A 461,373-nucleotide genomic window follows, 5' to 3' on the forward strand; every position below is an offset into this window, starting at 1 on the left:
TCAGCTATACTGATGCCATTGCCGACATGCACTTTATGCTGCAAAAAGAAGTCGTCAATCGTCTGGTTGCCGGGCCGAACAGTAAGGCGTATGGTCGATTGAGCGTGATGGCGCAATATTACTGCCAGATAATTCCGGTACTTGAAGTCCCGCCGAGCGCCTTTACGCCAGCACCTAAAGTGGATTCTGCCGTCGTGCGTCTGGTGCCTTACCGTACGCTGCCGCATCCGGTAAAAGAGATTCGCGTGCTGAGCCGCATCACCACCGAGGCTTTCAACCAGCGTCGGAAAACGATCCGTAACAGCCTCGGCAATCTGTTCAGCATCGAGGTTCTGACCGAACTGGGGATCGACCCGGCGAAGCGCGCAGAAAATATTTCCGTGGCGCAGTATTGTCAGTTAGCTAACTGGTTATCTGAGAACGCGCCCACCAAGGAGAGCTAACCATGATCAATTCGCCCCGAGTTTGTGTGCAGGTACAAAGCGTCTATATCGAATCGCAATCTTCTCCGGAAGAAGAGCGCTACGTTTTCGCTTATACCGTCACCCTGCGTAATTTGGGGCGGACTCAGGTTCAGCTTCTTGGTCGCTACTGGCTTATCACCAACGGCAATGGTCGTGAGACCGAAGTTCAGGGTGAAGGGGTTGTCGGCGAGCAGCCGCATATTCCGGCCGGCGGCGAATTTCAATATACCAGCGGCGCGGTCATTGAAACGCCGCTGGGCACCATGCAGGGACACTATGAGATGATCGATGTGAACGGCGCGCCGTTCTCCGTTGATGTCCCTGTTTTCCGTCTCGCAGTACCCACTCTCATCCATTAAAACAATGTCTACATACCTTATTGGCGATGTTCACGGTTGCTACGATGAACTGATCGCATTATTAGAGCAGGTGGAGTTTAATCCTGAGGCTGATACGCTGTGGCTCACGGGCGACCTGGTCGCGCGCGGCCCCGGTTCTCTGGAAGTACTGCGTTTCGTTAAGCTACTCGGCGATAGCGTACGCACCGTGCTGGGCAATCACGACTTACACTTGCTGGCGGTCTTCGCGGGTATCAGTCGTAACAAGCCGAAAGACCGGCTGAAATCATTGCTTGAAGCACCGGATGCTGACGAGCTCCTCAACTGGCTGCGCCGCCAGCCGCTGATGCAAATCGATGAAGAAAAAAAGCTGGTGATGGCCCATGCAGGAATCACTCCGCAGTGGGATCTGGAAACCGCCAAACAGTGCGCCCGCGATGTTGAAGCGGTGCTGTCCAGCGACTCCTACCCGTTCTTCCTCGATGCCATGTACGGCGATATGCCGAACAACTGGAGCAACGAACTCAGCGGTCTGGCACGCCTGCGCTTTATCTCCAACGCTTTTACCCGCATGCGCTACTGCTTCCCGAACGGGCAGTTGGATATGTATGCTAAAGAAGCGCCGGAAAGCGCCCCCGCACCGCTCAAACCGTGGTTCGCCATTCCTGGCCCGGTGGCTAGCGAATACAGCATCGCCTTCGGTCATTGGGCTTCGCTGGAAGGAAAAGGAACGCCGGAAGGGATTTACGCACTGGATACTGGCTGCTGCTGGGGCGGAGATCTCACCTGTCTGCGCTGGGAAGATAAAATGTACTTCACGCAGCCGTCGAATCGACAGAAAAATATGGATGAAGGCGAGGCGATCGCCTCCTGAGAAAAGTCCCCCGGTAGCCATAGCCACCGGGGAAAGCTTTAGCGGCGTTCCAGAATCTCGAAGCAGTAGCTGTGGGAATTCTGCGCATCAGCGTCGTGAAACTCGCTGAATACCGACTCCCACTCATCCGGATCGTAATCCGGGAAATGGGTATCGCCTTCCACTTCAGCATCAATATGCGTCAGATAGAGCTTGTGCGCTTTCGGCAGGAACTGCTCGTAAACGCGACCACCGCCAATCACCATCATCTCTTCAACATCGCCGCAGGCGGCAATGGCTTCATCAACGGACTTCACCCACTGCACGCGATCGTCGGTGCCGGGCTGGCTGCTAATAACGATATTTTTACGCCCCGGTAACGGGCGTCCGATGGATTCCCAGGTCAGACGACCCATTACTACCGGCTTGTTTAAGGTGTTGCGCTTAAACCAGGCGAGATCGGCAGGCAGATTCCACGGCATGGCGTTTTCCATACCGATGACGCGATCTACCGCTAACGCCGCAATCAGACTGATCATTGATTAATTCCCGAATGCAAAAAATTGCCGCCACTATACGGAAAGCGTAATACTTCGTCGACTGGGCGGAGAGTAAAGAATCAGAAAATTTTAAGATTTGCTGGCAAGCCCACGTAAGCCACGTGAGCCGCCAGAACAGGATCTAAATTGAAAACAAATTGTTACTTGTAAAGCTAGCGTAACACGCGTAATTCATCGTCAGGCCGAGGGCTTATTCTGTGGCTCATCGGCAATATCGCCAGTGTGCCGTCCCTCTTCCGTCCCCTGCCAACCATGGCGCTGAACCAGCGATAAATGGTTGCGATCCTCGTTGATAATGCCGGTCAGCATATCGCTGGTGCGTTTGAACACCGCCACCCGGGAAGCCGCATCGTTTTCCGCCATCGCCACCATCTCTTCAACCATTTGCAGATTGAAACGGCGGAACAGATCGGCACGCTCGCGAGCCTCATATGCCCCCAGCCCCAGCGCCTCGAGGGTCATACGCCCGGACTTCAGCGCCGCTTCAAAGGTTTCACGCTCTGGCGCTTCCACTCCGGCCTGACGCAGCTTGATGTAATGATCGACATCGCGGGCGCGCGAGATAATTTGCAGATGCGGGAAGTGCTCTTTCGCCAGTTCCGCCAGCTGCAGGTTAGTCTGCGGATCGTCGATGGCGTTAATCAGCACTTCTGCTTTTTCCGCCCCCGCCGATTCAAGCAGATCAACCCGCGTCGCATCGCCGTAGAACACTTTCATATCAAATTTGCGCAGGGTATCGACGTGGTCTGGGTCGTGATCGAGGATAACCATCTTCACGCCGCTGGAGAGCAGCACGCGACCGGCAATCTGCCCGTAGCGACCGAATCCGGCGATGATGACTCGCGGCTGCTCTTCATCAATCTCATCGGCTTCACGCTCCTGACCGCTGGCGGATTTTTCCAGACGGGTAAGCAAAACCAGCAGGATTGGCGTCGCCGCCATCGATAATGCAACGGCCAGGGTCAGCGCCTTCGCCCACTCGCTGTCCAACACATCAGCCATCTGCGCCGCGCCGAAGACCACGAAAGCAAACTCGCTTCCCTGCCCGAGTAACACCGCAAACCAGCGGCGCTGGGAGCGCGGCACGCCTAACGGTTTAGCAATCAGCCACAGCATCACGGACTTAATAACCAGGAAACCCACCAGCAGAATAAGAATGCGCAGCGGGTGAGTCACCAGGGTACCGAAGTCGATAGACATCCCGACGCCGATAAAAAACAGTCCCAGCAGCAGGCCTTTAAACGGCTCAATATCGCTTTCCAGCGCATGACGGTACTCGGAGCTTGCCAGCAATACTCCGGCAAGGAACGCCCCCATCGCCATCGACAGCCCGACCTCTTCCAGCAGCAGTCCGAAGCCAAACACCAGAAACAGGGCCACGGCGCTGAACACTTCACGCAGACCGGAGCGCGCAACAAAGCGCAGCATAGGCCTGGTCAGATAGCGGCCGAGCGCCACCACCAGCGCCAGCGCGCCCGCCACCTTCAGCGCTGACAGAGCAAACGCCCCCAGCGTCGTTGAACCGCCGCTCGCCGCCAGCAGCGGTATCATCGCCACCAGCGGAATTGCCGCGATATCCTGGAACAACAACACCGCAAAGGCACTCCGGCCCAGCTGCGTCACCGTCAGGTTGCGTTCGTTCATCGCCTGCATGGCAATCGCCGTTGATGAGAGCGCCAGAGTCATACCAATCAGCTCCGCCACCTGCCAGCGCAGGCCCAGCGACATACAGAACAGGCCGATCAGCGCTCCACAGACCACCATCTGCAACGCCCCGCCGCCGAACACCGAGGCGCGCAGCTTCCACAGGCGCTGCGGATCCAGCTCCAGGCCGATGACAAAAAGCATCAGCACCACGCCGATTTCCGCAAAATGCAGAATCGACTCGGCGTCGGTGACCAGCCGCAGCCCCCACGGGCCAATAATACAGCCAGCGATTAGGTAGCCGAGCACCGACCCCAGTCCAAGACGTACGGCAATCGGCACAATCAGCGCGGCGGACCCCAAATAGATGAGCGCCTGTATGAGCGTATGGCTATCCATTATTGTGCGCCTCCTGCCATTCGATTAAGCGTTGCCGATAATGACGCGCCTGCGCCTGAAGGGTTTCGTCATCGCAGACAAAGGTGCAATGCATGGCGAACGGCGGCAACCATTTCATGCCACAGTACAACCCCGTCGCCTGCAGCGGCTGCGCCAGAACGTCAAAACCGGGGAATGAACCGATAGCAAAGTGGCTTTCGCCGCCGCCGGTGGTCACCGCCCACATCAGCGATTTCCCGCGCAGCGCGATACCGTTGTGGCCGTAAGCCCAGCCGTGCGATAACACCTTATCCATCCACAGCTTCAGCAACGGCGGTACGCTGTACCACTGCATCGGATGCTGCCAGATAACCAGATCGGCACGGGCCAGCGCCGCCTGTTCGGCGGCGATATCGATATTGAAATCGGGATAAAGTTGATAGAGAGAGCGTATCTCTACGCCATCAAGCGTCCTTGCCTGCTCAAGCATCCGCTTATTCGCATGCGAGTGCTGCGGATAGGGATGTGCATAAATTATAAGAATCATTGATTCGCCTGCGTTAACTCTTGTTGTAATCAGCAAGAGTGTAGACAGTTAATTGAATCGCTTACAATGATAAGTGTGATTTATATCTCATAGTGTTACGCATTCCGCGGTTGTTTAGCGATCGCGACATCCGGCTGAGCGGTATCGAGGTCGCACTTCTTCGGCAGCAGAAAGGTAATAGTCCCGGCAATGATTAACGATCCGGCCAGCGCGCAAACCGCCACGTTCTGCCCGTAAAGATAAATCATCACCCCCACCAGATACGGACCGCAGAACCCACCAAGGTTACCCAAGCCATTAATCACGCCGCGCGCGCTACCGGCCACCTCCGGCGAGGCGATACGTCCCGGCATTGACCAGAATGGGCTGGTTGCCGATTTAAGGAAGAAGCCGCAGACCACCAGCGCGATATAGGCCGCCACCACATGTTCACGCAATATTACCGAGGCCACCAGCGCCGCTGCGAAGCAGTAAAGCGAGAAACGAACCCATAGACGACGTTTGCCGCTGCGATCGCTGAACAGCGAAATCACGTAGATCCCCGCCAGTGTCGCCATGAACGGCAGTATGGCGAGGAACCCGACGCTGGCCATGCTACCGCCGGTCAGCCCCTTCAGGATGGTCGGCAGCCACAACGTGTAGCCATAATCGCCGGTCTGGTAGAAGAAATTGAGGATCACCAGCTTCATCAGGCCAGGGTTGCGGAACACATCTTTAACCGGCGCGTTGCTTACCGGCGCTTCCGCCAGCTTCGCCGCCCGCTCTGCGGCCAGGGTAGTGACCAGATACTGACGCTCGCTTTCCGGCAACCAGCGCGCCTCTTCCGGACGGTCACTGATCATGAACCACCACACTACCAGCACCACTATCGACAGCAGGCCTTCGATGATAAACAGCCAGCGCCAGTCAAGCGCCGCGATAATCGCGCCCGATACCGGCGCGGTCAGCATGCCGCCCAGCGGAGCAAACATCATCACGAAAGCATTCGCCCGGCCGATCTCTTTCTCCGGGAACCAGTTGCTGATCATGGTCAGCACCACCGGCAGCATTCCGCCCTCAGAGACGCCGAGAATAAAACGCAGTACCAGCAGCTGATATTCGTGAGTGACAAAACCGGTGGCGATAGAGACCACCGCCCAGGCCACCAGCGACCAGGCAATAAATTTCTTCCCGCTGCCGTTTACCGCAATTCTGCCGCCGGGTATTTGCAGAAATAAATAACCAATAAAAAATATTCCGCTGGCGACACCAGCCATCTGGCTGGTAATACCTAAATCGGTTTCCATTCCGCCGGGCAGCGCAAAGCTAATATTAACCCGGTCCATAAACGAAATAATACAGGCGATCAACACCGGCGTAATAATACGCAACCAGCGGGTGCTGGGGATTTTATCGTTCATATATCGCACTCTCTATGCAGAGGTTATCATTGTAATAAAGTGAGCGTAGGGACAGAGAAAAAAGGTGATAATTAATTAATCGCGTTCGGTAATACCGTACCGGCGAAATAAGCAGCAACGTTGGCGTATACCACATCGCTCATTTTCTGCCGCGTCTCATGAGTAGCGCTGGCAACGTGCGGTTGCAGGACCACATTGTCGAGCGCAATGAGTTCAGCTGGTACGTTTGGCTCATCTTCGAAGACGTCGAGACCGGCCCCGGCGATAACACCGTTTTGTAACGCATGTATCAGCGCTTTCTCGTCCACCAGCGAACCACGGGCGATATTAATCAGCCAGGCATGTTTCGGCATGACGTTAAACACGGAAGCATCAATCAGCCCGCAGTTAGCTTCGCCGCCTGAAGCCGCGATCACCAGGAAGTCGCTTTCGTGGGCCAGCGTGTGCAGGTCCGCGCACCACTGATAGCGCAGTCCTTTAACCTTTTTGCGATCGGTGTAGAGCACTTCCATATCGAACCCGCTCGCGCGGCGGGCGATAGCCTGACCGATATTGCCCATCCCCAGCAGGCCAATGCGTTTGCCGCTCACCTGGGTTGCCAGCGGCAGTCCGCCGTTCAGCCAGCGCCCCTCACGCACAAAACGATCGCCCTGACACAGCTGACGCGAACCGGCCAGCAGCAGACCCATCGCCAGGTCGGCAACATCGTTGGTCAACACGCCGGAAGTGATAGAGACGGCAATCTGCCTGGAGCGAGCGAAATCTAAATCAACGGCATCAGTACCCACGCCGAAAATAGCAATCAACCCAACGTGCGGCAGCAGCTCCAGGACGCTGTTCTGTACGCCAACATCGCCTCGGGTCACTACAGCGGCAATGTTTTCCCCCTGCTCGCGCAGAAAAGCGATCGGGTCTTCCTGCTCATACAGGCGATACAGCGGAAACTCTGCAGCCAGTTGCGCCTGCAGAGCGTCAATAACGGGGGCCACTAAAAGGACGGCGCGGGTAATAGCATTATTCATCAGATCACCTGTTTGATAGTTCAGTACGACGGTAGTCACTATCAAACGGGTTTTTTGTGTGGTTTTTTGCGATCTGCGTCACGCTGAATCGTGTTAAAAATAGCTGTTACGCTCTCCGTGATCGCTAAGACAAAACCGGCTTGCGGCGGGAGTACGGCGGGCGACGCGTTAACCTTATGCTAACACCGAGCCATCGCCATTCAGGCAGAGTTAAATGGTTTCGCCCATCGACAGCCGATAATGCAGATCGACTTTTTCGATAGTGGGCAGCCCTTTGATTTTCTTGATTAAGATCTCTGTTGCCACTTTGCCCATCTCAAAGCGCGGGGTCAGCACGCTGGCGAGGCGAGGAGAGATTATCTGCCCTATCTCCAGACCATGAAAACCAGCTATCGCCAGCTCCTGCGGCACATTGATACCGCAAGCGAGGCATTCCTGTAACACGCCGACCGCCAGATCGTCATTGGTGCACAAAATCGCGTCCATATCGGCGTACATCTGCCGCGCCAGGGTCATCATTCCAGTCCCTATCGATACCGACGATACCTTATTCGGCGCGATACGCCCTTGCGGCAATCCGGCATTCGCCATCGCCTGACAGTAACCGGCATAGCGCTGCTCATCACGCACGTCGGACATCGAACCAAAGTAGATAACCCGCCGCTTACCGCTCGCCAGCAGCATATTGGTCATATCAAACCCGGCTTTAAAATTATCGAAGCCAACATTGATACGCCCGACGTTGTCCGTCAGCCCCATCACTTCAGCCACGGGAATTTTCGCCGCATTGAGATATTTGTCAGCCCGCAAAGTATGCGCCGACTCGGTCAATAGCAGGCCCTTGACGTTAAAGGCCAGCACGGCGGCAATCTGCTCCTCTTCGCGCTGGCGGTCGTAATCGTAGTTCACCACCAGCGTCTGATAACCGTGCGCGGTGGTGACCGACTCAATTCCAGCCAGCAGATCGGCAAAAATTTGATTATGAAAGGAGGGAATAAGCACACCAATGCGCGGGACGACAACGCTGATCATCGCCGGATTGTCGGGGTCCGGCTCATAGCCAATTTCGGCAATCACGCTGGCAATACGCTCCGCCGTTTCAGGCTTCACTTTATCCGGGGTACGTAAATAGCGGCTGACGGTCATCTTGGTTACGCCCGCCAGCGCTGCAATATCATTGAGCGTAATGCGTTGTGCTTTCATCTATCGGCCCGTCAAATACATCCACTGCATCAGGCCATTATGCCTGTCGTGGGTTAAAAAGAGAATCTTACCACTGACGAGTTAACCCGTTGAGCGATGGTAATTTCCGCCCCGCCTCACGTTTAGCGTAACCCCTTTTAGTAACATGGTTTTGAGTGATCTGCATCACAGTTTTACCCGTCAAAAATCCGTGAGATAGAGCACAGGTCATTCCGCTTTCGTTATTCAGGAAATCAGAATCACCGGGCACAACATTATTTATACCCTAAATAATTCGAGTTGCAGGAAGGCGGCAAGGGAGTGAATCCCGATGAACTTACTCAGGTAAGTGATTCGGGTGAACGAGCGCAGTCAACACACCTGCAACTTGAAGTATGACGGGATATATTCAGCCGTTAATCAGGATATCAAAATGAAAGACCTTTTCAGCTTACAAGGCAAACGCATTTTAATTACTGGCGCAGGACAGGGAATTGGATTTGTCATGGCGCAGGGCCTTGCGCAATATGGTGCAGAAATTATTGTTAATGATATTTCAGCCCCGCGCGCTGATGATGCGGTCATGAAATTACGCGATGAGGGCGTGACTGCCCATGCGGCAGTATTTAATGTTACCGATGCTGATGCCGTTGAAAATGCCGTTAATCAAATCGAAAACGAAATTGGCCCTATCGACGTATTATTTAATAATGCCGGAATTCAGCGCCGCCACCCGTTTACCGAATTTCCGGTACAGGAATGGAACGACGTTATTTCGGTCAACCAAACCGCCGTATTTCTCGTTTCCCAGGCCGTCGCCAAACGCATGATTGACCGCCAGCAGGGAAAAATCGTCAATATCTGCTCAATGCAGAGCGAACTCGGGCGCGACACGATAACCCCATACGCTGCGGCGAAAGGCGCAGTAAAAATGCTGACCCGTGGGATGTGCGTCGAGCTGGCGCGCTATAACGTCCAGGTCAACGGTATTGCGCCAGGCTACTTTAAAACCGCCATGACCCAGGCGCTGGTTGACGATAAAGCCTTTACCGACTGGCTGTGCAAACGCACACCCGCCGCTCGCTGGGGTGACCCGCAGGAGCTGGTCGGCGCAGCAGTATTTTTATCATCCAACGCCTCGAATTTCGTTAATGGCCATCTGCTGTTCGTCGACGGCGGAATGCTGGTCGCCGTCTGAACAAGGAGTTCACCATGGCAGGACAATGCATTATTTTGATGGGTGTATCCGGTACCGGCAAGACCACCGTCGGTCAGGCACTAGCCCAGGCGCTTGACGCGAAATTTATCGATGGCGACGATCTGCATCCTCGCAAAAATATCGTCAAAATGGCCGCCAGTCAGCCGCTTGATGATGACGATCGCCAGCCGTGGCTGGAGCGTATTGGCGATGTTATTTTCAGTCTCGGGCAGAAGAACGAATCCGGCGTGCTGGTGTGTTCGGCGCTGAAAAAGCGCTACCGCGACCAGTTGCGTGAGGGCAATCCCCATTTACGCTTCCTGTGGCTGACCGGCGACTACGACTGCATTTTGCAGCGTATGCAGGCGCGCAAAGGCCACTTTATGCCTGAAGCCCTGCTGCGCAGCCAGTTCGCCGCGCTGGAAACGCCAGACGCCAGCGAAAGCGACATTTTAGCCGTCGATATCGCCCCCGATGTCGCGAGCATTGTGGCGCACTCCATCACGCTACTCGACCATCATCAACGACAGGAGATACCGGCATGATTATTGATACCTTAACCGCCGCCGCCCAAAATAGCTTTTACCCACCGGTTATCCGCAAAGCGCTGCAGGCGGTTTTGCAACAGGAGCCGCACACCCTGCCTCCGGGAAAATATACCGTTGATGGCGATAATCTGTTTTTTACCGTTGTTGAAGGCAGCACTAAACCACTGGCGGAGCAGCGCCCGGAATATCATCGTCAGTACATAGATATTCATATTGTGCTGAGAGGTGAGGAGGTTATCGGTGCCGGTAACAAGGGTCTGGAGATCGTTGACGATGGGCCGTTTAATACCGCGCATGATATTGGCTTTTGCCAGGCAATCAGCAGCGAAACGCTGATTCACCTACATCCTGAAGAGCTGGCAATCCTGTTCCCAGGCGAACTACACCGGCCCATGGCCGCGATGGATGCAGGCGCACCGTTGCGCAAAATTATCGTCAAAATTGACTGCGCCTTACTTTAAATCAACCGGCCCCGCCACACTCCTCGCGGGGCCACGGATAACGTTTAGTTATCCAGTTCGTCCATCGATTTCACCTGATCGCGATTGATCTGCTCGGTGCGGCCGGTTTCAGCATTTTTATAGGACACCAGCCCGGTATCATCATCTACCTGCGGTTTGCCATCGGTCACAATCGTTCTGCCATCGGTGGTTTTTAGCGACTGATTAGTTGAACACCCGGCGATGGTAAACAGTGCAGCGGCGGTGAAAATTGCCGCAGTGAGTGGTTTGAATTGCATCGTGTTTCTCTCCCGTTATTCAGTCAAAAATAATACCCAAAATAATTCGAGTTGCAGGCAGGCGGCGACGCCGCGAACACCAGGAGCTTACTCCAGTAAGTGACTGGGCTGAGCAAGTATAGCCAACACACCTGCAACTTGAAGTATGACGGGTAAATCACCCTAACCACTTTAGGCTAGCTGACTGAATCGGGAGAGAAAACCAGAACTCTCCGAAGTGGCGTTTTAGCGCGAATTCCTTTGTTTTTGCTCGAAGCTCACCGCCGCGCCAATCAGGTTGGCCTCGTTGCGATACTGGCAGAGCAGAACCTGCGGCAGGAATTCTGCCAGTTCTTTCTCTTGCACCAGTTCAGCCAGGCGCTGCTTAATACCGGCAAAAATCTTATCGCTGGCGGAGATACCGCCGCCGATAATCAGGCAATCCGGGTCATAGCAGACCTGTAAATTGAGTAAGCCCACCGCCATCCAGTGGTAAAACTGCGCCACTTCCTGCTGTGCAATATCATCGCCTTCTTCCGCAAGGCGAAAAACGTCAGCGCCGGTGAGCGAGTCTGACGCCAGCGACATTCTCTGCGCGTAACGTCGCGCCATCGCCACCGCGGTCGCCAGCTCGCTAAAGGTTTGCCCATCGTGAAGCGTCATCAGGCCAAACTCTCCCGCATAGCGATGGCTGCCGCGCCGCAGAACCTTATTTTCAACAATCGCGCCGCCTACGCCGGAACCGACGATCACAAACAACACGTGCTGGTAGTCCCGCCCCGCCCCCAGCGCCGCTTCGGCGATACCCGCCGAATTGGCGTCGTTTTCAATGCACACCGGCAGCGAGAATAATGTCTCCAGCTCTTCGACAATCGCAAAGTGGTGAATATAGGGGATGGCGCTCAGCCCGCCAATTACCCCGCGCAGGGCATCGACGCTCCCCGGTGCGCTGATGGAAACGCCCTCAATATCATAGCGCTGCTGAAATTGCTGGCACAGCATCATCAGCTGCGCCTTCATCTCCGGCCAGCTGGCTGGAGTCTTAACCGACCCGGTATCAGCTAATGCGCCCTGCTGCCAGACGCCATACTTAATCGCGCTACCACCCCAGTCAAACAATAGAATTGCCATATATATCCCCTTGATTAAATTCGTAAAAATAAATTAATGCTCACAAGGATAGTCACTTTTGTTTAGCCCTGGCTTATCGCAACGCAAAAAAAAGCGCCTCCGGTGTCAACCACCGGAGGCGCTGTTACTGGCAGATTACATTACTTTTTAATCTGCGCGTGCATTTCCTGCACCGACGTCACTTTCTCAATCGCGTTGGCATTCAGTGCCATCGCCGTGGCGAAGCCGCCGTTCAGCGTGGTGTCGTAATGCACTTTGTACTGCAACGCGCTGCGGCGAATCAGCTTGGAGTCGGCAATCGCCTGACGACCCTCAGTGGTGTTGATGATGTAAGTATATTCGCCATTCTTGATACGGTCCTGAATGTGCGGACGACCTTCATGCACCTTGTTCACCAGGCGCGGATTGATGCCAGCTTCACCCAGCACAATCGCGGTACCGTGGGTCGCATCCAGCTCGAAGCCGAACTTCAGCAGTTTTGCCGCCAGGTCCACCACGCGCTCTTTGTCGCCTTCGCGTACGGAGAGCAGCGCGCGGCCCGATTTCTTCATCGTCGAGCTACTGCCCAGTTGCGCTTTAGCGAACGCTTCCGCGAAGGTGCGGCCCACGCCCATCACTTCACCGGTGGAGCGCATTTCTGGCCCTAACAGTGGGTCTACGCCCGGGAACTTGTTGAACGGCAGCACCACTTCTTTCACCGAGTAGTATGGCGGGATAACTTCTTTGGTCACGCCCTGCTGCGCCAGCGTCTGGCCTGCCATCACGCGCGCCGCGACTTTTGCCAGTGCAACGCCGGTGGCTTTCGAGACGAACGGTACGGTACGCGCTGCACGCGGGTTGACTTCAATCAGGTAGACTTCGTTGTTTTTAACCGCAAACTGCACGTTCATCAGGCCGCGTACCTGCAATTCGAAGGCCAGCTTCTGCACCTGCTCGCGCATGACGTCCTGAATTTCCTGGCTCAGCGTGTAGGCTGGCAGGGAACACGCGGAGTCACCAGAGTGGACGCCTGCCTGTTCGATGTGCTCCATGATGCCGCCAATCAGCACCATTTCGCCGTCGCAGATAGCATCCACATCGACTTCTACCGCATCATCAAGGAAACGGTCCAGCAGCACCGGGGCATCGTTAGAGACGCTGACGGCGGTCTGGAAGTAGCGACGCAGGTCAACTTCGTCATAGACGATTTCCATCGCCCGACCACCGAGCACGTAGGACGGACGCACCACCAGCGGGTAGCCAATCTCTTTCGCTTTTTCGACAGCCATTTCGATGGCGGTCACGGTGGCGTTTGCCGGTTGCTTCAGCTTCAAACGGTCAACCGCCTGCTGGAAACGCTCACGGTCTTCTGCACGGTCAATCGCATCCGGGCTGGTGCCGATAATCGGTACGCCTGCCGCTTCCAGCGCGCGCGCCAGCTTCAGCGGAGTCTGGCCGCCGTACTGCACGATAACGCCTTTCGGCTTCTCGATGCGCACGATTTCCAGCACGTCTTCCAGGGTGACCGGCTCAAAGTACAGGCGGTCGGAGGTGTCGTAATCGGTCGAAACGGTTTCCGGGTTACAGTTGACCATAATGGTCTCGTAGCCGTCTTCGCGCAGCGCCAGCGAGGCATGAACGCAGCAGTAGTCAAATTCGATACCCTGACCGATACGGTTCGGGCCGCCGCCGAGGACCATGATTTTGTCGCGGTCAACGGACGGGTTCGCCTCGCACTCATCTTCATAAGTGGAGTACATATAAGCGGTGTCGGTGGCAAATTCCGCCGCACAGGTATCTACACGCTTGTAGACCGGGTGCAGGTCGAACTGGTCGCGCAGCTTGCGGATTTCCGCTTCGCGCACGCCCGAAAGCGCGGCCAGACGCGCATCGGCAAAACCTTTACGCTTGAGCTGACGCAGGAAGTCAGCGTCAAGACCGGTAATACCGACTTCAGTCACTTTCTCTTCCAGACGAACCAGCTCTTCAATCTGCACCAGGAACCAGCGGTCGATATTGGTCAGGTTGAACACGCCGTCAACGGACAGACCAGCGCGGAAGGCGTCAGCGATATACCAGATACGCTCGGCACCGGCATCTTTCAGCTCGCGGCGAATCCTGGTCAGCGCTTCCGGGTCATCCAGGCTCACTTTCGGGTCGAAACCGGTCGCACCCACTTCCAGGCCGCGCAGCGCTTTCTGTAATGATTCCTGCTGAGTACGGCCAATCGCCATCACTTCACCGACCGATTTCATCTGAGTGGTCAGACGGTCGTTCGCGCCGACGAATTTCTCGAAGTTAAAGCGTGGGATTTTGGTCACAACGTAGTCGATGGACGGCTCAAACGACGCCGGAGTACGGCCGCCGGTGATGTCGTTCATCAGCTCATCAAGGGTGTAACCCACCGCCAGTTTCGCCGCCACTTTAGCAATCGGGAAGCCGGTGGCTTTCGAGGCCAGCGCAGAGGAGCGGGAGACGCGTGGGTTCATTTCGATAACGATCAGGCGACCGTCTTTCGGGTTGACCGAGAACTGAACGTTGGAACCGCCAGTTTCTACACCAATTTCACGCAGTACCGCCATCGAGGCGTTACGCATGATTTGGTACTCTTTATCGGTCAGGGTCTGCGCCGGAGCGACGGTGATGGAGTCACCGGTATGGATGCCCATGGCGTCGAAGTTTTCGATTGAGCAGACGATGATGCAGTTGTCGTTTTTATCACGCACCACTTCCATCTCGTACTCTTTCCAGCCAATCAGCGACTCATCAATCAGCAGCTCTTTCGTTGGGGAAAGATCCAGACCGCGCTCGCAGATCTCTTCGAACTCTTCGCGGTTGTAGGCGATACCGCCGCCGGTGCCGCCCATGGTGAAAGATGGGCGAATGATGCACGGATAGCCGACGTCAGCAGCAACCGCCAGCGCTTCTTCCATAGTGTGAGCGATGCCAGAACGCGCGGTGTCGAGGCCGATTTTCTTCATCGCCACGTCGAAACGGCGGCGGTCTTCGGCTTTATCAATCGCGTCAGCAGTGGCGCCAATCATGGTGACGCCAAACTCTTCGAGTACGCCCTGACGTTCCAGTTCCAGCGCACAGTTCAGCGCAGTCTGGCCGCCCATGGTCGGCAGAACCGCATCCGGGCGCTCTTTTTCGATAATTTTGCGTACCACTTCCCAGTGAATCGGCTCGATGTAGGTCGCATCGGCCATTTCCGGGTCGGTCATGATGGTCGCCGGGTTGGAGTTCACCAGAATGACGCGATAACCCTCTTCGCGCAGCGCTTTACACGCCTGCGCGCCGGAGTAGTCAAATTCACAAGCCTGGCCGATAACGATCGGGCCAGCGCCAAGAATCAGGATGCTTTTTATATCTGTACGTTTTGGCATTTTGTTTGCTCCTGATTATTTTGCTGAAGAACGGTAGTGCTTAATCAATTCGATAAAGTGGTCGAACAGCGGCGCGGCATCGTGCGGACCCGGGCTCGCCTCCGGGTGTCCCTGGAAGCTGAATGCTGGTTTATCGGTACGATGGATCCCCTGCAGGGTGCCGTCGAACAGCGACTTGTGGGTCACGCGCAGGTTAGCAGGCATCGAGGCTTCATCCACCGCAAAACCGTGGTTCTGCGCGGTAATCATCACCACATTGTTATCAATATCTTTAACCGGGTGGTTACCACCATGGTGACCAAACTTCATCTTGATGGTCTTCGCTCCGCTCGCCAGCGCCAGCAGCTGATGGCCGAGGCAGATGCCGAATACCGGAATCTCGGTTTCGAGGAACTTCTCAATCGCTTCGATGGCGTAGTCGCACGGAGCCGGGTCACCGGGGCCGTTAGACAGGAAGATGCCGTCCGGATTCATCTTCAGCACGTCTTCAGCGGAGGTCTTCGCCGGCACTACCGTCAGACGGCAGCCGCGGTCGACCAGCATGCGCAGAATGTTGCGTTTCGCGCCGAAATCATAGGCCACAACGTGGAACGGCAGGTCGCTTTCTGCTTTGGCTTCCGGCAGGTCGCCCGCCAGAGTCCAGCTACCTTGCGTCCAGCTGTAGGTTTCTGCGGTAGTCACTTCCTTCGCCAGATCCATCCCGTTCAGGCCCGGGAACGCTTTCGCTTTTTCCAGCGCCAGCTGTGCATCCGGGCTGTCGCCCGCAATAATGCAGCCGTTCTGCGCGCCTTTCTCACGCAGCAGACGGGTCAGCTTACGGGTATCGATATCGGCGATCGCCACGATGTTATGGCGCTTCAGGTAAGAAGAGAGGTCTTCGGTATTGCGGAAGTTGCTGGCAATCAGCGGCAGGTCGCGAATGACCAGGCCCTGCGCATGTACCTGAGAAGATTCTTCATCAGCGGCGTTAGTGCCGACATTGCCGATATGGGGATAAGTCAGAGTGACGATTTGGCGGGAATAGGAAGGATCAGTGAGGATTTCTTGATAACCGGTCATTGAAGTATTGAAAACGACTTCCCCAACCGCCGTGCCGGTAGCCCCAATGGCCCGACCGTGAAACTGGGTTCCGTCTTCCAGAACCAATAGCGCTGACTTAATCAAAACACCCTCCAGAGAATATCCACTCACTTTATTTGCATATTAATTCATAATGCAGATCTGAATCAATGCAAATCTGTTGCCCGCAGAATTTTGGCAAACGGCGGCATTCTGGAGAGATGGCGGGTAAAAGTCAACTTAAAGCGGATATTTTTAATCTTATTTCAGGCCACTGTTCAGCAATACCAGCCTTAGCTGGTAAAAAGATCAACTAACTAGCCAGGGAAAACGCTTGCGGGGCCGGATTATTGTAAAATCATTGAACGGAGAACAAAAAAGTAGACCAGATGGTCAAAATTTACAATAAAACAACAATAAATACGAAGATAACATAATATTTTGAAGCCTTGATGATAAAAATATAAAAAGATCGGAAAAATAAAAGGGCAATAAAATATTGCCCTTTGCAATCAATTACATATTGAATGCAATAACCACATCACGATGGGTAATAATCGTTATAAAGAGTTCAGTTCAAGCACGTCACGCATATCAAAAAGACCATTTTTCTTACCTTTCAACCATAATGCGGAGCGAACTGCACCATTTGCAAAAGTCATCCGGCTGGAGGCCTTATGGCTGATTTCGATACGTTCGCCGATATCGGCAAACATCGCCGTATGCTCACCGACGATATCTCCGGCGCGCACGGTGGCAAAACCGATCGTGCCCGGCTCGCGTTCACCGGTGTAACCTTCGCGACTGTAGACCGCACAGTCCTTCAGATTTTTATCCAGAGCACCAGCAATCGCCTCGCCCATCGCTAACGCCGTACCCGATGGGGCATCGACTTTGTGGCGATGGTGCGCTTCGATAATTTCGATATCGGTGTAGTCGCCCATCACCTTCGCCGCCTTCTCCAGCAGCTTTAACATCACGTTGACGCCGACGCTAAAGTTGGCGGCGAATACAATGGCGATTTCCTGCGAAGCATCGCGAATCGCCTGCTTCCCGGCATCATCAAAGCCGGTGGTGCCGATCACCATCCCTTTACCGTGTTGACGGCAAAAAGCGAGGTGGTTCAGCGTGCCTTCCGGGCGGGTAAAATCGATGAACACGTCAAAATCATCTTTTACCGCCTCAAGGCTGCTTTGCACCACAACGCCCGACTTACCCACGCCTGCCAGCTCGCCCGCATCGCTGCCGAGCAGTGAGGAGCCTTCACGTTCCAGAGCCGCGCCAAGCGCCGCGCCGTCCATTTGCTGTACCGCCTGGATTAACTGGCGTCCCATCCGGCCGCCCGCGCCCGCGATGGCCACGCGGATTTGTGCATCATGCATAGCTATTCTCTTTTGTTAACACTACGTAAATTGTTTTCAGAGTAACCAGCCCATCGATGAGCCGCTACTCAAAAACACCGATAATTAGAAATTTATGACAAACTGCCGCCGATATCAGTAAAAACTATACGATTGTGCCGGGAATTTGGCGTTGAGTAGTGAGAAGGGGTACGCATGTGGATTCAGGAACCCCGGTTCGGCCATTTGCAGGCCAATCCGGGGTCAGCTATTGATGAAAAGCCGAACAATTAATGCAGGAACAGCTCTCCTGGAGGGAAGCCATACAGGAACCAGGTGACCGCCAGCAGATCGGCGCTGCCGCCGGGGCTGAGATGGCGAACAATCAGTTCATCGTCCAGCTGACGTAACGCTTCCAGCCCTCCGTCGGCCAGCACTCCGCCTTCCCACAGCAGCTTTTGCGCCTGCTGCTGAACAAAGTTGAGTCCTTCCAGCCCGCCGCGTGAAACCAGGTTGGTATCGTCATTCCACGCCATCAGATGCAGCAAGGTCTGTAATAACGCCAGATTGGTATCGCCGGTATCTTCCATCACGCGATTAAATACCGGCATCGCCTGAGTGCGCACGGTACGAAAGCCGCTTTCCGCCTCTCCTCGGGCACCAGACAGCCCGTAGCGCAGGAAATGCGCCTCGCCTTTGCTCACCTTCTTCCCTTCCGAGGCGGAAAGCTCGCGCCCAACCACGCCGCGACAGAATCGGGCAACCTGATCGCAAACCCGGTGCTGTTCAACCGGCTCCCCTCGGGCAACCAACCTTCCTGCCGCCGCGCTGAGCAGGCCAAAAGCGAAGATCGCCCCGCGATGGGTATTCACCCCCCCGGTGACCTCCAGCATATCCGTCTCGCAGGCCATGCCCACCGGACGCAGCATCATCAGCACCTGTTCCGGTGTGATATTGGCCGTGTCGTGACCCATAATGAAAAACTTCTCCATCCACGGGGCGACAACCGCCGTACTGGCTTCAAATGACGCCAGATCCATATCCTGATGCGCGCCGGTGTTACGGATATCCACCAGACCCGGCTTCGGCGTCAGGCGAACTTCCGTCAGCAGCGCCCGCTCCACGCGAGAAACGATATCCTCCGCCGCGACCGTTTGACGACTCAACTGGCGATGCTGGCTCATGATCACTTCGCTCATGCCTTCTCTCCTCGATGCGTTTAGCTGGCGGTTTTAACCTGATGAATCACGTCAATCACTGAACCATCGCGATAGCGCACTACCGCCACCACCCTGTCGGTAAATTCGATCGACTCAGGTTTACCGGTCAGAAGCTCGGCGCGCTGTTGTAGCTCTTCAATGGTCATCAGCGGGATACCGGCGCTGCGCAGGTTATCGATCAGATCCTGACGCGCCGGATTCACGGCAATACCGTGGTCGGTCACCAGCACATCCACGCTGGCCCCCGGCGTGACGCGAGTCAGCACCTTCTCCACCACGCACGGAATGCGCCCGCGCACCAGCGGCGCGGTGATAATGGTTAAATCAGCCCCTGCCGCCGTATCGCTATGGCCGCCGGAAGCGCCACGCAGCACGCCGTTGGAGCCGGTCATCACGTTGACGTTGAACCCGGTATCAATTTCCAGCGCACTCAGCATCACCACGTTCAGGCGCTCGCAAGAGATGCCTTTAGAACTTGGGTTCGCGTACTGATTAGCAGAGATTTCGATATGGTTCGGGTTATTCGCCAGCGAGCGCGCAGCATCGCCGTCGAAAGACTGGGTATCCAGTAGCGCTTTAATCAGGCCCTTTTCATGCAGGTCGACCATCGTGCCGGTGATCCCGCCCAGACCAAAGCTGGCGGTGATCTCATTACGACGCATCTTATCTTCGAGGAAGCGGGTTACCGCCAGCGACGCGCCGCCAGTACCGGTTTGCAAAGAGAAGCCGTCTTTGAAGTAGCCAGAATGTTCGATCACTTTGGCCGCCTGGCGAGCGATCAGTAGCTCGCGCGGGTTGCTGGTCAGGCGGATCGCCCCGGCGGTGATTTTCGCCGGATCGCCAACTTCCTCAACCTGCACGATCAGATCAACCTGATCCTGAGCGATACTGGCCGGGTAGTTCGGATAATCAACCCACTCTTCGGTCAGCAGCACCACGCATTTGGCCGCGTCAGCATCCACTTTGGCGTAGCCCAGTGAGCCGCAGCGAGATTTGCCGCTAAAGCCGTTGGCGTTGCCATACTCATCGCAACACGGCACCCCAAGGAACGCCACGTCAATATTCAGTTCGCCGGTTTGCACTAAATGTGCACGACCGCCGTGGGAGTGAATTTGTACCGGGTTTTCCATCAGGCCCGCGGAGATCTCTTCCCCGAGCTTACCGCGCAGGCCAGAGGTGTAAATCTGGCGAACCACGCCGTTTTTAATATGCTCGATCAGCGGCCAGTGAGCGTCAATCAGCGAGCTTGAGGCTAGCGTCAGATCGCGAAAGCCCATTTCAGCCAGCTTCGCCACCACCATATTGACCACCTTGTCGCCGCCGCGAAACGCGTGGTGGAAGGAGATGGTCATACCGTTTTGCAGCCCGGAGCGGCGAATCGCCTCTTCCAGCGAGGCGCAAATTTTACGTTGGCGCTTTTCGCTTTCGCTGGCCAACCACGGGCTTTTCGCCGTCACGCCCGCATAGGGCTCTAACCCTTCCGGCACGACGTATTGTTGATTAAGCATTGCCACGGTCTCTTTCATTATTTCCCCCTTAATCACGAATGCCGGAAGCCGACAGCGCCACAACTTTGCGCGCATGATCGATAATCGGTCCATCTATCATCTTGCCGTTCAGCGATACCACGCCCAGACCGCGTTCTTCCGCCTCTTCCGCCGCCGCGATCACGTCCCGCGCATGCTCGACATCTTTAAGCGTTGGGGCATAAACCTGATGCAGCAGCTCAATCTGGCGCGGGTTGACCAGCGATTTGCCGTTAAAGCCGAGGTTTTTCGCCAGATTCGCTTCCGCGAGGAAACCTTCTTCGTTGTTGATATCCGACCACACCACGTCATAGGCCGCGATCCCGGCAACGCGGGCGGCGTGCAGCACCGCGCAGCGGGCATAAAACAGCTCGGTGCCGTCGCCGCGGCAGGTGCCCATATCCATCACGTAGTCAAAGGCCGCCAGCGCAATGGCCGACAAACGCGGGCTGGAGCGGGCGATCTCGACCGCATTCACCACGCCGAGCGCTGATTCAATCGCCGCCATTAATTTGGTGCTGCCCACTTCCCGGCCACACTCGCGCTCAATGCGCTCAACGTGGGCTTCCAGCTCATGGATATCTTCTTTGCTATCGGTTTTCGGCAAACGGACCATATCCACGCCCGCACGCACCACCGCTTCGAGGTCAGCAAGGCCAAACGGGGTATTGAGCGGGTTAATACGCACCACGGTTTCGACATCCCGATACAGCGGATGCTGTAGCGCGTGGTGCACCAGCAGGCGGGCGGTATCTTTTTCACGCAGCGAAACGGCATCTTCGAGGTCAAACATCACCGCGTCTGCGCCGTAAACAAAAGAGGTGCTTAACATCGCGGCGTTGGCTCCGGGAATAAACAGCATACTGCGGCGAGGTTTCATAGCTGGCTCCATTGCAGTTGAGATTGTTTAGCTGCACGCAGCGCCGCGGCCTGAACGCGAGCCTTCAGTACGCATTCAAGCGCACCTTTATCATCGACGACCACATTCGCCCGGGTGACGCCAAGCTGCGCCAACGTCTCTCTGACCACCCGCTCAATCGCGGCGCCAAACTGCTGCTTCACGACGCTGTCGATTTCAAGCTGGATACCCGGCTCATTAGCAGGCCCAATCCTGACCATCACATCGCTGGACTCCAGCGTGCCGGCCAGGGCGTCAATCATCATTTCCATAGAGGCAGATCCTTAGTTATGGAGGTAAAATCAGGCGGTTTGATGTTCGCTTTCCGCCAGATGCATCAGAAAAGAGAGCGTTCCCGGCGGAACCAGCGGCTCGATAGCCGACCACCGGCGCTCTTTATAGAGCTTGCGCACTCGGGAAGCGGAGATCGGCCCGCCATCTTTCTCAACCCGATCCAGCTCAACCACCTGAATGGTCGGTGTAGCGCCGGGCGCTTCAAGCAACTGCTGCATGCGCAGGTTGTAATGGCGGGTTAATGAACACAGCGGCTCGCTGCCGACAAAACGGTGGGTTATCTGTAGCGCCGGGGCGAGATGTTCGCGGAAAAGCTGGAGATCGATCTGGCAGTGGCAGTCGTCGACCACGCCTTTGTCTTTCAGGAAATAGCCGGGGAACGTCGCCCGGGAGATCAGGTAAGCCGATCCCGGATGCAGGGTGACGTTTTCAATTCCCGCAATCCCTTGCTCAATCAGCGCTACGCGATCCTGATAGCTGAAAAATGACGCATCTTCCTTCACCACGAACAGATGCAGCCAGTCGCACTGGCGGGCGGCCTGCTCGACCAGCCATCGATGCCCCAGCGTAAAAGGGTTGGCGTTCATCACGATGGCGCCAATTTTTTCCCCCGGCTGGCGATACATCGTGAGCTGGCGGCAATAACGGGCCAGACGTTCGCGGCTATTTTCCATCAAAACGGCCTGGTCTCCCGCGCGGGCGATAGGCCAGAATCCAGCGCAGGAAAAGAGCGCGGCGTTATACGGCTTGGTGAATAAAAACAGTTCGCTACGGCCCAGTTCATACGCCTGAGTCATCAGTTCGGTCAGCAGCTTCAGGCTTAGCCCTTCCCCCTGTAGCGACGGGTCGACGGCAATACACTTCAGAACGCATCCGGCAATTGCGCCACAGCCAACAATGCGCCGCTGGTGTTCGGCGACAATCACGATTTCGCAATCTGCTTCCAGCGAGAGCTGATGTTCATGAAGGAAAAGATCGATAGCCTCCCGCCGACGGGGATCTTTCTGTACCGTGACGCGTTTTAATATCAGGTTCATTTTTTTAGCGCTTCATTGACCAAAAACGAACTGTATTTCGCCACCGTTCCCGTAGCGGTTCTTTTATTTAAATCACACTTTTTCCCGTACCTTAATTGGCTTTATGGTTTTTATGTTGTTAATTAATTCAGAAGAATAAAAACAATTAAATTAATTAAAAACACGACCGATCAGTGAAGATAATCACATATCAGCCCGGAGCATATTTATTATGATGCCGCCGTCCTATTATTGCTTTTTCTAACGGCATTAATACACAAAATCATTCAAGTTGCATCGAGGCGGTAACTGAATGAATCCCCAGGAGCTTACGCATAGTAAGTGACTGGGGTGAGTGAAGGCTGCCAACAAAGAGGCAGCTTGAAGGATGATGTGTATATTCCTTTTTTTAACAGGGTGACGTCTTATGACTAACATGAGCCAGGCTCCGGCTGCGGAGAAAAAAGGCGTTAGCGATATACTGGGGTTTAAAATCTTCGGTATGCCGCTTCCGCTTTACGCGTTTGCATTAATTACACTACTACTTTCACACTTTTATGACGCGCTACCCACTGATATCGTGGGCGGCTTCGCGATAATGTTTATTATTGGCGCTATCTTTGGTGAAATTGGTAAACGTCTGCCGATATTTAATAAATATATTGGTGGCGCACCGGTAATGATCTTCCTGGTGGCCGCATATTTTGTTTATGCCGGTATTTTCACGCAGAGAGAAATCGACGCAATCACCAATGTGATGGATAAAAGTAACTTCCTGAACTTATTCATCGCAGTGTTGATTACCGGTGCTATTCTCGCGGTTAACCGTAAACTGTTGCTGAAATCCCTGCTGGGTTATATTCCAACTATCCTTATGGGGATCCTTGGCGCATCAATTTTCGGTATTGCTATCGGGCTGTGCTTCGGTATTTCTATCGATCGCATCATGATGCTGTATGTCCTGCCAATTATGGGCGGCGGCAACGGCGCAGGCGCGGTTCCGCTGTCTGAAATTTATCACTCCGTCACCGGTCGTTCTCGTGAAGAGTACTACTCCACCGCGATTGCTATTCTGACCATCGCCAACATCTTCGCCATCGTTTTCGCCGCACTCCTCGATATTATCGGCAAAAAATATACCTGGCTGAGCGGTGAAGGCGAGTTGGTACGTAAAGCTTCATTCAAAGTCGAAGACGATGAAAAAGCGGGCGCGATTACCCATCGTGAAACGGCTGTCGGCCTGGTGCTCGCCACCACCTGCTTCCTGCTGGCCTACGTCATTGCCAAGAAAATTCTGCCAAGCATTGGCGGTGTCTCTATCCACTACTTCGCCTGGATGGTACTGATCGTCGCGGCGCTGAACGCTTCTGGTCTCTGCTCACCGGAAATCAAAGCCGGTGCTAAACGTCTGTCTGACTTCTTCTCTAAGCAACTGCTGTGGGTACTGATGGTCGGCGTCGGCGTGTGCTACACCGACCTGCAAGAGATCATCGACGCGATCACCTTCGCTAACGTGGTGATTGCCGCTGTCATCGTAGTCGGTGCCGTCGTCGGTGCCGCTGTCGGCGGTTGGCTGATTGGCTTCTTCCCGATTGAATCCGCAATTACCGCTGGCCTGTGTATGGCTAACCGCGGCGGTTCCGGTGACCTGGAAGTGCTGTCTGCCTGTAACCGTATGAATCTTATCTCCTATGCGCAAATCTCCTCCCGTTTGGGCGGCGGTATTGTGCTGGTCATCGCGAGCATCGTGTTCGGCATGATGATGTAATAAACACGCACGATGGCGATGTTTGAGCGTAAACCACAGCGGTGCAAATTAGGGTCCAGGGCCGGGGGCGGCTTCGGGAAATCCACCCTAACTCCTTAGCCGGACGCACCAATGAATTTACTTTCAAACACGCCATCGTGCCCTTACTTTTGGACCTTTTCATGAGTGATGCAGTGCTGCTGGGTGAAGGCTTCACCCTGATGTTCCTCGGCATGGGATTCGTGCTGGCGTTTCTGTTCCTGCTGATTTTCGCCATCCAGGGCATGTCCGTCGCCGTTAACCGCTTCTTCCCTGAACCGGCTCCGGCGCCGAAGGCGGCGCCTGCCGCCGCCACGCCCGCTGACGACTTCGCCCGCTTAAAGCCGGTGATTGCCGCCGCTATCCACCACCATCGCCGCCTTAACCCTTAATTCACGGAGCTTCCATGACCGTTGCCATTACCGATGTCGTCCTGCGCGACGCCCACCAGTCCCTTTTCGCCACCCGCCTGCGTCTTGACGATATGCTGCCGATTGCCGCTCAGCTTGATGACGTCGGCTACGGCTCCCTCGAATGCTGGGGCGGCGCCACCTATGACGCCTGCATCCGCTTTCTCGGCGAAGACCCGTGGGTCCGCCTGCGCGAGCTTAAAAAAGCCATGCCGAAGACCCCGCTGCAGATGCTGCTGCGCGGCCAGAACCTGCTCGGCTACCGCCACTACGCCGATGACGTGGTGGAGCGCTTCACTGAGCGCGCCGTTAAAAACGGCATGGACGTGTTCCGCGTCTTCGACGCCATGAACGACCCGCGCAATATGAAAGCCGCACTCCAGGCGGTGCGCAGCCACGGCGCGCACGCCCAGGGCACGCTCTCGTACACCACCAGCCCGGCGCACACGCTACAGACCTGGCTGGACCTGACCGAACAGTTGCTGGAGACCGGCGTCGATTCCATCGCCATCAAGGATATGTCCGGCATCCTGACGCCTTCCGCTGCTTTCGAGCTGGTCAGCGAAATCAAAAAACGCCACGACGTGCGCCTGCACCTGCACTGCCACGCCACCACCGGGATGGCGGAGATGGCCCTGCTGAAGGCCATCGAAGCGGGCGTTGACGGCGTCGACACCGCCATCTCCTCGATGAGCGCCACCTACGGCCATCCGGCCACCGAGGCGCTGGTTGCCACCCTCGCGGGCACAAAATACGACACCGGGCTGGATATCCTGAAGCTGGAGAGCATCGCGGCGTACTTCCGCGAGGTGCGCAAGAAATACCACGCCTTTGAAGGCCAGTTGAAGGGCTGTGACAGCCGCATTCTGGTGGCCCAGGTGCCGGGCGGGATGCTCACCAACCTCGAAAGCCAGCTGAAGCAGCAGAACGCCGCCGACAGGCTGGATGAGGTGCTGGCGGAAATCCCCCGCGTGCGCGAGGACCTCGGCTTTATCCCGCTGGTCACCCCGACTTCACAGATTGTCGGCACCCAGGCGGTGCTCAACGTCCTCACCGGCGAGCGTTACAAAACCATCGCTAAAGAAACGGCGGGCATTCTGAAAGGCGAATACGGCCACACCCCGGTGCCGGTGAATGCCGCATTGCAGGCCCGCGTGCTGGAAGGGGCTGCCCCGGTGACCTGCCGCCCGGCGGACCTGCTGAAGCCGGAGCTGGCTGCGCTGGAAGCTGACGTGAAGCGCCAGGCGCAGGAGAAGGGCATTACGCTTGCGGAAAACGCCATCGACGACGTGCTGACCGTGGCCCTTTTCCCGCAAATCGGCCTCAAATTCCTCGAGAACCGTAACAACCCGGCGGCGTTTGAGCCGGTACCACAGGCAGAAACCGCGCAGCCTGCTGCTCCGGTAAAAGCCGCCGCCTCCGGCATCTATACCGTCGAAGTCGAAGGTAAAGCCTTTGTGGTGAAGGTCAGCGACGGCGGCGATATCAGCCAGCTGACCACTGCCGTTCCTGCCCCCGCGCCAGCAGCTTCGGCCCCGGTCGGCGCAGGCACCCCGGTTGCCGCCCCGCTGGCGGGCACCATCTGGAAGGTGATTGCCACCGAGGGCCAGACGGTCGCCGAAGGCGACGTACTGCTGATTCTGGAAGCCATGAAGATGGAAACCGAAATCCGCGCCGCGCAGGCCGGGACCGTGCGCGGTATCGCGGTGAAATCCGGCGACGCGGTCGCCGTCGGTGACACCCTGATGCAGCTTGCGTAAGGAAGAGGAACGGAAATGGAAAGTCTGAACGCCCTGATTCAGGGCATGGGCCTGATGCACCTCGGCATCGGCCAGGCCATCATGCTGCTGGTGAGCCTGCTGTTGCTGTGGCTGGCGATTGCGAAGAAGTTCGAGCCGTTACTGCTGCTGCCGATTGGCTTCGGCGGCCTGCTGTCGAATATCCCGGAAGCCGGGCTGGCGCTGACCGCCCTGGAGAGCCTGCTGGCGCACCACGACGCCGGGCAGCTGGCGGTGATTGCCGCGAAGCTCAACTGCCTGCCGGACGTGCATGCCATCAAGGAGGCATTAGCGCTGGCGCTGCCGTCGGTACAGGGGCAGATGGAAGACCTCGCCGTGGATATGGGCTACTCGTCCGGGGTGCTGGCGATTTTCTATAAGGTCGCCATCGGTTCGGGCATTGCCCCGCTGGTGATTTTTATGGGCGTCGGGGCGATGACCGACTTCGGCCCGCTGCTGGCTAACCCGCGCACCCTGCTGCTGGGGGCGGCGGCGCAGTTCGGTATCTTCGCCACGGTGCTCGGGGCGCTGACGCTGAACTACTTCGGCCTGATTTCCTTCACCCTGCCGCAGGCGGCGGCCATCGGCATTATCGGCGGCGCGGACGGCCCGACGGCGATTTACCTGTCGGGCAAGCTGGCGCCGGAGCTGCTGGGGGCCATCGCGGTAGCGGCGTACTCATATATGGCGCTGGTGCCGTTAATCCAGCCGCCGATAATGAAGGCGCTGACCACGGATAAGGAGCGGAAAATCCGCATGGTGCAGCTGCGCACGGTGAGTAAGCGGGAAAAAATCCTCTTCCCGGCGGTGCTGTTGCTGCTGGTGGCGCTGCTGCTGCCGGACGCGGCCCCGCTGCTGGGGATGTTCTGCTTCGGTAACCTGATGCGCGAGAGCGGCGTGGTGGAGCGCCTGAGCGACACGGTGCAGAACGGGCTGATTAATATCGTGACCATTTTCCTCGGATTATCCGTGGGCGCGAAGCTGGTGGCGGATAAGTTCCTGCAGCCGCAGACGCTGGGAATTCTGGTGCTGGGGGTGATTGCGTTCTGCGTGGGTACCGCCGCCGGGGTGCTGATGGCGAAGCTGCTCAATAAGTTCAGCAAGAATCCGATTAACCCGTTGATTGGTTCTGCCGGGGTGTCGGCGGTGCCAATGGCGGCAAGGGTGTCGAACAAGGTGGGCCTGGAGTCGGACCCGCAGAACTTCCTGCTGATGCACGCGATGGGCCCGAACGTGGCCGGAGTAATTGGCTCGGCGATTGCCGCCGGGGTGATGCTTAAGTACGTGCTGGCGATGTAAATCCGTGCTCTTCCCGGCTTGCGCTGCGCTTAGCCGGGCTACGGATTGCAGACGATTGTGAACCTGTAGCCCGGGTAAGGCGCTTGCGCCGCGACCCGGGAAGATCCCGAAGCAAATTTACCGCCACCGGGATACGTAAAACGTCGTATTCCGACTGAATGACTTCTGAAATCAGCAAAACTGTGGGCCGATTCAGCGTCATTAGCCCCGAAAAAAGAGAAAATGACCTTTTGATGTCAATTCGCCCAATGTTTACCCGAAAAATCACGCACTGGTTTGCCCGACGTTCGTTCCAGAACCGTATCTTTCTGTTGATCCTGTTCACCTCAACAATCGTGATGCTGGCGATGTCATGGTATGTCACCAGCATGACCGAGGAACGCCTGCATTACCAGGTTGGCCAGCGCGCGCTGATTCAGGCGATGCAAATCTCCGCCATGCCCGAACTGGTCGAAGCAGTGGAAAAACACGATCTGGCGCGGATTAAGGCGCTTATCGACCCAATGCGATCGTTTTCCGATGCCACCTACATCACCGTCGGCGACGCAAAAGGTCAGCGCCTGTATCACGTGAATCCTGATGAAATCGGTAAATATATGGAGGGCGGCGACAGCGACGACGCGCTGTACAATGCCAAAAGCTACGTTTCGGTGCGTAAAGGATCGCTCGGCTCTTCGTTACGCGGCAAATCGCCGATCCAGGACAGCACCGGCAAAGTGCTCGGCATCGTATCGGTGGGCTATACCATCGAACAGCTGGAAAACTGGCTCAGTTTACAGATCGGATCGCTGCTGATCCCGATGGCTATCATGCTGCTCCTGCTGCTCTACTGCGCCCGGCGTTTCTCGCTGCATATTAAAAAACAGATGCTGAATATGGAACCGCAGCAGCTATCACAACTGCTTATTCAGCAAAGCGTGCTGTTTGAATCGGTATTTGAGGGGCTGATTGCTATCGATTCACACTACAAAATTACCGCCATTAATCAGACTGCGCGGCGGCTATTGAACCTGAGCCAGCCGGAAACCATCCTGATCGGCAAAAGCATCAGCAGCGTTATCTCCCAGGAGACGTTCTTCTACGACGCGCCGCAGGAGAACAAGAAAGATGAAATCGTCACCTTTAATCAGATCAAAGTGATCGCCAGTCGGATGGCCGTCACGCTCAATAGCGAGCCTCAGGGCTGGGTCATTAGCTTTCGTAGCAAAGACGATATCAACACCCTTAGCCTGCAGCTCAGCCAGGTCCAGCAGTACGCAGATAACCTGCGTGCCGTGCAGCATGAGCATCGCAACCTAATCTCCACTATCGCCGGTTTGCTGTTTTTAAAACGCTACGATAACGCGCTGGATCTCATTCAGCAGCAGTCTGAAAGCCACCAGAAAGTGCTCGATTTTATTGCGCGTAATTTTAAAGTGAACCACCTCGCCGGGTTGCTGATCGGCAAATACTATCGCGCCAAAGAGCTCGGTTTAGAACTGGTATTCGACCCCTCCTGTTACGTCGATACTCTACCTTCATCACTTTCACACAATGAATGGATCTCGATCGTCGGCAATCTGCTGGACAACGCCTACAATGCCACCTTACGCCAACCGGCAGGTTCAAAGCAGATCGAGTGCCTGATCAACAGCGAGGGCGGTGAAGTGATCATCGAGATCGCCGATCAGGGATGTGGAATTGATGAGCTAATGCGCGATCGCATTTTTGAACGCGGCGTGACCAGCAGCGACAGCGGCGATCATGGTATCGGCCTGTGGCTGGTTCGCAGCTACGTTGAGCAGGCGGGCGGCAATATCGTTGTCGATGACAACATCCCCTTTGGCGCTATTTTTACTCTTTATATCCCCCTGACCCGAGATGAACATCATGGATAGCATCACAACCCTCATCGTTGAAGACGAACCTATGCTGGCGGAAATCCTGGTGGATACCATCAAACAATTTCCCCAGTTCGCAGTCATTGGCATTGCCGATAAACTGGAAAGCGCCAAAAAGCTGCTCCGTCTCTATCAGCCACAGCTGATTCTGCTGGATAACTTTTTGCCCGATGGCAAAGGCCTCGATCTAATCCGCCACGCCGTCAACACCAACTACAAAGGCCGCATCATTTTTATTACTGCTGATAATCACATGGATACCATCAGTGAAGCCCTGCGGATGGGGGTTTTTGATTATCTGATTAAGCCGGTGCACTATCAGCGCTTGCAGCATACGCTTGAGCGCTTTGCCCGCTATCGCAGCTCACTGCGCTCCAGCGAACAGGCCAGCCAGACCCACGTTGACGCCCTGTTTAATATTCAGGCCAAGGAGCATACCGAAGCCGCTGGGTCTGCGCTGCGCGGCATCGATGAAAGTACCTTTAATCGCGTATTACAGCTCTTCACTGACCCGGAAATCGTGCATACTGCCGACACGCTCGCCCGCATTCTCGGCAGCAGTAAAACCACCGCTCGCCGCTACCTGGAGCAAGGGGTGAAAAATGATTTTCTCGAAGCGGAAATCAGCTACGGTAAAGTCGGCAGACCGGAGCGGATTTATCACGGTAAAGTGACCAACACCGCTTAATCACCCCGGCGAAAACCGCAAGATTCGCGGATCACCAGCGCGGGCGGCAGAATAATACGTTTCGGCGGCTCATCATTGCCCTGAATACGGCTATACAGCAGCTCGCCCGCTTTACGACCAATCTCTTTCGCCGCCACCGAAACGGTGGTTAGCGCAGGCTGAACCAGTGCCGCTTCGGTAATATCATCGAAGCCCACCAGCGCAAAATCTCGCCCCGGTTCGCGGCCCATTTTACGCAGCGCCTGCATCACTCCCAGAGCGACAATATCCTGATAGCAAACGGCGGCGGTAATTTGCGGATATTGCGATAACAGCGATTCCGCCACTTTGGCGCCATCAATCTGGCTTGCCTGCGCGGTGACGATCCAGTGTGGATTCGGAGAAATACCGCTTTCCAGCAGCGTGCTGGTAAAACCGCCAATGCGCTGCGCCCGGGTGCCGGAACTCGGGCTGCCGCCGATAAAGGCGATATTCTGATGACCCATTTTTAGCAGATGCGTCGTCGCCATCTGGGTGCCAAGAAAGTTGTCGGTGCCGACAAAATCAAAGTCCGGGTCGCTCAGCGGGCGCACCACCATAATGGCCGGGATATTGCGTCTTTTCAGCGCATCGAAAAACGAGGACGGCGTTTCCCGCGCCGCGCACAGCACCATCCCACAGGCGCTATTGCGCATCAGCGAATCCACAAACTTCTGCTGACGTTCGCCAGATTCTTCACTGTTAGCCAGAAACAGCAGTAAATCATGGCGTTCCATTTCATGGCTCAGGCCCGCCGTCATCTCACCATAAAAGGGGTTGGTGATGTCGTGCAGCAGCAGTCCAACCTGATTGCTGCTGCGGTTGCGTAGGTTGGCGGCGGTCTGATTGTAGACGTAGCCGGTCTCATCCAGCGCTTTCAATACCCGGTCGCGCGTGGCCTGCGAAATACGCCCCCGATTGCGCAATACCATTGAGACGGTCGCCGTAGAGACCCCCGCCCGTTCGGCGACCTGCGCCAGCGTCACTGTCGTCATGATTCCTCCTGTTCGTTCACATCAGGTTAATCGAATAACCTAAAAATTGCATTTTTCCCTGTGACTGCACTCACATTAACGCCCATTTCACTCGCTCAGTTGCTGATTATGCCGGGTTAATCGCGTTAACCACACTATCAAAATAAGGTTAATCGATTAATCTTAATTTAGCGAATATGGAGAGAATACATGCAAACGACCTATGATAAATTCCCTGAAGTAGCTATTCAGGGTTACGACGACCAGGCCTGGCAAGGCTGGGAAGCGATCGCCGCGGCGCTTAATAGCCGAATTTCCAACGCGTCCAGAACCATCGTAGTTGTGGATTGTTATCCTGGCGTACGGCTTGCAGAGCTGGAGCAACGCCTGCTGCCGTTACTCAATGCCCGGCTTGCGCTCAACGTCGAATCTGCCCGCCGGGATGAGCAAGCGCTGCACGACCTATTGGCGCGCAATCTCACCGACGACCGCGTATTCGGCGTCCTCTCCTGTCATCATCTGGATGAGTTTTTTGATGAAGAAAAGCTATGCCGGATACGCCAGCAAATCGACGCCACCCACGAGGGCGTAATTGTCGTCTACGGGCCAGGCGCGGCATTAGCGCATCCAGGCGATGTCCTGATTTACGCCGACCTGCCGCGCTGGGAAATTCAGCAGCGTATGCGCCACGATGGGCTGGGCAACTGGGGGGCTAAGAACCAGGATGAAGATATTCTTCGCCGCTACAAGCGCGCCTTTTTTATTGAATGGCGGGTCTTCGATCGCCATAAAACTCCGCTGCTCAAGCGAGCTGATTTTCTGCTCGATACCACCGTAGAGAATGCCCCGGCGCTGGTCAGCGGAGACGCGCTGCGCGCCGGGCTGCAACAAACCACCTCTCGTCCATTCCGCGTCGCTCCCTTCTTCGACCCCGGCGTCTGGGGCGGGCAGTGGATGAAACAACAGTTCGATCTCGATCCCACGGCCCCCAACTACGCATGGTGTTTTGATTGCGTGCCCGAGGAAAACAGCCTGTTACTGCGTTTTGGCAACGTGCGGATCGAGATCCCCTCTCAGGACCTGGTGCTGCTACACCCTCGTGCACTGCTTGGCGAGAAGGTTCACGCCCGCTTCGGTGCGGAATTTCCGATCCGTTTTGATTTTCTCGACACCATCGGCGGGCAAAATCTGAGTTTCCAGGTCCACCCGCTGACCGAATATATCCAGCAGCAGTTTGGCATGCATTACACCCAGGATGAGAGCTACTACATTCTTGAAGCAGAGCCAGGCGCAGTGGTTTATCTCGGCACCAAAACCGGCATCGAGCCGCTGGCGATGCTGGACGACCTGCGCGCCGCCGGACGCGGAGAAAAAGCGTTCGACGATGTGCGTTTTGTTAACCAAATCCCGGCGCGGAAACACGATCACTTCCTGATCCCGGCCGGGACGGTCCACTGCTCCGGCAGCGGCACGATGGTGCTGGAGATCAGCGCCACACCGTATATCTTCACCTTCAAGCTGTGGGACTGGGGCCGCCTGGGCCTCGACGGTTTACCGCGTCCTGTGCATCTCGATCACGGCGAGCAGGTTATCGACTGGCAGCGTGATACGCAGTGGGTCGAGGAGAATCTGGTGAACTGTATCGATCCCATCGCCGAAGGTGAAGGCTGGCGGGAAGAGCGAACCGGAATGCACGAACGCGAGTTTATCGAAACCCGTCGTCACTGGTTTACCGCGCCAGTCACTCACCACACTCAGGGCGGCGTGAACGTACTGAACCTGGTAGAGGGCACTCAGGCGGTGGTCGATAGCCCAAGCGGAGCATTTGAGCCCTTCACCGTTCACTATGCCGAGACCTTTATTATTCCCGCAGCGGTCGGCGAATACCGGATTTCACCGGCGGGCGAAGGCATCGGGCAGCAGCTCGCCACCATCAAAGCCTGGGTAAGAGGATAAACGCATGATCAACGTGATTGTCGCCAGCCACGGTCCTCTCGCCGACGCCCTGCTCGCCAGCAGCCGGATGGTTTACGGTGAATTACCGCATGTTTTCACCGTGACCCTTAGCGATCAGGCGGGCATTGAAGGCTTTAAACAGGATTTCGCCAAGGCGCTGAAAAACGCCGGGCACAACGCCGATGGCGTGCTGGTGCTATGCGATATGCAAAGCGGGACCCCGTGGAACGTCGCCTGCCAGCATGCATTTTCCGCCGAAACAACGCCTCCACTCGCCGTCGTGGCGGGCGTGAATTTTCCTATGCTGCTGCAAAGTGAAGACGTTAGCCATTTCACCGACGTTCATGCCGCAGCCGAGCAACTGCTGGAAATGACCGTCCCGACGCTGATAAAAGCCGTTCCGGTTTTATCCGTTCAGTCAGATGATTTTTAAAGGAAACCGCTATGAGTATCTCATTTGTTCGTATTGATGACCGCGTTATCCATGGGCAGCTCGTGACACGTTGGGCCAAAGAGCTGCCCTGCGATGGGATTGTCGCTATTGACGACGCCGTCGCGGCCGACCCGCTGCTCTCATCGGTGATGAAAGGTGCCGTGCAGGACACCAAAGTCTGGCTGTTCGATACCGCAACGGCAATTGAAAAACTGCCCAAGGTGATCGCCAGCGAGAAGCGCTATTTTGTTATCGGTAAATCCCCGCTCACTCTGCAACGCATTGAGCAAGCGGGGATCAGCCTGAAAAACGCCAACGGCAAAATCAACGTTGGCCCGATGAGCGCCCGGGCTGACACCACGACCATCGGCCCGAATCAGTCGGTCAACGCGGACGAGATCGCCGCCTTTGACTGGTTGGTGCAGCACGGGCATCACGTGGAATTCCGCCTGGTCCCGGATGCCAGCTGCTACAGCTGGCAGGACGCCCGACAGAAGCTGAAATAAGGAGCGAACGATGATTATCGAAGCTACGCTAATTGGCATTCTCTGCTACCTGGGCGCGCTGAGCAGTCCCTGGCTTTTCGGGCTGACCGGCGGCTGGTACCTGATTACCCGACCGCTGGTTTCCGGAATGCTGGTCGGGCTGATTCTCGGCGATCTGAAAACCGGGATCATGATAGGCGTTGCGGTACAGGCGGTGTATATCGCGATGGTGACGCCGGGCGGTTCAATGCCTGCGGATCTCAACTTTGTCGCTTATCCGGCCATCGCGCTGGGTATTTTATCGGGCAAAGGCCCGGAAGTGGCGGTGGCGCTGGCGGCGACAATTGGTATCGCCGGAACCATTTTATTCAACGCGATGATGGTACTGAACTCCTTCTGGAACCACCGGGCCGACGTGGCGCTGGACAGAGGCGATGAGCGCGGGCTGTATCTGAACAGCGCGATCTGGCCGCAGGTGACGAATTTCATTTTGCGTTTCGTACCCACGTTTATCGCGGTCTATTTCGGCGCGCAGTACATCAGCGGTTTTATGGATAGTCTGCCGAAAATCGTGCTGTCGACGATGAACGTGCTGGGCGGCATCCTGCCCGCCGTCGGGATCGCGATCCTTCTTAAGCAGATCATTAAAAACTACACCATGCTGATCTACTTTCTGGTCGGTTTCGTCTGCATCGTTTTTTTAAAGCTCAACATGGTCGCGCTGGTGATCGTCGGTTCGCTGCTGGCGCTTATCCATTACAACTATAAACCGGAACCGCCGCAGGCTGCGGGCGCGAGACCGGTGGTCGATGATGAGGATGAATTCTGATGGAAGAGCGTACTCTTACCCGTAAAGATCTGCGCCGCTGCTGGCGGGCGTGGATGATGCATAACCTGTCGTCAATGAGCTTTGAGCGCCTTGAGTCCTTCGGATTTTGCCTGAGCATGCTGCCGGTGGCGAAAAAGCTCTACCCGGATGCCGCCCAGCGTACCGAGATGCTGCGCCGTCACGCCTCGTTCTATAATACAGAACCGCAGATCGGCGCGATCGTTAACGGGATGGCGCTGGGGCTGGAGGAGAAAAAGGCCAACGGCGAGCCGATCGACGGCGAAACGATCAACACCCTGAAAGTGGGTCTGATGGGACCGATTGCCGGGATCGGCGATTCGATGATCCCCGGAATGCTGATCCCTATTCTGCTCAGCATCGGGATGGCGCTGGCGGCGGGCGGCAATATTCTTGGGCCGCTGTTTTATACCGTCGCCTGGCTGGCGATTATCCTGCCCGGCTCGTGGTTCCTGTTTCTCAAAGGCTACAAAATGGGCTCCGGCTCGGTGGAGATGCTGGTCAGCAGCAAATCAGCCCGCCTGCGCGAAGCCCTATCGCTATTAGGCGTTTTTGTGATGGGCGGCGTGGCGGCCAGCTACGTTAAGCTGGGCACCGGGCTGGAGTTCATCACCCAGGATGGCGTCAATATCCACGTTCAGCAGATGCTCGACGGCATCTTCCCGCAGCTGCTGCCGCTGGTGGTGGTGTTAGGGACCTGGTATTTGATGGCGAAGCGCGGCGTTTCACCGGTGAAAGCGATGGTACTGCTGCTGGTGCTGGCAGCGCTTGGCGTCGCCAGCGGCCTGTTTGCCGGTTAATTTTTGCGGATGTGACACACCGGGGCGTTCAGCCCCGGTTTTTTACGGATGGAAGTTTCGCCACAGCTCCGCCGTTTTATCCGGGCGGGAGATAAACTGAAAGCGTGCCGGATCGTCAATAAACTGCTGATAAATCGGGGCGGAGGTTATACCAAACTCGGTGTACTCCCGAGGGGTGACCGCCTGTAAACGTCCCGGAACGTAGCGCGGATTGTGCTGCCAGACCACATGCTTATCCTGCAATAGCGGATACCACGCCAGCCCCTTATGCGCCCGTACAGCCTCATATTCAAAACCATATTCACGGTCGCACCAGGCACCAAAGGTGAGCGGCACCTCCGGGTTAGCCGATATTGTGGCGTGCCCCCATCCCGGCGGGACCAGCACTTTTTCGCCCGGCCCGGCAATCACCGCAAAGCAGCGGCCCGGGTCGTCCTCAACGTACTCCTGCATATAGATAATCGCGCTGCCCTGCCAGATTTCATACAGCTCCGGCGGCGACCAACCGCTGTGCTGGCTAATACGATGAACATGCCCCTGGCTGCGAATCGGCTCTTCACCCAAACGTCCGGCGGTATAGGTCACCACGCCAAACAGCAGCATGCGCTTTTGCAGCGTTTCGCGATCCTGCATCCTCGCCACATCCATGGCGATGGCATAGACCTCTTGCGGGCCGTCGCAATGCGGGTCGCGCAGCGAAGCGCGAATCTGATCGAGGCGGCGGATCTCCGGCATCGGCCCGGTCACATCTTCACCATAGCTAAAACCCAGCGGCTGATGATGAATCGCCATATCCAGGCCGTAACGGCGGGCTGAGTCAGCCATTCTGCACCTCCTTTGCCTGAACGGTCTGATTTTCCTCAATCACCCGCAGCGCAAAGCCGTCTGCCAGCGCCGCGTAATCATGCCCGGCGACGGCAGGCCAAACCGCCAGCGCGGAAAGCACATCGTCGCCGGTATTGATCAGCCGATGAGCGGTAAAACCAGCAATGATATGGACTGAACCGGCAAAGACCTTCTCCAGTCGCGCCTCGCCCAGTTCATTTTGCAATAACAGCAAGCCGCTCCCGCGCAGGCCGAAATAGACTTCGCCCTGCTCACGACGGTGATGGAAATGGCCGCGGGTCATAAAAAACTCATGGCCGACTTTGCCGGGATAAAGGTGGGTTACGCCGGTGTAGAGTTCGCCCTCGGCGGGTGAAGTGGTCAGCATTTCAACAACATAAACGGGGAGATCGCCAGGCATTGCCTGCCGGGCCTGTTCATCAACAAAAACCCCAGTAAGATCTTCGATTCGCGTTGATTTACGTAATAACGGGCCGTCGGATAATGCTCCGCTGGCCCATGCCACCTGCGGCGGCTGGATAAAAACAGGATTCATATGTGTCTCCGGCCCGAGGAGAACAGCACAGTCAGAATAGCAGATTAATCGATTAACCTTCGATTAAGGTGGCGGCTTTGTCGGCGAAATCACACAAACAGATTGCAGCCACGCGCCCTCCTGTTTCACTCCAGCGTGTAGCTCACGATCATCTGGCCCTTTTTCATCTTCACCTGGGTCACGATCACTTTTCCCAGTTCAGAAAGCGTGGCAACGTGGGTACCGCCGCAGGGATAGCTCAGCATATCACCGAAGCCGACCTTGCGCAGGCCATCGGTAAAAGAGACCTGACGCGGTAAATTCTCTGCCTGCCAGGTTTCGACTTTTTCCAGCATCATGCTGGCCTCGGGCAGCACGGCATTAGCACCCGCAGCAAAGGTAATGCGCCCTTCTCCCGGCCAGTGATGAGCTTTAATCGGCTGCCAGCCGAACGACTCACCGGCCTGACCCAGCAAGTGCCCGGCAGAGTGCAGACGCGCGTGTATCTGCCTCGCCTCAATATCGATGCGGATTGCCACCTCATCGAGCGCCAGCGGCTGCGAAACAATATGCGCAATGCTATCGCCGCGCACGATAACGCTTTCAACCGCAACATCAGCAATCCAGCCGCGATCTGCTGGTTGCCCGCCGCCCTGCGGATGAAACAGGGTGCGGTCCAGTTCAATGGCGTAGCGCCCATCGGCTTCGCTCAGGCAATTCACCACTCGCGCACGACATTCGGCGGCATCGCTGGTGTAATAAAGACGTTCAGTCATGGTTGTTCTCCTCTCTGTCAGCACAGTATATTGACATTACCGACAGCGATAATCCCATCAGACATCAATGCAATTTTGCTCTGGAAGCACAAATGAATCTGAACTTACTTCCCGACCTCGCCCTGTTTGTGCAGATTGTCGAACAGGGCAGCTTTTCCGCCGTCGCCCGTCAGGCAGGCGCCACGCCGTCCGCCATCAGCCGCAGCGTCTCGCGGCTGGAACAGGAGATGGGCTGTAAGCTGCTGCACCGTACCACGCGAAAGCTGCGCCTCAGTGATGCCGGTAAGACGGTTTACGACCATGCGCTGGAGATGCTGGAGGCGGCCCGTCAGGCCATGGACTCCGCCAGCAGTGCTCAGGCGGTAGCGCAAGGCAAGCTGACGTTAAGCGTGCCGAAAGCGGTGGGACGGTTTGTGATTCATCCACTGATGATGGAGTTTTTTGACCGCTATCCGCAGGTCGATGTTTGCCTGCGTCTCGAAGACCGGGTGCTCGATTTTATTGATGATGGTATCGACCTGGCGCTGCGTATTACCCATACGCCCTCCCCGGGTCTGCACGGCAAGCCGCTGATGCCAATCGGCCATGTTATCTGCGCGACGCCTGGCTACCTGGAACAACATGGACATCCGCAAACGCCGCAGGATCTGCGCGATCATAGTTGTATCAGTCTTGGCGAAACGCCCGCCGATGCTCGCTGGAAGTTCCGCCGTGATGGCAAAATGGAGACCATCCAGACTCACGGTCGCTATGCTGCCAACCATACCGCCGTGCGCCTCGATGCCGTGAAGCAAAATCTGGGGATCGGCAGCCTGCCGCTGTTTACCGCCCGCGAAGCACTGGAGCGCGGCGAGATTGTGCAGGTTCTGCCGGAGTGGGAGTTTATCAGTCGCTATTCCGGCCAGCTTTGGCTGCTGTGGTCGGGCAATAAGCATATGCCCGCCAGAATGCGGGCGATGATTGATTATCTCAGCGAGAAGATGAAACCGGCTTCAGGCAACATAGCCATAGCGCGACGAGCAAAAACCACGGAATAATCAGGCACAGGGCGAACCACCAGCCCGAGCGTCCGATATCGTGCATTCGCCGACAGCCGACGGCCAGCAGAGGGATAATCATAGGTAGCAATAAAATAGCACTGAGCGGCAGGGCGTAAAAAATAAATACCCCGTACTGATAGTTATGCTGCATTGCCAAAAACCAGGCTGCCAGCGGCAGCGCCAGAATCAGCAGGTTGGTGATAAAAAAAGACCAAAACTCCTGCCTGCTGGCGACGCCGCTAAAATTGAAGCCCTTTTTCCAGCCGTTAAGATACGCTTGTCCGTAAGTCATGATGTCCATTTCCCTGATGTGAGACTGATAGCAAACCTGTATTGAACAGTGTGCCCGCATTTCTGCCGGGTGGCGGCTAACGCCTTACCCAGCCTACAAAACCAGCAATATCAAAAAATTATGCAATTTCGCAGGCCTGTGCAAGCGAAACGCAGCCAGGCAATTCCTGAAGAGCGCACTTTGTTAGTAGTTTGACATCTCCCTGATGTTTATTTTTTTCTGTTAAGGTGCCAGCGCAATAACCTCTGCCGCCCAGCGCTGGAATCCTTCGACATCCAACCCCAGCGCCACCTGCGCGTTTGCTGGTTGGCCCAGCTTGCCTTCAATATCGACCACCGTGGTGCCGGAGGTCCATGTCCCCTGGGTTTCCACCGTCACAAAACACGGCTCGAGGGTAAAGAGCTGCGGGCGAACCAGCCACGCAATCGCGCACAGGTCGTGCATGCGCAGGCCGCTGCTCATGCTACCGCTGCGATAGTGGCTAAACAGCGCATGCAGCATTTTCCCGGTCTGATTAAGCGTCGGTAACGTTGCAAGGTAATCCGGGGACAGCATCGCCTGATTGGTGACGTCCAGTCCGCACATCACGATCTCCAGCCCGCTGTTGAATACTTTGGCTGCCGCTTCCGGGTCGATGGCGATGTTAAATTCCGCATTCGGCGTAAAGTTACCGCGCCCGGCGGAGCCGCCCATGATCACCAGACGGCGGATATTAAAGCGGCATTCGGGGAATTGGGTCAGCAGTAGCGCGATATTGGTTAACGGGCCAATCGCTACCAGGGTCATCGGCTCCGGCGCGTGCATTAACGCATCACGGATGGCCTGAAATGCCGGTTTTGCCAGCGGCTGGCGGTTATGTTCAACGAAATCGTAGCCTTCCATCCCGGATTCGCCGTGCACGGAGGCGGCGTCGCGCAGCGGGCGAACCAGCGGCATCGATGCGCCCTGTGCCAGCGGGACATCGGCGTTCCAGAAGTGCAGCAGTTGCAGAGCGTTGCGGGTGGTTTTCTCTACCGACACATTGCCCGCCACCGTGGTCATCAGCTGCAGATCCAGCTCGGGTGCGAACAGCGCCGCGGCAATCGCCGCCGCATCATCAATGCCGGGATCGGTATCCAGAATGATCGGTAAGCGCATAGTTTCTCCATAAAAAATGCCAGACGTTAAGTCTGGCATCTTCTCATACTGTGGCGGGAAAGAACTTACTCTACTTCACGGACATCTACGCGCAGCTCTTTCGGCACTTCGAAAACAATATTCTCTTCGCGGCCTTCCAGCGGCACCGCTTCGCCACCGCCCAGTTCCTGCAAGCGGGAAATGACGTTCTGCACCAGAATATCCGGCGCCGATGCGCCTGCAGTCACACCTACGCATTGCACTTCTTTTACCCATGCTTCCTGGATATCGGACGCGTCGTCAATCAGATACGCTGCTTTCCCCATCCGTTGGGCCAGTTCGGCCAGGCGGTTGGAGTTGGAGGAGTTTTTCGACCCTACTACCAGCACGACATCAGCCTGCCCGGCCAGCGCACGAACCGCTTCCTGACGGTTGGTGGTGGCGTAGCAAATGTCGTCTTTACGCGGCCCAACGATTTTTGGGAAACGTTCGCGCAGGGCATCAATCACGTCAGAGGTATCGTCGACGGAGAGGGTTGTCTGGGTCATAAACGACAGTTTAGCGTCATTTTTCACATCCAGCGTCAAGACATCATCCGGTGACTCCACCAGGTACATTCCCCCTTGCGGGTTGCTGTACTGGCCCATAGTGCCTTCGACTTCCGGGTGACCGGCGTGACCAATCAGAATCGACTCTTCACCACGACGGCTGGCGCGGGCGACTTCCATATGGACTTTAGTGACCAGCGGGCAGGTCGCGTCAAAGACAGTCAGATCGCGGCTTTTCGCCTCATTGCGCACCGCCTGAGAAACACCATGAGCGGAGAAAATCAGGATCGCGCCATCCGGCACTTCGCTAATCTGCTCGATAAAAATCGCGCCGCGTTGACGCAGGCTATCGACAACATAGCGGTTGTGCACGACTTCATGACGCACGTAGATCGGCGCGCCGTAGAGCGTCAGCGCGTTTTCAACAATGCTGATAGCGCGGTCAACGCCTGCGCAAAAGCCGCGCGGGTTAGCCAACAGAATCTGCATTTTACCCCTCCAGCGCCGGATCGATCTCCAGCACTTCAACATCAAAATGAACGGTACGCCCGGCCAGCGGATGGTTGAAATCAACGGTGATCGAATCGCCGTTCACTTCGCGGATCACACCAGGCATTTCGCTGCCATCCATTGCGGTAAAGAGCATAATCGCGCCGATTTCAGGCTCGCCCGCATCGATAAATTCCCGGCGCGAGAAGTACTGGATCAGATCCGGACTCGGCACGCCAAACGCGGCATCTGGCTCCAGTGAAAATGTGGTTTTATCCCCTTCTTTCAGCCCCAGCAGATGCTGCTCAAGACCTTCAGAAAGCGAGGTATCGCCCAAGCGGAAGAGCGCGGGTTTACCGTTATTGCGGGTTGACTCTGCGGTGGAGCCATCATCGAGCTTTAGGGTGAAATGCACCAGCACCGCACTGTTGCTCTGTATTGATTTAGACATGCAGGTTTGCTCTTTTACATTGCCGCCGCTTGTTTGCCCGGTGGCGCTGCGCTTACCGGGCCGACAAAGGCCGATGTATACTGTAGGCCGGATAAGACGCTTTAGCGTCGCCATCCGGCAATTTTTTATGATGTTTTTTTATTACTGGAAGGCAAGAAACCTTCCAGCACAATCAGCGCCGCACCGACACAAATCGCGGTATCAGCAAGATTGAAGGTGGCGAAATGCCAGTCCCCGACGTAGAAATCAATCATATCGACGACAAAACCATGCCACAGCCGGTCGAATAAATTACCCAATGCGCCGCCAATAATCAGCGCATAGGCAATGTTATTCAGCTTTTGCGTCGCCTTCGAGCGATACATCAGCACCGCGAGGATCACGCAGATACCAATAGCGATACCCGCGAAGAACCAGCGCTGCCAGCCGCCGCTGTCGGCGAGGAAGCTAAAAGCCGCGCCGTAGTTACGCGCATAATGCAGATTAAGCGACGGAAACAGCGACACCGTATCCCCCAGAGCAAAGTTCTGGAGGATCAGGTATTTGCTGCCTAAATCGATAATCAGCACGACTACCACCAGCCATAGCCAGCGTAGCCCTGTTGAACCAATCGGTTTACTCATCAGGCAAATTTACGTTTTTCGCCGTCACCGGCAATGTTGCTAACACAGCGTCCGCAGATTTCCGCATGTTCCGCCACCTTGCCGACATCCGTGGTGTAGTGCCAGCAGCGCGGGCACTTATCACCTTCAGCTTTGCTCAGCACAACTTTCAGTCCTTTCAGCAACTCGCTCTGCCATGCGTCGGCCGGAGCCTGCGCATAATCGGCAACTTTCGCCCCGGAGGTCAACAGGACAAATCGCAATTCATCGTCCAGCGCATTCAGCTTCGCCGCGAGGTCAGCATCGGCATACAGCGTGACCGCGGCTTCCAGAGAACCACCCACTTGCTTATCCGCACGCGCCTGCTCGATAACCTTGTTGACTTCGCCGCGCACTTTCAGCAGCTCGTCCCAGAAACCGTCATTCATCGCTTCGTCATCGGCCAGGCCGAACAGGCCTTCATACCACTCACCAGTAAAGACGTATTTCTCGCGGTCACCCGGCAGGTAACCCCAGATTTCGTCGGCAGTGAAGGACATGATCGGCGCCATCCAGCGCACCAGCGCCTCGGCAATATGGTACAGCGCGGTCTGGCAGCTACGACGTGCGACGCTGTCCGCCTTGGTGGTGTACTGGCGATCTTTGATGATATCGAGCCAGAACGAGCCCATTTCGATGGAACAGAAACGCATCAGGCGCTGCACCACTTCGTGGAAATCGTAAGACTCATAGGCTTTCAGGATATCTTCCTGCGCCGCTTGCGCGCAGCCTACAGCCCAACGATCCAGCACCACCATATCTTCCGGTTTCACCATGTCTTTTACCGGATCGAAACCGTTGAGGTTCGCCAGCAGGAAGCGCGCGGTGTTACGGATACGACGATAGCTGTCGGCGGCGCGTTTGAGGATCTCGTCGGAGACCGCCATCTCGCCGGTGTAGTCGGTGGAAGCCACCCACAGACGCAGAATATCCGCGCCCAGCTTGTTCATCACGTCCTGCGGAGAGACGGTGTTACCGATGGATTTGGACATCTTGCGACCCTGTCCATCAACGGTAAAGCCGTGGGTCAATACCTGACGATACGGCGCTTTGCCCTTCATCGCGGTAGAAATCATCAGCGAGGACATAAACCAGCCGCGGTGCTGGTCAGAACCTTCCAGATACATGTCGGCGGCGTGGCCAGAGAACTCCGGACGCACGTCAACGACAGAAGAGTGAGTTGAACCGGAGTCGAACCACACGTCGAGGGTATCCGGCACTTTCTCGTAGCTATCAGCATCAGCGCCCAGGATGTCGCGGGAATCAAGATCCCACCACGCCTGGATACCGTCAACCTCCACGCGCTTAGCGACTTCTTCCATCAGTTCCAGCGTGCGCGGATGCAGCTCTTGCGTCTCTTTATGCACGAACAGAGACATCGGTACGCCCCAGGTGCGCTGACGGGAGATACACCAGTCAGGGCGGTTGGCAACCATCGATTCGATACGCGCCTGGCCCCAATCCGGGATCCACTGCACGCCTTTGATCTCTTTAAGCGACTGCGCGCGCAGGCCTTTCTGATCCATGCTCACGAACCACTGCGGGGTGGCGCGGAAGATGATCGGCGACTTATGACGCCAGCAGCACGGGTAGCTGTGCTGCATTTTTTCAACGTGCAGCAGCGCACCTTTTTCCGCCAGCAAGGCAACAACGAGGTCGTTGGCTTTAAAGACGTTAACCCCGTCCAGCGTCGGGTAAGTACCCGGCAGGTAAGCGCCGTCCGGACCGACCGGGTTAGCTACTTCCAGACCATATTTTTGACCGATAACATAGTCATCAGGGCCATGGCCTGGTGCGGTATGTACCGCACCAGTACCCGCGTCCAGGGTGACGTGATCGCCAAGGATCGCCGGGACATCGAAATCAAGGAACGGGTGCTTAAAGCGCATCAGCTCCAGTTCGGCACCGTTCACCACCGCGAGGATAGTGTAATCAGCGATGCCAGCACGTTGCATTACGCTATCGACCAGGTCTTTGGCAAGGATCAGCGCCTGACCGTCAACCTGCACCAGCGCATAGTCAAATTCCGGCGACAGGGAGATCGCGCGGTTAGCTGGCAGGGTCCACGGAGTGGTAGTCCAAATAACCAGAGAGACCGGGCCGTTAACGTCGGCTACGCCAAATTTCGCCAGCACCGCCGCTTTATCCGTCGCGTGGAACGCCACGTCGATGGACGGGGAGGTTTTGTCGTAATACTCAACTTCCGCTTCCGCCAGCGCAGAACGGCAGTCTACGCACCAGTGCACTGGCTTCGCGCCTTTGTGCAGGTGACCGTTGCCGATGATTTTACCCAGCGCGCGGATGATATTGGCTTCAGTTTTGAAGTCCATGGTCAGGTACGGGTGCGACCAGTCGCCGAGCACGCCCAGACGGATAAAGTCTTCACGCTGGCCGTCAATCTGCAACGCTGCGTATTCGCGGCACTTAGCGCGGAATTCGGCGGCGGTGAATTTCTCGCCCGGCTTGCCGTATTCCTGCTCCACTTTCAGCTCAATCGGCAGACCGTGGCAGTCCCAACCCGGAACGTACGGAGAGTCATAGCCCGTCAGCCCTTTGGACTTAACGATAATGTCTTTCAGAATCTTGTTAACCGAGTGACCAATATGAATGCTGCCATTCGCATAAGGAGGGCCATCATGCAGAATGAAGGTTTTTTTGCCTTTTTTGGCTGCACGAATGATGCCGTACAGGTCATCATCGGTCCAACGCGCCAGCATTCCCGGTTCACGCTTGGCGAGGTCGCCGCGCATCGGGAACCCTGTTTCCGGCAAATTCAGGGTCGATTTATAGTCACTCATCAGATTCTCGGTTCCGTATTTCGGTTTGATAAACACCGTCAGGGTTATGCCTGCCCGGTTAGCCCAAAGAAGTCGCGGGCCGTTAACTCATCACGTGCGATTTGCGCTTTCAGTTCATCGAGCGACGCAAATCGCTGCTCGTTACGTATTTTTTTACGCAGTATTACATCTATATGGCGACCGTAGAGGTCCATTACAACATCCAACAGATGTACTTCCAGTTGCTGACGCACGCCGGATACCGTTGGACGAGTGCCAATGTTGGCAACGCCTACAAGAGGTTTGTCGCCAAGCCCTGTCACTTCAACCGCATAGACCCCTTTTACCGGGGAAACCTGACGACGCAGCGGTAAATTCGCCGTCGGGAAACCTATCGTGCGCCCCAGTTCATCGCCGTGGACAACGCGCCCGGAGATGGTAAACGGATGCCCCAGCAGGGTTTCCGCCAGCACCAGATCGTCATCCGCCAGCGCCTGGCGCACCGCCGTGCTGCTAATGCGCAAACCGCCTTCACAGAAGGTTTGGGTGCTGGTGATGTCAAAGCCGTATTCCACACCGGCCTTTTGTAATAACAAGAAATCCCCCTGGCGACCAGCGCCAAAGCGGAAATCATCGCCAACGGCAAGGAACTGCACACCTAAACGGCGGACCAGCAGTTCACTAATAAAATCCTGGGCGGTCAGTGCCGCAAAGCGCCGATCAAAACGCACGCATAGCACGTAGTCGACGCCGCTTTCAGCCAGATAGTTCAGTTTTTCACGCAGACGCGTTAAACGCGCCGGCGCTTTATCGGCAGCAAAAAGCTCAAGCGGCTGTGGCTCAAAAATCATCACCACCACCGGTAAACCGCGCTGGCGACCTTCTGCGCGCAAACGCTGCAATAATGCCTGGTGCCCGCGATGCACGCCGTCAAAATTTCCAATGGTCAGCACGCACCCGTGCGGGGCCTGACTGAGATTATGTATGCCGCGTATCAGCTTCATGTCTGGCTCAAAACAGTGAAAATCGTCCGAGTATACCTTGTACAACTGGCGACGTTAACCAGCGATTGCACCTCTTCACCGAAAGATCCCGGTAATTCATCAACTCAGCGTAGCAATGCAGGAAAAACTACCCGGCCCCGTCGATTTTTATGGTTGAAAGGCTGTATTCGCTAGCAACAAGCTGGTAGAATCTTGCGCCATCACTACGTAATGAAGCGTTGTTGTTTTAAGCGACGCTTATTTGCACAAATCCATTGACAAAAGAAGGCTAAACGGGCATTCTCCTCGGCCTTTGAATTGTCCATATAGAACACATTTGGGAGTTGGACCTTGGCTAATATCAAATCAGCTAAGAAGCGCGCCGTTCAGTCTGAAAAGGCCCGCAAGCACAACGCTAGCCGTCGCTCTATGATGCGTACTTTCATCAAGAAAGTATACGCAGCCATCGAAGCTGGCGACAAAGCTACTGCACTGAAAGCATTTAACGAAATGCAACCAATCGTGGACCGTCAGGCTGCTAAAGGTCTGATCCACAAAAACAAAGCTGCGCGTCATAAAGCAAACCTGACCGCTCAGATCAACAAACTGGCTTAATCGCCTGCTTGTTGTCGCTTTGTGAAAAAACCCGCGAAAGCGGGTTTTTTTATGCCTGTCGGTTGTCGACTTCGCTCATCTATCGCCATCGCCCCGCTTCTTTCGCCATACCAACCAGCACCCTCGCCAGGATCTCCAATAGCGCATATGAAAGATATTTTCTTTCATTGTAAAAATGATTTGATTTCATTTCTGATGAAAATGTGACCAGCATGGCAAATAGCAGAATAACTCATAGAAAAACGAATAAACGCAATCCTGATGTAAGATTTGATAATTGATCGCACCGCTGTGGTTAACTATTTTTTATGCACAATTTAATGACTCCATTTAACCCTAAGGTCACTATTCATAAAGATTAAAAAATAAAAAACACCCTACTGCTTAGAAAATAAAAGCTGTTTTTCTGGGCGTATCGTTCCAATACAGGAGTTATCACCATGAGTTCTGTTATTGAGGATACCCAGACTTCCGGGTCAACATCATTATCTTTGCTACAGCGCATCAGCTACGGTTCTTTAGATGTCGCTGGCAACCTGCTGTACTGTTTCGGTTCAACGTATATATTATATTTCTACACCGACGTTGCTGGTATTAGCCTTGCTGTAGCAGGCGTGATCCTTCTTCTGGCGCGTATTGTAGACGGTATCGACGCCCCTATCTGGGGGATTATCATCGATAAAACACGCTCTCGCTACGGAAAATGTCGCCCCTGGTTTCTGTGGCTACCGCTGCCATTTGGTGTATTTAGCGCGCTGTCTTTTTGGTCTCCCGATATCAGCATGACCGGAAAAGCCATATATGCAGCAATATCCTACATGATTGCCAGTATTTTATTTACCGGACTCAATACGCCGCTCAGCGCAATATTACCGCTAATGACTTTATCTCCTAAAGAGCGCTTGGTATTAAACTCATGGAGAATGACCGGCGGACAAATTGGGGTCCTGTTAATGAACGCCACCGCGCTGCCGTTAGTGGCTTTTTTAGGTAAAGGTAATGACCATGCCGGGTTTATTTACACCGCGATTCTGTTCGCCATTATATCCTGTTCGCTAACCCTTTTTGCGTTTAAAAATATTCGCGAAATGGATGCGGATAAAATACAGAAAGAACCCAAACTGCCGATGAAAAAGAGCTTCGCGGCAATGAAAGGCAACTGGCCGTGGATACTGATGGTGCTGGCAAATCTGATCTTCTGGATAGCCCTTCAGCAACGTTCAACGACCATCGTCTATTATCTGACCTACAACCTCGATCGCAAAGATCTGGTGCCGCTGATTAACAGTCTGGCCACTATTCAGATCCTGTTTATCATCGCCATCCCTTTCTTCAGCAAATATATCGCCAAGACCTGGATTTGGATTAGCGGCCTGCTGGTCGCCACGCTGGGTGGCGTGATGATGTGGCTGGCTGCAGATAACATAACCTTACTGATCGCCGCTTGGGTTATCGGCAATATCGGCAGCGGCATCGCCTGCTCGATGCCCTTTGCCATGCTGGGATTCGCCGTCGACTTCGGCGCCTGGAAAACGGGCATTAAGGCAACCGGTATTCTTATCGCCTTCGGCAGCACCTTCTGCATCAAAATGGGCAGCGGCATTGGTACCGCCTTCGCCGCCTGGATAATGAACAGCTTTGGCTACGTCCCCAACCACGCCCAAAGCACAGCCGGGCTGGAGGGGATAACCTGGGCCTTCATCTGGGCACCCGCCCTGCTCTTCGCACTCGCCGCGATCCCGCTACTGTTCTTCCGCAAATACGAAGCCATGGAAGACAGGGTTCGCCACGATCTGGAAACAACCAACCACTAACGCTCTTTACCTTCACCATCTGAATATGGGAGGAACCACCATGCCATTTTTGCAACAAGACCCGCGCCGTCTGGTCTGGCAGCAAAACGATCGCTATCTATGGATAGAACCCTGGGGTGAGAACAGCCTGCGCGTACGCAGCGGCCGTCATCTACCGGTTATGCGAAATGAAGATTGGGCGCTGACGGAGCCGGTCGCTGAAAGCGCCTGCCACATCGTTTATGACCAAAAGCAGGCCACGCTGACCAACGGAAAGATTATCGCTATCGTCAATCAAAAGGGGCAAATAGCCTTTTATCGCCATCCGCATAAGTGCCTGTTGCAGGAGTTCTGGCGTCAGCGGGGGGAAATTGGCGAAGATGAATCCTCTCACGGCCAGTACGTCAGCGCCCTTAATCTTGAGGGCCGCGAGTTCCGCCCGATTCAGGGTGGGAAATATGCGGTCAAAGCCCGCTTCGAAGCCGCCGAAGGGGAAAAAATTTACGGCATGGGCCAATATCAGCAGGCGAATCTTGATCTCAAAGGATGCGTACTTGAGCTGGCCCAGCGCAACTCTCAGGCTTCGGTACCTTTTATGCTCTCCAGCCTGGGCTACGGATTTTTGTGGAACAACCCGGCTATCGGTCGGGCGACGTTTGCGCAAAACGTGACGGAATGGGAAGCACACGTCAGCGAACAGCTGGACTACTGGATCACCGCCGGAGATACCCCGGCAGAAATTAGCCAGGCTTATGCGCTCGCTACCGGCACGCCGCCGATGATGCCGGATTACGCCATGGGTTTCTGGCAGTGCAAACTACGCTATCGCACGCAGGAAGAGCTGCTCGCGGTCGCCCGCGAATATAAACAGCGAAACTTGCCCATCTCGGTGATCGTTATCGATTTCTTTCACTGGCCAAATCAGGGTGACTGGATGTTCGATCCGCGCGACTGGCCCGACCCCGACGCGATGATTGCCGAGCTGAAATCATTGGGTATCGAGCTGATGGTCTCCGTCTGGCCAACGGTTGATAGCCGTACCGAGAGCTATCGGGAGATGCGCGAAAACGGCTGGCTGGTACAAACGGAACGCGGATTGCCGATTAACATGGACTTTCTCGGCAATACTACCTTCTTTGATGCCACCCATCCCGGCGCCCGCGACTACGTTTGGGGCAAGGCAAAGCGCAATTATTACGACAAGGGCGTGAAGCTCTTCTGGTTAGATGAAGCCGAGCCGGAGTTTAGCGTCTACGACTACGATAACTATCGCTATCACGCCGGGCCGGTGCTGGAAGTCGGCAATATCTACCCGCGAATGTACGCCAAAACCTTCTTTGACGGCATGAAAGCGGATGGCGAAGATCAGGTCATCAATCTGCTGCGCTGCGCGTGGGCAGGCAGCCAACGCTACGGCGCGCTGGTTTGGTCAGGCGACATTCACTCTTCGTTTCGATCGCTGCGCAACCAGTTTGCCGCCGGCCTGAATATGGGGATCGCGGGCATTCCGTGGTGGACGACGGATATTGGCGGCTTTCATGGCGGGAATATTCACGACCCGCGCTTTCATGAACTGCTGATTCGTTGGTTCCAGTGGGGAGTCTTTAGCCCGGTGATGCGCCTGCACGGCAATCGCGATCCGCAGATTTTGCCGGATCAGCCTTATCGGGACGGGATTGCCCAGTGCCCAACCGGCGCGCCAAATGAAGTCTGGAGCTATGGCGAGGACGTGTGTGACGTGCTGACGGGCTGTCTGACCTTGCGAGAGAAGCTCAAGCCGTATATTAAAGCGCTGATGGCAGAAACCCATAAACGCAATACACCGGTCATGCGGACTCTGTTTTTTGAATTCCCCGATCAGGTAAAAAGCTGGGAAATTACCGACCAGTACTGTTTCGGCCCCGATCTGCTGGTTGCACCCGTTATGCATGAAGGCATGCGCGAGCGCGACGTCTGGCTGCCGGAAGGTGAGAAATGGACCGATCTTGCCAGTGGCGAGAGCTATCAGGGAGGGCAGACGCTACGCTACGGTACGCCGCTAAGCCGCATCCCGGTATTTATCCGCGAAGGCGGGCAATATCGTAGCTTGCTGGCGCTGTAGTTTACCCCGGCTGCGGCACTCATCACCGCAGCCGGAAATAGTGCGTGCTTTATGCCTGCGGTGGCGTGAAAAGCGCCGAATAATCTCGGTTACAGATACGCTGTACTGCCGGATGTTGAATCATCCTTTCCGCGAAGATAGCGTGATACTCTTCCATCACGTTGTCCATCCGTCCGATCTCAACTATCGATTTATCACTATAAAAGTCATGAACATATAGCGTTGGCGCAACGAAAATAGCGTTATGAGCCGCGCCGAAGGCTTTCATCAGCGCCGCATCATCAAACTCTCCCAGAATTTCTACCTTTAATCCCTGCGAGTTAAACCAGTTGAGCAGCTTACGCCCCAGCATCGAGCGGCGTCCGGGGATCAGTAATCGACGTTCTTCCAGGCAGGCCGGGAACGGCTTTTTCGGCGGCGGATTCATACACCAGAAGCTAACGCTACATTCGCCGATTTTCACCGAAAACAGCCCTTCCTGCTGAGTGGAGTCGATAGGGCAATCGGAGATGATCATGTCGAGTTTATGCTGGCTTAGCTGCTCAAGCAGCATTTCGTGGGTCGATTCAAAACAGCGTAAATGGATCTGTTCGTTGCCGACGACCGCGGCATCAAGGACGCCGCTAACCAGCCTTTTCGACAGCGCATCCGCGACGCCGACATCAAACAGCAGATTGGACTCTTTGCGATAGTTAACGATATCCAGCATTTCCTGGCTCAGCGTAAACATGCGGTCAGCATAGCGGAAGACCAGCTCCCCGAGTTCACTGGGCTCCAGCCCTCTTCCTTTACGTTTGAACAACTTCCCCTGCAGGCGTCCTTCCAGCGCTTTAATCTGCCCGGTGATGGTTTGCGGCGTCAGAAACAACGCCTCTGCCGCGCCGACGACAGAGCCTTCCTTGTAAACATGCCAGAAGTAGTACAGATGGTTGTAGTTGATATGCGACATGCTTCTCTCCCTGATAATGTCCAGGAGAGCCGTAACGGCTCTCCGTGAGTTGTTAAGCAGCGTAGCCCGACTCCGTTACGCGCTTACGCAGTATGATGTATCCCGTGACTGCCGATAATATCGATCCAATCAGGATGCCAAGCTTGGCCCAGTTGATCAATCCCGGGTCAACGGTACTGAAAGCCAGTGTGGCGATAAAGATCGACATGGTGAAGCCAATCCCGCACAGAATGCCGACCGCCATAACCTGCTTACAGGTTGTGCCTTCCGGCAGCGAGGCCCATTTCATCTTCAGCGCCAACCAGCAAAATGCACTGATCCCAAGCGGCTTACCAATAAACAGCCCGGCGATGATACCCAGCGGCAGCAGAGAGGTTAGCCCTTCAATCGTCACGCCCTGCAGCGAGACCCCCGCATTGGCAAAGGCGAACAGCGGCAGGATTAAGAATGCCACCCATGGATGCAGAACGTGCTCAAGCTGCTTCGCCGGAGATTTACCGTTCTGCTCTTTTAGCGGGATCATAAAGCCAACAATAACCCCGGCCAGCGTCGCATGAACGCCTGATTTTAATACCGCAGTCCAAAGCACCGCACCGACCAGAATGTAGATTCCGGTGCGCCGCACGCCGCTCAGATTTAACGCCGCCAGAACAACGATTGCCCCCGCAGCAACGATCAATGACAGCACTGAAAGATCGTTGGTATAGAACAGGGCAATAATAATAATCGCCCCAAGGTCATCAATGATGGCCAGCGCCATCAGGAAGATCTTCAGCGCGGCGGGAACCCGATTGCCCAACAGCGCCAGGACGCCCAACGCAAAAGCGATATCGGTCGCTGCCGGAATCGCCCATCCTTCTCTGGCAATCGGATCCTGGGCATTAAACGCCAGGTAGACTAATGCCGGAACTACCATGCCACCTAATGCCGCTACGACCGGGAATACGGCCTGACGACGGCTGGCTAACGCCCCCTGGTTCATCTCACGCTTAACTTCCAGTCCAATCAGCAGGAAAAAAACCGCCATCAGCGCGTCGTTAATCCACAACAGCATGTTTTTGTTGATCTCTAACGCGCCCACGCGCAGCTGAACCGGCGTTTCCAGAAAAGTGTGATAAAAACCACTGGTCACGCCAGTATTTGCCAATAACATCGCCAACACGGCGGCGAAGATTAAGATAATGCCCCCGGAAGCATCGCTACTAAAAAAACGCTGCAGATGTTTCACTTTTACTCTCACCTTGCTGGTCAACAATTCGATAAAAGTATAATACAGGCGGCAAAACATCGAAAAAATAAGTTTTAAATTGCCTTTATGATCGGTTTTTACGAATAAATGAATGTCGAGAATTTGCCTTATCAATGATATGGGCAAGCTTAAACCAATCCTAACAATCCAATGGCAAGCGGTACTGACGGGCAATTCCCGTCAATCATAAACCACCCGAAGTAATGTCAGTTGCTTATCCTCATCCAGATAGTTTTTCTCAATCGTGGCATGGGGGGAAGTCGTGGGGACAACGAGATTTTCCACCGTGATATGGCGCTCAACGCGATCCTCTCGGTGGCATAAAATATCGGAGGTTCCCGTTTCATTCCAGCAACCCGCAGTGATCACGCTACCAGAGAATCTGAGCTGTCCGCCGGAAGCGGCAAGCGCGCAGCCAATAAAAAAAAGCGGCATGATCACGGTCGGAACCACATAACGGACGAGAGGCGTTTTATCCATAATTCGGCACTCCTGTATTTGATCTCACCGGGGCGCGACCGCCCCGGTGCATAGCGCCGACCTTAGCCTTTTGCTTTCTGAATCGCCATTTGCAGGGCGTCCTGCGATGAACTTCCTGGCATCACCGAAACGCGGTTGGCCTCCGCCGTTTTTGACTGCGGCATCACCACGAACGCAGGCGTACCGGAGAAATTCATATGCTGAGCCAGCGCCTGATTTGTCAGCAGCGCATCATGTATCGCACCGCTATCCTGCGCCTGTTTAACCTCCGCAATCTTTTCCTTCGTCAGATAATGCTGCGCAAGGCCGTAGACATCTTGTTCCGCTAGCGCACCCTCGACTTTACCTGTGGCATATAACGCATTGTGCCAGTCGAGATATTTCGCACCACCATCAGTTAACCACACCTGCTCACCAACTCGTGCCGCCAGCCCGGAAACCGGCCAGCGCGAAGAGAAGATAGGGAACTCTTTGAAAATAAAGCGTGTATCCGGGTTGGCTTTGATCAGGTTCTCAACGACCGGCGCCATCTTGCTGCACCAGGAACACTGGTAATCAAAAAACATGACCACCGCTGATTTCGCATCAGCCGGGCCGACTGATGGGCTGGCGCTACTCAGCAATCCTGACTGGTACTGTAGCGCCAGCTGCGTATAGGCTTGCTGTTGGGCAATTTGCTGACGTTGATGCAGGGTTTCGCTGGCAGCAATCAAGAATTCAGGGTGGTTCGCCAGATACGTCGCCACCGCTTCGCCGACTTTATCCGGGTGGCTGGCGATATACGCTTCGGCCGCAGGGCCAATCTGCGATGCCGGGTCGCTGTCAGTTGCCAGCGCAGGTAATGAAATCGCGCCGCTCGCCAGCGCCAGGACCGCCAGTCGGGTCAGTTTTAAAGATGAAAAATGCATAGAATAAACTCTCATTCCAGGGGGTAAACAGGTCAGCGTGCAAGCGACGTATTCGCCGTTATCGGCAGCAGCACCCGACCATAATCATTGATGCTTTGCCAGCGCACAGCGCAGGTATGCACCTGCTGGCACCATGGGGTTTTGCGCGTTGAAAAAGGGGCAACGACGCCCGCCGTATCGACAGGCTTGCCGTTAGTATTGAGCAGGAAAAGCGTGACGTAATAAGGACTGGGGTTCTGCACCTCCAATCCCTCCCGGGTCAGAGTCCAGCGCAATTGCCGGTACGCCTGCTGCGGCTCACCCGCCAGGCCGGAAGGGCGATAGATAAGCTTCAGCGCGGAACGAAACGCCATCTGTAAGCTGTTGACGCCAGGTTTTCCGGAGGGGATCGCGGCAATACTTAAGGTAAACAAACTTTCCCGATCGACGGGCAAACTGTCGCCAGTCCAGGTCACGCGCAGCGTATTCTCCTGCCCCGCCGCAAGGCGAAACAGCGGCGGCGTGATGACAAACGGAGGCTGACCTCCAGGGGTAACAACCCCGCCGGGCCAACGTTGTGCCGATTGAATATGGCTATCAATAAGCCAGCTTTCAGAGGTGGTATTGCTCACCGGGACGCTTAGCGTCGTCATCTTTGCGTTATAGATAAAACGCGTCCCGCCAATCACCACCCCCGCCTGCACCTGCGAAACCGGCAACAGCAGGACCATCAGGATAAAAAGAAGAAACTTACTCATAGGCGAGAATAAACGTTGCTGAAGCATTAGCCGTTCCGGCGATAACCGCGCTGCCGTCAGCAATATAGCGGGCATAAAATTGTAAGTGAGCGGAAGCCTGCCCCGAGGAGAGCGCCATCACTTCACTCTCTTGCCCTAACGGAATCAGGTTTTTATCTTTGTCATAGAGGCCAATCCCAACGCCAGTGGCATCGTCAGCCCCTTCGACCAGCGCCAGCAGGTCCGCATTTCGCCCGTTTGCCGTGCCGCTGAAGCTCACCGTAACGCCGCTGACGGTGCTACCGCAGTTCTGCAAATCAATGGCAAAAGGCTGCCAGGCAGAGCCATCGCCAGCCTGGTAAAACTGGCGGTTCGACACGGTTCCCATATCCACATCAATATTTTCTGAATCCGGCGACAACGTACAGGTGTTATCGGTAATCGTACCGGTAACATAGACCCGCCCGTCATGGGCCTCTGTTTTCCCCAGCGCCAGAACGAAATAAGCCATGCAGGCCAAATAAAAATGCTTGTTCATCGCCGCCACCTATTCGTATTGCAAGTCAAAATACATCACCGCCGTGGCGTTACCGGAGGTAACCGTCGGTTGCGTGGATTTGTAACGAATATAGAAAGAGAGCGTGTTGCGTCCGGCCTTCAGCGGATAAACCACCGAGTCGCTGTTATTCATGCTGACGTCATCCTGGTCTTCATCGAGAAGCTCTACGCCAACGCCGCTGGCCAGCATATTCTCGCTGCCCATACCGGTATCGGTCAGTGCCAGTAGAGACGGGTCATTGCTATCCGCCGTACCGGTAAACCAGATTTTGGTTCCCGTGATCCCACGCGAACAGTTCTTCAGGTTGATGTTAAACGGCTTAAACTTCGTCGTCGTTCCGGTCGAGGGGAAATCTTCAACCGAAAACTGCCCTAAATCGATGCTCTGACTGAGGCTGGAAAGCTCCACATCGCAGGTTTGCGCCACAATCGTGCCGGTGAACTCCAAATTGTTGCCGGTATCATCGGCCTGGCAAAATGAGCACCAGCACAGAGGAACTAAAAATAATCCACGTTTTAAATTCATTTAGTCGAAGTCCACCCGTAGATTAGCCAGGGCAGTAAATACGCCCTCGACAGGGGTTTCTCCGGTTGTGCTGACGGGGTATGCCTGTAGCGAAATATTGGCCTTGCCCGCATCGTCGGTCACAAAAGGTTCCACGCTGCTGGTATCGTTTGGCGTCAATACCGCGCCCTCGTTGGTTTCAACCACCACACCTACATCCGGATTATCGGACGCAATGGCCTGGCTAACGTTGCTGTCCGCCGTCGCGATGAGTCTCAGGCTTAAATTGACCTGCGAATCCACTCCGCTGCATTTCACCGGCACATTGAATTTTTTAATTTTGACGCCCGTTGGTTTCTTTCCTGCGTGGGTAAAGCCCCCGCTATAGAGCGAACCGAAATCCACCAAAATGGTCTGCCCGGCGTTGATCTCGCAGCTTTGCGGGACGGTCACCGTGCCGCTGTAACTAATGTTGTAAACCACGTCGCTGAGTGGGTCGTTTGCCGCCGTGGTCACATAAACGCTGAACATCGTTTTTGGCGCGATAGTGACGGTGCCGACAAAAGGTTTAACGATCTTGAGCTGAAAAGTCAGATTTGAGTCATGAATGGCAAAACTTTCGCCCGAGGTCGCATTAGCGCGACTTCCCATGTAAACGTAGTTAGCTGGAGGATAGATTTTTTCTCCTGATGCGCCATCTATGCGGATAGCACCTTCCAGATAAGTCGAATCCAGTGCCATATACTGCCAGCCGCTGCGGGTTTCCACGATCGGCGATGAAGCGACGTAGGAGCGGTAACTTCGCCCCGACGAAGATAAATCCGTAGGACAAACCGCCTGCACGCTCGTATCCTGGCGCTTCACCAACGATATCGTATTCCCGGCCTGGTTTTGCGCTGCCGTCAGCGTCTTACTCAGGTCATAATCGACGCTGGAGGGCGAACCATTGGTATTCTGGCACACCTCAGCCAGCCCAATACGGCTCAGCAGCAGTCCCACCAGCAGGATAAATAGCAGGCGTATCTTCATTTAGCGGCATTCCACATGTTGTCGCACCAGGGTCTGCCGGGTTGCGGGAAGTTGATAATGCACGAGGCATTGTTGTGAAGCCTCGCGGCCCCACTGCACTTTTAGCGTTCCCTGCGGGCTCAGTCCGGATAGGTAGACCTCGCCATCATCGCCAACAATAGCCTCTTGCGCAGGGGCATCGGTCGAGGCGGTCGCGCCAAACGGTATCGGCTGCCCGCCATGTAGAAGTGTCAGGAGCGCACGTTCGCCGACCCGCGCTTTAAAGTTGGCCAGCACCAGCGCGCCCTGGGTAGGCACGACGTTGACGACGGCGTCATCGATATCAACATCATCCGCCATGGAGTTCACATCCAGGGCCATGCGGTTTTGTCGATAGGTCGTGGCATAAGGCACCACGGCATAGCCCCGGCTATCGGTATGAATGCCCGGTTGGTCATCAATATTGACGTTTTCTGCTCCCGGCGCGGCGATCAACACGTTGGTATCCCCAAGCGGCTGGCTCAACGTCACACCATGCGCGTGCGCCACAATGCCGCCGCTCAGGCCGTAGTTAACCTGCTGGTAATCGCCGTTATCGCTAGTGTTGTAACCCGCATTAACATTGCCCTCGGCACCATCATATTCGAGACTAGCCGAACTGCTTTCACCAACACCCTGGTTCTGATAGCCCTGCTGCACGCTGTAGCTGAGGTTATTTTGATCCAGCAAAGTGCCGCTGAGTCCGGCGTTTTGCGTGACGCCGCCGTGCTGATCCGTGCTGGTACTGAAGGTGGCGTAGATATTGTGGTTTTTATGCGTAATGTCGTCGTTGTGGTGTAGCCACTGCCCCAGCGGCAGCGAGATGTTCAGGGCAAAAAGCTGGTCGCTTTTATCCTCGCCCGGCGCACGGCTTTGGTTGTAGGAAAGGCTCCATGATACGCCCGCCAGGGTATCGCTATACCCTACCTGCAGCAGCGTGTTTTTCTCATCGGTGTGCCAATAGCTCTGCTGGCTGCCGGTAACATACAGAGAGCCCAAATGGCCCAGTTGCTGAGAGATATTCAACTGAATTTTGCCGCGTTTGGTGTAATACAGATTGTAATAATCGTTCCAGTTACGCTGATCCTCATCCTCGTCGGTCGGCCCGTTGTAGCCCGACATCCGTTTCCAGGCCGTATCATCGAGAGTATAAAAACCCGATGTCGAATAACGATAACCGAGCAACTGGAAATTAGTCCCCAGGCTATTCAGCGATTTAGCGTACAGAAAACGCATCGATTGCCCCTGATGTTCGCTATCGTCCGCCAGGGTGCTGTATGCCTGAGTGACGTCGATGGATACCGCGCCCCAGTCGCCCAAATTGGCCCCCGTTCCTAACGCTAGCGCGCGATAGTGGTCAGAAAACTGCGTCCCACCATAGACGGTAAAACCGTGCGGCAGGCCCCACATCAACGTCGCCTGAGCAAACTTCACATCCTCTTTTTGGCTACTGTCGCCGCGATAGCTCGCCACCGTGGCCGCATATTTCAGCCGCCCTTCGCGTTGCAAAACCGGTACCGCGGAATACGGCACGCTATAGCGGGTGACGCTGCCATCGGCTTCTTTAACCTCAACGCTCAAATCCCCGCTGGAGGCTGTGGAATAAAGGTCATTAATGGTAAATGCGCCGGGTGAAACGTAGCGCTGGTCGATGATGTAGCCATTCTGGCGGATCGTTATCTGAGCATTGCTTTTGGCGATACCGTGAATGGTCGGCGCAAAACCTTTCATGCTGTCGGGCAGCATATTGTCATCAGAGGCGAGCTGCAGGCCGCGAAAGGGCAAGCTATCAAATACCGCCGAGGGCGTGTAGCTATCCCCCGCCGTCAGCTCACTTTTCAGCGCCGCCAGATCGCGCTCCACGTAGGTGCTGATATGCTGCCAGTCGCTTTTGTTGTTCTCGCTGCCGCTGTTGTAGTTCCAGGTGGAATAGTTACGCAAACGCCAGGCGCCCAGATTCAGGCCGCCGTTCAAACCAAGAAACAAGGTGTTATCGTTAACGCCACCTTCACTACGATCCCGGCTATTCGCACCGGTAAACGTATAATTGAGCAATAGCGCGTTGATGCCTTCATCCCAATATTGCGGCGAAATATAGCCTCTGGCGCTATTCTTCATCGCCGCCTGAGGAATGCTGATATTCAGACGTTGCTGGGTAAAATCAAACCGGGTATAGGCTGCCGGAATGGCTGCTGCGATATCCGCACATCCCTTCGCTCCCGATGTCAGTAATGTTGGAAAAGCCTCAACATTGACCTTCATGGCATTGAGCATATCGGGCGTCAGGCAGGCGCTGAGCCCAGAGTCATCGGCTGAGGCTTGCGTCACCGTAGCAGTATTCGCTTTCGCGGCCTGGAAAGTAATATCACGGGTCGCCAGAAAGACGCCGTTCAGATAGACATCAACCCGATAGACGCCAGGGGCCTGGCCGTTGCCTTCAAAGCGCGAAAGATCGGCGATCTTCGACGGATCGTCGGATAAGAACGCGGGATTGAAATAGTTATCCGCCCAGCTCTTCGGCAACGTCAACACGCACACCAGGGTCAGAGTCATCAGCAGCGGTTTACTGACGGACGGTGAATGACGCGTCATGGCATCAATTTCCAGCACAATGTTAGTGGCTCTGGCAAGTTTGCACTGGCGTGGTTGCGCCAAAGTCATTTACGGTTTGGAAAGTCGCCCGGCTTTCAGTGCTTTTTAACGTCAGTTCACTTTTCGGTGCAACCATCGTATTAGGCAGTTTTTGGTTTCCAGCGTGTATTTCTACCAAAGAAACGTAGTAAGGCGACGGATTGGCGACGGTTAATCGACCATTTTGACTATGGCAGCGCAGCATAGCGGGCGCATTCGAAGAAGGACCAGGTAAATCCTTAGGACGAATGAAAAGTTTAATTACGCTTTGGGTTGCGATTTGCAACGAATTTTTCGCCAGCGTTGTTTTATCGACTGAAGGAATGGCCTTGCTATTCAAATAGAAAACGCTTTCTCGATCGGTTGGCAAAGAGGGACCGACATACATAATCCGCAGCGTGTTCTCTTTTTTCGGCTGAATCACGAAGAGCGGCGGCGTGATAATAAAATCAGATGTCCGGCTGCCATCGGCATTTGCGACCCAGGACTGAATTAAAAAGACGTTGCTATCAGAGGAGTTAATCACCGGAAGAGAGACTTGTTTACTCCCCTGCGGATAAATAACCCGGGTTGATCCCAGAGCGATACCGCCTGCGTGCGCCAGATTTATCATTCCTGTCATGGTCAGCAGCAGCGATATAATTTGAAGAGTTTTTTTAATCATTTTTAAATATTCAGAAGGTTTTGTTCACAACATCGATAACGCCCCCTCCGCGCAACATGCACGGAGGAGAGCCTGATAACAAATCAGGAATACACCATACTAAAAGTAGCTGTCGCTGAGACGTTGCCTGCGACGACTGCGCCAGTGGCAACGTAATCCACACTCAGAGGAACAACGTTTTCGCCGTCGATTAAGGTTACAGTGCTGGACGTTTCGCCAATATTCAGCGCCTGACCATCCGGACCGTACAGTTGCAGCGCAACATTGCTTGCCGCGCCCGCACCGGCGGTATTAGCCAGAGATCCTTCAAGTGTACCGTCCTGCTGACCATTAAAAATAACCGCAGCTTCCTGGCTTACCGTGGTGTCGCAATCTTCCAGCTTGATGGAGAAATCTTCTTTCTGATTCGCAGTCATCCCAGCAGCCGTTAATTTACTGGCACGAACCTGGCTCAAGGTTACCGTTTGATCAACGGAATCAGCAGAAACTGAGCAGGCGGCATTAACAACCTGACCAACGAAATTCACGGTGCCACCGGAAACAGTTGCCGTATCCGCAAAGGCAGAGGACATCATGCTGCCCGCAGCAATAGCAGTCACCATCATGGCTAATACATGCTTTTTCATAAAAACCCTTTTAAATTTAATAAATGATAATCAGTTTTATAATTTCATAAATATCAGACGTTGCCAGACGGGAGTTACCCCTGGCTCTCTAAGCGTTTTTGGTTGCTTATACATAGAGAAAAACCACAACAATGAATGATGAAGCGTTCTACTAACCAAAAAGCAATAACGGAGTAATAGGGCTCTGACATTAATTAATTATTATGAAAGGGATAAACAGTTGCAATCATCATAGGCCGCTTTTAAAGGACTTGATGTAACCTCATGCTTTTAATGCATATTTCATTTAATCCGGCACCTATGCCATATGGACTATTGACCTATCACTCAACATATGAAAGCATCAAAAATAAATTAACATCGATAACAACAATTCGTCAAAATGTTTAATTAATGTAAATCATCAACCAATCATTTTCACATAAAAACTAATAGGCCGTAGGGAGTTTTTTCATATCTAACAAACGCCCACCATCGATATTGATATATCCCCCCTTTTTCAACTCAGAAAGGAGCTTCATGGTGCGGCTACGGGATATTCCTGTGCGTCGCTGAATAAAGTTGAGTACATTGATACTCTGTCGGTACTCACTCGCATAAGCCCAAAGTTCTATTAATAACGACCTGACTTTCAGGTAAGAATCCACTCCCACCAACTCGCGATCGCGCACACTCATCACCATCAAGCGATAGGCCAAAATCCGCGCGACATCGTGCCAAAGATCGCACTCATCGGCGACTTTGATAAAATCAGGCAGGGACACAGCACGCCCACGGCATTCTGTTTCTGCAATAAGATAATGCTCAGGCCGGGTTGGAACGCCATAGGTTTCACCATAGCTATCAACCAGGCCGACAATGGAGGGAGAAAATGCTGATAAGACATGAAGACCACTACCACAACGGCAAAATGAAAATATCCCGGACTCCAGTAATACGATTCTATTTTCGCCTTCAGAACTCAGGGAGAATTCATCCCCGACCTGTAGGTGGAAAGGCTGACCGAATGACCATAATGCAGAGAATAGTGCATCAAGTGCGGCATGTGGTTTAGCTTGTTGAGAGAAAAAATATGAATTTAAGGTATTCTCATTATCATTTTCGACGATGTCTAATTTCATTATTTTCTTTAAAAACCATAATCATAAGTCAATCCACGATATACGTACAAATGTTTAGCTTCAATTAATAATAAGTAAATACTCATTGTAGTATATCTATGTTATTCAAGCACAAAAACGCAATACTTAGCATAATAAGTAGATTCTCAATCAAAATAATAACAAAGAATTTAAAAACATAATGACAGGCATTAACACAACAACAAAGTTACGGATGTTACTATTACCATAGAAATAAAAACATATGAAAAAACAGTGATTCAGAATATTAAACCTTCTGAACCACCGTGAGTTAAGTGGTGCCATCCACGCTGCATGGAAGAACACGATACGATATTATTTAAAATATTTTGGCGCCGCGTAATACTCGACCATTTTTTCCGCCAGCCAGCCGCCATCTTCGCCATTGGAGTGAATAGTCGTAATACTGACCGTCGAACCTCCGCCCCAAAGCACAGAGAAAACGTTATAGTCAGGCAGATTCAGCGCCTGCATTTGCCCCCAGTCATAACCGTCATCCTGACGTAAAAAATCGCCTACCGTCGCAACACCATAAGTTGTGCTATTCACCACCGTATTTAACAACTCTGATGTGATGGTATTGAGGTCGCAACCAATCCGCGAGTCCCCCATAAAGAAAGAACCGCCAGAGGCAAAATGCGCTGTTGCAATTTTGCTGGTTCCCTCTTCCACTGTTGGCATATGCCCACCGGGAATTTGCCATAACATCGCCGGTTTATGCAGGTCTTTCGCCGCCTGTTTTACCATCCCCAAGTAGTTAAACCAGCAGGTTGCATTCCAACCATAGTGCGCCAATGCATCAGGACTGAAACAATCACGTTCAAATTTATCGAAAGCGATAAAATCTGGCGCATACTCGCCGCTATATACTCCCAGCTCATTGATAAATTTAGCGATTTCCGCCCCCTGAGCGACAGGGTCAGCGTTTGTACGGAGCACCCAATCGGCAGTTCCCGTTGCCCAAACGTTAGTCTGCCAGCCAAACGCCACATCCGGAGCAAATTGTCGAACAAGGTAGTTAATTGCCTGAACATAACCGTACAGATCGTTACTGAACTCCGGTAATATCGGCGCGCTAAAACCTGGGAGGGATGGCAAAGCATTTACCGCAGCCGCCAGTTGAACATTGACCGGCACGCTATTCGCTTTACGAACTGCGGTATAGCCGTACGGCTCTTGCTGCATAGCCCCCAGGAAATCAGGATTAAGCACGAAGGTTGCCGGAACCGCGTGGTCGCAGTCTTTGTAAGATTGCGCCGCCAGGCATTGGGTAATGAAGTTGCCAAAGTGATTACGTAACCGCTGACCATCCTGGAGATCCGACAGCGCACTACCGCCGCTGGCATTGGCGGTATAAACGACCATCACTGGCATCACTGAACGATCGGCCTCTTTTTCAATCTCACGCACCAGCGGAACCGTTTTATGAATAGGTAAGGAATCATAATCGAGGAAACCGTCACCATTGACATCAACTTCCGCCGCTGGAATCGGATCGCCGCCGCCATCAAAACCATCATATTTAAACAGGGCGCTAAAAGGCACGTCGCGATACAGCGTGACGGCTTCTTTGGCGTTAACTGTCACCCCACCATGGGCGAGATAATCTGGCCAACCTTTGACCTGCAACGGAACGCCCTGAATGAACTCCAGTGTGATGTTATTCACACTTTTCAGCAGTCGCAGCGGCGCATCCAGTTCACAACGCCATGGCGTACCTTCAACAAAAATATCCGCTACTTCAACGCTGTATTGGCCGGGTGCCAGGCGTATCGCCAGCGATTGTTGACGCGTATCGCTCTCCAACATGAGGGTATATTGATATTGTCCACTGCTGAACAAGTAGCGCTGAGGGACCACGCCCTTCGGCAAACCCAGTATCGTGGCCTGCACATCAACAAAGTCGTGACTATCAATCCCGGTTTTCTGGAAACCCACGCTGACTTCTTTCACTTGCCCTTGCATCGGCGTGAAAATAGTCGGCTGAGCAAGCGTGGTGATCATCTGGTTGTTGATAACGGTGTGTTGCAAGCAAATCGCATAGCTGTGACCCGCCATAAGTTGAGTCACGAGCTGAATTTGCCCAACAGGCAGCGTCAGCGTTCTTTCGCATACGCCCGCTTCTGACCACAGCTCAACCACCATGTTCGCACCGATGAATTCAGGAGCATCGATATTAAGGCGCACCGAGGCAAACTGTACCGGCGACTGATATGCCACCAGGCATGTCCGGGCATCATCACCGGAAATAAGTTTGAGCGTCACTGCTGATTCCGCAGGCGTAATCCTCATTTCATCATTGCACAGTTCCAGCACAGTGATGCCGTACTCTCCAGCGCTAAGATCGCCAATAATTAATGATTGCCCCCACTCTCCAGCAAAGCGCTGTGTAGTGGCGCCGGGATAAAGCAGGTCAATCATCGGCTTAAGCGTTGTGCTTTCCGCCAGCGATGGAAACTGAATCACTATTTTCCCCTGACGTCCCGGATCGTGTGCCAGCGTGGCCGTTAAGTCGCTCATGGCGACCGGGGTCTGGGTCGCGGAGAGATAAAACTGCAGCTCGGCGCTTGCGCTTGCCGCCAGCAGAAGTTCCCCATCATTGTTAATGGTAATAACGTTTTTCTCGATGGGCCAACCGCCATCACTGCCCAGCGTCACTGGCTTGTTACCTAATAAAGAGCCGCTAAAAGGGCTGTAGGGATCGGGGTGTGCGCTGGCAGTGAACTCCAGCTTGAGTTGATTAAGATCGAGAGATTGTGAATAGAGATTGGTCACCGTGAAAGTCACCCGCTGATACCAGCTGGTTGTATTCACCGAGCTTGCAGTAATAGCGAGTATTTCGCCCTCGATAACAACATCATCGCTAGATTCTTCAGGTTCTGGTTCAACCTCATCCGCCGCATCATCGGCAGGAGCTTCAGGTTCCGGATCAACCTCATCTGCCGTTTCGTCGGCAGGAGCTTCAGGTTCCGGATCAACCTCATCTGCCGTTTCGTCGGCAGGTACTTCAGGTTCTGGTTCAACTTCATCTGCCGTATCGTCAGCAGGAACTTCAGGCTCTGGTTCATCTGCTGCTTCATCTTGTGCCGATGAGGCCAGCGTTAATGTAAAGGTAGATATTTTTACCGGTACCTGAGTCGCGGCAAAACTGAAAAATAACGTACCGCTTTCGCCCGGCTGCAATAACAGTTCACCGCTGTTATTGATAATGATTTCATTAATATCAAGCGTCCCTTGCGCCATACCGCTCAACGTCAGTGGCATATCCCCTTTGAGAGTGCCGCCAAAATTTCCCCATGGGTCCTGGTGACCCGCACCAGTAAAACCGATTGCCGCATGATTCATATCCACGGCACGACTATTTTCATTGGTGATAGTTAAAGTGACTTTTTGATACCAGCTATTTACATCAATCTGACTGCTTTTAATCAAGACGGACATTGACAGAATTCCTCGTTCCCTGGTGGAAAAAAGCCCCGGAAAACCGGGGCCTTAGTTATGGAGCCCAATATTTTCGATTAACGAAAATGATTAGTAAGCACCAAGGTCAGTCCATGCCTGGCCCGCAGCACAGTTCAGATCCGGCTGGTTGCCCTGAGACCACCATTTCACCTGGTAGTTGTGGCCTTTCCAGCTAACGATTTCGAAAGTACCCCAGATTCCGCCATAAACGGTATTGGCATCCCACAGCGCGTAAGGCGTTGTTTCAGTATCTGCCGGAGTCTCTTCATCGGCCGGAGTGGTATCTTCTTCCGGCTCTACTGGAACGACGATTTCTTCCTCTTCTTCCTCTTCCGGCTCAGGTTGAACCTGAGATGCAGCCGGAACAGCAATCAGCACAAAACGCTGTTGAGTAGAAGGCTCGCCCCAGGTATCACGAACAAACAGGGTGAACTGGAAGGTAGTTTTAACGGAAACTTCCGGTACGACAAACTCGATCACTGCGACAGTTTTGTCAGCAACGGTGATTTCTGAAGGCACGCCCCAGCTAAAGGTCATATCGTCTTCATCTTCATCAGAAGAACCTTCGCCAGACAGCTGTACAGTAGAGCCACCGACAACGCGCAGTTCAATTGCCGCTTTCGGCGCATGGTTTACGTCAGTAGTCTTATCTTCTTCCTCTGCTTCGTCAGCGGCTTCTACGTTGATACCCTCAAAGTAGAACGGTTCCATATCGACAACTTCAGAAGAAATTTCGTAGCCCAGGCCTTCACGAGCGGCGTTAACCAGCACGCCGTTGTCCTGATCGATAGTCCAGGTGAACATCCCGCCCAGACCCAGTTTCGCTGCGTATTCGCCCTTCGCTTTCACTGAACGCGGAGTATCCAGAGACATAAACAGCTTGCTTTCCGGGTTGTACAGGTAGTCAGCATCGGCAACCTGGTCGGTGTAGACGTTGAAGCCGTTACGGCCTTTCTGGTTTTCCAGATCCAGGTAGTTATAAATCACGTCGTACCATTCGTTGGTACCGGATTCAAACGTACCGGTAGTGGTACCAGTACCTGCATTGTAGGAGCCTTTCAGCGGAGACAGGGATTCCAGCTCAGCGCCGTGACCGTTACGGGTGTAGCCTGCATAACCGATATTGATGCGATCCGACGGGAAACCTTCAGACAACAGGTGGTCAACGATGGTATTTACCGCCCAGCCGCCTTCAGTCACTGCCTTCAGGTTTGTATGGTGAGTCAGAGTCTCTGCCCACGGAGTACCAAAGAAGTCATAGGTCATCAGGTTGATGCCGTACAGACCGGCGTTCAGCAGCGCTTTGACGTTGGAGTAGTCGAAAGTCGCGACTACAGCAGAGCTGGCGATGGAGATTTTGACATTGCTCAGGCCTGCGGAATCCAACTGCTTACGCAGCTCGCCAATCAGCAGGGCATAGTTTTCGCCATCTTCCGGACCGCATGGGTTGCCTGCGCCTTCCGCGTTCGGGTACTCCCAGTCAATATCCACTTCGCTGAACATCGGGAACTGTTTGAACAGTTTCACCACGCCTTTGGCGAAAGTTTTACGGGCGGAATCAGAAGCAGAGGTTTCGTGGAAACCATTACTCATGGTCCAACCGCCGATGCTCATAGACAGCGCCAGTTCGTGGCCCTGAGCTTTCGCTTTGGCCTGCAGGTCACGCAGGCCGCCGAGCAGACCTTTGGTGTTCGCCTGAGTGACGGTCTTCGGCTCAACATCCCAACCGCTGACATCGTGGCCGACGTTAACGTAGGACTGGAAATCGCCCCACGGGTCGAGGAAAGTCGGTTCGTACTGCACTTTACCGCACAGCTCTGCGCCTTCAGCAACCACATCGCGATACAAGCCATCAACTTTGTGGAAGCCTGTCACGCCGACGAAACCGACAATGATTTTGTCGTAGGCGGTAGGGGATACATTGGTCAGATCGTAACCACGACCACGGTTATCTTTCGAATCATCTCCCTGCAGGCGTCCATCATACTGAGACCAGTCAGTGTAGTAGCCGAATACCTTAGGTTTAGTCGTGGAAGACTTATATTGGTTATAAACCGGCTTAGCGACACGTGCAGAAGTATAGCTATATGCGCTGACTTCTTTTGCTGGGTTAAAACCATCAGCTGCGTTGCTGGTTTCAGTAAGAGTATCGCCTTTAATCAGTTTGCTTGTAGCCATTTTTAATTTCCTTTTAAGTTTGAAAAATTGTCGCAGTTCGTTCTGCGGGACCAATAATCCAGTGCTCAAGGAAAAATGGCTAATCATTAAACATCACATTTTCAACATCTCCCCATATACATACCAATGATGCTTATCTGATGTACCTAAGCACAACGTCCTCTGCCTGGTTACGTATATCAAAACCATGATATGAGCAATAAACAATCACCATATTAAATATCATTTATCAAGCCATTAAATGTCATTTAACTTCCATGAGATAATGTGATTCAGGTCTCTCACACCAATGACAATACAATTAAAAAGATGAGTATTAATAGCTTAAGACAATTCTTGCACCATATATTCAGCACAGGCAATCATGATGTATATAACTAAAGGACGACGTTATGAAAACTTATCTCATTAATGACAACTACATTTACAACGAAGGAAAGTATGAACTAAGGACCATTTCAAACTCGCAGGTCATTAAGATGACAGCTATGAGAGCAAAATGTCTTAGCTTCATTATCGAAAACGCACATCTGGACATCATTGAAAGGCAAAAAATAACCACAGAGTTATGGGGTAGCCGCAGTCATTTCGTTAACGATGCTAACCTCACGCAGATACTCTACTTGATCAGGCGAGATCTGAAGTCTCTTGGCATTAATGATCTCTTTATTACCATTCCACGGCAGGGGATTCAGGTTAACAAAGAGATTGCGATTAAAATGATAGATAGTGAAAAGAAAGAAACCAAAAGACAAGTTATCAGGAAAACGCTGGCAGCATTAACCACCGTATTTTCAGTCACGCTGGGTACAGTGATGTACATGCATATTCATTAATTCAAGGAAAAGAAAATGAACCCAATTATCGATGGTATTTTAGTAATGGAAGGCGGCTATACCCTCAATGCAAAAGATAGAGGTAATGCCACCAACTGGGGTATCACTGAAGTAACTGCACGCGCTCATGGTTATACTGGAGACATGTGCGATCTCACACGCATTGAAGCATACGCTATTCTGGAAAATGATTACTGGATTAAGCCCGGATTTGAGTTAATTGCCCAGATATCGTATCCCATCTCCTTCGAGCTTTGCGATGCAGCAGTCAATATCGGAACACACTACCCTTGCGTATGGCTGCAGCGCTGGCTGAATGTTTTGAATCGGGAAGGAAAAAACTATCAAGATATCAATGCAGATGGTCATATTGGCCCTGTCACACTGGCCGCATTGAACCATTACTTGTCATGGAGAGGAAAGGAAGGTGAAGAGACTTTAGTTAAAGCATTAAATTGTAGCCAGGGCTCATACTATTTAGACATTGCAGAAAAAAACAAACAGAACGAAGAGTTTATTTACGGTTGGATAAAAAACAGAGTTACATGACTTTACATCAAAAATAAAAGACTCACGGATGAGCCTTTTATATTAATTAAAACCTGTTAGTTAAGCTTAACATCCTCAATGATTTTTTTAACTTTCTCACCGATAATTTTTAATATCGGCGCGGCGAAAACGCCGCCTAAACCAGCGGCCAATAGCACCATATTAAAACTAAGACCCTGTTCGATGGCAAACGCACTGAGTAAAAAACTGGTAAAGCATGATATAACAATCTGAGTTAAACAATGCATAATACCTTTATAAGATTCATCATCCGACTGTTTGTCTTTGCGGAGAAGATAGCTTACAAAACCGCCCCATGCACCAATCGATATAATGGTTAATAAAATCTCGACTTCCAGTAAGACCACTTCCGTTGTCGCTAAATGGTTAGATATAGACATATTAAACTCCTGTAGTAATATGGTTATACCCGTCATACTTCAAGTTGCTTGTGCGTTGGCTTTCCTCGCTCCCCCAGTCACTTACTGGAGTAAGCTCCTGGGGATTCACTGCGTCGCCGCCTTCCTGCAACTCGAAATATTTAGGGTATAGATAAGTTATCTAAGGAGTGTATGCAATATCAGGTACAGATAATAATCAATGAGTATCATCCGCCCCCATTTTACATCTCTCCCCCCAGGGGGAGAGTTCTCAGCGGCGAAAAGAGGAAAGCGTATGTAGCATGGCGATAATTTCATTAATCACTGATAAATTTTTGCTATTCTTTTTCCATGACGCATAAACCTGTATCGACCTAAACGTTAGCTCAGGTGGTGGCTGAATAAATTTGATATCATATTTACGCTGATTTTTATAGAAAAGAGCCAATTTTAACGGCATTAAGGCAATCAATGATGTGCGTTCGATGATACTCATCAAGCCATTGATTGAATCACTACGATAACCCACTGTGCGAGTTCCTTTATAATAAGGATCATCTTTAAATAACCCACTATCATTGATAATCATTGGGAAGTTCATTCCAGATTGATAGGTGGCATGGCGTGAAGAATAGAAATGATGCAACGAGAGTTGGGATAGTTGGCTTAGCATGTGGTTACCCGCGCAGATACAGACAAAGCTCTTAAAACTATCAATCATTTGATTATCAATACCGGGTACTGTCACTGGCTCGATACTCATCACTAAATCACACTCTGCGGTGAATAATTGTTCAATCATTCGCTCGCGGCTGATATTTCTGGATGAGAAGTGATTTATTAACACCCGATCAAAAACATCACTATCATACAGTTGTGAAAGGTAATAGTTCTCAATGATATCGCTTCCCAGAACAGTGATTTTAGCTTCATCATCCTTTTGATGACCAGTCTGAAACGTGTCGCTAACCAGTTCCATGACTTGACGAAAATTCTGATGGATTTCGATAGCTTTAGCGGTAGGTAGTAATCCCTCCTTTCCGCGAACGAACAGTTCTTCCGGATAATAGCCCTGCAAGCGTCTGAGTGCCAGCGAGACCGCTGCGGGAGTAATTCCGAGTTTCTTGGCTGCTTTAGCCGCATTTCCAGCCGAAATAACAGCGTCAAGGATTTTGATTAAATTATAATCAAAATCCTTGTTGGCACCTTTCGATCCCATCCGCTGTTAGCCTCTAAATACGAAAAAAAGCAATATAGATAATACTCAAAATAAATCAATTCTTAGCCCTTATAAATAATAGGATAATTCAAGAAAAGCAGTGGCTAAGATAGAAAAAAGCCTGAGCACAAAGGCCCAGGCTTAAGATAAGACAGGAAGTGAGCAGCAATCAGCGGGTCAAATCATCAAAGAACTTCTTCACGCCGTCGAAGAAACTTTTGGAGCGTGGACTATTTTTCTCGCCCGTTGGCCCGCCAAAACTTTCCTGAAGATCTTTCAGTAGCTGCTTTTGCTTGTCATTGAGGCCAACCGGCGTTTCGACCACTACCCGGCACAGCAGATCGCCCTGCGCACCACCGCGCACGGACTTCACGCCTTTACCACGCATGCGGAATAGCTTACCGGTCTGCGTCTCACCAGGCACTTTCAGGTTCACACGACCATCCAGCGTCGGAACTTCAATCTCGCCGCCAAGCGCAGCCATAGTGAAGTTAATCGGAACTTCACAGTACAGGTTGTTCCCTTCACGCTCGAAGATTGCATGCTGCTTAACCTGAACCTGAACATACAGATCGCCCGCTGGCGCGCCATGCTCGCCCGCTTCGCCTTCACCCGCCAGGCGAATACGGTCGCCGGTATCTACGCCTGCCGGGATCTTAACCGACAGGGTTTTGGTCTTCTCAACGCGACCGTGACCGTGGCATTTGTTGCACGGATCTTTAATCAACGTCCCGCGACCCTGACAGTGTGGACAGGTCTGCTGTACGGCGAAAAAGCCCTGGCGCATCTGAACCTGGCCTGCTCCATGACAGGTCGGGCAGGTTTGCGGTTGGCTACCCGCCTTAGCGCCGCTGCCATGGCAAACGTCGCACTCTTCCAGCGTTGGGATACGGATCTCTTTGGTCACGCCACGAACGGCTTCTTCCAGAGTCAGATCCATGTTGTAGCGCAGATCGGCACCGCGCGAAGCGCGCTGACGGCCACGACCACCACCGAAAATATCGCCAAATACGTCGCCAAAGATATCGCCGAAGTCAGCACCACCGCCACCAAAACCACCGCCGCCGCCCATGCCGCCTTGTTCAAAGGCCGCATGACCATACTGATCGTAGGCCGCGCGCTTCTGGGCATCGGTCAGGATTTCATACGCTTCTTTGATTTCTTTGAATTTTGCTTCGGCCTCTTTATCGCCCTGGTTACGGTCCGGGTGATATTTCATGGCCAGGCGCTTGTACGCCTTTTTGATTTCACGCTCTTCCGCTGTTCTGGAAACGCCTAAAATCTCGTAATAATCTTGCTTTGCCATTGGTGTTTTTCAGCCCCTTAACATGCGTGCACGGGCGGAGAGGAAACCTCTTCGCCCGTGCCAGTGTTTTACCCGTTCAAAGGGCGATTATTTTTTGTCTTTCACTTCTTCGAACTCAGCGTCAACAACATCGTCGTCCTTCGCGTTGCTCTCTTGAGCGTCAGCGCCGCCAGCCTGCTGCTGTGCGTGCTGCTGCTGAGCGATTTCCATCAGCTTCTGAGAAACCTGGGCCAGCGCCTGCATTTTCGCTTCGATGTCCGCTTTATCTTCACCTTTCAGCGAAGTTTCCAGCGCGGTCAATGCAGACTCGATGGCAGTTTTATCGTCAGCCGGCAGTTTGTCGCCTGCTTCTTCAACCTGCTTACGAGTGCTGTGCAGCAGATGGTCACCCTGGTTACGGGTCTGAACCAGCTCTTCAAACTTACGGTCAGATTCTGCGTTCGCTTCTGCTTCGCGAACCATTTTCTGAATTTCTTCTTCGTTCAGACCAGAAGAAGCCTTGATGGTGATCTTCTGCTCTTTACCGCTGTTTTTGTCTTTCGCGGAAACGTGCAGGATACCGTCAGCATCGATGTCGAAGGTCACTTCGATCTGTGGCATACCACGTGGTGCCGGGCTGATACCGTCCAGGTTGAACTGGCCGAGATCTTTGTTATCCGCAGCACGTTTACGCTCACCCTGCAGCACATGGATGGTTACCGCAGACTGGTTGTCTTCAGCGGTAGAGAACACCTGGCTGTGCTTAGTCGGGATGGTGGTATTTTTGTTGATGAGCGCAGTCATCACGCCGCCCATGGTTTCGATACCCAGAGACAGCGGGGTAACGTCCAGCAGCAGTACGTCTTTCACTTCACCCGTCAGTACACCACCCTGGACAGCTGCACCGATAGCAACGGCTTCGTCCGGGTTAACGTCTTTACGCGGCTCTTTACCAAAGAATTCAGCCACTTTCTTCTGAACCATTGGCATACGTGTCTGCCCACCGACCAGGATAACGTCCTGGATATCAGATACGGACAGGCCAGCATCCTGCAGAGCGACTTTCAGCGGCTCGATTGAACGGTTCACCAGGTCTTCAACCAGGCTTTCCAGTTTCGCACGGGTCACTTTAATGTTCATGTGTTTCGGACCAGACGCATCTGCGGTGATGTACGGCAGGTTCACGTCGGTCTGTTGCGCAGAAGACAGCTCAATTTTCGCTTTTTCTGCGGCTTCTTTCAGGCGCTGCATGGCCAGCGGATCATTACGCAGGTCAATGCCCTGATCTTTCTTAAACTCATCAACGAGGTAGTTGATCATTCGGCTATCGAAGTCTTCACCACCGAGGTGGGTGTCACCGTTGGTCGCCAGAACTTCAAAGGTTTTTTCGCCGTCAACTTCGTCGATTTCGATAACGGAGATATCGAAAGTACCACCACCCAGGTCATAAACCGCGATAGTACGGTTGCCGACTTCTTTATCCAGACCGTAAGCCAGCGCAGCTGCGGTTGGTTCGTTGATGATACGTTTGACTTCCAGACCCGCGATACGACCGGCATCTTTAGTAGCCTGACGCTGAGCATCGTTGAAGTATGCAGGTACGGTGATAACCGCTTCAGTTACCGGTTCGCCCAGGTAATCTTCAGCCGTTTTCTTCATTTTTTTCAGCACTTCAGCAGAGATCTGCGGCGGTGCCATTTTCTGGCCCTTAACATCAATCCATGCATCACCGTTGTCAGCACCGATGATTTTGTACGGCATGATGGCTTCATCACGCTGTACTTCTTCGTCCTGGAAGCGGCGACCGATCAGGCGTTTAATCGCAAACAGGGTATTTTGCGGGTTTGTCACTGCCTGACGTTTAGCCGGCTGACCAACCAGAGTTTCACCATCCTGGGTATAGGCAATGATAGAAGGTGTGGTGCGATCGCCTTCGGCGTTCTCCAGCACACGTGCAGTAGTGCCATCCATAATCGCTACACAAGAGTTGGTAGTACCCAGGTCGATACCAATAATTTTACCCATCTAAACGTCTCCACTAAAATTTCATTCAACATGTGGTTGTGAACCTGTAATAAGGGCGAAACGTGCGGTTTCAACTGCCCAGACATCATTTTTTTCAGGTTCATTCACTGCGGTTGACTACAAGATGGGGTCACCCACCGCTTCATCAAGGGGGGACGACAAAAAAAATTTGCCTTCGCAGCCCTACGGGATGGGATGAACCGGGGTCAAAAGTCGAACATGGGGGTAAAAACACGCCAACACATAAATAATTAAAATGATTACGGATAATATATTCATGAAATTATTGACATAATCCGCAATAATTACCGACTAAAAGCAATAAAGCTCCGGTGATAAAGTATTTTCCAGGTGTAATAAATTAAATAATTGGAAAATTCTCATGAAATCACTCATTCATATATCAACGGGATTGCTTTTAAGCACTGCATTAGTGGCTTCAGTATCTGCTAACGATCATAAAATTTTAGGCGTAGTCGCCATGCCAAGAAATGAGACTAACGACCTGACTCTGAAGCTGCCTGTTTGTCGGGTAATCAAACGCATCCAGCTCACGACTGACCGAGGCGATGTCCAACTCTCCGGCGCAACGGTGTACTTTAAAGCCAGCAATAGCGCCAGCCAGAGCCTCAATGTACCGTCAACGATAAAGCAAGGTACAACCACTAACTGGATTAACATTAATAGCGATAACGATAATAAACGTTGCGTGAAGAAAATTGCTTTTTCCGGCCACACGATCAACTCCTCTGACATGGCCTCGCTAAAAATTATCGGCGATGATTAATATCACTGACTACGTATACAAGCCCCTATGAAAATTAATTATCTGGATGATGAAGATCTCTCTTTTCTCCATCAATGTAGTGAAGAACACCTGGCAACATTTACGCGTATTCTGACCCACAACGAGAATGGCAAGCCACGTCTCTCAAGCACACTATTACGTAATGAAACTTTTCAGGCGATGGAAGGACATCCTGAACGCTATCGTCGTAACTGGCAGTTGATCGCCGGTGAGCTCCAGCACTTTGGCGGCGATAGCATCGCCAATACGCTTCGCCGTCACGGCAAATTCTATCGAGCAATCCTGCTGGATGTTTGCAAACGATTGAAAGTCAAAGCGGATAAACAAATGTCCACACCTGAAATTGAGCAACATCTGTTGGAACACTTCCTGGAACATAGCTGGAAGAAGATGGATGACCAACAGAAAGCCGATTTCTTCACTGCCGTGGAGTGTCGAGTCAAAAAGCAAAAAGAGCTACTTCCCCATCTGATCCAGACACATAAGCTGGCACAAGGGGTCTCGCATATTCTTGAAGCACGCTTGACGAAGATTCTCCGCACCCACGCTGCGGTCAGCGTTATCGGCCATGGTTTAGTCCGCGGTGCAGGGCTTGGCGGCCCCCTCGGCGCAGCGGTTAATGGTGTAAAAGCCGTTAGCGGTAGCGCTTATCGAGTCACCATCCCGGCAGTGCTCCACGTCGCTTGTTTAAGGCGAATGGCCAGGCTTCATCAGGCAGAATGATAAATTGGTGAAAAATACCCCGCCAGATCATAGACAGTGCAGCAACTCCTCATTATTATGCCGCGCCCTGTCGCTAAGTGGCGGGGTAATGCTTCCCTTTCTAATCAATATTTTGAGGAATTATGGGCAACACTAAGTTGGCTAATCCGGCACCGCTGGGCCTGATGGGCTTCGGCATGACCACCATTCTGCTTAACCTGCACAATGCGGGTTTCTTTGCTTTTGACGGTATTATTCTCGCCATGGGAATTTTCTACGGCGGTATTGCGCAGATTTTTGCAGGCCTGCTGGAATACAAAAAAGGCAATACATTCGGTCTGACGGCATTCACCTCTTACGGCTCCTTCTGGCTGACTCTGGTCGCCATTCTGCTGCTGCCGAAGATGGGTCTGTCCGACGCACCTAACGCCCAGTTCCTCGGCGTTTACCTGGGCCTGTGGGGCGTGTTCACGCTGTTCATGTTCATCGGCACGCTGAAAGCCGCCCGCATGCTGCAGTTCGTGTTCCTGAGCCTGACCGTGCTGTTTGCCCTGCTGTGTATCGGCAACATCAACGGCAACGAAGCGATTATCCACATTGCCGGCTGGGTGGGTCTGGTTTGCGGTGCTAGCGCCATCTATCTGGCGATGGGTGAAGTGTTGAACGAGCAGTTTGGCCGCACCATTCTGCCAATCGGCGAAAAACATTAATTCACTTCGCCGCCCGATAGCGAGCGGCAAAGTGGGTCACATTGATTTAAGGCAGGCGCTGCAGCTCACCTTGTGGTGCAGCGACCTGTTTATCCAGCCCCTGGCGTAGCCAAATCCCCAGCCCCAATCCCATAAACGACAGCGCCAGCACATACCAGGCAGGAGCCATCGGCGACACGCCCATCAGCATGGTCACCGCAATCGGCGTCAGGCCACCGAAGATGGCGTAGGACACGTTATAAGAGAATGAAATACCGGTAAATCGCACCTCTGCCGGGAAAGCGCGTACCATCACATACGGTACCGCCCCCACCACGCCGACACACAACCCGACCGTGCCATAAAGCAGGAACAAGTGCTGCGGGCTATCGCCGGAAAGATGATAGAAAGCCCAGCTAGAGGCGGCCAGGAATAAACTTCCGACAATAAACGTACGGCTGGCACCAAACTTATCGGCCGCCAGACCTGCCAGCAGACAGCCGATGCATAACATGATAGTGGCGATGCTGTTAGCTTGCAGGGTGATTGCAGGGGCAAAACCATAGTGCTTTTGCAGCCAGACTGGCGACATCAGAATCACCACCACCACCCCGGCGGATAAGAGCCAGGTCAGCAGCATAGAAACGACTACCGCTTTTTGATGCTTCAGCGCCACCGCCTTAACCGGCAGCTCCTGCGCTAACGCTTTGCGCTGCTGCATCTCGAGGAAAATAGGCGTCTCCTGCAACCAACGACGCAAGTACATGGCGACAAGACCAAACGCGCCGCCTAACAGGAAAGGAATACGCCAGCCGCCATCGTGGATACCCTGCGGGGTCATATTGGTATTAATCAGCGTTGCCACTACCGATCCCAGTAAGATACCCACCGTCAGACCCGCAGTCAGCGTACCGCATGCGATACCAATCCTCTTCTCTGGCACATGTTCTGCGACGAAGACCCAGGCCCCGGGAACCTCACCACCAATGGCAGCCCCCTGAAGAATACGCATAAACAACAGTAGCAGCGGCGCCAGCAGCCCCATTGATTCATAAGTTGGCAGCAGACCAATCGCCAGCGTCGGCAGCGCCATCAGCAAAATACTCAGGGTAAACATTTTCTTACGCCCGACCAGATCGCCGAAGTGGGCCATAATGATGCCGCCGAGAGGACGTGCTAAATAGCCCGCAGCAAAAATACCGAAGGTCTGTACCTGGCGCAGCCACTCAGGGATATCTGCCGGGAAGAACAGCTCGCCGACGACGGCAGCGAAGAAGACAAAGATAATGAAATCATAAAACTCCAGCGCTCCACCGAGAGCGGCCAGCGTCAGAGTTTTATAATCCTGTCGATTCAGAGGTCGGGTGTTTTGTGACATAACGGACAATCATCCAGAAGTATGAAGGTGCTTTACGCAACGTGTAAAGTAAAAAACACTATATCGTAAATAAAACAACACACCACAGACGATGCAGGTTATGTCAGGAATGCATCAAATTCAGGATAAAGTTTCACGCCTTGCGCTTTTAGGGCGAAAAGCTGCTACCACATCGGGATTGGTTTCAACATAGGGCCCCTCAAGTAACTGTACACAATACGGTACACTTGCAAACACACCGTGCACTAACACCTTGCCTTCAGCATCTTTAACACCTTCCAGCGTTTCTTCGATGGCTTTTGGCTGGCCAGGGAGATTGAGGATCAGCGCCTGCTTGCGGATAACGCCCACCTGACGAGAAAGAATAGCCGTCGGCACAAAGTGCAGGCTGACCTGGCGCATTTGCTCGCCAAAACCAGGCATAACCCGATCGGCAATCGCTAGCGTCGCATCCGGGGTCACATCGCGTCGCGCTGGACCAGTACCGCCGGTAGTCAGCACCAGATGACAACCCATTTCATCAACCAGTTCACACAGCGTTTGCTCGATAATAACCTGCTCATCCGGGATTAAACGGGTCTGTAATTCGAAAGGCGTGGTCAGCGCACGCGCTAGCCACTCTTCAAGCGCCGGAATGCCTTTATCCTGATAGACGCCACTGGAGGCGCGATCGGAAATGGAAACTAAGCCGATTCGTAAGGTGTTCATGATTATTCCGTTCAAACAGTATTAATAGACCGAATAATACACCGAGGGGGACAAGGCAAACAGTTTAATGTGGCCGACGGGCGTCGGCCACATGCGGGATTACAGCAGATCGCCGATCATTTTTTCCAGTTTTTCCTGGTCAATCGCAAACTTACGGATACCATCCGCCAGTTTGTCTACCGCCATCGGATCCTGGTTATGCTGCCACAGGAACTGGGATTCGGTAATGCGAGCCGGACGCGCTTTAACTTCGCCGCTGAACGCCAGTTTGCGTTCGATTGCACCTTCGCTTTCCGCCAGCTCTTTCAGCAGGGTCGGAGCGATGGTCAGGCGGTCACAGCCAGCCAGTTCCAGAATTTCGCCGAGATTACGGAAGCTCGCGCCCATAACCACCGTTTCATAACCGTGCTGTTTGTAGTATTCGTAGATTTCTCTTACGGAAACCACGCCTGGATCTTCTGCCGGTGCATATTCTTTCTTATCGGTGTTCGCTTTGTACCAGTCGAGAATACGGCCAACAAACGGAGAAATCAGGAACACACCAGCTTCCGCACAAGCACGCGCCTGAGCGAAGGAGAACAGCAGAGTCAGGTTACAGTTGATGCCTTCTTTTTCCAGCTGCTCAGCAGCACGGATGCCCTGCCAGGTAGAAGCCAGTTTGATCAGAATGCGATCGTTACCGATGCCAGCATCGTTATACAATTTGATGATGCGCTTAGCTTTGGCAATCGACGCCTCGGTGTCGTAGGACAGACGAGCGTCAACTTCGGTGGAAATACGGCCAGGGATCAGCTTGAGGATTTCGAGACCGATGTTCACCGCCAGCTTATCGGAAGCATCGATAATCTGCTGTGCGCGATCGCTGCTCTGGCCACGGGCCCAGGCAACAGCATCATCAATCAGCTTACGGTACTCAGGAATCTGAGCCGCGCCGAGAATCAAAGAAGGGTTGGTCGTGGCATCCTGAGGCTGATACAGCTTCATTGCCGCGATATCTCCGGTATCAGCTACGACAGTGGTGTACTGACGCAGAGAAGTCAATTTATCCGTCATGATAGTGTTTCTCTTAAACAGCAGTTAAGGGGATGTAACCGGTCTGCCAAGATGATAACACGCTGCCGGGTCAGCGCAACCGCCGACAATGTAAGAGCGCAGAGTGTGATAAACTCAACCAATTAATTATCTGAACACTAAAGGATTGTCACTGAATTGGTAGCGCTTACACTCGCGCGCCGGCATGGACAAGAGGATGTTTAATGCCTGATTTTCTGTCTTTTATCAATGAAGTACTCTGGGGCTCGGTAATGATTTACCTATTACTGGGCGCTGGCGTCTGGTTTACCTGGCGAACAAAGTATATTCAGTTTCGTTATGTTCGCCAGTTTGGCAAAAGTCTGAAAAAAAGTCTTCAGCCGCAGCCAGGAGGATTAACATCCTTTCAGGCATTGTGTACCAGTCTGGCTGCGCGCGTCGGTAGCGGTAATTTGGCCGGAGTCGCACTCGCCATTACCGCTGGTGGACCCGGAGCTGTTTTTTGGATGTGGGTCTCCGCCCTACTCGGTATGGCCAGCAGCTTCGCTGAGTGCTCCCTCGCACAGCTCTATAAAGAACGCGACTCTCGCGGGCAATTTCGCGGCGGACCCGCTTGGTACATGGCTAGAGGATTAGGCATGCGCTGGATGGGAGTCCTGTTTTCCATTTTACTGCTGATAGCCTACGGCGTCATTTTCAACACCGTGCAGGCCAACTCTGTTGCGCATGCGATGGAGTACGCATTTCATTTACCCGAGATGATTACCGGCAGCGTACTCGCGATTCTTACTCTGTTGGTTATCGTTCGCGGCATTCGCGGCGTAGCGCGATTAATGCAGTGGCTCGTGCCGGGAATGGCTCTACTCTGGGTGATAACCAGTCTGGTCATCGGTCTGTGGAATTTCACCGCACTGCCAACGATTTTTGAAACTATCTTTCGCTGCGCTTTTGGCTGGCAAGAGGCCGCAGCAGGAGCCGTCGGCTATACCATTAGCCAGGCACTCACCAGCGGTTTTCAGCGCGGTATGTTCTCCAACGAAGCTGGCATGGGTTCGACACCGAATGCCGCAGCGGCGGCGGCTTCCTGGCCCCCACATCCTGCCGCTCAGGGGATCGTGCAGATGATAGGCGTGTTCATTGATACGATAGTGGTCTGCACCGCCAGCGCGGTGATCATCATGCTAGCCCCGAGAGGCGGCGAAGGCGAAGCAGTGAACGGCATTCAGGCCATTCAGCATGCCATGAGCAACCTCGTTGGCGGTTGGGGCTCCAGTTTTGTCGCCTTTATCGTGCTGCTTTTCGCATTCAGCTCCATTGTTGCAAACTACATCTATGCCGAAAATAATCTGATCTTTCTGCGTCTGGATAGCACACGGAACATCTGGGTGCTACGACTTCTCACGCTGAGCATGGTTGTCACCGGAGCGATGGTCAGTTTACCGGTTGTCTGGCAGATGGCGGATATCATCATGGCACTCATGGCGATTACTAACCTGACGGCAATCCTGCTGCTGTCGCCAACGGTACGGATCATTGCCAGTGATTACCTACGCCAGCGCCGGCTGGGCCAGCGACCGGAGTTTGATGTCACCCGCTATCCCGAGATTCATCAGCAGTTGGAGCCGGGGACCTGGGATAATCTGCCGCGTGAATAGCGCGGCAATCGCAGCTATCGATCCTCCCAGGACTTTTTTTTGATAAAGTCATAACAAATTTCCCGCAAGGACTGGATATGCTGATTCTGATTTCACCTGCAAAAACGCTTGATTATCAAAGCCCGCTGGCGACCGCACGCTATACCCAGCCTGAACTATTAGAGTATTCTCAGGAGCTTATTGGTATCGCCCGTCAGCTATCAGCGCCGCAAATAGGTAAGCTGATGAGCATCAGCGATAAACTGGCAGACCTCAACGCGACCCGTTTTCATGATTGGCACCCGGATTTCACACCGGATAACGCCCGTCAGGCCATTCTGGCGTTTAAGGGCGATGTCTACACCGGCCTACGGGCAGAAACCTTTAGCGAAGCTGACTTTGATTTTGCCCAGCAGCATCTGCGTATGCTCTCCGGCCTTTATGGCGTACTACGTCCGCTGGATCTCATGCAGCCTTATCGCCTGGAAATGGGCATTAAGCTTGAAAACGCGAAGGGCAAAGACCTGTATCAGTACTGGGGAGAAGTGATTACCGATAAGCTGAATCAGGCGCTGAAAGCGCAGGGTGACGATGTCGTGATTAACCTGGCCTCTGATGAATACTTCAGATCGGTCAAAACCAAACAGCTTGAGGGTCAGTTGATTAAGCCGGTTTTCCTTGATGAGAAAAACGGTAAGTTCAAGGTGATCAGCTTCTACGCTAAAAAAGCGCGCGGCTTAATGAGCCGTTACATTATTGAAAATCGCTTAACCAAACCCGAACAGCTAACCGACTTCGATAGCGAAGGTTATTTCTTTGATGCTGATGCTTCTGATAAAAGCGAGATGGTCTTTAAGCGTCACGAACAGTAAAACAAACTCCCCTTTCGCAGAACGGCGCGTCAGGGGAGCCTGATTCAGGCTTAACCCATCATCAGCTTACGCAGTGCGGCATAATCTGCTGGCAAGTTATGTGACAGCAGCGGCAGGTCAGCACGATCGGCCAGCTCTTTCGGCAGCGGCAGCGTCTCTTGCAGAATATCTTCCACGCTCTCTTTAAATTTCGCCGGATGCGCCGTGCCGAGGAACAGGCCATACTCGCCAGGCTGCAGCTGGTCACGCAGCGCGCGATAAGCAATCGCCGCATGCGGTTCTGAGGTATAGCCAATGGCTTTCAGTTCACGCATGGTGTCTTTGGTGGTTTCATCATCCACCGCAGCGTAGCCCAGCTCGTTCAAACGCCAGGTCTTACGGCGGAACAGTTCTTCCACGCGCGGCCAGTTATTCGGCTGGCTGACGTCCATGGCGTTAGACAAGGTAGCCTGTGTCGCTTTCGGCGACCAGTTACCGTCCTGCAGGAAACGCGGCACGGTATCGTTGGCATTGGTTGCCGCGATAAAACGTTTGATCGGCAGGCCCAGAGACTTCGCCAGCAGTCCCGCGGTCAGGTCGCCAAAGTTGCCGCTTGGCACAGAGATAACCAGCTGATTACGGGCTTCCTGCGGCAGTTGTGCTACCGCTTCAAAGTAGTAGCAAATCTGCGCCAACAGACGGCTAATATTAATTGAGTTTGCCGAATTCAGACCTAGCGCAACCTTCAGCTCTTCATCGTCAAAAGCCTGCTTAACCAGCGCCTGACAAGCATCAAAATCACCATCGATGGCGACGGTCTCTATGTTTCCGCCGAGGGTACAGAACAGTTTTTCCTGCAGCGGACTGATTTTACCGCGTGGATAGAGGATGACGACCTTGACGTTTGGCAGGCCATAAAACGCGTGTGCCACTGCCGCACCAGTATCACCCGACGTTGCCGTCAGAATGGTCACCGGTTTGTCGCCCGCGATATGGGTCAGCATTTGCGCCATAAAGCGACCGCCGAAATCTTTAAATGCCAGCGTCGGGCCGTGGAATAGCTCCAGGCAGCCCACGTCGTCCTGCACTTTGCTGACCGGTGCCGGGAAGGCGAAGGCTGCGCCGATACGCTCTTGCAGGACCGCCTGCGGGATCTCATCGCCAATCATTGCCGATAAAATTTTCGCGCTACGCGAGACAAAATCCAGCGCCAGCATGTCATCGATTTCGCTCAGGTTGAATTCCGGCAGATCGTGCGGAAAGAACAGTCCCTGATGCTTGCCAAGCCCCTGCGTCACGGCCTGCGCAAAGCTGACCTGTTCGTTATGATCTTTTAAGTTATAGAGTTTCATTGGTTATCCCACTACTCGAGCGCCCGCCGTGTCCAGCCGGCAAATATGAACGAAGCCTTCCTGATTTTGCAGATAGTGCGTAGCCAGCCAGTCGGCGACGCGCTGCGCGGTTTCCGGTTTATCGCATAATGCGAACAACGTTGGACCGGAACCGGAAATGCCGCACGCCTGCGCGCCAATTTCCATTGCTGCCTGACGCGCTTCGCTGAAGCCCGGCAGTAGTTTGGTACGATAGGGTTCGGCAATCACATCTTTCATCAATTTCGCCGCCAACTGAGGCTGACGGGTATAGCAGGCGTGAATGAAGCCCGCCAGATGGCGACCGTGCGCGATACAGTCCTGGCGGCGATACTGCGCCGGGAGAATCGCCCGCGCTTCCGCCGTTGAGACTTTAATCCCCGGATAAGCCAGCACCCATAGCCACTCGTCAAACCCTGGAATCTGCTGACTGATGATGCCGTTTTCCTCAAGCATCAACTGGATACCGCCAAGGTAGCACGGCGCGACGTTATCGTAATGGATACTGCCGGAAATCCGCCCTTCCATTTCACCCATCAGCGCCAGCATCCGGGTCTCATTGAGCGGTTTACCGCAGAATTCATTCATTGCCACCAGCGCGGCGACGACGGAACAGGCGCTGGAACCCAGGCCGGAACCGATCGGCATATTTTTTTCCAGCGTCATCGCCACCGGGATCTTTTTGCCAATTTCCTGACAGAAACGCTCCCAGCATTGATAGACGATATTTTCCTGCGGAACTGTCGGCAGCTTGCTGGCGAAACGACCAACGTTTTGCAGGCTGAAGCTCTCAGCGGCTTCCACCGTCACATTGTCTCCCAGCAGCGTACCGTCGACCGGCGTCACCGCAGCCCCCAGCACATCAAACCCGACGCTCATATTGGCACTGGAAGCCGGGGCATATACTTTGACCATCTTAAACTCCTAACTTCCATGACAGGGTACGCAGCAGGTCAGCGAATACGCCCGCCGCCGTTACATCGTTACCCGCGCCATAGCCGCGCAGCACCAGCGGCAGCGGCTGATAATAGTGGCTGTAAAAGGCCAGCGCGTTCTCGCCGTTTTTCACTTTGAACAGCGGATCGTTGCCGTCAACCGCGGCAATTTTCACGCGGCAGGTGCCATCCTCTTCGATGTTACCAACATAACGCAAGACTTTACCTTCATCGCGCGCTTTAGCGACCCGAGAGGCAAACTCATCATCGAGAGAAGGCAGGCGTGCCATAAAGCTTTCAACATCGCCGCTGGCGTCAAAACCTGCCGACAGCGCCGGCTCAACGATAATGTCAGACAGCTCCAGCTCACGCCCGGTTTCACGCGCCAGGATCAGCAGCTTGCGCGCAACATCAACGCCGGAAAGATCGTCACGCGGATCCGGTTCGGTATAGCCCATCTCACGCGCCAGCTTCGTTGCATCAGAGAAACTCATGCCTTCATCCAGCTTACCGAAGATAAACGACAGCGAGCCGGACAGAATACCGGAGAAGTGCAGCAGCTCATCGCCAGCATTCAGCAGATTTTGCAGGTTTTCAATAACCGGTAGGCCCGCGCCGACGTTGGTATCGTATAAGAACTTACGCCGAGAGCTGCTCGCGGCATGACGCAGTTGGTGATAGTAATCCAGTGATGAGGTATTGGCCTTTTTGTTCGGCGTGACCACATGGAAACCTTCGCGCAGGAAATCCGCGTACTGATCGGCGACGGCCTGGCTTGAGGTACAGTCGACAATAACCGGGTTCAACAGGTGATACTCTTTTACCAAACGAATAAGTCGACCCAAATTAAATCCATCTTTGGCCTCCACCAGCTCATCGCGCCAGTGTTCAAGATTGAGACCGTGTACGTTGGTCAGCAAAGCGTGAGAATTGGCGACGCCGCAAACGCGCAGGTCGATATGTTTACTCTTCAGCCAGCTTTGCTGGCGCTTGATCTGTTCGATCAGCGCACCGCCGACACCGCCGACACCGATAACAAACACTTCAATGACCTGATCGGTATTGAACAGCATCTGGTGAGTCACGCGCACGCCAGTTGTTGCGTCATCATTGCTGACAACAACAGAGATAGAACGCTCGGAAGAGCCCTGAGCAATCGCGACAATATTGATGTTGGCGCGCGCCAGCGCGGCAAAGAACTTGGCGGAGATACCGCGCAAAGTCCGCATCCCATCGCCGACAACAGAGATGATCGCCAGACGGTCCATAATAGAAAGCGGTTCCAGTTGGCCCTCTTTCAGTTCCAGATAGAACTCTTCTTCCATCACCCGCTTCGCCCGCGCGCAGTCGCTCTGCGGTACGCAGAAGCTGATGCTGTATTCCGAAGAGGATTGGGTGATCAAAACGACAGAAATTCCGGCGCGAGACATGGTGGCAAACACGCGTGCCGCCATTCCTACCATGCCTTTCATTCCCGGGCCGGATACGTTGAACATCGCCATATTATTGAGGTTGGAGATCCCCTTCACCGGCAGACCATCTTCATCAAGACTCGCACCGATAAGCGTGCCTGGTGCCTGCGGGTTACCCGTATTTTTGATTAAACAGGGGATCTGGAACTGAGCGATTGGCGCAATGGTCCGCGGGTGCAAAACTTTGGCACCAAAATAAGAAAGCTCCATCGCTTCCTGATAGGACATCGACTTCAGCAGGCGCGCATCTGGCACCTGACGAGGGTCGCAGGTATAAACACCATCGACGTCAGTCCAGATTTCACAACAGTCGGCGCGCAGGCAGGCAGCCAGTACCGCGGCGGAGTAGTCAGAACCATTACGACCCAGAACCACCAGTTCACCCTTTTCATTGCCCGCAGTGAAACCGGCCATCAGCACCATATGGTCTGATGGGATCTGACTGGCGACAATGCGGCGAGTCGATTCAGCGATATCAACGGTGGACTCGAGGTAGTGACCCACTGCCAGCAGTTTTTCGACTGGGTTAATGACCGTGACGTGATGACCACGCGCTTCCAGCAGGCCGGCCATAATCGCGATAGAAAGCTTTTCACCCCGGCAGATTAGCGAAGCGTTGACGCTATCCGGGCACTGCCCAAGCAGGCTGATGCCGTGCAACACATGCTTGATTTGCGCAAATTCTTGCTCAACAAAAATTTTCAGCTGAGCAAGCGGGAAACCAGGTTGGGCCTCAGCGAGCCCCTGCAGAAGTTCGGCAAAAATGCGTTCGGCATCGGCGATATTGGTAAGTGCATCCTGACCACCGATCGTTTTCTCAATCATCGCAACCAGGTGGTTAGTAATCTTCGCAGGGGCAGAAAGTACGGTGGCTACCTGCCCCTGCCTGGCATTGCTCTCCAGAATATCGGCAACTCGCAGAAAACGTTCTGCATTTGCCACTGATGTACCGCCGAACTTCAACACACGCATGGTTGTAACCCCTTAATCTTTTATCGAAAAAAAAGCCCGCACTGTTCAGGTGCGGGCTTTTTTCTGTGTTTCCTGTACGCGTCAGCCCGCACCGTTACCTGTGGTAATAGTGGTGGTGATAATCGTGGTAATCATGCCGATGCGATTCATGGATGTTGTGTACTCTGTAATTTTTATCTGTCTGTGTCCTGTGCCTATATTGGTTAAAGTATCTGTCGACTTAAGTCAACGAATTTCTACTTTTAGCCATTTTTTGCGCACCCGGTCAATGCGCCATAATTACCTGACAATCCCCCCGAGTTTACGCATAAGGACATATCAAATCAGAATATAAAACCATATAAAAATAATATGGCAGCACTTTACTCTGATAGGTTTTTTTCAATATCATGCAATAAACGATGCAGCATCGCGGTATCGCGCTGTTGTAAAAGGCCGATTCGCTGCTGTAGCCAATCGGTAAGTTTTATATCATCCCCGACACCCAGTCGGGTGAGCAAGTCGAGCGTTCTTAGACGTAATGCCTGCAGTTGATTATCATCCACGCCGGTAAATGTCGCCGGGGTTTGCTGTAACAAAGAGGTCAGTTGATAGCAATACACCATCACCGACTGTCCTAAGTTCAGCGAAGGATAGTCCGCCACCATCGGTACACCAGTCAACACATCGGCAAGGGCCAATTCTTCGTTAGTTAGCCCGGAATCTTCACGACCAAACACCAGCGCGGCATGATTCATCCACTGCGCTTTCTCCTCCAGCAGCGGCAACAGCTGCTGCGGCGTCGCGTAGTAATGGAAACGCGCCCGACTACGGGCTGTGGTGGCAACAGTAAAATCGACATCATGTAGCGCCTGCTCCAGGGTGGGATAAGTGCTGATATTATCGAGAATATCCCCAGAGCCGTGCGCGACCCAGCGCGCCGCAGGCTGCAAATGAGCATCGCTATCAACGATACGCATGTCGCTGAACCCCATTGTTTTCATTGCTCGTGCTGCAGCACCTACGTTCTCAGCCCGAGCGGGGGACACTAATACAATTGATAAACGCATTCGGTTTCTCTTTTACCTTTTTACGCAGCAGAAATATCACTCCACGCGTTCATTTTACGCGTTGAGAATTTACAAATTTGCAACAAAAATCACTAAATTTGAGTTTGATCACCCATAAAAAAAACTAAACTATTCCCAAGGCACCACGACACGGAGTATGTTAACAGAACGTCTTTATCCATATGTTTGGCAATGAAATTTATGTCAGAGTACGTTTCAAGGCGTTGGATTCATCATATTTATTATTTTCTTAGCGCAACTAATTGAGCCGTGTATGAATTGTGACTATGAATCGCATATCGATGCAATGATTTCACAAGACTGTTAACGTGCTACAATTGAACTTGATATATGTCAACGAAGCGTAGTTTTATTGGGTGTCAGGACTCTCTTAGCCTGTTATGTTGCTGTTAAAATGGTTAGGATGACAGCCGTTTTTGACACCGTCGGGTCCAGAGGGAAAGTACCCACGACCGAGCTAATGTTGTTGTTGACGTTGATGGAAAGTGCATCAAGAACGCAATTACGTACTTTAGTCATGTTACGCCGGGCATGTTAATTTGCGACATGTACCAGGCAGGTCAGGGACTTTGGTACTTCCTGTTTCGATTTAGTTGGCAATTTAGGTAGCAAACATGCAGACCCCGCACATTCTTATCGTTGAAGACGAGTTGGTAACACGCAACACGTTAAAAAGTATTTTCGAAGCAGAAGGTTACGATGTATTCGAAGCGACCGATGGCGCGGAAATGCATCAGATCCTGTCTGAAAATGATATCAACCTGGTGATCATGGATATTAACCTACCAGGTAAAAATGGTCTCCTGTTAGCACGCGAATTGCGTGAACAGGCGGACGTCGCGCTAATGTTCCTTACCGGCCGCGATAACGAAGTGGATAAGATTCTTGGCCTCGAAATCGGTGCCGATGACTATATCACTAAACCATTTAACCCTCGTGAACTGACGATTCGCGCACGCAACCTGCTCTCCCGTACCATGAATCTGGGTACGCCGAGTGAAGAACGCCGCAGCGTAGAAAGTTATAAATTCAACGGTTGGGAACTGGATATCAACAGTCGTTCACTGGTAAGCCCGAATGGTGAGCAGTACAAGCTGCCGCGCAGTGAATTCCGCGCCATGCTGCACTTCTGCGAAAACCCAGGCAAAATCCAATCTCGCGCAGAACTGCTGAAGAAAATGACCGGTCGTGAGCTTAAGCCACACGATCGTACCGTAGACGTGACCATCCGTCGCATTCGTAAACATTTTGAGTCCACTCCGGATACCCCGGAAATCATCGCCACCATTCATGGCGAAGGGTACCGCTTCTGTGGCGACCTGCAGGAATAACTCTGGTTCTCTTGCGGTAATAACGTAAAAACGGCGCTATTCGCGCCGTTTTTTTTATTTCCAGATTCTGAGTTTGTCGTCGCTACCACTATCACCACCGTCATTACCATCGCCGCCTGGCTGTTCTTCCTTCGGCTTCGGGAGAGATAAAGCGTACCAGTCGACATGGCGCGTCAGGAACATCAGCGCACTCAACGCCAATAGCAGCACTCCAGTCCCCAACAACAAGGCACTATCTTCCGAACGCAAGAGCATCCACATCACACCATCCAGCAGTAATAACGCACAGACGAAAAGCAAACTATTACGCCACCCTTTCATGACGGCATGCAGATACACTCCGTTGATTAATGCCCCTATCAGGCTGGCGACAATCCAGGATGGCGTAAAGCCGATATGCTCAGAAAGTGCCAGCAATACCAGGTAGAACATCACTAACGACAGCCCCACCAGCAGATACTGCATCGGGTGCAAACGGCGCTGGGTTAAACTTTCGAATACGAAAAATGCCATGAAGGTTAGTGAAATCAACAGAATGGCATACTTCGTCGCCCGATCGGTCAGTTGGTACTGATCGGCAGGAGTCGTAACATTGACGTTGAAAGCAGGCAGCTGTCGCCATTCAACCTCCCGATCGTCAACAAAGAACTTCGCCATGTTGTTGGCAAACCAGCTACTTTGCCAGTGAGCGCTGTAGCCTGAAGCGCTGACCTCACGGTTAACGGGAAGAAAATCGCCGAGAAAACCAGGGTGTGCCCAGTTGCTGGCCAGTTGTAGTTCACTGTTGCGCCCGATCGGCACCACAGAGAAGCTCCCGGTTCCGTTCAGGTTAAGTGTGAATTCAACATCCAGCGCTTTTTGTTCAGATGATAACAACGGCATCGGCATATGAATTCCCTCTCCGCTACCGCTAAGACCGAGCCCGGGTTCTACGGGCAACGACTCACCATTAATCTGCGGCGCGACAATAGCGCCAATCCCGCGCGCATCGCTAACACCTACCACCATAAAAGGCTGGCCCAACGCAATATTGTCTTTTTTGAGCTCAGCCAGACGGGAGACATCGAAATGCGCTTTAATGCCAAGATCGTTGTGCCAGATTTGACCTTCATAAATACCGATTTTCCGCGATTCAACATTCTGCTTTCCGGTTATCGCCAGCGTTTCTGGCAACCAGTAATGCAGCCAACTACGCTGATATTCGACCTCTTTTTTATCCTCAATACGGGTCAGCGTCTCAGTAACGGGAATAACAATCAGCGGCCCGGTCAGCTTTTGCGGCCCGCTAGTACTGCTCTGTAGAGCATCGACAACATCGCTACGATAATCCGCACGTTCAACGATCAGTTGCCTGACGATCATCAGCGGGATCGACAACAGTAAAATGCATCCCAGCAGGGTGCTCATTTTCCAGAATAGTGGTGATTTCAACATAGCCCTCTCCTTAGTGATAGGCACACCTTAGATGGGCTATGTGGGGGGAGTTTGAAGCTATGTGAAGTGAGCGTGAAGTCTCAACAAAGCGCACGCCCCACCTTCAGGGCGATTAATCAGTTGGATATCCCCCAGATGCAGGCGCGCGACTTCACGGACAAATGCCAGACCCAGGCCACTGCTTTTATGGCCATTTTCACGCGGTAAAGAATAGAAGCGCTCAAAGATGCGTCCCAGGGCATAATCTGGAATACCGCTGCCCGTATCACTCACCGTTAACAGCACGCCGCCATCGCTTTCTTCCGCACCAAGAAGGATCTCTCCTTCAACAGGCGTAAAATCAATAGCGTTATCCAGCAAATTACCTAACGCCTGCGCCAGGAGTTCGCTATCGCCCTCAACTGACAGATTGGTTTCCTGCCAGCGAAGAGTGAGATTTTTCGCCGCCAGCGCTATTTCGCGCTCCTCAGCCAGTCGGCTAAAAAGAGCAGAGACAGAGACACGGCGCCGCGCAATCTCCAGCCTGTTTTCAAGACGCGCCTGCTGGAGCAAATTCTCCACCAGAGACTGCATCCGCGCATTTTGCGCGAGGATATTGCCAGTAAAGCGCGCGGCTATCTCAGGTGGAGGACCTTCATGGAGAATTTCCGCCGCGCCGCGAATTGCCGCCAGCGGACTCTTCAGCTCATGAGTCAGCGCATAAACATAGTTCTCAATCGCGTTTTTACCCTCCAGCTTGAGACGCATACTCTCCAGCGCCTGCGCCAGTTTACGCAGTTCGCTGCTGCCCACATCCGGCAGCGGAACCGGCCGGTCGGCAGTCACCGAATCAGCATAACGAACCAGCTTACCGATGGAGAAATTAATCCACCACACCATCCCGGCGCCAATCAGTAGTGCAATTCCCAGCAGTGCGCCGCTCGCCCACAGAATACGCCGCTCGCTACGTTTGATAACCGGCACCATGGCCAGGTTCGGTTTGCCGACGCTCAGCACGCCAATAATTCGGCCATTATCAGTGACCGGTGCGGCGATATACATAATCGAACTATTATCATCGTTCGGGTCACTGCGCGTGCTGCGCGCACCGTACTGGCCGCGCAATGTAAGCCAGACATCGTTCCAGCGAGAGTAGTCTTGTCCCAGCGCTTTACCCGTGGAATCAAACACCACCTTCCCTTGCGCATCAGTCATGTAGACGTGATATTCATTGCGAACTTTGTTAATACCGGCGATGTTGGCGTTGATCGGCTGACGATGAAGCGTCTGAAAGGCCTGGGCCAGGCGTCCATGCTGCGGATCGGCGGAAAGCAGGTCCTCACGAGCCAGTTCTGCGAGCAAGGTCGCGGTATCGATCAGCGTGCCTTCCGTTGCCCGCCGCACGCCCGGCTTAATCTCCTGGACGAAAATGGAGAGAACAAACCACGCCGCAATCGCCACAATAAGAAAGTAGCCGAGTAGCAATCGCATCCCAATGCGCATCAGAAGCCTCCGAGGCTATAGCCCATGCCGCGATGCGTATTGATGGGGGAGATGTTGGGATTCACTTCGCGCAGCTTAGCGCGCAGGGTTTTGATATGGGTATCAACGGTGCGATCGAAGCTCTCGTTCGCATCGCCCCATACCTGCTCCATAAGCTGCTGGCGGGAAAATATGCGACCAGGGGCGTGCAGTAGCGTTTTTAACAGCAGAAACTCATAGCGGGTCAGATTCAACGATTGACCGCACCACATCACCTGAGCCGCGGCATCATTTAGCGTAAACTCTCCCACGCATAATAGCGGTGAAGGAGCCGCGAATTTCTGCAGCCGCCGCAGAACAGTGCGCACTCTGGCACAGACTTCACGAGGGGAAAAAGGCTTGGCGATATAATCATCAGCACCGATTTCCAGGCCAAGTAACTTATCCACCTCTTCACTGCGGGCCGTCAGAAACAGCACCGGTAGCGCCGGGTGGCGGGCCAGCAGTCGACGGCATAGTTCAAAGCCGCTGATATCAGGCAGCCCAACATCCAGAATCGCCAGGTCGGGTACCTGAAGGTGGGCTGCATCAAGTGCAGGCAGTCCACGTTCAAACGCCGTAACGATAAAACCTTCCTGTTGCAGCATGTAGACCAGCGTATCCGCAATGCTCAACTCATCTTCCACCAACCAGATCCGCGGTTGTTGCATCGTCGTTCCCTGTTATTTATTCCATGGCATAATTGGCACGGCGCTAATGGCATTCTTCGGCGAGCCGTCAACGATTTTATCCGAATAGGTCAGATAGACCAGCGCGTTACGTTTGGCATCGTAAAAGCGCACGACCTGCAGCTTTTTAAATACCAGCGAGGTACGTTTCTGGAAGACCACATCGCCCTGGGTTTTGCCTTTTTTGATTTTATCCGTCAACTCAATGGGCCCTACCTGTTGGCAGGATATCGCGGCATCAGAGGTATCTTCCGCCAGACCCAACCCGCCTTTAATTCCCCCTGTTTTCGCCCGGCTGATATAGCACGTCACGTTCTGGACATCCGGGTCATCAAAAGCCTCAACGACTATCTTATGGTCCGGTCCGAGAAACTTAAACACGGTATCCACCGAGCCGATTTGCTCCGCCTGCGCCATCTGACAGCCGGCCAGTAAAAACATACTCGCAACTAACTTCTTGTATTTCATATTGTTACCATTCTTAAAAATTTAGCTGAGTGATTATCACACATTAAGAAGAAAAGTTTTATAGATCACAGCTTTACAAAATTACCACCATAACATCTGGAATAATCGCATTTAAAAGCAAAAAAAACACTGAATGCTAAAACATCAAAAAATGCTATTATCCGCTACCTTTAGTATCAGGCACCTGAGTTTAAGGATGGGGATATTTTATGGATCAAGCAGGGATTATTCGCGATCTCCTTAGCTGGCTGGAAGGTCACCTGGATCAACCACTCTCACTGGACAATGTGGCAGCGAAGGCAGGCTATTCCAAGTGGCATTTACAAAGAATGTTCAAGGACGTAACCGGCCACGCCATCGGTGCCTATATTCGCGCCCGTCGCTTATCCAAGTCGGCGGTAGCCCTACGCCTGACCGCGCGTCCGATTCTGGATATTGCGTTGCAATATCGCTTTGATTCGCAGCAGACCTTTACGCGCGCGTTCAAAAAGCAATTTTCACTAACGCCAGCTCTTTATCGTCGTTCTCCAGACTGGAGCTCTTACGGTATGCGTCCCCCACTGCGTCTGGGCGAGTTCGCGATGCCTAAACACGAGTTTGTCACCCTTAACACGACTCAACTGGTTGGCGTGACCCAGAGCTACACCTGCAAGCTGGAGGAAATCTCCGATTTCCGTAACCAGATGCGCGTCCAATTCTGGCGAGAATTCCTTGCCAATACGCCGACGATTCCCCCAACCTTGTACGGGCTGCATGAGCCGCGTCCAAGCCAGGATAAAGACGATGAGCAAGAGGTGTTCTACACCACCGCGCTGACGCCAGAACTGGCTAACGGTCACCTGCACAATTCCCATCCCGTTATTCTGGAAGGTGGCGAGTACGTGATGTTTACCTACGAAGGTTTAGGTACGGGTTTACAGGAATTTATCCTGACGGTTTACGGCACCTGTATGCCGATGCTCAACCTCACCCGCCGTAAAGGTCTGGATATTGAGCGTTTCTTCCCGGAAGATGAAAGTCGGAATCAGGAACCACCTATTCAGCTGCGCTGCGAGTACCTGATCCCGATTCGTCGTTAACGCTGTAGTTCATCCATCGCGGGGGCATCAAGATGCGAAACATCCCCCGCGGTTTCTACAACCCAGCCAGATGCCAGCCAGGGGCTTTGCTGATAATCAACGCGGGAAATGGAGCAGTTGCGCAAGCGCAAGCGACGCTCAGCATACGCCGGCAAGCCAAGAATCGTACTTACCAGACAGCCCAGCGCCATCCCATGACTCACCAGCAGCGGCCGACTTCCCGCAGGCAGTTCCAGGCAAGACGCCAGCGCCGCATGCATACGATCGCTCAGCTCTTGCATTGACTCCCCTTGCGGAATACGACCGTCTGGCGTGCCGTTAACCAGTTGCCGACGCCAACCCTCTTCTTCCTCGCTCAACGAGTCGATATGGCGTTTCTCAAGCACGCCCATATCCAGCTCACGCAAGCGGGGATCAGGAATGATGTTGCAACCGCAGGCTTCAGCAATGATTTCCGCTGTGCGCCGCGTACGGCCTAAATCGCTGGCGATAATATGCGTGATGCCCAACGTTCTGGCACGCTCGCCGACTTGCCAAGCCTGACGCTCACCGTGGGCGGTAAGTGGACTGTCCGACTGGCCCTGAATACGTCGCTCGGCGTTCCACTGCGTTTCGCCGTGGCGAACAAGGTATACCTCTAACATGCTTTATTATCCGTTCTGAGCTCTTAACCATTGAGTGACAAGCATAGCCGCCAGCAACAACAATGATTTGGAGTATACTGCGATGATGTTAAGTAATTCTGAGTTGTTTTGATTATGCACCATGTTGTCTCAGCTACCACTAATCCCGCCAAAATTCAGGCAATTCTGCAGGCTTTTAACGAGATCTTCGGTGAAGGATCCTGCCATATTGAGTCCGTCTCCGTCGAGAGCGGCGTGCCAGAACAGCCGTTCGGTAGCGACGAAACGCGCGCTGGCGCACGAAACCGCGTGACGAATGCGCGCCGCGCGCAGCCGAATGCCGACTTCTGGGTAGCCATTGAAGCCGGGATCGACGAAGGCAGCACTTTTAGCTGGGTAGTGATTGATGATGGGAATCTGCGCGGCGAAGCGCGCTCAGCGACCCTGCCGCTCCCACACGTTATTCTTGAAAAAGTTCGCGCTGGCGAAGCCCTGGGGCCGGTGATGTCGCAGTATACCGGCATCGATGAGATTGGTCGCAAAGAGGGAGCCATTGGCGTGTTTACCGCCGGGAAGCTTACGCGCAGCAGCGTTTATCATCAGGCGGTCGTGCTGGCGCTAAGCCCGTTTCATAACGCTATTTATCGTTAACTTTCAGCAGCGATTGTTCCAGCCACTGGCGAAGCTCCGCCGGGGCTGACTTCAGGCTATTTGAGCCACGGGTGATAGTCGCAATCCCGGCGCCAAGCTCGTTTTTCAGCTCGCGCTGGCTCATCTCGCCGCGCAGCAGCTCTTCAATAATACGCACTCGCGTCCCCAGCGCCTCTCGCTCGTCGGGAGTCAGCATGAGTTGTAAAAGCGGCAGATGCAAATCGTCGGCGTATGCCTGCTGCAAAAGCGCCACGAAGCGCAGCCACTCCTGATGACGCTGTTCGGCTACGGCTGCTGAATAAGGGGATTGTTGGGTCATGTTACGCCACCTGTCGTGTGTACTCACTAACGAGTACAAAGCATAACATACTTCTGTCCGTACTCTATGGATTTCGGGCAACATAGCAAAATGCTATGTTGCCCGAAAGTGATGGTATTAGTAGCGCAGCTTCCACTCCGCATCGCTCATCAGCGTATCTTTTTGTCCCATGAAGTAGCGATAGTAGGCATCATAAGACAGGACATTTTTCACGTAGCCACGGGTTTCCGAGAACGGAATACTCTCGATAAACGCCACTGCATCGATACGCCCCCCGCTGTTGCCGCGCCAGGTGCGAACTCGCCCTGGACCCGCATTATAGGCCGCAGAGGCGAAGATACGATTATTGCCAAACTGCTGATAAACATATTGCAGGTAGCTGGTACCGATGTTGATATTCATTTCCGGATCCAGCAGCTGCGACGTTCCGCTGTAACCCGGAATATTAAACATCTTCACCGTATGCGTAGCCGTACCCGGCATAATCTGCATCAGGCCGCGGGCACCCACCGGTGAACCGGCTTTCGGGTTCCAGGCGCTCTCCTGACGCGCAATCGCCATCGCGTAGCTTTGCGGAATATCTTTACCGCTGATATAGCGGGTAAAGATGTCGTTATAAGCCAGCGGAAAACGCTCTTCCAACTGATCCCATAATTTCCCGGCGATCGTGGCCTGGACGCTGAGATCCCACCAGTTCTGATTAAACGCATACCGCGCCAGCTGCGCCTGCTGATCTTTAGTCTTGCTGGTCACCAGGTTCGCCCACTCACTACGCGCGGTATTATCCATATTCCAGTACATCAGCTCGCGAACCCGCGCCATTTCCGGCACGGAGGTTAACGCCGGATCGAGATTAGCCGGCGCTTTATCGATGCGGAAAGTGTACTCTTCGCCAAGACGCTGGGCAGCGACCATCGGGTAGAAGCCGCGTTGTTGCATCAAAGAATGCAGAATGTCTTTGGCTTCATCATCGCGCCCGCGTTCCAGCAGTAGATCGGCCTGCCAGTAGCGCCACTCATCCTTCTCTTTCGCCTCCATCGGCAAACGCGCCAGCCAGGTGTTCAAACCGCGTCGATCTGCAGCGCCAAGCGCCATCCGCACCCGGCGTTCCACCAGCGAGGTGGATTGCGAACGCATAATGGCATCATCGCGCCAGATAGCCTGCTCTTCAGTCACATCGCTGCCCATCAGACGCCAGGCGACAATATCCCGCAGCTCCTGGGTTTGGTCTTCATTCAACTGCTGTGCCTGCACTAACGATGGGATCATCAGGCGCGCATTTTCCACATCCTGACGCGCAACGCTGGCAAAAGCGACCGCCGCCATCTGGCGCGTAAAGTCCGTCGCCCCGGTAGTGCGTGCGAAAGTCATGACGCTATTGGGATCGTTAGCCAGCGCGACAACCGCCGTCGAAATTGTTTGATAATCAGACGGCATCTGCTGGGCCAGAACCCGTACCAGACTGGTATTCCCCGCCTTCATCGCCAGACGGATCCGCTCAAGGTAAGCCAGCGGATCCTGCTGGCCGGAGGCGCGCCAGGCACCAAACAGCTGGTCGCAGGCATTTGGCTGGCTTTTGCCACTCAGCCACAGCTCTTTCGCCCCATCCCAGGCTTCCTGCGTTTGGCCCACACTCCATTTTGCATAGTAGTAATTACACTGTGCTTCGGTGCTGGCTGGTTTATCCGGGCTGAAGGACAACAGGCCACGCCAGTCGCTACGACGCGCCAGCTCGTTGACGAAACGTGATTTCAGCGATCGCGCCGGGGGCAGCGTCGGGTTGGAGGCGATAAAATTGGTCACCACCAGAGCGGGTTGGTTCATCAAATCATCGGTTATCTGCCGGTACTGGAGATAAGGATAGAGCGGGTAAGTCGTCAGCGTCGGCATCAACTGGTTAACGACATCCATTTGTCGATTGTCCCACGCCTGTTTAATTTGAGCATAGCGGCTGCGTTGTTCATCCAGTGAATCCGCATGCGCCAGTTGGCTTAGCGTCAGCAGACATACGCTGGCCGCCAGCAGGCGCCAGGTAACGTGTTTGGCTTTGTCCACAAGCTCTTCCTCTTATCGTGTTACGTCTGTGCAGCATCATGCCGCTTAATAGATTCATGCTAATCAGACATTGCAGAAAGTGCCACGTTCCGGACACTTTTTTACTTTTGTTGCGAGTGAGCTCTGCTGGCTGGGATTAGAACGTGAAAAAGGCTACACTTCGCCTTTGATAACTATTCACTACCCTACTCAAAATCATTCTGGCTGCATCAAGGCGGCAAGAGAGAAAATCCCTGCGAGCATAGATGGCTATGTGACCAGGGTTTTCGAATGCAGCCAACACAGAGGCAGCCTGAAGGATGAAGAGTATATAAAAGAGGCGAAGTCCAACGTGGCTCAATTCGTTTATACCATGCATCGTGTCGGCAAAGTGGTTCCGCCGAAACGTCATATTCTGAAAAATATCTCCCTGAGCTTCTTCCCTGGCGCAAAAATCGGCGTTCTCGGTCTGAACGGCGCCGGTAAGTCTACCCTGCTACGCATTATGGCCGGCATTGATACCGATATCGAAGGCGAAGCTCGCCCGCAGCCCGGTCTGAAAATCGGCTACCTGCCGCAGGAACCAAAGCTGAATCCAGAGCAAACCGTTCGTGAATCAGTCGAAGAAGCCGTGGCCGAAGTGGTCAACGCGCTGAAGGGTCTGGACGAGGTGTACGCTAAGTACGCTGAACCGGATGCCGATTTCGACAAACTCGCCGCTCAACAGGGCAAGTTTGAAGAGATCATTCAGGCGCATGATGGCCATAACCTGAACGTGCAGCTTGAGCGCGCCGCGGATGCCCTGCGTCTGCCGGATTGGGATGCCAAAATCGCCAACCTGTCCGGTGGTGAACGTCGCCGCGTGGCGCTGTGCCGTCTGCTGCTCGAAAAACCAGACATGCTGCTGCTCGACGAACCGACTAACCACCTGGATGCCGAATCCGTGGCGTGGCTGGAACGCTTCCTGCACGACTTCGAAGGTACGGTCGTGGCGATTACCCACGACCGTTACTTCCTCGATAACGTTGCCGGTTGGATCCTCGAGCTTGACCGTGGCGAAGGTATTCCGTGGGAAGGTAACTACTCCTCCTGGCTGGAGCAGAAAGATCAGCGTCTGGCGCAGGAAGCTTCTCAGGAAGCGGCCCGTCGTAAATCTATCGAGAAGGAGCTGGAATGGGTTCGTCAGGGCGCGAAAGGCCGTCAGTCTAAGGGTAAAGCCCGTCTGGCACGCTTTGAAGAGCTGAACAGCGCTGAATACCAGAAACGTAACGAAACTAACGAACTGTTTATCCCACCAGGAGCTCGTCTGGGCGATAAAGTGCTTGAAGTCAGTAACCTGCGTAAATCTTACGGCGATCGCGTCCTGATTGACGACCTGAGCTTCTCGGTACCGAAAGGGGCTATTGTCGGCATCATCGGTCCAAACGGTGCGGGTAAATCCACCCTGTTCCGCATGATGTCCGGTCAGGAAGCGCCTGATAGCGGCACCATTACCCTGGGCGACACCGTGAAGCTGGCCTCCGTTGATCAGTTCCGTGACGCGATGGATAACAGCAAAACCGTGTGGGAAGAAGTTTCCGGCGGGCAAGATATTATGCGTATTGGCAACACCGAAATGCCAAGCCGTGCCTACGTGGGCCGCTTTAACTTTAAGGGTGTCGATCAGGGTAAACGCGTCGGCGAACTGTCCGGCGGTGAGCGCGGTCGTCTGCATCTGGCGAAGCTGCTGCAGGTTGGCGGTAACGTACTGCTGCTCGATGAACCAACCAACGACCTGGACATCGAAACCCTGCGCGCGCTGGAAAACGCCCTGTTGGAATTCCCGGGCTGCGCAATGGTTATCTCGCACGACCGTTGGTTCCTTGACCGCGTAGCAACCCACATTCTGGATTATCAGGATGAAGGTAAAGTCGAGTTCTTTGAAGGTAACTTCACCGAATACGAAGAGTACAAGAAACGCACCCTCGGCGCAGACGCGCTGGAGCCGAAGCGTATCAAGTACAAGCGTATCTCGAAATAAAAGCAAAAGGGCAACGCAAGTTGCCCTTTTTAATGTCTGCTCCCTCTCCCCAAAGGGGCGAGGGATCGGCCCTCTGCACCGGGCTGGTCGGTTTTCTCCCTCTCCCCGTGGGAGAGGGTCGGGGTGAGGGCATCAGACCGCAGAGGAACTGAACTACCCCTGCTCACCCATCATCTCTTTGACCAGCTCGACGCAGCGCAGGAAGCGGGCATCGTAATCCGCCTCTTTTACATGCACGAAGTCGATCTCATTCTCTCTGAGCAGCGACACCAGTAGCGTCTGGAACTCCTTGCGATCCACTGAACTACCAAGGCTACGCAGACCATCGGCCACCCAAGGCGTATTGTTTTCCAGCAGGATAACCAGATCAAAGCGATACTCATCGATAAGCGCCTGAACGAAAGGATGTTCCCGACCTTCATACTTCAGACAAAACGCCTGGGTGCTGACGAAATCGGTATCGATAAACGCCACCTTATTGGCGTATTTCACCGCAAAATCAATATACTGCGCATGGCCGAGAGCAATCTTGTCATAGTCGGAATATTGCAAAGCCATCTCATCGCCACCGAGATGCGAAAAGACATAATCACGGCCATATTCCCAGGCGCTGGTGGTGTTAAAGATATTGGATAGCTTATTTACCAGGGTCGACTTACCGCTCGACTCACCGCCGAGAATCGCTACCGTGCGCACGAAAAACGGCTTCACCTCGGTAGGAATATATTCCCAATAGCGGAACGGGTTTTCACGAATCTGCCCACCGCTGATGCTCATAAAGGTGCGTTTCGGATCGACAAGTACGGTTTCGATACCAAGATGCTCCAGATACTGCGACGCATCGGCCTCTTCCGAGGTGTAGATCCAGTTTGGCTCGATACCCTTCTCGCTCATAAAGGCGCGGATCCCACGGCTCCAGACATCCCAGCCGTGCGGATAAGGCTCCATGCCCTCTTCATTAAAGGCATGGATGCGAATATTTTTCTGATACTTAAAGGTTTGCAGCAGCCAGCGCAGGCGATCGGGGACGGTCGGCTGCTGCGACATCGCGCTCTTTTCAAACAGTTCACGATCGCGAGGATCGTCGTAACCCATAATGATATGCAGCTCATCGACCTGGCTACAGGCGCGCTGAATCAAATAGATATGCCCGGTATGCAGCGGATAAAATTTACCAAAAACCACGCCCACGCTTTTTTGCCGACGTGGAAACTCCAGCCCCAGGAACCGGTGCAGCGCTTCCAGCTTCTGCGCGCTCGGGCTTTTAATTTTGGCATTCAGCAGCTGGCTCAAATAGCCTTTTGTCATCCCGCTGGCGTCCGCCACCTGCTGTAGCGTACAACCCTTCTGCTTAATGGCGCTTTTTAAATAGTCAAATGACGACATAGCGAGTCTCCTTTTAACTTATTATATGTCTATAAGTCGTCAAAAACGCTTAATGCGTCCGCAAGCTTCTTAACGCCAAAGATTTGCATCCCTTCAGGCGCTTTTTTCGGCACGTTGGCCGCCGGAACAATAGCCCGACGGAAACCATGTTTAGCCGCTTCTGAAATACGCTCCTGTCCGCTCGGCACCGGACGGATTTCGCCTGCCAACCCCACTTCGCCGAAGACCACCAGATCCTGCGGTAGCGGTCGGTCGCGCAAGCTGGAAACCATCGCCAGCAGCAGCGCCAGATCGGCGCTGGTCTCGGTGACCTTCACCCCGCCGACAACGTTAACGAACACATCCTGATCGGCCATCTGCAGGCCGCCGTGACGGTGCAGCACCGCCAGCAGGATCGCCAAACGGTTTTGCTCCAGCCCCACCGCCACGCGGCGCGGGTTAGACATCATCGAGTGATCGACCAGCGCCTGGATTTCCACCAACAGCGGGCGCGTACCTTCCCAGACCACCATCACCGAACTACCGGAGGTCACTTCATCCCCGCGACTCAGGAAGATGGCCGATGGGTTACTAATCTCACGCAGGCCCTGCTCGGTCATGGCGAATACGCCCAGCTCATTGACTGCGCCGAAGCGGTTTTTATGGCTGCGCAGAGTACGGAAACGGGAGTCAGCATCACCATCAAGCAGAACAGAGCAATCGATACAGTGCTCCAGCACTTTTGGCCCGGCCAGCGAACCATCTTTGGTGACGTGGCCGACCATAATAATCGCCACACCGCGAGTTTTAGCAAAGCGCGTTAAATAGGCTGCCGTTTCACGTACCTGGGCCACGCTGCCCGGCGACGACTGCACGTCGGCCATATGCATCACCTGGATGGAGTCGATAACCATCAGCTGCGGCTTTTCTTCGTCAGCAATCTGGCAGATTTGCTCAATGCTGGTTTCAGACAACATATTGAGATTAGCAGTCGGCAGCGCTAAACGATGAGCGCGCATCGCCACCTGCTGGAGCGACTCTTCCCCGGTGACGTACAACGTTTTCATGCCTTCTGACAGCTTGCACAGGGTTTGCAGCAGCAGCGTCGATTTACCCGCGCCAGGGCTGCCGCCAATCAGAATCGCGCTGCCTGGCACCACGCCGCCACCGAGCACGCGGTCGAACTCTTTAAAGCCGGTCGAAAAACGCGGCAGCGCTTCCAGGCTGATCTCAGAGAGTTTCTGCACTTTCGAGACGCCAGCATTACCGGCGTACCCTGACAGACGCTCATTTCTTGCCACCTGCGGCGAAGCGGCAATGCGCATCTCGGTGATGGTATTCCAGGCATGACAGGCGCTGCACTGCCCCTGCCAGCGCGGATAATCCGCACCACATTCATTACAGACAAATGCGCGTTTTGGAGCTTTCGCCACGTTAACCTCTTACTTTTGATTCATGCTGCCGGAGAGAATACAGAATACCCCCATCAGGTCAGCATGGCGGATTGTCACTTCCGCCAGTTCATTCACTTTTGGTTTCGCATGATAGGCGATACCGAGGCCTGCCGCTTTAATCATCGGCAAATCGTTGGCGCCATCGCCAATCGCCACGGTTTGCGCCGACGGGATCTCATACTTTTCCGCCAGTTTGCGCAGCGTATTGGCTTTATATTTGGCATCAACGATATCGCCAAGGACGTTGCCGGTCAGCTTCCCGTCCATGATCTCCAGCTCGTTGGCAAACACCGCGTCGAGATGCAGCTTGTCGCGCAGATACTCGGCGAAGAAGGTGAAGCCGCCGGAGGCGATGGCCACTTTCCAGCCGAGACTTTCCAGCTTCAATACCAGCTGCGTCAGCCCAGGCATCAGCGGCAAAGTCTCACGTACCTGGAACAAAATATTGGCGTCGGCATCTTTCAGCGTCGCCACACGCTGGCGCAGGCTGGCGGTAAAATCAAGTTCGCCGCGCATGGCGCGTTCCGTCACTTCCGAAACCAGCTCGCCGGTTCCGGCCAGTTTGGCGATTTCGTCAATGCACTCAATCTGAATCGCCGTCGAGTCCATATCCATTACCAGCAAACCCGGCGTGCGCAAATGGGGGATTTTGCCCAGCGGCGCGACGTCCAGCCCGGCGTCATGCGCCAGACGGGTCGCTCGTAACGTTAGCGAACCAGCCAGACGAATCACCTGGTAGTCATCAACCGTCCAGGAGGCAACGATAACCAGCGCTGCGCCCAGCTCACGCTGCCATTCCGTCAGACGACGCTTGTTAAGGCCGCGGCCATACAGCAGCCAGCCGCTGCGTCCAGCATGGTAATCCAACGGCATGACCTCATCACCGCTCAGGGAAAGCGGCAATCCAGGCCACTGGGAAACATCTTCAGGCAGGTCGCACCAGGTCAAACTGTTTGGCATCACGGCTCCACATCACTTCATTCAGGCGAGGAAAATAACGCATGAGGCTACCTTGTAACCAGCGCTTCTGGCAACATTAAGCTGCAAATTTTCAAAGGTGGAATATGGTACGCGCAAAACTTAAATTCCGGCTGCACCGCGCTGTTATTGTTCTAATCTGTCTCGCGCTCCTCGTCGCCCTGATGCAGGGTGCGTCGTGGTTCAGCCAGAATAGTCAAAAGCAGCGCAACCCGCAGTTAGAAGAACTGGCTCGCACGCTCGCTCAACAGGTAACGTTAAACCTGTCACCGCTGATGCGTAACGAAACGCCCGATGAAAAGCGGATTAGCCAGCTGCTGGAGCAGCTTACCCACAAAAGTCGGATACTGGATGCTGGCGTTTATGACGAACAGGGCGACCTGGTCGCGCGTTCCGGCGAAAGCATCGAGGTACGCGATCGGCTGGCGCTGGACGGTAAAAAAGCGGGCGGTTACTTCAATCAGCAAATCGTAGAACCCATTCAGGGTAAAAACGGCCCCCTCGGCTATCTGCGCTTGACGCTGGATACCCATACGTTAGCCACCGAAGCCCAGCAAGTGGATAATACCACCAATATCTTACGCCTGATGCTACTGCTGTCGCTGGCCATCGGCGTGGTGCTGACGCGAACTCTGCTGCAAGGTAAACGTACCCGCTGGCAGCAATCCCCTTTCCTGCTCACCGCCAATAAGCCGGTGCAGGATGAAGATAAAGATGAATCAGAATAAGGAAATCGCTATGTCCACGCTGCGCCTGCTGCTCTCCGACTCCTACGACCCGTGGTTCAACCTGGCGGTTGAGGAGTCGATTTTCCGCCAGATGCCCGCCACGCAACGGGTACTGTTTCTGTGGCGTAATGCCGATACGGTGGTTATCGGCCGCGCGCAAAACCCATGGAAAGAGTGCAATACCCGGCGTATGGAAGAAGACAACGTACGCCTGGCGCGCCGCAGCAGCGGCGGCGGCGCGGTGTTCCACGATCTGGGCAATACCTGCTTCACCTTTATGGCCGGTAAACCGGAGTACGATAAGACGGTCTCCACCAATATTGTCCTGACGGCGCTGAATTCGCTGGGGGTCACGGCGGAGGCCTCCGGGCGCAACGATCTGGTGGTGAAAACCGCCGAGGGCGACCGCAAGGTCTCCGGCTCCGCCTATCGCGAAACAATGGATCGCGGCTTTCACCACGGCACCCTACTGCTGAACGCGGACTTGAGTCGTCTGGCTAACTATCTGAATCCCGATAAGAAAAAGCTACAGGCAAAAGGGATCACCTCCGTGCGCGGGCGCGTGGCGAATCTGGTCGAGCTGCTGCCAGGCATTACGCATCAGCGGGTCTGCGAGGCGATTCAGGAGGCATTCTTTGCCCACTATGGCGAACGCGTTGAGGCTGAAATTATCTCTCCTGATAAAATGCCGGATCTGCCAAATTTTGCCGATACCTTTGCCCGTCAGAGCAGTTGGGAGTGGAACTTTGGCCAGGCGCCCGCCTTCTCTCACCTGCTGGACGAGCGATTTACCTGGGGTGGCGTAGAGTTGCATTTCGACGTCGAGAAAGGCCATATCACGCGAACTCAGGTCTTTACCGACAGCCTGAACCCAGCCCCGCTGGAAGCGCTGGCCGCCAGATTGCAGGGCTGCCTGTATCGCGCTGATAGGCTGCAGCAGGAGTGCGATGCATTATTACGGGATTTCCCGGAGCAGGAGAAAGAGCTGCGGGAGCTATCGGCGTGGATTGCCGGGGCGGTGAGGTAACGACTCTTCCAGAGCATGGCACCTTCATTCCTTGTCAGTTCATCATTTCTCCCACTTAAAGGAATGGCTGCATGATTGACGCGATAAAACAAGAGCAAGCTGTTGCGCTCGTCATGGCTCAGCAAAAAGTATCGTGGCTTGCTGCGGTGCGTATCTATAAACACTTATCTCGTACTGATGCAGCAAAAATGTTGAACATCACCCCGGAATCACTTGCTCGTATTGAAAAAAAAGGGTAAGCGGATTAAATGGTTGATCTTACCTTTGCATGAGAGTGAGACAGACCGGCATCTCATCGGATTATCTGGTTGATGCTTCACCTACTGCTGGTGCATGTTTCCTTCGCTAATTCCAGCAAGAACCCCACACGCCTCAACTTCCCGGTCATCGTTGCAACTCGCTCTCAGTGAAACGAGTTGTTTCTCAAGCGCTTGCAGAGCGGTTATCTGCGACCGCACATGAGAGATGTGATCATCGAGCAAGGCGTTGACGGCGGTACAAGGCTGATGAGGGTCGTCCTGATAGCTCTGTAGTTCGTGAATCTCAGCCAGTGACAGGCCCAGGATTCTGCAGCGACGGATGAAGGCCAGCCCCTCACCATGCTTCTCGGTATAGACACGGTAACCGTTGTCCTGCCGATCAGGCGGCGGCAACAAGCCCTGCTGTTCATAGAAGCGGATCGTCTGTGTTTCGACCCCTACCAACTGCGCCAACTGACCAATGCGCATCAGCCTCCTCCCCAACGGATTCTTTACTCTATTGACCTTATAGTAGCTTTATAGTTTAAAATGGTACCACAACATTGTTCAAGTGGAGTCGTATCATGAGCAAATCCTGTGGTGGCGCCTGTGGCGGTGATGCAACGTCCGCAGCGGATACCGATATACAGGCCTCCTCCGAGGCGCCAGGGAGATGGGTCAGTGTTTATGCCGTGCCGAAGATGGACTGTCCATCAGAAGAACGAATGATTCGCCTAGCCCTGAACGGCTTTGAGGAGATTCGGGCGCTGTCCTTCGACTTGTCGAACCGCCGGCTGAAGGTCGTGCATGACGGCGAGGTCGAGCCCGTCACCTCGAAACTGAAGACCTTGGGGCTAGGCGCCTCGCTTCAGGAAACCGTCGCTGCAAATCCGGAGACCATCAAGGCCGCCGAGTTTTCGGCAGCTTCTGCTAAGCAAGAATCCGGGACCCTGCGCTGGTTGCTCGGCATCAATGCACTTCTGTTCGTGGTGGAAATGACTGCCGGTCTGATCGCCCGGTCCACCGGCCTGATTGGAGAATCCCTGGACAATTTTGCCGATGCGGCGGTGTACGGGCTTGCCCTTTATGCGGTTGGACATAGCGTGAAAATGCAGGTACGTGCCGCGCATCTTGCTGGTGTACTGCAACTGATCTTGGCTGTGGGCGTGCTCGTAGAGGTGGTGAGACGCTTTGTATTCGGTAGTGAGCCTGAATCGCTGGTGATGATGGCTATCGCATTCGTCGCATTGATTGCCAATACCAGTTGTCTGCTGCTCATATCCAAACATCGGGAAGGCGGGGCGCACATGAAGGCAAGCTGGATATTCTCGGCCAACGACGTGGTGATCAACCTGGGGGTCATCACCGCCGGCGCCCTGGTCGCGTGGACCGGTTCCAATTATCCGGATCTGATTATCGGCACCATCGCGGGGGGCATTGTACTTAACGGTGCCAGACGCATTTTGGCGTTGAAGGGTTAAATAATGCTCATTATTGGCAAAAAGCTCTCGCCGTATGCCCTATTGTCCATATCGGGCCTGCTGGCAGCGTCTGATCAGGCTGTAAAGTGGCTGGTGCAGCAATCAATGGCCTATGGCGAGTATGTTTCGGTGACCCCGTTCTTTAACTGGGTGCACCTATGGAACACCGGTGCCGCATTCAGTCTTTTTGCGAATGGTGGAGGCTGGCAGCGCTACTTTTTTATCGGAATCGCGGTAGTGGTCTCGATTTTTCTGATCAAGCTGATCCTTGAAAATCGTCATAAAGGAGAAGCCATCGCTTACAGTCTTATCCTCGGTGGCGCCATGGGCAACCTGATTGACCGGGTCTTTCGCGGCTATGTTGTGGATTCCTTTGATTTCTATTGGCGAGACTGGCATTGGCCGGCCTTCAACCTGGCTGATATTGCAATTGTCCTCGGTGCCTTACTTTTCGTTTCCAGCAGCTTGTTGGGTAAAAAAGCAAACACCAATGCCGAGTCGGATGGATCTGACTGACACCTACGCCTATACAACACCATGACCGAACTTCCCGACAACATCCTTCACCTGCCGCAATACCAAGTACTGGGCTGCAAATCAACCGACGACGAAATGCACTTCCAGGTGGACGTGCCCGATCCCATCGCCTGCGAGGAATGCGGCGTGCAGGGTGAGTTCGTACGGTTCGGCAAGCGTGACGTTCCCTATCGTGATCTGCCCATCCACGGCAAGCGGGTCACTCTCTGGGTGGTCCGCCGCCGATACACCTGCCGGGCCTGCAAGACAACATTCAGGCCCCAGCTACCGGAGATGGTGGACGGATTCCGTATGACACTGCGGCTGCATGAGTACGTGGAGAAGGAATCCTTCAACCACCCCTACACCTTTGTGGCGGCACAGACCGGCCTGGACGAGAAGACGGTGCGCGACATCTTCAACGCCCGCGCCGAGTTCCTGGGGCGCTGGCACCGCTTCGAGACGCCCCGCATCCTGGGCATTGACGAGCTATACCTGAACAAGCGCTACCGCTGCATTCTGACCAACATTGAGGAGCGAACCCTGCTCGACCTGCTGGCCACCCGCCGCCAGGACGTGGTGACCAACTACCTGATGAAGCTGAAAGACCGGCAGAAGGTCGAGATCGTCAGCATGGACATGTGGAACCCCTACCGGGCAGCGGTCAAGGCTGTGCTGCCCCAGGCCCGTATCGTGGTCGATAAGTTCCATGTGGTGCGCATGGCCAACGATGCCCTAGAGAGAGTGCGCAAGGGCCTCAGAAAGGAGCTGAAACCGTCCCAGAGCCGGACTCTCAAGGGAGACCGGAAAATCCTGCTGAAACGCGCTCACGAAGTCTCAGACCGGGAGCGCCTCATCATGGAGACCTGGACAGGCGCGTTCCCGCAACTGCTGGCCGCCTACGAGCACAAGGAGCGCTTCTACGGCATCTGGGACGCCACCACACGGCTCCAGGCAGAAGCCGCCCTGGACGAGTGGATAGCCACCATCCCGAAGGGCCAAAAGGAAGTCTGGAGCGATCTGGTCAGGGCAGTGGGAAACTGGCGCGAAGAGACCATGACCTACTTCGAGACGGACATGCCCGTCACCAACGCTTACACGGAGTCCATCAACCGACTGGCCAAGGACAAGAACCGTGAAGGGCGCGGTTACTCCTTCGAGGTGATGCGGGCACGAATGCTCTACACCACGAAGCACAAGAAGAAGGCACCGACTGCGAAGGTCTCTCCTTTCTACAAGAAAACCATCGGTTACGGACTGCCGGACTTCGCAGAGGAACTCAACTACGGAGTCGATCTATCAACCATCTGAGGGTGGTATCAGATTGATGGGGTGAAGGTGCCCCATCAACCATTAAATCCGTATACCCAAAAAAAAGAACAAATAAGCACTGCTGTGAGAAGCCGCATGGCTGAAATTTATGGATGCCCGGAGGCCCTGCTTGTATGTCCATCATGGATGCAAGGTCGAACTGCATGAATAGATAGCTGAATAGATATCTGAATAAATTAAAATCACATCACAATGAAAAGTATGGATAAATACTTCGATAAAAAATAAGCCGGATGGCGGCTACGCCTTATCCGGCCTACAGGTTTTTGCGCAGGCCCGGTAAACGCAGCGCTACCGGGCGACACAATACTTACTCTTTATCGCCCAGCAGAACGGATTCCAGCGCGATTTTGATCATATCGTTGAAGGTCGTCTGACGCTCAGCAGCGCTGGTCTGCTCGTGGGTACGGATATGGTCAGATACGGTGCAGATAGTCAGCGCTTTCGCCCCGAACTCCGCAGCGACGCCGTAGATACCGGCCGCTTCCATTTCTACGCCCAGAATGCCGTATTTCTCCATCACGTCGAACATCTCGCCGCCGTCCGGTGCATAGAACAGGTCAGCAGAGAAGATGTTACCGACGCGCGCGTCAACGCCCAGCGCTTTTGCCGCATCAACCGCGTTACGCACCATACCAAAGTCTGCGATTGCCGCGAAGTCATGGTCTTTAAAACGCATACGGTTAACTTTAGAGTCGGTGCAAGCACCCATACCGATAACCACGTCACGTAACTTAACGTCCATACGCACGGCACCGCAGGAGCCCACGCGGATGATTTTTTTGACGCCGAAGTCGGTAATCAACTCTTTCGCGTAAATGGAGCAGGATGGGATACCCATGCCGTGGCCCATAACAGAAATTTTGCGGCCTTTATAGGTACCGGTGAAGCCCAGCATGCCGCGCACGCTGTTCACTTCACGAATGTCTTCAAGGAAAGTTTCTGCAATGTGCTTCGCACGCAGCGGGTCGCCCGGCATCAGCACAACATCAGCGAAATCACCCATTTCTGCATTAATATGTGGGGTAGCCATCGTAATTTCCTTTATATTTTAAATAGATGAAGGGCGGAAAATGTTCCCGCCCAAATAATCACAGCATGTTTTTGCCGTATTCCATTGGCGACGTACCGAAGTAGGTCGCCAGGGTCTGGCCGATATCCGCAAAGGTTTCACGGTGACCAAGCGAGCCCGGCTTCACTTTCGGGCCATAAACCAGCACCGGAATGTGTTCACGGGTATGGTCAGTACCGGTCCAGCTAGGGTCGCAGCCGTGGTCGGCGGTCAGGATCAGAATATCATCTTCACCCACCAGCTCCATCAGCTCAGGCAGACGGCGATCGAACAATTCCAGTCCGGCGGCGTAACCAGCGATATCACGACGATGGCCCCAGGAAGAGTCGAAGTCGACGAAGTTAGTGAAGACGATGGTCTCGTCACCCGCTTCTTTCATCTCTTTGATGGTGGCATCAAACAGCGCATCCAGGCCGGTCGCTTTCACTTTTTTAGTGATACCGCAGTTGGCGTAGATATCGGCGATTTTACCGACAGAAACGACCTGACCATTTTTCTCGTCGACCAGCTTCTGCAGCACGGTCGCCGCAGGTGGCTCAACGGCCAGGTCATGGCGGTTGCCAGTACGCTGGAAGTTACCCGCTTTATCACCGATAAACGGACGTGCGATAACGCGACCGATGTTGTAGCCGCCTTCGGTCAGCTCTTCACGGGCGATTTCACACAGCTCGTAGAGTTTATCGAGACCATAAGTCTCTTCATGGCAGGCAATCTGGAATACCGAGTCAGCAGAGGTATAGAAAATCGGCTTGCCGGTTTTCATATGCTCTTCGCCCAGTTGGTCGAGGATAACGGTACCGGAAGAGTGGCAATTGCCGAGATAGCCCGGCAAATTAGCGCGCTTAACCAGTTTATCCAACAACTCCTGCGGGAAGCTGTTTTCATGCTCCGGGAAGTAACCCCACTCGAACAGAACCGGCACACCGGCGATTTCCCAGTGGCCTGACGGCGTATCTTTACCGGAAGAGAGTTCATGCGCCCAAGCGTAAGCGCCAATCACTTCCGCATTACCGTCCATTCCGGCGGCAATTTTGCCGGTAGAACCTTCATGTGCTTTCACCAGACCCAGACGAGTCAGGTTAGGCAAATTCAGCGGGCCTTTGCGACCGTTATCAGCCTCGCCTTTGGCGCAAGCTTCTGCAATATGGCCCATGGTGTCTGAACCTACGTCGCCAAAGCGGTCAGCGTCTTCAGTCGCACCGATGCCGAAGGAGTCCAGCACCATAATAAATGCACGTTTCATATTATTCTCCGTACCTTTTGCGCTGCAAAAAAGCGATCAGATCAGTATATAACTATTCGGTGATACGACGATAGACCGTTGGCGTAATTTCGGGCGCTTTATCGTCGAGTTTAATAGCCGCTTTGACTGCTTTGGCGGCTTCCTGCCAGCTGTTTTCATCCTTAGCATGGATAACCGCCAGCGGCCGCTGCGTGTCTACGCTGTCGCCAAGGCGAACTACATCGGTGAAACCCACGCTGTAATCAATCAAATCCGATGCCTGACGGCGACCGCCGCCCATGGATACCACCGCCATACCCAGCGCCCGAGTGTCCATTTGTGCGACAAAGCCAGCACTTTCGGCGTAGACCGCTTTACTCAGCATCGCGGTTGGCAGGTAGTTGTCGTAGTTTTCGATAAAATCGTTCGGCCCTTTCTGCGCAGCGACCATTCGACCAAAGACTTCTGCAGCTTTACCGTTATCCAGTACCGTCTGCAGTTTTGCCCTCGCATCAGCGTCGTTATCCGCCAGCTTGCCGGAAATCAGCATTTCAACGCACAGCGCCATGGTGACATCGAACAGGCGCGGGTTGCGGTATTCACCCGTCAGGAATTGTACCGCTTCACGCACTTCCACCGCGTTACCGGCGCTGGAAGCCAGCACCTGGTTCATGTCGGTCAGCAGTGCGGTGGTGCGCACGCCCGCACCGTTAGAAACGCCAACGATCGCTTCGGCCAGCGCAGCGGAAAGCTCGTAGGTCGGCATAAACGCGCCGCTACCGACTTTCACATCCATGACCAGCGCGTCCAGACCTTCAGCCAGTTTTTTGGCCAGAATCGAAGCGGTAATCAGCGGGATGGAGTCCACCGTCGCGGTAATGTCACGGGTGGCATAAAAACGTTTATCCGCCGGTGCGAGCGAGCTGGTCTGCCCAATAATCGCCACTCCGACGTCTTGAATAATTTCACGAAAACGGCTGTCGTCCGGGAAGATATCAAAGCCCGGAATCGCTTCCAGTTTGTCGAGGGTGCCACCGGTATGACCGAGACCGCGCCCGGAAATCATCGGCACATAGCCGCCGCAAGCTGCGACCATTGGCCCCAACATCAGTGAGGTAACATCACCTACGCCGCCGGTGGAGTGCTTATCGACGATCGGACCGTTGAGATTAAGGCTCTTCCAGTCAAGAACGGTTCCTGAATCCCGCATCGCCATGGTCAGCGAAACCCGTTCTGGCATAGACATATCGTGGAAAAAGATGGTCATAGCTAGCGCGGCGATCTGGCCTTCTGAGATGGTGTTATCGCGGATGCCGTTGATGAAAAAGCGAATTTCTTCATCGCTCAGCGCATGACCATCACGTTTTTTACGAATTATTTCTTGTGCGAGAAACACGGTAACCCCCGATTAATCAGGTTAAATGCAGCGGAAAACCCACTGCAATGAATGATTACTCTAAATAATTCGAGTCGCAGGAAGGCGGCAAGGGAACTCATCCCCAGGAGCTTACTACAGTAAGTGACTGGGGTGAGGGAGTGCAGCTAACGCACCTGCGGCTTGAAGTATGACGAGTAATTAGTAGCTGCTTGCGCTCTTGCCGTCCCCATGGCCCAGCGCTTTCAGCAGGCTTGCCAGCAGGCTGGATGCGCCAAAGCGGTAGTGGCGAGAATCAGCCCAGTCGGCACCGAACAGTTCGTCGGCAATGGCGAGGAATTGCTGCGCGTCTTCTGCGCTACGCACCCCGCCAGCCGGTTTGAAACCAACGGTTTTTTCCACACCCATATCGCGAATAACTTCCAGCATGATGCGAGCACTTTCCGGTGTGGCGTTTACCGGCACTTTACCTGTTGACGTTTTGATGAAATCCGCACCGGCCTTGATAGAGATTTCAGAAGCTTTGCGAATCAGCGCTTCTTCTTTCAGCTCGCCGGTTTCGATAATCACTTTCAGCAGCACGTTTGCCGCCGCACAGGCTTCTTTACAGGCTTTCACCAGGTCAAAACCAACCTGCTCATTGCCAGCAATCAGGGCGCGATAAGGGAACACGACGTCTACTTCATCGGCACCGTAGGCAATTGCCGCACGGGTTTCCGCCAGCGCGATATCAATATCATCGTTACCGTGCGGGAAGTTGGTGACTGTCGCAATGCGGATGTCCGGGGTACCCTGCTCGTTCAGCGTTTTACGCGCAATGGGGATAAAGCGCGGGTAGATACAAACCGCAGCGGTGTTACCTACCGGAGTTTTTGCCTGATGACACAGGGCGATCACCTTTTCATTAGTGTCGTCATCATTCAGGGTGGTCAGGTCCATCAATTTCAACGCGCGCAGGCTGCTTGCAGATAAATCTGTCATTTCATACTCCGACGGCCTATTGCCGATTTAAAGTTTGTTCACCTTGCGAGTCTGTTACTATTGTAACATCACCTCGCAGTCACACTTCGATATACATCACAGTTAATGAAAACTTATTACTAATTTGCATTACTGTAACGTGATAAAAATCACATAATAAAGCTCAACAGATGCATCACAAGCCCGAAACTCTCTTTAAGCATAATCAGGATTCTTGAGCCTGCGATAATGTTATTATAATAACATAAAAACTCACTATAACTCGACATCGGTGCGCACATTTTGTGCGAAAAAAACCATTGAATCCATTATCAATTGATAATTAATGATTTTATTTCAATTAAAAAATGATGGAATTTTAACAATCAGAAGAGAGATGCCAGCGGCGACATTGCCGCTGGCATCCAGGGAGTTAACAGCGAAGTTATAACGCGAGGAATACGCCGGCAATTGTGGCGCTCATCAGGTTAGAGAGCGTACCCGCCGCAACGGCCCGCATGCCCAATTGAGCAATTTCCTGGCGGCGGCTGGGAGCCATACCGCCCAACCCGCCAATCAGAATCGCTATCGACGACAGGTTGGCAAAACCACACAAAGCAAAGGAGATGATGGCCTTGGTTTGCGTTGAAATCACCTGCAAGCCAGCAGCGGCCACCTCGGCATCAGCCTTGAGATATTCGCCAAAGTTCATATAAGCAACAAACTCGTTAATGATCAGCTTCTGGCCGATAAATGAACCAGCAACGGTTGCCTCGCTCCACGGTACGCCAATCACCCACGCCAGCGGCGAGAAGACCCAGCCAAGGATCATTTGCAGCGACAGGTCCGGATGGTTAAACCAGCCACCTACGCCGGAGAGAATACCGTTGACCAGCGCGATCAGCGCGATAAACGCCAGCAACATCGCGCCCACGTTAAGCGCCAGCTGCATCCCGGAAGCGGCACCGGACGCGGCAGCGTCCAGAACGTTTGCCGGAGCCTCTGGATCGGCGTCATTTTTCTCCACCGCCGTATTGTCCCGAGGCTGCTCGGTTTCCGGCACGATAATCTTCGCGAACAGCAGACCGCCCGGTGCCGCCATAAACGAAGCGGCAATCAGATATTCCAGCGGCACGCCCATCTGGGCATAACCTGCAAGAACCGACCCCGCAACAGAGGCCAGACCGCCACACATCACCGCAAACAGTTCAGAGCGGGTCATGGTCGCAATATAAGGACGTACCACCAGCGGCGCTTCGGTTTGGCCGACGAAGATATTCGCCGTCGCGGAGAGCGATTCCGTGCGCGAAGTTTTCAGCACCGCACGCAGCGCTCCGCCGAGAATGCGGATGACAAACTGCATAATGCCGAGATAGTAAAGTACGGCGATCAGCGAGGAGAAGAAAACGATGACCGGCAGAACGCGCAGAGCAAAAACAAACCCACCGCCACCGAATACCTCAAACATCTTATCGGAAACCAGCCCGCCAAAAATAAAGCTGATGCCCTCGTTGCCGTAAGCAATGACGTTAGCAACGCCGTTCGACATAGCCAGCAGCGCCGTACGCCCGGCCGGTACGTAGAGAATTAGCGCACCGATCCCCACCTGGAGGATCCAGGCACCGAGGACAGTACGAAGGTTGATGGCTTTTCGATTACTGGAGAGAAGCACAGCGATGGCTAACAGCACCACCATGCCGATAAGTCCCATGAGAATTTGCATACAGAGTCCCTGTGTATTGATAGTTCAGCCTTAAAACCTCGCGATTATAACGACATGGAACCATCACGCCCGTCTCAGCTCACACATTTTAAGCAAAACAATGAGATAAAAAGGTAAGAATGAGATCTAAATCACTCAGCAGAGCATCACAGGATAGAAAAAACCTCTTTTGTATTATGAATCAGAGCATTAGCGATTTCATTCGCAGACTCCTGGCGCAGCTCACACAGGGTGGCGAAAACGCGAGCAGCCTGCTCTGGTCGGTTCGGCTGCCCCTGAAAGCCATTTAATGGCATATCCGGCGCATCGGTCTCCAACAGCAGCGCCGAAAGCGGCAGTTGCGCCATAACATCGCGGGTTTTACTGGCGCGCGGGTAGGTAATCGTGCCGCCCACGCCAATTTTATAGCCGAGCTGCACAAAACGCTCCGCCTGCTGCAAGCTGCCAGCAAAGCCGTGCACCACGCCGGTTCGCGGCAAGGCATGTTTTTTCAGCAACATCGCCAACTTATCGTGAGTACGCCTGGAGTGAAGGATTACTGGCAGATCATAGCGTTTCGCCAGGCGCAATTGCACCTCAAATACGCTAAGTTGACGTTCAAATTGTGGATCTTCGCGATAGAGATCGAGGCCAATTTCACCGACTGCAACCAGCTTGCTGGGGCGTTGAGCCAAATAGACCTCAAGTTGCTCCAGGCTACTCTCGTCATGCCGCTCAATCACGATGGGATGTAAGCCGAGCGCGGCGTAGAGCGCGTTATGTTGCTCCGCTAGCGCCAATACGCGCTCAAAGTTGTCTGCTTCTATGGCCGGAACCACAATCTGCGTGACCCCAGCCTGCACCGCTCGGGCAATGCTGGCGGTTTCGTCGCCGGTAAAAGGGGGAAAGTCGAAGTGGCAATGGGTATCAATAAATCGCAAAGTCACGCCAGATCCTCATTATTAAAGCTGGGGTCGTTGGCCTGCGGTGCCGCAACAATCGGAGCCTGAAGGACCTCATTTGCTACCGGAGCCGGCGGGACTACCACCGTTTTGGGCACGGCAATTCGCGGCGCATGACGCAGCAGCGGCGGCCTGTCGGCCAGCAGTTTACCAACCGTAGCGAGGAAATAACGTCCGCATTGGCGTCCGGTCTTGTAGTCCTCCAGCAAAGCGGGAAGGCGGCTTCCCAATGCCATACTTTTCAGTGGCTTCTGCGGATAAATCTCCAGAATGCGCAGCTTGCCCGGCGGTTTCTCAATAAACTGCTGCGTGGAACGATAAGTCGATTCATGATGCTGCACCAGGTTCACGAACGGCTGTAGGCTGCTTTCCCCAAGCCAGCGCTCCATACGTTTAAACCACTGCGGGGTATAGTACATCTGGGAAGGAACCGTGCGGATCACTACGATCGTTTGCGCCCCACGGCGGGCAGCTTCCTGGACAGGGATCGCATCGCTGACGCCGCCATCAAGATAGCTCACTCCATCCAGCATCACGCCGCTACGATAAAAACCCGGAATGGCACTGGAGGCTCGAATCAGGTCAAGCCAGGTCTGCTGGGTTGGCGCAAAATAATTCGGCGTATAGTCATCACCGCGGCAGGCACACATCCAGAACTGTTTCCCCTGAGCAAAACGATCTTCAGCGTAGGTCATCGCCAGCGGCATCTTTTTCGCGGTGCTGTCCACCAGCCAGTCGAGATCAATAAGATTACCGCCGCGCACAAAGCGCATTGGGTCGAAAAACTCGCGGGCAGTGGTATAGCGCGTGATGACTTTGCGGGCATAGCCAGGCTGGTTGCACATGTAGGCCGACAGATTTTGCGCCCCGGCAGAGGTGCCAAACATCATGTCGAAAGGGTTGAATCCCGCGCGCATAAATTCGTCCAGAACCCCGGCGGTAAAAATCCCTCTCTGTCCCCCCCCTTCGCACACTAGCGCAAGTTTGCCCGGCTGAAAGGGTTTTACAGATAATGGCGTGATATTGCCCAGCGTTACGGGAATGCGATGTCCCACCCTGCTTTCCTGTCTTACTTATTATATAAAATAAAGGTAACGCAATTTTTCACGCCCTGAAACTGCGAAAGCCAGTCACATTGACTGGCTTTATGTAAGACGGTATTTCACGGGTTAACGTCTAGGGACGCCGACGGCCGGTAAAAAGGCTGACAAGAAACAGAATAATACCGACGATGAAAACAATTTTAGCAGCCCAGGCAGCGGTACCCGCCAGTCCACCAAAGCCCAGAGCAGCGGCAATTAACGCGATCACCAGAAAAATAATGCCCCATCTAAACATACGTCTCTCCTTACCATAGTTAATGACGGTCGATTTTCTGCGCACTCAGGCCGCGCATACACAACCCTGTGGTGCTACACATCCTGCGGAAAGGCCGCAGAATAAATTCTTTTAATAATGGATTTATTTAACGCTAAGATCGTTCTTCACGCTTTTGACGCCGGAAACGGCTTTAGCGATATCTTCCGCGCGGTCTGACTGCTTGCTGGAAGCCACTGTGCCGGATAAGTGCACGACGCCATCAGTGGTTTCCACCGTCACATTTCGTGATGGCACGATATCGTCAGCTAATAGTTTAGCTTTAATTTCGCTGGTTACCGCCGTGTCACCGGCATAGCCCTTCAGTGAAGCAGACTTCTCATTCTGCACGCTAAGTTTGTCGTTAACCGAGGTCACGCCTTCAACCCCTTTCGCCACGCTAACCGCCTGCTCTTGCTGCGTTGTGCTATCGACCGTACCGCTCAGCGTGACGACTTTGCTCTCGGTCTTCACAGAGATATCAGTACTGCGAATATCTTTATGATCGATAAGCGCCGCCTTCACTCTGGCAGTAATGGTGCTATCGTCCATAAAATTCCCGACTTTGTTCATCGAGCTATCAACAGCTTGCCCCGCGCTACTGGCAGCAGATTTTGCGCTATCAACCGTCGAGCTTTCCGCATATGCCGAGGTGCTGATGATGGCTGAGCCTAAGAGGAGGGCCAGTGCTGTCCTGGCGTTCTTTGGTCTTGTCATTGTGAGTTCCTCGTTATTTCTAAACAGGTAAAGCAAAATAAGTAGTCTATTAAGCTAAGTTTCCAAAAATTACTTATTAAATGTAGTAGAAACACGAGAGAGTGCGGCAGGAGAGCGTAAAAAAACGCGCAAAACGGTAAGAATTAAGAACTTTCCAGAAAGGTCAAACAGAAGGAAAAACAACGTGGAGCGCGGTGAAAGCCGCGCTCCTGAGGCAATTAGTGCTCGCGAGTTTTACGGAACTGAACGTCAGGATAACGTTCCTGCGTCAGATTCAGGTTAACCATCGTTGGGGCGATATAAGTGAGGTTATCACCGCCATCAAGGGCTAACTGAATTTCGTTCTTACGCTTGAATTCCTCGAATTTCTTCACGTCTGAACACTCTACCCAGCGCGCCGTCGCCACGTTAACGGACTCGTAGATAGCCTCAACGTTGTACTCACTCTTCAGGCGGGAAACGACCACATCAAACTGCAGCACACCGACGGCACCCACTATCAGATCGTTATTGGCAATCGGACGGAATACCTGCACCGCACCTTCTTCAGAAAGCTGTACCAGCCCCTTCAGCAGCTGTTTTTGCTTTAGCGGATCTTTCAGGCGGATACGACGGAACAGTTCCGGGGCGAAGTTCGGAATACCGGTGAACTTCATCATCTCACCTTGCGTAAAGGTGTCGCCGATCTGAATCGTACCGTGGTTATGCAGACCGAGAATATCGCCCGGATACGCCTCTTCAACATGCGAGCGGTCACCGGCCATAAAGGTCAGCGCATCGGAGATAACCACGTCTTTACCGATTCGAACCTGGCGCATTTTCATGCCCTTTTCGTACTTGCCGGAAACTACGCGCATGAAAGCCACGCGGTCACGGTGTTTCGGGTCCATATTGGCCTGAATTTTAAACACGAAGCCGGAGAACTTCTCATCCTGCGCTTCGACCAGGCGGGTATCGGTTTTGCGCGGCATCGGCGCAGGCGCCCATTCCACAAGGCCGTCCAGCATATGATCTACGCCGAAGTTACCCAAGGCGGTACCGAAGAATACCGGAGTAATTTCACCGGCCAGGAACAGCTCTTTATCGAACTCGTTGGACGCGCCCTGCACCAGCTCCAGCTCATCGCGCAGCTGCTGCGCCAGGTCTTCGCCAACGGCCGCATCCAGTTCCGGATTGTTCAGGCCCTTAACGATGCGAACTTCCTGAATGGTATGGCCTTTACCGGTCTGGTACAGGTAGGTTTCATCTTTATATAGATGGTAAACCCCCTTGAATAGCTTACCGCAGCCAATTGGCCAGGTGATCGGCGCACAGCCGATTTTCAGCTCGCGCTCAACTTCATCCAGCACTTCCATCGGATCGCGGATGTCACGGTCAAGTTTGTTCATAAAGGTCAGGATCGGCGTATCGCGCAGACGGGTAACTTCCATCAGCTTACGGGTCCGGTCCTCAACGCCTTTCGCGGCATCGATAACCATCAGGCAGCAGTCCACCGCCGTCAGAGTACGATAGGTATCTTCCGAGAAATCTTCGTGCCCCGGAGTATCTAAAAGATTCACCAGGCAGTCGTGATACGGAAACTGCATCACGGAGGTGGTAATGGAGATACCACGCTGTTTTTCCATCTCCATCCAGTCGGATTTCGCATGCTGGCTGGAACCACGGCCTTTAACAGTACCGGCGGTCTGGATAGCCTGTCCGAATAACAGCACCTTTTCGGTGATGGTGGTTTTACCGGCATCCGGGTGAGAAATAATGGCAAAAGTGCGGCGCTTGGCCACCTCCTGCAAAAAAGGAGACAACGTCATAGTTCAATCTTCTTGAGTAAGCACGGCTATGCGCCACGCATGTTGAATACGAAAAATTGCGGCTATTTTACCCATCAATGGGGGGGAGGCAATCAGTGTTTACACAGGAGTTGCTCCAGTTCGCTTAAAGAGGTCACCGTCCAGTCAGGTTGAAGATCCGCAGGCAGCTCGCGCTGGTGAGGATTAAACCAGCAGGTCGCCAGCCCGGCATTCACGCCGCCGCGAATATCAGACTCCGCCGTATCGCCAACCATCAGAACCCGCGAGCGCTCCGGATTGCCCGCCAGCGCCAGCGCACAATCAAAGATGCGCGCATCCGGCTTCGCCACCCCAACCTCTTCGGAAATAATCAGTAAATCAAAGTGATCGCGTAGCCCGGTTCGTTCGAGACGCGTCTGCTGCAGCGAGGTAAAGCCGTTGGTGATGATGCCCATTTTTACCTTTCCCTGCAGCGCATTGAGCAACGACACCGCGCCCGGTAGCGGCGAGCAGATCTCCGCCATCGCATTCATAAAAGCGGCATTCAGCTCACCAGGCGGCACGCTCAGGCGTTCCGCCCAACCATCAAAGCGCTGATGCTGAAGCTGAAGGGAGGTGATGGCACCGTTTTGATAATCCACCCACAGCGGCTTATTCACGGCCTGGTAATCCTGAAAATCCTCAGCGGAGAAGGTCACGCTATAGTCGAGAAACATCCGCTGTAAGCCGGTAAACGAATCAAACGTAAACAGCGTTTCGTCGGCATCAAAGAAAATCCAGTCCCACTTCATCATCTCACCTTGTCTTACATACTGATTGGCAGTGCCATAATTATTGCGTCCTCACGTCCGTCGACCGTGGGGTAATAGTTGCGGCGAATAGTCGCCTCGTTAAAGCCTAAGCTTTCATAGAGCGCGATGGCGGCGACGTTAGACGCGCGCACCTCCAGCCACAGCGTGACGACGCCGCGTTTTTCTACTTCATCAATCACATGTTCCAGCAGTTCCCGACCCAGGCCACGACGCTGAAAAGCGGGGTCAACGGCGATATTGAATAGCGTCGCCTCGTCGAGCACAATTTGCGTAATCGCAAAAGCCGCCATCTCGCCGTCCACCACTAACTGAAGGTTCAGATAGCGCTCGCCCTGATTGCTGGCAAACGTCTGCTCGCTCCAGGGAAAGGCATGGGCGCGTGTTTCTATTTGCCAGGCACGGGGCAAATCAGCCGTGTTGAGGGTAGAAATCGTTTTCATGTGTGCAGATTTGTTGCCAGAGCGCCAGGCGTGCGGGCGTGCTGGTCTGAAGTTCATCGAAAGCGGGCGAGGATATCTGTGCGCCCGCCAACAGCAACGGCGCATCAGTACCCAGCCGCCAGCTATTACAGCGGGCATCCTGCGGCAACATCGCCACGCGTTCAGGAGTCAGTTGCATAACCTGCTCCGGCGTGAGGGCCAGCGCACGTAAAATATCGCTGATTAGCGGCTCAGTCAGTGATGGCAGAGCTTCCGCCACCATCACCAGACGGATATGTCCAGGAAGCGAGATTGCGATTTCACCCTGTAACGCCCCAGGACGACGTAGCGACCACTGGGTAATACCCAGTTGCTGTAATTGCCAGTCTCGTCGGGATGTCATAGCGAAACACTCCTGTTAATCAAGCGCGCAATATAGCAAATCCGTCGTATCTGCGCCAACAATCACGTGCCCAGCGGATTGCATATCGCCGCCAACAAAGAGGCAGCCTGAAAGATAACGTGTATAATCGCCGCCAGTCTCAATGAAGGAGTGTTTCATGTCTGCTTTTACCCCGGCAAGTGAAGTCTTGCTGCGCCACAGTGATGATTTCGAGTCCGCCCGCGTTCTGTTTGCCGGTGATCTGCAGGATGACCTGCCCGCCCGTCTGGATACGGCTGGCAGCCGCGTCCATACCCAGCAGTTTCACCATTGGCAAGTACTGAGCCGCCAGATGGGTGAAAATGCGCGTTTTAGCCTGGTGGCTGAAGCCAGCGACGTTGCTGATTGCGATACGCTGATTTACTACTGGCCAAAAAATAAGCCAGAAGCTCAGTTTCAGCTAATGAATCTGCTTTCGCTGCTGCCAACAGGTATCGATATTTTCGTGGTTGGCGAGAACCGCAGCGGCGTACGCAGTGCGGAGCAGATGCTGGCCGAATATGCGCCGCTGAGCAAGATCGACAGCGCACGCCGCTGTGGGCTGTATCATGGCCGCCTGGAAAAACAGCCAGCATTTAATCCAGAGCAGTACTGGGGCGAATATCCGCTGGAAAACCTGACGATTAAAACGCTGCCGGGCGTGTTCAGCCGCGATGGTCTGGACATCGGTAGCCAACTGCTGCTCTCAACCCTGACGCCGCATACCAAAGGCAAAGTGCTTGATGTCGGCTGCGGTGCTGGCGTGCTGGCAACCGTGCTGGCAAGCCATTCACCGAAGGTTCGCTTAACACTCTGTGACGTAAGTGCCCCGGCGGTAGAAGCCAGCCGCGCCACCCTTGCCGCAAACGGCATTGAAGGTGACGTTTTTGCCAGCAACGTCTTCTCTGAAGTGAATGGTCGCTTCGATATGATTATCTCTAATCCGCCGTTCCACGACGGACTGCAGACCAGCCAGGAAGCGGCGCAAACGTTGATTCGCGGAGCGGTTCGACATTTAAATAGCGGTGGCGAACTGCGTATTGTCGCCAACGCCTTCCTGCCTTACCCGGATATCCTGGATGAGATCTTCGGTTTCCACGAAGTGATCGCCCAGACTGGCCGGTTTAAAGTCTATCGTACGGTCATGACTCGCCAGGCGAAAAAGTAACGTTCTCCTGCTCCGGCGACAGGCGATGCTTGCCGCCGGGATCGTATCTTCCTAAGCCGTCCATTTTTGCAACAATCAATCCAGCCTGTACAATTAAGTATTGACGAATAGCTTAAAACCACTAGAATGCGCCTCCGTGGTAACGATACTTTCATAGTGTCGATGGTATGCGAAGGTGGCGGAATTGGTAGACGCGCTAGCTTCAGGTGTTAGTGTCCTTACGGACGTGGGGGTTCAAGTCCCCCCCCTCGCACCATAAACCACGTTGATATTGCTCGCACTGGGCGAAGGTGGCGGAATTGGTAGACGCGCTAGCTTCAGGTGTTAGTGTCCTTAGGATGTGGGGGTTCGAGTCCCCCCCCTCGCACCAACGAGGCAATATCAAAATTAAGAATACTGTGCGAAGGTGGCGGAATTGGTAGACGCGCTAGCTTCAGGTGTTAGTGTCCTTAGGATGTGGGGGTTCGAGTCCCCCCCCTCGCACCAATATTCTTACTCTTCTGCATTATCCCATCAGCTTAAAATTCATCATCATCAGCATAATTCCACTTATCAGTGCAACGCATGATGGCAGCAAAACGAAATGCCGTAGCTGACGATGCCAAATCATCAGTGCTGACGTAAGCATTCCCAATGTGACTAACCCGCGCCAGGCGTCCACCGATAAATCGGCAAACCCAAGGGCGGCAATCAACACGCCAGGGATCAAAACTCCCCACCCACTCCCTAAAGTTCGCTGCAACATGTTTTCACCTCTCACAACGATAATGATAACCAATATCATATGGTAATTTTTATCATTTGTCATGCCCGGTAAAACGTGACTCATTATTCTTTACGTTCGCGGTAATGACATACATTCATGAAGATGATAAATTAAGCAAACTAAAACTATATATTAAATTATCTGATAATTTCGCAAAAACCTTATTTTGCGCATTGCTTTTTATTATTCTTTTTTGACACATATCATATTGAATTTTAACGATTAATAATGACAATCCCAACATGACTGCACAATCCTGGCGATCTCATTACGAACAAAAATATCAGTATTCCTTACGGCTTTTTTTACTGCTTAATTTTGTTTCAGCCCTCTTATCCCTGGTCAGCCCACTCTTTACTATCATTAGTTTTACCCTGCCCTGCTTCCTGATTGTTATCTGCAGTTCAGTCCTGCTGTTATGGCACTGGAAATTCTCGCAACGCAAAATAAATATTTCATTTATCTCTCTGATATTTGGCCTGCTTTGGGCATGGCACGTTACGTTAAAAGCCATGATGCTGGGGCCACCGCATTTTAACTATCTGGTGATCGCCTTATTAAGCGTGTTGTTTATTGGCACCATTGCTTTTTCCAGCAATATCATTGCATTCACCTTGCACTCATTACCGACATTCGGTGCCTGCTTGATCCTGGCCGAAGGAGAACAATGGCTGCGCATGTCTTATTGTTTTATCCTGCCGATTGCAGGTATCACCCTCCAGAGCTTAATTCAGAAGCGTAGCGATGTATTCACTCAGGGACTGATGGATAAGCTATTGAGGGAGCGTAATACCCTTAACGATCTCAGTATGTTGGATCCCCTCACCGGTTTGTACAACCGCCGCGGTTTACAAAACCGCCTGGACACGATCCTCTCATTAGACAGCACTGAACATTACGTCCTGCTGCTGGATATTGACCACTTCAAAGCCTACAACGACCATTACGGCCATATGATGGGCGATCAGGCGTTAATTCAGGTTTCCGCGGCAATTCGCAACGCCGTGCGCTCACGCGACATTGTTGCCCGCTTTGGCGGCGAGGAATTTATGGTGCTTTTAACCAGCAGCACGGCTGAAAATGCCCTTCTGGCCGCAGATCGTATCCGCCAGCGCGTCTACGATCTAAAAATTCCGCATATGTTTAACGAAAGCGTCGCCACCAATGTGACGATTAGCATCGGCATGACGCCGCTGGTTGATGCCGACATTGATGGCGCGCTGAAACGTGCAGATAACGCGCTCTATGAAGCGAAAAATATGGGGCGTAATATTATCCTCGCCAGCTAGCTTTATACCGCGCAGCGGAAACCTGCCGCGCGGACAAATCTCTTGCCATCCGGATACCGAACAACTAGTATCAGAAATCATTATCATTTAGATTTGTATCTGACATCCGATGGCTTACCGTTCACTATCCTTCAGCGATGACATCATCTGGCGGGCTCCGCTCCCTTCGGCTGAGCGTGAACTGGCAAATGCAATCCATGAAAAAATCACTACCCTACGCCCCCATCTGCTGGATTTTCTCCGTCTGAATGAAGAAGCGCCTCATCATGCATTAACATTGGCGGAATGGTCTCAGCCAATGGCGCTGAGTTCCCTGCTGGCAACGTATTCCGATCATATCTATCGCAACCAGCCCACGCAGCCACGTGAGCAAAAGCCACTGCTATCCCTTTGGGCGCAGTGGTACATCGGTTTACTGATCCCGCCGTTAATGTTGGCTCTGCTGAGCGAAGATCGCGTCATCAGCCTGGCACCGGAACATTTCCGGGTTGAGTTTCATGAAACGGGTCGGGCCGCCTGTTTCTGGATTGATGTCCATTGCGCACAAGCTTCATCAGAGCAGTCTGCTCAATCGCGAATGGAAACCCTGGTCACCTGCGCTTTACAGCCCGTCATTCAGGCGCTTGAAGCCACTGGTGATATCAACGGCAAACTTATCTGGAGCAATACCGGTTACCTAATCAACTGGTATCTGGGTGAAATGAAAGCGTTGCTGGGAGATGAACAGGTCACCCTTTTGCGTCAGCACTGTTTCTTTGAAAAACAGCTTTCCGACGGCCAGGATAACCCGCTGTGGCGTACGGTTGTTTTACGTGAAGGGCAGCTCGTGCGCCGCACCTGCTGCCAGCGCTATCGTCTACCGGATGTTCAGCAGTGCGGGGATTGCACGCTAAAATGACATCGATTTATAGAGCAACGGGCGGCTAATTAAGCCGCCCGTTTACGTTTACGCGGTCTGCTGGCTTTCTTGTGCCAAACGCTGCGCTTCTTCAGCCTCTTGTTCTAACAGTTGCTTCTCATACACTTTAAAGAACGGGAAATAGATAACTGCCGAGACGCATGCCAGGATAATAACCAAAATCGCCGCCCGGAAATCCCACCCCAAGGCCCACGCACCGCCAATCGGTGCCGGTGCGGTCCACGGAACGACAGATATAACCCGGCCAATCAAATCCAGCTTCATTGCCGCCCAGGCCAGCACAGCGTTAACCATTGGTGCCAGCAGGAATGGAATAAAGAACACCGGGTTCATGACAATAGGTGTACCGAAAATAACCGGCTCGTTAATGTTAAACAGGCTAGGCACTACGCTCAGACGACCGATTGAGCGCAGATGTGCAGATCGACTGCGCAGGTAGCAGAATACCAGCCCCATCGTTGCTCCTGAACCACCGATCACAATAAAGAATGTCCAGAACGCCTCCATAAAGATATGTGGCAACGGTGCGCCCTGAGCCAAAGCCTGCTGGTTCATCCCAAGGTTAGTCAGCCAGAACATCTGCAGCATACCGGAAACAATAGCCGCACCGTGGATACCCGCGAACCACAACAAATGACCAACCAGCACCGCCAGTAAAATCGCCGGTAATGAATCCGCCGCAGAAACCAGCGGCTTAAAGATGGCCATGATAGCCTGCGGGATCAGCATATCGAAATGATGCTGGATAAACAGGCTCAGGGGATAGAGCGTTAGGACTACGACCAATACCGGAATCAATAGATCAAAAGAGTTTTTGATCATTGGCGGCACCTGATCTGGCAGGCGAATACCAATATTATGCGCCTTAAGGAAGCGCATCATTTCAACGCAATAAACAGCCACCAGAATCGCGGTAAAAATCCCCGTCCCGCCCAGACTATCAACCGGCAAATTGCCGTTCGTCTTCGGTGCCGCTACGAGCAGGAAAGCCATAATCGACAGCATCGCGCACATGAAAGGGTCGAGCTGATTCGTTTTTTCGTAGTGTTTACCGAGGTTGTAGGCAATGGCGGCACAAATGTAGATAGACATGATGCCCATCGTCATATCGAACGGCGTCAAAATTCGCCCTTCAAATTCTTTTGCTAAATCCAGCCACGCGCGAGCAAATCCCAATGTGGTATCCGGCGAAAACGGCGGATAAGCAAATACCAGGAGAAAGGAGCCAACGATCATAAACGGCATTGCAGAGATAAAGCCGTCGCGAATAGCCATAACATGGCGCTGAGACGAAATGCGTCCGGCGACCGGGCTGATGTAATTTTCTACAAAGCGGAATATCAGATTAAATGCAGCATGGTTAGCAGACATAGCAGCCCTCCTGACAGGCTATAGAAACAGGCCCAACAATGATTATCTTGCCGTTGTGGTAAACCTAATTAGGTGAGTGGATTAGCACGGCGGATAACCCACTGGCTATACTGCTCAAATAGGTACGACTCATACACGGCTCTTTGTTATAGATGACGCAGGGAAGTTACTATTTCAGTATTCATCGCATGACGGATAACTGCAACCGGTTACAGTAACCGGTTGCGGCGATTGTGAAGAAGATCCAGGAATTAGAAAGATTCTTGATTGTCTACCAACAATATTTACACTTTGCGAAGCTTATTACAGATTTTTAACAGACACTCATCAGGAGATCGCAATGAGTCTGCAGTCCGTGCGGCAATTTTTTGCTGACCACGCCCCCGATATCGAAATCATCGAACTTAATCAGAGTACGGCTACGGTGGCACTAGCTGCTGCAGCGCATAATGTTGAGCCCGGGCAAATAGCGAAAACCCTGTCTTTAAAAGTAAAAGAACGGGTTGTACTTGTTGTCGCAAAGGGCGATGCGCGTCTGGATAACAAAAAGCTGAAGGAAGTGTTCGGTGCGAAAGCACGTATGCTGAGTAGTGATGAGGTAGTTACGTTAACCGGACACCCCGTTGGCGGGGTTTGCCCATTTGGCCTGGAAATTCCACTGGCGGTTTACTGTGACATTTCGCTGAAACAGTACCCGGAAGTTCTACCAGCAGCAGGGTCAATCCATAGCGCCGTTCGTATTTCACCCGAACGAATGGCGCGGTTGACTGATGCAACCTGGATTGACGTTTGTCTTTAATAAACGACTAACGCTACAGGGCAAGCCGCATACCTCTGGTATCATCGTTATTCGCTGACAAGCGCATCAGAATATCTGCTGCGCTCAGGAGTCCCATATCTGAACTGACGCCAAGCTTGGTCATAGCGTTAAATTTATGAGCGCGAATAGTTTTGATGTTTCGCTCCAGCTGTGTCGCAATCTCAGGCAACGAATAGCCGTAAGACATATAGCGCAGAATGGTATGTTCCGTCGGGCTCAGAATTTGGTTACATAAACCCTGCTTTTGGTTTACTGCGCTCTCATTCACCTGATGACTATGATCAAGAAGCTGAAGTAAGCGTTCCTGCAACTGTATACGGCAAGCTGATTTATTAAAAATACCATGCAAACGGGAAGGCGTAAGGTGGCTAATCAGTCGCATTTCCGCTTCATCAGTAGCTAAAACAATTCTCTGCATTTCAGGGCAATAACGCGCAATTTCGTGGAGAAAAAGTAAGCTCTCCAGTCGGGATCTGCGATTACCAGAAAGTGAAAAAATAATCGCAGTAAAATCTTTAGATTTAAGTTCTCGCTTTAATGCCTGAGTATCTTTAAAGAAGCAGACACTATAATTCTTGCCGCTTTCACGAGTTAATATGTGGCGAAGAGCCACTTCAGTCATCGCGCATTTTTCTACGACAGCGACATATCGTGTTGTGAGATCTTTTTCCATTCCGATTGGTCTCCATAGGCCGAATAAATATTCAGCTCCATCATTCCCTGTGCACTATTAATCCAGGCATACATCTCTGCATTACTGCGCAAAGACAAACGGCGCATCGCACTATTTTTTTGCGCGCTTATGGTTTTATTACTTTTTTTCAATAACGCAGCAATTTGATTAATTCCCCACCCTTTTGCAAGGAGCCTCAGGACCTTACGCTCAGAAAGCGTCAGAATGACCAACTTTTGCTGCTCTTCGCCAATATTCGCCATCTCTGGTGAGAATAAGGTCTGACTAATTCTCTCGGCGGCAAGGCCACCAGCACGAACGACTTCAATTAAACGCTTCACTGGTTCGCTATCAGATATTAATGTGCTTTCAGGCCGCATTAATAACTCAACAGCTAATGGGAAGCAGGCGCTTCCAACCATAAAGACCCAGTGTATATCCCTGTACTGAGTCATTAAAGAATAGTAGTGCTCACACATATTTCTTGGCTGCTCAATTTCGCCAGATAAATCGGCGATGACCAACACTGCGCGACGTAATTGAAGTAGGGTTAACTCGTCCTGAGAACGACAAAAACTCAGTTCATAATCAGGGAGATGCTCCCCAACGATTGCTTTCAATCCGGACTGCATGACCGGTATCCTGCTGATAATGATGCCGAACTTACCCTGTCCTGGTAACATAAACCCTCCGCTTCCTGTCGAAGACTCACGCGCGGCAAAAAAATAATCTGATAGATAGTTGAGTATCCATCTTAATTATTTTACCAAAATGAATCTTTATCGTCCCTGGCAAGCGTGTTGACGTCACGCTCTAAAGCCAATGTAATATTATGGTGAGCAACATATTGCTGTTATCCATGCCAATGATTAACATTAACACAGGTGGTTGTCAGCAATAAATTAGAAATGATTAAAACCGTCGTTAGTTACACTAACTTAAGATAAATTAAATAAAGATTTTTTTATTTTATATTTTTCCTAAGGAAGGTGCGAATAAGCAGGTCATTTCTTCCCAAGCTGACTCGCTGATTAAAATTTCGCGGATCTGGGCCGATTTTTTTCCCGCAAACACATCGAATCAGCCTATTTAGGCTATTTTTTCCACCATTTCTGGCGTTATTTCCGGTTTTTACTGAGATCTCTCCCACTGACGTATCATTTGGTCCACCCGAAACAGGTTGGCCAGGGTGAATAACATCGCCAGTTGGTTATCGTTTTTCAGCAGCCCCTTGTATCTGGCTTTCACGAAGCCGAACTGCCGCTTGATGATGCGAAACGGGTGCTCCACCCTGGCACGGATGCTGGCTTTCATGTATTCGATGTTGATGGCCGTTTTGTTCTTGCGCGGATGCTGCTTCAAGGTTTTTACCCTGCCGGGACGCTCGGCGATCAGCCAGTCCACATCCACCTCGGCCAGCTCCTCGCGCTGTGGCGCTCCTTGGTAGCCGGCATCGGCTGAGACAAATTGCTCCTCTCCATGAAGCAGATTACCCAGCTGATTGAGGTCATGCTCGTTGGCCGCGGTGGTGACTAGGCTGTGGGTCAGGCCACTCTTGGCATCGACACCAATGTGGGCCTTCATGCCAAAGTGCCACTGATTGCCTTTCTTGGTCTGATGCATCTCCGGATCGCGTTGCTGCTCTTTGTTCTTGGTAGAGCTGGGTGCCTCAATGATGGTGGCATCCACCAAAGTGCCTTGGGTCATCATGACGCCTGCTTCGGCCAGCCAGCGATTGATGGTCTTGAACAATTGACGGGCCAGTTGATGCTGCTCGAGCAGGTGGCGGAAATTCATGATGGTGGTGCGATCCGGCAGGGCGCTATCCAGGGATAATCGGGCAAACAGGCGCATGGAGGCGATTTCGTACAGGGCATCTTCCATGGCACCGTCGCTCAGGTTGTACCAATGCTGCATGCAGTGAATACGCAGCATGGTCTCCAGCGGATAGGGCCGTCGGCCATTGCCCGCCTTGGGATAAAACGGCTCGATGACAGCGGTCATATTCTGCCATGGCAGAATCTGCTCCATGCGGGAGAGGAAAATCTCTTTTCGGGTCTGACGGCGCTTAGTGCTGAATTCACTATCGGCGAAGGTGAGTTGATGGCTCATGATGTCCCTCTGGGATGCGCTCCGGATGAATATGATGATCTCATATCAGGAACTTGTTCGCACCTTCCCTAAATGCTTTAGGCGATTCACCGTTATAGCGCCGAAAAAAACGGGAGAAATAAGCGGCATCAGTAAATCCTAAATAATCAGAAAGTTGCGCAATAGTCATGCTGGTGTATTGCAGGTTACGGCGCGCCTCAAGCATCAACCTTTGATGTAAAACCCCCAGCGCGCTGCAGCCGTAAAATTCACGGCACAAATAATTCAGGTGAGTCGCAGAGAGCCCCACCAGCCTGGAATACTCTATTAAAGGCATATGTTCGCGATAATGGCTTTCAATGAGGCGAGAGAAATGGCGCATAACGCTACGCTTACGTTCAGCTTTGTCCTCCGCGATCCGCGCTGGGAGATACTGTCTGTTCAACCATACCAATAATGCACCCAGCAACGAATGCAGCATCATTTCGCGCGCATCATGATCCTCGCTGTACTCTTCCCGTAAAGCAGTAAACAGCGCCCGGATATGGCCCCGGGACTCTTTCACCGACACGCATTGTGGCTGGCCGAGTACATCCAACTGACGACCAAACTGGTTTTCAAAACGTCTGAGCAGCGGTAGCGCCAGTGACAAAACGTATCCTTCCGTGCCCGGAGAAAACCGGAACCCGTGAATACAAAGCGCTGGAACAACCTGAATGCAGGCTTCAGTCATCACCGTGGTTGCCCCTTCGATTTCGATTTCTGCCCGCCCTTTATGCAGATAAAGCAGTTGCACCAGCTCAGCATGCTGATGCACGCGGATATGCCATTCATACAGACGACTACGCTGAAGTATCGATTCGCAGTGCAGGAGGTCGGGAGTTGGCCAGCCGCGATCTTCGCCATACAGTTTAAAAACGGGAACGGTTTTCGCTGCCTGCATGACGCCTCCTGCTCTTTTCGTTTATGCCACGCGCTCCATCGGCAGACCGACGTAGTTTTCAGCGATAGTGGTGAGTCCAGCACGAGACTCAAGATAATAGCGACGATCTGCCGCCTGCATTTTTCTATCAAACTCGCTTTGTTGCGGGAAATCATGCAACAGGCGAGTCATAAACCAGCTGAATCGCTCGCCTTTCCACACGCGGTCCAGGGCGAAGCGGGAGTAGCTTGCCAACAGGTCAGCGCGACCATGGTGGTAATATTCGCGTAGGATTCGCCACAAATAGTTCACATCAGATGCTGCCAGATTCAATCCTTTCGCCCCGGTAGGCGGAACGATATGCGCCGCGTCCCCTACCAGAAATAGCCTCCCATATTGCATGGGTTCCACCACATAACTGCGTAGCGGTGCAATACTCTTCTCAAGTGAGTGACCAGTCACTAACCTGGTAGCCAGCTCATCGGGCAAGCGCAGCTTCAACTCTTCCCAGAAACGTTCATCAGCCCAGTCATCAACCTTTTCGCTTAGCGGTACCTGTAAATAGTAGCGGCTTCGAGTTAGTGAGCGCTGACTACACAGTACAAAGCCGCGCTCATGATGGGCATAAATCAGCTCTGGGTTAACTGGTGGCGTATCGGCCAGCAAACCCAGCCAGCCAAACGGCCAGACGCTTTCATACTCTTTAAGAACCCCTGACGGGATACTTTGTCGGGAAACGCCGTGAAATCCGTCACAACCGGCAATAAAATCGCACTCCAGCAGATGTTTTTCGCCGTTGCTGACAAAAGAGACGGACGGCCGGTCACTTTTCGCATCATTAATCGTGACATCGCTGACGCCATAAATAATCGGTGCTCCGCATTCCGCCCGCGCCGCCATTAAATCCCGCGTCACTTCGGTCTGACCGTAAACCATCACGCTTTTACCTTGAGTAAGCTCCGTCAGTGCAACCGGCACGCGCTTGCCGTCAAACAAAAACTCAACCCCATGATGTACCAGCCCTTCCGCATCCATCCGCCGGGCAGCCCCTGCTTCACGCAGCAAATCCACCGTTCCACTTTCCAGAATCCCCGCGCGGATCCGCCCCAGCACGTACTCTGGCGTTTGCCGTTCGAGGATGACGGTTTGGATCCCGGCGCGATGTAATAACTGCCCTAACAGCAGTCCGGAAGGACCCGCTCCGATAATCGCAATCTGTGTTCTCATAGGGTCACCTCAGCATGGTTAATTATTTGTTTGTTTTTTGTTTATTAAAAGTTCCAACTTGCATTTTTGATAAGTCTGAGGGGAAAAAGAAGGGAAGAATGAGTACAAAAATTGCACTTTTCACCAATTTTACGAAAATGCGGCAGGGATCAAATTCCAGGAGGTCAGCAGGGCGGGTGATTTTTTACATATTGTTTGATCCTGACCGCTCAGATAAAGCAAGACTTCAGGTAAAAGTATCGACAGACACTACGGCATCGGGCATCACGGACAGCAGGTATTTATGCAAGCAGACAGGGCAACTCAGCGCGCAATCACGCGATTGTGCATTCAATGTGGTCTTTTCTTATTACAACACGGCGCAGAGAGCGCACTGGTTGAAGAGCTTTCAACACGTTTGGGCCGGGCCTTGGGTATGGATAGCGTTGAAAGCGCGATTTCCTCTAACGCGATCGTGCTCACAACAATAAAGGATGGCGAATGCCTGACGTCAACGCGGAAAAATACCGATCGCGGCATCAACATGCACGTCGTTACGGAAGTTCAGCATATCGTCATCATGGCGGAGCATAAGCTACTGGATTATAAGGATGTTGAAAAACGCTTTGCTCAAATCAAACCGCTGCGCTATCCGCGCTGGCTGCTGGTTGTCATGGTTGGCCTCTCCTGTGCCTGCTTCTGCAAACTCAATAACGGCGGCTGGGATGGTGCTCTCGTCACTTTTTGCGCCAGTTCAGTAGCAATGTATATTCGCCAATTGTTAACCCATCGCTCAATGCATCCGCAGATTAACTTCTGCCTTACCGCCTTTGTGGCGACAACGATTTCTGGGCTCATGTTACGCCTGCCTGTATTCGCCACGACGCCGACGGTAGCCATGGCCGCCAGCGTACTCCTGCTGGTACCAGGCTTCCCGCTAATCAACTCCGTTGCCGACATGTTTAAAGGGCATATCAATACCGGAATGGCTCGCTGGGCTATCGCCAGCCTGCTCACCCTCGCCACCTGTATTGGCGTGGTAATGGCAATGACGATGTGGGGGCTGCGCGGATGGGCATAATCATGTATCTCTTCGCCCTGCTGCAGGATATGGCCCTTGCCGCTATTCCCGCCGTTGGCTTCGCTATGGTATTTAACGTCCCGCAGCGCGCGCTACGCTGGTGCGCTTTGTTAGGCGCTATCGGCCACGGCTCGCGCATGGTGATGATGACGGCAGGTTTTAATATCGAATGGGCGACGTTCATGGCCGCCCTGCTGGTTGGTTGCATCGGAATTCAGTGGTCTCGCTGGTATCTGGCGCACCCGAAAATTTTCACCGTCGCAGCCGTTATTCCCATGTTTCCAGGAATATCCGCCTATACCGCGATGATTTCGGCGGTAAAAATCAGCCATTTCGGCTACTCAGAAGAGATGATGATTATGCTGCTGAGTAACTTTCTTAAGGCATCATCTATTGTTGGCGCGTTATCCATCGGTCTTTCTATTCCAGGGCTTTGGCTGTATCGCAAGCGCCCGCGCGTATAGACGACCGCGCCGCGGGGTCACCTGCGGCGCTCCTTCCTAAGCGCCCTCTATGCTACTATGTGATTGTTCCCCCCTTTAGTTGTTCAGAGTTGAGATTGATTTATGTCTTCGCGAATTTTAACTACCGATTTTAGCGGTCTGGATGACTTCATGCAGGACCCCGCAGCGGTACTGGCGAAATCGGCCAGCGGCGCCGTTGCCGTATTTGCCAATAACGCGCCCGCGTTTTATGCGTTAACCCCAGAACGTCTGGCGCAGTTGCTGGAGCTGGAAGCAAAACTCTCGCGCCCCAATAGCGATATTGCCCTGGACGCGCAGTTTTTTGATGAGCCAACGGCGGCCCCCGTTGCGGTACCGATGGGAAAATTCCCGATGTACGCCGACTGGCAGCCGGATGCAGACTTTCAGCGCCTGGCCGCGCTCTGGGGTATCGCCCTGAGCCAGCCGGTCACGCAGGAAGAACTCGCCGCGTTTGTCACCTACTGGCAGGCGGAAGGTAAAGTCTTTCATCATGTCCAGTGGCAGCAGAAGCTAGCGCGCAGCGTGCAGATTGGCAGAGCCAGCAACGGCGGCCAGCCGCGACGCGACGTCAACGCGATTAGCGAACCTGATAACCATATTCCACGAGGATTCCGAGGATGAGCATGAAAAATGTCGGCGATTTAATGAAGCGCCTGCAAAAAATGATGCCAGCCCATGTCGAACCCGCGTTTAAGACAGGTGAAGAGCTACTGGCATGGCAAAAAGAACAAGGCAAGCTGCGTTCGGAAGCACTGGAGCGTGAAAACCGCGCCATGAAAATGCAGCGAACGTTTAACCGCTCCGGTATCCGCCCACTGCACCAGAACTGCTCTCTGGATAACTACCGGGTGGAATGTGAAGGCCAGATGATCGCGCTTTCCCGAGCACGCCAGTACGTCGAAGAGTTCGACGGCAATATCGCCAGCTTTATTTTCTCAGGCAAGCCTGGCACCGGTAAAAATCACCTGGCCGCCGCCATCTGCAATGAGCTGCTGCTGCGGGGTAAGTCGGTGTTGATCATTACCGTCGCCGATATTATGTCGGCGATGAAAGATACTTTCGGCAATCGGGAAACCAGCGAAGAGCAGCTTCTCACCGACCTGAGCAAGGTCGATTTACTGGTAATAGACGAAATCGGTATGCAAACAGAGTCACGCTACGAGAAAGTCATCATTAACCAGATTGTCGATCGCCGCTCCTCGTCGAAGCGTCCTACCGGCATGCTAACCAACAGCACCATGGAAGAAATGAATAAGCTACTCGGCGAACGTGTCATGGATCGTATGCGCCTGGGAAATAGCCTATGGGTCAATTTTAACTGGGATAGCTACCGCGATCGCGTGACCGGAAAAGAGTATTGAGATATTTCTTAATCCCGCCAGCGTTATACTGAGAACATTATTCCGTTACGGTTAAGAGTATCTTATGAAATCTACCAAAATGATGTTCCGCACGGTAGTGGCGGCGGGTGCTTTAATGATTTTTGGCGCACAAGCCACCTCCTGGCAGGATTCTCTCTCCAGCGCCGCTAACCAGCTCAGCAGCCAGAGCGGTAGCCAGCAAAACGGCGGCATGTCGCTCTCATCGCTCACCAGCCTGTTGAACGGTGGCAGCCAGTCGCTAACCTCCAGCAGCATGAATAATGCCGCCGGGATTATGTCTTACTGCGCGAAACAGAAGCTGGCCTCGGTGACGAATACTGAAAACGTCAAAAATCAGGTTCTGGATAAACTGGGTCTCAGCACGCCAGAGAAACAAAAAGAGGATACCAGCTACCTCAATGGTCTTCAGGGGCTGTTGAGTAATAAAGACGGCCAGCAGTTGAATCTGAACACCCTCGGCAGCAGCCCGCTGGCGGAGAAAGTGAAAACCAAAGCCTGCGACCTGGTATTAAAACAAGGCGTTAGCTTCCTCTCCTGATATCTTCATCAAATGCCGCGTTTGGCGCTTTATCTCCGCCAGCGCGGTCGCAACGCTGATTTTTTAACATCTCTCGCCCTTAGGCCCCTTGCAGACAAGATGTGAGGCTGCTCAAAAACGGCGATTTCTAAACCAATTCTGAACCACAGCACAATTTCATGACGATACAATTGCGGCGATATGGCGCTGCAATTACAGTGTAGCGTGGAAAGTGATCTATTCGGCCAGCCGTCAACTGGCGTTAATGAGGGTGAGCTGTGTCAGAGTTGTTATCCATCGCCTTGTTTCTTGCTTCGGTGATGATTTACGCATTAAAAGCTGGTCGTAATACCTGGTGGTTCGCCGCTACGCTCACGGTGCTGGGCCTGTTCGTTATTCTCAACATTACCCTCTACGCCAGCGATTACTTCACCGGTGACGGTATTAATGACGCGGTACTCTATACGTTGACCAACAGCCTGACGGGCGCAGGCGTGAGTAAATATATTCTGCCGGGCGTTGGTCTGGTCGTGGCGCTGGTCGCGGTATTCGGCGCGCTCGGCTGGGTGCTTCGCCGTCGCCGTCATCATCCTCATCATTTTGGTTATAGTCTGGTGGCACTGGTTCTGGCGCTGGCGTCAGTGGATGCCAGTCCGGCCTTCCGCCAGATTAGCGAGCTGGTCAAATCCCAGTCGCGCGATGGCGATCCGGATTTCGTGGCTTACTATAAAGAACCCGCGAAGAGCATTGCTAACCCAAAACTAAACCTGGTGTATATCTACGGTGAAAGCCTTGAGCGTACTTATTTTGATAACGATGCGTTCCCGAGCCTGACGCCAGAGCTTGGCAAACTCAAAAACGAGGGGCTGGACTTTAGCAATACCGCTCAGCTTCCGGGTACCGACTACACCATTGCCGGAATGGTTGCTTCCCAGTGCGGGATCCCACTGTTTGCACCATTCGAAGGTAACGCCTCCGCTTCGGTCTCCAGCTTTTTCCCGCAGAATATCTGCCTGGGCGATATCCTGAAAAACTCCGGTTACGAAAACTACTTCGTCCAGGGAGCGAACCTGCGCTTCGCCGGAAAAGATGTGTTCCTGAAATCTCACGGCTTCGATCACCTGTACGGGGCGGAAGAGCTGAAATCAACGGTTGCCGATCCAACTTACCGTAACGACTGGGGTTTCTACGACGACACCGTCCTTGATGAAACGTGGAAAAAATTCGAAGAGCTTTCGCAATCCGGGAAGCGCTTTTCGCTGTTTGCTCTGACGGTCGACACTCATCATCCGGATGGCTTTATCTCCCGTACCTGCCAGCGCAAAAGCTACGACATGGACGGCAAAAAGAACCTTTCGTTCAGCGCCGTTTCCTGCAGTCAGGAGCATATCGCAGCGCTCATTGAGAAAATTAAAGCCTCGCCGTGGTTCAAAAATACGGTCATCGTGGTTTCTTCCGATCACCTGGCAATGAAAAATAGCGCCTGGGATTATCTGAATAAACAGGATCGCAGCAACCTGTTTTTCGTCCTGCGCGGTGATGAACCCCAGCAGGATACGCTGGCGGTTAAGCGTAATACCATGGACAACGGCGCGACGGTGCTGGATATCCTCGGCGGCGATAACTTTATTGGCCTCGGGCGCAGCAGCCTGTCCGCAGAGTCGCTTTCGGCGATTTTCCTCAATATGAAAGAGAAAGTACTGGCGTGGAAGCCCGACGTCATCCGCCTGTGGAACTTCCCCAAAGAGATGAAGAATTTCACCGTCGATTCGCAGAAGAATATGATCTCCTTCTCCGGTAGCCATTTCCGCCTGCCGCTGCTGCTGCGGATCTCCGACAAACGCGTTGAGCCGCTGCCGGAAAGCGAATACTCCGCCCCGCTGCGCTTCCAGCTGGCCGATTTCGCCCCGCGCGATAACTTTGTGTGGGTCGACCGCTGCTACAAGATGGGCCAGCTATGGTCGCCGGAGCTGGCGCTCTCCACCGACTGGTGCGTATCGCAGGGCCAGTTGGGCGGCGAACAGCAAGTCCAGCGCGTAGACAAAGCCCAGTGGCAAGGCAAGACGGCGTTCAAAGATACCCTTATCGATATGGAGCGCTATAAAGGCAATGTCGATACCTTGAAAATTGTCGATAACAACATCCGTTACAAGGCCGACAGCTTTGTCTTCAACGTCGCCGGTGCGCCTGAGGAAGTAAAACAATTCAGCGGTATTTCCCGCCCGGAATCATGGGGACGTTGGTCCAACGCGCAGCTCGGCAATGAAGTGAAAATTGAATATAAAGAGCCGCTGCCGGAGAAATTCGACCTGGTCATTACCGCCAAAGCCTACGGACCGAATGCCAATAAACCGATTCCGGTACGCGTCGGCGATAGCGAGCAAACGCTCACTTTGGCCAATGATGTCACCACAACTACCCTGCACTTTGATAATCCGTCGCGCAGCAATACCTTAACTATTGCGCCACCGGATCCGCAGTCAACCAACGAGGGCAATATTCTCGGCCACTCCCCACGCCAGCTGGGTATCGGCATGGTTGAAATCAAAGTGGTGAAAAGCGAAGGATAAAACAAGCGCGCCCGGCGGTTTTTAAGCCGGGCTATTGTTTTAGGGTCAGGACATCAACAATGCAGCGGCTTTAGCTCATCCGCCGAAAGCCCAGTGATCCGCTGCACCGTCTCTTTATCTAAGCCGTCTTGCAGCATACTGCTGGCAATGCGCAGCGCCTCGCGTCGGCTCCCTTCCTCTAAGCCCTCCAGGTGTCCTTCTTCCCGGCCTTCTTGCTTAAGTTGTTGAGCGATAGACATCAACCTCTCCTCATACTGTGGCAGACGACGAGCCAACTGGCGGACAAACGCACTCGGATCAGTGGTATTGCCGTACTGCAGCATATAGTGAAACAGCATTCTCAACTGCTTGCGGTTAGTGTATCCCAGCATCACAAGGGCCGCCAACGACTCTGTGATCCCAGTGAGATCGCGCTGGCGAATATGCTTTTGCATTAGCTCAAGTAGAGCAACCCGACGATGCTGGACAATTTCATCATCCGGCATCACCGTGACATCAACCAGCGGAAACTGGCAGCCATACAGCTTCTTCGCCATCTCCGGGGAAGCAAACTCATCCAGCCAGTTCAGGGAGAAGGGATAGGGGCTGGTCACGCCATGATAAAAGAGCATCGGCACCACCAGCGGCAGCTCTTTATGCTCAGCATCCAAATGCCGCTGCATCGCGGCGATAGCGTAGCGCATCAGACGAAAAGCCATATGATTATCCGGTGAGCTCTGGTGTTCTATCACCACATAGACGTATCCCAGACCAGAGGTGGTTTGTACTGACCACAACACATCCGAATACCAGGCGCGCAGATCTTCATCGACGAAACTCGCTGGCTCCAACCGCAGCGTCGCAAAATCACACTGCTGACGGATCTCTTCAGGAAGATAGAGCGTGAGGAAATCATTCGCCGTCTCCGGGTGGCGAAGAAATCGCTTGAATACCGCATCGTGAGGCGTTGAAGTAATACGTTTTTTCATGGCCATCCGCTTGCCAGAAAGAGAAGGAAAGCCGGACTCTACCACCGGTTTTTACCCGGCTGGATTTGGCGATGATTTTCTGGGAAGCGCCTCGGAGAATAGCGTAGCGGCCAGCAAGCTGACCGCCATAGACAGGATTTAGTAATCAAACTGCCGGTAATAACGGCGGATATTCAGGTCGTGGCCGGTATGATGTTCAAAGTGGGCCGCCAGCCTGTCCACCAGCAGTGTAGACACCACGCACGGCGCCATAATCCAGCGGAAAGCGTCATCAATGCCGTTCAGCGGATAATCGCGCGGGTCGATAACCACCAGGTGGTCGGTTATCTTCTGTGCAAAGCGTTCGACGCGCTCGTCCAGCGCCCGGCATTTGCCCTCGCCTTTCACCAGGAACAGCGGTACTTCTTTTTCCAGCAGCTCCAGGGTGCCGTGGAAAAACTCAGCCGAACTCACCGACTTGGTTCGCTTCCACTGCATCTCTTCGAGAATACACATCGAGAACAGGTAGACTTCCCCCCACATCTCCGCCCCGCCAATCCACATCATGTAATCGCGGTCATAATATTGCGCAGCGATTTTATCCGCCTGCGGATCGAACTGGCGTTTGGCCTGCAGCAGATTTTCCGGCAGCAATTCCAGCTGGCTGGCAAAACGGTCATAATCAGCAAACTCGCCGTGACGATAAATCACGCGGAAGAATAACCAGTACAGCAGCATATATTCATATTCCACGCCGTTCTTGTGGCACATCGGAATATGCCAGCTGGCGGCATCGGCCAATGGCGAATCAGCATTACGGGTAATTGCCACGACGCGAATTCCCTGCGCCTTACACCATTCGGCAATCGCTACCGACTCTTTGGTATCGCCCGACTTCGATAACGTCACGACAACCGCATCTTTATTTAATTTTTTATGCCCGTGATGAATTAATTCCGCCGCCTGCTCAAGATAAACCGGCAGCCCGGTTAATTCTTTAGCAAATTCATTAATGGCCATCATCGGGGCTAAAGAACCGCCCACGGAAACAAAAAATAATGCACTACAGCCACTGTGATAAATATCGTCGGCGACGTTTTCTGCCTGTTGGCGCGCAGAGATTATCTCGCGAGCACTGGTTAAGTACTCGTCCTGATTAAAACCCAACATAGTTTTCTCCTGAATAATCAGATTTTACTTTTTAATACGCGGTCAAAATCGTCAAAAATACGTATTGCAAGATCGATGCCCTTGAGTCCGGCGGTATGCCAGGCGAGCATTTGGACAGGCACAATCAGCAGCAGCGGCGCCAGGTGATGTTCACACGGGCAATTTAGTGCCAGCGTTTGCTCATCTTCCTCACCGCTCAGCGTCAACGTAAAGGCCTGGGCAATGGACGGCGCCATATAATCGCGCAGCGCGCGGGTGCGCTCATCCGGCGCGTCTTCAATAAACAGCATCACATGGCGGGCATTGGCCTCCAGATAAGGGCCGTGCATATACGCTTCCAGCTCAAAACCGCTGGAAGGCGCGCGCACCGTCTCGGTAAATTTGGTTTCGAACTCCTTCGCCACCCCAACCAGCGCGCCATAGCCGGTGGCGACGAAGCGCTCGCCGCCGCGCAGCGTTTCACCATGCAAGTCGATAAAACGCGAAGTGCGGACAATCACATCCGGGATCGCCGCCGCCAGACGCTGCAATTCGGCAAGATAGCGCTGCTCCTCAGCCTCGCTAGCTTTCCCCTGGCTGCGGGCAATTATCAGCGCCATCAGCAGCAAATTCAGCACCGTGGCGCTAAATCCGCGGGTGACAAACCCCACGCTCTCGATGCCAGTATTGATATCCAGCACCCCGTCACAGGCCTGAGCTATCGGGCTTTGCGGGTCTGAGGTCAGAGCAAAAACCGGTAGATTCGCCGCCTGCACTTTACGCATCGCCTCCAGCGTCGAGGCGCTTTTTCCGCTCTGCGAAATCGCCACCACCAGGTCGGTATGCGGGTCGATGGACTCATAGTGGGTAAAGTTGTACGGCTCTTTAATCTCCACCAGTACGCCAAAGCGTTGTTCAAAGAAATAGCGCGCACAAAGGGCGGCATTTAGCGATGATCCGGTCGCCAGCAGTAGAATACGGCGCACCGGGTGCTGGCGAGCAAAGGTGTCAATCGCCGCCAGCTTTTGCCGGTAGTCGCGAAGGATCTGCGTCAGGCAGGCGGATTCTTCACTGATGTAAGTCATCATCGTTGGTTTCATAGCTCACTCCCGTTAAAACAATCCAATCCACGAGCCCGCAATACCCACCAGCGCCATACCGCCGATGATCGAGAGCGGCTTAACCTTGCGCCCCAGCAGCCAGTAGACAATGCCGAAGCTCACCAACGGCAGCATACAGGGCATAATGTCGTTGATAATGTCCTGCACCTGGGTCTTCGCCTCCCCGGCGCCGAAGGAGATGGGGATGGTGATATCAATCATTGAGGCGGTCATCGCCCCCACCACCATCAGACCGATAATCGACGCCCCGTAGGTCAGGCTCTCCATCATTCCGCTCTTCTGGATCCGCTGCAGTACCCCGGTGCCCAGCACATAGCCCCAACGTGTAAACAGCCAGCGCACCAGGATATGCGGCACGTTAAACACCAGCAGAAACAGAATCGGCCCAAGAATGTTGCCCTTCAGCGCCAGGCTGGTGCCGATCCCTGTGGCGATCAGGCGCAGCGTGCCCCAGAAGAAGGAGTCACCCAGTCCGGCCAGCGGCCCCATCAGCGACGCCTTGACGTTATCAATCGCGTTGGCATCCATGTTTTTCTGCTGGCTATTTTTCTCCTCCATCGCCGTGGTGATCCCCAGCAGCAGGGTGACGATATGCGGCGTGGTATTAAAGAAAACCAGATGCCGTTTTAATGCTCCAGCCAGCTCCTCTTTGCGCGGATAGAGCTTTTTCAGCACCGGAATCAGCGCGTAAACAAAGGCGAGGTTCATCTGCCGCTCATAGTTCCAGGAGAACTCCATCTGGAAGGAGCGCCAGAATACCCGGCGTAAATCACGCGGCGTAATGCTCGTCTCTTCCTGCTCCTGCGGCTGCAGGGTCTCTTCAGAAATCATCTTCGTCGTCATCGCTGACTCCTTGTTCTGTCGTCGTACGAGGTGAGCTAAACGCGGTGACGTTAACCATCACTACCGCCACGATAGCGCCGAGAATGGCGATACCGGTCACCGGGATTTTCAGGTAGGCCATCAGCACAAAGCCGAGGAAAAAGTACGGCGCGACCTTCTTATTAATCAGTAATCTGGCGAGCATCGCGAAGCCCAACGCTGGGATAATTCCGGTCGCCACGCTCAGGCCGTGTTTGATAAATTCCGGGATCGTATCGAGCAGGGATTTCACCGCATTGCTGCCGACCAGGAACGACACGGTCACCACCGTCGCCAGCATCAACGACAACCCAAATCCGGCAATCAGATGCATTCGTTCAATGCCGCGCGTATCCGCCTGTTCTGCGTAGCCGTCGGCCTTCTGGCTGAGCATCGGAATAAACATCCCCAGATAGACGTTTTTCAGGATCAACGTCAGGGTGGCAATCGGCAGGCCTAGCAGCAGCGCCGTTTCCGTTCCCGCGCCGGAGGTAATGGCGAACGCCACCCCAAGAATGCCGCCGGTGACCACATCAGGCGGGATCGACGCGCCGACGGAGAAGGATCCAATAAACGCTAGCTCCAGCGTCGCGCCCATGATCACGCCGGTCTGCACATCCCCGAGCACCAGCCCGGTCAGCAGCCCGGTGACGATAGGCCGTGAAATCAGCGACGTCCCCAATGCGTATTCTGATTGCGCAATAAACGCCACCAGACCGAGTAACAGAGCCTCTACCATAATCTGTCCTCCGGAATTAAACACATTCCGCAAAAAGCTGTTTGCGATCGTTAGGGACCTGGCGAATTTCAACCTCAACGCCATTCCCAACCAGTTGTTGCAGCTGTTCTATTTCTTTTGGCAGTAAATTAATTGCCTTAGAGATATTCTTGCTGCCCTCTTTCGCTTTAATCCCGCCAAGATTAATGCTCTTGATATTTCCCACCGCATTGGCAATACGCCAGGCATCGTCCACCGATTCAACAACAATAAATAAATTATATTTATCGGTAACGCCGCTTTTAATTGCCTCAATGGAGTCATCAATATTTTTAATTACCAGTTTTACCGACGGCGGCTTAGCGAGCTTAATCGTCGTTTTACGTAGTTCATCGTTAGGGACATTATCGTTAGCGATCAAAATACAATCGGCACCGACATATTGCGTCCAGGAAAAGGCTACCTGTCCGTGAAGTAATCGATGGTCTACCCTTAAAAGCGTAATCATAGTGTTCCCTCATTTCAGAAGTCTTTATCAGTGGTCATCGCACTGGCAATCGTCTGATTGCAGTACTGAATGCTCTCTTTGGCGCTTATTAATGCTTCAGAAATTAGCTTTTCGGTATTTTCTTCCCCTGCCGAAATAAGCAGGTCAATAATTAATGGCAGATTTAAACCGGACAATAAATGAAAGTTTGGGCGCGATAAAAAGCGCACAAACTCATTATTGACGCTACCGGCGAAGATATCCGTAATCACAATCAGTTCATCCTCGGCGGGAAAACGCGCCAGCAGCGTCTCCACCTGCTGCGTCAGATCGACCTCCTCCTCCACATAGGCGCACAGGGTATGAATATCCGGCTGTTTACCGAGGATCAGCTCCACGGAATTCAACAGACCGTTAGCAAAGGTGCCATGGCTGGCAAAAATATAGTGTCGTTTCATCCTTACCTCGAAAGCGCATTCCACTGCTTTCTTAATTGCAACCGGCGTGCCAGAAACAGTGGCGCGCAGGTTAGCGTAAGGACGAACAGACGAAAGGAATTAAAACTCTTGATCTTCCTGAATAAATTCCGTTTCCCGCGTCAGGATATCGTGAATGTAATACAGCTCAACCGGGGGGATTTTGACACTATATCCACTCTCTATGACACTAAAGGCCTCACGCAGAATAACCAGCTCACTCTGCGGACACTGCCTTCCCGAGTAATGGGTCGGTGAAGCGTTGCGAATTAACCGCTCAATCAGACAGCTAATATGCACATACAGCGCCACCTTACGATCGTTGGGCACATCGCAACCGGCCAGATGCTCATAGCGCAGTAAAAACTGCTCGACCTGATTGATCACCTTCCCGGTATCGAGGATCGTCACCGACTCGATCACCCTGCGCAGCGAGAAATTCTTCAGGATCAGGTTATTGATTTCGCTGACCTGCTCAGCTGTCGCCAGTTCGCCGAAGATACGCATCAGCGGCCGGCTTCCTTCGCCAGAAATCAGCGAATCGAGCGAGATCCACGGCAGTTCGGCCAGATGCGGATCCAGGGTGCCAACGATCGCCAGCACCTCGTAGCGGCTCAGCATCGACTCCCGCCGTGCGGGATCGGCGAGAGTTTCCACATCACAGGCCACAATATCAATGCCGAGGGATTCAGGAATGCTGGCTTTTAACAGCGCCGACAGATTGGCTGCGGCCCCCAGACCGGTGGCGCAGGTGGTAAGAATTGCCCGAGGTTTGTCGGTTTGCGGGTAGTAGAGCTGATGCTCAACCGCGAGGTCATCGCCAATCTCACGGACGATATCCTCCAGCATATCACCCTGTAAAATGCGCTCGCCAACGTACATCGCCATCCCGGTCGAGACGTTATTAATAATCGCCATCGGGGTGGTCAGGCGGCGGTTAAAGTGGCTATGAATCGCCTTCAGCGAACCCATATCGACCAGAATGATTAGCCCGGAGGCCAGCGCGTGGCTCTCAATGTAGCTTATCACCTGGTCGGCGATAGCCTCCGGCGTGACGTCGAGCGGCATATCAAATGACTCAAACAGCTGGCTTTTCAACAGCCGGTTCGCCACGTTAGCGATACTGCTGGCGGTGGCGTAGCCGTGGGCCACAATTATTGCGCGAGTCACCTGCTGCTGGCTGATTGCGCCGGTTTTTTGCAGCCACAGCACCAATAACAGCAGGTCAATGCGCCGGGGCTCGATATCCAACTTCAGCGCCAGCGCGGCGAGGATCTCTTCGCAAAAGCGATACAGCAGCGGGAATTTCTGCGCCAGAAAGTCCTCCAGTTGGCGGCTTTTCTCGCTGCTCATCCGGGATTGCGCCTGGCGGGAACGATGTATCAGGTAGTGGCTCAGGGCGTAGATACAGTTGCCGTTAAACTGGATATTGAAACGCTTTTCAAGGCGATAAAACTCTTCCCGCACCTGGTGGGTGATCAGCAGCAGCATATGCGAGCTGTTGGCATCGTGATTATCGAAAATTAGCCGATCGAAGAGGGTTTCAATCTCCTCGCCCATGCTTTTTTGCGCCTCTTCCCAGTGCGTTTTTTTACTCAGCACCGCCTCGTACAGCGCCAGAACGCGGCATTGCGTATCGTAAATCAGCCCCTGCACCGGGTCGCGCGCGCGCAGTAGCCAGACCAGGCTGGTCTGCGGTTCGACGAGCAGCGGCTCCTCCTGGCCCATCGGTTCACTCAGCGCAGGCGTTGCGGCCATGATATTTTCCGGCAGGTCATGCAAAGTGACGTTAAGCACCTCGCTACCGGGGCATTTAGCCCATGCCGACGCCACCGCGTACTTAATCACGTTCTTCAGTTCACCCACGTTGCCGCGATAAACATAGTGAGCCAGCACCTGTAAAAGCCGCGGTGTCAGCTGCAGCCGGGCGGCGAGCGTGCGCGCCTCCTGCCAGAAAAACTGCAACGTTAACGCTTCTTTCTCGTGACGACTGCGGTTTTGCAAATCCGGCAGGCTGACGAGGATTGGAATGCGGCGAATAAAAGTGGTCAGAAAGGTGCTATGAATATCTTCGGTGGTGGCAAATACCAGCCGCAGCGAAATCGGCAACCCCTGCGCCGTTTCCCCCACCCGGTAGATCTCCTTGCGGTCCAGCCAGGTGAAAAGCTTCTCCTGCCCCTGCGCATCCAGGCGATGGACTTCATCAAGAAACAGCATACCGCCGTTTGCCGCCTCAAACGCCCCGGCTTTATCGCTCTGCGCGCCGGTAAACGCGCCTTTGACGTAGCCAAACAAGTTGGCGGCCAGTAGCTCCGGGTTGCTGGCATACTGGGCGCAGTTAAAGCTGATAAACGGCGCATCCGGCTCCAGCAATCCCTGAGCGATAGCGAACTCGTGCATCAGCTCCGCCATATAGCTTTTGCCGGTGCCGCTGTCGCCGGTAATCAGTAGCGGCAGCCCGCCGTTGGGATAAAACAGCGCGGTTTTCATCTGCTCAATGGGCTTACGCAGGCTGCCATCATGGCCGGTCAGTAGTGAAAAATGATCCGCCTGCTCCGGCTGCCGGTCGCTTTCAGCAAGCAGCTCCGCCATGCTGGCGTACTCGCTGCGGGAAAGGGGGAAGAACTGCTGGCGAAAGGCTTTTTTATGCAGAAAATAGACCGGCCGAGTGTTGATCTTCACCAGCACATCCTGGGTAACCAGCTGGTTCAGATAGTGGCTGGCGGTATTTCTTTGCATCGCAAAACGCTGAGCCAGATAGCTGGCCGTGAAGACTTCGCTCAGGTTATCCGGATCAAAAAAATCCGTCTGATTTTGCAGAAAAGCCAACAGTTCTGTTTTACGCATGCATCCCCCATCATCGCCATCGCAGGCACTTAGAGCCTCTCCCAGTAGGCGTTATTGGCGCAGGCAGTTTGAACACGGCCAGCGCGGAAGAACCGGAGCGTACACGTAGTACGTGAGGATTCTGAGCACTGCCCAGGTTCAAAATGGCAAGCAAAATAGCCCTAATGGGATAGGCTCTTATGATGCGGGAAATCCACTAATCATTGGCGCTTAATTCATTTTTTGCGGTTCAGAGCACAAAAAAAACGGCGTCCAAATCCGCGGACGCCGCACAACAAACCGACTACAGCCGTGCCAGGGCCTCGCGCATTCCTGCGCTCAACATCACTTCCAGGTACCGCGTAACCTGTTCGGCCAGTCTAGGGATTGCCGTCAGATCCTCACCCCAGTGCGCTTTATCCTGCAAAACCTCCACCACCAGATCTTGCAGCGGGCGACCGCGCGCCACTTGCGTCCAGCCTTCAGCAAAGCGGGTTAACCAGACGTCATCATCCTGTAGTGGATACGTCTTCCCGTCACGCTGGCCGCGATAAAAGGCGATCAGCGCCGCCAGGGCGAACGTCAGGCGCGGCGGAATCGTGCCATGCTGGCGAATATTCGTCAGCAGCTGCGGCAGGATCCGGGTACGGAATTTAGTCATACCGTTAAGCGCAATAGACAAAAGCTGATGGCGAATGTACGGATTGAGAAAGCGCCCGGTCACCGCATCGGCAAACTGCTGTAGCTCATCGGCTGGCAAATCAAGCGCCGGAATAATCTCTTCGCCGATGGTTTGCTCCACATAGCGGCGAATGGCCTCGTCCCGCATCGCTTCGCCAACCGTATCCACGCCGCACAACCACGCGACGGGGACCAGCGCGGTATGCGCACCGTTGAGAATGGCGACTTTGCGCTCTTTGTAGGGGCGAATATCGTCGACGATGCGAATATTGAGCGGACAGCGGTCAAGGCACAGTTTCTTCGCCAGCGTCTGCGGGCCCTGAATCACAAACAGCCAGAAGTATTCGGCGGTATCAAGGAACGCATCGTGATAGCCCAGCTCCGCTTCCAGCGTTTGCGCTTCATCACGCGGGTAGCCGGTCACGATGCGGTCAACCAACGTGGAACAGAAGGTATTGGCCGTTTCAATCCAGTCGCTAAAAGCCGCAGGCAGCTGCCACTCTTGGGCATAGCGCAGCACCAGCGCCTTCAGCGCCTCGCCGTTATAATCAATCAGCTCGCAGGGAATCATCATCCACCCCTTATCCGCTGCGCCGTCGAAATGGCGGAACCGTTCGAGCAGAAGCTGGGTCAGCTTCGCCGGGAAGCTCACCGGCGGCATATCGTCAGGCCGGTCTCCGGCATGGTAGCTAATGCCCGCTTCGGTGGTGTTCGAAAACACGAACTCAATTTCCGGGTTACGGGCCAGCGCGAGATAGTCGGCAAAATCCTGCCAGGGGTTGATCTCGTTATTAACGGAGCGAATAACCCGCGCCTCGCTCACCGCCTCGCCGCGTTCATCCAGTCCGCGGATCACCGTGGTGTAAAGCCCGTCCTGGGTATTGAGCGATGGCGGAAACTCGGTGTTGATCGGGCGAACAATAGTTACCCCGGCGGCCAGATCGGTATGCTCATTCAGCAGATCCAGCTGCCAGTCGACGAATGCCCGCAGGAAATTGCCCTCGCCGAACTGAATCACCCGCGTCGGGTACTGAGCCCCCGGAAACTCTTTTCTGTTTAATGTTTTCATGGCCTTCCCTGCTAAAAATGAATGATGCCTTTGATCAGCTGGCGATTGTTAATCACTTCGCTTTCATAGATTTCAGCCAACGATTTGAAATCGTAACGATGGGTCAGCATCATTCTGGCGGTCACTTTCCCTTCGGCCATCAGCCGTCCGACTTTGGCAAAATCCTCTTCCGTCGCGTTACGGCTCCCCATCATGGTCGTCTCTTTCTTATGAAACTCCGGGTCCGAGAACTGCAGTTCACCTTTAAACAGGCCGACGAAAACAATGCTGCCGCCGTGGCGAATTAAATTCACGGTGTTATTCATCGCATGCTGGTTCCCCGTCGCGTCGATCACTTTTTGCGCCAGAGAGCCGCCAAACGTCTCACACAACTGGTCGGTAAACTGCGGATCGGAGGGGTCAAGGGTGGTCAGGCCAAGATGCTGCGCCACATGATCGCGTCGCGCCGGGCTGGTATCCGCCACCACTACCTGCGCACCGTCGGCTTTGGCAATTGCCGCCGCACCCAGGCCAATCGGTCCCGCCCCAACCACCAGCACCTGCTCTCCGGGCTGAATAGCCGCGCGACGCACCGCGTGAGCACTAATGGCGAAAGGTTCAATCAGCGCTACCGCCTCAGGATCAACGCCATCAACCACCAGCAGGTTCTTCACCGGCACACAGAGATACTCGCTAAATCCACCGTCCCGATGCACGCCGATGACTGAAATCTTCTCGCAGCAGTTTGTCCGCCCGCTCAGGCAGGCCGGACACTGACGACAGGCCACGTAAGGAATAACCGCAACCTGCTGTCCGCTCTTCAGATTAAGAATATTTTTACCGAGGCCAATTATCTCGCCGCATATTTCATGGCCAAGTACTCGCGGGTAGCTAAAAAAGGGTTGATTACCGCCCCACGCATGAATATCCGTCCCGCAAATCCCCACCGCTTTTATTTTAATCAAAACTTCATCATTGCCAGGAATGGGAATCTGGCGTTTTTCCCAGTTAAGTTTTTTGGGTTCCTGACACACTAATGCATTCATCGACGTCATAATTATTGCCTCCGTATTTGTTGGCTTAGATATCGATGAAAAACAGAATCCAGGATAAAGTCATTACGAAAATTGTGAAACCTCGCGCACAAAACCGTTTTAAATCCGGTTTTAATATCTAAAAAACAGGGAGTCTATGTATGAGCCGGGTGATGCTGCCAACTTACTGATTTAGTGTATGATGGTGTTTTTGAGGTGCTCCAGTGGCTTCTGTTTCTATCAGCTGTCCCTCCTGTTCAGCTACTGACGGGGTGGTGCGTAACGGCAAAAGCACCGCCGGACATCAGCGCTATCTCTGCTCTCACTGCCGTAAAACATGGCAACTGCAGTTCACTTACACCGCTTCTCAACCCGGTACGCACCAGAAAATCATTGATATGGCCATGAATGGCGTTGGATGCCGGGCAACCGCCCGCATTATGGGCGTTGGCCTCAACACGATTTTCCGCCATTTAAAAAACTCAGGCCGCAGTCGGTAACCTCGCGCATACAGCCGGGCAGTGACGTCATCGTCTGCGCGGAAATGGACGAACAGTGGGGATACGTCGGGGCTAAATCGCGCCAGCGCTGGCTGTTTTACGCGTATGACAGGCTCCGGAAGACGGTTGTGGCGCACGTATTCGGTGAACGCACTCTGGCCACACTGGAGCGTCTTCTGAGCCTGCTGTCGGCCTTTGAGGTCGTGGTATGGATGACGGATGGCTGGCCGCTGTATGAATCCCGCCTGAAGGGAAAGCTGCACGTTATCAGCAAGCGTTACACTCAGCGCATTGAGCGACATAACCTGAATCTGAGACAACATCTGGCAAGGCTGGGACGGAAGTCACTGTCGTTCTCAAAATCGGTGGAGCTGCATGACAAGGTCATCGGGCATTATCTGAACATAAAACACTATCATTAAGTTGGAGTCATTACCTATGAGCCGTTCACAAAACCTTCGTCATAACGTGATTAACCAGGTCATTAACGATATGGCGCGCGGCTTTATCCCCTCGCCGCTGCCCTCGCAAAGCGCGCTGGCGGAGATGTACAACATCAGCCGCACCACCGTGCGCCATATCCTCAGCCACTTATGCGAGCGCGGCGTGCTGAGTCAGGTCAATCAGGATTACCTGATCCTCCGCCTGCCCGAAGTGCATGACGGCTTCGACGGCTCCAGCGCCTCGCTGTCCGAGCAGAATCGCCTCTTCGAGCAGGCATTTTTCACCATGATCAATCAGCGCCAGCTGCGCGCCGGAGAGATGTTTTCCGAGCTACAGCTGGCGCGGGCGGCGGGCGTCAGCCCGGTGGTGGTAAGAGAATTTTTATTGAAGTTCAGCCGCTACAACCTGATTGAAAGCGAAAAACGCGGCCAGTGGAATATGAAGAAATTTGAGCAATCCTGGGCGGAGCAGCTGTTTGAACTGCGCGAAATGCTGGAAACCCACGCGCTCCAGCACTTCCTCAACCTGCCGGATAACGATGCCCGCTGGCTACAGGCGAAAACCCTGCTTGAGCGCCATCGGGCGCTGCGGGACAGCATCGGCGACAGCTTTCGCATGTTCTCGCAGCTCGATCGAGATTTTCACACACTACTGCTTTCCGCCGCTGACAATATATTTTTTAATCAATCACTTGAGATTATCTCCGTTATCTTCCACTTCCACTATCAGTGGGATGAGAGCGACCTTAAGCAGCGCAATATCATCGCCATTGATGAACACATGACCATCCTGAGCGCGCTCATCTGCCGCAGCGACCTGGACGCCAACCTGGCGCTGCGTAACCACCTGAACTCCGCAAAACAATCCATGATTAACTCGCTCAAGCAAAATGAATCCCTGCTTTATTAAGTACCGATTAAAAACAGCAAATGATTATCAGGAGCACAAATCTAAAAACGTAATCCAATGTGAGAAAAAAGGTTATTTATGCTGATAACAAGTCGACTTACTTTACTGTTAAATGTGTGGGTGGTGTTTAAAACTGCTCAATGTCACTTGTCGTTCAAATAGAATAGCCAGGAGTCCGGCGTGGAACCCAAAAATATAGCTATCGACCCGCAAACCACCTTTGAAAAAGGGAAAGCGGAGACGGTTTCAGTTCCGTTAAATAATACATTGCAGCGTAGCGCTCGCATTAAGAAAATTCAGACCACGGCAATGATTCTGTTATTTCTGGCGGCGGTCATTAACTACCTTGACCGAAGCTCATTATCCGTCGCTAACCTAACCATTCGCGAGGAGCTGGGATTAAGCGCCACCGAAATAGGGGCGCTGCTGTCGGTCTTCTCTCTGGCCTACGGTATCGCACAGCTCCCCTGCGGGCCGCTGCTGGACCGTAAAGGCCCCCGTATCATGCTAGGGCTGGGGATGTTTTTCTGGTCACTGTTTCAGGCCGTTTCGGGGATGGTGCACAGCTTTACCCAGTTCGTCCTGGTGCGCATCGGCATGGGGATCGGCGAAGCGCCGATGAACCCTTGCGGCGTCAAGGTGATCAACGACTGGTTTAATATTAAAGAGCGCGGGCGTCCGATGGGCTTCTTTAACGCCGCCTCAACCATTGGCGTCGCCATTAGCCCGCCGATCCTCGCCGCAATGATGCTGGTGATGGGCTGGCGTTGGATGTTTATTACCATCGGTCTGCTGGGAATTTTCGTCGCTATCGGCTGGTATATGCTCTATCGCAACCGGGAAGATATCAATCTCACCGCCGACGAGCAGGCGTACCTGAATGCCGGAAGCGTCAACGCTCGCCGCGATCCATTAAGTTTCGCCGAATGGCGCAGCCTGTTCAAAAACAAAACCATGTGGGGAATGATGCTGGGCTTCAGCGGCATCAACTATACCGCGTGGCTGTATCTGGCCTGGCTGCCGGGCTATCTGCAAACGGCGTATAATCTCGATCTGAAAAGTACCGGTTTTATGGCCGCGATCCCGTTCCTGTTCGGTGCCGCAGGCATGTTAATCAACGGCTACGTGACCGACTGGCTGGTTAAAGGCGGCATGGCCCCGATTAAGAGCCGCAAAATTTGTATCATTGCCGGTATGTTCTGTTCCGCCGCGTTTACGCTCGTCGTACCCCAGGCGACAACATCAATCGTCGCGGTGCTGTTAATCGGTATGGCGTTGTTCTGTATTCACTTTGCCGGAACCTCCTGCTGGGGATTGATTCACGTCGCGGTGGCCTCACGAATGACCGCTTCCGTCGGCAGCATTCAAAACTTCGCCAGCTTTATCTGCGCGTCCTTTGCCCCTGTAGTGACCGGGTTTATCGTCGATACCACCCACTCATTCCAGCTGGCGCTGATTATCTGCGGCTGCGTCACCGCCCTCGGCGCGCTGGCCTATATTTTCCTGGTTCGCCAGCCGATTAGCGACCCGCGTAACAGCTAAACCTTACCGCCCTGCTGACGACAGGGCGCTAAATTCCACGCTCATCTCATACTGCTTTAAGGCCAATGGCGCATAGCCTGCGGCTTTAAACAGCGGGGTAAAGGTTTCCGGGATGGTCACCGACGTGCCGAGCCCCGGAAACTGGCGGGCAAGAGCAATCAGCATTTCCCGTCCCAGCCCGCGCCCGCGGGCGGCGGGTTCAACCCACAAAAACTGGATCTGCGGCCTGCTGGTTAACGTCGCCAGCACGGCAAAGGCCCGCTGATTGAGGGTGAACGCCCGGCATGGCAGGGTGCTGAAAGTGAGCGGGTCCATCAGCCACGGCAGCTGACCGTTAACCTCTGCGCCGGCCCTGCGCGTCAGGGCCAGCACATCACAATCTTGCAACACGGGCAGCTCATCACTTCCGACCTGTGAACTTAAATAGCCACACAGCCCGTGCCGCACCTCAAAGCCCAGCGATTGATACAGCGCCATCGCAGCGTGATTTTCACGGATCACCTCCAGCCACATCCGCCGCACTCCCTGAACCTGCAAAGAGGCAATCAGCGGCGTCATTAACCGACGCCCAAGCCCTTTACCGCGATACCCGGACCGCATCCCGAAAGCCGCTAACCGGGCTTCATCGCCACGTCGGGCGACAACGGCCATCGCTGCGGGTACATCGCCATCCAGCCAGACGCGGGAATCCAGCAGGCTCAGCCCTTCGGCGCTGAAGCGCTGGACAAAAACCTCCACCGACAGCACGACGGGAACCAGGTAATCCTCAAAACAGTCGCTAAGGATAGTCGCCAGTTGCTCGATACTGAACTGGGTAGCCGGAACGGCGGTAAGCTCCATGTTTTTCTCCCGAAGGCTGCTATGCTGAGGTGATGAAAACTACCACTATAACCGCCACCACCACATTACGCCTGACTCAGGAGAGCGATATCCCTCTCCTGCCCGCTATTGAGCGCTCTGCCGCCCAGGCTTTTCGCCAAATCCCGACGCTGGCCTGGCTGGCGCAAAGCGAGGTGATAAGCGCCGATCGCCACCGGCTGTTTCTTGAAACCGAACACAGCCTGTTGGCTGTGGCCGATGAGCAACCGATAGGCTTTCTGCTCACCGAACCACTGGATGATGCGCTGTTTATCGTCGAGATTGCCGTCCATCAGGCGTGGCAAGGACGAGGCATTGGCCGCATGATGCTGGAGCAGGTGATTGAGAATGCCCGAAGAGCGGAATATCCAGCGGTCACGCTCACCACTTTTCGCGAAGTGCCGTGGAACACTCCGTTTTATACCCGTCTGGGCTTTTCGATGCTGGACGAGCTGACGCTGCCGTCAGGGCTGGCGGCAAAAAGGAAGCTTGAAACGGAACATGGACTGGCACCAGAAACGCGCTGCACCATGCGGCTGGCGCTGTGACCTCCGGCGCTGCTTTCAGTGTCTGAATATGGTACAAAGTATCATTCAAAACTTACCCGCTGATACCCGTATGTCCTGGTCAATCGATATCATTTCCTGCATTACCGATCGCTTTGTTGAGCTGACGGCGACCGAAAAGCGCATCGCGCAATTTATTCTCGATGATGTCGCGGCGGCGGCGGAACTGCCTATCGCCGAGATGGCGCGGCTGACCAACACCAGCCAGGCCTCGGTCACCCGCTTCGCCCGGGCGCTGGGCTGCAAAGATGTTCGCGAACTGAAGATGAAGCTAGCGCAATCTCTGGCGGTCGGGCAGCGGTTTATTCTCGATGTCCCGGACCTCGAAGGCGTGCAGGGGATCTATGAATCGATTATCGGCGTGCTGGAAACCAACCGCCGGGCGCTGGATATTGAGGCGCTAAAGCGCGCGGTCAGTTGGCTGAGCGACGCGCGGCAGATTCTGGCCCTCGGCATGGGCGGCGGCTCCACCATCTGCGCCCAGGAAATTCAGTATCGTCTGTTTCGCCTTGGCCTGCCGGTAGTCAGCCAGAACGACGGCCTGCTGGTGCGCATGATGAGCTCGGCGGTGACGCCAAAAGACGTGGTTATCGTGCTGTCATTAGGCGGCTATACCCAGGAAATCATTGAAAGCGCGGCGATTGCCAGCCAGTACGGTGCGAAGGTGATCGCGATTACCCCCGCCGGAACGCCGCTGGCGGAGCAGGCGGATCTGGTGCTACCGCTGCTAGTGCGCGAAAACGACTATATCTTCAAGCCCAGCACCTCACGCTATGCGATGCTGGCGATGGTTGATGTGCTGGCCACCGAACTGGCGATGGCCAATAAAACCCAGGCCAAAGGCCGACTGCGGCGTATTAAGCTGGCGCTCGATAGCCACCGCGGCGGCGTCGACCGCCAGCCGCTTGGTGACTAAACCGCGCTAGCGGCGATAAACCTCCCCGCCTGCTGGCGGGTACGTTCCACCCCTTGTCCGGCGCGATAAAGATCGCTCCCCAACCCGGCTCCGGCACACCCGGCCTGCACCCAGGTCGTCAGATTCTCCGGCGTCACGCCGCCTACCGCCAGCACCGGCACTTCCGGCGGCAGCACTGCTTTCAGCGCACGAATATAGTCCGGACCAAAAGCGGAAGAGGGAAAAATCTTCAGCCACTGCGCTCCGGCATCCAGCGCGCTAAACGCCTCCGTCGCCGTCGCGCACCCGGCGCAGACCAGCATCCCGCGCGCCACCGCCTGGCGGATAACCGCAGGCTGGGTATTCGGCGTGACGATAAGCTTCGCCCCGGCATCGGCCAGAAAATCGACCTGCTCAACCTTCAGTACCGTCCCTGCGCCAATCACCGCCTGCTCGCCAAACTGCGCCACCATCTGCGCAATACTCTGCTGCCAGTCCGGCGAATTGAGCGGGATTTCGATATAGCGAAACCCTGCGCCAATCAGCGTATCAATATGCTCTGCCGCTTCTGCGGGGCGAATGCCGCGCAAAATCGCCACCAGTTTAAGCTTGTCCATTCATTATCCTCGCCATACCGCTCAGCAATGCCTCGTCGCCGCTACAGCTGTTGACCGTCATCCCGCACGCCATCATCGCTCGACGGTAGCGGGCATTCAGCGCCGGGTCCCCCACCAGGGTGACGGTTGATGTACGGTAACGCTGACCCAGAGTTGCGACCTCAGCGCCAATCAGCAGCCCGGAGAGATAGTCACTGACCGATGTCGCCGCCAGCGCCCCCAATACCCGCGCCGCTCTGGCGACAAACAGTTCGCTAATTAACGAGGGCTGCGCCAGCCCCTTTTCCAGTCCCAGTTCAAAAGCGGCATCGTCCGGCAACTGGGCCGCCAGCCCCTTGCCGAGCAACGATTGCGTCATCAGCACATGATGCAGCTCGCCGGTCATCGCGGTAGCAAAGTGGCGCACCACGCCGCGCTCTACTTGCACCCATTTACAGTGGGTGCCCGGCATCACGTAACACTCCGCCGGGGCCAGTTGCCACGCGCCCAGCAACTGAGTCTCTTCCCCGCGCATCACGTTGTACTCCCCAGCCTGCTCCACCTTGAGACCGGGAATAATCCACACCCCTTCGGCAACGGCAAACAGCTGTTGTCCCGGAGCATCAATTGCTGCCGGACAAGGCAGATACGGCACCGATTGCCAGCCCGCGTCGCTGCCGATCATCCCGGCCATCACTACCGGCAGCTTCTCGGCACCGCGCCAGGGCGCCAGGTGTTGCTGGAATACCTCCGCAGGCAGCTGTCCATTGAGGCGAGTCACGCCCAGCGGCAGTTGCTTTATCTCGACGCACTGGCCGTTACGAATCAACCAGCCGCGCAGTTGAGTGGAGCCCCAGTCGACGGCAATATAGTTATTCATTGCGCCTCTCCTGAAGTCTGCGCCACCGCCGTTTTAGCAGGAATCGCCTGGCCTTCCCGCTCCTGGGTAATCATTTCCAGCGCTTGCTGACGGCTGATTTTGCTCGCTGGCGTCATCAGGGTGACAAACACGGAGGAGATAAGGCTACCGAGAACCGAGGGAATGCACGGATTTCCCCAATACGCCAGCCAGTCAGCCTTAACCAGAATGACTATCGAGACCAGCATGCCGCTGAGCAGCGCCGTTAGCGCACCCTGCCAGTTAAACCGCAGCCAGAAGTGACCGAGAATGGAACAGACGAACAGGCCGGACATCAGCATCGAGATCATTTTGGTGATGTAGCTAATGATATCGTTGGACGTCAGGGCGAAGATCATCGCCAGGCCAATCACAAAAACCAGCATCCAGCGCGACAGCGTAATGGCTTTATGCGCCGGGGGCATTTTCCCGGTCGCCAGGGTATACACATCGCGCATCATGATGGCGACGGCGGCTATCGCATCGGAACTGGCCGACGACATGGTGGCGGAAAGCCCGGCAATCAGCACCACCAGGCCGAGAGTCGCAGGTAAAAAGCTGGTGGCGAACAGGAAGGCGTAGTTGCTGTTCTCCAGGTTCGGGTTCATCGTCCATGCCGCCATGCCGATAATCGCCGGCAGCACCGAGAAAAACAGGTACAGCACGCCGGTATAAACAAAAGAACGGCGCACCGAAGAGACATCTTTACCCGAGTAGATGCGTTGACGATAAGATGGCGTCGCCAGCACGCCGACGCAAATCACCATCGCCAGCGATAAGGCCGGAATAGCACCCAGCTTATCAATCGCAAACAGGCTCATGGCTTTCGGGTCCATGGCCTGGACAATGGCGTCCCAGCCGCCCACGTGCACCACGGCCAGAATCGCCATCAGAATAAAGCCGAAGAACAGAATTAATGCCTGAATGGTATCCGTCCAGACCACTGCGGAATAACCGCCGATAATCACATAAATCGCGAAAGCTAACGAAATAATCACTTTTGCCAGCGTCAGGTTTATCCCCGTCGCCCATGACAAATACATGCTGCCGCCAAGAATATGTGCGCCCAGCCAACCAATGGAGGCAATAAATATCATTATCCCGACGACGTTTTTAATTAAATGGCTGCCTCCGGTGTAATAAGAAAGCTCCTCGCTCATGGTCATAAAACGGAGTTTACGGACCGGCGCGAAAAGCCAGGCCACCAGTAGAATACCTATCGCCCCGCCGACGCCGTACAACATCCCGGCCCAGCCGTTGCTGTAGCCGAAGCCCACCGCACCCATGCTTGAGCCGGTACCCACCATGGTCGCCACGGTCGATCCCAGGGTCAGAAACAGCGGTAAGGAACGACCGCCGAGTAAAAAATCATCACCGCTTTTTTGATTACGCGAAACATACCAGCCAAGCCAAATCATCGCCAACGCGTAAATAATAAAGCCGACTAAAAAGATATGACTATTCATAATTCACATCCTGCCAGTTGAGTTTGTAAAAGGTAAGAGGTTACGGAGCGCTGAATTATTTCAGCGCTCAAAAATCCTGTTTATATTTCTAATTAATACAATTATTTATACGCGAGCCGCGTTATAACAGGTCACATCCACTTCAACTTTGCAATCCACCACCAGGTCCGCCACGCAGCAAATACGGGCTGGCGGGTTATCGCCAAAGAACTCGCGGAACACTTTGTTGAAGGACTGGAAATAGCGCGAATCGGTGAGGATCACTTTGACATGCACCACATCGGCGAGGGTATAGCCCGCTTCGGTCATGATATCCACACAGTTCTGAATCGCCAGACGCGACTGGTCGACAATCCCCCCTTCCACCACTTCGCCATTTTTCATCGGCGTCTGACCGGAAACGTACAGCCAGCCCCCCGCTTCCACCGCGCGGGCAAACGGCAGATGCTGCCCGCCGGTGCCGGTTCCGCCTTCCACACCATAACGTTTAATGCTCATCTTTCACTCCTTAGTCCATCTGGCGGCGCAGGAAACGCCCTGCGCGCCCGGTAATTTTTTTATCGCTGCCGTAGCTCATCACGCCGTTGACCATCACCGCTTCTATGCCGTCCGCCGGTTGTTTCGGGTCGGAGAAACTGGCGACATCGCGCACCGTCTGCGGGTCAAACAGCACCAGATCGGCGAAGTAGCCCACTTTCACCAGCCCACGATCCGCAAGCTGAAAGCGTGCCGCCGAGAGTCCGGTCATTTTGTGAATGGCGGTAGTCAGCGGAAACAGCTGTTCATCGCGACTGTAATGGCCCAGTACCCGAGGGAAAGCCCCCCACAGCCGTGGATGCGGCATCGGGTCGTTCGGCAGGCCATCGGAGCCGATCATGCTGACCGGATAACGCAGCACCCGCCGCACGTCCTGCTCGTCCATGTTGTAGTAGATTGCGCCCGCGGGCATCAGCCGCGCCGCCGCATCATGCAGGCTCACCTGCCAGCCATCGGCAATTTGCTTGAGGGTTTTACCGGCCTGCTCCGGCTGCGCTTCCGACCAGGTGATAACGATGTCGAACTCATCGGTCACCTGCTTCATATCCAGCGTCGAGGAGCTGGCGGAATAGGGATAGCAGTCGCAGGCGATCTCCTGGCGCTGGCGCATCTCATCAAAGAAGGCCAGCGTCTCCTGAGTGCGGCCCCAGTTTTTCGCCCCGGCGCACTTGTGGTGCGAAACCACCACCGGCACGTTGCCGTGGCGACCAATGCGAAACGCTTCGTCGAGCGCCTCCAGAATCGGCTCAAACTCTGAGCGCAGGTGGGTGGTATAAATTCCCTTCTCCGCCGCCAGCTCTTCCGCCAGCGCCATCACCTCTTCAGTCGTAGACTGAAACGCGCTGGCGTAGGCCAGACCGGTGCTCAGTCCTAGCGCTCCCTGACGCAGCGCATCACGCAGTTGCACACGCATCCCGGCGATTTCGCTTTCCGTCGCCGGGCGGAACAAATCATCCATATGATTGTTGCGCAGCGCGGTATGGCCAATCAGCGTGCCGACGTTCAATGACGGCTTCGCCGCCTCCACCGCGTGGGCGTAATCCTCGACGGTGGGATAAATAAAATGCTCTGCCTCGCCCAGCAGGTTCATTGGGTCCGGCACCTCGCCGCGCATGGTCGCCGTCGCCGCGCTGATCCCGCAGTTGCCGACAATCACCGTCGTTACCCCCTGGCTCAGCTTGGGCAAATACTCCGGCATACGGATGACGTTGATATCATCATGGGTATGCACATCGATAAACCCGGGGGCCAGCACGCGCCCCAGCCCCTCAACCACCTGCTCCGCCGCCAGGTTCAGCGCCGGAGCCATATCCACAATCCGGTCACCTTTCACCGCCACGTCGCCGCGAAACTGCGGCCCGCCGCTGCCGTCAATCACCGTGACGTTTTTGAAAAGCCAATCAACTTTCATCGCAATTACTCCCTTTCCACTCTGCCGACAAGTTAACCATTTACAAGGCGGAAAAACAGTGGAAAACCACGCAAAAACCAGATCAATTTATGATACTTTTATTCATAAACAATAAAGATCTAACATTAAATTCATATTTATCAATAAGTTAAAATTGATACTCAACTTTTATCCGAGCATAAACCCTAAAAGGATATTGTTATGAAATACCATTTCGATACGCTTATCTCGCACAAAGCCGCCGTGATGTCCGCCCCGGCAAACCTGCTGGCAGAGGACGTTTGTCTCCCCGCCGCGTTGCTGAAAAAAACGGCGTTGGAAAATAACATCGCCTGGATGCAGCACTACGCCGATGCGCGCGGCGTCTCGTTGGCACCGCACGGTAAAACGACGATGACGCCGTGGATTTTTCAGGCGCAGCAGCAGGCGGGCGCATGGGGAATTGGCGTGGGTAGCGCCTGGCAAGCCAGCGCGGCGATGGCCAGCGGCGTTGAGCGCGTGTTGATGGTCAATCAGCTGGTCGGCAAGGCCAATATGCAGGTGGTATCGCGCCTGAAAGCGCATTATCGGGCGGCTGATTTTATCTGCTGCGTGGATAGCCTTGCCAATGCCAGCACGCTGTCGGCGTTTTTCAGCGAGCGGCGGCAAACGCTGGATGTGCTGATTGAGCTGGGCGTGGCGGGCGGGCGCTGCGGCTGTCGCAGCGTCAACGATGCGCTGGCACTGGCGCAGGCGGTGGCGGAGCTGCCTGGCCTGAAGCTGCGCGGTCTTGAGCTGTATGAAGGGGTTTTGCACGGCGACGATCCGCAACCACAGGTTGAAACCCTGCTGCGCCAGGCCGCCGAACTGGCCTGTCGAATGGAACCGCTGGTGGAGGGCGAGTTTGTACTGACCGGAGCCGGTACCGTTTGGTACGACGTGGTGTGTAACATCTGGCTGGCGGCGGAGAAACCGGCGAACTGCCGGATCGTTATTCGCCCCGGCTGCTATATCACCCACGACCTGGGGATCTACGCTACCGCACAGCAGGAGCTGGTGGCGCGGGATCCGATCGCCTGCGATCTGGGCGGCGACTTAACCTCGGCGCTGGAGCTGATGGCAATGGTCCAGTCGGTGCCGGAAGCGGATCGCGCGGTGGTTAACTTCGGCAAGCGCGACTGCGCCTTCGACGCCGGACTGCCGCAGCCCATCGCCCTCTATCGTCACGGTGCGCAGCTATCCGCCGAGGGGATCGCGAGCGTGGGGATTATGGATCAGCACTGTATGCTGCACCTTGCACCGGGCAGCGACGTGCAGGTCGGCGATATTCTGGTGTTTGGTACCTCGCACCCGTGCCTGACGTTTGATAAATGGAAAACGCTGCTGCTGGTGGATGACCAATACAACGTGCTGGAAGAGCTGAATACGCTGTTCTGAATGACGATAAATCCCCGGATTGCGGCTGTCGCCTTATCCGGGCTACGGGTCCTGGATTCGCTGTTCTAAATGGTGCCTTTCCCGGAGGCGGCGCGCTGCGCCTCCTCCGGGGATTTTCACGTTTTCACAGCTCCAGGCCATCTTACGACTCCTCCTCCTCTCCTCTTACCCCGTTACCCAGCGCAATAAACTCCTCCAGCAGCGCGGTCAGTTGCTGCATTTTCTCTGCGGTAAACTCGGCTTCAATCAGGCGATAAGCCTCTTCTACCTGGGTCTGCGCGCTGTCATAGAGCTTCAATCCCGCTGGCGTTAGCGAAACGTACAGCTTGCGCTGGTCGTTGACCGGCTTTAGGCGCAACACCAAACCGTCTCGCTCCATGCGGGTGAGAATACCGGTCAGGCTCGGGCGTAAAATACAGGCGCGAAAAGCCAGGTCGTGGAAATCCATCGACGGATTTTCGGCAAGAATGCGCACGATACGCCACTGCTGCTCGGTAAGATTATGGCGTTTAACGATCGGCCTGAAATGGGCCATCGCCGCTTCCCGCGCCTGCAATAGCGCGATGGTTAACGAATCATGCATCACATACCTCTGAATAAAACTACCATTCTGTTAATAAGTTAATAATTAGCGTTAATTACGCCAGGAAGCAACCGGTTTCTGCCTTTGAAAAGTACCAGATGGTACAGGATAAAATCATTATCAATTGATTTATAAAGAATAAAAATCATAAGTGTAAATTTATTGTTAATCACATCACAAAATATTCACTTCTGTTTGCCAAACGTTTCCGCAAAGCATAAAAGATGATCATTAACATATTAATGAATATCTTCGATTCCGAAATCAGCAGCAAAGGAGTGGTGAATGAAAGGTACCATCTTCGCCGTAGCGCTTAACCATCGCAGCCAGCTTGATGCCTGGCGCGAAGCGTTCCAACAGGCCCCCTACAAAACGCCGCCGAAAACTGCGGTCTGGTTTATCAAACCGCGCAATACCGTGATCGGCAACGGCGAGAACATCCCTTACCCGCAGGGCGAAACCGTACAGAGCGGCGCGACCGTGGCGCTTGTCGTCGGCAAAACCGCGCGCAAAGTGGCCGCAGAAGAAGCCGCCGCTTATATTGCTGGCTACGCGCTGGCTAACGACGTCAGCCTGCCGGAAGAGAGCTTCTATCGTCCGGCAATCAAGGCCAAATGCCGCGACGGCTTTTGTCCGATTGGCGAACTCGCGCCGGTCAACAACGTCGATAATCTAAATATCATCACCGAGATCAACGGTCGCGAAGCGGACAGCTGGAACACCGCTGACCTCCAGCGCTCCGCCGCCGAGCTGCTGAGCGCCCTGAGCGAATTCGCCACCCTTAACCCCGGCGACGCCATTCTGATCGGCACCCCGCACAACCGCGTCACGTTGCAACCCGGCGATCGCGTGCGCATTCTCGCCGAGGGTTTCCCGGCGCTAGAAAACCCGGTGGTTGCTGAAGGAGAGCTGGCATGAAACAAGCACGCATTGAGTGGCAGGGACAACAACACGATGTTCAGATTGATGAACACGACCAGGTTCGGCTGGCTGACGGCAGGCTGCTAAACGAGGGCGACTTTCGCTGGCTGCCGCCCGCCGACGGCACGCTGTTCGCGCTGGGCCTGAACTACGCCGATCACGCCAGCGAGCTGGAGTTTAAGCCGCCCACCGAACCGCTAGTGTTTATCAAAGCGCCGAACACTTTTATCGGCCACCAGCAGGAATCGGTACGCCCGGATAACGTCGAGTACATGCACTACGAAGCCGAACTGGTGGTGGTGCTCGGCAAAACCGCGCGTAAAGTCGCCGAAGCCGACGCCATGGAGTACGTCGCCGGGTATACCGTCTGCAATGACTACGCCATCCGCGACTATCTGGAAAACTACTATCGCCCCAATCTGCGGGTAAAAAGCCGCGACACCCTGACGCCGATCGGCCCATGGATCGTCGCGAAAGAGTCGATCCCGGATCCACATAACCTGGCGCTGCGCACCTGGGTCAACGGCGAACTGCGCCAGCAGGGCACCACCGCCGATCTGATCTTCAGCATTCCCTTCCTGATCGCTTATCTCAGCGAGTTTATGACCCTGCAACCGGGCGACATGATTGCCACCGGCACGCCGAAAGGGCTGTCGGACGTGGTGCCGGGCGATGAAGTGATCGTCGAAGTGGAAGGCGTGGGCCGCCTGGTCAACCGCATCATCAGCCAGCAAGCGTATGAGGAGAAGCTGTAATGAAAAAGATTAACCACTGGATCAACGGCAAAAACGTCGCTGGCAGCGAGTATTTTCATACCACCAACCCGGCGACTGGCGAAGTGCTGGCGGAAGTGGCCTCCGGCGGCGAAGCCGAAGTCAATCAGGCTGTGGCGGCAGCGAAAGAGGCGTTCCCGAAATGGGCCAATCTGCCGATGAAAGAGCGCGCGCGTCTGATGCGTCGTCTTGGCTCTCTGATCGACCAGAACGTGCCGGAGATCGCCGCCATGGAGACCGCCGACACTGGCCTGCCGATCCACCAGACCAAAAACGTACTGATCCCACGTGCGTCGCACAACTTCGAATTTTTCGCCGAAGTGTGCCAGCAGATGAACGGCAAGACCTACCCCGTTGACGACAAGATGCTCAACTACACCCTCGTGCAGCCGGTCGGCGTGTGCGCGCTGGTATCGCCGTGGAACGTGCCGTTTATGACCGCCACCTGGAAGGTCGCGCCGTGCCTGGCACTGGGCAACACCGCGGTGCTGAAAATGTCCGAGCTGTCGCCGCTGACCGCCGACCGTCTGGGCGAACTGGCGCTGGAAGCGGGCATTCCGCCGGGCGTGCTCAACGTGGTTCAGGGCTACGGCGCGACGGCGGGCGATGCGCTGGTGCGCCACCACGACATCCGCGCGGTGTCGTTTACCGGTGGGACTGCCACCGGGCGCAACATCATGAAAAACGCCGGGTTGAAAAAGTACTCCATGGAGCTCGGCGGCAAATCTCCGGTGCTGATTTTTGAAGATGCCGATATCGAGCGCGCACTCGACGCCGCGCTGTTTACCATCTTCTCGATCAACGGCGAACGCTGCACCGCTGGCTCGCGCATTTTTATTCAGCAGAGCATCTATCCCGAGTTCGTCAAACGTTTTGCCGAACGCGCGAACCGCCTGCGCGTCGGCGACCCGGCCGACCCGAACACCCAGGTGGGTGCCCTGATCAGCCAGCAGCACTGGGAGAAGGTTTCCGGCTATATCCGCATCGGTATTGAAGAAGGGGCAACTCTGCTGGCAGGCGGCCCGGATAAACCGACCGATCTGCCCGCGCATCTGAAAAGTGGTAACTTCCTGCGCCCGACGGTGCTGGCGGACGTCGACAACCGCATGCGCGTCGCCCAGGAAGAGATTTTTGGCCCGGTAGCCTGTCTGCTGCCGTTTAAAGACGAGGCGGATGGTCTGCGCCTGGCCAACGATGTGGAATACGGCCTCGCCTCTTATATCTGGACCCAGGACGTCAGCAAAGTGCTGCGTCTGGCGCGCGGCATCGAAGCCGGAATGGTGTTCGTCAACACCCAGAACGTCCGCGACCTGCGTCAGCCGTTCGGCGGCGTGAAGGCCTCCGGCACCGGCCGCGAAGGCGGCGAATACAGCTTTGAAGTATTCGCTGAAATGAAAAACGTCTGCATCTCGATGGGCGACCATCCGATCCCAAAATGGGGAGTCTGATATGGGAAAGTTAGCGTTAGCAGCAAAAACCACTCACGTACCGTCAATGTATCTTTCTGAACTGCCGGGTAAAAATCATGGCTGCCGTCAGGGAGCCATTGATGGGCATAAAGAAATCAGCAAGCGCTGTCGTGAACTGGGCGTTGATACGATTATCGTTTTCGATACTCACTGGCTGGTGAATAGCGCCTACCACATTAACTGCGCCGACCATTTTCAGGGCGTCTATACCAGCAACGAGCTGCCGCATTTTATCCGCGACATGACCTACGACTACGACGGCAACCCGGAGCTGGGCCAGCTTATCGCCGACGAAGCGGTCAAGCTGGGCGTGCGCGCCAAAGCGCACAACATCCCGAGCCTGAAGCTGGAGTACGGCACGCTGGTACCGATGCGCTACATGAACGCCGATAAGCATTTCAAAGTGGTCTCTATCTCCGCGTTCTGCACTGTTCACGACTTCGCCGACAGCCGCAAGCTGGGCGAGGCCATTCTCAAAGCTATCGAGAAATATGACGGCACCGTGGCGGTCCTGGCCAGCGGCTCCCTGTCGCACCGCTTTATCGATGATCAGCGTGCCGAAGAGGGCATGAACAGCTATACCCGCGAGTTCGATCATCAGATGGATGAACGGGTGGTGAAGCTGTGGCGAGAGGGTAAGTTCAAAGAGTTCTGCACCATGCTGCCGGAGTACGCCGACTACTGCTACGGCGAGGGCAACATGCACGACACGGTGATGCTGCTCGGCCTGCTCGGCTGGGACAAGTACGACGGCAAGGTGGAGTTTATTACCGAACTGTTCGCCAGCTCCGGCACCGGCCAGGTCAACGCCGTCTTCCCGCTGCCGGAACACGCCTGAGGAGAACGCAGAATGCCGCATTTTATCGCCGAATGTACCGATAACATCCGCGAACAGGCCGATTTACCGGGTCTGTTCAGCAAAGTGAACGAAGCGCTGGCGGCGACCGGTATCTTTCCCATCGGCGGCATTCGCAGTCGCGCCATCTGGCTGGATACCTGGCAGATGGCCGACGGTCAGCACGATTACGCCTTCGTGCATATGACGCTGAAGATTGGCTCCGGACGCAGCCAGGAAAGCCGTCAGGACGTGGGCGATATGCTGTTCGCGCTGATTAAAGCTCATTTCGCCGCGCTGATGGAGAGCCGCTATCTGGCGCTGTCGTTTGAAATCACCGAGCTGCATCCGACGCTGAATTACAAGCAGAACAACGTGCACGCGCTGTTTAAATAATGCGCGCTCGGTCCGTTCCCTCGCCCCTTTGGGGAGAGGGTTAGGGTGAGGGGGGATCTCTGCGGCCTGATGCCCTCACCCCGGCCCTCTCCCACGGGGAGAGGGGGAAAACAATGCCACAGGAAGCAACTATGCTCGATAAACAGACCCATACTCTGATCGCACAACGGCTGAACCAGGCGGAAAAACAGCGCGAACAGATCCGCGCCGTCTCACTGGATTACCCGACGATCACCATCGAAGACGCCTACGCCGTACAGCGCGAATGGGTCAATCTGAAAATCGCCGAAGGCCGCGTGCTTAAGGGTCACAAAATCGGCCTGACCTCAAAAGCGATGCAGGCCAGCTCGCAAATCAGCGAACCGGACTACGGCGCGCTGCTCGACGATATGTTTTTCCACGACGGCGGCGATATTCCCACCGACCGCTTTATCGTCCCGCGCATCGAAGTGGAACTGGCCTTCGTGCTGGCCAAACCGCTGCGCGGCCCCAACTGTACCCTGTTCGACGTCTACAACGCGACCGACTACGTGATCCCGGCGCTGGAGCTTATCGACGCCCGCTGCCACAACATCGACCCGGAAACCCAGCGCCCGCGCAAAGTCTTCGACACCATCTCCGATAACGCCGCCAACGCCGGGGTGATCCTCGGCGGTCGTCCGATTAAACCCGACGAGCTGGATCTGCGCTGGATCTCCGCCCTGCTCTATCGTAACGGCGTGATTGAAGAGACCGGCGTCGCCGCAGGGGTGCTCAATCATCCGGCCAACGGCGTGGCCTGGCTGGCAAACAAGCTCGCACCATACGACGTTCAACTGGAAGCCGGACAGATTATTCTCGGCGGCTCCTTTACCCGTCCGGTTCCGGCACGTAAGGGCGACACCTTCCACGTCGACTACGGCAACATGGGCTCGATTAGCTGCCGCTTTGTTTAAGGGGAACATGATGAATAACGCCTTTAAAGATGCCTTAAAAGCGGGCCGCCCACAGATTGGCCTGTGGCTGGGACTCACCAGCAGCTACAGCGCCGAGCTGCTGGCCGGAGCCGGATTCGACTGGCTGCTGATCGACGGCGAACATGCGCCGAACAACGTGCAAACGGTACTGACCCAACTTCAGGCTATCGCCCCCTACCCCAGCCAGCCGGTGGTGCGTCCGTCGTGGAACGACCCGGTGCAGATTAAACAACTGCTGGACGTCGGTGCGCAAACCCTGCTGGTACCCATGGTGCAGAACGCCGACGAAGCGCGGCTGGCGGTGAAGGCCACCCGCTATCCGCCCGCAGGCATTCGCGGCGTCGGCAGCGCCCTGGCCCGCGCCTCGCGCTGGAACCGCATCCCCGATTACATCCATCAGGCCAACGACGCAATGTGCGTGCTGGTGCAAATAGAAACCCGTGAAGCGCTGAAAAACCTGCCACAGATCCTCGACGTTGAAGGCGTGGACGGCGTGTTTATCGGCCCGGCGGATCTTAGCGCCGACATGGGCTTTGGCGGCAATCCCCAGCACCCGGAAGTGCAGGCCGCCATCGAACACGCCATCGCGCAGATTCGCGCAGCGGGCAAAGCGCCGGGGATCCTGATGGCCAATGAGCAGCTGGCGAAGCGCTATCTGGAGCTTGGCGCGCTGTTTGTCGCCGTCGGCGTCGATACCACCCTGCTGGCCCGCGGCGCCGAAGCGCTGGCAGAACGGTTTGGCATAAGCGCCAGAGCGGCGGAATCGGGCGTTTATTAACGCCGGGCAAACAGCAGTACCCTACAAAATTCCCATTAGAGGAAAGGACAATGAGCGACACATCATCAGCACTCCCGGAAGCGCAGGATCCTGCCAATCAGCATAAACAGCTAACGGCGCAGCAGCAGTCGGTTATCAACAAGCTGTTCCGTCGTCTGATCGTATTTTTGTTTGTGCTGTTTATCTTCTCGTTTTTAGACAGGATCAATATCGGCTTTGCCGGGCTGACCATGGGGCAGGATCTGGGCCTCAACGCCACCATGTTCGGCCTCGCCACCACCCTGTTTTATGCCACCTACGTGATTTTCGGCATCCCCAGCAACGTGATGCTCAGCATCGTCGGCGCGCGCCGCTGGATTGCCACCATTATGGTGCTGTGGGGGATCGCTTCTACCGCCACCATGTTCGCCACCGGGCCAAACAGCCTCTACATCCTGCGGATGCTGGTGGGGATTACCGAGGCTGGTTTCCTGCCCGGCATCCTGCTGTATCTGACCTTCTGGTTTCCGGCCTTCTTCCGCGCCCGCGCCAACGCGCTGTTTATGATAGCGATGCCGGTGACCACCGCGCTGGGCTCTATCGTCTCCGGCTATATTCTGTCGATGGACGGCCTGCTCAATCTGCATGGCTGGCAGTGGCTGTTCCTGCTGGAAGGTTTCCCGTCGGTGCTGCTCGGCATTATGGTCTGGTTCTGGCTCGATGATTCGCCGTCGAAGGCCAAATGGCTGACGGCGGAGGACAAAAAATGCCTGCAGGAGATGATGGATAACGATCGCCTGACGCTGGTGCAGCCGGAAGGGGCGCTCAGCCATCACGCCATGCAGCAGCGTAGCCTGTGGCGGGAAGTGTTCACGCCGATCGTGCTGATGTACACCCTGGCCTACTTCTGCCTGACCAATACGCTCAGCGCGATCAGCATCTGGACGCCGCAGATCCTCAAAAGCTTTAACGAAGGCAGCAGCAATATCACTATTGGCCTGCTGGCGGCGATCCCGCAGATTTGTACCATATTGGGGATGATCTACTGGAGTCGCCACTCTGATAAGCACCAGGAACGTAAGCACCATACCGCCCTGCCGTTTCTGTTCGCCGCCGCGGGCTGGCTGCTGGCGTCGGCCACCGATCACAACCTGATCCAGCTGCTGGGGATCGTGATGGCCTCCACCGGATCGTTTAGCGCAATGGCCATTTTCTGGACCACGCCGGATCAGTCGATCAGCCTGCGCGCCAGAGCGATCGGTATCGCGGTGATCAACGCCACCGGCAATATTGGATCGGCGCTCAGTCCTTTTATGATCGGCTGGCTGAAGGATATTACCGGCAGCTTCAGCAGCGGCCTGTGGTTTGTCGCCGCCCTGCTGGTCATTGGCGCAGTGATTGTTTGGGCTATTCCGATGAAAGGATCGCGTCCCCGCGCGACGCCGTAAGGAGCCGCTATGTGCCAGAGCCCTATCGCCAATATCGATATCAACAAAGAGTACGATGAGAGTCTGGGAACGGAAGATGTGCATTATCAGTCGTTTGCCCGCATGGCGGAGTTCTTTGGCCGCGATATGCAGGCGCACCGTCACGACCAGTACTTTCAGATGCACTTTCTTGATACCGGGCAGATTGAGCTGCAGCTCGACGAGAGTCGCTACTCGGTGCAGGCGCCGCTGTTTGTTCTGACGCCGCCGTCGGTGCCGCACGCGTTTATCACCGAGTCCGATAGCGACGGCCACGTGCTGACGATACGAGAGGATCTGGTCTGGCCGCTGCTGGAGGTGCTCTACCCCGGCACGCGGGAAGCCTTCGGCCTGCCGGGCATCTGCCTGTCGCTGGCCGATAAGCCCGAAGAGCTGGCGGCGCTGGCGCACTACTGGCGGCTGATTGAACGCGAATCGACCGCGCAGTTGCCGGGGCGCGAACACACCCTGATGCTGCTGGCGCAGGCAGTGTTCACTCTGCTGCTACGCAACGCAAAGCTTGACGATCATGCCGCCAGCGGGATGCGCGGCGAGCTAAAGCTGTTCCAGCGTTTTAACCAGCTGATCGATAGCCACTACCACCTGCACTGGACGGTACCGGATTACGCCAGCGAGCTGCATCTGACCGAATCCAGGCTAACCGATATATGCCGCCGCTTCGCCAACCGCCCGCCAAAGCGACTGATTTTCGACAGGCAATTGCGCGAGGCCAAGCGGCTGCTGTTGTTTTCCGATAGCGCGGTTAACGAAATCGCCTGGCAGTTGGGCTTTAAGGACCCGGCCTATTTCGCTCGCTTTTTTAACCGCTTAGTGGGCTGCTCGCCGAGCGCGTTCAGAACGCAAAAAGTGCCGGTGTCTTAGGATCTTTCCGGGGGCGACGCAGCGCGTTCGCAGCCGTCTGAGAGACGGTAGCCCGGACAAGGCGCGTTAAGCGCCGCCTCCGGGAAGACACCACACCGATGCCTCAGATCCGGCACATTTCCCGGAGGCGATGCTACGCATCTGTCCGGGCTACAAATTCAAAACCCGCACTGACTTGTCGCCAGGTCCACCGGGGAGCCAAGCCGGAAAATAGAAAAACCAACCCCGATCACATAACTCAACCCCGCCCGAAAAGTACCGACCGTTGACCTAAAAGTCTCTTCACGAAAGCCGCGTTAACCGCTTCAATTGAACAACAAAAACAAAACATAAATTTAACATCACTTTCCGATTAATACTGACGAGGTCCCCTATGAAACCTGAAAATTTCCGTGCAGACGCTAAACGCCCGTTAACCGGTGAAGAGTACCTGAAGAGCCTGCAGGACGGTCGCGAAATCTATATCTACGGCGAGCGCGTTAAAGATGTGACTACGCATCCGGCTTTTCGTAACGCCGCCGCCTCCGTCGCGCAAATGTACGACGCGCTGCACAAGCCCGAGCTACAGGACACCCTGTGCTGGGGTACCGACACTGGCAGCGGTGGTTACACTCATAAATTCTTCCGCGTGGCGAAAAGCGCCGACGACCTGCGCCAGCAGCGCGACGCCATCGCCGAATGGTCGCGCCTGAGCTATGGCTGGATGGGCCGTACCCCGGACTACAAAGCCGCCTTCGGCTGCGCATTAGGCGCGAATCCGGCGTTTTACGGCCAGTTCGAACAAAACGCCCGCAACTGGTACACCCGCATTCAGGAAACCGGCCTGTACTTTAACCACGCCATTGTTAACCCGCCGATCGATCGTCATAAGCCAGCGGACGAAGTGAAAGATGTCTATATCAAGCTGGAGAAAGAGACCGATGCCGGGATCATCGTCAGCGGCGCGAAAGTCGTCGCCACCAACTCGGCGCTAACCCACTACAACATGATTGGCTTCGGCTCGGCGCAGGTGATGGGTGAAAACCCGGATTTCGCACTGATGTTCGTCGCGCCGATGGACGCCGAAGGGGTCAAACTTATCTCCCGTGCCTCCTATGAACTGGTGGCCGGAGCCACCGGATCGCCATACGATTATCCGCTCTCCAGCCGCTTCGACGAGAACGACGCAATCCTGGTGCTGGATAACGTGCTGATCCCATGGGAAAACGTGCTGATCTATCGCGATTTCGATCGCTGCCGTCGCTGGACCATGGAAGGCGGTTTCGCCCGCATGTATCCGCTGCAGGCCTGCGTACGTCTGGCGGTAAAACTCGACTTTATCACCGCCCTGCTGAAGCGCTCGCTGGAGTGCACCGGCACCCTGGAGTTCCGTGGCGTGCAGGCCGAGCTTGGCGAAGTCGTGGCCTGGCGCAATATGTTCTGGGCGCTGAGCGATTCGATGTGCGCCGAAGCGACGCCGTGGGTCAACGGCGCGTATCTGCCGGATCACGCCGCGCTGCAAACCTATCGTGTCATGGCGCCGATGGCTTACGCCAAAATCAAAAACATTATCGAGCGCAGCGTCACCAGCGGCCTGATCTACCTGCCGTCCAGCGCCCGCGATCTCAACAACCCGCAGATCAACGAATACCTGGCGAAATATGTGCGCGGATCGAACGGCATGGATCACGTCGAGCGCATCAAGATCCTCAAACTGATGTGGGATGCTATCGGCAGTGAATTTGGTGGCCGCCATGAACTGTATGAAATCAACTACTCCGGCAGCCAGGATGAAATTCGCCTGCAGTGCCTGCGCCAGGCGCAAAGCTCCGGCAACATGGACAAAATGATGGCGATGGTCGACCGCTGCCTGTCTGAGTACGACCAGCACGGCTGGACGGTGCCGCATCTGCACAACAATACCGATATCAACATGCTGGATAAGCTGCTGAAGTAATTCGCAGCAGGAGGTCACAATGCAATTAGATGAACAACGTCTGCGTTTTCGCGATGCCATGGCCAGCCTGTCGGCCGCGGTTAACGTCATCACCACCGAAGGCGAAGCGGGTCGCTGCGGCATCACCGCCACCGCAGTCTGCTCGGTGACCGATACGCCGCCGTCGGTGATGGTCTGCATCAATGCCAATAGCGCGATGAATCCGGTGTTCCAGGGCAACGGTAAGCTGTGCATCAACGTACTCAACCACGAGCAAGAGGAAATGGCTCGCCACTTCGCCGGAATGACCGGTATGACGATGGATGACCGCTTCGGCCTCTCCTGCTGGCAGAAAGGGACGCTGGGTCAGCCGGTTCTGAAAGGCTCACTGGCAAGTCTCGAAGGCGAGATTAGCCAGGTGCAGACCATCGGCAGTCATCTGGTTTATCTGGTGGAAATCCGCAATATTACCCTCTGCCAGCAGGGCCACGGGCTGATTTACTTCAAGCGCCGTTTCCATCCGGTAATGATGGAGATGGAAGTGGTGGCGTAGGTTTACTCGCTACCAGGCGGGTAGCCTGATGATAAACATATTCCCGGAGGTGGTGCCCCCGGGAATATATTGTGATTCGGCACTAAAGTTTTCAGTCAACTGCGCGACATGATGTCCAGTCAAAGCTCCCACCGCCGCGGAAATTTTGTTTGGTATAGTTCTCAGGCAGCGTTAAATGCCACCCTTTTTGTCCGGCGACGCAGGCAATGACGGGAAATTGAGAATAATCAATAGCATCATGAATAAATTGCTCTTTACCTATATTTTGTAAAAAGGCATCCCCTCGATTCCATATCGCTTTTTTGAGCCTGATATTCCAGACTCGATAGCTCTCGCCAGCGATAGTATAACCCTCACCTTCAGGTGCCTTTTTTGTCCAGTCAATCTCGCCACCATCGGATAAATATTGCCATACCGCATAGCGCTCAAGAGTGAATTGACTGGGTAAGGTACTGACATTCTTAGAATCGATTTTATCGAGTAACTGTGGATTCGCTAACAGTAGCGCCATGGCTTTATGCATGTAGCCCAGCATAATGTCGGGGCGTTCGGGTACTCCCTCTTCTGCGTCAAACAAAGATATATAAGCGAGATAGCGTGCGTCATCACGCACCTTTTGACCATTTTCCGCCGCGCTGGCGACGATCTTCGCCGCCCTATATTGTAAACTTCCCCAGGATTCAGCTCCGCCAACGGGTCTGTAGCGATTATTGTACTTTTCACCCGTCAGGTAGCCTTGAGCTGCGTTTAAATCGTTAGCGTTTAACGCCGATACAGCGCGCTGATGGTCGGATAAGGTCATTACATTGCGCCCCGTATTTCTCGCCATATAATAAGACTGCTGGCATTCAGTAAGCATGACGACCATCACGACCAGGGCAATAATCCTTAGAAAGGTTTTATATATCTTCACCGAGAAGCCCCTTATTTTATTTATAAATATATTGTTTGGAAACTTGTCTCGGTTCAATGTACAGCAAAACGGTTACCCGACCTTTTTTATAACTTCGTTGCCATTTGGAACAGTGAGTTATTTTATTCGTATCTAACCTTTTGTTATACCACTCTTGCTGTTTTGCAATACAGTCTGAAAGACTTTGATAGAATTTGTTTTTATCAGCAATATACTCTTCTTTAGTTATCGCCGGGCCATACTCTCGGTCAAGGACTTTCATTTCCTCATTGTATAAAGCCAGCGCCTCCTTGCCATCATCAACCTTATAGGCCTGCTGACTGGAATCAACATCAGCGCTAACAAAAACACTTTTTAGCCCTTTATTCTTATCGAAATAAAGCTTCATCTCCTGATATTTCAGCGCCCCCACTTCCTGGGGAGTAAGCGTTGAGATAATCAGATCTGGGTCTTTTCCCGCATAATTGATATCTGATACCTCAAGAGAATATAAAGGCGTGTTTCTGGCCTCATCGTAACTCATCCCCCATCGCAGCTTATAAGGCGCTGGCGGCTCACCTGCTGCCTGAGTGAATGTTGCATAAAAAGCACTAACGATGATCATTATCTTTACAAATTTCATTACCTGATTTCCCTATGATAAACGCTATCCATACCTACAGATTAAACGTCAGCATGATAGCAAAATCCCTGTGCGTGAAATAACACTATTGATTTTTGGCTGATAAAAAATATCATCCTCAACCTGTAAAGAAACGCTTTTCGTCAGGGAGAATAATAGCGTGATATTAATCACATATTTTTCTTCTCCGGCGCCATATCCAACCGCTTACCCCGGCAAGTGACCGCTTAACCCTGCATACAACCACTCACAGATTTACCCAACTTTACGCGCGCAAAGTTCTGGCAAGATCGTCCCCAGCATAGCGAATCAATACCTCCTCTAAACGGCTTCGGCCCATTATTCATCTCAATAAGCCAGGTTTTACTATGGATACTAAAAAGTTATTCAAGCACATACCCTGGGTGATTCTTGGAATCATCGGGGCATTTTGCCTCTCGGTTGTCGCCCTGCGTCGCGGTGAGCACGTCAGTGCGCTGTGGATCGTAGTGGCGTCGGTTTCCGTCTACCTTGTCGCCTACCGTTATTACAGCCTGTACATCGCGCAAAAGGTAATGAAGCTCGACCCTACGCGCTCCACGCCTGCGGTGATTAACAATGATGGCCTGAACTATGTCCCGACCAACCGTTACGTGCTGTTCGGCCACCACTTTGCCGCTATCGCCGGTGCCGGTCCGCTGGTGGGCCCGGTGCTCGCCGCGCAGATGGGCTACCTGCCGGGAACCCTCTGGCTGCTGGCGGGCGTGGTGCTGGCAGGGGCGGTGCAGGACTTTATGGTGCTGTTTATCTCCTCGCGCCGTAACGGTGCTTCGCTGGGTGAGATGATCAAGCAAGAGATGGGGCCGGTTCCTGGCTCAATCGCGCTGTTCGGCTGCTTCCTGATTATGATCATCATCCTCGCGGTACTGGCGCTGATCGTAGTAAAAGCGCTGGCGGAAAGCCCATGGGGTGTATTCACCGTCTGCTCAACCGTACCGATCGCGCTGTTTATGGGGATCTACATGCGCTTCCTGCGTCCGGGACGCGTGGGGGAAATATCGGTTATCGGTATCGTCCTGCTGGTGGCTTCCATTTACTTCGGCGGCGTGATTGCCCACGACCCGTACTGGGGCCCGGCACTGACCTTTAAAGACACCACTATCACCTTTACCCTGATCGGCTACGCATTTATCTCCGCGCTGCTGCCGGTGTGGCTGATTCTGGCACCACGTGACTACCTCGCCACCTTCCTTAAAATCGGCGTTATCGTCGGCCTGGCGCTGGGTATCGTTATCCTCAACCCGGATCTGAAAATGCCGGCAGTGACCCAGTACATTGATGGTACCGGTCCGCTGTGGAAAGGCGCGCTGTTCCCGTTCCTGTTTATCACCATCGCCTGCGGCGCGGTCTCAGGCTTCCACGCGCTGATCGCTTCCGGCACCACGCCGAAGCTGCTGGCTAACGAAACCGACGCCCGGTTTATCGGCTACGGCGCGATGCTGATGGAGTCCTTCGTGGCGGTAATGGCGCTGGTAGCGGCATCAATTATCGAACCGGGCCTCTACTTTGCGATGAACACCCCGCCAGCAGGCCTTGGCATCACCATGCCGAACCTGCACGAAATGGGTGGTGAAAACGCCGCACTGATTGCCGCACAACTCCGCGATGTGACCGCTCACGCAGCGGCGACCGTCAGCTCCTGGGGCTTTGTGATTTCACCTGAGCAGATCCTGCAAACGGCGAAAGATATCGGCGAACCGTCGGTACTGAACCGCGCAGGCGGCGCGCCGACGCTGGCGGTTGGTATCGCTCACGTATTCCACAAAATCATGCCGATGGCGGATATGGGCTTCTGGTACCACTTCGGTATTCTGTTTGAAGCGCTGTTTATCCTCACCGCGCTGGATGCCGGTACCCGTGCAGGCCGCTTTATGCTGCAGGATCTGCTGGGCAACTTCGTACCGTTCCTCAAGAAAACCGACTCACTGGTGGCGGGCATTATCGGCACCGCGGGCTGCGTCGGGCTGTGGGGCTACCTGCTGTATCAGGGCGTAGTTGACCCGCTGGGCGGCGTGAAGAGCCTGTGGCCGCTGTTCGGTATCTCTAACCAGATGCTGGCCGCCGTGGCGCTGGTGCTTGGCACCGTGGTGTTGGTCAAAATGCAGCGCACCAAATATATCTGGGTTACCGTGATCCCGGCCGCATGGCTGCTGCTGTGCACCACCTGGGCGCTGGGTCTGAAACTGTTCAGCACCAACCCGCAGATGGAAGGCTTCTTCTTTATGGCTCAACAGTATAAAGAGAAAATTGCTTCCGGCGGTGAACTGACCGCGCAGCAGATTGCTAACATGAACCATATCGTGGTGAACAACTACACCAACGCAGGTCTGAGCATTCTGTTCCTGGTGGTGGTCTACAGCATCATCTTCTACGGCGTGAAAACCTGGCTCAACGTGCGCAATAATAAAGTGCGTACCGACAAAGAGACCCCGTACGTGCCGGTACCGGAAGGTGGCGTGAAGACCTCTTCACATCACTAAACCTGATGCCGGATAGCGTAACGCCTATCCGGCCTACAGAACGTGCATTAACGTAGGCCGGATAAGGCGCAAGCCGCCATCCGGCTTTATTCGTTACATGGGATCTATATGTTTGGTAACTTAGGTCAGGCTAAAAAGTACCTCGGTCAGGCGGCAAAAATGCTGATTGGCATTCCGGACTATGACAACTACGTTGCGCATATGCAGACCAACCATCCGGATAAACCGTACATGACCTACGAAGAATTCTTTCGCGAACGCCAGCAGGCCCGCTACGGCGGCGATGGCAAAGGCGGCGTACGCTGCTGTTAATGGAGGCAACAATGGCACCGATTGCAGTTACCCTGCTGACCGGCTTTCTTGGCGCAGGCAAAACCACCCTGCTGCGCCATATTCTCAACGAAGAGCACGGTTTTAAAATCGCCGTTATCGAAAACGAATTTGGCGAAGTTGCCGTTGACGATCAGTTGATTGGCGATCGCGCAACGCAGATTAAAACCCTGACTAACGGCTGTATTTGCTGTACCCGCTCAAATGAACTGGAAGATACCCTGCTCGATCTGCTCGACAGTCGCGATCGCGGGGAAACCGATTTTGACCGTCTGGTGATTGAGTGCACTGGCATGGCCGACCCCGGCCCGATTATTCAGACCTTTTTCTCCCACGATGTGCTGTGCGAACGCTATCTGCTGGATGGGGTGATTGCGCTGGTTGACGCGGTGCATGCCGATCAGCAGATGAATCAGTTCACCATCGCCCAGTCGCAGGTGGGCTATGCCGATCGCATCCTGCTCACCAAAACTGACGTGGCAGGCGACAGCGACAAGCTCCGCGAACGGCTGACGCGCATTAACGCCCGCGCGCCCATTTACACCGTGACTCACGGCGACATCGACCTGAATCTGCTGTTTAACACCAGCGGTTTTATGCTGGAAGAGAACGTGGTCAGCAGCAAACCGCGCTTCCACTTTATGGCCGACAAGCAAAACGATGTTTCGTCGATTGTGGTGGAGCTGGATTACCCGGTGGATATCAGCGAAGTGTCGCGAGTGATGGAAAATCTGTTGCTCGACTTTGCCGAACAGTTGATGCGCTACAAAGGGATGCTGTGGATTGATGGCGAACCAAACCGCCTGCTGTTTCAGGGCGTCCAGCGGCTATATAGCGCCGACTGGGACCGTCCGTGGGGCGATGAGCCGCCGCACAGTACGCTGGTATTTATCGGTATCAATCTGCCGGAAAAGCAAATTCGTACAGCGTTTGCAGGATTGCGCAAATAACCGCCTGAGCGTTTCCCTCTCCCTGTGGGAGAGGGTTAATGATGAGAGCATCAGCACGCTCAGTTGCTTAGCGACGAACCACCACCAGCTTCTGATTCACAAACTCTTTAATCCCCAGTTCGGAAAGCTCACGGCCAAATCCGGAGCGTTTGACGCCGCCAAATGGCAGCTCCGGCGCGGTATCAGTTAACCAGTTGATATAGACCATCCCGGTTTCGATTCGCGACGCCATCAGTTTCGCCCGTTCGATATCCTGGCTGAACACTGCGCCACCCAGGCCATAGTGCGAATCGTTAGCCAGTTTCACCGCCTCATCGTCATCTTTCACCACGTAAATTTGCGCCACCGGGCCAAAAAACTCTTCAAAGTACGCCGGATTATCGCGGGTGATGCCGGTCAGAATAGTCGGCTCGAAAAAGCTGCCTTCCCGCTGCGCGAGTTTGCCGCCCAGGTGCAGTTTGGCGCCGTTTTTCACCGCCTCATCCACCTGTTTGGTCAGGGTTTCCAGCGCGTCTTTTGAGGAGAGCGGACCCAGCGTCGTGCTCTCGTCTAGCGGATCGCCCATCTTCACCTGACGGAACGCATCGGTAAATTTGCTGAGGAACTGGTCAGCAATTTTTTCATGGAGAATAAAGCGTTTTGCGGCAGTACAGACCTGTCCGGCGTTGTTGAGTCGGGCCTGAACACCAATCTTCACCGCTTTCTCCAGATTTGCGTCGTCGAGCACCACAAACACATCGTTACCGCCCAGTTCAAGCGTCGCTTTCTTGATGTGTTTAGCCGCCTGCGCTGCTACCACGCTCCCGGCTTTTTCCGAGCCGGTCAGCGCCGCGCCCTGAACGCGATCGTCGGCGATAATCTTCGCTACCTGATCCTGAGAAATAAACAGGTTAGTCCATGCCCCTTCTGGTGCACCGGCTTCACGCACCAGATGAGCAAAAGTTTCCGCACAGTGCGGAACGATGCTGGCATGCTTGGCGATCACCGGATTCCCCGCCGCCAGATTTGGTGCCAGTACGCGCATTAGCTGGTAATAAGGGAAGTTCCACGGCTCTACGGCCATCAGCACGCCGACAGGATGGTGTTCGACCCACGCCTCACCCAGCTCTGACTGATACTTCACCGGGGCCAGAAACTGTTTCGCGTTGTCGGCGTAGTAGCGGGCAATTTGCGCGCACAGCTTAACCTCGCCGCGGCTTTGCTCGATAAGCTTCCCCATCTCCTGGCTGGCGATTTTGGCCAGTTCGTCCACCCTGCTGTCAATCAGATCAGCCAGCTTACGCAACACTGGCAGCCGCTGATCAATATCCCCTTTCGCCCATTCGGAATGATAAAGCGCATCTGCTTTTTGCAGCGCCGCCTCCACGTCCGCATCGCTGTGAGCGGGATACTCTTTGATGAGTTGGTTGTTCGCAGGATTCACCGTCTGGTAAGCCATATCGTATGTCTCCTTGTTATCGCTATTAACACAGTCATAAATGCTGCACAGGATATTAAGGGTAGTCGAGATGGCCAGGGATGAGTGTAAACTCAGGTATATCCGGAATTTTCCAGGAAAGAATAACGATAATCACCGGACAGACTTTCTACCGGGAACTTAACAGAACAGCAATGGATTAGTGATTATTGACCGTGATATCCGCTTCCGGCAGACCGGTAATTCTCAGCACCGTGTCCAGCGCCATGCCATCAGCAAGCATGGTTCGGGCAATGCGTAACGCTTCGGCGCGCTGGCCTTCTTCAACGCCCTCAATACGCCCCTCCAGGTGCCCTTCCTGACGCCCCTCAAGGCGGCCTTCCCGCTTTCCCTGACGACGTCCAACCTCACGTAATCTTTCGGCGATAGTCATCAATTTCTCCTTATGTTGCGGTACACGCTGAGCCACCTCGCGGATAAATTTGCCTATGCGAAGCGCTTTGCCCGAGTGAATCAGGTAATTAAACAGCGTTTTTAGCTGCCTGTCATTAGCGTATCCATTAAGCAAAATGGACGTCAGATGCTCAACAATTCCCAGCAGGTCGCGTTGGCGAATATGCTTTTGCATCAGCTCCAGCAACGCAATTCGTCGATGCTGAACAATTTCATCATCAGGCACGATGGTAATGTCCACCAGCGGAAACGGCGTAACGTAGAGCTGCTTCGCCAGCGCCGGGTCGGCAAACTTATCGAGCCAGGATAACGACCAGGGGTAGGGCGTCACCACGCCGTGATAGAAAAGAATCGGCACCACCAGCGGCAGCGTTTTATGCCCGTTATCCAGATGACGCTGCATCGCGGCGATAGCGTAGCGCATCAGCCTGAACGCCATATGCGCATCGGGTGAGCTTTGATGCTCTATGACGACGTAGATATATCCTTCTCCCGCTGCGGTTTTCAGCCGCCAAAGAACGTCGGAGTAGTAGGCCCGCAGGTTCTCTTCAATAAAACTACCGGACTCCAGCGTTAGAGAATCCAGGTCGCACAGTTTTCTTAACGCGGGCGGCAAGTGAATATCAAGAAAATCCCGCGCGGTATCGGCATGGCATAAAAACTGTTTAAAGACCGCATCGTGCGGGGTCGACGTGGTACCTTTTTCCATGGTTATCCGCCTGCGTGAGAAATCCAGCCGCCACTCTACTGCGCCATTTTTCTCACAACACGCCCTGATTTCGACGTTTAGGAGCCGCGACGAAAGATATCTTCTCCCGGCTGCAAGCGCGGTATTTTTGTCGAAGGCGGCTCGCATTTCGCCCTCTGCTTGCTGGCATGTTATAAACAGGTATCTCTCAGCTAAGGAGCCCTCCGTGAGCCATACGCGTGATATCCCGCAAACCTTCTGGCGTGACGAGCAGTTTCCCTGGCTTGAGCTGCGCAGCACCTGGCGCAGCCGTCAGGCTTATAAACGTCATCGCCATCCGCAGCTCTCGGTGGGAGCGATTATCGAAGGGGAAACGCGCTGTATCTGCAACGGGCAGGAGTACCTGCTGCGCCCTGGTGAGCTGATTATTATCCCCGCGCAGGCGCCTCATAGCTGTAATCCGCTTAACGGCCAGCCGCGTAGTTACCATATGCTCTACCTTGATATTCGCTGGTGTCGGCAACAGTTGGGAAACATTACCCACCCGGCCCAATTGACAACACCACAGTTAGTCATACGCGACGCCGGACTCTTCACGCAGTATCAGCAGATTGTCGCGATGATGTGCCAACAGCAAACAACGGCGCTGCCCACCAGCATCGCGCGATTGCTCCAGGATCTGCCCCTACACCCTGCCGTACCGCAGGCGTTAAGCAAAACCAGCTCACAGCTATTCAGCCGCCTGGCAACCAATCTACAAGAGCCACCAACGCTGGATCGCCTCGCCAACGAGTTCGCCCTGCGCAAAGAGACGCTGATCCGCGCCTTCAAGCACGATACCGGCCTGACGCCCGCCAGTTTTATCAATATGGCGCGCATCGAGTTCGCCAAAACGCGCCTGCGCGCCGGGGATAATATTGCCGACGTTGGCTATCAGGCCGGATTTGCTGACCAGAGCCACTTCCATAAGACCTTTGTCAGCTATACCGCCGCCACGCCGCGCCAGTATGCTCAGGGCCGATCAATATCAGACAATAATTAGCCTCCGCGCTGGCGTAGGGTGACCTCTCAGGTTATTACTGAGGTTGCTATGGACATACTCGCTACGCTCTTTCCTCCCGCCTTCCCCGCGCTGGCGCTCTCCCATTTCGTCGCCCTGCTGAGCCCCGGCCCGGATTTTTTCCTGCTGGTAGGCTACGCCATTCGCTATCGCCTGCGCGGTAGCGTCGGCCTGTGTATCGGGATCGCCGCCGGTAACGGGCTATATATTGTGCTGGCGATTATCGGCTGGGGGATCCTGCGCCACGCGCCGCTGCTGTTTACGATCATTGAGCTGCTGGGCGCGGCGTATTTGCTGTGGATTGGCAGCCTGCTGCTAAGAAGCCGTCCGGCGACGCTGGATTTACGCAGTGCCGAAGCATCTCGCCCGTCGCTGGCAAAACAGCTCGTGCTGGGGCTAGGTTCATCGTTGCTCAACCCGAAGAACGCCCTGTTTTATCTGGCGCTGATGACCTCGCTGCTGGGTCCGAACGTGACGCTGGTACAGCAGACCACCAGCGGAATCTGGATGACCAGCGTGGTGCTGCTGTGGGATGTCTTACTGGTCTCGCTGATTGCGCTCCCGTCGGTACAGCGTCGCCTTTCCGCCGTCGTCTGGCGAGTCGAGCGAGCGGCCGGCGGCGTGCTGATGGCTTTTGGCTGCTGGATTTTGTGGCAGTTTTTGCACGAGGCCGCCATCAAGCTATATGCTTAAGCTTATGGAAAAAATCGCTGAACTGAAACGCGCCAAACTGCTGGCGCTCTCGCTGCTGCTGATCGCAGTGGCTATTTTTATCACTACCCTTGTGCTGCCGCCGACGCCGTGGGTCGGTGCGCTAAAGGCTATCTCCGAAGCGGCGATGGTTGGCGCGCTGGCGGACTGGTTTGCGGTAGTGGCGCTATTTCGCCGTATACCGCTGCCGTTCGTCTCACGGCATACGGCAATTATCCCGCGCAATAAAGACCGGATTGCCGACAATCTCGGCTATTTCGTGCAGGAAAAATTTCTCGACACCCCATCGCTGGTGGCGTTGATTCGCCGTTACGAACCAGCGCTGATGCTGGGTAACTGGTTCAGCCAACCGGAAAACGCTCGCCGGGTGGGACAGCATCTGCTGCAGGTGATGAGCGGTTTTCTCGAGCTGACCGACGATGCGCGCATTCAGCGCCTGCTGCGCCGGGCGGTGCACAAAGCCATCGATAAGGTCGATTTAACCCAAACCAGCGCCATGATGCTGGAGGGGCTAACCCGCGATAACCGTCACCAGAAGCTGCTGGACTCACTGATTAGCCAGCTGATCGCCCTGCTACAGCGCGACAGCTCGCGGGCGTTTATTGCTCGTGGCATTATCCGCTGGCTGGAGACCGAGCATCCGCTGAAGGCCAAAATTCTGCCTACCGAGTGGCTGGGCGAGCACAGCGCGGAAATGGTGACCGATGCGGTCAACACACTGCTTGATGAGGTCAGTCAGGATCGCACGCATCAGATTCGCCAGGCCTTCGATCGCGCGACGCTAAAATTGATCGACAACCTGAAGTCCGATCCGCAGATGGCGGAAAAAGCGGAGAGCATTAAAGCGTATCTGAAGAACGATGAGACCTTTAACCGCTATCTTGGCGAAGTGTGGGCTGACCTGCGCGGCTGGATTAAAAATGACGTCAATAGCGAAGATTCACGCATCAAGCAGCGTATTGCCGAAGCCGGACAGTGGTTTGGCGAAACGCTGCTCCACGATGAGGCGCTACGCGAGTCGCTGAACGAACATCTTGAACAGGCGGCCCATCGGGTGGCCCCGGAGTTTGCCGCCTTCCTGACCCGCCATATCAGCGATACGGTCAAAAGTTGGGACTCACGCGATATGTCGCGGCAAATCGAGCTGAACATTGGTAAGGATCTGCAGTTTATCCGCATCAACGGGACGCTGGTGGGCGGCACGATTGGCCTGGTGCTGTGGTTGTTTTCACAAATCCCGTCGCTGCTGCATCTTCATATTTAATGGAAATAATTGTTTCAAATACATATTTATCATAAATATAAATTAACACCTGAAAAGGCATGGATATTTCTGTTGACCCTAAATTTATTGCAGTGTGAAGTGCAGGAATAGTGTGCGCCTGTTAAGAGCCTATCCCACCAGGCGCAATTGCTGTAGCCAGTTTGGACACGGACAGCGCAGAACAACGGAGTGTACACGTAGTACGTGAGGTTGTGAGCACTGCCCTGGGCCAAAATGGCAAATAAAATAGCCTAATGGGATAGGCTCTAAGCGTGCATCGCAAAACCCAACAAGGAACCCCCTGATGTTACAATGGATGACCCGCTTTTTTGCCCGCCATTCCACCACGCTGTTCTTCCCGGCAGCGCTGATCTTGTATGATTTCGCGGCTTACCTGACCACCGATCTTATCCAGCCGGGTATCATCCACGTGGTGCGCGATTTCGACGCCGATGTGGCGCTGGCACCCGCGTCGATCAGCCTGTATATGGCCGGCGGCATGGCGCTGCAGTGGCTGCTCGGTCCGCTCTCAGATCGTATCGGTCGTCGTCCAGTGCTGCTGACCGGCGCGCTGATCTTCACCCTTGCCTGCTTTGCGACCATGTTCACCACCTCGATGGAGCAGTTCCTCGCGGCGCGCTTTATTCAGGGCACCAGCATCTGTTTTATCGCTACGGTTGGCTACGTCACCGTACAGGAAGCATTCGGTCAGACCAAAGCCATTAAGCTGATGGCGATTATTACTTCGATCGTGCTGATTGCGCCGATTATCGGCCCGCTCTCAGGTGCTGCGCTGATGCATTTCGTTCACTGGAAAGTACTGTTCGGTATTATCGCGGCAATGGGGTTTATCGCCTGGCTGGGGCTGCTGCTGAATATGCCGGAAACCGTGCAGCGCGGCGACCTTCCCTTTAGCGCCAGCGGCGTGCTGCGTGATTTCCGCGATGTTTTTCGCAACCGAATTTTTCTGTTCGGCGCCGCCGCGCTCTCGCTAAGCTACATCCCGCTGATGAGTTGGGTGGCGGTCTCGCCGGTGATCCTGATTGACGATGGCGGATTGACCACCTCAGAGTTCGCCTGGACCCAGGTACCGGTCTTCAGCGCGGTGATCGTCGCTAATTTGTCGGTGGCGCGATGGGTGAAAGACCCGACCCGCCCGCGCTTTATCTGGCGCGCGGTGCCCATCCAGATGACCGGGCTGGCCGTGCTGATCCTCGGTAACCTGCTGTGGCCGCACGTCTGGCTGTGGTCGGTACTGGGGACCAGCTTATACGCCTTCGGCATCGGGCTTATCTTCCCGACGCTGTTCCGCTTTACGCTATTTTCCAACGATTTGCCAAAAGGGACCGTCTCGGCCTCACTAAACATTGTGATCCTCAGCGTCAGCGCCCTCTCCATCGAAGCGGCGCGCTGGCTGTGGTTTAACGGCGGCAAGCTGCCTTTTCACCTGCTGGGCGTGGTGGCGGGGATCGCGGCTGCCTTCTGCCTGGCAGGATTATTAAATCGCCTTCGCCAGCATCAACCTTCATCGCTGGCGTCAGTGAAATAAACTACCGCCCCACCACGCTGTGGGGCGTTAGTTATCAAGCAATACGGGTAAATCCGGCTTCCAGATCGGCAATCAAATCTCCCACATCCTCCAGCCCGATATGCACCCTCACCAGCGTCCCGCTGAAGTCGACATCCCCCGCCGGGCGAATGCTGTTCAGTTCCTCCGGCTGGTTTGCCAGAATTAACGACTCAAACCCACCCCAGGAATAGGCCATATGAAACAGAGAGAAATTATCGAGGAAATTCGCCATCTGCTCGTCGGTCAATCTGTTTTTCAGCACAAAGGAAAACAGACCAGAGCTTCCGGCAAAATCACGCTGGAAATATTCATGGCCCGGGCATTCCGGTAACGCCGGATGGTTGACTCGCGCCACTTCCGGCCTTGCCGACAGCCAGCGAGCAATATGAATACTGCTCTCCTGATGCTGCTTAAGGCGAACGGCCAGCGTACGCAGCCCACGGCTACCGTTGTAAGCGGTATCGGCATCCAGCGTTTGCCCCATGAGATATGAATTCTCACGCAGACGATCCCAGCAGCGAGCGTTGGAAACCGCGGTGCCCAGCATCCCATCGGAATGACCAATGGTGTACTTTGTTCCAGCCTGTATGGAAATATCGACGCCATAATCCAGAGCCTTAAACAGCACGCCCGCCGCCCAGGTATTGTCGATCATGATGATGATTTCAGGGTTAACCGCGCGAATAGCTTTCACCATGCCGGGCACATCCTGCACTTCCATGGTGATGGAACTGGGCGATTCAAGAAACACAACCCGGGTTTCAGGCCGCAGAAGGTCCACAATACCCGCGCCAATCATCGGATCGTAATACGTGGTCTCAACATTGAATTTACTCAGGATCTTATTGCAGAAATCCTGGGTCGGTTCATAGGCAGCCCCGGTCATCAGGATATGGTCGCCACTCTCGACGAACGCCAGAATCGCATTAGTCACAGCCGCAGCGCCGCAAGGATAGAGCGCGCAGCCCACTCCACCTTCTAAATCACTCATCGCTTTCTGAAACGCAAAGTGGGTATAAGTCCCACGGCGACCGTAAAACAGTTCCCCATTAGCGCGATTCGCAGTGGCAAATTTTTTGTCCTTCACGGTATCAAATACCAGCGAAGAGGCGCGCTGAATGACCGGGTTTACCGCCCCCTGAGTGTAACGTTTGTCACGTCCAGCGACGATCAGTTGCGTTTCGAGCTTGATAGAATCGTTCATAATATCTCCTGTTAACTGCTTAATCTGTATGGAAAACCTACACCGCCGCGACTGGCGAGTTCGCTTCAGCAATCACCTGCTTTTTCCCGGCAAACCTCTCCACTATCTGCGCCGCGTTTAAATCGTGGATCACGTTGATAAGCGTCGCCGGAGCGTCCGTTATCGCCCCCAGCACCACCAGCATTGGGATAGCTTCCATTGGCAGTCCCAGCGTAGTAACGATAAAGATTTCCCCAAGAAATGCGCCCCCCGGTACGCCGCCGACGATAATCGCGGAAAGCACGGCGATCAGCATCGTCAGGAAGAACGTCTCAGCGGTGAATTCCATTCCCAACACCGAGTAAATAAAGACAATTTTCAACGCCGCAATCATCGCCACGCCGCCTTTATTCAGGTTGACCAGCAGCGGAATGGAGACGTCGACGATTTCCGGGTTGATCCCCATCGCTTTACCGGCACGTAGCGTGACGGGTAAGGTTCCTAATGAGGAACAGGTTCCCAGTGCGGTAACCGACGGCTCGATAGCGTTACGCCAGAAAGCCTTCACCGCTGGAATGCCGCCGCCAATGTACGAATAAAAAATCGAGCCAAAGATGTAATAGACCAGCGTGGCTGCCATAAACAGGCCGATAGCGCGGGCAAAGGTCAACAACAGCGCAGAGTCCTGACTTGCCATCGTCGCCGCGAAATAACAGCCAAGCCCCACTGGCGCGACCTTCATGATGATGGAAACAATCTTCATAATGACGGTATTGATATCTTCCAACAGCGACGCGATGCGTTTACCCGCCTGCTCCGATTGTCCAATGGCAATACCGGCGATAATCGCCATCACGATCAGCGCAAGAATATTGGACTTAGAGAACAGCCCGATAAAATCGCTAGTGGTGATCATGCTGACAAAGTCCATCTTTCCGCTCCCTGCCTGTACAGACTGAGAGAGATCGATAGTGACGCCTTGCGCCGGGTTATACCAAAGCGCGAGCGCCACAATCCCGGCTGCTGGAATAAACGCCATCGCGATAGAAACAATAAAGATAATTGCCATAATACGCCCCAGCCTTTTCAGGTCGGTCATACTGGCAATAGAGGACATCACGCTGATACCCACCAGCGGAACGATAATCATAAATAACAGGTTTAGAAATATCTGACCGACTGGCTGCAATTTGCTTGCTAATGCCGGAGCGTAAATACCTAACAGCCCACCAGCAACCAGAGCGGATAAAAGAATAATAGAAGATTTGTAGGGTTCGAGTCGTGTCCACATAACCGGCACCTTTTAATTTAAATTATTTTAAATGAGATTAAATTCACAATTTGGTAATGACTCCAACTTAATGATAGTGTTTTATGTTCAGATAATGCCCGATGACCTTGTCATGCAGCTCCACCGATTTTGAGAACGACAGTGACTTCCGTCCCAGCCTTGCCAGATGTTGTCTCAGATTCAGGTTATGTCGCTCAATGCGCTGAGTGTAACGCTTGCTGATAACGTGCAGCTTTCCCTTCAGGCGGGATTCATACAGCGGCCAGCCATCCGTCATCCATACCACGACCTCAAAGGCCGACAGCAGGCTCAGAAGACGCTCCAGTGTGGCCAGAGTGCGTTCACCGAATACGTGCGCCACAACCGTCTTCCGGAGCCTGTCATACGCGTAAAACAGCCAGCGCTGGCGCGATTTAGCCCCGACGTATCCCCACTGTTCGTCCATTTCCGCGCAGACGATGACGTCACTGCCCGGCTGTATGCGCGAGGTTACCGACTGCGGCCTGAGTTTTTTAAATGGCGGAAAATCGTGTTGAGGCCAACGCCCATAATGCGGGCGGTTGCCCGGCATCCAACGCCATTCATGGCCATATCAATGATTTTCTGGTGCGTACCGGGTTGAGAAGCGGTGTAAGTGAACTGCAGTTGCCATGTTTTACGGCAGTGAGAGCAGAGATAGCGCTGATGTCCGGCGGTGCTTTTGCCGTTACGCACCACCCCGTCAGTAGCTGAACAGGAGGGACAGCTGATAGAAACAGAAGCCACTGGAGCACCTCAAAAACACCATCATACACTAAATCAGTAAGTTGGCAGCATCACCCACAATTTGATGATTTTTTGCCTTTCCTCCCTTCATTTTGTGATGCAACTCACTTAAGTTGTTATTTATTCACTTTAAACGTGTTTTATTTCCTATTAATCAATAATTACATGTTTAAATTACCAATGTAACCGCCTATTCGTACCGTTTTTGCAAATCACTTGTGAATAAAAGGAAAAAATGAGCGCGCCAATATCGCTAAAAAATTTAGAATTTTTTATCAAAATCGTAGACTGTGGAGGGTTGTCTGAAGCCGCAGCGCAGCTCAACGTGTCGCCTTCGGCAGTCAGTAAAAGCCTGGCGGCAATGGAAAACTCGTTAGGAACCACCTTAATTAAACGCACCACCCGCAGTATTACTCTGACCGATGCAGGGCAATATTTGTTTAACCGCGCTAATAAATTACTGCAGGAGTTCGATGAAACGCTCAATACCACTTCGAGCTATGACCAAAATCCGCAAGGCGAATTACGTGTCACATGTTCAATTGCATTTGGTTATTCCCACCTGGTCAACTTGGTTGATAAATACCGCACGAAATTTCCGGATGTAAATCTTTATATCGACCTGAATGATAATTTTATCAATCTGAATGAAACTGATTTCGATATCGCTCTGCGTATCTCGACCGCGCCGCCGCAAAACTACGCCATGCGCAAGCTGGTACCGATCCGCTGGGCATACTGCGCTTCTCCAGGTTATCTCGCTAAAAAAGGGATTCCCCAACGCCGAATTGATTTGGCAGGCCACGACTGCCTGGTGTACCCCGGCCTCACGCCAGTGCTGAAAATAGCTGACGATCAGGATCGCTTGCATCAATTGAAACTTCATATGCCGATTCAAGCGAACAGCAGTCTGGTGCTGTTGAAGTCCGTGTTAGAGGATCAAGGCGTCGCATACCTGCCAACTTATTTGATTGGCGGGCATATTCAAAAAGAGGAAATCACGCCGCTGCTGCTTGATGGCACGATTACGTGTGAAACCCACGCCCTGTACGCACTCTATTTTCCCAGTAAATACAGCAATCCGAAAGTGCGCTCCTTTATCGATTTTTTGGTCGATGAACTCGGGACATTACCAGCATGGGATAGTTGGATACCTAACTGAGTCGATTGCTTTACGGGGCATGTTCCCATCAGCCCATACCCGCCAGACGTTTGATAAACCAGATGATATCTCTATCACGGCATAATAAAATCATTGCTACACGGCCCAATTATCAGGAGAAAAAATGGCTGACATCACCTTATCATCCGGCGAACGCGACCTGCTGCGCGAGAAGCTATGTCAATACTGCGAAGAAAATTTTGAACTGGAGCTGGAGCAGTTTGACGCCGAATTCTTTGTCGACTTTATCGCCAAAGAGCTAGGGCCGATGTTTTTTAACGCCGGGATTGATACGGCAATTAGCACCCACGTCGCCTGGAGCGATCGAATCCAGGAAGAGATGGATCTGAAAAAAGTCTATTAGCGCCAACCGTCCAATAGCTCGACATGAGTGGGAGATCAATAAAGGCTTACTATTAACATGGTTATAATACAGGTTCTTTCATCATCTCCCGTGTACGGGGAAGGAAAACCATGTCGCTTATCACCGATCTACCCGCCATTTTTGACCAATTCTCCGAAGCTCGCCAGAAGGGCTTTCTCACGGTCATGGATCTTAAAGAACAGAACATTCCGCTGGTCGGCACTTACTGCACCTTTATGCCGCAGGAGATCCCGATGGCCGTGGGCGCAGTGGTGGTTTCACTGTGCTCCACCTCTGACGAAACGATTGAAGAGGCGGAGAAAGACCTGCCACGCAACCTCTGTCCGCTGATTAAAAGCAGCTATGGCTTTGGCAAAACCGACAAATGCCCCTACTTCTACTTTGCCGACCTCGTCGTCGGTGAAACCACCTGCGACGGCAAAAAGAAAATGTATGAATACATGGCCGAATTCAAAGCCGTGCACGTCATGCAGTTGCCGAATAGCGCCAACGACGATGCCTCCCGCGCGCTGTGGAAAGCAGAAATCCTGCGCCTGCAACGGGCGGTGGAAGAGCGCTTCGGCACGCCCATCACCGAAGCCGCGCTGCGAGAAGCGATTATCCTTAAGAACCGCGAACGCCGGGCGCTGGCAAACTTCTACCGCGTCGGGCAACTCAATCCGCCAGCGCTCAGCGGCAGCGATATTTTAAAAGTGGTCTACGGCGCGACTTTCCGCTTCGACAAAGAGGCACTGATTAACGAACTCAATAGCATGGCCGAGCGGGTTCGCCAGGAATGGCAAGAGGGCAAACGGCTGGAAGCGCGACCGCGCATTCTTATCACCGGCTGCCCGATAGGCGGTGCGGCGGAAAAAGTGGTGAAGGCGATTGAAGACAATGGCGGCTGGGTGGTCGGTTTTGAAAACTGTACCGGTGCCAAAGCCACCGAGCACTGTGTCGAAGAAACCGGCGACGTCTACGATGCTCTGACTGACAAATACCTCGCCATCGGCTGCTCCTGCATCTCGCCTAACGACCAGCGCTTAACCCTGCTCAGTCAAATGGTGGAAGAGTACCAGGCCGACGGCGTGGTGGATGTCATTTTGCAGGCCTGCCACACCTATGCAGTGGAATCGCTGGCAATTAAACGCCACGTGCGTAACCAACACAACATTCCCTATATCGCCATTGAAACCGACTATTCGACAGCGGATATCGGCCAGCTCAGCACCCGCGTCGCGGCCTTTATTGAAATGCTGTAGGGGGCATGAGTGACGTTTACCGTAGGGATTGATTCCGGTTCTACCGCCACCAAAGGCATCCTGCTCCAGGACGGCGCGATCCAACGCCGTTTTCTCTGCCCGACGCCGTTTCGCCCCGCCGATGCCATCGTTGAAGCGTGGGAAACGCTCTGCGCCGAGCTGGATGAACGCCCGTTTTTAACCTTGACCGGCTACGGTCGCCAGCTGGTGGATTTTGCCGACAAGCAGGTGACGGAGATTTCCTGCCACGGGCTAGGCGCGCGCTTGCTCGCTCCGGAGACCCGCACGGTTATCGATATCGGCGGCCAGGACAGTAAGGTTATCCAGTTGGATGACGACGGCAACCTTACCGACTTTCTGATGAATGACAAATGCGCTGCGGGCACCGGGCGCTTTCTGGAGGTTATCTCGCGCACCCTCGGGGCCAGCGTCGAACAGTTGGATAGCATCACTAAAGGCGTCGATCCGCATGCGATCACCAGCATGTGCACGGTGTTTGCCGAATCCGAGGTGATCAGCCTGCGTTCAGCGGGCGTGCCGCCGGAGGCGATCCTCGCCGGGGTAATCAACGCCATGGCCCGGCGCAGCGCCAATTTTATCGGTCGTTTGTCGGCGCAGGGCCCGCTGCTGTTTACCGGCGGCGTCAGCCACTGCGCAGCGTTTGCCCGAATGCTGGAAGGCCACGTCGGCATGGCGGTGCATACGCATCCCGACGCCCAGTTCGCCGGGGCAATCGGCGCGGCGCTGATTGGCTTACGCCAGAGGAGCCGCAGGTGACGGAATATCTGTTTTTATTTCATTCGACGGTGGGCGTGGTGCGCACCCGCAAAGCCTTGCAGGCGGCAGGAGTGACCTTCCGGGTGAAGGACATTCCACGCCAGCTGCGCGGCGGCTGCGGGCTGTGTATTTATCTGAGCTGTGAGGCCGGAGAGGAGCAGCGGTGGGTTATCCCCGGCCAAACGGAAGCGATATTTCGCGTCGAAGGCCAGGCGTTCCACCCATTGCACGCATTCCCGGCACAGCACATTACTGATAGTTGATGGTGAACTCTACCGCCGTATCGGCCTTACCTGCCCGCAGCGTGCTTTCATTGTTACGGGCATAACGCGCTCTGAGCGGTATCGCGTAGCTGGCGGTGGTTTGCTGCAGCGACAGGTTCGAGTCGGTTAACGTATTGGCTTTAGAATGAGTTAACACATTCACATTATCGCGATTTTGGATCTCCAGACACATGCCTTTTGCCATATCGGTATCGTCGGTCAGCGCTGCGCACTCGCCGCCCGCGGCCAGGGTCTGATAGCCACTCACCGGGTTAAGCAAAAAGCCAATGCTATTAGCCAAATCAGGCCCGACGATCGTATAGTCCGTCGAGCTTCGCCAGCGGATCACCGCCGTCGACGAGGAGTCCGACGCGTTACGATTGTAGCGCCCGTACATCGGTGGACAGTTCAGCAGGTTAATGTTGAAATCCACCCACTCGGTGGTCGTTGATTCGGCAATCGAATGTTCCCCCATTGGCACCGTGACATCCGGCGTCTGGCAGGTACCGGCAACGACAGTCACACTACCGGAGATGTTCCAGCGGTAACCATAATCCTGGGTCACACCGGTGGCGTTCGTGGCCTGGGCGGAACGAGTAATCGGTGGGTAGTTGAACGCCACCATCCAAACCCCTGGTGAGATATCACCGACTTTTACCAGCAGCAGTTCAAAGGCCTGATCGGTGTAAACCGAACCAAAGCGCCTCGATTCCGTGCTCGGAATATTCGTTTGAGTCATAGAAGAATCAGGCAGCCCATATAACGATGTTGAATTATTATTGTAGGTAGCGGCGACCACCACCCCAATCCCGGAAACCCCGGTGCTGTAAACATTAAGCCCCTGATACTGCCCAACAACGGCGGGCAGCGCGCCCTCAATATTTAACGCATGGACGAGCTTAATGTACTCCCCGCCCGACACGTTCGAAATGCAGCCATCAACACCGATGATCTGCGTATCGGCATCAAAAATGTATTGCCGATAAAGTACGGATCCCACGGGTAAATCACGTAATGCCGAAACCATCAGGAGTTTGCCTAAAACCGAGACATACTGCTCGACATAAGCCGTACGGCCAGAATAGTTTTTCGTACAGGTAATCGACGCGAACGACACAAACGGCAGCAGTAATAACCCTGCCAGCCCCCATCGTAGCCAGCTTTTAATCGGCATAATTAGCCCTCCCTGGAAATTAGTGGCACTCAGCATTGATGTTTACGATCTCCGATGTCGAAGATGCCGGAAGCGAGTAGTTAATGGCGCAGGAATCCTCTTTCTCTGTTCCCCAGCGCACGCGCAGCTGGCCTGAAGCATGAGCAAGGCGGGCAAAAATACGCTGCCCCTGGCCCACCACACCGACAATATTCTTTTCCGCATCCAGCACATCGGCACCAAACGGAACCGCCTGAGCGTTAGTCAGTCGAATCATCGCCGCCTGCCCTTGTACGGTATCAAAACGCAGTTTGACCACCGCCCCGCTGTAAGGCGCGATTTTCTGGCTGGTGTTCTCCAGCTCAACGTTTTCTGGAATGCCTTTGGGATCGATCTCGACCAGGTTGCTCTGGTAAGCATTGAGATAAGGGACAATGGCGTAACCAAAGCGATCGACCGTGACGCCAGGATAGCCGCTGACCTTCGCGCCCTGGGCACCTTTAGCCTCCACCAGTGCCATGGTGTCGGCGGTATAAGGCGTCAGCGTCACGCCACCGCTATGGGCAACCGCGCCGCCGCTGATACCAAGAGAATAATTACTGTAATGCTTACCCGCTCCCGCCTGCGCCTGAAGCATCGCCAGCGAACTGCGTAACGAGGTATTCAGCGAACCGCTCGTTGAGCCACCGTTATTGGTATTTGATGCTGAAAGGCCATAGCTCAGCGAATTGTCTTCCAGCGCCGTGCCGCTCACCCCAAGCTGCTCGCGCACTACGCCACCAGGATCGTGATTCAGGTTCATCGACATCTGGCTAAATGGCGTTGTGCTGCCGAGCGGGATGCTCAGCGTTAGCTGATAGTGGTTTTCATAATCACCATCGCCATTACGGTTACGGCTGACGCTTAGCCCGTAGCTCACCCGTCCCAGGCTGTTGTTATAACCAAACTGGTACTGGCGATCGGTGCCCAGGTTATTGTCCCAGTAATCCTGCTGCCAGGCGTTAAGGTAAAAGTTACCCCACCCCTCGGGCAGATTCTGGCTGGCGCTGACGCTAAGGCGACTTTTGGGACGGCGTATATCCCAGGTATCATTGCCATACTTCTGTGCATCACGGATCTGCATCGCAGTCATAAAGTCCAGATACTCTTCGGTCGAATAGCGATAAGCCGCAACGTTAAAGTTGCTGCCCGTTGACAAAATAAACTGGCTGTATTTCAGCTGATAGCTCTGACCCGACATGCGTTTGCCGTAGCTCGCCAGCGGTTTATCCAGTTGGGTTTGCGACTGAGTGGCATCCAGAGAAAATGTCCCGACAGACGTACCCAGCGCCAAGCCCAAAACGCCAGCCTGGTAATCTTCATTGCCCTGAAGACCTGCGTAGCCGGTAAAAAAGTTGTTCAGCCCACGACGCCACGTCAGCTCACCGAACGCAGGCTCACTTTCCACCTGATCTTTGCGGAGTTTGCCTAGCGTCACGCTGTAGTGATTGGTACCTGAGCGCAGCAAATTACTGCTCGCCGCATAGGGAATCACCTGCTGCTGTTCGGAGCCATCGGCCTCTTTAATCACCAGTTGCAGGTCGCCGCCATAGCCTGTGGGATAAAGGTCGTTAATTTCAAACGGGCCAGGTGAAACGGTCGTTTCGTATAACAAACGCCCTTGCTGAAAAACCTGCACCTTCGCGGAAGTTCGCGCGGTTCCACGAACGATAGGCGCATAGCCACGCTGTGAATCCGGCAGCATCTGCTCTTCATTCGCGAGCTGGGCACCGCGAAAGGAGAGCGTATCAAACAACTCCCCCCGGGTATTGCGATCCCCAATTGAGAGACGGCCTTTTATCGCTGGAATATCGCGCTGTACGTAGGTGTTTAGTGCCTGGGAGTGACTTCCCACGTCATCCTGCCAGCTCCAGTTGCCGTTATGACGAAAATACCAGTTTCCCAGGTTAAAACCCGTCGTGATCCCGGTATAGGCGCTGTCGTTTTCCGTTCCCCGGTTTTGCTGGTGATAATAGTTAGCGTTATAGGTTAGCAGCCCGGCCGTCACACCTTTGTTCCATAACGCCGGGTTGACATAACCTCGTGGGTTGCGCACCAGATAAAGCGTCGGGATCTCTAAATCCAGCGTCTGGTTGCCGGTATCAAACTCCATCTTTACCTGCGGGATCATCGCCGTCACCGCCAGGCAATCGTCATCAGCGCTATTGGCTAAAAGCCTCTGCGCGTCATCACTGAGTTTCTCAATATTCAACGGTAGCGTGCGCCATGCCCCTGTCGTCAGGCAAATAGTGCCCGTATTGGCAGGCGGTGTACTTTCGCTAACCGTAATATCCTGAAAACCCTGATATTGGTTGTTAATTCGCAGTTCTACGCGATATTTACCGGGTACAGCCCTGTTACGTTCGTAATGGGTCAGGTTTATTTTTTTCTGGCTCCCCTGACTCATAAAGGTGCTATTAAACTGTACTTCATCTGCATCCTGTGCGACGGCAAAAGGGCTAAAACCCAGCGTAATCGCCATGGCTAGCGGCGTCGGTTTAAAATAGCAGGAACGAATCATCAAGAACCCCGTTCTATTCCATTACTGTTTACAGGGCGGCGGCGACAATAAATACCGCAGCAATTTATTTCGTATCGGGACTCACCGGGCGCAGCGCACCGTAGTCATTGATAATCATGGGATACCAGCGGGTGGTCACGCGATCCAACGTCCAGGTATGGGTTTCACCTGGCGTTAACATGCTGCCAGCCCCCAATTTTTTCTCCCCTTTTTCATCTTCTGAAAAGTAAGCCACTGTTACGTGATAGGGCGTAGCGTTATGCGCGGTGACCTTATTTCCCTGACGCTTCCAGACAACCTTTTCCGGCGCTTCACTCGCGTTTTTTATTAGTTTTTGTGGGCGATAAAAAAGTTTCAGGCGAGAGCGAAAGGCCATCGATAGCATATTTTTCTCTGCTAGCTCACCTTTCACCGTTGGAGGAATTTCAAGAACATTAAGATAAAAAATAGATTCTTTATCTTGCGGTAATGCTTCACCGGTATAGCGAATACGCAGCGTTTGTCCTTTCCCGGCATTAACACGATTAATCGGCGGGGTTAATACAAACGGCGCTTTTGCCGTATCCGGCGTTGAAGTCGGATCGCCATTATCCACCCAGGACTGGATGAGTACCGGCACGTTACCCTTATTTTCCATCTTAACGGTAACTTCCCGATCGGTTGACGGGTAAATAACACGCGTTCCGGAAATAACTACTGAGGCGCAGGCAGGAAAGGCCGTCGTCATGACGAGTAGCATGGTAAGAATGCTTTTTTTCATTACAGAATCCTTCCTGTTAACCGATGGAATTCCTTCCATCGGTGTTTCACATGTCATCCAATGACGATGAACTTACTGGTAGTTAATGCTAAAGCTGACATTGCTGGTTACAGCACCTGGAGTGGTTGCGCCGGTAGCGAAGTACTGAACAGCATAAGGCAGGATGGTGGTACCGGTACTCGCCCCAGCAGTATTCGGAATAGCAACCTGCGTGTTGGTTGAACTTTGCGAGTTATGGCCCACCTTAATAGCGCTATCGCTTTGAACATCAACCAACTGCAGCTGGACGTTGCCAGCACCGGTTGAAGTGGTATTTACCAGGTTATTGGTAACGCTGTCTACAGTTGCGCCACCTTCAAAGTAAGCCGCTGCGGTAGAAGTGGTTACCAAACCAGTACAGCCAGAGAGCTCAATATTAAATTGAGTGCGTCCGCCGGTATTACCAGCCACCGCCAAAGTCTGGGTGGAAAGCGTAGGCAGCACGACAGTCGCCGGAGAAGTCCCACCATCAATAGCAATCTGGCAGGTAGAATCAGTTAACTTACCCTGGAAATTGATTTGCCCATCAGATGCCTGAGCACCAGCAGCAACCAGGCAAGAAACCACAGCAGTAGATAATAATAAACGCTTCATATTTAACTCCATGTTAAAAAAAGTCCCTGGATAAGGGAGTGTTATTTACACAAAAGCACTTCTGTTGGAATTTAAACGCCCAACATACACGATTCCATAACAGTCAATTATTTATTAGCACTAATATAATAATATTAGATGCCAATAGAATTGCCGCCTGGTTTTATATATTTATAAAATAAATATCATTACAACCAATAATCAAGGTCGATAGAGTATTTTTATATTTCCAGAGGTTATTCTGTAACCTTTCCCAGAGATTCGCTCAATCATATTCTCGTCAACACCAGCCAGCATCAAATTTTGTTTCAAGGCTGATATCACCTGCACTAATCTGGAATGTGAAGAGCTCAATCCATTTTTATCCCAGACATGATGCATAATTTCATTATCGGTAATAATTTCTTTCTGATGTTGCATCAGAAGAAAGAATAAAAGATTAGACATAGTACTACGCAAAGCAATAGGGCCAGCTCCCTGTAAATGACTAGAAATATTAACAACCTTAAGCGGGTTGTCGAAACAAAAAATGGCATCATCAATCAGAAAACCAAAAACAGAGAATGACATTCACATATCCTCATATAATCATCCTTAATTATATATTAAGTGAATATAAAAACTTTCCTGGCACGGCCTAATAATAATCTTATGTCCTGGAATGATTATAATCCTAATATTAAAAAAACCTCAAGAAGCATCAATTTAAGTGGAAAAGACAGATTTAAACAAAAAGTGCAGCATAAAAAACTAATACATAGCAAAAAAACAAAGCAAAAAAACCAAAACACTTAAAGAATAATCTTAAGAATCTAACGCCAAACATTAAAAATATAAAACTTTATTTTAAATAAAATCAGAATAAAAAACCATTTATGGAAAATAAAACATTAAAAACAATAAATTACAAATACATTAAATATCATGAAAAAAGTATGAACTAAATTCATTTTATGTAACAAAAACAAAAAGCATTCACAATCACAATTGTTTATTGATTAAATATATTTATTATTTATCAAAAATAGGCATTCTCTTACACAATATTATTTTAGGGGGAATAAACCCAAAAATGCCCCCTTTCATTTTCAACGAAAAGTTAAATACAAAAGTATTATGACTACGCAAAAATAGGGATCACTCCGTCATCACAAACCGCGTCGGTGCAAAGCAATTCAAAATACGATGCACCAGAAAGACCATCGTCAGCGTCGCCAGCAACGCGACGGTCACCGACGTGATGCGGTACAGGTCGCTGAATACCAGATCCTGGTCCGGATGCAGATTCTGACCAAACATAATGCCGATGGTGGTGATACTGGCAAAGCCCACGCCAGCGCCCACCTTCTCCATCACGTGCAGGCGAGCGCTAAAGGCCAGACCGAGGCCAATCAGCGGCATCATCAGCACCATATGATTGCTGAAATTATAGATAACCAACTGCACCAGCAGAATATAGAGACAGGCCATCACCACGCCCACCACACGCCAGATCGAGCTAATCACCGCGCCGCGATAGTGCATCGGGAAGAGAATCAAAATCCCCGCCATCAGCGCCGACAGGGAATCACTCAAATCGCAGACCTGGAAGATAACAAAGATCATCGTCGCCACGGTGCCGGAGAGCAGCGATTCATGGCGAATACGCGCGGCATCTTTTTCAATACGCGGCGGCGGCTTGCGCGGTTCGACATCCGGGATGAAATAATTGAGCAATGCGCTGAGCGCCACCGCCATCACGCAGGCCTCCATGTTGGAGAACATCAGCGTGTGCCAGTTGCTGGTGGGATAGCTCATAAAGTTGAGCATCGTGCTCTGACACACCACGCCCATCGAGCCCAACAGAAACAGCGGCCCCTGGCTCATAAAGCGAAAACGCATCACGTACAGGCCAAATACCACCAGCGTCATGATCACCGGCCACTGCGAAAGATAACCGACGATCAGTACCATTTCGACGCAGTTTACCGCCGCACTAAACACAAACTGCCGCGCCACATGGCGGTTAAACACCGGCACCAGCGACAGAAGCATCAGCGGGTAAACCACAAAAAAGACACCGTACTGCACGTCGTAGAAAGTCGAAATGCTCAGCGCGATAGTTCCGGCGACGGCGATGCGCAGCGTCTGGCGAAAATCATTCGCCGTATAAACGATATTGCCATGCGGGGTGAAGACCCGCGCCAGGGTGTTAATAGACATAATGCAGCAGGCTCACCAGATGGATCTGCACGCCAGCAAAGGTGCGGGCAAACGGACCATCGCTATTGTAGAGTTGCACCGTGGCGCGCGCGCCGGTGGGCAGCGGCTTGTCCAGCGGCTCATCGAGCGCCACGTGGATGCGCATGCGCTGGGCATCACGCACCCAGCGGGTGGACTGCTCCGGCTGCGACAGCTGGCCGTTGACCTCTTCCTGCCCGGCCAGAATACCGGCATCGCTGCTGGTGACGTGCGCTTTAAAGACCTTACCCGGCAGCGCATCAAACACCACCGCCGCATCGGTATTCACGCCGGTGTGGCGCAGGCTCTTCTCACGAAAATCAGCGACGATATCGGTGTGATTGCTCACCAGCGCCAGCAACGGCGTGGCGGCAGTGGCGTACAGTCCGGGATTGAGCTGAAGGTTGCTTACCATGCCGTCGGTTTCGGCGCGGACCTGCGTCCAGCCGAGGTTAAGCTGCGCTTCTTCCAGCGCGTTGCGATATTTTTGCAGCGTCACGTTACGCGCATCATCGCGTTCGCCGCGCTGGATCAGCAGGTTCTGGATGCTGGCGTTGAGCGCGCTGACCGACTGTTCGCTGGTTTGCCAGGTGGTGCGCACCTTATCCAGGTCCGACTGCGAGACGTTCTGCATGGTGCTCAGCCGCTGATAACGGTCGAGGGTAACCTTGTCGTTGCGCGCGGTGTACTGGGCGGTGCGCAGATTGGCGCGGGCAGAAGCGATCTGCGCATCCAACTGCTGGTTGCTCAGCTTCGCCTGCTCAAAGGCGATTTGCGCGGCTTCCACTTTGTTGGTAAACGGCGCCGGGTCCAGCTCATAGAGCAGGTCGCCCTTCTTCACCAGGCTGTTGTTATGCACATAGACATGGGAGACATAGCCGGAGACGCGCGAGGATACCGGCGTCACTACGCGCATCACGGTGGAGTCCGGGGTGAGCGGGATCCAGATATCGGCAACGATAAACCAGGCGAATATCGCCAGGAACGCGGCAATACTCACCCTTACCCAACGGGCAAACTTCTGTTCAGGGGTCATCATAGTTTTTTAGATCTTATTATCTTCTTCGCGGATAGTCCGCAGATTGCAGGCGATTTGATTTAGGGTGGCGCTGAAGGTGGCGAGTTCTGCTTCGGGAATGGTTCGGGTGACGCGATTTTGATAAGTCTCAATCACGCGGTTCAGCTCTTCCAGCCTCGATTGGCCTTCCGCCGTCAGCGTCAGCAGGCGTATGCGTTTGTCATAAGGCGATGTGGAACGCAGCAGATAGCCCTGCTTTTCCAGCTGCGTGAGGGTGCGCATCAGCGGCGGCAGTTCAATGCCCTGCACCTCCGCCAGCTCGCTGACCGAGACGTTATCCCCCAACTGATGCAGTTGCATCAGCACCGTCCAGCTTGACTGGGTCAGGCCGGTGTCGGTAATGGCAGAATCAATAATCGCGCGCCACTGGCGCACCACCATCGCCATGCGCATCCCCATCGGGCGGCGGGCAAACAGGTCGTCTTCGGTCATCTCTTTTCCTCACTTAACGGTAAGGAAAATAATACTTATCACGGTAACTATCAAGAAACAAAGGATAGAGAAGCATGAAATGATAAATTCTGTGAATGTAAATTCCCAATGGAGTATCGGTTTGGTAGCCCGGACAGGCGCATCAAGCGCCGCCTCCGGGAAAACCCCGGTAGCGCTGACGCTTACCGGGGTTACAAACGCGCACGGGGTGAAAAACCGCACGTTTTAATTGATCTGATCCCGTCTTAATCCGACGTCTCTCAACTGTTCATCGCTCATTCGCTGCAAAACTCGTCGCGTTTGCATCCGAAGCCACCATTTTCTGATCGCTCGCCCTAAAAATATGAAGCCGATAAACGGCTGTTTTGCCCGGTTCTCATGAAATTCCATCCTCTGCCTCCTCGCCTTGCCAGAGGCTTTATCTTCGCGGATCCGGGACCAGACAATACAGATTCACAAAACACTTTTCTTTAACATACAGATTGATTAAAACGATATCTGCGTGCGGTTTTCACCGCCCATCTGTACTGGTTTATCCATCTGTATGGCGACAAAAAGGGATACAGCATGACTCGCTACCAACATCTGGCCAATTTGCTGGCTGAACGTATTGAACAAGGGCTGTATCGCCACGGCGAAAAGCTGCCCTCTGTGCGCAGCCTGAGTCAGGAGCACGGCGTTAGCATCAGCACCGTCCAGCAGGCTTATCAGACGCTGGAACAGCGCCAGCTGATCACCCCGCAGCCGCGATCCGGCTATTTCGTTGCCCCGCAAAAAGCCCAGCCGCCGGTACCGCCGATGTCGCGCCCGGTACAGCGACCGGTGGAGATAACCCAGTGGGATCAAGTGCTGAACATGCTCGACGCCCGCAATGACAAAACCATTATCCCGTTCGGCGGCGGGTCGCCGGACGTATCTCAGCCGAGTTTAAAACCGCTGTGGCGCGAGCTCAGCCGGGTGATCCAGCATAATATTATCGACGTGCTGAGCTACGATGAGCTGGCCGGACGCCGCGAACTGCGCGAGCAGATCGCCCGCCTGATGCTCGATGGCGGTTCCGTTGTTACCGCCGATGAGCTGGTGATCACCAGCGGCTGCCACAGCGCGCTGTCGCTAGCCCTGCTCGCGGTGTGCCAGCCCGGCGATATCGTGGCCGTTGAATCCCCTTGCTATTACGGCACCATGCAGATGCTGCGCGGCTTAGGGCTAAAAGCCATTGAGATCCCCACCGATCCGAACAGCGGGATCAGCGTCGAAGCCCTGGAGCTGGCGCTGGAGCAGTGGCCGATCAAAGGGGTCATTCTGGTGCCGAACTGCAACAATCCGCTGGGATTTATCATGCCGGACGCCCGCAAACGCGCCGTGCTGTGCCTCGCCCAGCGCCACGATATCGTGATTTTTGAGGATGATATTTACGGCGAGCTGGCGACCGACTACCCACGCCCGCGCACCATTCATTCATGGGATATCGACGGCCGGGTCATACTCTGTAGCTCGTTTACCAAAACCATCGCTCCCGGCCTGCGCATCGGCTGGGTCGCCCCGGGCCGCTACTACGACCGGCTTTTACAGATGAAATACGCCGCCAGCGGCACCAACGTCCCCTCAACTCAACTGGCGGCCTCCACCTTTATTCGCGAAGGCCACTATCACCGCCATGTGCGGCGAATGCGGCAGATTTACCAGCGCAATATGGAGATCTACACCTGCTGGCTGCGGGAATATTTTCCCTGCGGCATCTGCGTCACACGTCCAACCGGCGGCTTTATGCTGTGGGTCGAACTGCCCGAGCAGGTGGATATGGTCTGCGTCGCCAAACAGCTGTGCCGCATGAAGATCCAGGTCGCGCCGGGATCGCTGTTTTCGGCTTCAGGGAAGTATCGAAACTGCTTAAGGATCAACTGCGCCCTGCCGCCGATTGAGAAGCACCGGGAGGTGATGGTGCAGTTGGGGGATGCGGTGAAGGTGGCGATGGAGTAGGAGGCGGAGTGAAGCTGCGCAGACGGAGGCTACGGCTTCCCCGCCGTCTGCGGACCGGTAGCCCGGACAAGGCGCGTCAAGCGCCGCCTCCGGGATTTTACTGGTCGTATACTCTTTAGCACTTGAAACATGTATGTCGCTGTTCTCATATCCACTTTCAAAAGAATAGAACAGACCACTGCAACAATAATGATGTAATGTACTCGCCGATGGATCGATTTAATATTTTCGTATTAGCCCACCCACGAAATCAAATCTATAGCTATGAAGCCATACTGATTATCTGAAATCCCTTTCTCTAAGAATGAGATTGATTTCCTGTAAAGCATCCAGCTGCCTCTTCTCAAAAGGAGTTGGCGTATTTGAGCCATAAATAGTAGCAAGACTGAAAACGCCCCCTGCTAATCCGGTCAAACCTGAGACAAGATCCCATTGACCATGAAAAAAATACCATCCCCCAGCAAACAGCATTAGAAGGCCGCATCCGGCCAAAATCTTTAAGACAATTGTTGACTTTCTATTCCTCTCTTTCCTCAAAATCTTTAATCGATGCTGCTCCTCTGAAATCAGCTCATCGTTATCACAGTAAATCAATAACTTAAATTCATTCTGTTTCGAATGATCATTAATAGTGACATCACCATTAATGTTACCGGAATTAAAATCTCGCATATTGTTCACCTTATCACGACTATTATTTATAGAATTCATTTCACCATTCTGCCTGACAAATTCCATCAAGCAATGTAAAAATAAATTTCGTGCCATTTCATATATCTTAAAAATATTTAACGCTATGTACAGATTTTTATATAAAATATAACCATAATCAATAATATTGATACCAGAGATTCAATCAAATGGTACAAGATCCGCAATTGCCCACTTCTTTCTTCATGTAATTCAAAAGGTAAATATCAACCCTTCTATGCAGGAGATAAAACGCTGGCGCTGGCGAAAGAGATGAAGGCCGTCGTGGATAACACGTCAAAGTACCCGGACTGGAGCAAGCGTGATGATATTAAGCCAAGCTGAAGGTGGAGATGATCCTGCTGCTGCACAAACACAAGTTCCCGCCGGTGGCGAATGATGATGTGTATATGGGCGTGCTGGCGCAGGCGGAGAATTTTAAACAGCATCATATTAACACACTGTATTAATGTTATTGCCGGATAGGTTTTGCTTATCCGGCATGGATTACCTACTCCGCCGTTTTAATTTCTGAATAAATACTTCCAGTAACGTCTTTATTATTGTCTATTTTTAGCTGGCTTTATTTTTATTTACTGGGTAGATTTACAGGTGTTATTTAGCGCGATATGGCCGTGCGGGAACACGGCCACATCGCTAATCACAATCCCTATTTAAGAGGAATAGAGACGATGACTGACGCCGATTCTATTGCAGAACTGATTAAACCTGTAGTGTTTCCTTCGACCTTACGCAGTTATACCGTGTCGTATGTGACGAATTATCCAAAACACGATCGCGTACCCGCGCTGATTTTAAAAGGTCAGTGGCTTGAGAAAGCGGGTTTTACCCCCGGCAGAAAGCTGGAGGTACGCGTTATGGACGAGTGTATTGTGCTCACCGCCAAAGTGATGGAGCCCACGCTCGAGGATGCGTTTCATCGTGTGCAGAATCTGTCAAAGCGCAAGCAGCAGCAAATCATGGAGCTGATCGCGATGGTGGAAAGCAGCAAGGGAACCTTCAGTTAACAGCCTAAACTGGCGGCCAGATATGGCCGCCACATGCATTACGCCCCGACTACGATAGCCAATATAAAACACGCTAATAATACCTCGTAAGAATATTAACGAATTGATTTATCAGCAAACATATATCGTTTATGTTTATAAAATCTTGCGTAATTGCCTTCCCGCCCTAATCCCGATACATTCACTTACTCCCCATAGGGGAAATTCTAAATATAAAAAACACAACAATTAAATCGGGATGAATGTCATGAAAATAACCAAAGACCAGGTGGTTTACACCATGTCGCGGGATAACGCCCCTGTCGCCACCGTAAATAGCGGTAGTGAGGTGCTGTTCGAAACCTGCGACTGCTTCTCTGATCAAATCACCTCTGCCGATGCCGTATTCAACGAGCTGGACTGGCAGCGTATTAATCCGGCGACCGGGCCGGTGTACGTTGAGGGTGCCGAGCCGGGCGATGCGCTTAAGGTTACGATCAAGCGTATTACCCTGACGGGTCAGCAAGCGGTGATGGTCACCGCGCCGCAGCTGGGTGTGATTGGCGACGAACTCGATGCCCCGAAGGTCACTATCGTTCCCATTGAAAACGACCAGGCCGTACTGCCCGGTAACGTGCGTGTTCCGCTCAATCCGATGGTTGGCGTGATCGGCGTCGCCCCGGCTGGCGAAGCCATCTCCTGCGGCACGCCGGATAGCCACGGCGGCAATATGGACTGCAAAATGATTACCGCAGGCAGCACGCTATGGTTGCCGGTCAACGTGCCCGGCGCGCTGTTCGGATTGGGGGATTTACACGCCGCAATGGGCGATGGCGAAGTCTCGGTCTGCGGCCTGGAAATCCCCGGTGAAGTGCTGGTGGAGCTGACGGTGGTCAAAAACCGTAAGCTGCCGCTGCCGATGCTCGAAAACAGCAAGACGCTCTTCACCCTTGCCTCTGCTCTGACACTTGATGAGGCCGCCGCGATGGCGACCCGCCATATGGCACATTTTATCGCGGATAACACATCCCTGACGCTGGCGGAAGCCATCAGCATCCTGAGCATCGCAGGCGATCTGCAAATCTGTCAGGTGGTCGATCCGCTGAAAACCTGTCGCTATGCCTTACCGAAATCAGTGGCTGAACAGCTCTCCCTGCGTATTGAAGGGGAGCAGGTATGAGCGTCGAACAGTTTGGCTATAAGCAGGAGCTACACCGGGCGCTGACGTTCCGTGACCTGCTGGTCTACGGCATGATTTTTATGGTGCCCATCGCCCCGTTTGGCGTCTTTGGCTACGTCTGGGACGGCGCGCAGGGAATGGTGGCGCTGGCCTACCTCATCGGCATGGTGGCGATGTTCTTTACCGCCATGAGCTACTGGTCGATGTCGCGCGCCTTCCCGGTTTCCGGTTCGGTGTACGCGTATGCCCAGCGCGGCATTCATCCCATTGTCGGCTTTTTTGCCGGTTGGCTGATCCTGCTGGACTATATTCTGGTGCCGTCGCTGCTCTATATCGTCAGCGCAGCCGCACTTGCGCCCATGCTGCCTGGCGTACCGGGCTGGCTGTGGATCGTCGGCTTTATCGCCATCAACAGCCTGATTAACCTGCGCGGCATTACCTTTACCGCTCGAGCCAATAACACGATTCTGATCGCCGAAATCGTGGTGCTGTCGGTGTTCGTCGTGCTGGGGCTGATCGCGCTCTATTCCGGCGCGGGCGCAGGCCATTTGACGCTCGACCCGCTCTATAACGCCGATAAGTTCAGCCTGCCGCTGGTGATGGGCGCGGTCTCTATCGCCGTCCTTTCTTTTCTGGGTTTCGATGGGATCTCCACGCTTTCGGAAGAAACGAAAGGCGGCGTCGATACCGTGGGCAAGGCTTCGCTGGGCGCATTGATGCTGGTGGGTTCGCTGTTTATCCTGCAAACCTGGATTGCCGCCGATCTGGCGCAGGGGATGACGTTCAGCAGCCTCGATACGGCTTTTTACGATACCGCTAATCTGGCGGGAGGCAACTGGCTGAAGTACGTCACCATGTGGTCAACGGTGATCTCCTGGGGGATTGCCAACGCGCTGGTGGCGCAGGCTGCCGTGTCGCGCATTCTGTTTGCGATGGCGCGTGATAAGCAGCTGCCGAAACTGCTGGCGAAAGTGCATCCGCGGCTGAAAACGCCTTACGTCAGCACCCTGTTTGTGGCGCTGATTTCCCTGGTTTCCGGCCTTTGGTTCTATGGTGATATCGACAATCTTAGCCGCCTGGTGAACTTCGGCGCATTAATGGGTTTCCTGGTGCTGCATATCGCCGTGATCAACCATTACATCATTCGCAATAAGTCACGCAATCTGGTGATGCACCTGCTGTTCCCGGTGGTGGGTCTGTGCATTATCGGCTTTGTTATCTATGAGATGGACGCTCAGGCGAAGGTACTCGGACTGAGCTGGCTGGCAGTGGGTGTCGTCTATTACGTCATGATGCGCCTGGTGCTCAAACGCAATATCGAACTAAATCTGGAAGGGTAGCCTCTCCCCGGCTCGCGCTGTGCTTAGCCGGGCTACGGGTTCGCAATCATCTGTGGACCGGTAGCCCGGACAGGCGCGTCAAGCGCCGCCTCCGGGGAACAACTCGCAATACGGCTTCAGGCTTTTAATGACATCACAATCTGCTGGCGCAGCCACCGATGCGCGGGGTCGCGGTGCCAGCGCTCGTGCCACAGCATCAGCATATCAAACCCGGCCACCGCCAGCGGCGGTTCGATCACCGTCAGGCCGCCTGCTCCACGCACCAGACGCTCGGGCAGCACCGCCACCAGCTCGCTATTGCGCAGCGTCTCCAACATAAACAGGAAATGTGGCACCGAAAGGACAACCCGCCGCGCCAGACCGAGGTTCGCCAGCGCGGTATCGGTCGCGGCGCTGAATCCCCCGCCGTCCGGCGAGACGATCACCTGATCCAGCTGGCAGAACTGCTCCAGACTTAACGCGGATTGCAGCGCCGGATGCCCCGCTCTGCCCGCCAGCACGTAGCGTTCGCGGAACAGCAAACGCTGATGCAACCCCGCTGGAGCGCCGTCATGAGTATGGAAAAACAGATCTACTTCATCGCGATCCGCCTGCTGAATCAACCGCGAGGGCTGTAGCTCGAACACCGCCAGACGGCTGGCCGGGGAAGCGGTGCGCAACGCGTTGAGCGCCGGCAGCAGAATCGCCGAGGCCATATAGTCCGTCGCCGCCACCCGCCAGGTTTGTGTCGCCGTCGCCGGGTCAAACGCCTGAACCGGCGCGACCGCCAGTTCCAGCGCCAGCAGCGCATCACGCAGCGGCCCGCGTAGTTCATCGGCGCGAGCGGTTGGCTGCATCCCACGCGGCCCCGGCAGCAGCAACGGATCAGAAAATATCTCACGCAATCTCGCCAGTTGAACGCTGACCGATGGCTGAGACAAATTCAGGCGTTGCGCCGCCCGGGTGACGTTATTTTCGCTGAGCAGCACGTCGAGGGTGCGCAGCAGGTTGAGGTCCAGACGCTGAATATTAATCATCACTATACCTGTCATTGAGGTAATTCATTTCTACTATAACGCCGTGCCCTCTACTCTGCAGCTCTCCATGACTCAGAGGTGATCTCAATGAAAGTGTTACTGATTTACGCCCATCCCGAACCACGTTCGCTTAACGGCGCGCTGAAAGATTTTGCCGTGCAGCATCTGCAAAAGGCCGGTCACGAAGTGCAGGTGTCCGATCTCTACGCCATGCGCTGGAAGGCAGGGTTTGATGCCGACGACAGCAGCGCTTTGCCGGTCGGAGATGCCTGGCGGGCAACGCGGGATTCACAGCAGGCGTTTGAACAAGGCACGCAAAGTGCGGATATCGTCGGCGAACAGGAGAAACTGCTGTGGGCCGATACGGTGATTTTTCAGTTCCCGCTGTGGTGGTTTTCCATGCCCGCCATTATGAAAGGCTGGATTGACCGGGTCTACGCTTACGGGTTTGCTTACGGCGTCGGCGAGCACAGCGAAACGCACTGGGGCGATCGCTACGGAGAAGGGACGTTCGCGGGCAAACGGGCGATGCTGATCGTCACCGCCGGAGGATGGGCGGAACACTACGCGCCGCGCGGGATTAACGGTCCTATCGACGATATTCTGTTCCCCATTCAGCACGGGATGCTGTTCTACCCCGGCTTTGCCGTGTTGCCGCCGCTGGTGTTTTACCGTACCGACAAACTCGATGAACAGCGCTTTAATACGCTGCGCGACGAACTGGCCCAGCGGCTGGATACCTTATCTGAAACCGCGCCAATTCCCTTCCGCCGCCAGAACCATGGCGACTACCTGATCCCTTCTCTGGCTCTGCGCCCGGAGCTGGCTCCGGGTGAGAGCGGTTTAGGCGTACATCTAGACCACAATTAATTTACACCCTAAATAATTAACACCGAAGGGACGAAGCCGCAGGCCGCGGATATTAGCATAAGCTGAAATCGGCCTGCGCCTGCGCTAGCTTTTTCGCAGCCTCCTGTAAAGGCTCGTGCAGCATCGACATTCGCCGTCCGGACTCCAGGCTAAAACGCTGTAGCTCCACCGCACCGTTCGTTAAGGCCGCTTCCAGCGCCACCCGTCTGGCCGCAAACTTCGCCTTCACCGCGTTTATATCGCCGGGCGATACCGCCTCGGCGGCGTTGAAGACAAAACGCCGATCGCAGCTTCTCTTCCAGTCCAGCACCGCCTGCGTCAGATGATTACCAAAACCTTTAACCTGTTGAACCCTGCGTTTGGTGACGTCCGCCGCTGTTTCAATGCCGAACGAAAGCAGCGCGGCCTTACGCGCAGCCCCAACGCCCGGGATCGGCGCGGATGCAATAAAGCACGTGGCGAGGAATTTCTCCCGTTGTCGTTCCCGCGCCGTCGCGTGCAAATCATCAATCTCTTTCTTTTCTGCCGTCGGCAGCCCGGTTAGCTCTTCTTTGCGCTGCATCAGCGCCGCGCGTTTGGCCATAAAACCTTCGGGGCCACAAGAGTGCTGCACCTGATTGACGAGCTGCCGATACTCATTTTCGGCAAGATCCATCGCCGTACGGCGCTGCTGTACTTCCTCTTTGCGCAACTGCCCCCCGAAATGTTTTACCCCCCAGACCGCCAAAGCACCACCAATCAGCGACCAAAGCCATCCTTGCGACATATAGAAAACTTTCATCGTCACAACCATTATTACGATGGCAATAAATGCCACCACAAATTGAGCGCCGGTAACTGCTTTTTTCCCTGGGATATTCTTCGGTAACGGGTGAGGAACCACCTGGTAATGCAAAGCAGAAGGGAGGTTCAACGGCGGTGGCGGCGATGCTGCCGTAATCGCCCCCAACACCCTGGCCATGACAAAATCGCCAGCCGATGTTCTGACGGTGACATTCAAATCGATAAAATAGCTCACCCCCTGATCTTCAAGCTCGCACCAAGGGCAGAGGGTTAAATGGCGAGGGAAAACATGCATTGCAGAGGCAGCGCATTTTCTTAATTGCTGGCGTAGCTCATCCAGCGCGCTAACCCACTGCTGCGCCGTCGGACGCCCTTTTTCAACCCCTTGTTCAGTGAACGCCAGATGAAACATAGAGGCCACCGACTGGGGAAGTATCGATATGGGAATCGAGCGCGGGGGCGGCCGAAAACCTCGCTGCTGGTTATCTTTGGCGTAAGCATAACGAAAATACGCAATATCCGACTCCAGCGCATTACCCACCTCTTTTAACAATGGGATACCGGAATAAGGGTGTCGACCGCCAAATAAAACATGAAAGATAAGCAGCGCCAGGCCGAAGTTATCGTGATTTGGCGTACGGCTAAAGCCGGAGAAGGAGGGTAACGATTGCAGCTCAGGCGGAGTAAAATGCGCCACGCCGACCTCACAAAGATACGATGTACCCTGTTCGTTGATCTGGAACGAATCACTGTCTATCAGAACAACCTTGCTGTCTTTTCCCACCATAAAGCTGTTTTGATTCACATCGCCGACAATATGCCCGTGATCGTGGATAGTCTCGAACGATGCGGCAATATTGCGCGCGACGTACAGCAAAAAATCCCATGCTGAATCGGGGTAATGCTGGCGACGATGCGCAGGGCTATACACCATATGAATCGGTTCTTTTCCTGCGACCTTAGGCATCAGGAAGCCCACAACCTTGCCGCCGCGTCCGGTGTGCAGGGTCGCCTGCGGCCAGGCAATATAATCCAACAGGCGATCGTCCGCCGTTGCAGCCATAAAGCTCAGCTTGGCCTGCTTCAGCACGTCTGGCGGCGAGTGATAAATCTTGGCGACGCTATCGCGAAACTCCTTTACCTCAAATACCGCGCCTTCACCGCCCTTGCCTAACTCCCTTCCCAGGGTCACCGAATCGTTGGCTGATGTATATAAGTGTTCTTTCATTGTACCCATAACGCCAGCGCCAGCGTTTTATCATCATCCGTGCGTTCATTAACCGACGGGCTACCCAAAAACTCGACCAACAGAGCCGGTAACATCTCTGCCTGCTGCGGAGAAACGCTGGCCATCACCTTGAAAAATGGCGTAAAGAACGGCTCATGGGGGGTATTGTCCGTAAGATTAAGCGCCAGTCGCTGGATGCCGTCGGTAAACGCCGCGACCTTCAGCGCCCGCGCAGGCATGAAATGCGTCTCCAGTACGTTAACCGCATCGTCATCCGTCACAAACCAGGTCATATTGGCATACTCGCCGGTCATCGGTACTAGCGGAACCTCCATCCCTTCGCCGCAATCCACAGCCACGCCGCCGTCACCAATCTGCATAATTAGCGTACCGTTTTCCATAGAGAGTACGCCCAAAAAGGTGCAGGCATAATCGCGCGCCGTCAGCGGATGAACGGCTGCCGCCAGTATTCGTGCTTTTATTGCCTGCACGATATCAACGGCTAAGGCTTCATTAAGCTCAAACGCATCCTGCCGCACGCTGTCCGCCAGCCAGGCCGCCGCGGCTTCAACAGCCAGTTCAGCCCCTTCGCCACCCCGCAGCGCGCTACCGGCACCGTCGGAGACAAACAGTGAAAGCAGCGGCTGCCCATTGTTGAGCGTATCGACCCCTGCCAGGCAACGATCCTGACAAGGGGTTTGCGTGCTGAGATGAGAGGTACCCACCTCGGAACCATAAACCAGACGCCAACTCACACCGACGCCCAGCCTTTTGGCGATTCAAGCGCGACTTCGGTTCCCGGCGTCGATCGGGAAACGGAACGCAGCGAGCTGGAAAGCCAGCTAAACAGTTCACGAAACTGCAGCCCTTGCAACGATAGCGGCTGGCGAACGCTAATTTTCGCCAGCGTGTGCATATCTGCGCTCTGGACGCCAATGGAGAAAAATGCGAACTTTTTGGCCGCCTCGCCTTCACTCACCATCGCCGCCGCCGACTGCCAGCTATCTGTCGGCCCGCCGTCTGTTATCAGAAAAACCCATGGGCGATAATATGAAATGCCGTTGGCGCGGTACTCGCGTTTACGCTCTTCAACCATATTGAGCGCCTGAGTGATGGCCGCCCCCATTGGCGTATCGCCCTGCGCGTAGAGAATCGGCGGGAAGAAGTTTTCCGCGCTAGTGAACGGTTGTTCCACTTTTACCGGGCCAAACGTCACAATGCTCAAATCTACGCGTTTCATTGCCAACGCATCTGAAAGCAGCTCATCACGAAAGGTCATCAGACCGGCATTGAGTTCATTGATAGGGCGGCCGTTCATCGAGCCGGAGACGTCCAGCAGCAGCACGCACGGGCAGCGAGGCTCCGGGTTACTGGCAAAATCGCTGGTTCCAAAGGTAATTTGTTCGCTCATGAGAATTCCTTTCTTATTTGAGTGGTGTCATCACAACGCGGTGGATAATCCATCCTGTACCTAACGTTGTCAGAGGTGATAATAACCTGGGGAATTAAAAAACAGTAAGTAATAACTGGGTTAGCGCAGAGCAAGCGGACGAAGAATACCAGCACAATTCATAAGGTGAATTGTGAGCCTCCACGCAATAACCGAATCCAGTCCCACCGCGCCTCTTCGCATATTGATAGCGATCAACAATAATCATACCGTCTGGTCGGTATGATTCGGGCCATGAACACAGAAGCCCAACATCGAAAAAAAGATCCCGTTCGTTTGCATAAGCAACTGCTGGAATCAGCGGCCACCATTGCCGGTCGGGACGGCATCGCCGCTCTCTCGCTGAACGCCGTTGCGCGCGAGGCGGGAGTGAGTAAAGGCGGTCTACTGCACCATTTTCCCAACAAACAGGCGCTGATTTTTGCCCTATTTGCTCGTCTGCTGGCGATTATGGAAGAGGCAATCGCCGAGCTGATGGCTGCGGATAATATCTCTTATGGCCGCTTTACCCGTGCCTATCTGCGCTATCTGTCAGCCCCTGAGCTGACCGACACCCAGGAGAGCCGCCAGTTAATGGTGCTGTCGCTGGCCATGCCGGACGAACCGGTACTGCGAAAATGCTGGCGCGACTGGATGCTGGACCATCTGGCGAAAGGCGATGAACTGGACAATAGCCATACCGGCACGCTGGTGCGCTACGCGGCGGACGGCATCTGGCTATCGGAGTTAACTGAGGGGCGCACGATGAGCGCCGGGCACAGGCAGTCGCTGGTCAGCGATCTGACAAAGATGACGCTTCCTGTGTGAACATATATACACTAAATAATTCGCGTTGCAGGAGGGCGGCAAGGGAGCGAATCCCTGGGAGCATAGATAACTATGTGACCAAGGTGAGCGAGCGCAGCCAACGCACCTGCAACGTGAAGTATGACGTGATAGATTGAGGCCACGATGCGCTATAACATCCATGGCCGTCTTATTTATGATGCAACGGACGGCACACTAACCCTACCTGGAAGCGATGAGGCGGACAGCCAGCTGTCAATTACCGCCAACGCGCTGCTGTGGTTTTTCCTGCGCCATACCGACGTGGTCAGCCGCGACGAAGTGCTCAAAAAAGTCTGGGATGATAACGGGTTAACCTCATCCAATAGTAATCTCAATCAGTATCTGAGCATGCTGCGTAAAACCTTCCGCCACTACGATATCGACAACATTATTGTCACCGTGTCGCGCGGCCTGCTGCAGCTCAACCCGGATCTCACCATCGAGATGCTGGACGCTATCCCTGACCCAGCACCGCCGCTCGCTATCGATCCTGAGCCAGACCAAACCATCGTGCCGCCAGAACAAAAGCCTTTTTCCACGCGGCACGCGCGCGGTACCTGCTGGTATCTCGCCGGAGGCTGCCTGCTGACCATCGCCCTGTTGCTGGTGGTGTGTAGTTTTCTTGGCACCAGCGAGTCGCGCCCCATCATGCTAACGCAAATGAGCCACAGCCAGTGCGAGCTGCTGGCTAGCGATGAGATGCTGCGCTCCGTTGCCGGAACCGCCTATGGCAAGAATTTTGATACCGTACGCCAGCGCCTGAAGCTGGAGTGCAAGCCCGGCGAACGCTTCGTCTTCTTTTACGGCGACCGGCTGGAAACCAACGGCCTGGGCCGTGTATTCCTCGCCCACTGCGCGATGCACGAAGATAACCCGTTCAGCTACTGCGATAACTATTTTTACTATTCATGGAAGCCGCAATGAGAATCGCCCCTCTCCCCTTTTTCGCTCTCTCCAGCCTGGTGTTTATTGCCGCCACTGGGTTCTGTGCCTGGAAGCTGCTGCCCGTAGACAATGGCGGGATCATGAGCTGCTCCACGAAGGCGATAATGCGTTTTGAGAATATGGAAAAAGAGAACGTTAACGGCAATATCCATTTTAATTTTGCCGCCAACGGTAAAGGCTCGATGGTGGTTGAAGGCTACACCGATTCCGCCGCCGGCTGGCTCTATCTCCAGCGCTACGTTAAATTCAGCTACACCAGCAAGCGCATCTCCACCACCGAGCGCCACTACCGCATCAGCAAGTGGGAATCCAGCGCCTCGTCCATCGATGAGTCACCGGACGTTATCTTCGACTACTTTATGCGTGAGATGTCGGACAGCCACGATGGCCTGTTCCTCAACGCCCAGAAGCTCAATGAGAAAGCGATTCTGCTCAGTTCTATTAACTCGCCGCTCTACGTCTGCACGCTGAAGTCCGGCAGCAAACTTGATTAAGCTCACAGTCTCTTTTTTCCTGCACCGCCTCTCCCACTAAAACCGCACTTTTTGCATTTAGCCTCACCGCCAAAACACGATCTTTCCCGCACTTCACGAATGGTTAAATTACCCCTTCGCCGCAATAAATTATCAACTTATTAACATCTATTCGCGCGAAGCTAAATGGTGAAATATGCACCGATTCGCCAGCCCAATCCCTTCCTCAACATCAGCATAAATAGATAAATGCGAACCTCACCCAACCTAAATCACAGAGTAAAAAACTAAAAATAACCATCTGACGGATTTAAATTTCACTTCGCCGCCCACTCCCTATAGTGAACCCCGAACACCGCTTCCGCGTCCTGACGCCGTTACGCGGACGGTTTTCCCGAATCACAAAACCTGTTCTGGAGGAGAAAACATGGGTGATGCATTAGGGCTTATCGAAACCAAAGGTCTGGTGGCCTGTATTGCCGCAGCGGATGCCATGTGCAAATCCGCCAACGTCGAGCTGATTAGCTATGAAAACATCGGCTCCGGTCTGGTCACCGTGATGGTGAAGGGCGACGTCGGCGCGGTGAAAGCAGCAATAGATTCCGGTGTGGAATCCGCGCAGCGCATAGGGGAAGTGGTGACGTCGCTGGTGATTGCGCGTCCACATAACGACATCAACAAAATTGTCATTAAACACAGGGCTTAAGGCCAGGAGAACGCAAATGGGTGATGCATTAGGTTTGATTGAAACCAAAGGCCTGGTGGCCTGCATTGAAGCGGCAGATGCGATGTGCAAAGCCGCCAACGTTGAGCTGATTGGCTATGAAAACGTCGGTTCCGGCCTCGTCACCGCGATGGTGAAAGGCGACGTCGGCGCGGTGAAAGCGGCGGTCGATTCCGGCGTGGAATCAGCGCAGCGCATCGGCGAAGTGGTGACCTCACTGGTTATCGCCCGCCCGCATAACGACATCAACAAAATCGTCTCGCATTACAAAATGGCCGAATAACCGGAGAAAACCTGATGAAAGAAGCACTAGGGCTTATCGAAACCAAAGGTCTGGTGGCCTGTATCGAAGCGGCAGATGCGATGTGCAAAGCCGCCAACGTCGAGCTGATTGGCTATGAAAACGTCGGTTCTGGCCTCGTCACCGCGATGGTGAAAGGCGACGTCGGCGCGGTAAATGCCGCCGTGGACTCCGGCGTGGAAGCGGCGAAACGCATTGGCGAAGTCGTCACCTCTCGCGTCATCGCGCGACCGCATAACGATATCGAAAAAATCGCGTCGCAGCACAAAGCATGACCTGACAGGGCGCGCCCCGTCTCCACTCTTTTAGTCTGATGAAGGATAGACTCATGATTGAACTGGATAACGATTTGCAGTCCCGGCAAAACGCCCGGGAGCTGGTGCGCAATGCCAAAAAGGCGCAGGCGATTCTGGCCACCTTTTCGCAGCAGCAAATCGACGCCATCGTGAAGAACGTGGCCCAGGAAGCGGCGCATCATGCCGAAGCGCTGGCGAAAATGGCCGCGGAAGAGACCGGTTTTGGCAACTGGCAGGACAAAGTGCTGAAGAACCGCTTCGCCTCGCTGCGCGTTTACGACGCAATCAAAGATATGAAGACCGTCGGCATCATTCATGACGATCAAGTGCAAAAGGTGATGGACGTGGGCGTGCCGCTGGGGGTGATTTGTGCGCTTGTGCCGTCCACCAACCCGACATCCACTGTTATCTACAAAACGCTGATTGCCCTGAAAGCCGGTAACGCCATTATCTTCTCGCCGCATCCGGGCGCACGCCAGTGCAGCTGGAAAGCGATTGAGATTGTTAAACGCGCCGCCGAAGCGGCGGGCGCTCCGGCAGGCAGCGTCGACGCTATTAGTCAGCTGACCCTCGAAGCCACTTCAGAACTGATGCACAGCAAAGACGTGTCGCTGATTCTGGCCACCGGCGGTGAAGGCATGGTGCGCGCGGCTTACGCCTCTGGCACCCCAACCATCAGCGGCGGTCCGGGTAACGGCCCGGCGTTTATCGAACGCAGTGCTGATATTCACCATGCGGTGAAAGATATCATCACCAGCAAAACCTTCGATAACGGCGTGATCTGCGCCTCCGAGCAGTCAATCATCGTCGAACGCTGCATTTACGACGACGTTCACCGCGAGCTGGAAGCCCAGGGCGCGTACTTTATGAACGAAAGCGAAGCGGCGAAAATGGCGGCCCTGCTGCTACGTCCGAACGGCGCGATCAACCCGAAAACGGTTGGCAAAACCGCGCTGTATCTGAGCCAGATGGCCGGATTCTGCGTTCCGGCCAGCACCCGCGTGCTGATTGCCGAGCAGACCACGGTATCGCACTCCAACCCCTACTCGCGGGAAAAACTGTGCCCGGTCCTCGGCCTGTACGTGGAAGAAGACTGGAAAGCGGCCTGTCACCGCGTGGTGGAATTACTGACCAACGAAGGCCTCGGCCACACGCTGGTGATCCACACCCGCAACCAGGACGTTATCCGCCAGTTCTGCCTCGAAAAACCGGTTAACCGCATCCTGATTAACACCCCGGCGGCCCTCGGCGGTATCGGCGCGACCACCAATATTACTCCGGCCCTGACTCTGGGCTGCGGCGCGGTAGGCGGCGGTTCCAGCTCCGACAACGTCGGACCGATGAATCTGCTCAACATCCGCAAAGTGGGCTACGGCGTGCGCTCCATTGATGAACTGCGCGCCCCGAGCAGCCGCCCGGAACCGCAGCCCACCATCGTCAACCCAACGGATAACCCGAACCGCAGCATCTTTGATGACGATCGCTTTAACTCCCCGGCAGCAGCAGCGCCAGTGGCTCACGCTACCAGCAGCGCGGATGACCGTTTTGCTACCGCAGCGACCGCTGGCGCAGACAGCGAGATCAACGAGCAAAACGTGGAGCGCGTCATTCGCCAGGTGCTGGAACGCCTTGGCAAGTAACACATTGATATAAGGCGATAAAAACAATGATTCTCGCAAAGGTAGTTGGACATGTCGTCGCCACGCAGAAGTGCGATGAGCTACGCGGAAGCAACCTGCTGCTGATCAGCAAATTAGATGATGACCAGCAGCCGATGAAAGACCAGACCTGGGTTGCCGTTGATAGCGTCGGTGCCGGTATGCACGACATCGTGCTGGCGGAAGAGTATCTGGCGCTCAACAAAGACCGCTACAAGGCCATGTCGGTGGTTGCCATTGTCGAGAACGTGTTTCGGGACGCTTAAGGAGTCAATAGCCAATGAGTGAATTTTTGCTGAAACCGCGGATCCGCTTTGGTCAGGACGCGCTTTCCATCCTGAACGAGCTGCCCGCCCGCAACGTGCTGCTGGTTACCGACCAGGCGATGGTCAAATTTGGCCTCGCCGATCGCGTCACGCAGATCTTGCGCTCACGCGGCATCGCCTCCCAGATCTGGGGCGACGTGGTCGCCGACCCGGATATCGCCACCGTGGTGCGCGGGATGAAGCGGATGGATAACAGCTATCCGGATCTGGTTATCGCACTGGGCGGCGGTTCGGTGATTGATGCAGCCAAAGCGGTTATTTTCGCCCTGGCGCAAACCCGTCCGGACGCTCACCGCGAGCCGCCTTGCTTCGTGGCGATCCCCACCACCAGCGGCACCGGTTCGGAAGTCACCGCCTTTTCGGTAGTGAAGGCCCACGCCGAGAAGCTGGTGCTGGTGGACCCGTCGTTGCTGCCGGATATCGCTATTCTCGACCCGGCGCTGGTGGCCTCTGTGCCGCCCGCAATCACCGCCGATACCGGAATGGACGTGCTGTGCCATGCGCTGGAGGCCTATGTCTCCCGCGCCGCCAGTGACTTTTCCGATGCGCTGGCTGAAAAGGTGGTGCAGCAGGTGTTTCGCTACCTGCCGACCTGCTGGCGCAACGGTCACGATCTGCTGGCACGAGAAAAAATGCACAACGCCTCCTGCATGGCGGGCATGGCTTTCACCAACGCGTCACTCGGCATCACCCACAGCCTGGCCCACGCGCTCGGCGGTGTTTTCCGCGTACCGCATGGCCGTGCCAACGCGTTGCTGATGGCGGAAGTGGTGGCCTGGAATGCGGATTATCAAGGGCTGTGCGATACCGATGCCGCCCGCAAATACGCCCGATTAGCCCATCTGCTGGACCTGCCTGTGGCCACGACCCGCCAGGGCGTCACCAGCCTGCTGGTCGCCATTCAGGCGCTAAAAGACGAAATGACCATGCCGGTCGGCATTGGTGATACCGGTGTTGATGCGGCTGATTTTGACCGTCGTCTGGCAGAGATGGTCGGCCAGGCGCTGCGCGACAGCTGTACGCCGACGAACCCACGCGCGCCGGACGCTCACGCACTTACCGAACTCTATCGCCGGGCGTGGACCGGTAACGCCTGATAACAAGAACTGGAGAACCTTACCCATGGCACACTACAGCTTAACGCCGCGCGTCAAAGTGTTGGCAGAACGTTTACTCTCACAAAAAAGCACCCTGTGCACCGAACATGCCACCACGCTGAGCGCCCTTGATGGCGATATCGCGGGCATTCCCGCCGCCGTCAAACCCGCGCGCCGTTTCTATGAGCTGATGCGCCAATTGCCGCTGTGCATCAGCGCCGACGAACTGATCGTCGGCAACCAGACCCGTAAGCCGCACGGGGCGATTTTCCACGACGAAAGCGCCGCCCAGCGCCCTTCGGCATTCCAGTTCCTTAATCTTAGCAACGACCTGGATTCACCCGACTACAAACTGGTGGTCGAAAAAGGCGTGCTGGCGATTAAACACCAACTGGAAGAGAAAACCCGCGCGCTGGGCAGCGCGGTCAGCCGCAGCGGCATGGACGAAGTCAACGGCTGTCGTGCAGCGATTTACGCCTGCGACGCGCTGATGGCGCTGGCGCAAAACCTGGCCAATAGCGCCGAAACGCTCGCTGCCAGCGAAACCAACGCTTACCGCAAGGCGGAGTTGTTAGAGAGCGCAGCTATTCTGCACCACGTTCCGGCTCACCCGGCGCGCAGTTTCAAAGAAGCCTGCCAGGCGTTCTACCTGTTCCAACTGGCGCTCCAGTTGGACAACGGCAGCTACGCGGTCAACCCGGAAGGGGCCGACAAAGCCCTGCTGCCTTACTACCAGCACGATATCAACAGCGGTGCGCTGTCTCAGCAGCAGGCGTATGAAATCGTCGAGTCTTTGTGGTTCAAATTGGCTGAACTGAGTGAAGTCCGCGCCGCCAGCGCCATCGACGGTTATCCGATGTTTGATGCCCTACTCCACGGCGCGAGCCTTGAGAATGCGCGCATCAACGAACTCTCCGATATGTTCCTCAGCGCGCAGCACAACCTGAGCGCCCTACATCTGCCGGTGCGTCTGTTCAGCGGCGCGAAGCCCGTTTGTGCCGCGCCGTTTGCCGCCTGTAGCGAAACGCCAGCGGCAGAAGGTTTAACCCCGCGTATGCAGCGTCTGCGCAACCACTACCTGACCGTACGGCCGAGCGTTTCTATTTACCGCGCGCTGGCCTTTACCGAAGTGGTGAAAGCCAACCCAGGGATGCCAACCATTCTGCTGCGCGCCAAAGCGTTCCGTCACGCCTGCGAAACCGCGCCAATTCTGATTCAGGACGACGAGCTGATCGTCGGCCATCCATGCGGCAAGCCGCGTGCAGGCGCGTTCTCGCCGGATATCGCCTGGCGCTGGGTACGCGACGAGCTCGACACCATGAGCACCCGTCCACAGGATCCGTTTGAAATCAGCGAAGCCGACAAAAAGACCATCCGCGAAGAGATCGTGCCGTTCTGGGAAGGCCGTTCGCTGGATGAGATCTGTGAAGCACAGTACCGTGAAGCGGGCGTGTGGTCATTTAGCGGCGAAACCTTCGTCAGCGACCTCTCCTATCACCAGATCAACGGCGGCGGCGACACCTGCCCGGGCTACGACGTGCTGCTGTTCACCAAAGGGATGAACGGCATTAAAGCCGATGCCGAGGCGCATCTCGCCAGCCTTAGCATGGAAAACCCGGAAGATATCGACCGCATTTACTACTACAAAGCGGCGATTGAAACCTGTGAAGGGGTGGTGAGCTACGCGCACCGCATCGCCGCGCGCGCCCGCGAACTGGCAGCCGTAGAGCAGAACGCCCAGCGTCGCGCCGAACTGCTGACCATCGCCGAAGTGAACCAGAACGTCCCGGCTAATCCGCCGAAAACCTTGCAGGAAGCGCTGCAAAGTATCTGGACCGTGGAATCGCTGTTTGAAATTGAAGAGAACCAGACCGGCCTGTCGCTGGGTCGCGTTGACCAGTACTGCTACCCAATGTTTGAAGCCGATATTCGCGAAGGCCGCCTGACCCACGACAGCGCGCTGGAGATGATGCAGGCATTTATCATCAAATGTGCCGAACTGATGTGGATGTCCAGCGAGCTGGGCGCGAAATACTTCGCCGGATATCAGCCGTTTATCAACCTGACCGTTGGCGGCCAGAAGCGTTCCGGCGGTGATGCCTGTAACGACCTGACCTACCTGATTATGGACGCCGTGCGCTTTGTGAAAGTTTACCAGCCGTCGCTGGCCTGCCGTATTCACAACCAGTCGCCGCAGAAGTACATGGAAAAAATCGTCGATGTGGTGAAAGCGGGCATGGGTTTCCCGGCCTGTCACTTCGATGACTCGCATATCAAGATGATGCTGCGCAAAGGCTTCGATTTTGAAGACGCGCGCGACTACTGCCTGATGGGCTGCGTCGAGCCGCAAAAATCCGGCCGCATCTACCAGTGGACTTCTACCGGTTATACCCAGTGGCCGATTGCCATCGAGTTCGTCTTAAACCGTGGTCGCATGGTGTTGTTTGATAGCTATCAGGGGCTGGATACCGGCGACCTGCGTGACCTGCACACTTTCGAAGAGTTCGATGCGGCAGTGAAAAAGCAGATTGCCCATATTGTTCGCCTGTCAGCTATCGGTACGGTTATCAGCCAACGCGTACACCGCGACGTGGCACCGAAGCCGCTGATGTCGCTGCTGGTGGAAGGCTGTATGGAGCAAGGTAAAGACGTCGCCGCCGGTGGCGCGATGGTCAACCACGGGCCGGGGCTGATCTTCTCCGGGCTAGCAACTTATGTCGACTCCCTCGCCGCGATCCGCAAGCTGGTGTATGAAGATAAAAAATACACCCTTGAGCAGATGCGCGATGCGATGCTGGCCAACTTCGAAGGCTTTGAAGGCCTGCGCCGCGACTGCCTGAACGCGCCGAAATACGGTAACGATGATAACTACGTTGACCAGTACGCACTGGATATCACCGAGTGGACCGAGCGCGAGTGCCGCAAGTACCAGATGCTCTACTCGACCCTGAGCCACGGCACCCTGTCTATTTCCAACAACACGCCAATCGGTGAGCTGACCAACGCCACGCCGAACGGGCGTCTGGCGTGGATGCCGCTTTCTGACGGCATCAGCCCAACCCAGGGCGCAGATAAACAAGGCCCGACCGCCATCATCAAGTCGGTAAGCAAGATGAACGTGGAGACCATGAACATCGGCATGGTACACAACTTCAAGTTCCTCAAAGGCTTGCTGGATACCCCGGAAGGACGCCACGGCCTGATTACGCTGCTGCGCACCGCGTCGATTCTTGGCAACGGCCAGATGCAGTTCAGCTATGTCGATAATGAAGTGCTGAAAAAAGCGCAGCAGGAGCCGGAAAAATACCGCGACCTGATCGTCCGCGTGGCGGGCTATAGCGCCTACTTCGTCGAACTGTGCAAAGAAGTTCAGGACGAAATCATCAGCCGTACGGTGATTGAGAAGTTCTGATAAAAAACACGGACGTATTTGGACAAGGATGTCCCGATCGTATTTCTGGAGGTAAATGTGAGCGCAAAACAAGAATTAACCGGGCGAATTTTCAATATTCAGAAATATTCGATTTATGACGGTGATGGAATTCGCACGCTGGTTTTTTTTAAAGGCTGCAATATACGCTGCCCGTGGTGCGCCAACCCGGAAGGGCTGAATAGCCAGTTTCAGGTGATGTTTTCGCAGGATAAATGCATTAACTGCGGCGATTGCGTCAACGTCTGCCCGGTGGGTATTCATTATCGGGCGGAAGAAAATGGCGAAATGAAGCACTTCGTCAACCGCAATAAAGATTGCATCGGCTGTCGCAAGTGCGAAGAAATTTGCACCCAGAGCGCGCTGGATATTATGGGCAAAGATGTCACCGTCAGCGAGCTGATGGAAATCATCATGCAGGATTATGATTTTTATATCGCTTCCGGCGGTGGCGTCACCATCGGCGGCGGCGAGATGAGCCTGCAAACCGATTTTGCCGTCGCGCTATTTAGCGAATGCAAAAAGATGATGCTCAATACCGCTGTTGAAACCCAGGGTACAACCCCGCTGGCTAATTATCAAAAGCTGGCGCCGGTAACCGATACCTTCCTGTTCGATATTAAGCAAATTAATAGCGAGCACCATAAAGCCTTATTTGGCATTGGCAACGAAGGGATTCGCCGCAATCTGGAATGGCTGGTTGATTCGGGCGCTAACGTGATTGTGCGGATGCCGCTGGTGCGCGGTTATAACGACTCATGGGAGGCCATTACCGGGGCCATTGATTATGTGCAGAAACTGGCGAAGCGCGGCAATATTCGCCGCATCGACATGCTGCCGTACCACCAACTAGGGCGTAAGAAATATGAGCGACTGGAGATGCCCTACCCCATTACCCAGGACCCGACTTATTCCGCCGAAGAGTTGAACCGGCTGGAAACGTTCTTCACGCAGTTTGATTTTGACATTCGCTTAGTTCGTCACTAAAGGAGCCGATAATGAAAAGTTTAGGCGTCATTGAAACGCGAGGGTTAGTCGCCGCCATACAAGCCGTGGACGCCGCCTGTAAAAGCGCAGGCGTGACCTGCATCGGCTACCGCAAAGTCGGTTCGGGGCTGGTGAGCGTCTGCTTTGAAGGGGAAATCAGCGCGATTCACACCGCCATCGAGCGCGGCATGGTTGTCGCCACTGCTATCGATCCGCAGGCCCGCTCTCTGGTGATCGCTCGCCCTGAGCGCTGCGTGGTCGAAGCCCTGAGCAGTTTAAAAGGCCACCCGCCGCGCGCTGAGGCCAAAGTCGACGCACCGGTTGAAATTAAAGATGAAGTCGGAGCTGAAGCCGACGAGCCGCTCCCGGCGGAAAAAAAGGACGCGGAAGAACCCGTCGCCCCGCCCACAGCGCAGCCCGCACCGGTCCCGTCGGAAGATAAAAACCCGGCGATGAGGAAAGGGAAGAAGGCATGATCGATACTCTGCTACATGAAAAAATCGCCGCCCGCCTGAGCCATGTTTCTCCGGCTATCCCGGTCGGCATCTCTAACCGCCACGTGCATCTGGCGCAGCAGGACGTCGAAGCTCTGTTCGGTAAGGGTTATGCCCTGACGCCGTTTAAGCCGCTGCGCCAACCGGGGCAGTTCGCCGCCCAGGAGTGCGTCACCGTGGTTGGTCCGAAAGGCTCACTGACTAACGTTCGCGTGCTCGGCCCGACGCGCCCGGTTTCGCAGCTGGAAATCTCCCGTGCCGACTGCTTTACCCTCGGCGTCAAGGCGCCGGTTCGCGAATCGGGTCAACTAGAGAACGCGGGCAGCGCATTGCTGATAGGCCCGGCAGGCCACGTCGAACTGCACTCTCAGGTGATCTGCGCCTGGCGGCATATTCATATGTCACCGCAGGACGCCCGCCAGTTGAATGTCGCTAACGGTCAAAAGGTCAGCGTGCGCAGCGACGGCGAGCGCCAGCTGACTTTCGATGAAGTGGTAGTGCGGGTGCGCGAAGACTTTGCGCTGGAGTTTCATATTGATACCGAAGAGGCCAACGCCGCCGGATTGAAAAACGGCGCGCAGGTCACGCTCATCGGTTAACGGAGGCCCGCCATGACTGACCAACAGATTGAATGCCTGGTTGAACGCATACTCCAACGCCTGAAACCGCCGGTACTGGTAATGGTGGCCGCCGCAACGGGATATCGGCATGCCATTAGTCAGCGGCTGGCGAGCTGCGGCGAAAGTCTGCATCTGGCGCTGGATAGCGGGATTGAAGACGGTGAGCAGTGGCAGGCTCTGGGTAAAACGCTGCCTGCGGCCGACTGGCAAGATACGCTGCCTTCGGTCCCGTACAAAGCGCTGCTGCTGCCGTTTCTCGATTATCCGCTGGCAGCAGATCTGGTGAATGGCTCCCTGCACAGCCCGCTTGCCCGGCGCGTGCATGATGCCCTGCTAAGCGGCCTGCCGGTGCTGGCGCTGCGCTACCATTGCGACCCCGCCAGCGAACTGAACCAGCTACTGGGCGCGCAGCCGAACTCTGCTTACGCCGGGCATATGCAGGCCACGCTTGCCCGCCTGGCGGACTGCGGCGTCACGCTGTGTACCATGAATGAGCTGCTGGAAAGACTGGCGTCAGGTAGCGAAGCAGCGCCGGTACTGACGAGTACCATGCGGCGTTATCTCACTGTCACAGACGTGGTGAATAATCCAGCGCTGGCTTCAACACCGCAAGCACAGCTGACCGATGCCGCGATCGATTTTTTAAAAAACAGAAAAAAAGAACCTTACCTTAAATAGTAAACCCGGAGTTTAACTTATGTCTTCAAAAACAAAGTGTTGGCTATGGATGTTGTTGGTTATTGTTTCCGAAACCTCAGCCACGTCCACCCTCAAAATGTTCGGTAGCAGTGAAGGTACCACCAAAATGCTGCTGCTCGGACTGCTGATTGTTCTCTATTGCACTTGCTACTACTCGCTATCACGGGCGGTAAAAGATATCCCTGTTGGCCTGGCCTACGCCACCTGGTCCGGCACCGGCATTCTGGTCGTTTCCACCCTGGGTATGGCTTTCTACGGTCAGCATCCGGACACCGCCGCCATTATCGGCATGGCAATCATCGCCAGCGGCATCGTGATCATGAACCTGTTTTCCAAAATGGGCAGCGAAGAGAGCGCGGAAGCGCCTGCTGAGCCGGTCGCTTCATCTATGGACAAAAAAGTCGCCAACTAACAGGAAAGGAAAAGCATATGTTTAATCTCGGATTTTTATGGCTGGCGCTGTCTATCGGCTCCGAAATCACCGGTACGTCAATGATCAAAAAGACCAATGGCTTTAGCAAGTTGGCCCCGTCGGTGCTGGTGATTTGCGCCTACGGTCTGTGCTATTTCGCCCTCACCCGCGCGATGAGCACCATTCCGGTGGGCGTTGCCTACTCGTTGTGGTGCGGCTTTGGCATCGTCGGCGTCACGATTTGCTCGATGATCCTGTATAAGCAAAAACCGGATATCCCGGCAATTATCGCGATGGTGCTGATTATTTCCGGCGGCATCATTATGAACGTCTTCTCCAGCATGTAAGCCCTCCCCGCGCCTTCATCTATTCCGGTGAAGGCGCAAAAAACCTCACAAAATAAGCCGTTATTAGCATAATAAAGAAACAAAAAACCATAGCCTGCTAATCAGATAAACAATACCGCTAAAAACACGACGAGGTTCAAAGTTTAAGACTACGCTTATCCATAAATAATATTTTGTGATTTTAATCGTGGTTATTTTCTCACTTTTCTTTATTTTTACTGCATCCCTTCACACACAGAGGACGATGTAATGACGCAAAAATCGATTTATCGCCTCATTGCCCAGGGTGGCCTGGACGACTGGTATAATTTGGATCATCGTATCTCCAACGACTTCCCGCGTTAATTCTCCGCTGCTGCCTGCTTCCTAAAATTTTATATCAACACTGCGTTTAGTCGCTATTTGTTGCGCCTGTCATTTGTCGCCGAATAGCCAAACGCGGCACAGCATTCCCATGGAGAAAATAAATGAAACGTATTCCTGAGCCATTCCGTATTAAAATGGTCGAAAACATTCGCATGACCACCTTTGATGATCGCGTCAAAGCCCTGGAAGAAGCGGGATATAACCCGTTTTTACTCAATAGCCAGGATGTTTATATCGATCTGCTGACCGACTCCGGTACCGGAGCAATGAGCGACCATCAGTGGGCTGGCCTGATGATGGGCGACGAGGCTTATGCCGGGTCGCGCAACTATCAGCACCTGTGCGAAAAGGTCAAAGAGATCATTGGCTATCCGTATACCATTCCGACCCACCAGGGGCGCGGCGCGGAGCAGATTCTGTTCCCAAGCCTGATTGCCCGCCGAAAGTCGGCGCATCCGGTATTTATTTCTAACTTCCACTTCGACACCACCGCCGCCCACGTTGAACTCAACGGCGCAAAAGCGATTAACGTGGTGACGCCAAAAGCCTTCGATACCACCTCGTGGTACGACTGGAAAGGTAATTTCGATATTGATTTGCTGAAGGCGACCATTGCCGAACACGGCGCGGAAAACGTCGCGGCGATTATTACTACCGTTACTTGTAATAGCTCAGGCGGACAGCCGGTATCTCTGGCCAATATGCGCGAGGTGTATCAAATTGCCCGCCAGAATAATATTCCGGTAGTGATCGACTCCGCCCGCTTCTGCGAAAACGCCTGGTTTATTAAACAGCGCGAAGAGGGCTACGCGGATAAATCGGTGAAAGAGATTATTCTCGAGATGTACCAATACGGCGATATGCTGACGATGTCCGCTAAGAAAGACCCGATGGTCAATATTGGCGGGCTGTGCTGCTTCCGCGATGATGAAGACTTATTTAACGAAGTGCGCATCCGCTGCGTGCCGATGGAAGGCTTCGTCACCTACGGCGGCCTGGCGGGGCGCGATATGGAAGCACTGGCTATCGGTCTGGAAGAGGGGACCAACGAGGATTATCTCGCGTACCGCATCAATCAGGTGGAGTACCTCGGCGAACGCCTGCGCGAAGGCGGCATTCCGATTCAGTATCCGACCGGCGGCCATGCCGTATTCGTCGATGCCAAACTGCTGTTGCCGCATATCCCGGCAGAGCAGTTCCCGGCGCACGCGTTGAATAACGAGCTGTACCTGGAAGCGGGTATTCGCAGCGTGGAAATCGGCTCCCTGCTGTTGGGCCGCGACCCGGAAACCGGTAAGCAGAAGGCGTCGCCGATGGAGCTGCTGCGCCTGACCATTCCTCGCCGCGTTTATACCAACGATCATATGGACTATATCGCTGATGCGCTGATTGCCGTTAAGTCCCGCGCCGCAACGATTAAGGGTCTGACCTTTACCTATGAACCGCCGGTACTGCGCCACTTCGTCGCCAGACTGAAACCGGTGAAATAACTCAAGCCCTCGGCGCTCTCGCAACGGGAGCGCCTTAAACTTCAAATAACGACTAATTAGCTCAATCACTCGGGTTGCGCTTGGGTAGCCGTTTGCCCGCAGCCCGTTACTTAGAGCCTATCCCAGTAGGCGTAATTGGCGCCGACAGTTTGAACACGGCCAGCGCGCAAGAACCGGAGCGTACACGTAGTACGTGAGGATGATTCGCTACGCTCACCCTTCGGGTCACCCTAAAGGGCGTTCAAAACTCTGCGAGTTTTGTCTGAGCACTGCCCAGGTTCAAAATGGCAAGCAAAATAGCCCTAATGGGATAGGCTCTTAATAGATAGCCACGTGAGGAATAACCTTATGGCTACATTATCAGTCTCAAAAGCGGTCTCAAAAAATACACCGTCGCTGATTGGCGGGGCGATGATCATCGGCGGTACCATTATTGGCGCAGGTATGTTCTCTTTACCGGTCGTCATGTCTGGATCCTGGTTTTTCTGGTCGCTGCTGGCGCTTATATTTACCTGGTTTTGTATGCTGCACTCCGGATTAATGATTCTGGAAGCAAACCTGAATTATCATATTGGTGCCAGCTTCGATACTATTACTAAAGATTTACTGGGTAACGGCTGGAATATTATTAATGGTCTCACCGTCGCCTTCGTATTATATATTTTGACCTACGCCTATATCTCCGCCAGCGGTTCGGTTATCCAACATACTTTTGCACAAATGAATCTCGCGGTACCGGCGCGCTTAGGCGGCCTGGCGTTCGCACTGGTGGTCGCCTTTATTGTCTGGCTGAGCACCAAAGCGGTAAGCCGGATGACCACTATCGTGCTGGGTGCCAAAATCCTCACCTTCTTTATGACCTTCGGCGGGCTGATGTGGCACGTCGAGCCCGCTATTTTATTTAACCGCATGGAAGCTAATGCGTCGTATCTGCCCTACGTGCTGATGACGCTGCCGTTCTGCCTGGCCTCATTTGGCTATCACGGTAACGTCCCCAGCCTGATGAAGTATTACGGTAAAGATCCGCTAATCATTCGTCGCTGCCTGCTGCTTGGTACGCTGATGGCGCTGGTGCTGTATATCATCTGGCTGGTCGGCACCATGGGCAATATTCCGCGCCCGGCGTTTATCGATATCGCCAACAAAGGCGGCAATATTGACGTGCTGGTGCAGACCCTAAGCGGCCTGCTGAACAGCTCCACGCTGGATTTACTGCTGACCGTATTCTCTAATTTCGCCGTCGCCAGTTCGTTTCTGGGCGTGACTCTCGGCCTGTTCGATTACCTGGCGGATCTGTTTAAGTTCGACGACAGCCCTCAGGGGCGTTTTAAAACCGCACTGGTCACCTTTGTGCCGCCGATTGTCGGTGGGCTGCTGTGGCCAAACGGGTTTATTTACGCCATCGGCTTCGCCGGCCTCGCCGCCACCGTGTGGGCTGCTATCGTTCCCGCTCTTCTGGCACGTGCCTCACGAAAACGGTTTGGTAGCCCGAACTATCGGGTATGGGGCGGCAATGCCATGATTATCCTGATTTTATGCTTCGGAGGCGCCAACGCGATAATTCATATCTTATCCAGTTTTAACCTGCTGCCGGTTTATCGCTAAATAAAAAACCGCTTTTACTGCCGCCGCTTTTCGTGGCAGGATAAAAAGATGAACAGAGACGTTGTCGTAACTCACCCTTGTCGTTGGTGGCTGCCTGCATAACAGGCGGCATGATTTAACGTTTCCCATATTCAGAGCCGCCGGAAGGCGGCTTTGTTGTTTCTGAGTGGCGCCTTTCGGCTTAATCACAGCATAAGGAGTCACTCATGAGTACGACACAAACTATTCTGACCGGCGACCGTCCAACCGGCCAGCTGCACCTCGGCCACTACGTCGGTTCCCTACGCCAGCGCGTGCAGCTCCAACATGACCACCAGCAATTTATCCTTGTTGCTGACCTGCAGGGGCTGACCGATAACGGCAGCAATCCGCAAAAAATCAGCAGTAACATCTTTGAAGTGATGGCGGATTATCTGGCGGTCGGCATCGATCCACAAAAGACGACCATCTGCCTGCAATCAGCCCTGCCGGCGCTGGCGGAACTCAGCGCGCTATATATGAATATCGTCACCGTCGCCCGCGTTGAGCGTAATCCGACGGTCAAAAATGAAATCGCCCAGAAAGGATTTTCTCGCTCGCTGCCGGTGGGCTTTCTGGCCTACCCCATCAGCCAGGCCGCTGATATCAGCGCCTTTAAAGCCGAGCTGGTGCCGGTGGGTGACGATCAGCTACCGATGATCGAACAGACCAACGAGATCGTGCACAAAATGAATAGCCTGACAACGGAGCCAGTATTGCGACACTGCAAGGCACTGCTCAGCGACGTCAGCCGCCTGCCGGGCATTGACGGCAATGCAAAAATGTCGAAATCACTGGGAAATACGCTCACGCTTTCGGCCAGCGAAGAGGAGATCCACCGCGCGGTCAGCGCCATGTACACCGATCCGAATCACCTGCGAGTTGCCGATCCGGGCCAGATAGAAGGTAACGTGGTCTTTACTTATCTCGACGCCTTTCATCCCGATAAAACGTTGGTTGCGGATATGAAAGCACACTATCAGCGTGGTGGTCTTGGGGACCGACAGTGCAAGAATGAGCTGGAGTCCTGTTTACAGGAGCTGCTGGCACCGATACGCGAACGCCGGGCGACCTATATTCAGGATAAAGGAATGCTGCTGGAACTACTGCGCCGGGGAAGCGAACAGGCGCACCAGTTGACTCAACAAACGCTGCATGAAGTAAAACGCGGTCTGGGGCTGCCGGTGCTGTTTTGAGAGTCAGAGATATCTTCGCAGGCTCCACGAGCTCACAGCCGGGTGCGGCTATCTCCCCGGTGGCGGCTGACGCGTTACCGGGGCTACGGGTTCCCAGCCGCCTGCGGACTGGTAGCCCGATGTGATGGACACCTCCCACCTTACGGCATCAGAACGTGCCAGACTGGAAGTGTTACCTGCAGTCCACAGGAGGAGGTGTCCACCATGAATATTAAACGTATCGGTCTTGACCTGGCAAAAAATGTCTTTCAGATCCATGCTGTGGATCACCATGAACATGTCGTCGTGCGGAAATCTCTCCGCCGCGCCCACATGCACGCTTATTTCTCTCAGCTGGCTCCCTGCACCATCGGGATTGAAGCCTGCGCATCATCCCACTACTGGTCCCGCGAACTCACCCGCATGGGGCATACCGTGCGCATTATTCCCCCGAAATTCGTCAAGCCTTACCTCAAAGGCAACAAGAATGATGCCAACGATGCCGAAGCCATCTGTGAAGCCATCAGCCGCCCCGCCATGCGCTTCGTCGCGGTTAAGACAGAGCGCCAGCAGACCCTTCAGGCGGAGCATCGCGTGCGGGCCAGAGTGATAAAAAGCCGCACGGCGCTGTGCAACGAGATACGGGGCTTTCTGGGCGAATTCGGCGTGGTGCTGCCGGTCGGCATCAGCCAGTTGCGTAAGGCGCTGCCGGAGATACTGTCACAGCAGGAGCAGTGGGATGACCGGTTTATGCGCCTGCTGTGCGAGCTGGCCGAAGAGCTGCGGATGCTGGATGACCGGGTGGCGGGGCATGACCGGCGGCTCGCAGAGGCGGCGCGGGAAGATATCTGCATCCAGCGGCTGATGAAAATAGAAGGTATCGGCGTGATAACCGCCAGCGCGATGGTGGCGTTGTTGGGTGACGCGACGCAGTTTAAGAACGGTCGGGAGATGGCGGCTTATGTGGGGCTGGTTCCCCGGCAGCACTCAAGCGGCGGTAAGCAGCAGCTGGGGCATATCAGCAAGCGGGGTGACAGCTACCTGCGTACGCTGGTCATCCACGGGGCACGGTCAGTTCTGAAGACATGTGCAGGCAAAGAAGACCGGCGGAGCCAGTGGCTGCAGTCGGTGGCGGAAAGACGGAACCGGAATATCGCGACGGTGGCGCTGGCGAACAAGAATGTGCGGATAGCGTGGGCGGTGATGAGTCGCGGAGAAGATTACCATGGCTCACGGGTCGCCGGTTAACCGACGCCCCGTGAGCCATGCAGTAAAAAGAGCAGTAACCCTGTCGTGAGATTGCGAAGCGATTTAGCGTGATGAGTAACCGGTAAGACCAGCACCTGAGAAATCCGGCCTGTCCGAAGGCTCCCTGCGAAGCAAAGCCGATAGCCCGAAAGGAAGCAGGTGCGCAGAACACATCATGGCCCGGGTACGACGGTACCGAACGAGAGGCCGGATATACGAACGCAACTTACCCTGGTGACTCACACAAAAAATAGCTTGCATCACGGGAGGTGTCCATATACGGACAGGCGCAACGCGCCGCCTCCGGGAAGAACTCAGCCGCTTAATTGCCGTCGCCTTCGTGCATCTTCACGCAGTTGCGCCCATCACGCTTGGCAACGTACAGCGCGCTGTCGGCGTCGCGCAGCAGCAGGTTGTAATCCGGATGACCGGTGTGGACGGCGTAGCCAATGCTGGCGGTGATCGAAATTTCGGTCTCGGCGCCGACGCTAAACGCCAGTTGGCTGATTTTTTTACGCAGCCGCTCGAGGATAGTAAAGGCTTCCGCCGCGCCGGTTTCCACCAGCACCAGCAGAAACTCCTCGCCGCCGTAGCGGAAAATGTAGTCACTGGAACGAATGTTATCGCTGAGCAGCTCCGCAACATGCTTGATCGCCCGGTCACCGACCATATGACCCCAGCTGTCGTTAATTTCTTTAAAGTGGTCAATATCAATAATCGCCACCGTCATCGGCAGCTCATACTCCATCGCCAGCGTCACTTCATGCTTAAGGACCACCGGCAGGTAGCGGCGATTCAACAGGCTGGTCAGCGTATCTTTGCCGCTTTGCATCTGCGACAGGCTGCTAAACAGAACCCCAAGCTGGCTACCAATCTGCTGACAATGGATATGGATACCCTGTAGCAGACTTTGCGTATTTTTATACTCTGAATCGTCTGCCGAAGATTTCCAGGCGGATAACAGGACATCTACCTTGCTAATTAAGTCGGCGATTTCCTGCATTTGCGGATTTTTATTAAAATAACGCACGCATTTATGGCGGAACCACAGACCAAATTCTGACTCAGATAATAACGCTCCGTTAATATCTGTCTTATTATCGCTGACGATATTAAAAATAGCGGTATTTTCCCACCCAGAGAGCGAAGCCTGCTGCTTACCATATTCCAATGGCACATTATCCATCAGGCTATACAGGCGATAAGCCTCTTCATTTTTCGTCGCACGGTAGTGCGATAGGGTATAGGCATGGCACATCATCTCGACCGCCATATTAATAGCCATGATGGCGTAGTAGATGGCGGCGACGCTGGTATCACGGTCAATCTCGCTATCGCGGATATTTTCAATCAGCCCGGCCTTAAGCTGCCGCGCGCCGCGCAGGACGGCCTCAGCCGGAATGCCAATTCGCGAATGGATGCTGCCAATCAGGTACTGCCGCTCCGCCAGCGCCTGCAGATTTTCCTTCTCGCTCATCAGGATATCTCTCACCCACCCAGCGAGCGAGCTACTTAGCCGCTCCTGGACTAAATCATAGGTAAGGTGCCTGGCGATGTCCGGATCCTGAAAAATAAAGTCATAAAAACGGGTCGCTAACGCCTCCGCCTGCTGATCGGCAATATTTTTAAGAACTGCCTTCACTTCCGGCGTCAGGCTGTCGTACAGCGGCAACCATTCCTTAAAAATAATGGAGATATATTTCTGGCTTTCATCTTTCATTTGAATAAAGCGCTCGCCTGGCGTTAGTGTATTTTCAGGGCCGAAGATCATACAACAGTTCTCCTGGAGCAACCAGATTAAAAATGCGACAGCCCCCCACCAATAATATCCTCTGGTTATTAGCATTGAGAAATGGCTTATAAGTATGATGATTTAATGAAGAACGATGAAGGTTGTATGAGCAAGGCCCGCAGCATTAAACCCAATAAGCATCATGGGTAATATTGGTTCACCCGTCTTTTCACCGTTTTTTATGTTAACTCTGCGACAAGTCCATGTTTTGTATATGGACATATTCATTGCGGATGTTAGTATTGCATTGACGGTAGCAATAGATATGCGTGTTTCATTTAAGGCGAGGATTGCTGATGATGACCACATTAATCGCACCTCTTTCTGACTGGCCAGCAGCGTCGCACGACGTCATGCGCCGGTTGGCCTTATCCCCCATCCCTTCTTTTCCTGGAAAGACGATACTTCGCTACGCGGAGGAGAAACGCGCACCACTCAGCAAACGGAACAAAGCGAGTCGCGTATGGACAAAATCAAACGGCGTTGGACAAGATACGTTATTGGTTTACTGGTGGTCATTGCCGCCGCGGCATGGTGGATGTTGCGCCCACCAGGGCTTCCGGCAGGCTTTGCCAACAGCAACGGTAGAATCGAGGCGACCGAAGTCGATATAGCCACCAAAACCGCCGGTCGTATCGACTCGATTCTGGTCAAAGAGGGACAGTTTGTGCGTCAGGGCGAAGTCTTAGCCCGCATGGACATCCGCGTTCTCAATGAACAACGGCTGGAGGCCGCAGCGCAAATTAAGGAAGCGGAAAGTTCGATTGCCGCAGCAAAAGCGCTGCTCGATCAGCGTCAAAGCGAAATGCGCGCTGCCGAGGCGGTCGTGAAGCAGCGGCAGGCTGAACTCAATTCCGCCGCCAAACGCCATGTCCGTTCCAACACCCTGTCGCAGCGTGGCGCGGTCTCCGCTCAACAGCTTGATGATGACCAGGCGGCGGCGGAAAGCGCCAGGGCTGCTCTGGAATCAGCGAAAGCGCAGGTCTCTGCGGCCAGAGCAGCCATTGAGGCAGCCCGCACCAGTATTATTCAGGCGCAAACCCGGGTTGAGGCAGCTCAGGCTACCGAGCGGCGGATTATCGCCGATATCGACGATAGCGAACTGAAAGCGCCACGTGATGGCCGCATTCAGTACCGTGTTGCCGAACCGGGAGAAGTGCTGGCGGCGGGCGGTCGGGTGCTGAATATGGTCGACCTATCTGATGTCTATATGACCTTCTTCCTGCCGACCGAACAGGCGGGTCTTTTGGCGCTCGGCAGCGAAGCACGCATTATCCTCGATGCCGCGCCGAATCTGGTTATTCCTGTCAATATCAGTTTTGTCGCTAGCGTGGCGCAATTTACCCCCAAAACGGTGGAAACCAGCGACGAACGGCTGAAGCTGATGTTCCGCGTCAAAGCCCGCATTCCGCCAGAGCTGCTGGAACAGCACCTTGAGTATGTGAAAACCGGCCTGCCCGGCATGGCCTGGGTGCGTCTGGATAGCCAGAAAGCGTGGCCTGAAGCGCTGATGGTGAGGTTGCCGCAATGAAAACCGTCGCCCGTCTGGAAAACGTGAGCCAGCACTTTGGCACGACCACCGCGCTAAAGGATATTACGCTGAACATTCCCGCCCGCTGCATGGTGGGCCTGATCGGGCCAGACGGCGTCGGCAAGTCCAGCCTGCTCTCGCTGATTTCCGGCGCGCGAGTCATTGAGCACGGTAACGTGATGGTGCTCGGCGGCGACATGAGCGATGTGCGTCACCGCCAGGACGTGTGCCCGAAAATCGCCTGGATGCCGCAGGGGTTGGGGAAAAACCTCTACCACACCCTGTCGGTCTATGAAAACGTCGACTTCTTCGCCCGCCTGTTTGGTCATGATAAAGCCGAGCGCGAAAACCGAATCAATGAGCTGTTGCAAAGTACCGGTCTGGCACCGTTTCGCGACCGTCCAGCGGGGAAGCTCTCCGGCGGAATGAAGCAAAAGCTTGGCCTGTGCTGCGCGCTCATTCACGACCCACAGTTGCTGATCCTTGATGAACCAACCACCGGCGTCGATCCCCTCTCCCGCGCGCAGTTTTGGGATCTGATCGACAGCATTCGCCAGCGCCAGCCGGAGATGAGCGTGCTGGTCGCCACGGCCTATATGGAAGAGGCGGAGCGTTTTGACTGGCTAGTCGCCATGAATGCGGGGGAAGTACTGGCGACCGGCAGCGCAGAAGAGCTAAAAGTGCAAACGGCGAGCCAGACGCTGGAGCAGGCATTTATCGCCCTGCTTCCCGAAGCCCAGCGCCTGGCGCATAAAGAGGTGATCATTCCACCGCGCAACGCAGAGGAGAGCGAAATCGCCATTGAAGCTCGCGGCCTGACGATGCGCTTTGGCAATTTTGTCGCCGTTGATCACGTGAACTTTCGTATCGCCCGCGGCGAAATTTTCGGTTTCCTCGGATCCAACGGCTGCGGTAAATCAACAACCATGAAAATGCTGACCGGGCTGCTGCCAGCAAGCGAGGGCGAGGCCTGGCTATTTGGCCAGTTGGTCGACCCGAAGGATATTGAAACTCGCCGCCGCGTCGGCTATATGTCGCAGGCCTTTTCCCTCTACAGTGAACTGACCGTTAGGCAAAACCTCGAACTGCATGCCCGGCTGTTCCATATTCCGGATGCGGAGATCCCCGGTCGGGTCGCCGAAATGAGCCAGCGTTTTATGCTGCAAGAGGTTGAAGACATCCTGCCTGCCTCGCTGCCGTTAGGTATTAGGCAGCGGCTATCGCTGGCGGTCGCGGTGATTCACCGTCCGGAAATGTTAATTCTTGACGAACCCACCTCCGGCGTCGATCCCGTGGCCCGGGATATGTTCTGGCAGCTGATGGTCGATCTGGCCCGTCAGGATCGGGTGACAATCTTTATCTCCACCCACTTTATGAATGAAGCCGAGCGCTGCGATCGCATTTCGCTGATGCATGCTGGCAAAGTGCTGGCCAGCGATACGCCGCAGGCGCTGGTCGAACAGCGCGGATCGGCCAGTCTCGAAGAGGCCTTTATCGCCTGGCTACAGGAGGCAGCAGATGCCGCACAGCCGCCTGCTGCTGAGGCTGCACCGATTCCCGTGATTGAACACAAAACCGAAACCATTGCTCCGCGTCAGGCATTTAGCTTGCGCCGCCTGTTTAGCTACAGCCGCCGCGAAGCGCTGGAGCTACGTCGCGATCCGGTACGATCGACTCTGGCATTGCTGGGCACGGTGATCCTGATGTTTATTATGGGATATGGGATCAGTATGGACGTCGAGGATCTGCGATTTGCGGTACTCGACCGCGATCAAACCGTCAGCAGCCAGGGCTGGTCGCAGAATATCGCCGGTTCACGCTATTTTATCGAACAGCCGCCTCTGCAAAGCTACAGTGAACTGGACCGGCGGATGCGCAACGGCGAGCTGGCGGTGGCTATCGAAATTCCGCCTAATTTTGGCCGCGACATCGCTCGGGGAACGCCAGTGCAAATCGGCGTGTGGGTTGATGGCGCAATGCCAAACCGGGCGGAAACGGTGCGCGGCTACGTGCAGGCGATGCATTTGGCCTGGCTTCAGGAGATGGCCGGTCGCCAGGCCAGCCCCAATCGCGATACCTCACTGATTTCTATTGAAACCCGCTATCGCTATAACCCGGACGTGAAGAGTCTGCCAGCGATTGTTCCAGCAGTTATTCCGCTGCTGTTGATGATGATCCCGGCGATGCTCAGCGCGCTCAGCGTAGTGCGTGAGAAAGAGCTGGGCTCGATCATCAATCTGTACGTGACGCCGACCACCCGCAGTGAATTTCTTCTGGGCAAACAGGTGCCGTATATCGTGCTGGGGATGTTTAACTTCTTTCTACTATGTGCACTGTCGGTGTTTGTCTTTGGCGTACCGCATAAAGGGAGCTTCCTGACGCTTACGCTGGCCGCACTACTCTATGTCACTATTGCCACCGGGCTTGGCCTACTGATCTCAACCTTTATGAAAAGCCAGATTGCGGCGATTTTCGGTACCGCGATTATTACGCTTATCCCGGCGACGCAGTTCTCGGGGATGATCGATCCCGTCGCGTCTCTGGAAGGGCCGGGCCGCTGGATTGGCCAGATTTATCCAACCAGCCACTTTCTGACCATTGCGCGAGGAACGTTTTCCAAAGCGCTAAATCTGACGGACCTGTGGGCATCCTTCATACCACTGCTTATTGCGGTTCCGCTGGTGCTGGGCCTGAGCGTGTGGCTGCTGAAAAAACAGGAGGGATAATGCGCGGATTACGCAATATTTATAATTTAGGCATGAAAGAGCTACGCAGCCTGCTTGGCGATAAGGCGATGCTGACATTAATTGTCTTCGCCTTTACCGTCTCGGTTTACTCCTCCGCTACCGTTATGCCGGGGTCGTTACATTTAGCCCCTATCGCTATTGCGGATATGGATAAATCGCAGCTCTCATCGCGCATTATCAACGGTTTTTATCGCCCCTGGTTTTTACCCCCTGAGCTGATTACCGCTGATGAAATGGACGCAGGACTGGATGCCGGGCGATATACATTCGCGATCAATATTCCCCCTAACTTCCAGCGTGATGTTTTAGCCGGACGCCAGCCGGAACTACAGGTAAACGTTGACGCGACGCGAATGAGCCAGGCGTTTACCGGCAATAGCTATATCCAGAATATCGTCACTGGTGAGGTGAATAGCTTTGTCGCCCGCTATCGGGATAACAGTACGTTGCCAGTCGAGCTAGCCGTCAGGATGCGTTTTAACCCGAATCTGGAACAGGAACGTTTCGGGGCCGTGATGGCGATTATCAACAATATTACTATGCTGGCCATAGTGCTTACCGGTTCGGCGTTGATACGTGAACGAGAGCATGGAACCGTGGAGCACCTGCTGGTGATGCCGGTGACGCCGTTTGAAATTATGATGGCAAAGATCTGGTCAATGGGGTTGGTGGTGCTGGTCGTTTCTGGATTATCGCTTATATTGATGGTCCAGGGAGTGTTGCAGGTGCCGATTGAAGGCTCTATACCGCTGTTTATGCTTGGAGTAGCTCTGAGCCTGTTTGCTACTACCTCAATTGGAATATTTATGGGAACCGTGGCCCGCTCGATGCCGCAGTTAGGGCTGTTGATGATTCTGGTGCTGCTACCACTTCAGATGCTATCCGGGGGATCAACGCCACGAGAAAGTATGCCGCAGGCGGTGCAGGACATCATGCTCACCATGCCGACAACTCATTTCGTCAGCCTGGCGCAGGCAATTCTGTATCGAGGTGCAGATTTTGCGATTGTCTGGCCGCAGTTTCTGACGCTGCTGGCTATCGGTGGCGTATTTTTTACGATTGCACTGCTGCGTTTTCGTAAGACTATCGGCGAGATGGCCTGAGTTTATGCCGCTACCGCTGGTAGCGGCTATCGATTTATTTATTGCGGTTCATAAAGCGACGCAGTAGCCAGGTAAACCCCATAGCCATGCTGAACAGAATGACCAGCAGCAGCACCCAGCAGACCGAGATTCGCAGTAACGTACTCATAGTCATAAATGGCTGAAGATACACAGTAAATGAGTGCTCAACAGGTTTTCCCAGCAGCATCATTATCCCATCAGCTAACCAGACAAGCGCCCGACAAACCAACCAGATGATAGCTGGCCAACAGAGCAAAACCAGAAAGGTGAAGCGCTCTTGTATATATTTTATAAGTTGGCGCAAAGGAGGCCAGTTGATCAGAATTTTCATTTATATTCTCATATTGCCAGCCGGTAACATGCATTATTCGTCTGAAGACGTTACCGGGTTAGCTTCCATACAGGCAATGCACCCTATATTTTTATCAAATTTGAATTAACTTAAACCAGATCGAGTTAACAAAGTGTTAAGAACACTAAGTCATTTGCCTGAAAAAGTCCAGCCATTATAGCCATTGCTATGTATAGAATGAGAATATCTCATCAGTTTGTTAATATAATTACATTAACGCAACTGAATATTTTAATAAAACTTACGGTCGATTTAATTTAAACAAAACATTAAGAAATGGATTTATATTTACTTAAATTATATTAATAAAATTCAAATAATACATAAAACAATCCTCACTCAATGAGTTTGGTGATGCCTCTAATTAGTTGAATCTGATGTATAATGCGGGCTTTTGAGGTTCTTTCATGGCCAGCGTTAACATTCATTGTCCTCGTTGTCAGTCTGCACAGGTCTACCGCCATGGTCAGAACCCTAAAGGCCATGACAGATTTCGCTGCCGTGACTGCCACCGCGTTTTTCAGCTCACTTACACTTATGAGGCCCGTAAGCCGGGCATTAAAGAGCTGATCACTGAAATGGCCTTCAATGGCGCCGGGGTTCGCGATACCGCCAGAACACTGAAAATTGGCATTAACACCGTCATCCGGACTTTAAAAAACTCACGCCAAAGCGAATAACGTCTTCGCCCGTTGCTCATGCTGATGTGGCGCTTATCTGCGAACTTGATGAGCAATGGAGTTTCGTTGGCAGTAAAGCCCGGCAACACTGGCTCTGGTACGCGTATAACACCAAAACAGGGGGTGTACTGGCCTACACTTTTGGTCCCCGTACCGATGAAACCTGCCGGGAACTACTGACACTGCTTACGCCATTCAACATCGGCATGATCACCAGCGACGACTGGGGCAGCTATGGCCGGGAGGTGCCGAAGGATAAGCATCTGACCGGAAAAATATTCACCCAACGGATTGAGCGCAATAACCTGACGCTGCGCACCCGCATTAAGCGCTTGGCTCGTAAAACAATCTGCTTCTCGCGTTCAGTAGAGATCCACGAAAAAGTCATCGGGACGTTTATTGAAAAACACATGTTCTACTAATTGGAAGCATCACCAATGAGTTTATTCATTTCATTACTTATTGGGCGGTTATTTTTCGATAAAAATGATATTGAAGTGAAAATTTCCCTTAATCATAACTACTAACGATAACCTTCCGGGTTAAATCCCCTGAAACATTAACTGTTTTGGTGACTACACCACGTGAAATAGAAGAAACATATTTCGCATCAACAGGATACAAGTCATGACCGCATGACTGTCGCAGTTGCCCGGCAACAATATCAGTATGACAGGTAAGTGATACAACTTGCCCAGTGATGGTGAGTGTTGCGGTATCAGCAGCAAAAGTTGCTGAACTCACTCCATGAGCTAAAGTCAAAATCCCAATCAGCGCCATTTTCATTGTTTTTGTAGCTAGTAACAGGATAGTAATAGAAAGATAGAAGTAAAGTGATGATAAAACCAGACGTTATAAGGGATATAGTCGTGCTGTAGTGCCAGATAAAACATTCATGCCACCAACTGGCTTGAAGATTTCTCACACCATAAAAACGCAAAAAGCCCATCCTGACGGATGGGCTCTTCACTTATTTGATGCCTGGCAGTTCCCTACTCTCACATGGGGAGACCCCACACTACCATCGGCGCTACGGCGTTTCACTTCTGAGTTCGGCATGGGGTCAGGTGGGACCACCGCGCTGTCGCCGCCAGGCAAATTCTGTTATCTGTATCACGCTGAAAATCTTCTCTCAATTCCGCCAAAACATCTTCGGCGTTGTAAGGTTAAGCCTCACGGTTCATTAGTACCGGTTAGCTCAACGTATCGCTACGCTTACACACCCGGCCTATCAACGTCATCGTCTTTAACGTTCCTTCAGGACTCTCAGGGAGTCAGGGAGAACTCATCTCGGGGCAAGTTTCGTGCTTAGATGCTTTCAGCACTTATCTCTTCCGCATTTAGCTACCGGGCAATGCCATTGGCATGACAACCCGAACACCAGTGATGCGTCCACTCCGGTCCTCTCGTACTAGGAGCAGCCCCCCTCAATTCTCCAGCGCCCACGGCAGATAGGGACCGAACTGTCTCACGACGTTCTAAACCCAGCTCGCGTACCACTTTAAATGGCGAACAGCCATACCCTTGGGACCTACTTCAGCCCCAGGATGTGATGAGCCGACATCGAGGTGCCAAACACCGCCGTCGATATGAACTCTTGGGCGGTATCAGCCTGTTATCCCCGGAGTACCTTTTATCCGTTGAGCGATGGCCCTTCCATTCAGAACCACCGGATCACTATGACCTGCTTTCGCACCTGCTCGCGCCGTCACGCTCGCAGTCAAGCTAGCTTATGCCATTGCACTAACCTCCTGATGTCCGACCAGGATTAGCTAACCTTCGTGCTCCTCCGTTACTCTTTAGGAGGAGACCGCCCCAGTCAAACTACCCACCAGACACTGTCCGCAACCCGGATCACGGGTCCACGTTAGAACACCAGCCATTAAAGGGTGGTATTTCAAGGTTGGCTCCATGCAGACTGGCGTCCACACTTCAAAGCCTCCCACCTATCCTACACATCAAGGACCAGTGTTCAGTGTCAAGCTATAGTAAAGGTTCACGGGGTCTTTCCGTCTTGCCGCGGGTACACTGCATCTTCACAGCGAGTTCAATTTCACTGAGTCTCGGGTGGAGACAGCCTGGCCATCATTACGCCATTCGTGCAGGTCGGAACTTACCCGACAAGGAATTTCGCTACCTTAGGACCGTTATAGTTACGGCCGCCGTTTACCGGGGCTTCGATCAAGAGCTTCTCCTTACGGATAACCCCATCAATTAACCTTCCGGCACCGGGCAGGCGTCACACCGTATACGTCCACTTTCGTGTTTGCACAGTGCTGTGTTTTTAATAAACAGTTGCAGCCAGCTGGTATCTTCGACTGAGTTCAGCTCCGTGAGCAAGTCACTTCACCTACCATCAGCGTGCCTTCTCCCGAAGTTACGGCACCATTTTGCCTAGTTCCTTCACCCGAGTTCTCTCAAGCGCCTTGGTATTCTCTACCTGACCACCTGTGTCGGTTTGGGGTACGATTTGATGTTACCTGATGCTTAGAGGCTTTTCCTGGAAGCAGGGCATTTGTTACTTCAGCACCGTAGTGCCTCGTCATCACACCTCAGCGTTGAATGACGTTCCGGATTTACCTGGAACATCCGCCTACATGCTTAAACCGGGACAACCGTCGCCCGGCTAACATAGCCTTCTCCGTCCCCCCTTCGCAGTAACACCGAGTACAGGAATATTAACCTGTTTCCCATCGACTACGCCTTTCGGCCTCGCCTTAGGGGTCGACTCACCCTGCCCCGATTAACGTTGGACAGGAACCCTTGGTCTTCCGGCGAGCGGGCTTTTCACCCGCTTTATCGTTACTTATGTCAGCATTCGCACTTCTGATACCTCCAGCAGCCCTCACAGGCCACCTTCAACGGCTTACAGAACGCTCCCCTACCCAACAACGCATAAGCGTCGCTGCCGCAGCTTCGGTGCATGGTTTAGCCCCGTTACATCTTCCGCGCAGGCCGACTCGACCAGTGAGCTATTACGCTTTCTTTAAATGATGGCTGCTTCTAAGCCAACATCCTGGCTGTCTGTGCCTTCCCACATCGTTTCCCACTTAACCATGACTTTGGGACCTTAGCTGGCGGTCTGGGTTGTTTCCCTCTTCACGACGGACGTTAGCACCCGCCGTGTGTCTCCCGTGATAACATTCTTCGGTATTCGTAGTTTGCATCGGGTTGGTAAGTCGGGATGACCCCCTAGCCGAAACAGTGCTCTACCCCCGAAGATGAGTTCACGAGGCGCTACCTAAATAGCTTTCGGGGAGAACCAGCTATCTCCCGGTTTGATTGGCCTTTCACCCCCAGCCACAAGTCATCCGCTAATTTTTCAACATTAGTCGGTTCGGTCCTCCAGTTAGTGTTACCCAACCTTCAACCTGCCCATGGCTAGATCACCGGGTTTCGGGTCTATACCCTGCAACTTAACGCCCAGTTAAGACTCGGTTTCCCTGCGGCTCCCCTATACGGTTAACCTTGCTACAGAATATAAGTCGCTGACCCATTATACAAAAGGTACGCAGTCACCCCATTAAAGAGGCTCCTACTGCTTGTACGTACACGGTTTCAGGTTCTGTTTCACTCCCCTCGCCGGGGTTCTTTTCGCCTTTCCCTCACGGTACTGGTTCACTATCGGTCAGTCAGGAGTATTTAGCCTTGGAGGATGGTCCCCCCATATTCAGACAGGATACCACGTGTCCCGCCCTACTCTTCGAGTTCACAGCCTGTGTGTTTTTGTGTACGGGAGTATCACCCTGTACCCTGCGACTTTCCAGACGCTTCCACTAACACACAAACTGATTCAGACTCTGGGCTCCTCCCCGTTCGCTCGCCGCTACTGGGGGAATCTCGGTTGATTTCTTTTCCTCGGGGTACTTAGATGTTTCAGTTCCCCCGGTTCGCTTCGTTAAGCTATGTATTCACTTAACGATAGTGTGTCGGAACACACTGGGTTTCCCCATTCGGAAATCGTCGGTTATAACGGTTCATATCACCTTACCGACGCTTATCGCAGATTAGCACGTCCTTCATCGCCTCTGACTGCCAGGGCATCCACCGTGTACGCTTAGTCGCTTAACCTCACAACCCGAAGATGTTTCGTAAAACACTTCGCGCTGCAAAAATTTGAGAGACTCGAACACACTGTCATTCTGTTCTTATTACGGAGAACAGACACAGTGTGTCGTTTCAATTTTCAGCTTGATCCAGATTTTTAAAGAGCAAAACTTCTTAATACACTCGAAAGTACATTAAGAAGTTCATCATTCATCAGACAATCTGTGTGGACACTACAAAGGCAGGTTCTTTAAGGTAAGGAGGTGATCCAACCGCAGGTTCCCCTACGGTTACCTTGTTACGACTTCACCCCAGTCATGAATCACAAAGTGGTAAGCGCCCTCCCGAAGGTTAAGCTACCTACTTCTTTTGCAACCCACTCCCATGGTGTGACGGGCGGTGTGTACAAGGCCCGGGAACGTATTCACCGTGGCATTCTGATCCACGATTACTAGCGATTCCGACTTCACGGAGTCGAGTTGCAGACTCCGATCCGGACTACGACATACTTTATGAGGTCCGCTTGCTCTCGCGAGGTCGCTTCTCTTTGTATATGCCATTGTAGCACGTGTGTAGCCCTACTCGTAAGGGCCATGATGACTTGACGTCATCCCCACCTTCCTCCAGTTTATCACTGGCAGTCTCCTTTGAGTTCCCGGCCGGACCGCTGGCAACAAAGGATAAGGGTTGCGCTCGTTGCGGGACTTAACCCAACATTTCACAACACGAGCTGACGACAGCCATGCAGCACCTGTCTCAGAGTTCCCGAAGGCACCAAAGCATCTCTGCTAAGTTCTCTGGATGTCAAGAGTAGGTAAGGTTCTTCGCGTTGCATCGAATTAAACCACATGCTCCACCGCTTGTGCGGGCCCCCGTCAATTCATTTGAGTTTTAACCTTGCGGCCGTACTCCCCAGGCGGTCGACTTAACGCGTTAGCTCCGGAAGCCACTCCTCAAGGGAACAACCTCCAAGTCGACATCGTTTACAGCGTGGACTACCAGGGTATCTAATCCTGTTTGCTCCCCACGCTTTCGCACCTGAGCGTCAGTCTTTGTCCAGGGGGCCGCCTTCGCCACCGGTATTCCTCCAGATCTCTACGCATTTCACCGCTACACCTGGAATTCTACCCCCCTCTACAAGACTCTAGCCTGCCAGTTTCGAATGCAGTTCCCAGGTTGAGCCCGGGGATTTCACATCCGACTTGACAGACCGCCTGCGTGCGCTTTACGCCCAGTAATTCCGATTAACGCTTGCACCCTCCGTATTACCGCGGCTGCTGGCACGGAGTTAGCCGGTGCTTCTTCTGCGAGTAACGTCAATGAATGCGGTTATTAACCACATCCCCTTCCTCCTCGCTGAAAGTACTTTACAACCCGAAGGCCTTCTTCATACACGCGGCATGGCTGCATCAGGCTTGCGCCCATTGTGCAATATTCCCCACTGCTGCCTCCCGTAGGAGTCTGGACCGTGTCTCAGTTCCAGTGTGGCTGGTCATCCTCTCAGACCAGCTAGGGATCGTCGCCTTGGTGAGCCGTTACCTCACCAACAAGCTAATCCCATCTGGGCACATCTGATGGCAAGAGGCCCGAAGGTCCCCCTCTTTGGTCTTGCGACGTTATGCGGTATTAGCTACCGTTTCCAGTAGTTATCCCCCTCCATCAGGCAGTTTCCCAGACATTACTCACCCGTCCGCCACTCGTCACCCGAGAGCAAGCTCTCTGTGCTACCGTTCGACTTGCATGTGTTAGGCCTGCCGCCAGCGTTCAATCTGAGCCATGATCAAACTCTTCAATTTAAGTTTGATGCTCGTGAATTAAACTTCGTAATGAATTACGTATGTTCACTCAGAGACTTGGTATTCATTTTTCGTCTTGCGACGTTAAGAATCCATGTCACTTTGAGTGCCCACACAGATTGTCTGATAAATTGTTAAAGAGCAGTGCAACGCGGCTTTCGCTCACCGTTGCGAGGTCCCGTATAATACGTTTTCCTCTTTCAGAGTCAACCCGTTATTTCAGGATTTTTTCTCTTCAACCGACCCGGCTGTTTGTGTGAAGTGATTCACATCTGCCGTGTCAGTGGGAGCGCATTATAGGGAGCTCCCCGGATATAGCAACCCTTAAAATACAAAAAACTTATCAAGCGTTCATAATTTGAACTTCCAGATTGCAGCCATATCGATAGAAGCAAAGAAAACCCAGGCTCCATGCGGCCTGGAGAGATTTATCGTCAAACATGAATTTTCGCGAAAAGTAACGCTAATCTCGTTCCCCCCTCCAGATCTCCCTTTTCTTTTCTTATGTCGTTACCTCAAGTGATGAATTAAGCAACACCCTTGACCCATGACAAGGCAGCGCGAGGTCGCGGCTTTCTATAATCAGGCCCGTTTCTTCTTATTGGTGTGAACCTATGGCTTATCAACTCAACATTAACTGGCCCGAGTTTTTAGAAAAGTACTGGCAAAAGCAGCCGGTAGTATTAAAGAAGGCTTTCACGGACTTCATCGATCCGATTACGCCAGATGAGCTGGCAGGGTTGGCCATGGAGCCGGAAGTCGATAGCCGATTGGTGAGCCTGACGAACGGGCAATGGCAGGCCAGCAACGGTCCATTTGAACATTTTGATGGTCTCGGCGAGACGGGCTGGTCATTGCTGGCGCAGGCCGTAAATCACTGGCACATGCCTGCTGCTGAACTGGTTCGTCCTTTCCGCGTGCTGCCGGATTGGCGCTTAGACGATCTTATGATCTCTTTTTCCGTACCGGGCGGCGGCGTTGGCCCGCATATCGACCAGTACGATGTCTTTATTATTCAGGGTATGGGTAGCCGGCGCTGGCGCGTGGGCGACAAACTGCCGATGCGTCAGTTCTGTCCGCATCCCGCGTTGCTACATGTTGATCCATTCGCACCGATTATTGATGAGGATCTGGAGCCTGGCGATATTCTGTATATTCCACCGGGATTCCCGCACGACGGCATTACCCATGAAACGGCGCTGAACTACTCCGTCGGCTTCCGTGGCCCTAATGGCCGCGATCTGATCAGCAGCTTTGCCGATTATGCGCTAGAGAACGATCTTGGCGACGAGCACTACAGCGATCCTGATTTAACCTGCCGTGAGCATCCGGGCCGGGTAGAAGAGTATGAGCTCGAACGTCTGCGCGACATGATGATCGAGATGATTAGCCAGCCGGAGGACTTCAGGCAGTGGTTTGGGCGCTTTGCCACCACACCGCGTCACGAACTGGATATTGCGCCAGCTGAACCGCCTTTTGAAGAAGAAGAGATTGCTGATGCCCTGACGGGTGGTGAAATGCTCACTCGCCTGAGCGGCCTGCGCGTATTGCACATCGGCGATAGCTTCTTTGTGAATAGTGAACAACTGGAGCCTACAGAACCCAATGCCCTGGACGCGCTTTGCCGCTATACCCTTTTGGGCAAAGATGAACTGGGTGAGGATGCGCTGCGCAATCCAGCCTTTATTGCCGAGCTGACCCGTTTGATTAACCAGGGCTACTGGTTCTTCGACGAATAGCATTTCAACGTCAGTTCATATATAGAAGGCGCGAATAACGCGCCTTCTTCTTTTATATCGCTATAACATCATTTTCCGAACAAAGTCTCGTACTGTGCCTGGAACTGCGGCGCGTTCCATGAACCATCAAACAGGGTGTATGTGATATATCCTTTATTCAACCAGCCCGAGTCATTATCCCCTTCTGCTGGTTTCATCGCTTCCGGATTCATCGTCTGTTTTGCCGTTCCGTCCGCCAGCAGTTCATAGCCAATCTGCGGCGCGGGGTATTGTTCATTCTCAATATAATGAACGCCTTTGATTTCAGCCGACGGCAGCGGCGGATAGTTGATACTCAACCCCGATCCCTGCGGCAAAATTGGACTACCCGGTTTATGAGCGGCATTAAGTTTATCCACCAGCGTAACGACATAATCCACCGAGTCAGGCCAATATTTATGAGTACTCGGCCACTTGTTTTTCATCTCTTCTTCTGTGAAACGATAGCCGATGCTGGCGGCAATCGCCGGGAAACCGTAGCGCAAGGCGCGAACCGCCGCGCTCACAGTACCGGAGTTAACCTGTGCCATGCCGGTATTAGGACCATCATTGACGCCCGAAATCACCAGATCCGGCGGCGCGTCTTTCAGCACGCCCCACAGGCCAAAATCCAGTGCATCAGCGGGAGTTCCAGGGAAGCAGTAGCGTTTATCAGCCACTTTTTTAACGTCAAAAACCTTGCCTGTCTTAAAGGTTATCGCAGACCCGATACCGCTCTGGTTGGTTGCCGGGGCCACCATCCAGACGTCATACCCTTTTTCCGCCAGTTTTTCCTGCAACGAAGTGGTGCCAACAGACTGACAACCATCGTCATTAACCAGCAGTATTTTCAGCGGTTTTTCAGCAGCCTGAACTGAGGCAGCGGATAGCGCCAGAATGGCGGCAGTCAGAATTTTCGTTCTCATCTTCATTCCTTATTGGGTAGCAGAGATATTTCTTAGGCGCAAAAAAAAACCTAAGCCCCCTGCCGCAAGCCAAATTGGCGTACAGGGGGCTTAGGTTTTGCCTGTGGTCAGTAACAATCCCAAAGTGAAGGAAAAATAACGCCTGATGAGTGAAGAGTCCAGCGTGTGTCGCTGTATTTTGTGACAGACCTCAAGCACTGAATATTATTTCAATAAAAAACCACCAATTAATCCGAAATTCAATCATGAGAAACTTCTCAATCACAAAATCAACTCCATGAAGATGATCACATTTATTGACATCAATAATCACAAGGGATGTTTTTTAGAATATTTGGTGATACCGTAGTCGATGTTGGATTGTTACTGTTAAAGAACAGGCGAAACCTACGTCAGAAAGTTCGAGCAAGCATGATGTTATTTATGCTTCGTATCGGATATCTGAGGTAGGTTTTTTTTTGCTTATAAAAAGACCATGCAAATGGAGAATAATATGAAGAAGTGGCTAATCGCATTAATGATGACGGCAGGTGCGGCAACCTGTTCCGCCGCTGAGGTCAAAAATGATGACGGAGTAAATATCTATTTTTCCCGCCATGGAAAAACGCTGCTGAATACTTTCGATCGAGTTCAGGGTTGGGTAGATTCACCGCTTACCGAAGACGGTATCCGCGTCGCACGCTATCTTGGCGAAGGGTTAAAAGACATTCCATTTGATAGCTTCTATTCCAGCGATGCCGGACGCCAGCGGGAAACCATGCAGGTAATCCTTAAGCAAGCCGGAGTGAGTAATTACCAACTTACTGAACTAAGCGGCCTGCGCGAAGCGTTCTTCGGCGGTTTCGAAGGTGGCTATAACAAAGATATGGCCGACGCAGGGGCAAAACAGTTGGGTCTTAAAGATGGCGCCGCGCTTTTCAGCCAAATGAAGGCCGGCACTCTATCTGTTGATACCAACCAGAATGCACTAGCGGCTGCCGACCCTAAAGGGATGGCGGAAAATTATCAGCAGGTCAAAACGCGTACTCAGGCAGCCCTGCATACAATCGTTGAAAACGCGCAGGCCCGCGGCGATAAAAACGTGCTGGCGATTTCATCCGGCACTGCAATGCAGATAATGATTTCAGATTTAACGGACGATAGCGCGAAAAATAAACCGCTCGCCAATGCTGCCGTGGTGAAAATTGTTTATAAAGACGGAAAATATACCGTTCCTGAAATCGGCACCATGAAATATGTCGAAGCCGGAAAACAATCTCTCGATAAAAAATAAAACCAGCATTTAGTTATTCATTACTGCAGGCTGCAGGCGAAATTGTTTCGCCCGGATCGCTGCGTCCCTACTCTGGGGTTTATTATGAAAATCAATACAATTACAGTCGCCATTATGATGCTGGCTATTCCCACCAGCGTCTGGTCCTCCACGACCAAAAACAGCATTCAAGAACGCGATATGGTTAATACCATGCTCGACGACCCATTATTTAGCCAGTCGCACATGACCTTATCTTTTAAAAACTACTGGAAATATCTCAAGGAAGAAGAAACCGAGCCGAAAAAGGTCCATAACGCCTGGGGTCAGGGCGTCGCAGTGGATTACCAGTCAGGTTATTTTGCCGATATTATCGGTTTTGATGCCACCTACTACGGGGCGATGAAACTCGGTGCCAGCGATTACTTTAACTCCCGTGGCGTACTCTACAATGACGGCAGCGGTAATAAAAAAAGCAACGCCGAAGGTTTTTCAAAAATTGGCCAACGCAACGTCAAGCTGCAATACCGCCTTGAGGGTATCAATCTGAATGCCCGTTGGGGCTGGCAGACGATGAAAAACTACGGCGTCATCTCCAACTCCACCCGCCTCTCACCGACGACCTATTTAGGCTGGACCGGCGCGGTGAACTATGGTCCGTTTACGCTGCGCGGTGCGTACATCGAAAGCTCGATGGATCGCAACTCGCCGGATAAGAAACGCTTTCAGACCAATAGCGGACAATATATTAACCACATCGCCAGCGGCGATATTCTGTGGCAAAGCGAGCTCTTGAACATGCAGTACGCCTATGGTGAAAGCGATAACTATCTGCGCCGCCATATCCTGTTCACTAATCTTAAGCCGATGAAAGCACTGAATATTGGTACCCAGGTGTACGCCACCCATGCGCTGGATGAGTACAAAAACATGCCAGCCAATAAGCGTGATTTTGACGACGACGCCTGGCATATCGCTATGGACGTTAAGTGGCAGGCCGACAACTGGAGCACCAAATGGGGTCTGGGCTATACCGATGCCAATAAGGCTAATGAAGTGGGATTCTATCCACGTCACATGAGCAAAAACTCGCGCGGCACCTTTACCTCAATGGCCTATGCAGGTAATGACTATATGCGCGACGGCGAACTGGTGCTCTCCAATATGTCGGATTACAACCTGACGCCAGAGCTGGCTATTGGCCTGGCCGGTAACATTGCCCAGTTTAACTACCGTGGCAACCATGTTCGTACTGGCGAAATCAACGCCTTTAGCCGCTGGGTGCCAACGCATCCGAGGCTGAAAAACCTCACCGTCTGGGCGATGTTCGGACCGGGCTGGTCTTATAAAATGAATGGCAAAACCCCGGTGCTGACCGACGGTCATTACAGCCGGGCCAACTCGCTCTCCTCAGAAGTGATTATCGAATATAAGTTTAATCTGTTCTGATATGCTCGCCCCGCCTCCATTGGCGGGGCAAACCTTCACTAATTACTTCTTCACATCATTGAGTTCATCGTTATAGCTTTCCCGCGTCACGCATACGCAGAGAATGGTAATCAGCGCCATACAGGCAAGAAACAGCGAGATAGGCCACGACTCGCCGCCGGACCACACCAGCAGTAAAGTGCCGATCATCGGCGTTAAGCCGCCAACAATATTCGCCAACTGGAAGCCTAACGACACGCCGGTATAGCGCACGCTGGTGTCAAATAGCTCCGAAAAGAAAGCGGGCTGAACGCTGAACATCATCCCCAGCCCAATGGAATAACAGAAGGTGGTGGCGAACATAAACATTTTCACCGAGCCAGAATCGATCATCCAGAACAACGGGAAGGCAAAGATCAGCGTGATGGCAGCCCCTGCAAGATACACCGGGCGACGGCCAATTTTATCGGATAGCCAGCCAAAGAATGGGAAGGTAAAGATACCAACGAAGCTAGCTAACAGCAGGCCATTTAGCGCCGTTTCACAGGTGAAGTTCAGCTCTCTGGTGACGTACGACATGAAGAACGCCACCGTCAGCCAGCCCAGCACAATCTCCCCCATGCGCATGCCCATCGCCAGGAACACCGCTTTGCGATGGTGCTTCAGCACAGCGAGAATCGGAAACTGTTGTTCCGCCGCTTTCGGCGCGTTCTGCTGCTGTTTCTGATTTTCCTGAAATACCGGCGTCTCTTCAATGCGTGAACGGATAAACATCCCCACGAACAGCAGTGCGATACTCAGCAGGAAAGGCACGCGCCAGCCCCAGGACATCAGGTCATCTTCCGGCAGCATCACCACCAGCGCGAAAACGGCAGTCGCAATAAACAATCCCAGCACATTACCCAACTGGACAAAAGTGCCAAAAAAACCGCGACGATTACGCGGCGCATATTCGGTAATAAGCGTGGTCGCCCCGCCCCACTCGCCGCCGATGGCAAAGCCCTGACAGAGACGCAGAAAAATAAGGATCAGCGGCGCAGCGTTGCCAATGGTGTCGTAGCTGGGGATGAGTCCAATACAGAACGTCGAGATCCCCATAATCATCAGCGACAGCACCAGCGATTTTTTACGACCAATTTTATCGCCGTAGTGGCCAAAAACGATGGCCCCGATGGGTCGGCTCACAAAAGTGATCGACAGCGTCAGGAAGGATACTAGCAGCGCCATCAGCGGTGAGAGATTGGGGAAAAAGAGCGACGGGAACACCAACGCGGCGGCGGTACCGTAAATAAAAAAGTCATAGAACTCGATGGTTGTGCCGGATAAACCCGAGCCTAGCACGGTGATCAGCTTTCTTCGTTCATGCTTTTGTAGCGATGTTTGTTCGTCTTTTGCAGGGGCAATGGCTGGCGAGGTAAGCATAGTCATCATTAAATCCTCTGTCCTGAATCATTATTGTTAAATCGGGCGGCGCCTGGCTAACAGCAGTGGCGAAGGGAAAATCGCCAGCAAGCTAACTCGAATTAGCTAATTATAACAAGATACCGAGATTCACAACGTGAATGCTAAAAGAGTGTGACCAGGATCGGTTAAATTTTAACACTCATGAAAATCACCGATGCCGGTAAGGCGTTCTAAAAAAAGACATAACTCATTAAAAATAAATGAAATACCTGTTAATTAGTGTTCAAGAATAACCAACCCACTTCTCTTCACCCATTTTTCCCACCTTCTCAACGCTTTTACAGGCATTTGTCCCTCCATACTCAGAACAAATTAAATAAAAACTTAAATATCAATATCTTAATAAAACAATATTGATAGCCATCACAAAATCCCGGTAAAGGGTTTGTCCCTGTCTTTTTTTTATCCTAATTTGCTAATTCGAGTTAGCTAATGAAATCAGCAACCAAAGAAGCGGCTGATACGGCATGAAACCATGCGCTGCACGATGAACGATAACTAAGCTACCTATCCCCTACAGGAGAAATTCACATGTTGAATTTAACGTTACCCGCGGAAGCCGAGTTTATTACCCCGAAATCAGGCGAAGTCTTGATGGTCACCAACGCGGATCTCCGCGAACCGGCTAACGTCACCTGCTGGCCCACGCAAAAATTATTTGAACAGCGTCTGGAAGCGGCGCTGGAAACATTAGGCTACCGCATGCGCCGCGCCCATCCGGTCAATGAGAGCCGCGGTCACGGGTTTATCAGCAGCCAGAAGGAAGGTAGCGATCTGTTCGCCCAAATCGATCCGGATGCGCCGGTTATCGTCCTGCTGACCGCCTGGCAATACTCTCACCATCTTGCCCCTTCGCTGGTGCATCATCGCGGCCCCATTTTGCTGCTCGCCAATTTCGATGGCACCTGGCCGGGCCTGGTCGGCATGCTCTGCATGGCCGGATGCCTCACCAGCCTTGAGCGTAACTACTCGCGGCTGTGGTCCGAAACCTTTGCCGATGACGCGTTTATTCGCGGCTTAGAGACCTGGCTGCGCGATGGCCATCTCAGCCATAAGCTCGGCTATCTGCATCCGGTCGCCCCCAGCGCGCCGCTGCTGGCCAGCGAAGCCGGGCAGATTGGCGTTAAAGTTGGGCAGTCGATCCTCAAACATAAAGCCATTGTCGGCCTGTTCGACACCTTCTGTATGGGGATGATCAACGGCGTGTTCCCGCAAAAAGCAATGATCGACGTGGGGATGCCGGTGGAGTCGCTGTCGCAATCGGCGCTGCTGGTTGAGATGAATAAAGTACCGGCCGCCCTGCGCGAAGCCTGCCTCGACTGGTACGAAACCCGCGGAATGCAGTTCAAATTCGGCCCTGACAGCGCGCAGGATCTCACCCGGGAGCAGGTGCTGGAACAGTGCGCAATGATGATCGCCATGGCGCGTTTCGTGAAGCGATTCGGGCTGACGGCGGTTGGCGTGCAGTATCAACAGGGGCTCAAAGACAGCTGTGCGGCCTCTGATTTTGCAGAGGGCGCTATCGGCAACGCCGAACGCTTCCCGATCCCGGATGAGCACGGCGAGATTATCTGTCAGGATGCGCCAATCCCCTGTATCAACGAGGTGGATATGGGCAGCGCCATCCCGCAGGTAATGCTGGCGAAGCTGCTCGGCGCGCTGGGTATGGAGAGCGAAACCACACTCCACGATATCCGCTGGGGTAGCGAATACAACGGCACATTTTATTGGGATCTGGAGATCTCCGGCGCGGTCCCGTTCGCCCATCTGAAAGGCGGGATCGCCGGAGCCACCGGCTATCGCCAGCCGCCGATGTTCTTCCCCTATGGCGGTTCAACTATCGCCGGACAGGGCAAAGCCGGGCGCTTTATCTGGGCGCGCGCGCACTATGAAGGCACTCAGGTGATCCTGCACATCGGCACCGGTACCGCCGTCGAACTACCGCATGACGAGTTCGAACGCCGCCGCAAGGCGACAAACTACGAGTGGCCGCTACTCAACGCCGTTCTCGACGGGGTTTCGCGCGACGATTTAATGGCGGGACACCAGAGCAACCATCTCAGTCTGGCTTACGTAGAGGAGGAGGTTTTATCCGAAGTGCTGAACGCCTTTATTGCCCAGGCGCTGACGCAAAATATAAAAGTCTTTATCGCAGGCGATGCTCATTTATTAATGAAATAAAAACTGATTCGCTTATGTAATTTTTACGTTGTTAGCGATCCTGGCAAACATCCGCTTAATTCGTCTCTTTATCGCCCATAAAGAGCGGGTCAACGCGCATCTGTCCGGACGGGCCCTGTGCCTGCCCGGACAAGAGAGGATTATATGTATCAGCAGCAACATATTGAATTTATTATCCAAAAGGCAAAGAAACGGCTCGACCTACAGGAAGCCCCCGGCTGTACCAAAGCGGGATGGCTAATGATCACCGCATTACTTATTGAGTCATGGGATATTTATTCCATGGCGTTTATCTTATTCGCCCTGAAAGACATTTATGAACCCAGCAGCTGGCTGCTCGGTTTTACCGCCGCCGGTACTCAGCTCGGCGCGGTTATCGGCGCACTGCTCGGCGGCTGGCTGACCGACAAGCTCGGACGACGCAAAATTTTCCTCTGGTCGATGATCCTGTTCGCGATTTTCGCCGTTCTTCAGGGCCTGGCGCCCAATATGTACTGGCTGGCGATTATTCGCTGCCTCGCCGGGATCCCAGTGGGCGCGGACGTGGCCAACGGCTTTACCTACATCATGGAAGTCATGCCGAAAGGCAAGCGTGAAGTGATGGCGAACCGCTGGCAGTTTATGTTCGCGCTGGGAATTATCGCCGCTATCCTGCTGGTCACTACTCTGGTCGCGCTTGATGTTCACCCGGATATGATCTGGCGTATCGTGCTGGCGGTTCCGGCCATTCCTGCCTGTCTACTGCTGTTTATGCGTCGGGAGCTACCGGAAACCCCAGCGTGGTTTGTTGAACGCGGCCGCTTTATCGAAGCTAAAAAAGCCTCCCGCGAATATTACGGCGAACAGGACGGCCGCCTGCTGGACGACATTCTGCCCAACGAAAACGTCGCTATCGCCGACCCGACGCTCAAAGAGACGTTGCACGATCTGTTTCGCCGCCCGTTTACCCGCCGCACAACCCTGTTCGGCTGGTTCTCCTGCGCCGTACAGTCGTTTGAGAACTATGCCTTCTCGTTCTTCCTGCCGCTGATCCTCGTCACCATCGGTATTTCCGGGCAGATCCAGAACAACCTCGCTCTGCTGGCGGTGAACTGTATCGCCGCGCTCTCAGCGTTCGTTGGTCCATTGCTGCTGCCGACACTCGGCCATAAAGGGCTGAGCAAATACGGCTTCCTGCTGGTGACCATTGGTATCTCGATTTCGGCGTGGGGCGTCTATAGCAGCAGCTTCGCTTTTATCATCTTCGGCGCAGCGCTGATGCTGTGGGGCCACTACTGGGACTCTGAAAGCGGGATGACGGTCATCTCCCTGGTGGCAAAACCGCGCTACCGCGGCGTGGCGTCCGGCATCGGCTACACCATCGTCAAGGTCACCGCCTTCGTCACGACTCTGGTATTCCCGGCCCTGTTTGAGGCAGTCGGCGTGCCAGTCGCCTCAATGATTATCGCTATCGCGCCGTTCTGCGCCTTCCTCGCCTCCATTTTCCTGCTGCCGGAAGTCTTCGGTCATGCGGTGGGCGACGAAAACGATCAAGAACATGATGCCAGCCCGGCAATCGCCCTGCAGGGTCATGAATCCCCGGCCTCAACTTCTAAACATTAACCGTCCGGGCCGCAGAGGCGGCCCCCGCTGAACACATAAAGGAAGGAATCAGATGAACAGCACAAAAATGCCCGTGATTGAAAATATCGAACTGATGACCGCCCGCGTCCCGCTACCGGAAGGCCCATGGGGGGATCAGATTCACCACGTCACCGATATCGAAGTGGCGATTGTTGATGTCTACGGCTCGAATGGTCACGTTGGTACCGGTTTTAGCCACACTTCCGGCTGGTGCGGAAAAACTATCTCCGCACTGATTGCCGAGATTATCCCCGACGTGATCGGCCAGCCGCTCTCACCGCGCGGCCTGTGGCATCGTTCGTATAAACATATTCACGACGTCGGCGGCGCAGGCGTCACCACCCATGCTCTGGCGGCGCTGGATATTGCCTACTGGGATCTTTTAGGCAAAACCCTCAATGCGCCGATCATCGACATTATTGGCCGCGTGCGCGATCGCGTTCCGCTGTACGGCAGCGGCATCAACTTGCATCTGTCTATCGAAGAAGTGATCGACCAGGTCAAACGCTGGAAAAGCACCGGCTACCTGGCGGCGAAAGTGAAAGTCGGTAAACCGACGCTTGAGGAGGACGTAGAGCGGCTGCGCAAAATTCAGGAAGCGGTGCCGGGATTTCCGCTGGCGGTGGACGCCAACCAGGGCTGGAACTTCCCGCAGGCGCTGCGCGCGCTCAAGCTGTTCGAGCCGCTCAATTTGTTATGGATTGAAGAGCCTCTCCCCTCCGACGATATCACCGGCCATCTCAAGCTTCGCGAACGCAGCACTACGCCTATCGCGCTGGGCGAAAACGTCTATAACTTAAACCAGTTCACGCAATACATCGAGAGCGGCTGTGCGGATTACATCCAGGCGGATCTCGGACGCGTCGGCGGGATCACTGGTTATCTGGATATCGCCGCCGTCGCCCGCGCGCACAACCTGCCGATGACGCCGCATTTTGTCATGGAGCTCAGCGCCAGCCTGCTGGCGACGGTACCGAATATCTCTTACGCCGAAATGACCGACGGCGGACGCTGGAAAGATCTGCGCATTATCGCCGAAGCGGGCGAAGAGGTGGACGGCTACTACGTGCCGAGCGAACGACCGGGCCACGGCATCATTCTCGATCGTGACTATCTCGCAACACACAAAATCTAACCACTCAGTGATGGGGAAAGGACAATGGAAGACACGTTATTCTCAGTTAAAGACAAGGTCATCATCGTGACCGGCGGCCTTGGACAGCTGGGGGCGCAGTACGTGAAGACCTTGCATGAGCGCGGCGCAAAGGTGGCAGCGCTAGCCACCCGTGTCGATGCCGCACGTATCGATCGCGTGCTGGGGGCGATAAAGGACTCCGACCGCTTGCTTTGCGCGGAAGTGAATATTACCGACAAAGCCAGCATTAACCGGGTTCTTGATAGCATAGAAGCGAAATGGGGCGTGCCGGATGGCCTGGTGAATAATGCAGGGGTTGATACCCAGCCCAGCGCGCCGCCGGAAGTTTCCGGCCCGTTTGAGGAGTTTCCGGAAGAGGTATTCCGCGAGGTGGTGGAAGTGAACCTGGTCGGCACCTTCCTGATGACTCAGCAGGTTGGCAAGCGCATGAAGCAGGCCGGCAAAGGCGGCTCGATTATCAACGTCGGATCGATCTACGGCGTGGTCTCCCCGGTGCAGGATATCTATAGCTATAAAAAAGAGGATACCGGTATTCCGTTCGTCAAACCGGTGGCCTATTCGGCGGCAAAGTCCGGGCTGTATAACTTTACCCGCTACTGCGCCACCTACTGGGGCCGCGACGGCATTCGCGTCAATACCCTGACCCTTTCCGGCGTTGAGCGTAGCGACCAGGATCCGCGTTTTCAGAAAAACTACACCAACCGAATTCCGATTGGTCGGATGGCAAAACCGCATGAGTACAACGGTGCGGTGGTGTTCCTGCTCTCCGACGCGTCGGTCTATATGACCGGCTCCAACGTCGTCGTGGATGGAGGCTGGACCGCATGGTAAACGATAAATGGCAGGTTTTTCGCGGCATTATCTCCGCCGTGGTGACGCCGATGAATGCCGACGAGTCGGTAAACTATGCGGCGCTGGACACCCTCGCCCGTACCCAGCTGGCGCGTGGTGTTGAAGGCTTTTACTGCTGCGGCTCCTCCGGGGAAGGGCCGTTACTGCGTTTCGATGAGCGCAGGCAGGTGCTGGCAACGCTGGTACAGGCGGCGGAGGGCAAAGTGCCGGTAATTTCCCACGTCGGAACACCGCGCACCCGGGATGCCGTCGAGCTGGCAAAAAGCGCCGAGCAGGACGGGGCCAGCGCTGTATCGCTGGTTCCGCCCTACTACTACAAATATAGCCGCGAGGAGATTATCGCCTACTACCGTCGGGTACTGGACGCCATTTCGATTCCGGTGATTTTGTATAATATTCCGCAGTTTACCGGCGTCGAGCTTGACCATCAGACCGCCGAAGCGCTGCTCGGCGACGAGCAGGTACTGGGGGTTAAACATACTTCGCATAACCTCTATTCGCTGGAGCGGATGATCGCCCGCTATCCGGACAAAGTGTTCTTTAACGGTTTCGATGAGATCTTCCTTTCCAGCCTCGCGGCAGGTGCGACGGCCACCGTCGGCACCACGGTCAACCTCCAGCCGGAGCTGTTTCTCGCTCTGCGCAGCGCGTTTAAGCAGGGCGATATCGCCCGGGCGCAGCGCTTACAGCAGCAGATTAACGAAGTAGTGGAAAACCTGGTGGCGCGCGGCGTATTCCAGTCGGCGAAGTATCTTGCCGGTAAAGAGACCGTCGATACCGGGCCAACCCGCGAGCCGTTTGTGGCGCTGACGGCGGCGCAAAAAGACGAGCTGGATGACCTCTATCTGCGCTTACGGGGGTATATCGCCGATGCCCGGCAATAACAGGCTATGTACCCAGAGTCGCCTGAACGATAGCGCCATTTGCCAGCAGGTGGCGCTGTTTTTACAGGAGACCGAAGGCGATGCACAGACCAGGGACCTGGCGATAGCGGTGGTGGGGCCGGAGGGCGAGCTTATCGCCTTTGGCGCACATACTCGCTGCCCACCGCTGCCGCGTCAGCTGGCCCAACGCAAGGCCTGGACTGCCCTGCGCTTTCGTCGTCCGACGGCAAAGCTTGCGGAAGAAGTCAGCGTTGGTAGCCTACGGCTGGAGGTGTTTCACGACCCGCAACTGCTGGCGATGCCGGGCGGTGTGCCGGTGATGCTTGATGGGCTGGCGATAGCTGGCGTTGGGGTTAGCGGCCTGCCGCCGGAGTTAGACGCCGAGCTGGCAGCACAGTTTGCTCAGCGGCTGATTGCGTAATCGTTCCCGGAGGCGGTGCTGCGTACCTGTCCGGGCTACGCGTCATATGCCAGCTCCGACGCTCTTTTCCCCCTCTCCCTTCCAGGGAGAGATACCGTCTTGCCGGTTATCCTGCAAGTGGTATTTCAGCGTTAAATTCATGCCCGGATTTCACCACACCATAAGCCAGCTGCAGTAATTTCCTCATTCCTGCACACACTCGCTCTTTCCCTGTCTTACCCCGGGCTGCAAGCCTTTCCATCAGGTTTTTCACCACCTTATTGCATCTTCCTGCCACTACCGCTGGCATATACAGTGCGCTACGCAGCTCTGCATGGCCCACTTTCGACAGCCTGCTTTTCCCTTTCCACATCCCTGACTCACAACGACGAGGATTCAAACCAGCATACGCCACCAGTGCCTTGCTGTTGCTGAACCGTCGCAGATTTCCTGCGAACGCCAGCAGGCTCACACTCAGCATGTCTCCTATTCCGGGGATACTTTTCAGTAGCTCCCGGTCCCGCTTCAGGTCTGGGTTATCATCGATATGCCGGTTGATTTTATTGCGGGTTTCTTCAATCAGCTCATCCAGCATCGTAACGTGTTCATTCAGGGAAGGAACGATGACTTCATCTGCTGCCTCAAGGCGGTTCATCTCCATCTGACGCATCTCTTCCAGGTTACGCAGGTGGCGTACCAGAGCCGTCAGTTGTCGTTCGCTCAGCGGCGCAGGATGCCAGGGGGCCGGCTGATACAGAGCGCAGTAGCGCGCTATCAGCGCCGCGTCGCTTTTGTCCGTTTTATTGCGGGTCAGTTCAGTGTTTGCGAACGCATGGATACGTGCCGGGTTTTCAAGGCTGACGCAGCAGCCATTATCGGCCAGCAGGGTGGCCAGTTCAGTGCTGTAGCAACCTGTTGCCTCCATGCAGACATGACAGTGACCAAAACGCGCCAGCCAGTTCAGAAATTCGCGGCATCCGGCTGGGGTATTGGCGAATTTTTTGGTTTTGTACTTCTGGTTTGGCAGCAGGACAGCAACGTCGAATTTGAGTTTGGCGATATCAACGCCGACAGGGACAAGATTCATCATGGTACTCCGTAACCTTATGAATATTATCGCCGGACCATCCTTATATGTGGGTGCTCAGGGCACAGGATACCGTTCGGTCTTGAGGCGACAGGGAAACAGGTTACCGGGGCATAATCTCTCCCGCGGGCTCAGGGGCTCCAGGGCTGGGTGATGCTCACCGGTAACCTCCCGATGATCAGTCGGGGATCTTCTCCGCCGGAACGGAGAAGGTCAAGACATAAGGGCCGGGGTGAGGGTTTGACGCCGTATCACATTGAGCGATCTGCTCGCCGCCTCCGGGAAAGCATTCACGCTCCCACTTAACTCCGCTGCTTCTCCACCGACAAAGGGCGGTGAATCAGCGTCATTGGCACCGTGATCTTCACGTCGGCATTTTCGCCCTGCAGCTTCTGCTGCATCAGATGAAACGCGTGCTGGGCCCAGGCGTCCTCGTCCTGACGCATCGACCACACCGCATTCGGCAAGAAACCTAACATCTGATGTTCATCGAAGGTCCCTATTGGAATATCCGACGGAATAAAACCATAGGTTTCCCGCAACGCACTTAGTGTTCCCTCCAGAATCGGCAGCGATGAGGCGATAAACGCCTTCGGCGGCTCCCGATGCTGGCGGAGAAAATCGAGCATCAGCTGCTTACCCTCTTCCTGACGGTTATGGCTGGCCGACAAAATCCACTCTTTCCCGGCGGGAAGCTCGCTCAGATAGCCCTGCAAGCGGCGCTGGATCGACGGTTGCTGGGTATCCCCGGCGATAAAAAAAATCGGCGAAACATCTACCGCCTGAGTCATCGCCTGCACCAGCTTTTTACTGCCGTTGTAGTTATCACTCACCACCAGCGATACATCGCTCTCACCAAAATCACGGTCGAGCAGCACCAGCGGTCGCTTGCGCGCTACCTTCTGATGATGCAGCTGTGTTTCCCGATTAGAAGGCACGACAAATAATCCATCAACATTGCGCGCCAACAGCCCTTCGACCAGGCTGTTTTCATGCTCGCTGTCGCTGTAGGTACAGGCGATCATCAGTTGATACCCTGCCTGGCGGCAGCAGGCTTCCAGCTTTTCCGCCAGGGTGGAGAAAAACAGGTTCGACAGGCGCGGGATCACCAACCCTAAGGTCTCGGTTTTATTGAGCTTCAGGCTGCGGGCGATGTGGTTAACGACCAGCCCGTTCTCAGCGATATAATCATTAATACGCTGCTGCGTTTTGGCGCTGATGCGGTACTGCTCAGCTTTACCCCCCAGCACCAGCCGCACGGTAGTAATCGAGATTTCCAGCGCTCTGGCGACTTGCTCAACGGTTTTGGCCATAACATCATTTTCCATAACGAACAGAACTGCTTAATCATAAACTAATTCGAGTTAGCAATACATTAGATGGGCTGTTATTTTGAACAAGGCGTCGACCTGCTGAGGTCATTGACGTTACACATATCGATCTACAGTGGCGATTGCCTTATCCTCCGGCACTGACTTTGATAAATGTGCCGGAGGGAATGTTTTCCGCGTTATTTCAGCGCATTACTTTCCAGGTTTAACATCAGCTACCCAGGTGGGGAGATCCCATGTCCCACCCATGCGTAAATATCGACACATTCCGGTCGTCGCTTCGCGGCTTTTGCGGAACGTTGTGCCATCCCAAACCCAGCTTGCCGTTCCCCAGCAATCCCCAAGACCGCGCCCTTTCTGGCCCAGAAAAATCTCACCCTCGCCATAATCAGAACCTGAAATAGTGATGAGCTCCGGTTTCCCCTCAAGTTTGCTGTCAATGACCCAGTAACCGTGCCCCGTGTTATATGCCGCCCGCCAGCATAGCGCTGAAATCAGCGAGTGGGCGTTATCCAGCGGCGTCAGACTGATGGTTTCTGCTTCTTCCCCCTCTTCAGGCTGGATGCGATCGCACCAGTCATCCTCCTTCAGGGTTACCAAAAGTTTTGGCTTGAGTACCGCCAGTTCAGGCGCTGTCAGCGCTCTTTCCTGAGCCTTCTCAGGCTTAACCTGGTAAATAACCGGCGCGGGAACCGCAGCCAGGACGCTGCTCTCCGGCTTATCACCTTTTTTGGCTAACGCGCCCGGCGTGCCGATTCGCCCCTGAACATCGTCCATTTTCAGCAGCACCGCATAAGCGCCATCGCCGGAGAGCACAAACGGGTCCGGACCGCCTTTAAATTCAATTTTTCCGCTACCTTTGACCGCATTGATGATTTCGACAGTTTGTTTGTCCGACAGTGGCCAGGTCTCTTTTTCGGGCTTCACTTCGCCCACAGGCTGATCATTGATCCACAGCGTCAGCTTGTCAGGATAAACATCGCTATCGGTAATCTCTGCCAGCATCAGTTCACCTGACACCGCAGTCCTCGCTCCGGCCCGACGGGTCAGCAGTACTGAACCACCGACACCTTCGTCGGGGCTGTATCCCGCCGCCCGGCAGGTCAGCGTGTTATCACAAACCACTTCCCAATCTTTATGGCTGAATGAAACGCCGCTTTTTTCCGCCAGCGCGGGGGCGCTGAGTACGGCTAATGTCAGCAATCCTGCCCTAATTCCCTTTTTCATACCGTTTCTCCCTACTGGATAATTCTCCGTAGTCTGAACAATGCCCGTGACGGAGAGAAGTGTTTTTCCCTTCTCTTTTATTCTTTTCAGACAACATCATGGATTGTTGGTCCCTTTGTCCTTCATCAAGCATTCTCACATCGCGATCAGTCCAGAGTGTTGGGTGGGAATATATTTTTTTGGCATCATCCAACATCATTTGATTATCAAAAAATATCATCCAGCGTGATGTTTAATCATCTTGTGATATTGCGCTCGGTCGCGTTTTTCTGGTTGTTTTTATTCTCTCACTTCATCTTTCAAATTCATTTATGAATTTGGATTCACATTCGCTACCACGTTATAAATAAAATGAAGATATATAGATTTTTTGGCCTGTTGCCATCGTTATTTTTAGGGCTGGCGTACGCCGCCGGTACATCCGCCATCGATAATTGTGAAGTGGGCTGCCCGACCGGCGGAAGCGCGCAGACACTGGTTCGTGAAGCCTATACGCTGAATAACAACAGCCGCAGCAAATTCGCTAATTGGGTGGCATATAAAATCACCAAAGTCAGCCAGGCCAGCGGTCGCTCGCGCAGCTGGAAGCGCGATCCGGATTTGCCCGCCGCAGATACGTTAGCCCCTGCGGCCTATAAAGGGGCAAGCACGGCGCTGGCTGTCGATCGCGGACATCAAGCGCCGCTCGCCGGGCTGGGCGCAAGCGCGGACTGGCAGACATTAAACTATCTCTCCAATATTACGCCGCAGGAGTCCGGGCTCAATCAAGGTGCATGGGCAAGGCTGGAGGATAAGGAGCGCGCCCTTGCCGAGCGCAGCGACGTCACCACAGTCTGGTCCGTAACCGGGCCGCTGTTCGAACGGCATATTGCCACCCTGCCCGCCGCGCCCGACGTGGAGATCCCCAGCGGCTACTGGAAGATTATTTTTATCGGCTCCAGTCCGGATAAAGGCGAATACGCGGCGTTTTTACTGGATCAGGCGACGCCAAAAAGCGCCAGTTTTTGTGATTATCAGGTAACGGTGGAAGAAATTGAGCAACGAACCCATCCGGCGCTCTCTTTTTGGTCTGCCCTGCCGCCGGAGATTGCCCAAAGCCTGAAGACCCATAAAGGTACGCTGGCGAAGGAGTTAGGGTGTTCTTGATTTGATATTTTCATCCTGATTCAGGCATTAAATTTATATTATTTTTCGAGACTGTTTTTGGTTATTTAAGCAATATCAGGAAAGGTATTTACCGTTGGAGCTAAATAATCGGGTTATGTATTTCATTCATTCTTAACATGTGGTTAAAGGCGTTTATTATGTCCGATTAAATTCTGGACTTTGCGTTTATTACTGGTTAGGTTTACAGGTGTTATTTAGCGCGGTGCGAATGTGTTGGCGCACGCCCGCACCGCTGATCACAATTACTATTATGAAGGAATAGCAACCATGACTGATATCGATTGTATTGTAGATTCGCTTGATCCAGAAGTGTCGCCGAAGAATAAGCGTCAGTTGACGGTGAGTTATGTGAGGCGTTTGCCAGATCGTAGCCGTATTCCGGCGGTGATCATGAAAGGCGAATGGCTGGCGGCGGCAGGATTTACGACCGGCACCAAGGTAGCTGTGCGGGTGATGAACGGCTGTATCGTGTTGACGACAATCGAGCCAGAGCCGGAACTGGAAGCCGCGATGCGCAGAGTAGAGAAGCTGTCGGCCAGGAAGCAGAAGCAGGTCAGAGAGTTTATCGGGGTTATTGGGGGACGGGGTTGAGGGGTCAGCCACATCGAAGCCCTCATAATAATGAGGGCTTCATAAGATAAGTTCAGTATTGTAAATTTACCTTTAACTACACTGGCTAAGGAATAAGCATGTTAAAATCATATATTGTCCCTATCAACATGAAAAATAATAATTATTATAAAGAAATAAAGAAAACCTTGGATACAATAATCATGTCTTTGCTTGGAGTTGTAGTATACTCTGCTATATCTTTAGATGTGAATTTAAACTACCCTCCTGATTGGATAGTTAGTTTACTCTATGTTTTCTTTATACTGTTTATAGTTAGAGTAACGTTTGCGTCATCACCAACCATTATATTTATCAAGCCTTCAAACTGTAAATTTAAAAAATGCTTAGCTAAAATATTTAGCTATATTACAACGTTACTGATAGGTGTGACTTGCTCAGCATTATATACTGCCATCAACTCTACGCCAGAAAAGATCATAAAAACATCTATAATTTTCCTTCTGTGTTATTGCCTGACTACAATTTCTTTATGTTTTTTTGGTTACTTTTCTATAAATCAAATTATAAAAAAGAAATAAACAAAACAAACTACAATATAAGGAATTAAATAAATGAGTCCTGTAAACGAAATAGATATTGCAAAGCTGGTTTTGCTACCCGCGGTTTTATATGTGGCTAAAAAGATCATCGACTGGGCGGGAAAAGTGATGTCCAGCCCGCCAGCAAAGCGAAAAATTCACTTCGAAAAGGTACCTATTGAAACGAAAATAGAGGTGCTGAATAAAATCGCTGAGATAGCGAACGCTGAAATACCCGACACTAAACTCTCGAGGACGCATCAGACGGTACAAATAAAGTTTTTGTATGAGCAGATCGGGATTACTCTTCCTGTCTGGCACGCCCATCAGCTGATCGCGTTTATCGCTGATAAAAATATCGGCTCATATGATGTACGATTAATGAGTTTCCTTAAAAACCCATCCTTATATCGTTGTGAAGACAAGCATTTTTCTGTAGATGCTAAAAAAATAAAAAATTTTCACATCGTTAGCGGGATTTTCTGGCTAATTTCAATAGTCATTTTTGCTTGCGCCTGGTGGACAACAATACAATCATTACTAGCCAGCGGGGGCGTAAATTCGGTTATCGCATTTTCACTGTTTTACTTTATTTCCGCTATTGTGGTCACTGGCTTTATCTTTAGCCAGGTTGAAGATACCTGGCAAAGCACCAGATTCGCCAGGCTGTTTGAAAGGTGGTGTGAGGATGAAGCGCGGGTGGATAGTGTTGAGGGTGCTGTGCTAACCACATCGGAGCCAGAAGAACAGATACCTCAATAGGAGGTTTTCAAATGATGAAATGCAGACACAAAAAAGATTTTTAGTGGACTGATTGGGTAATTTGGTGCGAAGGCCGGACTCGAACATCGCAACTATCCTTTTGATCTTAAGACATTAAAAATTACCACAATGGGTATGATACCATCATTGATACCATCACGCGCACCTATTTACTAGAATCCGCAGGTTCAAACCAAGTATCAAGGTCAATTTTCATCAAGTATGCACTTTTTGCAACTCTTCGACCATGCAATCAAGCTTGGATTATTGTTAAACAATCCAGCTTCTGCGTTTAAGGTCAATGATGCAGGTGGAATCGAAAAAAGCAGAGAAAGAGCATTGAATCTGGAAGAAATTGGTCAGGTGTTTAGAGTTTTCAAAGAACACTCTGACAGCTTCTCTCGTGATAACTACCTTGCCTGTGCCCTACTACTACTCCTTGCTGTTCGCAAAAGTGAGCTAACCGAGGCTCCTTGGGCAGAATTCGATTTGGATGAGAAAAAATGGTCTTTACCCAAGGCAAGAAGTAAGTCTGGTGAAGGAATCGTCATCCCGCTTCCCCCGCTCGCTATTAAGATTCTTGAAGAGCTAAAGGTCAGAGCTTTTGGTTCTGATTATGTCTTCCCTAACCGCAGGGTGAGTAAGTCGAGGCATATGGGGAAAGATACCCTCAACAGGGCGATAGCTAAACTATTCGGGATCGAACCGGGTAAGAAGCAACCACCTAATGTAATGGGAAATATTGAATATTTCACTGTCCATGACTTACGAAGGACTTGTAGAAGTTTACTTGCATCACTGTCTGTTCCCCCACATGTCGCAGAAAGATGTCTGAACCACAAGCTGAAGGGTGTAGAAGCTATTTATGACAGGTATGATTATTATGAAGAAAGAAGAAAAGCCCATCTTTTATTAAACGACGAGCTAAAACGAATAATTTAATTTCCAAGTTATTTTCTTTTTACCCATTCACTTTTAGAAAAAGTCATAGAAGATTTACAGGCAAAACCCATGGAAAGACAAAATGAAAAAGATAATACCAGGATGGCTATACAATACCAATTATGATTATCATAAAGCTTCAACTTAATCACTTCCCTAAATAAAACCGATAACCATATAAATAACACATAATAGCTTATTGCTTGATTAATTTTTGTAACAGAGTATGGTTTTGAACTTAAAAATAGTTTATTTAGGACACTTCTCTCATTTTTTCCTAAATGAGAATTGGCTACAACTTTATATAATGGGCCTGTAATATCATCTTCTAACATATCAACATGTTTTTCCCAATTTTGCTGCCAAAACTTACTTCCTTTATTAACGCAAACCCAAGCGAATGAAAAGACAACTCCTAAACATCCCACTAATAAAGTAAGCTCTCCCCTATACTCTGCTAATAAACTGTTAGATGATTGAATAGCAATGAATGCAACCAAACTTGCCCCAATGAAAGTCCAAAAATAAGTGGCCCTTTTCCAATATAATTCTATTTCGAACTTCCGTATTTCAAGAGCATAAGTTAAAGCTTTGTCTCTCTTACATGGGTTTGACAGAAAAGCCTCCTCATAATCCAAATCATTGAAATCATTACTTTTTTGCATGTAATCCTCCTGATATTTTTGTATGAATATTAAGTTGTACTAAGGTGTAAGTAGTATATATAATTGAGACTACTCTCATTACCAAAGGGTTAATACATGTATAATCAACAACTTAGCACTCTTATAGTATCTTTGGTTGATACTGATACCAACCGTATAATGGCAAATCCTGGTGAAGATGCTGGTAAAGGTAGCCAATACATATGGCTGAGTAAAGACACTCTTGATTTTTTCCCTCCATTAGATCAAAAAAATGATCGGGAAAAAGTTGCAGAGTATACTCTCATCAATTTAAATTATGTTGACCTAAATGAAATACGCGAAGAGAGAGTTACTTACGAAGCCGATAATAACATGGATGTCAGGCTTGGTACTGGGAGACTACGATATAGAAAAATAGCACAGCCTGGGGATTTAGCCTGTATAACAAGAACCGGAGTTAAAGAATATCAACTAAGAATAATACAACAAGGCTCTGCCTCATATGATCTATTAAAAGCCAAAGCAACTACTTCTATCGGTCATAAAGGTAAGAAATTTGGTTTCTTGGATAACGAAACATTTTTCCAAATTATATAATAATTCAGGGCCGATCAGGCCCTGTGTTTCTTCAAAATAATCAATCTTTCAGCGTCAATTGAGTTTGACTTATGTAGGTCATATCTTTTATAAACCTCTAAGGTAATGTCCTCAAATAATTCCCAACCAATTGATTTTGCGATTTCAATAAGATATGAAGGTGTATCTAATTTGAATACTCTACCACTAAGCGTAGTTGTGTTATGACCAACAACTAAAGCAAATTTTGCATTGGCCTTCATCATAGAATAAACATTTTCAAACATTTTTTGCATGTCAGCGAAGTATCTATATACAATAAAAGGCATTGCCTGTCTTCTGAATCCATCTTTTTCAGTTAAGCTATTGGACATGTCAAGACAAAGTTTATGTAGGCTGTCTGGAATCTTAAAAAAGTTTTCGTTTAAAGAATTCATTAGATCTTTTTTAAGCGAGGGTGATAATTCACGAGACCCTATTAACTCACGATCTAATTTTTTAACCTCATCAGGCGAAGCCAGACCTAGCCATACAATGCTAAGTCTCTGAGTATCAATATAAGGCAAAGCAGTAGCATAAGGTGGGCTGGTAATTGCACAATCAAATTCTCGAAATCCTTTTAGAGATTTACTATCTCTTATATCAATATTGATAGCTTCTGAATTAACAGAATAATCCACTTCAATATTACATATTGAATTGATGTTAGCACAAAACGAACTCACTTTTATTTTGAGAGCATCCCAAAAATCAGTGGTCGGCATTTCGGATGTTCGTCTCCGAATTCTTAAATCGGCAGGCTCCTGTAAGGAATATTCTCTAACTAAATCACTCACAAGGGCTAAAAATAGATTTCTAAACTTAACATTAGTACTTTCATAAATAATAGCTCGAAGAGTTTCTAATTTTTTAAGAGTTTCGATTTGAAACCATTTCTTAAGATAAATTGTACGAACGTCATCTTCAATAATAAACTTAGGAGATAACTCTATTGCTTTATCGATACAGTGGTGAGCAAATAATGTAAATTTACTTACATCCATGCTAAGAGTAGAGATTTTGGCATTACTAATAAAACAGGCCAATGGGTTATAATCGAAACCCACCCCCTCTAAATTATTTAATGCGGATTCATATAAGGTTGTCCCGCTACCGCAGAAAGGCTCTAGAATTTTAGACTTTTCATTAACTTCTAAAATATTTAAAATAGAAGATACTATCTGAGGATTGAACTTACCTTTATATTCATGTAGTCCATGTGCCCCGTATCGGGTTGACTGCCTCTTTGTATGCCCACTTTTGACACAGGAATTCTCTTTAAACTCTTGTAATGACGATACTGAATTCTCGTCTTCACTTATCAACCTCAGGAAGGTTAACCTTCTGATTTTTTCCTTCTCATCATTACTTAAACCATTTTTTTGAACATGATAACCGATATCAGAATCAAGAATTAAATCTGATGGAAAAATCAAAGACAGCTCTTTTTTTGCAAGCAATTTTTCATATTCAAAAAGCTTGTAATTTGGAAATTTAAAATTCAGCATTATTTTTTCCTAAGAACCACAATTGTTTCCTCTTTAATCTTTGCGTAGGAAAGATTAAATGATTTTCTATTAGAATTCATGGTTCTATTGAACCTTTCAACAACGTCAAAACCGAGATTTTCTGCTGCCTCAACAATAAGGCCAGCATTATCAACATTTTTACCATGAATTATGGATCTACCAACTACAAAAGCAGCGTGTCCATGCGTTATAAGAACAGAATCTATAAGCTGTAAAGTTCCATACATTTGATGGTAAAAATCTCTCTCAGTATGATGATTTTTTTTGAAAAAATGTGCTCTCGCTCCAATTTCTTTTTCTTTAATTTCTTTTGGATCAAAGCCCAACCACCACATTCTATATTTATGATATAGCCAATATTCATATGCATTAGGATATGGAGGTGAAGTTACAACAAGTCCCACAGTCGAATTAATGTCAGATGGTTGAACAGCTAATACATCTTTATTAATAATTTGACATGGGAAATCACTACTATTGTATAACAATGAAGAGTTCAGTTTCTCACATGAAACAAGGAACAATCTAAATACATCTTCTGCTACTAAATTTTTATTTATAGCAGCATAACGTGTGTCGCTTTCTTGATTCGATGCTTTTACAATGATGGACGAGAAAGCAACACATAACGCGTCAAAAGTATCGTGCCCCAAATAATCATGTATACTTTTCTTCAATTTCAACAAATTAACTTGTATATCAGACTTGAACCAATGATTGATATTTGGAATACTTTCCAACTCATCAATATCAACCTTTCTTGATTTTGCATCAGCCACAACGTCATAAAAAACCGTGCCAAAGTTAGGAGGGATTTTAGTTGTTTTGACTTTAGAAATTAAACAAGCTATAGGATTGAGGTCAATTCCAACGCATGGTAAACCTAATGATTGGGCTACTTTTAGAGTTGTTCCAGAACCGCAGAATGGATCAAGAACTGAAGTATTTTTATCACAGCCTAAATAATTAATTAACTGGAAAGGGATCTCAGGTATGAATTTCGCAGGGTAAGGGTGGATTCCATGAATAGAATCGCTAATAATTTTTTCTTTAAAATCCCAATCCAACTCAGTTATAAGCTCTGCCATCTGAAATCACACCATTATTAAAAACAACCCCTTAAAATAGCATACATTGCAAACAAAAACAACAAAAAAACAAACAATCAATTTCTATCTATCACTAAGTTTAGCAATAAACAAGCCTATTGCCCTTGGAATTAATCTTATTTTAGGAAGTGTAGTTAAGACTCATTACCCACCTGATTTATGTAATAAAGAATTATAAAATTTATTTGAGATATTACATGTCAATGAAAAAAAATAACTGCCATCCTGAATCTTGAGGATTTAAAGGTTTTTAATTTAAGCAAGGGCTAACTCATCGAAGCTCCGCTTCTTTGAGTTCCCTTGTTTTTCGCCCTTCGGTTGAAAAAGAAAGTCAAAGTCGAACCTAACTCATTGACATAAATTGTATTTCCACTATAAATATATAATGTGTTGCAAAGGAATTGCTCACTTTAAGCGAATAAACATATAAAAAGGAGTTTATATGGGTAAAATAATTACATTGTCGTATACAAATAATTTTAAGCCAGTCAACGATAATAAATCTCAATCATTGCGAATACACTGTGTCAGTGTACGATTAAATAAAGAAGAGTTAGAGCTTCTCAATGCAAGCCGTGGTGATAAACGCAAAGGCGAATGGCTTCGCATGGCATCACTTCAAAAGCTTCCACCTGCCATTCCTGCAATCAATTTAGAAGCTTGGCAATCATTATCTGATATATCTCAAAAGCTAAATCGTCTAATAATCCACCTTGATACTAAAAGCAGTAATAGTGAATTGACGAAAACAGAGATCTTCGCTGTTAAAAAGCAGATTAAAGAGCTTCGCTCATGTCTTACAGCTTCTGATCCGTCCGTAAGGTAGTTTTTTCGCATGAAGGGTATGCAGAAGATCAAAAGGGGTAAGAGCTTCGCTGGTGTCGTTCGATATGTATTGAAACCTGGGACACATCATAAAAACGACCCTATCGTAATTGGGGGCAATATGCTGGGTGACTCTACTCTTGAACTGGTTGCTGAGTTTGATCGCAGCAAACAGCTTCGGCCAGATATTCAGGAAACGGTTTGGCACAACTCGCTTCGCTTACCTGATGGAGAATCACTAACGAATGAACAGTGGTTTAGTATCGCAGATGATTACATGAAACGGATGGGATTCGGTGATACGCATCTCCGTTGCTATGTGCTTCATGACGATTCGGCTGGTCAGCACATACACATTATCGCCAGCAGAATCGACATAGCCGGTGGGAAGCTCTACTTGGGTAGGAACGAAAACCTTATAAGCACACGGATCATTAGTGAACTCGAAATCGCTCATGGTCTGACAGTGACCAAGACAGCACCATCCCTCTCAAATACACAACCGAAGCGGAAAAGAATCTCTCGCAACGAACAAATGCTATCGACTCGGACTGGTGTTCCCTCCCCTAAGGAAGCTCTCCAACAGATACTTGATAAAAGTTTGACAGATACACCTGACCTTTTAACTTTTATCAGGAGACTTGAAGAAGCAGAGGTCGGCTGGACAGCTAACATTGCTTCTACCGGTAAGATGAACGGCTTTTCATTCGAATATGCAGGAATCGCTTTCAAAGCTTCGCAATTAGGTAAAAGCTACTCTTGGGCAAATCTCAGTAATCGGCTTAACTACAACCCCGACCACATAGAAGCTCTGCGAGCGACAAAGGAAGTTATCCCTGCTCCTGCAACGATTTTAAGGACAACAGAGAGAAGGGAAAGTATCGGTAGAAAAATTGCAGAACTGGAATTACGGCTCAGAGAAGACAAACGGAACGAAATCGTAGAAAAGATTCTTCAAAAGAATGCAGTACAACAGCTAAAGCATCTCAGGCTTAGTAGCTGGCTTCCCTTTTTACAACGGCTCATAGAGCTTCTCAGAAGCTATGGGAAGAGCATCCTCCACCAGGTCCCTCCAAACTTCTCAGTAGTCTATTCATCACATCATCTGAAATCTTCAAGAAAAATTCGTTTATAGACAGATATTTACAAACAGTTTCCGTAACTACACTCTATTCCCTAGTAATCAATTTGCATTTAGTCAAGAAAATATTGATCGTTAATACAGATCAATATTCTACTTATGATAGCCATAAGCTATCAAGTGGCAATCATCGATCGGTACAAGTGATTTTACTTTAGCCAGCCAGCCATCGAGAATCCCTACAAACAGCATTTAATCTTCCAGATTGGGATAGCTATGAAAAACGAAACTATAAAGTGCCCATTTTGCTTCAAAGAAAGCCCATTTGGTGTCCGTGTCTGCACTGGCTGTCACGCAACAATTAACTATGGTGTTGTTTCACCGTGGCTTGCTTTACTAATAGGAATTGTGCTGTTAGCGATTGCTTTCCTCATATTCGCTATCAGTCAAAGCTTTATATTAACTGTCGTTATCTATTTTGCCTCAGCAATTTTTTTAAGATTTTATTTACGTAAGAAATTTGCACACAGAGCCGTTTTCACACATAAAAGCTAACCCTGTCCAAATATAACAAGGAAGATAAAATGAATAAATTTATTGTTACATCCTTTTTCATTGCAATATTTTTAATTTCTGGCTGCTCAACATCAGGGAACCAACAAATTAAAAATGAAACTGCACAAAGTCTTCAGTCAAAGATCATTAAAAACAAGACTACTAAGAACGAGCTACTCGCTAAGTTAGGTGAACCAGATACAAGAACGACTCTTGACGATGGCAACGAGCAGTGGAGATACTTAATGTATAACAATCAGTTCAATGCCTCGACTTTTATCCCTGTTGTCGGTTTGCTAACTGGCGGTTCCCAGACTCAGTCTAAAACTCTCGAAATCGACTTCAATGGAGAAACCGTAAGCAAATGGACATTCTCTACTGATAATAACAATACAAAATCTGGCATTCTTAATTAATCGTTTCCTGGATAAGAAAATGAAAACATACTCAATTCTCGCAGTTCTCCTTTCGACTTTTCTATTAACAGCCTGTAATTCCGAACCTTCTGAAAAAGACATATACAATGCTTTCAAAAGTGTTGTAGATAGATCAAATGCAAGTATGAAAGCTCTGAACTCAAGTATTCCCGAAAAAGACCTTTTAAAAATAGATTATGTGAAAAAAGTTAGTTGCACAGAAGAAGCAAACAATGTTTATAACTGCATTGTCGATGCATCCATTAGCAATATGAAACAGACAAAGCCTGTTAAGCTTGTGAAAGCTGATGGTGTCTGGAAAGAAATACAACAATAAAAATCAAAAACCATCCACCGTTAAAGCCCCTAACGCAAGGGGCTTTTTTATTTGGCTGATCATGATTATAAAGTAGCACAAGTAAATTTAAAAAAATTTGACAAAATTAGATATAAGATGAAAATATAAAAATAAACCAGAGGAGAAAAACCCAATGAAAAAACGCTATATTTTTATTTTAGTTTGCATTTTGGCAAATATAATATCATTTATTTATTTAGCTAACCATCACCAAAATACATTCTTGTATTGGGTCACATCAACCATAATTATATTTTCTTTAGTATTCTCACCTCTTTTAGTGATGATAGCAACGGTTGAACCTGAAAAAGATTCATTTAAAAAGTAATAATAACAAGGTAAAAATGGAAACTCCTGTAATTAATGATATTTTATTATTTTTTATAGCATCTTCTTTTTTTTTGTTTATTTCATTTGCTTCTTTTATGTGTTGTTCTCTTTCGTCCATATAAGATAAATACCCATCACAGTAAGAAACACAACACTTGATTACAGCAACAATTGCCATGGCATAAACATATAAGAACCCGTGAATACTATTTAAATGCTGTGTAAAAATATCTTCTGGAACTTTAATTACAGTTTTTATAACCAAAATAATTGCAACCAGCGAAGCTTGAAAATATAATATTGAATCAACATATGACTTTAATGCCTTTTTATATTTAGGATACAGAAAATAGCAGAATATCAACCCTATAATAAAAGGAAGATACATAAGGCAGTAGCCGGAAGCAGGTAAGTTTAGATAAAAAGAAAAAGAACTTAAAATAGCAAAAATCAAAAAAATGAGGATGGTCAAAGTCTTTTTAAGATTACTATTTATTATGTTCATTACGCAATCATTATCCTATATATTTTAGATTACACAATCTTAGAAGTGGTCTGTTTCAAGTTATGATAGCCTTACTACTCCCAGATAGTAAAGAAAATTATGAATTATGGCTTATAACATCGCCACCTATTAATTTTGGTAGTAATTACTTGCTATTATAAGGTAGTGAGTGCGAATATGCTTACTTCCGATTGCTCTGTTCTATATGAATGCAGGAAATAATACAAAATTGAAGAAATAACACTAATAAAAGTCTTCATTTCCATAGCTTACTCAAGCTGTAATACATAATTCTCTGGTGCCTTTATAATCTTATCTTGCTCGCACGAACTACCTCATGTGTCAGTTCTTTATCTATCATCTTCATTTCATACTGTGTTCTTACAATAGAATATATCTCTTCTGCCTTTTCTTGATTGCTATCGATATAGTTAACAAGAGAGTTTAGCTCACGGAGAACGGCTTCTTTGTTGTTTAATCGTCGTAACAGATTACCTGTCAGACATTTATACACAGAACTGAACATCGCCATAATGTTGTCTATGTTTCGGTTAGATCGGGTGTATATCCGTTTCGGATAGAAATACTTTAAGTGATAGCCAACGAACACCAGGTAGAGTTGGTGAGAGAAACTTTTATCTCCGGGCTGGTATCGTTTAGAGATATATTTATCAATTATAATGATAAGTTGTTCTTCCAGAGTAAACTCTGGATTGATATTGTTTTTGTCCATAGAATGCATCCTTGCATAATTGAAATAGTCTTCCTGACCATATGTTTATATTTATCGTATTTCTTTAACTTGTCAATAGGTGTAACCTATCAACCATTATTTTTTATTAAATGGTCTATTCAATTGTTCCATAGTTAGACCATGTCTATAAGCATTATACTGCCAATAGCTAAACTGCTCTTTGTATCTAGTGTTCTGTTTTTTCAACATTTCATTTTCGGCTTTAAGGTTTATTATTTGTTGTGCCGCAATCGTTAAATTAGCTGGTTTCTTTAAGCCAGATTTTTTCAAATTAGACAAATTTTTCTTTGATCTATATGCTTCAACAACTTCATCATGAGTACTTAAAGATTGCCTTGTGATGGTTCTGTTTAGATTCTTATAAACTGAGTCGCATAAATCACTCCATGTGATTTTGCCATCCCAAGTCAGTATAATATTTGTAATTATCTTTATTTCGCTCCTGTTCAAATGTTTTGCCATAAGTATCTCCTGTTTTAATTATTTAAAAGCTTATTAATTCTTTCCAAGTTTTTTTCGTGGTGTTGCAACCATTTATCAGCACCATAGTCACCATTTTCAAAAGCGAGTTGAGTTATGTTTTTAAGTTGTATTACTTTTTCTCGGATTGATTCCAGTCTAATTTTATCTACTGATTTCATGTCTTGTGTTTCATTAGCACATTCCACAAACTGATTAATTTTATTACAAGGTTGAACCAAATAGTTATGTACGCAGTAACCAAATTCTGTTAAATGAATTGCCCCTTGATAAAGGTTATCAAAGTCAACTGGCGATCCAATTGATGGTGTTGACTCCCTTTGACAATAATTACTCCTGTTCAATTTAATAGCTTTGATTTTATCTAACATATCTTCTTCTGACACATGGTTATAAGCTCTGTTCTGATTCGCATTGATACGACCGGACCATTTAGCTATATCCAGTTCAGACATTTCACCATAATGGGCTATTGTGTTTAAAAGGTGCCGTGGTTGGTGTGAGCGAATAAGTAGTGGTTTACCTTCATCATCATAATACCCATATCGGGAAAATATATTTTGATACCTCATCTCATGGCTTTTTTTACTTTGTATATCACTGAAAAAGAAACTTTTAGTAGGTTTGTAAAATGTGAAAATTGAAGTCATTCGTGATAAAGAAAATTGATCAGTATGAAGCAAGCATAAAGCGTTACTAAATCTTATAGATTTTTCCTTATCATACCATGGAAAGTCTCTGCTAAAATTAGAACTAATAATTTCCCACAAATCACTCAATGAATAATTGTAATCATTGTGGTTTAAGAAACTTTTGCCACCATCCAAACTCGTTCTTTTAATTTTTAAAACACATGATTTATGATCAAATAAATGATACCCCAGTGCATGGCAAACTTGTACAACGGTCAATTTAGCTTTTTCATCAACTTTTGGGCAAAGCTCATGTCGGTAAAATTTATCAGTGTACTTTTCGCACCAGTGAGCAAGTGCTCTTGCATTTTGTGATAAGGAAAGTAATCTTCTAATCGCTTTCTTTGCAACTGGTATCATAACTCGTGGAATCCATTTGATATTAGGTCCATACCCCTTAACCGAATAAAATCTCAATCCATATCTTTCGATACCCTTGCCATCTATTTGTGTAATCTCACAATCAGCAGGCAAGGCTAAAATCTCAGAGATTCTGCTCGGACAACAAAGCAGAAGTGCAAATACTGAACTGGTGAACTTATCCCTTGGGCTCAGTAACTCATCATTTTTAGAAAAAATATCAGCAATAGCGAGTAATGCCTCTTCATCTGGTAACTTATCGCTTCTGTGATAATCCTCAATCTCAGGAAGATAATTGTTTTTGACTTTCTGTTTTACATGGTTTTTCCATGAGATATATCCTGACTTCACAAGATTATGTTCATATAGAAAATTTGATATTTTTTCAAGCTGTATTCCACATTTAGCCAAAACATTACCTTCAAAATATTTACTTCCGATCTGCATTGCTTCATCGAAAACAACGGCTGTAACATTATAAATGAGACCAGTGTTATGAACCTGCAAGAGAGCTTGTTCGAGACATCGCAAGGCCATCATAATAGCCCCATAATTTTTCAATGGTTTCAATGAGTGTTGATATCTGATATATGCTTTCGCAAAATTGATATAATCTTCGTGCATTGCATCAACGGAATCAAAGACTTTATTTCCAACCCCTATTTTTCTAAATGTGACATATCCTTTCCAAGCATACTGATCCCAATCCTGAGTTTGGGTTAGCCCGGTCAGTTGATAGCGACAAAACTTTATAAATTCATTATAGTTGCTTTCTGCTGTAAGTTGATTTTTAGATTTAAATAAAATAATATTTTTCATGGAACATTTACCTCGTCAATATCAATTGGCATAAAGAAAGCACATTTATTACAAGGGAAAATTACATTTAAATTCTGACTTTGACATTTTCTCAAAGAGCAAAATTTAAAATCCCTTATCTTATTAGACCTTATTCCATTCATAAAAATATCAGCGACAAATGACAATTGTTCTGAAACAGCGGAATCAATCCTTTCAACACTCTCAGCAAGATTTTTAATATAAATCCCCGTACTTGAAGTAGAAGAATGATCCAACAATTCAGCTATAGTATTGGCATTATATCCCTCCCTAGCCAGCATAGTTGCTATCGTATAGCGAAGCCTGCGAGGAGTAGCATTGAGTAAAGAACCTGTACGATTTGAAATTAAGTTCACAGTATTAACAATATTCTTTAATGCTCTATTAGCAATTGTTGGTTTTGCATATATTTTATTAGACTCAAGGAAGTTAAAATCTATTATGGCTAAATCAAGCAGTTTGTCCTCGTTCAAGAAAACTGGAACCTTGCCTTTGTCATGATCATCAAGGGTTTTGCCAAGGGTTTGCTCAACAAGCCTCACGGAATGATTAGCTTGAAGTTGAACAATTGATGCAACCTCTGAGATTATTGCCAGTTCTCGATATTGTAGTTGTTTACCTCTTTGTTTAACTCGTGGTACTGAAATCAAATATTCTACTTTACCAGTATCTAAATTCTTTTGAAGAAGGTCTTTATATTTCAACATAACTAACTGCTGAGGTCTTCTACCGGTAAGACTTATTAATAGTGATATCGCATAATCTGAGAGTGACAGTTCACCTATGCTATATGCGTGACTCATAGCCTTGATCAAGGAAGTGTGTTCCTCTTTAGTCAGTGGACCCACAGTTGGATCATCTTGTAATATAGGCCGACCAGCTTTTTTTATTTTTAGGTCAAAATGCTTTGCTATTTCAACAGCACTTGCATCTATTCCGGGGTATCCTGATTCAAACCATTTAGTAAAAAATGGCCGTAAACCTCGAAAATATGATGGTTTAATTGATGATTGCATATTTTGATATTGGATTATTACTTTATCATCAATGTAATTAGGAGAAACATTGTTAATAAAATTCTTCATATTTTTAACTATAGTTTTTACATACAAATGGCTTTTACTACAAAAATAATACTGTAATGTATTCACAAATCCAGAAACCAAACTCTTGTTCATAACACATATCAAGTCTCTAATATTGATTCCATGGCTCTCAATCGAAGTGACGATTTTTTGCTCATGAATTGACATTTTATCAGAGTTTTGTTTAATTAAATTATTCATCAAACCCTCCTTTGAATAGTTGCTCTTGCTGCTCAAGTGCAGTTTTTTTCGATAGCTCAAAAATATGCCTGCGATTATAGATTATTGAAGTGTCTGAACCTGGTAGCCATCCCATTAGATAAGAACGGATTTGTTGCTCTTTTTCTTCGGATATGTCCTTAGTCTTATCTATTGTTTTCGAGAACTCATAATTCCATGTGTGTCGCAATTTATGGCCTGTTAATCCACTTAGAAGCGAGGATGATTGACGAACAACACTCACTATCTTATGGTATGAAGAAAATGACAGCGGTTGCCCTTGAGTCTTCCCTTCCTTATAGGTAATAAACAGAAAATCATGCTTATTAGAATTTTTAACTTTCCTACGATCATTCAAAATATAATCTGAAATTTCATATATAAGGTTCTCATCAGCAATTAATTTCCTCTCACAAGTTTTCACTAATGGCTGATAAACTCGTGGATCTGTTTTATCATTTGCTCTCCTCCTTATTGCTATTGTTGATTCTGCAAAATCTATGTCACGAATTCGCAGATTCAAAAGTTCACCGGCTCTCATGCCAAAACAATGTAATAATAGGAATATTAGGTTATTTCTTTTTTGTACTGTTTCCGTAAACGGATTCAAGTTACTTCCTGGCGAAAGAATGCTAAACAAAGAATCCAGTTGAGATTTGTCTAAACTCTTTTCGATATCCATAACATATTTGTCATTGTTTCTTGGTTTCTTTCTTTTTATGTTGTTAATGAAAACAAGTATCTCTTTGATTGTATCTTTCTGACCTGTATGAGAAAGAAGCATTTTACTAAGCCATTCCAGATAGTTAACTATTATTGTAATACGAAAATACTTGGTTGGTTTCTTGACGTTTGAAACGCAAAAGTCATGATCTCCACCACTTTTAAAATTGAATGAAGTAAACTCAATCAAATCATCAATTTCATGATGAGTAAGAAATATCCTTTTCTGAATTCTTTCATCAATATCGATCTCTTTCCTCATAAAGAATCGATATAACAATGAAATGCTACCAGCAATAACTTTCATTGTTGATATAGACTCTGACCGATTTCTGACTTGTGTTGTTATATACAAATTTGGATAATACAGTGGCTCACCAGTTTTTTTATTTACAACATGACAATACCTCTCACCATTTTCCAACATAAACGAATCTACACAAATACTGCTCATATTTTCCTCCTAAACCTTACAAAAAGTATAATTCCAATATATTAATAATAAGCATTTCGTAGATTTACAAATTTATTTGAATCGATTAAGTCTTTTATTTAAATTAAAACAGTGAGATAGACGACTATTCCTGTCAAATTATCATCTGGTAGATCTAGTATATATTATGTACACCTAATACTTTGAAAACTATCTCACTGTCTTGCTAATAAACGGCAACCAAAATAATGTAAGTTATTTTGTAAGGTTTTAAGCCAAAATATGGGGCCAAACTTTACATTTTTACAAAAGAGTTTTCAGCCCAATCTGATATCGAATTATCCGTTTCGATAAATTTCTAATTTCATCTGGGCATTTAATTAGCGAGAACCATGTTTCATACACATAAAACTGTTCGAAAATATTAAGCTCAGAGATCGAATCTAACGGTTCTCTTAGATTCCCCACTAAATACTGGCTTAACCAGTAAACAATCTTTCTGTTAAATTCATTATCAGGTAAATCGTAAATCGCTCCGGGTTCGAAGATTTTACAGAAAAGTTCCTGGCCTAGATTACACATATGGTTATCTTCACTCACAAATTCTTCGATATTCATAACATGCCTCCCCAAATTAACTAAGCAACATTATTTCGACTTGTTTCGATAACAGACTGAATCCAGGCATCAATCTCACTTTCGACGAAAGCTACTGCACGAGTTCCAATTTTGACAGGGGCAGGAAACTTACCATCTTTGATCAGACGATAGACCCAGGCTTTGCCGAAACCAGTTCGTTTCAAGACTTCTGGTAAACGAATTAAGCTTTGATTGGTTGTATCGGTTGTATTCATTTGGCTACCTCCTCCGCTTCCGTTACGAAGATATTAGCCACACAGATTCGTATCTATGAAGGGAATGCTGATAACTGAAAAGTTAGATGAGGGAATAATGAAAGGAAATTCCGGGGAAGAAAAATATTTACGCCCTCCCCTTGACAATTAACATGATGATTTACAACTAGAAAGATCCGAGTTCCGAAATCGGTATGTTGCGGAGATGGCTGTTTTTGCTGATAAAATATTCCAGACTACGGGTTGTTTCGCCATTCAATGACTTCTCTGCAACAGGCCTATCTGTATCTTTAATGTGATCTTCTCCTCTGATCTCATTTGTAAAGTCGGGATACAAGACACGAGACAAGACCATATTTGAGATTTTTACTTTTTTAAACTTTGCCCAAATCAATAAATCCATCATTGGGATAATATTGTAATCGACAAGTTTTCTTATTTTTGCAAGTCCAATTTTTTCTGTTTTCACTGGCTCAATTTCATATTCTTTTCTAAGATCTGGTAGCATCGTTTGTAAGGCTGTTATAATTTCTTCATCGCTGGACATTCCTAAATCAAATGAAACATACATCTTGCTGCTATTTTGGTTTAGAAAAAAGTCCCTCATAGTTTTTGTAATTGGTTTCTTTTTCAACTCTTTTTTGAAATCGCCATTTTCTTCAAAAAAATCCATGCTAAACATTATTAACTTGTTCTCTAATTTTTTTATATCACCAAAGCTAACTTGCGCAACATGCCTTTGGCCCTTGCCAAAATGACCATGATTATTATCTTGTCTGCTTAAAATAGGATTACCTTCAAGGATAGACCTTAAATTTTGATTATCATCTTCCCATCCAAAATTTACACTGTCGAAAATCGCTTCTCTAAAGGCAAGCTCAGTATGCAGTTCTTTGATTGTAAGTGATTTTAACTGCTCATAGTTTTCGAGACTAAACCAGCTTTTTAATTCTTCATAAGGGCTTACTACTTTCATTAATCCCTCCACTGTATTCAAAGCTTGAATGAGTTAACACTGCTTATTTGAATTAATTCTCCCTTAACAAGATTGATAAGGGAGAGCGATTGATCATCTACTTATTCATAGTTAACTCTTTTTAAAATCAAATGGTGAAACTTGTCGTATTCTAAGGAGGTCAAGGTAATCGGCCCACCACTGCAACATAAGCTTTCTCTCATCAAGGTGCTCTGCTTTATGTATGTACGCAGCACGAACTGAGTTCCGCTCCTGATGGCTCATTTGCCGTTCAACAGCATCTTTCGACCACAAACCGGATTCAATTAAAGCACTACAAGCCATAGCTCTGAATCCATGTCCACAGACCTCCACGGTTGTGTCATAGCCCATAGACCTCAAAGCCTTGTTTACCGTATTTTCACTCATGGGCTTTCTGAAATCATGGTCGCCAATGAACACGAGTTCATGGTCACCGCTGATCTCTTTAATTTCCGTCAACACAGCCAATGCCTGACAACTCAAAGGAACAAGGTGTGGAGTTCGCATTTTCGAACCACGATGCGAATGTTTCACTCCGGGTAATGGCTCTCGCTCTGCAGGAATAGTCCACATGGCATTGTCGAAATCTATCTCTGACCAACGAGCAAACCTGAGTTCACTCGAACGAATAAAAATGAGCAATGTAAGCTTTACGGCTAACTTCGTGAGCTTTCTACCTTTGAATATTTCAATTCGCTCTAGGAGTTCAGAGAAGCGATCAAACGGTAATGCCGGTCGGTGGGTTCTTTTTGCTACAGCAATAGCCCCAGACATTTCTTGGGCCGGATTATAGTCAATTAAGCCATTCTGGACGGCATATCGCAAAATTGCTGTGGTTCGTTGTTGTAGACGGGCTGCTACTTCTAACCGTCCAGAAGCTTCAACAACCTTGATCGGAACGAGTAGATCCTTGGTTTTAAGCTCGGCTATTTTTCTCTTTCCTATGAAAGAGAAAAGGTTATCTTCAAGGCTCTTTAAAACCCTCTCACTATGGGAATCTGACCATTTCCTTTTACAGGCAGTATGCCAGTCCCTTGCAACAGCTTCGAATGTCAGGGCTTCGCTTTGCTCGATTTTGTCTGCTTTTTTCTTTTCTGAGGGGTCGAGACCAAGCGATACTAATTTTTTGGCTTCATCCCGTTTCTTGCGGGCTTCACTAAGAGAGACCATTGGATAAACACCCAATGCTAAAACTTTCTGTTTGCCATCGAAACGGTATTGGAGTCGCCAGTACTTCGAGCCGTTAGGATTGATCAGCAGGTGCATACCCTGCCCATCGGTGAGTTTGAAGGGTTTGTCGGAGGGCTTGGTAGTCCTAACTTTGATATCGGTGAGAGCCATCAGTTGATACCTCCAGTGTTGGTACCAAAATCAATCGAACCGGGAATACCATCAGTTATACCATCATCAGTTGGTATATGTTCAAGGAATTGAGTAGACGTAGACAGACTAAGAAAAGCCAGAAACCTGCTTAACTTACTGTTTTTATGGACTAAAGTAGACGTTAGTAGACTTGAAAAAAGCTTTGTATGGTGCCGAAGGCCGGACTCGAACCGGCACGTATTTCTACGGTTGATTTTGAATCAACTGCGTCTACCGATTTCGCCACTCCGGCACGGAAAGGTATGCGGAAAACGTTGTGGATTATACCTGTCGCTGGCTGCTGCGCAAGCAGCAGAGTGCGATTGCCACGCTAAGTGTTGAAAAAAACAGCGCCAGCCGCATTTTGACCAACATTCAATACGTTCCCGATACAAGCCACGTCCCCTTCCCTCTCCCACCAGCGACGCTCTTTTTCTCCGAGTCTGCTCGCAAAATCCTGCAAACGGCTCAATACGGTTTACATTTTCGCCAGTTTGTTATCAGATCCTGTTATTAGTACGCGTAATAACGCCTGTACTTTCCTAAACAGGATACCCGCAATGCGCTTCTATCAGATCGAACCGACGCTGGAGAACTACTGGCGCGGCATTATTCTTTTTGGCAAAAACGTCGCCTCCTATAAGTTCGCGCTGGCTCATGCGCTGTACGATATCCGTCGCGACGGTAGCGATCTGATACGCCTTGAGGATCTGGCTGTGCCGTTCAGCCAGCATCTGTGTCGCCATCTTGGGCACGCGCCCAAACAGATCACCTCGCCAAAAAGCCAGTATCTTAGTGCCTGTAACAGCTTCAATCGTAATGAACTAAACCAGGAGCAGCTCACCGCTGCGACGGTAAAGCTCGGCTTTAGCGTGGTGCTGGACAAGTTTCATAACGTCAATCAGGGTGAAATCGCCAAACGTTTTTTTCTCGACGAGCGCAAAACGCATAAAGGCATCCGTCTGACCGACAACTTTTATTATCTGACGGAACGCCAGCAGTACCAGAACCTGATCCACGAAACTGACGCACGCTGGCGTCTGGTGGAGCAGGCATGGGCCATGAGCATCGCCAGCAACCTGATCGCCATAGAATACGATGCCGCCGAACAGCAGCTATTTAGCACCCTGAATTCCCGACGGGTCGCTATCTCTAGCTGTCGCGACAGCCTGAACGGCTATCAGAAGGGGCGCTGCTTTTACTGCTATGCGCCGATTAGTCTTGAAACTGGGGATGAGAACCTGGCCGATGTTGATCACTTTATCCCCTGGGCGGCGCGTAGCGAGGTAGCAAATATCAATGGCGTCTGGAATCTGGTTCTCGCCTGTAAAAGCTGTAATCGCGGTGAAAAGGGCAAGTTTATGCGGGTACCGTCGGTAAAACTGCTGCGCCGCTTGCGCGACAGAAACGAATATTTTATTACCAGCCACCTCCCCTTGCGTGAAACCTTAATCCGTCAGACCGGTAACACGACCGCCCGGCGCGATGACTTTCTCGCCAAAATCTGGAACACTGCTCGTATAACGCTCCTTCATGAATGGGAACCTCAGGCCGCCGGAACGGATATTTTCTGATGACAATCAATTACTACCAGCAGAACGCTGACAACTTTGTAGCTTCAACCGTGGCTGTCGATATGACCTCTCTTTACGCGCCTTTTATCGGGGCGATTAAACCGAACGGACTGATCCTGGATGCCGGATGCGGCTCCGGGCGCGATGCAAAAGCCTTTGCGGATATGGGCTATCGGGTCGAAGCTTTTGATGCTTCACCAGCAATGGTTGAGCGAGCAGCGCAATTTAGCGGGCTGGCCGTGCGTCAGGCGACCTTTCAAAGCATCACGGAAAGTGCGCGTTATGATGGCATCTGGTGCTGCGCTTCGCTGTTGCACGTTCCCGCCGACGAACTCGACGGGGTGATGCGCAAACTGGCTACGGCCCTTAAACCGGGCGGCATCTGGTACGTCTCATTCAAATACGGTTCAGGCGAGCGAGAAAAGGAGGGTCGGCGTTTTACCGATCTCGACGAAGCGGGTCTGACGGCTCTGGTCGAACAGCAGGCGGATATCCGTATCGCCAAAATGTGGCAGACAGTGGATAAGCGCCCGGAACGGAACGAAATCTGGCTCAACGCGCTGTTGCTTAAAAGCTGAATTATCAAGATAACTTCTCCTTTGCGGAGAGGTCATCTTGCGCAATCTCAACCCCCCCTTCCCCCCTCCTTCTGCCAAGCGTCCCCTCGCCTCATGCTCTACACTTCCTTGTTAACGATGCCAAAACTACGCCAAACCCAAGGAATCTGTTATGAGCACTATTAAAAGTTACGCCGCCAAAGAAGCGGGCGCCGATCTGTCGCTATGGGAGTACGATGCCGGCGACCTCAAGCCGGAAGATGTCGAAGTGCAGGTGGAGTACTGCGGGATCTGCCACTCTGACCTGTCGATGATTGACAACGAATGGGGCATGTCGAGCTATCCGCTGGTCGCTGGTCACGAGGTGATTGGCCGCGTGGCGGCGCTGGGCAGCGCGGCGCAGGAGAAGGGCCTTAAAATCGGCCAGAAAGTAGGTATCGGCTGGACGGCGCGCAGCTGTGGCCACTGCGATGCCTGCATCAGCGGCAACCAGATCAACTGTCTGGAAGGATCGGTCCCGACCATCATTAACCGTGGAGGCTTCGCCGATAAGCTACGCGCCGACTGGCAATGGGTGATCCCGCTGCCGGAAAACGTCGATATCGAATCCGCCGGACCGATGCTCTGCGGCGGCATTACCGTCTTCAAACCGCTGCTGATGCATCACGTCACGGCAAACAGCCGCGTCGGAGTGATCGGCATTGGCGGCCTCGGCCATATCGCCATCAAGCTGCTGCACGCGATGGGCGCGGAAGTCACCGCCTTTAGCTCAAACCCAACGAAAGAGCAGGAAGTGCTGGCGATGGGCGCCGATCGCGTCGTAAACAGCCGCGATCCTGAAGCCTTAAAAGCGCTGGCCGGGCAGTTCGACCTGATCATCAACACCGTTGCCGTCGACCTCGACTGGCAGCCGTACTTTGAAGCGCTGGCGTACGGCGGCAACTTCCACACCGTCGGTGCGGTAATGAAGCCTTTCCCGGTCCCCGCCTTTACCCTGATCGGTGGCGACCGCAGCATCTCTGGTTCGGCTACCGGTAACCCGTCCGAGCTGCGCAAGCTGATGAAATTTGCCGGACGCAGCAAAGTCGCACCGACCACCGAGCTGTTCCCGATGTCGCAAATCAACGAAGCGCTGAAGCACGTTCGCGAGGGCAAAGCTCGCTACCGCGTGGTGCTGAAAGCCGACTTCTCATGATATCCGTGACAGGGGCGTGACCTGAACGCTCCTGACTCAGGACTTCACCGCCGGGCGGCCCGTCTGCCCGGTATTTCGCCCTCTGGTCATTAAACCGTCATCTCCCCGCCATCCTTTTGCAGTCAATCCTTCTCAAAATCCGGGCTTCTACAAACGCCTGAACGAGACGTCTGCCACCATGAGAAAAACCTGGCTCCCCTGGCTGATACTGTCGCCTTCCCTGTTGTTTTTATTGCTGTTTACCTGGTTCCCGCTGGGGCGTTCGGTCTATGACAGCCTGTTCGATACCCGCATGGTCAGCGATGGCGGCCAGTATGTCGGGCTGGAGAACTTCAGCCGCCTGTTCGCCGATAGCGTCTTCTGGCAATCGCTGGTGAATAACCTGCTTTATATCCTGCTGACGGTAGTGCCGGGCGTGACCCTCGCCCTGCTGCTGGCGGTCTCCCTGACCGAGAACCACCGCGTCAACCGCTGGCTGCGCACCGCCTTCTTCTTCCCGATGATTATCCCGATGGTCAGCTCCGCCGCGCTATGGCTGTTTATCTTTATGCCCGGCCTTGGCCTGCTCGATCTCTATCTGGCGAAGCTGTTCGGCCCGCTAAATAACAACTGGCTGGGGCGTAGCAATAGCGCGCTGCTGGCGCTGTCGCTGATTGGCGTATGGAAGTTCGCCGGTTACTACATGCTGTTTTTCCTTGCCGGACTGCAAAGCATCCCGGCATCGACGCGCGAAGCGGCGATAATGGAAGGCGCCACCCGCACGCAGGTGTTCTTTAAAGTGACGCTGCCGCTGCTGCGCCCGACCCTGAGCTTCGTCATTACCACAGCGCTGATTTATTCCATCACCCAGATAGATCACGTGGCGGTGATGACCCGCGGTGGGCCGGATAACGCCACCACCGTGCTGCTCTACTACATCCAGAATCTCGCCTGGGATACCCATGATTTAGGTAAAGCCTCCGCCGCTACCTTCCTGACGCTGGCCGGGCTGTTCGCCTTCTCGCTGATTAACCTCAAACTGCTGGAGAAAGGAGCGCACTATGAGCGCTGAAATCTCGCCGCTGGTGCTACGTTCGCAGAGCACATCACGCCCGCTATGGCTGCGCCTGCGCCGCTCGCAACCCTTTACGCTCACGGTATTAATGTGCTGCCTGGCGCTACTGTGGGTGAGCCCATTTTTATGGATGCTGTCGACCTCGTTCAGCGCCACTACCTTCGGCGAGGATATGGCCTCCCTGCTGCCCCGGTTACCGCTGACGCTGGATAACTTTCGCGATGCCTGGGCCAGCGCTGACTGGCTGAGCCTCTACGCCAACACCATTATCTTCACCTTCGGCACCTTCTTTGTGCAGCTGTTGACCATCACCACCGCCGGCTACGTCTTCGCCTGCCACGAATTTCGCGGCAAGAAGACGCTATTCCTGATGTTCCTCGTTCAGTTGATGATCATGCCGGTGGTGATGATGGTGCCGAACATGCTGACCCTGAAAACCTTCGGCCTGCTCAATACCCTTACCGGGGTGATGATGCCCTACTTCACCTCGGCATTCGGCGTGTTCCTGATGCGTCAGGCGTTCCTCGCCATTCCCAAAGAGCTGGAGGAGGCGGCACTGATGGAGGGCTGTCGTTGGTGGCAGGTGTTGTTTCGCGTGCTGCTGCCGATGTCCTGGCCGTCGGTGCTGGCCTTCGCCACCGTCAGCATTACCTACCACTGGAACGAATATCTGTGGCCGCTAATGATGCTTAACGACCCGGATAAACAGGTGCTGACCGTGGGGCTGGTCTCCTTCGCTATGGGTGCAGAATCCGGCGGTCAGTGGGGCATCATCGGTGCCGGAACGCTGATGGTCTGCCTGCCGCTGATGCTGGCATTCATCCTTTTCCAGAAACAGTTCCTGCGAAGCTTCGGCTTCTCCGGGATCAAATAAGGAGTTATTCATGCTGTTAGCGCAAATTTCCGATACTCATTTCCGCAGCCACGGTAAGAAGCTGTACGGCTTTATTGACGTTAACGCCGCCAACGCCGACGTGGTTTCCCAGCTAAATGCCCTGCAGGAGCGCCCGGACGCGGTGGTGATTAGCGGCGATATCGTCAACTGCGGCCGCCCGGAAGAGTATCAGGCCGCTCGCCAGATCCTCGGCAGCCTGAACTATCCGCTGTATCTCATTCCCGGAAATCACGACGATAAAGCGCTGTTTCTGGAATACCTGCATCCGCTGTGCCCGCAGCTCGGCACCGACGCGCAAAACATGCATTACGCGGTAGACGATTTTGCCACTCGCCTGCTGTTTATCGACTCCAGCCGGGCGGGAACGTCGAAAGGCTGGCTGACCGACGAGACCATCAAGTGGCTGGAAGCCCAGCTGTTCGATGGCGGCGATAAACCGGCGACGGTATTTATGCATCATCCGCCGCTGCCGCTGGGCAACGCGCAGATGGACCCTATCGCCTGCGAGAACGGCCACCGTCTGCTGGGGCTGGTTGAGCGCTTCCCGTCGCTGACGCGCATTTTCTGCGGCCATAACCATAGCCTGACCATGACGCAATATCGCCAGACCATCATCTCCACCATTCCGGGAACCGTCCACCAGGTGCCCTATTTTCATGAAGATACCCGTCCGTATTACGACCTCTCCCCGGCGTCGTGCTTGATGCATCGCCAGGTGGGCGAACAGTGGGTGAGCTACCAGCATCCGCTGACCCACTACGCCGGACCGTGGATGTACGACGAAAATATCAGTTGCCCAACGGAAGATCGCTAATCGCCATGCTTAGTCTGCAAAACATCAGTAAACAGTTTGACGGAAAACCGGCCCTTAGCGCCCTGTCGCTGGATATTCACGACGGGGAATTCGTTGTGCTGGTAGGCCCGTCCGGCTGCGGTAAAAGCACGCTGTTGCGTCTACTTGCCGGACTGGAGCCGGTCAGCGAGGGGGAGATCTGGCTGCATGATGAGAACATCACCGAAATGTCGCCCAGAGAGCGCAATTTCGCGATGATCTTCCAGAATTATGCCCTCTTCCCACATCTGTCGGTACGCGACAACATCACCTTCGGCATGAAGGTACGCAAAGAGGAGAAAACTAGCTGGCAGCCGCGGGTGGATAGAGTCGCGCAGATGCTGCAACTGGATACCTTGCTGGAGCGAAAACCGGCGAAACTTTCCGGCGGCCAGCGGCAGCGGGTGGCGATGGCGCGGGCGATTGTGCGCAATCCGCGCCTGTTCCTGATGGATGAGCCGCTCTCCAACCTCGATGCCCGCCTGCGCAGCGAAGTGCGCGACAGCATTATGGACCTCCACCAGCAGCTCAAAACCAGCACCGTCTATGTGACTCACGACCAGACGGAAGCGATGTCGATGGCCGACCGCATTGTAGTGATGAATGGCGGCCACGTGCAGCAGGTCGGGCGACCGGAGTATCTCTACGCCAACCCGGCCAATCTGTTTGTTGCCGGGTTTATTGGCTCCCCGGCGATGAATCTGCTCTCACTGCCCTGTGCTGACGGTGAGGTACTGCTCGGCGAACAGCGTCATCCGCTGCCGTCGCGCTACCGCGAAGAGTCCCAGGTATGGTTAGGCATTCGTCCTGAACATATCAGCGATCGCGTGGAGGAAAGCCATTTGTGCCTGCCCGCCACCGTGCTGCAACGAGAACTGATGGGAGCGGATTATCTCCTCCACATCAGCACCCCCATCGGCACTTTACGCTTTAGCCGCCGTCATCGCGGCGCGGTGCCGGAGAAAGGCGATTCGCTGCTCCTCGGCTTTTCGCCCGGCGATATTCATCTTTTTCATGCTGAGAAACAGCATAATTTACTCCAGGAGATTGACCATGTTTAGGCCCTTGGCGACCATCACCGTCAGCCTTAGCCTCGCCCTGAGCGGCGCGGCGCTGGCGAAAGAGAAGATCGATTTCATGTTTCCAGCGCCGGTGGACGGCAAGCTGACCATGGAGATGACCCGCGTCATTAAGCAATTCAACGAGTCGCAGCAGGCCGTGGAAGTGCGCGGGATCTTTACCGGCAATTATGACACCACCAAGATCAAAGCCGAATCCGCGCAGAAGGCCGGGCAGCCGCCTGCGCTGGTGATTATGTCCGCCAACTTCACCACCGATCTGGCGCTGAAAGATGAGATTCGGCCGATGGACGAACTGTTCCAGTATGGCGATCAAAAAGCGGGAGATTTTCTGGTGAAGGAGTTCTGGCCTGCGATGCATAAAAACGCCCAGGTCATGGGCACCACCTATGCGATCCCGTTCCATAACTCGACGCCGATCCTCTATTACAACAAAACGATGTTCGATCAGGCCGGGATCAAACAACCGCCGCAGACCTGGGCCGAGCTGCTGGCTGACGCCAAAAAGCTGACCGACGAAAGCAAAGGCCAGTGGGGGATCATGCTGCCGTCGACTAACGATGATTATGGCGGCTGGATCTTCTCGGCACTGGTTCGCGCCAACGGCGGTAAATACTTTAATGAAGATTATCCGGGCGAAGTGTATTACAACTCACCGACCACCATCGGCGCCCTGCGCTTCTGGCAGAACCTGGTTTATAAAGACAAGGTAATGCCTTCCGGCGTGCTGAATTCGAAACAGATCAGCGCCAGCTTCTTCTCCGGCAAAGTCGGGATGGCGATGCTGAGCACCGGCGCGCTGGGTTTTATGCGCGAGAACAGCAAAGATTTTGAGCTGGGCGTGGCGATGCTACCGGCCAAAGAGCAGCGGGCAGTGCCAATCGGCGGTGCCAGCCTGGTGAGCTTTAAGGGTATCAACGATGCGCAAAAGAAAGCGGCGTATCAGTTCCTGACGTATCTGGTTAGCCCGCAAGTTAACGGTGCCTGGAGCCGCTTTACCGGTTACTTCTCGCCGCGTAAAGCCGCCTACAATACGTCGGAAATGAAGGCGTATTTGCAGCAGGACCCGCGAGCAGCTATTGCCCTTGAGCAGTTGAAGTATGCCCATCCGTGGTACTCCACCTGGGAGACCGTTGCCGTGCGTAAGGCAATGGAAAACCAGCTGGCGGCAGTGGTGAACGATGCAAAAGTCACCCCGGAAGTAGCCGTGCAGGCGGCACAGAAAGAAGCCGATGCGCTGATGAAACCGTATGTGGATAAGACCGCGCTGGCGGAAGTGAAGTAAGTCTTCCCCCTCACCCTAACCCTCTCCCCGATGGGGAGAGGGTACCGTTCAGCGCAGCTTATTCATCTCAGCGCGATTGGGCAATTTACGAAAGGATTCAGGATGTGAGACAGGAAAAAAAGCAGGCCATACGAGGTATGGCCTGTAAGTGAAACAACGATTAGATTCCTGCCGTTTCGCGGATATATTTACGTGCTTTTACTGCGTATTCGAATGGGTTAGCCAGCGCCGGATCCTGCTCGGCCTCAACCACCATCCAGCCTTTGTAGCCATGCTCGTCCAGCAGTTTGAACACCGGACGGAAATCAATGACGCCATCACCCGGAACGGTGAAGGTACCTTTCTTCACGCCATCAAGGAAAGAGAGCCCTTCGCGGCGCACCTGCTCAATCACCGGCGGACGTACATCTTTCAGGTGCACGTGGTTAATACGCGGCAGATATTTTTTCAGGATCGCCAGCATCGGCTCCTCGCCGCCTTCGGAATACCAGGCGTGACCGGTGTCGTACAGCAGGAAGACTTTGTCATCCACCAGCGACATAAACTTGTCGATCTCTTCTGTCGTCTGGATACCGGTGCCCATATGGTGGTGCAGGCAGACCTGCATGCCTTTTTCTGCCGCCAGGCGACCAAGCGTATTGTAGCCTTCCGCAACCTGTTGCCACTCTTGTTCGCTAAAGCACGGTTTCGCATTGCCAAGAATCGGTTTTTCCAGACCCTGGATGCTGCCGCTCTGCTCGGAACAGCCAATCACTTTTGCGCCCATCGCATGAAGGAAGTTCATGTGGTTGACGAATTCATCAATGGTTTTTTCCCGCTGCCCGTCGGCAAAAAAAGTACTAAACCAGGCGTTGCAAATCTGAATGCCGCGGATATCCAGCATCGGCTTGAGAACCGCCGGATCGCGTGGATATTTGCTGCCGACTTCACTACCGGTAAAGCCTGCCAGCGCCATTTCGCTGACGATTTGCTGGAAAGTATTTTCGCTGCCCAGCTCCGGCATGTCGTCGTTAGTCCAACCAATCGGGGCGATAGCCAGTTTCACGTTATCTTTGTTCATAGTAGGGGGCTCCTGCCGCTACGCCTTATCGGCGCAGCAATTCACGTTCGATGAGTTCACGGGTTTCCACTGCCTGGTATTTCATTTTTTCCGGGTAGCCGAACAGAGAGGTAGCCACAATCGGCTCACCGCCGACCTTGAAGGTCTGCTCGGCAAATTTCATGTCGCGCAAGGTACGGAACAGCGCGTCGAAATCGACATCCCCTTCCCCGACGCCCACGTGCTGGTGAACGACGGCATCCACTCCCGGCGGATTAACGATATAGCGGCAATGTTTTGTATGGTTGCGGGTATCAGCAATCAGCACATGAGAAAGATCGCTTCCCGCGTAGCGCAGCATCTTCTCAACGTCACCCACACCTTTGTCATAGAAGAAGGTATGCGGAACGCTGTAGACGTACTTAACGTTATCGCTACGGAACGACTTCACAATATCGACGGTTTCGTTGTTCTCTTCGCAGAAGTCCCACGGATGCGCCTGGATTTCAACGCGGATACCTTCACGTTCAAAAATCGGCAATAGCTCTTCCATGGAGCGATAGAACATCTCATCGCAAATCTCTGGCTGATTAGGATCGCCGGAGAACTCGGTGTTGATCACCTGTACACCCATTTCAACCGCAATTTCGATCAGTCGTTTCCAGTTTTTCACTGCAGCCTGACGGCGCAGCTCATCCGGACCGGACCAGCGATAAACGCAGATAAATGAAGAGAGCTCCACGCCGGTTTCACGCAGCGCCTGCTTGTACTCAGCCATAATCTCCCGGCTGGCACGCGGGTGCTTGTAAAACGGGTTAATCTGCGGATGCGGCGATTGTTCAATGTACTTGTAGCCCCACTCCGCCACCTGGTGGACCATCCGGGTGACCCCGAGGTCTTTAATTACATCAACATCAAAGGCAATTTTCATCGTCGTTACCTGTGCAAAGAAATTCCGTCAGCGAAGCGTGCTTAGCTTTTGTAGAACGCCGGGCACTCCGGTAGCGTCACTTTTACCGGCTCGCTGGTGCCCTGTGCCTTAATACAGGCGTCGGCAGCGACGGATGCGGCATAGCCATCCCAGGCCGATGGGCCATGCAGTTGGCCCGCCTGAACATCATTGATGAAGGCTTGCAATTCAACGTCATAGGCTTTGATAAAGCGGTCTTTCCAGTCGACCAGAATGGCGGTCGACAGGTTAGCGGATTTACGCATCTGCACCGCTGACGGCTCAGGCAGGCGAGCAATACCGGTTTCCCCGACCACTTCACACTGGATGTCATAGCCGTACTGGCAGTTCACAAACACTTCAACATCGATCAGGGTGCCTTTCTTGGTTTCGAACGACACAATCTGCGGATCTTTCAGGCGCGCGTGAGTGTGTGAAGTTGAGCGCGGGAAGCGCACCTGCACCGAAAGATAATCATCGTCCAGCAGCCAGCGCAGAACGTCCAGTTCGTGGATCAGGGTGTTAGTTATCGCCATATCGGTGGTGTAGTTTTCGCCCACTGACTGGTTACGGTGCGCACAGCGCAGCATCAGCGGCGCGCCGATATCACCGTCATCAATCACTTTTTTCAGCGCCAGATAGCCTTCGTCATAAGGGCGCATAAACCCAACCTGCACCAGACGACGACCGGCTTTCATTTCCGCATCAACAATACGACGGCAGCCTTCGGCGCTCATCGCCAGCGGCTTCTCGCAGAACACTGGCTTACCGGCGGCGATAGCGGCCAGGGTGTACTCTTCATGGGTTGGGTCCCAGGAAGTGACCAGGATGGCGTCCACATCGCTGGCCTTAATGACGTCATGACCGTCTGCGTACACTTCTGCGTGTACGCCCGGCAGTGCGACCGAAGCACGCGCGTTCTCTTCGTTGATATCCGAAACCGCTACCACAGTAGCGCCCTGTAATACCTGAGTGCAGCGGCGGATATGTTCTTTACCGATAGCGCCGGCACCGATGACACCTAATTTGAGTGACATAGTTGGTTTTCTCCCGAGATTTGTAGGGTTCAGGGTTTGTGTTCTGTTTTAGTAATCCCGCGCCTGAGCGCGTTTTTCATTAATCATTTCGGCCACTTTGCGGATCCGCTCGGACAGCGCAGACTGCGCGACGCCGACGTTCCACCAGCTGCCGTATTTGTGCACCATGGTTTTCGGCAGCACTTTTATGTCGATCAGGGTGCTGACGGTTTCGCGGCGCGCGGCATCCAGCGCATGGCGTAGTTCATCCAGCGTCGTGACGCGCCAGGTTTTGCAGCCGTAGCCGGACGCGACGGTGGCGAAATCCACCGGTACCAGGCCGCCCTGCAGCTGGCCAGACTCGGCGCAGCGGAAGCGGAATTCGGTGCCGAAGCTGTCCATTCCATGTTCCATTTGCAGGTTGTTAATACAGCCGTTAGCCATGTTGTCGAGCAGCACGATATTGATCTTCGCGCGCTCCTGCAGGGAGGTCACCAGCTCGGAGTGCAGCATCATGAACGAGCCGTCGCCGACCAGTGAATAGACCTCACTTTGCGGCTGGGCTAACTTCACGCCTAGCGCGGCGCTGACTTCATAGCCCATGCAGGAGTAGCCGTACTCCACGTGATAAGTGTTGGTTGCCCGGTTACGCCAGACGCGCTGCAGGTCTCCCGGCAGGCTTCCCGCCGCCGCCACAATCACTGCATCCGCCGGTAGCGTTTCATTTAACACGCCGAGAACGCTACTTTGCGTCAGGGTGGAGTCGGTTATCTGGCGGAATTCGCGATACACCGATTCACGATCCAGATGGTCGTCAATTTCCGGTACAAAAGATTTTTCCTGCCACACCGCCTGGTAAACGCGCTGAGTCTCTTTCAACTGGCGGCTCTGTACGCTTTCGATCTGCTCGCCCCACGCGGCCTGCCAGGTGTCGCCGGACAGGGCGTCATCCAGGGCGTCGAGGGCTTCACGGGCATCCGCCAGCATCGGAATACCATCGAGCTTCCAGGCATCGAAGTTGCTGACGTTAATATTGAGGAAGCGCACGCCCGGATGCTGGAAAATCCATTTCGACGAGGTGGTAAAATCGCTGAAACGCGTACCGAGGCCGATGACTAAATCTGCCTCTTTCGCCAGCAGGTTCGCCGCCAGGCAGCCGGTTTCACCGACGCCGCCAACGTTAAACGGATGCGAAGAGACCACGCTGCCCTTCCCGGCCTGAGTTTCGGCAAACGGAACGCCATAACGCTCGGCAAAACGGGTCAACGCCTCGCCTGCACCGGAGTATTTCACCCCGCCGCCGCAGACGATCAGCGGCTTACGGCTGGCTTTAATCGCCGCAACCGCATCCGCTAGCTGCGCGGCGCTGGCCGGGCGACGGTCAAGACGATGTACGCGACGGGTAAAGAAGGACTCTGGATAATCCCAGGCTTCCCCCTGGACATCCTGCGGCAGGCAGAGCGTCACCGCGCCGGTTTCCGCCGGGTCGGTCAGCACGCGCATCGCGCTCACGCAGGCGCTCATCAGCTGTTCCGGGCGGGTAATGCGATCCCAGTATTTGCTCACTGCACGAAACGCGTCGTTGGTAGTAATGCTCAGGTCATGACTCTGTTCAATTTGCTGTAAAACAGGATCCGGCTGGCGAGTGGCGAACACATCGCCAGGCAGTAGCAGCAGAGGGATACGGTTGGCGGTAGCGGTTGCAGCAGCGGTAATCATGTTCGCCGCGCCGGGGCCGATAGAAGAGGTGCAGGCAATTATCTGACGGCGCAGGGACTGTCTGGCAAAACCGGTCGCGGCATGCGCCATCCCTTGCTCGTTTCGCCCCTGATAGACCCGCATTTCACCGCTATCTTGCTCCAGGGCCTGACCCAGCCCCAGAACGTTGCCGTGACCAAAGATAGCAAAGATGCCTTTTACGAATTTATGCTCTTCACCATCAACTTCCAGGTACTGGTTATCCAGGAACTTCACCAGCGCCTGCGCCATTGTCAGTCTCAGTTTGCCCATGTTGCCCAATCCTTATTGTTCAGTATTTGTGTGTGGGTTAGCGCCTTGACCCTGTGCAACAATACGGCTGATGACAGAGCGAAATCGTTAACGTCACTGGAATACTTTTGGATTATAGGCAAACATTTTTTTCATTAAATAGAAATACAGAAAAAATATTTCATTTTGCGAGAGGGATCAAACTCTCCATGCATTTCACCCGTTTCATTGCCATTATTCATATGGGGTGACGCCCGAGCAACGGGGCTTCGCGTTTAATATCCCTTTAAAAATCATAGATAAAGAAACACGATACCCGTATACCCTCGCAAACTTCAGTCACAGCACAGGATCCACAGTAGAATGAGGCTCAGCGCGGCATAGTGGTAGATCCCTCACATTTTTGGTTTTTTAATTTCGATCTAGTTTGCAAATGAAATATTTATTTCTCAAACTAGGGGTAACCAATAACCCTCAGGCTGTTTTCGGAGACGCTGTCGGCATTCCGACCCTTCCGTACAGCAGAAATGCAAAAGGAAACCCTAGCTATGAATGCAGCAGTAAAGCGACTCGACGTCATCTGTATTGGCCGGGTGGCAGTCGATCTCTATGCCCAGCAGATTGGCGCGAGGCTAGAAGATGTTGCCAGTTTTTCTAAATACCTGGGCGGCTCTTCCGGCAACGTTGCCTTCGGCACAGCCATTCAGGGATTAAAATCCGCGATGCTCGCTCGCGTAGGCGATGAGCATAATGGGCGTTTTTTACGTGAAACGCTGAGCCGTGCTGGCGTCGATACCGAATATTTAATAACAGATGAGCAGCGTCTGACGGCGTTAGTGATGCTGGGTATTAAAGATCAGGAGACGTTCCCGCTCATTTTTTACCGCGATAACTGCGCGGATATGGCTCTTGCGCCAGACGATATTAAAGAAGAGTACATTGCCTCTTCCCGGGCGCTGGCGATTACCGGCACTCACCTTTCGCACGCGAATACCCGTGAAGCGGTACTGAAAGCGCTGGAATATGCTCGCCGCCACGGCCTGCGTACCGCGCTGGATATCGATTATCGTCCGGTGCTGTGGGGACTCACCTCCTTGGGCGATGGTGAAACGCGTTTCGTTGAATCGGGCCAGGTGACCAGCCAGCTTCAGGAAGTGCTACATCTGTTCGATTTAGTGGTCGGTACAGAAGAAGAGTTTCATATTGCCGGAGGCAGCACCGACACTCTCACGGCGCTGAAAAACGTGCGCAATGCCACCAAAGCGACGCTGGTTTGCAAACGTGGTCCGATGGGCTGCGTGGTGCTGGAAGGCGCCATTCCTGATAGCTGGGATAGCGTACCGTTACAGCAAGGCGTGCGGGTCGATGTGCTCAACGTGCTGGGCGCTGGCGATGCCTTTATGTCCGGCCTGCTGCGCGGCTGGCTGAATGATGAAGGCTGGGTGCAGGCCTGCCGCTACGCTAACGCCTGCGGTGCGCTGGTCGTCTCTCGCCACGGCTGTGCGCCGGCAATGCCGACCAAAGTCGAGCTGGATGATTACCTGTCGCGGGCAGAATCCGTTCCGCGCCCGGATATCGACGATCGTCTCAACCATCTCCATCGCGTCACCAGCCGCCGTCAGGCGTGGCCGGAGCTGTGCATCTTCGCCTTTGACCATCGCAAGCAGTTGGCAGATCTGGCGCAGGAAACTGGGCGCGATGTCGCCTGCATCCCACAGCTGAAGCTATTGCTGCTGACGGCCGCGGAAAGCGCAGCTAAAGAAGCCGGTCTTGATGGACGCAGCGGTATCCTCGCCGATGGCACCTACGGTCAAAGCTCACTGAATGCCATCACCGGCAAGGGCTGGTGGATCGGTCGGCCGATTGAGATGCCAAGCTCGCGTCCGCTGCGCCTGGAACATGGCAACATCGGTTCCCAGCTGATCGACTGGCCGCTGGAGCACGTGGTGAAATGCCTGGTCTTCTATCATCCGGCTGACCCGGCTGAGCTGCGCGCCGAGCAGGATGCGCTGCTGCTGGAAGTCTGGCAGGCATGCAACAAGTCCGGACATGAACTGCTGCTGGAAATTATCCTGCCGGAGAACGGCCCGGATAAAGATGAGCGCCATTACCACGATATGCTGGAGCACTTCTATAAGTTGGGTATTCAGCCAGACTGGTGGAAGCTGCCGCCGCTGTCGAGCGCTCAGTGGGAGAAAATCAGCAAGCTGATCGAACGTGAAGACCGCTGGTGCCGTGGGATCCTGATCCTCGGTCTGGATGCGCCATCGGATCGTCTGCGCGCTGGTTTTGCCGAAGCCGCGAAGCACCCGATGATCAAAGGCTTTGCCGTCGGCCGCACCATCTTTGGCCAACCTTCACGCCGCTGGATGCAGGGAGAGCTCAGCGACGATGCGCTGATTGATGAAGTGAAACGTAACTACCTCACGCTTATCGGCTACTGGCGCGAAGCCCGCGGCTGATTCTGACCCGGCCCGCATTTTCTCTCGAAGATGCGGGCTTTTTTCTGGATCTTCGTGAAATGAATCGCGTATTTCATTGCAACGAATGAAAAATTCGCTTCATTTGATACACTGGAAATAATATTCCTTTTATTTTCTTAGAGCGCAATCTATGGCCAATAATCCGACCCAACTTACCATCTTGCAGGATGAAATCAGGCGTCGCTACGACACATTAAGCAAACGCCTGAAACAAGTCGCCCGTTATATTCTGGATAACAGTAATAGCGTGGCTTTCGACACCGTGGCCTCTATCGCGCAACAAGCTGACGTACCTCCTTCAACGCTAATTCGCTTCGCTAACGCCTTCGGTTTCAGCGGCTTTAACGAAATGAAGCAGATGTTCAAGCAGCATCTGATGGAAGAAACGGCTAACTACACCGAGCGTGCCCGTCTGTTCCGCCAGACCACGACGGATGATTCTTCCCCGCCGGAAACGCCGACCGAAATCCTCAATATGTTCACGATGGTTAATACGCAGGCGCTACAGCAGCTGGCGATGCAGACCTCCGGTGACGATTTGCAGCGCGCGGTGGCATTGCTGGCGGAAGCAGAAAATATCTATGTTATCGGCCTGCGCCGTTCCTTTAGCGTCGCCTCCTACCTGACCTACGCGCTGCGCCATCTGGATCGTAAAGCGTTTCTGATCGATGGCCTGGGCGGCATGTTCACCGAGCAGTTAAGCCTGGTAGGGCCGAAAGATGTGGTTGTCGCAGTGAGCTTCTCGCCTTATGCCCGTGAAGTGGTTGAGCTGGTTGAGCTCGGCGCTCAGCGTAAAGCCCGGCAGATAGCGATTACCGACAGCCAGGTCAGCCCGCTGGCGGCCTTCAGCGACGTGTGCTTTGTGGTACGCGAGGCGCAGGTTGATGGTTTCCGTTCGCAGGTGGCATCGCTGTGTCTGGCCCAGACGCTGGCGGTTTCTCTGGCGCTAAACAGCAGCAAAGATTCAGAAACGAAACAGCTGGCTTAACCGTTTAATCATTCCCGGATGGCACGGTCCCCTTCCCGGAGGCGGCGCGTTGCGCCTGTCCGGGCTACCAGTTCTCAGGCGGTTGTGAACTTGTAGCCCGGCTAAGCGCAGCGCGAGCCAGGGATGTCTGATTTCTGCCACAAGTGCTAAATGAAAGGCCGGTTAGCATCGCTAACCGGCCTTTTTATCATTAATACAGGTCAATCGTGGCGAGGATACTCAGGGCTGTTGATCCATGCGTGATCTTCTTCCCAGGTAAACAACCACTTGCGGTCCGGTCCGGCCATGACGTTCAGATAATAGCTGTCATAACCGGCGATGGTGGCGACCGGATGATAGCCTCGCGGCACCATCACCACATCGTGGTTGTAAGGAGCCATGCAGGCATCCAGGCTGCGGTCATCGGTGTAAACGCGCTGGAGCGCAAAACCCTGCGGCGGATCGAAACGGTGATAATAGGTCTCTTCCAGGTGGGTTTCCTGGCCCGGCAGCGCCGTATCGTGCTTATGCGACGGCCATGAGCTGGTGGCACCCTCATCGGTATACACTTCCACCACCAGCAGGCAGTCCGCCTGCGCATTGTCCGGCAGAATGTTGTGCACCAGACGCTGGTTGCGCCCTTTACCGCGGTGCTCCACACCCACATCCTGCGGGGAAATCACCCGCGCGGGAAGCGTGCCTTTACCCGGTGCGCTGCATACGGCGAGCTCAAGATCGGAATCGGCCGTCACTTCAACTTTATCCTGCGGCGGCACATAGACAGACCACGGCGGCGTACGCTCAAACGGCGACATACGCTGGCCGAGATTCGGAAAATCGGCCTTCGTGGTTTTTACCGAAGCCAGCCCGGCGACCAGCACCAGGCACAGCTCGCGATCGCCGCTTTCCAGCGTAATGGTTTGCCCTTTTTTTAACATCCAGGCATCAAAGCCAACGTAGCGCCACCCCGCGCTCTGCGGGGTGATATGCTGGATTTGCCCTTCTTGTTTTGCTTTAGCCAGTAAAGACATGGCGTTCTCCTTCGCCGATTAACCTAACGTCGGCATGCTGAACTCAGATACGGTTTGCTGACCTTGCGGCCAACGGACGGTGGCGGTTTTCATTCGTGTATAGAAACGCACACCATCCGGCCCATGCACGTTCAGTGCACCAAATACGGAGCGTTTCCAGCCGCCAAAACTGTGGAAGGCCATCGGAACAGGAACCGGGACGTTGACCCCAACCATTCCGGCCTGGACATCATGTACAAACTCACGCGCGGTGTGGCCGTTGCTGGTAAAGACGGCGCTGCCGTTGCCGAATTCATGGCTGTTCACCAGCTCAAGCGCACTGTGGTAATCCGCTACGCGGACAATACCTAACACAGGCCCAAAGATCTCTTCACGCCAGATAGTCATCTCCGGCGTCACGTGGTCGAATAGCGTTCCGCCAACGTAGTAACCCTCTTCAAACCCGGGAACCCGCAGCTTACGGCCGTCGACGACCAGCGTTGCCCCTTCACTGGCACCTTTATCGATATAGCCCAGCACTTTTTTCTGATGAGTGTCGGAGACAACCGGCCCCATTTCGTTCTCTTCTTTGCCGCGCATACAGCCAGGTCCGACCTTCAGCGATTCCACCAGCGGCGTCAGGCGCGCAATCAGCTTATCTGCCGTTTCATCGCCCACAGCAACGACGACCGGCAGCGCCATGCAGCGCTCGCCTGCGGAACCAAATGCGCCGCCCATAATGGCATTGACGGTGGCATCAAGGTCCGCGTCCGGCATGACGATAGCGTGGTTTTTCGCCGCGCCAAATGCCTGAACCCGCTTACCATAAGCGCTAGCCGTTTTATAAATATGCTCTGCCACGCCGGAAGAGCCGACAAAGCTCACCGCCGCAATACGCGAGTCCCTATACAGCTGCTCGGCATCTTCATTGCTGCAGTGCACCACGTTAAAGACGCCATCCGGCAGGCCCGCTTCCTTCAGCAGTTCCGCCATGCGCACCGCTGCGGTAGGCGCCAGGGCCGGCGGCTTGAGGATAAAGCTATTTCCACAGGCCAGCGCCAACGGGAACATCCACATTGGCACCATTGCCGGGAAGTTAAATGGTGTAATCCCTGCCACCACGCCAAGCGGCTGCATCAGAGAGTAACAGTCTACTCCGGTACCTACATCTGATGAGAACTCGCCCTTAATCAGATGCGGAATGCCGCAAGCAAACTCGACGACTTCCATACCGCGAGTCAGTTCACCCATAGCGTCAGAGAACACTTTACCGTGTTCACTAACGATAATCCCCGCCAGCTCTTCAGCATGCTGTTCAAGCAGCATTTTAAAATTGAACATCACGCGGGCGCGGCGCAGTGGTGTGGTACGCGACCAGCTTTCGAAAGCATCACGCGCAACCTGAATGGCATCAGAAACTTCCTGCTCGGTCGATAACGTGACTTCGCGGACCACTTTGCCCGTTGCGGGGTCGAATACCGGCATCGTCTTATTGCTGCCGCTGGTAACGGTTTTCCCGCCAATAAAGTTTCCTGTGATAGTCATGCTCTCGCCTCATAGTATGGGGTGTCGGGGCCAACGCAGTACGGCCCATTGCTGGATCTGCTGTGCTATAACCGTAGTAAAATGAAATTAATATTTCAATATTTGCGTATAATGAAATTCTATTTTGGTGATGATGGTCGCACTTTCTTGTAAGAAAGTGTCGCCTTACAGGCTAAACCACAACTGAAAGAGATTAGACGTAGAGCCTCCTGGAAACAGAAGTCATAAAAACACACCAGCAAACTATTTTGCGAGTCGGCTCAAAAAACCACCATTTCACTCATTGCTAATTTTGGAATAAACGTTTTGACTAAGGGGCAATCGAACGAACCCGATCCATCTTGTGTCAGGAGAGTCAAATGGCTATCGCACAGCAGCGTTTCTGTATCAATCGCAAGATCGCCCCCTCACTCAGTATTGAAGCCTTCTTCCGCCTGGTGAACAGCCTGGGGTTGAATAAGGTCGAGCTACGTAACGATCTTCCCAGCGGAAAAGTGATCGACGATCTCACCCCTCAGCAGGTTCGTGAACTGGCGGATCGCTACCATATTGAGATCCTCACCATCAACGCTGTCTACCCTTTCAACTGTCGCACCGAAGAGGTTCGCAGCCTGACGGAGTCGCTGTTGAAAGAGGCGAAAGCCGTTGGCGCGAAATCGCTGGTGCTGTGCCCGCTGAATGATGGCACCGAGGTTCCGGCGAGCGAGACGCTCAACGCCCTGCGCGATCTGGCGCCGTTATTTGCCTTCTACGGTATTCACGGGCTGGTTGAACCGCTCGGCTTCCCGCAAAGTTCGCTGCGCTCCTCAGCGCAGGCGCAAACGCTGATTCACGATGCGCGCGTGCCGTTTAAGCTGCTGATCGATACCTTCCACCACCATCTTTATCCTCAGGCTGATGAAGAGTTCGCTCAGGTAGATATGGCAGAGATTGGCCTGGTACATCTTTCCGGCGTTGAGGACACCCGCCCCCGCGAGACGCTGACGGATAACGAACGCATCATGCTGACGCCGAAGGATCAGCTACAAAGCTGTGAGCAGGTGAAGAATCTGGAAGCGCGCGGCTACCAGGGCGTGTATGCCTTCGAACCTTTCTCGCCTGAGCTGGCAAACTGGAGCGAAGACGACATCCGCCGCGAAATAGAACAGAGCATCGACTTAATTCAGCGCCACTGCGCCTGAAGTGAGTCAGTGCCAGCGTGCGTGATTTCTCCCTCCATTTGTGGTCAGGTTGCCTATACTCGCAGCAGGATAAATGGAGAAATCGATCATGAGTTCACCTCTGCTGATTGCACGCACGCTGGAAAAACAGCTGTATTTATTGCCCGCGATGGCCAACCGTCACGGCCTGATTACCGGCGCCACCGGGACCGGTAAAACCGTCACCCTGCAAAAGCTGGCGGAGTCTTTCTCAGAAATTGGCGTTCCGGTGTTTATGGCCGATGTGAAAGGCGACCTTACCGGTATTGCCGAATCAGGCCAAAGCTCGGAAAAACTGCAGGCGCGGCTGGAGAAAATAGGCGTGACGGACTGGCAGCCGCACGCTAACCCGGTAGTGGTCTGGGACATCTTTGGCGAAAAGGGCCATCCGGTTCGCGCTACGGTTTCTGACCTCGGACCGCTGCTGCTGGCCCGTCTGCTCAACCTCAACGAGGTTCAGTCCGGGGTGCTGAATATTATCTTTCGCATCGCCGACGACCGTGGCCTGCTACTGCTCGACTTCAAAGACCTGCGCGCCATTACCCAATATATTGGCGACAATGCCAAAGCGTTTCAGAACCAGTACGGCAATATCAGCAGCGCTTCAGTCGGGGCGATTCAGCGCGGTCTGCTCACTCTGGAGCAGCAGGGCGCGGAGCACTTTTTCGGCGAACCGATGCTCGATATTCAGGACTGGATGCGCGTCGATGTCAACGGTAAAGGTGTGATTAATATCCTCAGCGCCGAGAAGCTCTACCAGATGCCGAAGTTGTACGCTGCCAGCCTGCTGTGGATGCTCTCCGAGCTTTATGAACGCCTGCCGGAAGCGGGCGATCGGGAAAAGCCCAAACTGGTCTTTTTCTTTGATGAAGCACATCTGCTGTTTAACGATGCGCCGCAGGTACTGCTGGACAAAATCGAGCAGGTGATCCGCCTGATTCGCTCCAAAGCCGTCGGCGTTTATTTCGTTTCGCAAAACCCAGCGGATATCCCCGACGCGGTGCTTGGCCAGTTGGGTAACCGCGTGCAGCACGCCCTACGCGCCTTCACGCCAAAAGATCAGAAAGCGGTAAAAACTGCCGCGCAAACCATGCGCGCCAACCCGGCATTCAGTACCGAACAGGCGATCCAGGAGCTGGGTACCGGGGAGGCGCTTATCTCCTTCCTCGATGAAAAAGGCAGCCCCTCAGTGGTCGAACGCGCGATGGTTATCGCCCCCTGTTCACGCATGGGGCCGGTCACCGACGATGAACGCAACGGACTGATTAATCACTCGGTGCTGTATGGCAAATACGAAGAAGATATCGACCGGGAATCGGCGTTTGAAATGCTGCAAAAAGGCGTACAGGCTACCACTGACAAGCAGCAATCACCGCCAGCGAAAGGCCAGCAAAACAGCGACGACGGCCTTCTCAGCGGGTTAAAAGACATTCTGTTCGGCACCACCGGGCCACGCGGAGGTAAGCGCGATGGCATCGTGCAAACGGCAGCGAAAAGCGCGGTGCGCCAGGTGACGAATCAGATAGTCAGGGGAATGCTGGGAAGCTTACTAGGCGGGCGAAAACGATAAAAAAACGCCCCCTTTCGACATCAGGAAGGGGGCGCGTTACATCAGGATTTGCGCATCATCAGCCAGAGGCTCAGCAGGAAGAAGCTGGCGCTCGGCAATAGCGCACCGATTATCGGCGGAATGCCGTAGACCAGAGTTAACGGGCCGAAAATCTGGTCCAGCACGTAGAAGATAAAACCGAAGCTAATCCCGGTTACCACCCTCACGCCCATCGCCACACTACGCAGCGGGCCAAAGATAAACGACAGCGCCATCAGCATCATCACCGCCACAGACAGCGGCTGGAAGATCTTGCTCCACATATTGAGCTGATAACGACCGGGGTCCTGACCGCTGGACTTCAGATAGGTGACGTAGTTATGCAGGCCGCTGATCGACAGCGCATCCGGGTCCAGCGCCACCACGCCGAGTTTGTCCGGCGTCAGATTGGTTTTCCATGTCCCGCTGACCATTTGCGTACCGGTGACCTGTTTCGGGTCGGTGAGATTAGACTCATCCACCTGCGACAGACGCCAGAGTTTATTCTCGGTATCAAACTTCGCCGATGCGGCATAGCGCACAGACTGCAAGCGACGCTGGTCGTTAAAGGCGTAAATGCTCACGCCGCCCAGCTCATCGCTGCCTTTTACCCGCTCGATATAGACAAAGTTATGACCATCTTTCGCCCACAGCCCCTGCTGGGTTGAAAGCAGCGAACCGCCATACATCTGCTGAGCACGATAGTTACGCGCCATCTGCTCGCCCTGTGGCGCAACCCACTCGCCCATTGCCATCGTCAGCAGCACCAGCGGGATGGCGGTTTTCATCACCGACAGCGCCACCTGCAAGCGAGTAAAGCCGGAAGCCTGCATCACCACCAGCTCGCTGCGTTGTGCCAGCATCCCCAGCCCCAGTAGTGCGCCAAGCAATGCCGCCATCGGGAAGAAGATTTGAATATCTTTTGGTACGCTAAGGACCGTGTAAACCCCCGCCCCTAGCGCATCGTAGCTGCCCTGTCCGGCCTTTTTCAACTGGTCAACAAACTTGATAATGCCCGAGAGGGAGACCAGCATGAACAGCGTCATCATGATGGTGTTGAAAATCGTCTTACCGATATAACGGTCAAGTACGCCAAACGCCTGCATCACGCCGCTCCTTTGTTAAAACGGGCACGGAAGCGGCGCATCGGCACCGTATCCCACAGGTTCAACAGCACGGCCAGCGCGAAATAGAGCAGGTTGACCGTCCACATCCAGAGCATCGGGTCCATTTTGCCTTTACCGCCGCTCGATTTAATCGACGTTTGCAGCAGGAAGAACACCAGATACAGCAACATCGCCGGCAGCATCGACAGCACGCGCCCTTGACGCGGGTTGACCACGCTGAGCGGCACGACCATCAGCGCCATAATGAATACCGTCGCCACCAGGGTGAAGCGCCAGTGCAGCTCCGCGCGGGCACGATCGGTATCGGTACGCCACAAAGTGCGCATGTCCATCTGCTCGGTATCATTAGGGTCAGATGCGACGGCCTGATGGCCGACAACTGCCTGATAATTTTTAAAATCGGTAATACGGAAGTCGCGCAGCATCGCGGTACCTTCAAAGCGGGTACCCTGATTCATGGTCACCACCTGCGAGCCGTCTTTACGCAATGAGAGCTCGCCGGTATCCGCCACCACCACCGATGGACGGGCATTGCCTTTCGGCCTGAGTTGCGCAAGGAAGACATCGTTGAAGCGGTTGCCGTTGACGTTTTCGATAAACAGCACCGCGCTACCGTCGCTGGCCTGCTGGAACTGGCCCTGAGCCAGAGCCGCCATGCCGGGGTTGGCTTTCGCCTCCGCCAGTACTTCATCCTGGTGACGAGATGACCAGGGGCCGGCCCACATGACGTTGACTGCCGCGACGATGCCGGTAAAGAGTGCGAGGATCATGGCGGCTTTCACCAGAACAGCCTTACTCAGGCCGCAGGCGTGCATCACCGTGATTTCACTTTCGGTATACAGTTTGCCCAGCGTCATCAGCAGCCCGAGGAATAAACTCAGGGGCAGAATGAGCTGCGCCATTTCAGGTACGCCCAGCCCTAACAGCGAGAGCACCAGATTTGTCGGGATATCGCCATCAACAGCGGCACCGAGGATCCTGACCAGTTTCTGGCAGAAGAAAATGAGTAGCAGGATGAACAGGATCGCCAACTGGCTTTTCAGCGTCTCACGAACCAGATATCTTATGATTATCACTATAAATACGCCCGTAAAAACCCGTTTTATTGCAGGAAAATAGCTTGTTTCATGGCTTAAACGTCATTTATTCTCTTTGGTCGTCGAAAACATCGCTAAGATTAAATGACTTGCTGGTTCTGCGTATCAGGATCTTTTCTGACGAACCAAGGCCGTAATAACGTTAAGATTAACACGAAGTCACCACAACAGCGGACATGAGTTACGAAAGCTTTCAATTTCTATACTCTATGGATTTCGAGTTGCAGGCAGGCGACAAGACTGTGAAGCCCCGGAGCTTACATCAGGTAAGTGACAGGGGTGAGCAGGCGCAGCCAACGCATCTGCAACTTGAAAGACGACGAGTATAGCTGTAGCCACCATTGTTGTCTTTAAGATTCAGGAGCATAGTGCATGGAGTTCAGTGTAAAAAGCGGTAGCCCGGAAAAGCAGCGGAGCGCCTGTATCGTGGTCGGCGTCTTTGAACCACGTCGGCTCTCCCCCATCGCCGAACAGCTCGATAAAATTAGCGACGGTTATATCAGCGCCCTGCTGCGTCGCGGCGAACTGGAAGGTAAACCTGGCCAGACGTTATTGCTGCACCATGTGCCGAACATTCTCTCAGAGCGCATTCTGCTTATCGGCTGCGGTAAAGAACGCGAGCTGGACGAGCGTCAGTACAAGCAGGTCATTCAGAAAACCATCAATACTCTGAATGATACAGGCTCAATGGAAGCCGTCTGTTTCCTGACCGAACTGCACGTCAAAGGCCGCAATAACTACTGGAAAGTGCGTCAGGCGGTTGAGACCGCAAAAGAGACGCTGTACAGCTTTGACCAGTTGAAAACTAACAAAAGCGAGCCGCGTCGTCCGCTGCGTAAAATGGTCTTCAACGTCCCAACCCGTCGCGAGCTGACCAGCGGCGAACGCGCCATTCAGCACGGTCTGGCGATTGCCGCCGGTATCAAGGCAGCGAAAGATCTCGGCAATATGCCGCCAAACATCTGTAATGCCGCCTACCTGGCCTCTCAGGCGCGCCAGTTGGCCGATACCTACAGCAAGAACGTCATTACCCGCGTTATCGGCGAACAGCAGATGAAAGAGCTGGGGATGAACTCTTATCTGGCAGTCGGCAACGGTTCGCAGAACGAATCGCTGATGTCAGTTATCGAATACAAAGGCAATCCGGCAGAAGACGCACGTCCTATCGTGCTGGTTGGCAAAGGCCTGACCTTTGACTCCGGCGGTATCTCTATCAAGCCTGCCGAAGGCATGGACGAGATGAAATACGACATGTGCGGTGCGGCGGCGGTGTATGGCGTGATGCGCATGGTCGCAGAGCTTCAGTTGCCGTTAAACATTGTCGGCGTGCTGGCAGGATGTGAAAACATGCCGGGCGGTCGCGCCTATCGTCCGGGTGACGTGCTGACCACCATGTCCGGTCAAACGGTTGAAGTGCTGAACACCGATGCCGAAGGGCGTCTGGTGCTGTGCGATGTGCTGACCTACGTTGAGCGCTTCGAGCCAGAAACGGTTATCGACGTAGCGACCCTGACCGGTGCCTGCGTAATTGCGCTGGGCCACCACATCACCGGCCTGATGTCGAACCACAATCCACTGGCCCATGAGCTGATTGGCGCGTCCGAGCTGGCAGGCGATCGCGCATGGCGTCTGCCGCTTGGTGACGAGTTCCAGGATCAGCTGGAGTCTAACTTTGCCGACATGGCGAACATCGGCGGCCGTCCTGGCGGCGCGATTACCGCAGGTTGTTTCCTGTCGCGCTTTGCGCGTAAGTACAACTGGGCGCACCTGGATATCGCCGGTACCGCATGGCGCTCCGGTAAAGCCAAAGGCGCAACCGGTCGCCCGGTGGCGCTGCTGTCGCAGTTCCTGCTCAATCGCGCCGGGTTTACTGGCGAAGAGTAAGTTTGCTTGCCGGTTACCCGGCCTGCAAGCTCAGGCAATAAGAATTCTATACCCTATGGATTTCGAGTTGCATCGCGGCGGCAACTGAGCAAATCCCCAGGAGCATAGTTTACTATGTGACTGGGGTGCGCGAAGGCAGCCAACAAAGAGGCAACTTGAAAGACGACGGGTATAGATATGAAAAACGCAACCTTTTATCTTCTGGACAATGAAACCACCGTTGATGGCTTAAGCGCCGTCGAGCAACTGGTGTGTGACATTGCCGCAGAACGTTGGCGCAGCGGCAAGCGGGTGCTTATCGCTTGCGAAGACGAGCAGCAGGCAATTCGTCTGGATGAAGCGCTATGGGCAAGACCCGCAGAAAGTTTCGTCCCGCATAACCTGGCAGGGGAAGGCCCGAGAGGCGGTGCGCCAGTGGAAATCGCCTGGCCGCAAAAGCGCAACAGCAGCCCGAGGGATATTCTGATTAGCCTGCGGCTCAACTTTGCAGATTTTGCCACCGCTTTCACAGAAGTGATAGACTTCGTCCCTTATGAAGATTCTTTGAAACAACTGGCGCGCGAACGCTATAAGGCGTACCGCATGGCTGGTTTCAACCTGAACACGGCAACCTGGAAATAATGGAAAAGACATATAACCCACAAGATATCGAACAGCCGCTTTACGAGCACTGGGAAAAGCAGGGCTATTTCAAGCCTAACGGCGACGAAAGCAAAGAGTCCTTCTGCATCATGATCCCGCCGCCGAACGTCACCGGCAGTTTGCATATGGGTCATGCTTTCCAGCAAACCATCATGGATACCATGATTCGCTACCAGCGCATGCAGGGTAAAAATACCCTGTGGCAGGCCGGTACCGACCACGCGGGTATCGCAACCCAAATGGTGGTTGAGCGTAAGATTGCCGCCGAAGAAGGTAAAACCCGCCACGACTACGGTCGCGACGCCTTTATCGACAAAATCTGGCAGTGGAAAGCGGAATCCGGCGGCACCATCACCCGCCAGATGCGCCGCCTTGGCAACTCCGTGGACTGGGAGCGCGAGCGCTTCACCATGGACGAAGGCCTGTCTAACGCCGTGAAAGAAGTCTTTGTTCGCCTGTACAAAGAAGATCTGATCTACCGCGGCAAGCGTCTGGTCAACTGGGACCCGAAACTGCGCACTGCCATCTCTGACCTGGAAGTGGAAAACCGCGAGTCGAAAGGCTCCATGTGGCACATCCGCTATCCGCTGGCCGACGGCGCCAAAACCGCAGACGGTAAAGATTACCTGGTGGTCGCCACCACGCGTCCAGAAACTGTTCTGGGCGACACCGGCGTGGCCGTGAACCCGGAAGATCCGCGTTATAAAGATCTGATCGGCAAATTCGTGATTCTGCCGCTGGTTGACCGCCGCATTCCGATCGTGGGCGATGAACACGCCGATATGGAAAAAGGCACCGGCTGCGTGAAAATCACCCCGGCGCACGACTTTAACGACTATGAAGTCGGTCGTCGTCACGCCCTGCCGATGATCAACATCCTGACCTTTGACGGCGATATCCGCGAAAGCGCGGAAGTCTACGACACCAAAGGCGAAGAATCTGACGTTTACCCAAGCGACATCCCGGCAGAGTTCCAGAAGCTGGAGCGTTTTGCTGCGCGTAAAGCCGTGGTTGCCGCTGTCGACGCTCTTGGCCTGCTGGACGAAGTTAAACCGCACGACCTGACCGTACCTTACGGCGACCGTGGCGGCGTGGTTATCGAACCCATGCTGACCGACCAGTGGTATGTCCGTGCTGACGTGCTGGCGAAACCGGCGGTTGAAGCGGTTGAAAACGGCGACATTCAGTTCGTGCCTAAGCAGTACGAAAACATGTATTTCTCCTGGATGCGCGATATTCAGGACTGGTGTATCTCCCGTCAGCTGTGGTGGGGTCACCGTATCCCGGCCTGGTACGACAACGACGGCAACGTCTACGTGGGCCGTACCGAAGACGAAGTGCGCCAGGAAAATAACCTCGATGCTGAAGTCGCGCTGCGTCAGGACGAAGACGTTCTCGACACCTGGTTCTCCTCCGCGCTGTGGACCTTCTCTACTCTCGGCTGGCCGGAGAACACCGACGCGCTGCGTCAGTTCCACCCAACCAGCGTGATGGTTTCTGGCTTCGACATCATCTTCTTCTGGATTGCCCGCATGATCATGATGACCATGCACTTCATCAAAGATGAAGATGGCAAGCCGCAGATTCCGTTTAAGACCATCTACATGACCGGTCTGATCCGTGATGATGAAGGCCAGAAGATGTCCAAATCCAAGGGTAACGTGATTGACCCGCTGGATATGGTTGACGGTATCTCCCTGCCGGACCTGCTGGAGAAACGTACCGGCAACATGATGCAGCCGCAGCTGGCTGAGAAAATTGCCAAACGTACTGAGAAACAGTTCCCGGACGGCATCGAGCCGCACGGTACCGACGCCCTGCGCTTCACCCTGGCGGCGCTGGCCTCGACCGGCCGCGATATCAACTGGGATATGAAGCGTCTGGAAGGTTACCGTAACTTCTGTAACAAGCTGTGGAACGCCAGCCGCTTTGTGCTGATGAACACCGAAGAGCAGGATTGCGGCTTTAACGGCGGCGAAATGACCCTGTCGCTGGCGGACCGTTGGATTCTGGCGGAATTCAACCAGACCATCAAAGCGTACCGCGAAGCGCTGGATAACTTCCGCTTCGACATCGCCGCGGGCATTCTGTACGAGTTCACCTGGAACCAGTTCTGCGACTGGTATCTGGAGCTGACCAAGCCGGTGATGACCGGTGGTTCTGAGTCTGAGCTACGCGGCACCCGTAATACGCTGGTGACCGTGCTGGAAGGTTTGCTGCGCCTGGCGCACCCAATCATTCCATTCATCACCGAAACCATCTGGCAGCGCGTGAAGGTTATTTGCGGCAACACTGCCGATACCATCATGCTGCAGCCATTCCCGGAATACGATGCGGCGCAGGTTGATGAAGCCGCATTGGCCGACACCGAGTGGCTGAAGCAGGCGATCGTCGCAATCCGTAATATTCGTGCGGAAATGAACATTGCCCCGGGCAAACCGCTGGAGCTGTTGCTGCGTGGTTGCAGCGAAGCGGCGATGCGTCGCGTGAACGACAACCGCAGCTTCTTGCTGAACCTGGCGCGTCTGGAAAGCATCACCGTGCTGCCAGCCGATGACAAAGGTCCGGTTTCCGTCACCAAAATCATCGACGGTGCCGAGCTGCTGATCCCGATGGCTGGCCTCATCAATAAAGAAGATGAGCTGGCGCGCCTGGCGAAAGAAGTGACCAAAATCGAAGGTGAGATTGGCCGCATCGAAAGCAAGCTCTCCAACGAAGGTTTTGTGGCCCGCGCACCGGAAGCGGTGATCGCCAAAGAGCGTGAGAAGCTGGAAGGTTACGCGGAAGCCAAAGCGAAGCTGATTGAGCAGCAGGCGGTTATCGCGGCGCTGTAATTTCTCGCTAAAGAAAATAAGGCCGGAGCTTGCTCCGGCCTTTTTGCATTACAGGAACGGCAGCATCGGGAAAAATCCGCCGCACAGTTTTTCGGTCACCTTAGGCTGAAGTGCCGCATCCGGCTCCATATCCAGAGAATCAAGCTCGCCAATCACCGTAGTGTTCGCAGCAATATAGCGCATCAAATTAATCTTTAACCATGGGTACGCCAGCCCCAGCGTGAGCAGAGGGAGAAACGTCAGGCCCAATAAACGCGGCGCAAGACCAGAAAACGTCAGGGTTGAACGGAAATGAATACTGTCGCCCAGCACCAGATTATTCAAAGCATGATTACGTAGCGCCGCCCAGGCGTATGCTGCTGATAACACCAGACCGATCGTGAAAAACAAATATCCGCCCGCAACCGCGCTAAGATGCTGCAAAACCATAAGCAGCACCATATTTTCGGTGCACAGACCAAACATACAGCCGGTAATCAGCTGCGAGAAAGCCGAAAGTAAAAAAATAATGAAAATGAGAAAAAATGGCAATAAAACTGCCATTGCCCATAAAAATATAACCACGCAACGTTTAGTACTGATATGGATATTAAATTTATTTTTCCCGAGCGCAGCTCCTTTTCCAATTATCTCTAGCCAATGGCTATAAACGATGCCACTGATAAAACAAACACTAAATAGCACCAGCAGAGTAATTAAAATAACACTAATGATTATATTACTGGTGCCATAGAAAATACTAAGACTGCTTTCATACATCATGATGATGACAAGCAGTAGTATAAACATTAGTACAGGCATACCGAGCATTACCCACCATGCACGAAGAGGATGGCACTGAAATCCAAAACGAGTTTTACCAAAAGAGGTCATCATCGCGTGGTAGCTTAGCCCTTTTATTATCATTACAGGTAACAGGATGAGGAAAAGTAACATCTCCAGCCCCTCACTACCGGGATGAAATATCGCTAACGCTAAGCCAAGTAAAACCAGTATGACAAATATCAGCACCCAGCTGAGTAAAATCGCAATACCGCGACCATGGTAGCCAAAACGGGTGCCGTTTACCTCCATATTCTCGCAAAGATAACGGCGACTACGCACCCAGGCCCACGGAATAAATGTCCCACAAGTAATGATAGACAATATGACATTAACCAAACAAATAACAAAATAGGGCCATATCTGACCATGAAAAACAAAACGATAGCTATGGCTTTGTTGCTGCCCTGAGATCATACTCATAAATACGTCGTCCTTGTCATTTAAACCATATATAAAAATAATAAATCAAGCGCATCTGAAATAAACAAACAGAATATATTATCTTTTCATTGTTCGGCAATGCATTTAACGCACTCCTTGCGCCAGTAAAAAAATAGTGGTATTAAAGCGATGTATAGTTATTTAAGTTAAAATTGAGTGATTCTATGAATCTTGCCGCGCCACAGACCTACACTTTACGCCGCATCTCTGCCCATGATAATGCCGCGATAGCAGCCGTTATCCGCCAGGTCTCCGCAGAATATGGCCTGACCGCCGATAAAGGCTACACGGTGGCCGACCCTAATCTGGATGAGCTTTTCCAGCTATATAGCCAGCCTGGCTCCGCCTATTGGGTGGTCGAGCAAAACGGTCTGGTCGTTGGTGGCGGTGGGGTTGCGCCATTAACCTGTAGCGAATCCGATATCTGCGAGCTACAGAAAATGTATTTTATGACCTCTGCGCGTGGTCAAGGGCTGGCGAAAAAGCTGGCGCTGATGGCGCTGGATCATGCCCGCGAATACGGATTCAAACGCTGCTATCTGGAAACGACCGCCTTCCTGAAAGAAGCGATTGGATTATATGAGCATCTCGGCTTCGAGCATATCGGCGGGCCGCTGGGCTGTACCGGACATGTCGACTGCGAAGTCACGATGCTAAAGGCGCTGTAAAACCTAAAAAACACAGCTATTCACATGAATTTAATGCAAATAAACGTGATTTACGGTTAACAATGCCGGTCCACGGCGGCTAGACGTTAGCGGCAGACTGGAACGCCACTGTGAAAACGAAATTCCGCTTCGGTTGCGTTAATAAGCGCCGCTTCCGCCTCGCCAAGCTGACGGACGCGTTCGCTAATATCGTCTTCGGCAATTCGCTGCGCTAAATCCAGATAGTCTTGATAGTGACGCGCTTCGGAACGCAGTAGCGACAGATAAAACTTCTGCAGGTCATCATCCAGCCATGGCGCTAATGCGGCAAAACGCTCGCAGGAGCGGGCTTCAATATAGGCACCGCATATTAACTTATCGATCAGCATCACCGGTTCGTGAGAACGCACTTCCCGGCGCATCCCACGGGCGTAGTTGCTGGCGGTTATTTTGACGTAAGGTATGTCACGGGAGAGCATCATTTCACGCACCTGCCAGAAATGATGCAGCTCTTCTTTGATCAGCAAAATCATGTTGTCGAGCAGCTGACGTCCCCAGGGATCGTCGGTCTGCGGCATGGCGCTTTTATTTATCTGTTTATGCAGCGCGACAAAATCCGGCTCCGGCCCCCAGCGGTAGGTGAAGTCCTCATAGGGTTTCAGGCAGGCCAGTAGCTCATCCGCCCCTTCTTTATCCGCGACGTACCGACGCACCAGCAGCATGGCGTTCTGCGCCGCTTTCAGCTCGCACACCATGTGATCGGTGAGCAGCAGCGGCAGATTTTCCGGCTTCCGGGCTTCATCAATCCACGCCTGAGGTGTTGGGCAGTGCAGAAAATCTAAAATCGGAGAGAGTATGTGCGGGTAATCCATTGAAGTTCCTTGCTATACGGCGGCATGCCGCCGTATATCTCTGCGGCTTAGTGGCGAACGCCGTCGTCATCTTCATCAACGAGATCTTCGTCGTCGTCACCTTCTTCGTCTTCACCGTTAGGATCTTCGTAGTAGGTGCCCCAGCCGTCGTATTCAACTTCATATTTTTCTGCCAGCGTCATCAGTTGCTCAACCTGAGTATCGATCAGCTCAGCATTCAGCGCGGACTCACTGAGGATATCGCAACAGATAACGGTATCACCTTCTTCGACTTCCAGCTCTTCTGGCTCGGTCACTTCATAACCCAGTTTGAAGGCTTCTACCGCCACTTTCTCCAGCGTTTCGAAGTCGTCGGCAGAGAGATGATGCTCAATGGTGTACAGCGCGTCCGGATCGCTGCCATCTTCAAGCAGCTCTTCGATAATCAGACGCGTTTCTTCACGCTGTTCTTCCAGTAGTTCCGGGTTTGCCATGGCTCGTTCCTCATAATGTGTCGCAGATACTTCTATTGTCACATACCGCCGTGATTGCCTCCACCTTCTGAGAGAAAGATTTATGACACGGGGTTGCAAATGAATATTCATACATATAAAGTGAATTTTAATTCAATAAATGGCCTAAGCCATGTGAGGGAAACATGTCTGCGTTTTATCAGAAGCATTTTTTAAAGTTGCTTGATTTTACTCCTGCCGAAATCACCGCCCTGCTTGAGCTGGCGGCCAGACTGAAAGCTGATAAGAAGAACAATATCGAAATTCAGCATCTCACCGGTAAAAACATCGCGCTCATCTTCGAAAAAGACTCTACCCGCACCCGATGCTCTTTCGAAGTTGCCGCATTTGACCAGGGCGCTCGCGTCACTTACCTCGGGCCGAGCGGCAGCCAGATTGGTCATAAAGAGTCGATCAAAGACACTGCCCGCGTGCTGGGCCGGATGTATGACGGCATTCAGTACCGCGGTCATGGCCAGGAAGTGGTGGAAACGCTTGCCGAATATGCCGGTGTTCCGGTCTGGAACGGCCTGACCAACGAATTTCACCCAACTCAGTTGCTGGCAGATCTGTTAACTATGCAAGAACATCTACCGGGCAAAGCCTTTAATGAGATGACCCTGGTCTACGCCGGCGACGCGCGTAACAATATGGGGAATTCGATGCTCGAAGCCGCCGCGTTGACCGGGCTGGAGCTGCGTCTGGTGGCCCCGACGGCGTGCTGGCCGGAAGAGAAACTGGTCGCACAGTGTCAGGCGCTGGCGAAGAAAAACGGCGGTAACATCACCCTGACCGAAGATATCGCTGCGGGCGTGAAAGGCGCTGACTTTATCTATACCGACGTGTGGGTATCGATGGGCGAAGCCAAGGAGAAATGGGCCGAGCGGATAGCACTGCTGCGCGATTATCAGGTGAACAGCAAGATGATGGCGCTGACCGGCAATCCGCAGGTGAAATTCCTCCACTGCCTGCCCGCGTTCCACGACGATCAAACCACGCTCGGCAAACAGATGGCGGCGGATTACGGCCTGCATGGCGGAATGGAAGTGACCGATGAGGTGTTTGAATCCCCAGCGAGCATTGTTTTCGACCAGGCGGAAAACCGTATGCATACCATCAAAGCGGTGATGGTCGCGACGCTATCCCACTGAGATTAGAAACTGAAGGTATAGCGTTCGGCAACGATATACTGTTCCCCGTAGTGAATCGGCTGATGCTGGCTGTCCAGAATCAACGTTTTCATCAGGAACAACGGTTCGCCGGGCTGTTGCTGTAGAAGTGGTGCGTTATCCGCATGCGCGCGCACCATTTCTACCGTCGTTTCTCCGGCATACGTTGGCACAATGGCGTGCTTTTCACGTAATAATTGATACAGCGACCCGCTGAGATCTTCCTGCTGTAAAAATCCCAATCGCTTTAAAGAATAGTAGTTATTTTCCAGCATCAACGGCGCATCCCCTGCGATTCTGAGCCGCTGGATATAAAGCAGTGAATCATCACTCTCAAGTTCGAGCAACTGGCGGGCATTACGGTAGTCCGAAAGAATTTCGCTACGGATAACCACGCTGTGAGTCGGCAGATGATTCACATTACAAGCGGCAGTAAAGCTAAGCAGATGAACAACTTTGCGTTCAATTTTAGGCAGACAGACAAAAGTGCCCTTCCCTTGTTTTTTTACCAGATACCCTTCTGCAACTAACTCTTTCACTGCATTACGCACCGTAATACGGCTGATGTTATAGAGTTCGCTGAGCTCAACCTCGGTCGGTATTTTCTCGCCTTCAGCGAGTTTTCCAGACGAGATATCACTGAGGATTTTATCCTTAAGCTGCCTGTATAGCGGGATGGAAGTATTCTGTTGCAGTCCAAAATTCGACATAAAAGAGGTACCAGCACGGCCATTAATGCGAAGCGGGATTATAATCGAAGCGCGCACGTCAAACCACGACGGCGCGCATATCCCTTATACCCAGGCCGAAATAGCGGCAAATACCGCGCTGACTATCCACAGTATCGGGAACAGTGGGGCAATCGCCTTCAACCACTGACCAAATCCAATGCGCGCGATTGACAGTCCAGCCAACAATACACCGCCAGTTGGCGAAATCAGGTTGGTCAAGCCATTACCAAATTGATAGGCCATGACCATCGCTTCTTTGTTAATTCCGACCAGGTCACCTAATGGTGCCAGAACCGGCATCGTCAGCGCTGCCTCGCCCGAGGATGACGGAACAAAGAAGGTGATCACGTTATGACCCAACAGCATCAGGGTGGTAAAAGCATACTGCGGCAACCCTTCCAGCATTTCCGATAGACCATACAACATCGTGTCGATAATTCGCCCATTTTCCGCAATCACCAAGATGCCACGCGCAAGACCTATCACCACCGCGGCATACACGAACTCTTTACAGCCTTCGACAAAACTGTCGGCCATGCCGCTAATTCCCATACGCCCGACAATGCCGGAGAACAGCCCCAGAGCCAAAAAGACAGAACCGATCTCGACCATATACCAGCCGCGGGTGATTAATCCCCATGAGATGATCGCCAGCGCTAAGACAAAAGCGATGATAATGACCCGATCGGCCCTGGAAAAATGCACTGCCGTATTTTGTGTCGACAAAAACTGCGCACGGTTCTGACAATCGTTTTCATAAACTGGCGACTTTTGCGGGAAACATTTAACCCGATGGGCGTACCACATGGTGTAAGCAATAGCGAGCAGCGTAAAGACCAGCCACGCGATTGCCCGTAGCCACAACTGTGGGTTGCCCTGGATACCCGCGACGCCCTGTGCGATAAGCACCGAGAACGGGTTCGTCATCGCGCCAACGTAGCCTATCTGGGTTCCCAGGAACAGAATCAGGAGCGCGGTCATTGAGTCATATCCCAGCGCTAACATCAGGGAAATAAAAATCGCATACAGAGGAATGACTTCTTCGCTCATGCCAAAAGTTGCCCCCCCCAGGCTAAACAAGGTCATAGCGATAGGGATGACAAGAATACCTTTTCCGGCCAGTCGTTCAGCCAGGGCCAGCAGACCTCGCTCGATGGCTCCAGTACGCAAAATGATGCCAAAGGCCCCGCCAACAATGAGCACAAACGCAACAACGTCCGCAGCCTTAATGATCCCTTCCATCGGCGCGGCCAGCACGGCGGTGAAACCCTGACGCAAATCGCCATCTGCACTGACTTTTTCCAGCAGATGGTAAGACCCCGGGATCACTAACGTTTTCGTTTCACCACCGGGTAAGGTGACTGAGTGATAGTCAAAGCTGCCGCTGGGAATACACCATGTCAGCAGCGCCACTAATACAATAATGAAGAAAATCAGAGCGTAGCAGTGCGGCATCGCCCACTTTATTTTTGCAATACGCATAATCCGCCTCGGTAAGATGTTTATGTTATGTCCGCCGCAATACAGCGTTTATAGGTTATAAAAGGTCGTGCGTAATACGTCCGTCAGCCAGCGTTAGCACGACTCTGGATGCACGCAGCTCATCGTTAGGACAGGTCAGCAAGTTGCTATCAAAGACGGCGATATCAGCACGTTTTCCAGGCTCGAGGCTTCCCGTCACCTCTTCCATACCGTGATGGCGAGCGCTGTTCAGCGTCCAGGCGGTTAAAAGCTGTTGGCGGGTCATTCCGCGATCGCGATGCCAGCCATTCTCCGGTGAGCCATCAGGGAACTGGCGGCAGCAGGCGGCATACATCGCGTCCGGAATGGAAGGAATAAACAACGGCAGGTCAGTACCGATAGTTACCGCCACATCGGCGTCGAATAATGCGGCATAGTCGTAGAATTGCACCTCACGCGCTTCGCCATAACGTTCACGCATATACGCGTCGGTTTCGCTGCCATTGAGGAGCAAAATTTGCGCGTATACTTCGGCAAAAAGGCCAAGTGCCGCCATCCGGGGAATATCATCGGGATGCGGACACTCCAGATCGCTAAGAGAATGCCAGGTCATTCTATTTGGGTCACGCTCACGACACTCGGCAAAAATATTGATGCAGTGGCGAATCGCGGCATCCCCTTCGGCGTTCATGCAACAATTGAATCCCTGAGCGTCGGCCGCCAGCACTTGCTGACGTAGAGTGTCATAATTAACCGGACGTTCATTATGCGTGGTGGGCCGGTCGGCGTAGGGATAAAGCATATCGCCTGTATGATCGGCAATCACACCATCGACCATAAATTTGAAACCATGAAAACGTAGCCATGGCGACTGAAATCGGCCTCGTGCATGCTCACCGAAAGAGAGGTTAATCGGTGCAGAAACCGCCTGAGAAACAATGCTAACTCGCAGTGACAGCGCCTTTTCTTTTTCCAGCTCAGACCAGGCGTCCATCAATGACGGTGAGTCGTTGAAACAAACGTCTTTTATCGCCGTAATGCCCTGCGCCGCCAGCCGCACCATAAATGCCCGCATGTCATCCTTTAACTGCCCGGAGTCAGCCAGCATCTCATTAAGCAGCGAAATTCTTGCCTCTGCGCTGCACTCAGCGGCGGTGAAAGCGTATCGTTCCTCAGCGGCACGATTCATCCAGCAGTAGCTTTTGTCATCATTAATCGCCACAACTGGTCGTTGCGGGAAAGTTTCATCAAGTAACCCGGCATCGGGCAGTGCACCCCAACGGGATGTTGACCATCCCCAACCGTAGAGGCTTTGCCCTGCCGACAGTGCTTGCTCTGCGGTTTTTAATAATTCAAGCGCTTCGTGGCTATCGCCTGCAGCACGCAAATCAACCCCACGTCGCATGCTCATATAACCGGTGAAAAAGGTGTGATTGTCGCAAAACCCAGGGCAAATCAGCCGGTCGCCAAGTTCAAGAACGCGGGTGTATTCGCCTCGCCACGGGCTAATGTCGTCCCCGTCAGCTAGCATTGCCGCGATCTCACCATTTTTAATTACCACATATCCGCTAAAAACCTGATCGCTGACGGCGGTAAAAATGGCATCAGAACGTAAAATCAAATCAGCAGCTTCGGTATTCATTGTTCTTTCCTCTCGGAAAAGAGCGCACAAATCCCCGTTTCCGTCCGGCAAGCGGACGGAAATCACATCAATAAACGGGGAGATGGCGCTATGAGTTAGTAGCGAACTCCGTAGCCAAAAGCACCCTCTTTCAGGCAGATTTGTGCCGAGAAAGCAGCCGCCTTTTGCAGGCTATCGGTAATGGCCTGGCATTGATCGCCCACTGGTTGCGCAAGGAAATGACAGACAAAAGCGGTGATGAACGCGTCGCCCGCGCCCATGGTGTCAACCGGCGTAACATAGTCAGGAGCCTGCTGATACCAGTCTTGCCCGTCGAATAAAATAGCCCCTTCATCGCCGCGCGTGGCGCAGACAATACGACTGCCGCTGGCCTGTGCCTGTTGCACAATTTCACGCGTTTGCGACAAGCTGTAATCCGCGCAGGAGAAGAAGGCAAAATCGACATAGCGGCATAGCGGCAGCACCTCCTCCAGCACAAAGTCGTCGGAAAAATCGAAGGAGAGCGGAATATTGAGCTGACGTAACCCAGGAAGTTGCGTATCAATATAGCTATAACAGCCGCTGTGGATCAGGTCGAAGTTACGCAGATATTGCTCATGCTGAAAGATAAAATCCATGGAGGTATTTTTGCGAATCCCCCCGGCGTTAGAGCCGAGGAAAATACGCTCACCCTCTTCGATTTTCAGCTGCGCGCAGCCATTGTCTCCAGCTACCTGCAGACAATGCGGCCACTTCACGCCAACTTTATCCAGCACGTTCATCACGTGGCTAGCGGCATCATCATCGCCAAAAATCCCCAGATAGGCCGCGTTGTGCCCGAGCATTGCCGCATAAGCGGCAAAGTTGAGCGCATTTCCACCGGGATACATGGTCTGCGTATGTGCATATTTATCGACGACATTATCGCCAATTCCAATCACGTTCATCATGATTCCCTTTTAGTAAGCCACCAGCCCCATATAGCGGCGGGTATCCAGCGGATGTTGACGAATATCCGCCAGTGCAGAGCGGTATTCACACATGATGCTGTAAAACAGCACCGGATTGAAAAACTCCACCACTGACGGCGGCAGAACGCCTATACCCAGTTCTTTGGCGTCAACCACCTCAACTTTTTCGGCGTAAGTAGAAAGAAACTCTTGAGCACGCTCATCCATCACTCGCGTACGACCTTCATTCATTAGCAAAATAAACGGGGTTTCTTTATCGGTGACTTCAAAAGGACCGTGAAAATATTCGCCAGAGTGGATAGGCGCCGCATGCAGCCACTGCATCTCCATTAACGAGCAGATGGCAAACCCGTAGGCATGACCGTAAGACGCCCCGCTGGAGAGGATATAGAACAGCTTTTCATCCTGATATCGCTGGGCAAAGCGCTGGCAGCGCTCCGCGACCTGCTGGCGGCCTCGGGCAATGACGCCGTTGATTTGGCTCATCCCCTGTTGGAAATCAGCGTAATGCTCGAAACCTTCGACCTGCTGCAGCGTATCAACGCACAGGTTCAGGATGATCGCCATCGGGTTATCGACCACGTTGGTATCATTGCCCCAGGCATAGAGAATATTGTGGCTGGCATATTCGATCAGCTGTGCCTGAGCGTTGTGGGTAAGCGTAATGGTTTGCGCCTGGTGCTGCTGTGCAAACTTAGCCGCAGCGACGGATTCAGGGGTGTTACCACCATGCGAGCAGACGATAACCAGCGAGTTTTCTCCCAGCGTTTTCGGTGTCGCATAGACAAACTCATTTGCTGTATACATCCCGACATGCAGCTGAGTCGCTTCGCTATCAAGGAAATATTTCGCCGGATACATATCAACCAGCGATCCACCACAGGCAACAAGGAAAATCTGACGGATACCACCGTGGTCTTTCATCCCTTCCGCAACAGACTTAATTATTTCATTACTATTCATACAATTAAAACTCCACGTCACATTATTGGCTGTTTAAACTCAACGGAAACAACATTAATACGTTATATAACGTATTAATGAGATCGCCATCAAAATTTCCACAAATGCGCACGGGTATGTGTGTCCTGATGAAGGCATGAAGAGGGGAAATAAAGAGTTAAAAGCGAAGAAAAGAATAAAAAAAAGGCTAACCTCGTGTTATGCAACGAACGTTAGCCTCTGATGAAAAAATTGATTACACCATCAGCATCTTCACCACAGCTTTGCGCACTTTTGCCGGTGCGCCGACGGCGCACAGCGGTTTATGCACTTCGCCAGGATAAAACACGACAAAATCCCCTTCGCTGAGGATCACGGTTTTCTCCTGCTCGCCTGCCGCCAGAAATGCGATATCTTTGTCCGCCAGCCAGTCGGTATCCGGCGCTCCGGCAGGCAGGTTGCTGAAGGTCATTCCTTCCTGCCCGTTCAGGACAATTTGGATATCCAGATAGCGGGCGTGATACTCAGCACGACGATCGGCCATCGGCTCGGTAGTATCTTCAGAAATCAGATAAAACAGGTTGTTGCCGTCAATATCATGCTTGCCGAGCGGTGTCGCATCAGTGACATGAGCTTTAACGTGGTCGATAGCCTCGCGCAGAGATTCCGGCAGCCAGCTTTGTAGATGGTGAATGTTTCCAACAATCATAATAACCCTCGAATATAAAACAGCTTTTCATTTTACGTTTTTATACCCCCCTTCCCACTGCCATACCACTCCTTTTTTGTGGTTTTTTGCGCTGACGCAACGTTATCCAGGCAAACGTTTACCTGTTTGTGGATTAATCGCTTGATCCGAAATATGAGCTGCGTATAATGCCACCCGTTTTGCCGGGAGGAATTATGGTTCAGTGTGTACGACATCGCGTCTTACCGCGTCTGAAAACAGACGCTGGCCTGCCGTTTTTCCTTTCCGTTGCATCCGTATTCGTAAAGCCCCTTATTTAAGGGGCTTTTTTTTTGCCCAGGCGTCAGGAGATAAACATGGCTAACCCGCTATTTCAAAAACATATCATTTCCATAAACGATCTCAGCCGCGAAGACCTTGAACTGGTACTGGCGACCGCTGCAAAACTGAAAGCCAATCCGCAGCCGGAGTTGCTCAAACATAAAGTGATTGCCAGCTGCTTCTTCGAAGCCTCTACCCGTACCCGCCTGTCATTTGAGACCGCGATGCACCGCCTCGGTGCCAGCGTGGTCGGCTTCTCAGACAGCAGCAACACTTCGCTGGGCAAAAAAGGCGAAACTCTGGCCGACACCATTTCAGTGATTAGCACCTACGTCGACGCCATCGTCATGCGCCATCCGCAGGAAGGGGCGGCGCGCCTGGCGACCGAATTCTCCGGCGGTATTCCAATTCTCAATGCCGGTGACGGCTCGAACCAACATCCGACACAAACGCTGCTGGATCTGTTCACCATTCAGGAAACCCAGGGTCGCCTCGAAAACCTGAGCATCGCCATGGTCGGCGACCTGAAATATGGTCGTACCGTCCACTCACTGACTCAGGCGCTGGCGAAATTCAACGGCAACCGCTTCTACTTTATCGCCCCGGACGCGCTGGCCATGCCGCAGTACATTCTCGATATGCTCGACGAAAAAGGCATCGCCTGGAGTCTGCATAGCGCCATCGAAGAGGTGATGGAAGAAGTGGACATTCTGTACATGACCCGCGTGCAGAAAGAGCGCCTCGACCCATCGGAATACGCCAACGTGAAAGCGCAGTTTGTTCTGCGCGCCGCCGACCTGGAAGGCGCACGAGCAAATATGAAAGTGCTGCACCCGCTGCCGCGCATTGATGAGATCACCACGGATGTCGATAAAACGCCGCACGCCTGGTACTTCCAGCAGGCCGGTAACGGCATCTTCGCCCGCCAGGCGTTACTGGCACTGGTATTGAATAGCGAACTGGCTCTGCATACTCAAAATGATTCGAGTTGCAGGAAGGCGGCAAGCGAGTGAGTCCCCATGAACATAGATAACTATGTGATTGGGGCGAACGAACGCAGCCAACGCGTCTGCGACTTGAATCATGAAGAGTATTAAGGGGAAATGACGATGACACACGACAACAAATTGCAGGTAGAAGCCATCAAACGCGGCACCGTTATCGACCACATCCCGGCGCAGGTCGGCTTTAAGCTGCTGACGCTGTTCAAACTGACCGAAACAGATCAGCGCATCACCATCGGCCTGAATCTGCCGTCAGGTGAGATGGGCCGCAAAGATTTAATCAAAATCGAGAATACTTTCCTGACCGATGAGCAGGTTAACCAGCTCTCCCTGTACGCGCCGCAGGCCACGGTGAACCGTATTGATGAGTATGAAGTGGTGGGTAAATCTCGCCCAAGCCTGCCGGACCGTATCAACAACGTGCTGGTGTGCCCGAACAGCAACTGTATCAGCCACGCTGAGCCGGTCTCTTCCAGTTTTGCGGTGAAAAAACGCGAAAACGACATCGCGCTGAAGTGCAAATATTGTGAAAAAGAGTTCTCGCACAATGTGGTTCTGGCGAACTAATTGAGGTTGGTATTGTGTACCCGGCTCCCTATAATGGCCGGGTCTCTTACCCCTCATCTTTCAGATTGTCGCGCAGTTAGCGACGCGAAAGATTTGTATAATGCTGTTATTCAGGAGAAATCATGTCTAAAACTATCGCGACGGAAAATGCACCAGCAGCCATCGGCCCGTACGTTCAGGGTGTTGATCTGGGTAGCATGATCATCACTTCCGGCCAAATCCCGGTCGACCCGAAAACCGGCAGCGTGGCGGAAGACGTTGCCGCTCAGGCGCGTCAGTCTCTGGACAACGTAAAAGCTATCGTTGAAGCCGCGGGCCTGAAAGTGGGCGATATCGTTAAAACTACCGTTTTCGTGAAAGATCTCAACGATTTCGCCACCGTTAACGCCGCTTATGAAGCCTTCTTCACCGAGCATAACGCCACCTTCCCGGCGCGTTCCTGTGTAGAAGTGGCGCGCTTGCCGAAAGACGTGAAAATTGAGATTGAAGCGATCGCCGTTCGTCGCTGATATCTGGCAGAAAGATAATCCAGAACGGCTTTCTGGATTATCTTTGCTATTCGCCACGGAGGGCCGGTAATGGCAAAAGCACGCTTTACCGATGAACAAATCGCTGATTTTCTTCAGCAGTCTAAAAACGGCGTCCCCAACAAAGTCTTGTGCGAAAAATATGAGTTTAGCGTCAGCACCCTGCGGCGCTGGCAAGAGCTGCACGCCGAAAATGTACGTGCCGAGTTGAAACAATTAGAGTCGACGGCCGCAAAAGTATTCCTGTGCTTCGTCATTACAGCCCTAATCCTCGCCATTATGTTCTCTAAATCCATCGGCGCATGCGTAATGTCCGTTTTCCTGGTGTACTGCGTTGGCTACATCCGCCGCTTTCGCCAAATATCGGCACAACACATCCGGGAAGAAAATATCTTTCTCTCCCGCTCCGGACGCGGAGCGAGAAATGCATTTTATCAATTCAGTTGGGCCTTCATCGCCCTTTTTGTCTTTAGCGTTGGCTATATGATCGTACGCATGGCCTGAGAAATTATCGGCCTGGGTAAAAACGCGCCAGGCCGATAATGAGCGAAGAAATTACTGCCAGCCGTAGCGGCGGCTGTAAAAGCCCTTAACCATCTGGGTCAGCGTCATATAGCCCGCCAGAATGGCAATCAGCCACGGGAAGTAGCTCAGCGGCAGCGCCTGAAGCTGCAAATAGCCCGCCAGCGGCGAGAACGGTAGCGCAACTCCCACCACCATCACCAGCAGCGTCATCACGATCAGCGGCCAGGCCGCACGACTCTGAATAAACGGGATCCGCCGCGTGCGGATCATATGCACAATCAGCGTCTGTGACAGTAGACCGACCACAAACCAGCCGGACTGGAACAGGGTCTGGGCTTCCGGCGTATTAGCATGGAACACCCACCACATCAGGCAGAAGGTCAGAATATCGAATATCGAGCTTATCGGCCCAAAGAAGACCATAAAGCGCCCGAGATCCGCCGGATTCCAGCGTTGCGGCTTACGAATCTGCTCATCGTCCACGTTATCAAACGGAATCGCTACCTGGGATACATCGTACAGCAGGTTCTGAATCAGCAAGTGCAGCGGCAACATTGGCAGGAACGGCAGAAAGGCGCTGGCGACCAGCACGCTGAAGACGTTACCGAAGTTAGAGCTGGCGGTCATTTTGATGTATTTGAGCATGTTGGCGAAAGTCCGGCGGCCTTCGATAACCCCCTCTTCCAGCACCATCAGGCTCTTCTCCAGCAGAATGATATCCGCCGCCTCGCGGGCGATATCCACCGCGCCGTCAACGGAAATACCGATATCCGCCGCGCGCAGCGCTGGCGCGTCGTTAATGCCGTCGCCCATAAAACCCACCACGTGCCCTTCACGTTTGAGCAAGGTGACAATCCGCTCTTTATGCAGCGGCGCCAGGCGAGCAAACAAGGTGGTGCGTTTTGCCAGTTCGGCCAGTTGATCATCGCTCAGCGCTTCAATCTGGCTGCCAATCACCACGTCGCCCGCATCCAGCCCCACTTCATGGCAGACTTTTGCCGCCACCAGCTCGCTATCGCCAGTGAGGATTTTCACCGTGATGCCGCTGGCCTTCAGCGCTTTTAGCGCCGGGGCGGTGGTCTCTTTCGGCGGGTCAAGGAAGGCAATGTAACCTTCGAGGATAAGGTCGGATTCATCCGCACGCTGGTAGTCGCCCTCACGTGCGGGTAGATATTTGGTCGCCACCGCCACCACGCGCAATCCCTGACGATTCAGGGTATCGGTAACGCGACGGATGCGCCGCAGCATGGTGTCGTCCAGCGGTACGATGTCACCGTTGTAGCGCACCTGGGTCGAGACGTTGAGGATCTCCTGCAATGCCCCTTTGCAGATAAGTTGATGGACGTTGTCCTGCTCCTGCACCACCACCGACATGCGGCGGCGCTCAAAATCGAATGGGATCTCATCCACCTTCTGCCAGCGCTCCGCCAGCCCGCGCGCCGACTCCAGCTCGACGCCTTCCAGCACCGCAGTATCAAGCAGGTTTTTCAGCCCGGTCTGGTAGTGGCTGTTGAGCCAGGCCGTATGCAGCACGCGTTCGCTCACCTTGCCGGAGACATCGGTATGGTTCTCCAGCACGATTTTATCCTGGGTCAGGGTGCCGGTTTTGTCGGTGCACAGAATGTCCATCGCGCCAAAGTTCTGGATGGCGTCGAGGTGTTTGACGATGACTTTCTGTTTCGACAGCTTCACCGCCCCGCGCGCCAGCGTCGAGGTGACGATCATCGGCAGCATTTCCGGGGTCAGGCCGACAGCGACAGAGAGCGCAAACAGCGCCGCTTCCCACCAGTCGCCCTTGGTATAGCCGTTAATCAGCAGCACTATCGGCGTCATCACCAGCATAAAGCGGATCAGCAGCATGCTGACCCGGCTGATGCCTTTCTGAAAGGCGTTCGGCTCGCTTTCCTGCTCGCTGACCCGCCCGGCCAGTTGACCAAACCAGGTGCCGCCGCCGGTGGCGAAAACAATAGCCTGCGCCGAACCGCTCACCACGTTGGTGCCCATAAAGCACAGGGTGTCACACTCTAGCGGGTTCGTTTGCAGCGGATCGCGGGTACGAGCGACTTTCTCAACCGGCAGCGATTCGCCGGTCAGCGAAGCCTGGGCGACAAACAGATCGCGCGCCTGAAACACGCGCAGATCCGCAGGGATCATATCTCCCGCCGACAGCTTGACGATATCGCCCGGCACCAGTTGATCGATCGGCAGCTCACACCATCGGCTTTCGCCCTGCTCATTCACCACTCGCAGCACCGTCGCGGTGTTGCTGACCATCGCCTTCAGGGCATCCGCCGCTTTGGTCGAGCGAGCTTCCTGAATAAAGTTAAGTAGCGTGGAGATCCCCACCATCAGGGCGATAACCGCCGCGGCGAACAGATCTTCCGTTGAGTAGGAGACAATCCCCAGAACGGTCAGCAGCAGGTTGAAGGGGTTGCGGTAACAGCTCCACAAGTGTACCCACCACGGCGAGGGTTTCTGCGCCGGGATCTGGTTTTCGCCGTGCTGGGCGATTTTCTGCGCAACTTCGCCTTCATTCAGCCCTTCCGGATGGCTGGCAAAAGCGCGCCAGACTTCATTTTCGTCCATTGCCGCAACGTTCAGACACTGCTTACCAAGCGAATCCGGAATCGGCGCGCTCGCCAGATTGCGGGCATCGGGCAGCGGATCGCGCTGGACCAAACGGCGCGGGAGATGACGGCCAAGCTGAGCAAACAGCTGGCGGGTAAAATTTTTCAGCATAAACAGTCCCTCCGCGCTCGCGCGAGCGAACGCAGAATAACCAACAGGCGCAAGCAAGCTCTACCTGTCAGGCATGTTATTTTTATGGCAGGGACATCAAAGACATCACTGCTTTACGCTTTCCGGTAAAGCAGTGCTAAGCAGGCTTACCGGAAAGAAAGGTGACTCCATCGAGGATGAGGAGTGGGATCGGGGTCCATAAAATCTCCGGTAAGTGAATACAAACGGCGCGAATTATAACGCTACCAATAATCTATTTGTGGCTATTATGGCGATGATACCCCCCGGAAACTAAACCAGACGTAAACCAGACTTTGCTCATTGTGGTTTCGTTGAGTAGCATTAGGCTCACTTTAATCGGACCACGACGAGAACCCTGCATGCAAAACCGGCTGACCATCAAAGATATCGCCCGCTTAAGCGGCGTCGGGAAATCAACGGTATCGCGCGTACTCAATAACGAAAGCGGCGTTAGCGAGCGCACCCGCGAACGGGTAGAAGCGGTGATGCAGCAACAAGGGTTCTCTCCTTCGCGTTCCGCCAGGGCGATGCGCGGCCAGAGTGACAAAGTGGTGGCGATCATCGTCACTCGTCTGGATTCGCTGTCGGAAAACCTCGCCGTGCAGACCATGCTTCCCGTCTTTTATGAGCAGGGCTACGACCCGATTATGATGGAAAGCCAGTTCTCTCCGGCGCTGGTCGAAGAGCATCTCGGCATACTCGCCCGGCGCAATATCGACGGCGTGGTGCTGTTTGGCTTTACCGGCATTCATGAAGAGATGCTCACTCCGTGGCGAGAAACGCTGGTGCTGCTGGCCCGCGACGCGCCGGGGATCGCTTCCGTGTGCTATGACGACGAAGGATCCATCAAAATGCTGATGCAGCGGCTGTACGATCTCGGGCATCGCCATATCAGCTTTCTCGGGGTGCCGCATAGCGACATCACCACCGGGCAACGCCGTCACCAGGCCTACCTCCATTTCTGCCAGAAAAAACATCTCACTCCCCTCGATGCGCTGCCGGGTCTGGGAATGAAGCAAGGTTATGAGAATGTCGCCAGCGTACTATCGGCTGACACCAGCGCGCTGGTCTGCGCCACCGATACCCTCGCCCTTGGGGCCAGCAAATATCTCCAGCAGCAGGGAATCGACAATCTCCAGCTTGCCAGCGTCGGCAGCACGCCGTTAATGAAGTTTCTTCACCCGGAGATCCTCACCGTCGATCCCGGCTACGCCGAGTCCGGACGCCGGGCGGCGCAGCAGTTGATCGAGCAGATCGCCGGGAGCAGTGAACCCCGCCAGATAGTGATTCCTGCCGTACTGAATTAAGCCTGTCTTAACGATTTATGTGATCTTCGCTGCGTTTCGGGAACGTTCCCATTTTGCAATTCAAACGGAGCGGTTAGGATTCACCCCAAGTTAAAACACAACCTCTCCCTCGGTCATGAGGCCTCATCATGAGTAAAGTGAATCAGCAGGACATCGATAAACTTATCGAGCTGGTGGGCGGGCGCGACAATATCGCCACCGTCAGCCACTGTATTACCCGTCTGCGCTTTGTGCTGAATAATCCAGCCATCGCCAAACCCAAAGAGATTGAACAGCTGCGCATGGTGAAGGGTTGCTTTACCAACGCCGGACAGTTCCAGGTGGTGATCGGCACCGAAGTCGGCGATTACTACAAAGCGCTGCTGGCCACTACAGGGCAAGCCAGCGCCGACAAAGAGCAGGCCAAAAAAGCTGCCCGGCAAAATATGAAGTGGCATGAACAGCTCATTTCACACTTCGCCGAGATCTTCTTCCCGCTGCTGCCTGCGCTGATCAGCGGCGGCCTAATCCTGGGTTTTCGCAACGTGATCGGCGACCTGCCGATGAGCAACGGCCAGACGCTGGCGCAGATGCACCCGTCGCTGAAATCCATTTATGACTTCCTGTGGCTGATTGGCGAAGCGATCTTCTTCTACCTGCCGGTGGGGATCTGCTGGTCAGCGGTGAAAAAAGTGGGCGGCACGCCGATCCTCGGCATCGTCCTGGGTGTCACCCTCGTCTCTCCACAGCTGATGAATGCTTATCTGCTGGGCCAGCAGGTACCGGAAGTGTGGAACTTCGGCCTGTTTACCATCGAGAAAGTTGGCTATCAGGCGCAGGTTATCCCGGCCTTGCTGGCGGGACTGGCGCTCGGCTTTATCGAGACTCGCCTGAAGCGCATCGTGCCTGACTATCTTTACCTGGTAGTGGTTCCGGTATGTTCGCTAATCCTGGCAGTGTTCCTCGCGCACGCCTTCATCGGCCCGTTTGGCCGCATGATTGGCGACGGCGTGGCCTGGGCCGTGCGCCACCTGTTGACCGGCAGCTTCGCGCCGATTGGCGCCGCGCTGTTCGGCTTCCTGTATGCACCGCTGGTGATTACCGGGGTCCATCAGACCACGCTAGCTATCGACATGCAGATGATTCAAAGCATGGGCGGCACGCCGGTATGGCCGCTGATTGCGCTGTCCAATATTGCCCAGGCATCGGCAGTGGTGGGGATCATCATCGCCAGCCGTAAACAGAACGAACGCGAAATCTCCGTTCCGGCAGCCATTTCCGCCTACCTCGGGGTCACGGAACCGGCAATGTACGGTATCAACCTGAAGTACCGCTTCCCGATGCTGTGCGCGATGGTTGGCTCTGGCCTTGCCGGACTGCTGTGCGGGCTCAACGGCGTAATGGCCAACGGCATTGGCGTCGGTGGCCTGCCGGGCATCCTCTCTATTCAGCCGAGCTACTGGCAGGTCTTCGCGCTGGCGATGGTCATCGCCGTGGTGGTGCCGATTGTCCTGACGACGGTCGTCTACCAGCGTAAATTCCGCCAGGGCACCTTACAGATTGTCTGATTTCTTATTTTCGGGGCGCGCTGTCGCCCCCTTTTTGCAGCAGGAACGCGATATGAATACCCTTCCCCTTTGGTGGCAAAACGGCGTTATTTATCAAATCTATCCGAAGAGTTTCCAGGACACGACCGGTAGCGGTATCGGCGATTTACGCGGCGTCACCTCACGCCTCGACTATCTGCAAAAGCTCGGCGTTGACGCCATCTGGCTGACGCCGTTCTACGTCTCGCCGCAGGTCGATAACGGTTACGATGTGGCAAATTACACCGCTATCGACCCGGCCTACGGCACGCTGGACGATTTCGACGAACTGGTGGCTCAGGCGAAGGCGCGAGGCATGCGTATCGTGCTGGATATGGTGCTAAACCACACCTCCACCGCGCACGCCTGGTTCCAGGAATCACTCAACAAAGAGAGCCCGTATCGCCAGTTTTATATCTGGCGCGATGGCGAACCGACCACTCCACCGAATAACTGGCGTTCCAAGTTTGGCGGCAACGCCTGGCAGTGGCATGCGGAAAGTGAGCAGTATTACCTGCATCTGTATGCCGTTGAGCAGGCGGACCTGAACTGGGAAAACCCAGAGGTGCGCGCGGAGCTGAAAAAGGTCTGTGAGTTCTGGGCCGATCGCGGCGTCGACGGCTTGCGCCTTGACGTAGTGAACGTGATTTCTAAAGGGCAATCCTTCCCGGATGACCACCAGGGCGATGGTCGCCGTTTTTATACTGACGGTCCCCGCGCTCATGAGTTCCTGCAGGAGTTCAGCCGCGATGTGTTTACCCCGCGCGGCCTGATGACCGTTGGCGAGATGTCCTCCACCACACTTGAACATTGCCAGCAGTACGCCTCGCTCGACGGCAAAGAGCTGTCGATGACCTTTAACTTCCATCACCTCAAAGTGGACTATCCCGGCGGTGAGAAGTGGACGCTGGCGCGCCCGGACTTTGTGGAGCTGAAGTCGTTGTTCAGCCACTGGCAGCAGGGGATGCACAATCGGGCCTGGAACGCGCTGTTCTGGTGTAACCACGATCAGCCGCGCATCGTTTCCCGCTTCGGCGACGAAGGCGAGTACCGCGTCCCGGCGGCGAAAATGCTGGCGATGGTGCTGCACGGTATGCAGGGCACGCCGTATATCTATCAGGGCGAAGAGCTAGGCATGACTAACCCGCACTTCACGCGCATCACCGATTACCGCGATGTAGAGAGCCACAATATGTTTATCGAACGCGCGGCGCAGGGCCAGGATGCCGATGAGCTGCTGGCGATTCTGGCGAGCAAATCGCGTGATAACAGCCGTACGCCAATGCAGTGGAATAGCGATGAAAACGGTGGCTTCAGCGCAGGCGAGCCGTGGATTGCGCTGAGCGATAACTATCACCAGATCAACGCCGAAGCGGCGCTGGCCGATCCGCAGTCAGTGTTTTATGCCTACCAGCAGCTGATTGCGCTGCGCAAAAGCACGCCAGTACTGACCTGGGGGGATTATCAGGATCTGCTGCCAGAACATCCATCGCTATGGTGCTACCGTCGCCAATGGCAGGGGCAAACCCTGGTTGTCATCGCCAACCTGAGCCGTGAGTTCCAGCGCTGGCAACCGGAAGGCATCAACGGCGACTGGCGGTTGTTGATGAGCAACTACGCGGAAGCAGCAAATCGCCCATCTGACATGACCCTGCGCCCGTTTGAAGCAGTGTGGTGGTTGCAGGAATAAGTGACCAGGTCTGCAGAATCCTGTGGTCGGGTAAGGCGTTTACGCCACAACCTGGGAAAAACCTTCCCCGCTCGCGCTACGCTTAGCGGGGCTACAGGTTCACAGCCGTCTGCGGTCCGGTAGCCCTGACAGGCGCGTCAAGCGCCGCCTCCGGGAAGAAGACGGTAGAAGCATTAAATGCGGTCAGCCGCAGACAGCGTCGCGCTGGCCTCCGGCGAGGCCGATGCTATTTTGCAAGGAGCCACCCTGCTGGCCCGCGTACAGGAAGCGACGATTTTTGCCCTCACCCCGGCTAATCATGCATTGAGCAATATGGCTTCCGCCCTGCTGCCGTTGCCTGAAAATGCGCAGACTGCGCGCTACGCCTTGCTGCTGCTGGTCGACCTGCTTAACGATACGCTAATCGCCTGAAATCCCTCTTATCAGTCTGAGCAATAGCTGTTCAGGTCCAATTTTTGCTTATTAAATAGGCAGATAAATTTACATTAAGCGCTAGCGCCCATCATTGCTACTCTCCTCTTTTTACTTTGTTCTGCATCAATAAAATTGCAAACATCTTTGATGCAAAGCACTACATATAGAACTTAAAATGCGTCCCGGCCCTACATATTGTATTAATAGTCTATTATGTCACCACAACCCATCGTAGTCTGGCGGTGATGGGATGTGGATAAAAAGGGCCGGAATCGAAGGGAAGCGGCGGCAGCAGTAGCGTCTCATGACTTCGGTTGACCTTCCGCCACTGTGGATAACCTGTTCTATAAAAAAGTATGGAGTGATCATGACACCGCATGTGATGAAACGCGATGGCTGTAAAGTGCCGTTCAAGTCAGAGCGCATTAATGAAGCAATTCTACGTGCAGCTAAAGCAGCGGGAGTCGATGACGCAGACTATTGCGCCACCGTCGCAGAAGTCGTTAGCCAGCAAATGGAAGGCCGCGCCCAGGTTGATATCAACGAGATCCAGACCGCCGTTGAGAACCAGCTGATGTCCGGTCCGTACAAACAGTTAGCGCGCGCCTACATTGAATATCGCCACGACCGCGATAGCCAACGTGAAAAGCGTGGTCGTCTGAACCAGGAAATTCGCGGCCTGGTTGAGCAGACCAACTCGGCCTTACTCAACGAAAACGCTAACAAAGACAGTAAAGTCATCCCGACCCAGCGCGACCTGCTGGCGGGTATCGTCGCCAAGCACTACGCGCGTCAGCACCTGCTGCCCCATGACGTGGTGATGGCCCACGAGCGCGGCGTGATCCACTATCACGACCTCGACTATTCGCCGTTCTTCCCGATGTTCAACTGTATGCTTATCGATCTGAAAGGCATGCTGACCCACGGCTTTAAAATGGGCAACGCCGAGATTGAGCCGCCGAAGTCTATCTCTACCGCAACCGCGGTGACGGCGCAGATTATCGCTCAGGTCGCCAGCCATATTTATGGCGGCACGACCATCAACCGTATTGATGAAGTGCTGGCGCCGTTCGTTGCCGAAAGTTTTAACAAGCATCGCAAAATTGCCGAAGAGTGGCAGATCCCGGATGCCGAAGGCTATGCCCGTTCTCGTACCGAGAAAGAGTGCTACGACGCCTTCCAGTCTCTGGAATATGAAGTGAACACGCTGCATACCGCTAACGGGCAGACGCCGTTTGTGACCTTCGGTTTCGGCCTCGGCACCAGTTGGGAATCGCGTCTGATTCAGCAGTCCATTCTGCGTAACCGCATCGCGGGCCTCGGTAAAAACCGCAAAACGGCGGTGTTCCCGAAGCTGGTATTCGCGATTCGCGACGGCCTGAACCACAAGTTTGGCGACGCTAACTACGATATCAAACAGCTGGCGCTGGAGTGCGCGAGCAAGCGCATGTACCCGGATATCCTCAACTACGATCAGGTCGTGAAGGTAACCGGTTCGTTCAAAACGCCGATGGGCTGCCGCAGCTTCCTCGGCGTGTGGGAAAACGAAGACGGCGAGCAGGTTCACGATGGCCGTAACAACCTCGGCGTTATCAGCCTCAACCTGCCGCGCATCGCGCTGGAAGCGAAAGGCGATGAAACTGCGTTCTGGAAACTGCTGGACGAACGTCTGCAGCTGGCGCGTAAAGCGCTGATGACCCGTATCGCCCGCCTCGAAGGGGTGAAAGCTCGCGTTGCACCGATTCTGTATATGGAAGGGGCCTGCGGCGTGCGTCTGAAAGCGGACGATGACGTTTCTGAAATCTTCAAAAACGGTCGTGCGTCGATTTCTCTTGGCTATATCGGCATCCATGAAACGATCAATGCGCTGTTCGGTGACGAACATATGTACGACAGCGCTGCGCTGCGCGAAAAAGGCGTCGCCATCGTTCAGCATCTGCGCGAAGCGGTAGACCAGTGGAAAGACGAAACCGGCTACGGCTTTAGTCTGTACAGCACGCCGAGCGAAAACCTCTGCGACCGCTTCTGCCGTCTGGATACCGCCGAGTTTGGCGTGATTAAAGGCGTGACCGATAAAGGTTATTACACCAACAGCTTCCACCTCGACGTGGAGAAAAAGGTAAACCCGTACGACAAAATCGATTTTGAAGCGGCCTACCCGCCAGTGGCTAGCGGAGGTTTTATTTGCTACGGCGAGTACCCAAATATTCAGCACAACCTGAGAGCGCTGGAAGACGTGTGGGATTACAGCTATCAGCACGTGCCGTATTACGGAACCAATACGCCAATCGATGAGTGTTACGAGTGCGGCTTTACCGGCGAGTTCGAGTGCACCAGCAAAGGCTTCACCTGCCCGAAATGCGGCAACCATGATGCCTCCCGCGTGTCGGTCACCCGCCGCGTCTGTGGTTACCTCGGCAGCCCGGATGCCCGTCCGTTCAACGCTGGGAAGCAGGAAGAAGTGAAACGCCGCGTTAAGCACCTGGGTAACGGGCAGATCGGTTAATCCCGAGCGGTTTAGCCCCTCACCCCAACCCTCTCCCCACAGGGGAGAGGGAATCGCCCAGTAGTTGTTTTACCATTCGGAAGCCGTTCCCTTTACAAATGCAAAGCACGCCCAACGTTTTCGCAAAGCAATTAACGTCAGAGCAAGGCGGCAAACGAGGGAATCCCCGGGAGCGTACATTAAGTACGTGACCGGGGTGAGTGAGCGCAGCCAACGCGGCTATGGCGTTAATTGAGAAGCGAAAAATGAATTACCATCAATACTATCCCGTTGATATTGTTAATGGCCCCGGCACCCGCTGCACCTTGTTTGTCTCCGGCTGCGTTCACGAATGCCCCGGCTGCTACAACAAGAGCACCTGGCGGCTAAATTCCGGCATGCCGTTTACTACCGAAATGGCCGATCGCATCATTGCCGACCTCAATGACACGCGCGTTAAGCGCCAGGGGATCACGCTTTCCGGCGGCGACCCGCTGCATCCGCAGAACGTGCCGGAGATCCTCAAGCTGGTTCAGCGCATCCGCGCCGAGTGCCCGGGCAAAGATATTTGGGTATGGACCGGCTACAAACTGGACGAACTCAACGCCGCGCAGATGCAGGTGGTGGATTTAATCAACGTGCTGGTTGATGGCAAATTTGTGCAGGATTTAAAAGACCCGGCGCTGATCTGGCGCGGCAGCAGCAACCAGGTTGTGCATTATTTGCGTTAATACCAGCATGTCGCTCATCAGTTAATTTTCACCAGACCACCTTTAATCACCAGCATCCCGCCGCCTTCCACGGTCTGAGTGGCGCTGGCTTTGCTGGTGAGCGTGGCTTTCGCTTCGTGGCTGATGGTGGCGGCTTTCTGGGTCAGCGAGGCTTTCGCTTCACTGGCGATGTTGGTGGCATCCAGCTTCATGCTGCCCGACGCGCTGGCGTTAAGACCCGCCCCGCTCTTGATATCCAACGTTTTGCCGCTCTCCAGCGTTAGCGTACCGCTGACCTTAATCGTCAGATTGCCGTCGACGTTCAGGGTGTAGTTGCCCTTCACCTTATGCGTCTCGTCGCCGTCGATGGCATGTTCCTGATCGCCCTTCACCGTCACGCTGCGTTTATTTTTCACACTCAGAATCTCATCATGGCTAACGGTGGTTTTGCTGTCGTTGAGCACGGTGAGCTGGAAGTCTTTCTGCGCCTGCATCGCCAGCAGTTCGGCGTCTTTTTTGTCGTCGAAGCGCAGTTCGTTAAAGCCTTTTTCGCTATGGGTTTTTATCCCGGACTGGGTTTGATTCGCCGGAAGCGCATAAGGCAAAGCATTCGCGCCGTTGTACACGCAGCCGGTAATGAGCGGCTTATCCGGGTCGCCGTCGATAAAGCTCACCACCACTTCCTGACCGATACGCGGGATAAACTGCGCGCCGAAGCCGTTGCCGCTCCAGGTGGTAGCGACCCGCAGCCAGCAGGAGCTGGTTTCGTGGTTTTTCCCGTCCCTGTCCCACGGGAACTGCACCTTCACTCGCCCCAGATTATCAGTCCAGATCTCTTCGCCGCTTTTGCCGACCACCGTCGCCGTTTGCGTATGCATAATCGGTTTCGGCGTGGCGCACTGCGGGCGATACGGCGTGGCTTTCGGGATGGCGGTAAAGCGGTTGCGGTAAAGTTCACCGTCGTATTCATGGCTGACGGCGATGACCAGCCAGTCGATATTCAGCGCCTTATCGTCGTGATCGTTTAACGTGAACCAGTGCCCTGCCGCCAGCGCCGCGCAGTCGTTTTCGCCAACCAGTTGTTTCGCCTGCGCGAACAGCGCCGCTTTCGGCTGCTCATAGCTGAAATCGCTGGTCTGGAACCCCTGCGAAGTCGCCTGCAAACGCAGCTGCGCCGAACGAATAATGCCGGTTTCCCGTGCGCCGCTTGCTGCGGCCTGATACTTGACTTTTTTATCGCCAGTAATCGGCGGAAAGGCGCTGTTATCATCCGCCAGCACCAGCGTATGCTTGCCCTCCGCATGAGTGAAAAACCAGAAAATCCCCTCCTGCTCCAGCAGCCGCGAGACAAAGTTGAAGTCGCTTTCGTTATATTGCAGGCAGTATTCGCGTTTTGCCGGTTTGGTTTTGAGCTGGAATGTGTAGTCGGTAAAACCACCGTCTTTAAACACCTTCTCGACGATCTCCTGCGCGCTGAGGTTCTGAAAGACGCGGTTATTGCTGGAGAGCGTCAACCACCACAACCACGGGCGCAGGACAAACTGATAGCGATCGGCATTACTGGACGCCGGAAGCTGGTGCGCTTCGGCAATCAGCCCGTCGTAATCGGCGTTGTTTATCGTGGCGGTAAGATGGGTCGCCAGCGCAGTATCAAGGGTTAACGGCGCGGAGCTGGTTCCCGAGACGGTAGCGGTGGTCAGGCCGTTAAGCTGGGAATCGGTCTGGGTGGTCGCAACGGTAAGGCCAGCTAGAGTTGGGGTGGTGAGTTTTATGATGGTGGAATCTGGCATGGGGAATTCCTTTTATTTTTGAGTGGCTTTTAATATTTCTTCATCCGGCACGCGATACACCACCGTGGCCATCCGTGCTAAAAACGCCGGACGAAAATGACGTAATAACTCCTCGCGCAATGCCTCGTTAAACTGCTCGCTATTTAATTCACCCGCAGGCATATCAAGAATTAATTCTGCCCCCACGTTGCTGGTCGCCAGCATTACCGTATTTTTGAAATCAACGATCAGCCCGGAGCCGTCCTCCATTACCCCTTTGTCGAAGACGTTATAAAACGCCTCCAGCACGTCCGGGTGCGCCTTTTCGATTTCGTCGAGCAGCACCACGGAATACGGGCGGCGGCGCACGGCTTCGGTTAACACCCCGCCGCTGCCGTAGCCGACGTATCCTGGCGGTGCGCCTTTCAGCTGGCTGACGGTGTGCGCTTCCTGATATTCGGAAAGGTTGATGGTGATCAGATTGCGTTCGCCACCGTACAGGGCGTCGGCCAGCGCGTAGGCGGTTTCGGTTTTGCCAACGCCGGTCGGCCCTACCAGCAGGAACACGCCGACTGGCTTTTGCGGATCGGTCAGGCCGCTGCGATAGGCGCGCAGTCGCTGGGCGATGGTTTCCAGTGCCGCCTGTTGCCCCATCACCCGCTCGCTCATCCGTGCGACCAGCGTGCGCAGAGCGTGGGCTTCGTCGGTGAGCATCTGCCCGAGCGGGATCCCGGTCCAGCCGCTAATCACCGCCGCCACGGTGGCGGGATCCACGCAGTCCGGCACCAGCGGCACTTCGTCGCGCAGCTGGGCGGCGGCAGTCTCCAGCTTGCCGATCAGCGCCGCGCACTCCACCAGTTCCTGCTCCAGCTCCTCGTCCTCGTCCAGCCGCGCGCTAAGATTCAGCATCCGCTGACGGGCGGCGAGCAGTTCACCAACCCGCTGACGCTCATCCTGCCAGCGTCCTTCTACTTCCCGCGCCTGAAGACGCAATTTATCCGCCTGCACTTCCAGCTCGCACAACCGGTCATGATGATCGACGCCCACCAGCAGCTCGCGGTTCAGGCGTTCACTCTCTTCTTCGATAGCCGCCTGATGCTGACGGATCTCCTCAAGCTGGGGCGGGATGTTATGCTGCACCAACGCCACCCGCGCACAGGCGGTGTCGAGCACGCTGATGGCTTTATCCGGCAGCTGACGTCCGGAGATGTAGCGCTGGGAGAGTCGCACCGCCTCGCGAATAGCGGTATCGAGGATCTGCACCCCGTGGTGCGCCTCGAGCTTATCGGCCACCGCCCGCAGCATGACCACTGCGCTGTTCTCATCCGGCTCTTCAATCTGGATGCGCTGAAAACGCCGGTCCAGCGCCGGGTCTTTCTCGAAGTATTTTTTGTACTCCTGCCAGGTGGTGGCGGCGATGGTACGCAGTTCCCCGCGCGCCAGCGCTGGTTTCAGCAGGTTGGCGGCGTCGCTGCCGCCCTCGGCGCCGCCCGCGCCAATCAGGGTGTGGGCCTCGTCAATAAACAGAATAATCGGCTGTGGGGATTTTTTTACCGCCTCGATCACCCCTTTAAGCCGCTGCTCAAATTCGCCCTTTACGCCCGCCCCGGCCTGCAATAAGCCGAGATCGAGCGCCAGCAGGGCCACATCGCGCAGTGGCGGCGGCACGCTGCCTTCGGCGATGCGTCGCGCCAGCCCCTCAGCGACGGCGGTTTTTCCCACGCCTGGCGCGCCCACCAAGATCGGGTTGTTTTGCCTGCGGCGCAGCAGGATGTCGATACACTGGCGGATCTCCGCATCGCGCCCAATGATCGGATCGATCACCCCTTCCCGCGCGTCCCGGGTCAGATCGTGGGTGTATTGATCCAGCACGCCGCCTTCACGCTCCGGGTTTTCTCCCGTATGCGTGTCGCTTGATTCTTCAACGGAGCCACGACACCAGCTCTGCCACTGGCTTTCCAGCGTTCCCACCGGGAGCTGCAACAGCAGCGGCATCCCTTGCGCCAACTGGGCGCGCAGACGTTCTCGGGTGAGTAAGGCTTGCAGCAACAACGCTGAACGGACCTTCAACAGGCGCTGGAAAGCCGCCAACAAAACCGCACCTTCCAGTAATTCCAGCAGTTGCACGGAAAACACCGGCATCCGCGTGCAGCCGGATTTGAACTGCGCCTGGGTGCTGCGGATCTCCTCACGCAACTTGTCGACGGAAATCGCCGCGCTACTCAGGCAATACGCCAGGTCGCAGTGTTCATCATCCAGTAACGCCAGCAGCAAATGTGCCGGCTCAACGAACCAGTGTCCCTGCGCCCGGCTGCGTTCGGCGGCCTGCTCCAGCGCACGAAAGCAAACTGGATTGAGTCGTTGTACCAGCGCTTTTAAATCCATTTTTGATTCTCCTCAAGATGCTGTTGGCGGCGGATGACTTCACCATCAGCGACCTTTCTGGTCCATCGCCATATCCCAGACGGAAGAGCTGGTTCCCTGCTGGGTACCTGCCGATTTCTGAGCGGTGATTTCCCATTTGATTTTGGTAAAGTTCAGCGACATCGTTTCGACCGGCTTGCCGCCGGAACCACCGCTAACGCTCAGATGTGAGATAACAACGTTCATTAGGGTATACACGATAAACGGCAGCATTTTTCCGTCATCATTACGGCACAACGTCAGCACAGCCTCTTTAATCATTTTCCCGCAACAGCAGTACTCATTGAGTCTCGGCGTGGAGAGATCGATAAATTTGGTCAGCGACATTTCACCAACATGCGCTCGCCCAGAGGTGCGCTCAGTGTTACTGACGTCGTTGGTAACCTGCATCGCCACGTTATGGCTGAAGGACATTATTTCTATCTGATCTTTAAATCCATCAGCCTGGCTTTCGCCTTTAATGTCATCGCTCAGCTTTAAAAAAATCGCATCCATGGTTTATCTCCTTACTTGATCAGATGGGGATGTCGATTGGCTGGATATACCCGTCATACTTCAAGTTGCTTATGTGTTGGCTACGTGCGCTCACCCCAGTCACATAGTTATCTATGCTCCTGGGGACTTACGCCCTTGCCGCCTTTAAGCAACTCGAATTATTTAGGGTATGAATCAGCTAAAAGCCCACCATCAACGGAAGTTCTTTTTCTTAATAATGCTACCTATTCTCCTGGCTCAGATTATTTTTATGCACAGATTCCTAATGCAGCTGAGTTTATGCTGAATGTTCTCTGCATATTTAATATATTTTTAATGCAATAGTATTCCTTATGCTACTTCTGTCGTATTCTCATTCCCCAAAACAATATTTACGAATAGTTATATGCAATATAAAAAACACAACAAAAAATAAATATCAACTTTATTTTTCACTTTTCACACCAAATCAATACATTTGATAAAAATCAATTAACCAAAAATTAACCAATGAAAATCAATAACATAACCAAAAGAAAATCAAAATAATTATATTTACAAGCAAAATCATTCACCAAATCAATTTATGATATGTTAAAATTTTTATTCTGTAATATGTAATGAATAATGATTTGAATCAAAAAACAAACTACCGTCATTAATTATCTTCTTTATAGTGACATTCCCCTAAATAAATCAGAGAGATATTAAAAGAATTTCACATATCGCCAGAATAATATCTCTCATTTTTTTAATTTTACTGAATAGCCGCTTTTCATTCTGGCAAAACTGCTTTCCGAACAGGAATAATCAGGAGGAAAACGATGGAGCATCTTCAGGCATTACTGGCCCCCATCCGGGCGGATAACCCATGCGGCGACTCCATCCGTTATTCACCGGAGTTCGACCGGCTGGTCACCGCCCGACAGCAGGATGACGAAACGCTGCCCACAGGCGTCTGGCAAAGTCCTCCCCGGCGTGCGAACTGGGAAGAAGTTGCACAAATCGCCACTATGCTGACGGAGACGCTCAGTAAAGATCTGGTGGTCATGAGCTGGCTGGGCGAAGCGTGGATCAAGATTCACGGCTTAGCCGCTCTGCCCAATGCGCTGGCCCTGGTGACTTTGGCGCTGGAGCGCTACCCGGTGGAGTTGCATCCACAAATTAAAGAGGGTGACTATGATTATCGCGCCGCCCCGCTGTGCTGGATGGCGCAGCATTATACCGTATATGGACACCTCCCGTGATGCAAGCTATTTTTTGTGTGAGTCACCAGGGTAAGTTGCGTTCGTATATCCGGCCTCTCTTTCGGTACCGTCGTACCCGGGCCATGATGTGTTCTGCGCACCTGCTTCCTTTCGGGCTATCGGCTTTGCTTCGCAGGGAGCCTTCGGACAGGCCGGATTTCTCAGGTGCTGGTCTTACCGGTTACTCATCACGCTAAATCGCTTCGCAATCTCACGACAGGGTTACTGCTCTTTTTACTGCATGGCTCACGGGGCGTCGGTTAACCGGCGACCCGTGAGCCATGGTAATCTTCTCCGCGACTCATCACCGCCCACGCTATCCGCACATTCTTGTTCGCCAGCGCCACCGTCGCGATATTCCGGTTCCGTCTTTCCGCCACCGACTGCAGCCACTGGCTCCGCCGGTCTTCTTTGCCTGCACATGTCTTCAGAACTGACCGTGCCCCGTGGATGACCAGCGTACGCAGGTAGCTGTCACCCCGCTTGCTGATATGCCCCAGCTGCTGCTTACCGCCGCTTGAGTGCTGCCGGGGAACCAGCCCCACATAAGCCGCCATCTCCCGACCGTTCTTAAACTGCGTCGCGTCACCCAACAACGCCACCATCGCGCTGGCGGTTATCACGCCGATACCTTCTATTTTCATCAGCCGCTGGATGCAGATATCTTCCCGCGCCGCCTCTGCGAGCCGCCGGTCATGCCCCGCCACCCGGTCATCCAGCATCCGCAGCTCTTCGGCCAGCTCGCACAGCAGGCGCATAAACCGGTCATCCCACTGCTCCTGCTGTGACAGTATCTCCGGCAGCGCCTTACGCAACTGGCTGATGCCGACCGGCAGCACCACGCCGAATTCGCCCAGAAAGCCCCGTATCTCGTTGCACAGCGCCGTGCGGCTTTTTATCACTCTGGCCCGCACGCGATGCTCCGCCTGAAGGGTCTGCTGGCGCTCTGTCTTAACCGCGACGAAGCGCATGGCGGGGCGGCTGATGGCTTCACAGATGGCTTCGGCATCGTTGGCATCATTCTTGTTGCCTTTGAGGTAAGGCTTGACGAATTTCGGGGGAATAATGCGCACGGTATGCCCCATGCGGGTGAGTTCGCGGGACCAGTAGTGGGATGATGCGCAGGCTTCAATCCCGATGGTGCAGGGAGCCAGCTGAGAGAAATAAGCGTGCATGTGGGCGCGGCGGAGAGATTTCCGCACGACGACATGTTCATGGTGATCCACAGCATGGATCTGAAAGACATTTTTTGCCAGGTCAAGACCGATACGTTTAATATTCATGGTGGACACCTCCTCCTGTGGACTGCAGGTAACACTTCCAGTCTGGCACGTTCTGATGCCGTAAGGTGGGAGGTGTCCATCACATCGGGCTAGTCACCGAAGCGCCGCTGTTCACCGCCCACGGGGAAAACATGTCTCTGACGCAATGGCAGCAGGGGAAGCTATCCGATGTTCCGTTACCCGGCGCAGACGAGACCTCCATTCAGGCCCTGACGTCCAGCCTGGAGTGGCTCAATCGATTGAATGCTGTCAGCGCAAGTTGGCCCGAAACCTCCGCCCCTTCCTTCAACGTACTGGAGCAAAAAATCAAAACCTGCCTGCAGGCGCTGGGCAGCACAACACCTGAGCAACCGCAGTTTGTTACCCAACAAACCGCACCGACGGTCAGCAACACCGCCGCATTTGCCCATCGTGAGCAGGCGTATCAGATGATTAAACAGGTGGCGGATTATCTGGCACGCACCGAGCCGCACAGCCCGGTGCCGTATTTGCTGTACCGCGCTTTTGCCTGGGGGCACACGCCGCTGCCGGAGCTGCTCTCAGAACTGATTAGCAGCGATGAGCCCACCCGCCGACTGTGGAAACAGCTGGGGGTATTACCATGAGTTGTCCGGGAGTTTGTACCGGCGCATTGTTGCAGTGCTCATTTGGCGCTGTGCCAGGCGTACTGAACGTGTTGCCCGCCAGTCGAACCATCGTCGGTAACATGCCGATGGCGAATATTATGGATAACAAACCATTTGTGAACATTATGCCATTTGGGATGTGCTACAGCATCGCCAATCCGACGGTTGCCGCCGCCACCGCCGCAGCGCTCGGCGTACTGACGCCAATGCCCTGTGTTCCGGCAACGCCCGCACCGTGGATGCCAGGCTCACCTACGGTGCTGGTGGGAAATATGCCCGCCCTCACCGCCCAGTCGCAATTAATCTGCATGTGGGGCGGCGTGATCCAGATTAGCTTTCCGGGGCAGATGACGACGGTCGTGGCGTGATGTTGTGAACGGTGACAGATACGTAAACGTGGCGAAGGGCCGTACGGTAAAAATCAAAACCGGCTGACGCACTCCATCGCCACCGTTTTAAACTCATCAAAACTGCGGGTGGCGGCAAGGCGGGCCATGGCGCGTTCGCGCAGGAAAGTGACGAAAATATCGTAGATCGCCATCGCCTCTTCATACTCGCTTTTGCTGATCGCGAGCAGGAAGATGATATGTGCGGTTTCATCGCCCCAGGCGATGCCGTGCGGCGCAATCACCGTATAGACCACGGTCTTTTTCGCCAGTAGTCCAAGGGCGTGGGGTAACGCAATACCGTCGCCAAGCATGGTGCTGACAATAGCCTCACGCTCCACTACCGAATCATGAAATTCCGCATCAACAAACCCCTCCTGCTGTAGCTGCTGGCACAGGGTGGCAAACAGCGTTTGCTGGTCCATTGGCGTATCAATCACCTGGAAATGAGCTTCATCGAAATACTTGTCCAGCATCCACGGGCGGGTCCTGTCCACCAGCACCAGCTTGCCGATTTGATCGAGCTGATAGTCGGTAGGAAACGGCGCGATGGTCACCACCGGCTTATCTTTTTCGCTGATGCGTACGGTGGAGATCACAAAATCTTCCGCGATCTCTTGTCGTTGCTCATACTCGCGCTGCGACAGGGTAGCGGCGATCTCCAGTTGCGGATACTTACGTTGCAGAATGGCTTCAATCATCCGCACCATCGCGTTGCTGGTATCGCACACCAGCAGCACCTGCGGCTGGCGCTGATAGCCAATATTGTAGTGGCGCTCCAGCCCAACGCCGATATGCAGCACCAGAAAGCCAATCTCATTTTCGCTGATGGCGTAGGGGGTATATTTCCCCCAACTGGACACCGCCGCCAGCGTCATATCCCACGCCATCGGATAGTGCTGCTTGATGTTATCAAGCAGCGGGTTGGGGATCATTATCTGGTAGCGCACGCGGGTAATCATGGTCTTAATATGCGTCAGCAGATCGGCATGCAGTTGGTCGTCGTTCAACAGGTTGTAGTTATATTGCTGATTGATATAACGCAGGATGTAGTTCACCAGCGCTTCATCATCATCAGCGCTGATGGTCCCCGGATCGACGTCCTGTACCTGACGCGCGGCTAAGTGCACGCACAGCCACTCCTCTTCCGCTGGGGCAAGCGGTTTATCCGCCAGTTGCTGCATGGCATTTGCCAGTTCCCGCGCGGCGTCACGAACGTTATGCGCCACATCATCGGCGCTGAAATCCGCCAGCGGATACCCTTCGCTCACGCGGCGCACCACCACTGCGCCGTACAGGCAGACAAAACGCTCGCCCACGTCGGTCAGGCGGATCTGATGGCGGGTCAGCGTCTCTTGCAGTATCTGCTCCAGCCGCTCCGGCACGCCGGGAGTCAGCGCTTCTTCGCTGAGCTGCGGATTCAGCGCTCCCTGCTGCGTCAGCTCCCACAGCAGATCGGTCAGACAGGCGCGAATCGACACTTCGCTGCCAAACAGCTTCATACCGTGGCGTGGACGCGTCTCCAGAGTTAGCTGATAACGCTGAAAACGTTCGCGCACCTCGGCCATGTCGCCTTGCAGCGTCGCCCGGCTAACGAACCACTCATCGGCCAGATCCTCCAGCTTGATGGAGAAGGCCGAAGTCAAAAAGCGCACCAGCAAAAAGTGGATCCGATCTGCCGCTGTGCGCGGAATATGCTGCGCTTTTGGCGCGCTCTCTTCCAGGGTCTGATAGCGCAACGGATCGTTAATGACCAGTTGATAACCGCTGCCGCGGCTAAGCGTAAACTGCGCCCCATAGTGCAACAGCAGCTCGTTCAACGCGGTGATATCAGCGCGTACCGTCCGGGTAGAAACCGACAGCCGCTGCGCCAGCTCATCCTGCGGCAGCGTTTCGTTTTGCAGCAGAGTAAACAGCTGCGCTAAACGTGGATTGGGAAATCGCATGTCGGTTCCTTTTTCTTACGGCTCAGGGTTGAGCAGATATCACCATCTGAGACGGGCTGCCCACCGGGGTATAGTCCGGCGAAAACGTCAGCTTGCCGTCCTTCGGCGCGACGCTAAAACGGGTGATGTTGTCGCTACGCTGATTCATGACGTACAGCCACTGGCCCTGGTTACCCAGAGTTAAGGTGCGCGGATAGTCGCCGCGGGTCCAGATATCCTCCTGATGGCTCAGGCTGCCGTCGGCCATCACCGTAAAGTGGGCGATGCTGTTATGCAGGCGGTTGGCGACGTACAGCTGTTTACCATCCTGACTGAGGACCAGCCCGGCGGCAAAGCTGGTGCCTTTATACTCTTTGGGCAGCGCGGAGACCGTTTTCCCCTCGCGTAGCAGTCCGCTTTGCTTATCAAGGTGATAGAAGGTGAGCGTCGAGGCTTCTTCGTTAATCAACCATAGTCCATCACCCTGCGGTGTAAAGACAAAGTGGCGCGGGCCAGCGCCAGGGGACGACGCGGCGATAAACGGCGGATCGTTCGGTGTCAGCTTGCCGCTGGCGTTATCCATCCGGTATTGGTAGATCCTGTCCAGCCCCAGATCGGTAGAGTAAACATATTTACCGCTGGGATCGGCGGCGATCATATGAGCATGTGGGCCGTTATGATCGCTAATGGCAAAGCTGCCTTCAACGGCTGCTGCTGGACGCTCAGCCCCCGCTGGCCCTTGATCCTGGCGGGTATCTACCGATTCGCCCAGGCTGCCATCTTCTTTTACCGGCAGCACCGCGATGGTACCGCTAACGTAGTTCGCCACCAGTAGATGACGGCTATCGGGAGTCAGGGAGAGATAAACCGGCCCGGCCCCGCCGGAAGCCACCTGATTCAGCTCGCTCAGTTCACCATTGCTGGCGATACGCCACGCCTGCACCACGCCCTTTTCTACTTCGCTGGCGGCGTACAGGGTTTTACCATCTGCTGAGACGGTAAGCTGGGCGAGGTTCGGCTGCTTGCTAACCAGGGTTTTGTCGCGCAGCTCGCCGGTTTGGCTATCGACTGTAAAACGGTATAGACCTTCCCCGTTAGGGTTGTAGGTGCCGACCCAGGCGTAGTGGGTTTGCGCAGCGGCGCTAGCGGCGAGCAGGGACAGTGAAGCAACAAGCAGGTGACGGGCGGTAGGCATGGTGACTCCTTGATGGTTCGGTGAGGGGAGTCCCCTCACCCCGGCCCTCTCCCCAAAGGGGCGAGGGAGAAAACCGAGCGGTCCCCTCTCCCCTTTGGGGAGAGGGTTAGGGTGAGGGGCAATCGACGCTATTTAACTAACTGCTTCGTCATCTCCAGCAACTGACGCACATCTGCCGGACGAGTATTGCCGCTGGCTTTATCGATAATTGAACTGTAGATATGCGGGATAATTTTACTCACCCCTGCGTCCAGCGCAATTTTCAGGATTTCGCCGTAGTTTTCCAGATCGATCCCACCGGTTGGCTCCAGCCAGAAATCATGGCGGGCGCAGGCCTCGGCTACCGCAATAAACTCATCGCGATGCTTTAACCCACCCATCGGGAAGTATTTAATTGAGCTGCCGCCCATATCTTTCAGCAGAGCAATTGCGGTTTCTAGCGGCACAATGCCGTCCGGCGCGCCGCTGCTCAGCGGGCCGGTTGAGATCTTCACCATGCCCGGCGTGCCGGTTGGCGACACCAGACCGTTGACCACGGTTTCGTTCTGCCCCAGCAGCGCACGGCTGGTGCCCACGCCAGTAAAGACCTGATTCACGTGCTGCGGCTGCACCTGACGCGAAATTTCGCTGACCATCGCCGACTGGTTTGGATCGCCCGCCCCCAGCCCCACGGAAAGCGCGTTATCAATCAACTGCGCGTACTCGCGCATATCGGCCACCGCGCTGGCGACATCGGGATAGTTTTTAGAGAGCACGCCGACCAGCACATGACCTTCCGCCGCTTCATAAATGTCGCGAGCATTGTCTTTACTACCCGCCAGCACGTTCAGGCAGACGCGGTCACGGTAAAAGTTAGGGGTCAGTTTCATGCGTTTTTCTCCTGGTTCAGAACCTCAGCGATGCGACGGGAGACAATCTCCAGTTGCTGTGCGTTGACGCTGCGCACATCGGCTTCAATAATCCCTTCGTTAGCTTTATAGCCGCGGAAGTAAATAGCGTATTCACCCTGCTTCAGCGCGTTCACCAGCTCACTGGTGTCCACGCCGGTCACGGCTTCATCAAATTTAATTTCAGCCCGCGCGATATCACGACCGGCACTATCCCAGACGACTCGCGCAGTCACGCCGTTGAGCGTATTGAGTTGGTTAATAAACGGCGTCATCTTCTCCACCATCTCCTCACCGCTCTCTTTGGTCGCCGTCAGGTAGTGTTCGATGGCGCAGGTCAGGCCAAGGATCCCCTCTTTGCCGACCTTCATCGCCCGGCCAATACCCATCGACTGGCGTTTGACCCACTCAACGTACTGAGTTTTGCCAATCACCAGTCCGCTGGTTGGCCCTTCGATGGCCTTCGCGCCGCTGTAAATAACCAGATCCGCACCCGCGCGGTAGTAAGCCTGTAAATCCTCTTCTGCCGCCGCATCAACGATCAGCGGCAGATTATGGAGCCGCGCCACCGCAGCCGCCTGCGCCACGTTGAGCATGCTTTTCTGCACGCAGTGGTGAGATTTGATATACAAAATCGCCGCGGTACGCGGAGTGATCGCCGCCGCCAGCTGTTCGGCGGAACATTCGTTGGCGTAGCCCGCTTCCACCAGCCTGCCGCCGCCCAGCGCCACCATGGTACCCACCGGCGCGCCAAAGTTGACGTTATGGCCTTTCGGCAACACGATTTCGTTGTTTTCAATCGGCGTCACGTGCAGGTTTTCCAGCAGCCAGTCGCTGTCTTTCACCAGCACTGCCGCCACCGACTGGGCAATGCCTGCTGATGCGCAGGAGACGACGGTCGCCCCTTCCACGTCCAGCAGTTTCGCAATGTAAGCTCCCGTTTTATTCACCAGGTCTTTCATCTCGAAGTACTGGTTCATGCCCGCCATCGCGGCTTCAACCACTTCCGGACGCGGAGTAGACACGCCCAGCGCCGTCATGCGCCCGGAGGTATTAATCACCTGTTTTAAATCGTATTTCTCAAAAATCGAAGGCATTTTCCGCGCTCCCTTGTTCGGTCAAATAGCCCTTGCCCGCGCGAATCGCGGCAAGCGGCAGCAGAATCTTGTCGGCCTGAAGACTCTCTTTTTCGGCATCCACCAGCACCGTTGGCGTCTGCGCGAGGGTGAACAGCGTGAGATCGGCGTCATAGCCCACGTCAAGCTGCCCTTTGTGCGCCAGGTGAAGACCGTCGGCGACATTTGCCGTCACGCAGTCGATAACCTGCGGTAGCGACATACCGATAGCGAGGAATTTGGACATCACCAGCGCCAGCGAGCGCACCGGGCCGTCAATACGGTTGCGGCAGTAGATATCGGAGCTGATAGTGTGCGGCAGAATGCCCATCGCAATCGCCCGGCGCGCGACTTCAAAGCTGAAGCTGGCAGTACCGTGACCGACATCGAGGCGCACCCCGCGCTGTAAAGCCCGGGTAATCGAGCTTTTCAGCTCGCCGGACGGCGTCAGGATGCGGTTGGGTTTGCCGTTGTAGCAATGGGTAATAATGTCGCCAGAAGTCAGCAGGTCGGCGATTTCATCGAGGTTCGGCGGATTGTTGCCGATATGCACCATCAGCGGCAGGTCACCATTTTCCTGCTGGATAGCCTTCGCACGCTCCAGCGGCGTAATGCCGTTTTCGCCCACCACGCTGCTGCTCATCCGCGCCTTCAGGCCGACGATGAAATTCGGGTAGCGGTTGACCGCCTGCTTCACCGCATCAGCATCAATATTCGCCATATTGGCCAGTTCGTTCTGGGCGATCAGCCCGACGCGGGAAATATTGAGCAGCGCATAAACCTCGGTCGCCGCTTTGCGGGTTAACTGATAAAAATCGTCAACGTCGTCAGCGCCGGTGCTGCCCGCGTCAACCACGGTGGTCACGCCAGTGGCAATGCCCACGCTGTCCGGCTCATCGTGATAAATCGGTGAGTTCGGGTAGCAGTGGACGTGAGAGTCAATCCAGCCTGCGCTGACGTAATAGTTGCCGTTCAGCTCGACGGTTTTTCGCGAGGGCGCGCTAATCTCGCCCAGCGCCGCGATCTTTCCGTCCCGAATGGCAATATCCGTGATGGTATCGTCAACGAGGCGTGCGCGGCGCAGGAGTAAATCAAACATAGCTATCTCCTGTTAGAGCGGGCGCAACGGCGCCCGCAGGACTTAACTAATCGCAATCGGGAAGAGGGTACCGAGGATCATCGCGCCAAGGATCGCGCCGCCGGTAATCGGCTTCTGCCAGATATAGAACAGCAGCGCGCCCAGCAGAGAACCGATACCGATAGGAATCGATGCGCTCATCGCGCTGAGGATAATCAACGGTCCAAGGAAGCGACCGGAAGCATTACCTGCCCCCATCATGACGTCGGCACCGTAGGTGGAGTCACTCTGGTTGATGGTGAATTTACGCGCCAGAATGATGATGTAGCCAATCGCCAGGCCAATGACCAGACCGGTAACCAGGGAAGCAATAAAGTTGGTCACCGGGAACATGATGCCCGCGCCGAGCAGCAGCGCCGGAACGCCCAGGCCGACACCGGTCTGAATCGCTCCGCCGATATCCAGAATCCCCACCAGCGAGCCTTCAATGATACGAGCGAACAAGAAGCTGGCGCCGAACGCCGCCACCGCGCCGTAGGCTCCGGTATCAATTCCCGCCTTCAGCATCGCCACGAAAGCCACTTCGTTAAACGCGCCGATGCCGTAGAGGTAGTACATATGCGTCCCGGCGAAAACGCCGGAAGAGAGCAGACCAACAAAGATCGGGAACGACCAGTCGGCATACCAAAAACCTTTATTTTGTTCCATTGCGAGGCTCCTGTTATTTACCGCTGAGCGAGTTGTGGATCAGTTCCAGCCAGTTCGGCACGGTCATATGGAAGGATTCAATCATCTTCATATCGAAGCCGCGGAAGAAGCCGCTCAGAACAAACAGCGCGACAATAGCGACCATCATCACCTTAGTGACGCGATGCCAACCGCTCTCTTCCACACCCTTACCAATCAGGATACCCAGCACCAGTCCCGGTACGGCGTTACCCATAATCAGCTGCGCCGCGCCGCCGAAAATCGTCGCCCAGAAGCCCGATTTTTTACCCGCATCAATCGCCGCCAGCCAGAAGATAACCGGCATCACGATGTTCACCAGCAGGTTTGCCGCTGGTACCAACACTTTGACTGCGGTTACCTGCAGCGCTTCCGGTACCGAAGAGGCGGTCAGGTTAAGGAAGGTGACGACAATCATGCCGATGATGCCGCAGGAGATAGCCATCTTCCTCGGATCGTGCAGCGTTTCGCCGACGTTGCGGTTTTTGATCATCAACGCCGCCGCGCCCCAGTTGGGAATAATGCGGTGATCGACGTCCTGAGTGAAGGAGCCTGCTGCGACGGAAGAAGCCCAGGCGTTAAAGAAGAAACCAAGGCCAAAAGAGAAGTGGGAAGCCGGATCGCCTTCACATGAATTCAGCTCGCCCAACGTACGAAATGCGCCCATCCCTTGCGTGGTGGGCGCATGAAACATACGTGCCGCTCCGGCGCCCACGCCGACGCCAACCAGGCCGCCGATGATGAGCGATTTTATTAAAATTATCAGGAACATAATCTGACCCTTTGGTAAAATCAGGTTTGCGTGACGAAATCCACTTTATCGAGATTAATGGCGGTCACGGTGACGGTGACGTTCAGCTCAACGCTGTAGGTCCGTCGTTCACGGCGCAGAAAGATGAACAAGAACGCCTCTTTCCGTACCGCTTCTCGCGCATGAACAACCTCCACATCCTGTGGTTCAATACGCAGTAAGATGTGCGGCGACGTTTTCATTACCGCCGCCTGGACATGGTTCAGAGCATCGGCGAAAGCGCGTGTTTTGCTCTCACCTTTGCCGGTAACGCTCACCGTGGTGGTGAATTGCTCTTTCATACTCACACGCCGTATTTCTTCTTCCAGGCTTCAACCAGGCGCTCGCCCAGCTCTTCTTTATCCATAAAGCCGAAGCCCAGAACGTTGTAACCTTCGTTGATAGCGGTGACGCCCTCATCAACGGAACGCATGCCATATTTTGCTTTGTAGCCGTGTTTATTCTGTGCGGTGATAGCTCCTGCTCCGCCGCTGCCGCAGAAGGAGATACCGAAAGTGGCGTTTTCGGCTTTCATCATGTCGCCCAGTTTCATATCCGCGGCGACGCCCGGTACTACAACGGCACGAGCACCGGCTTTTTCCGCACCTGCGGCAACTTTTTGTCCTTTACCCAGGCGATCGCCAATGACTACGGTGATTTGTTCCATGTTTTGCTCCTTACAGGTTTTCTTTTGCGACTTCGAAGTGGACGGACAGCAGCCAGGCTTCTTCATCTGGCAGATTGCCGAACTTCGCGACCACTTCGCGGGCCAGCATCATTGAATCTTCTGAAATCTCGTCGAACAGGCTGGCATCCACGTCCGGCAGCGGCTCGCCGCTGATTGACCGATGGGCCATCGCCCGCACGTGGGAAGTCAGCATTTGCTCCTGAACGTCGTTGGGGACGATATTGCGGCGGCTTAACAGTGCGAAGACCTGCTGCAGCATCTCGTCGGCCAGCCTTTCGGTTAGCGTGGCCTGCTCCTCTGGGACGTGTGTTACCGCTCCGTTATTCACTTGAATTACCCCGTTGATGTCTCTGGGGATAACACTAATGCCAGGGAGAAAGAGTTTGTAGCGAGTTGTTTTCCACTTCGAAGTGGAAAGGAAGAAGGCAGGCGTGATCCATTTCACATAGTTATAGTGAATGCATTAATTTCAATGAATGCGCGTGATGAATATCACGAAATCATCAGTGTCACAGTGGCGAAAACGGGTATGCAGGAAAAGCGAAAAATGTGATGGTGATAAACTTTTAGGCTAAACAGAATGCGGGAGACATCGGCTGACGCCTCCCGGGAAGAGAAATTAACGGTACTTCTTGTGGTACTCATTGCGGGTGGTTTTAAACTCTTCCGCTGTGGCCTGGGCCTCTTTGACTTTGCCTTCGTCCGCCAGCTTCAGCGCGCCATCGATCTGGCCGATTAGCACATCAAAACCGTGGCGATAGTCTTTCATTTCCGCGCTGTCAGAAGCTTTACCTTCCAGCTTCGGTGGCGTCTCTTTCTGCGCGTCTACCGCCGCAGTACGCATCTTGTTCAGCGCGGCTTTCAGCTCACCGGCATCTGAGGTTTTTTGCACCACTTGCAGGTTCTCAGCAAGGGTATCCATGTCTTCGCCCAGATCGGCAAAAGCCGATGCCGAACCGAGCGCAAAAGCCGATACAGCCAGCATCGTTAATAGTTTTTTACGCATTGCTCACTTCCTTTTTTATTATTTAAGGGCCTACCCTAGTAGGCGTTATTGTCGCAGGCAGTTTGAACCAGGGCAGCGCGGAAAAACCGGAACGTACACGTAGTACGTGAGGATTTTGAGCACTGCCCTGGTTCAAAATGGCAAGTAAAATAGCCCTAATGGGCCAGGCCCTAAGCACAGGTATTATTGCCCGGCGATCTTCATCTCCGGCAGCAGCACGGAACCACACTGAATGTTGCTGCGCGTTTCGATATCGTCGCCGATGGTCACGATATTACGCCACATATCTTTCAGATTTCCTGCAATGGTTATCTCACTTACAGGATATTGAATTTCGCCGTTTCCTACCCAGAAGCCGGATGCGCCGCGTGAGTAGTCGCCGGTGACGCCGCTAACACCCTGCCCCATCAGCTCAGTCACCACAAGACCGGTGCCCATCTCTTTAAGCAACTTTTCAAAACTCAGGCCACGGCCGTTAATGCGCCAGTTGTAGATCCCGCCCGCGTGGCCGGTGCTCTTCAGCCCCAGCTTGCGCGCGGAATAGTTGGTCAGCAGCCACTGGGTCAACACGCCATCTTTAATAATGTCGCGACGCTCTGTACGCACGCCTTCGCTATCAAACGGGGTGGAAGCCAGCCCTTTCAGCAGATGCGGATGCTCTTCAATGGTCAGCCAGTCTGGCAGGATTTGGCTACCCAGCGCGTCGAGCAGGAAGGTGGATTTACGATAAACCGAGCCGCCGGCAATCGCTCCGACCAGGTGACCAAAAAGCCCGGTCGCCACTTCATTAGCGAAAATCACCGGCGCTTTCATCGTTGACAGTTTACGCGGAGCCAGACGCGACAGGGTGCGGCGGGCGCACTCTTCGCCGACCCACTCTGGCGATTGTAAATCTTCAAGCGCCCGGCCGATGGTGTAGGCGTAATCGCGCTCCATGTCGCCGTTTTCTTCGGCAATCACGCAGCTGGAGAGTGAATGACGAGTTGAGCAGTAGCTTTGCAGCATGCCGTGGCTGTTGCCGAACACTTTAATGCCGTAGTGGCTGTTAAAGCTGCCGCCTTCGGTATTGCTGATGCGTTTATCCGCTTTCAATGCGACCTGCTCTGCACGAGAGGCCAGTTCAATCGCTTCGTCCGGGGAGACTTCCGCCGGGTGGAACAGATCGAGATCCGGAGCCTCAAAAGCCAACAGTTCTTTATCCGCCACGCCCGCGAACGGGTCCGGTGAGGTATAGCGCGCGATATCCAGCGCCGCCTGTACCGTACGGGCAATGGCCTGCGGGCTGAGGTCGGTCGAGGAGGCGCTGCCTTTGCGATTCTGGTGATAAACGGTGATGCCCAGAGCACCATCGCTATTGAATTCTACGTTCTCCACTTCGCCGTAGCGGGTGCTGACGCCAATGCCGGTGGTTTTGCTGACGGAGACTTCAGCCCCGTCGGATTTGCCTGCTGCCAGTTCCAGCGCCGTGGTCACGGCCTCTTCCAGCGTCTTACGCTGTTGTGCAACTTGAGAGATGACTTTCATTGCTAATGCCATAATGTAAGAAGGAGTTAACTGAAGTCTAACAGAGAACCATTTTTCAGTGCGCGCCTTAACTGGTAACATTAGCCTCTTTTTTAAGGAGCCTGAGATGACAAAGCAGCCCGAAGACTGGCTCGACGATGTCCCTGGTGATGACGTCGAAGATGAAGACGATGAAATTATCTGGGTCAGTAAAAGTGAAATTAAGCGCGACGCCGAAGAACTGAAGCGTCTTGGCGCGGAAATGGTAGAGCTTGGGAAAAACGCGCTGGATAAAATCCCGCTGGATACCGACCTGCGCGATGCCATTGAACTCGCCCAACGCATCAAGAAAGAAGGCCGCCGCCGCCAGATGCAGCTGATTGGTAAAATGCTGCGTAACCGCGATGTCGATCCGATTCGCCAGGCGCTGGACAAGCTGAAGAACCGCCACAACCAGCAGGTTGCGCTGTTCCACAAGCTCGAACAGATCCGCGATCGTCTGATTGATAATGGTGATGACGCCGTTGCTGAAGTGCTGAACCTGTGGCCGGACGCCGACCGTCAGCAGCTGCGTTCGCTTATTCGTAACGCCAAAAAAGAGAAAGAAGGCAATAAGCCGCCGAAATCCGCGCGTCTTATCTTCCAGTATCTGCGTGAACTGGCCGAGAGCGAAGGCTAATTCCGAATGACTCCCCCGGGTTAAGGTCTGTGCCTGATCCGGGCGATCAAACCGATCGTACATCTTTTAAAATCGGTTTTAATTTTTCATTTTCATTTAAGATCACTTCTTAATTTAACGTTTATTTCACAAAACCAGTTATCTTTTCCAGACAACCTCTCGATCCCTCTACGCTATCAGCGACTCCGCGATAAATTCAACAACCTGTTTTTATTCGATTAAATAAAAAAATCTTTCTTTAAAACGCCAACGTTACCAGCAGTTTGCTTATCTTTGATCCACCTCTCAAAACGATTTTTGCATTTCATTCATTATTATAATGAAAAATTAATTTCATTAATGCACAAAACAAGAAGTCATACGCAAGCGCACTCTGGCCCAGTCAGTTCTGTTAATTAAAACCAGGCATCTGCAGTGGCGGAAGGTTTGGCGTCATTACAGTAAGGCACATGTTTTACTTAAGAGAATTCAATCCCTTATGGAGAAAACTTATGTCACTCACCACCAGTAATGATGACCTCGACGCGCTGGTCGCCCGGGTACGAAAGGCGCAGCAGGCGTATGCGAACTTTCCTCAGGAGAAAGTCGACAAAATATTCCGCGCTGCCGCTTTAGCCGCCGCTGATGCCCGCATTCCGCTGGCGAAAATGGCGGTCGCCGAGTCCGGCATGGGCATCGTGGAAGATAAAGTGATTAAAAACCACTTCGCGTCTGAATATATCTACAACGCCTATAAAGACGAAAAAACCTGCGGGGTTCTTGGCGAAGACGATGCCTTCGGCACCATGACCATCGCCGAGCCCATTGGGCTGATCTGCGGGATCGTCCCGACTACCAACCCAACTTCTACCGCTATTTTTAAATCGCTGATTAGCCTGAAAACCCGTAACGGCATCGTCTTCTCGCCGCATCCGCGGGCGAAAAACGCCACCAACCGGGCGGCAGAAATTGTGCTGCGCGCCGCAGTCGAGGCCGGTGCACCGCCTGACATCATTGGCTGGATTGATGAACCGACCGTGGATCTGTCCAACCGCCTGATGCACCACCCGGATATCAATCTGATCCTCGCCACCGGCGGACCGGGTATGGTGAAGGCCGCCTACAGCTCGGGTAAACCGGCCATTGGCGTCGGTGCAGGTAACACCCCGGTGGTCATTGATGAAACCGCTGATGTAAAACGCGCGGTGGCCTCCATTCTGATGTCCAAAACCTTCGATAACGGCGTGATCTGCGCCTCCGAACAGTCGGTGGTGGTGGTCGATACCGTCTATAACGCGGTGCGCGAGCGTTTCGCCAGCCACGGCGGCTATTTGTTACAGGGAAAAGAGCTGAAAGCGGTTCAGGGGATCCTGCTGAAAAACGGCGCGCTAAACGCGGCGATTGTCGGGCAGTCGGCGGTTAAAATTGCCGAAATGGCCGGGATCAGCGTGCCTGCCGATACCAAAATTCTGATTGGTGAAGTTAAAGTTATCGACGACAGCGAGCCTTTTGCTCATGAAAAGCTCTCCCCGACGCTGGCCATGTACCGGGCAAAAGATTTCGCCGACGCCGTAGAAAAAGCGGTGAAGCTGGTCGATATGGGCGGCATCGGCCACACCTCTTGCCTCTATACCGACCAGGATAACCAGGCCGCGCGGGTGATGACCTTTGGCGAAAAAATGAAAACCGCGCGCATCCTGATTAACACCCCGACCTCCCACGGCGGCATTGGCGATCTCTATAACTTTAGTCTCGCACCTTCCCTGACCCTGGGCTGCGGCTCCTGGGGCGGTAACTCTATCTCGGAAAACGTCGGGCCGAAGCATCTGATCAACAAGAAAACCGTGGCAAAGCGAGCTGAAAATATGCTGTGGCATAAACTTCCGAAATCCATCTATTTCCGCCGCGGCTCTCTGCCCATCGCGCTGGATGAAGTGATCACCGATGGCCATAAGCGCGCGCTGATCGTCACCGACCGCTTCCTGTTCAACAACGGTTACGCGGACCAGATCACCTCGGTGCTGAAAGCGGCGGGCGTCGAAACCGAAGTCTTCTTTGAAGTGGAAGCCGACCCGACGCTGACCATCGTGCGCAAAGGCGCAGAGCTGGCTAACTCCTTCAAGCCCGACGTCATCATCGCCCTGGGCGGCGGCTCGCCGATGGATGCGGCGAAAATCATGTGGGTGATGTACGAGCATCCGGAAACCCACTTTGAAGAGCTGGCACTGCGCTTTATGGATATCCGCAAGCGTATCTACACCTTCCCGAAAATGGGCGTCAAAGCCCGGATGGTGGCGATCACCACCACTTCCGGTACCGGCTCCGAAGTCACGCCGTTTGCGGTGGTGACCGACGATACCACCGGGCAGAAATATCCGCTGGCGGACTACGCCCTGACCCCGGATATGGCGATTGTCGATGCTAACCTGGTAATGGATATGCCGAAGTCCCTGTGCGCCTTCGGCGGCCTGGATGCGGTGACCCACGCTATCGAAGCCTATGTTTCCGTGCTGGCCTCCGAGTTCTCCGATGGCCAGGCGCTACAGGCGCTGAAGCTGCTGAAAGCGTACCTGCCGGCCTCTTACCATGAAGGCTCGAAAAACCCGGTGGCCCGCGAGCGCGTCCATAATGCGGCAACCATCGCCGGGATCGCCTTTGCTAACGCCTTCCTTGGGGTGTGCCACTCCATGGCGCACAAGCTGGGCTCGCAGTTCCACATTCCGCACGGTCTGGCGAATGCGCTGATGATCTGCAACGTCATCCGCTATAACGCCAACGACAACCCGACCAAGCAAACGGCTTTCAGCCAGTACGACCGTCCACAGGCCCGCCGTCGGTACGCAGAGATTGCCGATCATTTAGGCCTGAGCGCGCCGGGAGACCGCACCGCGGCGAAAATCGAGAAGCTGCTGGCGTGGCTGGAGAGCATCAAAGCCGAGCTGGGCATTCCGAAATCGATCCGCGAGGCGGGCGTGCAGGAAGGCGATTTCCTCGCCCACGTCGATAAGCTGTCCGAAGACGCCTTCGATGACCAGTGCACCGGCGCCAACCCACGCTATCCGCTGATTTCTGAATTGAAACAGCTGCTGTTAGACAGCTACTACGGAAATAAATACGAGGAAAAATTACCGGCCGCTGCCGCAGAAAAGCCCAGCAAAGCGGAGGCCGTCGCGCAGAAATAATCAGTTAATCAACATTCAAAAGAGTGGCTGACCCGGCGGTAAGTGATTACCGCCGCTCAGAGCCAGATTTTTAGAGAGAGTCGAAAGATATCATCATGGAGAAAAATATGACTACTGTACCAAGATTGAAATATTTCGTTGATGGTCAATGGCGCGTTTCGCAGACCGAACGCTATATGGACGTCTATAACCCAAGCACCGGCGAAGTCATGGCTCAAGCCCCCTGCTGCACCGAGCAAGAAGTGCTGGATGCCGTTGCTGCGGCCCGCAAAGCCTTCCCGGCGTGGTCAGATACTCCGGCGATTAAACGCTCGCAAATTATGTTCCGCGTTCGCGAATTATTAATGCAGCATCAAGAACGCTTAACCGAGCTGGTGGCAAAAGAAAACGGTAAAGCCTGGGGCGATGCCCAGGGCGACGTCTTAAAAGCGAAAGAAGGCACCGAGCTGGCTTGTTCTATCCCCACGCTGCTGGCGGGTGAAAACCTGATGGATGCTTCCGCCGGTATTGACACCAACCTGTACCGCGAACCGATTGGCGTGTTCGCTGGTATTGTGCCGTTTAACTTCCCGGCGATGATCCCGATGGGATGGATGGCGCCATTATGCGTCGCTTCCGGTAACACCATGGTCATTAAAGCCGCCAGCATGACGCCGATGACCTGTATGGAAATCACCAAACTCTATCAGGAAGCGGGCGTGCCGGATGGGGTTATCAACGTCGTGACCTGTTCACGTAATGAAGCCGATATTCTGCTGACCCATCCAGACGTTAACGGCGTCTCCTTCGTCGGATCCACCTCCGTGGGCCTACACGTTTACTCCAAAGCCGCCGCCCATGGCAAACGCGTCCAGGCGCTATGCGAAGCAAAAAACCACGCGCTGGTGCTGGCTGACGCGCCGATTAACCGCACCGCCGCAGGGATTATCAACGCCGCTTTCGGCTGCGCGGGCGAGCGCTGCATGGCGCTGCCGGTCGTCGTGGTGCAGGAAGAGATTGCCGATAAGCTGATTGCCGCCGTCGTCGAAAAAGCCAAACAGCTGAAAATCGGCCCCGGGTATCTGCACGATACCGATATGGGTCCGGTGATTTCCAAAGATCACAAACAGTCGGTTATCAATTGGATTAATAAAGGCATCGAAGAAGGCGCGAAGCTGGTGCTTGATGGTCGCAATACCACGGTACCGGGCCTGGAAAAGGGCTTTTACGTTGGTCCAACCGTGCTGGATCATGTGACCGAAGAGATGAGCGTCGGGACCCAGGAAATCTTCGGGCCAGTGCTGTGCTTTAAACGGGTGAAAACCTTCGAAGAAGGTCTGCAGTTAATGAACAATAACCCGTTCGCCAACGGTTCGGTTATTTTCACCCAAAGCGGCTACTACGCACGTGAATTCCAGAAACGCACCCACGGCGGCATGGTGGGAATTAACGTTGGTATCCCAGTACCGGTTGGCGTGTTCCCGTTCTCAGGCCATAAACAGTCGTTCTTCGGCGACCTGCACTGCCTGGGCAAAGACGGCGTGCGTTTCTATACCGAATCAAAATGCGTGACCTCGCGCTGGTTTGATGAAGAAGAAGCAAAACGCGAAAAAGTCGACTCCTGGGACGGTACGATTTAATCGGAAATATAAATATTATCCTAAATAATTCAAGTTGCCGGGAAGCCAGCACACCAGTAGCTTGAAGTATGACTAGTATAACTCCCTCCAGATATTGCTGAGGCAATATCTGGAGTAATACTCAGAATTTTTTACTCTGCATTTATCGTTTGAATATTAATGAACAATGCATACTAAAAAATTTCAATATTAAACTGGAGTTTCCTATGACCCTTTCATTCTCAATTCCACGCAGTATTATTTATGGCGAAGATGCTTTAGAACATCTGTCGACGCTGAGCGGAAAAAAAGCCGCATTAGTCACCGGCGGAAGTTCAATGAAGCGATTTGGTTTTCTGGATAAAGCCATCGGCGAACTAAATAAAGCGGGTATGGAATGCATTGTTATCGATAATGTCGAGCCCAACCCGTCCATTAAAACCGTCTGGCGCGGCGCAAAAGAGATGCTGGCGTTCGAACCGGACTGGATTGTGGCGATTGGCGGCGGCTCCGCGCTGGATGCCGCCAAGGTGATGTGGTGTTTCTATGAGCACCCAGAGCTGAAGTTTGAAGACATTATCCCCGTCGGCTCCATGCCGCCGCTACGTAACAAAGCCCGGTTTGTAGCCATTCCCTCCACCAGCGGCAGCGCCTCTGAAATCACCGCATTCTCGGTGATTACCGATACGGCGAATCATATTAAATACCCCATTGTTGCCGCCGACCTGGTGCCGGATATCGCCATCCTCGACCCGACGATCCCTGCCAAAATGCCGCCGCACGTTACCGCTCATACCGGGATGGACGTCATGACCCATGCGCTCGAAGCTTATGTGTCCACTGCAGCCAACTCGTTTACCGATCCCTATGCCGTCGAGGCCATTCGTCTGGTGTTTGAGCATCTGGAAACCGCATACCGCTCACCTGATGATTTAAACGCGCGTATGCATATGCATAATGCCTCTGCGCTGGCGGGGATTGCCTTTACTAACGCATCATTAGGGTTAGTGCATTCGATGGCGCATAAAATAGGTGGTGAATTTGGTATTACCCATGGCCTGGCAAACGCCATTATGTTGCCTTATATCATCCAATATAATGCGAAGTTCACTAAAAAATATCGCCAGCTGGAAGAGGCCTTAGGAATAAATAATTTGATTGAGGCGCTCAATGAGCTGAATAAGCGTCTGGGCATTCCGAAAACGTTAAGTCAATGTGATGAAGTTGAGATCAATGAAGTCACCTTCGTTAATGTACTCGACAGAATGAGCGGTAATGCCGTTGACGATCCGTGCACGTTAACTAACCCTAATTATCCTTCAGTTCAGGATGTGAAGGGTTTATATACCAAAGCATTTTACGGCGCATGATGTTCATCGCACCCTTTTTTTAAGATAAAAAGTCGTTAAAGAAGGCCGCATGGGTAACCAGATCCCCTGCGGCCTTCTTGTTTCTGTAAGCATATAACATCCCACGCAAAATCAAAGCTGAATCGTTAAAGCTAAAATTGATTAAATTCACATAATTTTTAGTAACAACACATTGTTGTTACCGATTAAAGCGATCCATTCCTCATTTGCAAATATGAAATAGCGTGTTTTCTCACCAGGTGAGGCACTTCACATTTTCATCATCCACTTGCCACTAAATTCCTTACATCAGAAACACAATCGATTCAGCAAAAGGAATGAAAAATGAAAAAGACATTAGCTTTGACAGCAATTGCGATGCTTATCTCTGCGCCAGCCATGGCTAAAACGTGGGTGCTGACAAGCGCTGAAAGCGGCATGGATAAAGGAAACTGGCAGATAACCAGCGACCAGCTGAAGATTAAAGATCATCATTTCAGCATCGAGCAAAAAGTCCTTCACGGCGGTAAACAAGAAGGCAGCAAAATCCTGGTAATCCACAGCAAAGACGGCCTGACTATCACTCTAAGCCCAACTCGCGGCATGAACTTGCTGAAAATCGAAGGATTCGGTTCACGAATGGGTTGGGATTCGCCAGTGAAAGAGGTGGTCAACCCGGCCTTTATTAACCTCGAAAGCCGCAACGGTCTGGGATGGCTGGAAGGTTTCAATGAGATGATGGTGCGCTGCGGCTACGAATGGACCGGTCACCCGGTGACTGCTGATGGGCAGATTTATACCCTGCATGGCAAAGTCGGTAATACGCCCGCCTCACAGGTGGAAGTTGAAGTGGCAGATACCGCGCCGTATGAAATCCGCATTCGCGGACTGGTGAAAGAGAGCACTTTCAAGAAAGCAGATTTGCAGACCATGACCGAGCTGCGCTATGTGCCCGGCAGCAACAGCTTCAGCCTGCATGATGTGTTAACCAACCATGCCGACTATCCGCATGACTATCAAATTATCTACCACAGCAACTTCGGTAAGCCGATCCTCGAAGAGGGCGCGCGATTCCTGGCACCGATAGCCAGCATCAGTCCGTTCAATGATTATGCCAAAGCCGGTTTAAAAACGTGGCAAACCTATGCCGGTCCGACTAAAGATTTCGATGAAATGGTGTTTAATATGCAGCCGCTAGCGGACGAGAATCACCAGACGCTAGCTGCAGTGGTCAATAAAGCCGGAGATAAAGGGGCATCGATTCAGTTTGATACCCGCCAGCTGCCAGTGCTGACGCTGTGGAAAAATACCGATACCGAGAAACAGGGCTACGTCACCGGTATTGAGCCGGGCACCAGCTACGCCTATCCGGTAACCATTGAGCGTGAACAGAAACGCGTTAAGCAGCTTCAGCCTGGGGCCAGCACCCAATTTGACCTGACCTATACACTGCTGCACAGCAGCGAGCAGGTGGCCGACGTTGAGAAGAGAATTGCGGCGATTCAGGGCGACACCAAAGTGGCAGAAAACGAAACGCCGATCGCGAAGGAGTGATTTCGCTCCTGAGTATGTCCCGGGTTGCGGCGTAAACGCCTTACCCGGGCTACCAAACCTGCAGACGGCTGTAAACCCGTAGCCCGGCTAAGCGCAGCGCGAGCCGGGGAGAAAGTAGCGCCGGGGCATCAGAACAGGCTTTATCCCGGAAGCGATGCTGCGCATCTGTCCGGGCTACAGAACCGTGACTGCACCAACCTGATCCATGACCACCTGACGCAAATCCTGCGCAAAGCGCTGATACTGCACCTCATCAATCGGCTGCGGATAACTCAACACAATCAACTCATGATCGGCTATCCCTTGATGATAGGTCGGGTGGCTATGTGACCAGGTATTCGCGTAAAAGCCCATCGTTTCATAGAAGCGCAGGCGCTTATGGGCTATCTCGCTGGTCAGCGGATCAATTTCCAGAATAGTTAGCGGTTCACGTTTGAGGATTTCAGCCAATAGCTGCTTGCCGTAGCCGCGCGAGCGCAGCGTATCGTCAATAGCCAGATGCTCAATATAGCTGTAATCGGCAAAACGCCAGCAACCGCTCAGCCCGATAAACAACGCGTCGTCAAACCAGGCTTCCAGCACATAATTCTGATTGTGAAGCGCCTGCAGTTTAGCATCGGCTTCACGTTGTTCATGCCACGGAAACGCCCGACAGTACAACGCATCGAGCGCGGGAAAATGAGCGGAATTGGGGGAGGTCACTCTTTCAGAGATCAACATGACAGCTCCTGGTCACAAAAGACAGCTGCCCTCGCGTGGAGGGCAGCCAAACGAAGCGTATTGCTTACTCGGTCGCGGCGGCTTTTTGAGCCAGTTTATCCAGCAGCTTCTGATGGATACCGCCAAAACCGCCGTTACTCATCACCAGGATGTGATCACCCGGATGCGCCGTTTTGACAATCATATCCACCAGCGTATCAACATCAGCGCTCCAGTGGGCAGGCTGTATGCAGGCATCGGCAACTTCAGCCACCAGCCACGGAATATGCTGCGGCTGCAGCAGGAAGACTTCATCTGCACGCCCGAGAGACGGTGCCAGATCGTCTTTGCTAAGCCCCATCTTCATCGTGTTGGAACGCGGCTCAAGCACGGCAAGAATACGCGCAGTGCCGCCGACCTTACCGCGTAATGCCTGCAGGGTCGCCAGAATCGCCGTCGGATGGTGGGCAAAGTCGTCATATACGGTAACGCCGTTGGCTTCGCCGCGCAGCTCCAGGCGACGACGGGCATTGATAAAGCTGCCCAACGCATTGGCCGCGTCAGCAGGCAGCACGCCCACATGACGGGCGGCGGCAATCGCCATCAGGCCGTTATGCATATTATGCTCTCCGACCAGCGCCCACTTCACTTCCCCCACTTTCTCGCCGTCCAACCACACTTCCCATGAGGAAGCATCGGTGGTGAGTTTTTTCGCCTGCCAGTGGCCCTGCTCGCCAACCAGCTCCTGCTCGCTCCAGCAGCCCATCGCCATCGTCTGTTTCAGATTGATGTCGTTTTCCGGCAGGATAATTTTGCCTTTGCCCGGCACGATGCGCACCAGGTGATGGAACTGTTTCTGAATCGCTTTCAGGTCGTCAAAAATATCCGCATGATCAAACTCAAGGTTGTTGAGAATCAGCGTGCGCGGGCAGTAATGAACAAACTTGGAGCGTTTATCAAAGAAAGCGCAGTCGTATTCATCGGCTTCAATCACGAAGAATGGGCTGTCGCCAAGTCGCGCGGAAACATCAAAGTTACCCGGTACGCCGCCGATGACAAATCCCGGCTTATAGCCGCAGACTTCGAGGATCCAGGTCGCCATTCCGGCAGTGGTGGTTTTTCCGTGCGTCCCGGCTACCGCCAGCACCCAGCGATCGCGCAGCACGAAATCGTGCAGCCACTGCGGCCCGGACATGTACGGAATGTTGTTTTCCAGCACCGCTTCCACGCATGGATTTCCGCGCGTCATCGCGTTACCGATGATCACCAGATCCGGCTGAGGATCCAGCTGGCTGGCATCATATCCTTGAATTAACTCAATCCCCTGGTTTTCCAGCAGAGTACTCATTGGCGGATAAACATTCGCATCCGACCCCGTTACCTCATGACCGAGGGAACGCGCCAGCATCGCCAGCCCCCCCATAAACGTGCCACAGATTCCTAAAATATGAATGCGCATTCGTCACTTCCTTCTCTAATCTGAAGCACAGTTTACCGGGATGTGGGGGGGGAAAGAAATGCATTTCAGGCGAATCCGTATTTTGCTGGCGCGATTCACCTGTGCGAGATTTTTTTATTCTTTGTTAAGATTGTTGCGTTCGTTTTACTTCACATAAACATGCAGGGAACGGGTTATGAAAACGTTAGGTGAATTTATTGTCGAAAAGCAGCACGAGTTCTCTCACGCGACTGGCGAGCTGACTTCATTATTATCGGCAATAAAGTTAGGCGCCAAGATCATCCACCGCGATATCAACAAGGCCGGTCTGGTCGATATCCTGGGTGCCAGCGGTGCTGAAAACGTTCAGGGCGAGGTGCAGCAAAAACTCGACCTGTTTGCGAATGAAAAATTAAAAGCAGCACTGAAAGCACGCGATATTGTCGCCGGGATCGCCTCCGAAGAAGAAGATGAAATCGTCGTCTTTGAAGGGTGTGAACACGCTAAATACGTGGTACTGATGGACCCTCTGGATGGTTCCTCTAACATCGACGTTAACGTCTCCGTCGGAACGATTTTCTCTATCTACCGCCGCGTCACGCCGGTAGGTACGCCTGTTACCGAAGAAGATTTTCTGCAACCGGGCAGCAAACAGGTCGCTGCGGGCTATGTGGTTTACGGTTCATCGACCATGTTGGTCTATACCACCGGCTGCGGCGTTCACGCCTTCACCTATGACCCGTCTCTTGGCGTCTTCTGCCTGTCCCAGGAGCGCATGCGCTTCCCGGCAAAAGGCAACACCTACTCCATCAACGAAGGTAACTACATCAAGTTCCCGATGGGTGTGAAGAAGTACATTAAATATTGCCAGGAAGAAGATATCGGCACCCAGCGCCCGTACACCTCGCGCTATATCGGCTCTCTGGTGGCGGATTTCCACCGCAACCTGCTAAAAGGCGGCATCTATCTCTACCCAAGCACCGCCAGTCACCCGGACGGTAAGCTACGTCTGCTGTACGAATGCAACCCGATGGCGTTCCTTGCAGAACAGGCGGGCGGCAAGGCCAGCGACGGTAAAGAGCGCATTCTGGATATCATCCCGGAAAGCCTGCACCAACGCCGTTCCTTCTTCGTCGGCAACAACCATATGGTTGAAGACGTTGAGAACTTAATTAAAGAGTTCCCGGACGCGTAAGACCCCTCTTCCCCTCCCACCATTCGGGAGGGGATATTTACTCTCAGTGCCCTACCCTTGTAACCGGCGAGCTCTGTCGATTCTCCCACAGCACCGTCAGGCCGCGCTGAAGCGCAATAAAGACAAACAGCAGGATCCCGATGGCGATTTTGGTCCACCATGAACTCAGGGTGCCGTCGAAGTTAATGTACGTCTGAATCAGCCCCTGAATCGCCACACCAAACAGCGTGCCCAGCACCGTCCCCACGCCACCACTTAACAGCGTGCCACCAATAACCACCGAAGCAATGGCGTCCAGTTCAACGCCAACGCCCGCCAGCGCATAGCCTGCCTGGGTATAAATGGAGAAGACAATTCCCGCCAGCGTCGCCAGCCCGGTGGAGAGCATATAGATGCGGATCGTGGTACTGCGCGTAGAGATGCCCATCAGGTTCGCCGAGGTGGCGCTGCCGCCGATGGCGTAAACCTGATTGCCAAAGCGAGTGCGGTGGGCCATAAAAATCCCGGCGACCACCATCAGCAGCATCAGCAGACCCATCGCGCTTAAGCGACCGCCGCCGGGGATCATCCATGCCAGGCTGGAAAGCGAATCATAGACCGGGTGATCGATAGGAATCGACTCTTCAGAAACCAGGTAGCTGACGCCCCGCAGGAAAAACATTCCGGCGAGAGTGATGATAAACGCCGGGATTTTCAGCGCATCAATCAGCAGGCCCATAAATGCGCCAAAGGCGCAGCCCATCACCAGCACCAGCGGAAACGCCACCAGCGGCGAGATCCCCCAAAAGCCGATCGCTTTGGCAAGAAAGACCCCGGTAAACGCGATCACCGAACCCACCGACAGATCGATCCCGCCGGAGAGGATCACAAAGGTCATGCCGACGGCAATGATCCCAAGGAAAGCGTTATCGGTCAGGATATTGCAGATCACCCGCGTCGAGGCAAAGCCGGGAAATTGGGTCAGGCAGTAGAGATAACCCAGCACAAACACCGCCAGGGTGATCATTAACGGTAAATTACGTTTTATCATGGCCACGTATCCCCTTCAGTATGCTGATAAAGCGCGGCGACTGAACGATCAGTACGCACAACACCACCACCGCTTTGACTACCTGATTAAGCTCCGGCGGGAATCCTGACAGCAGGATCCCGGTATTCATCCCCTGGATGATCAGCGCCCCGACCACCGAGAGCAGCAGGTTAAAGCGCCCGCCCATCAGCGAGCCGCCGCCGATCACCACCGCCAGAATAGCGTCCAGCTCCAGCCATAATCCGGCGTTATTGGCATCGGCACCGCGAATATCCGCCGCCACGATAATCCCGGCGATAGCCGCACAAACGCCGCTTAATACGTAGGCCAGCATCACCACGATGCGGGTATTCACCCCGGCGTTTTTCGCCGCACGGATGTTAATGCCCACCGCTTCAATAAACATCCCCAGCGCGGTCTTGCGGGTAAACAACCAGAATAGCGCCAGCGTAACGATGGCAATGATCACCGGCGTCGGGAACAGCAGCAGAGATCCGCTGCCGAGCCAGGCAAGATGTGGAGAATCAAAGGTCACGATCTGCCCGGAAGTGATCAGTTGGGCAACTCCGCGTCCGGCCACCATCAGGATCAAAGTGGCGACGAACGGCTGGATCTTCAGTATCGCGACCAGAATCCCATTCCACAGGCCGGCCAGCGCACCGGCCGCCAGTGATGCCAGCAGCACAACGGTCAGGCTATGGCCCGCCACGGTCATCGACGCCGCCGTGGCTCCGGCAATCGCCATCACCGCGCCCACAGACAGGTCAATCCCACCAGTGGCGATAACCAGCGTCATGCCGATCGCCAGCAGAGCTACCGGCGCTGCACGGTTCAAAATATCAATCGGGCTGCCGAACAGCCGTCCTTCCTGCAACACTATCTGGTAGAAATGCGGGGCCACCAGGCTATCAACGACCAGCACCAACAGCAGTGCAATAATTTGCGGCATCCCTTTTGGCCAGCTAAAGCGTCGTTTTGGCTGGCCGGTTTTCGGAACAGATCGAGGCATCATCGGTTACTCCTTATGCCGCAATAGCGTTCATGATCGCCGGGACGGAAAGCTCGCTCAGAGCCAGTTCCGCAACCTGTTGGCGATCGCGCATGATAATCACCCGGTCGGCATAACCCACCAATTCCTCCAGCTCCGAAGAGATAACCAGCAGCGCCAGGCCATCGGCGCAGAGGGTTTCAATCAGGCGGATGATCTCCGCATGGGCACCCACGTCGATACCGCGAGTCGGCTCATCGAGGATCAAGAACTGCGGTTTGGTCAGCAGCCAGCGCGAGAGCAGCACCTTCTGCTGATTGCCGCCGGAGAGGAATTCGATCGGCTGCTCGGCGCTGGGGGTACGGATCCCCAACTGGCGAATAAAACGCTCGGCAATCTCATTTTGTTCGCGCCGACCAATCGGTCGCAGCCAGCCGCGCTGTGCCTGGAGCGCGAGAATGATATTTTCCCGTACCGAGGCGGCGGCGATGATGCCGTCGGTTTTACGATCCTCCGGGCAAAAGCCGATTCCAAGGCAGGAGGCCTGATGCGGCGAGCGCAGGGTTTGCGGCTTACCTTTGATCCACGCTTTGCCGCTGTCGGCGGGTTTGATGCCGAAAATGACCTCAGCGGTTTCCGTGCGCCCTGAGCCTAACAGGCCCGCCAGGCCGACGATTTCCCCGGGGCGAACCTGCAGATTAAACGGGGCGATAGTGCCTTTTTTGCCAAAATCCTCGAAGGCGGCAACCGGTTTGTCGCTTAGCAGAGTGCGGCCCGCACGCTGCAGGGCGTTATGCTCCAGCTCGCGGCCCAGCATCATTTTCACCAGTTCAATTTGCGGCAGCTCGCGGGTTTCCCGACAGCCGACAAAGCCGCCATTACGCAAAACGGTGATCCGGTCGCTAACGGCATAAACCTGGTCGAGGAAGTGGGTGACGAAAATCAGGCTGACGCCGCTATCGCGCAGTTGGCGCATCAGGGTAAACAACATCTCCACTTCCTGGGTATCCAGGCTGGCGGTGGGTTCATCAAGAATTAAGACTTTTGCTGACAGGTCGATCGCCCGACAGATAGCAACAATTTGCTGCATCGCGACCGAAAAGCGGTTGAGCGGCTCGCGCACGTCGAGGGAAAAACCGTAGGATTCCATCAGCGCCGTGGCGCGCTTTTCCATCTCTTTGCGCCGCAGCAGGCCAAAACGCCGTGGTTCACGACCAATAAACAGATTATCCGCCACCGACATGTTCGGCAGCAGGTTCACTTCCTGATAAACGGTGCCGATCCCCAACTGCTGGGCATGGGCGGTATTCTTCGGCGAGATCTCCTGACCTTCCAGCCAGATGCTGCCACTGTTGGCATGGTAAACACCGGTCAGCGCTTTGATGAGCGTTGATTTTCCGGCTCCGTTCTCGCCCAGCAGCGCCATGATTTCACCGCGCCGCAGGCTGAAATTAACGTTATCCAGCGCTTTGACGCCGGGGAAATGCTGGCAGAGTCCCTCGGTACGGAGGATTTCCAGATTGGTTTCAGTGGTCATTGTGCGCTCCCCCTCACCCTAGCCCTCTCCCCGTGGGGGAGAGGGGACATATTGTGCCCAACTAGCAACCCGCACCGCCCGGCCCCCTCTCCCTTTCAGGGAGAGGGTTGGGGTGAGGGTATCAGCCACTCAGTAGCCCATATTTTTCTTCTTCTCTAACTCTTCTTTCGCCGTGTCCGGTAAGTAGAGCGTCGATTTGGTGATGGTCACTTTCTCCGGCAGAGTGCCGTCTTTTTTGTATTTCTCCAGCGCATCGAACGCCGGGCCGGCCATATTCGGCGTCAGCTCTACGCTGGCGTTAGCTTCACCAGCGATCATCGCTTTATAGATATCCGGCACGCCGTCGATAGAACCGGTCAGAATATCTTTGCCCGGCTTCAGCCCGGCCTCTTTAATCGCCTGAATCGCGCCGATCACCATGTCGTCGTTATGGGCGTAAACCATGCAGATGTTCTTGCCGTTATTTTCCGCTTTGATAAAGCTCTCCATCACTTCTTTGCCTTTACTGCGGGTAAAGTCGCCAGACTGGGAGCGGATAATTTTGATATTGGAAGCTTTAGAAATCGCTTCGGCGAAGCCTTTCTTACGGTCAATCGCCACGCTGGCCCCGACGGTACCCTGTAGCTCAACGACGTTACACGGTTTACCGTCGATGGTTTTGATCAGCCACTCGCCAATCAGCTGGCCTTCCAGCACGTTGTTGGCGGTGACGGTGGTCATGTAGAGATCTTTGTCTTTAACATCAATAGAACGGTCAAGCAGGAACACCGGGATTTTGGCTTCTTTCGCTTCTTTTAATACCGGCTCCCAGCCGGTCGCGACCACCGGGGCAATAAAGATGGCGTCGACACCCTGAGCAATAAAGGAGCGTACGGCTTTAATCTGGTTTTCCTGTTTTTGTTGGGCGTCAGCAATCTTCAGAGTGATGCCGCGCTTGGCGGCTTCCTCTTTCGCAACGTTGGTTTCAGCCGCACGCCAGCCGGATTCAGAGCCGACCTGAGAAAAACCTACGGTCAGAGGGGCAGCCATCGCCATAGACGACATAGCTGCGGAAACTGCTGTGACAAGAAGTAAGCGCTTCCACATAAGAGGATCCTCGTAGGGTTATTGTTGGTTAAAGCCTCACCTGCGGACAAACTATAGACAATCGGAGATGTAACTGAATGCGTTACATCACACTTCAAAAAAGTTAATCAGGTGTTAACTGACGTGATTCGCGGCAGTAGAGAGCCGGTGAGGCTTCGCGACCTGCGCCATCCTCACCATTTATGCCGGAATTTTTCACACTTTGAGATATCAAGCATATGCGATGAAAACGGTTACATAAATTTATTCAGGATGCAGCTATGTTTATGGATTTTCAGGTTGTCTTGCGGCAAAAAATTCAGACTTCGCCCACCTGTTCTGGGGAAAAAGAAGCAAAGACATTCGATGTGAGTTGGCTATAATACCGGGCACTTGTTTGCCATACATTTTAAAGGAAACAGACATGAGCTTACTCAACGTCCCTGCGGGTAAAGATCTGCCAGAAGACATCTACGTTGTTATCGAAATCCCGGCTAACGCTGACCCTATCAAGTATGAAATTGATAAAGACACCGGTGCGCTGTTTGTTGACCGTTTCATGTCCACGGCGATGTTCTATCCGTGCAACTACGGTTACATCAACCACACCCTGTCTCTGGACGGTGACCCGGTAGACGTTCTGGTCCCGACTCCGTATCCGCTGGAGCCAGGTTCTGTTGTTCGCTGCCGTCCGGTTGGCGTGCTGAAGATGACTGACGAAGCCGGTGAAGATGCGAAGCTGGTTGCGGTTCCGCACACCAAGCTGAGCAAAGAATACGATCACATCAAAGATGTGAACGACCTGCCAGACCTGCTGAAAGCGCAGATCACCCACTTCTTCGAGCACTACAAAGATCTCGAAGCGGGCAAATGGGTAAAAGTTGACGGTTGGGACAACGCTGAAGCGGCTAAAGCTGAAATCGTTGCTTCCTTCGAGCGCGCTAAGAAGTAATCTCTTTCAGGCAGGGCGGCCCGCCCTGCCTGTTTGCAGCCACGGAATGCTGCAGCCTTGCACAAGAGGGAACCTTGTGAAAAACACCCGCTATTTCACGCTGAATTTTACCGGATTTACCCATGCCGCTTCCGAGGAGCAAAGCTATTTGCGCCTTGTGAATGGCGACCACGTTTTTTATACCGATACGCGTTACTTCCAGGATCCCACGCTTTTTGAGCAGCTTAAGCTCAACCAGCCGCTGCATATTGGCGCTCGCCGCCTGCCGGATGGCAGCTTCTGGATCCACTGGCTGAGTGATGGCAACCTGCTGCTCGAACCGGCCCGGCCGTCGCTGAAAGGCAAACTACTGGCGTTTTTTATCGGCACGCTGGCGTTTATCGCCGCAGCGTACCCAGCATACTTCTCCACCACAACTTGGGTGGTTATTGTTTTTGGTGTTATCGCCGCGCTGGCGCTAGTGCCTGCGCTGATGGGCATCGGCGGGCTGTTGCATCGTTTTGCGCAAAAAATACACCCCGGAATGCGTGGACTCATGGCGAGAATGAGCCTGGCACGACACAAAGACGTTTCATTCTGCCAGCCGGTGCCGCCAGCCGACGGGGGCAATAAGCCGTCGTTTTTCGGCGATCCCGAGCTTCCTCAACGCTTCAGCATTGAGGAAGGGGAAATTAAGAGCCTCTATTTTAAGAAGTGGTCCACCGGCGCAGGAAAAACGCATCGCGACTATCACGGCGTCCTGTTCCAGTGTAACGCCGCGCCGCTCTCTTTCTCCTGGCAAACCACCGGCACCCGATGGGGCCTCCACCCTCTTTTTTACCGCCGTCATCCGCCTTTTCTGGCTGGCGGCGATCGAATAATCGCCGTATATCGGCGCGACAATCGCGATATTCAAGCGCTTTATAACGGCAGCGACGGCGGCGCTTATCTGAAAGCTCATCCGTTCTATCCCGGCGAACAACAAATGTCGCTGGTCTATAAGGTGTTTTATAGCATCGCGCTAGTCATGTTCCTGTTTATGTTCGGCCTGGAGCTGAATGATATGCGAGCGTCCGGTTGGGACGTCTGGAAACTCGCTGCGGACTCTCTCGACATGCTTGCATTACTGTTGTTATGCATCGGCGGGATAATCGCGCTCCTGGAACTGTGCAGCCTGGCGACCCGACAACTTTCAAGCCGCGTGGGCGACTGGATAGCGTTACAGCGTGCATTTAAGCACTACCTCGGTCGCGCCGGAGCCGACATCTCGCTTCAGGAGCTAATGTAATGTTCAGCACTATAAAGCGTCGGTTGTTATTTCTCTCGCTGACAACGCTGGCGGCCTTTCTATGGTCCAGTAAGTTTGTCTTTAACCTCTTCTGATAATACGCCCTACTGAGTAGCGAAGAGAGAAGTGGAACGACCTATTATCAGCGCTTTTACCGACAGCTGGCGGTTTGCGGAAACGAAACGCCGCCATTTCACAGAGGAAGGAACCGTGTGAAAAATACTCATTATTTCACTATAAATTTTACAGGCTTCACCACCGCGGCTTGCGAAGAGCAAAACTATTTACGTCTTATAGAAGGTGAGCGTGTTTTTTATACCGATAAACGTTATTTTAAGGATCCTTCGCTATTCGAATGTCTGAAAATCAATCAGCCGCTGCATATCGGCACCTGCCGCTTGCGGGACGGCAGCTTTTGGATCCACTGGTTGAGCGACGGTAACGTTTTACTCGAACCACACCAGCAGCCGCTGAAAGGCGGATGGTTTTTCGGTGTGCTGGCGCTAATCGCTGCAGGTCTGGTCGCTTTCAGTTCTGCATATTGGATATTAATATTCACCATGCTGGTTGTAACGTCAATGTTGGTGAGTACCCGTAGCCTATCCTGTATTTTCCAGAATCTATCCCCTAAGATGTACGACTTGATAGCGAAAATGAATCTGGCCCGTCGAGGGGACGTTTCATTCTGTCAGGTGTTGAATTCAACGCCGCCCATCCCCCCAGACAACATTCCCCCCTTAGCCAATGATAAGACTCTTCAAGAATATTTGCTTCTTGAAGACGGCGTGATATCAAATAGTTACTATAAAATATGGGGAAATAAACTTAACGGAAAATATTATTCCTTAAGGGAGGGTGTGATATTCCAGTTCATTACTCCAATGTTATGCTTTCCCGCACAGTTTACCTGGCTGGTCAATTCCTTCACCTATAATCTCCACCCGATTGTTTATCGCCGCCATCCGCCGTTCCTTGCCGATGGCGACAAGATTATTACAGCACGCCAGCATGGATATAATGATATTCAGGCATTATACAACGTCAGTAGCGGCAGTATTTATTTGAAAAATAGTCTTTTGCATCCCGGCAGGCAGCAGATGTCGTTAATTTATAAAATCGCTTATGGCCTTGTCCTGATAGTTACTCTTTTCACTCTCAACATAAGGCTACGTGTCCCTCAGAGCGATCTGGAAGGTTTACAATATATCAGCGAAATATTTAACGTAGTTTTCCCCATATTGATACCGATCAACATCATATTAATTGTGATGGAACTGGGCTATCTGGCTACCCGTCTCCTGTCGCGCAGGATAGCCCACAAAATTAAATTACAACAAGCAATAATACGCTACGCCAGGCACGCCGGAGCTAGTATCACTCCTCAGGAGCTGATGTAATGTTCAGCACGATAAAGCGCCGGTTACTGTTTCTCGCGATAGTCACACTGGCGGCGTTTCTGTGGTCCGCGACGTTTTCGTTTAATCTCTTCCTGCCCAACATCTCGTGGCACCAGAAACAACTGAGCGGCGAGGAAAAAGAGGTTGAAGAGCCCATTCTCAGCAGCTTTGCCAACGGCGCGCTGTTTATCAGCCACGAACAGCTGTTTACTATAAAAAGCTACGAACTGGACAAAAAACAGCGGCGCGTTATTCACCATTACAATCCGCCGCTTGAGCGAATAACGCCTCTTATGCCGCAGTTACTTAACGTCCGTCTGGTGGCAAAAGAGCAGTTGGAACGCGATATTAAAGGCCGGTATAACCGGTTTACTTCTGCCGATCGCTGGGATGATAGATATAACATTCCGCTGACCAGCATCATGCACCTGGACCACCAGGGTCAGCTCCAGACTTCTGCACTATGGCTGGGAAACATCGACACACCGGTCTGCTCACTTCAGGGCCACTGTTATCTGGTCGCCGATGGGCCTTTTCACGCTAACAAGAGCGTCTGGTACAGCCCGGACGGTGGCGTCAACTGGCAGCAGCAGACGCAGTGGCGCTTTCCTGAGCCAGATACTCCATCACGTTTTTATTCCCAGAAACTGGTCAGCGCCGATGCTGGCAAGCTATGGCTGGCGGACCAGTACACGCTTTCCGTTTCAGAAGACCAGGGACAAAGCTGGAAAATTACGGCCGATATTCGTCCGCTGTTAAAACGTAACAATATCCAGTTGGACAATACCGCAGAACAGTCTGCCAGACTGAGCCAGCTACGCTGGTATATCGATAACCACCAGCAATTTCTGGCCGACGTCACCGTTTCGCTTCCCGAAGGCCGGGGAGAACGGCGTTTTCTCTATAAAATTATCTCCGCACAACAGGAAAAAATTCTCGCCACCAATATCCGTGATATTGCCCGCTCGCCGCAGGGAGAAATTTTCTTCATCAGCAGAGTAAGCGCTTCACGCTATGGGCTGTATCGGCTACAACAAAACGGTACGCCGCAACGGGTGCTTGAGCATATCGCTCAATTAGGGAAAATTTATGCCGGGAACAATCTGCTGGCGGTAGAAAAAGATATTGGCGACAGAACACATTTGTATCTTTCCCGCGATGGCGGTAAGAATTGGCAACGCTATAATCTGCCGGGTAAAAACGTCGTTTTTGATGGCGCTGGCGATCGGTTTATCCGTTTCCCTGAGTATTACCGTACGTTGAACTATCAGATCGGTACATTTGAATAATCCGGCCGACCATATGGATAGGGTTTAGCTGATCCTGCCGACCGGTTTCCAGCCGTCTGCGGGCCGGTAGCCCGGACAGGTGCGCCAGCGCCGCCTCCGGGGAACTAAGCGCTACGCTAAGCCGGGCGACAAAAACACCCGCAGATAAAACAACGCCACCCGAAGGTGGCGTTATCGTTATTAATACTGGTCTTTATCCAACCAGTTGCCGCTTTCTATCAGCGTGAAGCCCTCGACAGGGCGCTGATAGACGTACATCCAGGCGCTGCCATAGGGCGTCTGGATCAGGTGACGAGCATACTCGCCGCCTTTGGTACGCAGCGCATCTAATTCGGCCAGCGTCGATGCGTCAATACGATAGACCTCACCATGTACCGTGCCATTGCCGGGCACCGCGCCTGGATAGTGGCCCAGGCTGTACAGTTGATAATCATTGACACTATGATCGCCCAGCCACTGAGCGTTGGTCATCCAGTGGCTGTTGCCTTGCTTGCGTCGTAAACTGCCGTAAACAAATATTCGCATTGCTAAAACTCAAACTGATAGAGCACATCGAGAGCCTGGTCTACGCCAGACACGGCTTCCATATATAGCTTAGGCATCAGACGATAGCGTAACGTCAGCGTCGCCAGGGAGTCAAAAATCCCGACCCCATATTTTACCTGCAGACCCGGCAATACATAGCCGCTAACTACCACCTGGGAGGAGTCGCCCACTCCCTCGGTATCCAGCGCCAAATTGCTTACGCCAAACGTCTCACCGATTTTACCCACAACCTGACCACTTTGTGCAACCCCCATACCAATAAGCATTGAGGTCATGGCCGCACTATCGCTCTGTCCACTGCTTAAACCCTGCCCTCGCAGCAGGTAAGAAAGCGCTTCTTGCTGCGACATCACCGGGTCGGAGAAGATCTCCGCCTTCGGCTGATCGGCTGAGCCCGTTACGCGAACCCCGGCGATCACGTCGTCTTCTGTGGCATCCGGGTTGCGAATAGCTTCGATATTCAACAACGGCTGATCCGGTGGACCGGAGAACAGCAGCTCGCCTTTACGCACGATCAGGTCCTGCCCATAGGCATGGAAGCGGCCGTCCGGAATGTTGATCTGTCCGTTCAGCCCCAGCCCCTGTTTATCCTGAGCCACCTTCAAATCGCCGGTTAAACGCGCTTTCAGACCGAATGCTTCCAGGCGAACGTTATTACCGACGTGGATCGTCAGGTTACTGTTGATGGGGATACCGGCACTCTGCTGCTTAATCGGTTGCAGGTTTTTATCCAACATCACCTCGTCAGAGGAGACCCCGACGGCGCTCTCCGGAACATCTTTGACGATGATACGCGCCCACGGTATATCAACGTTGCCGTCAAGGCTAAACAGGCTTGGCGTGGCGGTGAAGACCACATCCGGCGACACGTCGAGACGCACCATCGGCGGCACGGTAATTCGTACCCGGCTGCCCTTCGCCGCAATTTGCGCACGCCAGTTGTCAATCTGCGTCCAGTCGGCGTTGCCGCTAAGCGCAATCTGCCCCTGTCGGGTATTCACCGTGCCCTGTAGGGTCGAGCGGGTACCGGTGAAATTCATCGCCAGCTGGCTCGGCTGCATATCAAACGGCATAAAGTTGCCGTCAATATCCACGCCGTTGAGCTGCATCTGACCGAACAGTTGCGGGCTCTGGAGGTTACCACCAAGAGTCAGACGCGCGTTGAGTTTCCCTTCGGCCTTCTCGCCACGTGAGAAGATAGGGTTGATCATCGCCAGCGAGAAGTTGCTGATATTAACGCTACCGCCCAGATTACGGCGACCCTGCGGATCGGTGACGTCAACCTGTCCATCCAGTTGACCGTTATTGGTCAGACGAATCAGCCAGCCCAACTGAGCACGGTTATTATGCAGATCGGCAGTGAGGTTCAGCGTATCGAACGCCACCGGCAGCGGCGCATCGTTAATCGTCTGAGTCACCTTCACGTTACGCCCGTTCAGCGTCACTTTGCCCTGCGGCAGCCCCTCTTTGGTGGTGTCCCAGCTCACGTCAGCGTTACCGCTAAACACGCCGCTGGCCAGCGTCTCTTCTGGCATAAACGGTTTGAGCATCGCCAGGTCGAAACGGTTGAGGTTGACCACTGCATGCCCGCTAGCCCCGGCGTCAATGGTCTGCGGCACGCACAGCTCGGCGTTCGGGTTGGTCCAGCAGTGTGGTCCGATACTGATTTTCTGCTCGAGGTTACGGTAATCCAGCGCGATATCACGCGTCAGCGCAACCGGCCCTACCGGCGTCTGGAAGCGGGTGTTGCTCAGCGCCCCTTTCCAGCGCTCCTCTTTACGGTCAAAGCTCCCCGCCAGCGACAGCTGTCCTGATACCGGGTCACCCTGCACTCTCAGCTGCAGGTCGTGCTGTTTCTCGTTGCCCTTGGCATTGAGCTGCACCAGGCTGATATTGACGCCCGGCTGGCTAATACGGTCAACGCGCACGTCGAGGGTGCCGCCAATTTGGTCGGTTGATTTAACGTCACCCTTCACGTTCACCTGAGCAACAGATAGCTCCTGCCAGCGCAGCGCACGGGCGGTGATATCTGCCAGCAACTGCGGCGCATCAACGGTGCCGCGCACTTTCACCAGCCCCTTCGCCGTGCCGCCGAGGCCCGGCAGCGCGTTGTCGAGATGCGGTGCATCAATGGTGGCGTCGAGGTTAAGGTCTTTGACCCCCAGTTCGCCTTTCACGTCGGCGCTATTAGGGCCTAGCGCCAGATGCAGGCCGGGGATTTTCCACTGCATATAGCTGTTGCCCTGCAGCGAGCCGCTCACGTCAACTTTATTCTGTTTCACGTTACCGGTGATCTTCAGCTCCGGCACCGACATCTGCCAGCTACCACCGTACAGGCTGCCCTGAGTCTTAATCAGACCGTTGAGCTTCGACGGCCAGTCCGGTACCTCTTTGGCAGTATTGATGCCGTCAAGGGTCAACTCGCCGCGCCAGCTGATTGCCTGCTGCCAGTCGAGCAGCACTTTCAGCTCAGTCTTCCCTTCCAGCGCGGCGACGGTCAGCTTATCGAGATTGACCTGTTGCTCATTGCCCTTCGCATTCAGGTTAATCTTCGCCGGAGGCAGCGATTTCCCTTTCACCGCAGTGCTGAAGGCCAGGGTGTAGTCGGTCATTTTGCCGTTAAATTTCAGCAGCACATCGTCAGCCTGGAACTCTTTCTCGCCGGTAAACGGCCAGTAGAGCTGCTTACTTTTCACTTCCATATCCAGCGGCAGCCCAGCTTCCGCCAGCTGCGCTTCAGCGCGTAGCGTCATCGCCACGGAACCGGCTAAATCCACGCCGACCGTCAGCTTTTTACGTACTTCGCCACCGACTTTCAGCTGTACCTTCTCGCCCTTGAGCGGGTCGATGTTCAGCGTACTATTGAGGGTGATATCAACCGGCCAGTTGTCCTGCAGCTGAGCGCTACCGGAAGCGGTGACTTTCCCCTGGTCAGAGTCCACGTCCAGCGCGTCCAGCTTCATCTGCCCATCAATGCTGCTCACTTTAAGCAGCAGATTGTAGATGGTCATATCGGTATCGCCGGTCAGGCGCAGCTGTTCGCCGCGGAACTCCTGGATATTGAGATTCAGCGGCAGATGGACGTCGGCCATTTCCGGCAGCACCGGCTTCGAGAAGAGGTCTTTCATCGTCTCGCCGAGCGGTTTTTCTTGCGGCTGCGGGTTTTCAATCTTCGGCTCGACGACCTGCTCCTGCGCGACTTTCGCCACTTTCGGCAGCGCGATCAGCAGCCCTTGCAGCGAAGTCGGCGTCAGGGTCAGGTTTTTCTCCTGCCAGTTCAGGCCGGTAGAAAAGTCGCGTACCGAAACGGCGGTATCGTCGATTTTCACGTTGACGTTATGCAGCGCCACTCGGCTGAGGGTAATCGGATACGGGGTAGAAAGATTCAGCGGACCGCTATCTTCTTCCTCAACCGGTGCCGCTGGCGGCATTTTGCTGGTATCTATCGCCACGTAGATATCACGCAGCGAAATATCGTTAACGCACAGGCTGCTGTCCCACAGGCAGCGCAGCTTGACGCCAAGGTGGAATTGACCGGCGGTAACCGCCACGCCCGGCTGTTCAAAGCGCACGTTCTCCAGCGTCAGATCGCGCCAGCCGCCGGTGGCTTTGCCAATCTCCAGCCCTGGCACCCAGCGGTCGGCGGCTTTAATCACCAGATGCAAGCCGGTGGTGGTGCCGACCAGAAATCCAACCGTCCCCAGCAGCAACACTAAAAAGATCAGTACGCCGAGGCTTATTTTCTTCCATAAACTCATAATTCTGGCCCCAGACCGATGTAAAACTGCAAACCGTGCTCTTCTTTGTCGCCTATCGGCCTGGCGATATCCAGCTTGATCGGCCCGACCGGCGACTGCCAGCGCACGCCCATGCCCGCGCCGGTTTTGAAATCACTCTTACGGATATCGCTCACCGCTTCGCCGCTGTCGACGAACACCGCGCCCCACCACTTACCGGTCACGTTGTACTGATATTCCAGCGAGCCGGTAGCCAGCTTCGAGGCCCCCATCAGCTTGCCATCATCGTCTTTAGGCGAGATAGATTTGTATTTATACCCACGAATGCTGCGGTCGCCACCGGCGAAGAAACGCAGATCTGGCGGGACCTTGCTGAAGTTATCGGCTTCAATCCAGCCGAGGTTACCGCGCACCACGAAGCGGTGGCGATCGTAGAGGGTACGGATCCAGACGTCCTGCGCCTGCATCACGATAAAGTTAATGTCCGAGCCCCACATGGTGTTGGAGTAGTCCACCGAGTAGCGCTGCGAATCACCCCAGGTCGGCATCAGGCCGCCGCGCGAACGGGTACGGTTCACCGACACGCCCGGATAGATCAGCATCGTGGTGTTGGTGACGTTGGCCTGGGTAAAGTGGTCAAGGCTCCAGCGCAGATTGAGCGCGCGCTGCCAGCCGCTCGACATCTCCCAGTAGCGCGACACGGCCAGAGTTGTGGAATCGGCTTTGGTGTCGTTGAGATCCGTACGCTTGAAGCCGCCCTGCATCAGGTAGTACTGTTCCAGCGGGCTTTTTAACAGCGGGACTTTATAGCTGAAATCGAGCTGCTGTTCAGGGGCGGAAACGCTGAGGCTGGAGGTCAGGCTATGACCGTAGGAGTTCATCCACGGCTTTTTCCACGTCCCTTTGACGCGCGGTCCGACGTCGGTGGAATAGCCGACGCCGGTTTCAACGGTATTCTCTTTACGCGGGGAGACCACGCCTTGTAAAGGCAGAACTTTGGTCTGGCGAGACTTTTCAAACTGCGGTGCCACAACGACAGAGCTAAACCAGCCGGTTGCCGCCAGGCGGCGGTTGAGTTCGGCTAAATCCTGCGAGGTGTAGTAGTCGCCCTGCTTAAACGGCACCAGGTTTTGCAGGTATTCGTCGCGAATCTGCGAACCTTCAAAGGTCACAGGGCCAAAACGGTAGCGTTCGCCGCTGTTGTAGTCGATATCCCAGAAGGCCTGATGTCTGTCGAGAGAGACGCCGAGCTGGCTTTTATTAAACTCGCTATCAAAATAGCCTTTACGCAGCGCAACGCGAGTCAGGGAGCTTTTGAAGCCATCATAGTCGCTGTGATTCAGCACGGTACCGATAGCCGGGCGCGTTTTGAGCAGATCCAGATAATCGCTATCAGTACGCGCTCCACCGCGCAGAATAACCTCAGTGCCGCCAATACGCACCGGCTCACCGGGCGTGACTTTGGCAATCAGCACCTGGCGGCCCTTCTTCGGCGGTGGACGTAAATCAAAATCGATCGTCGGTTCGTAGTAGCCCAGCGCTTTCAGGCCTTCGCGGATGGCGTCATCAACGCGCGCACGGAAGCGCCGGTCCGGCGTCACTTCATCGCTCTGGATCGTGGATAGTTGGGCGCGGACGTTTTTTTCCAGTTCCCCGGATAACCCCTCAACCTGCAAACGCACGCTCGCTGCGCTGGCGACCCCGCTGACCAGCAAAAGGCTGGTGATACATAACTGGCGGATTTGTAGCACGTTTTCTCCTGAATATCCTTGTTTCCCCCCGAAGGAAACGAAAGTGCCGCTCCACGGCTTAACAAAACCCTAACAACTAAGGGTTGAAAAAGTGACGATAGCCCAAATTATTCTTATGGTTAAATCTAGACGTATTGAGCGTGTCTATTGTGTTAAAAGACACGCTTCGTTACAACCTTAACCACATTAACCACATTTTCTGTTTTGAGAGGCCAACCGTGAGTCTATTTGATAAAACGCATCTTGTCGCCCAAGCGGATGCGCTGCCGGGGCGCAACACGCCAATGCCGGTAGCCACACTCCACGCCGTTAATGGCCACTCGATGACTAACGTACCTGCAGGAATGGAAATCGCCCTGTTTGCCATGGGCTGTTTCTGGGGCGTCGAACGCCTGTTCTGGCAGTTGCCTGGCGTTTACAGCACCGCTGCTGGATACACTGGCGGCTATACGCCAAACCCGACCTATCGCGAAGTGTGCAGCGGCGATACCGGTCATGCCGAAGCCGTGCGCGTGGTCTACGATCCGCAGGTCATCAGCTATGATCAGCTGCTACAGGTATTCTGGGAAAATCACGACCCGGCACAGGGGATGCAGCAGGGTAACGACCACGGTACGCAATATCGCTCCGCGATTTATCCGCTGACCCCAGAGCAGAGTGAAGCGGCGAAGACCAGCCTGGCGCGTTTTCAGGCGGCAATGAATGAAGCGAACGACACCCGCGCGATCACCACCGAAATCGCCACAGCGAAACCGTTCTATTATGCGGAAGATGACCACCAGCAGTATCTGCATAAGAACCCGTATGGATACTGCGGTATCGGCGGGATTGGCGTTTGTTTACCGCCGCAGGCCTGATTTCACCGATCGGCAAGCCGCCGGGTTGAATAATTAACGCTCTGGCGGCTTTACAGTACCTTACGCTATACTACCCCGTGTTATCGCCGGTCCAGAGCCTTCGGACCGGTTTTTTGTGAATTCCACTTAGCGTTATCCACTTCCCTTCCGAGGATCTGATCCCAACGGTCAGATAAGATATGTTAAACAGTATTTTAGTAATACTTTGTCTGATAGCCGTCAGTGCGTTCTTTTCGATATCGGAAATTTCGCTGGCCGCGTCACGTAAAATCAAACTCAAACTGCTGGCCGATGATGGCAACGTCAACGCTCAACGCGTGCTCAAAATGCAGGAAAACCCCGGTATGTTCTTCACCGTGGTGCAAATCGGCCTTAACGCGGTAGCAATTCTTGGCGGTATCGTCGGCGACGCTGCATTTTCACCGGCTTTTCACGGCCTGCTGAGCCGCTATTTATCACCGGAGCTCTCCGAGCAGTTAAGCTTTATCATCTCCTTTACCCTGGTCACCAGCCTGTTCATCTTGTTTGCTGACCTGACTCCGAAACGCATCGGTATGATTGCGCCCGAAGCCGTCGCTTTGCGCATCATCAACCCGATGCGCTTCTGCCTGTTTATCTTCCGCCCGCTGGTGTGGTTGTTTAACGGCATGGCCAATAACATCTTCCGCATCTTCAAAATTCCAATGGTGCGTAAAGATGACATTACCTCCGATGATGTCTACGCGGTGTTTGAAGCCGGGGCGCTGGCCGGGGTGCTGCGTAAGCAGGAACATGAGCTGATTGAGAACGTGTTCGAGCTGGAATCACGCACCGTGCCTTCATCAATGACCTCACGTGAAAACGTCATCTGGTTCGATCTGCATGAAGATGAACAGAGCCTGAAGAATAAGGTGGCGGAACATCCGCACTCCAAATTCCTGGTCTGTAATGAAGATATCGACCACATCATCGGTTACGTTGACTCCAAAGACCTGCTGAACCGCGTGCTGGCGAACCAGAGCCTGGTGCTGACCGGCGGCGTGCAAATTCGCAATACGCTGATTGTTCCGGATACCTTGACGCTATCTGAAGCGCTGGAAAGCTTCAAAACCGCCGGTGAAGACTTCGCGGTGATCATGAACGAGTATGCGCTGGTAGTCGGGATTATCACCCTTAACGACGTGATGACCACCCTGATGGGCGACCTGGTTGGTCAGGGGCTGGAAGAGCAGATCGTCGCGCGCGATGAAAACTCCTGGCTGATTGACGGCGGCACGCCAATTGACGACGTGATGCGGGTGCTGGATATCGATGATTTCCCGCAGTCCGGCAATTACGAGACCATTGGCGGCTTTATGATGTTTATGCTGCGGAAAATCCCCAAACGCACCGATGCGGTGAAATTCTCCGGCTATAAGTTCGAAGTGGTGGATATCGACAACTATCGCATCGACCAGCTGCTGGTGACCCGCATCGACAATAAACCGACGGTGCTGGTACCTAAACTGCCGGATGCCGCGGATAAAGAAAAAGAGTCGGCGTAATTTTTTCTCGAACACAATCGTGCCCGCTGTTCCTGCCGGGCGGCGGCTGACGCCTTGCCCGGCCTACAAAACCCACACTATCAACGAATTCCGCATTTGTCGTAGGCCCGGTAAGGCGCTAGCCGCCACCGGGCGATTCCAGAGAAGTGCACTTTACCAATAAACTGAGGTGGATTAAAAATCCGCCTTTTTTATTGCCCGAATGTGAAGCGGCTCACGCCTCACTGGTGATAGCAGATTTTTACTGCTCCATAGCGAAACTTTCATGACTCCCCCTTACGCAAAAAGGTAACTTTGCTCGCGACTATACCCAAAATAATTCGAGTTGCAGGACAAGGCACTCGTGCCTTGAACAGCGCTTGCGCTGGCCCCGAAGGGGCGAGGCCGCAGGCCGAGTAACGCGGCGACGCAGTGAATCCCCAGGAGCTTACTTTAGTAAGTGACTGGGGTGAGCGAGGACAAATTCGTCAGGAACGAATTTGAACGCTGTTCACAGCGCCCGTGAGGGCGAGGCCCAGGGATGGGCCGAGTATTGCCAACGCACAAGCAACTTGAAGTATGAAGGGTATATACGATCATATTCCTGCATAAAGGAAGCGAGGGTTACCATGATAGAATCAAATAAAAATTACTATATAAGCTGTCTGTTTTTCCTGTTCTTCTTTATTGGCTGGGGATGCTGCTACCCCTATTTATCTCTGTGGCTGACGGAGACTATCGGTATTAATTACACCGATGTAGGTCTGGTTTATTCCTTCACTGCGATTATTGCCGTTTGCGTTCAGCCATTATTTGGATTTGTGTCTGATAAATTAGTTTACCGTAAGAATCTGATGTGGATGCTGGCGATAATTATTACCTTATTCGCGCCCTACTGGATTTACGTCTTCGCCCCCCTATTAAAAATTAACGTCTTTCTCGGCGCGCTGGCAGGCGGCATCTATATTGGTCTGGCCTACGGTGCAGGCTGTGGTATTTGCGAAGCCTACATTGATAAGGTCAGCCGCGCTTCCGGGTTTGAGTTTGGCCGCGCCAGAATGTTTGGCGGCATTGGCGCCGCTATCGGCACCTTTGCGGCAGGTAAGCTCTACGGGATCGACCAGAATATGATTTTCTGGCTGGCCAGCTGTGCCGGGGTTTGCCTGCTGGTGATTGTCTGGAAAATGCAGATTGATACCCGTAAACAAGGTGCAATGCAGCCTGGCAAGGCTTCACCGGTCACCTTAAGCGATGCCACATCGCTGCTGAAAATGAAGAAATTCTGGTTTTTCGCCATTTATATGGTTGGCGTTGGCGCGGTGTATGAAACCTACGATCAACAGTTCGCCATCTATTACAGCCACTTCTTTGAGAGCAAAGCACGCGGCGCAGAGGTCTTCGGCTATTTAACCACCGGTCAGATTTTCCTTGATGCCATCGTGATGTTCTTCGCCCCGTGGTTCGTCAATAAAATTGGCCCGAAAAACGCCCTGCTGTACTGCGGCATGATTATGAGCCTACGTATTATCGGTTCCGCCTGGGCTGTCGGTCCGGTCTCCATCAGCCTGATTAAACTGCTCCACGGTTTCGAAAGTTCAGTCCTGCTCGTTGCGGCATTAAAATATATTTTTGCCAATTTCAACCCGATGCTTTCCGCCACCGTTTATTTAATCGGCTTCCAGTTTTCTAAAAGCTTTAGTTCTATTTTCCTTTCTACCGGTATCGGCCATATGTACCAGAGCATGGGCTTTACCAGCAGCTACATCGTTCTCGGCGGTATTGCGCTGTGCTTTACGCTGATTTCGTTTATTACTCTCGACAAAGCCCGAACTTTTGTTCCACAGCCGATCCCCGCGCATTAATTTAAGGAGGTAAATTTTATGTCTGCTTTATATTATGGTGTTGCTTATTACGATGAATATATGCCAGAAGATCGGCTGGCGAAAGATATCGCCTTAATGCAGGAAACGGGCATTAACGTGGTACGTATTGCCGAGTCCACCTGGAGCACCCTTGAGCCGCAAGAAGGGGTATTCAACTTCTACCATATCGACCGGGTACTGGACGCCATGCATGAAGCCGGGATCGCGGTAATTATCGGCACACCGACCTACGCCGTCCCGACCTGGCTGGTGGCGAAACACCCGGACATTCTGGTCACTACTGTGGACGGGCTGCAAAAATATGGCCCACGACAGATCATGGATATCGTTAACCCGACCTTTCGTCGCTATGCTGAAAAAATTATCCGTACCCTGATGGCCCACGTGCAGCACCATCCGGCGATTATTGGCTGGCAGCTGGATAACGAAACCAAGCATTACGATAATATCGGCCGCTATATGCAGGAAGGCTTTGTGCGCAGCCTGCAAGAGCAATATTCCGATCTGGCGCAGTTGAATAAAGACTTTGGTCTGGATTACTGGAGCAACCGCATCGATAGCTGGCAGGATTTTCCGCCGGTCGAAAATACCATTAACGCCAGTCTCGCCTGCGCGTTTTCTCGCTACCAGCGCCAGCAGGTGACGGAATATCTGGCCTGGCAGGCGGAGATCGTGCGCGAATATGCGCAGCCGCAGCAGTTTGTCACCCATAACTTCGATTTTGAATGGCGCGGTTACTCCTATGGCGTGCAGCCGCGAGTCGATCACTTCGCGGCTGCACAGGCGCTGGATATTGCCGGTGTCGATATCTATCACCCGAGCCAAAAGCATCTGACCGGGCGGGAAATCGCTTTTGGCGGTGCTATCACCCGTTCGCTAAAGCAGGGCCAGAACTACTTCGTACTGGAGACCCAGGCACAGGGCTTCGCCCAATGGACACCCTACCCCGGTCAGCTACGTCTACAGGCTTTTAGCCACGTGGCATCCGGTGCGGCGATGGTCTCCTACTGGCACTGGCATTCAATTCATAACGCATTCGAGACCTACTGGAAGGGGTTGCTGAGCCATGACTTCTCGCGCAACGCGACCTGGCAGGAAGCCACCACTATCGGCGCTGACTTCGCCCGTCTGTCGCCACAGTTGGCGGATCTGCGGGCAGAAAACGACGTCGCGCTGCTGGTAAGCAATGAGGCGATGGACGCCCTAAACCAGTTCCGCCCCGGCGACGCGCAGGGCAATATTTACAACGATATTTTCCGCCGTTTCCATGATGCGCTGTACGACCACAATATCAGCGTCGATATCATCCACGACGTCAACGAAGAGACCTCGCGCTATCGCACGCTGGTTATCCCCGGGTTATACGCCGCCGACGATGGCCTGCTGGAGCGGATCAACCGCTATATTGAACAGGGCGGCAGAGCGCTTATCGGCTTTAAATCAGGCTTTAGCGATGAAAACGTGAAGGTGCGTAGCGGCACGCAGCCGGGGATTTTGCACCGGGCCTGCGGTGTGAGCTACAGTCAGTTCACTCTGCCGGAGGAGACCACGGTGGCCTCATGCAGCGCAGCGATCGACTGCAGCAAGGATAACCAGGCCGAGCTATGGATGGAGCTGCTGACGCCGGATTCCGGCACCCGCACGTTATTACGTTATCAGCATCCGGCGTGGGGCGAATATGCTGCCGCCACCGAGGCGGATTACGGTCAGGGACGGGCGATTTACGTGGGCTTCCTGCCGCAGAAGACGCTGATTAGCCAGCTGTTTGACGCCCTGACCGCGGGTCTGGATCTGCACTCGCGCACGTCTGAATATCGTTATCCGCTGGTGGTCAAAAAGATGCGCAATCGCGATGGCAACAGCATCCACTTCTTGTTCAACTACTCCGGTGAGCCGCTGGAGTTTATCAGCGAAACGGCGGGCAACGCGCTGTTGAGCGGGGATGAAGTGCGCTGCGGCCAGCCGTTGCGTCTCAAGGCATGGGAATTTAGTATCATCGAAAGTTAATCAGGCAGCGGCGCTCAGGCGGGGGAAATATGGAGCTGGATATCAACGAGTTACTCAATTTCTCACCCTTGATGAAGACCTTTACCTTCAACGCCTGGGTCGTCGCGGGCTTTACCCCCATCACTCGCGGTTCAAAGCTGGACTACTACATTAACCGCCCACAGGGAATGAAAGGCTATATCATCAATCTGACCCTGCGTGGGCAGGCACGCGCCAAAGCGGGCGACGGCTCGCTTCTGTTTCGTGAAAACGATCTTTTGCTATTCCCGCCCGGCGTGGCTCACCATTATGGGCGGGACGAACACAGCGAGTACTGGGATCATTTATGGATCTACTTCATCCCCCGGCCCTATTGGATAGACTGGCTGAAATGGGATCAATCCACCCACGGTATCGGCAAAACAACGGTTAACGATCCTGAGCAGTTGCAAAATCTGCGCGATCTTTTCTATGAGGTCATCCGCCATCACTCCGCATCCGCTCCACTTTCGGAAGCGCTGGCGATGAATGCGCTGGAGCGCCTGATCCTCAGTTGCTTCCAGCTACAGCCGATCAGCAATCGCCACGCCCACGATCCACGAATTAACGCCATCTGCGACTACCTCAACGAGAATATTGCGCAGGAGATTAAGATTGAGACTCTGGCGGCGATGGTTTTTATCTCCCCGTCGCGACTGGCGCATCTGTTCAAAAATGAGCTGGGACAAACGGTATATGCCTGGCGCGAGACCCAGCGTATCAACCGCGCTAAGTGGCTGATCCAGAGTACTTCGCTGCCGCTTAATAAAATCGCGCTGTCGGTGGGTTATGGAGATCCGGTCTATTTCACGCGAATTTTCCGTAAACATAACGGCATCCCGCCGGGCGAGTACCGTAAACGCTATGCGGAAATGAAGGGATAAGCCCAGAAACATCAACGGCTCCCGTTGGGAGCCGCCTTTTTACCGTGTTGCCATACCACTATTCAGGTTAAGCCATCTCTGTTTGCAGACGGATAACCTGACGATTGACTTCGGACATCACTGACAAATGCAGCTTGTCCCTAACCTTCGGGATAAGGATTTTGCCCTTATCGAACTCAAAAGCGCCAACATCCTTGATATACAAACGTCCACGGAACAGGATTTTCACGTACTTCGCTACTTGTAGCGGGTTGTAGCGTTGGAAAATTTTCATTGTTGTCTCCTGCCAGGGTTACGCTCTTGTGGTGCCACAGTTAGCCCACGTATCGGGAGCGCAAATTTTAATGCCCTGAAACTATAGTCCAGAATCTGAGTGATACCCAGTATGTATAAGTTTATTTACTCTTTGATGACATTAATTCAGAGTTTTCGTTTCAGGCATCCGATGAAGGTAGTATAAGTCGCCGATTTTGGACGAATTTGTGCGTTAACCCGCAAACTGGCACCATCATTGCGGGTAATGCTCATAGATCGCACTTATGATTAAAGAAGACCAAGTGGTCGGATCACCTGCAAAAATAATAAAAGGAAATACCATGACCCTACGTAGATTACTGGCCGTTTCATGTCTCCTCCTCCCACTGGTGGCGTCGGCACATAACTTTGTCGACGGTCAGCGCGTCGCGCCGGTCGGCGTGGCGGACCGGGGAGAATTAGTGCTGGATAATGATAAGTTTAGCTATAAAAACTGGAATAGCTCGCTGCTGGCAGGAAAAGTGCGCGTCGTGCAGCACATTGCCGGACGCTCATCGGCAAAAGAGAAAAACGCAACGCTGATTGAGGCGATTAAAAACGCGAAGTTGCCGCACGATCGCTATCAAACCACCACCATCGTCAATACCGACGATGCTATCCCCGGCTCGAGTATATTTGTCCGCAGCAGCATTGAGAGCAATAAGCAGCTCTATCCGTGGTCGCAGTTTATTGTCGATAGCAATGGCGTGGTGCGCAAAGCGTGGCAACTTAATGAAGAGAGTTCCGCAATCGTGGTGTTGGATAAAGACGGTCGCGTGCAGTGGGCCAAAGACGGCGCGCTCACTCAGGATGAAGTGCAGCAGGTGGTCGCCCTGCTGCACAAACTACTCAATAAATAGAGACCCGGAAGCCGGGGTTGAGGAACGACTCACGCGGCGTGTAATCAAGAGTGCGCCCCTGCCAGTCGTGAACGTGCGCCCCGGCAGCGCTGGCTACGGCGTGACCAGCAGCGGTGTCCCAGGTACAGGTCGGCCCGAAACGCGGATAAAGCTGGGCCTGACCTTCAGCCACCAGGCAGAACTTGAGCGAGGAACCGATTGAGGTGGTCTGGTGCTCACCAAGCTGCTCCAGATACTCCTGCAGCTCCGGGTCATTGCCGTGGGAGCGGCTAATCACCACCAGCGGCGGGCGTGCATCACGAACCTGAATCTGCTTATGGACGCCGCACTCTTCTTTCCATGCTTTCCCCTTTTCCGCACTGTACATGACCTTCATTACCGGTGCATAAACCACACCAAGCGTCGGTTTCCCGTTTTCAATCAAGGCGATATTGACGGTGAATTCACCGTTACGTTTGATAAATTCTTTGGTACCGTCCAGCGGGTCTACCAGCCAGTAGCGCTGCCAGTGTTGGCGGATTTCCCATGCAGGCGGATCCTCTTCCGACAGAACCGGGATATCAGGAGTCAGCGCCAGCAGGCCGCTAATAATCACCTTATGCGCTGCAATATCCGCCGCCGTGACCGGAGAATCGTCCTTCTTGCTGGCAACATCCATCGGCTGTTTTCCATCGTAAACGTCCATGATGGCATCACCCGCGATCCGTGCAAGCTGACATACTTGTTCTAACATTCTCCACCTCTTCTGGTTACAGTGGCGTTAACTCGTTGTTTTATTTATATCGCATCATGGTGAGTTCCGCTATCTGTGATAACGCTGGCGGTTTCATTGACCGTTTTTCTGGCATGATTCACATTTCTATAAGCAACAGAATGTAAAAACATTTTCTTCTGTGTCATAGCTCATGAAAGGATGCCTCTGATGATTAAGTTTAGCGCAACGCTGCTGGCCACGCTGATCGCTGCCAGCGTAAATGCGGCAACGGTCGATTTACGAATTATGGAAACCACCGATCTGCACAGCAACATGATGGACTTTGACTATTACAAAGATACCGCGACGGAAAAATTTGGTCTCGTACGCACCGCATCTTTGATTGAAAAAGCACGTCAGGAAGCCAAAAACAGCGTGCTGGTTGATAACGGCGATGCTATCCAGGGAAGCCCGCTGGCTGACTATACGGTTGCTGAAGGGCAGAAAAAAGGCGATATCCACCCGGTATATAAGGCGATGAATACCCTGGATTATGTGGTAGGCAACCTCGGTAACCACGAATTTAACTATGGCCTCGAGTTCCTGCGCAAAGCGCTTTCGGGTTCGAAATTCCCCTACGTAAACGCCAATATCATCGACGCCACGACCAACGAGCCGATGTTTACCTCCTATCTGATTCAGGATACCCAGGTTCAGGACCACGATGGTAAAACTCACACATTGCGTATTGGCTATATTGGCCTTGTGCCGCCGCAAATCATGAGCTGGGATAAAAAAAATCTCCAGGGTAAAGTCACGGTCAACGACATTACCGATACCGCGCGAAAATATGTTCCAGAGATGCGAGAAAAAGGCGCTGATGTGGTGGTGGTGATCGCCCACTCCGGCCTTTCTGCCGATCCCTATCAGGCGATGGCGGAAAACTCCGTTTACTATTTAAGCGAAGTTCCCGGCGTCGACGCCATTATGTTTGGCCACGCTCATGCGGTGTTCCCGAGCAAAGATTTCGCCGATATTAAAGGCGCAGATATCGACAAAGGTACGCTTAACGGCGTTCCGGCGGTCATGCCAGGCATGTGGGGAGATCATCTTGGGGTCGTCGATCTGGTGCTAAATAACGACAGCGGTAAATGGCAGGTCACCCAGGCGAAAGCCGAAGCTCGGCCAATTTATGATGCCGTCGCAAAAAAATCGCTGGCGGCGCAGGACAGTAAAATGGTGGCGGTATTAAAAGCCGACCATGACGCTACACGCGAGTTCGTCGGTAAACCGATCGGTAAATCGTCGGACAACATGTACAGCTACCTGGCGCTGGTACAAGACGATCCGACCGTGCAGGTGGTGAATATGGCGCAGAAAGCCTATGTCGAGAACCGTCTTGAGGAGTACCCGACCCTGGCGAAACTGCCGGTACTTTCCGCCGCCGCGCCGTTTAAGGTTGGCGGGCGTAAAAACGACCCGGCTGGATTTGTTGTCGTGGAAAAAGGTGAGCTAACCTTCCGCAACGCGGCAGACCTGTATCCGTTCCCAAATACTCTGGTGGTGATGAAGGTCAGCGGCGAGGAGCTCAAAGAGTGGCTGGAGTGCTCCGCCGGGCAGTTCAACCAGATCGACCCAACCAGCAGTAAACCGCAGTCTCTAATCAACTGGGACGACTTCCGCACCTATAACTTTGATGTCATTGACGGCGTGAACTATCAGATTGATGTCACGCAACCGGCGCGCTATGACGGCGAATGCGGCGATGCCAACGTACAAGCCGAGCGGGTTAAAAACCTGACGTTTAACGGGAAAGCCGTTGATCCAAAAGCCAGTTTCCTCGTTGCCACCAACAACTACCGCGCCTACGGCGGTAAATTCAAGGGCACCGGCGAAGACCATATTGCCTTCGCCTCGACCGATGAGAACCGCACAGTGCTGATAGACTGGGTTGGCGCACAGACGAAGAAAAACGGAGAGATCCGCCCGACAGCGGATAACAACTGGCGCCTGGCGCCCATCCACAGCAAAACGCCGCTGGATATTCGCTTTGAGACTTCACCGGGCGACAAAGCCGCAGCGTTTATTAAAGAGAAAGCACAGTATCCGATGCACCAGGTGGCTACCGACGAGATTGGTTTCGCCATTTATCAACTGGATTTGAGTAAGTAATGATCTGTTAGCCGGGAACTCTCCCGGCTCACGCCACCTGCTCGTGGTTCGCCAGAACTGCGGGCAGATTAAGTTCTATCCAGTCAGCCAGTTCCGCCACCTTCTCACTCACCTGCTCACCGAGCGGAGTCAGACTATATTCAACATGCGGCGGTACAACGGGATACGACACGCGATCGATAAACCCATCCAGCTCCAGCGCCTGCAGCGACTGGGCCAGCATCTTTTCGCTCACGCCGCCTATCTTGCGGCGCAGATCGCTAAACCGATGGGTGCCATCACGCAGGGCCACCAGAATCAGTACGCCCCAGCGGCTGGTCACATGCTTGAGCACTTCGCGCGATGGGCACTGTTCGGCAAACAGGTTGCCGTTGCGTAGCTGCTCACTCAACGTCAGATTCGCCATATTCATACTTACCTTTTTGTACGTACTTACTAAAAGTTAGTTAAGGTGTTAGCTTACCACAACTACTCATGAACACGAAGGAGAAGACCCATGATCGCAATTACTGGTGCTACCGGCCAGCTTGGCCAACACGTTCTGGAAAACTTGTTAAACACCGTCCCTGCGGGCCAAATTGTGGCTATCGTGCGTAACCCGGCCAAAGCCGAATCCCTGAGCCAACAAGGCGTGGTGGTTCGTCAGGCTGACTATAGCGATGAAACCGCGCTGACCGCCGCCCTGCAGGGTGTCGATAAACTGCTGCTGATCTCATCGAGCGAAGTGGGCCAGCGCGCCGTCCAGCACCGCAACGTGATTAATGCCGCTAAGGCCGCTGGGGTGAAATTTATCGCTTATACCAGCCTGCTGCACGCCGATACATCCCCGCTGGGGCTGGCGGATGAACATGTCGCCACCGAGAAAATGCTCGCTGACTCCGGCATTGCGTATGCCCTGCTGCGCAACGGCTGGTACACCGAAAACTACCTCGCCAGCGCGCCGCCGTCGATTGAGCATGGTGTGTTTATCGGTGCCGCCGGTAACGGCAAAATCGCCTCCGCCACCCGCGCTGATTACGCCACCGCTGCGGCTCGCGTTATCGCTGAAGAGGGTCATGCCGGGAAAGTGTATGAACTGGCAGGCGACGACGCCTGGACGCTGAGCGAACTTGCCGCAGAGCTGAGCAAACAAAGCGGTAAAAACGTGGTATATCAAAACCTCAGCGAAGCCGACTTCGCCGCTGCGCTGAAAGGCGTCGGCCTGCCTGACGGGCTCGCGGACATGCTGGCCGACTCTGATGTTGGCGCATCAAAAGGCGGCCTGTTTGACGACAGCCGCACCCTGAGCGCGCTGATTGGCCGCCCTACCACTACGCTTGTTGAGAGCGTCAAAAGCATCCTGTAACTGTTACAAGCTGGTTAATTTTTGTAGCATCCCGGCGGGCCATCCTCAATAATGAGAGGATGTTCGTCGGGAGTGATTGCATGCAAGGCGTACCAGAACAGTTCAACGATGAAAAAGACAGCGCGCGCTTTCGCCACCTGGCGCAGGTGCCCGGCGTCGAGCTGTACCATGCCCACATTTCCCGCTACGCCTTTGAACCACACACCCACGAAGCCTTTGGTATTGGCGCGATTGAACTCGGTGCCGAGCGTTTTCGCTATCGCGGCAGCCAGCACGTGGCGTCGGTCAACTCCATCGTCACCATGAACCCCGATGAACTGCATACTGGCGAGGCGGAAACCGCCGATGGCTGGCGCTATCGAATGATTTATCTCGATCCGCATATGCTGGAAGAGGTGACCGGCGTGCGCCACTGGTGGTTCAGGGAAGTGGTGCGTCAGGACCCGCTGCGCTCCCGGCAAATTGGCAATTTGATCTACGGCCTGTGGCACACCGACGATCCGCTGGCGCAGCAGGGTCTGCTGCTGGATTTAATCGACACCTTCCGTCCGTTCGCCCACCACGCCGCTATATTGCCCGAGGCTGCTCACCGCTTTGAGCGCGTACGCGAATATCTGCACGACAACTATATGCGCACAGTTACCCTGGATGAGCTGGCGCAGGTGGCGGCGCTCAGCCCGTATCATTTCCAGCGCCAGTTTAAGGCCCACTTCCACGTTACGCCGCACCAGATGCTGATGGCTATCCGCCTGTGGCGCGCCAAAGCTTTTCTCACCCACGGCATGCCCGCCGCCGATGTCGCCCTCGCCGCCGGATTGGCCGACCAGTCGCATCTGACCCGCGCTTTCACCCGCCGCTATGGCATTACGCCAGTGCGTTATCAAAAACAGGTTCTCCCGCGCTAAAGCGCAACCTCATACAATATTCTCGCATTCACCCTACCTATACTTTCGCCAACAGAAATAGCGATGGAAGACATGATGATTAGCGGTGTGCTGTATGCCTTGCTGGCAGGGTTGATGTGGGGATTGATATTCGTCGGTCCATTATTAGTACCGGAATATCCGGCGGTATTGCAGTCGATGGGGCGCTACCTGGCGCTAGGACTAATTGCCCTGCCGCTGGCCTGGCTTGGCCGCGCCCGGCTGCGTCAGCTCTCCGGCAAAGACTGGTGGACGGCGCTGGGGCTGACCATGATGGGCAACTTAATCTATTACGTCTGCCTGGCCAGCGCTATTCAACGTACTGGCGCGCCGGTCTCAACGATGATTATCGGTACCCTGCCTGTGGTGTTGCCGGTCTTTGCTAACCTGCTCTATAGCCAGCGTGACGGTAAGCTACCGTGGCGACGTCTGTTCCCGGCGCTGATTTGCATTGCCGTCGGCCTGGCGTGCGTCAATATCGCCGAACTGCGTCAGGATCTGCCTGATTTCAGCCCCTGGCGCTACGGCTCCGGCGTTGGTCTGGCCTGCATTTCTGTGGTCTGTTGGGCCTGGTATGCCCTGCGCAACGCGCGCTGGCTGCGGGAAAACCCCGATAAACCGCCGATGATGTGGGCCACGGCGCAGGCGCTGGTGACGCTGCCGGTTTCGCTGGCCGGATACCTTGCCGCCTGCTGGTGGTTGCACGGACAGCAGGTTAGCTTTCCGCTGCCCTTTGGCCCGCGCCCGACGGTGTTTATCACGTTGATGCTGGCGATCGCCGTGTTCTGTTCATGGGTCGGCGCGTGGTGTTGGAACGTAGCCAGCCAGCGCCTGCCGACGGTGATCCTTGGGCCGCTGATTGTCTTCGAAACCCTGGCCGGGCTGCTGTATACCTTTATTTTGCGCCAGAGTCTGCCGCCGTTTCTGACGTTCAGCGGCATTCTGCTACTGGTGCTCGGCGTGGTGTCCGCAGTGCGTGCTCGTCCGGAAAAGCCTGTATTACAAGAACTGGTCAGCGAGAAAAAATAGCCTGGTACCCTAAAGGGGTATTCCCTTGTCAATAAGATGCATTTAAAATACATCTTATATTTTTGATAACGAGGTAACTGCATATGGCTTTCCGTGATCAACCTTTAGGTGAGCTGGCGCTGACAATTCCGCGCGCCTCCGCGCTGTTCCGTAAATACGATATGGACTACTGCTGCGGCGGCAAACAAACGCTGGATCGCGCGGCATCCCGCAAAGAGCTGGACGTCGCGGTGATTGAGGCCGAGTTGGCGAAACTGGCGGAGCAGCCGGTCGAGCGCGACTGGCGAGTGGTGCCGTATGCGGAAATCATCGATCATATTATCGTTCGCTACCACGACAGGCACCGCGAGCAGCTGCCGGAGCTGATTTTACAGGCCACTAAAGTGGAACGCGTTCACGCCGACAAACCTAACGTTCCTAAAGGCTTGACCAAATATCTGACCATGCTGCATCAGGAGCTTTCCAGCCATATGATGAAAGAGGAGCAGATTCTGTTCCCGATGATCAAACAGGGGATGGGCACTCAGGCTGGCGGCCCCATCAGCGTGATGGAAAGTGAGCATGATGATGCTGGCGAGCTGCTGGAAGTGATTAAACACATCACCAACAACGTGACGCCACCGCCGGAAGCCTGCACCACCTGGAAAGCGATGTACAACGGCATCAACGAACTGATTGATGACCTAATGGAGCACATCAGCCTGGAAAATAACGTGCTGTTCCCGCGTGCCCTCGCAGGAAAGTAAATAAAAAGGCGCCCGCAGGCGCCCTCGACATTGTTAGTCTTATTGGCCACTCCGGGTGGCCTTTTTTATTTCGCCAGACGTTTCTTACCAGCAAACAGCCAGCCTGCGCCCAGCAGCACAAACCACAGCGGGGTCACGATCAGCGCTTCGCGCGTGTCGGCTTCCAGCGTCAGCAGCACCAGCACAAAGACGAAGAACGCCATGCATACCCAGCACATCAGCTTGCCCAGCGGCATCTTATATTTAGATTGCTCATGCAGTTGCGGACGCTTTTTGCGATACACCAGATACGAGCACAGGATAATCGTCCAGACGAACATAAACAGAATCGCGGAAACCGTGGTGATCATGGTGAAAGCAGCAATCACGCTCGGGTTGACCATCAGCATCACCACGCCGCCAAGCAGGCACATGCAGGAGAAGGTCAGGCCTTTCGCCGGGACGGCGCGCTTTGAAAGCTTGGCGAACATTTTCGGTGCCTGCCCATCCTGCGCCAGACCAAACAGCATACGGCTGGTCGAGAACACGCCGCTGTTGGCGGAAGAGGCCGCCGAGGTCAGCACCACGAAGTTAATCAGGCTGGCTGCCGCTGGCAGACCGACCAGCACAAACAGTTCAACGAACGGGCTCTTCGACGGTACCACTGAGCTCCACGGCGTCACCGACATAATCACAATCAGCGCGAAAACGTAGAACATAATGATACGCAGCGGGATGGAATTAATTGCGCGCGGCAGGGATTTCTCCGGATCTTTGGTTTCCGCCGCGGTGGTGCCCACCAGCTCAATACCTACAAAAGCAAAGACCGCTATCTGGAAGCCAGCAAAGAATCCGCTAATACCTTTCGGGAACCAGCCGCCGTCATTCCACAGATGAGCGAAAGAGGCTTCGACGCCGGTCGGTGACTGGAAGTGCATCAGCACCATCACCAGGCCAACCACGATCAGCGCCACAATGGCGACGATTTTGATCATCGCGAACCAGAATTCCATCTCACCGAACATCTTCACGGTGGCAAGGTTAAGGCTCAGCAGCAGCAGAATAACCGCCAGCGAGGCGACCCAATCGGAAAGCCCCGGGAACCAGAACTGAGCGTAGGCGGTGATCGCCACCACGTCCGCCATGCCGGTGACTACCCAACAAAACCAGTAGGTCCAACCGGTGAAATATCCTGCCCACGGCCCCAGCAGGTCGGCGGCAAAATCGCTAAACGATTTATATTCGAGGTTCGACAGCAGTAATTCACCCATGGCGCGCATGACGAAAAACAGCATGAAGCCGATTATCATATAAACAAAAATAATTGACGGCCCGGCGAGGCTAATGGTTTTGCCGGAGCCCATAAACAGCCCGGTGCCTATCGCACCACCGATAGCAATAAGCTGAATATGCCGGTTTGTGAGATTTCGCCGCAGCGATTGTTCAGTCGGAGCCTGCTCGTCGGCAGCGACTTTGACCTGATCTACCATGTGATTTTTCCTGTTGTACCTGTCTGTGTTGTTCGGGCTCTATTGGCCCTTAATTCGTCTTAACCCTGGAACGAGGGTTTATCGATATTAGGTAAGAATCGGAGGGATGAATACTATGATTTAGAGATAATGTTAATTTTATGTTTAAAGTGAGTGTTATATCACTCCAGTTGCGCGAAAGAGCTCACAAAAATACACCCATAAAGCAGATATGCAATACAAAGCTCTAATAAATTCCTAACTTAAGGGTTTTACACTATTTAAAGCGGCCCCTCCCCCGGACGGGAGAGGAAGCCCCTGCTGTTTAGATAATATCCAGCAGTTCAACTTCAAAAATCAGGGTGCTGAACGGAGGAATGGATGCTCCCGCACCGCGATCACCGTACGCCAGGTTGTGCGGAATGGTCAGTTCCCATTTGGAACCGACCGGCATCAGGGTTAGCGCTTCAATCCAGCCGCCGATAACGCCAGTTACCGGGAACTCAGCCGGTTCACCGCGCGCAACGGAGCTATCGAAGACGGTGCCGTCAATCAGCTTACCGGTGTAGTGAACGCGAACGTGGTCAGTACGAGCCGGGATCGGGCCTTCACCCTGGGTCAGCACGCGGAACTGCAGGCCAGATTCAGTGCTGTTCACGCCTTCGCGTTCGCGGTTTTCATCTAGGTATTTCTCGCCATCTGCGGCCATTTCCTGGAAACGCTCGCGACGCACGGCCTCTGCACGTTCGTGGATTTCACGCAGCGCACGATGAACGGCTTCCACCGGCACCTGCGGCTGTTTACCTTCCAATGCATCAGCGATACCGGCGACCAGCGCTTCCGGTAGCAGCCCCTGCAGGCCAGATTCGCTCAGCTGTTGTCCAACCTGCAAGCCGATACCGTAACTTGCCTGTGCTTCAGTCGTGTCAAAAGTCGGGGTTGCCATCTTTGTTCCTTTTTTTAGGGGGAATCTCATACTCTATGGATCTCGAATTGCGAGAAGACGACGAGTAGAGAAAAATAGGTGGGCAGCATATCAGCCACAGCATGACGGGTAAAACTTTGTCGCCTGGATGATGACAAATCTAAGGGAAACAGAAACAATAGAGAAGTAAGGTTAACCTCACGAAACATATCTTTGTCTCGTCCTTCAGGAAGTTAGCCATCTATACTCTAGAGAGCAGGATAAAAATATGCGGAGCAGGAGGAAAGCCATGCCCGGGCGCTTTGAACTGACATCTACCCTGGCGAAGATCTGGCACGCCCCGGATCATATTCGCATCATGGATCCGTTACCGCCCATGCATCGCCGGGGCATTATTGCCGGTGCCCTGCTGGTGATTATCGGTATTCTGCTCCCGTCTGAGGATAACAGCAGTTCAACGCTGGCCAGCCGCGAGGCGAATCTTGACCTGCAATCTCAGTCGCAGCCGCAATCTTCAGGCAATCAGGCCGTCCCGCTGCCGCCTATCACCAACACGCCGCCGGTCAACGATGCCGATCAGATGGCACCGGTCGCCCCGGAGCCCATTCAGGATGAACAACCGGACCAGGCACCGCAGCAGACCGCGTCTCAGCCGTACCAGGAGCCGCAGTCGACTCCCGGTATAGAGCAGCAGTGGCGGACCTATCGCATTGAATCAGGTAAAACTCTCGCGCAGCTATTCCGCGACCACAACCTGCCGCCAACCGATGTTTACGCCATGGCGCAGGTGGAAGGTCCGGGTAAACCGCTCAGTACGCTGCAAACCGGGCAGACGGTGCAGATACGCCAGAACGCCAGCGGCGTGGTGACCGGGCTGACTATCGATACCGGCGGCGGCCAGCAGGTGCTGTTTACCCGCCAGTCGAACGGTAGCTTTATTCGCGCCCGCTAAGAGAACCAGGCGTCACGAGAAGCCAGCTCAGAATGGTTTCTTTGATGACTCGACGCCTGACTTCCAGAGCCTGCGGCGAGACCATACTGATGTGGTAAACCAGCCCTAAAGTATGCTGGTTAATTAAGTAATACCCCCCAAGGGCGGCAATACTAATATTGACCTGCAGCGGGTCGATATCGGCTTTGAAGATATTTTGCCGCTTCCCTTCGTCAAGCAGCGAAGCCATTAGTTGCAGGTGCGAGTGGTTAATTTCCGGCAGACGCGTTGATTTTGCATAATGAACCCCTTTGCTCTGGTTTTCACTATGAACAATTTTGAGAAACCAGGGATTGTCGATGTAATAATCCCAGGTAAAATCGATAATCTTCTCTATGGCTTTATTAGGGGAAAGCCCTGATACATCGAGATTTTTCTCTTTCTGGCGAATATCGTTCCAGATATATTCCAGCACTTCGATAAATAAGTTTTCTTTATTACCGAAGTGGTGGTAAACGGTTTGTTTACTGCACTCTGCCGCTTTAACAATATTATCAACCCTGGCGCCTTCATAACCATATTCGGCAAATTCATTGACTGCGCTTAAAAGCAGTTTTTCTTTCAGGCTTTGTGCATTGCTGGTATCAAGATACATTCCGGTTCCCCATTCGCCCCACGCGGTACTTATCATAACGTTATTTTGCACCAGCTCCAGTAAAAAGCATAAAAACAATACAATTCAGTATCTTATTAAGAACCCAGTGATCGAACTCACAAACCAACCAACTAGATGGTTGATCTTTTAATGTTCCGGAGGCATTTTGATACCACCAGGGACAAACCCTCTTCATTGTGAGGTTACAAATGACATCGAATAAATCCGTCGCCATCATCACCGGGGCCGCTCGCGGTATTGGCAAAGGCTGCGCGCTTGAGCTGGCTCGTGCCGGATTCAATCTTTTAATCAACGATCGCCCGGATGCTGAAAGCGTTGAAAAGCTGAAAGCCACCCAGCAGGAATGCATTGCCGAAGGCGCGGACGTTATCTGCTTCCCGGCGGATATTGCCGACCTGTCGCTGCACGAAGAGATGCTCGACGCCGCGCAAAATCGGTGGGGTCGGCTGGATTGCCTGCTGAACAATGCCGGGATCTCAGTCAAAAAACGCGGTGATATTCTCGACATGCAGCCGGACAGCTTTGACGAAAACATTGCCGTCAACACCCGCGCCCCCTTCTTCCTTGCTCAGTCGTTCAGCAAACGCCTGCTGGCGCAGCCGAAGCCGGAAAACGAACTCCCGCATCGCTCGATTATTTTTGTCAGCTCGATTAACGCCATCATGCTGGCCATGAATCGCGGCGAATACACGATGGCCAAAACCGCCGTCTCCGCTGCCGCCCGCCTGTTCGCCGCCCGTCTGTGCGACGAGCAAATTGGCGTTTACGAAGTGCGTCCAGGGCTGATTAAAACCGAAATGACCGTTCCCGCCACCGCCTACTATGACGATCTGATCGCCAAAGGGCTGGTGCCGTGGGGCCGCTGGGGTTTTCCGGCAGATATCGCCTCAACCGTCCGCGCCATGGCGGAAGGCAAGCTGATCTACACCTGTGGGCAGGCCGTTGCGATTGATGGCGGCCTGAGCATGCCGCGCTTCTGAGGTCGAAGAATGAGAGATTTGTTGCAACGCCCCGACCTGTTTAGCATCAATACCGCGACGCTCGGCTACAAAACTCCGCTGCCCGCCATCATTGATGCCTGCGCCGAGCGCGGGATTGGCGCGATTGCGCCGTGGCGAAGAGAGCTTGCGGGCGAAAATATTGCCGCCATCGCCCGTCAGCTAGCAGCGAACAATATGGCGGTCTCCGGATATTGTCGCAGCACGTACTACACCGCACCGACGCTGTCGGAACGTAAGCTTGCCATCGACGATAACCGTCGTGCTCTGGACGATGCCGCAACCCTGAATGCCGCCTGCTATATGCAGGTGGTGGGCGGGCTGCCGCAGGGGAGCAAAGATTTATACGAGGCGCGGGAGCAGGTGAAGTACGGCATTCGCCAGCTATTGCCGCATTCAAGGGAAGTCGGCGTGCCTATCGCCCTGGAGCCGCTGCACCCGATGACCGCCGCCGACCGCTCCTGCCTGTGCACCCTGCGCCAGGCGCTGGACTGGTGCGATGAACTCGATCCCGACGGCGAATACGGGCTGGGCGTGGCGGTGGATGTTTACCACGTCTGGTGGGATCCGGATCTGGCGAATCAGATCCTGCGAGCGGGAAAACGCATTCTGGCCTTTCACGTTTCGGACTGGCTGGTGCCAACCACCGATTTAGTCAATGACCGGGGTATGCCGGGCGATGGCGTGATTAATATCCCCTCGATTCGTCGGCTGGTGGAAAACGCTGGTTTTAACGGCGCGGTGGAATTAGAGATTTTCTCGCCGCACAACTGGTGGCAAAAGGATATCAACAGCACGCTGGATATTAGCGTCGACCGCATCGCACATTATTGCTAAGGATTTATCATGAATGAACAACCCGTTCTGTTTAACAGAGCGGCGGCTTCCTGTCGCCTGACGCTGAACCGTGAAGATAAATGTCACGCTATTAATGAAGAGATGATCGAATTACTCGATCGCTATTTAAACGAAATTGAAAATGACACCTCGCTGCGCCTGGTGGAGTTAACCGCTACCGGCGATAAATTTTTCTGTGCGGGCGGCGATATTAAATCCTGGTCCGCTTATTCACCGCTGGATATGGGCCGAAAATGGATTAAGCGCGGCAACGAGGTTTTTTCCCGCCTGCGCAATTTACCGCAGCTTACCGTGGCGAATATTAACGGTCACACCATCGGCGGCGGTATCGAGCTAGCGCTGAGCTGCGATATTCGCATCGCCCGCCCGACGGCAAAATTCTCCACCCCGGAAGTGATGCTCGGCATGGTCCCCGGCTGGCTGGGCATCGAGCGGGTGTTAAATCAGGTCGGCCCGGTTATTGGTCGCCAGATGCTAATGCTGGGCCAGCGTCTCAGTGCGCAAGAAGCACAATCCGCAGGCCTGATTAATGAGGTCGTGGAAAGAGAGGCAGCGGAAAGCTGGCTTGTGAATCAGCTTAGCGCGGTAGAGAAATGCGGCCCGGTCGCCCTGGCACATATTAAGCAGCTCATTCTGGCGCTGGAAAATAAACATGCCGACTACTCGCACCAACTGCTGGCTGGATTAATGTCCGCCACCCAGGACTGCCAGCAGGCGACGCAGGCTTTTGCCAATAAAAGCCAGGTGAGTTTCCAGAATCAATAAGGAAAGGATGATGAATAAAATCACAACCGCCGACGCTGTCGCCGCGCAGATTAAAGATGGCGCAACCATTGCCATTAGCGGCAACGGCGGCGGCATGGTCGAGGCCGACTATTTACTGGCGGCAATTGAAAAACGCTTTCTGGAAACCGGGCACCCGCGCGACCTGACGCTTATCCATTCGCTGGGTATTGGCGACCGCGACAGCAAAGGTACCAACCGCTTCGCCCATGCCGAAATGCTCAAGAGGATCGTTGCCGGGCATTTCACCTGGTCACCCAAAATGCAGGCGCTGGTGAAGAATGAAGAGATTGAAGCGTACTGCTTTCCCGGCGGTGTGATTCAGGCGCTGCTGCGTGAAATCGGTGCCGGGCGACCAGGGCTTATCACTCACGTTGGGTTGGGATCGTTTGTCGACCCGCGCCATGGCGGTGGAAAATCTAACGCCTGTACCACTGACGATCTGGTCGAGCTAATTGAGATCGATGGCGAAACCAAACTGCGCTATCGCCCGTTTAAGGTGGATTACGCCATAGTGCGCGGCACCTACGCCGACCCGCGCGGTAACGTCAGCCTCGAAGAAGAAGCGATCAATATGGATAGCTACTCGATGGCGCTGGCGGCGCACAACAGCGGCGGCAAGGTCTTCGTTCAGGTTCGCGATGTGCTGGAGTCGGGGGCGATTGCGCCGCGCAACGTCACCCTGCCGGGGATTCTGGTCGATAGCATCGTGGAGTATCGCGAGCAGCCGCAAACCTACCTCGGCGGCTACGATCTGACGATCAGCGGCCAGCACCGCCGCCTCTGCTCCAGCGATGCGATAGAGCTGGTCAGTCATCCGGTTCGTCGCCTGATTGCCCGCCGCGCCGCCCGCGAACTGGTGGCTGGTGCATCCACCAACTTTGGCTTCGGTATTCCCGGCGGTATTCCCGGCATCGCGCTGCGCGAAGGCGTGCCTTATCAGAGCTTGTGGCTCAGCGTGGAGCAAGGCGTGCATAACGGCATGATGCTGGATGATGCGTTTTTTGGCTGCGCGCGCAACGCCGACGCCATTATTCCTTCGCTGGACCAGTTTGAGTTTTACAGCGGCGGCGGGATCGATATCACTTTCCTCGGCATGGGCGAGATGGACCAGCAGGGCAACGTCAACGTGTCGCATCTCAACGGCAATCTGATTGGCCCTGGCGGCTTTCTGGAAATCGCGCAGAACGCCCGTAAGGTGGTGTTCTGCGGCACCTTTGACGCCAAAGGCAGCAAAGTGAACGTCACGCCAGACGGCCTGCAAATCGAGCAACCAGGGCAGATCCCGAAGCTGGTTACCGCGGTGGAAAAGATTACCTTCAGCGCCAGCTACGCCCGCCAGAGCGGACAGGAAGTGCTGTATATCACCGAACGCGCGGTGTTTCAGTTAACGGAGGCGGGCGTTGAGTTAATCGAGGTCGCCCCTGGCGTCGATATTGAGCGCGACATTCTGCCGTATATGGCTTTCCGCTCGGTGATTAACCAGCCGCGCCTGATGGACAGCGCGCTGTTTAGCGCGATGGAGGAAGCATGAGCCAGATTAATGACGCCATCCTTGACGCCTTGACGCATGTCTCTTTTCCTAAGGGATTCACTCAGGCAGAGCCGAATTCCGTACTGACACTTGATAACGTCAACTACCCGGTATGGAAAGCCGATGCACTGGTGGTCGGTAGCGGCGCTGCGGGACTACGCGCTGCCGTTGAGCTGAAACGCCGCCAGCAAAACGTGCTTTTGGCAACCGCCGGGTTATATATGGGGACCTCCGCCTGTTCCGGTTCGGATAAGCAGACGTTGTTCACCGCCGCCACGGCGGGCAACGGCGATAGCTTTCTCAAACTGGCCGACGCGCTAGCCAGCGGCGGCGCCATGGACCACGACACCGCTTATGTCGAAGCAGTAGGTTCGCTGCACACGCTGGGCGGGCTGCAATTTCTCGGGCTGGAGCTGCCGGAAGACCGTTATGGCGCGATCCTGCGCTATCAAACCGACCACGACGAAGCCGGACGCGCCACCTCCTGCGGCCCGCGAACTTCGCGCCTGATGGTGAAGGTTCTGCTGGAAGAAGTGCAGCGGCTCAATATCCCGCTGCTGAGCAGTGCGACGATTATCAAGCTGCTACGCCAGCGCGATGACTCAGGTAGCGAACGCGTTGTCGGGGCGATTATGGCAACCGGCTCCCGCGCCCATAACCCGTGGGGACTGGCGCTGGTTGTCGCACCTAACGTAGTGTTGGCCACTGGCGGCCCTGGAGAGTTGTATCGCGACAGCGTCTACCCCCATAAGTGCTTCGGTTCACTGGGGCTGGCGCTGGAGGAGGGAATGACGCTGACCAACCTGACGGAAAGCCAGTTTGGTATCGGTACGCCGCGCAGCCTCTTTCCGTGGAATTTATCCGGCACCTACGTGCAGGTGATCCCCTATATCTATTCGGTTGATAGCGACGGTAACGAGCATAATTTCCTCGCCGACTACTACCGCACCACCCAGGAGCTGGCGTCCAATATCTTCCGTAAAGGGTATCAATGGCCGTTCCATGCGACCAGGGTGATGGACTTTGGCTCCAGCCTGTTAGATATGGCGGTGGCGCATGAGCAGCAGTTAGGCCGCAAAGTCTATATGGACTTTAACCGCAATCCTGAAGCGGTGCCGGGCGATCACCCCTTCTCGCTGGAGCGGCTTGACGACGACGTGCGAGCTTATCTGGAGAACAACGACGCGCTGGCGGCGCTGCCGATTGAACGCTTGCGACAAATGAACCCGCTATCGATCGCCCTGTATAAAATGCACGGTCACGACCTGGCGCAAGAGCCATTGCAGTTCGCCATGAACAACCAGCATATGAATGGTGGTATTGAGGTCGATATCTGGGGTCAAACCTCCCTGCCCGGCTGCTTTGCGGTAGGCGAAGTCGCCGGAACCCACGGCATCACTCGCCCCGGCGGCGCGGCGCTCAACGCCGGACAGGTCTTTGCCGTGCGGCTGGCACGTTATATTGCGCAAGCGGGCAGGCATGACCATCCGGACGATCTGCACACGCTGGCTGCAACGGCGATAGCGACGGTCAGAGAGGTCATCAGCCAGGCGCTGGCGAACCCATCCGGGATGTCGCTGCTGATGGTCAAAAAGCAAATTCAGGCACGGATGTCCGACTCAGCCGGTTTCCTTTGCCGTGCCGAAGATATTGGCCACGCCAGCCGTGATGCTCAGCTCCTGCTGGAGTTTGTCCAGCAGCATGGGCTGACCATCAACCACCCGGCTGAAATTGCAGAACTGTTTATGTGGCGGCAGCTAACGGTGACGTCGGCGGCGGTCTTGACGCAGTTGGACCAGTACGTTGCCGCTGGCGGCGGTAGCCGAGGTGCGCGGATCGTGCTTGATGAATCTGCCAACTGCGTGCCTCAGACTCGTCATGGGCAGTGTGAAGCATGGCGTTTTCGACCGGAACGGCTGGAAGATAAAAGCGAGAAATGGAATATTCATTATCTCTCGCCGCAGTTTGTTGTTTTTCGCCAGCCGATACGACAATCCCCGAAAACAGAGGGTGTATGGTTCGAAAAAAATTGGCCTGAATTTCTGTCTGGTCATATCTATCAGCCAGTCCAGAGTGAAGAAAACTCACAATAGTATGGCTTATACCCTAAATAATTCGAGTTGCTTAAAGGCGGCAAGGAAGTGAGTCCCCAGGAGCATAGATAACTATGTGACTGGGGTGAACGAGCGTAGCCAACACATAAGCAACTTGAAGTATGACGGGTATATATCCACTGACCTTCGGGTTATCAGTTCGGATTATGGGAACGATAGCCCGAAACAGAAAAAGTATAAGAAGGGAGTTGTTATGCGTAAAATCATTAAACCCATCAATGCTATTCTCTCAACCATTAATATTACAATATTATTTGTTATTGTTTTATGTGTTACATGGCAGGTGATGGCAAGATTTATATTTAAGAGCCCCAGTATTATCACCGATGAACTCAGCCGCTTACTCTTTATCTGTCTGGGTTTGTTAGGGGGTGCATATACGGCCGGACAAAATCGTCATCTGGCGATTGATTTGTTACCCATGTCACTTACGGGAAAACCAAAGCAAATTTTATTTCTGATAATCCAGGCCATCGTCATTATCTTTTCTCTGGTCATTATGGTCTATGGTGGCGGTACTCTGGCATTAGATACCTTTGAATCCGGGCAGACATCACCTGCGCTTGGCTGGCAAATGGGATATATCTATCTCTGTATTCCCATTAGCGGCTTGTTGATTATCATTTACACCATTGCGCTGGTGACTGAAGAACTCAAAACACCGGTATAAATTACTGGCACTATTAATAAAATGATACCAGGAGAAATCATGGACTACTGGCTACCTATTGTTGTGTTATTTGGCGCATTCTTTTTTATGCTGGCGCTGGGAGTACCTATTGTTTACGCTATCGGATTATCTACACTCGCTTCGGTGACAACACAGCTTAGTTTTGTTTCCGCCTTAAGCGTTGTATCGCAAAAATTAGCTTCCGGGCTGGATAGCTTTACCCTGCTGGCGATACCGTTTTTTATTCTCTCCGGCAATATTATGAATCATGGCGGCATTGCCCGACGGCTGATTAATTTTGCGCGTATTCTTGGAGGCAGGCTTCCCGGTTCACTTGCGCACTGCAATATTCTGGCAAATATGCTCTTTGGCGCTATTTCTGGTTCTGCCGTGGCCTCTGCCGCTGCGATGGGCGGCGTCATGCATCCGCAGCAGGTCAAAGAGGGATATGACCCCGCCTTCAGCACGGCAGTGAACGTCGCATCTGCGCCAACAGGTTTGCTGATCCCACCGAGTAATACCTTAATTGTCTATTCTCTGGTGAGCGGCGGGACCTCTATTGCCGCACTATTTCTGGCCGGTTACGTACCGGGAATTCTGCTAGGCCTGTCTCTGATGGTTGTGGCCGGTATACTGGCTTCCCGTCGTGGTTATGCACGACCAGACCGCCCTACATTACGCCAGGCGGCTCTCGCAGTATGGATGGCCGTGCCGAGTATTTTTCTCATCGTGTTGATTATGGGAGGCGTGCTGAGCGGAATATTCACGCCGACAGAAGCCTCAGCGATTGCGGTCATTTACACCCTGTTTCTGGCATTGGTCCTTTACCGTGAAATATCGGTAAAAGATTTACCAAAAATATTCATTGAATCTGTCATTACGACATCAATAGTTTTGTTATTGATCGGCTCCTCAATGGGAATGTCATGGGCCATGTCAAATGCGGACGTCCCATTTCTGATTCTGGATCTGCTGAACTCCATATCAGACAACCCGATTGTTATCTTGCTTATTATTAATGTCATTTTATTGATCATCGGTACTTTTATGGATATGACGCCAGCGGTACTGATCTTCACGCCTATATTCTTACCGGTTGTCGGCGAGTTGGGAATGGATCCGATTCACTTTGGTATCGTCATGGTACTGAATATGTGTATTGGTATTTGCACACCACCCGTAGGCAGCGTGTTATTCGTCGGATGTAGCGTATCTAAACTGCCTATTAATAAAATTATCAAGCCAATGCTACCATTTTATGCCGTGATGGTTCTGGTGTTAGCCCTGGTGACCTATATTCCACAGATTAGCATGGCCTTGCCGCGTGCGCTGGGATATTAAGCAGTTGCAATATTGAGCTAAAAAACTTACCTCTCAATAAGGAAATAACAATGAAAATAAAATTATCGGCCACGCTTCTTAGCACATTGTTGATGTTATCTCTCGGCAGTGCGCAAGCCGTGACGCTTAAGCTCAGTCATAACCAGGATAAAACGCATCCGGTCCATAAGGCGATGGAAAATTTTGCGACTAAAGCCAAAGAATATTCTAATGGCGAGGTGACAATCCGTATTTATCCTAACGGCACGCTGGGAACCCAGCGCGAAACCATGGAGCTTATTCGCTCCGGCGCAATCCAGCTGGTAAAAACCAATGCCGCAGAAATGGAATCGTTTGAAAACGCCTATAAAATTTTCAGTTTGCCTTATCTTTTCCGCGACCGTGAAAGCTACTACCAGATTATGCAGGGGGAAGCCGGGCAAGAGATTCTTAACTCAACAAAAAGTAAGGGTTATTTTGGCCTGACTTTCTATGATGGAGGTTCCCGCAGCTTCTATGGCAATAAAGCGATTCTTAAGCCGGCTGACTTAAAAGGATTAAAAGTCAGAGTCCAGCCCAGCCCAGGTGCGGTTGAAATGATCAAGGTGATGGGCGGCAATCCTACACCGCTCGATTACGGTGAGCTTTACACCGCATTGCAGCAGGGCGTTGTCGATATGGCGGAAAATAGCGTTATGGCGCTCACCACAATGCGCCACGGCGAAGTGGCGAAAAGCTTCAGCCTTGATGAACACACCATGGTCCCTGACGTTTTACTGATGAGCAATAATGCCTTCGATAAACTAAACGATACCGACAAAGCCGCAGTTCTTAAAGCCGCCAAGGAATCGATGGAGTATATGAAAATGCTCTGGAGCGAAGAGGAACAGAAGGAATTTGCGAAGCTGGATAAAATGGGCGTAAAAGTCTACAAGGTGGATAAGACGCCATTCATCGAAATCGTACAGCCGATGTACGCTAATTTTGAGAAGAATAATCCTCAGCTCACCCCGCTGCTGAAAAAAATTCAGGCCGAGCAGAAGTAAAAAAAGCTCCCCGAGGGAAGTCCTTGGGGAGCAACAATCAATAGCGGACTAGCTTACTTTTCCTGCCTTATTCACCCACCAGATCCCGGTACACACCAGCACCAGCGCAACAACATATTTCCAATCCCAAATATTTTCGCCGAGGAAAATGGCCGACAGTACCGAGCCGGAAACGGGGATCAGGAAGTTAAACGGCGCGATCATGCCCACGCGATTGTGCTTGAGTAAGATGCTCCATAGCGCAAAAGCGACGGAAGAAAGGAGCGTCAGATAGCCCAGAATCAACACGGATGCAGTGCCATGTACGGCGAGCGTGCCCCCGCTCAGATAGCCGCCAACTAACAGCGCAATACCACCAAAAGCCAGCTGCCAGCCGGTCATCACCGTTGGGTCTACCGTTTGCGAAATGCGCTTACCGTAGAGCGTCGCCGCCGACAGAACAAAAGCCGCCAGCACCACAAAGCCATCTCCCAGCCAGATAAAACTGAAGTCGCTTAGCGAATGGTTAAAGTTCACCAGCAGCACGCCGGTAAAACCAAGAATACAGCCGAGCGTTTTGTTGTAGCTTAGCTTGTCATTTTGGTAGATAAAGTGCGCCAGCAGTACGCTGAAGAAGGTACCGGTGGCATTCATAATCGACCCTTTGACGCCGGTGGTAAACGCGAGCCCAATATAGAAAAAAATATACTGGATAGAGGTTTGCGTTAGTCCCAGCACCACCAGCTGTCCATACTGACGCCCCTTCAGGCGACTGATGGGTTTTCGCTGTATCAGGGCAAAGAGCAGCAGGAGCATACCGGCAAATAAAAAACGGTAGCCCGCGAAAACTATCTTTGACGATATGTCATCAGTGGCTATCTGAAACAGTTCATAACCGCTCTTGATCGCCGGGTAAGCACTTCCCCATAACAGACAGCAGAGGGTTGCGCAGGCAAAGGCCACTTTCTTACGGGAAAAAATTGAGGGTGCGTCCATTCACTTCACCAGAAATAAAATAGTGTTTTATTTTATTATCCAGAAAGTTGCTAAGAATAGCTACCATACAGAGAAAAGATTGGGCAAAGGTAGAAAAGCAAAACGCCGGCACAAGGCCGGCGTCTCGACGCGAGTTGAGTAAAAAATTACTCAGCTACAACGTTAACAACCAGTTTAGCGAAGACTTCGCTGTGAACCTGGAAGTCCACTTCGTGCTCACCGGTGGTGCGCAGAACGCCGTTCGGCAGGCGAACTTCGCTCTTAGCGACGGCAACGCCAGCTGCAGTTACAGCGTCAGCGATGTCGCGGGTACCGATGGAACCGAACAGTTTACCTTCGTCGCCAGATTTAGACGCGATGGTAACGGTGCCCAGTGCGTTGATTGCTTCAGCACGTGCGTTAGCAGCGTTCAGAACGTCAGCCAGTTTGGCTTCCAGTTCAGCACGGCGTGCTTCGAAGAATTCAACGTTTTTCTTGGTAGCAGGAACAGCTTTACCCTGTGGTACCAGGAAGTTACGAGCATAGCCCGCTTTAACGTTAACCTGATCACCCAGGCTACCCAGGTTTGCTACTTTATCAAGCAGAATAACTTGCATTACCTTATCCTCTTAAAGTCGTTAATAGACAGCGGCCGATTACTGATGACGATCGGTATACGGCAGCAGGGACAAGTAGCGAGCGCGCTTGATGCAGCGAGCCAGCTGGCGCTGGTATTTTGCACGAGTACCGGTGATACGGCTCGGGACAATTTTACCGCTTTCGGTAATGTAGTTTTTCAACGTTGCGATGTCTTTGTAATCGATCTCAACAACGCCTTCCGCGGTGAAACGGCAGAACTTGCGACGACGGAAATAACGTGCCATATGGCTAGTCTCCAGAATCTATCAATTCAATCTGCTCGGCATGCAGAACCATTTTGCTCAAGCCGTTCTTTGCCTTGTGGCAAGAAATGAACCCTCGAACGATTACTGCGCTACCGACCGTTATACTGTGAGTAATGGCTTGGTTTTGGTGTCCGCTAATAATAACGGGCATTTGGCACCATGCCTGCCGGTGAAAACCAGCTTCCTCCTGCACTGAACGATGCTCAAGCACGAACTGGCAGTGTGGAATTCCTGACGGGCTGACCTTACGAAGTGGAGTCCTGCAGATTATGCCGGACAGTTCCAGACGATTGGTCATCAGGATTACTCTTCAGAATCCCCAGCTTCGGAATCATCTGCGGTTTCGTTTGCGAAATCTTCGCGACGCTCACGGCGCTCGTCTTTCGCTTTAACCATCGGAGATGCTTCGGTAACAGCGTGCTTAGTACGCATTACCATGCTGCGGATAACGGCGTCGTTGAAGCGGAAGTTAGTTTCCAGCTCATCGATCGCTTCCTGCGGGGCTTCAACGTTCAGCAGAACGTAGTGAGCTTTGTGCAGTTTGTTGATCGGATAAGCCAGCTGACGGCGGCCCCAGTCTTCCAGACGGTGGATCGTACCTTCTGCTGCAGTGATTGCACCAGTGTAACGTTCGATCATACCCGGAACCTGTTCGCTCTGGTCAGGATGGACCATAAAAACGATTTCGTAATGACGCATCGAATTGCTCCTTACGGATTATTCAGCCTCCTGTCTGGGTCAGCCGCGGCCCATGGAGGCAAGGAACGTGATTAAAGGGCGGCTGAAAAATTGACGCGTCATAATACGTGCGCAAGCGGTTTAAGACAAGTGAATTGCGTAGATAATTCGCACTAAGAGCAAAGTCACGCTAAACCAGTGATTTAAAATTCATCAATGACGGATGCGACAATTTTTTGAACAACTGCATCAGAAATGGTCGCGATACGCCCGGCAGACAGCAATTACACTTAGATCAGCAGCAATCCATAACCTAAAGGAACCGGGTTAACGTCAGGACTGTCAGTAAGGAGCGTAGAGTATGAAATATATCCTCATTACCATGATGGCTGCGCTTTTGCTGAGCGCCAACGCGCTGGCAGCCATCAAAATCGATGGGCGTCAGGCACGCAACATGGACGATGTGCAGAGCCTTGGCGTTATCTATATCAACCACAATATGGCCACTGAGCAAGAAGCCGATCGGGCGCTTAGCCAGCAGAGCGATGCCGAAGGAGCGAAATATTTTCAGCCGATCCTGCTCCATGAGCCAGGAAGCAATGGCCTGATTCATGCCAGTGCAGCTATTTACCGCTAACTCCCCGTCTTTTTGACTTCGCCTCCATTGCGGGGCGAAGTCTTAATGCGATTGCGCATTATTTCGTTTCCGGACTTATCAGAGTCACTATAACCTGATTTAATCAGCGTTTAACGGCATGATTATCCGGAGCGATTCATGGTCCCGCGCTTTGCGACGTTAAGTCGTATCCCAAAAGGGGTTTGGGTTCTTGGCGGCGTCAGCCTGCTGATGGATGTTTCATCAGAGATGATCCATAGCCTTCTTCCCCTGTTTATGGCGACTACGCTGGGTGCCAGCGTCATTATTATCGGCATTATCGAAGGCGTCGCAGAAGCCACCGCATTGATGCTAAAAGTCTTTTCCGGGGTAATTAGTGATTATGTGGGCAAGCGCAAGGGGCTGGCGCTGCTTGGCTATGGCCTGGGCGCGTTGAGCAAGGCGCTCTTCGCGATTGCGCCCACTTCCGGGATGGTATTTAGCGCGCGGATGCTCGACCGCATCGGCAAAGGAATACGCGGCGCGCCCAGGGATGCGCTGGTCGCCGACGTCACACCGCCGGAAATCCGTGGTGCCGCCTATGGTTTGCGCCAGGCGCTGGATACCATTGGCGCGTTCCTGGGGCCGCTGCTTGCGGTCGCGCTGATGTTTCTCTGGGATAATGATTTCCAGTCTATTTTCTGGGTCGCGGTAATTCCCGCCGTCCTCTCTATTGTCCTGTTGGGCTTTGGGTTAAAAGAGCCAAAAACGCCGGTCACCCAGAAACGAACTAACCCTTTGCGCCGCGAGAATTTACAAAAACTGTCTGCGGCCTACTGGTGGGTTGTGGCTATTGGCTCCACTTTTACCCTCGCCCGCTTCAGTGAAGCGTTCCTGGTTCTACGCGCCCAGCAGATGGAAATCCCGCTGTTCGCCATTCCGCTGGTGATGGTCGCGATGAACCTGGTTTACAGCCTGACCGCCTATCCATTCGGTAAATTATCGGACCGCGCAAGCCACAGCAAAATGCTGCAATGGGGCCTGCTGGTACTGATTGCTGCCGATATTGTGCTGGCCTTAAGCGGTCACTGGAGCACGCTGTTAGCGGGCGTGGCGCTGTGGGGCATTCATATGGGAATGACTCAAGGGTTGCTGGCAGCGATGGTAGCGCATACGGCACCGGCAGAACTGCGAGGCACAGCGTTCGGAATGTTCAACCTGATGAGCGGCGTTGCCCTGCTGCTGGCAAGCGCCGGGGCGGGCGTGCTGTGGGAAGTGTTCGGTGCCGCCTCAACATTTTACGCCGGAGCGATTCTCTGCGTGCTGACGCTAATTGGCATGCGTTGTATGCCGTCGGCTTATCAACAAAACTAAAAAGGCTCCGGAGCCAGACCGGTTGATTCATCATTACGATGAAAAGCTCCGGAGCACATACCTTACTTTTGCCCGTAATAGGCGTTTGGCCCATGTTTACGCATAAAGTGTTTGTCCATCAGCCAGCTATCGATGGGCTTCAGTTGCGGGTTAATCGCGCGGGCAATCCACGCCATTCTCGCTACCTCTTCCATCACTACTGCGTTATGCACCGCATCATGCGCATCTTTGCCCCAGGCAAACGGACCGTGCTGATAGACCACGATACCCGGCGTATGCAGAGGTTCGGCCTCGCCCAGCGTTTCGATGATGACGTGCCCGGTGTTCAGCTCATAGGCCTCTTCAACCTCCAGGGCACTTAATGCCCTGGTGCAGGGAATATCGCCAAAGAAGTAGTCCGCATGGGTCGTCCCTAGCGCGGGAATGGCTAACCCCGCCTGCGCCCAGGCCGTCGCATGAGTAGAGTGGGTATGCACCACGCCGCCAAGACTCGGATAGCGACGATACAGCGCCAGATGGGTGGAGGTATCAGAAGAAGGACGGTATTGGCCTTCTACGATATTACCGTCCATATCCACCACCACCATGTCGTCTACCTTCATGGTTTCATAAGCAACGCCGCTGGGTTTGATCGCCACTAGCCCGCGTTCGCGGTCAATAGCGCTGACGTTGCCCCAGGTAAAGGTCACCAGCCCGTAGCGCGGTAGATCCATGTTGGCTTCAAAAACCTGCTGTTTGAGCTTTTGCATTACGCCGCCTCCACCAGACCGGCGCTTGCCATGCGCGCCTTCACCCAATCGCGAGCCTTCGCCACTTCGAGCGCAGGGTCGTCAGTGGTCTCACTCCACATCTCAATCAGATACGGCCCGCAATAGCCGCTCTGCTTGAGGGTTTCGAAACAGCGCTCGAAATCGACAACCCCTTCACCAAACGGCACATTCTTAAATACACCGGGTTTGGTATCTTTCACATGCACCGCCACGATGTGCCCGATCCCCGCCTGGAGTTCCATCTGCACATCGTTATCCCACGCCGACAGGTTGCCGATATCGGGATAGAGCTGGAACCATGGGTTATTCAGGTAGTGCGCGTAGCCCAGCGCCTTGCTGATGGAGTTCATCAGCGGATAGTCCATAATTTCCATCGCCAGCGTCACCTGCGCGCGGCTTGCCATCTCGACGCTCTCTTTCAGTCCATCACGAAACCGACGACGCGTCTCGTTGTTGGCTTCCTGATAGTAAACGTCGTAACCGGCCAGTTGGATCACGCGAATGCCGACGTCCTGGGCGAACTGGATCGCTTTACGCATAATCTCCAGCCCCTGCGCACGTACTGCGTCGTCTTCACTGCCAAGCGGAAAGCGACGATGAGCACTCAGGCACATGGACGGAACGCGCACGCCAGTTTCAGCAATCGCGTTGACCAAAGCCAGACGCTGCTCGCGGCTCCAGTCGAGACGCGCCAGTCGGGCATCAGTTTCATCCACCGACATTTCGACGAAGTCAAAACCCAGCTTTTTCGCAAGCTTCAGCCGCTCCATCCAGCACTCCCCAGCGGGGAGCGCTTTTTCATAGATGCCGAGCGGAATTTGTTTCGACAGCATAGTTGCTCCTTAGCCCCAAAGCTGGGCAATAGAGCGTTTAAACTGACGCGCGGCTTCAACCGGCGAAGCGGCATCACGAATGCTACGACCAGCGATAAAGACGTGAATCGGAATGCCTTTGAACAACGGCAGATCTTCCAGCGCCAGGCCGCCGGTGACGGTAACCTTAAAGCCCATATCAGACAGGCGCTTGATGGCGCTGATGTCCGCCTCGCCCCACGCCACGCCTGCGGCCTGTGCATCGCGACTGCGGTGATACACAACCTGCCCGATACCCGCGTCGCGCCACTCCTGCGCCTGCTCCCAGGTCCAGTATCCGGTCAGTTCGATCTGCACATCGCCGTTAAACTCTTTCGCCACATCCAGCGCGCCTTTGGTGGTGTTGATATCCGCACAGCAGATCACGGTCACCCAGTCAGCATTGGCTTCAAAACACATACGGGAGAGAATTTTGCCCGCATCGGCGATTTTGGCATCCGCCAGCACGATTTTATGCGGATACAGCGCTTTCAGGTCGCGAACCGCACGAACGCCTTCGGCGACGCAAAGAATGGTGCCGACTTCAATAATGTCCACTTCATCAGCAATCAGGCGCGTCGTTTCATATGCAGAAGACATTGATTGGTTATCCAGCGCAACCTGCAACATAGGTAATGACATTTGATATTCCTTTTAAACAGCCGCCGCAGTGGCGTTATCAATTAAATCCAGCACTTCCTGCGCGGTGCGGCAGGCGCGTAAACGGTCAAAATTAGCTTCATCTTCAAACAGGTTGACGATTTGCATGATGCCCACTTCCTGATGGGTGTTGGCATCGACCGCCGCCATCGTTATCAGGATATCGACCGGGTCGTTATCTTCGTGGTTAAAGACCAGCGGCGTTTTCAGCGTCACCAACGCAAAACCAGTTTTCTTCACGCCCTCTTCCGGGCGCCCGTGCGGCATCGCCAGGCCCGGCGCAATCACAAAGTACGGGCCAAATTGTTCAACCCCATCAAGAATGGCCTGATAGTAACGAGGCTCGACCACGTCAGCCTTAACCAACAGATCAACGCTCAGTTTTACCGCTTCCCGCCAGGTGCTGGCGTCGGCCTGTAAGAGGATCGAGTTATTTTCCGCCAGTGAATCGCGTAATTTCATGGTGCGTCCTTACTTCACGTCCTGCGGGAAATGTTCTTTGATCACTTCCAGCAGCTTCGGACCAAAGTCAGCAGGCGATAGCATGTTGCGCACGCCAACCACATATTTGTTGCCGGAGACAGTGATCTCCCCGGCGATATGGGTGGAGGCGATGATGATGTCTGCTCCGCTTAATTCGCTTTTGTATTCACCTACCGCGCAGCTATTCACCGTGTGATCGATATTTGACTGGGTCAAAAACTGGTCCACTTTCATTTTCATGATCATGGAACTGCCTTGCCCGTTGCCACATACAGCCAGGATACGTACGGTCATAGTCAAAACTCCTTATTGAGCAGAAGCATCTGCCAGTTGTTTTTCCGCATCTTCTTCAGCACGCAGCGTGCGTCCTGCGAAGAACATATAAGCCAGTGAAATCAGAATAATAACGGCCATAAATGCGATGCCGACGGAGGCGAAGCCTTGCATCATCGGTGGCGCCAGGATGGACCAGTCCGCCATGCCCATCCAGGCGCTCATGCCCGTCAGCTTCACAGCCCAAACGCAGCCGAAGATCTCTATCATGCCCATCACCAGGCAAATCTTGAGCGCCGCGCGCCAGCCGCCAAAGTGGTTAGCAAACACGCCAATGGTAGCGTTAGAGAAGAACATCGGGATAAAGCCTGGAATGATCAGAATGGAAGAACCGACGCCCACCAGAATACCAACAGCGATCAGTTGACCGATGGTGCCCCACATAAATCCCCAGACCACGGCGTTCGGTGCAAAGCTATAAATCGCCGCGCAGTCAATCGCCAGTACGGCGCCAGGGATCAAGCGCTGAGAGATGCCGTTGAAGGCTTCAGAGAGCTCGGCGACAAACATACGCACGCCCTGAGTGATGATGAAAATAGCGACGGCGAACGAGAAGCCGGTTTGCAGGATATAGACCGTCCAGTGGGTTTTACCCGCCATCGCCTGCACCGTGTCAATGCCGAAGGAGAGCAGGATCGCGCCGAAGAAAACCGTCATTACAATGGCCGTGGAAACGATATTGTCGTGGAAGATGTTCAGCCAGCCCGGCAGCTTAAGATCCTCAACGCTCTCTTCTTTTTTCCCCAGATATGGCGCGACTTTATAGGCAATCCACGAAGCGAACTGCTGCTGGTGGCCAATCGAGAAGCCGCAGCCGTCGGTCACTTCCTGGGTCGGTTTGTACATCATGTTGGAGGTGATCCCCCAATACAGGGAGACCAGGACCGCCGTGCAGATAATGGTTGTCCACATCGAATAACCGAAGATGTAGAACGAAACCGCAATCAGCCCCGCCTGCTGAAACATGATGTGTCCGGTGAGCATGATGGTGCGAATACCGGTAATGCGCCTCAGCAGGACGTAACAGATATTCAGCGCCAGCGCTAACAGTACCGCATAGCCGACCCAGCTATAGGCATCGCCCATACGCTCAATGGTTGCCATCATCGAAGCGTAGGTATCGGAAATCGCCCCGTTGATGCCGTAAACCTCAGACATCTTCGCGACGACCGGCTTGAAGGTGCTGGTCAAAATGCCGGAACCCGCCTGCAATAACATAAAACCGATAATGGTTTTAATCGTCCCTTTGACAATAACGCTGGCGCTTTTACGTAACAGGATGTAGCCCAGACACGTCACGATACCCAGCAGCAGCGGGGCATTGGTCATGACCTGGTTAAAGAAAACGGTAAAGATGTTGTAGAGAATCTCCATAACACGCTCCAGAAGGTGAAAGCTCTGAACGTACATTACGCCCAGGGTTTGTTGTTGCGATCACTCTAATAATCAAAAATAATCACAACAAGATTATATTTGATTAAATGTGACGCACGCCGCAAATAATTATTCAATCTGTACACGAATTAATTCTCATTTATCAAAATCAAAAATTAACCCATTAAAATCAACACAATAATAAATAACTAGGTCAATAAAGAAAGCCTAACATCACCTGAGTCGCCCTTTTACATCCCTGCAAAGCGTAAAATTCAGGATTGCATTCCTGAACAAACGATGGCAGCATTCTTCAAAACAAATCACAATGTGATTACTTTTGACAACATGTGAGGGAAAGCGCAATGAGTAAAGTACAAACCATCACCCGCGAATCATGGATCCTGAACACCTTCCCTGAGTGGGGTAGCTGGCTGAATGAAGAAATTGAACAAGAGCAGGTTGCACCTGGTACCTTTGCCATGTGGTGGTTGGGTTGTACGGGCATCTGGCTGAAATCAGAAGGCGGGGCCAATATCTGTGTCGATTTCTGGTGCGGTACGGGCAAACAAAGCCATGGCAATCCGCTGATGAAAACAGGCCATCAGATGCAGCGCATGGCAGGCGTCAAGAAACTCCAGCCAAATCTGCGCACCACCCCGTTCGTACTCGATCCGTTCGCTATTCGCCAGATTGACGCCGTTCTGTCTACGCACGATCACAACGATCATATCGACGTTAACGTTGCCGCCGCGGTGATGCAGAATTGCGCCGATAACGTACCATTTATCGGCCCGCAAACTTGTGTTGATCTGTGGATCGGCTGGGGCGTGCCGAAAGAGCGCTGCATCGTGATGAAACCGGGCGATGTGGTCAAAGTGAAAGACGTTGAAATCCATGCGCTTGATGCCTTTGACCGTACCGCACTGATTACCCTGCCAGCGGATCAAAAAGCGGCGGGCGTACTGCCAGATGGCATGGATCAACGCGCGGTGAACTACCTGTTCAAGACGCCGGGTGGCAACCTGTATCACAGCGGCGATTCACACTATTCCAACTACTACGCTAAGCACGGAAACGAACATCAAATTGACGTCGCGCTGGGTTCCTATGGTGAGAACCCACGCGGTATTACCGACAAAATGACCAGCGCTGATATCCTGCGCATGGCTGAGTCGCTGAACACCAAAGTCGTCATCCCGTTCCATCACGATATCTGGTCAAACTTCCAGGCTGACCCGCAGGAAATCCGCGTCTTGTGGGAAATGAAGAAAGACCGTCTGAAATATGGCTTTAAGCCTTTCATCTGGCAGGTTGGCGGGAAATTCACCTGGCCGCTGGATAAGGATAATTTCGAGTACCACTATCCACGCGGATTCGACGACTGCTTCACCATGGAACCGGACCTGCCGTTTAAGTCCTTCCTGTAACACTTCTCCGGCGAGCGGTAATCGTTGACCGCCCGCCGGAAATTATCCCCGTCGGCATTAGTATTTTCACCTGATTTCAAATATCATCTTTGCTTATCACTTTTAATCGGATTTGCTCATGACGGAAGCGCAAAGACATCAAATTTTACTGGATTTGCTGGCACAAACGGGATTTGTCACCGTGGAGCAGGTGATTTCCCGGCTAGGAATTTCGCCAGCGACGGCACGACGCGATATCAATAAACTCGACGAAAGCGGCAAGCTGAAAAAAGTTCGCAACGGTGCGGAAGCTATCAGTGAGCAGCGCCCGCGCTGGTCGCCTATGAATATTCACCAGGCGCAAAACCACGATGAGAAAGTGCGCATTGCGCGCGCGGCTTCGCAGTTGGTTAACCCTGGCGAAAGCATCGTTATCAACTGCGGCTCTACCGCATTCCTGCTGGGCCAGGAACTGTGCGGAAAGCCGGTACAAATCATCACTAACTACCTGCCTCTGGCCAACTATCTGATCGATCAAGAACATGACAGCGTCATCATTATGGGCGGGCAGTATAACCGCAGCCACTCTATCACTCTGAGCCCACAAGGTAGCGATAATAGCCTGTATGCCGGGCACTGGATGTTTACCAGCGGCAAAGGGCTGACCGCCGAAGGGCTCTACAAAACCGATATGCTGACGGCAATGGCGGAGCAAAAAATGCTTAACGTCGTCGGTAAACTCGCGGTGCTGGTCGATAGCAGCAAAGTTGGCGAGCGTGCCGGAATGTTATTCAGCCAGGCCGCGCAAATCGACCTGGTGATTACCGGCAGGCAGGCGGATGAAGCGATCCTCAAGCAGCTTGAAGATCAGGGCGTTCAGGTGATTCGCGTTTAAAGATGACGCTGAAAGAACGCCACCGTCGCCGCTAATGCCTCAGGCGTAATGCGGTGACGGACGCCTTTCTGCCAGATACAAGTCAAATTGTCGGCCTGGTTGTTTTGCTGCAATGAGCGCTGAAGGCGGAACGTTTCGCCTGGCGGTACCACATCATCTTCGTCACCGTGCCAAAGCAACAGCGGTCGGCTGGCAAGTGTATCTAGCTGCTCGCTAACGTCCCACTCGGCCAGTTGTTTTACGTAAAAATCGGGCGACGGGAATAGGTTCTGCGAAAGCGAACTGAAATAGCCAGACCCCATCAGGCAGGCCACGCTTTTCAACTCTGGGTGATGGGTCATAATGCCCAGCGCCGTCATTCCGCCCATTGATGCCCCGGCGACCGCCAGTCTATCGTCAGCAAGCCACCCTTGCTCGCGAATCGCCTCCCGCAGCGCCGGGAACTCAACAAAATTCTGCATCAGGATCGGCCAAAACCGCTGCATCCTGCCTTGTTCATCGCCGAGATAGCGCGCACCGTGTTCTGCAGCATCTGGCATTATCACCCGAAACCCGGCTTCTGCTAACGCGACAGCAAAATAGCTGTACACCAGCTTAGAAGACGTGAAACCATGATAAAAGACGATACACGGCAACGGTTTATCGGCCGCGTTCTGTGGATATGCATGCAGAATCTCCCCGCCCGCGAGGCTACGCATTTCTAGTGCAATCATTTATCGTCTCCTTTCTCTATAGTGATGTAGTGTTATTGAGCACGAAACTCGTTCGCGCATGATTCATAATGTTGAGAACCCGGTTACGCTTTCAGAATATTTTCATTCGAAAATCGCGTCCGAGATAACAATTTGGGAACATTCCCCGGAAATGACATTCAGGCTACCACTACACTATGACTATCAGGAAACGAGATATGGTTATGCGTAGGTTTACACCATGGTTACTGGCTATCGTCTTGACTGGCTGTAGTGCCTTACAAGGAACGCCAGAAGCACCACCGCCCGCAACCGACCATCCGCAAGAGATCCAGCGTAACCAAACGACGGGTCTACAAAAGATGGGCACGGTGAGCGTATTAATGTACGGCTCACCGATGGATGTAGAAGCTGCGTTAAAGGTCAAAGCAGAGAAGGCGAAAGCGGATTACTACGTCATCATCATGATTGATGACACGATGGTTCCCGGCCAGTGGTATTCGCAAGCGATTCTCTACCGTAAATAGCGGTTAATCTTTAAACGAGCTTTACACTGCTTTGCGCCCATTCACGTTTTCCTGTGCATAATAACGTTCGGCCAGCTGTAACCTGGCAGGACGTTAGCAACGGACTGCCCTCAGGACTACGTAAAATGGAGCTGACGATGAAACGATCTTTTACCCTACCCAGCCTAATGCTGACCTCGGCAACGGCCAATACCTCCGCGCAGTCAGCGGAATTTGCCAGTGCGGATTGCGTAACAGGCCTCAATGAAATTGGCCTGATTTGCGTTAACAACATCTCCGGTAGCCAGCAGGATGTTGAACATGCCATCGCCGTACAGGCCGATGAGCAAGGTGCATCCTGGTATCGCATCGTCCAGATGTATGAAGAGCAACAACCGGATAACTGGCGGGTGCAGGCCATTCTTTATGCCTGAATGTGCTAGCATGCGTTCGTGTTTCATTTCTCATGGCAGGAAGTCATGTTTACCCAGGGACGAAAGATCATTTGGTTGCTGCTGGCGTTAACGCTATTCGCCGGACTGACCAGAATTGCCTTCTATGAAGGCTGGCTCCGCTTTAATTACCCTTCTCGTCAAACGTTCCCAATCCAGGGAATTGATGTTTCCCATCACCAGCAAGCCATTGACTGGGCGCAGCTCAAAAAACAAAACATTCAATTCGCCTTTATCAAAGCAACGGAAGGCGAGAGCTTTAAAGATAGCGCTTTTGATGCCAACTGGCGTAACGCCCGCAAGCAAGGCATTATCACCGGCGCCTACCATTTCTTTACTTTTTGTAAATCCGGTATTGCGCAGGCGGGCAACTTTATCGCCACTGTCCCCGTCAGCCCTCACGCGCTGCCGCCGGTGCTGGATCTGGAATACGGGGGTAACTGTATGCCTCAGAGCCACCAACAAATCGTTGCTGAAGTGCGGGCCATGACCGCCATGCTGGAGACGGTTTATCAGCAAAAAGTCATTCTTTATGCCACCCGCGAATTTTATGACGACCACCTACAGAATGAATTTAGCGATAATCCGTTGTGGATCCGTGATATCTGGCGCCAGCCCAGGCTGGAAAGTTCGCGCCAATGGGTCTTCTGGCAGTTCGCTAATCGTGGTCGTCTTGCTGGAATAGACGCCTTTGTGGATTTGAATGTGTTTCAGGGCAGCGACAAACAATTTACCGCCCTGCTCCATCCCTAGAAGGCTCCGCCGGTCGCCCGGCTCAATACTTCACTTAGCATCGGCTCGCTAAGCAACAATCCGCCGCGCGCGTCGAGCATCATACGACACCAGGCTTCAGCCGTCGGTGGTGAAGCATAGCGCAATACCTGCGCGCCCACGCCCAGCATATAGACCAGTTGGGTTATCTCCCTGGCCTGTCCTTCCGCTGGTCGCCGTAACCACTGTTGCAATTGCCGCCATGAGCGATCGAAATGACGATTTTGCCCTTTCACTTCCGCACATTCCACCGCCAGAAGTTCCAGCGCCGCCGGTTGCTTCGTCAGAACGCGCATCACGTCCAGACACATGATATTGCCCGAGCCTTCCCAGATGCTATTGACCGGCATTTCGCGATATAAGCGCGGTAGTTCACTCTCTTCACAGTAGCCAGCCCCACCCAAGACCTCCATCGCCTCCGCGACAAACGGAATCCCGGATTTGCAGACCACAAACTTCGCCGCTGGAGTGAATAGCCTTGCCCACAGCGCGTCCTGCACATCGTCACGCCTATCCCATGCACGCGCGAGGCGGAACAAAAAGGCGGTTTGCCCCTCAAGCCGCAATGCCATTTGCCCCAGAACCTGGCGCATCATTGGCTGATCAACCAGATTTTTTCCAAATGCCTGACGTTGCAGCGCATGGTACAGCGCGACTGAGTAAGCCCGGCGCATCAACGCGTGACTGCCCAGCGCGCAATCGAAGCGGGTCATGCCGCCCATTTTGAGGATTTGCCGGACGCCATCTCCCTCTTCCCCGACCAGCCAACCGCAGGCATCAAAAAACTCAACTTCACTACTGGCATTCGCACGGTTACCTAATTTGTCTTTCAGCCTTTCCAGACGAATACCGTTACGCTGTCCGTCGGGCAACAGGCGCGGGACAAAAAAGCAGGAAAGACCCTCTGGTGCCTGGGCTAATATCAGATGGGCATCGCTTTGCGGTACTGAGAAAAACCATTTGTGCCCAATCAGATGATAAAAGCCTCCGGCCGTTTTTTCCGCCCGGGTGGTATTGCTCAATACATCAGACCCACCCTGCTTTTCAGTCATTCCCATCCCAATAAGCAGCCCGCGTTTCTGGTTACCCGGCACAAGATGTGGATCGTAACGATCGCTCAATAATGGCGATAACCAGTCGCTAAATAGTGTCGGCAGCGAACGCTGCAATAGCGGAGTGGCGGCGAAGGTCATGGTGATGGGGCATAAGGTTCCTGCTTCCACCTGCGCATGCAGCATAAAGCGAGCTGCGCGGGCAACGAAGGAACCATCACGAGCCTCTTTCTGCCAGGCAAGATTATGTACCTGGTTAGCGCACAACCCCTGCATCAGCAGATGCCATGCGGGATGGAAGCGCACATCATCAAGGCGCGAACCTGTTGCGTCGTAACGCAGAAGCTCCGGCGGATTGCTGTTTGCCAGGCGCCCAAGCTCCAAAGACTCTGCGGTTCCCAGCTGCTGACCGATACTCGCCAGCAGGTCACCGTCCCAGCCAGCGCCTTCGCGCACCACCGCTTCACGCAAAGCGGTATCTGACAGGAATAAGTTGCTGTTACAAAGTGGAGTGGGCTGATTGAATACGGTGTGAGTTTGCCAGTGCATTGTGTTTCCCTCCTTCAATGGCTCTATCCATAAGTATGGACAACGGCGCACTTTCCGTCATAGAACTCTGTTATAAAGTGTTCTCACAATCAGAAAGGGAATTTCATGATTCATTTAATTATTGAAGACCGGGAAAACGCACTGAACTATATTCCGCTTATTCGTCGCCATCTTCCCCATCTCGCCATTAACGCAATCAAACATAACCTGAACACTTCAGGTTATGTCACTTCATTTGATGAAGACAAAATCTGCGATGACATACTGGAAGAACAGAGTCCGATTGGTGACTTTCTAAACCTAATAAAAACATTACAGAATAGTGGCGCACAGATTAAATTCATCGAGCAAACAGATGAAGAATCGGGTGATGAATTACCTTTGAACCAGTTGTTAAACTATGTAGAGAGAGCTCGAGAAATTGCCAACCAGATAGAGCGAGAGAATGAACTGATAATAAGGGGATAAGCCACTCCAAAGAATGACTTACCCGGGGAAAAGAGATTAACTGCGCTGGCGCACCGCTTCAAACAGACAAATCCCGGTCGCGACGGACACGTTCAGCGACGAAACGCTGCCAGCCATTGGAATACTGATTAACTCATCGCAATGTTCGCGGGTCAGGCGACGCATACCTTCGCCTTCCGCTCCCATTACCAGCGCCATCGGACCGGTCATCTTGCTCTGGAACAGAGTGTGGTCGGCTTCGCCAGCGGTACCCACGATCCAGACGTTCTCTTCCTGCAGCAGCCGCATGGTACGCGCGAGGTTAGTAACGCGGATAAGCGGAACGTTTTCTGCCGCCCCGCAGGCGACTTTTTTCGCCGTCGCATTGAGCTGCGCGGAGCGATCTCTCGGCACAATCACCGCGTGCACGCCAGCGGCATCGGCACTACGTAAGCAGGCGCCGAGGTTATGTGGATCGGTCACACCGTCGAGGATCAAGAAGAATGGCTGCTCGAGAGAAGCGATCAGATCCGGCAGATCGTTCTCCTGATACTGGCGCCCAGGCTTCACGCGAGCAATAATCCCCTGATGAACAGCACCTTCGCTTTTCTCATCAAGATACTGGCGGTTGGCAACCTGAATCACCACTCCCTGAGCCTCCAGGGCATGGATCAGCGGCAGCAAGCGCTTATCCTCACGGCCTTTCAGAATAAAGACTTCCTGAAAACGCTCAGGAGCGCGTTCCAGCAGTGCCTGCACCGCGTGGATGCCGTAAATCATTTCACTCATTTATGTACTCGTTTTAGGTTCTGTTAGCCGTTCCCTTCACCCAGACGTTCTCCGCTACATTAGACGGAATCAGGATGAAGGGAATCCAATCACTCAGCGATTTTCTTTTTCGCCGCGCGCTTGGCTTTGGTCGCCGCAGCGATTTTTTGGGTTTTCACCGACGGTTTCTTCGCTTTTTTCTCGCCTTTTGGCTGAGCAGCCTTCGGTTGAGATTTGCCTTTCTCTTTGCGGAATGCGCTATCTGGCTCAAAGTTCACTTGCTTTCCTGCCTGACGACGACGCCCGGAGGATTTGCCTGCGGCACCCTTTTTCGCCTTCTCACGCTCAGTTTTACCCACGTTGCGCGGAGCGCGCTCGCTGGAGATAAGCGAGAAGTCAATCTTACGTTCGTCCATATTGACCGCCTCAACACGCACTTCTACGCGATCGCCCAGACGATAAGTCTGACCACCGGACTCGCCGATCAGCCGCTGACCCACCTGGTCGAAACGATAGTAGTCATTATCGAGCGAAGAGACGTGCACCAGACCATCAATAAACAGCTCATCCAGACGCACGAAGAAACCAAAACCGGTCACGCTGGCGATCACGCCTTTAAAGACGTTACCTACCTGATCCAACATGAAATCACACTTCAGCCAGTCCGACACATCGCGGGTGGCTTCGTCAGCACGGCGTTCAGTCATTGAACAGTGAGCACCCAGTTGCAGCATCTCGTCCATGCTGTAGTGCCAACCACCGGTCTCAGTGCTGTTGCCTTTATGCCCCTGCTCTTTCGCCAGCAGATACTTGATAGCGCGATGCAGCGACAGATCCGGGTAGCGACGAATCGGCGAAGTGAAGTGAGCGTAAGATTGCAGCGCGAGGCCAAAGTGACCGCGATTTTCCGGGTCGTACACTGCCTGTTTCATCGACCGCAGCAGCATGGTTTGCAGCATTTCCGCATCTGGTCGATCGGCGATCGACGTCAGCAGTTCGGCATAATCACGCGGCTCCGGCTTATTACCACCAGGCAGTTCAAGTCCAAGCTCTGCAAGAACTGAACGGAATGCGGTGATCGCCTCCGTACTCGGCTTATCGTGAATACGGAACAGCGCCGGTTCTTCAGCTTTCTCCACAAAGCGCGCAGCGGAAATGTTCGCCAGAATCATGCACTCTTCAATCAGCTTATGCGCGTCGTTACGCTGAGTTTGCTCGATACGCTCAATGCGGCGTTCAGCATTGAAGATGAATTTAGCTTCTTCACTTTCAAATGAGATGCCGCCGCGCTCTTCACGAGCAACATCCAGCACCTTGTAGAGGTTATGGAGCTCTTCAATATGCTTAACCAGCGGCGCATACTGCTCACGCAGGTCCTGATCGCCCTGCAGCATATGCCAGACCTTGGTGTAGGTCAGGCGAGCATGGGAACTCATCACCGCTTCGTAGAATTTGAAGCCGGTCAGACGGCCTTTTGATGAAATCGTCATCTCGCAAACCATACAGAGCCTGTCGACCTGAGGATTCAGCGAGCACAGACCGTTGGAAAGCACTTCCGGCAGCATCGGGACGACCTGAGATGGGAAGTAGACCGAGGTACCACGGCTGCGTGCTTCACCATCCAGCGGCGTACCAGGACGCACGTAGTAGCTCACATCAGCAATGGCCACCCACAGACGCCAGCCGCCGCCGCGTTTCTTCTCGCAGTATACGGCGTCATCAAAGTCGCGAGCATCTTCGCCATCAATGGTGACCAACGGCAGATTACGTAAATCAACACGTCCAGCCTTCGCCTCTTCCGGCACCTGTTCTTTCAGACTTGAAACCTGTTTTTCCACCTCTGGCGGCCAGACATGGGGGATCTCATGGGTACGCAGGGCCATATCGACCGCCATTCCGGTTCCCATGTTATCGCCCAGCACTTCGACGATTTTCCCCACCGCTTTGGTGCGGCGGGTTGGGCGCTGAGTGAGCTCAACCACGACCACAAACCCCATGCGCGCGCCCATCACTGCTTCCGGCGGAATCAGGATGTCGAAACTTAAGCGGCTGTCATCGGGAACGACAAAGCCCACACCCGCCTCGGTAAAGTAGCGGCCGACGATCTGCCCGGTTTTTGGTACCAGGACACGAACGATACGAGCCTCCCGGCGGCCTTTACGGTCCGCACCCAGAGGCTGTGCCAGCACCTGATCGCCATGAATACAGGTTTTCATCTGTTCAGATGATAAATAAAGATCATCTTTACGGCCTTCGACGCGCAGGAAGCCATAGCCATCGCGATGACCGATAACTATGCCTTTCAGCAGATCGAGACGCTCAGGCAGCGCATAGCACTGGCGACGAGTGAAGACCAGTTGACCATCACGTTCCATTGCGCGCAGTCGACGGCGCAATGCTTCTTGTTGTTCTTCGCCTTCGATATTCAGCTCTATTGCCAGCTCATCACGGCTGGCCGGTTTTTCGCGTTTTGCTAAATGATCGAGGATGAATTCCCGGCTTGGGATTGGATTGGCGTACTTTTCAGTTTCGCGGTCCAGGAAAGGATCTTGTGACATGTCGGTTCCTCCGTTGTCATCTCCAGTGAAGTTTACGTCACTCCACCAGTAATAATTTATAAAGTGGTTGATTCTTTTCAACCAAATCGGCCAACGTGTAGTTATCTAGTTCCTTAAGAAAACTTTGTGTGGCTTCTGCAAGCGCCTGCTTCAGGCGGCAGGCGGGTGTAATATGGCAAAATTCGCTGCTGCAATTGACCAACGATAACGGCTCCAAATCGCGGACAACATCGCCGACTCGAATCGTGTTTGCCGGTTTGCCAAGGCGAATTCCGCCGTTCTTTCCCCGTACTGCCGTGACGTAGCCGACACGACTTAACTGATTGATTATTTTTACCATATGATTACGAGAGACACCGTAAACCTCCGTGACTTCGGAGATACTGGTCATCCTTCCATCCGGCAACGAGGCCATATATATCAGCGCACGTAATCCGTAATCAGTGAAACTCGTTAACTGCACAATCAACCTCAGGGAAAAGAAAAACAGGGTGTGTCGATAGACGTAATTACTATTGATGATAAACCAGCCAACGCTCAGGCCGCTAATTTATTTAAATGGGGCGGGCGAACAGCAAAAACAAGAGGCGCCTGAACGGCGCCCCTGGGGATAATTATGCGTCAAACGGGTCGCGCAGAATCATCGTCTCGGTACGGTCAGGACCGGTAGAGATGATATCAACCGGTACGCCGGTGAGTTCTTCAATGCGCGCGATATAGTTCAGCGCTGCCTGCGGCAGGCCGCTGCGCTCTTTCACGCCGAAGGTGGTTTCAGACCAACCTGGCATTGTTTCATAAATTGGTTCAATACCTTCCCAGTTGTCAGCAGCCAGCGGAGTGGTGGTCACTTCACGGCCATCCGGCATACGGTAGGCTACGCAGATTTTAACTTCTTTCAGGCCGTCCAGGACGTCCAGTTTAGTCAGGCAGAAGCCAGACAGGGAGTTAATCTGCACCGCACGGCGCACCGCGACGGCGTCAAGCCAACCGGTACGACGACGACGGCCGGTAGTGGCGCCAAACTCGTTACCCTGCTTGCACAGGAACTCGCCGATGTCATCAAACAGTTCAGTCGGGAATGGACCCGCACCTACACGAGTAGAATAGGCTTTGATGATACCCAGAACGTAATCAACATAACGTGGGCCCAGACCGGAACCGGTGGCCACGCCACCTGCGGTGGTGTTGGAAGAGGTTACGTACGGGTAGGTACCGTGGTCAATATCCAGCAGCGTACCCTGCGCACCTTCGAACATCACAAAATCGCCACGTTGACGCGCCTGATCCAGAAGATCGGAGACATCAACAACCATGGCTGTCAGGATGTCGGCAATCGCCATCACATCATCCAGAACTTTCTGGTAGTCAACCGCTTCAACTTTGTAGAAATTCACCAACTGGAAGTTGTGATATTCCATCACTTCTTTCAGTTTGTCAGCGAAGGTTGCTTTATCAAACAGGTCACCAACGCGCAGACCGCGGCGAGCTACTTTATCTTCATAAGCCGGGCCGATACCGCGACCGGTAGTACCGATAGCTTTCGCGCCACGCGCTTTCTCACGCGCAACATCCAGCGCAACATGATAATCGAGGATAAGCGGGCAGGCTTCAGACAGCAGCAGACGCTCACGGACAGGGATACCACGGTCTTCCAGTCCTTTCATCTCTTTCATCAGTGCAGCAGGAGACAGCACGACGCCGTTACCGATAATGCTGGTAACATTTTCACGAAGAATGCCTGATGGAATGAGATGGAGGACGGTTTTTTCACCGTTGATTACGAGAGTATGGCCTGCGTTGTGACCACCCTGGTAGCGCACAACATATTTAGCCCGTTCAGTCAGGAGATCGACGATCTTCCCTTTACCTTCGTCACCCCATTGGGTGCCCAGTACGACGACGTTGTTACCCATTTTTCAAAATCACCGTTTGCTTAAAAATGGATTCTACCATCGCTTTTTCAGAGTTACAGCACTTTTTGCACTCAAGATACGGTAAATTAGGCTACTTGTTAATCAGCCAATCGTTTTCCTCAACATGTAGTAGATCACGATACCGGCAACCACAAGACCACCGCCAAAACGGCGCAATAAATTATCCGGCAACTGGCTCATCGTGGCGACCATTCGCCGCCATGCCCGTGGGTAAAGTAATGGCCCGAGTCCTTCAAGTACTAAAACCAGCGCCAGTGCCAACCAGATTGTTGAGTTCATTATTCACCTTTATATAAATATCGCGCTGTGGAGTACCAGTGGTTTATCAATGTTGTGTTTACTCTCACTTCATATTGTCCGGTATTTCCTCTTTATTATGAACTGATTTTATGAAACAAAATTCATAACCCATTGTATTGCAGGTTATTTTTAAAATTGCAAGTATGCCCGTGCGTATCAACTTTGGATACGAGCAAAAAATAATTAGGATGATTATTATGAGAGAATTAACAGCAATTGAAATTGATGCCGTAAGCGGTGCTGGCTGGCTGCAAGATGGTCTGGCATCCCTTGGCAGTAAGGCAGGTTCTGCGGTATGGTCGCTAGGTAGTAATCTGAGCATTGATTTACCTATTCTGGGTACGGTAAACCTTTCAACTATCGCTCCGGGGCTGGGCGAAACGATCGGTAAAACGATTGGTTCAACTATCGGTGGAACGATTGAAAGCACTCTGGCAAGCGTACCTGTGATCGGTGGCCTGCTAAATAAACTGCTGGGCAACTAAATCCACGCTCAGTTGTAAAAAAGGCGCCTTAACAGGCGCCTTTTTGCTTACAGAATCACTTATCAGTGGGTGGTCGCCGCAGGTGATTTCATATAGCGGAAGAAATCACTATCCGGGCTGAGAACCATCACATCCTGATTGCTCTGGAAGCTATTCTCGTAAGCACGCAGGCTACGGATAAAGGCATAGAAACCCGGATCCTGGCTGAAGGCATCAGCAAACAGCTTCGCTGCTTCAGCATCACCCTCACCACGCATGATACGTCCCTGACGCTCAGACTCGGCCAACGTTTTGGTGACTTCATAGTCCGCAGTCGCGCGCAGTTTTTCAGCTTCTTCCTGACCCTGCGAACGGTGACGACGAGCTACGGCTTCACGTTCAGCGCGCATACGGTTGTAGATCGCTTCAGAGACTTCAGCAGGAAGGTTGATCTGTTTGATTCGTACGTCGACAACTTCAATACCCAGTGCCGCCATACTATTCGGGTTGATCACTTTCACCTTACCGTTAGTTTCTGCTTCAACACGCTCTGCCGCTTTGGCAATCGCATCATCAGCAGCCGGGGTGCTGACTTCATCTTCTGTGCCTGCAGAACCAGAGTTCAGCGCATCACGCACTTCCAGAGTCAAACGACCACGGGAGTCCGTTACGATGTCTTTCACATCCAGACGCCCAATTTCAGAACGCAGACGGTCAGAGAATTTACGCTTCAGCAGAACCTCGGCCTGGGAGACGTCGCCGCCGCCAGTTGCCAGATAGTAACGACTGAAGTCGCTGATGCGCCACTTGATGTACGAATCAACGATCAGGTCTTTCTTCTCTTTGGTCACAAAGCGATCGGCCTGGTTATCCATGGTCTGGATACGCGCATCCAGCATTTTCACTGATTCAATGAACGGGATCTTAAAGTGCAGGCCCGGCTCATAGACCAGTGGTTTGTTTTCATCGTCGCGCAGAACTTTACCAAAGCGCAGGCTAATACCGCGCTCGCCTTCTTTAACAACAAAGACGGACATGTAGAGCACCACCAGCACGATGACAATTATCGCGATAACAGATTTACGCATCGTTATTCCCCCTGACGCTGGTAGTCGTTACGCTGCGCGTTGGCGCGGCGTTGGTCCATAATGTTGCCTCCCGTAGAGGTCTGAGCGTTACCGGCGCTGCTTGAGCTGGATGCAGGCGGCAGACGCAGCAGATCGCTTGCGCCACTGCTATCACTCTTTGCCGCTGGTGCGCCAGCACCTTTCAGCATCTGATCCAGAGGCAGAACCATCAGGTTGCTCCCCTTATCGTTAACCAGCACTTTGCGAGTATGACTCAGCACTTTTTCCATGGTTTCGATATACAGACGCTCGCGGGTAATTTCCGGAGCTGCTTTATATTCAGGCAGGATCTTCGCAAAGCGAGCAACCTCACCCTGGGCTTCGAGAACGGTCTGAGTTTTATACGCACGCGCTTCTTCAAGGATACGCTGTGCCTGACCATTCGCTCGCGGCTGAACTTCGTTGGTGTATGCTTCAGCTTCACGAATGTACTGTTGTTCGTTTTCACGCGCGGCAATCGCATCGTCAAACGCGGCTTTCACTTCTTCCGGCGGACGCGCCGTCTGGAAGTTAACGTCCAGCAGAGTAATCCCCATGTTGTACGGACGAATCGTCTCTTCCAGTTCGCGCTGGGTATCGCTACGAATCACGGTACGGCCTTCCGTCAGGATACGATCCATGGTGTATTTACCGATAACACCACGCAGAGCGCTGTCGGTGGCCTGACGCAGGCTATCATCTGCGCTGGTAACGCTAAACAGGTAACGTTCCGGATCGGTCACGCGATACTGCACGTTCATCTCGACGCGCACCACGTTTTCATCAGAGGTCAACATGACGCCAGAAGCCGCCAGTTCACGTACTGATTCAACGTTAACCGCCTGAACGTTATCAACGAAAGTGGGTTTCCAGTTAAGGCCAGGCTCAACCAGATGGCTGAATTTACCAAAGCGTGTGACCACACCACGTTCAGCTTCCTTAATGGTATAGAAACCGCTGGCTGCCCAGATAATCACCGCAGCGGCGGCAACGATGCCAACGACACGTCCGCCCATTGGGCCACGAGGTCCCTGAGAGCCGCTACCGCCTCCCAGCCCACCTTTTCCGCCACCCAGACCGCCGAGTTTTTTACTTAGCTTACGGAAGATATCATCCAGATCGGGAGGTCCCTGCTCGCGACCACCTTTGTTGCCATTTCCCCCAGAGTTGCCGCCTTGGTTATTGCTGCTTCCCCACGGGTCGCGGTCCTGTCCGTTATTACCGGGCTGATTCCACGCCATGTATATGCTCCATATTTGTTTTTGATATCCCCACAGGGGTTAATATCTTCAGGCAAGCTGCAAGGTCAAATCACGTATTCGACCAGCGCTGGCTCTTGTTTACAAAGGCGACGCCAGTCAACGATCGGCATGCGTACCTGCAGACCAACGCTACCGTCATCCTCCATCCACTCTTTTTCTATCGCCTGAAGCTGATAAAACCGGCTTCTTAGTCGACCTTCCTGCGGTGGTAGACGCAGCGTGTGCTGAGCTACTTCACCGGAAAGCCGTTCCGTTAAAGCCTGAAAAAGGAGTGGTACGCCAACCCCGGTCTGGGCGGAGAGCCAGACCCGGATCGGTTTATTCTCTTCATCCCGGTCAATACGCGGCTCAAAATCGTCCAACATGTCGATTTTGTTCATAACCAGCAGCACCGGGATCTCATCGGCCTCGATTTCGGCGAGGACCGTATTCACTGCATCAATATTTTCCTGCACACGGACATCGGCTGCGTCAATGACGTGCAGCAGCAGCGTCGCCTGACGTGTCTCCTGCAGAGTTGCTTTAAACGCCGCGACCAAATCATGTGGCAGATGACGAATAAAGCCAACGGTGTCCGCCAGTACGGTTTCGCCAACATCAGTGACATCAATGCGGCGTAGCGTCGGGTCCAGGGTAGCGAACAGTTGGTTCGCGGCATAGACCTCGGCTTCGGTTATCTGGTTAAACAGCGTTGATTTACCGGCGTTGGTATAACCTACCAGCGACACGGTAGGAATATCGGCTTTGGCGCGTGACCGCCGTCCTTGCTCGCGTTGTTTTTCAACTTTTTCCAGTCGCGACAGGATCTGCATAATACGGTTACGCAGCAATCGGCGGTCGGTTTCGAGCTGGGTTTCACCCGGGCCACGTAAACCAATCCCGCCCTTCTGCCTTTCAAGGTGGGTCCAGCCACGGACAAGGCGAGTCGCCATATGCCGCAACTGCGCCAGCTCGACCTGCAGCTTCCCCTCGTGGGTGCGCGCTCGCTGGGCAAAAATATCTAAAATCAGGCCGGTACGATCGATAACTCGACATTCGCATAAGCGTTCAAGGTTTCGTTCCTGTGCCGGACTCAGGGCATGATCGAACAGCACGACCGATGCACCGGTCGCTTTTACGGCTTCCGCAATTTCGACTGCTTTACCTTCACCAACAAAATACTTCGGGTGCGGTGCTTTACGGCTACCGGTAATCACCTGCATTGCTTCGACACCGGCGGAAGAGGCCAGAGTTTCAAACTCCTGGAGATCTTCCATATCTTTGTCTTGCGAAAAATAGATGTGTACCAGTACCGCCTGCTCACCGGCATCATAACGGTCAAACAAGCGTAAACCCCTTATAAAATACCAGCGGGGAACGCAGAAAACCTGGCTCCCCGACGTGGAAAAACAGCATCAGCCTTATTCGGCGTCTTCGCTGTCTTGCTGCGACGCAGAAGAGCCTTGCGCGCTACCACCGTGGTGATAGTTATTTGTGCCGCCGCCAGCATTATTGCTGTGGTGAGACACCGGGCGAGACGGGACAACTGTAGAAATTGCGTGCTTATAGACCATCTGGCTGACCGTGTTTTTCAACAGGATCACGAACTGATCGAAAGACTCAATTTGCCCTTGCAGCTTAATACCATTCACCAAATAAATAGAAACCGGAACGCGTTCCCGACGCAAAGCGTTCAGGAACGGATCTTGTAAAGATTGCCCCTTAGCCATTCTCTCTTTTCCTTATATGTATGCTTGTTTTGTACTCAGAACCTTACGATTCTTAAAAAAATTACGCACGATAACCGTTCAATTGTACACGTTCAGTCCAGGCTAGCACCAACTACCTGTAATACTTTGTTGAACGCCTGTTCAGGTTGTTCACTATCTAACCAGTGGACACCTTCCCAACCGCGCAGCCAGGTGACCTGACGTTTAGCTAACTGTCTCGTGGCGCAAACACCTCGATAAACCATTTCATCATACGGGATCTCGCCATTAAGGTACGACCACATCTGGCGATATCCGACACAACGAATGGAAGGCATATCCGTATGCAAATCTCCCCGGGCAAATAACGCCCGTACTTCTGCTTCAAAACCCGAAGCCAACATCTGATGAAAACGCTGTTCTATGCGTTGATGGAGCAGTTCACGGCTCGCCGGGGCGATGGCGAACTGATGCACCTTATACGGCAGAGCGTCACCTGACGTTTGCGTCAGTTCCGTTAAAGTTTTACCCGAAATGAAAAAAACTTCCAGTGCTCGGGAAAGTCTTTGCGGATCATTTGGATGAATACGCGCCGCGGCAACCGGATCAATCTCCTGTAATTGCTGGTGTAACGCGTTCCACCCTTGCTCTGCGGCTTGTTGCTCAATTCTGGCTCTGACTGCAGGATCCGCCGAAGGTAACGGCGATAATCCTTCCAACAACGCTTTGAAATACAACATTGTTCCGCCGACCAGCAGCGGAATACGCCCGGCAGCGACAATATTAGCCATCTCTGCCAACGCATCGCGACGAAAATCTGCCGCAGAATAAGCTTCAGCCGGATCAAGAATATCCAGCAGTCGATGCGGCGCAGCGCTTAGCTCTTCCGCATCCGGCTTAGCCGTACCGATATCCATTCCTCGATAGATGAGGGCTGAATCAACGCTAATCAACTCTATGGGCAAAACTTTACGTAAAGCGATAGCCAACGCGGTTTTACCGGAGGCCGTCGGGCCCATTAAAAATATTACCTTAGGCAGGCTCGCCTCGGTTACATCACTCATCTTTCAGGGCATTCATCGCCGAATGTAAATCAACAGGTTGTAACAGACCACCCGGCGGCGCTTTAACCAGCTGCGGGCACAAACGTTCTATATCCGCCAGGACAGCAATCGCCTGAGCCATATTCCACTGCCCGTGCTCACTCGCCAGATTGCGCGCTATCCACTGGGCAATATTGTTGACGTCGAATGTTTTTTGCTGCGCCAGGTAGCCTATCAGTTCAGGAATCAAGATTTGTAAATTTTGTTGTCTTAAGGGTAAAGGCACCGCCCGAATAGTCACGTGCTGCGCATCAGATTGCAGCTCAATACCGACCTGCGTCAGCGCCGATTGCGCGTTATCCAGCGCGACTTTTTCCCCTTCAGACACTTTTAGCCGCAGCGGGATAAGCAGCGGCTGGGCGCAAACCGCTTCTACGCTGGGCGTCAGTTGCGCCTGACGCAGCCAGCGTTCTGCAACCGGCAGTGCCAATAACGCTAACTTGCCATCGCGCTCAAGCAGCGCGCAGTCGCCATCAACAATCGTCAACACGCGACCAAAGCTTTGGCTGTGTCCAGCCAATCCTTCTGTCACTGGTGTGGGTGATACTGGCTTTCGCTCCGGGACCGGAGTATCCAGCAGTTGGCGATACAGCGCACCCTGCTGTTTTTGATAGCCTGGCTGCGCATGGGGCCAACTTGCTCCACTAGCGGAACCCGAAGCGGCGGATTCTCGCAACCCTCCCGCATTAACGCGCGGCGCAGCAGTCTCATCATGATATCGGGGAGGCGCCGCTTCACGCGCAACCGCCGGCTGGGCGAAATGGTTGCCGCCTGCCGCAATGCGATTCTCCGGCACCTGGCGAGGCGCAGGTTCATCGCCCTCTTCTGCCAATGGCGCACTCAGCTGCTGCTGAAGCACGCTCAGCACGCCTTGATAAATAAAATCATGAACCAGCCGCGACTGATGAAAACGAACTTCATGCTTCGCCGGATGAACATTCACATCCACCTGGTGCGGATCGATTTCCAGGTAAAGCACAAAAGCGGGCTGCTGATTGGCCCCCAGCTTATCTTCACAAGCCTGACGAATTGCATGATTAATCAGGCGGTCACGCATCATCCGTCCGTTGACGTAGCAATACTGAATTTCTGCCAGCGCTGGATTCGTATGCAGAGGATCGGCCACCCAGCCGCTAAGGGTAAGATCGCCGTGCTGCCACTCGATAGCCAGGGCATGTTCAAGAAACGGCGTACCGCAAATCGCCCCCAGCCGCCGTTCACGCTGACCATCCTGTGACACGGCGCGATACTGTCGCACCGCTTTACCGTTGTGGCTGAGGTTAATCGTGACGTCGAAACGCGCCAGCGCGATGCGCCGCACGATCTCGTCGATATGATTAAACTCGGTTTTTTCGGTACGCATGAATTTGCGGCGAGCGGGGGTGTTATAAAACAGATCCAGTACTTCCAGCGTTGTTCCCACCGGGTGCGCCGCCGGTTTGACGGTAACGTTCTGATCGCGCCCTTCTGCGTAGGCCTGCCAGGCTTCTTGCTGCTCCTCAGTACGCGAGGTTAGCGTCAGGCGGGCGACAGAACTGATACTGGCTAAGGCTTCACCACGAAATCCGAGGCTGATTATCGCTTCCAGATCATCAAGCGAGGCGATTTTACTGGTGGCATGACGCGCCAGCGCCAACGCCAGTTCGTCTTTTTTAATCCCGCAGCCGTTGTCGCGGATGCGGATCAACTTCGCGCCGCCGCGCTCAATATCAATATCGATACGCGTAGCCCCTGCATCGAGGCTATTTTCAACTAACTCTTTGACGACAGACGCCGGACGTTCCACCACTTCACCAGCGGCAATCTGGTTGGCGAGCTGCGGCGGTAGAACCTGAATCGGCATAGCCGTCTCCTTAATTTAACAACGTTCCGTCTGATGACCCCGCGCTGGCAGTCTGCGCCGCAGTCCCGCGCGGCGCTGATTGCAGCGGATGCTGCATAAAGTAGTTACGCAGACCGTTATAAATCGCCTCGGCGACCTGCTGCTGAAAAGCATCACTACCCAGCAATCTCTCTTCGCCGGTATTGCTGATAAACCCGGTTTCGACAAGGATTGACGGGATATCCGGCGAGCGCAGAACGCCCAGGCTGGCATGCTCAGGCCGACGTTTATGCAAGTCGCCGATTCGCTGTAGCTGGCTCAACACATTAGTCGCCACATCATACCCGACGCGCTGAGAATGGCCGAACTGTAAATCCAGCACCGCCTGGCTCAGGTAAGGGTCCGACTGACTATTCGCCAGCACATCGCCCGCGCCACCCAGCAACTCAGACTGCTTCTCATGCTGTTCGAGCCATCCGGCCATTTCACTGTTGGCGCGACGGTTGGAAAGTACCCACACCGAGGCCCCGGTTGCATCACGGTTTGGCGCAGCGTCAGCATGAATCGATACGAGGAAGTTAGCATTTTGCTTACGCGCTACGTCTGAACGTCCCATAACGGAAATGAAATAATCGCCGTCGCGCGTCAGTACCGGCTTGAACTGCGGATCGGCATTCAGCAACGTGCGAAGCTTACGGGCGATAGCAATGGTCACATTCTTCTCTTTTGTGCCATTCGGACCAATTGCCCCCGGGTCCTGACCGCCGTGACCGGCATCAATGGCGATAATCACTTTATCGTCGGTCGATACGGTGCGAGTCGCGGGACGCGTGATGGTACTTGTGCTTGTGCTAGTCACCGCAGTCAGCCGATCGTTATCGGCTTTAAACGGATTACGCGCCGGTTCGCTTGGACGAGAAGGTTGCACAATGGGTTTCTCAACCTGTTTCACTACCACCGGCGGCGGCGGAGGTGGTGGTGGAGGCGCATCAGCATTGATGGTAAACACCACGGTATAGTTAGAGCCATTCTGCTGCTTCACCGCACGAGTTTTCCCATCGGCGGTCAGATCCACCAGCAGACGCAGCGACTGCACGTCCTGCGGCGACCCGGAACGGATGCTTTTCACCAGATTATTGCCGCTAAACTGCAGCGGTAGCCCCTGGAGCACGCCAGTCTGTTTTATATCCAGCGCCACGGTTCGCTTGCCCTGTGGGCTAAACGAATATTCAGGATCGCCGATAAAACTAATGGTAATGCGGGCCTGCTGATCTCCATTTGAGACCTGGATGTCGGATAAACTTGCCGCGGTGGCCTGAATGCTAAACAGCATCAGTGCAGCGGCCAGCCAACTGGTTATGCGATACATCATCCCGTCGTCCTTCAGGCTAATTAGCCAAACGCGCCAATAGAGACTCACCCAATGTGGAGACCGCCGCTACGCGTGCCTCCCGCCCTTGAGCCTGGTATTCAAGGTGAATTTCAACATCCGGGTCAGGCAGTACACCTGTGCCTTGTTGCGGCCATTCCACCAGGCAGATGGCATCATCAGTAAAATAATCGCGAATCCCCATAAATTCGAGCTCCTCAGGATCCGCAAGGCGATACAGGTCAAAGTGATAGACCATCAGATTATCGAGACTATAGGGTTCGACCAGCGTATAGGTTGGGCTTTTGACATTACCACGATGGCCAAGCGCATGAAGAAAGCCGCGGCTAAAGGTGGTTTTACCCGCACCTAAATCACCATACAAATAGATAACCGTGGCGCCAGTACACGCCTGCGCTATGCGGTCGCCAAGGTTTAAAGTCGCCTGCTCGTCGGGTAAAGAAATCACTCGGTTAATCATGGTCTACGTCAATCACATCCGGGTTAACAACACGCCTGAGCGTGGAAAAAAGATCGGTCGCCAGCATTCCGCGAGTGCCATTTCTGGCGGCCAGACGATCGGCGGCTTCGCCATGAGCAACGCATCCAGCGCAGGCGGCATCATACGGCGTCAGGCGCTGGCCTAACAATGCGGCAATAATACCGGTCAGCACATCGCCCATTCCACCGCTGGCCATGCCGGCATTACCCGCGTCGATAATGCCCATCTCGCCTGATTCGTTCGCGACTATCGTACCCGCGCCTTTCAGCACTACGACACCACCATAACGTTTTACCAGACGTTGTGCAGAATGTAAGCGATCACTTTCAATTTCTGCCACACTCGTGTTCAGCAAACGGGCGGCTTCGCCGGGATGCGGCGTTAGCACGCGATTGTGACGTTTATCGGGATTGATTGCCAGCAGGTTCAGCGCATCCGCATCCCAGACCATCGGTTTACGAAAGTTCTCCGCCTGACGCAGCGCTTTTTTACCCCACTCGCTCTGGCCCAGTCCTGGCCCGATTGCCACCACATCGGCCCATTGCAAGCTTTCCTCCAGCGACTGAGCCGTCAACTCGTGGACCATCAACTCTGGTCTGGCGGTCAGAATGGGGACGATGTTGTCTTTGTAAGTTAACACTCGCACTAACCCCGCCCCCGCACGCAGCGCCGCCTCGCCGGTCATACGGATGGCCCCCGCAGTACCCGGCTCACCGCCGATAATCACCAGCTTACCGTGATCACCTTTATGTGATGTGGGGCGTCGCGGCGGTAGCCAGTCGGCGAGTTGCGAGGCATCAAAGCGGCGCAGTACGATAGCCTGACCAGCTAACCAACCCTCCAGACCGAGCGCGTGGTGATGCAAGCGGCCGACGACATCGCGGGCCTTACCGGTCAACACCCCGGGTTTAAGTGCGATAAAGGTGATGGTGTGCGCGGCGTTGATAACGGCTCCCGGCGTCGCGCCGGTCTGTGCGTTTAGCCCGGATGGAATATCCAGCGCCATAACCGGGGCCGGATGTGCGTTCGTATGGTCGATAATCTCCGCGATGTCTCGTCGTGGAGCGCTATGCAACCCGGTACCCAGCAGGGCATCAATAATTAAAGTGATATTTTCCGGCCAGGGAATGTTAGCTGCATGAATCATACCGCCCGCACTGAGCCACTCTTCGCGCGCGGCGCTAGCCTCTTCCGGCAACGGTTTCTCGCTCTCTAGCGCCAGCAGCGTTACTTGAATCCCTTGCGCCTGCGCCAGGCGAGCCACCACATAGCCATCACCGCCGTTATTACCGTGACCGCAAAGAATCAGCCAGTGCTGACTATCAGGATATTGTGCACGAGCGAGTTGGAAAGCCGCTTCACCCGCGCGACGCATCAATTCAAACAGAGTGAGCCCTAAACTATCTGCCGCTTCTTTTTCCGCCCGCCGTAGCGCATCCGCAGGCCAGATGATGTGTGGTATACTGTCAGCGTTTTTCGTCATCAGATGGTCCATCATGTCACAGCCCCTCGATCTCAATCAGTTAGCGCAACAAATCAAACAATGGGGCAAAGAATTAGGGTTCCAGCAGGTTGGCATCACCGATACCGATCTCAGCGCCAGCGAACCTAAACTACAGGCCTGGCTGGATAAACAATACCATGGCGAAATGGAATGGATGGCGCGCCATGGCATGATGCGCGCGCGCCCTCATGAACTCCAGCCCGGTACGTTACGCGTGATTAGCGTACGGATGAACTATCTGCCTGCTAACGCCGCTTTCGCCCGCACCCTGAAAGATCCCTCCCTGGGTTACGTTAGCCGTTATGCCCTCGGACGGGATTATCATAAGCTGTTACGTAACCGCCTGAAAAAACTCGGTGAGATGATTCAGGGACAGTGTACTTCGCTCAATTTTAGACCGTTTGTCGATTCCGCGCCGATTCTTGAACGTCCTTTAGCTGAAAAAGCCGGACTTGGCTGGACAGGTAAGCACTCACTTATCCTCAGTCGCGACGCCGGATCGTTCTTTTTCCTCGGCGAACTGCTCGTCGACCTCCCTTTACCTGTCGACCACTCCGTCGAAGAAAAGTGCGGTCGCTGCGTCGCCTGTATGACTATCTGCCCAACCGGTGCGATCGTTGAGCCTTATACCGTGGATGCCCGCCGCTGTATCTCCTACCTAACCATAGAACTGGAAGGCGCAATCCCGGAAGAGTTTCGTCCACTTATTGGAAACCGCATCTACGGCTGCGATGACTGCCAGCTAATTTGTCCGTGGAATCGCTTCGCACAGCTAACCGATGAAGAAGACTTCAGCCCGCGTAAAGCGTTGCATGCCCCGGCGTTACTGGAACTATTCACCTGGAGTGAACCTTATTTTTTGAAAGTGACGGAAGGATCGGCCATTCGGCGTATTGGTCATCTGCGCTGGCTGCGTAATATCGCCGTCGCATTGGGCAATGCCCCCTGGAATGAAGCCAATCTGAAGGCTCTGGAAAGTCGCCGAGGTGAGTACCCACTTCTCGATGAGCACATTGCTTGGGCGATTGCGCAGCAAATTGAGAAGCGAAATAGCAACGTGGTTGAGGTACAGTTGCCGAAGAAACTACGGCTGGTCAGGGTAGTTGAGAAAGGGTTACCACGAGATGCCTGATTCATTCACAGGGTGTGAATAAAAATAAAAACACATTGCGTTTCAACGCGCAGTCGTTCGTCAAGAGATCGAATTAACACTTTGAAATGAAATTTTATTCTTATATTTCAACAAAATAAGAAGATACTATTTATATAGCGAAGTATTTTTCCGACTAATGGCAAAAGATTAACCTGTGGATAACTCTGTTCACAGTATTTTCCTGAGTACAACGAAAATCATCCCCGGCGCGATTTTGCGCTGTGGATAAAATGAGTATCGGAAGAAATTTTGGAGCGGGAAACGAGACTCGAACTCGCGACCCCGACCTTGGCAAGGTCGTGCTCTACCAACTGAGCTATTCCCGCTTGGGTGTGGTGACTTTCAAATTTTGGAGCGGGAAACGAGACTCGAACTCGCGACCCCGACCTTGGCAAGGTCGTGCTCTACCAACTGAGCTATTCCCGCTTAATCTTTGTCTTTCAAGCCGCTTCTGCATTAACTGCCTTGCCGCAACTCGAAATCCTGTGATTAGGATGGTACTTTTCAAATTTTGGAGCGGGAAACGAGACTCGAACTCGCGACCCCGACCTTGGCAAGGTCGTGCTCTACCAACTGAGCTATTCCCGCATACTTCTGGCCATATTTCTATAGCGTCGTGATTTGCATTTCTGCTTCGTCACGGGAGGCGCATTATACGAGAATTCGATTTACCTGCAACCCCCCTGAGAGCAATTTTTTTTGTTTTTGGTTCAAGTGACCACTTTATCACCAGACATACTCTTAAATTGCCTAAATAACCATCACACGCGGCAAAATAGCTTTTTCCAGCCCGGCTAAAGGCGCAAAATCGTTCACGTTTATGGGCAGACATCGCCCGCTGACGGTCAACAACGATGACAACCAGGGAAATAAAATGAAAAAAGCGCTTACCGTCCTGCTGCTGACTACGCTTGCCGCAGGAACAGCATCGGCAACAACGCTACATTTTGGGACAACCACGGCCAATGCGCCGTATGAAACCGTCAACAGTAAAAATCAGCCCGCGGGTTTTGATATCGACCTTGCTAATGCGCTATGCAAGCAGATGCAAGTCGAATGCAAATTTACCCCCCAAAGCTTCGATACGCTCATCCCGGCGTTGCGATTTAAAAAGTTCGACGCCGTTATCGCTGGCGTAGAAGTGATTCCGATGAGAGAAAAACAGGTCGCTTTTACTCATCCCTATCGACAAGAGCTCTCTGGCGTCGTGGTGACAGCCAAAGATGCGGACCACACCTTTGCCGATCTAAAAGATAAAAAGCTCGGCGTCGTGAAAGGTACAATTCACCAGCACTATCTACGGGATAAGCAAAAAGCGGTGCACGCCGTTCCTTATGAAAGCGACGAAAGCGCCTTAAACGCGCTGAAAGAAGGCGCTATTAGCGGAGTAATCGGCGACCAGGAAACGCTGACTAAATGGCAGCAGGGTAACCCTGATTACGGCATCATGGATGAACGCGCAACGGATCCCGCCTACTACGGCAAGCAGTTCGCCATTGCAGTGCGCAAAGATGACCCGGAGCTGCTGAATAACCTCAATGCCGCACTGGACGTCGTCAAAGGGTCGCCAGAATTCCTGGAAATGGAGCAGAAGTGGTTTAAATAGCAGAAAGTATTGCCGGGGCGCTTCTGGCCCCGGCACAGATATACCCTAAATAATTCGAGTTGCAGGACAAAACGGTTAACCGTTTTGAACAGCGCTTGCGCTGGCCCCGTAAGGGGCGAGGCCGCAGGCCGAGTAACGCGGCAAGTGAGCGACAAATTCGTCAGGAACGAATTTGAACAACCGGAGGTTGTCTTCGGTCAGGGACATGGATGTCCCTGATTCATCCCCAGGAGCTTATTTTGGTAAGTGACTGGGGTGAACGAACGAGGCCAACGCACATGCAACTTGAAGTATGACGGGTATATCAGAGCTGAATGAAGTGCTCGCGGTAGTAAGCCAGTTCCGCCACCGACTCACGAATATCGTCCATCGCCTGATGGGTCCCTTGCTTCTTAAAGCCGTCAAGAATTTCCGGCTTCCAGCGACGCGCCAGCTCTTTTAGCGTGCTGACGTCCAGATAACGATAGTGGAAGTAAGCTTCCAGTTCCGGCATATATTTAAATAAAAAGCGACGATCCTGGCCGATGCTGTTACCGCAAATCGGTGATTTACCCGCAGGCACCCACTGTTTGAGGAATTCGATAGTCGCCAGCTCCGCTTCACGATCGCCCTCAGTGCTCGCTTTCACTCGCTCCACCAGCCCGCTACCGGTATGGGTGCGTACGTTCCACTCATCCATCAGCGCCAGCTGCGCATCAGACTGGTGCACTGCGATCGTCGGCCCTTCCGCCAGGATGTTCAGGTTCGCGTCGGTCACCAGGGTGGCGATTTCAATGATGCGATCGCGCTCCGGATCCAGTCCCGTCATTTCAAGATCGATCCAAATCAGGTTGTTTTCATCTGCACTCATGTTATTTTCCACCCTTCTTACGTAACTATATTGATCTAAAATAGCGTGTATCATAGAGGTTTTGCCCACACAGGGCGACCAGGAGCCAGTTCGATTGAGTAAAAATAAACTCTCCAAAGGCCAAGAGCGCCGCGTGAAGGCCAACCACCAGCGCCGCCTGAAAACGACTTCGGAGAAGGCCGATTTTGATGACAATCTGTTCGGCGAGAAATCCGAAGGTATCGTCATTAGCCGCTTTGGTATGCATGCCGATGTCGAATCCGCCGACGGTAGCGTCCATCGCTGCAATATTCGTCGCACCATCCGTTCGCTGGTCACTGGCGATCGCGTCGTCTGGCGTCCGGGCAAAAGCGCAGCTGCAGGGGTTAACGTTAAAGGTATCGTTGAAGCGGTGCATGAACGAACCTCAGTGCTGACGCGCCCGGATTTCTACGACGGTGTGAAACCCATCGCCGCCAATATCGATCAGATTGTCATTGTTTCAGCAATTTTGCCTGAGCTATCACCGAATATTATCGACCGTTATCTCGTCGCCTGCGAAACGCTGAACGTTGAGCCGCTGATTGTGCTCAATAAGACCGATCTGCTGGATGAAGACGCCATGGCCTTCGTCAACGAGCAAATGGATGTTTACCGCAAGATAGGTTACCGCGTACTGATGGTCTCCAGCCGTACTCAGGATGGTCTGAAGCCGCTTGAAGAAGCGCTCACTGACCGAATCAGCATCTTTGCCGGGCAGTCCGGGGTGGGTAAATCCAGTTTACTGAATGCTCTCCTGGGCCTGCAGGAAGAAATCCTCACTAATGACGTCTCTGACAACTCAGGGCTGGGCCAGCACACCACCACTGCCGCGCGCCTTTACCACTTCCCGCACGGCGGCGATGTGATTGACTCCCCGGGCGTACGTGAGTTCGGCCTGTGGCATCTCGACGCGGAACAAATTACCCACGGCTTTGTCGAATTCCATGACTATTTAGGCCGCTGCAAATATCGCGACTGCAAACACGATACCGACCCAGGCTGCGCAATTCGCGAAGCAGTGGAGAATGGCGCAATTGCAGAGAGCCGGTTTGAAAACTATCACCGCATTCTGGAAAGCATGGCGCAGGTACAGGTAAAAACGCGTAAAAGCTTTTCATCAACCGATGACTGACATTTAAGCTGAGCATCGTTAGAATCGCCCCCTTTTTTCAGACCCTCGCTAATACGGGTGGTCAGGAACGACAAATAATGGCCTGGAGGCTACCTTGTTAAACGATCTTAAACTTTCACTGCAATACATTCTGCCTAAACTGTGGCTCACCCGCCTCGCAGGCTGGGGTGCACGCAAGCGGGCAGGTTGGCTGACAAAACTGGTCATCGATCTGTTCGTGAAATACTACAAGGTCGATATGAAAGAGGCGCAAAAGTCGGATACCGCCAGCTACCGCACCTTTAACGACTTCTTCGTTCGCCCGCTGCGCGATGACGTGCGCCCATTAAACACCGACCCGAGCGTGCTGGTGATGCCTGCTGATGGCGTAATCAGCCAGTTGGGCGCCATTGAAGAAGATAAAATTCTGCAGGCCAAAGACCACAACTACAGCCTTGAAGCTCTGTTGGCCGGTAACTATCAGATGGCTGCCCTGTTCCGTAACGGGAGCTTTGTCACCACTTATCTTTCACCGCGCGACTACCACCGCGTTCACATGCCGTGTAACGGTATTCTGCGCGAGATGATCTATGTGCCAGGCGATCTGTTCTCGGTGAACCATCTGACCGCGCAAAACGTGCCAAATCTTTTTGCCCGCAACGAGCGCGTCATCTGTCTGTTTGACACTGAGTTTGGCCCAATGGCGCAAATTCTGGTGGGTGCCACTATCGTCGGCAGTATCGAAACCGTCTGGTCCGGGACCGTGACTCCGCCCCGCGAAGGTATCATCAAACGCTGGACCTGGCCTGCCGGTGACAACGAAGGATCTATCGCACTGCTTAAAGGCCAGGAGATGGGTCGCTTCAAGCTTGGCTCCACGGTGATTAACCTGTTTGCTCCAGGCCAGGTGAAGCTGGTTGAGCAATTACAAAACCTGTCGGTGACCAAAATTGGCCAGCCGCTGGCTATCGCGCCTGAAGCCGTCACTCCCGTTGAGCCTGCACCGCCGTCGGAAGAAGAAGTCCGCGCCGAACACGCAGCCAGCCCGCTGGTTAGCGATAAACAAGACGAAGGTTAATTCCTGAGAGAAAAAGGTTACACCGTGCGCCTGATATACACTTTCCTGTTGGCCTTGAGCCTCAGTTTTGGGGCGTACGCAGCAACCGCCCCGGATGCAAAACAGATAGCGCAGGAACTGGATCAGGCGAAGGCGGCAAAACCCGCCCAGCCTGAAACCGTTGAGGTTCTGCAATCTGCCCTGAACGCGCTTGAGGAACGTAATGCCTCCCTTGAGCGCGCTCGTCAGTACCAGGACGTTATCGATAACTTCCCCAAGCTGTCGCAAAACCTGCGCGCGCAGCTCAATAATCTGAGCGATGAGCCGCGCGAGGTTTCAACCACTCTCTCCTCTGATGCCCTGAACCAGGAGATTCTCCAGGTCAGCAGTCAGCTACTGGAAGCCAGTCGTAAGGCGCAGCAGGAGCAGGATCGCGCCCGTGATATCGCCGATTCACTCAACCAGTTACCGCAGCAGCAGACCGACGCCCGCCGTCAGTTAAACGATGTTGAACGTCGGGTTGGTGCGCAAAACAGCAATACACCGCTGGCGCAGGCGCAGAATCTCGGCCTACAAGCGGAATCCGCGCGTCTGAAAGCGCTGGTTGATGAACTGGATCTGGCGCAGCTTTCCGCGAATAACCGCCAGGAGCTTTCGCGCATGCGCTCCGAGCTGGCGCAGAAACAGAGTGAACAGCTCGACGCCTGGCTACAGGCGCTACGCAACCAGCTTAACAACCAACGACAGCGCGAAGCGGAAAAAGCGCTGGAAAGCACCGAACTGCTGGCGGAAAACAGCGAAAACCTGCCGCCAGATATCGTGACCCAATTCAAGGTTAACCGCGAGCTTTCGCAGGCGTTGAATCAGCAGGCCCAGCGCATGGATCTGATCGCCTCGCAGCAGCGTCAGGCCACCAATCAAACCCTGCAGGTGCGCCAGGCGTTGAACACCCTGCGCGAGCAGTCTCAATGGCTGGGTTCTTCTAATTTGCTCGGTGAAGCTTTGCGTGCCCAGGTTGCACGCCTGCCGGAAATACCGCGCCCGCAACAGTTAGATACGGAAATGGCGCAGCTGCGCGTGCAGCGCTTACGCTATGAAGATCAGCTCGGTAAACAGCCGCAGCTGAAGCAGATTCGTCAGGTGGACGGTGAACCGCTAACCAACGAGCAAAACCGCATTCTGCAAGCCCAGATGCGTACGCAAACTGAGCTGCTTAACTCATTGCTGCGCGGTGGCGATACGCTCATGCTCGAACTGACCAAGCTGAAAGTGGCTAACGGTCAGCTAGAGGATGCGCTTAAAGAGATAAACGAAGCCACCCATCGCTATCTGTTCTGGACCTCCGACGTCAGCCCAATTGGTTTTTCATGGCCGCTGGAGATAGTTCAGGATTTACGCCGCCTGATCTCACTCGACACCATGAGCCAGCTCGGCAAAGCCAGCATGATGATGCTGACCAGCAAAGAGACGATACTGCCGCTGTTCGGCGCGCTCATCCTGGTCGGGTTCAGTATCAGCTCACGCCGTCACTTCACTAGCTTCCTTGAGCGTTCCAGCGCACGGGTCGGCAAGGTCACACAGGACCACTTCTGGCTCACGCTGCGCACGGTTTTCTGGTCGATACTGGTGGCCTCGCCGCTGCCGGTATTGTGGATGACGCTGGGCTACGGCCTGCAGGCGGCCTGGCCTTTCCCGCTGGCGGTAGCTATTGGCGATAGCGTCACCGCTACGGTACCGTTGCTGTGGGTGGTGATGATTTGCGCCACCTTCGCCCGTCCAAACGGCCTGTTCATCGCCCACTTCGGCTGGCCGCGTAGCCGCGTCAGCAAAGCAATGCGCTACTACCTGATGAGCATCGGATTGATTGTGCCGCTGATTATGGCGCTCATCACCTTTGATAACCTCAACGATCGCGAGTTTTCCGCCTCTCTCGGCCGCCTCTGCTTTATGCTGATTTGCGGTGCGCTGGCGATGGTCACCCTGAGCCTGAAACGCGCCGGAATACCGCTGTATCTCGATAAAGAAGGCAGCGGCGACAATATGGTGAACCGGCTGCTATGGAATATGCTGCTCGGCGCGCCGCTGATCGCGATGCTGGCGGCTGCGGTTGGCTATCTCGCTACCTCACAGGCGCTACTCGCCAGGCTGGAAACTTCGGTCGCCATTTGGTTCCTGTTGTTGGTGGTTTATCACATCATCCGCCGCTGGATGCTGATTCAGCGCCGCCGCCTGGCGTTTGATCGCGCGAAGCATCGACGGGCGGAGATCCTCGCCCAACGAGCCCGTGGCGAAGAAGAAGTGCAGCACACCAGCAGCCCGGAAGGCTCAATGGAAGCCGAGGTCAGCGAAATCGATCTCGACGCCATCAGTACCCAGTCTTTACGCCTGGTGCGCTCCCTGCTGATGCTGATCGCACTGGTGTCGGTCATCGTGCTGTGGTCAGAAATCCACTCCGCATTCGGTTTCCTGGAAAACATCTCTCTGTGGGACGTCACCTCTACAGTACAGGGTGTTGAGAGCCTGGAGCCGATTACCCTCGGTGCGGTGCTTATTGCCATCCTGGTGCTGATTATCACCACGCAGCTGGTGCGTAACCTGCCCGCATTGCTGGAGCTGGCAATTCTTCAGCACCTGGAACTGACACCGGGCACCGGTTACGCCATCACCACTATTACCAAGTATCTGCTGATGCTGATTGGCGGCCTGGTCGGCTTCTCGATGATTGGGATTGAGTGGTCGAAACTACAGTGGCTCATCGCCGCCCTCGGTGTCGGCCTCGGTTTTGGCTTACAAGAGATTTTCGCCAACTTTATCTCCGGCCTGATTATCCTGTTCGAAAAACCGATACGTATTGGCGATACGGTGACTATCCGCGATCTCACAGGGAGCGTGACGCGCATTAATACCCGTGCCACCACTATCAGCGACTGGGACCGCAAAGAGATTATTGTGCCGAACAAGGCGTTCATTACCGAACAGTTCATCAACTGGTCGCTGTCGGATTCGGTCACTCGCGTGGTGTTAACCGTTCCCGCGCCGGTGGACGCTAATACTGAAGAGGTCGCGCAGATCCTATTGACCGCTGCGCACCGCTGCTCGTTAGTCATCGACACCCCAGCACCGGAAGCCTTCCTTGTTGACCTACAGCAGGGGATCCAGATTTTCGAGCTGCGTATTTTCGCCGCTGAAATGGGCCACCGCATGCCGTTGCGCCACGAGATGCACCAGCTAATTCTGGCGGGCTTCCGCGAACATGGTATCGACATGCCGTTCCCACCGTTCCAGATGCGTCTGGAAAGTATCGATGGCAGAAAGAGCAGCAGAGCGCTGACATCAGCAGGGAAATCCAGCCGCGCGCCTGGCGGTCTGTAAGAATGGCCTTGCCCGGCAGCGGGCAAGGCCAGCGCTTTAGCCTTCAGAAACCACCAACGATACCGCCGTGCGTCGGCGGTAGTTCTCATAAATCCCCAACGCCAGCAGCGAGAAGAAAATCGGCCCGCCCACCATCCACAGCGCGCTGCTCCAGTCCCCTGCGTCCATCACCGGTTGAATCACGGTAAAGATATTCGCAAAAGCCACCACCAGCACGACAACAGCAGTCGCCAGCAGCGTCGATAGCCGATTTTTGAAAATCACAAAGGGGCGTTCGAGATTTTGTTTAGCTTTAAAGAACGGAAACGCCAGCGTTAAAAACAGGTACGGCAGGGTCATTGAGACGTTCGCCATCAGCGTCAGTTTGTTATAAAACGCCGATGCTGTATCACCACCGAAGGAAACCAGCAGAATAAACACGCTCACCAGCAGGCACTGCCACCACATGGCATTAGCAGGCATCCCGTTAGCGTTAATCCACGTCATCGATGAGGGCCAAAGCGCTTTTGGCGTGCCCTGAATAATCGCTTTCAGCGGTGAGTAGCTCAGGGTAAAGAAAGCGCCGGTATAGGCGAGGAACATCGACAGGCCGGTAATTCTGGCAAACCACAAGCCGGTCGCCGCAGCGGTGGCAGGCGGCAAATGCATCGCATTGCCCAGCGTCGCGCCAAGGCTGGTCATCAACACGTAGGTGATATTACCAAGGTTAGTCGAACGGTTGCTCAGCACCTGCTGCCAGTTGGCGCTTACGCCCCACAGCACAATCGCCAGCGAATAGCCGATAGAAATAACAATCGCGGCAATAATAATCCCTTTGGCAAAATTCTTTTCCGGCTTCTCGGTTTTATCCACCAGACCGCCAACCGCCTCAATACCGCCGTAGGCGAATATGGCAAAAACCACGAACGACAACATCGCCAGCCCGGATTGATATCCCGGATTTGGCGACACCGTAAAATCCAGCGGCTGGGCAAAATGGCCGCCGTTAAGTAGCAAAATAGCCGCGCTCACCAGCAACAACACCAAATTCAGGCCCATCACCGCAATCCCGCCGACGGCGGTAATTTTAGCGATTTTATTAATTCCCTTTACCGCGACAAAAGTCACCAACAGCATCCAGCACGCGGCAAGAATACCGACCGTTTGCGTGGAAGTAAGCCCGGCAATGGTCCAGGACTGCGTTTTATCCGCGCCGAATAAGAAAGTGGAAAACGGCACCCAGATTTTAGCCGCCGTGCTAACCATCCAGACCACATAAGAGGAAAACCACATGAAGGTGCCGATAAACGCAAAACGCGGCCCGACGCTATGGTTCATCCATGAATAAATCCCGCCCTCTTCTTTGCGATATGTCGACCCCATCTCGGCCATCATCAGCGCGAAAGGAATAAAGAAAAATAATGCGGAGAAAAGGTAAAACGGCATCGCGCTATAGCCCATTAGGTAGAACGCGGAAGGACTATTTGCGAAACCGAATACGGAGGTGAAGATCATTAATATCAGCCCAATCAGGCTCATCTTCTTAATTTGCTGGTGCATAAATCTATCCAAATGCGGGCATCACAGGCAGGAACGCCAGGCCACAAAAAATTGAGCGCGGATAGTAGCAAAAGACCAAATCATTATTGTGGGTATAAGGGCTAAATGGCGGCTTCCCTCTTCATGGCGAAAAGGGAAGCGCAGGGGATAATCAGGCGCGGTCGACAGTAAAAGAGATAACGTCGCCGATGCTTTCAGCACCCAGCGCCAACATCACTACGCGGTCAACGCCCAGCGCGACGCCTGAGCAATCTGGCAGTCCTGCCTCCAGGGCAGCCAGCAGGTTGCGATCGATCGGCTGCAGTGGCAAGCCACGAGCCGCACGCTTACGGTTATCCTGCTCAAAACGCTGTTGTTGTTCGCGCGCGTCCGTCAGTTCGTGAAAACCGTTTGCCAGCTCTATGCCCTTGTAATAGACCTCGAAACGCTCCGCCACGCGGTGATCTTCGGTGCTAATTTGCGCCAACGAGGCCTGGCTTGCCGGAAAGTGATAGATAAAGGTCGGACGATCTTTACCAATATGCGGCTCAACGCCCATCACAAAGAGCAGTTGGAGCAGCGTGTCTCTGTCTTCTTCTGTATCGGCAATATTGCTCAGATCCAGCTTCGCCGCCACTTCGCGCAGTTGCGTTTTATCCGCCGACAGTGGGTCGATTTCCAGGTGACGCTGGAAAGCTTGTTGATAAGAAAGGCTCTCCGCCGGCTGGCAGTCCAGCACCTGCTGCAACAGATCGTCGACTTCGTTAATCAACCGGTACATGTCATAGCATGGACGATACCACTCCAACATCGTGAATTCAGGATTATGGTGACGCCCCATCTCTTCATTGCGAAAGCTACGGCATAACTGAAACACCGGGCCGCAGCCGGCCGCCAGCAGTCGCTTCATGTGGTATTCCGGGCTGGTCATCAGATACAGGTTCAGTCCCTGAGAATGCCCCGGTCCTACGAAACGCGTTTCAAACGGGACCATATGGATATCCGTCACCGTCGCCTGACTCATGCAGGGCGTCTCCACCTCCAACACGCCGCGGTCGGTAAAGAAACGACGAATTGCCGTCATCACCGCTGCACGTTTTAACAGATTTGGAATGGACGCGCTCGGCTGCCAGGTTGCCGTTTCGCTCATGGTACTTTCTCCGATTTGAAACAAGGGCACGAAGTCTACTCGTAACTGGCAGGTGAAACAAATTTTGTGCGAATTCGCGAATCCACTACATATCTTTATATTTATTGTTAACCGAAATGCATAAAAGAAATGAATAAACCGCCGCACAGATCGATAAAAAAATCGAACACGTCAATTTTCCCTGTTGACCCTACGGCTATACTCCTTACCCATAAAGGAGCAGTGATACATTTTCGCCAGCCCGGCGGCGAAATAAACAAAAACTGGAGGAATGTCGTGCAAACTTTTCAAGCCGATCTTGCCATAATTGGCGCTGGCGGAGCAGGTCTTCGCGCCGCAATTGCCGCCGCGCAAGCTAATCCAAATGCTAAAATCGCTCTAATTTCTAAAGTCTATCCTATGCGCAGCCACACCGTGGCCGCTGAAGGGGGTTCCGCTGCCGTCGCGCAGGATCATGATAGCTTTGAGTACCATTTTCACGACACCGTTGCCGGTGGCGACTGGTTGTGCGAACAGGATGTCGTTGACTACTTCGTCCACCAATGCCCGAAGGAAATGACCCAGCTCGAACAGTGGGGATGCCCCTGGAGCCGTCGCCCGGACGGCAGCGTCAACGTCCGACGCTTCGGCGGCATGAAAATTGAACGCACCTGGTTCGCTGCTGATAAAACCGGTTTCCATATACTGCACACCTTGTTCCAGACTTCCCTTCAGTTCCCGCAAATTCAACGCTTCGATGAACATTTCGTCCTCGATATTCTGGTCGATGATGGTCAGGCGCGTGGTTTGGTCGCGATGAATATGATGGAAGGCACGCTGGTGCAGATCCGCGCCAACGCAGTAGTGCTGGCGACCGGCGGTGCAGGACGCGTTTATCGCTACAATACCAACGGTGGTATCGTCACTGGCGATGGTATGGGTATGGCGCTAAGCCACGGCGTACCGCTGCGTGACATGGAGTTCGTGCAATATCATCCGACCGGCCTGCCGGGTTCCGGCATCCTGATGACCGAAGGCTGTCGCGGTGAAGGCGGCATTCTGGTCAACAAGGACGGATACCGCTATCTCCAGGATTACGGTATGGGGCCTGAAACGCCTCTGGGAGAACCGAAGAACAAATACATGGAGCTTGGTCCACGCGACAAAGTCTCCCAGGCTTTCTGGCACGAATGGCGTAAAGGCAACACCATTCCAACCTCGCGTGGCGATGTGGTTTATCTTGATCTGCGCCATTTGGGTGAGAAAAAGCTGCTTGAACGATTACCGTTCATTTGTGAACTGTCGAAAGCCTACGTCGGCGTAGACCCGGTGAAAGAGCCGATTCCAGTGCGCCCAACTGCACACTACACCATGGGCGGCATCGAAACCGATCAGCAGTGTGAGACCCGAATCAAAGGACTGTTCGCCGTCGGCGAGTGTTCTTCTGTGGGCCTGCACGGTGCGAACCGTCTGGGCTCCAACTCGCTGGCAGAGCTGGTGGTCTTTGGCCGTATGGCAGGTGAGCAGGCCATCAAGCGCGCCGCTGAAGCCGGAGAAGCCAATAGCGCGGCGCTGGACGCGCAGGTCGTCGATATCGAAAAACGCCTGAAAGATCTTGTGAATCAGGAAGGTAACGAGAACTGGGCGAAGATCCGTGACGAAATGGGTCTGTCGATGGAGGAAGGCTGCGGCATCTACCGTACGCCAGAGCTAATGCAGAAAACCATCGATAAGCTGGCCGAACTGCAGGAACGCTTCAAGCGTGTACGCGTCACCGA

General features: G+C 53.3%; 427 protein-coding genes, 7 tRNA genes, 3 rRNA genes, 4 pseudogenes and 1 other annotated feature (2 of these 442 running past the window's edge). Of the genes and pseudogenes, 209 read left to right on the forward strand and 232 right to left on the reverse strand.

Annotated features, from left to right (window positions below; genetic code table 11):
• The 3 genes in view from rsmA to apaH are tightly spaced (at most 4 nt apart) and all read left to right on the forward strand, a layout consistent with a single transcriptional unit that may run on beyond the window.
• Positions 1 to 443, forward strand: the 3' portion of a protein-coding gene (gene rsmA, locus HV213_RS24270; RefSeq protein WP_181483629.1) for a 16S rRNA (adenine(1518)-N(6)/adenine(1519)-N(6))-dimethyltransferase RsmA. The gene continues 379 nt to the left of window position 1, outside the view; the window shows 443 of its 822 coding nt (coding positions 380-822); the start codon falls outside the window, past its left edge; it ends in the stop codon at positions 441 to 443.
• 2 nt (positions 444 to 445) lie between these two features.
• Positions 446 to 823, forward strand: a complete 378-nt coding sequence (gene apaG, locus HV213_RS24275) for a Co2+/Mg2+ efflux protein ApaG (RefSeq protein ID WP_110272612.1) — start codon at positions 446 to 448, stop codon at positions 821 to 823.
• A 4-nt stretch (positions 824 to 827) separates the two neighbouring features.
• On the forward strand, positions 828 to 1,676 hold the full coding sequence (gene apaH / locus HV213_RS24280) for a bis(5'-nucleosyl)-tetraphosphatase (symmetrical) ApaH (protein WP_181483630.1): 849 nt from the start codon (positions 828 to 830) through the stop codon (positions 1,674 to 1,676).
• Positions 1,677 to 1,714: 38 nt separating this feature from the next.
• On the opposite strand, the gene folA is transcribed toward apaH, so the two are convergent.
• The 6 genes from folA to HV213_RS24310 form a co-directional block, all read right to left on the reverse strand.
• Complete coding sequence (gene folA, locus HV213_RS24285) at positions 1,715 to 2,194, reverse strand: type 3 dihydrofolate reductase (protein ID WP_004098524.1); 480 nt, start codon at positions 2,192 to 2,194, stop codon at positions 1,715 to 1,717.
• A 198-nt stretch (positions 2,195 to 2,392) separates the two neighbouring features.
• Positions 2,393 to 4,258: a glutathione-regulated potassium-efflux system protein KefC gene (gene kefC, locus HV213_RS24290; protein ID WP_181483631.1), complete on the reverse strand. Its 1,866-nt coding sequence runs from the start codon at positions 4,256 to 4,258 to the stop codon at positions 2,393 to 2,395.
• Positions 4,251 to 4,784, reverse strand: coding sequence for a glutathione-regulated potassium-efflux system oxidoreductase KefF (gene kefF, locus HV213_RS24295; protein WP_110272616.1), 534 nt, complete (start codon positions 4,782 to 4,784; stop codon positions 4,251 to 4,253). The genes kefC and kefF overlap by 8 nt, the downstream gene beginning before the upstream one ends.
• 95 nt (positions 4,785 to 4,879) lie before the next feature.
• Positions 4,880 to 6,184 (reverse strand): MFS transporter, encoded by a 1,305-nt coding sequence (locus HV213_RS24300; protein ID WP_181483632.1) that lies wholly within the window; start codon positions 6,182 to 6,184, stop codon positions 4,880 to 4,882.
• A gap of 71 nt (positions 6,185 to 6,255) precedes the next feature.
• Positions 6,256 to 7,206 (reverse strand): 2-hydroxyacid dehydrogenase, encoded by a 951-nt coding sequence (locus HV213_RS24305; protein ID WP_181483633.1) that lies wholly within the window; start codon positions 7,204 to 7,206, stop codon positions 6,256 to 6,258.
• Positions 7,207 to 7,416: 210 nt separating this feature from the next.
• Entirely contained in the window at positions 7,417 to 8,409 is a 993-nt protein-coding gene (locus HV213_RS24310) for a LacI family DNA-binding transcriptional regulator (protein ID WP_181483634.1), read from the reverse strand.
• A 412-nt stretch (positions 8,410 to 8,821) separates the two neighbouring features.
• Between HV213_RS24310 and idnO the strand changes: the two genes are divergently transcribed.
• From idnO to HV213_RS24325, 3 genes are read left to right on the forward strand one after another with little or no spacing between them, the layout of a single operon-like run.
• Positions 8,822 to 9,586, forward strand: a complete 765-nt coding sequence (gene idnO / locus HV213_RS24315) for a gluconate 5-dehydrogenase (RefSeq protein WP_181483635.1) — start codon at positions 8,822 to 8,824, stop codon at positions 9,584 to 9,586.
• Positions 9,587 to 9,600: 14 nt separating this feature from the next.
• Positions 9,601 to 10,131 carry a gluconokinase gene (locus HV213_RS24320; protein ID WP_181483636.1) on the forward strand — a complete coding sequence of 177 codons (531 nt, stop codon included), beginning with the start codon at positions 9,601 to 9,603 and terminating at the stop codon, positions 10,129 to 10,131.
• Complete coding sequence (locus HV213_RS24325) at positions 10,128 to 10,595, forward strand: NanQ anomerase/TabA/YiaL family protein (RefSeq protein ID WP_181483637.1); 468 nt, start codon at positions 10,128 to 10,130, stop codon at positions 10,593 to 10,595. The genes HV213_RS24320 and HV213_RS24325 overlap by 4 nt, the downstream gene beginning before the upstream one ends.
• Positions 10,596 to 10,639: 44 nt before the next feature.
• Here the strand turns inward: HV213_RS24325 and HV213_RS24330 are convergent, their stop codons facing one another.
• The 10 genes from HV213_RS24330 to citC all read right to left on the reverse strand — a co-directional run bounded on the left by HV213_RS24330 (position 10,640) and on the right by citC (position 22,722).
• Positions 10,640 to 10,873, reverse strand: coding sequence for a YgdI/YgdR family lipoprotein (locus HV213_RS24330; RefSeq protein ID WP_112215572.1), 234 nt, complete (start codon positions 10,871 to 10,873; stop codon positions 10,640 to 10,642).
• Between the two features lie 225 nt (positions 10,874 to 11,098).
• Entirely contained in the window at positions 11,099 to 11,983 is an 885-nt protein-coding gene (locus tag HV213_RS24335; RefSeq protein ID WP_181483638.1) for an ROK family protein, read from the reverse strand.
• A 140-nt stretch (positions 11,984 to 12,123) separates the two neighbouring features.
• Positions 12,124 to 15,348, reverse strand: coding sequence for a carbamoyl-phosphate synthase large subunit (carB, locus tag HV213_RS24340; protein WP_181483639.1), 3,225 nt, complete (start codon positions 15,346 to 15,348; stop codon positions 12,124 to 12,126).
• Positions 15,349 to 15,363: 15 nt separating this feature from the next.
• On the reverse strand, positions 15,364 to 16,512 hold the full coding sequence (gene carA, locus HV213_RS24345; protein ID WP_110272626.1) for a glutamine-hydrolyzing carbamoyl-phosphate synthase small subunit: 1,149 nt from the start codon (positions 16,510 to 16,512) through the stop codon (positions 15,364 to 15,366).
• 455 nt (positions 16,513 to 16,967) lie between these two features.
• On the reverse strand, positions 16,968 to 17,789 hold the full coding sequence (gene dapB, locus HV213_RS24350; RefSeq protein WP_181483640.1) for a 4-hydroxy-tetrahydrodipicolinate reductase: 822 nt from the start codon (positions 17,787 to 17,789) through the stop codon (positions 16,968 to 16,970).
• 248 nt (positions 17,790 to 18,037) lie between these two features.
• Positions 18,038 to 18,931 (reverse strand): triphosphoribosyl-dephospho-CoA synthase CitG, encoded by an 894-nt coding sequence (gene citG, locus HV213_RS24355; protein ID WP_375538818.1) that lies wholly within the window; start codon positions 18,929 to 18,931, stop codon positions 18,038 to 18,040.
• Positions 18,932 to 18,966: 35 nt separating this feature from the next.
• Positions 18,967 to 20,493, reverse strand: coding sequence for a citrate lyase subunit alpha (gene citF / locus HV213_RS24360; protein ID WP_181483641.1), 1,527 nt, complete (start codon positions 20,491 to 20,493; stop codon positions 18,967 to 18,969).
• A 10-nt stretch (positions 20,494 to 20,503) separates the two neighbouring features.
• Entirely contained in the window at positions 20,504 to 21,373 is an 870-nt protein-coding gene (citE, locus tag HV213_RS24365; RefSeq protein WP_004872260.1) for a citrate (pro-3S)-lyase subunit beta, read from the reverse strand.
• Complete coding sequence (citD, locus tag HV213_RS24370) at positions 21,370 to 21,663, reverse strand: citrate lyase acyl carrier protein (RefSeq protein WP_110272631.1); 294 nt, start codon at positions 21,661 to 21,663, stop codon at positions 21,370 to 21,372. The genes citE and citD overlap by 4 nt, the downstream gene beginning before the upstream one ends.
• Positions 21,664 to 21,693: 30 nt before the next feature.
• On the reverse strand, positions 21,694 to 22,722 hold the full coding sequence (gene citC, locus HV213_RS24375) for a [citrate (pro-3S)-lyase] ligase (protein ID WP_181483642.1): 1,029 nt from the start codon (positions 22,720 to 22,722) through the stop codon (positions 21,694 to 21,696).
• Between the two features lie 406 nt (positions 22,723 to 23,128).
• On the opposite strand from citC, the gene citS reads away from it, so the two are divergent.
• The 6 genes from citS (at position 23,129) to citB (ending at position 30,542) form a co-directional block, all read left to right on the forward strand.
• Positions 23,129 to 24,469, forward strand: coding sequence for a citrate/sodium symporter CitS (gene citS / locus HV213_RS24380; RefSeq protein WP_181483643.1), 1,341 nt, complete (start codon positions 23,129 to 23,131; stop codon positions 24,467 to 24,469).
• Positions 24,470 to 24,630: 161 nt separating this feature from the next.
• On the forward strand, positions 24,631 to 24,879 hold the full coding sequence (locus HV213_RS24385) for an oxaloacetate decarboxylase subunit gamma (RefSeq protein ID WP_181483644.1): 249 nt from the start codon (positions 24,631 to 24,633) through the stop codon (positions 24,877 to 24,879).
• A gap of 14 nt (positions 24,880 to 24,893) precedes the next feature.
• Positions 24,894 to 26,657: a sodium-extruding oxaloacetate decarboxylase subunit alpha gene (gene oadA, locus HV213_RS24390; RefSeq protein WP_181483645.1), complete on the forward strand. Its 1,764-nt coding sequence runs from the start codon at positions 24,894 to 24,896 to the stop codon at positions 26,655 to 26,657.
• A 15-nt stretch (positions 26,658 to 26,672) separates the two neighbouring features.
• The gene (locus HV213_RS24395; RefSeq protein WP_181483646.1) at positions 26,673 to 27,974 is read left to right on the forward strand and encodes an oxaloacetate decarboxylase subunit beta; all 1,302 of its coding nucleotides are present in this window, start codon (positions 26,673 to 26,675) and stop codon (positions 27,972 to 27,974) included.
• A gap of 248 nt (positions 27,975 to 28,222) precedes the next feature.
• Positions 28,223 to 29,851, forward strand: a complete 1,629-nt coding sequence (gene citA, locus HV213_RS24400; protein ID WP_181486494.1) for a citrate sensor histidine kinase CitA — start codon at positions 28,223 to 28,225, stop codon at positions 29,849 to 29,851.
• Positions 29,844 to 30,542 carry a citrate response regulator transcription factor CitB gene (gene citB / locus HV213_RS24405; RefSeq protein ID WP_181483647.1) on the forward strand — a complete coding sequence of 233 codons (699 nt, stop codon included), beginning with the start codon at positions 29,844 to 29,846 and terminating at the stop codon, positions 30,540 to 30,542. Before citA ends, citB begins: the two co-directional genes overlap by 8 nt.
• Here citB and HV213_RS24410 read toward each other — a convergent pair.
• Entirely contained in the window at positions 30,539 to 31,555 is a 1,017-nt protein-coding gene (locus HV213_RS24410) for a LacI family DNA-binding transcriptional regulator (RefSeq protein WP_181483648.1), read from the reverse strand. The genes citB and HV213_RS24410 overlap by 4 nt on opposite strands.
• 189 nt (positions 31,556 to 31,744) lie before the next feature.
• Here HV213_RS24410 and HV213_RS24415 point away from each other — a divergent pair, with 189 nt between their 5' ends.
• The 5 genes from HV213_RS24415 to HV213_RS24435 are packed head-to-tail and all read left to right on the forward strand — an operon-like array spanning position 31,745 to position 36,055.
• Complete coding sequence (locus tag HV213_RS24415; RefSeq protein ID WP_181483649.1) at positions 31,745 to 33,490, forward strand: class I mannose-6-phosphate isomerase; 1,746 nt, start codon at positions 31,745 to 31,747, stop codon at positions 33,488 to 33,490.
• A gap of 4 nt (positions 33,491 to 33,494) precedes the next feature.
• Positions 33,495 to 33,923: a PTS sugar transporter subunit IIA gene (locus tag HV213_RS24420; protein ID WP_181483650.1), complete on the forward strand. Its 429-nt coding sequence runs from the start codon at positions 33,495 to 33,497 to the stop codon at positions 33,921 to 33,923.
• 11 nt (positions 33,924 to 33,934) lie between these two features.
• Complete coding sequence (locus HV213_RS24425) at positions 33,935 to 34,429, forward strand: PTS sugar transporter subunit IIB (RefSeq protein WP_112215033.1); 495 nt, start codon at positions 33,935 to 33,937, stop codon at positions 34,427 to 34,429.
• 10 nt (positions 34,430 to 34,439) lie between these two features.
• On the forward strand, positions 34,440 to 35,237 hold the full coding sequence (locus HV213_RS24430) for a PTS mannose/fructose/sorbose/N-acetylgalactosamine transporter subunit IIC (protein WP_112215034.1): 798 nt from the start codon (positions 34,440 to 34,442) through the stop codon (positions 35,235 to 35,237).
• Complete coding sequence (locus HV213_RS24435; RefSeq protein ID WP_181483651.1) at positions 35,237 to 36,055, forward strand: PTS system mannose/fructose/sorbose family transporter subunit IID; 819 nt, start codon at positions 35,237 to 35,239, stop codon at positions 36,053 to 36,055. Before HV213_RS24430 ends, HV213_RS24435 begins: the two co-directional genes overlap by 1 nt.
• A gap of 42 nt (positions 36,056 to 36,097) precedes the next feature.
• Here HV213_RS24435 and HV213_RS24440 read toward each other — a convergent pair whose 3' ends face one another.
• From HV213_RS24440 to HV213_RS24450, 3 genes are all read right to left on the reverse strand, one after another.
• Positions 36,098 to 36,880 carry a glucose-6-phosphate isomerase family protein gene (locus tag HV213_RS24440; RefSeq protein ID WP_181483652.1) on the reverse strand — a complete coding sequence of 261 codons (783 nt, stop codon included), beginning with the start codon at positions 36,878 to 36,880 and terminating at the stop codon, positions 36,098 to 36,100.
• On the reverse strand, positions 36,873 to 37,436 hold the full coding sequence (locus HV213_RS24445) for a glucose-6-phosphate isomerase family protein (protein ID WP_181483653.1): 564 nt from the start codon (positions 37,434 to 37,436) through the stop codon (positions 36,873 to 36,875). The genes HV213_RS24440 and HV213_RS24445 overlap by 8 nt, the downstream gene beginning before the upstream one ends.
• A 125-nt stretch (positions 37,437 to 37,561) precedes the next feature.
• Positions 37,562 to 38,191: an alanyl-tRNA editing protein gene (locus tag HV213_RS24450; protein ID WP_181483654.1), complete on the reverse strand. Its 630-nt coding sequence runs from the start codon at positions 38,189 to 38,191 to the stop codon at positions 37,562 to 37,564.
• A 92-nt stretch (positions 38,192 to 38,283) separates the two neighbouring features.
• Here HV213_RS24450 and HV213_RS24455 point away from each other — a divergent pair, with 92 nt between their 5' ends.
• Positions 38,284 to 39,228: a LysR family transcriptional regulator gene (locus tag HV213_RS24455; RefSeq protein WP_181483655.1), complete on the forward strand. Its 945-nt coding sequence runs from the start codon at positions 38,284 to 38,286 to the stop codon at positions 39,226 to 39,228.
• Here HV213_RS24455 and HV213_RS24460 read toward each other — a convergent pair.
• The 7 genes from HV213_RS24460 to ribF all read right to left on the reverse strand — a co-directional run bounded on the left by HV213_RS24460 (position 39,161) and on the right by ribF (position 46,549).
• Positions 39,161 to 39,523, reverse strand: coding sequence for a DUF805 domain-containing protein (locus HV213_RS24460; protein ID WP_181483656.1), 363 nt, complete (start codon positions 39,521 to 39,523; stop codon positions 39,161 to 39,163). The two genes, HV213_RS24455 and HV213_RS24460, sit on opposite strands and share 68 nt — an antisense overlap.
• Positions 39,524 to 39,745: 222 nt before the next feature.
• Complete coding sequence (gene rihC, locus HV213_RS24465) at positions 39,746 to 40,660, reverse strand: ribonucleoside hydrolase RihC (protein ID WP_181483657.1); 915 nt, start codon at positions 40,658 to 40,660, stop codon at positions 39,746 to 39,748.
• 65 nt (positions 40,661 to 40,725) lie between these two features.
• On the reverse strand, positions 40,726 to 41,676 hold the full coding sequence (gene ispH / locus HV213_RS24470; protein WP_181483658.1) for a 4-hydroxy-3-methylbut-2-enyl diphosphate reductase: 951 nt from the start codon (positions 41,674 to 41,676) through the stop codon (positions 40,726 to 40,728).
• Between the two features lies 1 nt (position 41,677).
• Positions 41,678 to 42,127 (reverse strand): FKBP-type peptidyl-prolyl cis-trans isomerase, encoded by a 450-nt coding sequence (fkpB, locus tag HV213_RS24475; protein WP_181483659.1) that lies wholly within the window; start codon positions 42,125 to 42,127, stop codon positions 41,678 to 41,680.
• Between the two features lie 125 nt (positions 42,128 to 42,252).
• Positions 42,253 to 42,750, reverse strand: coding sequence for a signal peptidase II (gene lspA, locus HV213_RS24480; RefSeq protein ID WP_181483660.1), 498 nt, complete (start codon positions 42,748 to 42,750; stop codon positions 42,253 to 42,255).
• Positions 42,750 to 45,566: an isoleucine--tRNA ligase gene (gene ileS / locus HV213_RS24485; protein ID WP_181483661.1), complete on the reverse strand. Its 2,817-nt coding sequence runs from the start codon at positions 45,564 to 45,566 to the stop codon at positions 42,750 to 42,752. The genes lspA (HV213_RS24480) and ileS overlap by 1 nt, the downstream gene beginning before the upstream one ends.
• A gap of 44 nt (positions 45,567 to 45,610) precedes the next feature.
• Complete coding sequence (ribF, locus tag HV213_RS24490) at positions 45,611 to 46,549, reverse strand: bifunctional riboflavin kinase/FAD synthetase (protein WP_181483662.1); 939 nt, start codon at positions 46,547 to 46,549, stop codon at positions 45,611 to 45,613.
• Positions 46,550 to 46,879: 330 nt separating this feature from the next.
• Here ribF and rpsT point away from each other — a divergent pair, with 330 nt between their 5' ends.
• The 3 genes from rpsT to HV213_RS24505 all read left to right on the forward strand — a co-directional run bounded on the left by rpsT (position 46,880) and on the right by HV213_RS24505 (position 51,037).
• Positions 46,880 to 47,143 (forward strand): 30S ribosomal protein S20, encoded by a 264-nt coding sequence (rpsT, locus tag HV213_RS24495; RefSeq protein WP_003018940.1) that lies wholly within the window; start codon positions 46,880 to 46,882, stop codon positions 47,141 to 47,143.
• 440 nt (positions 47,144 to 47,583) lie between these two features.
• Positions 47,584 to 48,957, forward strand: a complete 1,374-nt coding sequence (locus HV213_RS24500; RefSeq protein WP_181483663.1) for an MFS transporter — start codon at positions 47,584 to 47,586, stop codon at positions 48,955 to 48,957.
• A 40-nt stretch (positions 48,958 to 48,997) separates the two neighbouring features.
• Positions 48,998 to 51,037 carry a glycoside hydrolase family 31 protein gene (locus tag HV213_RS24505; RefSeq protein WP_181483664.1) on the forward strand — a complete coding sequence of 680 codons (2,040 nt, stop codon included), beginning with the start codon at positions 48,998 to 49,000 and terminating at the stop codon, positions 51,035 to 51,037.
• Between the two features lie 49 nt (positions 51,038 to 51,086).
• Here HV213_RS24505 and nhaR read toward each other — a convergent pair whose 3' ends face one another.
• The 14 genes from nhaR to HV213_RS24575 form a co-directional block, all read right to left on the reverse strand.
• Positions 51,087 to 51,986, reverse strand: coding sequence for a transcriptional activator NhaR (gene nhaR / locus HV213_RS24510; protein WP_181483665.1), 900 nt, complete (start codon positions 51,984 to 51,986; stop codon positions 51,087 to 51,089).
• 52 nt (positions 51,987 to 52,038) lie between these two features.
• Positions 52,039 to 53,214 carry a Na+/H+ antiporter NhaA gene (nhaA, locus tag HV213_RS24515; protein WP_181483666.1) on the reverse strand — a complete coding sequence of 392 codons (1,176 nt, stop codon included), beginning with the start codon at positions 53,212 to 53,214 and terminating at the stop codon, positions 52,039 to 52,041.
• Between the two features lie 201 nt (positions 53,215 to 53,415).
• Entirely contained in the window at positions 53,416 to 53,715 is a 300-nt protein-coding gene (locus tag HV213_RS24520) for a hypothetical protein (protein WP_181483667.1), read from the reverse strand.
• Between the two features lie 62 nt (positions 53,716 to 53,777).
• Complete coding sequence (locus HV213_RS24525; RefSeq protein WP_181483668.1) at positions 53,778 to 54,623, reverse strand: DsbA family protein; 846 nt, start codon at positions 54,621 to 54,623, stop codon at positions 53,778 to 53,780.
• Between the two features lie 32 nt (positions 54,624 to 54,655).
• Positions 54,656 to 55,387 (reverse strand): pili/flagellar-assembly chaperone, encoded by a 732-nt coding sequence (locus HV213_RS24530; protein WP_197975053.1) that lies wholly within the window; start codon positions 55,385 to 55,387, stop codon positions 54,656 to 54,658.
• A complete protein-coding gene (locus HV213_RS24535) occupies positions 55,353 to 55,850 on the reverse strand; it encodes a fimbrial protein BcfF (protein WP_181486495.1) in 498 nt (165 codons plus the stop codon). The genes HV213_RS24530 and HV213_RS24535 overlap by 35 nt, the downstream gene beginning before the upstream one ends.
• 36 nt (positions 55,851 to 55,886) lie before the next feature.
• Positions 55,887 to 56,423 carry a fimbrial protein BcfE gene (locus HV213_RS24540; RefSeq protein ID WP_181483669.1) on the reverse strand — a complete coding sequence of 179 codons (537 nt, stop codon included), beginning with the start codon at positions 56,421 to 56,423 and terminating at the stop codon, positions 55,887 to 55,889.
• A complete protein-coding gene (locus HV213_RS24545; RefSeq protein ID WP_181483670.1) occupies positions 56,424 to 57,431 on the reverse strand; it encodes a fimbrial protein BcfD in 1,008 nt (335 codons plus the stop codon).
• A complete protein-coding gene (locus HV213_RS24550) occupies positions 57,432 to 60,041 on the reverse strand; it encodes a fimbrial biogenesis usher protein (protein ID WP_228288573.1) in 2,610 nt (869 codons plus the stop codon). It lies immediately after the preceding gene.
• 22 nt (positions 60,042 to 60,063) lie between these two features.
• Positions 60,064 to 60,744: a fimbria/pilus periplasmic chaperone gene (locus tag HV213_RS24555; protein WP_181483672.1), complete on the reverse strand. Its 681-nt coding sequence runs from the start codon at positions 60,742 to 60,744 to the stop codon at positions 60,064 to 60,066.
• A gap of 83 nt (positions 60,745 to 60,827) precedes the next feature.
• Positions 60,828 to 61,370: a fimbrial protein BcfA gene (locus HV213_RS24560; protein ID WP_181483673.1), complete on the reverse strand. Its 543-nt coding sequence runs from the start codon at positions 61,368 to 61,370 to the stop codon at positions 60,828 to 60,830.
• A gap of 428 nt (positions 61,371 to 61,798) precedes the next feature.
• Positions 61,799 to 62,491, reverse strand: coding sequence for a winged helix-turn-helix transcriptional regulator (locus tag HV213_RS24565; protein ID WP_181483674.1), 693 nt, complete (start codon positions 62,489 to 62,491; stop codon positions 61,799 to 61,801).
• 336 nt (positions 62,492 to 62,827) lie between these two features.
• Positions 62,828 to 65,953, reverse strand: coding sequence for a chitinase (locus HV213_RS24570; protein WP_181483675.1), 3,126 nt, complete (start codon positions 65,951 to 65,953; stop codon positions 62,828 to 62,830).
• A 90-nt stretch (positions 65,954 to 66,043) separates the two neighbouring features.
• A complete protein-coding gene (locus HV213_RS24575) occupies positions 66,044 to 68,152 on the reverse strand; it encodes a glycoside hydrolase family 18 protein (protein WP_181483676.1) in 2,109 nt (702 codons plus the stop codon).
• Positions 68,153 to 68,544: 392 nt separating this feature from the next.
• On the opposite strand from HV213_RS24575, the gene HV213_RS24580 reads away from it, so the two are divergent.
• Together HV213_RS24580 and HV213_RS24585 are read left to right on the forward strand one after the other, a co-directional pair.
• The gene (locus HV213_RS24580; RefSeq protein WP_181483677.1) at positions 68,545 to 68,988 is read left to right on the forward strand and encodes a winged helix-turn-helix domain-containing protein; all 444 of its coding nucleotides are present in this window, start codon (positions 68,545 to 68,547) and stop codon (positions 68,986 to 68,988) included.
• 15 nt (positions 68,989 to 69,003) lie between these two features.
• Entirely contained in the window at positions 69,004 to 69,537 is a 534-nt protein-coding gene (locus HV213_RS24585; protein ID WP_181483678.1) for a glycoside hydrolase family 108 protein, read from the forward strand.
• Between the two features lie 56 nt (positions 69,538 to 69,593).
• On the opposite strand, the gene HV213_RS24590 is transcribed toward HV213_RS24585, so the two are convergent.
• The 4 genes from HV213_RS24590 to dnaK all read right to left on the reverse strand — a co-directional run bounded on the left by HV213_RS24590 (position 69,594) and on the right by dnaK (position 74,446).
• On the reverse strand, positions 69,594 to 69,938 hold the full coding sequence (locus HV213_RS24590; protein ID WP_181483679.1) for a phage holin family protein: 345 nt from the start codon (positions 69,936 to 69,938) through the stop codon (positions 69,594 to 69,596).
• A 250-nt stretch (positions 69,939 to 70,188) separates the two neighbouring features.
• The gene (locus HV213_RS24595; protein ID WP_181483680.1) at positions 70,189 to 71,136 is read right to left on the reverse strand and encodes a LysR family transcriptional regulator; all 948 of its coding nucleotides are present in this window, start codon (positions 71,134 to 71,136) and stop codon (positions 70,189 to 70,191) included.
• A 169-nt stretch (positions 71,137 to 71,305) separates the two neighbouring features.
• The gene (gene dnaJ / locus HV213_RS24600) at positions 71,306 to 72,442 is read right to left on the reverse strand and encodes a molecular chaperone DnaJ (protein WP_110272663.1); all 1,137 of its coding nucleotides are present in this window, start codon (positions 72,440 to 72,442) and stop codon (positions 71,306 to 71,308) included.
• 87 nt (positions 72,443 to 72,529) lie between these two features.
• The gene (gene dnaK / locus HV213_RS24605; protein WP_181483681.1) at positions 72,530 to 74,446 is read right to left on the reverse strand and encodes a molecular chaperone DnaK; all 1,917 of its coding nucleotides are present in this window, start codon (positions 74,444 to 74,446) and stop codon (positions 72,530 to 72,532) included.
• 382 nt (positions 74,447 to 74,828) lie between these two features.
• Here dnaK and HV213_RS24610 point away from each other — a divergent pair, with 382 nt between their 5' ends.
• From HV213_RS24610 to satP, 3 genes and pseudogenes are all read left to right on the forward strand, one after another.
• On the forward strand, positions 74,829 to 75,233 hold the full coding sequence (locus HV213_RS24610; protein WP_181483682.1) for a DUF2541 family protein: 405 nt from the start codon (positions 74,829 to 74,831) through the stop codon (positions 75,231 to 75,233).
• Between the two features lie 27 nt (positions 75,234 to 75,260).
• Positions 75,261 to 76,010, forward strand: a pseudogene (msyB, locus tag HV213_RS24615) (acidic protein MsyB).
• An 89-nt stretch (positions 76,011 to 76,099) separates the two neighbouring features.
• Positions 76,100 to 76,666: an acetate uptake transporter gene (gene satP / locus HV213_RS24620; protein ID WP_181483684.1), complete on the forward strand. Its 567-nt coding sequence runs from the start codon at positions 76,100 to 76,102 to the stop codon at positions 76,664 to 76,666.
• Positions 76,667 to 76,712: 46 nt separating this feature from the next.
• Here satP and HV213_RS24625 read toward each other — a convergent pair whose 3' ends face one another.
• From HV213_RS24625 to tal, 3 genes are all read right to left on the reverse strand, one after another.
• A complete protein-coding gene (locus HV213_RS24625) occupies positions 76,713 to 78,023 on the reverse strand; it encodes an MFS transporter (RefSeq protein WP_181483685.1) in 1,311 nt (436 codons plus the stop codon).
• A 120-nt stretch (positions 78,024 to 78,143) separates the two neighbouring features.
• Complete coding sequence (gene mog, locus HV213_RS24630) at positions 78,144 to 78,731, reverse strand: molybdopterin adenylyltransferase (protein ID WP_110272669.1); 588 nt, start codon at positions 78,729 to 78,731, stop codon at positions 78,144 to 78,146.
• 99 nt (positions 78,732 to 78,830) lie between these two features.
• Entirely contained in the window at positions 78,831 to 79,784 is a 954-nt protein-coding gene (gene tal / locus HV213_RS24635) for a transaldolase (protein WP_110272670.1), read from the reverse strand.
• A 203-nt stretch (positions 79,785 to 79,987) separates the two neighbouring features.
• Here tal and HV213_RS24640 point away from each other — a divergent pair, with 203 nt between their 5' ends.
• The gene (locus HV213_RS24640) at positions 79,988 to 81,418 is read left to right on the forward strand and encodes an alanine/glycine:cation symporter family protein (RefSeq protein ID WP_181483686.1); all 1,431 of its coding nucleotides are present in this window, start codon (positions 79,988 to 79,990) and stop codon (positions 81,416 to 81,418) included.
• Positions 81,419 to 81,495: 77 nt separating this feature from the next.
• Positions 81,496 to 82,269: a peroxide stress protein YaaA gene (gene yaaA, locus HV213_RS24645; RefSeq protein ID WP_181483687.1), complete on the forward strand. Its 774-nt coding sequence runs from the start codon at positions 81,496 to 81,498 to the stop codon at positions 82,267 to 82,269.
• Positions 82,270 to 82,319: 50 nt separating this feature from the next.
• On the opposite strand, the gene thrC is transcribed toward yaaA, so the two are convergent.
• The 6 genes from thrC to yjjY form a co-directional block, all read right to left on the reverse strand.
• A complete protein-coding gene (gene thrC, locus HV213_RS24650) occupies positions 82,320 to 83,600 on the reverse strand; it encodes a threonine synthase (protein ID WP_181483688.1) in 1,281 nt (426 codons plus the stop codon).
• A gap of 3 nt (positions 83,601 to 83,603) precedes the next feature.
• Positions 83,604 to 84,533: a homoserine kinase gene (thrB, locus tag HV213_RS24655; RefSeq protein ID WP_181483689.1), complete on the reverse strand. Its 930-nt coding sequence runs from the start codon at positions 84,531 to 84,533 to the stop codon at positions 83,604 to 83,606.
• Position 84,534: 1 nt separating this feature from the next.
• Positions 84,535 to 86,997, reverse strand: coding sequence for a bifunctional aspartate kinase/homoserine dehydrogenase I (thrA, locus tag HV213_RS24660; protein ID WP_181483690.1), 2,463 nt, complete (start codon positions 86,995 to 86,997; stop codon positions 84,535 to 84,537).
• A 25-nt stretch (positions 86,998 to 87,022) separates the two neighbouring features.
• Positions 87,023 to 87,140: a sequence feature (Thr leader region), on the reverse strand.
• Positions 87,079 to 87,147, reverse strand: coding sequence for a thr operon leader peptide (gene thrL, locus HV213_RS24665; RefSeq protein WP_004222578.1), 69 nt, complete (start codon positions 87,145 to 87,147; stop codon positions 87,079 to 87,081). It overlaps the preceding feature by 62 nt.
• 212 nt (positions 87,148 to 87,359) lie before the next feature.
• Complete coding sequence (locus tag HV213_RS24670) at positions 87,360 to 88,046, reverse strand: tRNA/rRNA methyltransferase (RefSeq protein ID WP_181483691.1); 687 nt, start codon at positions 88,044 to 88,046, stop codon at positions 87,360 to 87,362.
• 399 nt (positions 88,047 to 88,445) lie between these two features.
• Positions 88,446 to 88,586: a YjjY family protein gene (gene yjjY, locus HV213_RS24675; protein ID WP_110272677.1), complete on the reverse strand. Its 141-nt coding sequence runs from the start codon at positions 88,584 to 88,586 to the stop codon at positions 88,446 to 88,448.
• Between the two features lie 95 nt (positions 88,587 to 88,681).
• Between yjjY and arcA the strand changes: the two genes are divergently transcribed.
• Positions 88,682 to 89,398 carry a two-component system response regulator ArcA gene (gene arcA / locus HV213_RS24680; protein WP_004132265.1) on the forward strand — a complete coding sequence of 239 codons (717 nt, stop codon included), beginning with the start codon at positions 88,682 to 88,684 and terminating at the stop codon, positions 89,396 to 89,398.
• A gap of 54 nt (positions 89,399 to 89,452) precedes the next feature.
• Here the strand turns inward: arcA and creD are convergent, their stop codons facing one another.
• The 4 genes from creD to creA are packed head-to-tail and all read right to left on the reverse strand — an operon-like array spanning position 89,453 to position 93,489.
• On the reverse strand, positions 89,453 to 90,832 hold the full coding sequence (gene creD / locus HV213_RS24685; protein ID WP_181483692.1) for a cell envelope integrity protein CreD: 1,380 nt from the start codon (positions 90,830 to 90,832) through the stop codon (positions 89,453 to 89,455).
• Positions 90,833 to 90,889: 57 nt separating this feature from the next.
• Complete coding sequence (gene creC / locus HV213_RS24690; protein WP_181483693.1) at positions 90,890 to 92,314, reverse strand: two-component system sensor histidine kinase CreC; 1,425 nt, start codon at positions 92,312 to 92,314, stop codon at positions 90,890 to 90,892.
• Positions 92,314 to 93,003: a two-component system response regulator CreB gene (gene creB, locus HV213_RS24695; RefSeq protein WP_181483694.1), complete on the reverse strand. Its 690-nt coding sequence runs from the start codon at positions 93,001 to 93,003 to the stop codon at positions 92,314 to 92,316. Before creB ends, creC begins: the two co-directional genes overlap by 1 nt.
• Before the next feature lie 12 nt (positions 93,004 to 93,015).
• A complete protein-coding gene (gene creA, locus HV213_RS24700; RefSeq protein WP_142512637.1) occupies positions 93,016 to 93,489 on the reverse strand; it encodes a protein CreA in 474 nt (157 codons plus the stop codon).
• 209 nt (positions 93,490 to 93,698) lie between these two features.
• On the opposite strand from creA, the gene robA reads away from it, so the two are divergent.
• A complete protein-coding gene (gene robA, locus HV213_RS24705) occupies positions 93,699 to 94,568 on the forward strand; it encodes an MDR efflux pump AcrAB transcriptional activator RobA (RefSeq protein ID WP_110272681.1) in 870 nt (289 codons plus the stop codon).
• Here the strand turns inward: robA and gpmB are convergent.
• Positions 94,565 to 95,212 carry a 2,3-diphosphoglycerate-dependent phosphoglycerate mutase GpmB gene (gene gpmB / locus HV213_RS24710; RefSeq protein ID WP_112215067.1) on the reverse strand — a complete coding sequence of 216 codons (648 nt, stop codon included), beginning with the start codon at positions 95,210 to 95,212 and terminating at the stop codon, positions 94,565 to 94,567. The two genes, robA and gpmB, sit on opposite strands and share 4 nt — an antisense overlap.
• A gap of 114 nt (positions 95,213 to 95,326) precedes the next feature.
• On the opposite strand from gpmB, the gene yjjX reads away from it, so the two are divergent.
• Positions 95,327 to 95,842: an inosine/xanthosine triphosphatase gene (yjjX, locus tag HV213_RS24715; protein ID WP_181483695.1), complete on the forward strand. Its 516-nt coding sequence runs from the start codon at positions 95,327 to 95,329 to the stop codon at positions 95,840 to 95,842.
• Here yjjX and trpR read toward each other — a convergent pair.
• A complete protein-coding gene (gene trpR / locus HV213_RS24720; protein WP_110272684.1) occupies positions 95,829 to 96,161 on the reverse strand; it encodes a trp operon repressor in 333 nt (110 codons plus the stop codon). The two genes, yjjX and trpR, sit on opposite strands and share 14 nt — an antisense overlap.
• A 117-nt stretch (positions 96,162 to 96,278) precedes the next feature.
• Positions 96,279 to 98,216 (reverse strand): murein transglycosylase, encoded by a 1,938-nt coding sequence (sltY, locus tag HV213_RS24725; RefSeq protein ID WP_181483696.1) that lies wholly within the window; start codon positions 98,214 to 98,216, stop codon positions 96,279 to 96,281.
• 331 nt (positions 98,217 to 98,547) lie between these two features.
• Here sltY and ettA point away from each other — a divergent pair, with 331 nt between their 5' ends.
• On the forward strand, positions 98,548 to 100,215 hold the full coding sequence (ettA, locus tag HV213_RS24730) for an energy-dependent translational throttle protein EttA (protein WP_181483697.1): 1,668 nt from the start codon (positions 98,548 to 98,550) through the stop codon (positions 100,213 to 100,215).
• Between the two features lie 153 nt (positions 100,216 to 100,368).
• Here ettA and nadR read toward each other — a convergent pair whose 3' ends face one another.
• The 3 genes from nadR to serB are packed head-to-tail and all read right to left on the reverse strand — an operon-like array spanning position 100,369 to position 103,994.
• Entirely contained in the window at positions 100,369 to 101,601 is a 1,233-nt protein-coding gene (gene nadR, locus HV213_RS24735; protein ID WP_181483698.1) for a multifunctional transcriptional regulator/nicotinamide-nucleotide adenylyltransferase/ribosylnicotinamide kinase NadR, read from the reverse strand.
• Between the two features lie 29 nt (positions 101,602 to 101,630).
• A complete protein-coding gene (gene radA / locus HV213_RS24740) occupies positions 101,631 to 103,013 on the reverse strand; it encodes a DNA repair protein RadA (protein ID WP_110272687.1) in 1,383 nt (460 codons plus the stop codon).
• 9 nt (positions 103,014 to 103,022) lie between these two features.
• Positions 103,023 to 103,994, reverse strand: a complete 972-nt coding sequence (gene serB, locus HV213_RS24745) for a phosphoserine phosphatase (protein WP_181483699.1) — start codon at positions 103,992 to 103,994, stop codon at positions 103,023 to 103,025.
• A gap of 104 nt (positions 103,995 to 104,098) precedes the next feature.
• On the opposite strand from serB, the gene HV213_RS24750 reads away from it, so the two are divergent.
• From HV213_RS24750 to HV213_RS24760, 3 genes are all read left to right on the forward strand, one after another.
• Positions 104,099 to 104,740 carry a YtjB family periplasmic protein gene (locus HV213_RS24750; protein WP_181483700.1) on the forward strand — a complete coding sequence of 214 codons (642 nt, stop codon included), beginning with the start codon at positions 104,099 to 104,101 and terminating at the stop codon, positions 104,738 to 104,740.
• Positions 104,741 to 104,750: 10 nt separating this feature from the next.
• Positions 104,751 to 105,767 (forward strand): lipoate--protein ligase LplA, encoded by a 1,017-nt coding sequence (gene lplA / locus HV213_RS24755; RefSeq protein ID WP_181486497.1) that lies wholly within the window; start codon positions 104,751 to 104,753, stop codon positions 105,765 to 105,767.
• Positions 105,768 to 105,838: 71 nt separating this feature from the next.
• Entirely contained in the window at positions 105,839 to 106,006 is a 168-nt protein-coding gene (locus tag HV213_RS24760) for a hypothetical protein (protein ID WP_181483701.1), read from the forward strand.
• Positions 106,007 to 106,087: 81 nt separating this feature from the next.
• Here HV213_RS24760 and cadR read toward each other — a convergent pair whose 3' ends face one another.
• Positions 106,088 to 106,495 (reverse strand): Cd(II)/Pb(II)-responsive transcriptional regulator, encoded by a 408-nt coding sequence (gene cadR / locus HV213_RS24765; RefSeq protein WP_004364961.1) that lies wholly within the window; start codon positions 106,493 to 106,495, stop codon positions 106,088 to 106,090.
• 95 nt (positions 106,496 to 106,590) lie between these two features.
• On the opposite strand from cadR, the gene HV213_RS24770 reads away from it, so the two are divergent.
• From HV213_RS24770 to HV213_RS24780, 3 genes are read left to right on the forward strand one after another with little or no spacing between them, the layout of a single operon-like run.
• Positions 106,591 to 107,487: a cation efflux transmembrane domain-containing protein gene (locus HV213_RS24770; RefSeq protein WP_004364974.1), complete on the forward strand. Its 897-nt coding sequence runs from the start codon at positions 106,591 to 106,593 to the stop codon at positions 107,485 to 107,487.
• A 3-nt stretch (positions 107,488 to 107,490) separates the two neighbouring features.
• Complete coding sequence (lspA, locus tag HV213_RS24775) at positions 107,491 to 108,003, forward strand: signal peptidase II (RefSeq protein ID WP_003821921.1); 513 nt, start codon at positions 107,491 to 107,493, stop codon at positions 108,001 to 108,003.
• Between the two features lie 21 nt (positions 108,004 to 108,024).
• Positions 108,025 to 109,314 (forward strand): ISL3-like element ISPpu12 family transposase, encoded by a 1,290-nt coding sequence (locus HV213_RS24780; protein WP_004574636.1) that lies wholly within the window; start codon positions 108,025 to 108,027, stop codon positions 109,312 to 109,314.
• A gap of 331 nt (positions 109,315 to 109,645) precedes the next feature.
• Here the strand turns inward: HV213_RS24780 and deoD are convergent, their stop codons facing one another.
• The 13 genes from deoD to HV213_RS24845 form a co-directional block, all read right to left on the reverse strand.
• The gene (gene deoD / locus HV213_RS24785; protein ID WP_181483702.1) at positions 109,646 to 110,368 is read right to left on the reverse strand and encodes a purine-nucleoside phosphorylase; all 723 of its coding nucleotides are present in this window, start codon (positions 110,366 to 110,368) and stop codon (positions 109,646 to 109,648) included.
• A 58-nt stretch (positions 110,369 to 110,426) separates the two neighbouring features.
• Positions 110,427 to 111,650 carry a phosphopentomutase gene (gene deoB, locus HV213_RS24790; RefSeq protein WP_181483703.1) on the reverse strand — a complete coding sequence of 408 codons (1,224 nt, stop codon included), beginning with the start codon at positions 111,648 to 111,650 and terminating at the stop codon, positions 110,427 to 110,429.
• Between the two features lie 52 nt (positions 111,651 to 111,702).
• Complete coding sequence (gene deoA / locus HV213_RS24795; RefSeq protein ID WP_181483704.1) at positions 111,703 to 113,025, reverse strand: thymidine phosphorylase; 1,323 nt, start codon at positions 113,023 to 113,025, stop codon at positions 111,703 to 111,705.
• 180 nt (positions 113,026 to 113,205) lie between these two features.
• Positions 113,206 to 113,985: a deoxyribose-phosphate aldolase gene (gene deoC / locus HV213_RS24800; protein WP_112215076.1), complete on the reverse strand. Its 780-nt coding sequence runs from the start codon at positions 113,983 to 113,985 to the stop codon at positions 113,206 to 113,208.
• Positions 113,986 to 114,409: 424 nt separating this feature from the next.
• Positions 114,410 to 115,687, reverse strand: coding sequence for a NupC/NupG family nucleoside CNT transporter (locus tag HV213_RS24805; RefSeq protein WP_181483705.1), 1,278 nt, complete (start codon positions 115,685 to 115,687; stop codon positions 114,410 to 114,412).
• 146 nt (positions 115,688 to 115,833) lie between these two features.
• Complete coding sequence (locus HV213_RS24810; protein WP_181483706.1) at positions 115,834 to 116,613, reverse strand: metal-dependent hydrolase; 780 nt, start codon at positions 116,611 to 116,613, stop codon at positions 115,834 to 115,836.
• Positions 116,610 to 117,683, reverse strand: a complete 1,074-nt coding sequence (locus tag HV213_RS24815; protein ID WP_110272696.1) for a patatin-like phospholipase family protein — start codon at positions 117,681 to 117,683, stop codon at positions 116,610 to 116,612. The genes HV213_RS24810 and HV213_RS24815 overlap by 4 nt, the downstream gene beginning before the upstream one ends.
• A gap of 121 nt (positions 117,684 to 117,804) precedes the next feature.
• Entirely contained in the window at positions 117,805 to 117,966 is a 162-nt protein-coding gene (locus tag HV213_RS24820; protein ID WP_071200058.1) for a DUF1328 domain-containing protein, read from the reverse strand.
• 123 nt (positions 117,967 to 118,089) lie between these two features.
• A complete protein-coding gene (gene osmY / locus HV213_RS24825; protein ID WP_181483707.1) occupies positions 118,090 to 118,701 on the reverse strand; it encodes a molecular chaperone OsmY in 612 nt (203 codons plus the stop codon).
• Between the two features lie 218 nt (positions 118,702 to 118,919).
• Positions 118,920 to 120,509 carry a peptide chain release factor 3 gene (prfC, locus tag HV213_RS24830; protein WP_181483708.1) on the reverse strand — a complete coding sequence of 530 codons (1,590 nt, stop codon included), beginning with the start codon at positions 120,507 to 120,509 and terminating at the stop codon, positions 118,920 to 118,922.
• 92 nt (positions 120,510 to 120,601) lie between these two features.
• Positions 120,602 to 121,279 (reverse strand): pyrimidine 5'-nucleotidase, encoded by a 678-nt coding sequence (yjjG, locus tag HV213_RS24835; RefSeq protein ID WP_181486498.1) that lies wholly within the window; start codon positions 121,277 to 121,279, stop codon positions 120,602 to 120,604.
• A gap of 14 nt (positions 121,280 to 121,293) precedes the next feature.
• Positions 121,294 to 121,740 carry a ribosomal protein S18-alanine N-acetyltransferase gene (rimI, locus tag HV213_RS24840; RefSeq protein ID WP_110272700.1) on the reverse strand — a complete coding sequence of 149 codons (447 nt, stop codon included), beginning with the start codon at positions 121,738 to 121,740 and terminating at the stop codon, positions 121,294 to 121,296.
• A complete protein-coding gene (locus HV213_RS24845; protein WP_112215083.1) occupies positions 121,709 to 122,122 on the reverse strand; it encodes a DNA polymerase III subunit psi in 414 nt (137 codons plus the stop codon). The genes rimI and HV213_RS24845 overlap by 32 nt, the downstream gene beginning before the upstream one ends.
• A 157-nt stretch (positions 122,123 to 122,279) precedes the next feature.
• Here HV213_RS24845 and rsmC point away from each other — a divergent pair, with 157 nt between their 5' ends.
• From rsmC to HV213_RS24865, 4 genes are all read left to right on the forward strand, one after another.
• Complete coding sequence (rsmC, locus tag HV213_RS24850) at positions 122,280 to 123,308, forward strand: 16S rRNA (guanine(1207)-N(2))-methyltransferase RsmC (RefSeq protein ID WP_181483709.1); 1,029 nt, start codon at positions 122,280 to 122,282, stop codon at positions 123,306 to 123,308.
• Between the two features lie 169 nt (positions 123,309 to 123,477).
• A tRNA-Leu gene (locus HV213_RS24855) sits at positions 123,478 to 123,564 on the forward strand.
• Between the two features lie 28 nt (positions 123,565 to 123,592).
• Positions 123,593 to 123,678: transfer RNA gene (locus HV213_RS24860), tRNA-Leu, on the forward strand.
• A gap of 30 nt (positions 123,679 to 123,708) precedes the next feature.
• Positions 123,709 to 123,794, forward strand: a tRNA-Leu gene (locus HV213_RS24865).
• Between the two features lie 19 nt (positions 123,795 to 123,813).
• On the opposite strand, the gene HV213_RS24870 is transcribed toward HV213_RS24865, so the two are convergent.
• Entirely contained in the window at positions 123,814 to 124,053 is a 240-nt protein-coding gene (locus HV213_RS24870; protein WP_110272793.1) for a DUF1435 domain-containing protein, read from the reverse strand.
• 263 nt (positions 124,054 to 124,316) lie between these two features.
• On the opposite strand from HV213_RS24870, the gene HV213_RS24875 reads away from it, so the two are divergent.
• Both HV213_RS24875 and fhuF read left to right on the forward strand, forming a co-directional pair.
• Complete coding sequence (locus HV213_RS24875) at positions 124,317 to 125,363, forward strand: GGDEF domain-containing protein (RefSeq protein WP_181483710.1); 1,047 nt, start codon at positions 124,317 to 124,319, stop codon at positions 125,361 to 125,363.
• Positions 125,364 to 125,472: 109 nt separating this feature from the next.
• Positions 125,473 to 126,261 carry a siderophore-iron reductase FhuF gene (gene fhuF / locus HV213_RS24880; RefSeq protein WP_181483711.1) on the forward strand — a complete coding sequence of 263 codons (789 nt, stop codon included), beginning with the start codon at positions 125,473 to 125,475 and terminating at the stop codon, positions 126,259 to 126,261.
• A 48-nt stretch (positions 126,262 to 126,309) separates the two neighbouring features.
• Here the strand turns inward: fhuF and HV213_RS24885 are convergent, their stop codons facing one another.
• Complete coding sequence (locus HV213_RS24885) at positions 126,310 to 127,653, reverse strand: PTS sugar transporter subunit IIC (RefSeq protein ID WP_181483712.1); 1,344 nt, start codon at positions 127,651 to 127,653, stop codon at positions 126,310 to 126,312.
• A gap of 340 nt (positions 127,654 to 127,993) precedes the next feature.
• Here HV213_RS24885 and HV213_RS24890 point away from each other — a divergent pair, with 340 nt between their 5' ends.
• On the forward strand, positions 127,994 to 128,452 hold the full coding sequence (locus HV213_RS24890) for a YbaK/EbsC family protein (RefSeq protein WP_181483713.1): 459 nt from the start codon (positions 127,994 to 127,996) through the stop codon (positions 128,450 to 128,452).
• A 13-nt stretch (positions 128,453 to 128,465) separates the two neighbouring features.
• On the opposite strand, the gene bglJ is transcribed toward HV213_RS24890, so the two are convergent.
• The 6 genes from bglJ to pobA form a co-directional block, all read right to left on the reverse strand.
• Entirely contained in the window at positions 128,466 to 129,146 is a 681-nt protein-coding gene (bglJ, locus tag HV213_RS24895; protein ID WP_181483714.1) for a DNA-binding transcriptional activator BglJ, read from the reverse strand.
• Positions 129,107 to 129,829, reverse strand: a complete 723-nt coding sequence (locus HV213_RS24900; protein WP_181483715.1) for a helix-turn-helix transcriptional regulator — start codon at positions 129,827 to 129,829, stop codon at positions 129,107 to 129,109. Before HV213_RS24900 ends, bglJ begins: the two co-directional genes overlap by 40 nt.
• A gap of 281 nt (positions 129,830 to 130,110) precedes the next feature.
• On the reverse strand, positions 130,111 to 130,296 hold the full coding sequence (locus tag HV213_RS33610) for a hypothetical protein (protein WP_327021771.1): 186 nt from the start codon (positions 130,294 to 130,296) through the stop codon (positions 130,111 to 130,113).
• Positions 130,278 to 131,258 (reverse strand): IS5-like element ISKpn26 family transposase, encoded by a 981-nt coding sequence (locus HV213_RS24905; protein ID WP_000019450.1) that lies wholly within the window; start codon positions 131,256 to 131,258, stop codon positions 130,278 to 130,280. The genes HV213_RS33610 and HV213_RS24905 overlap by 19 nt, the downstream gene beginning before the upstream one ends.
• Before the next feature lie 40 nt (positions 131,259 to 131,298).
• Positions 131,299 to 132,180, reverse strand: coding sequence for a helix-turn-helix domain-containing protein (locus HV213_RS24910; protein WP_181483716.1), 882 nt, complete (start codon positions 132,178 to 132,180; stop codon positions 131,299 to 131,301).
• A gap of 21 nt (positions 132,181 to 132,201) precedes the next feature.
• Positions 132,202 to 133,386: a 4-hydroxybenzoate 3-monooxygenase gene (pobA, locus tag HV213_RS24915; protein ID WP_181483717.1), complete on the reverse strand. Its 1,185-nt coding sequence runs from the start codon at positions 133,384 to 133,386 to the stop codon at positions 132,202 to 132,204.
• A gap of 283 nt (positions 133,387 to 133,669) precedes the next feature.
• Here pobA and HV213_RS24920 point away from each other — a divergent pair, with 283 nt between their 5' ends.
• The 6 genes from HV213_RS24920 (at position 133,670) to opgB (ending at position 139,400) form a co-directional block, all read left to right on the forward strand.
• Positions 133,670 to 134,446: a threonine/serine exporter family protein gene (locus HV213_RS24920; RefSeq protein ID WP_181483718.1), complete on the forward strand. Its 777-nt coding sequence runs from the start codon at positions 133,670 to 133,672 to the stop codon at positions 134,444 to 134,446.
• Positions 134,437 to 134,910 carry a threonine/serine exporter gene (locus HV213_RS24925; RefSeq protein WP_181483719.1) on the forward strand — a complete coding sequence of 158 codons (474 nt, stop codon included), beginning with the start codon at positions 134,437 to 134,439 and terminating at the stop codon, positions 134,908 to 134,910. The genes HV213_RS24920 and HV213_RS24925 overlap by 10 nt, the downstream gene beginning before the upstream one ends.
• Positions 134,911 to 135,012: 102 nt before the next feature.
• Entirely contained in the window at positions 135,013 to 135,552 is a 540-nt protein-coding gene (gene dnaT / locus HV213_RS24930; RefSeq protein ID WP_181483720.1) for a primosomal protein DnaT, read from the forward strand.
• A 2-nt stretch (positions 135,553 to 135,554) separates the two neighbouring features.
• Complete coding sequence (gene dnaC, locus HV213_RS24935; RefSeq protein ID WP_181486499.1) at positions 135,555 to 136,292, forward strand: DNA replication protein DnaC; 738 nt, start codon at positions 135,555 to 135,557, stop codon at positions 136,290 to 136,292.
• Between the two features lie 64 nt (positions 136,293 to 136,356).
• Complete coding sequence (locus HV213_RS24940) at positions 136,357 to 136,851, forward strand: YjjA family protein (protein ID WP_181483721.1); 495 nt, start codon at positions 136,357 to 136,359, stop codon at positions 136,849 to 136,851.
• A gap of 257 nt (positions 136,852 to 137,108) precedes the next feature.
• The gene (gene opgB / locus HV213_RS24945) at positions 137,109 to 139,400 is read left to right on the forward strand and encodes a phosphatidylglycerol--membrane-oligosaccharide glycerophosphotransferase (protein ID WP_181483722.1); all 2,292 of its coding nucleotides are present in this window, start codon (positions 137,109 to 137,111) and stop codon (positions 139,398 to 139,400) included.
• A gap of 53 nt (positions 139,401 to 139,453) precedes the next feature.
• Here the strand turns inward: opgB and HV213_RS24950 are convergent, their stop codons facing one another.
• The 10 genes from HV213_RS24950 to HV213_RS24995 form a co-directional block, all read right to left on the reverse strand.
• Positions 139,454 to 140,374 carry an Rpn family recombination-promoting nuclease/putative transposase gene (locus HV213_RS24950; protein WP_181483723.1) on the reverse strand — a complete coding sequence of 307 codons (921 nt, stop codon included), beginning with the start codon at positions 140,372 to 140,374 and terminating at the stop codon, positions 139,454 to 139,456.
• A gap of 132 nt (positions 140,375 to 140,506) precedes the next feature.
• Positions 140,507 to 141,517 (reverse strand): SIS domain-containing protein, encoded by a 1,011-nt coding sequence (locus tag HV213_RS24955; RefSeq protein ID WP_181483724.1) that lies wholly within the window; start codon positions 141,515 to 141,517, stop codon positions 140,507 to 140,509.
• Between the two features lie 17 nt (positions 141,518 to 141,534).
• Positions 141,535 to 142,596: an SIS domain-containing protein gene (locus HV213_RS24960; protein ID WP_181483725.1), complete on the reverse strand. Its 1,062-nt coding sequence runs from the start codon at positions 142,594 to 142,596 to the stop codon at positions 141,535 to 141,537.
• A 12-nt stretch (positions 142,597 to 142,608) separates the two neighbouring features.
• Positions 142,609 to 143,460 carry a PTS system mannose/fructose/sorbose family transporter subunit IID gene (locus tag HV213_RS24965; protein WP_181483726.1) on the reverse strand — a complete coding sequence of 284 codons (852 nt, stop codon included), beginning with the start codon at positions 143,458 to 143,460 and terminating at the stop codon, positions 142,609 to 142,611.
• Positions 143,438 to 144,217 carry a PTS mannose/fructose/sorbose/N-acetylgalactosamine transporter subunit IIC gene (locus HV213_RS24970; protein WP_181483727.1) on the reverse strand — a complete coding sequence of 260 codons (780 nt, stop codon included), beginning with the start codon at positions 144,215 to 144,217 and terminating at the stop codon, positions 143,438 to 143,440. Before HV213_RS24970 ends, HV213_RS24965 begins: the two co-directional genes overlap by 23 nt.
• Positions 144,218 to 144,233: 16 nt before the next feature.
• The gene (locus HV213_RS24975; protein ID WP_181483728.1) at positions 144,234 to 144,704 is read right to left on the reverse strand and encodes a PTS sugar transporter subunit IIB; all 471 of its coding nucleotides are present in this window, start codon (positions 144,702 to 144,704) and stop codon (positions 144,234 to 144,236) included.
• A gap of 14 nt (positions 144,705 to 144,718) precedes the next feature.
• Entirely contained in the window at positions 144,719 to 145,141 is a 423-nt protein-coding gene (locus HV213_RS24980; protein WP_181483729.1) for a PTS sugar transporter subunit IIA, read from the reverse strand.
• Positions 145,142 to 145,240: 99 nt separating this feature from the next.
• Complete coding sequence (locus tag HV213_RS24985) at positions 145,241 to 148,006, reverse strand: sigma 54-interacting transcriptional regulator (protein ID WP_181483730.1); 2,766 nt, start codon at positions 148,004 to 148,006, stop codon at positions 145,241 to 145,243.
• Between the two features lie 283 nt (positions 148,007 to 148,289).
• Positions 148,290 to 149,735 carry a tagaturonate reductase gene (locus HV213_RS24990; protein ID WP_181483731.1) on the reverse strand — a complete coding sequence of 482 codons (1,446 nt, stop codon included), beginning with the start codon at positions 149,733 to 149,735 and terminating at the stop codon, positions 148,290 to 148,292.
• An 11-nt stretch (positions 149,736 to 149,746) separates the two neighbouring features.
• Positions 149,747 to 150,769 carry a zinc-binding alcohol dehydrogenase family protein gene (locus HV213_RS24995; RefSeq protein ID WP_181483732.1) on the reverse strand — a complete coding sequence of 341 codons (1,023 nt, stop codon included), beginning with the start codon at positions 150,767 to 150,769 and terminating at the stop codon, positions 149,747 to 149,749.
• Between the two features lie 203 nt (positions 150,770 to 150,972).
• Here HV213_RS24995 and HV213_RS25000 point away from each other — a divergent pair.
• The 3 genes from HV213_RS25000 to HV213_RS25010 all read left to right on the forward strand — a co-directional run bounded on the left by HV213_RS25000 (position 150,973) and on the right by HV213_RS25010 (position 154,143).
• Positions 150,973 to 151,670, forward strand: a protein-coding gene (locus HV213_RS25000) for an IS1 family transposase (RefSeq protein WP_223335778.1) whose coding sequence is annotated in 2 segments (ribosomal slippage) — positions 150,973 to 151,222 and positions 151,222 to 151,670 — 699 coding nt in all. Because the reading frame shifts where the segments join, the coding sequence is not laid out codon by codon here.
• Between the two features lie 16 nt (positions 151,671 to 151,686).
• Positions 151,687 to 152,601 (forward strand): GntR family transcriptional regulator, encoded by a 915-nt coding sequence (locus tag HV213_RS25005; RefSeq protein WP_181483733.1) that lies wholly within the window; start codon positions 151,687 to 151,689, stop codon positions 152,599 to 152,601.
• 180 nt (positions 152,602 to 152,781) lie between these two features.
• Entirely contained in the window at positions 152,782 to 154,143 is a 1,362-nt protein-coding gene (locus HV213_RS25010) for an MFS transporter (RefSeq protein ID WP_181483734.1), read from the forward strand.
• A 3-nt stretch (positions 154,144 to 154,146) separates the two neighbouring features.
• On the opposite strand, the gene HV213_RS25015 is transcribed toward HV213_RS25010, so the two are convergent.
• Entirely contained in the window at positions 154,147 to 154,983 is an 837-nt protein-coding gene (locus tag HV213_RS25015) for a GNAT family N-acetyltransferase (RefSeq protein WP_181483735.1), read from the reverse strand.
• A 32-nt stretch (positions 154,984 to 155,015) separates the two neighbouring features.
• Between HV213_RS25015 and HV213_RS25020 the strand changes: the two genes are divergently transcribed.
• Complete coding sequence (locus HV213_RS25020) at positions 155,016 to 155,549, forward strand: GNAT family N-acetyltransferase (RefSeq protein WP_181483736.1); 534 nt, start codon at positions 155,016 to 155,018, stop codon at positions 155,547 to 155,549.
• A gap of 70 nt (positions 155,550 to 155,619) precedes the next feature.
• On the forward strand, positions 155,620 to 156,483 hold the full coding sequence (locus tag HV213_RS25025; RefSeq protein WP_110272796.1) for a MurR/RpiR family transcriptional regulator: 864 nt from the start codon (positions 155,620 to 155,622) through the stop codon (positions 156,481 to 156,483).
• Here the strand turns inward: HV213_RS25025 and HV213_RS25030 are convergent.
• The 5 genes from HV213_RS25030 to HV213_RS25050 all read right to left on the reverse strand — a co-directional run bounded on the left by HV213_RS25030 (position 156,480) and on the right by HV213_RS25050 (position 161,370).
• Entirely contained in the window at positions 156,480 to 157,079 is a 600-nt protein-coding gene (locus HV213_RS25030; RefSeq protein ID WP_181483737.1) for a 2-dehydro-3-deoxy-6-phosphogalactonate aldolase, read from the reverse strand. The genes HV213_RS25025 and HV213_RS25030 overlap by 4 nt on opposite strands.
• Positions 157,066 to 157,938 carry a 2-dehydro-3-deoxygalactonokinase gene (locus tag HV213_RS25035; RefSeq protein WP_181483738.1) on the reverse strand — a complete coding sequence of 291 codons (873 nt, stop codon included), beginning with the start codon at positions 157,936 to 157,938 and terminating at the stop codon, positions 157,066 to 157,068. Before HV213_RS25035 ends, HV213_RS25030 begins: the two co-directional genes overlap by 14 nt.
• Positions 157,935 to 159,422, reverse strand: coding sequence for a sodium:solute symporter family protein (locus HV213_RS25040; protein WP_181483739.1), 1,488 nt, complete (start codon positions 159,420 to 159,422; stop codon positions 157,935 to 157,937). Before HV213_RS25040 ends, HV213_RS25035 begins: the two co-directional genes overlap by 4 nt.
• 105 nt (positions 159,423 to 159,527) lie before the next feature.
• Entirely contained in the window at positions 159,528 to 159,920 is a 393-nt protein-coding gene (locus HV213_RS25045; protein WP_181483740.1) for a RidA family protein, read from the reverse strand.
• 10 nt (positions 159,921 to 159,930) lie between these two features.
• Positions 159,931 to 161,370, reverse strand: coding sequence for an N-acyl-D-amino-acid deacylase family protein (locus tag HV213_RS25050; protein WP_181483741.1), 1,440 nt, complete (start codon positions 161,368 to 161,370; stop codon positions 159,931 to 159,933).
• 201 nt (positions 161,371 to 161,571) lie between these two features.
• On the opposite strand from HV213_RS25050, the gene HV213_RS25055 reads away from it, so the two are divergent.
• Positions 161,572 to 162,786, forward strand: coding sequence for an amino acid deaminase (locus HV213_RS25055; protein WP_181483742.1), 1,215 nt, complete (start codon positions 161,572 to 161,574; stop codon positions 162,784 to 162,786).
• A 142-nt stretch (positions 162,787 to 162,928) separates the two neighbouring features.
• Here HV213_RS25055 and hpaR read toward each other — a convergent pair whose 3' ends face one another.
• Complete coding sequence (gene hpaR / locus HV213_RS25060; protein ID WP_181483743.1) at positions 162,929 to 163,369, reverse strand: homoprotocatechuate degradation operon regulator HpaR; 441 nt, start codon at positions 163,367 to 163,369, stop codon at positions 162,929 to 162,931.
• A gap of 285 nt (positions 163,370 to 163,654) precedes the next feature.
• Here hpaR and HV213_RS25065 point away from each other — a divergent pair, with 285 nt between their 5' ends.
• The 11 genes from HV213_RS25065 (at position 163,655) to HV213_RS25115 (ending at position 174,292) form a co-directional block, all read left to right on the forward strand.
• Positions 163,655 to 164,287, forward strand: a complete 633-nt coding sequence (locus tag HV213_RS25065) for a fumarylacetoacetate hydrolase family protein (RefSeq protein WP_181483744.1) — start codon at positions 163,655 to 163,657, stop codon at positions 164,285 to 164,287.
• The gene (locus HV213_RS25070) at positions 164,284 to 165,045 is read left to right on the forward strand and encodes a fumarylacetoacetate hydrolase family protein (RefSeq protein WP_181483745.1); all 762 of its coding nucleotides are present in this window, start codon (positions 164,284 to 164,286) and stop codon (positions 165,043 to 165,045) included. The genes HV213_RS25065 and HV213_RS25070 overlap by 4 nt, the downstream gene beginning before the upstream one ends.
• Positions 165,045 to 166,511: a 5-carboxymethyl-2-hydroxymuconate semialdehyde dehydrogenase gene (gene hpaE / locus HV213_RS25075; protein ID WP_181483746.1), complete on the forward strand. Its 1,467-nt coding sequence runs from the start codon at positions 165,045 to 165,047 to the stop codon at positions 166,509 to 166,511. The genes HV213_RS25070 and hpaE overlap by 1 nt, the downstream gene beginning before the upstream one ends.
• Position 166,512: 1 nt before the next feature.
• Complete coding sequence (gene hpaD, locus HV213_RS25080) at positions 166,513 to 167,370, forward strand: 3,4-dihydroxyphenylacetate 2,3-dioxygenase (RefSeq protein ID WP_110272737.1); 858 nt, start codon at positions 166,513 to 166,515, stop codon at positions 167,368 to 167,370.
• Between the two features lie 12 nt (positions 167,371 to 167,382).
• Positions 167,383 to 167,763, forward strand: a complete 381-nt coding sequence (locus HV213_RS25085; RefSeq protein ID WP_112215119.1) for a 5-carboxymethyl-2-hydroxymuconate Delta-isomerase — start codon at positions 167,383 to 167,385, stop codon at positions 167,761 to 167,763.
• A gap of 131 nt (positions 167,764 to 167,894) precedes the next feature.
• Positions 167,895 to 168,698 (forward strand): 2-oxo-hept-4-ene-1,7-dioate hydratase, encoded by an 804-nt coding sequence (gene hpaH / locus HV213_RS25090; protein ID WP_181483747.1) that lies wholly within the window; start codon positions 167,895 to 167,897, stop codon positions 168,696 to 168,698.
• A gap of 10 nt (positions 168,699 to 168,708) precedes the next feature.
• Positions 168,709 to 169,497 carry a 4-hydroxy-2-oxoheptanedioate aldolase gene (hpaI, locus tag HV213_RS25095; protein ID WP_181486500.1) on the forward strand — a complete coding sequence of 263 codons (789 nt, stop codon included), beginning with the start codon at positions 168,709 to 168,711 and terminating at the stop codon, positions 169,495 to 169,497.
• A gap of 50 nt (positions 169,498 to 169,547) precedes the next feature.
• On the forward strand, positions 169,548 to 170,924 hold the full coding sequence (hpaX, locus tag HV213_RS25100) for a 4-hydroxyphenylacetate permease (RefSeq protein WP_181483748.1): 1,377 nt from the start codon (positions 169,548 to 169,550) through the stop codon (positions 170,922 to 170,924).
• A 9-nt stretch (positions 170,925 to 170,933) separates the two neighbouring features.
• The gene (gene hpaA, locus HV213_RS25105) at positions 170,934 to 171,824 is read left to right on the forward strand and encodes a 4-hydroxyphenylacetate catabolism regulatory protein HpaA (protein WP_181483749.1); all 891 of its coding nucleotides are present in this window, start codon (positions 170,934 to 170,936) and stop codon (positions 171,822 to 171,824) included.
• A 373-nt stretch (positions 171,825 to 172,197) separates the two neighbouring features.
• Entirely contained in the window at positions 172,198 to 173,760 is a 1,563-nt protein-coding gene (gene hpaB, locus HV213_RS25110; RefSeq protein WP_181483750.1) for a 4-hydroxyphenylacetate 3-monooxygenase, oxygenase component, read from the forward strand.
• Positions 173,761 to 173,779: 19 nt separating this feature from the next.
• Positions 173,780 to 174,292 carry a 4-hydroxyphenylacetate 3-monooxygenase reductase subunit gene (locus HV213_RS25115; protein WP_181483751.1) on the forward strand — a complete coding sequence of 171 codons (513 nt, stop codon included), beginning with the start codon at positions 173,780 to 173,782 and terminating at the stop codon, positions 174,290 to 174,292.
• 91 nt (positions 174,293 to 174,383) lie between these two features.
• Here HV213_RS25115 and HV213_RS25120 read toward each other — a convergent pair whose 3' ends face one another.
• Together HV213_RS25120 and HV213_RS25125 are read right to left on the reverse strand one after the other, a co-directional pair.
• The gene (locus HV213_RS25120) at positions 174,384 to 175,094 is read right to left on the reverse strand and encodes a transcriptional regulator (RefSeq protein WP_181486501.1); all 711 of its coding nucleotides are present in this window, start codon (positions 175,092 to 175,094) and stop codon (positions 174,384 to 174,386) included.
• Between the two features lie 127 nt (positions 175,095 to 175,221).
• Positions 175,222 to 175,827, reverse strand: a complete 606-nt coding sequence (locus HV213_RS25125) for a hypothetical protein (RefSeq protein WP_181483752.1) — start codon at positions 175,825 to 175,827, stop codon at positions 175,222 to 175,224.
• Positions 175,828 to 176,195: 368 nt separating this feature from the next.
• On the opposite strand from HV213_RS25125, the gene btsT reads away from it, so the two are divergent.
• The 3 genes from btsT to yjiA all read left to right on the forward strand — a co-directional run bounded on the left by btsT (position 176,196) and on the right by yjiA (position 179,626).
• Positions 176,196 to 178,346, forward strand: coding sequence for a pyruvate/proton symporter BtsT (gene btsT, locus HV213_RS25130; RefSeq protein WP_110272745.1), 2,151 nt, complete (start codon positions 176,196 to 176,198; stop codon positions 178,344 to 178,346).
• Positions 178,347 to 178,454: 108 nt separating this feature from the next.
• Positions 178,455 to 178,658, forward strand: coding sequence for a YbdD/YjiX family protein (locus tag HV213_RS25135; protein ID WP_181483753.1), 204 nt, complete (start codon positions 178,455 to 178,457; stop codon positions 178,656 to 178,658).
• A gap of 11 nt (positions 178,659 to 178,669) precedes the next feature.
• Positions 178,670 to 179,626 (forward strand): GTPase, encoded by a 957-nt coding sequence (gene yjiA, locus HV213_RS25140; protein WP_181483754.1) that lies wholly within the window; start codon positions 178,670 to 178,672, stop codon positions 179,624 to 179,626.
• Between the two features lie 67 nt (positions 179,627 to 179,693).
• On the opposite strand, the gene HV213_RS25145 is transcribed toward yjiA, so the two are convergent.
• Together HV213_RS25145 and HV213_RS25150 are read right to left on the reverse strand one after the other, a co-directional pair.
• The gene (locus HV213_RS25145; protein WP_181483755.1) at positions 179,694 to 181,064 is read right to left on the reverse strand and encodes an NAD-dependent succinate-semialdehyde dehydrogenase; all 1,371 of its coding nucleotides are present in this window, start codon (positions 181,062 to 181,064) and stop codon (positions 179,694 to 179,696) included.
• 178 nt (positions 181,065 to 181,242) lie between these two features.
• Positions 181,243 to 182,205, reverse strand: coding sequence for an Rpn family recombination-promoting nuclease/putative transposase (locus tag HV213_RS25150; protein ID WP_181483756.1), 963 nt, complete (start codon positions 182,203 to 182,205; stop codon positions 181,243 to 181,245).
• A gap of 205 nt (positions 182,206 to 182,410) precedes the next feature.
• Here HV213_RS25150 and HV213_RS25155 point away from each other — a divergent pair, with 205 nt between their 5' ends.
• The 4 genes from HV213_RS25155 (at position 182,411) to mdtM (ending at position 186,768) form a co-directional block, all read left to right on the forward strand.
• Positions 182,411 to 183,226: an AraC family transcriptional regulator gene (locus HV213_RS25155; RefSeq protein ID WP_181483757.1), complete on the forward strand. Its 816-nt coding sequence runs from the start codon at positions 182,411 to 182,413 to the stop codon at positions 183,224 to 183,226.
• Between the two features lie 48 nt (positions 183,227 to 183,274).
• Positions 183,275 to 183,937: a LysE family translocator gene (locus tag HV213_RS25160; RefSeq protein ID WP_181483758.1), complete on the forward strand. Its 663-nt coding sequence runs from the start codon at positions 183,275 to 183,277 to the stop codon at positions 183,935 to 183,937.
• Positions 183,930 to 185,219 carry a DUF445 domain-containing protein gene (locus HV213_RS25165; protein ID WP_181483759.1) on the forward strand — a complete coding sequence of 430 codons (1,290 nt, stop codon included), beginning with the start codon at positions 183,930 to 183,932 and terminating at the stop codon, positions 185,217 to 185,219. Before HV213_RS25160 ends, HV213_RS25165 begins: the two co-directional genes overlap by 8 nt.
• A 304-nt stretch (positions 185,220 to 185,523) precedes the next feature.
• On the forward strand, positions 185,524 to 186,768 hold the full coding sequence (gene mdtM, locus HV213_RS25170; RefSeq protein ID WP_181483760.1) for a multidrug efflux MFS transporter MdtM: 1,245 nt from the start codon (positions 185,524 to 185,526) through the stop codon (positions 186,766 to 186,768).
• A gap of 34 nt (positions 186,769 to 186,802) precedes the next feature.
• Here the strand turns inward: mdtM and metC are convergent, their stop codons facing one another.
• From metC to HV213_RS25185, 3 genes are all read right to left on the reverse strand, one after another.
• Positions 186,803 to 187,993 carry a cystathionine beta-lyase gene (gene metC, locus HV213_RS25175; RefSeq protein ID WP_181483761.1) on the reverse strand — a complete coding sequence of 397 codons (1,191 nt, stop codon included), beginning with the start codon at positions 187,991 to 187,993 and terminating at the stop codon, positions 186,803 to 186,805.
• A gap of 37 nt (positions 187,994 to 188,030) precedes the next feature.
• Positions 188,031 to 189,263: a dicarboxylate/amino acid:cation symporter gene (locus tag HV213_RS25180; protein ID WP_142512599.1), complete on the reverse strand. Its 1,233-nt coding sequence runs from the start codon at positions 189,261 to 189,263 to the stop codon at positions 188,031 to 188,033.
• Positions 189,264 to 189,330: 67 nt separating this feature from the next.
• A protein-coding gene (locus HV213_RS25185; RefSeq protein WP_223335778.1) for an IS1 family transposase occupies positions 189,331 to 190,028 on the reverse strand; the annotation gives its coding sequence in 2 pieces (ribosomal slippage) (positions 189,331 to 189,779 and positions 189,779 to 190,028; 699 coding nt in all).
• Positions 190,029 to 190,263: 235 nt separating this feature from the next.
• Between HV213_RS25185 and HV213_RS25190 the strand changes: the two genes are divergently transcribed.
• From HV213_RS25190 to HV213_RS25210, 5 genes are all read left to right on the forward strand, one after another.
• Positions 190,264 to 191,190 carry a LysR family transcriptional regulator gene (locus HV213_RS25190; protein ID WP_181483762.1) on the forward strand — a complete coding sequence of 309 codons (927 nt, stop codon included), beginning with the start codon at positions 190,264 to 190,266 and terminating at the stop codon, positions 191,188 to 191,190.
• A 124-nt stretch (positions 191,191 to 191,314) separates the two neighbouring features.
• Positions 191,315 to 191,554, forward strand: a complete 240-nt coding sequence (locus tag HV213_RS25195) for a DUF2164 domain-containing protein (RefSeq protein ID WP_181483763.1) — start codon at positions 191,315 to 191,317, stop codon at positions 191,552 to 191,554.
• 110 nt (positions 191,555 to 191,664) lie between these two features.
• Positions 191,665 to 192,816, forward strand: a complete 1,152-nt coding sequence (locus HV213_RS25200; protein WP_181483764.1) for a double-cubane-cluster-containing anaerobic reductase — start codon at positions 191,665 to 191,667, stop codon at positions 192,814 to 192,816.
• A gap of 9 nt (positions 192,817 to 192,825) precedes the next feature.
• A complete protein-coding gene (gene yjiL / locus HV213_RS25205; RefSeq protein WP_181483765.1) occupies positions 192,826 to 193,593 on the forward strand; it encodes a putative 2-hydroxyacyl-CoA dehydratase activator YjiL in 768 nt (255 codons plus the stop codon).
• Complete coding sequence (locus HV213_RS25210; RefSeq protein ID WP_181483766.1) at positions 193,590 to 193,856, forward strand: putative Se/S carrier protein; 267 nt, start codon at positions 193,590 to 193,592, stop codon at positions 193,854 to 193,856. Before yjiL ends, HV213_RS25210 begins: the two co-directional genes overlap by 4 nt.
• On the opposite strand, the gene HV213_RS25215 is transcribed toward HV213_RS25210, so the two are convergent.
• From HV213_RS25215 to HV213_RS25255, 9 genes are all read right to left on the reverse strand, one after another.
• Positions 193,843 to 195,030, reverse strand: a complete 1,188-nt coding sequence (locus HV213_RS25215; protein WP_181483767.1) for a fimbrial protein — start codon at positions 195,028 to 195,030, stop codon at positions 193,843 to 193,845. The genes HV213_RS25210 and HV213_RS25215 overlap by 14 nt on opposite strands.
• Before the next feature lie 19 nt (positions 195,031 to 195,049).
• Positions 195,050 to 197,569: a fimbria/pilus outer membrane usher protein gene (locus HV213_RS25220; RefSeq protein ID WP_181483768.1), complete on the reverse strand. Its 2,520-nt coding sequence runs from the start codon at positions 197,567 to 197,569 to the stop codon at positions 195,050 to 195,052.
• 64 nt (positions 197,570 to 197,633) lie between these two features.
• Positions 197,634 to 198,368 (reverse strand): fimbrial biogenesis chaperone, encoded by a 735-nt coding sequence (locus HV213_RS25225; protein ID WP_181483769.1) that lies wholly within the window; start codon positions 198,366 to 198,368, stop codon positions 197,634 to 197,636.
• 33 nt (positions 198,369 to 198,401) lie between these two features.
• Complete coding sequence (locus tag HV213_RS25230; protein ID WP_181483770.1) at positions 198,402 to 198,962, reverse strand: fimbrial protein; 561 nt, start codon at positions 198,960 to 198,962, stop codon at positions 198,402 to 198,404.
• Positions 198,963 to 199,163: 201 nt separating this feature from the next.
• On the reverse strand, positions 199,164 to 199,532 hold the full coding sequence (locus HV213_RS25235) for a winged helix-turn-helix domain-containing protein (RefSeq protein WP_181483771.1): 369 nt from the start codon (positions 199,530 to 199,532) through the stop codon (positions 199,164 to 199,166).
• 567 nt (positions 199,533 to 200,099) lie between these two features.
• Entirely contained in the window at positions 200,100 to 201,164 is a 1,065-nt protein-coding gene (locus HV213_RS25240; protein WP_181483772.1) for a DUF2955 domain-containing protein, read from the reverse strand.
• A complete protein-coding gene (locus tag HV213_RS25245; protein WP_181483773.1) occupies positions 201,154 to 202,221 on the reverse strand; it encodes an HlyD family secretion protein in 1,068 nt (355 codons plus the stop codon). The genes HV213_RS25240 and HV213_RS25245 overlap by 11 nt, the downstream gene beginning before the upstream one ends.
• A gap of 6 nt (positions 202,222 to 202,227) precedes the next feature.
• Complete coding sequence (locus HV213_RS25250; protein WP_181483774.1) at positions 202,228 to 202,692, reverse strand: MarR family winged helix-turn-helix transcriptional regulator; 465 nt, start codon at positions 202,690 to 202,692, stop codon at positions 202,228 to 202,230.
• Positions 202,693 to 202,917: 225 nt separating this feature from the next.
• Positions 202,918 to 203,082, reverse strand: a complete 165-nt coding sequence (locus HV213_RS25255; RefSeq protein ID WP_181483775.1) for a DUF1127 domain-containing protein — start codon at positions 203,080 to 203,082, stop codon at positions 202,918 to 202,920.
• Positions 203,083 to 203,259: 177 nt separating this feature from the next.
• Here HV213_RS25255 and HV213_RS25260 point away from each other — a divergent pair, with 177 nt between their 5' ends.
• The gene (locus HV213_RS25260; RefSeq protein WP_181483776.1) at positions 203,260 to 204,672 is read left to right on the forward strand and encodes an aminotransferase-like domain-containing protein; all 1,413 of its coding nucleotides are present in this window, start codon (positions 203,260 to 203,262) and stop codon (positions 204,670 to 204,672) included.
• A 279-nt stretch (positions 204,673 to 204,951) separates the two neighbouring features.
• Here the strand turns inward: HV213_RS25260 and HV213_RS25265 are convergent, their stop codons facing one another.
• On the reverse strand, positions 204,952 to 205,440 hold the full coding sequence (locus HV213_RS25265) for a hypothetical protein (RefSeq protein WP_197975054.1): 489 nt from the start codon (positions 205,438 to 205,440) through the stop codon (positions 204,952 to 204,954).
• A gap of 138 nt (positions 205,441 to 205,578) precedes the next feature.
• Between HV213_RS25265 and HV213_RS25270 the strand changes: the two are divergent.
• The 4 genes and pseudogenes from HV213_RS25270 to HV213_RS25285 form a co-directional block, all read left to right on the forward strand.
• Positions 205,579 to 205,832 (forward strand): annotated as a pseudogene (locus HV213_RS25270) (type I restriction enzyme endonuclease domain-containing protein); the annotation flags it as partial.
• Positions 205,833 to 206,054: 222 nt separating this feature from the next.
• Positions 206,055 to 206,390: a SymE family type I addiction module toxin gene (locus HV213_RS25275; RefSeq protein WP_181483777.1), complete on the forward strand. Its 336-nt coding sequence runs from the start codon at positions 206,055 to 206,057 to the stop codon at positions 206,388 to 206,390.
• Positions 206,391 to 206,637: 247 nt separating this feature from the next.
• Entirely contained in the window at positions 206,638 to 207,549 is a 912-nt protein-coding gene (locus tag HV213_RS25280) for an acetamidase/formamidase family protein (protein WP_181483778.1), read from the forward strand.
• Positions 207,546 to 208,889 carry an APC family permease gene (locus HV213_RS25285; RefSeq protein ID WP_181483779.1) on the forward strand — a complete coding sequence of 448 codons (1,344 nt, stop codon included), beginning with the start codon at positions 207,546 to 207,548 and terminating at the stop codon, positions 208,887 to 208,889. Before HV213_RS25280 ends, HV213_RS25285 begins: the two co-directional genes overlap by 4 nt.
• A 116-nt stretch (positions 208,890 to 209,005) precedes the next feature.
• On the opposite strand, the gene HV213_RS25290 is transcribed toward HV213_RS25285, so the two are convergent.
• A complete protein-coding gene (locus HV213_RS25290; protein WP_181483780.1) occupies positions 209,006 to 209,905 on the reverse strand; it encodes a LysR family transcriptional regulator in 900 nt (299 codons plus the stop codon).
• 87 nt (positions 209,906 to 209,992) lie between these two features.
• On the opposite strand from HV213_RS25290, the gene HV213_RS25295 reads away from it, so the two are divergent.
• Entirely contained in the window at positions 209,993 to 210,775 is a 783-nt protein-coding gene (locus HV213_RS25295) for an NAD(P)H-dependent oxidoreductase (RefSeq protein ID WP_181483781.1), read from the forward strand.
• Positions 210,776 to 210,827: 52 nt separating this feature from the next.
• Here the strand turns inward: HV213_RS25295 and HV213_RS25300 are convergent, their stop codons facing one another.
• Genes HV213_RS25300 through HV213_RS25310 form a run of 3 tightly spaced genes read right to left on the reverse strand, consistent with a single transcriptional unit; the run spans position 210,828 to position 214,197 of the window.
• Positions 210,828 to 212,786: a helix-hairpin-helix domain-containing protein gene (locus HV213_RS25300; protein WP_181483782.1), complete on the reverse strand. Its 1,959-nt coding sequence runs from the start codon at positions 212,784 to 212,786 to the stop codon at positions 210,828 to 210,830.
• Entirely contained in the window at positions 212,783 to 213,541 is a 759-nt protein-coding gene (locus HV213_RS25305) for a PP2C family serine/threonine-protein phosphatase (protein WP_181483783.1), read from the reverse strand. Before HV213_RS25305 ends, HV213_RS25300 begins: the two co-directional genes overlap by 4 nt.
• Positions 213,538 to 214,197 (reverse strand): vWA domain-containing protein, encoded by a 660-nt coding sequence (locus tag HV213_RS25310; RefSeq protein WP_181483784.1) that lies wholly within the window; start codon positions 214,195 to 214,197, stop codon positions 213,538 to 213,540. The genes HV213_RS25305 and HV213_RS25310 overlap by 4 nt, the downstream gene beginning before the upstream one ends.
• A 261-nt stretch (positions 214,198 to 214,458) precedes the next feature.
• Here HV213_RS25310 and HV213_RS25315 point away from each other — a divergent pair, with 261 nt between their 5' ends.
• The 21 genes from HV213_RS25315 (at position 214,459) to HV213_RS25415 (ending at position 233,775) form a co-directional block, all read left to right on the forward strand.
• Positions 214,459 to 215,043, forward strand: a complete 585-nt coding sequence (locus tag HV213_RS25315) for a TetR/AcrR family transcriptional regulator (protein WP_181483785.1) — start codon at positions 214,459 to 214,461, stop codon at positions 215,041 to 215,043.
• A 144-nt stretch (positions 215,044 to 215,187) separates the two neighbouring features.
• The gene (locus HV213_RS25320) at positions 215,188 to 215,988 is read left to right on the forward strand and encodes a winged helix-turn-helix domain-containing protein (RefSeq protein WP_181483786.1); all 801 of its coding nucleotides are present in this window, start codon (positions 215,188 to 215,190) and stop codon (positions 215,986 to 215,988) included.
• Complete coding sequence (locus tag HV213_RS25325) at positions 215,985 to 216,503, forward strand: FidL-like protein (RefSeq protein ID WP_181483787.1); 519 nt, start codon at positions 215,985 to 215,987, stop codon at positions 216,501 to 216,503. Before HV213_RS25320 ends, HV213_RS25325 begins: the two co-directional genes overlap by 4 nt.
• 406 nt (positions 216,504 to 216,909) lie before the next feature.
• Positions 216,910 to 217,188 carry a BMC domain-containing protein gene (locus HV213_RS25330; protein WP_110277400.1) on the forward strand — a complete coding sequence of 93 codons (279 nt, stop codon included), beginning with the start codon at positions 216,910 to 216,912 and terminating at the stop codon, positions 217,186 to 217,188.
• Between the two features lie 16 nt (positions 217,189 to 217,204).
• Complete coding sequence (locus HV213_RS25335) at positions 217,205 to 217,489, forward strand: BMC domain-containing protein (protein WP_112215164.1); 285 nt, start codon at positions 217,205 to 217,207, stop codon at positions 217,487 to 217,489.
• 14 nt (positions 217,490 to 217,503) lie between these two features.
• Positions 217,504 to 217,782: a BMC domain-containing protein gene (locus tag HV213_RS25340; RefSeq protein ID WP_015585230.1), complete on the forward strand. Its 279-nt coding sequence runs from the start codon at positions 217,504 to 217,506 to the stop codon at positions 217,780 to 217,782.
• A 53-nt stretch (positions 217,783 to 217,835) separates the two neighbouring features.
• Positions 217,836 to 219,443 (forward strand): acetaldehyde dehydrogenase (acetylating), encoded by a 1,608-nt coding sequence (locus tag HV213_RS25345; RefSeq protein ID WP_181483788.1) that lies wholly within the window; start codon positions 217,836 to 217,838, stop codon positions 219,441 to 219,443.
• Positions 219,444 to 219,469: 26 nt separating this feature from the next.
• Positions 219,470 to 219,727: a EutN/CcmL family microcompartment protein gene (locus HV213_RS25350; RefSeq protein WP_110277403.1), complete on the forward strand. Its 258-nt coding sequence runs from the start codon at positions 219,470 to 219,472 to the stop codon at positions 219,725 to 219,727.
• A gap of 14 nt (positions 219,728 to 219,741) precedes the next feature.
• On the forward strand, positions 219,742 to 220,884 hold the full coding sequence (locus tag HV213_RS25355) for a 1-propanol dehydrogenase PduQ (RefSeq protein WP_181483789.1): 1,143 nt from the start codon (positions 219,742 to 219,744) through the stop codon (positions 220,882 to 220,884).
• A 25-nt stretch (positions 220,885 to 220,909) separates the two neighbouring features.
• Complete coding sequence (gene cutC, locus HV213_RS25360) at positions 220,910 to 224,296, forward strand: choline trimethylamine-lyase (RefSeq protein ID WP_181483790.1); 3,387 nt, start codon at positions 220,910 to 220,912, stop codon at positions 224,294 to 224,296.
• Positions 224,297 to 224,353: 57 nt separating this feature from the next.
• On the forward strand, positions 224,354 to 225,301 hold the full coding sequence (cutD, locus tag HV213_RS25365) for a choline TMA-lyase-activating enzyme (RefSeq protein ID WP_181483791.1): 948 nt from the start codon (positions 224,354 to 224,356) through the stop codon (positions 225,299 to 225,301).
• 11 nt (positions 225,302 to 225,312) lie between these two features.
• Positions 225,313 to 225,777, forward strand: coding sequence for a BMC domain-containing protein (locus tag HV213_RS25370; RefSeq protein ID WP_181483792.1), 465 nt, complete (start codon positions 225,313 to 225,315; stop codon positions 225,775 to 225,777).
• Positions 225,774 to 226,394: a phosphate propanoyltransferase gene (locus HV213_RS25375; RefSeq protein ID WP_181483793.1), complete on the forward strand. Its 621-nt coding sequence runs from the start codon at positions 225,774 to 225,776 to the stop codon at positions 226,392 to 226,394. Before HV213_RS25370 ends, HV213_RS25375 begins: the two co-directional genes overlap by 4 nt.
• Positions 226,395 to 226,406: 12 nt before the next feature.
• A complete protein-coding gene (locus HV213_RS25380) occupies positions 226,407 to 227,093 on the forward strand; it encodes a hypothetical protein (RefSeq protein ID WP_181483794.1) in 687 nt (228 codons plus the stop codon).
• Between the two features lie 19 nt (positions 227,094 to 227,112).
• Positions 227,113 to 227,526: a DMT family transporter gene (locus HV213_RS25385; protein WP_181483795.1), complete on the forward strand. Its 414-nt coding sequence runs from the start codon at positions 227,113 to 227,115 to the stop codon at positions 227,524 to 227,526.
• 17 nt (positions 227,527 to 227,543) lie between these two features.
• Complete coding sequence (locus HV213_RS25390) at positions 227,544 to 227,873, forward strand: DMT family transporter (protein WP_181483796.1); 330 nt, start codon at positions 227,544 to 227,546, stop codon at positions 227,871 to 227,873.
• A 249-nt stretch (positions 227,874 to 228,122) separates the two neighbouring features.
• The gene (gene tnaC, locus HV213_RS25395) at positions 228,123 to 228,218 is read left to right on the forward strand and encodes a tryptophanase leader peptide (protein WP_004098218.1); all 96 of its coding nucleotides are present in this window, start codon (positions 228,123 to 228,125) and stop codon (positions 228,216 to 228,218) included.
• A gap of 122 nt (positions 228,219 to 228,340) precedes the next feature.
• Positions 228,341 to 229,729 carry a tryptophanase gene (gene tnaA / locus HV213_RS25400; RefSeq protein WP_181483797.1) on the forward strand — a complete coding sequence of 463 codons (1,389 nt, stop codon included), beginning with the start codon at positions 228,341 to 228,343 and terminating at the stop codon, positions 229,727 to 229,729.
• A 348-nt stretch (positions 229,730 to 230,077) separates the two neighbouring features.
• Complete coding sequence (mtr, locus tag HV213_RS25405; protein ID WP_181483798.1) at positions 230,078 to 231,334, forward strand: tryptophan permease; 1,257 nt, start codon at positions 230,078 to 230,080, stop codon at positions 231,332 to 231,334.
• A gap of 206 nt (positions 231,335 to 231,540) precedes the next feature.
• Positions 231,541 to 232,548: a tryptophan--tRNA ligase gene (gene trpS, locus HV213_RS25410; RefSeq protein ID WP_181483799.1), complete on the forward strand. Its 1,008-nt coding sequence runs from the start codon at positions 231,541 to 231,543 to the stop codon at positions 232,546 to 232,548.
• Positions 232,549 to 232,752: 204 nt separating this feature from the next.
• Positions 232,753 to 233,775 carry an IS110 family RNA-guided transposase gene (locus tag HV213_RS25415; protein WP_181482387.1) on the forward strand — a complete coding sequence of 341 codons (1,023 nt, stop codon included), beginning with the start codon at positions 232,753 to 232,755 and terminating at the stop codon, positions 233,773 to 233,775.
• 322 nt (positions 233,776 to 234,097) lie between these two features.
• On the opposite strand, the gene HV213_RS25420 is transcribed toward HV213_RS25415, so the two are convergent.
• Positions 234,098 to 235,495, reverse strand: coding sequence for a diguanylate cyclase (locus HV213_RS25420; RefSeq protein ID WP_181486503.1), 1,398 nt, complete (start codon positions 235,493 to 235,495; stop codon positions 234,098 to 234,100).
• 535 nt (positions 235,496 to 236,030) lie between these two features.
• Here HV213_RS25420 and HV213_RS25425 point away from each other — a divergent pair.
• The 3 genes from HV213_RS25425 to HV213_RS25435 are packed head-to-tail and all read left to right on the forward strand — an operon-like array spanning position 236,031 to position 240,948.
• Positions 236,031 to 237,098, forward strand: coding sequence for an HlyD family secretion protein (locus tag HV213_RS25425; RefSeq protein ID WP_181483800.1), 1,068 nt, complete (start codon positions 236,031 to 236,033; stop codon positions 237,096 to 237,098).
• Positions 237,095 to 239,824, forward strand: coding sequence for a ribosome-associated ATPase/putative transporter RbbA (gene rbbA / locus HV213_RS25430; protein WP_181483801.1), 2,730 nt, complete (start codon positions 237,095 to 237,097; stop codon positions 239,822 to 239,824). The genes HV213_RS25425 and rbbA overlap by 4 nt, the downstream gene beginning before the upstream one ends.
• A complete protein-coding gene (locus HV213_RS25435) occupies positions 239,824 to 240,948 on the forward strand; it encodes an ABC transporter permease (protein WP_181483802.1) in 1,125 nt (374 codons plus the stop codon). The genes rbbA and HV213_RS25435 overlap by 1 nt, the downstream gene beginning before the upstream one ends.
• Before the next feature lie 34 nt (positions 240,949 to 240,982).
• On the opposite strand, the gene HV213_RS25440 is transcribed toward HV213_RS25435, so the two are convergent.
• Complete coding sequence (locus HV213_RS25440) at positions 240,983 to 241,300, reverse strand: hypothetical protein (protein WP_181483803.1); 318 nt, start codon at positions 241,298 to 241,300, stop codon at positions 240,983 to 240,985.
• A 428-nt stretch (positions 241,301 to 241,728) separates the two neighbouring features.
• Here HV213_RS25440 and HV213_RS25445 point away from each other — a divergent pair.
• Positions 241,729 to 242,423, forward strand: a protein-coding gene (locus HV213_RS25445) for an IS1-like element IS1N family transposase (protein ID WP_181483804.1) whose coding sequence is annotated in 2 segments (ribosomal slippage) — positions 241,729 to 241,975 and positions 241,975 to 242,423 — 696 coding nt in all. Because the reading frame shifts where the segments join, the coding sequence is not laid out codon by codon here.
• Positions 242,424 to 242,511: 88 nt separating this feature from the next.
• Here the strand turns inward: HV213_RS25445 and HV213_RS25450 are convergent.
• From HV213_RS25450 to HV213_RS25465, 4 genes are all read right to left on the reverse strand, one after another.
• On the reverse strand, positions 242,512 to 242,787 hold the full coding sequence (locus HV213_RS25450) for a DUF2574 family protein (RefSeq protein WP_181483805.1): 276 nt from the start codon (positions 242,785 to 242,787) through the stop codon (positions 242,512 to 242,514).
• A 193-nt stretch (positions 242,788 to 242,980) separates the two neighbouring features.
• A 5S ribosomal RNA gene (rrf, locus tag HV213_RS25455) occupies positions 242,981 to 243,096 on the reverse strand.
• Between the two features lie 67 nt (positions 243,097 to 243,163).
• A 23S ribosomal RNA gene (locus HV213_RS25460) occupies positions 243,164 to 246,072 on the reverse strand.
• Between the two features lie 232 nt (positions 246,073 to 246,304).
• A 16S ribosomal RNA gene (locus tag HV213_RS25465) occupies positions 246,305 to 247,844 on the reverse strand.
• Together the 16S, 23S and 5S rRNA genes form the textbook arrangement of a ribosomal RNA operon.
• 614 nt (positions 247,845 to 248,458) lie before the next feature.
• Between HV213_RS25465 and HV213_RS25470 the strand changes: the two genes are divergently transcribed.
• Positions 248,459 to 249,583, forward strand: coding sequence for a ribosomal protein uL16 3-hydroxylase (locus tag HV213_RS25470; protein WP_181483806.1), 1,125 nt, complete (start codon positions 248,459 to 248,461; stop codon positions 249,581 to 249,583).
• Positions 249,584 to 249,651: 68 nt separating this feature from the next.
• Here the strand turns inward: HV213_RS25470 and surE are convergent, their stop codons facing one another.
• Positions 249,652 to 250,527, reverse strand: a complete 876-nt coding sequence (gene surE / locus HV213_RS25475; RefSeq protein WP_181483807.1) for a 5'/3'-nucleotidase SurE — start codon at positions 250,525 to 250,527, stop codon at positions 249,652 to 249,654.
• A gap of 493 nt (positions 250,528 to 251,020) precedes the next feature.
• Here surE and HV213_RS25480 point away from each other — a divergent pair, with 493 nt between their 5' ends.
• Both HV213_RS25480 and HV213_RS25485 read left to right on the forward strand, forming a co-directional pair.
• Positions 251,021 to 251,800 carry a histidine phosphatase family protein gene (locus HV213_RS25480; RefSeq protein WP_181483808.1) on the forward strand — a complete coding sequence of 260 codons (780 nt, stop codon included), beginning with the start codon at positions 251,021 to 251,023 and terminating at the stop codon, positions 251,798 to 251,800.
• A gap of 84 nt (positions 251,801 to 251,884) precedes the next feature.
• Positions 251,885 to 253,228 (forward strand): OprD family outer membrane porin, encoded by a 1,344-nt coding sequence (locus HV213_RS25485; protein ID WP_181483809.1) that lies wholly within the window; start codon positions 251,885 to 251,887, stop codon positions 253,226 to 253,228.
• A gap of 42 nt (positions 253,229 to 253,270) precedes the next feature.
• On the opposite strand, the gene HV213_RS25490 is transcribed toward HV213_RS25485, so the two are convergent.
• Entirely contained in the window at positions 253,271 to 254,635 is a 1,365-nt protein-coding gene (locus HV213_RS25490) for an MFS transporter (RefSeq protein WP_181486504.1), read from the reverse strand.
• Between the two features lie 567 nt (positions 254,636 to 255,202).
• On the opposite strand from HV213_RS25490, the gene HV213_RS25495 reads away from it, so the two are divergent.
• The 6 genes from HV213_RS25495 to HV213_RS25520 all read left to right on the forward strand — a co-directional run bounded on the left by HV213_RS25495 (position 255,203) and on the right by HV213_RS25520 (position 261,788).
• Complete coding sequence (locus HV213_RS25495) at positions 255,203 to 256,852, forward strand: signal transduction protein (protein ID WP_181483810.1); 1,650 nt, start codon at positions 255,203 to 255,205, stop codon at positions 256,850 to 256,852.
• A gap of 144 nt (positions 256,853 to 256,996) precedes the next feature.
• A complete protein-coding gene (locus HV213_RS25500; RefSeq protein WP_181483811.1) occupies positions 256,997 to 258,454 on the forward strand; it encodes an MFS transporter in 1,458 nt (485 codons plus the stop codon).
• Between the two features lie 52 nt (positions 258,455 to 258,506).
• A complete protein-coding gene (locus tag HV213_RS25505; protein WP_181483812.1) occupies positions 258,507 to 259,610 on the forward strand; it encodes a mandelate racemase/muconate lactonizing enzyme family protein in 1,104 nt (367 codons plus the stop codon).
• A 24-nt stretch (positions 259,611 to 259,634) separates the two neighbouring features.
• The gene (locus HV213_RS25510) at positions 259,635 to 260,462 is read left to right on the forward strand and encodes an SDR family oxidoreductase (protein ID WP_142463586.1); all 828 of its coding nucleotides are present in this window, start codon (positions 259,635 to 259,637) and stop codon (positions 260,460 to 260,462) included.
• Positions 260,456 to 261,367, forward strand: coding sequence for a dihydrodipicolinate synthase family protein (locus tag HV213_RS25515; RefSeq protein WP_181483813.1), 912 nt, complete (start codon positions 260,456 to 260,458; stop codon positions 261,365 to 261,367). The genes HV213_RS25510 and HV213_RS25515 overlap by 7 nt, the downstream gene beginning before the upstream one ends.
• A complete protein-coding gene (locus HV213_RS25520; RefSeq protein WP_181483814.1) occupies positions 261,354 to 261,788 on the forward strand; it encodes a GlcG/HbpS family heme-binding protein in 435 nt (144 codons plus the stop codon). Before HV213_RS25515 ends, HV213_RS25520 begins: the two co-directional genes overlap by 14 nt.
• 106 nt (positions 261,789 to 261,894) lie before the next feature.
• On the opposite strand, the gene HV213_RS25525 is transcribed toward HV213_RS25520, so the two are convergent.
• From HV213_RS25525 to HV213_RS25535, 3 genes are all read right to left on the reverse strand, one after another.
• Complete coding sequence (locus tag HV213_RS25525; protein WP_197975051.1) at positions 261,895 to 262,857, reverse strand: IS110 family RNA-guided transposase; 963 nt, start codon at positions 262,855 to 262,857, stop codon at positions 261,895 to 261,897.
• 299 nt (positions 262,858 to 263,156) lie between these two features.
• Positions 263,157 to 264,167, reverse strand: a complete 1,011-nt coding sequence (locus tag HV213_RS25530) for a LacI family DNA-binding transcriptional regulator (RefSeq protein WP_181483815.1) — start codon at positions 264,165 to 264,167, stop codon at positions 263,157 to 263,159.
• A 210-nt stretch (positions 264,168 to 264,377) separates the two neighbouring features.
• Positions 264,378 to 265,412, reverse strand: coding sequence for a DUF1176 domain-containing protein (locus tag HV213_RS25535; RefSeq protein WP_181483816.1), 1,035 nt, complete (start codon positions 265,410 to 265,412; stop codon positions 264,378 to 264,380).
• A gap of 351 nt (positions 265,413 to 265,763) precedes the next feature.
• Between HV213_RS25535 and HV213_RS25540 the strand changes: the two genes are divergently transcribed.
• The 5 genes from HV213_RS25540 (at position 265,764) to HV213_RS25560 (ending at position 269,434) form a co-directional block, all read left to right on the forward strand.
• On the forward strand, positions 265,764 to 266,558 hold the full coding sequence (locus HV213_RS25540; RefSeq protein ID WP_181483817.1) for a DNA/RNA non-specific endonuclease: 795 nt from the start codon (positions 265,764 to 265,766) through the stop codon (positions 266,556 to 266,558).
• A 288-nt stretch (positions 266,559 to 266,846) separates the two neighbouring features.
• Positions 266,847 to 267,170, forward strand: coding sequence for an endoribonuclease SymE (gene symE, locus HV213_RS25545; protein WP_181483818.1), 324 nt, complete (start codon positions 266,847 to 266,849; stop codon positions 267,168 to 267,170).
• 98 nt (positions 267,171 to 267,268) lie between these two features.
• Positions 267,269 to 267,730, forward strand: a complete 462-nt coding sequence (locus HV213_RS25550; protein ID WP_049113955.1) for a hypothetical protein — start codon at positions 267,269 to 267,271, stop codon at positions 267,728 to 267,730.
• Between the two features lie 33 nt (positions 267,731 to 267,763).
• Complete coding sequence (locus HV213_RS25555; protein ID WP_181483819.1) at positions 267,764 to 268,492, forward strand: hypothetical protein; 729 nt, start codon at positions 267,764 to 267,766, stop codon at positions 268,490 to 268,492.
• A 222-nt stretch (positions 268,493 to 268,714) separates the two neighbouring features.
• Positions 268,715 to 269,434, forward strand: coding sequence for a tyrosine-type recombinase/integrase (locus tag HV213_RS25560; protein ID WP_442788127.1), 720 nt, complete (start codon positions 268,715 to 268,717; stop codon positions 269,432 to 269,434).
• An 8-nt stretch (positions 269,435 to 269,442) separates the two neighbouring features.
• Here the strand turns inward: HV213_RS25560 and HV213_RS25565 are convergent, their stop codons facing one another.
• Positions 269,443 to 270,099, reverse strand: coding sequence for a RipA family octameric membrane protein (locus tag HV213_RS25565; RefSeq protein WP_074177393.1), 657 nt, complete (start codon positions 270,097 to 270,099; stop codon positions 269,443 to 269,445).
• Positions 270,100 to 270,195: 96 nt separating this feature from the next.
• On the opposite strand from HV213_RS25565, the gene HV213_RS25570 reads away from it, so the two are divergent.
• Entirely contained in the window at positions 270,196 to 270,678 is a 483-nt protein-coding gene (locus tag HV213_RS25570; RefSeq protein ID WP_064381587.1) for a DNA binding protein, read from the forward strand.
• A 14-nt stretch (positions 270,679 to 270,692) separates the two neighbouring features.
• On the opposite strand, the gene HV213_RS25575 is transcribed toward HV213_RS25570, so the two are convergent.
• Positions 270,693 to 272,204 carry a TRM11 family methyltransferase gene (locus HV213_RS25575; RefSeq protein WP_181483820.1) on the reverse strand — a complete coding sequence of 504 codons (1,512 nt, stop codon included), beginning with the start codon at positions 272,202 to 272,204 and terminating at the stop codon, positions 270,693 to 270,695.
• Positions 272,204 to 273,313, reverse strand: coding sequence for a DNA methyltransferase (locus HV213_RS25580; RefSeq protein WP_064381590.1), 1,110 nt, complete (start codon positions 273,311 to 273,313; stop codon positions 272,204 to 272,206). Before HV213_RS25580 ends, HV213_RS25575 begins: the two co-directional genes overlap by 1 nt.
• A gap of 463 nt (positions 273,314 to 273,776) precedes the next feature.
• Between HV213_RS25580 and HV213_RS25585 the strand changes: the two genes are divergently transcribed.
• From HV213_RS25585 to HV213_RS25610, 6 genes are all read left to right on the forward strand, one after another.
• Positions 273,777 to 274,160, forward strand: a complete 384-nt coding sequence (locus HV213_RS25585) for a hypothetical protein (RefSeq protein ID WP_181483821.1) — start codon at positions 273,777 to 273,779, stop codon at positions 274,158 to 274,160.
• A gap of 9 nt (positions 274,161 to 274,169) precedes the next feature.
• Complete coding sequence (locus HV213_RS25590; RefSeq protein WP_181483822.1) at positions 274,170 to 275,294, forward strand: relaxase/mobilization nuclease domain-containing protein; 1,125 nt, start codon at positions 274,170 to 274,172, stop codon at positions 275,292 to 275,294.
• Between the two features lie 222 nt (positions 275,295 to 275,516).
• Complete coding sequence (locus HV213_RS25595) at positions 275,517 to 275,795, forward strand: hypothetical protein (protein WP_089590716.1); 279 nt, start codon at positions 275,517 to 275,519, stop codon at positions 275,793 to 275,795.
• Positions 275,796 to 275,824: 29 nt separating this feature from the next.
• A complete protein-coding gene (locus tag HV213_RS25600; protein ID WP_089590717.1) occupies positions 275,825 to 276,211 on the forward strand; it encodes a hypothetical protein in 387 nt (128 codons plus the stop codon).
• Between the two features lie 19 nt (positions 276,212 to 276,230).
• Positions 276,231 to 276,548, forward strand: coding sequence for a hypothetical protein (locus HV213_RS25605; RefSeq protein WP_000861042.1), 318 nt, complete (start codon positions 276,231 to 276,233; stop codon positions 276,546 to 276,548).
• Between the two features lie 154 nt (positions 276,549 to 276,702).
• Entirely contained in the window at positions 276,703 to 276,897 is a 195-nt protein-coding gene (locus HV213_RS25610) for a hypothetical protein (protein WP_015854622.1), read from the forward strand.
• Here HV213_RS25610 and HV213_RS25615 read toward each other — a convergent pair.
• The 11 genes from HV213_RS25615 to HV213_RS25665 all read right to left on the reverse strand — a co-directional run bounded on the left by HV213_RS25615 (position 276,883) and on the right by HV213_RS25665 (position 286,456).
• Positions 276,883 to 277,404, reverse strand: coding sequence for a hypothetical protein (locus HV213_RS25615; RefSeq protein WP_001021523.1), 522 nt, complete (start codon positions 277,402 to 277,404; stop codon positions 276,883 to 276,885). The genes HV213_RS25610 and HV213_RS25615 overlap by 15 nt on opposite strands.
• A 304-nt stretch (positions 277,405 to 277,708) precedes the next feature.
• Complete coding sequence (locus tag HV213_RS25620; RefSeq protein WP_442788128.1) at positions 277,709 to 278,146, reverse strand: hypothetical protein; 438 nt, start codon at positions 278,144 to 278,146, stop codon at positions 277,709 to 277,711.
• Between the two features lie 87 nt (positions 278,147 to 278,233).
• Positions 278,234 to 278,620 carry a hypothetical protein gene (locus HV213_RS25625; protein WP_181483824.1) on the reverse strand — a complete coding sequence of 129 codons (387 nt, stop codon included), beginning with the start codon at positions 278,618 to 278,620 and terminating at the stop codon, positions 278,234 to 278,236.
• A 14-nt stretch (positions 278,621 to 278,634) separates the two neighbouring features.
• Positions 278,635 to 280,509: a DNA-binding protein gene (locus HV213_RS25630; RefSeq protein ID WP_181483825.1), complete on the reverse strand. Its 1,875-nt coding sequence runs from the start codon at positions 280,507 to 280,509 to the stop codon at positions 278,635 to 278,637.
• On the reverse strand, positions 280,506 to 281,816 hold the full coding sequence (locus HV213_RS25635; RefSeq protein WP_181483826.1) for a tyrosine-type recombinase/integrase: 1,311 nt from the start codon (positions 281,814 to 281,816) through the stop codon (positions 280,506 to 280,508). The genes HV213_RS25630 and HV213_RS25635 overlap by 4 nt, the downstream gene beginning before the upstream one ends.
• On the reverse strand, positions 281,809 to 283,011 hold the full coding sequence (locus HV213_RS25640) for a tyrosine-type recombinase/integrase (protein ID WP_181483827.1): 1,203 nt from the start codon (positions 283,009 to 283,011) through the stop codon (positions 281,809 to 281,811). Before HV213_RS25640 ends, HV213_RS25635 begins: the two co-directional genes overlap by 8 nt.
• Positions 283,012 to 283,293: 282 nt before the next feature.
• Positions 283,294 to 283,608, reverse strand: a complete 315-nt coding sequence (locus HV213_RS25645; protein WP_045307596.1) for a hypothetical protein — start codon at positions 283,606 to 283,608, stop codon at positions 283,294 to 283,296.
• A gap of 20 nt (positions 283,609 to 283,628) precedes the next feature.
• Entirely contained in the window at positions 283,629 to 283,844 is a 216-nt protein-coding gene (locus tag HV213_RS25650) for a helix-turn-helix transcriptional regulator (protein ID WP_001098294.1), read from the reverse strand.
• Between the two features lie 166 nt (positions 283,845 to 284,010).
• Positions 284,011 to 284,820 (reverse strand): DUF6387 family protein, encoded by an 810-nt coding sequence (locus HV213_RS25655; RefSeq protein ID WP_045307597.1) that lies wholly within the window; start codon positions 284,818 to 284,820, stop codon positions 284,011 to 284,013.
• A 111-nt stretch (positions 284,821 to 284,931) separates the two neighbouring features.
• The gene (locus HV213_RS25660; protein WP_045307598.1) at positions 284,932 to 286,182 is read right to left on the reverse strand and encodes a tyrosine-type recombinase/integrase; all 1,251 of its coding nucleotides are present in this window, start codon (positions 286,180 to 286,182) and stop codon (positions 284,932 to 284,934) included.
• Between the two features lie 189 nt (positions 286,183 to 286,371).
• Positions 286,372 to 286,456, reverse strand: a tRNA-Leu gene (locus HV213_RS25665).
• Between the two features lie 307 nt (positions 286,457 to 286,763).
• On the opposite strand from HV213_RS25665, the gene HV213_RS25670 reads away from it, so the two are divergent.
• The 8 genes from HV213_RS25670 to HV213_RS25705 all read left to right on the forward strand — a co-directional run bounded on the left by HV213_RS25670 (position 286,764) and on the right by HV213_RS25705 (position 294,674).
• Positions 286,764 to 287,777, forward strand: coding sequence for an HNH endonuclease domain-containing protein (locus HV213_RS25670; RefSeq protein WP_181483828.1), 1,014 nt, complete (start codon positions 286,764 to 286,766; stop codon positions 287,775 to 287,777).
• Positions 287,777 to 288,355 (forward strand): class I SAM-dependent methyltransferase, encoded by a 579-nt coding sequence (locus HV213_RS25675; RefSeq protein ID WP_181483829.1) that lies wholly within the window; start codon positions 287,777 to 287,779, stop codon positions 288,353 to 288,355. The genes HV213_RS25670 and HV213_RS25675 overlap by 1 nt, the downstream gene beginning before the upstream one ends.
• A gap of 151 nt (positions 288,356 to 288,506) precedes the next feature.
• On the forward strand, positions 288,507 to 289,529 hold the full coding sequence (ahr, locus tag HV213_RS25680; protein WP_181483830.1) for an NADPH-dependent aldehyde reductase Ahr: 1,023 nt from the start codon (positions 288,507 to 288,509) through the stop codon (positions 289,527 to 289,529).
• Positions 289,530 to 289,707: 178 nt separating this feature from the next.
• Positions 289,708 to 290,580: a carbohydrate ABC transporter permease gene (locus HV213_RS25685; protein ID WP_181483831.1), complete on the forward strand. Its 873-nt coding sequence runs from the start codon at positions 289,708 to 289,710 to the stop codon at positions 290,578 to 290,580.
• Positions 290,570 to 291,457 (forward strand): carbohydrate ABC transporter permease, encoded by an 888-nt coding sequence (locus HV213_RS25690; RefSeq protein WP_142462373.1) that lies wholly within the window; start codon positions 290,570 to 290,572, stop codon positions 291,455 to 291,457. The genes HV213_RS25685 and HV213_RS25690 overlap by 11 nt, the downstream gene beginning before the upstream one ends.
• 10 nt (positions 291,458 to 291,467) lie before the next feature.
• Positions 291,468 to 292,292, forward strand: coding sequence for a phosphodiesterase (locus tag HV213_RS25695; protein WP_181483832.1), 825 nt, complete (start codon positions 291,468 to 291,470; stop codon positions 292,290 to 292,292).
• Positions 292,293 to 292,297: 5 nt separating this feature from the next.
• Positions 292,298 to 293,371, forward strand: coding sequence for an ABC transporter ATP-binding protein (locus tag HV213_RS25700; RefSeq protein WP_181483833.1), 1,074 nt, complete (start codon positions 292,298 to 292,300; stop codon positions 293,369 to 293,371).
• On the forward strand, positions 293,364 to 294,674 hold the full coding sequence (locus HV213_RS25705; protein WP_181483834.1) for an ABC transporter substrate-binding protein: 1,311 nt from the start codon (positions 293,364 to 293,366) through the stop codon (positions 294,672 to 294,674). Before HV213_RS25700 ends, HV213_RS25705 begins: the two co-directional genes overlap by 8 nt.
• A gap of 160 nt (positions 294,675 to 294,834) precedes the next feature.
• Here HV213_RS25705 and iolE read toward each other — a convergent pair whose 3' ends face one another.
• Genes iolE through iolD form a run of 4 tightly spaced genes read right to left on the reverse strand, consistent with a single transcriptional unit; the run spans position 294,835 to position 299,688 of the window.
• Positions 294,835 to 295,734, reverse strand: coding sequence for a myo-inosose-2 dehydratase (gene iolE, locus HV213_RS25710; RefSeq protein ID WP_181483835.1), 900 nt, complete (start codon positions 295,732 to 295,734; stop codon positions 294,835 to 294,837).
• A gap of 25 nt (positions 295,735 to 295,759) precedes the next feature.
• The gene (locus HV213_RS25715) at positions 295,760 to 296,644 is read right to left on the reverse strand and encodes a sugar phosphate isomerase/epimerase family protein (protein ID WP_110276622.1); all 885 of its coding nucleotides are present in this window, start codon (positions 296,642 to 296,644) and stop codon (positions 295,760 to 295,762) included.
• Positions 296,645 to 296,685: 41 nt separating this feature from the next.
• Positions 296,686 to 297,699 carry a bifunctional inositol 2-dehydrogenase/D-chiro-inositol 1-dehydrogenase gene (locus HV213_RS25720; RefSeq protein WP_110276621.1) on the reverse strand — a complete coding sequence of 338 codons (1,014 nt, stop codon included), beginning with the start codon at positions 297,697 to 297,699 and terminating at the stop codon, positions 296,686 to 296,688.
• 48 nt (positions 297,700 to 297,747) lie between these two features.
• Complete coding sequence (gene iolD / locus HV213_RS25725) at positions 297,748 to 299,688, reverse strand: 3D-(3,5/4)-trihydroxycyclohexane-1,2-dione acylhydrolase (decyclizing) (RefSeq protein ID WP_142464504.1); 1,941 nt, start codon at positions 299,686 to 299,688, stop codon at positions 297,748 to 297,750.
• 527 nt (positions 299,689 to 300,215) lie between these two features.
• Between iolD and HV213_RS25730 the strand changes: the two genes are divergently transcribed.
• Complete coding sequence (locus tag HV213_RS25730) at positions 300,216 to 302,129, forward strand: bifunctional 5-dehydro-2-deoxygluconokinase/5-dehydro-2-deoxyphosphogluconate aldolase (RefSeq protein WP_181483836.1); 1,914 nt, start codon at positions 300,216 to 300,218, stop codon at positions 302,127 to 302,129.
• 151 nt (positions 302,130 to 302,280) lie between these two features.
• Complete coding sequence (locus tag HV213_RS25735) at positions 302,281 to 303,138, forward strand: MurR/RpiR family transcriptional regulator (protein WP_110276618.1); 858 nt, start codon at positions 302,281 to 302,283, stop codon at positions 303,136 to 303,138.
• 200 nt (positions 303,139 to 303,338) lie between these two features.
• Here the strand turns inward: HV213_RS25735 and iolB are convergent, their stop codons facing one another.
• Both iolB and HV213_RS25745 read right to left on the reverse strand, forming a co-directional pair.
• Positions 303,339 to 304,148 carry a 5-deoxy-glucuronate isomerase gene (iolB, locus tag HV213_RS25740; protein ID WP_110276617.1) on the reverse strand — a complete coding sequence of 270 codons (810 nt, stop codon included), beginning with the start codon at positions 304,146 to 304,148 and terminating at the stop codon, positions 303,339 to 303,341.
• An 18-nt stretch (positions 304,149 to 304,166) separates the two neighbouring features.
• Positions 304,167 to 305,672: a CoA-acylating methylmalonate-semialdehyde dehydrogenase gene (locus HV213_RS25745; RefSeq protein WP_181483837.1), complete on the reverse strand. Its 1,506-nt coding sequence runs from the start codon at positions 305,670 to 305,672 to the stop codon at positions 304,167 to 304,169.
• A gap of 359 nt (positions 305,673 to 306,031) precedes the next feature.
• On the opposite strand from HV213_RS25745, the gene HV213_RS25750 reads away from it, so the two are divergent.
• Both HV213_RS25750 and HV213_RS25755 read left to right on the forward strand, forming a co-directional pair.
• Positions 306,032 to 306,853 carry a TIM barrel protein gene (locus tag HV213_RS25750; RefSeq protein ID WP_181483838.1) on the forward strand — a complete coding sequence of 274 codons (822 nt, stop codon included), beginning with the start codon at positions 306,032 to 306,034 and terminating at the stop codon, positions 306,851 to 306,853.
• A gap of 88 nt (positions 306,854 to 306,941) precedes the next feature.
• Positions 306,942 to 308,441: a helicase HerA-like C-terminal domain-containing protein gene (locus HV213_RS25755; protein WP_181483839.1), complete on the forward strand. Its 1,500-nt coding sequence runs from the start codon at positions 306,942 to 306,944 to the stop codon at positions 308,439 to 308,441.
• Positions 308,442 to 308,482: 41 nt separating this feature from the next.
• Here HV213_RS25755 and lptG read toward each other — a convergent pair whose 3' ends face one another.
• On the reverse strand, positions 308,483 to 309,565 hold the full coding sequence (lptG, locus tag HV213_RS25760; protein WP_110276613.1) for an LPS export ABC transporter permease LptG: 1,083 nt from the start codon (positions 309,563 to 309,565) through the stop codon (positions 308,483 to 308,485).
• Complete coding sequence (gene lptF / locus HV213_RS25765) at positions 309,565 to 310,662, reverse strand: LPS export ABC transporter permease LptF (protein WP_110276612.1); 1,098 nt, start codon at positions 310,660 to 310,662, stop codon at positions 309,565 to 309,567. Before lptF ends, lptG begins: the two co-directional genes overlap by 1 nt.
• Positions 310,663 to 311,055: 393 nt before the next feature.
• Here lptF and pepA point away from each other — a divergent pair, with 393 nt between their 5' ends.
• From pepA to HV213_RS25780, 3 genes are all read left to right on the forward strand, one after another.
• A complete protein-coding gene (gene pepA, locus HV213_RS25770) occupies positions 311,056 to 312,567 on the forward strand; it encodes a leucyl aminopeptidase (protein WP_181483840.1) in 1,512 nt (503 codons plus the stop codon).
• Between the two features lie 177 nt (positions 312,568 to 312,744).
• Positions 312,745 to 313,188: a DNA polymerase III subunit chi gene (holC, locus tag HV213_RS25775; RefSeq protein ID WP_181483841.1), complete on the forward strand. Its 444-nt coding sequence runs from the start codon at positions 312,745 to 312,747 to the stop codon at positions 313,186 to 313,188.
• On the forward strand, positions 313,188 to 316,043 hold the full coding sequence (locus HV213_RS25780) for a valine--tRNA ligase (RefSeq protein ID WP_181483842.1): 2,856 nt from the start codon (positions 313,188 to 313,190) through the stop codon (positions 316,041 to 316,043). Before holC ends, HV213_RS25780 begins: the two co-directional genes overlap by 1 nt.
• 48 nt (positions 316,044 to 316,091) lie before the next feature.
• On the opposite strand, the gene HV213_RS25785 is transcribed toward HV213_RS25780, so the two are convergent.
• Entirely contained in the window at positions 316,092 to 317,288 is a 1,197-nt protein-coding gene (locus HV213_RS25785) for a YjgN family protein (RefSeq protein WP_181483843.1), read from the reverse strand.
• Between the two features lie 185 nt (positions 317,289 to 317,473).
• Here HV213_RS25785 and HV213_RS25790 point away from each other — a divergent pair, with 185 nt between their 5' ends.
• Entirely contained in the window at positions 317,474 to 317,977 is a 504-nt protein-coding gene (locus HV213_RS25790; protein ID WP_181483844.1) for a GNAT family N-acetyltransferase, read from the forward strand.
• Positions 317,978 to 318,063: 86 nt separating this feature from the next.
• Here HV213_RS25790 and miaE read toward each other — a convergent pair whose 3' ends face one another.
• Both miaE and rraB read right to left on the reverse strand, forming a co-directional pair.
• A complete protein-coding gene (gene miaE / locus HV213_RS25795) occupies positions 318,064 to 318,828 on the reverse strand; it encodes a tRNA isopentenyl-2-thiomethyl-A-37 hydroxylase MiaE (protein WP_181483845.1) in 765 nt (254 codons plus the stop codon).
• A gap of 47 nt (positions 318,829 to 318,875) precedes the next feature.
• Positions 318,876 to 319,301, reverse strand: coding sequence for a ribonuclease E inhibitor RraB (rraB, locus tag HV213_RS25800; protein ID WP_110276605.1), 426 nt, complete (start codon positions 319,299 to 319,301; stop codon positions 318,876 to 318,878).
• Between the two features lie 99 nt (positions 319,302 to 319,400).
• On the opposite strand from rraB, the gene argL reads away from it, so the two are divergent.
• Both argL and argF read left to right on the forward strand, forming a co-directional pair.
• Positions 319,401 to 319,496 (forward strand): putative translational regulatory protein ArgL, encoded by a 96-nt coding sequence (gene argL, locus HV213_RS33810; RefSeq protein ID WP_442788129.1) that lies wholly within the window; start codon positions 319,401 to 319,403, stop codon positions 319,494 to 319,496.
• Positions 319,466 to 320,470 (forward strand): ornithine carbamoyltransferase, encoded by a 1,005-nt coding sequence (argF, locus tag HV213_RS25805; RefSeq protein WP_181483846.1) that lies wholly within the window; start codon positions 319,466 to 319,468, stop codon positions 320,468 to 320,470. The genes argL and argF overlap by 31 nt, the downstream gene beginning before the upstream one ends.
• Before the next feature lie 2 nt (positions 320,471 to 320,472).
• Here the strand turns inward: argF and HV213_RS25810 are convergent, their stop codons facing one another.
• The 6 genes from HV213_RS25810 to HV213_RS25835 all read right to left on the reverse strand — a co-directional run bounded on the left by HV213_RS25810 (position 320,473) and on the right by HV213_RS25835 (position 326,923).
• Positions 320,473 to 321,198 (reverse strand): GntR family transcriptional regulator, encoded by a 726-nt coding sequence (locus tag HV213_RS25810; RefSeq protein ID WP_181483847.1) that lies wholly within the window; start codon positions 321,196 to 321,198, stop codon positions 320,473 to 320,475.
• Positions 321,199 to 321,282: 84 nt separating this feature from the next.
• Positions 321,283 to 322,701 (reverse strand): YfcC family protein, encoded by a 1,419-nt coding sequence (locus HV213_RS25815; protein ID WP_181483848.1) that lies wholly within the window; start codon positions 322,699 to 322,701, stop codon positions 321,283 to 321,285.
• Positions 322,702 to 322,756: 55 nt separating this feature from the next.
• Entirely contained in the window at positions 322,757 to 324,322 is a 1,566-nt protein-coding gene (locus HV213_RS25820; protein WP_181483849.1) for an amidohydrolase, read from the reverse strand.
• A gap of 95 nt (positions 324,323 to 324,417) precedes the next feature.
• Positions 324,418 to 325,248 carry a PfkB family carbohydrate kinase gene (locus HV213_RS25825; RefSeq protein WP_181486505.1) on the reverse strand — a complete coding sequence of 277 codons (831 nt, stop codon included), beginning with the start codon at positions 325,246 to 325,248 and terminating at the stop codon, positions 324,418 to 324,420.
• 12 nt (positions 325,249 to 325,260) lie between these two features.
• On the reverse strand, positions 325,261 to 326,235 hold the full coding sequence (locus HV213_RS25830; RefSeq protein ID WP_181483850.1) for an SIS domain-containing protein: 975 nt from the start codon (positions 326,233 to 326,235) through the stop codon (positions 325,261 to 325,263).
• Between the two features lie 235 nt (positions 326,236 to 326,470).
• The gene (locus tag HV213_RS25835; protein ID WP_181483851.1) at positions 326,471 to 326,923 is read right to left on the reverse strand and encodes a YhcH/YjgK/YiaL family protein; all 453 of its coding nucleotides are present in this window, start codon (positions 326,921 to 326,923) and stop codon (positions 326,471 to 326,473) included.
• 194 nt (positions 326,924 to 327,117) lie between these two features.
• Here HV213_RS25835 and HV213_RS25840 point away from each other — a divergent pair, with 194 nt between their 5' ends.
• The 5 genes from HV213_RS25840 (at position 327,118) to HV213_RS25865 (ending at position 329,825) form a co-directional block, all read left to right on the forward strand.
• Entirely contained in the window at positions 327,118 to 327,222 is a 105-nt protein-coding gene (locus HV213_RS25840; protein ID WP_072351778.1) for a pyrBI operon leader peptide, read from the forward strand.
• Between the two features lie 36 nt (positions 327,223 to 327,258).
• Complete coding sequence (gene pyrB, locus HV213_RS25850; protein ID WP_181483852.1) at positions 327,259 to 328,236, forward strand: aspartate carbamoyltransferase; 978 nt, start codon at positions 327,259 to 327,261, stop codon at positions 328,234 to 328,236.
• A gap of 96 nt (positions 328,237 to 328,332) precedes the next feature.
• Entirely contained in the window at positions 328,333 to 328,794 is a 462-nt protein-coding gene (gene pyrI / locus HV213_RS25855) for an aspartate carbamoyltransferase regulatory subunit (protein WP_110276600.1), read from the forward strand.
• Between the two features lie 122 nt (positions 328,795 to 328,916).
• Complete coding sequence (gene ridA, locus HV213_RS25860; protein WP_110276599.1) at positions 328,917 to 329,303, forward strand: 2-iminobutanoate/2-iminopropanoate deaminase; 387 nt, start codon at positions 328,917 to 328,919, stop codon at positions 329,301 to 329,303.
• A gap of 69 nt (positions 329,304 to 329,372) precedes the next feature.
• Positions 329,373 to 329,825, forward strand: coding sequence for a transposase (locus HV213_RS25865; protein ID WP_181483853.1), 453 nt, complete (start codon positions 329,373 to 329,375; stop codon positions 329,823 to 329,825).
• A 51-nt stretch (positions 329,826 to 329,876) separates the two neighbouring features.
• Here HV213_RS25865 and mgtA read toward each other — a convergent pair whose 3' ends face one another.
• Complete coding sequence (gene mgtA / locus HV213_RS25870; RefSeq protein ID WP_181483854.1) at positions 329,877 to 332,585, reverse strand: magnesium-translocating P-type ATPase; 2,709 nt, start codon at positions 332,583 to 332,585, stop codon at positions 329,877 to 329,879.
• Between the two features lie 146 nt (positions 332,586 to 332,731).
• Positions 332,732 to 332,785 (reverse strand): mgtA regulatory leader peptide MgtL, encoded by a 54-nt coding sequence (gene mgtL / locus HV213_RS33815; RefSeq protein ID WP_220138900.1) that lies wholly within the window; start codon positions 332,783 to 332,785, stop codon positions 332,732 to 332,734.
• Positions 332,786 to 332,965: 180 nt separating this feature from the next.
• Here mgtL and treR point away from each other — a divergent pair, with 180 nt between their 5' ends.
• The 6 genes and pseudogenes from treR to nrdG all read left to right on the forward strand — a co-directional run bounded on the left by treR (position 332,966) and on the right by nrdG (position 340,798).
• Positions 332,966 to 333,913, forward strand: coding sequence for a trehalose operon repressor TreR (treR, locus tag HV213_RS25875; protein ID WP_181483855.1), 948 nt, complete (start codon positions 332,966 to 332,968; stop codon positions 333,911 to 333,913).
• Positions 333,914 to 334,041: 128 nt separating this feature from the next.
• Entirely contained in the window at positions 334,042 to 335,460 is a 1,419-nt protein-coding gene (treB, locus tag HV213_RS25880; protein ID WP_181483856.1) for a PTS trehalose transporter subunit IIBC, read from the forward strand.
• Positions 335,461 to 335,512: 52 nt separating this feature from the next.
• Positions 335,513 to 337,168: an alpha,alpha-phosphotrehalase gene (gene treC / locus HV213_RS25885; protein WP_181483857.1), complete on the forward strand. Its 1,656-nt coding sequence runs from the start codon at positions 335,513 to 335,515 to the stop codon at positions 337,166 to 337,168.
• Between the two features lie 219 nt (positions 337,169 to 337,387).
• Positions 337,388 to 337,579, forward strand: a pseudogene (locus HV213_RS25890) (MurR/RpiR family transcriptional regulator); the annotation flags it as partial.
• A gap of 370 nt (positions 337,580 to 337,949) precedes the next feature.
• Positions 337,950 to 340,088, forward strand: coding sequence for an anaerobic ribonucleoside-triphosphate reductase (gene nrdD / locus HV213_RS25895; protein WP_181483858.1), 2,139 nt, complete (start codon positions 337,950 to 337,952; stop codon positions 340,086 to 340,088).
• A 245-nt stretch (positions 340,089 to 340,333) separates the two neighbouring features.
• Positions 340,334 to 340,798 (forward strand): anaerobic ribonucleoside-triphosphate reductase-activating protein, encoded by a 465-nt coding sequence (gene nrdG, locus HV213_RS25900; protein ID WP_181483859.1) that lies wholly within the window; start codon positions 340,334 to 340,336, stop codon positions 340,796 to 340,798.
• 17 nt (positions 340,799 to 340,815) lie between these two features.
• Here nrdG and HV213_RS25905 read toward each other — a convergent pair whose 3' ends face one another.
• The 3 genes from HV213_RS25905 to HV213_RS25915 are packed head-to-tail and all read right to left on the reverse strand — an operon-like array spanning position 340,816 to position 345,465.
• Positions 340,816 to 342,567 carry a type VI secretion system Vgr family protein gene (locus tag HV213_RS25905; protein WP_181483860.1) on the reverse strand — a complete coding sequence of 584 codons (1,752 nt, stop codon included), beginning with the start codon at positions 342,565 to 342,567 and terminating at the stop codon, positions 340,816 to 340,818.
• A gap of 12 nt (positions 342,568 to 342,579) precedes the next feature.
• Complete coding sequence (tssH, locus tag HV213_RS25910; RefSeq protein WP_228288574.1) at positions 342,580 to 344,931, reverse strand: type VI secretion system ATPase TssH; 2,352 nt, start codon at positions 344,929 to 344,931, stop codon at positions 342,580 to 342,582.
• Between the two features lie 45 nt (positions 344,932 to 344,976).
• A complete protein-coding gene (locus HV213_RS25915; RefSeq protein ID WP_181483861.1) occupies positions 344,977 to 345,465 on the reverse strand; it encodes an Hcp family type VI secretion system effector in 489 nt (162 codons plus the stop codon).
• Between the two features lie 803 nt (positions 345,466 to 346,268).
• Between HV213_RS25915 and HV213_RS25920 the strand changes: the two genes are divergently transcribed.
• On the forward strand, positions 346,269 to 346,691 hold the full coding sequence (locus tag HV213_RS25920) for a type VI secretion system protein TssA (protein ID WP_228288575.1): 423 nt from the start codon (positions 346,269 to 346,271) through the stop codon (positions 346,689 to 346,691).
• Between the two features lie 260 nt (positions 346,692 to 346,951).
• Here HV213_RS25920 and HV213_RS25925 read toward each other — a convergent pair whose 3' ends face one another.
• A complete protein-coding gene (locus HV213_RS25925) occupies positions 346,952 to 347,974 on the reverse strand; it encodes an IS110 family RNA-guided transposase (protein WP_181482387.1) in 1,023 nt (340 codons plus the stop codon).
• A gap of 131 nt (positions 347,975 to 348,105) precedes the next feature.
• Here HV213_RS25925 and HV213_RS25930 point away from each other — a divergent pair, with 131 nt between their 5' ends.
• Positions 348,106 to 348,579 (forward strand): type VI secretion system protein TssA, encoded by a 474-nt coding sequence (locus HV213_RS25930; protein WP_228288576.1) that lies wholly within the window; start codon positions 348,106 to 348,108, stop codon positions 348,577 to 348,579.
• A complete protein-coding gene (locus HV213_RS25935) occupies positions 348,576 to 348,968 on the forward strand; it encodes a DUF4280 domain-containing protein (RefSeq protein WP_181483862.1) in 393 nt (130 codons plus the stop codon). The genes HV213_RS25930 and HV213_RS25935 overlap by 4 nt, the downstream gene beginning before the upstream one ends.
• 53 nt (positions 348,969 to 349,021) lie before the next feature.
• On the opposite strand, the gene HV213_RS25940 is transcribed toward HV213_RS25935, so the two are convergent.
• The 12 genes from HV213_RS25940 to pmbA all read right to left on the reverse strand — a co-directional run bounded on the left by HV213_RS25940 (position 349,022) and on the right by pmbA (position 359,932).
• Entirely contained in the window at positions 349,022 to 350,932 is a 1,911-nt protein-coding gene (locus HV213_RS25940; RefSeq protein ID WP_181483863.1) for a BglG family transcription antiterminator, read from the reverse strand.
• Between the two features lie 22 nt (positions 350,933 to 350,954).
• Complete coding sequence (locus HV213_RS25945; RefSeq protein ID WP_181483864.1) at positions 350,955 to 352,106, reverse strand: lactonase family protein; 1,152 nt, start codon at positions 352,104 to 352,106, stop codon at positions 350,955 to 350,957.
• A 128-nt stretch (positions 352,107 to 352,234) separates the two neighbouring features.
• A complete protein-coding gene (gene dagF / locus HV213_RS25950) occupies positions 352,235 to 352,975 on the reverse strand; it encodes a 2-dehydro-3-deoxy-phosphogluconate aldolase (protein ID WP_181483865.1) in 741 nt (246 codons plus the stop codon).
• Positions 352,972 to 354,090 (reverse strand): DgaE family pyridoxal phosphate-dependent ammonia lyase, encoded by a 1,119-nt coding sequence (locus tag HV213_RS25955; RefSeq protein WP_181483866.1) that lies wholly within the window; start codon positions 354,088 to 354,090, stop codon positions 352,972 to 352,974. The genes dagF and HV213_RS25955 overlap by 4 nt, the downstream gene beginning before the upstream one ends.
• Positions 354,074 to 355,207 carry an amidohydrolase/deacetylase family metallohydrolase gene (locus HV213_RS25960; protein WP_181483867.1) on the reverse strand — a complete coding sequence of 378 codons (1,134 nt, stop codon included), beginning with the start codon at positions 355,205 to 355,207 and terminating at the stop codon, positions 354,074 to 354,076. The genes HV213_RS25955 and HV213_RS25960 overlap by 17 nt, the downstream gene beginning before the upstream one ends.
• Before the next feature lie 42 nt (positions 355,208 to 355,249).
• Complete coding sequence (locus HV213_RS25965) at positions 355,250 to 355,894, reverse strand: DUF4310 family protein (protein WP_112216249.1); 645 nt, start codon at positions 355,892 to 355,894, stop codon at positions 355,250 to 355,252.
• A gap of 13 nt (positions 355,895 to 355,907) precedes the next feature.
• Positions 355,908 to 356,684, reverse strand: coding sequence for a DUF4311 domain-containing protein (locus HV213_RS25970; RefSeq protein ID WP_112216248.1), 777 nt, complete (start codon positions 356,682 to 356,684; stop codon positions 355,908 to 355,910).
• A gap of 20 nt (positions 356,685 to 356,704) precedes the next feature.
• The gene (locus tag HV213_RS25975; RefSeq protein ID WP_181483868.1) at positions 356,705 to 357,004 is read right to left on the reverse strand and encodes a DUF4312 family protein; all 300 of its coding nucleotides are present in this window, start codon (positions 357,002 to 357,004) and stop codon (positions 356,705 to 356,707) included.
• Between the two features lie 2 nt (positions 357,005 to 357,006).
• Positions 357,007 to 357,369: an SFCGS family glycine-rich protein gene (locus tag HV213_RS25980; RefSeq protein WP_110276583.1), complete on the reverse strand. Its 363-nt coding sequence runs from the start codon at positions 357,367 to 357,369 to the stop codon at positions 357,007 to 357,009.
• Positions 357,370 to 357,379: 10 nt separating this feature from the next.
• Entirely contained in the window at positions 357,380 to 357,718 is a 339-nt protein-coding gene (locus HV213_RS25985) for a glycine dehydrogenase (RefSeq protein WP_181483869.1), read from the reverse strand.
• A 291-nt stretch (positions 357,719 to 358,009) separates the two neighbouring features.
• The gene (gene cybC, locus HV213_RS25990) at positions 358,010 to 358,396 is read right to left on the reverse strand and encodes a cytochrome b562 (RefSeq protein ID WP_181483870.1); all 387 of its coding nucleotides are present in this window, start codon (positions 358,394 to 358,396) and stop codon (positions 358,010 to 358,012) included.
• A gap of 183 nt (positions 358,397 to 358,579) precedes the next feature.
• Entirely contained in the window at positions 358,580 to 359,932 is a 1,353-nt protein-coding gene (pmbA, locus tag HV213_RS25995) for a metalloprotease PmbA (RefSeq protein WP_181483871.1), read from the reverse strand.
• 94 nt (positions 359,933 to 360,026) lie between these two features.
• On the opposite strand from pmbA, the gene yjgA reads away from it, so the two are divergent.
• The 5 genes from yjgA (at position 360,027) to HV213_RS26020 (ending at position 368,240) form a co-directional block, all read left to right on the forward strand.
• Positions 360,027 to 360,578 (forward strand): ribosome biogenesis factor YjgA, encoded by a 552-nt coding sequence (gene yjgA, locus HV213_RS26000; protein WP_110276580.1) that lies wholly within the window; start codon positions 360,027 to 360,029, stop codon positions 360,576 to 360,578.
• Positions 360,579 to 361,069: 491 nt separating this feature from the next.
• On the forward strand, positions 361,070 to 363,739 hold the full coding sequence (gene adhE / locus HV213_RS26005) for a bifunctional acetaldehyde-CoA/alcohol dehydrogenase (RefSeq protein WP_181483872.1): 2,670 nt from the start codon (positions 361,070 to 361,072) through the stop codon (positions 363,737 to 363,739).
• 107 nt (positions 363,740 to 363,846) lie between these two features.
• Positions 363,847 to 365,358 (forward strand): CoA-acylating methylmalonate-semialdehyde dehydrogenase, encoded by a 1,512-nt coding sequence (locus tag HV213_RS26010; protein ID WP_181483873.1) that lies wholly within the window; start codon positions 363,847 to 363,849, stop codon positions 365,356 to 365,358.
• 206 nt (positions 365,359 to 365,564) lie between these two features.
• Entirely contained in the window at positions 365,565 to 366,707 is a 1,143-nt protein-coding gene (locus HV213_RS26015) for an iron-containing alcohol dehydrogenase (RefSeq protein ID WP_181483874.1), read from the forward strand.
• 324 nt (positions 366,708 to 367,031) lie between these two features.
• Positions 367,032 to 368,240, forward strand: a complete 1,209-nt coding sequence (locus tag HV213_RS26020) for an aldose 1-epimerase family protein (RefSeq protein ID WP_181483875.1) — start codon at positions 367,032 to 367,034, stop codon at positions 368,238 to 368,240.
• 174 nt (positions 368,241 to 368,414) lie between these two features.
• On the opposite strand, the gene HV213_RS26025 is transcribed toward HV213_RS26020, so the two are convergent.
• Together HV213_RS26025 and mpl are read right to left on the reverse strand one after the other, a co-directional pair.
• Complete coding sequence (locus HV213_RS26025) at positions 368,415 to 368,960, reverse strand: GNAT family N-acetyltransferase (RefSeq protein WP_181483876.1); 546 nt, start codon at positions 368,958 to 368,960, stop codon at positions 368,415 to 368,417.
• Positions 368,961 to 369,024: 64 nt separating this feature from the next.
• Positions 369,025 to 370,398, reverse strand: coding sequence for a UDP-N-acetylmuramate:L-alanyl-gamma-D-glutamyl-meso-diaminopimelate ligase (gene mpl / locus HV213_RS26030; RefSeq protein WP_112216708.1), 1,374 nt, complete (start codon positions 370,396 to 370,398; stop codon positions 369,025 to 369,027).
• A gap of 175 nt (positions 370,399 to 370,573) precedes the next feature.
• Here mpl and fbp point away from each other — a divergent pair, with 175 nt between their 5' ends.
• Positions 370,574 to 371,572 carry a class 1 fructose-bisphosphatase gene (gene fbp, locus HV213_RS26035; RefSeq protein WP_181483877.1) on the forward strand — a complete coding sequence of 333 codons (999 nt, stop codon included), beginning with the start codon at positions 370,574 to 370,576 and terminating at the stop codon, positions 371,570 to 371,572.
• Positions 371,573 to 371,615: 43 nt separating this feature from the next.
• On the opposite strand, the gene yjfF is transcribed toward fbp, so the two are convergent.
• The 4 genes from yjfF to ytfQ all read right to left on the reverse strand — a co-directional run bounded on the left by yjfF (position 371,616) and on the right by ytfQ (position 376,213).
• Positions 371,616 to 372,602, reverse strand: coding sequence for a galactofuranose ABC transporter, permease protein YjfF (yjfF, locus tag HV213_RS26040; protein WP_181483878.1), 987 nt, complete (start codon positions 372,600 to 372,602; stop codon positions 371,616 to 371,618).
• Positions 372,589 to 373,614, reverse strand: coding sequence for a galactofuranose ABC transporter, ATP-binding protein YtfT (gene ytfT, locus HV213_RS26045; RefSeq protein WP_181483879.1), 1,026 nt, complete (start codon positions 373,612 to 373,614; stop codon positions 372,589 to 372,591). Before ytfT ends, yjfF begins: the two co-directional genes overlap by 14 nt.
• Positions 373,615 to 373,624: 10 nt before the next feature.
• The gene (gene ytfR / locus HV213_RS26050; protein ID WP_181483880.1) at positions 373,625 to 375,127 is read right to left on the reverse strand and encodes a galactofuranose ABC transporter, ATP-binding protein YtfR; all 1,503 of its coding nucleotides are present in this window, start codon (positions 375,125 to 375,127) and stop codon (positions 373,625 to 373,627) included.
• Between the two features lie 129 nt (positions 375,128 to 375,256).
• Complete coding sequence (gene ytfQ, locus HV213_RS26055; RefSeq protein ID WP_181483881.1) at positions 375,257 to 376,213, reverse strand: galactofuranose ABC transporter, galactofuranose-binding protein YtfQ; 957 nt, start codon at positions 376,211 to 376,213, stop codon at positions 375,257 to 375,259.
• A 403-nt stretch (positions 376,214 to 376,616) separates the two neighbouring features.
• Between ytfQ and ppa the strand changes: the two genes are divergently transcribed.
• The 4 genes from ppa (at position 376,617) to HV213_RS26075 (ending at position 381,097) form a co-directional block, all read left to right on the forward strand.
• A complete protein-coding gene (gene ppa / locus HV213_RS26060; protein WP_181483882.1) occupies positions 376,617 to 377,144 on the forward strand; it encodes an inorganic diphosphatase in 528 nt (175 codons plus the stop codon).
• Between the two features lie 76 nt (positions 377,145 to 377,220).
• On the forward strand, positions 377,221 to 378,411 hold the full coding sequence (locus tag HV213_RS26065) for a hypothetical protein (RefSeq protein ID WP_181483883.1): 1,191 nt from the start codon (positions 377,221 to 377,223) through the stop codon (positions 378,409 to 378,411).
• A gap of 212 nt (positions 378,412 to 378,623) precedes the next feature.
• Positions 378,624 to 379,808 carry a hypothetical protein gene (locus tag HV213_RS26070; RefSeq protein ID WP_181486529.1) on the forward strand — a complete coding sequence of 395 codons (1,185 nt, stop codon included), beginning with the start codon at positions 378,624 to 378,626 and terminating at the stop codon, positions 379,806 to 379,808.
• The gene (locus HV213_RS26075) at positions 379,808 to 381,097 is read left to right on the forward strand and encodes a beta propeller repeat protein (RefSeq protein ID WP_181483884.1); all 1,290 of its coding nucleotides are present in this window, start codon (positions 379,808 to 379,810) and stop codon (positions 381,095 to 381,097) included. The genes HV213_RS26070 and HV213_RS26075 overlap by 1 nt, the downstream gene beginning before the upstream one ends.
• A 180-nt stretch (positions 381,098 to 381,277) precedes the next feature.
• On the opposite strand, the gene HV213_RS26080 is transcribed toward HV213_RS26075, so the two are convergent.
• From HV213_RS26080 to tamA, 3 genes are read right to left on the reverse strand one after another with little or no spacing between them, the layout of a single operon-like run.
• Positions 381,278 to 381,622 carry a gamma-glutamylcyclotransferase family protein gene (locus HV213_RS26080; protein ID WP_181483885.1) on the reverse strand — a complete coding sequence of 115 codons (345 nt, stop codon included), beginning with the start codon at positions 381,620 to 381,622 and terminating at the stop codon, positions 381,278 to 381,280.
• Positions 381,623 to 381,624: 2 nt separating this feature from the next.
• The gene (gene tamB, locus HV213_RS26085) at positions 381,625 to 385,401 is read right to left on the reverse strand and encodes an autotransporter assembly complex protein TamB (RefSeq protein WP_181483886.1); all 3,777 of its coding nucleotides are present in this window, start codon (positions 385,399 to 385,401) and stop codon (positions 381,625 to 381,627) included.
• A complete protein-coding gene (tamA, locus tag HV213_RS26090) occupies positions 385,398 to 387,131 on the reverse strand; it encodes an autotransporter assembly complex protein TamA (RefSeq protein ID WP_181483887.1) in 1,734 nt (577 codons plus the stop codon). Before tamA ends, tamB begins: the two co-directional genes overlap by 4 nt.
• Before the next feature lie 218 nt (positions 387,132 to 387,349).
• Here tamA and msrA point away from each other — a divergent pair, with 218 nt between their 5' ends.
• The 5 genes from msrA to araC all read left to right on the forward strand — a co-directional run bounded on the left by msrA (position 387,350) and on the right by araC (position 394,282).
• Complete coding sequence (msrA, locus tag HV213_RS26095) at positions 387,350 to 387,988, forward strand: peptide-methionine (S)-S-oxide reductase MsrA (RefSeq protein ID WP_181483888.1); 639 nt, start codon at positions 387,350 to 387,352, stop codon at positions 387,986 to 387,988.
• Between the two features lie 179 nt (positions 387,989 to 388,167).
• Complete coding sequence (locus tag HV213_RS26100; RefSeq protein ID WP_110274423.1) at positions 388,168 to 389,511, forward strand: polyamine export protein PaeA; 1,344 nt, start codon at positions 388,168 to 388,170, stop codon at positions 389,509 to 389,511.
• 608 nt (positions 389,512 to 390,119) lie between these two features.
• Positions 390,120 to 391,352, forward strand: a complete 1,233-nt coding sequence (locus HV213_RS26105; RefSeq protein WP_181483889.1) for an oligosaccharide MFS transporter — start codon at positions 390,120 to 390,122, stop codon at positions 391,350 to 391,352.
• 18 nt (positions 391,353 to 391,370) lie between these two features.
• Entirely contained in the window at positions 391,371 to 393,380 is a 2,010-nt protein-coding gene (locus HV213_RS26110; RefSeq protein ID WP_181483890.1) for a beta-galactosidase, read from the forward strand.
• Between the two features lie 29 nt (positions 393,381 to 393,409).
• Complete coding sequence (araC, locus tag HV213_RS26115; protein WP_181483891.1) at positions 393,410 to 394,282, forward strand: arabinose operon transcriptional regulator AraC; 873 nt, start codon at positions 393,410 to 393,412, stop codon at positions 394,280 to 394,282.
• 67 nt (positions 394,283 to 394,349) lie between these two features.
• On the opposite strand, the gene HV213_RS26120 is transcribed toward araC, so the two are convergent.
• On the reverse strand, positions 394,350 to 394,556 hold the full coding sequence (locus tag HV213_RS26120) for a DUF1107 domain-containing protein (protein ID WP_110274431.1): 207 nt from the start codon (positions 394,554 to 394,556) through the stop codon (positions 394,350 to 394,352).
• Between the two features lie 322 nt (positions 394,557 to 394,878).
• Between HV213_RS26120 and HV213_RS26125 the strand changes: the two genes are divergently transcribed.
• A complete protein-coding gene (locus HV213_RS26125; protein ID WP_181483892.1) occupies positions 394,879 to 395,436 on the forward strand; it encodes a YtfJ family protein in 558 nt (185 codons plus the stop codon).
• Here HV213_RS26125 and cysQ read toward each other — a convergent pair.
• Positions 395,426 to 396,169: a 3'(2'),5'-bisphosphate nucleotidase CysQ gene (gene cysQ, locus HV213_RS26130; protein WP_181483893.1), complete on the reverse strand. Its 744-nt coding sequence runs from the start codon at positions 396,167 to 396,169 to the stop codon at positions 395,426 to 395,428. The genes HV213_RS26125 and cysQ overlap by 11 nt on opposite strands.
• Before the next feature lie 189 nt (positions 396,170 to 396,358).
• On the opposite strand from cysQ, the gene cpdB reads away from it, so the two are divergent.
• Entirely contained in the window at positions 396,359 to 398,302 is a 1,944-nt protein-coding gene (cpdB, locus tag HV213_RS26135; protein ID WP_181483894.1) for a 2',3'-cyclic-nucleotide 2'-phosphodiesterase, read from the forward strand.
• Positions 398,303 to 398,330: 28 nt separating this feature from the next.
• Here cpdB and HV213_RS26140 read toward each other — a convergent pair whose 3' ends face one another.
• Positions 398,331 to 398,708 (reverse strand): winged helix-turn-helix transcriptional regulator, encoded by a 378-nt coding sequence (locus HV213_RS26140; protein ID WP_112216241.1) that lies wholly within the window; start codon positions 398,706 to 398,708, stop codon positions 398,331 to 398,333.
• A 90-nt stretch (positions 398,709 to 398,798) separates the two neighbouring features.
• Here HV213_RS26140 and HV213_RS26145 point away from each other — a divergent pair, with 90 nt between their 5' ends.
• From HV213_RS26145 to ytfE, 4 genes are all read left to right on the forward strand, one after another.
• The gene (locus tag HV213_RS26145; protein WP_181483895.1) at positions 398,799 to 399,647 is read left to right on the forward strand and encodes an SDR family oxidoreductase; all 849 of its coding nucleotides are present in this window, start codon (positions 398,799 to 398,801) and stop codon (positions 399,645 to 399,647) included.
• A gap of 80 nt (positions 399,648 to 399,727) precedes the next feature.
• On the forward strand, positions 399,728 to 400,552 hold the full coding sequence (locus HV213_RS26150; RefSeq protein ID WP_181483896.1) for an AraC family transcriptional regulator: 825 nt from the start codon (positions 399,728 to 399,730) through the stop codon (positions 400,550 to 400,552).
• A 75-nt stretch (positions 400,553 to 400,627) separates the two neighbouring features.
• Entirely contained in the window at positions 400,628 to 401,599 is a 972-nt protein-coding gene (locus tag HV213_RS26155; RefSeq protein ID WP_181486506.1) for a DMT family transporter, read from the forward strand.
• Between the two features lie 83 nt (positions 401,600 to 401,682).
• Complete coding sequence (ytfE, locus tag HV213_RS26160; protein ID WP_181483897.1) at positions 401,683 to 402,345, forward strand: iron-sulfur cluster repair protein YtfE; 663 nt, start codon at positions 401,683 to 401,685, stop codon at positions 402,343 to 402,345.
• Between the two features lie 65 nt (positions 402,346 to 402,410).
• On the opposite strand, the gene cycA is transcribed toward ytfE, so the two are convergent.
• Both cycA and fklB read right to left on the reverse strand, forming a co-directional pair.
• Positions 402,411 to 403,814, reverse strand: coding sequence for a D-serine/D-alanine/glycine transporter (cycA, locus tag HV213_RS26165; RefSeq protein WP_110274439.1), 1,404 nt, complete (start codon positions 403,812 to 403,814; stop codon positions 402,411 to 402,413).
• A gap of 304 nt (positions 403,815 to 404,118) precedes the next feature.
• Entirely contained in the window at positions 404,119 to 404,739 is a 621-nt protein-coding gene (fklB, locus tag HV213_RS26170; RefSeq protein ID WP_181483898.1) for an FKBP-type peptidyl-prolyl cis-trans isomerase, read from the reverse strand.
• A 268-nt stretch (positions 404,740 to 405,007) separates the two neighbouring features.
• Between fklB and HV213_RS26175 the strand changes: the two genes are divergently transcribed.
• Positions 405,008 to 405,670: an OapA family protein gene (locus HV213_RS26175; RefSeq protein ID WP_181483899.1), complete on the forward strand. Its 663-nt coding sequence runs from the start codon at positions 405,008 to 405,010 to the stop codon at positions 405,668 to 405,670.
• Here the strand turns inward: HV213_RS26175 and HV213_RS26180 are convergent.
• Positions 405,654 to 406,304 carry a TetR/AcrR family transcriptional regulator gene (locus tag HV213_RS26180; protein ID WP_181486507.1) on the reverse strand — a complete coding sequence of 217 codons (651 nt, stop codon included), beginning with the start codon at positions 406,302 to 406,304 and terminating at the stop codon, positions 405,654 to 405,656. The two genes, HV213_RS26175 and HV213_RS26180, sit on opposite strands and share 17 nt — an antisense overlap.
• Positions 406,305 to 406,513: 209 nt before the next feature.
• Between HV213_RS26180 and HV213_RS26185 the strand changes: the two genes are divergently transcribed.
• The 8 genes and pseudogenes from HV213_RS26185 (at position 406,514) to HV213_RS26220 (ending at position 415,648) form a co-directional block, all read left to right on the forward strand.
• On the forward strand, positions 406,514 to 407,305 hold the full coding sequence (locus HV213_RS26185) for a 3-ketoacyl-ACP reductase (protein ID WP_181483900.1): 792 nt from the start codon (positions 406,514 to 406,516) through the stop codon (positions 407,303 to 407,305).
• 9 nt (positions 407,306 to 407,314) lie between these two features.
• Positions 407,315 to 408,160: a sugar phosphate isomerase/epimerase family protein gene (locus tag HV213_RS26190; protein ID WP_181483901.1), complete on the forward strand. Its 846-nt coding sequence runs from the start codon at positions 407,315 to 407,317 to the stop codon at positions 408,158 to 408,160.
• A 9-nt stretch (positions 408,161 to 408,169) separates the two neighbouring features.
• Entirely contained in the window at positions 408,170 to 408,946 is a 777-nt protein-coding gene (locus HV213_RS26195; protein WP_181483902.1) for an enoyl-CoA hydratase/isomerase family protein, read from the forward strand.
• Between the two features lie 10 nt (positions 408,947 to 408,956).
• The gene (locus tag HV213_RS26200; RefSeq protein ID WP_181486508.1) at positions 408,957 to 410,498 is read left to right on the forward strand and encodes an acyl CoA:acetate/3-ketoacid CoA transferase; all 1,542 of its coding nucleotides are present in this window, start codon (positions 408,957 to 408,959) and stop codon (positions 410,496 to 410,498) included.
• Positions 410,495 to 412,436: pseudogene (locus HV213_RS26205) on the forward strand (FAD-binding protein); the annotation flags it as partial. The gene HV213_RS26200 and the pseudogene HV213_RS26205, both read left to right, overlap by 4 nt.
• A 369-nt stretch (positions 412,437 to 412,805) precedes the next feature.
• On the forward strand, positions 412,806 to 413,282 hold the full coding sequence (locus HV213_RS26210; protein ID WP_181483904.1) for a TRAP transporter small permease: 477 nt from the start codon (positions 412,806 to 412,808) through the stop codon (positions 413,280 to 413,282).
• Positions 413,283 to 413,321: 39 nt separating this feature from the next.
• Entirely contained in the window at positions 413,322 to 414,623 is a 1,302-nt protein-coding gene (locus HV213_RS26215) for a TRAP transporter large permease (RefSeq protein WP_181483905.1), read from the forward strand.
• 50 nt (positions 414,624 to 414,673) lie between these two features.
• Complete coding sequence (locus tag HV213_RS26220) at positions 414,674 to 415,648, forward strand: TRAP transporter substrate-binding protein (RefSeq protein ID WP_181483906.1); 975 nt, start codon at positions 414,674 to 414,676, stop codon at positions 415,646 to 415,648.
• 48 nt (positions 415,649 to 415,696) lie between these two features.
• Here HV213_RS26220 and HV213_RS26225 read toward each other — a convergent pair whose 3' ends face one another.
• From HV213_RS26225 to rpsF, 5 genes are all read right to left on the reverse strand, one after another.
• On the reverse strand, positions 415,697 to 416,623 hold the full coding sequence (locus HV213_RS26225; protein WP_181483907.1) for a DMT family transporter: 927 nt from the start codon (positions 416,621 to 416,623) through the stop codon (positions 415,697 to 415,699).
• A gap of 146 nt (positions 416,624 to 416,769) precedes the next feature.
• Complete coding sequence (gene rplI, locus HV213_RS26230) at positions 416,770 to 417,219, reverse strand: 50S ribosomal protein L9 (protein ID WP_110274450.1); 450 nt, start codon at positions 417,217 to 417,219, stop codon at positions 416,770 to 416,772.
• Positions 417,220 to 417,258: 39 nt separating this feature from the next.
• Entirely contained in the window at positions 417,259 to 417,486 is a 228-nt protein-coding gene (gene rpsR / locus HV213_RS26235) for a 30S ribosomal protein S18 (RefSeq protein WP_002210155.1), read from the reverse strand.
• A 4-nt stretch (positions 417,487 to 417,490) separates the two neighbouring features.
• Entirely contained in the window at positions 417,491 to 417,805 is a 315-nt protein-coding gene (gene priB / locus HV213_RS26240) for a primosomal replication protein N (protein WP_086530325.1), read from the reverse strand.
• A gap of 5 nt (positions 417,806 to 417,810) precedes the next feature.
• Positions 417,811 to 418,206 carry a 30S ribosomal protein S6 gene (gene rpsF / locus HV213_RS26245; protein ID WP_004098001.1) on the reverse strand — a complete coding sequence of 132 codons (396 nt, stop codon included), beginning with the start codon at positions 418,204 to 418,206 and terminating at the stop codon, positions 417,811 to 417,813.
• 340 nt (positions 418,207 to 418,546) lie between these two features.
• Between rpsF and HV213_RS26250 the strand changes: the two genes are divergently transcribed.
• Together HV213_RS26250 and HV213_RS26255 are read left to right on the forward strand one after the other, a co-directional pair.
• The gene (locus HV213_RS26250) at positions 418,547 to 418,822 is read left to right on the forward strand and encodes a YdgH/BhsA/McbA family protein (protein ID WP_181483908.1); all 276 of its coding nucleotides are present in this window, start codon (positions 418,547 to 418,549) and stop codon (positions 418,820 to 418,822) included.
• Positions 418,823 to 418,960: 138 nt separating this feature from the next.
• Positions 418,961 to 420,154 carry an MFS transporter gene (locus HV213_RS26255; protein ID WP_181485216.1) on the forward strand — a complete coding sequence of 398 codons (1,194 nt, stop codon included), beginning with the start codon at positions 418,961 to 418,963 and terminating at the stop codon, positions 420,152 to 420,154.
• A 62-nt stretch (positions 420,155 to 420,216) separates the two neighbouring features.
• On the opposite strand, the gene HV213_RS26260 is transcribed toward HV213_RS26255, so the two are convergent.
• Genes HV213_RS26260 through ulaA form a run of 6 tightly spaced genes read right to left on the reverse strand, consistent with a single transcriptional unit; the run spans position 420,217 to position 424,625 of the window.
• The gene (locus tag HV213_RS26260; RefSeq protein ID WP_181483910.1) at positions 420,217 to 420,903 is read right to left on the reverse strand and encodes an L-ribulose-5-phosphate 4-epimerase; all 687 of its coding nucleotides are present in this window, start codon (positions 420,901 to 420,903) and stop codon (positions 420,217 to 420,219) included.
• Complete coding sequence (gene ulaE, locus HV213_RS26265; protein WP_181483911.1) at positions 420,903 to 421,757, reverse strand: L-ribulose-5-phosphate 3-epimerase UlaE; 855 nt, start codon at positions 421,755 to 421,757, stop codon at positions 420,903 to 420,905. Before ulaE ends, HV213_RS26260 begins: the two co-directional genes overlap by 1 nt.
• 9 nt (positions 421,758 to 421,766) lie before the next feature.
• Positions 421,767 to 422,417, reverse strand: coding sequence for a 3-keto-L-gulonate-6-phosphate decarboxylase UlaD (ulaD, locus tag HV213_RS26270; protein ID WP_110274456.1), 651 nt, complete (start codon positions 422,415 to 422,417; stop codon positions 421,767 to 421,769).
• A 12-nt stretch (positions 422,418 to 422,429) separates the two neighbouring features.
• Positions 422,430 to 422,897, reverse strand: coding sequence for a PTS ascorbate transporter subunit IIA (gene ulaC / locus HV213_RS26275; protein WP_181483912.1), 468 nt, complete (start codon positions 422,895 to 422,897; stop codon positions 422,430 to 422,432).
• Positions 422,898 to 422,906: 9 nt separating this feature from the next.
• Positions 422,907 to 423,212, reverse strand: coding sequence for a PTS ascorbate transporter subunit IIB (gene ulaB / locus HV213_RS26280; protein WP_045439008.1), 306 nt, complete (start codon positions 423,210 to 423,212; stop codon positions 422,907 to 422,909).
• 12 nt (positions 423,213 to 423,224) lie between these two features.
• On the reverse strand, positions 423,225 to 424,625 hold the full coding sequence (gene ulaA, locus HV213_RS26285) for a PTS ascorbate transporter subunit IIC (RefSeq protein WP_181483913.1): 1,401 nt from the start codon (positions 424,623 to 424,625) through the stop codon (positions 423,225 to 423,227).
• 365 nt (positions 424,626 to 424,990) lie between these two features.
• Between ulaA and ulaG the strand changes: the two genes are divergently transcribed.
• Both ulaG and ulaR read left to right on the forward strand, forming a co-directional pair.
• Positions 424,991 to 426,055: an L-ascorbate 6-phosphate lactonase gene (ulaG, locus tag HV213_RS26290; protein WP_181483914.1), complete on the forward strand. Its 1,065-nt coding sequence runs from the start codon at positions 424,991 to 424,993 to the stop codon at positions 426,053 to 426,055.
• Between the two features lie 118 nt (positions 426,056 to 426,173).
• The gene (gene ulaR, locus HV213_RS26295) at positions 426,174 to 426,929 is read left to right on the forward strand and encodes an HTH-type transcriptional regulator UlaR (protein WP_142514473.1); all 756 of its coding nucleotides are present in this window, start codon (positions 426,174 to 426,176) and stop codon (positions 426,927 to 426,929) included.
• On the opposite strand, the gene yjfP is transcribed toward ulaR, so the two are convergent.
• Entirely contained in the window at positions 426,926 to 427,642 is a 717-nt protein-coding gene (yjfP, locus tag HV213_RS26300) for an esterase (protein ID WP_181483915.1), read from the reverse strand. The two genes, ulaR and yjfP, sit on opposite strands and share 4 nt — an antisense overlap.
• Positions 427,643 to 427,839: 197 nt before the next feature.
• Between yjfP and bsmA the strand changes: the two genes are divergently transcribed.
• The 3 genes from bsmA (at position 427,840) to HV213_RS26315 (ending at position 429,332) form a co-directional block, all read left to right on the forward strand.
• Complete coding sequence (bsmA, locus tag HV213_RS26305; protein ID WP_220022289.1) at positions 427,840 to 428,148, forward strand: biofilm peroxide resistance protein BsmA; 309 nt, start codon at positions 427,840 to 427,842, stop codon at positions 428,146 to 428,148.
• A gap of 137 nt (positions 428,149 to 428,285) precedes the next feature.
• Positions 428,286 to 428,561 carry a DUF1471 family protease activator YjfN gene (gene yjfN, locus HV213_RS26310; protein ID WP_181421806.1) on the forward strand — a complete coding sequence of 92 codons (276 nt, stop codon included), beginning with the start codon at positions 428,286 to 428,288 and terminating at the stop codon, positions 428,559 to 428,561.
• Positions 428,562 to 428,606: 45 nt separating this feature from the next.
• Positions 428,607 to 429,332 carry a glycoside hydrolase family 25 protein gene (locus HV213_RS26315; RefSeq protein ID WP_181483916.1) on the forward strand — a complete coding sequence of 242 codons (726 nt, stop codon included), beginning with the start codon at positions 428,607 to 428,609 and terminating at the stop codon, positions 429,330 to 429,332.
• On the opposite strand, the gene HV213_RS26320 is transcribed toward HV213_RS26315, so the two are convergent.
• Positions 429,329 to 430,951 (reverse strand): isovaleryl-CoA dehydrogenase, encoded by a 1,623-nt coding sequence (locus tag HV213_RS26320; protein ID WP_181483917.1) that lies wholly within the window; start codon positions 430,949 to 430,951, stop codon positions 429,329 to 429,331. The two genes, HV213_RS26315 and HV213_RS26320, sit on opposite strands and share 4 nt — an antisense overlap.
• 105 nt (positions 430,952 to 431,056) lie before the next feature.
• Here HV213_RS26320 and HV213_RS26325 point away from each other — a divergent pair, with 105 nt between their 5' ends.
• Positions 431,057 to 431,419: a hypothetical protein gene (locus HV213_RS26325; RefSeq protein ID WP_181483918.1), complete on the forward strand. Its 363-nt coding sequence runs from the start codon at positions 431,057 to 431,059 to the stop codon at positions 431,417 to 431,419.
• A 36-nt stretch (positions 431,420 to 431,455) separates the two neighbouring features.
• On the opposite strand, the gene rlmB is transcribed toward HV213_RS26325, so the two are convergent.
• The 5 genes from rlmB to HV213_RS26350 form a co-directional block, all read right to left on the reverse strand.
• Entirely contained in the window at positions 431,456 to 432,187 is a 732-nt protein-coding gene (gene rlmB / locus HV213_RS26330) for a 23S rRNA (guanosine(2251)-2'-O)-methyltransferase RlmB (protein ID WP_181483919.1), read from the reverse strand.
• A gap of 89 nt (positions 432,188 to 432,276) precedes the next feature.
• On the reverse strand, positions 432,277 to 434,724 hold the full coding sequence (gene rnr / locus HV213_RS26335) for a ribonuclease R (protein ID WP_181483920.1): 2,448 nt from the start codon (positions 434,722 to 434,724) through the stop codon (positions 432,277 to 432,279).
• A 37-nt stretch (positions 434,725 to 434,761) separates the two neighbouring features.
• Complete coding sequence (gene nsrR / locus HV213_RS26340) at positions 434,762 to 435,187, reverse strand: nitric oxide-sensing transcriptional repressor NsrR (RefSeq protein ID WP_110274468.1); 426 nt, start codon at positions 435,185 to 435,187, stop codon at positions 434,762 to 434,764.
• A 151-nt stretch (positions 435,188 to 435,338) separates the two neighbouring features.
• The gene (locus HV213_RS26345; RefSeq protein WP_110274469.1) at positions 435,339 to 436,637 is read right to left on the reverse strand and encodes an adenylosuccinate synthase; all 1,299 of its coding nucleotides are present in this window, start codon (positions 436,635 to 436,637) and stop codon (positions 435,339 to 435,341) included.
• 102 nt (positions 436,638 to 436,739) lie between these two features.
• Positions 436,740 to 436,937, reverse strand: coding sequence for a DUF2065 domain-containing protein (locus HV213_RS26350; RefSeq protein ID WP_004097978.1), 198 nt, complete (start codon positions 436,935 to 436,937; stop codon positions 436,740 to 436,742).
• Positions 436,938 to 437,155: 218 nt separating this feature from the next.
• On the opposite strand from HV213_RS26350, the gene HV213_RS26355 reads away from it, so the two are divergent.
• Positions 437,156 to 437,443 (forward strand): hypothetical protein, encoded by a 288-nt coding sequence (locus HV213_RS26355; RefSeq protein ID WP_181483921.1) that lies wholly within the window; start codon positions 437,156 to 437,158, stop codon positions 437,441 to 437,443.
• A 62-nt stretch (positions 437,444 to 437,505) separates the two neighbouring features.
• Here HV213_RS26355 and hflC read toward each other — a convergent pair whose 3' ends face one another.
• From hflC to nnr, 9 genes are all read right to left on the reverse strand, one after another.
• Positions 437,506 to 438,510 (reverse strand): protease modulator HflC, encoded by a 1,005-nt coding sequence (hflC, locus tag HV213_RS26360; protein ID WP_181483922.1) that lies wholly within the window; start codon positions 438,508 to 438,510, stop codon positions 437,506 to 437,508.
• Positions 438,511 to 438,512: 2 nt separating this feature from the next.
• On the reverse strand, positions 438,513 to 439,769 hold the full coding sequence (hflK, locus tag HV213_RS26365) for an FtsH protease activity modulator HflK (protein ID WP_181483923.1): 1,257 nt from the start codon (positions 439,767 to 439,769) through the stop codon (positions 438,513 to 438,515).
• 65 nt (positions 439,770 to 439,834) lie between these two features.
• The gene (hflX, locus tag HV213_RS26370; protein WP_110274472.1) at positions 439,835 to 441,115 is read right to left on the reverse strand and encodes a ribosome rescue GTPase HflX; all 1,281 of its coding nucleotides are present in this window, start codon (positions 441,113 to 441,115) and stop codon (positions 439,835 to 439,837) included.
• A gap of 75 nt (positions 441,116 to 441,190) precedes the next feature.
• The gene (hfq, locus tag HV213_RS26375) at positions 441,191 to 441,499 is read right to left on the reverse strand and encodes an RNA chaperone Hfq (protein WP_181483924.1); all 309 of its coding nucleotides are present in this window, start codon (positions 441,497 to 441,499) and stop codon (positions 441,191 to 441,193) included.
• A gap of 92 nt (positions 441,500 to 441,591) precedes the next feature.
• Complete coding sequence (gene miaA, locus HV213_RS26380; RefSeq protein WP_181483925.1) at positions 441,592 to 442,542, reverse strand: tRNA (adenosine(37)-N6)-dimethylallyltransferase MiaA; 951 nt, start codon at positions 442,540 to 442,542, stop codon at positions 441,592 to 441,594.
• Positions 442,535 to 444,424, reverse strand: coding sequence for a DNA mismatch repair endonuclease MutL (gene mutL / locus HV213_RS26385; RefSeq protein ID WP_181483926.1), 1,890 nt, complete (start codon positions 444,422 to 444,424; stop codon positions 442,535 to 442,537). Before mutL ends, miaA begins: the two co-directional genes overlap by 8 nt.
• 10 nt (positions 444,425 to 444,434) lie before the next feature.
• Positions 444,435 to 445,775: an N-acetylmuramoyl-L-alanine amidase AmiB gene (amiB, locus tag HV213_RS26390; protein ID WP_181483927.1), complete on the reverse strand. Its 1,341-nt coding sequence runs from the start codon at positions 445,773 to 445,775 to the stop codon at positions 444,435 to 444,437.
• 16 nt (positions 445,776 to 445,791) lie between these two features.
• On the reverse strand, positions 445,792 to 446,253 hold the full coding sequence (gene tsaE / locus HV213_RS26395; RefSeq protein ID WP_181483928.1) for a tRNA (adenosine(37)-N6)-threonylcarbamoyltransferase complex ATPase subunit type 1 TsaE: 462 nt from the start codon (positions 446,251 to 446,253) through the stop codon (positions 445,792 to 445,794).
• Positions 446,246 to 447,757 carry a bifunctional ADP-dependent NAD(P)H-hydrate dehydratase/NAD(P)H-hydrate epimerase gene (gene nnr, locus HV213_RS26400; protein ID WP_181483929.1) on the reverse strand — a complete coding sequence of 504 codons (1,512 nt, stop codon included), beginning with the start codon at positions 447,755 to 447,757 and terminating at the stop codon, positions 446,246 to 446,248. The genes tsaE and nnr overlap by 8 nt, the downstream gene beginning before the upstream one ends.
• A gap of 13 nt (positions 447,758 to 447,770) precedes the next feature.
• Between nnr and queG the strand changes: the two genes are divergently transcribed.
• Complete coding sequence (gene queG, locus HV213_RS26405) at positions 447,771 to 448,910, forward strand: tRNA epoxyqueuosine(34) reductase QueG (protein WP_181483930.1); 1,140 nt, start codon at positions 447,771 to 447,773, stop codon at positions 448,908 to 448,910.
• 271 nt (positions 448,911 to 449,181) lie between these two features.
• Here queG and HV213_RS26410 read toward each other — a convergent pair.
• The 3 genes from HV213_RS26410 to HV213_RS26420 form a co-directional block, all read right to left on the reverse strand.
• Positions 449,182 to 449,257, reverse strand: a tRNA-Gly gene (locus HV213_RS26410).
• Between the two features lie 24 nt (positions 449,258 to 449,281).
• Positions 449,282 to 449,357 (reverse strand) — tRNA-Gly (locus HV213_RS26415).
• Between the two features lie 86 nt (positions 449,358 to 449,443).
• Positions 449,444 to 449,519 (reverse strand) — tRNA-Gly (locus HV213_RS26420).
• A gap of 286 nt (positions 449,520 to 449,805) precedes the next feature.
• Between HV213_RS26420 and HV213_RS26425 the strand changes: the two genes are divergently transcribed.
• Positions 449,806 to 450,537: a transporter substrate-binding domain-containing protein gene (locus tag HV213_RS26425; protein WP_181483931.1), complete on the forward strand. Its 732-nt coding sequence runs from the start codon at positions 449,806 to 449,808 to the stop codon at positions 450,535 to 450,537.
• A gap of 304 nt (positions 450,538 to 450,841) precedes the next feature.
• Here HV213_RS26425 and orn read toward each other — a convergent pair whose 3' ends face one another.
• Positions 450,842 to 451,387, reverse strand: a complete 546-nt coding sequence (gene orn, locus HV213_RS26430) for an oligoribonuclease (RefSeq protein ID WP_112216216.1) — start codon at positions 451,385 to 451,387, stop codon at positions 450,842 to 450,844.
• A 94-nt stretch (positions 451,388 to 451,481) separates the two neighbouring features.
• On the opposite strand from orn, the gene rsgA reads away from it, so the two are divergent.
• From rsgA to mscM, 3 genes are all read left to right on the forward strand, one after another.
• Positions 451,482 to 452,540, forward strand: a complete 1,059-nt coding sequence (rsgA, locus tag HV213_RS26435; protein ID WP_181483932.1) for a small ribosomal subunit biogenesis GTPase RsgA — start codon at positions 451,482 to 451,484, stop codon at positions 452,538 to 452,540.
• A 94-nt stretch (positions 452,541 to 452,634) separates the two neighbouring features.
• On the forward strand, positions 452,635 to 453,597 hold the full coding sequence (gene asd, locus HV213_RS26440) for an archaetidylserine decarboxylase (RefSeq protein WP_181483933.1): 963 nt from the start codon (positions 452,635 to 452,637) through the stop codon (positions 453,595 to 453,597).
• A gap of 24 nt (positions 453,598 to 453,621) precedes the next feature.
• A complete protein-coding gene (gene mscM, locus HV213_RS26445; protein WP_181483934.1) occupies positions 453,622 to 456,948 on the forward strand; it encodes a miniconductance mechanosensitive channel MscM in 3,327 nt (1,108 codons plus the stop codon).
• Positions 456,949 to 456,984: 36 nt separating this feature from the next.
• Here mscM and yjeM read toward each other — a convergent pair whose 3' ends face one another.
• Both yjeM and epmA read right to left on the reverse strand, forming a co-directional pair.
• Positions 456,985 to 458,487, reverse strand: a complete 1,503-nt coding sequence (gene yjeM / locus HV213_RS26450; protein ID WP_181483935.1) for a glutamate/gamma-aminobutyrate family transporter YjeM — start codon at positions 458,485 to 458,487, stop codon at positions 456,985 to 456,987.
• A 151-nt stretch (positions 458,488 to 458,638) separates the two neighbouring features.
• Entirely contained in the window at positions 458,639 to 459,616 is a 978-nt protein-coding gene (gene epmA / locus HV213_RS26455; protein ID WP_181483936.1) for an elongation factor P--(R)-beta-lysine ligase, read from the reverse strand.
• A 276-nt stretch (positions 459,617 to 459,892) separates the two neighbouring features.
• Here epmA and frdA point away from each other — a divergent pair, with 276 nt between their 5' ends.
• Positions 459,893 to 461,373, forward strand: the 5' portion of a protein-coding gene (gene frdA, locus HV213_RS26460) for a fumarate reductase (quinol) flavoprotein subunit (protein WP_181483937.1). Its footprint extends 310 nt past the window's final position; 1,481 of the gene's 1,791 nt are visible here — the first part of the coding sequence; it begins with the start codon at positions 459,893 to 459,895; the stop codon falls past the right edge of the window.

It is taken from the genome of Klebsiella sp. RHBSTW-00484 (assembly GCF_013705725.1).
GTDB lineage: Bacteria > Pseudomonadota > Gammaproteobacteria > Enterobacterales > Enterobacteriaceae > Klebsiella.

Bases quoted from the DNA above. Each gene is read 5' to 3' on its own strand.
- HV213_RS24500 (WP_181483663.1), top strand. From the start codon at position 47,584: ATGAGTTCTGTTATTGAGGATACCCAGACTTCCGGGTCAACATCATTA.
- creD (WP_181483692.1), bottom strand. From the start codon at position 90,832: ATGTTGAAATCACCACTATTCTGGAAAATGAGCACCCTGCTGGGATGC.
- HV213_RS25715 (WP_110276622.1), bottom strand. From the start codon at position 296,644: ATGAAAATTGCCTTTGATGTTGATGTAATTAAAGACCTCGGGGTCACC.
- prfC (WP_181483708.1), bottom strand. From the start codon at position 120,509: ATGACGTTGTCTCCTTTTTTGCAGGAGGTGGCCAAGCGCCGCACTTTT.
- citG (WP_375538818.1), bottom strand. From the start codon at position 18,931: ATGAGCCAGCATCGCCAGTTGAGTCGTCAAACGGTCGCGGCGGAGGAT.
- HV213_RS24905 (WP_000019450.1), bottom strand. From the start codon at position 131,258: ATGAGCCATCAACTCACCTTCGCCGATAGTGAATTCAGCACTAAGCGC.
- surE (WP_181483807.1), bottom strand. From the start codon at position 250,527: ATGAGAACGAAAATTCTGACTGCCGCCATTCTGGCGCTATCCGCTGCC.
- HV213_RS24460 (WP_181483656.1), bottom strand. From the start codon at position 39,523: ATGACTTACGGACAAGCGTATCTTAACGGCTGGAAAAAGGGCTTCAAT.
- HV213_RS25220 (WP_181483768.1), bottom strand. From the start codon at position 197,569: ATGATTCGTTCCTGCTATTTTAAACCGACGCCGCTAGCCATGGCGATT.
- HV213_RS24805 (WP_181483705.1), bottom strand. From the start codon at position 115,687: ATGCAAATTCTCATGGGACTTATCGGCATGGTGGTGCTGTTAGCCATC.
- HV213_RS25600 (WP_089590717.1), top strand. From the start codon at position 275,825: ATGAATAAATTTATTGTTACATCCTTTTTCATTGCAATATTTTTAATT.
- HV213_RS24870 (WP_110272793.1), bottom strand. From the start codon at position 124,053: ATGTTGCAGCGAACTTTAGGGAGTGGGTGGGGAGTTTTGATCCCTGGC.
- HV213_RS26080 (WP_181483885.1), bottom strand. From the start codon at position 381,622: ATGCGAATATTTGTTTACGGCAGTTTACGACGCAAGCAAGGCAACAGC.
- ribF (WP_181483662.1), bottom strand. From the start codon at position 46,549: ATGAAGCTGATACGCGGCATACATAATCTCAGTCAGGCCCCGCACGGG.
- HV213_RS26105 (WP_181483889.1), top strand. From the start codon at position 390,120: ATGATAGAATCAAATAAAAATTACTATATAAGCTGTCTGTTTTTCCTG.
- HV213_RS25250 (WP_181483774.1), bottom strand. From the start codon at position 202,692: ATGACCGAAGACGACCTGTTTGCCCGCCGCCCGATGGGGATGCGCATG.
- HV213_RS25045 (WP_181483740.1), bottom strand. From the start codon at position 159,920: ATGAGCATTAAACGTTATGGTGTGGAAGGCGGAACCGGCACCGGCGGG.
- HV213_RS24965 (WP_181483726.1), bottom strand. From the start codon at position 143,460: ATGACGACGAAGATGATTTCTGAAGAGACCCTGCAGCCGCAGGAGCAG.
- HV213_RS24540 (WP_181483669.1), bottom strand. From the start codon at position 56,423: ATGAATTTAAAACGTGGATTATTTTTAGTTCCTCTGTGCTGGTGCTCA.
- tamB (WP_181483886.1), bottom strand. From the start codon at position 385,401: ATGAGTTTATGGAAGAAAATAAGCCTCGGCGTACTGATCTTTTTAGTG.
- hpaD (WP_110272737.1), top strand. From the start codon at position 166,513: ATGGGAAAGTTAGCGTTAGCAGCAAAAACCACTCACGTACCGTCAATG.
- HV213_RS24450 (WP_181483654.1), bottom strand. From the start codon at position 38,191: ATGACTGAACGTCTTTATTACACCAGCGATGCCGCCGAATGTCGTGCG.
- HV213_RS25180 (WP_142512599.1), bottom strand. From the start codon at position 189,263: ATGTGGACACGACTCGAACCCTACAAATCTTCTATTATTCTTTTATCC.
- mutL (WP_181483926.1), bottom strand. From the start codon at position 444,424: ATGCCGATTCAGGTTCTACCGCCGCAGCTCGCCAACCAGATTGCCGCT.
- HV213_RS26180 (WP_181486507.1), bottom strand. From the start codon at position 406,304: ATGTATCTTGATACCAGCAATGCACAAAGCCTGAAAGAAAAACTGCTT.
- HV213_RS25675 (WP_181483829.1), top strand. From the start codon at position 287,777: ATGACAATCAATTACTACCAGCAGAACGCTGACAACTTTGTAGCTTCA.
- deoD (WP_181483702.1), bottom strand. From the start codon at position 110,368: ATGGCTACCCCACATATTAATGCAGAAATGGGTGATTTCGCTGATGTT.
- treB (WP_181483856.1), top strand. From the start codon at position 334,042: ATGAGTAAAGTGAATCAGCAGGACATCGATAAACTTATCGAGCTGGTG.
- HV213_RS24940 (WP_181483721.1), top strand. From the start codon at position 136,357: ATGAAATCTACCAAAATGATGTTCCGCACGGTAGTGGCGGCGGGTGCT.
- HV213_RS25370 (WP_181483792.1), top strand. From the start codon at position 225,313: ATGAAAAGTTTAGGCGTCATTGAAACGCGAGGGTTAGTCGCCGCCATA.
- HV213_RS24780 (WP_004574636.1), top strand. From the start codon at position 108,025: ATGACCGAACTTCCCGACAACATCCTTCACCTGCCGCAATACCAAGTA.
- HV213_RS26225 (WP_181483907.1), bottom strand. From the start codon at position 416,623: ATGGACGCACCCTCAATTTTTTCCCGTAAGAAAGTGGCCTTTGCCTGC.
- HV213_RS25340 (WP_015585230.1), top strand. From the start codon at position 217,504: ATGAAAGAAGCACTAGGGCTTATCGAAACCAAAGGTCTGGTGGCCTGT.
- HV213_RS25655 (WP_045307597.1), bottom strand. From the start codon at position 284,820: ATGAAAGTAGTAAGCCCTTATGAAGAATTAAAAAGCTGGTTTAGTCTC.
- btsT (WP_110272745.1), top strand. From the start codon at position 176,196: ATGGATACTAAAAAGTTATTCAAGCACATACCCTGGGTGATTCTTGGA.
- HV213_RS25215 (WP_181483767.1), bottom strand. From the start codon at position 195,030: ATGCCGATTAAAAGCTGGCTACGATGGGGGCTGGCAGGGTTATTACTG.
- HV213_RS24990 (WP_181483731.1), bottom strand. From the start codon at position 149,735: ATGAAAACATTAAACAGAAAAGAGTTTCCGGGGGCTCAGTACCCGACG.
- HV213_RS24505 (WP_181483664.1), top strand. From the start codon at position 48,998: ATGCCATTTTTGCAACAAGACCCGCGCCGTCTGGTCTGGCAGCAAAAC.
- tal (WP_110272670.1), bottom strand. From the start codon at position 79,784: ATGACGGATAAATTGACTTCTCTGCGTCAGTACACCACTGTCGTAGCT.
- HV213_RS25315 (WP_181483785.1), top strand. From the start codon at position 214,459: ATGATTCGGGCCATGAACACAGAAGCCCAACATCGAAAAAAAGATCCC.
- rnr (WP_181483920.1), bottom strand. From the start codon at position 434,724: ATGTCACAAGATCCTTTCCTGGACCGCGAAACTGAAAAGTACGCCAAT.
- HV213_RS25825 (WP_181486505.1), bottom strand. From the start codon at position 325,248: ATGAACGTGATTGGAATTGGCGATAATGTCGTCGATAAATATGCACAT.
- tsaE (WP_181483928.1), bottom strand. From the start codon at position 446,253: ATGATTAACCGAGTGATTTCTTTACCCGACGAGCAGGCGACTTTAAAC.
- ulaB (WP_045439008.1), bottom strand. From the start codon at position 423,212: ATGACCGTACGTATCCTGGCTGTATGTGGCAACGGGCAAGGCAGTTCC.
- HV213_RS25510 (WP_142463586.1), top strand. From the start codon at position 259,635: ATGGAAGACACGTTATTCTCAGTTAAAGACAAGGTCATCATCGTGACC.
- HV213_RS25820 (WP_181483849.1), bottom strand. From the start codon at position 324,322: ATGAATACCGAAGCTGCTGATTTGATTTTACGTTCTGATGCCATTTTT.
- HV213_RS24435 (WP_181483651.1), top strand. From the start codon at position 35,237: ATGGAAGAGCGTACTCTTACCCGTAAAGATCTGCGCCGCTGCTGGCGG.
- ytfE (WP_181483897.1), top strand. From the start codon at position 401,683: ATGGCTTTCCGTGATCAACCTTTAGGTGAGCTGGCGCTGACAATTCCG.
- HV213_RS25245 (WP_181483773.1), bottom strand. From the start codon at position 202,221: ATGATGACCCCTGAACAGAAGTTTGCCCGTTGGGTAAGGGTGAGTATT.
- HV213_RS25050 (WP_181483741.1), bottom strand. From the start codon at position 161,370: ATGAAAGTTGATTGGCTTTTCAAAAACGTCACGGTGATTGACGGCAGC.
- lspA (WP_181483660.1), bottom strand. From the start codon at position 42,750: ATGAGTAAACCGATTGGTTCAACAGGGCTACGCTGGCTATGGCTGGTG.
- adhE (WP_181483872.1), top strand. From the start codon at position 361,070: ATGTCACTCACCACCAGTAATGATGACCTCGACGCGCTGGTCGCCCGG.
- HV213_RS25790 (WP_181483844.1), top strand. From the start codon at position 317,474: ATGAATCTTGCCGCGCCACAGACCTACACTTTACGCCGCATCTCTGCC.
- HV213_RS25325 (WP_181483787.1), top strand. From the start codon at position 215,985: ATGAGAATCGCCCCTCTCCCCTTTTTCGCTCTCTCCAGCCTGGTGTTT.
- hflC (WP_181483922.1), bottom strand. From the start codon at position 438,510: ATGCGTAAATCTGTTATCGCGATAATTGTCATCGTGCTGGTGGTGCTC.
- HV213_RS25830 (WP_181483850.1), bottom strand. From the start codon at position 326,235: ATGAATAGTAATGAAATAATTAAGTCTGTTGCGGAAGGGATGAAAGAC.
- HV213_RS24980 (WP_181483729.1), bottom strand. From the start codon at position 145,141: ATGAAACGACACTATATTTTTGCCAGCCATGGCACCTTTGCTAACGGT.
- pyrB (WP_181483852.1), top strand. From the start codon at position 327,259: ATGGCTAACCCGCTATTTCAAAAACATATCATTTCCATAAACGATCTC.
- rsmC (WP_181483709.1), top strand. From the start codon at position 122,280: ATGTCTGCTTTTACCCCGGCAAGTGAAGTCTTGCTGCGCCACAGTGAT.
- priB (WP_086530325.1), bottom strand. From the start codon at position 417,805: ATGACCAATCGTCTGGAACTGTCCGGCATAATCTGCAGGACTCCACTT.
- hpaB (WP_181483750.1), top strand. From the start codon at position 172,198: ATGAAACCTGAAAATTTCCGTGCAGACGCTAAACGCCCGTTAACCGGT.
- miaA (WP_181483925.1), bottom strand. From the start codon at position 442,542: ATGAGTGATGTAACCGAGGCGAGCCTGCCTAAGGTAATATTTTTAATG.
- ileS (WP_181483661.1), bottom strand. From the start codon at position 45,566: ATGAGTGACTATAAATCGACCCTGAATTTGCCGGAAACAGGGTTCCCG.
- HV213_RS26250 (WP_181483908.1), top strand. From the start codon at position 418,547: ATGAAATATATCCTCATTACCATGATGGCTGCGCTTTTGCTGAGCGCC.
- HV213_RS25610 (WP_015854622.1), top strand. From the start codon at position 276,703: ATGAAAAAACGCTATATTTTTATTTTAGTTTGCATTTTGGCAAATATA.
- HV213_RS25085 (WP_112215119.1), top strand. From the start codon at position 167,383: ATGCCGCATTTTATCGCCGAATGTACCGATAACATCCGCGAACAGGCC.
- pyrI (WP_110276600.1), top strand. From the start codon at position 328,333: ATGACACACGACAACAAATTGCAGGTAGAAGCCATCAAACGCGGCACC.
- HV213_RS25355 (WP_181483789.1), top strand. From the start codon at position 219,742: ATGAGTGAATTTTTGCTGAAACCGCGGATCCGCTTTGGTCAGGACGCG.
- citE (WP_004872260.1), bottom strand. From the start codon at position 21,373: ATGAAACCTCGCCGCAGTATGCTGTTTATTCCCGGAGCCAACGCCGCG.
- HV213_RS24330 (WP_112215572.1), bottom strand. From the start codon at position 10,873: ATGCAATTCAAACCACTCACTGCGGCAATTTTCACCGCCGCTGCACTG.
- idnO (WP_181483635.1), top strand. From the start codon at position 8,822: ATGAAAGACCTTTTCAGCTTACAAGGCAAACGCATTTTAATTACTGGC.
- HV213_RS26345 (WP_110274469.1), bottom strand. From the start codon at position 436,637: ATGGGTAACAACGTCGTCGTACTGGGCACCCAATGGGGTGACGAAGGT.
- HV213_RS25935 (WP_181483862.1), top strand. From the start codon at position 348,576: ATGAGTTGTCCGGGAGTTTGTACCGGCGCATTGTTGCAGTGCTCATTT.
- rihC (WP_181483657.1), bottom strand. From the start codon at position 40,660: ATGCGCTTACCGATCATTCTGGATACCGATCCCGGCATTGATGATGCG.
- nhaR (WP_181483665.1), bottom strand. From the start codon at position 51,986: ATGTCGCATATCAACTACAACCATCTGTACTACTTCTGGCATGTTTAC.
- HV213_RS24885 (WP_181483712.1), bottom strand. From the start codon at position 127,653: ATGTCTGCTAACCATGCTGCATTTAATCTGATATTCCGCTTTGTAGAA.
- deoC (WP_112215076.1), bottom strand. From the start codon at position 113,985: ATGACAGATTTATCTGCAAGCAGCCTGCGCGCGTTGAAATTGATGGAC.
- HV213_RS25925 (WP_181482387.1), bottom strand. From the start codon at position 347,974: ATGAATATTAAACGTATCGGTCTTGACCTGGCAAAAAATGTCTTTCAG.
- epmA (WP_181483936.1), bottom strand. From the start codon at position 459,616: ATGAGCGAAACGGCAACCTGGCAGCCGAGCGCGTCCATTCCAAATCTG.
- HV213_RS24610 (WP_181483682.1), top strand. From the start codon at position 74,829: ATGAAATCACTCATTCATATATCAACGGGATTGCTTTTAAGCACTGCA.
- HV213_RS25435 (WP_181483802.1), top strand. From the start codon at position 239,824: ATGCGCGGATTACGCAATATTTATAATTTAGGCATGAAAGAGCTACGC.
- HV213_RS26015 (WP_181483874.1), top strand. From the start codon at position 365,565: ATGACCCTTTCATTCTCAATTCCACGCAGTATTATTTATGGCGAAGAT.
- HV213_RS24425 (WP_112215033.1), top strand. From the start codon at position 33,935: ATGAGTATCTCATTTGTTCGTATTGATGACCGCGTTATCCATGGGCAG.
- HV213_RS25145 (WP_181483755.1), bottom strand. From the start codon at position 181,064: ATGGCTTACCAGACGGTGAATCCTGCGAACAACCAACTCATCAAAGAG.
- HV213_RS25815 (WP_181483848.1), bottom strand. From the start codon at position 322,701: ATGCGTATTGCAAAAATAAAGTGGGCGATGCCGCACTGCTACGCTCTG.
- hpaH (WP_181483747.1), top strand. From the start codon at position 167,895: ATGCTCGATAAACAGACCCATACTCTGATCGCACAACGGCTGAACCAG.
- HV213_RS25720 (WP_110276621.1), bottom strand. From the start codon at position 297,699: ATGTCACTCAAATTAGGTGTCATCGGTGCCGGCGCTATCGGTAAAGAA.
- amiB (WP_181483927.1), bottom strand. From the start codon at position 445,775: ATGATGTATCGCATAACCAGTTGGCTGGCCGCTGCACTGATGCTGTTT.
- HV213_RS26125 (WP_181483892.1), top strand. From the start codon at position 394,879: ATGACCCTACGTAGATTACTGGCCGTTTCATGTCTCCTCCTCCCACTG.
- hflK (WP_181483923.1), bottom strand. From the start codon at position 439,769: ATGGCGTGGAATCAGCCCGGTAATAACGGACAGGACCGCGACCCGTGG.
- pobA (WP_181483717.1), bottom strand. From the start codon at position 133,386: ATGAGAACACAGATTGCGATTATCGGAGCGGGTCCTTCCGGACTGCTG.
- HV213_RS24575 (WP_181483676.1), bottom strand. From the start codon at position 68,152: ATGGCTACAAGCAAACTGATTAAAGGCGATACTCTTACTGAAACCAGC.
- HV213_RS26100 (WP_110274423.1), top strand. From the start codon at position 388,168: ATGTTAAACAGTATTTTAGTAATACTTTGTCTGATAGCCGTCAGTGCG.
- HV213_RS25975 (WP_181483868.1), bottom strand. From the start codon at position 357,004: ATGAAAGAGCAATTCACCACCACGGTGAGCGTTACCGGCAAAGGTGAG.
- HV213_RS26215 (WP_181483905.1), top strand. From the start codon at position 413,322: ATGGACTACTGGCTACCTATTGTTGTGTTATTTGGCGCATTCTTTTTT.
- HV213_RS25645 (WP_045307596.1), bottom strand. From the start codon at position 283,608: ATGAATATCGAAGAATTTGTGAGTGAAGATAACCATATGTGTAATCTA.
- HV213_RS26140 (WP_112216241.1), bottom strand. From the start codon at position 398,708: ATGGCGAATCTGACGTTGAGTGAGCAGCTACGCAACGGCAACCTGTTT.
- creA (WP_142512637.1), bottom strand. From the start codon at position 93,489: ATGAAATACAAGAAGTTAGTTGCGAGTATGTTTTTACTGGCCGGCTGT.
- HV213_RS25640 (WP_181483827.1), bottom strand. From the start codon at position 283,011: ATGAGCAGTATTTGTGTAGATTCGTTTATGTTGGAAAATGGTGAGAGG.
- HV213_RS25025 (WP_110272796.1), top strand. From the start codon at position 155,620: ATGTCCTGGTCAATCGATATCATTTCCTGCATTACCGATCGCTTTGTT.
- HV213_RS24875 (WP_181483710.1), top strand. From the start codon at position 124,317: ATGACTGCACAATCCTGGCGATCTCATTACGAACAAAAATATCAGTAT.
- ulaC (WP_181483912.1), bottom strand. From the start codon at position 422,897: ATGAAATTACGCGATTCACTGGCGGAAAATAACTCGATCCTCTTACAG.
- HV213_RS25260 (WP_181483776.1), top strand. From the start codon at position 203,260: ATGACTCGCTACCAACATCTGGCCAATTTGCTGGCTGAACGTATTGAA.
- HV213_RS26425 (WP_181483931.1), top strand. From the start codon at position 449,806: ATGAAAAAAGCGCTTACCGTCCTGCTGCTGACTACGCTTGCCGCAGGA.
- HV213_RS24565 (WP_181483674.1), bottom strand. From the start codon at position 62,491: ATGAAATTAGACATCGTCGAAAATGATAATGAGAATACCTTAAATTCA.
- tnaC (WP_004098218.1), top strand. From the start codon at position 228,123: ATGACGCAAAAATCGATTTATCGCCTCATTGCCCAGGGTGGCCTGGAC.
- HV213_RS25470 (WP_181483806.1), top strand. From the start codon at position 248,459: ATGGCTTATCAACTCAACATTAACTGGCCCGAGTTTTTAGAAAAGTAC.
- bsmA (WP_220022289.1), top strand. From the start codon at position 427,840: ATGGTTATGCGTAGGTTTACACCATGGTTACTGGCTATCGTCTTGACT.
- ulaG (WP_181483914.1), top strand. From the start codon at position 424,991: ATGAGTAAAGTACAAACCATCACCCGCGAATCATGGATCCTGAACACC.
- mgtA (WP_181483854.1), bottom strand. From the start codon at position 332,585: ATGCTGAAAAATTTTACCCGCCAGCTGTTTGCTCAGCTTGGCCGTCAT.
- ytfR (WP_181483880.1), bottom strand. From the start codon at position 375,127: ATGACCACTGAAACCAATCTGGAAATCCTCCGTACCGAGGGACTCTGC.
- HV213_RS25780 (WP_181483842.1), top strand. From the start codon at position 313,188: ATGGAAAAGACATATAACCCACAAGATATCGAACAGCCGCTTTACGAG.
- HV213_RS24445 (WP_181483653.1), bottom strand. From the start codon at position 37,436: ATGAATCCTGTTTTTATCCAGCCGCCGCAGGTGGCATGGGCCAGCGGA.
- HV213_RS24760 (WP_181483701.1), top strand. From the start codon at position 105,839: ATGATTGACGCGATAAAACAAGAGCAAGCTGTTGCGCTCGTCATGGCT.
- HV213_RS25240 (WP_181483772.1), bottom strand. From the start codon at position 201,164: ATGTCTATTAACACCCTGGCGCGGGTCTTCACCCCGCATGGCAATATC.
- ridA (WP_110276599.1), top strand. From the start codon at position 328,917: ATGTCTAAAACTATCGCGACGGAAAATGCACCAGCAGCCATCGGCCCG.
- HV213_RS24900 (WP_181483715.1), bottom strand. From the start codon at position 129,829: ATGTTACCAGGACAGGGTAAGTTCGGCATCATTATCAGCAGGATACCG.
- HV213_RS24670 (WP_181483691.1), bottom strand. From the start codon at position 88,046: ATGCGTTTATCAATTGTATTAGTGTCCCCCGCTCGGGCTGAGAACGTA.
- hpaR (WP_181483743.1), bottom strand. From the start codon at position 163,369: ATGCATGATTCGTTAACCATCGCGCTATTGCAGGCGCGGGAAGCGGCG.
- HV213_RS24595 (WP_181483680.1), bottom strand. From the start codon at position 71,136: ATGGGATCGAAAGGTGCCAACAAGGATTTTGATTATAATTTAATCAAA.
- HV213_RS26325 (WP_181483918.1), top strand. From the start codon at position 431,057: ATGATTCATTTAATTATTGAAGACCGGGAAAACGCACTGAACTATATT.
- cybC (WP_181483870.1), bottom strand. From the start codon at position 358,396: ATGCGTAAAAAACTATTAACGATGCTGGCTGTATCGGCTTTTGCGCTC.
- HV213_RS25300 (WP_181483782.1), bottom strand. From the start codon at position 212,786: ATGAAAGAACACTTATATACATCAGCCAACGATTCGGTGACCCTGGGA.
- HV213_RS25020 (WP_181483736.1), top strand. From the start codon at position 155,016: ATGAAAACTACCACTATAACCGCCACCACCACATTACGCCTGACTCAG.
- HV213_RS24890 (WP_181483713.1), top strand. From the start codon at position 127,994: ATGAGTCTGCAGTCCGTGCGGCAATTTTTTGCTGACCACGCCCCCGAT.
- HV213_RS24310 (WP_181483634.1), bottom strand. From the start codon at position 8,409: ATGAAAGCACAACGCATTACGCTCAATGATATTGCAGCGCTGGCGGGC.
- HV213_RS25530 (WP_181483815.1), bottom strand. From the start codon at position 264,167: ATGGCCAAAACCGTTGAGCAAGTCGCCAGAGCGCTGGAAATCTCGATT.
- HV213_RS24625 (WP_181483685.1), bottom strand. From the start codon at position 78,023: ATGTCACAAAACACCCGACCTCTGAATCGACAGGATTATAAAACTCTG.
- HV213_RS25840 (WP_072351778.1), top strand. From the start codon at position 327,118: ATGGTTCAGTGTGTACGACATCGCGTCTTACCGCGTCTGAAAACAGAC.
- yaaA (WP_181483687.1), top strand. From the start codon at position 81,496: ATGCTGATTCTGATTTCACCTGCAAAAACGCTTGATTATCAAAGCCCG.
- HV213_RS25255 (WP_181483775.1), bottom strand. From the start codon at position 203,082: ATGGAATTTCATGAGAACCGGGCAAAACAGCCGTTTATCGGCTTCATA.
- treC (WP_181483857.1), top strand. From the start codon at position 335,513: ATGAATACCCTTCCCCTTTGGTGGCAAAACGGCGTTATTTATCAAATC.
- pepA (WP_181483840.1), top strand. From the start codon at position 311,056: ATGGAGTTCAGTGTAAAAAGCGGTAGCCCGGAAAAGCAGCGGAGCGCC.
- HV213_RS24955 (WP_181483724.1), bottom strand. From the start codon at position 141,517: ATGTTGGGTTTTAATCAGGACGAGTACTTAACCAGTGCTCGCGAGATA.
- HV213_RS24845 (WP_112215083.1), bottom strand. From the start codon at position 122,122: ATGACATCCCGACGAGACTGGCAATTACAGCAACTGGGTATTACCCAG.
- treR (WP_181483855.1), top strand. From the start codon at position 332,966: ATGCAAAACCGGCTGACCATCAAAGATATCGCCCGCTTAAGCGGCGTC.
- HV213_RS24385 (WP_181483644.1), top strand. From the start codon at position 24,631: ATGAGTGATGCAGTGCTGCTGGGTGAAGGCTTCACCCTGATGTTCCTC.
- HV213_RS25415 (WP_181482387.1), top strand. From the start codon at position 232,753: ATGAATATTAAACGTATCGGTCTTGACCTGGCAAAAAATGTCTTTCAG.
- rraB (WP_110276605.1), bottom strand. From the start codon at position 319,301: ATGGCAAACCCGGAACTACTGGAAGAACAGCGTGAAGAAACGCGTCTG.
- HV213_RS25755 (WP_181483839.1), top strand. From the start codon at position 306,942: ATGAGTTCACCTCTGCTGATTGCACGCACGCTGGAAAAACAGCTGTAT.
- satP (WP_181483684.1), top strand. From the start codon at position 76,100: ATGGGCAACACTAAGTTGGCTAATCCGGCACCGCTGGGCCTGATGGGC.
- rbbA (WP_181483801.1), top strand. From the start codon at position 237,095: ATGAAAACCGTCGCCCGTCTGGAAAACGTGAGCCAGCACTTTGGCACG.
- dnaC (WP_181486499.1), top strand. From the start codon at position 135,555: ATGAAAAATGTCGGCGATTTAATGAAGCGCCTGCAAAAAATGATGCCA.
- HV213_RS26260 (WP_181483910.1), bottom strand. From the start codon at position 420,903: ATGCAAAAGCTCAAACAGCAGGTTTTTGAAGCCAACATGGATCTACCG.
- HV213_RS25345 (WP_181483788.1), top strand. From the start codon at position 217,836: ATGATTGAACTGGATAACGATTTGCAGTCCCGGCAAAACGCCCGGGAG.
- HV213_RS25515 (WP_181483813.1), top strand. From the start codon at position 260,456: ATGGTAAACGATAAATGGCAGGTTTTTCGCGGCATTATCTCCGCCGTG.
- HV213_RS24420 (WP_181483650.1), top strand. From the start codon at position 33,495: ATGATCAACGTGATTGTCGCCAGCCACGGTCCTCTCGCCGACGCCCTG.
- citC (WP_181483642.1), bottom strand. From the start codon at position 22,722: ATGAACCTGATATTAAAACGCGTCACGGTACAGAAAGATCCCCGTCGG.
- lptG (WP_110276613.1), bottom strand. From the start codon at position 309,565: ATGCAGGCGTTTGGCGTACTTGACCGTTATATCGGTAAGACGATTTTC.
- cycA (WP_110274439.1), bottom strand. From the start codon at position 403,814: ATGGTAGATCAGGTCAAAGTCGCTGCCGACGAGCAGGCTCCGACTGAA.
- yjfN (WP_181421806.1), top strand. From the start codon at position 428,286: ATGAAACGATCTTTTACCCTACCCAGCCTAATGCTGACCTCGGCAACG.
- pmbA (WP_181483871.1), bottom strand. From the start codon at position 359,932: ATGGCATTAGCAATGAAAGTCATCTCTCAAGTTGCACAACAGCGTAAG.
- HV213_RS25575 (WP_181483820.1), bottom strand. From the start codon at position 272,204: ATGCTGAATTTTAAATTTCCAAATTACAAGCTTTTTGAATATGAAAAA.
- mpl (WP_112216708.1), bottom strand. From the start codon at position 370,398: ATGCGCATTCATATTTTAGGAATCTGTGGCACGTTTATGGGGGGGCTG.
- HV213_RS25165 (WP_181483759.1), top strand. From the start codon at position 183,930: ATGCTTAAGCTTATGGAAAAAATCGCTGAACTGAAACGCGCCAAACTG.
- HV213_RS25635 (WP_181483826.1), bottom strand. From the start codon at position 281,816: ATGAATAATTTAATTAAACAAAACTCTGATAAAATGTCAATTCATGAG.
- nrdD (WP_181483858.1), top strand. From the start codon at position 337,950: ATGACACCGCATGTGATGAAACGCGATGGCTGTAAAGTGCCGTTCAAG.
- citA (WP_181486494.1), top strand. From the start codon at position 28,223: ATGTTTACCCGAAAAATCACGCACTGGTTTGCCCGACGTTCGTTCCAG.
- apaH (WP_181483630.1), top strand. From the start codon at position 828: ATGTCTACATACCTTATTGGCGATGTTCACGGTTGCTACGATGAACTG.
- arcA (WP_004132265.1), top strand. From the start codon at position 88,682: ATGCAGACCCCGCACATTCTTATCGTTGAAGACGAGTTGGTAACACGC.
- HV213_RS25190 (WP_181483762.1), top strand. From the start codon at position 190,264: ATGAGCGCGCCAATATCGCTAAAAAATTTAGAATTTTTTATCAAAATC.
- yjeM (WP_181483935.1), bottom strand. From the start codon at position 458,487: ATGCACCAGCAAATTAAGAAGATGAGCCTGATTGGGCTGATATTAATG.
- HV213_RS25690 (WP_142462373.1), top strand. From the start codon at position 290,570: ATGAGCGCTGAAATCTCGCCGCTGGTGCTACGTTCGCAGAGCACATCA.
- folA (WP_004098524.1), bottom strand. From the start codon at position 2,194: ATGATCAGTCTGATTGCGGCGTTAGCGGTAGATCGCGTCATCGGTATG.
- HV213_RS26120 (WP_110274431.1), bottom strand. From the start codon at position 394,556: ATGAAAATTTTCCAACGCTACAACCCGCTACAAGTAGCGAAGTACGTG.
- HV213_RS25700 (WP_181483833.1), top strand. From the start codon at position 292,298: ATGCTTAGTCTGCAAAACATCAGTAAACAGTTTGACGGAAAACCGGCC.
- HV213_RS25550 (WP_049113955.1), top strand. From the start codon at position 267,269: ATGTTAAAATCATATATTGTCCCTATCAACATGAAAAATAATAATTAT.
- gpmB (WP_112215067.1), bottom strand. From the start codon at position 95,212: ATGTTAGAGGTATACCTTGTTCGCCACGGCGAAACGCAGTGGAACGCC.
- queG (WP_181483930.1), top strand. From the start codon at position 447,771: ATGTCACAGCCCCTCGATCTCAATCAGTTAGCGCAACAAATCAAACAA.
- HV213_RS26145 (WP_181483895.1), top strand. From the start codon at position 398,799: ATGATCGCAATTACTGGTGCTACCGGCCAGCTTGGCCAACACGTTCTG.
- HV213_RS24750 (WP_181483700.1), top strand. From the start codon at position 104,099: ATGGTACGCGCAAAACTTAAATTCCGGCTGCACCGCGCTGTTATTGTT.
- HV213_RS25200 (WP_181483764.1), top strand. From the start codon at position 191,665: ATGTCGCTTATCACCGATCTACCCGCCATTTTTGACCAATTCTCCGAA.
- HV213_RS25230 (WP_181483770.1), bottom strand. From the start codon at position 198,962: ATGAAGCGTTTATTATTATCTACTGCTGTGGTTTCTTGCCTGGTTGCT.
- HV213_RS24910 (WP_181483716.1), bottom strand. From the start codon at position 132,180: ATGCAGGCAGCGAAAACCGTTCCCGTTTTTAAACTGTATGGCGAAGAT.
- dnaT (WP_181483720.1), top strand. From the start codon at position 135,013: ATGTCTTCGCGAATTTTAACTACCGATTTTAGCGGTCTGGATGACTTC.
- HV213_RS24640 (WP_181483686.1), top strand. From the start codon at position 79,988: ATGCCTGATTTTCTGTCTTTTATCAATGAAGTACTCTGGGGCTCGGTA.
- yjfF (WP_181483878.1), bottom strand. From the start codon at position 372,602: ATGATAAAACGTAATTTACCGTTAATGATCACCCTGGCGGTGTTTGTG.
- HV213_RS24525 (WP_181483668.1), bottom strand. From the start codon at position 54,623: ATGCATTTTTCATCTTTAAAACTGACCCGACTGGCGGTCCTGGCGCTG.
- HV213_RS25040 (WP_181483739.1), bottom strand. From the start codon at position 159,422: ATGAATAGTCATATCTTTTTAGTCGGCTTTATTATTTACGCGTTGGCG.
- dnaK (WP_181483681.1), bottom strand. From the start codon at position 74,446: ATGGGTAAAATTATTGGTATCGACCTGGGTACTACCAACTCTTGTGTA.
- tssH (WP_228288574.1), bottom strand. From the start codon at position 344,931: ATGGATTTAAAAGCGCTGGTACAACGACTCAATCCAGTTTGCTTTCGT.
- holC (WP_181483841.1), top strand. From the start codon at position 312,745: ATGAAAAACGCAACCTTTTATCTTCTGGACAATGAAACCACCGTTGAT.
- cadR (WP_004364961.1), bottom strand. From the start codon at position 106,495: ATGCGCATTGGTCAGTTGGCGCAGTTGGTAGGGGTCGAAACACAGACG.
- yjgA (WP_110276580.1), top strand. From the start codon at position 360,027: ATGACAAAGCAGCCCGAAGACTGGCTCGACGATGTCCCTGGTGATGAC.
- HV213_RS25440 (WP_181483803.1), bottom strand. From the start codon at position 241,300: ATGAAAATTCTGATCAACTGGCCTCCTTTGCGCCAACTTATAAAATAT.
- HV213_RS25330 (WP_110277400.1), top strand. From the start codon at position 216,910: ATGGGTGATGCATTAGGGCTTATCGAAACCAAAGGTCTGGTGGCCTGT.
- HV213_RS25620 (WP_442788128.1), bottom strand. From the start codon at position 278,146: ATGCATTCTATGGACAAAAACAATATCAATCCAGAGTTTACTCTGGAA.
- HV213_RS25960 (WP_181483867.1), bottom strand. From the start codon at position 355,207: ATGTTTGATTTACTCCTGCGCCGCGCACGCCTCGTTGACGATACCATC.
- orn (WP_112216216.1), bottom strand. From the start codon at position 451,387: ATGAGTGCAGATGAAAACAACCTGATTTGGATCGATCTTGAAATGACG.
- HV213_RS25125 (WP_181483752.1), bottom strand. From the start codon at position 175,827: ATGAAATTTGTAAAGATAATGATCATCGTTAGTGCTTTTTATGCAACA.
- HV213_RS24925 (WP_181483719.1), top strand. From the start codon at position 134,437: ATGGGCATAATCATGTATCTCTTCGCCCTGCTGCAGGATATGGCCCTT.
- HV213_RS24820 (WP_071200058.1), bottom strand. From the start codon at position 117,966: ATGTTTAGATGGGGCATTATTTTTCTGGTGATCGCGTTAATTGCCGCT.
- dapB (WP_181483640.1), bottom strand. From the start codon at position 17,789: ATGCATGATGCACAAATCCGCGTGGCCATCGCGGGCGCGGGCGGCCGG.
- HV213_RS24455 (WP_181483655.1), top strand. From the start codon at position 38,284: ATGAATCTGAACTTACTTCCCGACCTCGCCCTGTTTGTGCAGATTGTC.
- HV213_RS25525 (WP_197975051.1), bottom strand. From the start codon at position 262,857: ATGATGAATCTTGTCCCTGTCGGCGTTGATATCGCCAAACTCAAATTC.
- yjiA (WP_181483754.1), top strand. From the start codon at position 178,670: ATGGCACCGATTGCAGTTACCCTGCTGACCGGCTTTCTTGGCGCAGGC.
- HV213_RS25295 (WP_181483781.1), top strand. From the start codon at position 209,993: ATGAAAGTGTTACTGATTTACGCCCATCCCGAACCACGTTCGCTTAAC.
- HV213_RS25745 (WP_181483837.1), bottom strand. From the start codon at position 305,672: ATGACTATCACAGGAAACTTTATTGGCGGGAAAACCGTTACCAGCGGC.
- iolD (WP_142464504.1), bottom strand. From the start codon at position 299,688: ATGGGCAAACTGAGACTGACAATGGCGCAGGCGCTGGTGAAGTTCCTG.
- yjfP (WP_181483915.1), bottom strand. From the start codon at position 427,642: ATGATTGCACTAGAAATGCGTAGCCTCGCGGGCGGGGAGATTCTGCAT.
- HV213_RS24920 (WP_181483718.1), top strand. From the start codon at position 133,670: ATGCAAGCAGACAGGGCAACTCAGCGCGCAATCACGCGATTGTGCATT.
- HV213_RS24410 (WP_181483648.1), bottom strand. From the start codon at position 31,555: ATGACGACAGTGACGCTGGCGCAGGTCGCCGAACGGGCGGGGGTCTCT.
- HV213_RS25735 (WP_110276618.1), top strand. From the start codon at position 302,281: ATGGCCAATAATCCGACCCAACTTACCATCTTGCAGGATGAAATCAGG.
- HV213_RS24415 (WP_181483649.1), top strand. From the start codon at position 31,745: ATGCAAACGACCTATGATAAATTCCCTGAAGTAGCTATTCAGGGTTAC.
- HV213_RS25150 (WP_181483756.1), bottom strand. From the start codon at position 182,205: ATGGAAAAAGGTACCACGTCGACCCCGCACGATGCGGTCTTTAAACAG.
- thrC (WP_181483688.1), bottom strand. From the start codon at position 83,600: ATGAAACTCTATAACTTAAAAGATCATAACGAACAGGTCAGCTTTGCG.
- HV213_RS26315 (WP_181483916.1), top strand. From the start codon at position 428,607: ATGTTTACCCAGGGACGAAAGATCATTTGGTTGCTGCTGGCGTTAACG.
- HV213_RS24570 (WP_181483675.1), bottom strand. From the start codon at position 65,953: ATGTCCGTCTTGATTAAAAGCAGTCAGATTGATGTAAATAGCTGGTAT.
- iolB (WP_110276617.1), bottom strand. From the start codon at position 304,148: ATGTCTTTACTGGCTAAAGCAAAACAAGAAGGGCAAATCCAGCATATC.
- HV213_RS26200 (WP_181486508.1), top strand. From the start codon at position 408,957: ATGAATAAAATCACAACCGCCGACGCTGTCGCCGCGCAGATTAAAGAT.
- HV213_RS25290 (WP_181483780.1), bottom strand. From the start codon at position 209,905: ATGATTAATATTCAGCGTCTGGACCTCAACCTGCTGCGCACCCTCGAC.
- HV213_RS25705 (WP_181483834.1), top strand. From the start codon at position 293,364: ATGTTTAGGCCCTTGGCGACCATCACCGTCAGCCTTAGCCTCGCCCTG.
- HV213_RS25005 (WP_181483733.1), top strand. From the start codon at position 151,687: ATGAGCCGTTCACAAAACCTTCGTCATAACGTGATTAACCAGGTCATT.
- iolE (WP_181483835.1), bottom strand. From the start codon at position 295,734: ATGAACAAAGATAACGTGAAACTGGCTATCGCCCCGATTGGTTGGACT.
- cutC (WP_181483790.1), top strand. From the start codon at position 220,910: ATGGCACACTACAGCTTAACGCCGCGCGTCAAAGTGTTGGCAGAACGT.
- HV213_RS24320 (WP_181483636.1), top strand. From the start codon at position 9,601: ATGGCAGGACAATGCATTATTTTGATGGGTGTATCCGGTACCGGCAAG.
- HV213_RS24395 (WP_181483646.1), top strand. From the start codon at position 26,673: ATGGAAAGTCTGAACGCCCTGATTCAGGGCATGGGCCTGATGCACCTC.
- cpdB (WP_181483894.1), top strand. From the start codon at position 396,359: ATGATTAAGTTTAGCGCAACGCTGCTGGCCACGCTGATCGCTGCCAGC.
- ahr (WP_181483830.1), top strand. From the start codon at position 288,507: ATGAGCACTATTAAAAGTTACGCCGCCAAAGAAGCGGGCGCCGATCTG.
- HV213_RS24960 (WP_181483725.1), bottom strand. From the start codon at position 142,596: ATGAAACCAACGATGATGACTTACATCAGTGAAGAATCCGCCTGCCTG.
- argF (WP_181483846.1), top strand. From the start codon at position 319,466: ATGTCTGCGTTTTATCAGAAGCATTTTTTAAAGTTGCTTGATTTTACT.
- HV213_RS25070 (WP_181483745.1), top strand. From the start codon at position 164,284: ATGAAACAAGCACGCATTGAGTGGCAGGGACAACAACACGATGTTCAG.
- HV213_RS24430 (WP_112215034.1), top strand. From the start codon at position 34,440: ATGATTATCGAAGCTACGCTAATTGGCATTCTCTGCTACCTGGGCGCG.
- HV213_RS25785 (WP_181483843.1), bottom strand. From the start codon at position 317,288: ATGAGTATGATCTCAGGGCAGCAACAAAGCCATAGCTATCGTTTTGTT.
- HV213_RS24970 (WP_181483727.1), bottom strand. From the start codon at position 144,217: ATGGTAGAGGCTCTGTTACTCGGTCTGGTGGCGTTTATTGCGCAATCA.
- HV213_RS25565 (WP_074177393.1), bottom strand. From the start codon at position 270,099: ATGCAAAAAAGTAATGATTTCAATGATTTGGATTATGAGGAGGCTTTT.
- HV213_RS24300 (WP_181483632.1), bottom strand. From the start codon at position 6,184: ATGAACGATAAAATCCCCAGCACCCGCTGGTTGCGTATTATTACGCCG.
- HV213_RS25320 (WP_181483786.1), top strand. From the start codon at position 215,188: ATGCGCTATAACATCCATGGCCGTCTTATTTATGATGCAACGGACGGC.
- oadA (WP_181483645.1), top strand. From the start codon at position 24,894: ATGACCGTTGCCATTACCGATGTCGTCCTGCGCGACGCCCACCAGTCC.
- serB (WP_181483699.1), bottom strand. From the start codon at position 103,994: ATGCCAAACAGTTTGACCTGGTGCGACCTGCCTGAAGATGTTTCCCAG.
- HV213_RS25580 (WP_064381590.1), bottom strand. From the start codon at position 273,313: ATGGCAGAGCTTATAACTGAGTTGGATTGGGATTTTAAAGAAAAAATT.
- robA (WP_110272681.1), top strand. From the start codon at position 93,699: ATGGATCAAGCAGGGATTATTCGCGATCTCCTTAGCTGGCTGGAAGGT.
- creB (WP_181483694.1), bottom strand. From the start codon at position 93,003: ATGCAACAACCGCGGATCTGGTTGGTGGAAGATGAGTTGAGCATTGCG.
- ulaD (WP_110274456.1), bottom strand. From the start codon at position 422,417: ATGTCATTACCTATGTTGCAGGTTGCGCTGGATAACCAATCAATGTCT.
- HV213_RS25730 (WP_181483836.1), top strand. From the start codon at position 300,216: ATGAATGCAGCAGTAAAGCGACTCGACGTCATCTGTATTGGCCGGGTG.
- HV213_RS24995 (WP_181483732.1), bottom strand. From the start codon at position 150,769: ATGACGTCGATGAATGCATTAGTGTGTCAGGAACCCAAAAAACTTAAC.
- HV213_RS26150 (WP_181483896.1), top strand. From the start codon at position 399,728: ATGCAAGGCGTACCAGAACAGTTCAACGATGAAAAAGACAGCGCGCGC.
- HV213_RS25385 (WP_181483795.1), top strand. From the start codon at position 227,113: ATGTCTTCAAAAACAAAGTGTTGGCTATGGATGTTGTTGGTTATTGTT.
- HV213_RS24585 (WP_181483678.1), top strand. From the start codon at position 69,004: ATGAACCCAATTATCGATGGTATTTTAGTAATGGAAGGCGGCTATACC.
- citD (WP_110272631.1), bottom strand. From the start codon at position 21,663: ATGGAAATGATGATTGACGCCCTGGCCGGCACGCTGGAGTCCAGCGAT.
- HV213_RS25810 (WP_181483847.1), bottom strand. From the start codon at position 321,198: ATGTCGAATTTTGGACTGCAACAGAATACTTCCATCCCGCTATACAGG.
- fkpB (WP_181483659.1), bottom strand. From the start codon at position 42,127: ATGTCTAAATCAATACAGAGCAACAGTGCGGTGCTGGTGCATTTCACC.
- hpaE (WP_181483746.1), top strand. From the start codon at position 165,045: ATGAAAAAGATTAACCACTGGATCAACGGCAAAAACGTCGCTGGCAGC.
- rpsR (WP_002210155.1), bottom strand. From the start codon at position 417,486: ATGGCACGTTATTTCCGTCGTCGCAAGTTCTGCCGTTTCACCGCGGAA.
- HV213_RS25650 (WP_001098294.1), bottom strand. From the start codon at position 283,844: ATGAATACAACCGATACAACCAATCAAAGCTTAATTCGTTTACCAGAA.
- HV213_RS25480 (WP_181483808.1), top strand. From the start codon at position 251,021: ATGAAGAAGTGGCTAATCGCATTAATGATGACGGCAGGTGCGGCAACC.
- HV213_RS25905 (WP_181483860.1), bottom strand. From the start codon at position 342,567: ATGCCAGATTCCACCATCATAAAACTCACCACCCCAACTCTAGCTGGC.
- HV213_RS25035 (WP_181483738.1), bottom strand. From the start codon at position 157,938: ATGAATAACTATATTGCCGTCGACTGGGGCTCCACTCAACTGCGCGGC.
- HV213_RS26110 (WP_181483890.1), top strand. From the start codon at position 391,371: ATGTCTGCTTTATATTATGGTGTTGCTTATTACGATGAATATATGCCA.
- rpsF (WP_004098001.1), bottom strand. From the start codon at position 418,206: ATGCGTCATTACGAAATCGTTTTTATGGTCCATCCTGACCAGAGCGAA.
- fklB (WP_181483898.1), bottom strand. From the start codon at position 404,739: ATGGCAACCCCGACTTTTGACACGACTGAAGCACAGGCAAGTTACGGT.
- HV213_RS25420 (WP_181486503.1), bottom strand. From the start codon at position 235,495: ATGAAAGATGAAAGCCAGAAATATATCTCCATTATTTTTAAGGAATGG.
- carB (WP_181483639.1), bottom strand. From the start codon at position 15,348: ATGCCAAAACGTACAGATATAAAAAGCATCCTGATTCTTGGCGCTGGC.
- HV213_RS25920 (WP_228288575.1), top strand. From the start codon at position 346,269: ATGGAGCATCTTCAGGCATTACTGGCCCCCATCCGGGCGGATAACCCA.
- HV213_RS25585 (WP_181483821.1), top strand. From the start codon at position 273,777: ATGGGTAAAATAATTACATTGTCGTATACAAATAATTTTAAGCCAGTC.
- HV213_RS25135 (WP_181483753.1), top strand. From the start codon at position 178,455: ATGTTTGGTAACTTAGGTCAGGCTAAAAAGTACCTCGGTCAGGCGGCA.
- deoB (WP_181483703.1), bottom strand. From the start codon at position 111,650: ATGAAACGTGCATTTATTATGGTGCTGGACTCCTTCGGCATCGGTGCG.
- HV213_RS26350 (WP_004097978.1), bottom strand. From the start codon at position 436,937: ATGAACTCAACAATCTGGTTGGCACTGGCGCTGGTTTTAGTACTTGAA.
- ulaE (WP_181483911.1), bottom strand. From the start codon at position 421,757: ATGCTGTCGAAACAAATTCCGCTCGGCATCTATGAAAAAGCGCTCCCC.
- HV213_RS25500 (WP_181483811.1), top strand. From the start codon at position 256,997: ATGTATCAGCAGCAACATATTGAATTTATTATCCAAAAGGCAAAGAAA.
- HV213_RS25750 (WP_181483838.1), top strand. From the start codon at position 306,032: ATGGCTATCGCACAGCAGCGTTTCTGTATCAATCGCAAGATCGCCCCC.
- HV213_RS25535 (WP_181483816.1), bottom strand. From the start codon at position 265,412: ATGAAAAAGGGAATTAGGGCAGGATTGCTGACATTAGCCGTACTCAGC.
- HV213_RS25505 (WP_181483812.1), top strand. From the start codon at position 258,507: ATGAACAGCACAAAAATGCCCGTGATTGAAAATATCGAACTGATGACC.
- citS (WP_181483643.1), top strand. From the start codon at position 23,129: ATGACTAACATGAGCCAGGCTCCGGCTGCGGAGAAAAAAGGCGTTAGC.
- mog (WP_110272669.1), bottom strand. From the start codon at position 78,731: ATGAACACCTTACGAATCGGCTTAGTTTCCATTTCCGATCGCGCCTCC.
- ytfQ (WP_181483881.1), bottom strand. From the start codon at position 376,213: ATGTGGAAGCGCTTACTTCTTGTCACAGCAGTTTCCGCAGCTATGTCG.
- HV213_RS25630 (WP_181483825.1), bottom strand. From the start codon at position 280,509: ATGAAAAATATTATTTTATTTAAATCTAAAAATCAACTTACAGCAGAA.
- HV213_RS26195 (WP_181483902.1), top strand. From the start codon at position 408,170: ATGAATGAACAACCCGTTCTGTTTAACAGAGCGGCGGCTTCCTGTCGC.
- yjjG (WP_181486498.1), bottom strand. From the start codon at position 121,279: ATGAAGTGGGACTGGATTTTCTTTGATGCCGACGAAACGCTGTTTACG.
- HV213_RS25930 (WP_228288576.1), top strand. From the start codon at position 348,106: ATGTCTCTGACGCAATGGCAGCAGGGGAAGCTATCCGATGTTCCGTTA.
- thrB (WP_181483689.1), bottom strand. From the start codon at position 84,533: ATGGTCAAAGTATATGCCCCGGCTTCCAGTGCCAATATGAGCGTCGGG.
- HV213_RS24950 (WP_181483723.1), bottom strand. From the start codon at position 140,374: ATGGCCATGAAAAAACGTATTACTTCAACGCCTCACGATGCGGTATTC.
- citF (WP_181483641.1), bottom strand. From the start codon at position 20,493: ATGAAAGAGACCGTGGCAATGCTTAATCAACAATACGTCGTGCCGGAA.
- HV213_RS24535 (WP_181486495.1), bottom strand. From the start codon at position 55,850: ATGGCTTATTTCGTTCTGGCGCTGGGGAAAACAGAGGCCCATGACGGG.
- fbp (WP_181483877.1), top strand. From the start codon at position 370,574: ATGAAAACGTTAGGTGAATTTATTGTCGAAAAGCAGCACGAGTTCTCT.
- hfq (WP_181483924.1), bottom strand. From the start codon at position 441,499: ATGGCTAAGGGGCAATCTTTACAAGATCCGTTCCTGAACGCTTTGCGT.
- HV213_RS26220 (WP_181483906.1), top strand. From the start codon at position 414,674: ATGAAAATAAAATTATCGGCCACGCTTCTTAGCACATTGTTGATGTTA.
- nnr (WP_181483929.1), bottom strand. From the start codon at position 447,757: ATGACGAAAAACGCTGACAGTATACCACACATCATCTGGCCTGCGGAT.
- HV213_RS25625 (WP_181483824.1), bottom strand. From the start codon at position 278,620: ATGGCAAAACATTTGAACAGGAGCGAAATAAAGATAATTACAAATATT.
- HV213_RS26190 (WP_181483901.1), top strand. From the start codon at position 407,315: ATGAGAGATTTGTTGCAACGCCCCGACCTGTTTAGCATCAATACCGCG.
- kefC (WP_181483631.1), bottom strand. From the start codon at position 4,258: ATGGATAGCCATACGCTCATACAGGCGCTCATCTATTTGGGGTCCGCC.
- trpS (WP_181483799.1), top strand. From the start codon at position 231,541: ATGAGTACGACACAAACTATTCTGACCGGCGACCGTCCAACCGGCCAG.
- araC (WP_181483891.1), top strand. From the start codon at position 393,410: ATGGAGCTGGATATCAACGAGTTACTCAATTTCTCACCCTTGATGAAG.
- HV213_RS25350 (WP_110277403.1), top strand. From the start codon at position 219,470: ATGATTCTCGCAAAGGTAGTTGGACATGTCGTCGCCACGCAGAAGTGC.
- ulaA (WP_181483913.1), bottom strand. From the start codon at position 424,625: ATGGAGATTCTCTACAACATCTTTACCGTTTTCTTTAACCAGGTCATG.
- HV213_RS25160 (WP_181483758.1), top strand. From the start codon at position 183,275: ATGGACATACTCGCTACGCTCTTTCCTCCCGCCTTCCCCGCGCTGGCG.
- rplI (WP_110274450.1), bottom strand. From the start codon at position 417,219: ATGCAAGTTATTCTGCTTGATAAAGTAGCAAACCTGGGTAGCCTGGGT.
- dnaJ (WP_110272663.1), bottom strand. From the start codon at position 72,442: ATGGCAAAGCAAGATTATTACGAGATTTTAGGCGTTTCCAGAACAGCG.
- creC (WP_181483693.1), bottom strand. From the start codon at position 92,314: ATGCGCATTGGGATGCGATTGCTACTCGGCTACTTTCTTATTGTGGCG.
- HV213_RS26320 (WP_181483917.1), bottom strand. From the start codon at position 430,951: ATGCACTGGCAAACTCACACCGTATTCAATCAGCCCACTCCACTTTGT.
- HV213_RS25540 (WP_181483817.1), top strand. From the start codon at position 265,764: ATGAAGATATATAGATTTTTTGGCCTGTTGCCATCGTTATTTTTAGGG.
- HV213_RS24550 (WP_228288573.1), bottom strand. From the start codon at position 60,041: ATGACGCGTCATTCACCGTCCGTCAGTAAACCGCTGCTGATGACTCTG.
- HV213_RS25670 (WP_181483828.1), top strand. From the start codon at position 286,764: ATGCGCTTCTATCAGATCGAACCGACGCTGGAGAACTACTGGCGCGGC.
- HV213_RS25450 (WP_181483805.1), bottom strand. From the start codon at position 242,787: ATGAAAATGGCGCTGATTGGGATTTTGACTTTAGCTCATGGAGTGAGT.
- HV213_RS25980 (WP_110276583.1), bottom strand. From the start codon at position 357,369: ATGGAACAAATCACCGTAGTCATTGGCGATCGCCTGGGTAAAGGACAA.
- HV213_RS26355 (WP_181483921.1), top strand. From the start codon at position 437,156: ATGAGAGAATTAACAGCAATTGAAATTGATGCCGTAAGCGGTGCTGGC.
- HV213_RS25375 (WP_181483793.1), top strand. From the start codon at position 225,774: ATGATCGATACTCTGCTACATGAAAAAATCGCCGCCCGCCTGAGCCAT.
- HV213_RS25065 (WP_181483744.1), top strand. From the start codon at position 163,655: ATGAAAGGTACCATCTTCGCCGTAGCGCTTAACCATCGCAGCCAGCTT.
- HV213_RS25195 (WP_181483763.1), top strand. From the start codon at position 191,315: ATGGCTGACATCACCTTATCATCCGGCGAACGCGACCTGCTGCGCGAG.
- HV213_RS24305 (WP_181483633.1), bottom strand. From the start codon at position 7,206: ATGAATAATGCTATTACCCGCGCCGTCCTTTTAGTGGCCCCCGTTATT.
- HV213_RS24325 (WP_181483637.1), top strand. From the start codon at position 10,128: ATGATTATTGATACCTTAACCGCCGCCGCCCAAAATAGCTTTTACCCA.
- HV213_RS25865 (WP_181483853.1), top strand. From the start codon at position 329,373: ATGGCAAAAGCACGCTTTACCGATGAACAAATCGCTGATTTTCTTCAG.
- cysQ (WP_181483893.1), bottom strand. From the start codon at position 396,169: ATGTTAGAACAAGTATGTCAGCTTGCACGGATCGCGGGTGATGCCATC.
- nrdG (WP_181483859.1), top strand. From the start codon at position 340,334: ATGAATTACCATCAATACTATCCCGTTGATATTGTTAATGGCCCCGGC.
- bglJ (WP_181483714.1), bottom strand. From the start codon at position 129,146: ATGGAAAAAGATCTCACAACACGATATGTCGCTGTCGTAGAAAAATGC.
- yjjX (WP_181483695.1), top strand. From the start codon at position 95,327: ATGCACCATGTTGTCTCAGCTACCACTAATCCCGCCAAAATTCAGGCA.
- HV213_RS25425 (WP_181483800.1), top strand. From the start codon at position 236,031: ATGGACAAAATCAAACGGCGTTGGACAAGATACGTTATTGGTTTACTG.
- HV213_RS24530 (WP_197975053.1), bottom strand. From the start codon at position 55,387: ATGCTTCAGCAACGTTTATTCTCGCCTATGAGTAAGTTTCTTCTTTTT.
- mtr (WP_181483798.1), top strand. From the start codon at position 230,078: ATGGCTACATTATCAGTCTCAAAAGCGGTCTCAAAAAATACACCGTCG.
- HV213_RS25660 (WP_045307598.1), bottom strand. From the start codon at position 286,182: ATGGCTCTCACCGATATCAAAGTTAGGACTACCAAGCCCTCCGACAAA.
- mdtM (WP_181483760.1), top strand. From the start codon at position 185,524: ATGTTACAATGGATGACCCGCTTTTTTGCCCGCCATTCCACCACGCTG.
- HV213_RS25955 (WP_181483866.1), bottom strand. From the start codon at position 354,090: ATGCCTTCGATTTTTGAGAAATACGATTTAAAACAGGTGATTAATACC.
- HV213_RS25235 (WP_181483771.1), bottom strand. From the start codon at position 199,532: ATGTCATTCTCTGTTTTTGGTTTTCTGATTGATGATGCCATTTTTTGT.
- HV213_RS25940 (WP_181483863.1), bottom strand. From the start codon at position 350,932: ATGCGATTTCCCAATCCACGTTTAGCGCAGCTGTTTACTCTGCTGCAA.
- rimI (WP_110272700.1), bottom strand. From the start codon at position 121,740: ATGAAAACGATTTCTACCCTCAACACGGCTGATTTGCCCCGTGCCTGG.
- nadR (WP_181483698.1), bottom strand. From the start codon at position 101,601: ATGTCGTCATTTGACTATTTAAAAAGCGCCATTAAGCAGAAGGGTTGT.
- HV213_RS25275 (WP_181483777.1), top strand. From the start codon at position 206,055: ATGACTGACGCCGATTCTATTGCAGAACTGATTAAACCTGTAGTGTTT.
- HV213_RS24580 (WP_181483677.1), top strand. From the start codon at position 68,545: ATGAAAACTTATCTCATTAATGACAACTACATTTACAACGAAGGAAAG.
- HV213_RS26025 (WP_181483876.1), bottom strand. From the start codon at position 368,960: ATGTTGATCTCTGAAAGAGTGACCTCCCCCAATTCCGCTCATTTTCCC.
- HV213_RS26175 (WP_181483899.1), top strand. From the start codon at position 405,008: ATGCCCGGGCGCTTTGAACTGACATCTACCCTGGCGAAGATCTGGCAC.
- HV213_RS25015 (WP_181483735.1), bottom strand. From the start codon at position 154,983: ATGGAGCTTACCGCCGTTCCGGCTACCCAGTTCAGTATCGAGCAACTG.
- HV213_RS25595 (WP_089590716.1), top strand. From the start codon at position 275,517: ATGAAAAACGAAACTATAAAGTGCCCATTTTGCTTCAAAGAAAGCCCA.
- HV213_RS25335 (WP_112215164.1), top strand. From the start codon at position 217,205: ATGGGTGATGCATTAGGTTTGATTGAAACCAAAGGCCTGGTGGCCTGC.
- HV213_RS25835 (WP_181483851.1), bottom strand. From the start codon at position 326,923: ATGATTGTTGGAAACATTCACCATCTACAAAGCTGGCTGCCGGAATCT.
- HV213_RS26210 (WP_181483904.1), top strand. From the start codon at position 412,806: ATGCGTAAAATCATTAAACCCATCAATGCTATTCTCTCAACCATTAAT.
- HV213_RS25970 (WP_112216248.1), bottom strand. From the start codon at position 356,684: ATGTTCCTGATAATTTTAATAAAATCGCTCATCATCGGCGGCCTGGTT.
- kefF (WP_110272616.1), bottom strand. From the start codon at position 4,784: ATGATTCTTATAATTTATGCACATCCCTATCCGCAGCACTCGCATGCG.
- rlmB (WP_181483919.1), bottom strand. From the start codon at position 432,187: ATGAGTGAAATGATTTACGGCATCCACGCGGTGCAGGCACTGCTGGAA.
- HV213_RS24560 (WP_181483673.1), bottom strand. From the start codon at position 61,370: ATGAAAAAGCATGTATTAGCCATGATGGTGACTGCTATTGCTGCGGGC.
- lplA (WP_181486497.1), top strand. From the start codon at position 104,751: ATGTCCACGCTGCGCCTGCTGCTCTCCGACTCCTACGACCCGTGGTTC.
- HV213_RS25055 (WP_181483742.1), top strand. From the start codon at position 161,572: ATGAAATACCATTTCGATACGCTTATCTCGCACAAAGCCGCCGTGATG.
- HV213_RS24545 (WP_181483670.1), bottom strand. From the start codon at position 57,431: ATGAAGATACGCCTGCTATTTATCCTGCTGGTGGGACTGCTGCTGAGC.
- HV213_RS26185 (WP_181483900.1), top strand. From the start codon at position 406,514: ATGACATCGAATAAATCCGTCGCCATCATCACCGGGGCCGCTCGCGGT.
- HV213_RS26255 (WP_181485216.1), top strand. From the start codon at position 418,961: ATGGTCCCGCGCTTTGCGACGTTAAGTCGTATCCCAAAAGGGGTTTGG.
- HV213_RS25520 (WP_181483814.1), top strand. From the start codon at position 261,354: ATGCCCGGCAATAACAGGCTATGTACCCAGAGTCGCCTGAACGATAGC.
- HV213_RS25685 (WP_181483831.1), top strand. From the start codon at position 289,708: ATGAGAAAAACCTGGCTCCCCTGGCTGATACTGTCGCCTTCCCTGTTG.
- HV213_RS26010 (WP_181483873.1), top strand. From the start codon at position 363,847: ATGACTACTGTACCAAGATTGAAATATTTCGTTGATGGTCAATGGCGC.
- hpaX (WP_181483748.1), top strand. From the start codon at position 169,548: ATGAGCGACACATCATCAGCACTCCCGGAAGCGCAGGATCCTGCCAAT.
- trpR (WP_110272684.1), bottom strand. From the start codon at position 96,161: ATGACCCAACAATCCCCTTATTCAGCAGCCGTAGCCGAACAGCGTCAT.
- HV213_RS25030 (WP_181483737.1), bottom strand. From the start codon at position 157,079: ATGGACAAGCTTAAACTGGTGGCGATTTTGCGCGGCATTCGCCCCGCA.
- yjjY (WP_110272677.1), bottom strand. From the start codon at position 88,586: ATGACTAAAGTACGTAATTGCGTTCTTGATGCACTTTCCATCAACGTC.
- HV213_RS26155 (WP_181486506.1), top strand. From the start codon at position 400,628: ATGATTAGCGGTGTGCTGTATGCCTTGCTGGCAGGGTTGATGTGGGGA.
- HV213_RS25225 (WP_181483769.1), bottom strand. From the start codon at position 198,368: ATGGAAGGAATTCCATCGGTTAACAGGAAGGATTCTGTAATGAAAAAA.
- HV213_RS24770 (WP_004364974.1), top strand. From the start codon at position 106,591: ATGAGCAAATCCTGTGGTGGCGCCTGTGGCGGTGATGCAACGTCCGCA.
- HV213_RS25560 (WP_442788127.1), top strand. From the start codon at position 268,715: ATGCACTTTTTGCAACTCTTCGACCATGCAATCAAGCTTGGATTATTG.
- HV213_RS24555 (WP_181483672.1), bottom strand. From the start codon at position 60,744: ATGATTAAAAAAACTCTTCAAATTATATCGCTGCTGCTGACCATGACA.
- ppa (WP_181483882.1), top strand. From the start codon at position 376,617: ATGAGCTTACTCAACGTCCCTGCGGGTAAAGATCTGCCAGAAGACATC.
- HV213_RS25695 (WP_181483832.1), top strand. From the start codon at position 291,468: ATGCTGTTAGCGCAAATTTCCGATACTCATTTCCGCAGCCACGGTAAG.
- HV213_RS25280 (WP_181483778.1), top strand. From the start codon at position 206,638: ATGAAAATAACCAAAGACCAGGTGGTTTACACCATGTCGCGGGATAAC.
- HV213_RS25590 (WP_181483822.1), top strand. From the start codon at position 274,170: ATGAAGGGTATGCAGAAGATCAAAAGGGGTAAGAGCTTCGCTGGTGTC.
- HV213_RS25310 (WP_181483784.1), bottom strand. From the start codon at position 214,197: ATGAGCGAACAAATTACCTTTGGAACCAGCGATTTTGCCAGTAACCCG.
- ispH (WP_181483658.1), bottom strand. From the start codon at position 41,676: ATGCAGATTCTGTTGGCTAACCCGCGCGGCTTTTGCGCAGGCGTTGAC.
- tnaA (WP_181483797.1), top strand. From the start codon at position 228,341: ATGAAACGTATTCCTGAGCCATTCCGTATTAAAATGGTCGAAAACATT.
- HV213_RS25285 (WP_181483779.1), top strand. From the start codon at position 207,546: ATGAGCGTCGAACAGTTTGGCTATAAGCAGGAGCTACACCGGGCGCTG.
- HV213_RS25915 (WP_181483861.1), bottom strand. From the start codon at position 345,465: ATGGATGCGATTTTTTTAAAGCTGAGCGATGACATTAAAGGCGAAAGC.
- HV213_RS25490 (WP_181486504.1), bottom strand. From the start codon at position 254,635: ATGACTATGCTTACCTCGCCAGCCATTGCCCCTGCAAAAGACGAACAA.
- HV213_RS25945 (WP_181483864.1), bottom strand. From the start codon at position 352,106: ATGCCTACCGCCCGTCACCTGCTTGTTGCTTCACTGTCCCTGCTCGCC.
- HV213_RS25115 (WP_181483751.1), top strand. From the start codon at position 173,780: ATGCAATTAGATGAACAACGTCTGCGTTTTCGCGATGCCATGGCCAGC.
- ytfT (WP_181483879.1), bottom strand. From the start codon at position 373,614: ATGATGCCTCGATCTGTTCCGAAAACCGGCCAGCCAAAACGACGCTTT.
- HV213_RS24440 (WP_181483652.1), bottom strand. From the start codon at position 36,880: ATGGCTGACTCAGCCCGCCGTTACGGCCTGGATATGGCGATTCATCAT.
- lspA (WP_003821921.1), top strand. From the start codon at position 107,491: ATGCTCATTATTGGCAAAAAGCTCTCGCCGTATGCCCTATTGTCCATA.
- osmY (WP_181483707.1), bottom strand. From the start codon at position 118,701: ATGACAAGACCAAAGAACGCCAGGACAGCACTGGCCCTCCTCTTAGGC.
- ulaR (WP_142514473.1), top strand. From the start codon at position 426,174: ATGACGGAAGCGCAAAGACATCAAATTTTACTGGATTTGCTGGCACAA.
- HV213_RS25495 (WP_181483810.1), top strand. From the start codon at position 255,203: ATGTTGAATTTAACGTTACCCGCGGAAGCCGAGTTTATTACCCCGAAA.
- HV213_RS26020 (WP_181483875.1), top strand. From the start codon at position 367,032: ATGAAAAAGACATTAGCTTTGACAGCAATTGCGATGCTTATCTCTGCG.
- HV213_RS24985 (WP_181483730.1), bottom strand. From the start codon at position 148,006: ATGCGTAAAACAGAACTGTTGGCTTTTCTGCAAAATCAGACGGATTTT.
- HV213_RS25570 (WP_064381587.1), top strand. From the start codon at position 270,196: ATGTATAATCAACAACTTAGCACTCTTATAGTATCTTTGGTTGATACT.
- apaG (WP_110272612.1), top strand. From the start codon at position 446: ATGATCAATTCGCCCCGAGTTTGTGTGCAGGTACAAAGCGTCTATATC.
- metC (WP_181483761.1), bottom strand. From the start codon at position 187,993: ATGAACGATTCTATCAAGCTCGAAACGCAACTGATCGTCGCTGGACGT.
- citB (WP_181483647.1), top strand. From the start codon at position 29,844: ATGGATAGCATCACAACCCTCATCGTTGAAGACGAACCTATGCTGGCG.
- HV213_RS25265 (WP_197975054.1), bottom strand. From the start codon at position 205,440: ATGGCACGAAATTTATTTTTACATTGCTTGATGGAATTTGTCAGGCAG.
- HV213_RS26075 (WP_181483884.1), top strand. From the start codon at position 379,808: ATGTTCAGCACGATAAAGCGCCGGTTACTGTTTCTCGCGATAGTCACA.
- HV213_RS25555 (WP_181483819.1), top strand. From the start codon at position 267,764: ATGAGTCCTGTAAACGAAATAGATATTGCAAAGCTGGTTTTGCTACCC.
- HV213_RS25485 (WP_181483809.1), top strand. From the start codon at position 251,885: ATGAAAATCAATACAATTACAGTCGCCATTATGATGCTGGCTATTCCC.
- HV213_RS25965 (WP_112216249.1), bottom strand. From the start codon at position 355,894: ATGGAACAAAATAAAGGTTTTTGGTATGCCGACTGGTCGTTCCCGATC.
- HV213_RS25605 (WP_000861042.1), top strand. From the start codon at position 276,231: ATGAAAACATACTCAATTCTCGCAGTTCTCCTTTCGACTTTTCTATTA.
- HV213_RS25390 (WP_181483796.1), top strand. From the start codon at position 227,544: ATGTTTAATCTCGGATTTTTATGGCTGGCGCTGTCTATCGGCTCCGAA.
- thrA (WP_181483690.1), bottom strand. From the start codon at position 86,997: ATGCGTGTGTTGAAGTTCGGCGGTACATCAGTGGCAAATGCAGAACGT.
- HV213_RS24520 (WP_181483667.1), bottom strand. From the start codon at position 53,715: ATGGATAAAACGCCTCTCGTCCGTTATGTGGTTCCGACCGTGATCATG.
- fhuF (WP_181483711.1), top strand. From the start codon at position 125,473: ATGGCTTACCGTTCACTATCCTTCAGCGATGACATCATCTGGCGGGCT.
- HV213_RS24335 (WP_181483638.1), bottom strand. From the start codon at position 11,983: ATGGCAATTCTATTGTTTGACTGGGGTGGTAGCGCGATTAAGTATGGC.
- miaE (WP_181483845.1), bottom strand. From the start codon at position 318,828: ATGGATTACCCGCACATACTCTCTCCGATTTTAGATTTTCTGCACTGC.
- hpaI (WP_181486500.1), top strand. From the start codon at position 168,709: ATGAATAACGCCTTTAAAGATGCCTTAAAAGCGGGCCGCCCACAGATT.
- HV213_RS25120 (WP_181486501.1), bottom strand. From the start codon at position 175,094: ATGACCTTATCCGACCATCAGCGCGCTGTATCGGCGTTAAACGCTAAC.
- HV213_RS25380 (WP_181483794.1), top strand. From the start codon at position 226,407: ATGACTGACCAACAGATTGAATGCCTGGTTGAACGCATACTCCAACGC.
- argL (WP_442788129.1), top strand. From the start codon at position 319,401: ATGAATATTCATACATATAAAGTGAATTTTAATTCAATAAATGGCCTA.
- symE (WP_181483818.1), top strand. From the start codon at position 266,847: ATGACTGATATCGATTGTATTGTAGATTCGCTTGATCCAGAAGTGTCG.
- HV213_RS25615 (WP_001021523.1), bottom strand. From the start codon at position 277,404: ATGAACATAATAAATAGTAATCTTAAAAAGACTTTGACCATCCTCATT.
- HV213_RS24590 (WP_181483679.1), bottom strand. From the start codon at position 69,938: ATGTCTATATCTAACCATTTAGCGACAACGGAAGTGGTCTTACTGGAA.
- HV213_RS24975 (WP_181483728.1), bottom strand. From the start codon at position 144,704: ATGATTACGCTTTTAAGGGTAGACCATCGATTACTTCACGGACAGGTA.
- dagF (WP_181483865.1), bottom strand. From the start codon at position 352,975: ATGAAACTGACCCCTAACTTTTACCGTGACCGCGTCTGCCTGAACGTG.
- hpaA (WP_181483749.1), top strand. From the start codon at position 170,934: ATGTGCCAGAGCCCTATCGCCAATATCGATATCAACAAAGAGTACGAT.